Consider the following 447,966-nt stretch of genomic DNA (forward strand, 5'->3'; position numbering starts at 1 on the left):
GCTTCCACGCCGCCGCGGGCGCCGGGCGGATCACCGCGACCACCGACACCGTCAACGTCCCGATGGCCGCCGCCTTCGACCGGGCCGGCTACGAGGTCACCGAGATCCGCCTCGTCCTGGAGCCGCCGCCGGAGGCGTGACGCGGTAACCTCCCGCCCCAGGAAGGGGGTCGGGGTGCCCATCACCGAGTTGCAGGTGTACTCCGTCGAGGAGGCCGACGTCACCGGCGGCGTGTGCCTCGTGCGGTGCCTCGGCGGGGTCGCCCGGTCCGGGCAGGTCTACGCCGCCGGGCCGTCACGGCTCGGGCTGCGCCGCATAGAGCGCCACGGCCGCCCGGCCGACTCCTTCGCCGCCGGGCACACGGCGCGGATCCGCCTGGCGGGGGCCGGGGTCGCGCTGATCGGCCGGGGCCAGGTGCTGACCTCCGTACCGCCCGACGGGCACGCCCTCGCGGAGCTGGAGGCCTGGCTGGCCACCGGGCCGCCGCTGGGGGACGAGCCCCCGCCGCGGACCCTGCGCGGCCTCGCGGTGGGCGGGATGCAGGACGACACCCTGCCGGACGCGGTGCGGCTGCGCTGGGGCCGGCTGGCGGTGGCGGCGGCGTACCGCTGCGCGCGGGCCGAGGGCGCCCCGGACCTGGTGCGGGGGATCGACCTGGCCTTCGTACGGAGCTACCTGATCCGGGAGTTCGGGCCCGGACGGGGCGGGGACCCGGCCGCGCTGTGCCGGGAGGCGCTCGCGCTGCTCGACCTCTCGCCTCGGGAGGCGGCGGGGCAGGCCGCCGTCTGGCGCGACCTGCCCCGGGCGCGGATCCTGCACCTGCGCCGGATCAAGAACCTGCTGGCCCTCACGGACGCGGTTCGGCCGCACCTCGCGCAGGACGACCCGCTGCGCGCGGCCCTGGACGCCTGGGCGGCGGTACGGCCCGCGCTGCCTTAGACCCTGTCGTCAAAGTGGCGCCCGGCCCGCGGCGCCGGGGCCCGGCCGGGGCCCGGGCTCAGGCCTTGGTGGCGTTGCCGAGGACCTTGGTCGGGGTGAGGCGCAGGACCACCCGTACCGCGCCGTCCCCGGCGTCCCCGTACTCCTTGCCGGCACCGGGGCCGAGGTACTCCTCGGCGATGCGGACGGCGACCGTGCGGCCGGTGTCCTCGGTGACGGTCACGGTGCCGCGGATCTCCGCGTAGAGGTACGGGTTGGCCAGGTCGAAGACGGTCAGGCCGACCCGCCCGTCGCGGGCCACGTTGCGCTCCTTGCGCCGGCCCCGCTCGGTGGAGATCAGGACGTCGTCCCCGTCCCGGGTCACCCAGACCACCGAACTCTGCGGACTGCCGTCGGGGTCGATGGTGGAGAGCACCGCCGGGTGCGGGGAGTCGAGGAGCCGTCGCACGGTGTCGTTCAGCGCAATCGTCATGCGCGGGAGCCTAGTTGGCCCCCGGGCGGCGAGGGGGCGGCTCGGTGCGGGGCGCGGGGACTACCCGAAGTCGGTCAGCGCCAGGGGATGTTGAGCCAGGGGCTGGCCGGGTCGGTGGTCAGCGTCAGGTGGGTGGCGAGGGAGGAGGTGTACCAGTCCCCGAACTCCTCCTCGTCGAAGTGCAGGCACCGGCCGAGGCAGTACCCGGCGGAGAAGTCCGCCCAGGAGCGGTAGGCCCCGCGGGCCGCCTCCCCGGCGCGGAGCACGCCCCGCTCTGCGTCCTCCAGGGTGCCGTAGCGGGTGGCGACGCCCCAGCGGGCCATCTGGGAGGCCCGGCCGTGGTCCCAGCCCTCCACGGAACGCACCCAGCCGTCCGGCGGGAGCAGCCCGTCGGCCCGGAAGCGCTGCTCGTAGCGGGCGATCCGGCCGATGAGCCGGCGCACCCCGGCGATCTCGCCCTCGACCTCGGCGGCGGGGCGCGGCTCGACGACGGTGACCCCGTCGGGGGTGAGCCGCGGCTCGGCGGAGCGTTCGGCGCCCCGGCGCAGGCTGGTCTCGGCGGCGTGCCGCCAGTGCTCCACGTCCACGGGCCCGGCGAAGTCGGAGGCCAGGACCCGGCGCACGCGCAGCGCGTATTCCCAGACGGGGCTGACGGCCTCGGCGTTCTGCAGCTGCCGCAGGGCCTCCAGCCAGCCCGCGCCGTCGGTGACCCCCCACCACTTGCGCATCCGCTCGCGCTCGCGGGTGTAGCCGTTGCCGTGCTGGGCGAGGGCGTTCCAGAACTCCCCGTTGGAGACGGCGAGGTGCGCACCGACGGCCAGCCCGTGCGCGACCGGTCCGTGCAGCGGCCCGCCGGTGTGCAGGGCGTGCACGGCGCCTTCGGGCAGGCCCCAGGAGGTGGCCGCGTCCCAGTGGGCGCGCCAGCGGGCGCGGTCCTCGGGGCGGGTGGTGAGGTAGGCCTCGGCGGGGCAGCCGGGGTTCACGGCGAGGTAGGCGGGGTCCCGGTCGTCCCAGGCGTTCGCGAACCAGGCGAGGCTCTGGCGCAGGTACACGGTGTGCGCGTCGGGGGCGGGCAGCATGCCCCGGGTGTAGACGGCCAGGCTCGCCCCGCCGGGGGAGGGGTGGAACCGGGCCTGGCGCGGATCGGCGTCGACGGCGGCGCGGTGCTGGGGGAGGAACAGCTCGGCGCGGGCGAGGGCGTCCAGGAAGGCCGGCCAGTCCCCGCGGGACTTGGCCTCGTACAGCTCTCTCTCGATCGCGCTCGGCGCCGTCCAGCCATCCATACGACCCGACTTTATACGGGGACCCCCGGGGGCTCCCGGGGCGGTCGTGCCAGGCTTCGGGCATGAACACCTCACCCGACTCGGCCTCGGCCGTCACCGTGTACTGGCGGCCCGGCTGCGTCTTCTGCATCAAGCTCTGGTTCAAGCTCCGGCTGACCGGGACCCGCTACCGGCCGGTGAACATCTGGCGCGACCCGGAGGCCGCCGCCTTCGTCCGCTCCGTCAACGACGGCAACGAAACGGTGCCCACGGTCCGCGTGCTCTCCCCGGCGGGCGCCGAATCCGTCCTGACGAACCCGTCGCTGGCACGGATCAGGCGGGCCCTCGCCGCCTGAGCCGGACGCGTCGGGCGGGCGTCCGTGCGCGCCCGGTTCCGGGGCCGGTCCGGGCAGGACGGTCCGCGTAGGGTGACCACCGTGGCAGAGTTACGCGGGGCGCTGATCGGTGGCCGCTACCGGCTCCTGGAGCTCGTCGGCCGGGGCGGCATGGGCCGGGTGTGGCGGGGGCGGGACGAGACGCTGGGCCGTGAGGTCGCCGTCAAACAGGTCACGCTCCCCGACGGGGTGGACGACGAGCAGCGCGAGGTGCTGCTGCGGCGGGTGGTGCGCGAGGCGCAGGCCGCCGCCAGGCTCAACCACCCGGGGATCGTCACCGTGCACGACGTGGTCGAGCACGAGGGCGCGCCCGTGATCGTCATGGAGTACGTGACGGGCCCGTCCCTGGCCGCCGCCGTGGCCGCGGACGGCGCCCTGCCGGTACGACGGGTCGCGGAGATCGGCGTGCTCATGCTGAGGGCGCTGCGCAAGGCGCACGACGCGGGGATCGTCCACCGCGACCTCAAGCCGGACAACGTGCTGCTGATGGACGACCGGGTGATCATCACCGACTTCGGGATCGCGCACCTGTCGGACGCCACGACGGCCCTCACCCACACCGGGACCCTCCTCGGCACGCCCGCCTACATGCCCCCCGAGCAGTTGGAGGGCGGGCCGCCGGCGCCCGCCGGGGACCTGTGGTCGCTCGGCGCCACCCTGTACTGCGCGGTCGAGGGCCGGCCGCCGTTCACCGCCGCGACGTTCACCGCGCTGTGCGTCGCCATCGTCACGCAGGAGCCGCCCGCGCCGGAGCGGGCGGGGCCGCTGGCGCCGGTCCTGGCGGCGCTGCTGACCAAGGACCCGCGGTGGCGGGCCGGCGCCGACGGGGCGCTGGCCGCGCTGGAGGGCGTACTCCTCGACCCGGCGGGGACCGCCGACGCGGCCGTGGCGGGGGTCCCGGACGGCACGCCCGTCGGCGGGCCGGAGCCGGAGCCCGCGGTGGCGCCCGCGGTGGCGCCCGCGGTGGCGCCCGCGGTGGCGCCCGCGGTGGCGCTGCCGTCGCCCGGACCGGGCCCGGCAGTCCGGCTGGGGCCGGGGCCCGCGCTGCTGCTGCGGGGGCTGGTCTGCATGGCCCTGGTCTGGGCCGTGGCCACGGCGTTCCCGGGGCAGTACGCCCGTACCGGTCCGATGGGCATCTTCCTGATGTCCCTGGGCGCCGCGCTGGTGAACACGGTGGTGCGCCCGCGGCCCTCCGTTGTCCGTTCGTGGCTGCTGTTCCTCACGGTGAACACGGCCCTGTTCACGGCGGGGACGGTCCCGCAGAACGGCTGGGGATGGGACGGGGTGATCCACAACGTGCCGGTCCTGGCCGCCGCCAACTGGATCCTGTGGTGGCTGCTGCCCGGGGGCCGGCGCCCCTGAGACGTTCTTGCGGCAAGCGCTTCGCACACATCCAACGAGGTCGGGAGTCGGACATGCAGGGTGGAACGGTCGCCGTGATCGGCGGGAGCATCGCGGGGTGCGCGATGGCCTCCGCGGCGGTGCGGGCGGGGGCGGACGAGGTCGTCGTACTGGAGCGCACGCGCGGCCGGCTCGCGGACCGGGGACTCGGGCTCTGCGTGCACGACGACCGGGCCGCCGAACTGGCCGCGGCCGGGGCGCTGCCCTCCGGGATCCCCGCGCACCGGCTGGAGCGGCGCCGGTGGGTGGTGCGCGAGCCCGGGGCCGAGGGAGGCCGGCTGATCTGGGAGCAGCCCTTCCCGTTCCACTCGTACCACTGGGGGCTGCTGTGGCGCGGGCTGCGCGCGGCCACCCCCGACGGGGTGCGCTACCGGCAGGGGGTGACCGTGGCGGGCGTGGCCGCGGACGCGGGCGGCGCCGCCGAGGTGCGGACCGCGGACGGCTCCGTCGAGCGGTACGACCTGGCCGTCGGGGCGGACGGCTACCGCTCGGTGGTCCGCGAGGCGGTCTGCCCCGACTCCCGTCCGCACTACGCCGGGTACGTCTGCTGGCGCGGCAACCTCGACGCGGCACGGCTGACGGAGCTCGACGGGGGCACCGACCCGCACCCCGAGGCCGTCACCACCGTCTGCTTCGCGGGCGGGAGCTGCGTGATCTACCGGATCCCCGGTCCGGACGGACCCCGGGTGAACTGGGTGCTGTACGCCCCGCCGCCGCGGGACGGCGCCCTGCGCTACGACGACCCGACCAGCTTCCCGCCGGGCGCGCTGACCCCGGAACTGCGGGGGCACCTGCGGGCGCTCCTGGAGCGGGAGTTCCCGCCGTACTGGGGCCGGGCGCTCGCGCTGACCGACCCGGCCGACACCTTCGTGCAGCCCATCTACGACCTGGAGACCGAACGCACCACCGCCGGGCGGCTGCTGCTCGCCGGCGACGCGGCCACCGTGGTGCGCCCGCACAACACCAGCGGCGCCGCCAAGGCCCTCCAGGACGCGACCGCGTTCGCCGCGGCGTGGCGCCGCGCGGACTCCTGGGAAAAGCTGCTGGGCACCTACCAGGCCGCCCGGGGACCGGCCGGCCGCGAACTCGTCGCCCTGGCACGCCGGCTGGGCCGCGCACAGGTGGAGCGGACGCCGCCGTGGGCGCGGATGAGCGGCGACGAGGTCGCGGCGTGGTGGCGGACGCAGCTGGCGGGCGCGCCGGGCATCGGCGGCCAGGCACTGGCCCCGTAGCGGCGCGGCGGGGACGCGCAGGCCCCCCGCGCCGTACGACCCCCGTGCCCCCGCGCGACCGCGCGGACCCCCTTGACGGGGTCCGGTGACGGGGAGACGCTCCCGGGGCTCGGGAACGGGGCGGTTGCAGCTGGGGGCGGTATGCCGGGGGAGTCTGTCCAGACGGCCGGGGAGCTGCGGGCGCAGCTCGTGGCGCGGGGGGCGCGGTGGTCGGTGAGCGAGCACCTGGCCGACGGGGAGCGCGTGCCGCGGCCCTCGCTCGGTCTGGAACCGGGGGTGAACCTGACCCCGGCCGCGGAGGCCGGGACCGTGGACCTGCGGGCCCTCGTCGGCCACCCCAGCGGGAATCCGCACCTGACCCGGCGCCGGGCCGCGCACGGCCTGCTCACGGACGTCGACGCGGCCGCGGCCGGGGCGGAGGCGGAGGCGGGGGTGGCGGTGCCGGCCGGCCGGCCCGTCGCGGTGGACTGGCGGTCGCGCTGGGGCTGGCCCTGGCTGACGAAGGTGAAGGACCAGAACCCGTGCGGCTCCTGCTGGGCCTTCGGTGCGGCCGGTCTCGTCGAGTCGATGGCCCGGATCGAGCACGACGTGTGGGCGCGGCGCTCCGAGGGGGACGTCCACGACGGGCTGAAGTGCACCTGCGGGCAGGGCGGCAACCCGGAGACCGCCCTCGACTGGATCCGGGCCAACGGCGGCCTCGCGGACCCGGACTGCTGGCCCTACAGCACCCCGCCCGCGGGACTGCCCGCCGAGCGGCGCGACGCCTGGCGGGCCGAGTACACGCCCAGCTGGGACCGCTCGGGCCGGACCGTGCGGATCACCGACTACGTCCGCCTCGGGGACGTGGAGCAGCAGAAGGCGTGGCTGGACACCGTCGGCCCGCTCACCGCCTGCTTCGACGTCTACGACGACTTCTTCGGACTCGGCGCCGGCGTCTACCACCGCACCAGCGACCGGCTCGCGGGCGGCCACTGCGTCCTGGTCGTCGGCTACGACGACGCGGCGGGCTGCTGGCTGTTCAAGAACTCCTGGGGGACCGGCTACCACGTCGGCGGGTACGGCCGGATCGCCTACGGCGAGGTCAACATCGACTACTGGGCCAAGTGCGGACTGCGCGGCACCAACATCGACCCCTGGAGCAAGCGCCGCCTGCACGCGGGCAGCGTCTACGAGAGCGGCAACGGCCGGGCCCACCGCAACTTCGAGATGGCCGCGGCGGCGGGCGGCGGCCGGATCCAGCACTGGTGGCGCGAGGGCGACGCCCCCTTCGCCTGGTCCCGGGGCGCGTCCTTCGCCGGCGACGCGGGCGGCCAGCCCGCCTTCACCGGCTCCACCTACAACCGGAACATGGAGTCCCTGCACGTCACCACGGGCGGCCGGCTGCGCCACTGGTACTACGAGCAGTCCGTCGGCGTCTGGCGCGACGGCGGCGCCTTCGGCCCCGGCGACGCGGCCCTCGGCTCGACCCCCGGGTTCATCCAGAGCGACTACGGCAAGCCGGGCAACTTCGAGGTGGTCGTGCGCACCGCCGACGGCCGCCTGAACCACTGGTGGCGGATCAACGGCGCCCCCTGGACCTGGAACGACGGCGGCCGCTTCGCCTCCGGGATCGCCCACTACGGCCCCGCCCTGGTGCAGACCCGCAGCCGCCACCTGGACCTGGTGGCGGCCCGTACGGACGGCACGATGCAGCTCTGGTGGCGCGACGACCCCAACGGCTTCGTCTGGCGCCCCGGCGAGGTCTTCGGCGCCGGGATCACCTCCGCGCCCTGCATGGTCGAGTCGCAGTACGGGGCCGCGGACGAGGACACCGCCGGGAACTACGAACTGTGCGCGGCCCGCGCGGACGGCCGCGTCGAGCACTGGTGGCGCGGGAACGCCTCGGGCACCGGCTGGGCCCGCGGCGCCGTCTTCGGGCACGACGTGCTCGGCGTCACCGGGATGCTCCAGGGCAGCTTCGGGTTCAACCTGGAAGTCGTCGTCCTGCGCACCGACCGCCTGCTCCAGCACTACTGGCGGGACGGCGCGGGCTGGCACGAGGGGCCGGTGATCGGCCCGGCATGAGAGGGGCAGCGGGTGGAGGTGCGCCGGATCGAGCTCGGGCCGGGCGAAACGTACACCCTGCGGCTGCCCGGCCGGGGGGCCCGCGGCTACGTGTGGACCTGGCAGGTGACGGGGGACGAGGACGCCGTCACGGTCAGGGTGGCGGACGCCGGGCCGGGCGCGGGGCGCGGGGCCCTGCCCGGGGAGGCCGTCGAGCGGGCGTACACCCTGCGGGCCCGCCGGCCCGGGGCCCGGGCCCGGATCCGGTTCGCGCAGATCAGGCCGCCGTACCCGCAGGAGGCCCCGTACGACGAGATCCTGCTGGACGTCGAGGTCCGCGACGAGGCGTGAGCGGTGGGCGGTGGGCGGTCGGCGGTGGGCGGTGGACTCGGGCCTTGGGCCTTGGGCCTTGGGCCGTCCGGATGATGGACGTACGGCCGCACGCATCCATGATGTATCTATCCTGTGCGCATGCCTCCAGCCTCCCCGGCCTCGCCCGCCTCCCCGCCCGCCGCCGACCGCGTCTACCGCCACGTCAAGCAGGGCGTCCTGGACCGCCGCTACGAGGGCGGGGTGCTGCTCACCGAGGGGGAGCTCGCCGAGGCCGTCGGCGTCTCCCGCACGCCCGTGCGCGAGGCGCTGCTGCGGCTGGAGACCGAGGGGCTGCTGAAGCTGTACCCGAAGAAGGGCGCCCTGGTGCTGCCGGTCTCCGCGCAGGAGATCGCCGACGTCATCGAAACCCGGCTGCTGGTCGAGGAGTTCACCGTCCGCCGGGCCGTGCCCGCCCCGCCCGCCCTGCTGGAGCGGCTCGCGGAACTGGTCGAGGAGCAGCGCCGGCACGCCGCCGCGGGGGACCTGCCCGCGCTGATGGCCGCCGACCGGGGCTTCCACGCCGAGATCGTCCGGCACGCCGGCAACCAGATCCTGTCCCGGCTCTACGACCAGCTCCGCGACCGTCAGCTGCGGATGGGCGTGGCCCTGCTGCACGCGCACCCCGACCGGGTGGAGCTGACCCTCGCCGAGCACTCCGAGATCCTGGACGCCCTGCGCGCGGGCGACGCCGACACCGCCGCGGCCGCCGTACGCGGGCACGTCGGGCGGGTCGAGGCGCTGGTGCGGGGAGCCGGACGGTGAGCGCGGCGCCCCTGGACCCGCCGGGCGGGCGCAAGGCCGTCGCCGTCTGGTCGATCGGCGTCGCCGTCTACTTCGTCGCCGTCATCTTCCGCACCAGCCTCGGCGTCGCCGGCCTGGACGCCGCCGACCGCTTCCACGTCAACGCCTCCGCGCTGGCCACCTTCTCCCTCCTCCAGCTGCTGGTCTACGCCGGCATGCAGATACCCGTCGGCCTGATGGTGGACCGGCTCGGCACCAAGAAGGTCCTCACCCTGGGGGCCGTCCTCTTCACCGCCGGACAGGTCGGCTTCGCGCTGTCCCCGTCCTACGGGACGGCCCTGGCCGCCCGCGCCCTGCTGGGCTGCGGCGACGCCATGACCTTCATCTCCGTCCTGCGCCTGGGCACCCGCTGGTTCCCCGCCCGGCGCGGGCCGCTGATGGCGCAGCTGGCCGGGCTGGTGGGGATGGCGGGCAACCTCGTCTCCACCCTCGTGCTCGCGCCCGTCCTGCACGGCCTCGGCTGGGTGCCGGCCTTCGCGGGCAGCGCGGTCGCCGGGCTCGTGGTGCTGGTGCCGCTGGTGCTGTTCCTGCGCGACCACCCCGAGGGGTACGGGCCCGCCGCCCCGGCCAGGGGCGCGGTCGGATCCGGCGGCTCGGGGGACTCCGGGGGCTCCGGCGGTTCCGGGGGTTTCGTGCGGCGGCAGATCGCCGACTCGTGGCGGGAGCCCGGCACGAAGCTCGGGCTGTGGGTGCACTTCACCACCCAGTTCCCGGCGATGGTGTTCCTGCTGCTGTGGGGGATGCCGTTCCTCGTCGAGGCACAGGGGCTGTCCCGGACCACCGCGGGCGGACTGCTGACCCTGGTGGTCGCCTCCAACATGGGCTTCGGACTGCTCTACGGCCAGATCGTCGGCCGCCGCCAGTCCTCCCGGATCCCGCTGGCCCTGGCCACCGTGGCGACCACCGCCACGCTGTGGGGCGCCGTCCTCCTCTACCCGGGGGACCGGGCGCCGATGTGGCTGCTCGTCACCCTGTGCGTTGTCCTCGGCACCTGCGGGCCCGCCTCGATGATCGGCTTCGACTTCGCCCGGCCCGCCAACCCGCCCGAGCGCCAGGGCACCGCGTCCGGGATCACCAACATGGGCGGTTTCCTCGCCTCGATGACCACCCTGCTCGCGGTGGGCGTCCTGCTCGACGCCACCGGCGAGGACTACCGGATCGCCTTCTCCTCGGTGTTCGTCCTCCAGGTCCTCGGCGTGTCCCGGATCCTGAGCCTGCGTGGCCGCGCCCTGGCCCGCGAACGGGACCGCCGGGGACCCGCCCCGGTGGCCTCCCACGACGACCCGGCGCCCGCCCCGGCCACGGCCTGAGGGCCGCCGGGAGCCTCGGGGCGCACGGCCGAGCGCCCTACGGAGTCACCGCGAAGGCCGCCAGGATCGCCTCGCCCAGCTCCGCGTCGCCCTCCACCTTCACCCGGTCGGCGACCGCGCGCGGCCGCACCCGGCCGGCGGCGAGCCGTACGTAGGTCTCCCAGTCCATGGCCAGCGTCACGGCCGGGCCCAGCGAGGGCGTCTTCTCCACGGTGGCCCGGCCCGACGGGTCCACCCGTACGGTCCGCATGAACTCCAGCGCCCCGTGCACGTCCAGCACCACGGCCGAGCCGGGGGGCGCGCCCGCCCCCTTCGCGACCACCTTCGCCAGCCCGGCCAGCAGGAGGTCCTGCGCCACGTACGCGCCCGGCGAGTCCCAGTTGCCGGGCACGCCCAGGGCGCTGCGCAGGTCCTGCTCGTGGATCCACACGTCGAACGCCCGCAGCCGCAGCGCGTGCTCCAGGGTCACCTGGTCACCGAGCGGCCCCCGCACCATCGTGGCCGGATCCCGCTTCTCGTTGCGCAGCTGGCGCTGGCGCCGGATGACCGTGTACTCCAGCTCCGAGGTCATCTCCGGCGCGGTGTGGTGGCGCCGGACGTCAACCTGCACCTCCATGTACCGGGTGAACTCGTCCACCACATGGCGCAGGTCGCGCGGCAGCGTGTGGATCGGCCGCGGGTCCCCGAGCTGCTCGCACTCGATGCCGATGACGTGGGACACGACGTCGCGGACGGACCAGCCGGGGCAGGGGGTCGCCCGGTTCCAGTCGGACTCGGGCAGCGGGCGCACCAGCTCGGATATCGCCTCGATGGAATGCGTCCACGCGTCGGCATAGGGCTCAAGGCTGGGATGGACGGTCAACGGGACCCCTCGCGTGCAGTTTCAGTGGCGCGTTGTGGACTATGCCCAAAACTACGCTGCCGATGAGCACCCCGGCAGTGCTTTCGTGTGACGATCGTAGGCCCGAGTTGACGGCCGACAGGCCAGGACGGTGGTAGTGTGCGCGCCTCGCTGATCCAAATCGCGGTGAATGAGGGGGAGTCGGTGGCTTCCCGGCGGTCGAGGGCCGCCGAACTGGTACGGGAGCAGAGCGGCTCCGACCTCGTGGTGCTGCCCGAACTGTGGACGGTCGGGGCCTTCGCCTACGAGCAGTTCGAGACCGAGGCGGAGCCGCTGGACGGCCCGACGTACGAGGCGATGTCCAAGGCGGCCCGGGACGCCGGGGTCTGGCTGCACGCCGGCTCGGTCGTCGAGCGCGCGGGCGACGGCTCGCTCTACAACACCGCGCTCGTGCTGTCCCCGGCGGGCGAGCTCGCCGCGACCTACCGCAAGATCCACCGCTTCGGCTTCGACCAGGGCGAGGCGGTGCTGATGTCGCCCGGGGACTCGCTGACCACGGTGACCCTGCCGGAGCAGACCCTGGGCCTGGCCACCTGCTACGACTTGCGCTTCCCGGAGCTGTTCCGGGGCCTGGTCGACGCGGGCGCCACGACCATGGTGGTCTCGGCGGGCTGGCCGGCCCGCCGCCGCGCCCACTGGACCCTGCTCAACCGGGCGCGGGCCGTCGAGGACCAGTCGTACGTACTCGCCTGCGCGCTGGCCGGCACCCACGCGGGCGTCGAACAGTCGGGGCACAGCCTGGTCGTGGACCCCTGGGGCGAGGTGCTGGCGGAGGCGGGACCGGGCGAGGACGTGCTCACCGTCGACCTGGACCCGCGGAAGGTGGCCGAGACCCGGGAGCAGTTCCCGGCGCTGAAGGACCGGGTCCTGGGCCTGCACACCCCCGGCGGAGCACCCGCCGGCAGCTCATGATCCTCCGCGGGCGGGGCACAAGGCCCGTATGACCCCTTCCGCGACCCCTTCCGCGACCCCTCCCGCGACCCCTCCGGACGAATCCGCCGTCGAGGCCGTGGCCGAGCCGCACGAGCCCGGCCCCGGCGAGCGCGCGGCCCGCGACCGGGTCCGGGCCGAGGCCGCGGGCATGACCCACCCCGGCGCGCGGGAGGCCCTGGAGGCCGCCCGCGCGGCCGGGGCGGACCCGGCCGTCGTGGCGGAGTGGCAGCGCATCGAGGAACACCTCGTGGACCACGGCGGTCCCTACTCCCCGGCCTCCGACCCCTACGTCCAGGGCCAGCTCACCGCCCGCTCCCACCACGACGCGCCGCGGACGCCCCAGCCGGCCCGGAACGCGGCCCTCACCCTTCCGGCTCCGGGCCCTCCCGCTCCTTTTCGGCCATCCTGATCACGCACACGGCGACCGCGATGAGCAGCGCCGGGTCCGCGTCCTCCCGGACCACGTCGACCGCGTAGGTCTCGCGGATCCGGTACCACTGGCGGGAGACCAGCGCGAGCAGCTCGCCGTCGTACTCGACCTTGAACTCGCGGTCCAGGATCCGCCCGCTGACGTCGAGTTCCGTGCCGTCGGCCAGGGTCACCAGGAAGTGGTTGCGCAGCAGGGAGAGCCGCTTGCGGCGGATCACCGCGAGCCGCAGCTCGTCCCGCTCCAGGGTCATCGCGTCGCGCAGCGAGAACAGCTTCGCCCGCAGGGTGATCAGGATCCGGCCGTCACGGTCCTTCAGCTCCAGGGTGTCCCGGAAGCGCAGCGCCTTCCCGTCGACGAGGAAGGCGTGCCGGCCGTCCTCGTCCTCGATCCAGTAGTCGTCCCCGATGGCCAGCAGTTTGTCCCGTACGAGGTATTTCATGCGCTGATCGTTGCCCGCGATAGGTTGCCGCCATGCCTCTCCTCTACGTGACCGACCTGGCCTACCCGGCGCGCGGCCGCCGCTACGGCGACGAGGACATATTCCTCACCGCCCGGCTGCGCGAGCACTTCCCGCTGGCCCTGTGCCACCCGCTGGACGCCGCGGCCCTGATGCCCGGCTTCGACGCCGTGATCGTCCGCAACAGCGGCCCGGTCCTGCACTACCAGCAGGCCTACGACGCCTTCCGCGCCACCGCGCTCGCCACCGGCACCCGGGTCTACAACCCGCTCACCGGCCGCGGCGACATGGCCGGCAAGCAGTACCTCCTCGACCTGACCGCCGCCGGGTACCCGGTGATCCCCACCGTCGACGACCCGGCCGACCTGCACCTGCTGCCGCGCGTGTCCTCGTACGCGGTCAAACCCAAGCAGGGCGCCGACTCCATCGGCCTCACCTTCACCGCCGAGCCGTCCGGACCGGCGGGGGAGATCCTGATCCAGCCGCGGATCGACTTCGCCTACGAGGTGTCCTTCTACTTCGTCGACGACGCCTTCCAGTACGCCCTGTACGCCCCCGACCCGGAGCGCCGCTGGGAGCTCACCGTCTACGAGCCCACCCCCGCCGACCTGGAGTTCGCCCGCCGCTTCGTCGACTGGAACACCCTCGCGCACGGCATCCAGAGGGTGGACGCCTGCCGGGCCCCCTCCGGCGAACTGCTCCTCGTCGAACTGGAGGACCTCAACCCCTACCTGTCGCTGGAGCTGCTCCCGGAGCCGGTCCGGGAGTCCTTCGTCACGGCGCTGGCCGGCTCGCTGCGCTCGTTCCTCGCCACCGCCTGAGCAGCAGCCGCCGCCCCGGGACCTCCACCCAGGTGTGCAGGGCCCAGGCGAGGGCCAGGGACACCGAGAAGGCGGCGGCCAGCACCAGCAGGCCGCCGTCCCACAGGGGCAGCTTCGGGTGGCCGCCGAAGAGGTGCTCGCCGGTCCGGATCACCAGGATGTGGACCATGTAGAAGGCGAAGGAGACCTCGCCCAGCTTGACGCTCAGCCGGCCCCGCCAGGGCGAGGGCTCGCCCTTCAGGTCGGCCTGCGCGGCGGCGGCGATCAGGCAGGTGAAGCCGACGACGGTGCAGGCGACGGAGCGGAAGGCGTAGTCGGCCTGGTAGTTCAGGAAGTAGCCGCCCATGGCCAGCGCGAGGGAGGCCGTCAGCCCCGGGCCGCACCAGCGGCCGGAGCGTACGAGTTCGGCCACGGCGATGCCGAGGACGAACTCGGGGAGCCGCACGAGCGGGAAGAAGTCCCGGGCCCAGACCGTGCCGTCGGGCACGCCGCCCAGGTCCCAGACGGTCGGGATCGCGACCACGGTGGCGAGCGCGAGCCCGGCGACCACCCAGGCGGAACGCGGGCCGAGGCGGCGCAGAGGCCAGAGCAGCAGCGGGAAGCAGAGGTAGAAGAACGCCTCGCAGGCGAGGGACCAGCTGACCGGGTTCAGGCCCTGGAAGTAGGGGATCTCCAGCACCCAGGACTGCACGAGCGCCAGGTTCGCGGCGAGCGGCCGCAGCCCCTGCTCCGTGTCCGGCGCGAAGACCACGGCCATGACCAGCGCGAACCCGGCGGTGACCAGGTGCAGCGGGTACACGCGGGCGAACCGGCGCCGGTAGAACGTCAGGATCCGCCGGCCGGTGGGGGCCGTGGCGGAGGACCAGGCGAGGACGAAGCCGGAGAGGACGAAGAAGAACGACACCCCGCTGTTGCCGGCGCCGAAGGCGAAGGTGATCGCGTCCTGGGCGCGTCCGCCGAAGTACTCCACGATGTGCACGTGGTAGAGGAACACCATCAGCGCGGCGGTCCACCGCAGCCCGGTGAGCGAGGGCAGGGACACGGGCACGGCCCGCTCCCGTTCGGCCACCCGCCCCTCTGGACCGGTTCCGGATATAAGTTCTGTCGTCGCCACGGCCCGAAAAGCTAGCACGCACACCAGTTCCGGTTGGGCGCGTCAGCGGCCCATTACCGTGGGTAGCGAGCAGGGTCTACGGCCCGCTGGTGTCGATTTCGATCCCGAACGGCTCCGGCAGCCGCACCGGCGTCCCGAACGCGTGCGGGCGGTCGACCCCGGTGCACCCGAGCCGGCCGGGCAGGGTCTGGTCGGGCAGGGTCTCGTCGGGCAACAGCGCCCCACCCGTCGGCTCGGTTCGTGCTCCATGGCCGCTCTCATTCCTCGATCCCCGCGGTCCCCGTCTTCTCCGAGTTCCCCGACGGGTTGGGCGGCAGCACGTGCTCGACCTTGAAGTCGCCGCTCTCGACGGTCTCGTACGGCGCGGCGCTCAGGCACTTCGGCACGTCCATCGTGGGGATGGAGCCCACGGCCCAGCTGTAGCCGACCCGGTCCTTCTTCCCGTCGCCCTTCCCGTCGTAGACGGTGAAGCCGACGCGCTTGCCGATCGCGCCGGGCAGATCGGAGCCGGTGATGACGCCGGTGGCGGTCGCGACCGGACCGCCGGTCAGCAGGCAGTCGATACGGCCTTCGGCGTACGCGCCGTGCGTGCCGTCGGCGGTGTAGTGGCTGAGCCGGAAGGTGCCGCGCGAGGTGCCGGCCGGGGCGCCCGGCTCGTCGGGCTCGGCCGGTGCGAAGCCGTGTGCGTCGAAGGCGAAGCGGACCTGCTGGCCGTCCGCGCGGAACATCTTGGCGGAGCCGGTGAGGCTCGACTCCTTCGGCGCCTTCCGCGCCTCGTCCGAGACCGGAGCGGAAGGCGCCGAAGCGGAAGCGGAAACGGCGAGGCCGCCGATGACGGCCAGTGCGGCGATGCCGACGACGGACGTACGGAGGGTGGTGCTGCGCAACATGACGAACTCCCCTGCTCCGGCGGCCGGTCGGGCCGCTCTTCGGTGTGGCACCAGCCTCCGCCGCCGGCCCGGTCCGCGGCCATCGGCCGATGGGGAGATCCGCTCCGGGGCCCGGCAGCCCCTCTATGCCGTTCGGCAGAGGCCCCGGACCCCGCCGGCCCCTAAGGTCGTGGGCGTGAAGACCAGGGACCGTGCCGTCGTCGCTGCCGTGACCGTCGCCTGCTGCGTCGCCGCGGTCTTCCTGGGCGTACGGCCGGTGCCTTCGCTCGCGGCCGTCGCGGTCGCCCTCGCCGCCTTCGGCTGCCGGCCGCGGTCGCACGAGTGGACCGGGGCCGCCACCGGCGCCGCCGGCCTGCTGCTCCTGGTGGCCACGTTCGCCTGGCCCGGACGCGGAACGACCGAAGGGTCGGTGTGGCACCTGGTCGCCGTGGGAGCGGTACTGCTGCTGCTGACGGCGGCGGTGCGCCGCTCGCCCCGGCGCCGGCTCCTGGCGGGCGGCGGGCTCGGCGCCGCGGCCGTCGCCGTATGGACCGTCCCGCTCGTACCGGACTCCTCCTTCTTCGAGTACCTGGGCGTGATCGCCTTCTGGTCGGTGCCGATCGCCGGCGCGGTCGTCGTCGGCGGCTATCCCCGGCTGATGGAGGACCGCCGCAGACAGGCGGTCCTTGCCGCGCGCCGCGCCCAGCAGCTCGAACTCGCCCACGATCTGCACGACTTCGTAGCCCACGACGTCAGCGGCATCGTCGTGCAGGCCCAGGCCGCCCGGTTCGTGGCCCAGCACGATCCGGCGGCGGCGATCCAGGCACTGGAGCGGATCGAGCGGGCCGGACTCGCGGCACTGGCCTCGATCGACCGTACGGTCCGGATGCTGCGCACGTCCGACCGGAACACCGACGGCACCGACGGCACCGACGGCGACGGCGACGGCGGCGACGGCGGCGACCCGACCGTGGCCCGTACGGTCCTCCCCGGCACCGGCGAACTCGCCGAAGTCGTCGAGCGGTTCGGCGAAACCGGAGACGTCCGGGCCCGACTCGACCTGGCCCCGGGCGTCACCGAAGCCCTCTCCCGCGAAGGGGCCGCCACGGTCCACCGGGTGGTGGTGGAGGCGCTCACCAACGTCCGCCGGCACGCGCCGGGAGCGGCCGGCGTACGGGTCGTGCTCAGCACGGACGGTACGAACGTCGAGGTCAGCGTCACCGACGACGGTGGCCGCGGCCGCTCCGCGCACCTGCCCGGGCTCCCCCGCCTCGAACGGGGAACCGGGGGCGGCGGCGGACTGCTCGCGCTGGCCGAACGCGTCCGCGCCTTCGGCGGCACCTTCGCCTCGGGGCCGTACCGGGACGGCTGGCGCGTGACCGCGGTCCTCCCCGCCACCGGCCCGCACGCCACGGCATCATGACCCCGTGACCACCCGCATCCTGATAGCCGACGACCAGGAAGACGTGCGCAACGGCTTCCGGCTCATCCTCGACTCGCAGCCCGACATGACCGTCGTCGGGGAGGCCGCCGACGGTGCGGAGGCGGTCGAGCTCGCCCGTACGCTGCGGCCCGACGTCGTCATCGCCGACATCCGGATGCCGCGCCTGGACGGCCTGGAGGTGACCCGGCTGCTGGCGGGCCCGACCGCCGAACACCCCGTCCGCGTCGTCGTCGTCACGACCTTCGACCTCGACGACTACGTGCACACCGCACTGCGCAACGGGGCCTGCGGCTTCCTGCTGAAGCGGTCGGGTCCCAACCTGCTGATCGAGGGCGTACGGGCGGCGATGGCCGGGGACACCCTGATCGGTCCGCAGCTCACGGTCCGGCTGCTGCGCAGCCTCTCCGCCCCGCAGCCCCGACCGGCTCCGGAGCCGCCGGCCGCCGCCGCCGACCCCCTGACCGCGCGGGAGCGGGAGATCGCCCTGCTCGTCGCACGCGGACTGACCAACGCCGAGGTCGGCGCCGAGCTGTTCATCTCGCCGGGCACCGCCAAGACCCACGTCGCCAACATCCAGGCGAAGCTGGCGGTGCGCAACCGGGTGGGCATCGCCGCATGGGCCTGGGAGACCGGCCTGGCGGGCAAGGCCTGAGCAGCCGGTTCGCAGCGGCGTGATCCCGTGTTCACGGGCGGATGGCAAGCTTGAAGGATGAACGATGCTGCCCCGGCGCCCACCCCTGCGCCCGCGCCCCGCCGACGTGCCCGAGTCCGTGCCCCCGAGCTGATCGGCAAGGGCGGCTGGCTCAATACCGGAGGCACCTCCTACACCCTCGCTGACCTGCGGGGACGGATCGTGATTCTCGATTTTTGGACCTTCTGCTGCATCAACTGCCTGCACGTCCTCGACGAGCTGCGCGAGCTGGAGGAGAAGCACCGCGACACCGTCGTGATCATCGGGGTGCACTCGCCGAAGTTCGTGCACGAGGCCGACCACGCGGCCGTCGTCGATGCCGTCGAGCGGTACGAGGTGCATCACCCCGTGCTCGACGACCCCGAGCTCGCGACCTGGAAGCAGTACGCCGTGCGGGCCTGGCCGACGCTGGTGGTGATCGACCCCGAGGGGTACGTCGTCGCGCAGCACGCCGGTGAGGGGCACGCGCACGCCATCGCGCGGCTCGTCGAGGAGCTGGAGGCCGAGCACGAGGCCAAGGGGACCCTGCGGCGCGGTGACGGGCCCTACGTGGCGCCCGAGCCCGTCGCGACCGACCTGCGGTTCCCCGGCAAGGCGGTGCTGCTGGCGAACGGGAACCTGCTCGTGTCGGACTCGACGCGGCACCAGCTGGTGGAGCTGGCCCCGGACGGGGAGAGCGTCGTGCGCCGGATCGGCAGTGGGGAGCGGGGCTTCGGGCCCGACGCCTTCAGCGAGCCGCAGGGGCTCGCGCTGCTGCCCGACGGCCGGGTCGTGGTCGCCGACACCGTCAACCACGCGCTGCGGGTGTTCGACCCCGCCACGGGCGCCGTCGAGACCGTCGCCGGGACCGGGCGGCAGTGGTGGCAGGGGTCACCGACCTCCGGGCCGGCCCTGGAGGTGGACCTGTCCTCCCCCTGGGACGTGGCCTGGTGGCAGGGCCGGGTGTGGATCGCCATGGCCGGCGTGCACCAGCTGTGGACCTGGGACCCCGAGGCGGGGACGGTCCGGGTGGCCGCCGGGACCACCAACGAGGGGCTCGTCGACGGCCCCGCCGCCGAGGCCTGGTTCGCGCAGCCGTCCGGGCTGTCGGCCGCCGGGGACCGGCTGTGGATCGCCGACTCCGAGACCAGCTCCCTGCGCTACGCGGAGCCCGACGGCGAGGGCGGGTACGCGATCCGGTCCGCCGTCGGCACCGGGCTGTTCGACTTCGGCCACCGCGACGGCGACGCCGCCCAGGCCCTGCTCCAGCACCCTCTCGGGGTGACCGCCCTGCCGGACGGCTCGGTCGCGGTCTGCGACACGTACAACCATGCGCTGAGGCGGTTCGACCCGGCCACCGGGCAGGTGACCACCCTCGCCACCGACCTGCGCGAGCCCAGCGACGCCGTCCTCGTCGGCGAGGACATCGTGGTCGTGGAGTCCGCCCGGCACCGGCTGACCCGGCTGCGGCTGCCCGAGGAGGCCGTACGGGTCGACGCGGTCGCCCACCGCACGCAGCGGGCCGCCACCGAGGTCGCCCCGGGCACGCTCCGCCTCGACGTGGTCTTCCAGGCCCCGGCCGGGCAGAAGCTGGACACCCGTTACGGCCCCTCCACCCGGCTGCTGGTCTCCTCGACCCCGCCGGAACTCCTCGCGGAGGGGGAGGGCCCCGGCTCGGACCTGTTCCGCGAGCTCGTGCTGAACCCGGAGGTCACCGAGGGCGTCCTGCACGTGTCGGCGATGGCCGCCTCCTGCGACGACGACCCGGCCAACGAGTACCCGGCCTGCCACGTCCACCAGCAGGACTGGGGCGTGCCCGTCCGGGTGGTCGCGGACGGCGCCGTGCGTCTCCCGCTCGTCCTCGCCGGTCTGGACGCCTGAGCGCGGACCGGTGGGCGGTGACCGGCGCGCACACGGCGCGCCGGTCACCGGCCGGTCGGCCGAACGGTCAGCCCTCCAGGAAGGCCAGCAGGGCGTTGGCGAGGAGGAACGGGTCGTCCGCGCCGCACAGTTCGCGGGCGGAGTGCATCGAGAGGATCGCGACGCCGATGTCGACCGTCTGGATGCCGTGGCGGGCGGCGGTGATCGGGCCGATGGTGGTGCCGCACGGCATGGAGTTGTTGGAGACGAACGTCTGCCACGGCACGCCGGCCCGCTCGCAGGCGGCCGCGAACACGGCCCGGCCGCTGCCGTCCGTCGCGTACCGCTGGTTGACGTTGACCTTCAGGATCGGGCCGCCGTTGGCGCGCGGGTGGTGCGAAGGGTCGTGGCGCTCCGAGTAGTTGGGGTGTACGGCGTGCCCGGTGTCGGAGGAGAGGCAGATCGTGCCGGCGAAGGCGCGGGCCCGGTCCTCGTAGGAGCCGCCGCGGGCGAAGACAGAACGTTCCAGCACGTTGCCCAGCAGGGGGCCGTCGGCGCCGGTGTCGGACTGCGAGCCGTTCTCCTCGTGGTCGAACGCCGCCAGCACCGGGATGTGGTCCAGTGCGCCGCCCGCCGAGACGGCGGCCAGCGCGGCGACGCCCGCGTGCACCGATAGCAGGTTGTCCATGCGGGGACCGGCGAGCAGTTCGCGGTCGCGGCCCAGGTAGGCGGGCGGCTCGATGGAGTGGACCATCAGGTCCCAGCCGGCCACGGAGCCCTGCGGCAGGCCCTCTTCCTCCTCCAGGAAGGCGATCAGGTCGCCCTCGCGGGCGTCGCCGAGGCCCCAGATCGGCTGCATGTGCCGCTGCTTGTCGAGCTTGAGGCCGTCGGTGTTCACCGACCGGTCGAGGTGCACGGCGAGTTGGGGGACGCGCAGCAGCGCGCGGTCCACGTTGACGAGCCGCTCGGTGCCGTCCCGCAGGGACAGGCGCCCGGCCAGGCCCAGGTCCCGGTCCAGCCAGGTGTTGAGCAGGGTGCCCCCGTAGATCTCCACGGCGACCTGCCGCCAGCCCTGCGAGCCGGTGTCCGGTACCGGCTTGACCCGCAGGTTGGGGGAGTCGGTGTGCGCGCCGATGATCCGGAAGGGGGTGTGCGCGGACGCGCCCTCGGGCACGTACCAGGCGATGAGCGCGCCGCCGCGGAGGACGAACCGGCCTCCCGTGCCCGAGTCCCAGGCGTCCTGCTCCGACAACTGCCTGAAGCCTGCCTTCTCCAGCCGCTCCGCCGCGTTGGCGACGGCGTGGTACGGCGACGGACTGGCCGTCAGAAAGGTCATCAGGTCGTCGGTGTGGCCGCGGTCGAAGCGGGCGGGAGAGCTCATGTGGTTCACCTTAACGACGGTCGTGTTCGCCATGGCCGGACTGCGGCGGATAGCCGGAGGGTCGGGGGCCGGGGGTCGGTCGCCCCGCTGCCCCGTCGCTCTCAGCCCGGTGGCCGCTCGAATCTGCGCTGCAACTGCCGACGCTCGCCCCGGCGGATGCGCGGGAGCATCTCGGGGGTCTGCGGCGGGCGCTGCGCGCGTCTCTTGCGCCCGGCGCAGAAGATACAGGCCTCACCGGGAGGGGCATCGGGGTCGATGGGCGCGCCGGGGTGTTCGGAGCACCCGGAGGCGTTGCGCGGCCGGGACAGTTCGCGGGCGACGATGAAGGCGCGGTGCAGGTCGTCGGCGATGCGGACGAAGTCCTGGTCGGGGGAGCCGAGGGTGAGGTGGAAGCGCTGCTCGTCGATGGTGCGCAGGTACCGGCGGAGCACGTCGAGGGTGTACGGGGGCTCGGGCACCGGGTAGCCGAGGCGGCGCTGCTCGCCCGCGGGGGCGGGGCCGGCCTGGCGGCCGCCCTGGAGGCGCCGGCCGAGGCGGCGGCGGTCGTTGCAGATCAGGCAGCGGCCCCAGCCTTCGGGGGCCTCGGGGTCGAGGGCGCCGTTGGGGTGCTCGGGACAGCCGGTGTAGCTCTTGGCGGGGGCGAGTCCGGCGGCCGTCTGGAAGGCGACGTAGAGGGCGTCGGCGACGGGGTCGTACTCGGCGGGGTGCGCGCCGTCGTAGAGCTCGGTGATCCGGTCGCCGAGGGCGCCGACATTGGCCTGGAGCTCCTTGAGGGCGTACGGCCGCCCGGTGGGGACGGAATACCCCCTGCTGCTGTGCTGCTCCTGCGGACTCATGTCTACGAGCGTCCCATGAACGACCGACAACGGGGAAAGCCGCCGGTGACGGGGGTGACGGGCAGGGTACGGGGTCCGGGTGCGGCGCCCGTCACGGGGTCCGGGTACGCCAGCGGCCGGGCCCCCGTGCGGGAGGGCCCGGCCACTGCGCGTCCACCGTGTGCGCCGTCCGCCGGGGCGGCGCGGGTCGTGGTCTAGAAGGCGGCCTCGTCGAGCTCCATGAGGGAGTTGTCGACGGCCTCGGCCAGCGCGCGCTGGACGGAGACGCCCGGCAGGACCTGGCCGGCGAAGAACTTCGCGGCGGCGATCTTGCCGGTGTAGAAGGCCACGTCCTTGGCGGAGGCGCCGGCCAGCTTCTCGGCGGCCACGGCGGCGCCCTTGAGGAGCAGGTAGCCGACGACCACGTCACCGGACGCCATCAGCAGGCGGGTGGTGTTCTGGCCGACCTTGTAGATGTTCTTGACGTCCTCGCCGGTGGCGGTGAGGTCGACGATCATCTGGCCGACGATGGCCTCCAGGTCCACGGCGGCCTTGGCGAGGGCGTCGCGGGCGGGGGCCAGGTCGTCGCCGCCGGGGCCCTCGGCGAGGAACTTCTTGATCGTCTCGGACAGGATGTTCAGCGAGGCGCCCTGGTCGCGGACGATCTTGCGGAAGAAGAAGTCCTGGCCCTGGATCGCCGTGGTGCCCTCGTACAGGGTGTCGATCTTGGCGTCGCGGATGTACTGCTCGATCGGGTATTCCTGGAGGTAACCGGAACCACCGAAGGTCTGCAGCGACTGGGCGAGCTGCTCGTAGGACTTCTCCGAGCCGTAGCCCTTGACGATCGGCAGGAGCAGGTCGTTCAGGCCGATCTCGGCGGAGGCGTCCTCGCCCGCGGCCTGCTTGAGCTGGATCGCGTCCTGGACGGAGGCGGTGTACAGCACGAGGGCGCGCATGCCCTCGGCGTAGGCCTTCTGCGTCATGAGCGAGCGGCGCACGTCGGGGTGGTGCGTGATGGTGACCTTGGGCGCGGTCTTGTCCATGAAGTTGGCCAGGTCCGGGCCCTGCACGCGCTCCTTGGCGTACTCCAGCGCGTTGAGGTAGCCGGTGGAGAGGGTGGCGATGGCCTTCGTGCCGACCATCATCCGGGCGAACTCGATGATCATGAACATCTGGCGGATGCCGTCGTGCTTGTCACCGATCAGCCAGCCCTTGGCGGGGTGCTGGTCGCCGAAGGTCATCTCGCACGTGTTGGAGGCCTTGAGGCCCATCTTGTGCTCGACGTTCGTCGCGTAGACGCCGTTGCGCTCGCCCAGCTCGCCGGTCTCCCAGTCGAAGTGGAACTTCGGGACGAGGAAGAGGGACAGGCCCTTGGTGCCCGGACCGTGGCCCTCGGGGCGGGCGAGGACGTAGTGGAGGATGTTCTCCTCCATGTCGTGCTCACCGGACGTGATGAAGCGCTTGACGCCCTCGATGTGCCAGGAGCCGTCCTCCTGCTGGACGGCCTTGGTGCGGCCGGCGCCGACGTCCGAGCCGGCGTCCGGCTCGGTGAGCACCATGGTGGAGCCCCAGCGCTTCTCGACGGCTATCTGCGCGACCTTCTTCTGCGCCTCGTTGCCCTCTTCGAAGAGGATGCCGGCGAACGCCGGGCCGGAGGAGTACATCCAGATGGCCGGGTTCGAGCCGAGCAGCAGCTCCGCGTACGCCCAGATGAGGGAACGCGGCGAGGTGGTGCCGCCGATCTCCTCGGGCAGGCCCAGGCGCCAGTACTCGGACTCCATGAAGGCTTCGTAGCTCTTCTTGAAGGTGGCCGGGACCGGCGCGGTGTTGGTGGCCGGGTCGAAGACCGGCGGGTTGCGGTCGGCGTCCGCGAAGGACTCGGCCAGCTCGTTCTCCGCGAGGCGGGTCAGCTCGGCCAGGATGCTCTTGGCGGTCTCGGTGTCCATCTCCTCGAAGGGACCGGTGCCGTACAGCTTGTCGCGGCCGAGCACCTCGAAGAGGTTGAACTCGATGTCGCGGAGATTCGACTTGTAGTGCCCCATGGCGACGGCTCCGTTAAGGCTCGGGGAGACAGATTCCTCGTACATACCAATCGGTAACGTCATGATGCTACCCGTCGGTAATAAGGCGCAACCCTTCACCGAAGACTGTGACCAGCGTCAAGCCAGGGACGCTGGAGCGGCGCCGGGGCACCGGCCCGGCGGCGCCGGGGCGTCAGGCCGCGGCCGCCGGGGGCTCCGGGAAGGCCAGGCGCGGCGAGCCGCCCGCCCACCAGACGCCGATCACGAAGGCGGCTGTGGCCTCCACGTACCCCGCCCGGTCCAGCCCGCCCGCGGGCATCGGGCTCCACCCCATCCCGGTGATCAGCTCCTCGACCCGCCCCGCCGCCACCGGGTCGTCCGCGCAGAACGGCACCGCCGGGGCGGCGCCGTCCTGGGTGACCGGGAGCCGGTCCCACATGCTCACGTGGGCCAGGTTGAAGGCCTTCACCACGTGCGCGCCGGGCGCCGCGGCCGCGATGAGCCCCGCGACGCTCTCCCCGGCGCCGGTCGTGAGCATCACCCCGCCGGGTCCCGGGGCGAGCGCGTTCGTGCAGTCCACGACGGTCCGCCCGGCCAGCGCCGCCGCGTGCTCCCGGGCCAGTTCCGGGGCCGCCCCGGCCGGTACGGCCAGCAGGGCCACCTCCCCGTACGCCGCCGCCCCGGCCGGCGTCCCGTGCCCGGCCGCCCCGATCCGCCCTGCGAGCGCCGCCGCGGCCGCCGTGTCCCGGCCGCCCACGAACACCTCGTGCCCGGCCCGCGCCCAGGCGCCGCCCAGGGCCGCCGCCATTCCTCCCGTACCCATGACACCGATCCGCACGGTCCACCCCTCTCCTCGTCGAGTGGCCGACGCTACGGAGGCCGACGCACACCGCCCGGTGTCCATCGCCCGGGGCAGGATGGCCGCATGGACATGCCGACCGACCCGACCGCGGGCCTGCCCGACCTCCCGTACACGGCCGACTGCCGGGCGCGGGTCGCCTTCGAGGTGCTGGCCAAGCGCTGGGACAGCGTCGTGGTCTTCACGCTCGGCGCGCACGGCCCGATGCGGCCGCGCGCGCTGGTGGCGCGGATCGGCGGGATCAGCCCGAAGGTGCTGAACGAGGCGCTGCGGCGGCTGGAGTACAACGGCCTGGTCGAGCGCCGCCCGTACGCCGAGGCCCCGCCGCGCGTGGACTACGCCCTGACGGAGGCCGGTACGGCCCTGCTGGTCCCGATGCGGGGGATGGGCGCCTGGGCCGCGCGGTACGCGGACGCGGTGCTCGCCGCGCAGGACCGGTACGAGGCCCGCTAGGAGCGGGGGAGTTCGGCCCAGACGGTCTTGCCGGCCGGCTCCCGCCGCACGCCCCAGCGCAGCGACACGGCGGCCAGCAGGGCCAGGCCCCGCCCGGACTCGTCGGTCTCCGCGGCCTGCCGCGGCGCGGGCCGCCGGTACGGATCGGGGTCGGTGAGCTCGACCCGCGTACGGGCTGCCCTTCCGGTGACCCTCAGGGTGACGGGGGTGCCTTCGCCGAGGTGTGCGATCACGTTGGCCAGCAGCTCGCTGACGCAGAGCTCGGCGTCGGCCGACTCCGCCCCGAGGTGCTCGCGCACGGCGTGACGCAGCAGCGGGGCCGCCTCGGGGACTGCGAGCACCCGGATCGTGAGGCTCACCGGCCGGCCAGCGCGTCGGCGATCCGCTGCGCGGTGGCGGGGTTGCAGTTGCCGAGGCTGATCAGGGGAGGCCGGGTGCCGCTCGCCGCGTACGAGGGCAGGTGTAGGTCCAGCGAGGGCAGCGCGATCCCGTGTGCCGCGAGGGCGGCGCGGAGTTCGGTGAGGGCGGTGATCGCGACGCGGTCGCCGTCGTGGTCGCTCATGGGGGACGTCCGTTCCTGTGCGGAGTGTGACGAAGCCCTCACAGGCTGACGCGGCGCCGCGTACCGTGGGAAGGGTTTCGAGTTCCGCTGGTCAAGTGGCAAATGGCGGTGGTGGGTTGTGCCTGCTCGTAAGGACACGGACGCGTCGGCGAGTGTTCCTTGCTTCTACGGCGCGGAGCTGCGCTTCAAGCGGGAGGCCGCCGGACTCACGCTCGATCAGCTCGCGGACGGCAGCTTCCGAGGGGTTCCGTTCCTCAGCCAGATCGAGCATGGCGAGCGGCGGATGCCGCTGGATCTGGCCCGGCACGTGGACCGGAAGCTGGGGACGGACGGCTTTTTCGAGCGCCGCTGTGAAGATGCCCGCAAGGCGAAGCAGTCCGGGCATGCGGAGTACTTCGCGGACGTCGCGGAGATGGAACCGGATGCGCAGACCATCGAGGACTGGGCGCCGATGCTGGTGCCGGGGTTGTTGCAGACGGCCGCGTACGCGCGGGCCCTCACCCGGGCCGCGATGCCTCGGGCCTTGGACGGCGAGGTCGAGGAGAAGGTGATCGCGCGCATGGCGCGGGCCAGCCTTTTCAGGCGGGAGAACCCGCCGGAGTACTGGGGGATCCTGGACGAGTCGCTGCTTCGGAGGCCCGTGCTGCCGGCGGAGGCGATGGCCGAATTGCTTGAGCACATCGCGGGCGTGGTCAGGACAACCCGCTCCATTTTGCAGATCGTTCCGGAAACCGCGGCCGCCCACCCGTTCATGATGGGCATGGTGCGGTTGATGACCTTCAGTGACGCGCCCCCCGTCGTGTACACCGAAGGCCTGCACAGCGGTCAACTCATCGAATTTCCGTCCCTCGTGAGGGAGTACCGCAGGTCGTACGATCTGCTCAGGGCTGCCGCGCTGTCACCTGAGGCGTCCCTTGCGAGGATCGACGCGGCTGCAGAGGACTTCCGACATGGCAAGCACCGAGAATGACCTGGCGTCCGCCTCCTGGCGTAAGAGCAGCTACAGCAATGGCACCGGCGGCGAGTGCGTCGAGGTGGCCGACGGAGTCACCGGCCTCGTCCCCGTCCGGGACTCGAAGAGGAAGGGCGGGCCCGTCCTCGTGCTGGCGGCGGCGGCCTGGGCCCCCTTCGTCGAGGCCCTAAAGGGCGGTCCCGCCCCGGGCGGCCCGCGGCCTCGATAGGCTTCGGCCCATGTACGGCTACGACCAGAACCCGGGCGCCCAGCAGGGCTACGCGCAGCAGCCCCCGCCCCAGCAGGGCTACGCGCCGCCGTTGTACCCCGAGCCGTCCCCGCCCTCGCTCGCGGACGCCGTACGGGCCTTCACCACCGGGTCGCTGTCCGCCGAGGACTTCCAGCAGATCTTCGCCACCTCGAAGGTCTACTGCCCGCGCGGCGACACCCCGGGGTTCCTGGCGCTGCACAACACGCAGCAGCCCGTCATCCCGATGTTCACCACGCTCAAGGAGCTCCGCCGGTACGCCGGCAAGGAGTCCAAGTACTTCGTGATCACCGGCGCCGAGGTGATCGACCTGCTCCCCACCGGCTACGGCTTCGTCCTCGACATGGAGGGCGACCACCGGATGGTCTTCGACGCGAAGGCCGTCGAGCAGATGGTCGACTTCGCGATGCGCCGGATGTACGGCTAGGAGCCGACCCGCCGCAGTCTGCGCCGCCACAGGGCGGTGCCCGCCGTGCCCGCCGCCAGGGCCGCCGCCCCGTACGCGTAGATGAGGGCCGGGTCCGGGTGGTGGGCCAGGGACAGGCGGATCCCGGCGTAGACCGGGAGGACCACGAGCTGCCAGCGGCCGTCGTAGTCGACCCCCGCGGTGGCCCACTGGAGCAGCAGGCAGGCGGGGAACGTCAGCACCGCCCAGGCCGTGAGGTACGGCCAGGGGGATCCCGGCAGCGGTGACAGCGGCATGCCGGTCGAGGCCCAGCGGTGGGTGGCGTAGCCGATGGCGATGGCCAGGGCGGTGATCCCGGCGGCCCGGCCGAGCGCGGCCAGGGGGGCGGGCAGGCGCCGGCGCGGGGCGGCCTCCGCCTCGTCGGGGGCGGGATCGGGCTCGGTCGTCGGGTGGGTCTCCATGTCCGGTAAGACCCCGCGGCGGGCCCTTCGGTTGTCATGCGTACGACATTTAGCGGGATTTCCCTGGTCAGGGCGCTGCCGCCCCACAGTGCACCCGTCCGGGAATGAGCCGGACGGGTGCACTGTTCTGTGCAGTGTGGCAGAAAGTTCGACTTTCAACTAAAGTCGAAACAGAAGGAGGTCCTGACCATGCCCGCAGTGACTGTTGAGAACCCGTTGACCCTTCCGCGCGTGGCCGTGCCGCAGACCGCGGCGGCCCGCAAGGTACTGGCCGTGTCCACGGCCCCGGGCGGCTTCGAGGGCGAGGGCTTCCCGGTGCGCCGCGCGTTCGCCGGGATCGACTACCGCCACCTCGACCCGTTCATCATGATGGACCAGATGGGCGAGGTGGAGTACGCGCCGGGCGAGCCCAAGGGCACCCCCTGGCACCCCCACCGCGGCTTCGAGACCGTCACGTACCTGATCGACGGAACCTTCGTCCACCAGGACAGCAACGGCGGCGGCGGCGTCATCAACGGCGGCGACACCCAGTGGATGACCGCCGGTTCGGGCCTCCTGCACATCGAGGCCCCGCCGGAGTCCCTGGTCGTCAGCGGCGGGCTCTTCCACGGCCTCCAGCTGTGGGTGAACCTCCCGGCCTCCGACAAGATGATGCCCCCGCGCTACCAGGACATCGGCGGCGGCCAGGTCCAGCTGCTGACCACCCTGGACGGCGGCGCCCTGCTCCGCGTGATCGCCGGTGAGCTGGACGGTCACGAGGGCCCGGGCATCACCCACACCCCGATCACGATGATCCACGCGACCGTCACCCCGGGCGCGGAGATCACCCTGCCGTGGCGTGAGGACTTCAACGCCCTCGCCTACGTCATGGCCGGGCGCGGATCGGTCGGCGAGGAGCGCAGGCCCGTCCACACCGGGCAGACGACGGTCTTCGGCGAGGGCGGCTCGCTCACCCTGCGGGCGGACGAGTCCCAGGACTCCAACGCCCCGGCCCTGGAGGTCGTGCTGCTCGGCGGGCGGCCCATCCGGGAGCCGATGGCGCACTACGGGCCGTTCGTGATGAACAGCCGGCACGAGCTCCAGCAGGCCTTCGACGACTTCCAGGCGGGCCGGCTCGGCCGGATCCCGACGACGGAGCGCACGAAGTAGCGGATGCTCAGGGGAGCGGGGCCTGCGGGTCCCGCTCCGGGAAGAGGGTGCGGAGTTCGGAGACGATGCCGAACGCGGCCGCCGTCAGCGGGACGGCGAGCAGCATGCCGAGGATGCCGGCGACGCTCGCGCCGGCCGTGATCGCGAGCATCACCAGTGCGGGGTGCATCTGCACGGTCCGGCTCTGGACGAGGGGCTGGAGCACGTACCCCTCGATCATCTGGACCGCCAGCACCACGCCCAGGACCCACAGGGCGATGACCCAGCCCCGATCGGCGAGGGCCACCAGGACCGCCACGGCGCCGGAGAGGAAGGCGCCGAGGTAGGGGATGTAGGCGGTGACGAACACCAGCGCCGCCAGTCCCACCGCGCCCGGCACCCGGAGCACCAGCAGTCCCACCCCGATCAGCACGGCGTCGACGAGGGCCACCAGGGTGGTCCCGCGCATGAACCCCTCGACGGCCTCGAACGCGCGCCGTCCCATCGCCTCCATCAGGTCGCCCGACCGGCTCGGGACCAGGGAGCGCAGGGTGTCCGCGGCCCGGTCGGAGTCGCGCAGGAAGAAGAAGATCAGCACCAGGGCCAGGACCGCCATCGCGATGGTCGTGCCGACCACGCTGAGCCCGGCGATCAGCCCGGAGGCGGCGGTCCCGCCGAACTTCGCGAGCAGGCCCTCGGAGTTCTTGGCGAGGTCCTCCACCGAGGTGCCGACCGCCCCGAAGTGCTCGGCGAGGGCCTGCCCGGCCCGCCGGAGGGCGTCGACGATCTGGTCGCCCGTCTCGACGAGCGCGAGGACGACGACGTACGCGGCCCCGCCGACGACGGCGGTGAGGGCGAGGCAGGTGAGGGCGGCGGCGAGCGAGCGGTGCACCCCCATCCGGATCAGCCGCCGGTGCAGCGGGCCCAGCAGGGCGGTCCCGAGCACGGCGAGCAGGACGGGGGTGACGACGGTCTTGAGGACGACGCACAGCCAGACGACGAGGGCGAGGACGCCGGCGGCGAGCAGGACGACGGCGCACCAGGCGGCGAGCCGCCGCACCGGGCCGGGGAGCAGGGGGGTCGCCATCGCCGCGTCCGCCTTTCGGCCGTCAGGGGGGAACTACCGGGCCTGGTCCTCGGCCGGTTTGGAGCGTTCGCGCAGCTCGAACCAGATCGACTTGCCCGCGCCGCGCGGGTCGACGCCCCAGGTGTCGGCGAGCATCTCCATCAGCAGGACGCCGCGCCCGCTCGACGCCATCTCCCCGGGGTGGCGCATGTGCGGCAGCTCGTCGCTGGCGTCCGCCACCTCCACGCGCAGCCGGCGCGCGCCCAGCTCGCCCACGGCCTCCGCGACCAGCAGTGCGTCGCCGTCGGTGTGCACCAGTACGTTGGTGACCATCTCGGAGACCATCAGCTCGGCCGCGTCGACCTGCTCGGGATCCGTCCAGTCGTGCAGCAGCTCCCGGACCTGGCGCCGGGCCCCCGCGATCCGCTCCGGCTCCGCCTGCGCCACGGTCAGCACCGTGCGCCGGGCGGGCCGCGCCGGGTGCGACAGCGGGGTCCCGCAGCCGCAGTCCGCGCTCTCGCGGCACAGCAGCACCACGGCTATGTCGTCCTCGCGGCGGTCGGCCAGCGGCCCGGTGGTGTGGTGCGAGGAGGGCCCGTGGACGGCCTGCACCAGCAGGTCGGCCAGCTTCTCCAGGCTCTCCGTGTCGTGCGCCCCGGATTCGAGGATGGCCCGCAGCCGGGCCCAGCCGGTGTCCAGGTCGTGCCCGCCGGTTTCGATGAGCCCGTCGGTGCAGAGCATCATCGTCTCGCCGGGTTCCAGGGTGAACCGGGTGGTGGGGTAGTCGGTGTCGGGGATGATGCCGAGCGGCAGGCCGCCCGCGGTGGGCCGCATCAGGACGGTGCCGTCGGCCATCCGGATCGCCGGGTCGGGGTGCCCGGCGCGGGCCACCTCCAGCAGGCCCGTCTCCGGGTCGCACTCCACGTAGAGGCAGGTCGCGAAGCGCGGGCTCTGGTAGTCGGGGCCCTCGGCCGGATCCGACTCCTGGGAGGAGCAGAGCCCGGACAGGAAGCGGGAGGCCCGCGAGAGCACGGCGTCGGGGCGGTGGCCCTCGGAGGCGTAGGCGCGCACGGCGATCCGCAGCTGGCCCATCAGGCCGGCCGCCCGTACGTCGTGCCCCTGGACGTCGCCGATGACCAGCGCGAACCGGCCGGAGGGCAGCGGGATCACGTCGTACCAGTCGCCGCCGACCTGGAGGCCGCCGCCGGTGGGGACGTAGCGGGCCGCGAGGGTCATGCCGGGGATCTCGGGGCCCAGCTGCGGCATCATCGACCGCTGGAGCCCGGTGGTGAGTTCCCGCTCGGATTCGGCCACCCCGGCCCGCTGGAGGGCCTGGGCCAGCATCCGGGCCACCGTCGTCAGCACGGACCGCTCGTCGGGCGAGAAGGACACCGGGTGCTTGAAGGCGGCCATCCAGGCGCCCATGGTCCGCCCGGCCACGATCAGCGGCAGGAAGGCCCAGGAGGCGCGTCCGAAGCGCCGGGCGAGCGGCCAGGTGACGGGGAAGCGGCGCCGGTAGTCCTCGGGGCTGGGCAGGTAGATCGCCCGGCCGTTCCGGACGACCTCCGCGGCCGGGTAGTCGGTGTCCAGCGGCATGTCGGTGAAGGGGCTCTCGTCCCCGGGGCCGTGCCCGTGGTGGCCGATGACCGACAGCCGGTCGCCCGCGACCCCGAAGACGGCCAGCCCGTCCGGGTTGAAGCCCGGCATGGACAGCGAGGCCGCCACCCGCAGCACCTCCGCGGTGGAGCGGGCCTCGGCCAGCGCCCGGCCCGCGTCCAGCAGGAAGGCCTCGCGGGAGCGGCGCCAGTCGCCGGTGATGGGGGTGTGCGCCGCCGTGGTGCCGGGCTGCGGTTCGGCGATCTCCTGGATGGTGCCGATCAGCTCGTAGTCGACGCGGCCGTCGGCCGTCAGGTTCTGCAGGGGCTTGGAGCGGCTGCGTACGGTGCGCAGCACCCGCCCGTCCTCGTCCATGATCCGCAGCCGGGCCTCGGCGAGGGTGCCCTCGGCGACGGCGAGGTTCACGATGCCGTTGATCTCGTTCCAGTCCACCGGGTGGAAGCGGGAGCGGGCGGCGGCCTCCGGCAGGACGACGGGCTCCGCGGGCAGCCCGAGCAGCCGGGCGGCCTCGCCGTCGAGGGTGACCGTCCCGGAGGCGTTGTCCCATCGCCACAGACCGGTCGCGATGGCGGCCAGGACGTCCTCGGTGCGCACCCGGTCATCTTTACAGGTCATCCGGTCGGGCTGCCTGTTCATCCCCCTGTACGGGCGCGCCCGCGCGGCGGCCCGCCCGGACGGTAACCTTGGGACGGTTGAATCCACCCTGGTATCGCGTAGAACTGGATGACTGATGCATCGGTACAGGTCCCACACGTGCGGCGAGCTCCGTGCCTCCGACGTCGCCTCCGACGTCCGGCTGAGCGGCTGGCTGCACAATCGTCGAGACCTGGGCGGCATCCTCTTCATCGATCTGCGTGACCACTACGGCATCACGCAGCTCGTGGCCCGCCCCGGCACCGCGGCCGCCGCCGTCCTGGACAAGCTGTCCAAGGAGACGGTCGTGCGGGTCGACGGCAAGGTCGTCTCCCGTGGCGCCGACAACGTCAACCCGGAGCTGCCGACCGGCGAGATCGAGATCGAGGCCGTCGAGGTCGAGGTGCTCGGCGCCGCCGCCCCGCTGCCCTTCACGATCAACACCGACGACGGGGTGAACGAGGAGCGGCGCCTGGAGTACCGCTTCCTCGACCTGCGCCGCGAGCGCATGCACCGCAACATCATGCTGCGCTCGGCCGTCATCGCGTCGATCCGCTCGAAGATGGTGGCCCTCGGCTTCAACGAGATGGCGACCCCGATCCTCACCGCGACCTCCCCCGAGGGCGCCCGTGACTTCGTCGTCCCGTCCCGTCTGAACCCGGGCAAGTTCTACGCGCTGCCGCAGGCGCCGCAGCAGTTCAAGCAGCTGCTGATGATCTCCGGCTTCGACCGGTACTTCCAGATCGCGCCCTGCTTCCGTGACGAGGACGCCCGCGCCGACCGTTCGCCGGGCGAGTTCTACCAGCTCGACGTCGAGATGTCGTTCGTCGAGCAGGAGGACGTCTTCCAGCCGATCGAACGCCTGATGACGGAGATCTTCACGGAGTTCGGCAAGGGCCGCGAGGTCACCTCGCCGTTCCCGCGGATCCCGTTCCGCGAGTCGATGCTGAAGTACGGCAACGACAAGCCCGACCTGCGCGCCAAGCTGGAGCTCGTCGACATCACCGACGTCTTCGAGGGCTCGGAGTTCAAGGCGTTCGCCGGCAAGCACGTGCGTGCGCTGGCCGTCCCGGACACCGCCGCGCAGCCGCGCAAGTTCTTCGACGGCCTCGGCGAGTACGCGATCTCGCTGGGCGCCAAGGGCCTGGCCTGGGTCCGCGTGGGCGAGGACGGCGGCCTGACCGGCCCGATCGCCAAGTTCCTCACCGAGGAGAACGTCAAGGTCCTCACCGAGCGTCTGGGCCTGGCGGCCGGGCACGCGGTGTTCTTCGGCGCGGGCGAGTTCGACGAGGTCTCCAAGATCATGTCGGGCGTGCGCGTCGAGGCGGCCAAGCGGGCGGGCCAGTTCGAGGAGAACGTCTTCCGCTTCTGCTGGATCGTCGACTTCCCGATGTACGAGAAGGACGAGGAGACCGGCAAGATCGACTTCTCCCACAACCCGTTCTCCATGCCGCAGGGCGGCATGAAGGACCTGGAGGAGAAGGACCCGCTGGACATCCTGGCCTGGCAGTACGACATCGTCTGCAACGGCATCGAGCTGTCGTCCGGGGCCATCCGCAACCACGAGCCCGAGGTCATGCTGAAGGCCTTCGAGATCGCCGGTTACGAGGCCGAGACCGTCGAGCGCGAGTTCGCCGGCATGCTGCGCGCGTTCCGCCTCGGCGCCCCGCCGCACGGTGGCATCGCCCCGGGCGTGGACCGCATCGTGATGCTGCTGGCCGACGAGCCGAACATCCGCGAGACCATCGCCTTCCCGCTGAACGGCAACGCCCAGGACCTGATGATGGGCGCGCCGACGGTGCTGGAGGAGTCCCGCCTGCGCGAGCTGAACATCGCGCTGCGCAAGCCGGTCGAGACCAAGGCCGCGGCCTCGGAGCGGTCCGTCTCCGACGCGGTCGCCCCGGACGCCGGTTCGCCGCGCGGCTGAGGCCCGTGGGCCCGTGGGCCCGCTCGTACGAAGGCGGCGCCCCCCTCCCGGTCCGGGAGGGGGGCGCCGCCTTTTCGTCTTTTCGTTGCCGTCCGGGGTTGCTCAGAACCGGTCGAGCAGGCCCTTGAGGAGGGCGGCCGGGGCGAGCTCGGCGGGGGCCGGGCCGGCGTGGAAGAAGCCGGCGTTGTCGGCGTCCAGCTTGCGCAGGAAGTCGAAGGCCTTGTTCTCGTGGTCGCCGAACGCGACGAACTGCCAGTGGACGTCGGGGGCGGTGGCGGCGGCGTCGACGATGGCCTGCCGGGCGGGCTGGCGGTTGTCGGGCGCGCCGTCCGTCTGGAAGACGACCAGGGCGGGGCCGGTGCCGCCGTCCTTCGCGTAGCGCTCCAGGACGGCTTCCACGGCCACGTGGTAGCTGGTGCGGCCCATCCGGCCGAGTTCGGCGTGGCGGGCCTCGACCCAGGCCGCGTCGTGGGTGTCGAGGGTCAGCTCGGCGGTGCCGTCCAGCTCGGTGGAGAAGAACACCGTGTGGACGGTGGCCTCCTCGTCGAGGTGCGCGGCCAGGGCCAGGGCGTGGTCGGCGAGGTGCTGGGCGCTGCCGTCCTTGTAGAAGCCGCGCATGGAACCGGAGCGGTCGAGGACCAGGTACACCTTGGCGCGGGCGCCGGTCCTGCCCTTGGTGCGGAGCACCTGGCCGGCGGCCTTGTACGCGGCCGCCACCTCGGGCGCCCGCCGCCGCACCGCTGCCGCGGCGATGGCGGGCCCCTGCGACTCCGCCTCCGGCGCGGTACCAGCCTCCTCGGACTCCGCGTCCACCTGCGCGGCGACGGGCTCGGCCTCGGGCTCCGCGTCCACCGGGGCGGCGACGGGCTCGGCCTCGGGCTCCGCCGGGGCGGCTTCGGGCTCGGCGTCGGCCTGCGGCGCGGCTGCTTCGGCCGGGGCCTCGGATTCCGCGTCCGCGACGGGCTCGGCGTCCGCCTGGGCGGCGACGGCCTCGGTCTCCGGCTGCGCCGGGTCGGCGGTGGCTTCGGCTTCCGGCTCCGCCGGGGTGGCCTCGGGCTCCGTGACGGCTTCCGGCTCGGCCGCTTCGGCCGGGGCCTCGGGCCCCTCCTGGGCGGCGACGAGCTCCGCGTCGGCCGCTACGGCGTCCGCCTCGACAGCCTCGGTCTCCGGCTCCGCGTCGGCGGGGACGGGCTCGGCCGCGTCGGCCTGCGGCGCGGGGGTCTCGGCGGTGACGGCCTCGGGCTCGGCCGCTTCGGCCGGGGCCTCGGGCAGTGCCTCCGCGGTGGGCTCGGCCTCCGGCTCCGCCGCGGCAGCGGTGGCCGCGGCTTCCGGCTCCGCCTCGCCGGCGGTGGGCTCGGCCTCCGGCTCGGCGGAGACGGCCTCGGGCTCGGCCTCTTCGGCCGGGGCCTCGGACTCCGCGTCCGCGGCGGGCTCCGCCAGGGCGGCGTCGGCCTGCGGGGCGGGGCTCTCGGCGGTGACGGCTTCGGGCTCGGCCTCTTCGGCCGGGGCCTCGGGCAGTGCCTCCGTGGTGGCCGGGGCTTCGGCCGTTACGGCCTCGGCTTCCGGCTCGGCCGGGGCGGCCTCGGGCTCCGCCTGTGCGGCAGTGGGCTCGGCCTCCGGCTCGGCGGCGACGGCCTCTGCCTTCGCCGGGGCGGCCTCGGCTTCGGCCGGGGTCTCCGGCTCCGCCGGGGCGGCCTCGGCTGCGGGGGTGGCCGGGGTCGGCTTTGCAGGGGTGGTGGCTGCCGGAGGCGACGGGCGGCGGGCCTCCGGGACCGTGGGGTCCGTCGACTGCGCCGGGGCGGTCAGCAGCGTGCCCGGTTCGCGGTCGCGCGGCGCCGACTGCGGCGGGACGGTGGGGTTGTCGAAGGAGGCCGCCACCAGATCGGCGGCCGCGTCCAGGGGAGTGCGTTCCGCCTGGCTGGGGACCGCCGCCGAAGCAGTGGAATCCGACGTCTCCGGAACCGGCTCGGCCGACCGTCCGAACACCTTGCGCAACAAGCTCCGAATACCCATGGGCCAGGCCTTTCGCATGAGTGCGTGCGTCATTTGTCCGTGCTGCGCGGTTGATCCCTGCCCAGAGTGGACACGTAAGGTTATCGGCCCCTTGGCTGGAACTTCGGCAGGGGCGCCCTTCGTGGCGCCCAGCCAACCAGGGAACAGCGGTCTCCGCCCGAACTGCCCCTCCGCCGTGCCGGGTTCATCCAGCGTTCACTCCGGCGCCGCTGCATCGGCGCAACCCGCGCCTAGCGTCACCGCTGATTCGTTCCGCCACGTCGTCGGCGGCGTGCACCCACCGGAGGACACCTCGTGCGCAAGCTCCTGCCGCTCATCGGCAACCCGCACGGCAGCGGCCGTTCCGCTCTCACCTGCCGCTACCGCTGCGGCGACGCCTGCTTCCACGAAGTGCCCAACACCAGTGACAACGAGTACGTCGGCGACGTCATAGCCCGCGCCTACTCCCGCCGCTCGATGCTCCGCTCCGCCGCGGTGGTCACCGTCGCCACCGCCGCCGGCACCGCCGTCACCCTCGGTGCGGGCGGCGGCCAGCCCGCCGAGGCGGCACCCTCCGCCGACCCCAAGGCCGGTTCCGGCGAGGCCGCACGGGGCCTGCGCTTCAAGGCCGTCGCGCCGAACACCGACGACCGGGTGACCGTCCCCGAGGGCCACGACCAGAACGTGGTCATCCGCTGGGGCGACCCGATCGTCAAGGGCGCCCCGGCGTTCAATCCGGACAAGCAGACCGCAGCCGCCCAGGCCGGTCAATTCGGGTACAACAACGACTTCCTGAGCCTGCTCCCGCTCGGCGGCGGCTACGAGCGCCAGCAGCTGCTCGTGGCCAACCACGAGTACACGGACGAGAACCTCATGTTCAAGGGCTACGACCCGGCCAACCCGACCCGCGAGCAGGTCGAGGTCGCTTGGGCCGCGCACGGCCTCGGCGTCGTCGTCGTCCAGGAGGACCACCGCTCCGGCAAGCTGACCGCCGTGAACCGCCACCAGCTCAACCGCCGGCTCACCGCCACCAGCGAGTTCCGCCTCACCGGCCCGGCCGCGGGCAGCGCGCTGCTGAAGACCTCCGCCGACCCGACCGGCACCAAGGTCCTCGGCACGCTGAACAACTGCTCGGGCGGCACCACCCCGTGGGGCACCACCCTCCACGGCGAGGAGAACTTCAACCAGTACTTCGCCAACGCCGGCCAGGTCACCGACCCGGCCGAGGCGGCCCGCCTCAAGCGGTACGGCGTGAGCACCGGCGCCACCGAGCGCAAGTGGGAGCGGTTCGACAAGCGCTTCGACTGCCTCCAGGAGCCCAACGAGTCCCACCGCTTCGGCTGGGTCGTCGAGCTCGACCCGTACGACCCGAACTCCGTCCCGCGCAAGCGCACCGCGCTGGGCCGCTTCAAGCACGAGGGCGCCCAGCCCCGGCTGACCGAGGACGGCCGTCCCGTCGTGTACATGGGCGACGACGAGCGCTTCGACTACTTCTACAAGTTCGTGTCCAGCAAGCAGATGAAGCGGGGCGACAGCCGCGCGGCGAAGGAGCACAACCTCACGCTCCTCGACGAGGGCACCCTCTACGTCGCCAAGCTGACCGGCGACTCCCCGGCCGCCGAGGTCGACGGTTCCGGCAAGCTCCCCGCCGACGGCCAGTTCGACGGCTCCGGCGTCTGGATCAAGCTCGCCACCGCCTCCGCCTCCGGCAACGTCTCGCACGTCGAGGGCATGACCGCCGAGGAGGTGTTCGTCTTCACCCGCCAGGCCGGTGACAAGGTCGGCGCCACCAAGATGGACCGCCCCGAGGACATCGAGCCGAGCCCGCGCACCGGCCGCGTCTACGTGGTCCTGACGAACAACACCGACCGCGGCAAGGCCGGCAAGGCCGGTGCGGACGAGGCCAACCCGCGCAACCTGAACAAGCACGGCCAGATCCTGGAGCTCGCCGAGAACTTCGATGACCCGGCGGGCGACGGCTTCGCCTGGCGCCTGTTCCTGGTCGCCGGTGACCCGAACGACGCCTCGACCTACTTCGCGGGCTTCCCGAAGGACAAGGTCAGCCCGATCTCCTGCCCGGACAACGTCACCTTCGACCCGCACGGCAACCTGTGGATCTCCACGGACGGCAACCAGCTCGGCTCGCACGACGGCCTGTTCGGCGTCGCCACCGCCGGTGAGCGCCGCGGTGAGCTGAAGCAGTTCCTGACCGTGCCGCGCGGCGCCGAGACCTGCGGTCCGCTGGTCCAGGACAAGCGCGTCCTGGTCGCGGTGCAGCACCCGGGCGAGATCGACGGCGCGTCCGTAGAGAAGCCGCAGTCGGTGTGGCCCGACGGGCCCGGCAAGATCGTCCGCCCGGCGGTCGTGTCGGTCTGGCGCAAGGACGGCAAGAACATCGGCGTCTGATCCACAGGTCAGGGAGCCGGCCGGCCGCAGCGCGGTCAGCCGGCCTCCGGCAGCCGGCCCACCGGCAGCCGCAGGGTCGTCAGCGCACCCCCGTCCGGGGCGTTGGCGAACACCGGCGCGATCTCCAGGACCGCGGCCTGGCCCGCCACGATGGTCAGGCCCAGGCCGTGGCCCCGGCCGCGCCCGGGATCCCCGGTGCGGAAGCGCTTCGGACCGTGCTCGATCAGCTCGGCCGGGTAGCCCGGACCGTGGTCGCGGATCACCACGACCGGCCCCTCCACCGTCACCTCGACCGGTGGCCGGCCGTGCTTGTGGGCGTTGACCAGCAGGTTGACCAGGATCCGGTCCAGGCGCCGCCGGTCGGTGAGCACCACCGCGTCCCGGACCACCCGGACCTCGGCAGGCAGCCTGGTCGCGGCGACGGCCCGCTCCACGGCCCGGCCCAGTTCCACCCGGGACAGGTCGGCGCGCTCCACGCCCGAATCGAGCCGGGAGATCTCCAGCAGGTCCTCGGTGAGCCGGTGCAGGGCCCCGAGCCGGTCGTTGATCATCTCCTTCGGGCGGCCCTCGGGCAGCAGCGCGGCCGCCGCCAGCGATCCCGTCAGCGGGGTGCGCAGCTCGTGCGCCACGTCCGCGGTGAACCGCTTCTCCGCCTCCAGCCGTTCCTGGAGCGAGGCCGCCATGGAGTCCAGGGCGTGCGCGACGTCCCGCACCTCGTCGCGGTAGCGGCGGGGCCGCCGGCCGTCCGGGTCCGGGCCCGGGTCCGCCTCCGCGCCGGTGTCCGGTCCCGTGTCGGCCGGGAAGCCCACCCGGGCGTCCAGGTCCCCGGCGCTGATCCGGCGGGCCACGGCGGCCGTGGTGGCGAGCCGTCTGCTGATCCGGTCGGCGAGGAAGAGACCGGCCAGGGCCACGACCCCGGCCGCGAGCGCCGCGGAGGCCAGGATCGCGGTGTCGATGTCCCGCAGCCGCTCGCGCGTGTTCCCGTACGGGATCCAGACCGCGAGGGCCGAGCGGTCGGCGGGTCCGGCCGCCCACATGACGGGCTCGCCCCCGTGGGTGCCGACCATGCTCCCGGTCCGGCCGCGCGCGACCAGCGCCCGCAGCGGGGCGGGCAGGCCGGGCGGGTCGAGAGCGGCGTTCACGTCGCCGTGCGCGGTCCCGTACTCGTAGTGGCCGAGGGCGTGGTCGAGGTCCCGGGCCGCCTCCTTGCGGACCTCGCCGACGACCTGCCGGGCGACCACGTTGTGCACGAGGATCCCCAGCGCGGCGGCGACCAGGCAGCACACCGTCGTGGTGGTGAGGGCGATCTTCCAGCGCAGGCTGCTCAGCGCGCGCATCGCGACCGGTTCCCGGGCAGCGGGACGTCGGTGAGGGCCGCGCACTCGTCGAGGGTGAGCTGCGACAGGCTCATGCTGCCCGTCCCGGCGTCCCAGACGTAGTCGGAGACCGAGCTGTAGCGCGGGTTCGTCGTGGGCTCGCGGACGGCCAGGTGCTCGGCGGCCACCTCGACGCCCTCCAGCACCCCGCGCCGGGCCAGGATCCGGGCGATCCGGCCGTCGTCGCGGACGGTGTAGACGCGCAGCTCGCTGAGCCGGCCGTCCACGTCCAGGGCGGTGATCAGCTCCTCGCGGCCGTCACCGGTCAGGTCGTGCAGGACGCCGGGCCGCACCGGGCAGTCGGGCCCGCCGTCCGCGGCCCCCGTGCAGAGCGCGAGGCGCCGCGCCGCGCGCGGGTCGACGAGGCGCCCCGTACCGCCGTCCTCGGCGGTGGCGGAGGTGATGTCGGCGCGTACGACGGCCAGCGCGTCCACCCCGCGCATCGTCAGCGCCGGAGCCCGGGGCAGGCCCGGCACGGTGGCGGCCGCGCCCGGCTGCTGTCCCTTGGCGGGCGGCTCGGGGCGGACGTCCTGCCACAGGGTCTTCGGGGCGTGCACGGTGCCGAGGTCGCCCTCGCTCTTGATCCCCTCCACGTCGGCGCACCCCGCCGCGCCCGCCAGGACGGCGGCGAGGGCCATCGCGGCCGGGACCCGGTGCATGCTCCGATGCTCCCCCGCGGCGCCGGGCCCGGCCCGGCCCGTGCGCCGTTCGGGGGACCGCGGCCTCCGGGAGGCGCGCCCGGCCGCCGCCGGGGGTCAGCGCTCCGGCTGGGCGATCGCCCGGGCCGCCACGACCTCCTGGTGGACCGGGGCGAGGACGGACTCCCGGGCCTCCGGCGGCAAGGGCCGCACGCGGACCTCCTTCAGGGTCGGGCTGCTGCGCACCCCCCGCGCCAGGCCGTGCAGCTCGTCCCTGAGGGCGGCCACCTCCTCGGCGGCGGGCGGCGCGGCCCCGTGGTTGACCCGGACCCGGGCCGCGGTCGTCGCGTCCACGATCCGCTCCACCGCCACCACCAGCGGCCACCACGCGGCGGCCCGCGGGCCGGTGGGCGGGGGTTCGGTCAGGGCCCGCTGGAACTCGCTGCGCACGTCCGAGAGGTCGCGGTAGATGCGGCGGCGGGCCTTTTGCCGGCTCAGCCGGGCGGCCCGCTGGGCGGCGTCGTCGGCGAAGGGGGCGAAGGCCCGCTCCACGTACCCGGCCGCGTCGTCCACGGCGTCGGCGAGCCGGGCCCCGATCCGGGTGTGCCAGCTCTCGGGCCACAGCAGGTAGCCGGCGATGAGGGCGATGGCGCAGCCGATGAGGCTGTCGACCAGGCGCGGCAGGATCAGGTCGAAGCCCTGGTGGTTGAGGAGGTCGGAGAGCAGCAGGATCACCGGGGTGATGGCCGCGGTCTGGAAGGCGTACCCCTTGGTGGAGAACACCGGGATCAGCATGGCCAGCAGCGCCATGACCGGCACGTCCCACCAGCCGCGCGGTACCTCGGAGAGGACGGCGGCCGCCAGGACCAGTCCCCCGGCGGTGCCCAGGGCGCGGAGCACGGCGCGGGAGAAGACGGAGCCGAAGTCCGGCTTGAGGACGAAGGTGACGGTCAGGGCGACCCAGTAGGACCGTTCCACCTGGATCAGGGAGACGAGGGACTGCGCGAGCCCGATGCACAGGGCGAGGCGCAGACCGTACCGCCAGGAGGTGCCGGAGAGCATCGTGTCGCGCACCGTCCGCCGGGCCCGGACCCGCAGGGCGGCGGGCCGGCCGAGCCGGTCGTCGATGTTGTACGGGTCCGGTTCGGGGAGCCGCGCGGTGGTCGCGGCGTACCTCAGCGCGGAGTCCAGGGCCCGCTCGGAGGGGCTCCGCGGCGCGGGCAGGTCCGGTACGGGGGCGCCGGGCAGGCCCGCTTCGACGGTTCCGGCCAGTTCCCGTACGGCCGCCGGGACCGCGGGCGGCAGGGGCCGGCCGCGCAGGTGGACGGCGGGAGCGGCCTCGACCAGCGGGATCAGCGCGTTCAGCTGGGCCTGCAGCCGCACCAGCGAGGGGCTGCGGCCGTGCACCCGGGCCCGGCGGCCCAGGACCAGGTCGTAGGCCTGGTTCAGGGCCTGGGTGAGCTGCTGGCGGCGTTCCTCGTACGCGGGTCCGCCCGCGGCCTCCAGGCTGTCGGCGAGGGCCCGGTAGGCGGCCGCGACGGCGGTCCGCTCGGGCAGCCGGCCGCGCACCGGCCAGCCCAGCAGGCTCAGGGCGAGCACGAACAGGCCGCCGGCGCTGAGCAGCAGCGGGGCGGTCCACCAGGGTTCGGGCATCGGCAGCCCGGCCCCGACGACCGCGTTGAGCAGGAGCAGCAGTCCGGACACGGAGGCGACCGTGCCGATCGAGGAGATCATCCCGGAGACGAGGGCGATCAGGGTGAGGACGCCGACGGCGAGCCAGCCGTGTCCGTAGACGAGGGTGCCCGCGGCGACGCCGACGGCTCCGAAGAACTGCGGGACGGCGATGTTCAGGATCCGCATCCGGTACGCGTCGGCGGTGTCGCCGATCACCCCGGAGAGGGCGCCCATGGAGACGAGGGCGCCGTACTCGGGCTCGTCCAGGGCGAAGCCGACGGCGAGCGGGGTGGCCAGCGCGATCCCGGCGCGTACGGCCGCGGCCCAGGGCACGGGCGCGCGGCTCGGCCGCAGTCCGGCGAGCAGCCAGGCGGGGGGAGCCAGCGGATTCGGCCGCAGCCGCCCGGACGGTATGTGCTCGGTGCGTCGTTCGGTGGTCATTCCGCTTCCGTGTCGCCGCTCGCGAATCGGTTCTTCTGGGGGTTCTGCGGAGTATGCGTGTGTACGTACCGAGCTTATGGGGTGCGGCGCAGCCGTCCGGCCAGCCAGGCGGCCAGGGCGGCCGCCAGCCCGACGGCGAGGACCACCCAGGCGGTGGTCCGCAGGAACGCGGTGAGCGCGTCGTACACCGCTCCGGCGGCGTCCCGGTCGACGTCGGCGGGCAGGTCGTCGAGGGTGAGGCGGCGGCACAGGACCACGGCGGTCCACAGGAGTACGGCCCCCGCGGCCAGCCCGAGACCGGTGGCCAGGACGGCGCGTCGGCGGTGGACGGCGACGGTGACGGCCAGCACGGCCAGGCACAGGGTCAGCAGGGGGAGCCAGACACCGGCGATCTGGAGCATGCGGAACCCCTTCCGGAGCGCGCCGAGGTTGTCGTACTCCATGACCTTCACGGTCAGGTGGGTTTCCGGGATGCGGTCGGCGAAGGGCACCCCGTCGGCGATCAGTTCCCCCCTGACCTGGGCGAGCACCGGCGCGAGGTCGATGGTGACGGCGTTCCCGCGGCCGGAGTCGAGGGCGGCGAGGAAGGCGGTGTGCGCGGCGCGGTTGGCGGCGTCCCAGGCCGTGCGGTAGGCCGGGGTCCCGGCGAAGGAGTGCAGGGCCTCGCCGATCAGGGCGTCGACCCCGCCCTGGAAGGGGCCCGCGTCGATCTGTCCGGAGAGGGCGCGGGTGGCCTGGCTGACGACCACGCCCCGGACAGCGGGGTCCTCGGCGAGCGGGGCCATGGCGGCGGTGTAGCGGTCGGCGTTCCCCAGCTCCCGGTCGGCCCAGTAGGCGACCGCGCTCGCGGGCACGAGGAGGGCCACGAGCACGACGAGGGCCGCCGACAGGTAGGTGCGCACGTCACCAGGGAATGCCCCGGGCGGTGAACGCCGCCACCCCTGCTGCTGCGTCCGAGTGATCCACTTGCCGCCCCGGGACGGCGGGTGTGCCCTGGATGGTGGAAGAGAGGAGCCCCGCCATGGCACATGCGGCACCCACCATGTCCCGGAGGCAGCGCCCCACGTCATCGGTGAACGTGGACCACAGCAGCAGGAACGCCCTGATCCGCGCACTGCTGCTCGGCCTCGTGTACGGGGTCTGGGCGGCCCAGATCCAGCGCCAGACGGGCCCGGTGACCGTGGGCAACGTCTTCTTCGGGATCCTGTGCGGCGTGCTGTTCGCCGCCGTCATGTTCGCCCTCCACGAGTTCGGTCCGCGCCTGATGCGGGAGCTGCACGCGACCGCCTACGGCGTCTTCGCGGGCGTGGCCACCGGCTATCTGCACAGCCTCACCAACTCCTCGATACTCCGGTCCATCACCGTCGGCCTCGCGGTCGGCGCGGGCGTCGGACTCGCCGCCTTCTACCGCTACTACACGCGGGAGGACTGACGGCCCCGGCGGCGCCGGTTCCCGTGCGGGAACCGGCGCCGCCCCCTGCGGTGGGCGCCCCCGAGGCTAGGCGGCGGGAGAGGCCGGGCCCGGCCGGGCTGCCGCCACGGGCTCCTCCTCGCGGCCCGGGACGGCGGCGGTCGTCGCCACCGCCTCGGGGCCGGCCGGCTGCGGTGCGGACGCGGGCCGTTCCGGGGCCGGGCGGACCGGCGGGGAGCAGCGGGCGGCCTCGGCGCGGAGCATGGCGTTCAGGGCGGCGTACGGGTCGATGGGCATGGCGGAACCTCACGGTGGTTCGGGAGTGTGGGGGACACGCTGCTGCTCGGCCCGCTCAGCAGCGCAGGACCACGCTCCGTACCGTCCGCAGGGATTCCGCCGGTGCGGCCGCCCCGGCCCGGGCCGCGTGCGGCGGCCCGGCCGCATCGCTCACGTGTTTCACGTGAAACATCCCCGGCGGCAGCCGCCGGACGGTGGGCGCCGTGCGCACCGCCGTCCGTACGGCCGCGCGGGCGTCGGAGTCCGCGGCCCCGTCCGACTGCCCTTCGGTGGGCTCGGCGGGGGCGGAGGAGGCCGAACGGGAGTCCGCGGCCAGGGCGGAGGCCGTACTCACGGCCGGACCGGCGCCGAACAGGCACAGCAGCGCGACGCAGGCCACCGTCAGGGCCCGCGCCAGCACCGTCCGCGCGTACCGCGCACCGCTCATGACGCCTTCCATGCCCCGGCGCGCCGGGGGGCTCCCCCTCCGGGCCCGAGAAGCCCCCGACCGGGGGACGAAGACACCCCCCTCGGCTGACAGCCGCCACCGCCCCACCGGGACCCCGCGCTCAGCCGGTGCGCAGCGGCCCGGTCAGCCGCGCCAGCACCGTGGTCTCCCCGCTGACCAGCCGCAGCCGGGCCCGCCCGGGCCGGCCGCCGGAGCCGGTGACCGCGCCGGGCGAGATCCGTTCGACGGTGAACACGGCCGTACGGTGGTCCGCGCGCGGGATCTCGATGGTGCGCCCCCGCCGCAGTGCGGCGAGCGGCAGCCCGTCCCCGCTGACCACGGCGGTGCCCGCGCTGCCGGGCACCGGGCCCGCAGGGTCCCAGCCGGCCACGCCCCCGTCGCTCTGCGGGCCCCGCGCCAGCGGGAGGTCCACCCCCAGGCTGGGGATGCGCAGCCGCAGCGGGCGCGAGGCGCGCAGCGGTGCGGCGGACACCCGGGGCCCGGTGCCCGGACCGTGCGTCCCGGAGTGTTCGAGCCCGCGCACGAGCCGCCGGTGTCCGGACAGGCCCAGCGCCCGGGAGGGCAGTGCGTCGGCGGTGCCGGAGGTGGCGGGCTCCGCGCCCTGGCTGCCGCGCAACAGGCCCACTCCGGTGCAGATCAGAGTGACCGTCAGCGTGGCGACGATCCACTGGGCGCGGGCCATGGCGTTCCTCCCGGGCCGGCTCGGTCGGCCGGTTCCTGTGAGCAGTGGACCGCTCCGGGCCGCCCGGCACCGCACGGGGGCGCCGGGGAGTGACGGCGCGTCACCGGCGTGTCGTGGCTGCGTGCCGGAGTCTTCGCAGCTCGGGGCGGTGCGCCGGGCGCGCTCCCGACGTTTCGACGCCGTGCCTCCGAACGGGTGAGGGCCGCCCCCGGCGGCATGACGCCCCACACGGCGCGGGCCCTGCGCGATGCGGGTCCGGCGCGGTGCGGGTCCGGCGCCGCGCGGGCCCCGGATGGTGGAGGCCCCGCCGGGTGCGTGACGTCGTGTCAGCCGGAGTGGGCCGCGTTCAGCCCCCGGGTATGGCGTCCGGGGTCGGCGGCAGTGGTCGGGCGGGCCAGTCCAGCAGCCGGGCCCCGATCGCCGCCGTCTGCAGGGTGTACCGCTGCACGGGATCGCCGGGGTCGTGGCCGGTCATCCGGTGGATCCGCTCCAGCCGGTAGGTCAGCGCCCGCACGCTCAGGCGCAGCCGCCGGGCCGACTCCGCGGCCACGCACCCGGAGTCGAAGTAGGCCGTCAGGGTCTCCAGCAGCGGACCGGCCCCGCCCCGCCCGGCCCGCAGCGGCCCGAGCACGCTCAGCACCAGGTCGGCCAGCGCGGCCCGGTCCCGGGTCAGCAGCGGGAACACCAGCAGGTCGGCGGCGCGCAGCACCGGCCCCTCGAAGCCGAGCCGGTCCGCCAGGCCGAGGGCGTCGCGGGCCTCCTCGTACGAGGCGGCTATCCCGCCCGCACCGGGACGCGGGCGGCCGACGGCGACGAGCCCCGCGTCCTGGAGCGCGGCGCACGCCTGCCGCGCGAAGTGGACCGGCACCTCGTCCCGGTCGCCCGGGGCCACGCAGACCAGCAGGCCGTCCTTGGTGGCGAGGAGGGCGGCGCCCTCCCCGAACCGCCCGGCCAGCGCCGCCCCCACCCGGCGGGCGGCCGGGCCCGCGTCCTCGCAGGGCTGCGGGCCGCGCGCGACGGCCACCGTGTACGCGGGCGCCGGGGCCGGTCCGAAGCGGGACGCCCCTCCGGCGGGGCCGCCCGGGTCGATCCGGCCGAGCAGCAGGTCGTCGACGTACTCCCGGCGGGCGGCCTCCTCGCGCCGCACCACCAGCTGCCGGGCCCGTTCCCAGCCCTCGGCGAAGGCGTCCACGGCCTGCTCCGCCGCCGCCAGCACGGGGTCCGGGGAGCCGTGCCCGTCGAGTGCGGTCCGGGTGGCGGCGAGATGGGCGCCGACGAGGCCGCGCAGCCCGTACCCGGCGGCGGCGGCCCGCGCGCCGAGGGCCCGCCGGGCGGCGAGCGCCTCTGGACCGGGGCGGCGCCCGGTGGTCCGGACGTCCGCGAGGATCCCCGCGTACCCGGTCAGATATTCCTCGGGTACGTCCTGTCCTGACGCCACACCAGCTCCCCGCTCCGTTCGAACTCCCATTGTCGCCAAGGGGTTCGCACAGGCCCCGGGCCGGGGCGGGCGGGACGCTCAGATCACCACGAACGCGACCGCCGCCGCCCCCATGAGGGCGGCGGCGAGGTGGATCGCGGGGTGGCCGTAGTCCCCGAACCAGAGTTGGCGGGCCAGTCCGCCCAGGGCGGCCAGGGCGGTGATGACCCCGATCTGCGCGAGCAGGGTGGCGGCCGTGAACGGGGCCAGGACCAGGAGTAAGGAGTTCAGCCAGAAGGGTGCGGCGCCGGTCCAGCCCCGCCATTGCCAGATCGCGGTCGGCATGTCCCGGCTCCCACCTTCCACACCCGCAACAGGTGTGTCGTGCTCAACTCGTCGGCTGTACAGCCTCCTGGGGTGCGGCGGCCGGGGCAATAGCGCGTTCGGCTAGAAATCCGAAGGCCAGGCCGAAAGTCGTCCACAGGGCCACCTGGATGCCCAGCGAGGCGAGGCGGAACTGCCAGATCAGCGCGGCCGGGAAGTCGGCCGGCACCTCGTTGATGCCGGGGAGCAGGGCGTAGGCGATGCCCACCGTCACGACGAAGCCCAGCGAGGCGACGACCGAGGCGTTCCAGTTGCCCAGGGAAGGGGCCAGGCGCCGCCCCAGGATCAGGGCGCCCGCGGCGAGCAGCAGGCTCAGGGCGATCATCAGGACGAACAGGGTGGTGCGCCGGACGACCGTGTCGGGGTCGCCCACGGCAGGCGGGTTGGCCGGGTACTTGAGGAACGGGACCAGGTTCACGGTGAGGAACAGGCCCCCGGAGACCAGCGCGGCGGTGGCCCGCGGGCCGAAGCGGCCGAGCCGGCCCAGGGCGTAGCAGAAGACGAGCGCGGCGATACCGCCGAGCGCGACGCCGTAGAGGAGGGTGCCGGTGCCGAGACCGGCCGTGGCCTGCAGGGCCCGGCTGACCGGGCCTTCCTCGGCGTGCTCGTGCGCGGCGGCCGCGCCGGCTTCCTCGATGGCGATGGCGGCGTCCACCTTGGACTCGCCGAGGACGTAGGCGACGAGGAAGGCGGCCACACCGGCGAGCAGGCCGGCCAGCATGCCCCGGATCAGCAGGACACGCGGGGAGATGGGGTTCATGCGTCGGTTTCCCTTGCTGGGGCAGAGAGGGGGGAGCGGGGGATCTCCGGGGTCCACAGGGCAGGCGGAAGCGGCGCACGGGCCGTACGGCGCTCCGCGGGTGCGTGCCCCGCGGAGCCGCGCGGGGATGCGCCCCGCGCGGAGCGGTACCGGCGCCGCGCGCGGGGAGAGTTCCCGGCGCCGCGTGGACCGGGGGTCAGCCGGTCAGTGGCAGGGGAAACCGAGCAGGTGACGGCCGTCGTGCATCCACTCGTGGATGGTGTCGCCCTGGAAGACCGCGGTGGCACCCTGCTCGGCGCCGACGAGGTACAGCAGGACCAGCATGAGGACACCGACGAACAGCGCCCAGGGGGCCAGTTCCTTCAGGGACAGCGGGGTGACGGCTACGGGCGCCGACGACGGCACGGCGGAGTGGGCCATGGCAGAACCTCCAGGGGGAACACGCGTCCCGGTCAGTGGTGCTCTTGACGAAGGTGGCGGGTCTGACTTCCCTGCCCGCACTGCTGCGGGAGGATTCACAGTGGCGCGACCGTGCCGGAATCTCACCGGTACTTCCGTCATACCTTCGTCATGTCGTCCGAGACCGTACCGCGCCCGTGGCTTGAACACCACGGCGTATCTCCGCCGTCTCACGCCCCGGGCGCGCGCTCTACGCTCCCTCCATGCCCGAGACGACACCCCAGGCCCCGCCGGATCCACCCGTACGGCTGCACCTGACCACGCCCCCGCTCGACGCCGCCGCCCGCCGGGGCCGGTTCGGGTACGGGGCCCCGTGCCCCGGCCACCCCGGTCTGGCCGGGCCGGCCACCGGGGACTGGGCGGGCCGGACCCTGGAGGAGGTCGCCGCCGAGGACCCGCGGGGGATCCGCGACTGGCTCACCGACCCGCACTACGCGCCCCCGGGCGGCGGGGAGTCCGTGGCCGCGCTGATCGCCCGGACCGGGGCGCACCTGGCCGCGCTGCCGCCCGGCCGCCACGACGCGGTGGTCGAGCAGGCCGTCGTACGGGCCGCGGTGGTGTGGGCCCTGGAGCTGCCGGAGCAGGCCTTCTGGCGGCTCGACGTACGGCCCGGGACCGTGACCGCCCTCAGCGGCCGCTCCGGCCGCTGGAACCTCCTGGTGGGCCGCCCGGCCGGGGAGTGAACGGCACGACGGCCCGGACCCCGCGACGCGGTCCGGGCCGAACGGCGCTGCGGGGCAGCGATGGTGTTACGCGACGATCCAGTCGGACGTGGCTATCACCGGCTGCACGCCGTCGCGGTGGATGGTGCCCTCGATCAGGCCGTACGGGCGGTCCGCCGCGAAGTACACCTCGTTGTCGTTCTTCAGCCCGAAGGGCTCCAGGTCGACGAGGAAGTGGTGCTTGTTGGGGAGGTTGAGGCGCACCTCGTTGACCTTGGGGCAGTTGTCGAGGACGCGCTCGGCCATCTGGTTCAGGGTCTGCTGGAGCGAGTACGAGTAGGTCTCCGCGAAGGCTTCGAGCATGTGCTTGCGGACCTTCTTGTACGACCCGTCCCAGTCGAAGTCCGCGTCGTCGGCGGCCAGCGCCGAGTGCGCCCAGCGGGCGGTGACCTTGGTCGCCAGGATGCGGTCGTACGCCTCCTGGAGGGTCGTGTACTTGTCCTTGATGTAGCCGTGGAACTCGGAGTTGGTCGAGTTCATCACCGTCAGGTCCTTCAGGCCGGAGATGACCTGGAGGCCGGTGGTCTCGCTGTAGGTGACCTGCGTGGTGCGCACCTCCTGGCCCTTGCGGACGAAGGAGTGCTGCTCCTTGCGCGTCGGGACCGGGATCCGCTCCCAGGCGAACTCCTCGATCCGGATCTGCGCCTCGCGGATCGGCTGCTGGGAGGAGACGAAGTGCTTGGCGAGGTGGATGCCGAAGGCCTCGGGCGAGGCGACGCCGTGCTCCTTGCCGAAGGCGTACACCGTGTTCTTGGTGGTGTCCGTGGGCAGGCAGTTGGCGTTGTCGCCGGTCAGGTGGACGTCGCGGAACTCGCCGCGCAGGGCGACCGAGACGTTCAGGTCGCGGATCTCGGCCCAGGAGCCGTCGCTGCCCTTGCGGGTCACCACGACGATGCGGTTCTCGGCCTTGCCGTACTGGTTCTGGCCCAGGACGTGCTTGCTCATGCTGTCTTCCTTCGGGTACTCGGGAACACGGAGTCCGATTGGTCTGGATCCCGTACGCCCGGCGTCCAGCGCGCGTCCCGACTGAAGACGTGCCGCTCCCCGCCGTTCGGCCCCTGGGGGCCGCCCCGGGACTGACGTGCATCCCGGTCCGTAGGTGCTGAGTAGTACTGCACGGATTGCAGCATGCGCACGAGGGTTCGACCACCGTACGGATCCTCCGAACACCAGCACCCACGGATTGGGCGACCGTACAGACCCGCAGGTCAGGCCATGTGCGCGTCGGCCACCGAGAGGGCCTCGTCCAGGACGGCCAGGCCCTTGGCCACGTCCTCGGTGGAGACGTTGCAGGGCGGGGCCACGTGCATCCGGTTCCCCGCGAGGAGCGGCCACAGGCCGCCCTTCTTCAGGGCCGCCCCGAAGGCCGCCATGGGCGCGTTGTCGGCCCCGGAGGCGTTGTACGGGACGAGTGGCTCGCGGGTGTCCGCGTCCCGTACGAGTTCCAGCGCCCAGAAGGTGCCCAGCCCGCGGACCTCGCCGACCGAGGGGTGGCGCGCGGCGATCTCGCGCAGGCCCGGTCCCAGCAGTTCGGCGCCGGTGCGGGCGGACTGCCCGACGATGTCCTCCTCCTCCATCGTGTTGATCGTCGCGACGGCGGCGGCGCAGGCCAGCACGTGCCCGGAGTACGTCAGCCCGCCCGGGTAGGGGCGGCGGGCGAAGGTCTCGGCGATCGCGGCGGAGATGGCGACCCCGCCGAGCGGCACGTAGCCGCTGGTGATGCCCTTGGCGAAGCAGATCAGGTCGGGGGTGACGTCCCAGTGGTCGGCGGCGAACCAGGTACCGGTGCGCCCGAAGCCGACCATGACCTCGTCGAGGATGAAGACGATGCCGTAGCGGTCGCAGAGCGCGCGCACGCCCGCCAGGTAGCCGGCCGGGGGCACGAGCACGCCCGGGGCGCCGCCCACGGTCTCCAGGATGATCGCGGCGATGGACTGCGGGCCCTCGAAGACGATCGTGTCCTCCAGGTGGCGCAGGGCGCGCCCGCACTCCTCGGCCTCGGTCGTGGCGTGGAAGGGCGAGCGGTAGAGGAAGGGCCCCCAGAAGTGCACGACGCCCGCGGTGGCGGTGTCGTTGCCGAAGCGGCGCGCGTCACCGGTGAGGTTGATCGCGGTGGAGGTCGCGCCGTGGTACGAGCGGTACGCGGACATCACCTTGGGCCGGCCGGTGTGCAGCCGGGCCATCCGGACGGCGTTCTCGACCGCCTCGGCGCCCGCGTTGGTGAAGAAGATCTTGTCCAGGTCCCCGGGGGTGCGCTCGGCGATCAGCCGGGCGGCCTCGGAGCGGACGTCGACGGCGAAACCGGGTGCGACCGTGCACAGCCGGGCGGACTGCTCGGCGATCGCGGCCGCGACCTTGGGGTGCTGGTACCCGATGTTCGTGTAGACGAGCGCACTCGAAAAATCGAGGAAACGGTTGCCCTCGTAGTCCCAGAAGTACGAGCCCTCGGCCCCGGCCACGGCCAGCGGGTCGATGAGCTCCTGCGCCGACCAGGAATGGAAAACGTGCTTCCGGTCGGCGTCTTTCACGGCGGCGAGGGCGTCGGCGGCTTCTGCGTTCATATATCGAGGGTAGTTGTCCAGGATGTGGACCCGGGGGTGCCTCCGGTGCGGCGTGGCCGGGAGCTGACTTGACGGACGCGGGCTCCCCCGCTCGACGGGTTCCGGCCCTCGTCATAGCCTCACCGCTACCGGCCGCTCCACGGGGGAGAACGGCGGAAAACTCATGGTGGGGCCCCCTTCGGTGTCCCCCGCAGCTGCGGGGGACACCGAAGGGGGCCCCGTCGTGCATGGGGGATCCGGCCATCGCGTGGTGGGATTTGTCCGTCCCCCTCGGGGGTAGGTGCGGCGCCGGGGGACGGGCGGCGTAGACGGGAGAGCCTGTGGCCGAGCAGACGCGGAAGCTGGTCCTGGGCGGTGGCACGGCGGGTGTCGTGACCCGCTGCCGGGACTTCACCCGGCGTGCCCTCGCCGACTGGCACTGGCCCGCGGGCGCCGAGGCCGAGGAGGACGTGCTCCTGCTGGTCTCCGAGGTGGTGACCAACGCCTGCCTGCACGCGGGCGGCCCGCGCGAGCTGGTCCTGCGGCACGCCCCCGGCGGGCTGCGGGTGGAGGTCACCGACGACAGCCCCGAACCGCCGAGCCCGCGGCCGCCGGACCGGGCCCGGCCGGGCGGGCACGGGCTGATCCTGATGGAGCGCCTCGCCCGGGGGTGGGGGTGCGTACCGTCGCCGCCGGGCAAGACCGTGTGGCTGGAGCTTCCGGGCCCGCCGCCCCCGGGCCGGGACGCGGACCCGGACGCGGCCGGGCCGGACGCGTAGGCGCGGGGCGGGCGGGTTCAGGCGGCGCCGGCGGGCGCGGTCTCGGGGGCCTCGTCGGGCGACTCGTCCGTGAGGAGGCCGCCGCGCAGCCGGTCCAGGGTGCGGTGCAGCAGCCGGGACACGTGCATCTGGGACAGCCCCAGCCGCTCCCCGATCTCGGACTGGGTCAGCTCCTGCCCGAAGCGCAGAGCCAGCAGCATCCGCTCCCGCTCCGGCAGCCCGGCCAGCATCGGCTTGAGGGACTCCAGGCACTCGATCAGGTCGTACGCGGGCTCCTCGGCGCCCAGTGAGGCCCGCTCGGCCTGCGGGTCGCGTTCCGGGTCGTCCTGGGCCGGGGCGTCCAGTGAGCGCGCGGAGTAGGCGCAGGCGGCCTTGCGGCCCTCACCGAACTCCTCCGGCGTGACGTCCAGCTTCCGTGCCAGTTCGGCGTCGGTGGGCTCGCGGCCGAGGCCCTGTTCGAGGGCGTCGTGCGCCTTCGCCGTGTCGATCCGCAGCTCCTGGAGCCTGCGGGGGACCTTCACCGCCCAGCTGGTGTCGCGGAAGAACCGCTTGATCTCCCCGCTGATCGTGGGCATCGCGAAGGTGGTGAACTCCACCCCGCGCTCCGGGTCGAACCGGTTGATGGCCTTGATCAGCCCGATCGTGCCGACCTGGACGATGTCGTCCATCGGCTCGCTGCGCCCGCGGAAGCGGCGGGCGGCGAACTTCACCAGGCTCAGGTTCAGCTCGACCAGGGTGTTGCGGACGTACGAGTACTCCGCCGTGCCCTCTTCGAGCTCGGCCAGCCTCCGGAAGAGGGAGACCGAGAGCGCCTTCGCCTCGCCGGTCGCGACATCGGTGTGGTCGCTGTGGTCGGTGAGGTGGGGGTCGGTGAGGCCGAGGCCGGTGAGGTCGGTGCGCTTCATCGCTCTGCGCTCCTCTCACGAAGGCCCACCCGCGGAGGCTTCGCTCCGGGAGAGGCCGTCGTCTTGCGCTGTCGCGACCGTCCTGAGGGATATACCCGCTCCAAACGGCTGATACCCATATCCATTCCCCGGCACCCCGCTGCGTCACGCCCCGTCACTTCGCGTCACGGCCCGGGAAGGGCGCGGCCGCGTGCGGGGGGCTCCCCTGTTGCCCCCCGTACGCGGCCCGCGCCGGTCACAGGAGGAGCCTGCTTCCCCGCGCCCGATCGGCCCACTGATTAAGCTCAGGCCGAATCCAACGGAGCTGCGGGGGCGGGGACATGGCGACGGGACTGACCTTTTCGGCGGCGGATCTGGCCCGGACGCGCTTCGCGGTCTCCCCGATGTGGGAGGTCGTCACCAGCTTCCGGCTGCTGAAGGATCCGGCCGGGCGGTCCCTGCACCGGCGCTGGGCCGCGCAGGTGCGGCCCCGGATGCGGTGCGCGGGGCTGCGGGGCGGCTGGCTGGACGAGCTGATCCCGGCGCGCGGCTACCTGGCGGACTTCCTCAACCCGACCCCGCAGGGCCCCTTCCCCACCCTCGACGCCGAGTTGGCGGCCATCCGCGCGAGCCGCCCCGAGCAGGTCCGGGCCGACGTCGACGACCTGCTGCGCACCCGCCCGGGCGGCCCGGGCCCCGGCCCCTCGCCCCGGCTGCGGCTGCTGCGGGAGGAGCCGGAGGCGGCGCTGGAGCGGGTCACGGCGGAGATCGAGACGTACTGGGAACTCGCCCTGGCGCCCTACTGGGCGAGGATCCGCCAGCTGCTGGAGGCGGACGTCTTCCACCGGGCCCGCCAGGTCGCCGAGCACGGATCCGCCGCCGTCCTCAACGAGCTGCACGAATCGGTCCACTGGGACGAGGGCACCCTGCACCTGCTGCGCTGCGAGTGCGGGCTGACCCGCGAGCGGGCGGGGCCGGGGCTGCTGCTGGTGCCGACGGCCTTCGCCTGGCCCCGCGTCCTGACCCGGTCGGTGGCCCCGGACCCGCCCCAGCTGGCCTATCCGGCCCGGGGCGTCGGCACCCTGTGGGAGCCCCGCGCCGCCTCCTCCACCGATGCGGTGGCGGGCGTACTGGGCCGCTCCCGCGCGCTGCTGCTGGCGGAGCTGGACAGCCCGGCGTCGACCACCCAGCTGGCCCGGAACTGCGGCCTGTCCGCCGCGGGGGTCTCCCAGCACCTGACGGCACTGCGCAACGCGGGCCTGGTCACGGCGCACCGCACGGGCCGCTCGGTGCTCTACGCCCGCACCGCCATCGCCGACGCCCTGCTCACCGCCTGAGGGCACGGGCGCGAGGGCACGGGACCGGCGGCGCGGGACTGACTTAGGCTGCCCGCATGGAGTCCTACACCATCGGCCAGGCAGCGCGGCTGCTCGGCGTCAGCAGTGACACCGCCCGCCGCTGGGCGGACGCCGACCGCTTCCCCACCCGCCGCGAGGGGAACCGCAGGATCGTCGACGGGCCCGATCTGGCGGCGTTCTGCGTGGAGGTCGCGCAGGAGGCCGCGGAGGACGAGGACACCCCGTACACCTCGGCGCGCAACGCCTTCCCCGGCATCGTGACCGCCATCAAGCTGGGCTCGGTCGGGGCGCAGGTGGAGGTCCAGGCGGGACCGCATCGGGTGGTGTCCCTGCTGACCCGGGAGGCGGTCGAGGAGCTGGGCCTGGAGGTCGGCATGCGGGCCACCGCCCGGGTGAAGTCCACCAGCGTGTTCATCGACCGCACCTGACGCGCCCTCCTCCCGGGCCCGCCCGCGCCGGCCCGGACGGGCCCCGGGCGCGGGCCGACTGTGCCCGGTCCGGCCGTGCCGGGGTCAGCCGTGCCGGGGCCGGCCGTGCCCGGGGTCAGCCGTGCCCGGGTTCCCGTACGAAGGCCCCCGCGCGGGCCGCGGCGACCGCCGCCCGCGCCGCGCGCCCGGCCGCGGCGGTGTCCAGGGGTTCCCCGGTGGTGAGGAAGCGGTAGTACAGCGGGGCCGACACGGCGCGGACCACCTCGGCGGCGTCGGTCCCCTCCGGCAGCTCCCCCCGCTCGACGGCCTCCCGCACGCAGGGCGCCCATTCCGCGACCCGGACCTCGTAGAAGCGGTGCAGGGCCTCGGCCGTGCGCCCGTCCGCGGTGGCGGCGGCGATCACGGCCTTGAACAGGGCCCCCTGGCGCGGGTCGGTCAGGGTGCGCCGGACCAGCTCCGCGTTGGCGAGCAGGTCCTCCTCCAGCGAGCCCGTCTCGGTGCGCGGCAGCGACTGCTCGGCCATGTCCGTCAGCAGGTCCGCGACCAGCCCGGCCACCGTGCCCCAGCGCCGGTACACGGTGGTCTTCCCCACGTCGGCGCGCCGGGCGATCTCGGCCAGGTCCAGCTGGTGGAAGCCCTGTTCGGCGAGGGTGTCCCCGGCCGCCCGGAGCACCGCCGCGCGCACCCGCGCCGTACGCCCGCCGGGACGTACGGTCCCCGGCTCGGCAGGGTCCCCCGCCGTGGTGGCGGCCTCCTCGGACAACTCCATAACGGGGCTCCCGTTCCATTAGTGGTGATCTCCTGTTACGTTGGGATCACCTTAAGGGGTCTGCGGTGCCATTACCGATCGTTCGAGTCGAGGGATGCGTCATGGAATACAGGCAACTGGGTGCGTCCGGTCTCACGGTCCCCGCCCTGAGCTTCGGAGCGGGAACCTTCGGGGGCCGGGGACCGCTCTTCGGCGAGTGGGGCACGACGGACGCGCGGGAGGCGCGCCGCCTCGTGGACATCTGCCTGGAGGCGGGCATCACCCTCTTCGACACGGCCGACGTCTACTCCGCCGGCGCCTCCGAGGAGGTGCTCGGCCTGGCGGTCAAGGGCCGCCGTGACCGGGTGCTGCTGTCCACCAAGGCCGGGCTGCCCATGGGGGACGGCCCCGGTGACGCCGGCACCTCCGGTGCCCGCCTGGTCCGCGCGGCCGAGGACGCCCTGCGCCGCCTCGGCACCGACCGCATCGACCTCTTCCAGCTGCACGCCTTCGACGCCGCCACCCCTGTCGAGGAGGTGCTCTCCGCCCTCGACGGGCTCGTGCGCGCCGGGAAGATCCGCCACGTCGGCGTCTCCAACTTCGCGGGCTGGCAGCTGATGAAGTCCCTCGCGGCCGCCGAGCGGCACGGATTCCCCCGCTACGCCGCCCACCAGGTCTACTACTCCCTCGTCGGCCGCGACTACGAGTGGGAGCTGATGCCGCTGGGCCACGACCAGGGCGTCGGCGCGATGGTGTGGAGCCCCCTCGGCTGGGGCCGGCTCACCGGCAGGCTGCGCCGCGGCCACCCCCTGCCGGAGGGCAGCCGCCTGCACCGGACCGCCGACTACGGCCCGCCGGTGGAGGACGGGCACCTCTACGACGTGGTCGACGCCCTGGACGAGGTCGCGCGGGAGACCGGCCGCACCGTCCCGCAGGTGGCCATCAACTGGCTGCTGCGCCGGCCCACCGTCTCCTCCGTCATCATCGGCGCCCGCAACGAGGAGCAGCTCCGCCAGAACATCGGCGCCGTCGGCTGGGAACTGACGCCGGAGCAGGTGGCCCGGCTCGACGCCGCGAGCCACCGCCCGGCCCCGTACCCGTACTACCCGTACGAGCGCCAGGAGGGCTTCGCCCGCCTCAACCCGCCGCTGGTCCGATCCGTCCGGCCCGGCGGGCGGGCGGCGTAAACGGGGGTCCGCGGGGGGAACGCGGGCGGTGACGGTGCGGATGCAGAAGGTGGCGGGTGTGCTTATTTTGGCATCTGTGGTCATAGGTCGTGACTGCGTTGATCTGCCCCCTTTGAGGAAGGCCTCACCCATGAAGCGTTTCCCCGTGATCGGCGCGCTCTGCGTCACCGCGGCGTTCGGTCTCGCGGCCTGTTCCGACAACAGCAGCTCGCCGGCCGAGGAGGCCAGCCAGGCCTCCGCAGACCTCTGCACCGACCTGAACGCCCTCAAGGCCGACAACGCCAAGCTGAAGGCCCTGAACCCCGCCGTGGCGACCAAGGACCAGGTCCAGAGCGCCGTCGACGCGGTCCAGAAGGACTGGGAGAACGTCAAGAGCAACATGCAGAAGCTGAAGCAGTCGGAGCAGGACGCCGTGAAGTCGGCTGCCGAAGGCCTCAAGAAGGGCTACCAGGACCTGCCCGGCGACACCACCGGCAAGGACGCGCTCACCCAGCTCCAGCCGCAGATCCAGAGCCTCGACCAAGCGGCGGCCGCCGCCACGACCAGGCTCAAGTGCTGACCCGGTGACCTCCGCCCGCCCGGTGGGGCCCCGGTTTCCGGGGAGGCCCCACCGGGCGGCGGCGTGTCGGCGAAATGCGTGACATCTCTGATTTCGCCGCATTTCTCGGGCATGGTGGTGCTCCCGTGCCCCTGAGGAGTCCTCCGTGCCCGAACCGGAAGCCGGGCCCCGGCTGTTCCCCATCCCCGGCTGGATGCGCAAGCACACCCCGGTGCTGACCCGGCTGATCGAACAGCTCGCCGCCGTCAGGGTGCTGGACTGCGCCACCCGGCTGGCCGCACAGGCCTTCCTCGGCGGGCTGCCCGCCCTCTTCGTCATCGGAACCATCGGCCCGGACTGGATGCAGGACCAGCTGGCCCACTCCCTCCGCGCGGCCATGGGCCTCCAGGACGCCTCCCTGGACCAGGTCCTGTCGGTCTACTCCGCCAAGGACTCCACCACCGCCACGACCACCGGCGCCGTGGGCATCATCGTGACGCTGGCCTCGGCCACCGCCTGCAGCCGCGCCCTCCAGCGGACCTGCGAGCGCTGCTGGCACCTGCCCAAGGCCAAGGCTGCCGTGGCGGCCTGGCGCTGGATCGCCTGGCTCACCGTCTGGCTCGCCGCGCTGCTGTTCCAGGGGCCGCTGCAGAACGCCTTCGGCACCGGCGCGGTCACCGGTTTCGCCGTGGCGGTGGTGGCCGGCACGCTGCTGTGGTGGTGGACCCAGCACCTGCTGCTCGGAGCCCGGATCCCGTGGCTGCCGCTGCTCCCGGGGGCCGTGCTGGCGGGGGTGGGGGAGCAGCTGCTGACCGTGGCGTCGCGGGTCTACATGCCCCGCACCCTGAACCGCAGCATGCAGGAGTTCGGCGGCCTGGGCTCGGTCTTCGTCGTGCTGTCCTGGCTGATCACGCTGTTCGTCGTGATCACCCTCGCGATCGCCGTCGGCTACGTGGCCGCGCACGAGCCCCCGCTCTCCCGCTGGCTGCGCACCCCGCCGCGGCCGGCCCCGACGGAGGCGTCGGAGCCGGCCGCGGCGTGAGGGCGTACGGCTACCGGTCCCCGGACCCGGGGCCGCCGGTGCCGGGTTCCCGCCCTCCGGTCCCGGTTCCGGCTCCGGCCGCGGCCCCGTCCCCGGCGCGGCCGCCGGCCGAGAGCAGCGCGAGGACGGCCAGGGCGACCAGCAGGATGAGCACCAGCAACAGGACCGTGAGCACCGTCGGGTGGTTCCACAGCGCGAACACCAGCGCCAGCACGAGCAGCACACCCACCGTGAGCGGCCGCCGGTGGGCCTCCACCCAGCTGCCCGCGCCGCCCGCCCGCACCCCGTGGGCGGCGCCCCAGCGCACGGTGGAGTCGGCCGTGCGCTCGGCACCGCCGCGGACGGCCCGCGGCAGCCGGCCGGCGCCGGACAGGTAGGCGCCCAGCGCGATGACGACCCCGAGGACGAGCGCGGTCCGCAGGCTGACCCGCAGGAACCGCACCAGCGCGTCGAAGACGGCCGCGGCGGCGTCCCGGGACTGGACCTGCTCCGGGAGGTGGTCGAGGTAGTAGCGGCGGGCGACGACCAGCCCGATGGCGACCAGCAGGCAGGCGCCCGCCCCGCACAGGGCCATGGTCACCAGGGCCCGCCGGCGGCGCCGGGCGAGCAGTACCCCGCCCGCCGCGAGGAGCACGGTGATCACGGGCAGCCAGTTGCCCGCGATGTCGAGGAGGTGGACCGCGCCCCGGATCTTCTGCAGCTTGTCCGAGTGGAAGAGCACCATCTGCTTGTCGACGTCCGGGATCTTCTCCGCCGGGGAGAGCCCCGCCTTCACGAGGTCCTGCTTGACCGTCTCGACGGCCTCGCCGACGTCGAGGGTGACGGTGCCGCCGTCGACGCCGATCGCGCCGCGGCCCTGGCCCGTCAGCGCGCGCACCACGGACTGGTGGGCGGCCCGGTTGGCCTGGGTCCAGACCTTGTCGAAGGCATCGCTCGACACGAAACGGCTCGCCACCTTGGAGACGGCCTGGTCGGCGGCCGAGTCCAGCTGCGGGCCGAGCGACTTGACCGCCGTACCGACGCGCGGCGGCAGGCCCTGGGACTCCAGCCACTTCGCCAGGTCAGCGGTGACCTGCGAGCCGTCGATGTGTACGCCGACCGCCTCCGTGACGCGGTGGACGGCGGCGGCCTCGACCGCCGGGTCGGAGGCCAGCGGGGCGACCGTGGACACGTAGCGGTTGGTGTCCAGCACGATGTCGTGCACCCAGACGGTCAGCAGGGACACCGGCACGAGCAGGCAGGCGAGCGTGATCAGCACGGCGGAGGCGGTGCTCGCGGCGATCCGCCGGCCGCGCGACGGCGGGTGGGGCGAGGGAGCCGGGACCGGGGCCGGGGGAGAAGGCTGGGGCGGCTCGGACGGCAGACTCATGGCCCTCCCGGGGACGGGGGAGGCACGGCGCCTCTCGCGTCCATTGACGGCCCCCCGGACCGCGGTCGCACCCCGGGTTGCGCCCACCGGGTGGTGGCCCCGTCCGGATTCGACACCGTGCGGCGCGGGGTCGGTGAATAGAATCGGCTTCCATGTCGAAGCCCGACCAGCTGCTCGTGGACATCGCCGCCTTGGTGGAGTCCGCGCAGAGCAATCAGATGTCCCTGACCGTGGTCACCGGGGGTGGCGTCATCACCGGCCGGCTGGCCCCCGAAGCCGTCTGGAGGCAGCGCGTGGCGGAGGTCCTGACGGACTCCGCCCGGCTGACCGAGTTCTCCACCGCCTTCACGGGTCCCGCCGGGCCCACGGCCACGGACGGCCCACCCACCCATCTGCACTTCCACGTCGCCCGCATCCTCCAGGGCACCGTGGGCATCCCCGAGACGGGCGGCATGTACCGCGTCGCGATCGAGGACGTCAGCGCCTGGACCGTCGGCGACTTCAGCTACTCCGACACCTGAGGACACCTGCGTGCCCGGAGGACGCCCGAGGACGCCCGAGGACGCCCGAGGACGCCTGAGCCGCCCGCACGGCACACGGACGGGGCCCCACCGCCATGCGGCGGTGGGGCCCCGTCCGGCGTCGCCGCCGCTGCCGTCACCGTCACTGGAAGGACGCCGGTTTCCTCGACCCGGCAGCACACCGGGGAGCATCGACGCGTAAGGGGGCAGGAGACACCAACTCCCCGCCACTCTCAACGTATAGCGCACCGGGGGGCTTGTGGCAAGGCCCCGGTGCCGGGTCAGAATCGCTGGCCAGGCCACGACCGGCCGGACCAGCGAAACAGGAGAGCATGCACCCCCTGACCCCCGGCGCCACCCCCGGTGCGACCACCGCCGCGAGCGCGTTCGACCTCCCCGACCACCTCGCCCCCAAGGCCGACCCGGCGCTGATCGCCGGCGACGAGCAGCACTTCGCGGCCGTCGCGCAGACGCTCGACGAGGCGATCGCCGAACTCTCCGACCGCCTCGCCGCCCTGCGCAGGGCACCCGGAGGCGCCGGCCGGGAGGCGATGGAGCGGGACACGGAGATCCACCGCCTCACCGGTCGCCTGCGCACCCTGCGTCGCTTCGGCCGGGACCTGTGCCTGGGACACGTCGTCGGCGCGGACGGCTCCGAACCCGTCTACATCGGGCGGCTCGGCCTCACCGACAGCACCGGCCGCCGGCTGCTCCTCGACTGGCGTTCGCCCGCGGCCGAGCCGTTCTTCGCGGCGACCCACGCCAACCCGATGGGCCTGGCCAGCCGGCGCCGGTACCGCTGGACCGGCGGCCGGATCGGCGACTACTGGGACGAGGTCTTCACCGCCGACGGGCTCGAAGGGCGCGCCGCGCTCGACGACCAGTCGGCCTTCATCGCGAGCCTCGGCGGCAACCGGTCCGCCCGGATGCGGGACGTCCTCACCACCATCCAGGCCGACCAGGACGCCATCATCCGGGCGGGCTCCCGCGGCGCCCTCGTCGTCGACGGCGGTCCGGGCACGGGCAAGACCGTCGTCGCCCTGCACCGGACCGCCCACCTCCTCTACTCCGACCCGCGGCTCGGCCACCGCCGCGGCGGTGTGCTGTTCGTGGGCCCGCACCGCCCCTACCTGGCCTACGTGGAAGACGTCCTGCCCAGCCTCGGCGAGGAAGGCGTGCGGACCTGCACCCTGCGCGACCTCGTCGAGGAGGGAGCCGGCGCCGGGGTGGAGACCGACCCGGACGCGGCCCGTCTGAAGGCCTCCGCGGGCATGGTGAGGGCGATCGAGACGGCCGTGCGGTTCTACGAGGAGCCGCCCGCCGAGGGGATGACGGTCACCACCGACTGGGCCGACCTCCGGCTGAGCGCCGACGACTGGGCCGACGCGTTCGACGCCGCGCGCGGCACCCCGCACAACGAGGCCCGCGAACTGATCCTGGAGGAACTGGTCACGATCCTCGGCGACCGGCTCGGCGGCGGGGTCCCGCCCGAGGCACTGCACGGGTCGCTCCTGCGGGACGAGGAACTGCTCGGGACCCTCGACCGCGCGTGGCCGGTGCTCGACGCGGCCGACCTCGTCGGGGACCTCTGGTCGGTCCCCGCCTACCTGCGCCTGTGCGCCCCCTGGCTCGGCCCGGACGACGTCCGCACCCTGCGGCGAGCCGACGCCCGTGCCTGGACGGTGTCCGACCTGCCGCTCCTGGACGCTGCGCGCCGGCGCCTCGGCGACCCGGGGGCGTCCCTGCGCAAGCGCCGGCACGAGGCCTCCGTCGCCGCCCAGCGCGAGCGGCTGGCCGGGGTCATCGACAACGTCCTCGCCGCCGACGACGACGGCGAGGGCGCGGTGACGATGCTGCGCGGCCGGGACCTCCAGGACAGCCTCATCGACGAGAGCGCCCTGCCCGCCGCCGACCCCGAACCCTTCGCCGGGCCGTTCGCGCACATCGTGGTGGACGAGGCCCAGGAACTGACCGACGCCGAATGGCAGATGCTGCTGCTGCGCTGCCCGTCCCGGAGCTTCACGATCGTCGGGGACCGCGCCCAGGACCGGCGCGGGTTCGCGGAGTCGTGGCGCGAACGGCTGGAGCGGGTCGGCCTGGACCGGGTCGAGACGGCCTCCCTGAACGTCAACTACCGCACCCCGGAAGAGGTCATGGCCGAGGCCGAGCCGGTCATCCGCGCCGCGCTCCCGGACGCCAACGTGCCGTCCTCGATCCGCAGCAGCGGCATCCCGGTCGCCCACGGCCCGGCCTCCGGCCTGCGCGAGCTCCTCGACACGTGGCTCGCGGACCAGGCCGAAGGGGTCGCCTGCGTCATCACCACCGGTGCCCTCCCCGACGGCGCCCTCCCGGCGTCGCCCCGCGTGCGCGCCCTCACCCCGGAACTCTCGAAGGGACTCGAATTCGACCTGGTCGTCCTCATCGACCCGGCCGCCTTCGGCGAGGGCGTCGAAGGCGCCGTGAACCGCTACGTGGCCATGACCCGCGCCACCCACCGCCTGGCCGTCCTCACCACTTCCTGAGCCCGCCCCCGGTCGACCGTCGCCCGGACGCGTGACGTGCGGGCCGGGGTGGTTGCCGGGGGCGGGTGCGGTGAATCAATGGCACCGGCCGCGGGCAGCAGCGCGCGTACGCCTCCCTGCGGTGAGGAGACCGGGATGTCACGGGTCGAAGCGAACGGTGTCGGACTCTTCTACGAGGTGGCCGGGGAGGGTGATCCGCTGGTCCTGGTGCACGGCTCCTGGGGGGACCACGAGACCTGGGCCCCGGTCCTGCCCGCCCTCGCGCGGAGGTTCCGGGTGCTGGTCTACGACCGGCGGGGGCACAGCCGGAGCGAGCGCCCGCCGGGCCCCGGGGCGCGGGTCGAGGACGAGGAGGACCTCGCCGCGCTGATGGAGGCGCTGGGGTTCGCCCCGGCGTACGTGGCGGGGAACTCCTTCGGTGCCTCGACCGTACTCGGCCTGGCGTCCCGGCGGCCCGGGCTCTTCCGGGGGATCGTCGCCCACGACCCCCCGCTCATGGGCCTCCTGGCCGCGGATCCCGCACCGCCGTCGTCGGCCGCGGCCGGCGGCCGGAGGATCGAGTCCGTACTGGAGCACCTGCGGGCGGACCGGCCGCTCGCGGCGGCGCGGCAGTTCGTGGACGAGGTCGTGCTGGAGCCCGGGGCCTGGGACGCCCTGCCGCAGCGGGTCCGCGACACCCTCGTAGCCAACGCCCCCACCTTCCTGGACGAGCAGTCCGACCCGGGGTGGGCCCGGATCGACCTCGGCGGCCTCGCCGGTTACCCCGGGCCCGTCCTGCTGACGAAGGGGACGCGGAGCCCGGGGTGGTTCGCCGCGGTCACCGACCGGATCTCGGAGGCACTGCCCCGGGCCGAGACGCACACCTTCGAGGGAGCCGGCCACATGCCCCACCTCAGTCACCCGCAGGCCTACGCGGAGCGCCTGGTCCGCTTCGCCGACGCACACCGGAACACCGCATAGCCCCCTCAGGCCTCGTGCGCGTCGGCCGTGACCGCGGCCGGGCCGAGGGAGTCGACGTCCTCCATGAAGCTCAGCATCCGGGCGTTGACGACGTCCGGGTGGTCGATCTGCGGCCCGTGACCGGTCGCGGAGATGATCTCGGCGCGGGCGCCCGGTACCAACCTCGGTACGCGCTCCAGCTGCCGCTTGGGGTGTACCAGCAGGCTGTGCTTGCCCATGATCACGTAGAGCGGGGTCCGGATGGACCGCAGCGCGTCCTCGGCCAGCGGTAGGGGTGCGGGGCGGCGGATCCGGTACGCGCGGGCGCCGAGCTGGATCCACTCGCGCATCTCGGGGATGGCGAGGACCGGCTGGTCCAGCCACTTGGCGAGCCGGGGGCGCAGGGCCTTGGGGGCGAGGGTGGCGAACAGGCTGATGAAGATCCAGACGAAGAAGCGCAGGCCCACCTTCTCCAGGCCGCCGGGGTCGAGGGCGGTGACCGAGGCGAGCCGCTCGGGGCGCCGGTGGGCCTGGTTGAGGACGAGCCAGCCGCCGTAGGAGGAGCCGACGAGGTGGACCTCGTCGAGGCCGAGCGCGTCGAGGGCCTCGTCCATCCACTGGGCGGCCCGCTCGGGCTGCCACATGGGCTCGCGGTGGACGCTGCGGTTCGCGTCGCCCGGGGTGTCGAGGGCGTAGACGGGGCGGTCGAGGCTGAGCCCGGGGGTGTTGGGGAACCACATGGCGGAGGAGTAGGCCGCGCCGTGGATCAGGACGATCGGCGTACGGGACTCGGCTGCGGGGTCCGTGGGTCCGTACCGGTAGACGTGCGTGGTGCCGAAGCTGGTCTCGACGTCCGTCTCGGAGCGGAGGGGCGCCCCCATCGCGAAGAGCACGTCGGCGGCGGCGAAGTAGCGGTCGCGCAGGGTGTCGCTGACGTAGCGGCCGACGTCGCGGCGCACTCGGTTCTTGTTCTCGGGCACGGGGCACCTCCGGAGGATCGCTTTTTCGTGATACGACCGTACCATGATGTTGGTACGGCGGTACCATAAAGAAGGCCGGGCGCCATCGACCCGGACCACCACGACCGATGAGCGGAGACACCGGCGGATGCCCAAGCGCGTGGACCACGAGGAACGGCGGGCCCAGATCGCCGAGGCCCTCATCCGGGTCGCGGGACGGCGCGGACTGCACGCGGTCGGCATGCGGGACGTGGCCGCGGAGGCGGGGGTGTCGCTGCGGCTCGTGCAGTACTACTTCGAGACCAAGGAGAAGCTGCTCTTCTACGGGCTCCAGCACCTGACGGCCCGCTTCACCGCCCGGGTGGGCGCCCGCCTGGCCGCCGCCGGCCCGGACCCGGGCCCCCGCGCGACGGTCGAGGCGCTGCTGCTGGCCTCCCTGCCCACCGACGAGGAGGGCCGCACCTTCCACCTCCTCTACAGCTCCTACGCGATCCTGTCGGTGACCGACGGGGCGCTGGCCGCGCAGCCCTTCATCGACAATCCCGACGCGGCCGAGAACGCCCTGACCGGCCTGCTGGAAACGGCCCGGAACGCGGGCCTGGCCGACCCGTCCGTCGCCCCGCGCACGGAGGCGGTCAGCCTGCTCGCGATGGCGGCGGCCATGGGCACCAGCATCCTGGTGGGCCAGCGCACCCCGGAGTCGGCCATCGCGGTCCTCCACCACCACCTGAACCGCATCTTCACCCCCACCCCGACGAAGCCGCAGTAGCCCGCCCGCGGGCGGCGGCCACGGCACCGGAACGGAACGGAGTGGACCCAGACCCTGATAGGGCGCCTTGCGCGACGAGCACTCTGGAGCGGGTCCCCGGTAACGGTGTGGCTAGCCTGACCTGCCGTAAGACGACTGCAACGCTGGGAGATTCCGGTGAGCGACGACACTTTGCCCGAACCGGAACGGTTGCCCCTGACGCCGGATGAGCTGAAGAAGCGCAATCTGGAGCCTTTCGCGCCCTTCTACCGGGCGCCGCCCGCCGACAGCTACGCCGATCCCACCACCCCGTACGACCTCCGGCCGGGCCCCTCCCCCCTTCAGTCTCCGTCGCCGTTCCTCCGCAAGCCCCTCGGCCCTCCGGGGCCCGGCGGGCGCCCGCCGGGCGATCGGCTCAAGATCGAGGCACCTGTCCTCAACGGGGCGGCGGATCGCGCGGATGAGATACACACCGCGTTCGCCAAGCCCGCCGCCGCGCTGGAGGCACCCGCGAAGATGGTGAGTGCGGCCATGGCGGGCTGGGAATCGGCTGATGCCATCAGGGCCGCGCACCGTCAGTGGGAGCAGCAGGCCGGCACCGTGGCCGGCTGGCTCGCGCACATCGCCGAGAGCCTGCGGGCCGGGGCCCGCGACTACACGAAGACCGACGCCGCGATCGAGGACGCCTTCCGAGGCGTCCGTACGCGCCGGTCCCTGGTGGACGATCTGTAATGGCTTCCTTTTACCGGGAGATCCTGGACACCGACCTCGGCCCGTTGCAGAAGCTGGCCGAACAGTGGCGCACGACGCACAAGGACATCAGCGGTCTGGGCAAGAGGGTGCAGGGCGAGATGCTCACCCCGCTACGAGACAAGGGCTATTGGGAAGGCGTGGCGGCGCCGTACGCATGGCGGATGATCGATGACATCCAGCGTCAGCTGGAGGACGCCACGAAGGTCGCGGAAGCCGTGCTCGGAGTTCTGGACGACGCCCTCGGCGAGCTGAAGTCCGTCAAAGCGGACCTTCAGGCGGCGGTCAAGCGGGTCGGTGAGCAGGGTATGTACGTTGATGGCAAGGGTGAGTTGTCGCTCTCGGTCGTGGGCGGACAGTGCCGGGTGATCGAGAAGGGATCCGCTGACGCCAGTGCGATCGAGGCGGCCCAGAAGGAGATCAACGACATCGTGCGGCGAGGGGTCGCGGCGGACGAGAACCTCGCCTTCAGCCTGATGTCGGACATCGGCCTCGGCCCGTGGTTCAACGGCAAGCCGCAGCACTCGGACCTCGATTCCACGAACCGGATCAGCCAGGAGCAGTACGCGCTCCTGGACCGTGCCATGCACGGCAGGCCACTCGACCCCAGTGGCCCGAAGGACGACCCGTACGACCTCGGCATCGCCTGGGTGACGGGCGCGGGCCCCCGCTCCCGCGACTACTACGACGACGATGAGATGACCGAGCTCATCAAGGCGAGCGTGAGCATGGAGCAGCTCCGGGCGGACACTCACTCCCAGTGGAACGCCGACGGGAAGGGAGAAGGCCGGGTCAGCTACTCCATATCCGACGGCGGCAAGATGGGCGCTTTGAAGAAGCTCATCGGCACCGACATTCCGGCGATCGCCACCGGGGACCCGGACCACCTGGGCGAGGCCTTCATGGGCTCGTACTCCCTCGGCTACGAGGTCAAGGGCCAGGACCCCGACGGCTCCGTCGTCGTCCAGTACACCCTCGACAACCACACGAGCAACGAGTCCTTCCTCCACTTCGTCGGCTACTACGACTGGCTGAAGAAGACCAACAGGGAGGAGGGCCCCTTCTCCACGGTGAGTCAGACGATTACCTGGACCGAACGCAGCCCGGCGGGAACGAAGTAGCAGAGCCATGAACCGACACCTACGCATCCGGACGGCCGCGGCAGCCCTTACCGCCCTCGCCTGGCCCCTCACCGCCTGTGGCCTGAGCGGCGGGCCGTCCGAGCGCTGCGTCCCCGCGCCCGCCACCTCGGCCACGACCGCCGACCTCGAAGGCGACTACGAGGGCTCACTCGACGCCAAAGGCACCCGTCTGACACTGACGACCCGCCCCGGAGAGGGCGGTGGCACCCTCGCGGTCGAGAACTGGCCGACCGGCGACTCCTTCCGTGAGGAGCTGGGGGCTTCCTTCAGCACCACCGGCACCTGGGAACTCGACCGACCCACCGCCGGCTACCGACACGCCCTGCTCCGCCTGCACTTCGATCCGCCGAAGCCCGACCTGCCCGCTCCGCACACCCTCGACCTGCTCTCCATCGGCATCGACGCCGAGCGGACCTTCGTCTACGCCGACAAGGACCCCGACACCTGCCCGGACTTCCGCCTCCAGCGACGCCAGTCCCCTGCCGGGTGATGCGACCGGGCGCCCGGTCGCCCGCAGTCGCCCCGGGCCGGTCCCGAGCCGTCGGGGTCGTGGGCGGAGGTCCGTAGGCCGGATTTCGACGTGGAGGTGGGGGTTCCGGGGGTGGGGTGGGTGGGTTGTCGGTCCGTCTGAGCTGGGGTTCCCCAGAAAAGCACGAACTGTCGCTCAAGTGATGATCAAGGTCTCGTGCTATCAACGCCTGTTTCCGACAGGTGCGTTGGCGTTCTACTCCTCGGGCAGACAGAACCAAGAACGGGGAGAAACCTTGTCCGAGAACAAGACGTTAACCGGTCGTCAGATCGAGATCTCCTGGCCCGACCTCGGGATCACGGTCACCGCCGATCTCGACGACCGCAACCCGGCCCTCGCCGACGCCCTGTGGGAGTCCCTGCCCTACCAGAGCCTCCAGGGGCACGCGCTCATCGCGGGTGAGCACCTCTACCACGTGTCGCCGATACCCAAGCTGCTGCATACGCCCCACACCACCCGGATCCCCGACCGGCGCGAGGCCGCCGACGGCACCGTGTTCTGCTCGGGCCTGCAGCACCTGGGGATCAAGTACGGCACCCTGACCGAGCCGATGCCCGCCACCCCCGTAGGCCAGATCCGTGAGGCGGACATGCCCGCCCTGCTGGAAGCCGGGGCCGCGATCTGGGACGCCGTCTACTCCACGAAGAAGCAGATCCTCGCCGAAGTGCGCCGCGCGGGCGAGCCGGGCGGCCACCGCATCCCGAAGCTCCCGGCCACCGACGCGGACGCCGCCCGCCTGATCGCCGACATCCACGCCGAGACCGAGAAGATCTGGCTCGCGCCCCCGGCCGAGCTGGACGGCCTCCACCGGGGGATCATCCCCTCCAAGGCGGGCAACTTCGGCACCGTCCTGCCCACCCTGCTGTTCGTCAACGGCGAGACCCGGCCCCTGGGTTACGCGGCCTACGGCGGACTCGTCCGCGCCGTCGTCCAGGACATGCCCCTGGACTCCCTCGTCCAGATGACCCGCCTCCTGGTCGGCGTCCCCGCCGAATTCCTCGGCTACTGCGGCCTGGAGCGGCTGTGGGCGTTCACCCAGCGCTTCCTGGACGTCCTCGACCGGCTCGACCGCGACGACTTCTACGCCGTCACCAGCCAGATGGCCCTCTACGTCAACTGCCTCGGCGGCTGGAACCTCCAGCTGTACCCGTGGGAGACCGGGGACCACCTGCGCCAGCAGGACGCCGGCTGAGGTCCGTGGCCGTGCCCGGAGCGGAGTCCGGCGGGGGGACGGGCGGCGCACCCGCGTCCGTCCCCCCCCGGGACCCCCCACACCACAGGAGAAGGAAGACCTTGAGCGCCTTACCCGACCGCGCTGACGCCGTCGTCATCGGCGGGGGAGTGATCGGAACCTCCGCCGCCCACCACCTCGCCGAAGCCGGCGTGGACACCGTACTGCTGGAACGCGGAAGCCTCGGAGGCGGAGCGTCAGCGCACACCGCGGGCATGGTCCGCACCTATTTCCCCGGCGACCCGCACACCGGGCGGATGGCCGTGCGCAGCCTGAACGCCTACCACGAGTTCGCCGGCCGCACCGGAGCCCCCCTCGGCCTGAGGCGGCTCGGGTTCATGGTGCTGTTCACCGACGAACAGCAGATCGCCGCCTTCGAGGCCGGCCTCCCGGCCCAGCGGGCCGCCGGGGTCGGAGTGCACCTGATCAGCGCGGCCGAAGCCCGCGCACTCAACCCGCTGATCGGCGAGCACGCCGTCCTGGCCGCCGCCTGGTCCCCCGAGGCCTACCACGTGGACGGCCTCGACATCGTCCGCGGCTACGCCGCCGGCGCCCGCAACCACGGCGCCCGCCTGTTCACCCACACGCCCGTCACGCGCATCGACGACGACAACACCGTCCACACCCCCCGCGGCAGCATCAAGGCGGACAGCATCGTCTGCACGGCCGGACCCTGGTCCGGCGAGGTGGCGGGGATGGCCTCGGTCGACCTGCCGATGACGCCCCGCGCGATCGAGATGCTGTTCACCGACGTCCCGGACGTCCTGGACGTCCCGGACACCGCGCACCACGAGCTGCCCATGACGATGCACGCCACGTCCGGGCTGCGGATCCGTTCGTGGAAGGACCGCATCCTCCTCGCCATGGGAATGCCCGGGGCCGGTGAGACGCGCGAGGCCTGGCTCGGCCGCATCTCCGGCCACCTCGGCACCCTGTTCCCCGCCCTGGACGGCATCGGACTGCACCGCGCGTGGTCCGGGGACTTCGACGCCAGCCCGAACAACACCGCGTTCATCGGCGAACACCCCACCCGCCGCTTCCTGTACGCGGCCGGGTTCACCGGTGCGGGCCTGTGCCAGGCACCCGCCGCCGGGGAGAAGCTCCGCGACCTGTTGATCGTCAAGTAGCCCCATAACAGGAGAGAATGCTGTGATCGTCCTCGGATGCAACGGTTTCAGCCGGGTGTCGGAGTTCTTCTCCGAACGCCTCGGCGCGACCGGCATCAACAAGCACTACCTCTTGGGCCACGACGCCGCCGCCGCCCTCCTGATCGACGGCCGTCTGGTCGCCGCGGTGGAGGAGGAACGCCTCAACCGGGAGAAGAAGACCACCGACTTCCCCGTGCACGCGATCGGCTGGTGCCTGGAGGAAGCCGGGATCACCTTCGACGACGTGGACCTGTTCGCCTTCCCCTGGAACTGGACCCCCGAGGTCCTGGACGGGATCCGCGACGGCATCCGCGCCTCGTCGCTGTCCGAGGAGGCCAAGACCCGCCTCCTGGGCGACATGGCCGACCTGTTCGAGCAGGTCGTCAGCCACGAGGCGATCCTCGCGGACTTCGAGGCCCGCACCGGGCACCGCCCGGACCCGGCCAAGGTCCGCTTCGTCCCGCACCACCTGGCCCACGCCACGACCGGCTACTACCTCGCCGGCATGAAGGACTCCGCGTTCCTCGTCAGCGACGGCCGCGCCGAGCGCTTCTCGACCCTGGCGGGCGAGATCCGCGACGGCAGGATCACCGTCTTCGACGACACCGCCACCGGTGCCCAGTACTCCATCGGCACCCTGTTCTCCTGCATCACCCGTTTCCTCGGCTTCGTCCCCAACAACGACGAGTACAAGGTGATGGGCCTGGCCGGATACGCCGAGCCCCCCTCGCCGAACCCGTTCGTCGAGCACCTCCTGCGGCTGCACGACGACGGCCGCTACACCTTCACCGAGCCGCTGCGCACCGACGACCTGCACAGCCACGACGCCCTGTTCGAGGAGTACTTCGGCCCCTTCGAGGACACCCTCGAATACACCTCCCGGGTCGCCGCCGCCGCGCAGCAGATGCTGAACGTCGCCACCGCCCACCAGGTACGCCACCTGGAGAAGCGGACCGACCTCGACCGGCTGCTGTTCGAGGGCGGTGTCGCCCTGAACTGCCTCAACAACACACCGATGTTCGAGGGCTCCCGCTTCGAGGACATGCAGGTCAGCTTCGGTGCCTCGGACACCGGCATCACCATCGGGGCCGCGGCCCACGCCTGGCTCGGCCACGCCGGCACCGGGCCCGCGGAGATCCTCGCCGCCTCGGCACCCGTCGGCCCGTACCTGGGCCCGTCCTACGACGAGGCGGCGATCGAGGAGGCCCTGGAGGGCTTCGCCGGCCGCGTCGTCGCCACGCGCCTGGACGACGACGAGGTCGTCGAGCGGGTGGCGCAGCTGCTGACGGAGAAGGTCGTCATCGGCTGGTTCGAAGGGCGCGTCGAGCACGGGCCGCGCGCGCTGGGGCACCGCAGCATCATCGCCAACCCCGGCTTCGACGACATCAAGGACATCATCAACACCCGGGTCAAGCACCGCGAGCCCTTCCGCCCGTTCGCCCCCCTGGTCCTGGAGGAGCGGGCGCCGGAGGTCTTCGACATGGGGCGCAAGACCAGCTCCCCATACATGACCTTCGTCTTCCCCGTCCGCGACGCGTACAAGGACCGGATCCCCGGCGCCGTGCACGTCGACGGCACCTCCCGCATCCAGACGCTGACGGACGAGGGCACCCCGCGGCTCACGGCGCTGCTGCGGAGGTTCACCGCCCTCACCGGCACGCCCTGCCTGATCAACACCTCGTTCAACGTCGCGGGTGAACCCATCGTGTGCAGCCCGACCGACGCCCTGAACTGCTTCATGGGTACCGAGATCGACCACCTGGTCCTCGGGAACCACCTGGTCACCAAGACCGACGCCGCCAACTGACCCACCGCACAAGGGAGTACCCCATGTCGATCCAGATCCAGCGCAAGCACACCATGTACCACTCCACCATCCTGGAGTCCGACCCGGACACCGTGTGGGCGACCGTCCGCGACGCCATGCAGATCCTGGCGATCGTCTCCCCCGGCGACCTGGACATCCACACCGACGTCACCTGGACGGAGGGCGGCTCGGTCGAGACGGTCCCGGCCCGCTACGACTTCAAGCTGACGCTCAACGGCGGCCTCGTCCAGCAGGAGATCGCCGCCCGCGACGAGATCAACAAGACCCAGTCCTACCGCGCCATCGCCCCCACCAGCGGGGTCCAGAGCTACGAGGCCACCATCCGGGTCCGCCCGATCACCAACGACCCGGCCCGCAGCTTCTTCGAGTGGTCGCGGATCCTGGAGATCGCCGAGGACGCCGACCTGAAGGTGGTCGAGGCCATCATCGACGTCATGGAGAAGCAGACCGACGCCGTACGGGACCACTTCGCGCAGACCTCGAAGTGAGCGGCGTGACGACCCTCGTACTGCTGCGGCACGGCGCGACCCTGCTCACCCCCGGGCGGCGGATCTCCGGCAGCGGAGGATCCAACCCGGGACTCTCACCGGCCGGACGCCTCCAGGCGCGGGCTGCGGCGGAGGCCCTCGCCCGCCGCGGCGGCATCGAGGCGGTCGTCACGTCACCGATGCGGCGCTGCCGGGAGACCGCCCAGGCCGTGGCCGCGCGCCTCGGCCTGGGCGTCCAGGTCGAGCAGGACCTGCGCGAAGCGGACTTCGGCGCCTGGGAGGGCCTGACCTTCGCCGAGGTCCGCGAACGCCACCCGCAGGACCTGGACGCCTGGCTCGCCTCGCCCGACAGCCCGCCCACGGGCACGGACGAGACCGTGCGGCGGGTCGCCCGCCGGGCCGCCGCCGTACGGGACGGGCTGCTGGCCCGGCACGCAGGCGGCACGGTCCTGGTCGTCTCCCACGTCGTCCCCCTCAGGAGCCTGCTCCGCCTCGCCCTCCAGGCCCCGCCGCACAGCCTGTTCCGCATGGAGCTCGCGGCCGCCTCGCTGTCGACGGTGACGTACGACGGGTCCGGCACCGCCACGGTGCAGGCCCTCAACGACACCCACCACCTGGACCGACCCGCACGGCGGTGAGCGCCCGGCACACGTCACGTGTGCCGGGCGCTCGTCCGTGCAGACGCGCTCAGACGTCGCGGCGGGTGAACGTCCGGTGCGCGAGCAGCGCGAGTGCCGCGCCCCAGGCGACCAGGAGCAGCAGCCCGTACGGGGCGTCCAGGGCGCTCGGGAGGGTGAGCCGGTCGCCGAGCACGGCCAGCTGCGCCCCGTCCGGGAGGAAGCGGCCCACCTGCGGGAACTGGCCCAGCACCATCAGCTGGCCGAGCGTCCCCCACATCACCAGCCCGATCACCGCGATCAGCTGGTTGCGTACGACGAAGCCGATCGCGGCGCCCCACGGACCGGCCAGGGCGCAGACGCCGACGACGGCGGCCGCGAGCTGCCAGGTGCGCCCGTCCAGGACCAGGGACACGTCCTTCGAGGCGAAGGCGGCTGCCCCGACCGCCAGCGAGCAGAGCACCGAGACCAGGCCGTACAGCAGCCCGACCAGCCCCGCGACCAGCAGCTTCGCGCCGACGACGGCGCCGCGGCCCGGGGCGTACAGGACGCTGCGGCCGATCGAGCCGGACTTGAACTCGCCCGTGACCAGCAGCGCGCCGAAGAGCGAGGAGAACAGGGTCGCGGAGGCGGCGAGGTTCACCACCCGGTGGGAGGCGTCCACGGCGTTCGCGGCGAGTTCCGTCTCGGCGTAGACCGAGCCGAGCTGGCCGAGGGCGCCGAGGGCCAGCGCCGTCAGGAGCAGTCCGGGCAGGGCGGCGCCGGAGCGGGCCCGGAGGGTCTCGGCGGCGATCTGGTGCCGCATCGCGCCCCGGGAGGAGCTGAGGTCGGAGTTACGCACGAGAGTCCTCCAGGCGGGGCGCGGAGCCCTCGACGAGGCCGAAGTAGGCGTCTTCCAGCCGTCCGTGGCCCTGCCGGACCAGGTCCTGGAGGGTGCCGGTGAACAGGACCGAGCGGCGCAGGACGACGATGTCGTCCACGCTCTGCTCGACCTCCGAGAGCATGTGGCTGGCCATGAGCACGGTCCGACCCTCGGCGGCGGCCCGCTCGACGAGCCGGCGCATCCAGCGGATGCCGTCCGGGTCGAGGCCGTTCAACGGCTCGTCCAGGATGAGGAGTTCGGGGTCCGGGAGCAGCGCCACGGCCAGGGCGAGGCGCTGGCGCATGCCGGTCGAGCAGGCGCCGATGCGCCGACGGGTCGCATCGCCCTCCAGGCCGACCTGCGCGAGCACCTCGTCGACGCGCGACGCGGGCAGCCCGAGCGCGACGGCGGATATCTGCAGCTGCCGCCGTACGGTCATGCGCGGCGGGAAGCCGACGGAGTCCATGAGCACGCCGATCCGGCGGGCGCTCCGCGGGGCCGTGCCGGGAGCCGCGCCCAGGACGTGCGCGGTGCCGGCGTCCGGGCGGGCCAGGCCCAGCAGGATCCGCAGCAGGGTGCTCTTGCCCGCGCCGTTGGGGCCGAGCAGGCCGGTGACCTTGCCGGGCCGCAGCTCGAAGGAGACGTCCTGGAGCGCCTGGTGGTCGCCGAACCTCTTGCTGATGCCGGACAGGGCGACGCTGGCGCCGCCCGCCCGGTCCGGGTGTTCCCTGCTCACGACTCTTCTTCCTGCCGGGGACGTCGGACGTCGGACGTCGGATGACGGATCGGGATGGAGGCCGGACGCCCCATCCACCTTTCCCAGCAAAGCAGTCGGGGCGTGCCCCGGGCCGTCCTCAGGCAGCAGCATCCTGCCGGGGGCGCGGCAGGATGCTGTCGCAGGCGGCGAGGATCTCCTCCAAGTCGGCGACGGCCGCGTGGACGCCCTCCGTCAGCAGCACGCCCGAGGGGTTGAGCATCAGCTCGTCCACCCCCGCGCGGCGGTAGCCGTCGAGGGCCTCGGCGATCTCCCGGGCGGTGCCGGTGACGACGACCTGCCCGGCCAGCAGCGCGTCGGCCGTCCCGGTCGGGTCGTGCGGGTCGACAAGGACACCGGCCCGGCGCAGCATGTCGGCGTAGTGCGGGACCTGGAGGTGGGTGCCGGCCGCGGCCAGCGCGAGGCGCCGGGGGTCCCGGCCCGGCCGGGCGAGCGCGACGTGGACGGCGGTGGCGATCCGCGGCCGGGCCGGGCGGCCCTGCGCGCCCGCGTCCAGGGCGGGCAGCAGGGTCCCCTCGACGTAGGACGGCGGGGTCATCCAGGTGATGGCCACGTCGGCGACCTCACCGGCCGTGCGCGCCATGCCGGGGCGCAGCACCCCGGCGCCGACCTCGACCGGGGCGTGGTCCAGGGGCAGCAGGCCGCCGTGCATCTGGTGGTACGGGCCTTCGTGCGCGACGGTCTCGCCGTCGAGGAGGGCCCGGACGGAGGTGAGGTAGTCGCGTACGGCGGTGCGGGGGCTGGCGTACGGGCTGCCGGTGAGTCCCGAGACGAAGCCCGGGTTGCCGATGCCGAAGCCCGCCACGACCGGTTGCCCGGTGACCAGGGCGAGGGAGCGGGCCTGGAGGGCGGCCTCGTAGGGGTGGCGCAGGGGCAGCAGCGTCACGCTCGTGCCGACGGGAGTGCTGTGGCCCATGCCGGCGAGGTGGGCCAGGACCTGGTGGGGTTCGGCCTTGAAGGACTGGCACAGCCAGAGCCTGCGGGCGCCGGTGCGCTGCACGAGGGAGGCGAAGGGGGCCACGAGGTCGGGGTGGTCGGGCTGGAGGGGGTAGAGCACCGCGGGGGTGCGCGGGTCGGGGTGTGGGGCGGGGTGCGGGGCTGGGGGCGTCGCGTTCACTGGGTGCTCCGGTCGCTCTCGTGGTCGTGTTCCGCCTCGTCGAGGGTGGAGACGGCCACCCGGGCGGGGTTGAGGAAGTACGCGGCCGCCTCGGCGACCTGGTGGTGCGTCACCTTCGCGAGGCGGTCGCGGTAGCCCTCCAGCCAGTCCAGCGGCAGACCGGCCGCCGCGAATCCCGCCAGGGCGCTCGCCTCCTCGGTCCGGGTGGCGAGCGCGAAGCGGGTGAAGCCGCTCGCGTAGGCGCGGGCCCGCTCGACCTCCTCGGGGGAGGGGCCGTCCGCTGCGAGTTCCCGCAGGCAGTCGGTGATCTCCCCGGCGATCCGGCCGGCCGTGCCGGGGGCGCCGGCGCACTCGATCTCCAGCCAGTCGCCGGCCCGGTTGCCCCGCAGGTCCGCGGAGACCGCGTACGCGAGCCCGTGCCGGTCGCGGACCCGCCGGGCCAGCCGCGAGGAGGCGGAGCCGCCGAGGATCAACTGGGCCAGGTGCAGGGGGGCGTGGGCCGGGTGGCCGTCAGGCACGGCGGGGGCGGCGCACAGCACGAGCGCCTGGCCGGAGCCGGCGGCGGCGGCGGTCCCGGCGGCCCCGGCCGGTTCGGTGAGCGCGATGCGGCCGGGGCGCGGGGCACGGCGGGCGAAGGGCGGCAGGACCAGCCCGGACGGGCCGCCCGACCAGGGCGCCAGCAGTTCCCGTACGCGGACGCCCACCTCGTCGGGGTCGTCGGGGGTCGTCACCAGCAGCACCGCGCCGTCGGGCACCACCGCCCGCGCGTGCAGCGCGTACAGGTCCTCGGGGGTCGTCGCGGCGGCCGGTGCGGTGGGCGGGTCCACCAGGGGATGCGTGCCGAAGGCGTGGCCCAGCAGGGCCCGGCGCAGCCGCTGCCGGGGGCCCGGGGTACGGGGGGAGACGGCCGCGCGCCGCTGGGCGAGGGCGAGTTCGGCCTCGCGGTACGCGGGGCGCAGCAGCAGGTCGGAGAGGAGCGCCAGGACGCCGGGCAGCCCGGCGCGCAGCACGCTCGCCGCCACGACGAGGGACTCGGCGGTGACGACGGTGCTCAGCTCGGCGCCGAGGTCGGCGGCGAGGTCGGCGACGTCCTGCCGGGTACGGGCGCCGGCCGTCGCGCAGGCGCCGGTGCCGGTGCCGAAGAGGGCCGCGAGCAGCTCCTGCGCTTCGGCGAGGTGCGGGGCGGTGCGGGCGTAGGGCAGGACGAGGCGGACCTCGGCGAGGGGCGCGCCGTGGGTGCGGACGACCACGACGCGCAGGCCGTTGCCGAGGGTGGTGTCGCCGGTTTCGCGGTTCACCGCTTCTCTCCGATCCCGGTCGGTGCGGTCAAGGCCGTCGGTGCGGTCAGTTCGGTCACCGAGCAGGGTCCGGACAGCAGGGCGCGGGCGGCGGCGGACACCTCGGCGGGGGTCACCCGGGCCAGGTCGCCGGGGAGCGCGTCCGGGCCGGGGGCGGTGGGGAAGAGCAGCGCCGCACGGCCGAGGGAGACGCTGCGGGCGGTGAGGGAGTCGGCCCGGCGGTGGCAGGCCAGCAGCAGTGCGTTGAGGGCGCGGCGGTGCTCGGCCGGGTCGGCGGGGCGTTCGGCCAGTTCGGTCAGGACCTCCCGCCAGCCGTCGGCCGCCGCCTGCGGACCCGCTCCGGGGGCGGTCGCGAACTGCGCGAGGAGCAGGTCGGGTGCGGTACCGCCGAGCCACTGGCCGTGGTAGCCGCAGGTGACAAGGGCGGAGACGATCCGCGGGTCGCGCCGGGTCAGGCGCGGCAGCCGGGTCCGGCCGAGGGTCTCGGCCAGGACGACCCGGGCGAGGTAGCCGCTCCGGTCGAGCACCGGGTCGGGCAGGGGGTGGCCCAGGGCGGCACCGCTGACGGGGGAAGGCAGCGGTGCCGTCCGGATCGTGGCCGGCGCGGCGGTGCGCGCCGGGGCGGGAGCGGGCGTGGAGGCGGGGGCGGGGGCGGGGGCGGGGCCGGTCGGGAGTCCGGCGAAGAACCGGTCCACCGAGGCCGCCACGCGGTCCGGGTCCGCCTCCCCCACCACCGAGAGCACCATGGCGTCCGGCCGGTAGTGGCGGCGGAAGAAGGCGTCCACATCGGCGGTGGTCGCGCCCGCCAGCTCGGCGGCGGTGCCGAAAGCGTCCCGGCCGCCGGGGTGGAGGGCCGCGAGCGCCGCCTCCCAGACCCCGCCGGCCGCGGCCGCGCCGCGGATCTCCTCGGCGATCACGGAGGTCTCCGTACGCAGCACGGACTCCGTGGGGGCGAAGGTGAGCAGGCGCCGCGCCTCCCACTCCAGGACCTCGGTGAGCATCCCGGCGGGCACGGTGGTGTGGAAGACGGTGTGGTCGCGGTGGGTCTCGGCGTTGCAGACCCCGCCCGCGCCCTCGACGCGGGCGACGTGGCCGCCGTCCGGGCCGTCGGAGGCCGCCGCGCGCGGGAACATCAGGTGCTCGACCAGGTGGGCCGTGCCGTGCAGGCCCGCCGGGTCCGCGTCGCCGCCCACCGCCACCGTCAGCGCGACGGAGACGAGGCCGGCGCCGGGCCGCGGTTCCACCGACAGCCCGAGGCCGTTGGGCAGCCGGCCGCCGTAGGGGCTCGTGCTCATGCCAGCGGCCGGAACACGGAGACGCACATCTTGCGGCCGTCACCGCCGTCGAAGGGCTGCTCCTGCCAGCCGGAGTAGCGGGCGACCAGCTCCAGGCGGGCGATGGCCGCCAGCAGGTCCAGCTCGCTCGGCCACAGGTAGCGCATCACCGTGGACGAGGACTTGGGAGCGGCGCCGTCCAGGAAGAGCGTGCTGTTGAGCAGCATGTTCTGGGAGGCGGGGAGCACCTCCAGGGATTCGATGACCACGCCGCGGGTGCCGGCCGGGCGGGTGGTGACGTCGGCCTTGCGCTGGACGTGGTGGTCGCTCGGGTCGAAGGTCTCGATCACCACGTGGCCGTCCGCCGCCGTGTGCCGGGCGATCGCGTGCATCATCGCGATCTGCTCGTCGACCGTCATCGCGCAGCACAGCACGTTGAACGGGGCCAGCACCACGTCGAAGGTCCGCTCCAGGTCGAGCCGGACGAGGTCGCCGAGGACCGGGGTGATCCGGCCCTCGGGGTCCTTCTCGGCGAGGCGGGCGAGCATGGCCTCGGACGTTTCCACGCCGTGGACCCGGAAGCCGTGGTCGGCGAGGGGCAGGGCGACGCGGCCGGTGCCGACGCCGAGCTCCAGGACGCTCGCGCCGGGCTTGGTGAGGGTGACCAGGTACTCGGCGATCTCGGGGGTGCCTGGGTAGATGTCGTCGTACACGTCGGCGAGGGCGTCGCTGTAGGCCGTGGTGATGGCCGTGCCGAGCCCGCTCGCGTCCGCGGGGGCGGTGACCGCCCCGTCCGCCGCCGCCTCGTCCGCCGCCGCCTCGTCCGCCGCCGCCTCGTCCGCCGCCGCCCCGTCCGCCACCGTCTCGGCCGTCGTCGTCTCGCTCATGTCAGTTCCCCTCCGTCGTGGAGATGTTGTTCTGGGGGTTCAGCGGGTCGATCCCCGCCGCGCGGAATTCCCGCGCCACGTGTTCCTCCAGGGAGCCCTCCGGGGAGTCCCCCTGTCGGCCGTCGGCCGCCACGGCGTGGTCGACCAGGGCCGTGGCCAGCGCGAAGCTGCGGTGCTGCCCGAAGCTCATGCCGCTCTGGCCCGGCCGCGGGTCGCGCGGGTCCCACGCGGCGGCCACGCCCGGCGCGAGGCGTTCGGTGAACAGCGAGGTGTCCGCGCCCCGTCCGGGCAGGTCCCGGACCGCCTCGACCACGGCCCGCTCGCCCGGCTCGTGGTCGCCGTGCAGGTAGACGACGAGACCGTCGCGGCGCGGGAAGTCGTCCGGGTCGGACAGCGCCTTCGCGTGGTACAGCGCGCCCGCACCCTCCAGGGCGGCGAGCGTGGCCGCCCACAGGCCGGCCGCGGCGTCCCCGTCCAGGGCGTGCAGGAAGAGCCGGCGGATCGGCCCGGCCGGGCGGGGCAGGGCGCGCGAGCCCATCACGTAGAAGAAGCCGGGCGACAGGGCGGGCCGGGCGGCCTCCAGTGCCAGTTCCACGATGTCCCCGGGCCGCGGCCCGTCCCCGTCCCCGGACCCTGACCCGGCCCCGATGAGCCGGTCGGCGGGTACCCGGGCGGTGATGTCCGGGAGGCGTACGAGGAGCTGGTCGCCGCCCTCCCGGCGCAGCACCTCGATCAGCCGGGCCCGGGTCGGGGTCCAGGCGTGCGGGACCCCGGCCGCCAGCCGCTCCTCCAGGCCCGCGTCGCGCAGGCTGCGCCGGGGCGCGCCGCCGGACTCCCGGCGGTGCTCGCCGTTGCCCGCGTGGAACTCCTCGTACAGCGCGTTGGACAGGCGCCCGCGCAGGTCGCGGGGGCTCTCGGCGGTGAACTCGCGTCCGGCGACCGTGGCGTGGAGCCCGTCGGCCCGTACGGAGACCAGGTCGAGGGCGGCGGCCAGCCTCGGGGCGAGGACGCGCGTGGCGGTGAGGGTCATCGGGAGCTCCCGGAAGGAGTGTCGAGCCGCAGCGTGGCGACGGCTCCGGACGGGTTGAGCAGCAGGACCCGTCCGATGCCGGCCGCCGCGCGGGCGACGGGGCTGAGGACGGCGTGCGCCTGGGCGGTGGCGATCAGCCGGTCGTACATGTGCCAGCCGGCGAAGCCGACGGCCCGCTCGGCCAGTCCGGCGTCGGGGGCCCGGCATTCGAGGTAGCCCTGCCAGAAGGCGGCGATGCGCGGGGTGTGACGGCGCAGGCTGGCCGAGCCGCGCCCGACGATCTCCTCGTGGGTGAGGTCGAAGCCGAGGACGGGGGCCGCCGCGCCCGGGTCGCCGGTCGGGGCGAAGACGGAGTAGGTGGCCTGGAAGAGCCACTCGCCGATGAACGCGCCGACGTCGCGCGCCGGGTCGGCGATCCGGAACTCCTCCCAGTCGCACAGGTAGAGCGTGCCCTCGTGGTGGATGAACTGGTCGAAGCGCAGGTCGCAGTGGGCGGGGGTGCGCGGCGAGGCCTGTTCCCGCGCGCGCAGCAGGTGCAGCGCGGCGACGACCTCGGCGTCGTCCTGGACCAGCTTCCAGGCGGCGATCTGCGCCATGCTGCGGTCGGGCAGGGCGCTCCAGGGGAAGCCCTCCAGCCAGGCCAGGGGCGGCAGCGGCGCCTCGCCGGTGTCCACGCCCGCGCCGTCCGCGTCCAGTGCGTGGAGGGTGGCGACGGCGCGTCCGGCCTCGCGGCACATCTCCTCGTCGAAGCCGCCGTCCAGGGCGACCTCGGAGCCGGAACGGGCGCCGGGCAGCAGGCGGTAGGCGTTGAGGGCGGCGCCCTCGTGGGCGCCGAGGTGGGCGGGGGAGCGGAGCGGGGAGCCGGCGGGCAGCCGGCCGGAGAGGGCCTCGTAGGCGAGGGTGCGGTCGAGTTCGGGGCTGCTGCCGTCGGGGGCGCGGGCGACCGTCTTGACGAAGACCTGGTCTCCGCTGGTCGTCGTACCCGCCCAGTTGTCGTTGCGGCCGCCGAAGGCGGTGAGTCCGTCCGGGACGAAGCTGCCGAGGCCCAGCCGGTCCAGCAGTTCGGCCACCTCGGGAACGGTGTCCAGTTCCGTGGGCTGGTACCGCAGCAGCGCGGGCTGCCGCTCGGTCGGGGTCGCTGTAGTCATGACACTCCCTGGGGGACCGCTCTGCGGCCCTCCTCGTCGATCAGCTCGGCGGTAAAGGCGATGTAGCCCAGGAGTTCGTCGTCCCACCCCCGGTAGGTCGCGAAGTCCTGCATGTGTGTGACGACCCGCAGGACGGCGGACCGTCCGACGAGCACCGGGTCGGGGCCGGGCCCGTAGGCGTCCAGCAGCAGCCGCTGGAGGCCGGCCGGGTTCTGGTGCGGGGTGGTCCAGGCCAGCTCCACGAGCTCGCCGAGCAGCCACCCCAGGTCCAGCTCGGGCCGCCCGACGGCCAGGTCCTCGCCGGTCAGCAGCGCCACCCGGCCCCGGCTCAGGGGCGGTACCAGCGCGCCGAGCGAGGCCCAGCCGTGGATCAGCGCCCGGCCGTCCTCGGGGTGCGGGGCCGCCGCGAGGTCCGGGGCGAGGTCGTCCGCCCAGCCGAGCAGCCGCTCCATCCGATCCGGGCCCCAGCAGGCCAGAGCCCGTTCGCGCAGCTCACCGCTCCCGTGGGCCCAGTCCCGCAGCCGGCCCAGCCCCGGCGGGGCACCGAGCGGCGGCTCCCCGGGCGGGGGAGCCGGTACGGCGTGCAGCGCGCGCAGGGCGCGGGCCGCCGAAGCCAGGGAATGGGCCACGAGCGCACGGGCCTGGGGCCGGAAGTCCCGCAGCCAGGCCGCGGCGGAGGCCGCCCCAGCGACCCGGTGCAGCAGACCCGCTCCGGCCCGTTCGGGGACCGTCAGCAGCGCCGCGCCGGTGTCGTCGGGGAGCCGGGGCACCAGGTGCGCGGCGGGCGCGAGCAGCGGTCCGCGCACCTGCGCGCCCGGCCCCTGCCACCACAGGAAGCCGCCGTCGGGCGCGCGCAGCACCCGGGTGGTCTGGAGCTCCGTCCCGTACTCCGCGACCACGTCGGGGCCGGACGGCTCGGGGAGCGCCGGGGCCGGGGCGGTAGTGGCGGTCGCGGCGGTCACGGGCCGGTCCCCTTCGCGCGGCCGCCGCCGGACCGGGCGAGGCAGAGGTCGTACAGCTCGTTGAGCGGCGCGGAGCCGCCGTCCTCCAGCTCTCCCGTACTGGCGCTCACCGCGGGGACCGTGGGCGCGAGGACCACCCCGGGCCGGTTCCGCAGCACGTCCAGGTGGCCCCGTACGACGGGGCTCTTGTGCGCGGCGGGCGGCAGGGACGGGGCGACGCCCACGAGGGCGCCGGTGGACTGGAGGGCGAGCAGCAGGGGGGTGTCGGTGATGCCGAGGGCGAGGCGGCTCACGAAATGCAGGGTGGCCGGGTGCACCAGTACGAGATCGGCCCAGCGCGCCAGTTCGACGTGGGGTACGTCGACTCCGGAGAATTCGCTCCAGTCGTCGATGAACACCGCCTTGCCGGACAGCACGGCGAGCGCGTCGGCGGACACGAAACGCAAGGCCGAACGGGTCAGCGCGACACGGATCTCGTCCTCCGGGTGCGCATTGCCCATCCAGTTGATCCAGAAGGGGAGAAAGGCCACCCCGAGGGCGCCGGTTCCCACGATGAGCACACGCCGCGGTCCGGCGTCCGGAACGTCCATGTCTCCTCCTCTCGGGCTGCTACGGGGCGCGCGGACCCGGAGGTCACGACGCGCCGGGGCCGGCCGGCCGCCCCGCGGCGGACTGCGCCGCGGTGGACCGGCCGGTCCCCGATGTCACGCTGCGATCAGCACTTCTTCTCGACGGTCTTCGCCGCGAGCGAGCCGAGGGCGGCGGCGCAGGCCTGCGAGGAGCGGGCGGAGATGACGGTGGCCTGGATCGCCCACGGCACGGTGGGGCTGAAGGCCGGACCGGCGGTGGCGCCGTCGTGCAGGCCCAGCTCCTCGGCGGAGGTGTAGGCGGTGTAGCCGTCGAACAGGTCCTTCTCGGTGACGTTCTGCATGGTGTGATCCCTACTGCGTGGGGTGGATGACGCCGGCCCGGTCGGCCGGCGGCGGTGCGGTCGTACGGTCGTGCGGTCCTGCCGAGGGGCAGTGATCAGCACTTCTTCTCGACGGTCTTCGCGGCGAGCGAGCCGAGGGCGGCGGCGCAGGCCTGGGAGGAGCGGGCGGAGATGACGGTGGCCTGGATCGCCCACGGCACGGTGGGGCTGAAGGCCGGACCGGCGGTGGCGCCGTCGTGCAGGCCCAGCTCCTCGGCGGAGGTGTAGGCGGTGTAGCCGTCGAACAGGTCCTTCTCGGTGACGTTCTGCATGGGAAAACTCCTCGGCATGCGCAGATGGAATTCCGGACCCGCCGGAGCGGCGGCCGGTGTCCGCTGGGGACAGACCGATATTGACCCGCCGTCCAGGGGCCGCACCATTGCCACTTGCGGCATTGACCACTCCGCCAACTCCGCATGCGGCAGCGGTGGTTCGCTTTTCGCAGCCGCCGTTCCGGCATTGCCGCAAGAGACAATTTCCCGCGCGCGCGGGAAGCATTAGAAATACGTGTGTGAACACATCTGACGCAGAACAGCCCAAGGCTGAGCGGCCCGCGCTGCGCGCGCTGCTCTCGTACGCGCGGCCGCACCGCGGTGTTCTATCGGTGGTGCTGCTGCTGACCCTGCTCGCCAGCGCCGCCGGCCTCGCCCAGCCGATGGTCATCCAGACGGTCCTGGGCAATCTGATGACCGGCGCCGGCCTGCGCGACGAACTCCTGCTGCTGATCGGCCTGCTGCTCCTGTCCATCGCGCTCATGTGGGGGCAGGCCTGGCTGAGCGAACGCACCGCCGAGCGCGTGGTCCTCCACGTACGGCGCGGCCTCATCTCCCGTCTGATCCGGCTGCGGACCAGCGAGCTGGACCGCACCGAACCGGGCGGCCTGACCACCCGGGTGACCTCCGACAGCACCCTGGTGCAGCACGCCGCCACCGGCGGGCTCATCCAGATCGTCGACGGCTCGATCCACCTGCTGGCGACGATCGTGCTGATGGGCGTCACGAGCCTGCCCCTGCTCGGCATCACCTCGGTGGTCCTGCTGGTCGTCGGGGTCGCCATGGGCGTGGTCATGCCGCGCATCCGCCAGGTCACCACCCAGGCCCAGGAGTCCGTCGGCGCGATCGGCGCCGCCCTGGACCGCGCGCTGGGAGCCGCCCGTACGGTCAAGGCGAACGGCGGCGAGGCCAAGGAGACCGGGCGCGCCGACGCCGCCGCCGAGCGGGCGTACCGCGCCGGGCTGGTGGGGGCCCGGTACCAGGCGATGATCGCGGTGCTCGCGGGGCTGGTCGTCCAGGCGTCCTTCCTCGCCGTGATCGGCTTCGGCGGGGCGCTCGTCGCCACCAGGTCGCTGGACCTCGCCGCGCTGATCGGCTTCCTGCTCTACCTGTTCAACCTGGGCGGGCCCATCCTGTCGCTGGTCTCCGGGACCACGGCCCTCCAGCAGGGCCTCGGCGCCCTCGCCCGGATCGAGGAGGTCCAGGGGATGGAGATCGAGGAGGACGTGGACCTGACGCCGGCGCAGCCCTCCGGTCCGCCGCCGGAAGTGGTGGTGGAGGGGCTGGAGTTCGCCTACCAGGGCCGTACGCCTACCTTGAAGGGGACCAGTTTCACCGCGCCGGCCGGCGCGATCACCGCGATCATCGGTTCCTCCGGATCGGGAAAGACCACGGTGTTCTCTCTGATCCAGCGCTTCTACGAGACGGACGCGGGCAGCATCCGCCTCGACGGGACGGACATCCGCTCCCTGAGCCGGGCCGACCTGCGCCGCCGTATCGCCTACGTCGAACAGGACTCCCCGATGCTCGCGGGAACCCTGCGCGAGAACCTCCTCTACTCGGCCCCCGACGCCACCGACGAGGCCGTCGCCGAGGTGCTCCGCAAGACCCTGCTCGACGAGTTCGTCGCGGGACTCCCGGACGGGCTCGACACGGAGGTCGGCTCCCGCGGCCTCGCCCTCTCCGGGGGTGAGCGCCAGCGCCTGGCCATCGCGCGGGCGTTGCTCCGCGAGCCGCAGGTGCTGCTGCTGGACGAGGTCACGGCCCATCTCGACGGACTCAGCGAGATCGCCCTGCGCAAGACGGTCGAGCAGGCCGCCGAGAACTGCACGGTCCTGCTGATCGCGCACCGGCTGTCCACGGTGACCACCGCCGACCGGCTGATCCTCTTCGACGACGGCCGGGTCCGCGACCACGGCCCGCACGGGGAGCTGCTGCAGCGCAACGACCTCTACCGCGAACTGGCCGCGACCCAGCTGGCCTCCGCCCGCTGAGCGGCCGCCTCACCCGCCTCACCCGCCCCACCCGCCTCACCCGCACCGAAGGACCTGACGCATGAACGACTCGGACCGGAACCCGACCCCCATCGAGGACACCCGCTTCGGCGGCATCACCGTCCGCCAGGACGGCCAGGACCGCCTGGAGGTCGAGGGCGAGGGGATCCCCCACGTGGTCCTGGAACGCAAGCCCGGGTCGGAAGTGGACCCGCAGACCGCCATAGGCACCCGCGACCCCGCCTTCCTCACCCTGTGGATCGACGGCCGGGAAGCCGAACTGAAGCCGGCCCAGGGCCGGCTGAGCCGGCGTTCGTACCGGGTGGACGTGGAGTTCGAGGGGGTGGACTACCGGCTGGTCCCGGACTCGGTCCCCAGCAGCCGGCTGACCCGCGACGGCGTGCACATCGGGGACTTCTCCTCGGACGGCGACGAGCTGGTCATCGCGGAGTGGCGGGAGGACGCCGAGGCCCGGCCGCTCGACGCGGCGGTCGGCTACGCCCTGGCATCGGCCTTCGGCACCGGCGGCCAGCCCATGTGGATGATGATCGTGGACGGCGTGAGCAGCGCGCTGCCCTAGACCGCGCCCCGGCCCGCGCACACGAGGGAGAGGCCCCGTCCGGTCCGTCCGGACGGGGCCTCTCCCTTGCGCTGTCAGGCCGCGCTGCGCTGCTGCGTCGTCTCCAGGTCCTTGATGTCGTCGGCGTAGAGGTGGGCGACGATCGCCGCCTCGAACCGCGACTTCAGCCGGAGCTTGCGCACGATGCTGGCGGTGTGCGCGCGGATCGTGCGCTCCGCGATGCCGAGGTGCCGTGCGAGGCGGCGGTTCTGTTCCCCGGAGGCCAGCAGCAGGAGCACTTCCACCTCACGGCCCGTGAGGCAGGAGAAGTCCAGTGGGTGGTTTTCGGTCAATGGCTTCAAAGCAACTTCCCCCGTTGAATGTTCATGATTCATGTCACCTTCGGCCGCTACGCCGGAGTTCGTTTTTTACCTAGGCATTACCCTGCATTACCGGTACGTAAGACTGCCCGGCACCTGACCCGTGCCCGGCAGCGATCGATCGCACGGTCTACGGGGGTAGATGTGAACGGAACCAGTCTGCGCATACTCGGACTCACCACCACAGAGGAACGGATATACCGCCACTTCCTACGTAATCCCGCCACCTTGGGCGAGGACATCCACGTCCTCCTCCACGTGCCCCGGGAGGAAGCCGAGACGGCCCAGGAACGGCTGTTCCGGCTCGGCCTGCTCCAGGGCGACCCGGCGGCGGTCCTCGCCACCGATCCGGAGACGGCCGTGGGCCGGCTCACCGATCTCCAGCTGCGGGTCCTGCACGAACAGCTCCAGCAGGTCACCCAGTCCCGCCACCTGGTGGCGGACCTGAAGGCCGAGCAGGGCGCCAGGTCCCTCGCCCCGCAGGGGGTGGAGCGGCTGGAGGTGCTGTCCCAGATCCGCGACCGCATCGACGACCTGGCCTTCTTCGCCCGCGAGGAGATCCTGTCGGTGGAGCCCTACTCCGCGCTCACCCCCGACAACATCGCCCACGCGCGTCCCCTCGACACCCGGTGTCTGCGCCGGGGCGTCCGCGTCTGCAGCGTGGTCCGCAGGGAGGCCCTGGACCACCCGCCGACCGTCGCCTACCTGCGCGAACTCACGGCACAGGGCGCCTCGATCAGGGTCGCCGAAAGCTTCTCCGAGCGGATCCTCGTCTACGACCGGCAGACCGCCCTGGTGCCGGTCGACCCGGCGGACACCGCACGCGGCGCACTGGTCACCCAGCAGGCCGGTCTGGTGTCCAACATCCTGGCGCTCTTCGAGAAGATCTGGGACCGGGCCGTGGACCTGGCCGTACTCACCGGCGACGGATCCCACTCCATCGAGGTGCTCTCGGAGATCGAGCGCCGGGTGCTCGAAGAACTGTGCCGCGTGGGCAAGGACGAGACGGGCGCCCGGAACCTCGAAATCTCCGTCCGCACCTACCGTCGTCACGTCGCCGACGTCCTGCGCATCCTGGGTGCCAGCAGCCGTCCGCACGCCGCGCTGCTCGCGCGCGAGCGGGGCTGGATCTAGCGGCGGCCGGGCCCGGGCGCTACGGCCCTGCCGCGCGCCACCCGCGCAGCGAGTCCTCGCCGAGCACCCGGGCCAGCCACTTCCGGACCGCGTTCCCGTCGTCGGGCCCGGCACCGCCCGCGGCTGCGGAGACCACCAGCGTGATCCCGTCGGCGTCCAGCCGCTGCGCGCACGTCCAGTGCGGGGGCAGCAGTCCTACGAGCCGTACGACGGTGGTCTCCGCCGCCGCGGCCTCGGGTCCGGCTCTGACCAGGGCGACCTCGTACAGGTGCCGTTCCCTCATCGCGCCCTCACTGCCAGCCGTTGACGCAGACCGGCTTCGGCAGCGCCTTCGCGGCCGAGCGGTACGCGGACTGCGGCAGGAGGCCGGGCAGCGGGAGGGCATGCGACACCGAACAGACCTTCTCGGGCGCGCCCTGCTGCGGGGCCGCCGCGAAGGCCGGGGCAGGGCCCAGCATGACGAGGAGGGCGGTGGCGGGCACCAGCGCGACGCTGATCTTCTTGACGCTCATCGTGGTCTCCGTGGGGTGGAAGAGCGGTTGTCGTTCCGGCGGTCGGCCGGTGAGAACAACCTTGTCAGCGGGGCAGGGCCCCTTCCACGGAGATCGCTGTCAGCTTGTTGCACCCACGGCATCAGCTTCGTGCCAACGCCCGTCGCGGCTAGCGGTTGGACGCCACGATCATCCCCATGACGACCAGGGCCACCACGAACATCACGACGCAGCCGCACGCGGCACCGGACACGTCGTCGACGACACCCTTGGGCTTCGGCTGCGACCTCTGATGGTCCCGGATCCCCCGAGCCACCGCCCGCCTGATCTCGTCCTCGTCCACGCGAACCTTCCCCCGCCCCACACCCGTTGATCAACTCCCGGCAACCTACCCGCCGCAGGCGGGCGGCACGGCCCGCTGTCATCCGCGCCACTCGAACAGGACGAGCGTCGCGTCGTCCGAGGTGGTTTCGCCGCGTGCCCGCTTGAGGGTGTGGGAGAGCTCCCGGGCCACCGCGCGGACCCCGTGGTCGGCCAGTTCCAGCTGGTTCACCCAGTCGATCAGCTGCTCCTCGCCGAACTGCTCCTGCCCGCTCTCGTGCTCCTCGATCAGGCCGTCGGTGAAGCACAGGACGCGGTCGCCCGGCTCCAGGGCCACCGTGCTGACCTGCGGCTGGGCCCCTCCGAATCCGACGGGGAGGGTCGTGGGACTGTCCAGACGGCCTACGACGCGGTGCGCGCGGATCAGCATCGGCGCGGGATGTCCCGCGTTGACCCACTGGAGCCGCCCCGTGTCCGTGTCCAGGCGCATCATCTGGGCGGTCACGAAGTGGTCGGGGTCGAACTGCTCGGCGACGGCCCGGTCCATGAAGAGGTAGATCTCGGACAGCTCGATGCTGATCCGGCGGGCGTGCCGGTACGCGCCGATGGCCACCGTGGCCATCGTGGCCGCGTCCAGGCCGTGCCCCATGGCGTCGACCATGGCCAGGTGCAGGACGTCGCCGTTCAGGGCGTAGTCGAAGCTGTCCCCCGCCACGGCGTAGGCGGGCTCCAGGACCCCGGCGACCGCGACGCGCGGCATCACCATCGACAGCGGGGGCAGCAGGGACCACTGGATCTCCGCGGGGACGCTCATCGGTTCGCTGCGGCGGGTCCGGAAGAAGAGGTCGGTGTAGCCGTTCTTGGTCTGCAGCAGGTCGGCCGCCAGGCCCGCGATCCTGCGCAGGAGGCGGCGGGTGTCGTCGTCGATCCCGTCCAGGGTGACCGAGAGGACCCCCACCTGGTCGCCGCCGTCCAGCAGGGGCAGGTGCACCCGTACGCCGTCGGCCGTCGGGACCTCGACCGGGCGCGACTCCAGGAAGCACCGCCCGGCGTCGGAGCGGTCGATGGGCTGCGCGCCGCCGGCGGCCACGCCGCCGTCGGCGTCCAGGGGGACCAGCTGCTGCAGTCCGTAGTCCTGGAGCAGGATCTGCGGTTCGCGGCCCCCCAACCGGGCCACCGTCGTGGCGACGAGCGGCCCGACCATGTGCGGCGGCAGCTCGTGCGCCCGGTCCAGGAGCAGCCCGAGCAGTTCCTCCCCGAAACTCTCCGAAAGGTCCGGGTCCCCGCGCCCTCCGACGGTCATCCTGTTGCCTCCAACCGGGCGGCGGGCCGGCGTCCGGGCTGCACGGGCGGCGTGGCCTCCAGGATGCTCCCCGGCGAACGGGCACGCCACACGGTGCGTCCGGCGTGCGCGTCGCCCACAGGGGCCGATGATGGGAGTACGGCCTCACACGCGGAGCTGACCATGACGGGTTGGCATGTCAGGGACTACACCCCGGACGATCTCGAAGCGGTGATCCGGGTCGACGCGGAGAGCGGTACGGCCGACGAGCCACCCCTCTTCCCGCTGTCGGACGCGGTGGCGGCCCTCCAGGCCCTCCATCCGGCGGTGGTGGCCGCCGCGGACGAGGTGGTGGTCGGCGCCGCGGTGAGCAGGGTGGAGGGCGACCGTGCGTGGATCCTGCGCATCTGCATGGCCCCCGCCTGGCGGCACCAGGGGCTGGGCAGCGACCTGATCACGGCCCTGGAGCACCGGCTGTTCGCCGGTGGCGTCCGAACCGTGCACGCGGTCCTGCCCGACGGCGAGACCGGCGCCACCGCCCTGCACGACTGCGGCTTCGACGCCCGTCCGGGTCTGGTCTTCTTCGAGAAGCGCGCACGGGTGACCCCGCAGGCGGTCAGCATGCTCGCGTCGCTCGGAGCGGAGCTGCCGCCCGGGGGACTGTGGCAGAAGGTCGCGGGCATGCAGAAGGAGAAGGAGCTCATCGAGCGGCGCCTGGTCCTGCCCCTGGCCCATCCCGAGATGGCCGCCCGGCACGGAGTGGAGCTGCCGCGGGCGGTGATGCTGTTCGGGCCGCCCGGGACGGGCAAGAGCACGTTCGCGCACGCGATCGCCAGCCGTCTGGGATGGCCGTTCCTCGAACTGTTCCCCGCCCGGCTGGCCGCCGAGTACGGGCTGGCCAGCGGGCTGAACCGGCGCTTCGACGAGATCGCCCGGCTCGACCACGTCCTGGTCTTCATCGACGAGGTCGAGGAGATCGCGGGGACCCGCAGCGGTGCGGACGCGACCGCGGTCGGCGTCGTCAACGAATTGCTCAAGGCGATCGTCCGGTTCCGGGGCCAGGACGGGCGGCTGCTCGTCTGCGCCACGAACGACGTGACCACCCTCGACTCCGCTTTCCTGCGGCACGGCCGGTTCGACTACGTGCTGCCGATCGGCCCGCCCGACGACCGCGCGAGGACCGCGCTGTGGGAGAGCTACCTGACCAGAGCGGGCGCGGAAGCCGACAGCACGGCCCTGGCATCGGCCAGCGAGGGGTTCACCCCCGCCGACATCGCCCATGTGGCGCGCACCGTCTCCCAGGTCCAGTTCGAGCGCACCATCGACACCGGAGCCCGGGCCCGCCCCACCACCGAGGACTACCTGCGCACGATCCACGGCACCAGACCCACGGTCAGCGCCGCCATGTCCCAGGAATTCGCCCTCCAGACGGAGGAGTTCGCCCGCGTCTAGACCGCGGCTCCGCTAGACCGCCCCTTCCTCCTCTTCCTCCTCGGCCTCCATGTGCCGGATTCCCTCGTGGGTGAGGGTGACCATCGCGGGGGTGTTGCCCGGTTCCCAGTCGACGGTGATCAGCCCTTCGCCCGCCAGGTAGGTGCAGGCCGCGGCCAGGTCCTGTTCCGGTATGCGCAGGTCGCTGCGCAACTGCGCTCCGGTGATGCCGAGGAGGCGGTTGCCCTCGACGGCTTCGTACAGGACCCGGAGCACCTGTGCGCGGTAGGTCTTGCGTTCGCGCAGTGTGGCCATGACCGCGTCCTCTCGCGTGCGCCGACGGTTGCGTGTGCCGTGGGGCCCCGCCCGCTCACCTCCAGCCGTTCGCGGACAGCGGGAGGGAGCTTCGTCCCATCGCGTCCCCGAACGGGGACATGCAGGCCCCGCCCTCGGCCTCCCAGGTGGCTTCCCGGCGCGCGGCATCGCGGATGCCGCGCCCGATGACCGCTTCGTTGGCCATGAGCACGCCCGCGGTGAGGACGCTGCCGGGGATCGCCGCGGCGGCCATCAGGCGGGCCGCGGCCGCGGGTGCGGTCTCGGGCGGGATGACCAGGAGGTCCCAGCGGCCGACGGTGTACGAGAGCAGGATCAGCTTGTCGGGGTCCTGTTCGGTGAACCAGCCCACGTGCAGTACCCGCCCGTCCATGGCCACCGTGTGCGGTACGACGGGCCAGCGGGTGGGATTCACGGTGACACGGGTGATGCGCCCCCAGCGCTCCTCCAGGGCGGCGGCGAGCGGCGGGAGCTCGGCTTCGAGGTCGCGGGAGCAGGGCCACCAGGCCCCGTCCAGCTGGCCGGCGAGCGTGGTCTTCGGGGTGAGGGACAAGCGGGCCGGGACTGCGGCGAGGTCGCGGGGCGCGGTCCGGTCGAGGGTGGTGGTCATGATGCGGACCTGCCCCCGGACTGCCCGTCGGCAGTCCGGTCTTTAGGCGATCGCCGGAAACGACACCCGCGTGAAAGCCGGTGTGCGAAGTACTCCCGGTGCTTTCACTGTACGCCTGTTCGACTGGGTTTGGCCGTTCTGACCAGGTATTTTCCGGCAGGCGGTGGAGTGGGCGGTGGGCGTAGTGTGAAGGGACCACAGGTCCCCCTGGACGGGTGAACCCACATGGCCGACTCAGACAGCCCCCCTACACCCCCACTGCTCCTGCCGGATGCGATCCACCGTGCGTTCCGGCCCGGGGCGGCCGTACTCCGGCTGGAGACGACGCGGTCCCGGGAGGGGCTCCTCGACGGCGCTTGGTGGCCGCGCACCCGCGACATCGGCACCGAGCTTCCGGCGCTGATCAGAGTGCTGACCGGGCATCTCGGCCCGATCACCCGCGTGGGCGTGGACGCCTCCGCCTGGAACGGAGTCCCCACCCGCCTGGTCGTCGACGGCCAGGTCGTGCACCTCGACTCCGACCCGGTCGGCGACGACACCGTCCTCGTCACCCGTGGCCACAACGACCTCTTCGCCTTCCTGGTGGTTCCCCCGGACACCACCGCCGACGCCGCCCGGGAAGCGATGGCCCGCGCCGTCCGCGCCGACAACATCACGCAGGCCGCCCAGCTCCTCGTCGCCACCACACCCGAGCCCGGCGACGGCGCCGCCGATCCGGCAGGCTGACCTGGAGGCCCCGGCGCGCGCTGCGCCGGTCAGAGCCCCTCGTCGTGCAGGTCCTCTTCGCGCAGCAGGTCGTCCTCGCGGCGGCGCGCGCCCTTCTTCTGCCCGGGCTTCCCTTCCTGTTCACGGGACTGCCTGCCCGGCCGGGGCTGCGCGGGGTCTCCGGGGCGATGGTGCTCCTGAGCCTCGCGGCCCGTGCCCTTGCCCGGCTCCTGACGCTTGTCCTGCGTACCGTCCATGGCGGTGCTCCTCTTGATGCGTGGGGGTACGGACTCCTCTCGGATCACGCTGCCACGCACGTCGGAGGTGCGCATGACGGCGACTGCGGAGCGGGGCACGTCACGGCTGCCTCCGGAGCCTGGCATATTGCGCAGAATTCTGTACCGGCTTGCGCTTCGGGCGGGAATTCCCTGCGGATTCCGCAATTCACGCGGATGGGGCGTCGATGTGAGGATATTCCAATTCTTGTTATGCGAACCTGAAAATGTGGCCGGGTTAAGTTGTCGCCGTTCGCGACACGACGAAAAAGCGGATCAAGTCGACCGGACCATGGCAATCTGCTCGCCTGTGCAAGGTTTTTCGAGCGGAGGCGCGCGTCCTGTGAGCGGCACTGTCAATCCCACCGTCAGCAGGCGCCGACTGGGGTCGGAGCTACGTCGGCTCCGGGAGATCAGCGGTATGACGACGCAGCAGGTGGCGGAACGCCTGCTGATCTCCCAGCCCAAGATCAGTCTGCTGGAGAACGGCCGCCGCCTCGCCAAGCCGCGCGATGTGCGCGATCTCTGCGGGTTGTACGGAGTCAAGGATCAGCGGCGCGTCGATCACCTGATGCAGTTGTCCCGGGAGTCGGGTCAGCAGGGCTGGTGGAACTCCTACGGTGACATCCCGTACGGCCCCTACATCGGCCTGGAGGCCGAGGCGGCCTCGATCCGGCTCTACGAACCGTCGGTGATCCCCGGCCTGCTGCAGACTTCCGCCTATGCCCGGGCGGTCATCGCAGGAACGATCCCTCATGTCACGGCCGAACAGGCCGGCGCACGCCTCCAGGTGCGGCTGCGGCGCCAGGACCGGCTGGGAGCCCCGCGCGACCCGCTGCGTCTCTGGGCCGTCCTGGACGAATCGGCGCTGCGGCGCGTCGTGGGCAGCCGAGGGGTCATGCGCGAGCAGCTGGGCCATCTGACCCGTCTCGGTGCCCAGCCGCACATCACCGTGCAGGTTCTCCCCCATGGCGTGGGCGCGCACCCGGGTGTCTCGGGACAGTTCTCGCTGCTGGAGTTCGCCGACGCCGCCGATATGAGCGTGGTGTATCTGGAAAGGTTCACCAGCGACGTTTATCTGGAGAAACGTTCCGACGTTCGGCTCTACCGCGATATGTATGCGCACTTGCAGGCCCGGGCGCTGAGCCCGGACAACACCCGGCATTTCATCGACGAAGCCATCAACTCCTACGCCGGCCCGGAATGACCCGCCCTTCGCCGGCCGGGACGACGGCATTGCCGCCCGGCGCGTCCGTGAATCCGAATTGATCACTTGCGAGCGCCACTGAGCCCCTGGACGATGTGTCCAGGGGCTCAGCCGCCGAACGGCGGACGTGACGTCCTACGCGCTTGACCGAGCTCCAGCCCCTGCCGCCGATGCGTACGCGGCCATCGGTGACGGGAGGGCGAAGCGATCGACGATCGGGCCGAGTGCCCGACACCGATGGGTCAGGGGCGTGAGGCGGTCACGCCTGCGATGGGCTACTCCTGTCGCGTTGTCGTACCTCGCCGCATCCTCCTCCTGGTGAAGATGACCGAGCCTCCGACGAATGCCAGCGCTGCCGCGGAGGCGGCCGCGATGCCGGTCCCGCTGCTTGATCCGGCCCCCGCCGGCTGCTGGCTGGTGGCGGCGCTCACGTGGGCGAAGTTGACGGTCTTGGCCGCGTGGCCGGGACCCGCGTGGCCGGGATCCTCGGCTTGCCCGTTCGGAAGGAAGTTGGCCCACGGCGGCTTGCCCCCGTCGTGGTCACCCTGACCGTTCTCGCCCTCGCCCTCGTCCTGGTCGTGGTCGTGGTCGCCGGGCTCGTCCTTGTCGTGGCCGTGGTTGCCGTGCTCGTCCTTGTCGTGGCCGTGGTGCCCCTTGTCGCCCTTGTCGCCCTTGTCTCCACGAGGCCCCTTGGGTCCTGCGGGTCCGGTGGGTCCGACAGGCCCTGTGGGTCCTGCGGGTCCGGTCGGGCCAGGTGCGCCGGGTGCGCCGGGGCTGCCGGTCGGGCCGGGTGCGCCGGTCGGGCCAGGAGCGCCGGGAGCACCGGGAGCGCCAGGTGCGCCGGGGGCGCCAGGGCTGCCGGTCGGGCCGGGAGCGCCGGGTGCGCCGGGTGCGCCGGTCGGGCCGGGGGCGCCGGTCGGGCCGGGTGCGCCGGTCGGGCCAGGAGCGCCGGGAGCACCGGGAGCGCCAGGTGCGCCGGGAGCACCGTCGGCGCCAGGGGCGCCGGGGGCACCAGGTGCGCCGGGGTTACCAGGGGCGCCGGGAGCGCCAGGAGCGCCGGGGTTACCAGGTGCGCCGGGGGCACCAGGTGCGCCGGGGGCGCCGGGAGCACCAGGAGCGCCGGGGGCTCCGGGGCTGCCGGTCGGGCCGGGGCTGCCGGTCGGGCCGGGGCTGCCGGTCGGTCCGGGAGGTCCGCTCGGTCCGGGAGGTCCGCTCGGTCCGGGAGGTCCGCTCGGTCCGGGCGGACCAACGGCGCAGTCCGGCCTCGTAATGGTGTTGTTGTCCATGGTGACCGCGCCATTGCGCGCCAGGGCGCGGCCCTGGATCACGGCGCTGTTGTTCAGCGTGATGGACTGCAGGGCCAGGATGTTGCCCTTGAACTGGGTGGTCGTGTCGATGGTGGCGGAGCTGCCCACCTGCCAGAACACGTTGCAGGCACTTGCTCCGTTGATGAAGGCCACGACACTCGCCGGAGCCGTGGTCAGGGTCGAGGGGATCCGGAAGATGAAGACGGAGTTGGGGTCGTTCTGGCCGTCGAGTGTGACCGTTCCGGTGAGCTGCACGAACGACGGGGCGGTGTAGACGCCGGGCCCCAGCGTCAGTCCGCCGATCTCGGCCGCAGCGAGCACGGTCCCGGGTCCCCGTCCTGCCGCGTCGTCGTAGGCGACGACGAGGTCGGACTTCGCCTGGCCGGCAGCGGCGTTGGGGAACACGCGCTGCACCCCGTTGACGATGCCGGGCGGGAAGCCGGTCACCGAGGTGCCCGGGTATAGCCCCAGGTCGCCGTTGATGATGGTGGGGTTCGTGTTGGTGATCGTCGAACCGGCCAGAACCGCGTAACTGGTGGCGGTCCCCAGCCCCACGGTGGATTCCGCGGCGTGAGCGAGGTTCGGGACCAGGGCGGCCGACGCCACGAGCGCTGCGGGGAGCAGGGCGAAGGCTCCCCGTTTGAGCAGACTGCGTTGAGGGCTTGTGTCGGGTGGAGCCGACCGGATGACATCCAATGCCATGGCAGGACCTTTCTTGTTGCTTCGATCCCCAGTCCTCCCCGGGGAGGATTCCGAGCGCCCGCGACGGTGACTGCTCAGGGCCGCAAGCTCCCTGCCTGCGCCGGCGCGCAGGCTCACCCCGAGCGGGGGACGGCAGAGCGACTCCCTGTCAGAGGTAGTGATGCGCCGTCACCCGGCAGTATTGACGCATATTTCGCCGCAATAGACACCAAATCGTAAAAAAGGGTCTGCAAGAGTGACGCGTTGTCAGGAATGCGTACACGTCGCACGCCTGTGCGGATCTGTTGCGTGGCCGCCGTGGGGAGCGCGCGGCCGGGCGCGGGCCGACCGGTGAAGTCCTTGAGCAAGCGGTGGTGCCAGGCCCGCCGCCGGGTCCTCGGCTGCCGCAGAGGGCTTCGTAAGATCAACGGATGACAGCAGCACCCAAGCCGGCGGCCCGCGTCGAGCAGAAGTGGGGCTTCGGCATGGCCCCGATCAAGCCGACCGTGCAGGCAGAGCGCATTCAGGCGGCCCGTACCGTGCTTGCGACCCTCGTGGACGGTCGTACGGCTGCCCTGGGGCGCCTCGACGATCTGTCCGTGATCAAAGGCTTGTTCACCCGGACCTACAAGAAGGACCAGTGGGACTGGTTCACGGTGTGGAGCCAGCTCGGCTTTCCGTCGTACCGGACGGTCAGGGGCGTCTCCGGGGACCTGCTGGGCCTGCGGAGGGCCATACAGGAGTGCGACACCGCGGCGACATCTCGGCTGATCGCGGCCCTCGGCAACCGTGATGTGGAGGCGATCCTCCAGCGGTTCATCGACGGCACCCCCCTGCGCAAGCCGGACCATGGCTTCATCTACGTCCTGTCGACACGGGAGATGCCCGGCATCCTCAAGGTGGGCTACACGGAGCGGGACGTGGCGACGCGTGCGCGGGAGATCAGCTCGTCGACGGGCGTCCCCATCCCTTACGGAGCGCGAGGTGCCTGGATGGTTCCGCACGCCCGCCAGGTCGAAGGCGAACTCCACGCGCTGCTTGCCGAGTACCGGCTGCGGGGTGACCGAGAGTTCTTCCGAGTGGACTACGGGCTGGCGGCCACGCTCATAGACGCATACGTCAAGGGCCTGCGGTCTCAGGCGCCGGCGTGATCACGCCGGCGACACGCGTCCGGCTTCGGGGCGCCACACGACGGTGGTGGCCCTGACGCCGGGAGGTGTCAGGGCCAGGCGCCACGACGGTCGATGCTTCGAGCGCTGTCGGGTCCTGCTCAGTACGTGGGGCAGAGGTGCGTGTGGACCGCATCGCGGATCTTGGCGGCCTTGGCCGGCCCGAATCCGTCCGGGTGGTTGGGCGAGGTGAACCTCTGGTTGGTGAGGTCGATCTGCTTCTGATCGTCCTTGGGGAAGTTGGCGATCGTTTCGCACTGGTTCCGGCCCCGGTCGACTGCCTTGTCGGGCTTGGTGTTGACGATGTCCGGGTCGATGGCGGTCAGGGCGGCGATGTATTTCGCCTGTGTCGCCGCATCCGGCTTGGGCGGAATCCCCTTGCCCTTGGGAGCCGCGGCGCCGGCCGACGGGCTGCTCGTCGCCTCGGACGCGGCGGGAGCGCTCGGCGCGGCTGGGTGTGCCCTTGCCGATGCGGCCGCACTACCGCCCCCGGGTTCAGCTGGGTGGCCGCGGGAGTGGCACTCCCTCCAACTACGAGAGGGACGTCGGCCTCCGGGGTGGTGGGACGGCGCGGAGGAGTTCCCACAAGGGGCGGGAGCCGCCGGCCCATTGGGCGAGGAGGTGGCGGTCGACGAGGTGGAGGCGCTGGGGCTGTGTCTGCTTCTCCCAGGCGGGCCACTTGATCGGGTAGACCACCGTCGACTGCGGCCGGGGTAACTCCGTCCCGGTCCCGGCACCCGTCCCGGTCCCGGCACCCGTCCCGGTACCGGCACCCGCAGTCGTGGTGCCGTTGCCGAGGATGAACCCTCCGATCACGAACAGGCCCAGCAGTGTGGTCTCGCGTCGCGCGCCGGCCGGGAGCCGGACGTGTCCATTGACCGGAGTTCCGTCCGACCGTACGTAGCCATTGATCCACGGCACAGCTGCATCCCCCTCACCAGTCGGTTACGCCTCCCTGCGCAACCAGCCCATGAAAGCACCTGCCGCTGACAGCCGGTCACCGATCAGTCGCTATTCGTCATCATCTGCCGAATCGCTGCGCCTTGCCCTCCGCGGTCGGGCTTCGATCCGCCCATGGCGCGGCGGAGTTGGTGCCCGGGGCTTCGTTCAGGAGCGGATGACGGAATCGAACCCGCGCTACGAGCTTGGGAATCTACTGCGCGGAATGTCTCATCCCGTGTACGGCAGCCAGGCGTTGTTGTTCTCGTTGTACCAGTAGCTGTGGCCGGTGTTCAGGGCGACCGTGCGGAACGGGCGGCCGTGGTCGTCGATGCGGGTGGTGCCCTTGCGGTCGCCACTGCTCCAGGCCAGTTCCAGGTACCAGCTGACGTCCTGACCGAGTGTGGCGGCGTCGATGTTCAGCACCTGGGGGTCGGTGGCGGAGACCTTGTACGGGAAGTCGGTCGAGGCCGTCGGCCGCTCGCCCTCCTTGCCGGGTACGGGCCTGGCCCTCGGGGAGGCATCGTCCAGGTTCACGGCGAAGGACGCCGGCACCAGCGCGCCGCCGCAACCGGCGCCCATGGTGTACGCGTTCCAGCCGGGAGCCTTGCGGCCGCTCACGACATGGACGTACAGCGCGTGCAGGACCGCGGCCTTGCCCTCGGTGCCCTGGACGGTCAGCTGCATGCGCAGGTGCCCCGCCGGGACGGCGGCCAGGGCCCGGGACCACCCATCGGTCGCCTGCCCGGCGGGGGGCGGGGGGACCGTGCCGGGCGCCTTGTCCAGGGCGAACCACTGGTCGCAGGGGCTGTCCCAGTTGTCGGGCAGGACGTTGACCGTGAACGGGGCGGTGGGGGAGGCCCCCTCCTTGGCGGTGACCGGCGAGGTGGACGCGGACGTTCCCGAGGGGGACGACGGTCCGGGGCTGGACGGGGGTGCGGAATCGGCTGGGGGCGTGGGTGACGACCCGCCGGACGGCAAGGCCGGGCCCGCCGCCGCCCGCTCGCGCGAGGACGGCTGGACGGCGCCGTGGCGCGCGTCCCCGTGACCCGTGTCTCCCATGGCGGAGACGGCGGCGGCGGTCCCCGCCACCGCGGCGGTGGCCACGGCGGCCGCAACGGCGAGCAGCAGCCGAGGACGCCGGGCCCCCGGTACGGAGGCCCGGGCGGGGCCCGGCTGGACAAGGGCGGCGGGGGCGTGTGCGGGTGCCTCCGGTGCCGGTGCCGGTGCCGGTGCCGGTGCAGGGGCGGGGGCCTCCGACGGTGCCGGCGTGGGAGCGGGGGTGGGCGCCGGGGTGGGTGGCTCCGCCGGTCCGGGTGCGTCCGTTGCCGCCGCGGGGGCGGGTGCCTCCGCAGCGGCAGGTCCGGGCGCCTGGGCGGACCCGGCCGAGGACGCCGGGGCCGGTTCGGGGTCGGTCTCCGCCTGCGGCCGGACCTCCGAAGCCTCCCCAGCCACCACCACCGATGCAGGCGGCACCTCCGCCGCGGCGTCACCGTCCCGCGGCGCCGCGGAGTTCGCGGCCCCCGACCCCGAGGCCTGCCCCTCCGTCGCCCCCCGCCGCCGCTCCACCAGCGCCAGCAGCCACTGCCGGTGCAGCGCGAGCAGCTCGTCGGCCGAGGCACCGCAGACTCGCGCGAACCGCTCCACCGGGGCGTAGTCCGCGGGCACCGCCGCGCCGCTGCAATAGCGGTGCAGCGTCGAGTTGCTGGAGTGCAGACGCTTCGCGAGCGTGCCGTAGCTGCGCCCCGAGCGCTCTTTGAATCCGCGCATCAGCTCCGCGAACCGCTCCGTCTCCGTGGCCATTCCACCCTCCCCCTCATCCCGGAAGCACGTTCCAGGGTCGCCCGATCGCCCAGGTGAGAGGGGTCGGGAGCGTTCCAGGGTTCCAACTATCCCGGTCCGGACGCCACTGGGACGAAACCGGCCCCACAGTTGCGTCATCAGCCGGTCGGTCCGCCATCGGATTCGGCGGTCGCAACGGGAGGGCCCCCACCCGCCCCACCGACCGCCCTCGGCCGCCTGCGGCATCAGCCGACCGGAACAGCAGCCCCACACAACGTCTCGTCAGGCGGAAAGCGGAAGCCTCCGTCTGACGACCGCACCGACACGGAGACTTCCCCATGCGCACCTACCGACTCCGCACCACCGCCCTGGCCGCCGCCACCGCCGGCCTCGCTCTGGCCCTGACCGCCTGCGGCGGCTCGGACAGCGCCGGCGGGCCGACCGCGAACCCCGCCGGGACCAAGAGCGCGGACAAGCAGGTCTCGACCGGGACCGTGACGCCGTCCGGGGAGGGCGCCTCCGCCGCCCCGTCCGCCGGCAAGGCCACCGGAACCGGCACGGCCACCGCCACCCCGGCGAAGGCCGGTTCGAGCGGCAAGAACACGGGGGACACCACCGGTGACTCCTACGCCTACACCCACCCCTGCTCGGCGCGGAACCTGACCGTCAAGGTCACTTCCCCGACGGGCACTCCGGCCACCGTCCGCGTCATCACCGTGACCAACAACGGTTCCACCTCCTGCGGTCTGGACTACTTCCCCACCGTCGGCTTCAGCGCCAAGGGCGGCGCGCTCGGTCTCCAGGCCACTGCCCCCGGTGGACTGGGCGGCGCCCCGGCGTACCCGGTGCACCCCGGCGCCACCGCGTACGCGGCCGTGGACCTCAACCCGTCGGGTGGCAACGGCCCCGTGGCCGACGAGGTCAACGTCCTCGCCGACAAGGAGCACATGCCGAACGCGGACGGCGTCAGCCTCCAGCTGGCCAAGCCGGGCAGCGTCGCCGACCCGAAGGTCGGCCTGTACCGCACCAACAGCCGCGACGCGCTGAGCGCCTTCTGAACGGAGTTCCAGGGGCCGCGGCCGCGGCCGTCCCACAGGATGTGTCGCCGGGCGGGCAAGGACACGATGGTGCGGGCCGGGCCAAGGCGTCTGGTGCGCTGACGCCGGGGCGGACCTGGCGGGGGCGTGCGCGCCCGAATGGCACTCCGTCGACGACCGAGGCCCGCCGGTCCCGACGGGCACGCTCGGTTCAGGCCGAGGGCGGCGGCGCGGAGGATCCGGCTGCGCGGCGGTACTCGGCGTTGATGCGCTGGGCTTCTTCGAGCTGGTCCTCAAGGATGATGATGCGGCAGGCGGCCTCGATGGGGGTGCCCTGGTCGACGAGTTCCCGGGCGCGGGCGGCGATGCGCAGCTGGTAGCGGGAGTAGCGGCGGTGTCCGCCGGCGGATCGGAGCGGGGTGATGAGGCGGGCCTCTCCGATGGCGCGGAGGAAGGCCTGGGTGGTGCCGAGTATCTCGGCGGCCCGGCCCATGGTGTAGGCGGGGTAGTCGTCGTCGTCGAGGCGGCCGAACGAGTCGTCTGCTGTCATTGAACCTCTCTCGTGGAACGCGTGGAGGGGCCCTGGTGCCGTACGGCACCAGGGCCCCGAAGGAACTACTACACCATCTGTCGGCCCTGATACTGCGCCGACCCTGTGTTTCCGCCGACCCGGCCGACACGCTGCCGGGAGTGCGGGGATCGCGGTTGCTTGACCGGAGACCACCTCACTATCGATGTCCTGCGGTACCCGGGCTCAGACTTCCGCCCGGGCGATCCTGATGGCGCCCAATCCCTCCGTTCATCCCTCGGATGATCAACCGCTTACTGCGGGTACTGCTCTCATGCGTACTGCTGGTGGCCTGCGTCAGCGCCACTCTTCGGCAGCCAGCCCCGTTGCCCGTCCTGCGTCTGCTCTGGCTTGGAACCCCACTGCCGAACTTCCCGGTGCGCGCGTCCGCAGCCGACGCCTTCACCGAGGTGCTGCTCACTGACTTCACTGCTGGGTACTGCGAACTGCACTTACGGGTACTGCTGCCCGGCAGTTCGTCTCTGCCGGGCACTGCTGTCTCTCTGGGCTACGAGAGAAACCATAACCACGCCACCATGCAATGTCTACTCCGGCCGCCATAGATTTTCGTACCCGTCGAGGAGAGCTGGATGTTCGCGGTCGGCCCAGGTGCGCAGAGCAGCCTGCACAGCAGATCAGGGGCTCGGGCCGCCCGTCCTGTGCGGCCATACCGGTGGATTCGGCCGACCCGTGGTCACCTCATCGCCCGAGCAACCGCCGTCACCCGGTCGAGAGAGGGGACGACCGGTGCATAAAATCGGCTCCCATGTCGAAGCCTGACGAGCTGCTCGTCGACGTTGCCACCCTGGTGGAGTCCGGGCAGAGCAATCAGATGTCCCTGACCGTTGTCACCGGTGGTGCTGTCATCACCGGTCGACTCGCACCCGAAGCCGTGTGGCGGCAGCGGGTGTCGGAGGTCCTGACGGATTCCGCCCGCCTGGGCGAGTTCGCCGCCATCTTCACCGCCACGACACCCCACGAGGGGCTGCCCACTCATCTGCACTTCCATGTGGCCCGCATCCTTCAGGGCACGGTGGGGATCCCGGAGACGGGTGGGATGTACCGCGTCTCGATCGCGGATGTCAGCGCCTGGACCATGGGCGACTTCAGCTACTCCGACCACTGACCGACATTCGCGTAAGAAACCCCGGGATACGGGGGAGGGCCCGACCGGCGCGTGCCGGTTGGGCCCTCTTCGCTGTTCGGGGTGTCGGCTCGCGCCCGGTCCCGTCCGTCAGACGGTCACCGGGATGCCGAGCATCGCGGAAGCCTGCTGGAGCGGGCTGAGGACACGCGTGGGCACGGCGGCCCGGGGGAGGCCGCGGCACGTGAACCCGAGCTGCGTCATGGCTCGGAGGACTTCACCGGCGCTGAAGTCACGGCGGTCCTGGCGGGTGATGACCTGACCGACCTGCTTGACGGGGTAGGTACGGCGGCCGATGATCACGGACTCGCCGGTGACCTGCTCGGGCTTGACGCCCTTCATCGACTCCAGGACACCGCTCTTGGTCAGGTCGAACGGGAAACGGGCGATGACACAGCGCATGGTGCCTCACAGGAAGAAGAAGGGACGGTCATGCCGCGGTGAGGCGGTTCAGCGGGCAAGGGCGAGGACGCCCAGAGCGCTGCCTTGGTCATCGACGACGGGCAGGGCATCGAGCCTGCGGTAGCGCATCGCGTGTTCGGCTTCGGCCATCGTGGTCATGGGCGAGGTGAACGGCCCACGGTCGCCGAGAACATCGCGGAGACGGACCTGGTCGGTGTACGCCGCGCTGTCGCGGATGGCCGTGAGCTGAGTCTGCGTGACCAGCCCGGTGCACAGGCCGTCCTCGTCGCAGACCAGCAGATGACCCGCGCGGGCACTGGCCGTGACGGCCAGGGCCACCTCGACCGTCATGTCGTCACAGACCTGGGGACCGGCCGCTTCCATCGCGTCGCCCACCATCGGGTGCACAGGGTTGGCGTTCGCCGAACGGGGCTGCATCTGGATCAACGTCAAAACGTGCCTCCTGCAGAGATGGGTCAGTTTCCTGATCACGTGTGCTCAGGCCGCCGCATCGAAGGCAGACTGCCGCACGCTCACACGCCGGGCCGTCGAGGCGGGCCGTCGCCCGCCCCGGGAAGCGGCGTTGCGCTTGGCGCGTTCGACGACCGGTGCGGTGATGACGACGGGGACGCCGGAGGGTGCCTGGGCGCCGGTGATCCGGTTCAGGGCCTCTTCGCCCGAGCGGACCTGCGTGGTCTGCGGGGTGATCCCGGCAGCCTCCATGAGGCGGGTCATGTCGCGGCGCTGGTTGGGGGTGACGAGCGTGACGACGCTGCCGGACTCGCCGGCGCGCGCGGTGCGGCCGCCGCGGTGCAGGTAGTCCTTGGGGTCGGTCGGCGGGTCGACGTTCACGACGAGGTCGAGGTTGTCGACGTGGATGCCGCGCGCCGCCACGTTCGTCGCGACCAGCACGGTGACGTGTCCGGTCTTGAACTGGGCCAGGGTGCGGGTGCGCTGGGGCTGCGACTTCCCGCCGTGCAGGGCGGCGGCCCGGACACCGCTGTCCAGCAGGTCCTGGGTCAGCCGGTCCACGGCGTGCTTGGTGTCCAGGAACATCATCACCCGACCCTCGCGCGCCGCGATCTCCGTCGTCGTGCGGTGCTTGTCGGCGCCGTGGACGTGCAGCACGTGGTGCTCCATCGTCGTCACCGCACCGGCCGAGGGGTCCACCGAGTGCACGACGGGGTCGGTGAGGTAGCGGCGGACCAGCAGGTCGACGTTGCGGTCGAGGGTGGCGGAGAACAGCATCCGCTGCCCCTCGGGACGTACCTGGTCGAGCAGGGCGGTGACCTGCGGCATGAAGCCCATGTCGGCCATCTGGTCGGCCTCGTCGAGGACGGTGATCGCGACCTGGTTCAGTCGGCATTCGCCACGGACGATGAGGTCCTTCAACCGGCCGGGCGTGGCCACGACGACCTCCGCGCCTCCGCGCAGCGCTCCGGCCTGCCTGCCGATCGACATGCCGCCGACGACCGTGGTCAGGCGCAGCTTCACGGCGCGGGCGTACGGGGTGAGGGCGTCGGTCACCTGCTGGGCCAGCTCGCGGGTGGGGACGAGGACCAGGGCCAGCGGCTGACGGGGCTCGGCGCGCTGTCCGGCGGTGCGGGCCAGCAGCGCGAGGCCGAAGGCGAGCGTCTTGCCGGAGCCGGTGCGCCCACGGCCGAGCACGTCACGGCCCGCGAGGGTGTTGGGCAGCGTGGCGCCCTGGATCGGGAAGGGCACCGTCACGCCCTGCGTGCGGAGGGCGGCCAGCAGCTCGACCGGCATGTCGAGAGCGGTGAAGGCCTCGACGGCGGGCAGCGCGGGAGTGATCGTCTTCGGCAGGGCGAACTCGCCTTGGGGCGCGGCGGGCCGGCGGCCGTAGCCGCCCGAGCGGCTCGGACGCCCGGAACGGCTCGGGGCCGACGGGCCGAAGCGGCTGCCCCGCTCCGAACCGGCGGCAGCGCCGAAAGCGGGGCCGCCGGTGCGGCTGCGGGTGCGGGAGGAACGGTCGTTCGTACGTGTGCGGTTCATTCAGAACCTTCCTTGATACGGCACGCATCAAGGAATTCCCGCAGCGGAAACGCAGTGCAGGGAATCGCGAGAACGGGCCGAATGGAATGCGAGAGCGGCTCTGGCCTACAGGGATTCTGTACGGTCGCAGGCGCTGAGATGGGGTGGCGTCATGCGGACGCGAAACCAAGAGAAATTGAGGGGGTGGAGCGCCGGGCAGGCTGTAACCCTGAATACTTCGTCACGCAGGTGACACCACTGCGGGAAAAGCGTGCAGCTGGGGCCCGCACCCCGAGGGATGCGGGCCCCAGCTACGAAATGCGCGTCAGCGTCAGGCGGGAACGATGTTCTCGGCCGTCGGGCCCTTCTGGCCCTGCGCGATGTCGAAGGTGACCTTCTGGCCTTCCAGCAGCTCGCGGAAGCCCTGGGTGGCGATGTTCGAGAAGTGGGCGAAGACATCGTCGCCGCCACCGTCCTGCTCGATGAAGCCGAAACCCTTGGCCGCGTTGAACCACTTCACGGTGCCAGATGCCATGTCATATCTCCTTTGGGGCAGTACACCAGCATCCGCACTGTACGGACACCGTGTCGCCGCGATGATGCCCCGCCGGAAAATGATCCCGGAAATATGAAGCGCTCGAATGTGGCGCGGAGGCCGACTGGAGCGCTTGAAGTTTTTGGGTACCAAAACTGCAACCGAGATCGACAGTAGCATGCTGCAGCGTCTTGTGTGCGTTAAATATCTCCATCGTGTGCGGTGCGGAAAAACTCTCCCGGTGGGGTCCGTTGAACTCTCTGGCCGCGGGGATAGATATTGATTCCCCCCGGGTGCAGCGTTTCGGGAGCAAGGGCGTCCGCCGACTGCGACGTGCAGACCATCGGGACTGCACGTCTGTTCCCCGGCCGCTCTCGTCGCGAGCGCCCGCGTCGTTGGTTCGCCGCGAGTCCCACTCCACACGCGCAACCTCCCTCGCTGAGCAGTCTCGACACTTTCGTTTACCTCGCCCGGCCGATCGTTACTACTGGGCGCGGATCCGGCTCCCGGATGCTGAGGCTGTTGTGGCCTTCGGATGGCGGGAGTGGGTATGGAACGCGGTGATCGGACGCCCTCGGGCGACCATCGGGGCGTGCGCCGGAAGGTGCCGGTGGTCCTGAAGGTGCTCGCGGCAGTGGCCGGCGTGGGGATCCTGCTGTTCGGTGTGCTCGGCTCGCCCAGCCGTGCGCTGTCGAGGTCGTCCGACACCATCGGCGAGCGGGAGATGGTGCGCATCACCGGCCCGTCCAACAAGACGGTCGAGGTACTGGCGCTGATCGACACAGGTGCCACGTCCTCGTCGATGGACACCAAGCTGGCAAAGAGTCTCGGTTTCGATCTCGCTCACGCGCCGAAGGTGACGGTCGGTTCGTCTCTCGGCCGGGAGCAGCGTCCCGTGGTCGATGCGGTGATGCAGCTCGCCGATCGGTCGTTCGTCTCCAAGGTCAACGTCAACAGCCGTGCCAAGCGCGAGACGCCGGTGCTGCTCGGACGCCAGGACGTCCAGGGACTCCAGGTGGCTGTGGGCAAGCGGTTGCTGACCCGGCCGGACACGACCACCGCGCCGTCCGCCTTGAAGATCTTGTTTGCCAAGGCACCGGCGATCGACGCGGTGTCGCTGATGTCGCTGCTGCCACTCGCCGCCCTGCTGATCGTCGTACTGAGGGTCGTCGTCGGGCTGAACACCCTCGGCACCTTCAGCCCGGTTCTGCTGGCGATGGCGTACGCGCAGGCAGGGCTGACGTTGGGCATCCCCCTGACGCTGGCGATGTTCGCGCTGGGATTCGTCGTGCAACCGCTGCTGCTCCGCCTCCACCTGCCGCGTGTCGCCCGGCTCGGCGCCCTGATCGGAGTGGTCACCACCTGCCTCATCGGGGCTCAGCTCGCGCTGGGCAGCGCGGGGCTCTCCGACTCATGGGGGATGGCGCTGCCCGTCGTCGTCACCGCGATCATCATCGAACGCCTGTGGGAGCAGTGGGACATCGACGGCGTACGGGCCGCGGCCGTCGGGGCGGCCCTGACCATGGGCACGGCGGTCCTGGTGGCGCTGCTCCTGCTCACGCCGTACGTCCGTCACCTCGCCGAGAGGGTGCCGCTGCAACTGGCGGTCGTCTGTGCCGTGTGGACGGTGCTCGTCGGAACCTACCGCGGGCTGCGGCTGATGGAACTCCTCCGATTCGCGCCCACCGCCCGGGTGCAGGACGCGGCGTCGTGATCCGGCTCCGCGGCTGGGACGACGTCATGGGGATGAACCTGCGCAATGCCCGGATCTCACGGGAGAACGCGTCGGCTGCGATCCGGCTCGTCAACGACAAGTACGCCACCAAAGAGGCGCTGCTGTCCGTGGGCGCGCCGACCTCCCCGACCCTGGCACTCCTGCGGTCCCGGCGTGAGATCGCGGCACTGGACTGGGACGGCCTGCCCGACTGCTGGGCGCTGAAGCCGAATCAGAGCCTGGGCGGCAGCGGCATCCTCCTGTCCTTCGGCCGGCGAAGGCGTGACTGGCGGTCTTCTTCGGGCAAGAAGATCCCAAGGCCGATGGTCGCCGATCAGCTGCGCCGGATCCTGGACGGGGATTTCTCCCCGCGGCCGAACGACTGGGCCATGTTCGAACCGCTGATCCGCGCGGATCCCGCTCTGGCACTCCTGTCCCATCAGGGGCTGCCCGACATCCGCGTCATCTGCGTCGGCGACGAGCCGCAGCTGGCGATGTTGCGGCTGCCGACGCGCTTCAGCGGCGGCCGGGCCAACCTGCACCAGAAGGCCATCGGTGCGGCCGTGGACCTGGCCACCGGACGGATCACGTACGCCCTCGTCGGGAAGGAGCCGATCGAGGCCCATCCCGACACGGGGCAACCGCTGATCGGCGCGACCGTCCCGCACTGGACCGGGGTACTCGACGCCGCGCGCCGGTGCGCGGGAGCGACCGGCCTGCGGTACCTCGGTGCGGACATCGTCGTCGACGCCGACCGCGGTCCGCTGATCCTGGAGGTCAACGCCCGCCCGGGCCTGCAGATCCAGAACGTCACCGGCCACGGCCTGATCACCGCCACCACACAGCCGAGGAGGCATTGATGCGCTGGACCGCACTGTTGTTCAAGGTCGCCGTCGCGGGGGCCGCGGGCGCATTCCTGGCCGCGAGCGTCGCCGGGGCGAAGCCGCCACGGCCGGCCCCCGATCCCCACACCGTCAAGGAGATACCCGTGACCCCGGACCGGGCGGAGGAACTGACCGAGCTGAGGAACACACCGCCCGGTTCGGCGGCTCCCGCGCCTGCCCCGCCGCCGGCGACGCACACCCCGCGCCCCCGGCCGACGGCGGCCGAGCCGACCCCTCACCTCCTCAAGTCCCCCTCCCCGGTCTCCACCGGCGCCGGTCCGGCGGAGAGCGGCCCGCCCGCTCCCGTTCCCGCTGGAAGGCAGAGGAACTGACCCCATGAGACACCCCGCGAGGACCACGCTGGTCTCGGCGGCCACGACGGCTGACAGGACGAGTGCGCGAAGCTCGTCGACGGCCGGAGCGCACCGCTGAACCCCCAGGGGAAGCGGGCCGCCCGGAGGCGGGTCACCGGTCGGGCAGGAGTCCGGCCTCGTGGGCCACGATGGCCGCCTGGACGCGGTTGGCGCAGTCCAGCTTGGTCAGCATCCGGCTCACGTGCGCCTTGATCGTTCCCTCTCCGAGGTGCAGCTGCCTGCCGATCTCGGCGTTGGACGCCCCGGCGGCGACCATCACCAGCACCTCGCGCTCACGATCGGTGAGGGTCGCGACCCGGTCCAGTCGCGGATCCGTGGGGCCCTTGTCGTGGCTGAGGAACCGGCCGATGAGCTGTCTCGTGATCTGCGGGGACACGATCGGCTCGCCGCGCGAGACCAACCGGACCGCCCGGATGAGCTCCTGCGGGGTGCTGTCCTTCAGCAGGAAGCCCGCCACCCCCGCTCGCAGCGCCCGGGCCACGTACTCGTCCTCGCCGAACGTGGTCAGCATGACGACCCGCACCGAGGGTGCCCGTTCGGAAATGCGCTCGGCCGCCAGGAGTCCGTCGCTGCCGGGCATCTGGATGTCGAGGAGTGCGACGTCGACTTGGTGTGCTGCGGCAAGCCGGGTGGCCTCGTGTCCGTCGGAAGCCTCGGCGACCACCTCGATGTCCTCGGCGTGTTCGAGGACGAGCTTGATGCCGGCCCGGACCAGATCCTGGTTGTCGGCGAGGAGAACACGTATCACGACAGGGGCCTCACTGAGCGGTTCGGTCCACGGCGAGCTCGACGACCTCGACGAGCCGGCCGGAGCTGAAGCAATAGCGGTGCACGACCGCCGTCGGCGACGGCAGCTCACCGGCGCCGACGTGGTAGTCACATGTGGTGCCGGCGGGCCGGACGGGCTCCTGCTCGCGGACGGTGGCCTCGGCGAGCGGATCGCTCGGACCGAACTCGCGGACGAACTCATCGTGCGAGACCCCGCTCTGCGAAGACTCCGGCAGCCCGTCCTCCACCGGGTACGGGACGAAGGCCAGCGTGGCGAACTGCAGCGAGACGATGCCCACGAGCCCGAGCCCGAGCGCCGCGGCCGTCGCACCACGGGTCAGCCACCTGGAGGTGGCCGCCTGCGCCGCGCGCCTGCCGCCCAGCTGTGGCCGCTGGGCCACCCCGGCTGCCAGGTTGGCGCGGGCGTCCAAGGGGATGCACGCGCCGACGGCGAACCCGCCGTCCGGCGTGTGCTCGGCCCGCAGCGTGCTGCCCAGCAGGCGAAGCCGCTCATCCAGGCCGACCAGCCCGAGATCGCTGCCGGGAAGGGGGCGCGCCGGGCGGTCGGCCGGCCGGGGGCCGTTGCGGACCTCGACCCACACCTGCCGCGTGTCGCGCCGGACGACAACCTCGACGGCCGACGCCGCGGCGTGCTTGTGCACGTTGGTCAGTGCCTCGCGGATCACCCGGTGCACAGCCCGTCGGGCGGATGGGGCGGCCTCTGTGAGATCGTCCCCGGCCCAGTCCAGGTGCACGGCGATGCCGGCCGCCCGGGAGTCGGCGACCAAGGCGTCGACGTCGGCCCGAGTGCCGGTCACATCGGTCAGGGGCTCGGACTTCTCCGCCGTCGGATCCCCGGCACGCAGCACCCCCAGAACCCCGCGCAGCTCCTGCATCGCCTCCCGCGCCGAGCTGTGCACGAGCACCGCTGTCTGGTGCATCTCGGGATGACGTCCTTCGCTGGCCATCTCCAGACCGCCGGAGTGCAGTGCGACCAGGCTCAGCCGGTGGCCGAGCAGATCGTGCATCTCTCCGGCTATCCGGGACCGTTCCCGCAATCTGGACTGCTCCTCGGCGGAGCGGTGTGCCTGCTCAAGAGAGGAACTGCGCTCCCGCAGTGCCCTGACCAGCCGTTCGCGCTGGCCGACCAGCGCCCCGACCAGGCCGGGCAGCACGCCGCACACGACCCCGGTGACGAGTACCACCATGACCGAGTACCGCAGCAGTGGCAGAGGCCCCTCGGCCGCGATGACAGCGGTCACGGCGGTCGGTACGGCCAGACATGCAGCTGACAGAGCAAGTCTGCGCGGCAGGCTCGACCAGCGCAGACCCGCCGCATAGGCCACGATCGCCAGCGCGCCGCCGGTCAGCGGATCGACCCCCACCAGGCCCGCCACGACCACGACGGCGACCGACGGCGCCCGTCGGCGGATCAGTACGGCCGACACGGCGCAACCGGCCACTGCGACAGGGGCCGCCGACCCACCGAACAGCCCGGCTGCGACGCCCCAGCTGTCGACCCAGCCGAACAGGACCCACCCGGTGGCACCCGCCACGGCGATCAGGGTGAGGTCGGCGACGACTCGGTACGAACGGTCCCGCACGGCAGTCAGTTGCCGTTGCGGTAGTAGTCCATCGAGATCGTCACCGGACCGCTGTCGGCCACGGTGATCACTCGCACGATCGCGATGTCGTGTGTGCTGCGTGAGCGCACACAGAAGGCTCGTCCGGCCGGCAGGTCGCCGAAGGCGAGGGACGTCGCCGGTTGCCGGTCGATGGCCGCCCCGCACTCGGCCGGGGTCGGCCGGCCGCTGGGGGTGATGGAGGCGTCGCTGTCCGACGGGCTCAGGAACCCGTCGGCGTTGTGCCCCACGGCCCACGGGGTGGACCGCGCGGGTGTGAGCGTGCCGCTGGTGATGTCGAAGTCGTAGGAGTCGTCGGGTGCGGTCAGGACCGTCTCGGTGTACGCCGCGGCGTACGTGGCCGTGCTCGCCGCCGTGTCGGGGCTGGTGTCGTCGGACGTTCCCGTGTCTCCGAGGATCTGGTCGGCTTCGACGACGAGAAGCACGCCGCCGACCGCGCCGCCGAGCGCCATCACCAGCGCCACCACGAGCACCGCCCTCCAGGACGCGCGCTTGCGGCGACGGCGGCGGGGCTTGGCCTGCTCGGGTGGCGCCGGAGCGGCGACGGTCGCAGGCGGTGTGGGCGCCGGGGCGGTCGACATCCGGGTCGGTGGGTGCGGGGCGCCGAAGGAGCCGGGCGGTGCCTGGGCGGGAACGGAGGCGGGGGAGACGGCCGTGGGAAGGTGCGGCCGCAGGTCGCAGCGGCGGGTGATGTCGGTGCTGACCCCCAGGGGCAGCCAGTCGTCGGCGAAGCGCAACTGCCCGCCCACGGCGGGGTGGGTGCGGGCGGCCTCGATGATCTCGGCGGGAGCCGGCCGGTCCTCGGGCCGCTTCGCCAGGCAGCGCAGCAGCAGCGCGCGCAGGTCACCCGGGACGCGGTCGAGACCGGGTTGCTCGTTCACCACGCGGTACAGCACCGCGGTTTCCGGCCCCTCACCGAACGGCGGAGTGCCGCTCGCCACGTAGGCTGCCAGCGCCCCCAGCGCGAAGACGTCCGTCGCGGGGCCGGCCGGCCGGCCCAGGGCCTGCTCGGGCGCCATGAAGGCGGGGGAGCCGATCCGGAACCCGGTGCCGGTCAGCGCGACGGCGTCGGCCGCGCGGGCGATGCCGAAGTCGATCACGAGCGGTCCGTCGGCCGCGAGCAGCACGTTGGCGGGCTTGAGGTCCCGGTGCACCACCCCGACGCCGTGGATCGCCTGCAGTGCCTCCGCGACCCCGCCCATCAGGAGCAGCACCGTGCGCACCGGCAGCGCGCCGTGTTCCCGTACCACCTGCTGCAGCGACGGGCCCGGCACGTACGCGGTGGCCAGCCAGGGCACCTCGGCGTCCGCACCGGAGTCGATCACCTGCGCGGTGTACAGGCCGTGGATCCGCCGGGCGTTGGCCACCTCGTGCGCGAACCGCCGCCGGAACTCCGGGTCCTGTGCGAACTCCGGCCGGACCGTCTTCAGGGCGACGGGCCGGCCGCCGGGTGTGTACGACAGGTAGACCCGCCCCATGCCGCCGGCCCCGAGCCGGGCGTGCAGCCGGTAGCCGCCCACTTCGCCCGGGTCGTCGGGCCGCAACGGCTGGAAGACCGCCCGCGCGAGCGAGGAGTCCGGGGTCGGATCGTTGGGCATGCGGAAGGTCTCCAGTGGTACGTACGAGCTGTGAGGCGGCTGTTCAGCAGGTCTTCCCGTCCGGGACCGGCTTGAGGTCGAGGAGGTAGGAATCCACGGCGTCGGTGACGCAGGCGCTGCGGCCGTAGGCGGTGTGGCCCGGCCCCCGGAAGGTGAGCAGCATGCCGCCGGGCAGCTGGGCGGCGAGGCTCTTCGACCACTCGTAGGGCGTGGCCGGGTCGCCGGTGGTGCCGACGACCAGGGCCGGGGGGAGGCCCTCGGCCCGGACGCGGTGCGGCTTCTGCGCTCCGGCGGGCCAGTCCTTGCAGACGAGCTCGGCGAGGACGCCCGAGGTGCCGAAGGCGCCGGCCTCGCGGTTCGCCCGGTCGAGCAGGTCCCAGTAGGGCTGCGGGTCCCTGGGGTGCGGCTGGTCCAGGCAGTTGACGGCGACGAGGGCGTCGGAGGAGTTGCCCGGAGGCTGGTCTTCGGTGGCGCCGGACCCGGATCCGGAGCCGTCGGAGCTGTCGTCCTGAGCCGGTATGCCCGGGTTCGCGAGCGCGGCGAGTTTGGTCCCGTCGCCCTGCTGTGCGGCGCGGAGCGCCTCGGACAGGGGCTGCCACTGGGACTCGGGTGAGTACATCGACATGCTGACGGCGGTGTTCAGCATGGCCTGGTCGAGTCGGTCGTCAGTGCCCTTGATGCGCAGCGGGCGCTTGGAAACCCGCGCGTACAGGTCGGTGATCACCTTGCGGATGCCGTCGGGGGTGCCGGCGGGACAGGTGTCCCCCGCCACGGAGGCGCATTGCCCGGCGTAGTCGTCCACCGCCTTCCGGAAGCCCTTGGCCTGCTGGAGGGCCGTCTCGGACCAGTCGAGCGAGGGGTCGACCGCGCCGTCGAGGACGAGGGCCCGCACCCGGCGCGGGAACAGCTCGCCGTAGACCGTGCCGAGGTAGGTGCCGTAGGACCAGCCGAGGTAGGTGAGCTTCTCGTCGCCGAGGGCTGCTCGCAGCACGTCCAGGTCGCGGGCGGCGTCCAGGGTGCCCACATGCGGCAGGATCGCGCCGCTGCGGGCCTTGCAGGCGGCGGTCTGGCGTTCGGCGTCGGTGAGTTCGGCGTGACGTTCGGCGTCGGTCTTCGGATACAGACCTGTCGACGTGTCGCCGGCGCCGGATGCCGGCTGGTCCTCGGCGGCGGGGTCCGAGGACCCGCAGTCGACGGCGGGCTTGCTGCCGGCCACGCCGCGCGGATCGAAGCCGACGATGTCGAAGCGGGCGCGGGCCCGCTCGCTGAAGGACGACAGCCCGCCGGACCTCAGCTGGTCGACCCCCGACTCGCCCGGGCCTCCGGGGTTGAAGACCAGCGAACCGATGCGCCGGGCGGGATCCGCCGTGACGGCCTTGGCCAGCGGCAGGGTGAAGGTCCGGCCGTCCTCGGGGTGTGCGTAGTCCATGGGGACGGTCAGCGTGGCGCACCGCAGCTCACCGCATCGCTTCCAGGACAGCTTCTGCCGGTAGAAGCCCTGCAGCTCGGGCCGGCCGGCGGGATCGACGGACACGGCTCCTTTGCCGGGCGGGCGCGCGCCGTCACCTGCCGGGCCGCAGCCGGTGAGTGCCGTCGCGCCGAGTGCGGCCAGGGCCAGGATCAGGCCGCCGCGCTTGAGGGCCGGGTGCTTCATGGGAGTACTCCGTCGGGACTGGTCGGCGCCGGTTCACGGCGTGCGCAGGGCACGGGCGTGCGACCGGCGCCGTGGAGCGGGGAGGCGGCCGCCTGCGGCCTGCCCCCCGGACGTGGGGCCGGGTGGGGTGGGGGGCCCACGCCCGGGGGTGTCTTGAGTCACCGCGTGTTCGATTCCGCTGTGACCTGGATGGATGGTCGCTGAGGGAACCTGAGGATTTGATGAGGCAGGCCCCGGGGCCTGCCTGACCGGCGGGGCTATCCTGACCGCCGTGCGAGTACTGGTGGTCGAGGACGACGGTGATCTGCGGTTCGCGGTGTCCGCGGCGCTGCGCTCCGAAGGGCTGGCCGTCGACGAGGTCGCCGATCTCCCGGCCGCCGACGAGGCACTGTTCGTCACCGGGTACGACTGCGTGGTGTTCGACCGGACCCTGCCCTCCGGAGACGCCATCGACTACGTGGACAAGCTGCGGCGCGCCGGGCGGACCGTTCCGGTGCTGTTCCTCACGGCCCGCGACACCGTCGCCGACCGGGTCGCGGGGTTCGCCGTGGGCGGCGACGACTACCTGGTCAAGCCGTTCGCCGTGCCCGAGCTGGTGGCCCGGGTGCACAACCTGTGCCGGCGATCGGGTGCGGCCCGGCCACCGGTGCGGCGCATTGCCGACCTGGAGATCGACACCGCCCGCCGGCAGGTGCACCGGGGCGGCGTGCTGCTGATCCTGACCCGCAAGGAGTTCGCCGTACTGGAACTCCTCGCCGCCCGGGCGGACCAGGCCGTACCGCGCGCCGAGCTGATCGAGAAGTGCTGGGACGAGATGGCCGAGCCGAGCTCCAACGTCGTCGAGGTACTGGTCTCCCAGCTCCGCCGCAAGCTCGGCGACCCACCGCTGATCCACACCGTCCGAGGAGTGGGCTACCGCCTGGCACCACTCACCACCGGCCGCGCATGACGGCGGCCGAGGCCCGCGCCCGCAGGTTGCGCCGACGGCTCACCGCTCTGTTCACCCTGACCAGCGCGGTCGGGCTGATCGCGCTCGCGGCGTTCGCCATCCGCACCGACGACCACTCCTGGCGCAACCAGCTCGACGACGCACTCAACCTCCAGACCAGCCGGGCGATCCCCCTGCTGGGCACCGGCGAGAACGGCAGACCCGACGTCCAGGCATTGAAGGACGGCATCGAGACCGAGTGCCCACTGCTCACCGTGGTGGCCACGAAGGCGGACAAGTCCACCATCGTCTACCAGCCGCGCCGGGCCTGCGTGGGGCCGCGGAACGAGGACATCGAGGAGGCGGCCGCCGCAGCCGTGAAGGAGGGGGAGGCGATCGCCACCGACGTCCTCGGCGAGGAGGGCCAGGAGATCCGGCTGGTCGCCGAGCCCTACGCGGCGGCCGACGGTGCGGCACCGGAGGGGGCGCTGGTCGCCGCGGCGGACATGTCCGCGGACCAGGCCGCGCACCGTCGGCTGACGCTGCTCCTGATCGGCGGCTGCGCCGGCCTGGTGGCCCTGTCCGCCGCGGCCGGGCACCTGCTCTCCGGACGCGCCATCCGACCCGCGCTGACGGCACTGCGCCAGCAGGAGGAGTTCCTCGCCGACGCGGCCCATGACCTGCGCACCCCGGCCGCCTCGCTGCGCATCCTCGCGGAGACCGCGCTGCGCGACGACGCCAGCCGGGACGCCGCGCTGGAAAGGACCGTGCGTCTGGCGGACCGGATGGGCGACCTCATCGACGGCCTGCTGACCCGCGCCCGGATGACGGCAGGCGTCAGCGCCCCGGACCGCCGGCCCATGCGCCTGGACCAGCTCGTCGAGGCGGTCGCCGAGGACACCGAGACCGGCGGGCACCATGTGACCGTACGCACCGAACCGGTCGTCGTGGTCGCGGACCCCGACCTCCTCCGGCGGGCGGTGGCGAACCTGCTCGGCAACGCCCTCGTCCACGGCCACGCCCCCGGCCGGCCCGCGGAGGTCGAGCTCACCGTGACCGCCGACGGCACACTGACCGTCGACGACGCAGGGCCGGGCGTACCCCGGGAACTGGCCGACTCGCTCTTCCAGCGTTTCCGCAGCGGCTCCGCCTCCGGCTCCAGCGGCCTCGGCCTCTCCATCGCCTCCTGGGTCGCCCACGCCCACGGCGGCACCCTCGCCACCACCACCAGCCCACGCGGAGGCGCCCGCTTCATCCTCCACCTCGCGCCACGGACGAAGTAGCCCGTCCCGGGTGGCGGCGCCAAGTCCGATTGCTCCGAGAGCTGTTCGGAGACACGAAGAAGGCCCAGGTCGCTGACCTGGGCCTTCTCTCAAGAGCGGATGACGGGAATCGAACCCGCGCTATAAGCTTGGGAAGCTCATGTTCTACCATTAAACTACATCCGCACGGTGGTCCAGTTGCCTGGAGCCTTACCGTTGCACACTGTACCCCATGATCGACCCGCGGTGAATTCCCCCGTGGTGCGGCGGTCCCGGAAGTGGTGCAGCAGGGTTCGTGTGTGCGGGAGTTGGGGCGTAGCGTGAGGGGGCGGAGCGGCGGCTGGAGCGGGTCCCGATCATCCCCTAATGTGGCGATTCATCGCAGTACGGCTCGTTGGGGAAAGGGACTCGATGGAGCACACAGTCGTCCGTTGTGCCGAAGGGCATGTTTTCAGTACCGCCTCGTTCCCGTTGCAGCACCTCGGTGCCGGCCGGATCGGTCCCGGGCGGCTGCTGCGCTGTCCGCGGTGCGCGCGGCTGAGGCACGCGGTGCCCGTGGGCGGCGTCAAGAGGTAGCGGACGGGCCCGGCACGGCGGGCGCGCGGGCGTCGCTCCGATTGGGGGTGGCCCGCGCGCTCTGCGTATCCTCGGGACGTGCTTCTCTCCGACAAAGACATCCGGGCCGAGATCGACAGCGGACGGGTTCGCATTGACCCGTTCGACGAGTCGATGGTGCAGCCCTCCAGCATCGACGTGCGTCTCGACCGGTTCTTCCGGGTCTTCGAGAACCACCGCTACGCGCACATCGACCCCGCGATCGAGCAGCCCGACCTGACCCGCATGGTCGAGCCGGAGGGGGACGAGGCCTTCATCCTCCACCCGGGCGAGTTCGTCCTCGCCTCGACGTACGAGGTCATCTCGCTGCCCGAGGACATCGCCTCCCGCCTGGAGGGGAAGTCCAGCCTGGGCCGTCTGGGTCTGGTGACGCATTCGACCGCCGGGTTCATCGACCCCGGGTTCTCGGGTCACGTGACCCTGGAGCTGTCGAACCTCGCCACCCTGCCGATCAAGCTCTGGCCGGGCATGAAGATCGGGCAGCTGTGCCTGTTCCGTCTCAGCTCGCCCGCGGAGTTCCCGTACGGCAGCGAGCGCTACGGATCCAGGTACCAGGGGCAGCGCGGCCCGACCGCCTCGCGCTCCTTCCAGAACTTCCACCGCACCCAGGTGAGGCACGAGGCATGAGCGCAGTACGGGAGAACCTGACCTACGAGGGGTTCGGCAACGCCGTCCGCGAGCTGGCGCAGACCATCGCCGACGACGGCTACGAGCCGGACATCATCCTCAGCATCGCCCGCGGCGGCGTGTTCGTGGCCGGCGGTCTGGCGTACGCGCTCGACTGCAAGAACATCCACCTCGTGAACGTGGAGTTCTACACCGGCGTGGGCACGACCCTCGAAATGCCGGTCATGCTGGCGCCGGTGCCCGAGGCGATCGACTTCACCGACAAGAAGGTGCTGATCGCCGACGACGTCGCCGACACCGGCAAGACGCTCAAGCTGGTCCACGACTTCTGCCTCGGCCACGTCGCCGAGGTCCGGTCCGCGGTCATCTACGAGAAGTCGCACTCCCTCGTGAAGTGCGAGTACGTGTGGAAGAAGACCGACGAGTGGATCAACTTCCCGTGGTCGGTCGAGCCGCCCGTGGTCAAGCGCGAGGGCCAGGTCCTCGACGCGTGAACGACGAGAGGGGCCCGGCGCGCGATGCGCGCCGGGCCCCTCTCGCGTACCCGGGGCTAGAGGGTCCCGAGCTTGATGATCGACAGGAGGGCGACCAGCTGGATGGCGGAGGCGCCGAGCGCCTTCTGCCACGGCAGGTCGTGCGACTTGCTGATCAGTGAGGTGAACAGGGCGCCGGCGGCCACCCAGGTGGCCCAGCCGAGGATCTGGACGAGCATGTTGTCGCCGCCCAGGAAGATCGCGAAAAGCAGGCGCGGCGCGTCCGTGAGCGACATGACCAGCATCGACAGGCCGACCGTCGGCTGCCACGCGCCGTCGCCGCCCAGCTGGCGGGCCAGGGTGTGGGTGACCCCGCCGAGGATCAGTCCGCAGATGACGAAGGCCACGCCGGTGCTGAGGGCGATCGGGACCGCCTGGGTGAGGGTCGCCTTGATCGCGTCCTCACGGGCCTTGTCGAAGCCGAAGACCGCGAGCAGGCCGTAGAGGAAGGTGACGGTCAGAGCCGGGCCCCAGACGGCGTAGTCGCGCATCTGGAAGAAGGTCGGCCCGGGGCGCAGGACGATGCCGCGCAGCAGGTCCTTCCACGGCAGCCGCGGTCCGGCGGGGGCGGCCGGGGCGACGCCCGCCTGGTAGGTCGCGCCGTTGCCGTACGGGTCCTCGCCGACGGAGAACGCCTGGGTGTGACCCGGGTCGTTCGCGTACGAGGGCTCGTGCGGGGGCGCGTACTGGCCCTGCGGCGGCTGCTGCGCGTGCGGCTGGCGGCCGTACGGGTCGAAGTACTCCGGCTCGTCGTGGCCCGCGCCGCCGCCCTGCTGCGGCCAGTGCTGCTGCGGTGGCGGCCCGGCGTTCGGGTACGGCTGGTGGCCGTACGGCGGCTGCGGCGCGCGTGGCGCCTGCTGCTGCCCGTACGGCTGCTGCCGCGGGGTGTGCGGGGGTTGTTGCGGGGGGCGGTTGTTGTCCCGGCCCCGTCCGATCCTGAATCCAGCCACGTGATCGAAAGTACCTGCTCCGCGCGGCGGCCGTGGCCGGGCCGCCAGAACCCGCGGCCTTTGCGGCTGACCTGTGACATCCCCTAGGGGTACCCGGGTTCGGGGGGTTTACATGGCTACATCCAGGTCTGATGGAGTTCATTGCTTTCCCTAAGGAATGCGTAGATATTGGGCCCGTGGGTTCCGCCTCGTGGCGTCGCCGACGGCGCCGCCCGAGCAGCCGGCGGTGGTTCCGCCGGTCAAGGGGCGGGTGTTCCTCACCACCGTGAAGCCGGCCGACGGATCGGTCGCCAAGGTCTACCGGGTCGGTGACCGCCACGTCGAGGCCGACGTCCTCGCGGGCGGCACCAGGCTGGACACCCTGGTCGGCAAGGGCGGCAAGCCGGCGTACGGGCAGAACAACGGCGTGCACGTGGCCCTCCGGCCGGACGGCACGGTGACCTCGTGGATCGAGGGGTGCGGCCGCGGGCAGCCCGTACACGAAGACGGCCGGTCCCCCCGGGTGGGGGGACCGGCCGTCTTCGTGTGCGGTGCGGGGCCTACTTGGCGCCCGCCGCCTCGTCCTTCACGTCGCCCTGGGCCGGGGCCTCGGCCTCGGACTCGGCCTCGGCCTCGGCCTCGGTTTCGGACTCGGACTCGGACCCGGATTCGGCCGGAGCCGCCGGCTTGGTCTCGGCCTCAGCCGGAGCCTCTGCCTTGGCCTCGGGCTTGGTCTCGGCCTCGGCCGGAGCCTCTGCCTTGGCCTCGGACTCGGGCTCGGTCTTGGCGGCCTCCGGCTCGGCCTCGGCCGGAGCCTCGGCCTTGTCGGCGTCGGCCTTCGTTTCGGAGGTCGGCTCGCTCTTGGCCGCGGCCGCGGCGGTCGGCTCGGCCTCCGGCTTCGCGTCGGCGGCGGCTGCCGGCTTCGCCGCGGCGGCCTCCGCTTCGGCTTCCGCCTCGGCCTTCGCCTTGGCGGCAGCCTCCGCCTCGGCCTTGGCCGCAGCTTCTGCTTCAGCGTCGGCCTTGGCCTTGGCCTTCGCCTCCGCGTCTGCCTTCGCCTTCGCCTTCGCCTTCGCCTTCGCCTCCGCCTCCGCGGCGGCGGCCGCGGCCGCCTCCTCCTCGGCCTGTGCCGCGGCAGCGGCGGCGGCCAGTTCGGCCTCCGTCGGCTCCGGGGCCTTGACCGACTCCAGCAGCAGCTGGGCGACGTCGACGACCTGGACGGATTCCTTCGCCTGGCCGTCGTTCTTCTTGCCGTTCACCGAGTCGGTCAGCATGACCAGGCAGAACGGGCACGCCGTCGAGACGATGTCCGGGTTGAGGGAGAGTGCCTCGTCGACGCGCTCGTTGTTGATGCGCTTGCCGATCCGCTCCTCCATCCACATCCGCGCGCCACCCGCGCCACAGCAGAAGCCGCGCTCCTTGTGGCGGTGCATCTCCTGCTGGCGCAGACCCGGCACGGCCGACATGATCTCGCGCGGCGGCGTGTAGACCTTGTTGTGCCGGCCCAGGTAGCAGGGGTCGTGGTACGTGATCAGGCCGTCGACCGGCGTGACCGGCGTGAGGCGGCCCTCGTCGATCAGGTGCTGGAGCAGCTGCGTGTGGTGGATGACCTCGTACTCGCCGCCCAGCTGCGGGTACTCGTTCGCGATGGTGTTGAAGCAGTGCGGGCAGGTCGAGACGATCCGCTTCGCCGACTTCGGCTTACGGGTCGAAGGGTCTTCGTCGTCCTCGCCGAAGGCCATGTTCAGCATGGCCACGTTCTCCTGGCCCAGCTGCTGGAACAGCGGCTCGTTGCCCAGGCGGCGCGGCGAGTCACCGGTGCACTTCTCGTCGCCGCCCATGATCGCGAACTTGACGCCCGCGATGTTCAGCAGCTCCGCGAAGGCCTTCGTGGTCTTCTTGGCCCGGTCCTCCAGCGCGCCCGCGCAGCCGACCCAGTAGAGGTAGTCGAACTCGGAGAGGTCCTCCGCGTCCTTCCCGATGATCGGGACCTCGAAGTCGACCTCCTTCGTCCACTCCACGCGCTGCTTCTTGGCCAGACCCCAGGGGTTGCCCTTCTTCTCCAGGTTCTTGAGCATCGTGCCCGCCTCCGACGGGAACGCGCTCTCGATCATCACCTGGTAGCGGCGCATGTCGACGATGTGGTCGATGTGCTCGATGTCGACGGGGCACTGCTCCACGCACGCACCGCAGGTGGTGCAGGACCACAGCACGTCCGGGTCGATGACGCCGTTCTCCTCGGCGGTGCCGATGAGCGGGCGCTCGGCCTCCGCCAGCGCGGCGGCCGGGACGTCCTTCAGCTGCTCGGGCGTGGCCTTCTCGTTGCCCTCCATGTCCTTGCCGCCGCCGGCCAGCAGGTACGGGGCCTTGGCGTGCGCGTGGTCGCGCAGGGACATGATGAGGAGCTTCGGGGACAGGGGCTTGCCCGTGTTCCAGGCCGGGCACTGCGACTGGCAGCGGCCGCACTCGGTGCAGGTGGAGAAGTCGAGGATGCCCTTCCAGGAGAACTGCTCGACCTGGGAGACGCCGAAGACGTCGTCCTCGCCCGGCTCCTCGAAGTCGATCTCCTTGCCGCCGCTGGTCATCGGCTGGAGGGCGCCGAGCGCGGTGGCGCCGTCGGCGTTGCGCTTGAACCAGATGTTCGGGAAGGCGAGGAAGCGGTGCCAGGCCACGCCCATGTTGGTGTTGAGGCCGATGGTGATCGCCCAGGTCATGGTGACGCCGAGCTTGACCATCGCGAAGAAGTACACGAGGTTCTGGAGCGTGCCCAGGCTCAGGCCCTTGAACGCCAGGACCAGCGGGTACGAGGCCCAGTACGCCGCGTCGTAGCCCTCCACCTGGTGGATCGCGCCTTCGAGGCCGCGCAGCGCCATGATGCAGACGCCGATGGTGAGGATGACGTACTCGACGAAGTACGCCTGCCACGCCTTCGAGCCGGCGAAGCGCGACTTCCGGCCGGCCTTCGAGGGCAGGTTCATCAGCCGGACCGCGATCAGGACGAGGATGCCCACCGTCGTCGCCAGCGAGATGAACTCGGTGTACATCTCGTACGGCAGCCAGCCGCCGACGATCGGCAGCACCCAGTCGGCCTTGAAGAGCTGGCCGTAGGCGGTGACGATCGTCAGGCCGAGGGTCAGGAAGCCGACCGCGACGAACCAGTGCGCGACGCCGATGACGCCCCAGCGGTTCATGCGCGTGTGACCGACGAACTCCTTGGCCAGGGTGATGCTCCGGGCGGTCGGGTCGTCCGTCCGGCTGCCCGCCGGTACGGGCTGTCCGAGCTTCACGAAGCGGTAGATCTGCGCCACGGCTCGGGCGATCAGCGCGACGCCGACCACGGTCAGGACCAGCGACACGATGATCGCGGCGAGTTGCATGGGGAGGGCTCCTCGGGCGGGACTTACTAAGCGGTAACTTATTGAGTCAAGGCTTGAGGTTACCCAGTTCCCGCGCCGCAATGTAGGTGGGCGAGCGGTGATCTGTGTCGCTCAGGCATGCCTCTGTCGGTAGGCCGCCCGAGGGGTCTGCGCGAGGATCGCGAGATCCATCCCCAGCCAATGGCTCTCCACATAGTGCCGGTCGAGCAGGGCCATCTCCTCCCAGGGGAGGTCGGAGCGTGCGCTGACCTGCCACAATCCGGTCATTCCGGGCCGTACGAGGAGCCGGTCCGGCCGGCTCGCGCGCGCCTCGGGCCGCGGCCCCACCAGCGACATCTCCCCGCGCAGCACGTTCAGCAGCTGCGGCAGCGCGTCCAGGGCGCAGCGGTCCACCAGCTCTCCGGCCCGCCCCGAGTCCTCGGTACGCAGCCGCCAGGTGCGGAACGGCTGCCCGCCGAGGCCGAGGGCCGGGTCCCGTACGAGGACGCCCGTGCGGCGGGTCGCGTAGAGGAGCGCGGCGGCCAGCATTACCGGGACGGCGCACACCGCCAGCAGGACCGCCGCGCCGACGAGGTCGAACACCCGCTTGGCCGGGGGCCTGGCGGGCCACGGCCGGCGCGGCGGCCGCAGGCGGGCCCGGGGCCCCGGCCGGGCGGGGAGCGTGAGCAGCGAAGGCATGCCAGCACCGTGCCGGAAGGCTGCCGCGGCCCCGGCGCGCCGCGCGGCCGCGCGGCGCGGCACGAACCCGTTCGGGTGCGGCTCCGGGCAGGACCGCGCCCGGACTCCGCCCGGACCCGCCTGGACCCCGCCTCGAACCCGGGTCGGGCCGGACTTGCCCGGGGGTGGACGGAGTTGTCCCGGGCTGAGGTGGCTCCGGCGGGGCCACCCCACCTCCCCGCGGAGCGGCTCTTGAGCGTAAGCGGCACCTAAAGGTTGAGCGCCATCGACTCACCTCTGTTGACGCCCGCGCGGCGATACGGCATTCTTGAGTCCGTTGCACTCAAGTCAGCTGGAGGAATTGAAATGGCACGTGCGGTCGGCATCGACCTGGGCACCACTAACTCCGTCGTCAGCGTTCTCGAAGGCGGCGAGCCCACCGTCATCACCAACGCCGAGGGCGCCAGGACCACGCCGTCCGTCGTCGCCTTCGCCAAGAACGGCGAGGTCCTCGTCGGCGAGGTGGCCAAGCGCCAGGCGGTCACGAACGTGGACCGGACCATCCGCTCCGTCAAGCGCCACATGGGCACTGACTGGAAGATCAACCTGGATGGCAAGGACTTCAACCCGCAGCAGATGAGCGCCTTCATCCTGCAGAAGCTGAAGCGCGACGCCGAGGCGTACCTGGGCGAGAAGGTCACGGACGCGGTCATCACCGTCCCGGCGTACTTCAACGACTCCGAGCGCCAGGCGACGAAGGAGGCCGGCGAGATCGCGGGCCTGAACGTCCTGCGCATCGTCAACGAGCCGACGGCCGCCGCCCTGGCCTACGGCCTCGACAAGGACGACCAGACCATTCTCGTCTTCGACCTCGGTGGCGGCACCTTCGACGTGTCGCTGCTGGAGATCGGCGACGGCGTCGTCGAGGTCAAGGCCACCAACGGTGACAACCACCTCGGTGGTGACGACTGGGACCAGCGCGTCGTCGACTACCTGGTGAAGCAGTTCGCCAACGGCCACGGCGTCGACCTGTCCAAGGACAAGATGGCGCTCCAGCGTCTGCGCGAGGCCGCCGAGAAGGCGAAGATCGAGCTGTCCTCCTCCACGGAGACCACGATCAACCTGCCGTACATCACGGCCTCCGCCGAGGGCCCGCTGCACCTGGACGAGAAGCTCACGCGCTCGCAGTTCCAGCAGCTCACCGCGGACCTGCTCGACCGCTGCAAGACCCCGTTCCACAACGTCATCAAGGACGCGGGCATCAACCTGTCCGAGATCGACCACGTGGTCCTGGTCGGCGGCTCCACCCGCATGCCGGCCGTCGCCGAGCTCGTCAAGGAGCTCACCGGCGGTCAGGACGCCAACAAGGGCGTCAACCCGGACGAGGTCGTCGCCATCGGCGCCACCCTCCAGGCCGGTGTGCTCAAGGGTGAGGTCAAGGACGTCCTGCTCCTCGACGTGACCCCGCTGTCCCTCGGCATCGAGACCAAGGGCGGCATCATGACCAAGCTCATCGAGCGCAACACCACGATCCCGACCAAGCGGTCCGAGATCTTCACGACGGCCGAGGACAACCAGCCGTCGGTGCAGATCCAGGTCTACCAGGGCGAGCGCGAGATCGCGGCGTACAACAAGAAGCTCGGCATGTTCGAGCTGACCGGCCTGCCGCCGGCCCCGCGTGGCGTCCCGCAGATCGAGGTCTCCTTCGACATCGACGCGAACGGCATCATGCACGTCACGGCCAAGGACCTCGGCACGGGCAAGGAGCAGAAGATGACCGTCACCGGCGGCTCTTCGCTCGGCAAGGACGAGGTCGACCGCATGCGCCAGGAGGCGGAGCAGTACGCGGACGAGGACCTGCGCCGCAAGGAGGCCGCCGAGTCCCGCAACCAGGGTGAGCAGCTCGTCTACCAGACGGAGAAGTTCCTCTCGGAGAACGCGGACAAGGTCCCCGGTGACGTCAAGACCGAGGTCGAGACGGCCATCACCGAGCTGAAGGAGAAGCTGAAGGGCGACGACGCGGCCGAGATCCGCACGTCGACCGAGAAGCTCGCCGCGATCAGCCAGAAGCTGGGCCAGGCCATCTACGCCGACGCCCAGGCCGCGCAGGCCGCCGGCGGCCCCGCCGGTGACGCCGGCCAGGCCAAGGCCGACGACGACGTCGTCGACGCCGAGATCGTCGACGACGAGAAGCCGAAGGGCGGCGCTGCCTGATGTCGGAGGAGACCCCGGGCTTCGACGAGAAGCCCGAAGTCCCCGCCGACGGCACGTCCGAAGACGCCGCCGAGCCGAAGGCCGCCGCCTCCGACAAGGAGGAGGCCGCGGCCCCGGCCGGGGACTCCGCAGCAGCAGACGTGGCTCTGCTGGCGCAGCTGGACCAGGCCCGTACCGCGCTCAACGAGCGCACCGCGGACCTCCAGCGGCTCCAGGCGGAGTACCAGAACTACCGTCGCCGTGTGGAGCGGGACCGGATCGCCGTCAAGGAGATCGCGGTCGCGTCCCTCCTGACGGAGCTCCTGCCGACCCTGGACGACATCGGCCGGGCGCGCGAGCACGGCGAACTGGTCGGCGGCTTCAAGTCGGTGGCCGAGTCGCTGGAGACCGCGGCGGCCAAGATGGGCCTGCAGCAGTTCGGCAAGGAGGGCGAGCCCTTCGACCCGACCATCCACGAGGCCCTGATGCACTCGTACGCGCCGGACGTCACGGAGGACACCTGCGTGGCGATCCTCCAGCCGGGGTACCGGATCGGCGAGCGTACGATCCGTCCCGCGCGGGTCGCGGTGGCCGAGCCCCAGCCGGGCGCGGCACCCGCCGCCAAGTCCGAGTCGGCGGAGGGCGAAGAGCCGTCCGACAAGGACACGGATGCCCCCGAAAAGGGCTGACGCACCACATGTAGGGATCCGAGAGGAGGGCCACCGGGGATGAGCACGAAGGACTTCGTCGAGAAGGACTACTACAAGGTCCTCGGTGTCCCGAAGGACGCCACCGAGGCAGAGATCAAGAAGGCGTACCGGAAGCTCGCCCGCGAGTTCCACCCGGACGCCAACAAGGGCGACGCCTCGGCCGAGGAGCGCTTCAAGGAGATCTCCGAGGCGAACGACATCCTCGGTGACGCCAAGAAGCGCAAGGAGTACGACGAGGCCCGCGCGCTGTTCGGCAACGGTGGCTTCCGCCCCGGTCCGGGCGGCGGCGGTGGCTCCTTCAACTTCGACCTGGGCGACCTCTTCGGGGGCGCCCAGGGCGGCGGAGCGGGAGGTGCCGGCGGCTTCGGCGGCGGCCTCGGCGACGTCTTCGGCGGCCTGTTCAACCGCGGCGCCGGCCCGGGTGCGGGGACCCGCACCCAGCCGCGCCGCGGCCAGGACATCGAGTCCGAGGTGACGCTCTCCTTCACCGAGGCGGTGGACGGCGCGACCGTCCCGCTGCGGATGTCCTCGCAGGCCCCCTGCAAGGCCTGTTCCGGCACCGGCGACAAGAACGGCACCCCCCGGGTGTGCCCGACCTGCGTCGGCACGGGCCAGGTGTCGCGGGGCAGCGGCGGCGGCTTCTCGCTGACCGATCCCTGCGCGGACTGCAAGGGCCGCGGTCTGATCGCGGAGACCCCCTGTGACGTCTGCAAGGGCAGCGGGCGCGCCCGCAGCTCGCGGACCATGCAGGTCCGGATCCCGGCGGGCGTCTCCGACGGCCAGCGGATCCGGCTGCGCGGCAAGGGCGCGCCGGGCGAGCGCGGCGGCCCCGCGGGCGACCTCTACGTGGTGGTGCACGTGGACGGCCACCCGGTGTTCGGCCGCAAGGGCGACAACCTCACGGTGACGGTCCCGGTGACCTTCACGGAGGCCGCCCTGGGCGCCGACATCAAGGTGCCCACCCTCAACGGGCCCGCGGTCACGCTGAAACTCCCCCCCGGCACCCCCGGCGGACGTACGATGCGGGCCCGCGGCAAGGGAGCGGTCCGCAAGGACGGCACCCGCGGCGACCTGCTCGTCACGGTGGAGGTGGCGGTTCCGACGGAGCTGTCCGACAAGGCCCGCGAGGCCCTGGAGATGTACCGCGACGCGACGGGTGCCGAGGATCCGCGCGCCCTGCTGTTCGAGTCCGCGAAGGGAGCATGACATGGACGGCCACCGACGACAGCCCCGTTTCGGCAACGGTGCCTACCAGCTCACCGATGAGACCCCGGTCTACGTGATCTCGGTGGCCGCCCAGCTCTCGGGCCTGCATCCGCAGACCCTGCGGCAGTACGACCGGCTCGGTCTGGTCTCCCCGGACCGGACGGCCGGCCGCGGCCGGCGCTACTCCGCCCGGGACATCGAACTGCTCCGCACGGTGCAGCAGCTGTCCCAGGACGAGGGCATCAACCTGGCGGGCATCAAGCGGATCATCGAACTGGAGAACCAGGTGGCCGCGCTCCAGCAGCGCGTCGCCGAGCTGTCCACCGCCGTGGACGGGGCGGCCGCCGCCCTCCAGGCCCGCGAGGCACAGGTGCACGCCTCGTACCGGCGCGACCTGGTCCCGTACCAGCCGCCGCAGCCGGGCAGTGCCCTCGTCGTCTGGCGCCCCAAGCGCCCGTTGGACTGACCGCGGCCCGGCCGGCCCGCCGTACGGCCGTACGCGCACGAAGGCCCCGCCCGGGATTCCCGGGCGGGGCCTTCGCGTACCGGCGGCCGTGGGCGGCCCTGTACGGCCCTCTCAGGCCTCCGGAAGGTCCGGGGGGCCTTCGGTGTGCAGGATGCCCGACTGGGCGATCAGGAAGCCGAGCTGGGCCCTGCTGCCGCTGCCCAGGGCGGTGGCCAGCCGGGCGATGTGCGCCCGGCAGGTCCGTACGTTCATTCCGAGCCGGCGCGCGATGGCCTCGTCCACGTGTCCCTCGACCAGCAGCTGGGCGATGGACCGCTGGACGCCCGAGATCCCGTCGGGGGTGTGCGTGTAGGTGATCTCGTCGTTGAGCGGGACGGCGCGCCGCCACAGCTGCTCGAAGACCTTGATCAGGTATTCGACGAGCCCGGGGTGGCGCAGCTCCAGCGCCACCCGGCGGTCGTCGCTGACCGGGATGAAGGCCACGGTCCGGTCGAAGATGATCAGCCGTTCGATCAGCTCCTCCAGGGTACGGATCTCCACCTTGCCCGCGGAGATCCGGTCCACGTAGGCGAGCGTGCCCTGGCTGTGCCGCGCGGTGTGCTGGTACAGCGTTCTTATGCTGATGCCGCGGTCGATCAGCGGAGCGTCCCGTTCCAGGGCCTGGGTGAGGGCCAGGGAGGGCCGGGCGCCGCCCGGCTGGACCGTGAGCACCTCCGTATGACATTCGGCCGTCGCCAGATCCAGCGCCGCGTTGATCCGTTCGAATCCTTCCAGCACGGTGATGGCGTGCGTGTCCGCGGGGCTCTGCGCACTGATGGCGAGGAACGGCTCGAAAGCATCGGTGAGATCTACAGCGGTGCGACGACGGTCCTGGATCTCGCGTTCAATCGGATGCAGCCGTTGCGCCAGTGCAACGGATGGGGGAACCGGACGGAGCTGGTTGGCGTCATCGGGGTCGGGCTGCAGGAGGGCGAATTCGAGCAGGCAGGGAGCCTGTTTGACCTCGCTCCGCGCGATCCGGCCGGTGCTGAGCGCCGCCGCGTACAGCCGCGTTCCCTCGGGGCACAGGGCCGTGACGGAGTGGGGATGTGTCGGGTTTGTCGCACTATTGGGCAAATCTCCACCCCCCAGGGTCCTGAACATGCAAGAACATGATGCATCGTCCCTGTGGCATTGACGTGCCTGAATGAGCCATCGTCTGTCAGGCGGGGGAGAGGATTCCATCAAGTGAGGACGAAGCCGACCATGTATAAGAGAATGCTTCGCTCGGCGCTTGCCGTTGGTTTCTCCGCTGTTGCGGTGTTTGGGACAGTCAGTGCTGTCGGGAGTGGCGTGGGGAGCGCTCCGGCCGGCGACACGGGCTGGACGACCAGCGGCGCGATATCCAAGTCGGACACGGGGTGGACCGCCACCCCCGCCGGCTTCGACACGGGCTGGACCGCGACCCCCGCCGACATCGACACCGGCTGGACCGCGACCCCCGCCGGCACCGACACCGGCTGGACCGCCACCCCGGCGGACGCCGAGGACAACGGCAAGTTCGACACCGGCTGGACCGCTCTTCCTGCGATGGACGTCTGATGACCCCCGACGACCGCGACTTCCGACGTGAGATGGCTTCCGCCTACCGGTCCGGCTGGCAGTTCATCGACCTCGCGACCGCCATCCCCTACGCGGGCGACTCGCTGATGGTCACCCTCTTCGGCCAGCCCATCGTCGTCGTGCGCGAGGAGGACGAGGACGTCCGCGCCTACCGCTGTCTGCGCCGCCCCCGGGGCGCACCGCAGCCCGTCCGCTGCGAGGTGCGGTACGGCATGGTCTTCGTCAATCTCGATCAGCGGGACCACCAGCTCTTCGAACCCGATATCACCACCGCCACCCCCCGCAGTGCCTGAGGCGATTCCCCCGTCGTTGCAGATCGCCCCAGGTGCTACCCCCACACAACGGCGCCATCGTGGACCTGACCACGATGGCGCCGTTGTGATGTCCGCGTCCAGTGGTTGAACCGGACAATCACATGGGGATCCGCTGAGAACGCCCGCCGGACCCGGCGGGCGGCCCCGTGCGTCAGGCCCGGCCCATCGCCCGGTCCAGGGTGATCTCCAGGACCACGCGGTCGGGGTTGGGCGAGGGCGTCCGCCCGTACCGCTCCGCGTAGCGCGCCACCGCGTCGGCGACCGACGCCTCGTCCGTACGGACCACCGCGCGCCCCTCCAGAGTGGCCCAGCGCCGGCCCTCCATCTGGCACACCGCGACCCGCGCCGTGCCGTCGGGCGAGGTCAGGACGTTGCGCACCTTCTTGCTGTGCCTGTTGCTGATCACCCGGGCCAGCCCCGCCTCCGGGTCGTACGTCACGCCCACCGGCACCACGTGCGGCGTGCCGTCGGGCCGCGGGGTGGTCAGGGTGCAGACGTGCCGCTCCCGCCAGAAGGCGAGGTATTCGGGCGTCGGATCGAATACGTCATGGGACATGCGCCGAAGCGTACGTAACTCGCCTTGAGTGGAATAGACTCAACTTTGCAGACGCTGAAGCTGTCAGAGTTACGCAGTGCGGTGCACCGTGCACGGCACACCCCCGCAGGAGAGGAGAGCCACAGAGTGGAAGCCGAGCTGACGAACAAGAGCCGCGACGCCCTGAACGCGGCCACCAGCAGGGCCGTCAAGGACGGCCACGCCGACCTGACCCCCGCCCACCTGCTGCTGGCGCTCCTCGCCGGCGAGGACAACGAGAACGTCACCGACCTGCTCGCCGCGTCCGAGGCCGACCAGGCCGCCGTCCGCTCCGGCGCCGAGCGGCTGCTCGCCGCCCTGCCCAGCGTCACGGGCTCCACCGTCGCGCCCCCGCAGCCCACCCGCGAGCTGCTCGCCGTACTCGCCGAGGCCGACGCCGAGGCGGGCAGGCTCGGCGACGACTACCTCTCCACCGAACACCTCCTCATCGGGACCGCCGCCAAGGGCGGGGCCGCCGGTGAGGTCCTTTCCGCACAGGGCGCGACGGCGAAGAAGTTGCTGGCCGCCTTCGAGAACGCACGAGGAGGGCGGCGGGTGACCACCCCCGATCCCGAAGGCCAGTACAAGGCCCTGGAGAAGTTCGGCACGGACTTCACGGCGGCCGCCCGCGAGGGCAAGCTCGACCCCGTCATCGGCCGTGATCACGAGATCCGCCGCGTTGTCCAGGTCCTTTCGCGCCGAACCAAGAACAACCCGGTGCTGATCGGCGAGCCCGGCGTCGGAAAGACCGCCGTCGTCGAGGGCCTCGCCCAGCGGATCGTCAAGGGCGACGTCCCCGAATCGCTGAAGAACAAGCGGCTGGTCTCCCTCGACCTCGGGGCGATGGTCGCCGGCGCGAAGTACCGCGGCGAGTTCGAGGAGCGCCTCAAGACCGTCCTGGCGGAGATCAAGTCGAGCGACGGCCAGATCATCACCTTCATCGACGAGCTCCACACCGTCGTCGGCGCGGGCGCCGGCGGGGACTCCGCCATGGACGCGGGCAACATGCTCAAGCCCATGCTGGCCCGCGGCGAGCTGCGGATGGTCGGCGCGACCACCCTGGACGAGTACCGCGAGCGCATCGAGAAGGACCCGGCGCTGGAGCGCCGCTTCCAGCAGGTGCTGGTCGCCGAGCCGTCCGTCGAGGACACCATCGCGATCCTGCGCGGTCTCAAGGGCCGCTACGAGGCCCACCACAAGGTGGTCATCAACGACAGCGCCCTCGTCGCCGCCGCCACCCTCTCCGACCGCTACATCACCTCCCGGTTCCTGCCCGACAAGGCCATCGACCTCGTCGACGAGGCCGCGTCCCGGCTGCGCATGGAGATCGACTCCTCGCCGCTGGAGATCGACGAGCTGCAGCGCTCCGTCGACCGGCTGCGGATGGAGGAGCTGGCGCTGCGGAACGAGTCCGACCCGGCCTCGATCGAGCGCCTGGAGAAGATCCGCAAGGACCTGGCGGACAAGGAGGAGGAGCTGCGCGGCCTGACCGCCCGCTGGGAGAAGGAGAAGCAGTCCCTCAACCGGGTGGGCGAGCTCAAGGAGCGCCTGGACGACCTGCGCGGCCAAGCCGAGCGCGCCCAGCGCGACGGGGACTTCGACACCGCCTCCAAGCTGCTCTACGGGGAGATCCCGACGCTGGAGCGCGAGCTGGCCGAGGCCACCGAGGCCGAGGCGGAGGCCTCCAAGGGCACCATGGTCAAGGACGAGGTCGGCCCGGACGACATCGCCGACGTGGTCGGCGCCTGGACCGGCATCCCGGCCGGCCGGCTGCTGGAGGGCGAGACCCAGAAGCTGCTGCGCATGGAGGAGGAGCTGGGCCGCCGCCTGATCGGCCAGGGCGAGGCCGTACGGGCCGTCTCGGACGCGGTGCGCCGCACCCGCGCCGGCATCGCCGACCCGGACCGCCCCACCGGCTCGTTCCTCTTCCTGGGCCCCACGGGCGTGGGCAAGACCGAGCTGGCCAAGGCCCTCGCGGACTTCCTCTTCGACGACGAGCGGGCCATGGTCCGCATCGACATGTCCGAGTACTCCGAGAAGCACAGCGTGGCCCGCCTCGTCGGCGCCCCGCCCGGCTACGTCGGCTACGAGGAGGGCGGCCAGCTCACCGAGGCCGTCCGCCGCCGCCCCTACAGCGTGGTCCTGCTCGACGAGGTGGAGAAGGCCCACCCGGAGGTCTTCGACATCCTGCTCCAGGTCCTCGACGACGGCCGCCTCACCGACGGCCAGGGCCGCACGGTGGACTTCCGCAACACCATCCTGATCCTGACCTCCAACCTCGGCAGCCAGTTCCTGGTGGACCCGGCGACCTCCGCCGAGGACAAGAAGGCCCGGGTCCTGGACGTGGTGCGGGCGAGCTTCAAGCCCGAGTTCCTCAACCGGCTCGACGACCTGGTGGTCTTCTCCGCCCTCACCCGCGACGAGCTCGCCCACATCGCCGAGCTCCAGATCGACCGCCTCGCACAGCGCCTCGCGGCGCGCCGGCTCACCCTGGAGGTCACGCCCGAGGCCCTGGCCTGGCTGGCGGACGAGGGCAACGACCCGGCGTACGGCGCCCGCCCCCTGCGCCGCCTGATCCAGACGGCGGTCGGCGACCGCCTCGCCAAGGAGATCCTCTCCGGCGAGGTCAAGGACGGCGACACCGTCCGCGTCGACGTGGCCGGCGACGGCCTGCTGGTCGGCAAGGCCCTGTAGCCGCCGGACACGCCCGTTTCGCGCCCGTTTCCCGCTCCGCCCACCGCCGCGGTGTCCGCCCGGAGCGGATCGGGCGTGCGGGGGTGGACACGGGGTGGGACGGATGGGGGAGGATGGCTGTATCCGCACGAAGGGAAGTACACGGTGAGCATCGACCCGGCCTCGATTCCGAACTTCGGGGGTCAGCCCGAACCGCAGGCCACAGGACCGGCGGGCCCCGTCGTCCCCGACCAGGATCTGGTCAAGCAGCTCCTGGAGCAGATGGAGCTCAAGTACGTCGTCGACGACGAGGGTGACCTCGCGGCGCCGTGGGAGGACTTCCGGACGTACTTCATGTTCCGCGGCGAAGGCGAGCAGCAGGTCTTCTCCGTCCGGACCTTCTACGACCGTCCGCACGCGATCGACGACAAGCCGCAGCTGCTCGAATCGATCGACGACTGGAACCGTCGCACCCTGTGGCCCAAGGTCTACAGCCACACGCACGACGACGGCTCGGTCCGTCTGATCGGTGAGGCGCAGATGCTGATCGGCACCGGCGTCAGCCTGGAGCACTTCGTGTCCTCCACGGTCAGCTGGGTCCGCGCGTCGATCGAGTTCGACAAGTGGCTCATCGAGCAGCTCGGCCTCGAAAAGGAGGTCGACTCCGCGGAGGGCGACGACAAGACCGAAGGCGACGAGGACAACTAGTCGCCGACGGCCCTCACGGAGGTATCCGCGCCACCAGGAGCAGGTACACCCCGTAGCCGTACGAGAGCCCGGCCAGGCAGGCGGTCACCGCGACCGCCGTGCGCGGCCGGGCTCTCGCCATGACGGCGGCCAGCGGCAGCAGCAGCGGGAACGCGGGCAGCAGGAACCGCGGCTTCGACTCGAAGAACCCCGCCCCGCCGAAGGTGATCAGCAGCAGGGTCCCGGTGTACGCGAGGAGCGGCAGCGGGGCCCGTTCCAGGAGCAGGGCCCCCGCGAGCAGGCCCGCCGCGGCCAGGACGGCCACCGTCACCGTGGTGGCGAGCGGGGTGTGCCCGCCGGTCAGCACCTTCTCCACCGAGCCCAGCGCTCCCGCTCCGAAGTCGAAGCGCGAGCCCCACTGCCGCTGCACGGTGAAGTAGCCGAACGGGTCGTGCCGGCGGACCCCGACGGCCAGGACGTACGCCGCCCAGCCCGCCGGCGCCAGCAGCCCGGCCGCCCACACCGCGGGCGCGCGCCGGTCCCGCACGGCCAGCTCCCGTACGGCCGCCGCCGTCACGGCGGCGGCCACCGCGATCCCGGTGGGCCGGGTCAGTCCGGCCAGCACCGCCAGGGCCGCCGCCCCCGCCCAGCGCCCGCGCAGCAGGCAGTCCAGGGCCCAGGCGGCGAGGGCGGCGAGCAGCGCCTCGGTGTAGCCGAGGGTCAGCACCACGGAATGCGGCAGCGCCGCCCACAGACCGACGAGCAGCACCCCGCCCCTGGGGGTCCCGAGGAGCCGCTCCCCGACCCGGTACACGCCCACGGCGGCCACGGCGGCGGCCGTCCAGGACACGGCGAGCCCGGCGAGCGCGGTGCCGCCGGCGAGGCGTACCAGGGCGGGGTAGAGCGGGAAGAAGGCGTAGTCGCTCTGGACGGAGCCGGAGGCCCACATCTGGGTCCGGCCGTAGCCGTGGGCGGCGATGCCGAGGTACCAGACGGAGTCCCAGGAGGCGCCGAGCACCCGTACCGGGTCCCGGCCGGCCCACCAGGATCCGGCGGCCACCACCAGCACCCCGGCCCCGCGTACGGCGGCGAACACCCCGAGCGCGACGAGGGCCGTCGGGGCCGTGGTCTGCCGTACCCGCGGCCGCAGGGCCACCAGCGTCATGTTCCGCCCGGCTTTCCCGTACCCACGGCAGTACGCTCGTCCGATGATGCGAACCGCGGGCACTTTCAAGGTCGTCAGTTTCACTCCGGCGTCGCTCGTACCGGAACCGGCGGTGGAGACCGCGCTCCCGGTCGGCGTCGCCACGCTGGAGAAACACTACGAGGGCGAGGGCCTCGAAGGCCGTTCGGCCACGCTCTTCACCGCGGCGTTCGACCAGGCCGCGGGGATCGGCACGTACGTCGCGATGGAGTCCTTCGAGGGATCCCTCGAAGGCCGGTCGGGCGCCTTCAACTTCGTCCACTCGGCGACCACGGACGGCGGTCCGCACCGGGGCACCGACCACTTCCTGATCGTCCCGGGCAGCGGCACGGCCGCCCTCGCCGGCATCACCGGTTCGGGCGGCCTGCTCGTCGAGGAGGACGGCACCCACCGCGTCTGGTTCGAGTACCGGCTCCCGGGACTGCCGGGCGAGGCCTAGTCCCGGGGCGCGGTCAGAGCTGCCGCAGGCGGTTGACGGCCTCCTGGAGGACATCGGTCCGCTTGCAGAACGCCCAGCGGACCTGGGTGGCGCCGGCGGACTTGTCGTCGTAGAAGACCTGGTTCGGGATGGCGACCACGCCGCAGCGGGCGGGGAGGGCGCGGCAGAAGGCGAGCCCGTCCTTCTCGCCGAGCGGTGAGACGTCGGTGGTGATGAAGTACGTGCCCTGCGGGCGGAAGACCTCGAACCCGGCGTCGGCGAGGCCGTCGGCGAGGAGGTCGCGCTTGGCGGCGAGGTCGGCGCGGAAGCCGTCGTAGTAGGAGTCGGGGAGGGCGAGGGCCTCGGCGACGGCGTACTGGAAGGGCCCCGAGGAGACGTACGTCAGGAACTGCTTCGCGGAGCGGACGGCCGAGACCAGGGCGGGCGGGGCGGTGATCCAGCCGACCTTCCAGCCCGTGAAGGAGAAGGTCTTGCCGGCCGAGGAGATGGTGACGGTGCGTTCGCGCATGCCGGGGAACGAGGCCAGCGGGGTGTGGCCGCCCTCGAAGACCAGGTGTTCGTAGACCTCGTCCGTGACGACGAGGAGGTCCCGTTCGACGGCGAGTTCGGCGATCGCGGCCAGTTCGGCGGGGGTCAGGACGGTGCCCGTCGGGTTGTGCGGGGTGTTCAGCAGGAGCAGCCGGGTGCGCGGGGTGACGGCGTCGCGCAGGGCGTCCAGGTCGGGGCGGAAGTCCGGGGCGCGCAGGGTGAGCGGGACGCGGACGGCCCCGGCCATGGCGATGCAGGCGGCGTAGGAGTCGTAGAACGGTTCGAGGGCGATGACCTCGTCGCCGGGTTCCAGGAGGGCGAGGAGGGCGGCGGCGATGGCCTCGGTGGCTCCGGCGGTGACGAGCACCTCGGTGTCCGGGTCGTACCCGAGCCCGTAGAAGCGCTGCTGGTGGGCGGCGATCGCCGTGCGGAGCTCGGGGACGCCCGGACCGGGCGGGTACTGGTTGCCGCGGCCGTCGCGGATCGCGCGGACGGCGGCCTCGGCGATCTCGGCGGGGCCGTCGGTGTCGGGGAACCCCTGGCCCAGGTTGATCGATCCCGTGCTGGAGGCCAGCGCCGACATCTCCGCGAAGATCGTCGTGCCGAAGGCGGCCAGCCGGCGGTTGAGGAACGGGCGGTTGCTGCTGCTCGCGGGTGCGCTCATGGCCGTCATCCTGAGGGGAAGCTCTGGAGTTGCTCAAGTGTGCTTTGGCCGCGTTGGCCTGGGGGCATCCCCCCTGCACACCGGGACGAGGGGATCCCGGGCCCCGGGGGACCGGGTGTCAGAGAGGGGGCGGGACATGATCCTTCCCGTGCTGATCGTCGTGGCCGTGGTGGGCGGCATCGTCCTGATCAAGAAGCTCTTCGGTGGTGGTGGTTCCGGCGGCAGCGGCAGCGGGGGCGGTTCCGGCGGCTGGTGGGCGGGCAGCGGCGGGGGCTCCTCCTGCGGCTCGTCCTCGTCGTGCGGCTCCTCGTCCTCCTGCGGTTCGTCGTCCTCGTGCGGGTCGTCCTGCGGTGGCGGAGGGTGCGGGTCCAGCTGACACTGGGAGAGGCCTGCCGGGGCCGCGTGAACAGGTGCTCCGGTGGGGACAACTTCCCTGGTACGTCTTCTTGTTCGGACCCGCGCTACGGCGTACGGGCGGCATGTTGTTGAACACGTGAACCGACGAGCCCCCGGGGGGATGTAAACCCCGTCAAGTTGGGTAAAAACGCTGTGAGTGCCGTGCCTTTCATGATTCCCTCGGTTGAGTAGACCAGTCCTCGGACCTCCCTGGACTTCCTGTGGACCCGTGCCGGTGTCCCCCCACCCGTTGACTACCGCTGGCGGGCCCCGGCCCATCTCCCTCGCGCGTTTGCGGAGCCGACTCATGCTCACGACCCTCCAGACCACCTATACCGACACGCGTGCCGCCGATCTCGCCTGGGCCCTGGGACGGGAGCGGCTGCCCGCCCTGGCCGTACTGAACCTCCAGCTCGCGGACGCGAAGGTGGAGTTGCGTCTGCTCGGGGCCTCCCATCAGGTGCTCCTGGAGGAGGGCGAGGTGCTCTGTTCGGAGACGGTCGCCTGCATGCCCGGCAGCAGTACGCCGCTGCCGCTCGGTGTGGCCAAGCGGGTGGGTGACTGGGAGTACGAGTTCGCCGCGCGCGTGGAGACCCTCTCGCGCGGCTCCTTCGCGGGGCGGGCCCAGGAACTGCTCGCGCTGGTCGCGGACCACCCGAACGGGCTAGCGGGCACCTTCCCGGGTGACCCGCACGCGTTCACCGCCCTGCTGGCCCAGCGGTACGAGGGTCAGGTGCGCTGGCGGACCTGGCACGCGTACCCGCAGGAGGGCCAGCTGGTGGCCACCCGGACCCGGGTCGGCGTGCGCACGGGAGCGGTCGTCGAGAGCGCTTGAGTTGCGGGCCGGTTGCCTGCTGATTACGCCAACTGGCCTGATCGGTACGCCAGTTGCACCCATGTGGGTGACAGGGTGTGGGTGGGTGGTGACGTACGGTTCGCTGCATGATCGACCGTTCCGCCCCGCGCGGGGTGCTCCCGGCGCCGGAGCCGCGGGGCGTGCAGCCCGTCCCGGCCGCCCTGCCCGTACGCCCCCGGACCGGCCGACTCCTCGTCCTGGCCACCGTGTTCGTGTGCGCCGCCTGCGGGCTCGTGTACGAACTGGAACTGCTCGCCCTCGGCTCGTACCTCATCGGAGATTCCGTCACCCAGGCGTCGGTGGTGCTGTCCGTCATGGTCTTCGCCATGGGTGTCGGCTCGCTGCTCGCCAAACGGCTCCGACGCCGGCCCGCCTTCGGCTTCGGCGCCATCGAGGCCGCGCTCGCCCTGCTCGGCGGCTTCTCGGCGATGACGCTGTACGCGAGCTTCGCCTGGCTGGGGGAGTCGCGGCCGGCCCTCGTCGCCTTCTCCTTCGCCATCGGGGTGCTCATCGGCGCGGAGATCCCGCTGCTGATGGTCCTCATCCAGCGCGTCCGCAGACAGGACGCCGGCGGGGCCGTCGCCGATCTCTTCGCCGCCGACTACGTGGGTGCCCTCGTCGGCGGGCTCGCCTTCCCCTTCCTGCTGCTCCCGATGGTCGGGCAGCTCACCGGCGCCCTGCTCACCGGCACCGTCAACGCGGTCGCCGGAGGCGGACTCGTCCTGTGGCTGTTCCGCCGCGACCTCAGCCGCCGCTGCCGCTGGCTGCTGATCGCCGCCAACGCGACCGTCCTCGCCGTCCTCGCCTCCGCGACCCTGCTCGCCGACGACTTCGAACGGGTCGCCCGCACCGCCGTCTACGGCGGGGAGGTCCGCGTCGCCGTCCAGACCGGCGTGCAGGAACTGGTGCTGACCGGCCCCGCCACCGGCTCCCCGCGCTCCCTCGACCTCTACCTCGACGGCCGGCTCCGGGTCTCCGGCTACGACGAGTACCGCTACCACGAGGCCCTGGTCCACCCCGCCATGACCGGCCCGCACGCCCGCGTCCTGGTCCTCGGCGGGGGCGACGGGCTCGCCGCCCGCGAGGTGCTGCGCTACCGCGACGTCGCCTCCGTCACCGTCGTCGAGCTCGACCCCGGTGTGGTCCGGCTCGCCCGCACCGACCCCATGCTCTCCGCGCTCAACGCCAGGGCCTACGAGGACCCCCGGCTCGGCGTCGTCACGCAGGACGCCTTCCACTGGCTGCGGGGTCCGGCCGCCCGCGACCGCTTCGACGTCATCGTCTCCGACCTCCCCGACCCGGGCATCACCCCGAGCACGAAGCTGTACTCGCAGGAGTTCTACGGGCTGGCCGCGCGCGCCCTGAGCCCCGGCGGGCGGCTCGCGGTCCACGCGGGGCCCCTGACTACCCGGCCGCGCACCTACTGGACCGTCGAGTCCACCCTGCGGGCGGCCGGGCTGCTCACCACCCCCTACAGCGCGGGCGGCCGCCTCACCGGCTTCGGCGCCGGCCCCGACCGCACCGCCGGGGTCACCGGCTCGCCCCCGCAGGACTGGGGCTTCGTACTCGCCGCCCGCGAACGGGTCCCCGAGCTGCGGGTCGACCGGGACACCCCCGCCCTGCACGCCGTGTCCACCCGGGCCCTGCAGGACTCCGCCCGGGACGCGGCCCGGACCCGGCCGGCCGGGCTCCCGCCCTCGACGCTCCCGCACCCGCGCTACTCCTGATCCCGGGCCGCCGGGGAACGGGACTGTCGTGTCCGTGTGCACGGAGGGGTCACCTCGGTAGGCTCGACCACATGGAGCATCAGGTGTTCGTTCCGGTACCGGCAGACGATCTCCGCGCCCTGCTGCGCGATCCCGCCCGGGTGGCCCGCTGCGTCCCAGGGCTCCAGCAGGACGCCGACACGGCGGCCGGGCCGCTCGCGGGGCGGCTGCGGGTGCGGGTCGGCGGGAGCACGGTGACCTACCGGGGCGCCCTGTCCCTCACCGAGCCGGAGCCCGGCCGCTTCGCCGCCGCGGGCGAGGGCGCCGAGGTGCGCGGGAGCGGCACCGTCAAGCTGGACCTCGGGCTGCGGCTGATCCCGCACGAGGGCGGTACCCGGCTGGAGTTCACCGTGGAGGCCACCGCCGACGGGCGCGCCGCGGGCTTCGAGCCCGAGGCCACCGCCACCGCCGCCGGCCGGCTCCTCGACCGGCTCGCCGGGAACCTCGCCGCGGCCGCCGGACCGGAACGCGACGCCCGGCCCCGGCCGCAGGACCCGGTGGCGGACGCGGAGGAGCGGGCAGAGGCCGGAGGGGCCGATGGGGCGGACGGAGCCGCGGGGAGTGCTGGGGAGGGCGGGCCCGGGACCGGTGCGTCCGTGTTCGAGACCGAGGTGCCGCCCCCGTCCCTGGACCCCTTCGCGGGAGCCGACTTCGCGGAGGCGGCCGAGTCGCCGGGACCCGCTGGGGCCGACCCCGCGTCCACCAGTGCCCCGGGCGGCTCCGCCCGCCCCCCGGCCGAGGCCGCCCACGCCCGCCGCACGATGATCGGCCGCAGCGCCGAGGAGGTCGACCACGCGCCCCCGCGCGGCCGTTACGCCCCCGTACCGGCCCCCTCCACCGTCGGCGCGGGAGCCGGCATGCGCTGGGTCGCCCCGGCCGCGGCCCTCGCCCTGGCCTCGGCCGTCGTCGTCGGAAGGGTGTTGCGCCGCCGCCGCTGACGGGCCGTAGGGTCGCCGTATGAGTACGCGACTGAGCGCCGGCGGCGCCGACATCACCATCGACCGGGAGAACGGCTGCCGGATCAGCAGTCTGCGCGTCGACGGCACCGAGCTGCTGCGCCAGGGCCCGCACTTCGGGTCCTTCCCCATGGTCCCCTGGTGCGGCCGGACGGCGGACGGACGGTTCCACGACGGCGCGGCCGTCCACCGGCTGCCCCTGAACCATCCCCCGCACGCCATCCACGGCTTCGGCCGCGACGCCTCCTGGAAGCCCGCCGGGGTGAGCGCCACCCGGGCCGCCTTCGTCTACGACCTCACCGACCCGTGGCCGTACGCGGGCCGGGTGACCCAGGTCTTCGAGCTCACCGAGGACGCGCTCACGCTGACCATGGGCGTGGAGACGTACCAGGACTCCTTCCCGGCGCAGGCGGGCTGGCACCCCTGGTTCCAGCGCGTCCTCACCCCCGGCGGGCCCGAGGCGCAGATCGCCTTCGACCCCGCCTGGCAGGAGGAGCGCGGCGAGGACCACATCCCGACCGGCCGCCGCACCGCCCCGAAGCCGGGCCCCTGGGACGACTGCTTCGGCATGCCCGAGGGCGTCGACGTCACCCTCACGTGGCCCGGTCAGCTGGAGCTGAAGGTCACCAGCCGGGCCGAATGGGTGGTGGTCTACGACGAGCAGCCCGAGGCCGTCTGCGTCGAGCCCCAGTCCGGACCGCCGAACGGCCTGAACAGCCTCCCGCAGCTGGTCACCCCCGTCGATCCGCTGGAGATCTCCAGCACCTGGACCTGGCGGCGGCTCCCGTAGGGCGCAATTAAGCTCGGGGGCATGACTGACGTACGCGATGCGCTTCTGCAGCAGATCAAGGACAAGGCCGTCGTGCACGGCAAGGTGACCCTCTCCTCCGGCAAGGAGGCCGACTACTACATCGACCTGCGCCGGATCACCCTCGACGGCGAGGCGGCCCCGATGGTCGGGCAGGTCATGCTCGACCTCACCGCCGACCTCGACTTCGACTGCGTCGGCGGCCTCACCCTGGGCGCCGACCCGGTGGCCACCTCGATGCTCCACGCCTCCGCCGCCCGCGGCGCGCGCCTCGACGCCTTCGTCGTCCGCAAGGCGCAGAAGGCCCACGGCATGCAGCGCCGCATCGAGGGCACCGACGTCAAGGGCAAGCGCTGCCTGGTCGTCGAGGACACCTCGACCACCGGCGGCTCCCCGCTGACCGCCGTCGAGGCGGTCCGCGAGGCCGGCGGCGAGGTCGTCGCCGTCGCGACCATCGTGGACCGGGGTGCGGCCGACGCCATCGCCGCGGCCGGGCTGCCGTACCTGACCGGCTACCGGCTGGGCGACCTGGGTCTTTCCTGACCCCGGCCCGGCTCGGGCCCCGCTCGTGGGGACGGTGTGCGACGACTCGTGACGAAGGTCCCGAAGTGTCGCCGAGCCGGTCCTGACCTGCCCTTTTCGGAGCGTGCGGAGTGTTTCACGTGAAACACTCCGCACGCTCTGGGCTCCGTCGGGTGGTGAGGGGGGTGGAGTGTCGCGCCGAGTCTGGAAAGATAGGCGCGACGATGACGTCGCCCCCAGGTCAGGGCCCGCAATCAGCACCCTTCCCCGCACAACCAAGGAGCGGACAGATGCCCATCGCAACCCCCGAGATCTACAACGAGATGCTCGACCGGGCGAAGGCAGGCAAGTTCGCCTACCCGGCCATCAACGTGACCTCGACCCAGACCCTGCACGCCGCGCTGCGCGGCTTCGCGGAGGCCGAGAGCGACGGCATCATCCAGATCTCCACCGGCGGTGCCGAGTTCCTGGGTGGCCAGTACAACAAGGACATGGTCACCGGCGCCGTCGCCCTGGCCGAGTTCGCGCACGTCGTCGCCGCCAAGTACGACGTGACGGTCGCGCTGCACACCGACCACTGCCCCAAGGACAAGCTGGACGGCTACGTACGTCCGCTCCTGGAGGTCTCCGCCGAGCGCGTGGCCCGTGGTCTGAACCCGCTCTTCCAGTCGCACATGTGGGACGGCTCCGCCGAGACCCTGTCCGACAACCTGGCCATCGCCCAGGAGCTGCTCGCCAAGGCCGCCGCCGCGAAGATCATCCTTGAGGTCGAGATCACCCCGACCGGTGGCGAGGAGGACGGCGTCAGCCACGAGATCAACGACGAGCTGTACACCACCGTCGAGGACGCGCTGCGCACCGCCGAGGCCCTGGGCCTGGGCGAGAAGGGCCGCTACCTGCTGGCCGCCTCCTTCGGCAACGTGCACGGCGTCTACAAGCCGGGCAACGTCGTCCTGCGCCCCGAGCTCCTCAAGGACCTCCAGGCCGGCGTCGGCGAGAAGTACGGCAAGGCCTCGCCGTTCGACTTCGTCTTCCACGGCGGTTCGGGCTCCACGGCCGAGGAGATCGCCACCGCGCTGGAGAACGGCGTCGTGAAGATGAACCTCGACACCGACACCCAGTACGCCTTCACCCGCCCGGTCGCGGACCACATGTTCCGCAACTACGACGGTGTCCTGAAGGTCGACGGCGAGGTCGGCACGAAGTCCACCTACGACCCGCGCACCTGGGGCAAGCTGGCCGAGGCCGGCATGGCCAAGCGCGTCGCCGAGGCCTGTGCCAACCTGCGCTCCGCCGGTACCAAGCTGAAGTAGGCGCTCAGCACCGAGGACCCGAAGGGGGTCCGCCGGTCCGCAACGGACCGGAGGACCCCCTTTGTCGTGCCCGGGGGCCGGAATCCTCACCTCCGCCTTGTTTCGCTGCCCTTTCGGGCAGGGTGGGAAGCCGGATGCCCGGCAATCTGACGCAGGGGGACCGGTTCGGTGGACTTGTGGCCACACGATGGTGTGGAATCTAGACATAAAAACGTACCCGTGAGGATGTAAAGCCGGCGGGCCAGGAGAAGGCGACGCCAGACATGAGGACAGAGCGACCCCAGGTGAAGCAGGACCGGGCGGTGCGCACGCGCCGGGCGATCCTGGAGGCGGCGGCCGAGGTCTTCGAGGAGCACGGCTACGACGCCGCCAAGCTCTCGGACATCGTCAACATCGCGAAGGTCACCAAGGGCGCCCTCTACTTCCACTTCGACTCCAAGGAAGGCCTCGCCCAGGCCGTCATCGACGCGCAGAACGCCTCGCAGCCCCCGATGCGGCCGCAGCCGTACAAGGCGCAGGAGTTCGTGGACATCGGCATGGTCTTCTCGCACCGGCTGCGGCACGAGACGCTGATGCGGGCGAGCGCCCGGCTGTCCCTGGAGCACGCCGCCCGCCAGACGCTCGACCGGGCCGCCCCCTACCAGGCCTGGATCGACCAGCACGTGTCCGTGCTGGAAGAGGCGAAGGCGCGGGGCGAGCTGCTGCCCAACGTGGACACGCTGGTGCCGTCGCGGCTGATCGTGGGCGCGTACGCGGGGCTCAACACCATGTCCCAGATGCTGCGCCTGGACCTGGACGCGCAGGTGTCGGAGCTGTACACGCACGTGATGCCGAACGTGGTGGTGCCGGCCGTGGCGATCCGGCTGGACACCCGGCCGGGGCGGGGTGCGCGGGTCCTGTTCGGGCCGGACGGCGTCCACGCGTGCCGGACCGGCTGCGCGGCCGGGGTGGACCCGGGCGAGGGCCCCGGCGAGGGCTCGGGCGAGGACCCCGGTGAGGACCCGGACGAGGGCCCGGGCGAGGATCGGGGTGGGAGGGCCTCCGGCTGACGGGACCGCGTTCGTTCGTACCTCCGCTTCCCAAGAAGATCCTTCCGGGTATTATTTTTTGTGCCGCCTGCCCAGGGAGAACACTGTGGACATTGAGGTACTCGGCCCCCCTCGGGTCACCGAGAACGGTGTGCCCATCACGGCCCCCACACCGGAGTCCCGGCACGTCCTCGCGGTCCTCGCGGCCTGTCCCGACCGGGTCGTACCGGTCTCCGTGCTCGCCGGCGAACTCGCCGGCCGCGTCCCGCCCGAGCACACCCGGGAGGTTCTGCACACCGCCGTGCGCCGCCTGCGCGAGCGGATCGCCGAGGCGCTGGGCCCGTCCTCGGTACGCACTCCCGAAACCGTGCTCTCGGCACGTCCCGGCGGGTATCTTCTCGACACCGGCGGAGGCCGCTGCGACGTCCGGGAGTTCGAGCGCGAGGCCGGAGCCGGCTACCGGGCCCTGGGACGCGGCGATGCCGCCCGGGCCGCCGCCCGGCTCCGCGGCGCCCTGGACCTGTGGACCGGCCCCGCCCTGGACGGGATCGCGGCCGGCACCTGGCTCCGCGGGCGCATCGCCGTGCTCGACGCGGACCGTCTCTCCGTACTCGGCCAGTGGGTCGAAGCGGAACTCGCGCTCGGCCGCCACCGCGAACTGCGCCTGGCCCTGGCCGGTCTGCGCGGTGCCGGGGCGGGGCGCCCCGGCGGCGCCTACCTGGCCGCCCTGCGCCGGGCCGAGGAACGCGCCCTGACCCCACGCCCCGCTCCGGCGGGCCCGGCCCTGGGCCCCCTCCCGGCCCTGGCCTGCGCCACCCGTCCCTGACGGCCCGGCCCCCGCCCCGGCCGCGGCGCCCGGCCGGTCCGGTGCCGCCGCGCGCCCTGCTTGACCCCTCGCCGCACGGAACCTAGGTTCGGAACCCGGGCAGAAAACAGCTGGTCGGACGGGGGATGGCTGGATGCCGGGGGAAAATTCGGGCGCACTGTCCGTACTGGAACTACTGGCGGCGGACGCCCCGCAGGGCCGGTACGACGCCCTGCTGGCCGAAGCCCACGCCACGGGCGCCGGCGAGGAGGCACTCGCGGAACTCGGCCGCGCCGTGGAACTGGCCCGCTCGGTCCGGGCCGGTACGACCCGCCGCAAACAGCGCGAAGCGGCCCTCACCGCCCTCGTGGACACCGCGCACGACCTCACCTCCCCGTACGACATCGACGGCCTGCTCCGCCTGATCACCCGCCGCGCGCGGCGCCTCCTCGGCTTCGACATGGCCTGGCTCTCGCTCAGCCGCCCGGACGGGTCCGCGTACGTACGCACCTCGGAGGGCGAGACCACCGCCCTCAACGTCGGCCTCGAACTGGGCACCGGCCGGGGCCTCGGCAGCATCGCCCAGGCCCGCCGCTCCCCGGTGTGGACCGCCGACTACCTCGCCGACCCGTCCATCGCGCACGCCCCCGGCATCGACGCCGTCGTCGAGGCGGAGGGCCTGCACGCGATCATCGCCGTCCCGCTGCGCCGCGGGGACTCCAGCCTCGGCGCCCTCTACGGCTCCGACCGCGCGGTACGGCAGTTCACCCCGGACGAGATCGGCATCATGCTCTCCCTCGCCGACCTGGCCGCCGTCGCGATCGAGAAGGCCCGTCTGCTGGAGCAGACCCGGGACGAGGTCACCGAGCTGGAGGCCTTCGGCTCGCGCACCAACACCGCCCTCACCCGGGTCCGCTACCTGTGGGAGTGCCACGCCCGGCTGGCCGGCATGGTCCTCGACGGGGCCGGGCTGCCCACCCTCGCCCGGGCCACCGCCGACGCGCTGGACGGCGTGCTCCAGGTACGGGACCCGGGCGGCCGGCCGCTGACCGCCACCGGGGAACTGCCCGGCCTGGACGAGGAGGCGGTGACCAAGGCGGCCCTCCAGGCACTGACCGACCGGCGGCCGGTGCGGCTGCCCGGCGACCTGTGGCTGGCCCCCGTACTCGCCGGCGCCGAGGACCTCGGGGTGCTCCTGCTGAGCGCGTCGGCGCCGCTGGCCGAGGAGGACGTCCGGCTGCTCCAGCTCGCCGCGCAGTCCGTGGCCTCCCTCATGCTGATCCAGCGCGGCACCGCCGCCGCCGAAGGGCCCGTGCACGACGAACTCCTCGCCGACCTGCTGGAACGGCCGCACTCCGTCGACCTGCACCTGCTGGAGCGCACCCGTCGGCTCGGCATCGACCTCGACCGCCCGCACGTGGTGGTCGTCGCCCGGCCCGAGGGCGGCGAACTGGGCAAGGCCGTCGCCTGGGCGTCCTCGTACGCGTACCGGGCGGGCGGCCTCAAGGGCGTCCGCCGCGGCTGCATCGTCCTGGTCCTGCCCGGTGACGACGCCTCGGCCGCCGCGCACCGGGTCTCCGGCGAACTCTCGCCGCTCCTCGGGCACGCCGTGTCCACGGGCGCCGCGGGACCCACCGCCGCTCCGGGGGAGGTGGCCCGCGCGTACGCCGAGGCCGTGCGCTGCCTGGACGCGCTGACCGCCCTGGACGGGGTCGGCGGCACCGCCTCCCTGCGCGAACTGGGCTTCCTCGGACTGCTGTTGTCCGCCGACCACGACGTGGAGTCCTTCATCGCCGCGACCGTCGGCCCCGTCCTGGAGTACGACACCGACCGGCTGACGGACCTGACCCGCACCCTGGAGGCCTACTTCGCCTCCGGGGCCAGTCCCACCCACGCCGCCGAGACCCTGCACGTGCACCCCAACACGGTCTCCCGCCGCCTGGAGCGCATCGCCGAACTGCTCGGCCCGCACTGGCAGAAGCCCGCGCAGGCCCTCGAAATCCAGCTGGCGCTGCGGCTGCGCAAGGCCCGTACGGTCCTGCACGACCGCCGCACCGCCGCGCAGCAGGCCGAACAGGCGGGGTAGGGCGGGGAGCCCGCCGGTGCGGGCGGGCTCCCCGTCCGCCTACGCGGTCAGGGCGCGGGCGGCGTGCGCGATCGAGGCCAGGGTGACGTGGCGGTGCCAGCCGGGCAGGGCGCGGCCCGCGAAGTCGCGCAGCCCCGCCTCGCGGCCGCTGTGCTCGGCGGCGCAGCCCACGCGCAGCGCCTGCTTGGTGAGCCGCAGCAGCGGGCCCACGGGGAGGCGCACCAGGTCCGTCACCCACATCTGCGCCGGTTCGCGGCGCGGGTCCGTCCACTCGCCGACCAGCAGCAGGTGGCGCCGGCGGGCCGGGGACGGGTCGGGCATCATCACGCGCACCGCCACCGCGAGGGTGCTGCGGTGGCGGCCCCCCGGGTGCGCGGGGTCCGGGTCGGTCCACTCCACCGGGGTGCACAGGCCGCGCACCGACCGCAGGACCTCGCGGGCCCCGCGCGGGCCCGCGCCGTGGCCGGGCAGCGCCGGGTCGGTGACGAGCAGCGGGGTCGCGGGGTCGACGCGGGCGATGACCGGCAGCCCGGCCTGCGCGAAGCGGTTCATCGTCGAACGGGTGCCGATGTGGCGGATGTCCAGCACCACGGGGCGGGGCGCGCCCGTGGTGCGGCGCACGGTCGCGATGACGGAGGCGGTCGCGGACTCCTCGTACGCGGCCTCCTCGTAAGCGGCCCGCGCGGCGAGGGTGCCGGGCGCGGCGGCGGAGGGCCCCGGGCCCGCGGGGGCCGCCTCTTCCGGGAGGAACATCCGCCAGCCGACCGGAGTCACCAGGGCGGCGGACGCGAACCAGGTCCCGAAGGCCTGCTGACCGCGGAACATCTGCCCCTGGTGCGGGTCGAAGCGGTGCGCCACGCCCACCGAGTGCTCGCCGCCCTTGGGGATGGCCATCGGCTGCGCCACCCACGCGGTCGGTGTGGTCGTGGCCTCCAGGTAGCCGGAGAGAGCGCCGCGGATCGGTTCCCAGTCCCAGGTGGAGCCGGAGATGAAGTGGTGCATGCTCTGCTCGGCGGCCGCTCCGCCCACCTGTCCGGCGATCCCGCGCATCGACTTGCGGCCCGGGAGGGCCAGCAGTCCCCGTACGTACCGGCGGCCCTTCTCTCGCTGGTCCCTGCGGCGCAGCGAGCCCAGCACCGCGGCGCAGAGGTCGTCGGCGGCCTCGTACGCGGCGGCCGTGGCCGGTCCGCCGGCCCTGCCGCCGCCCCTGCCGGGCGCACCGCCGCGGTCCGGTGTGGTCGTCCCCGTACCCGTGACGGTGCCGCTTCTCATGATCGTTGCCACGACGTGTCCCCCTAGACGCGCATCGACTACACCCCCACCGTCCTTCGAGTACCCCTCTTGCGGCCAGGTGTGCCGGGCACCGCACTCGGCCGGAACGTGGTGGGGACCCCACCACCCCCCGTGCCGTGACGCCGACTTGACGGACTGGCGCGGCGGCCCTGGCCCGTCGCCGCGGGATCCGGCACGGTCCTGTTGCGGGCCCCGGTGGCCCCCCACGGAACGCGGTGCCGGGGCCTGCCCCCCGGCACCGCCCCGCCGGGCGTACGGCGTCGGCACGAGAGGCGGGGCGGCAGGGTGCAGTTCGGCATCTTCTCGATCGGTGAGGTGGCTCCCGATCCGCTGGGCGGCCGGACGCCGACCGAGCACGAGCGGATCAAGGCGATGACCGCCCTCGCCGTCCGGGCCGAGGAGGCCGGCCTCGACGTCTTCGCCGTCGGCGAGCACCACGCCCCGCCCTACGTCTGCTCCGCGCCGCCGCTCCTGCTCGCCCACGTCGCCGCCCGCACCCGGCGGCTCATCCTGTCCACCGCCACCACGCTCGTCACCACCAACGACCCCGTGCGCGTCGCGGAGGAGTTCGCGCTGCTCCAGCACCTCGCCGACGGCCGGGTGGACCTGATGACCGGCCGCGGCGACACCCCGGACGTCTACCCCTGGTTCGGCCAGGACCTCCGCCAGGGCCACGAGCTGGCCCGGGAGAACTACGCCCTGCTGCACCGGCTGTGGCGCGAGGAGCAGGTCGACTGGCGGGGCCGCTCCCGCGCCCGCCTCGACGGCTTCACCTCCACGCCCCGCCCGCTGGGCGGCGTACCGCCCTTCGTGTGGCACGCGGCGGTGCGCTCGCCGGAGACCGCCGAGCGGGCGGCGTACTACGGCGACGGCTTCTTCGCCGACAACCTCCACGGCCCCGTCGAGCACCACGCCCGCCTCGTGGACCTGTACCGGACCCGGTACGCGGAGCACGGCCACGGCACCGCCGAACAGGCCGTCGTCGGGATCGGCGGCCAGGTCTTCGTGCGCGCCCGCTCGCAGGACGCGGTGCGCGAGTTCCGCCCGTACTTCGACCGGTCGCGGGCGTACGGGGGCCGGTACTCCCTGGAGGAGTGCGCGGCCCGGACCCCGCTGGTCGTGGGCAGCCCCGACGAGGCCGTCGAGAAGATCCTCGGCTTCCGGGAGGCCTACGGGGACTGCCAGCGCCAGCTCTTCGCCGTGGACCACGGGGGGCTGCCGCTGAAGACCGCCCTGGAGCAGATCGACCTGCTGGGGGAGCGGATCGTCCCGGTGCTGCGCCGGGAGCTGGCCGTGGGCCGCGCCCCGGCCGCCCCGCCGGGCCCCCGCCACCCGGCGACGCGCCCCCGGGCGGGCGCCCTCGGGTGAGCACCCCCGGGTGAGCACCCCCGGGTGAGGACCCGGCCCCGGGTGAGGACCCGGCCCCGGACACCCGGCCCCCGGACGCACGCCCCATCGGACACACTGAAGCCATGTCGATTCACCAGAACCTGCTCGGGGGCCCCGCCCCCACCCACCTGCCCGACGAGCCCGCGCCCCGCGAGGCCCTCGCCGCCGGGACCGACCCGGCCGAGGTGGCCGCCGCGCACCCGACCTCCTCCCTCGCCTGGGCCGCCCTCGCGGACCGCGCCTTCGAGGCGGGCCACACGGTCGAGTCGTACGCGTACGCCCGCACCGGCTACCACCGCGGCCTGGACGCCCTGCGCCGGGCCGGCTGGAAGGGCCACGGGCCGGTGCCGTGGGAGCACGAGCCGAACCGCGGATTCCTGCGCGCCCTGCACGCCCTGGCCCGCGCCGCCGGGGCCATCGGCGAGAAGGAGGAGTACGAGCGCTGCTCCACCTTCCTGCGCGACTCCTCGCCGACGGCCGCGGACACGCTCGTATAACTGCCGGCGTTCGCCCTAGAGGGCTCCCGGATCCCCTGTTTATGATGCGGGGCAGGGGACCGGGGCTCCACTTACCTCACGGAAGGAGCGGACCGCTACCCGGAAGCACGTGTCGAGGAGACAGAAATGTCGCACGCCCTTGATGCCTCCGGAGCCGGTTCGGACACCCCGAACCTCGACTTCGCCGGCACGACCCCGTACGAGGACTACGTCCAGGCAGACGTCCTCACCCACCTCCAGCACCTCCGCTCGGACGACCCCGGCGAGATGGTCTTCCTGGTCACGACCCAGGTCATGGAACTGTGGTTCACGGTCATCGTCCACGAGTGGGAGACGGCGGCCCGCGCCCTGCGCGAGGACCGCGTCCCGGTCGCGATGGACGCGCTGAAACGATCCCTCCGCGAGCTGGAGGCCCTGAACGCCTCCTGGCGGCCCCTCGCGCAGCTCACCCCCGCGCAGTTCAACGCCTACCGCTCGGCGCTGGGCGAGGGTTCCGGTTTCCAGTCGGCGATGTACCGCCGGATGGAGTTCCTGCTGGGCGAGAAGTCGGCGTCCATGCTGGTCCCGCACCGGGGCGCGCCGCGCGTCCACGGAGAGCTGGAGAAGGCCCTCCAGGAGCCGAGCCTCTACGACGAGACCCTGCGCCTGCTGGCCCGCCGGGGCCTGCCCGTCCCCCAGTCCGTCCTGACGCGCGACCTCGCGCTGCGCTACGAGCCCTCGGCGGAGGTCGAGGCCGTCTGGACGGCCCTCTACGCCGAGCCGGACGGCGGCCACGCCGACCTGCACCGGCTGGGCGAGGTCCTCACGGACGTCGCGGAACTCGTCTGGCGCTGGCGCAACGACCACCTGGTGGCGACCCGCCGCGCGATGGGCGCGAAGACCGGCACGGGCGGCTCCGCCGGGGTGACCTGGCTGGAGAAGCGCGCCACCAAGAACGTCTTCCCCGAGCTCTGGACGGCCCGCAGCCATGTCTGACACCAACGCCGAGACCGATCTGGCGGAGCGCGCGGCGCGGCTCGACGCCCTGGACGGCCTCGCCAAGCTCCGCGAGCGCTTCACCCTCCCCGACGGGGTCGTCTACCTCGACGGGAACTCCCTCGGAGCGCTCCCGGCCGCCGTCCCCGACGCGCTGACGGACGTCGTCCGCCGCCAGTGGGGCGAGCTCCTCATCCGGTCCTGGGACGAGAGCGGCTGGTGGACCGCCCCCGAGCGGATCGGCGACCTCATCGCCCCGCTCGTCGGCGCGGCCCCCGGTCAGGTGACGGTCGGCGACTCCACCAGCGTCAACCTCTTCAAGGCGCTGGTCGGAGCCGCCCGGATGGCCGCACCCGGCCGGACGAAGCTGCTGGTCGACGCGACCACGTTCCCGACGGACGGCTACATCGCCGGCTCCGCCGCCCGGCTGACCGGCCTGGACCTGGTGCCCGTCGACCCCGCCGACGCGCCGGGCGCGTTCGACGGCGACACCGCCGTGGTGCTGCTCAACCACGTCGACTACCGCAGCGGCCGGCTCCACGACCTGCCCGGCCTCACCGCGGCCGCGCACGCGGCGGGCGCCCTGATCGTCTGGGACCTGTGCCACAGCGCGGGCGCCCTCCCGGTCGGTCTCGACGCGCACGGCGTCGACCTCGCGGTGGGCTGCACGTACAAGTACCTCAACGGCGGGCCCGGGTCCCCGGCGTACGTGTACGTGGCCGCCCGCCACCAGGGTGCCTTCGACTCCCCGCTGCCCGGCTGGAACAGCCACCGCGAGCCGTTCGCGATGACCCCGGGCTACGAGCCGGCCGAGGGCGCCGCCCGTGCGCGCGTCGGGACGCCGGACATCCTGTCCATGCTGGCGCTGGAGTCGGCCCTCGGGGTGTGGGAGGGCGTGGCGGTCGAGGACGTCCGTGCCAAGTCCCTCGCGCTGACGGACTTCTTCCTGGAGTGCGTGGCGCGGTACGTCCCGGAGGGGAAGGTCGAGGTGGTCACCCCGGCCGGGCACGCCGAGCGCGGCAGCCAGGTCTCGCTGCGGACCGAGGGGGCCCGCGAGGTGATGGCCGAGCTCATCTCCCGCGGGGTCGTCGGGGACTTCCGGGCGCCCGACGTCCTGCGCTTCGGGTTCACTCCCCTCTACGTCGGTTTCGCCGACGCGGAGCGCGCCGCGCGCACGCTGGGTCACGTTTTCGGGTGACGCCGTAGCGAAACGTCACTTCGACGGGTGTGGCGAACGGGCGGGCGGGGCTTCGGCCCCGCCCGCTCCCGTTGCGCCCGGTCCGGCCACAGGACGGCCCGTTCCAGCCTGATACGGTCCCGCTCTGGCGAAACACCGGAACATCTGTCCCTGCTGTCCCACGCGTTTACCGAGAGGTTGAGCCGATGACGGACCCCGCAGTCGAACGGGACGCCGCCGAGGCCGCCTCGGCCTTCTCCCATCCGCCGGTCGCGCCCGACGCGAGCGCCGCCTACGGGGAACACCCCGACCAGGTCGTCGACTTCTACGCCCCGCGCGGGGGCGCCGGGGGTCCCGCGCCGCTGGTCGTGGTCCTGCACGGCGGGGCCTGGCGGGCCCCCTACGACCGGCAGCACGTCACCCCCTTCGCGGAGTTCCTGGCCCGGCGGGGTTTCGCCGTCGCCAACGTCGAGTACCGGCGCGGGAGTTCCCTGCCGCACCAGGGCTCCGGCGGTCCGGTGGCGGGGCGTTGGCCGGAGACCTTCGACGACGTCGCCGCCGCCATGGACGCGCTGCCGGGGCTGGCGGCGCGGGCGCTGCCCGTCGCGGACCTGCACCGGGTGGTGGTGACGGGCCACTCGGCGGGCGGCCACCTCGCGCTGTGGGCGGCGGCCCGGCACGTCCTGCCGGCCGGGTCCCCGTGGCGGCTGCCCGCCCCGCCGCCGCTGCGCGGTGTGGTGGCGCTGGCCCCCATCGCGGACTTCGCGGTGGCGGAGGAACTGGGGGTGTGCGGGGGCGCGTCCGCGCAGCTGCTGGGCGGCCCGGAGCACTGGGACGCCCGCCTGCCGTCCGCCGATCCGGCGGCCCTGCTCCCGACCGGCATCGCCACCGCGGTGGTGCACGGCCGGGAGGACATCGTGGTTCCGCACGCGGTGGCGGAGTCGTACGTGGCCGCCGCCGGGGAGGCGGGCGAGCTGGTCGGCCTGACCCTCCTCGACGGCGTCGGCCACTTCCCCCTGATCGACCCGGCGGCCGACGCGTGCGCGGTGGTCTGCGAGGAGATCTCGCAACTGGCCTGGTAGGGCCTGGTGATGCGGCGGCGTCAGTCCCACTGCCGGTCGGCGAGGGAGGCGACCGGGGCCGGCTTGCCGATCAGCGCCAGGGCGATGAAGAAGTTGATCTGGCCGATCGCGATGGTGAGGGTGGCCAGGGCCTTCTCGTCGAAGTGCTCCGCCGCCTGCGCGTACAGCTCGTCGGATACGCGTTCCTTGCCCTGCGGGGCGGGCTGGAGGACCGCCTCCACGAGGGCGAGGGCGGCCCGCTCGGCCGGGGTGAAGTAGGGGGCGTCCTGCCAGGAGGAGACGGCCGTGATCCGCTCCTCGGTCTCGCCCGCCTTGCGCAGGAACCCGGTGTTCAGGATGGTCAGGTACGTGTTGTGGACGATCTGCGCGGCCCGCAGGTGGACCAGGCTGATCGTGGTGCGCGGCACCGAGCGGTTGCCGGTGGCCCGGAAGAGCGCGGCGCTGACGTCCCTCAGCTCGGGGACGAACCTGCCCGGGTCGGCCATCCGGGAGAGGGTGGCGGTGTCGGCGGTGTCGGCGGCGTCGGTGTTCGTGTTCGTCATGGTGTCCCTCCGGCGGTCGGGGCCGATGCTCGCTGCGTCGGCCTCACCCCACTGACCGCCGGGACGGCGGGAGTGTGACAGGTTCCGGGAAAATTCCGGGAAGAAACTTTTCGGGGCGACACGTGCGGCCGCCCGGGGGACGATGGGGAACGGAAACGACGGCCACGTCCGGCGCTCCGGCGCCGCGGCCCCCGGACCGGCGCCGCGGCCCCCGCCGGACCGGTGCCGCGGGCCCCGCGGGGGCCGGCCCCCGTGCGCCGCGATGCCGTCCCGGATCTCGGAGTGCCCCGCGCCCTTCCCCTTCTCCCCTGTGGGAGGCAGCACCATGAACCGACGTACGCGCCTGATCCTGCTCACCCCCGTGATGGCGGGCTCCCTCGCCCTGGGTCCCACCGCCCTCGCCCTGGCCGCGGCCCCCTCGGCCGTTCCCGCCGCCACGTGTTCCCTGTCGGGCGTCCTGCCGGACGGCACGGTGAACATCTCCGGGGGCGGGTTCCAGCCGGGGCCCGCCTTCCTGGAGTCGTCCACGGGCGTCGGCGCCGGCTTCAGCATGAACCCGGACGGCACCTTCAACATCGCCAAGGCGAAGGACGGCCAGTACTCGGTCCGCCAGGGCTCGACGGTCACCAAGTGCAGCGGCGGTGGCGGCGGTACGACGACGCCCACGGGCACCACCCTCAAGGCCGGCATCGTGGCCGGCTGGGACGCGGTCAAGGCCGACTGCAAGGCGACGGCCCCACCCTCGGCCAACCAGCAGTTCAGCCAGGGCTGGAACAAGGGCGCCGCCGTGGCGAAGGAGGCCTTCTGCTGACGCGGAAGCGTTCGGGAAGGCCCCGTACGACCGAGCGGGGCAGCCGGCGGAGGTGCCGGCTGCCCCGCTCGGGGGTGGTGCGGGTGCTGCGGGTTCCTAGAGGAACGAGTTGATCTCGATCGTCTCGGTACGGCCGGGGCCGACGCCGATCGCGGAGATCGGGGCGCCCGACATCTCCTCCAGGGCCTTCACGTACGCCTGCGCGTTCTTCGGCAGGTCGGAGAAGGTCTTGGCCTTGGTGATGTCCTCGGACCAGCCCGGGAGGGTTTCGTAGATCGGCTTCGCGTGGTGGAAGTCGGTCTGCGAGTAGGGGAGCTCCTCGACGCGCTTGCCGTCGATCTCGTACGCGACGCAGACCGGGATCTCCTCCCAGCCGGTCAGCACGTCGAGCTTGGTGAGGAAGAAGTCCGTCAGGCCGTTGACGCGGGTCGCGTAGCGGGCGATCGGGGCGTCGAACCAGCCGCAGCGGCGGTCACGGCCGGTGGTCACACCGCGCTCGCCACCGATGCGGCGCAGGGCCTCGCCGTCCTCGTCGAACAGCTCCGTCGGGAACGGGCCGGCGCCGACGCGGGTCGTGTAGGCCTTGAGGATGCCGATGACGCGGCTGATCTTCGTCGGGCCCACGCCGGTGCCGGTGCAGGCGCCGCCGGCGGTCGGGTTCGAGGAGGTGACGAAGGGGTACGTGCCGTGGTCGACGTCGAGCAGGGTGCCCTGGCCGCCCTCGAAGAGCACGACCTTGTCCTCGTCCAGCGCGTTGTTCAGGATCAGGGTGGTGTCGGCGACGTAGCCCTTGATCTGGTCCGCGTACTGGAGCATCTCCTCCACGATCGCGCCGGCCTCGATGGCGCGGCGGTTGTAGAGCTTCGCGAGGAGCTGGTTCTTGCCCTCCAGCGCCGCTTCGACCTTCTGCGTGAGGATCGACTCGTCGTAGAGGTCCTGGACGCGGATGCCGACGCGGTTGATCTTGTCCGCGTAGGTCGGGCCGATGCCGCGGCCGGTCGTACCGATCTTGCGCTTGCCGAGGAAGCGCTCGCCGACCTTGTCGAGGGTGACGTTGTACGGCGTGATCAGGTGCGCGTTACCGCTGATCAGCAGCTTCGAGGTGTCGATGCCGCGCTCGTTCAGGCCGCGCAGCTCGGAGAGCAGGACGGCGGGGTCGACGACGACACCGTTGCCGATGACCGGGGTGCATCCGGGGGAGAGGATGCCGGAAGGGAGAAGGTGCAGCGCGTACTTCTGGTCGCCGACGACGACCGTGTGGCCGGCGTTGTTGCCACCCTGGTAGCGCACTACATAGTCAACGGATCCACCGAGCAGGTCGGTGGCCTTTCCCTTGCCCTCGTCACCCCACTGAGCTCCGAGCAGCACAAGAGCGGGCACAGGCGTACACCTCTTCCGGATGGGGCATGTCCAAGGTCAGGGGGCGTACGACGATGTACACCGCAGGCTGAGCCGTCGGACCGGTACCCCGGAATAGACGAAGGCCCTGGCGCAATAGCGCAAGGGCCTCTTGCACAAAGATGCTACCCGAGGAAGGACCGAGGTGTCGGCTCCAGAGCCCACCATGAGCCATGCGGGCGCGCCGGTCGGCGGCCTGCTCGTGCTCGTCGACCCGGTCGCCCGCCGTCTTGACGGCGAGTCCGTGCGAATCGCGAAGGATGTGTTGTCAGCGGGGGCGGCGGCGAAAATCTGCCTCCCCGATTCGCAGGAGGAATTTGCGCGGGCCCTCGCCCGCCGGGGTCATCGGCGGCCGGTGATCGTGGGCGACGACCGGGCGCTGGTCCGGGCCGTGGGGCTGCTGCACCGCGAGCGGGGGCCGGTGGACCGGGCTCTCTCGCTGGTTCCGGTGGGGCCCGCGGGGTCGCTGGGGCTGGCCCGCTCGCTCGGCGTGCCGCTGTCGGCGGTGCTCGGGGCGCGGGCGGCGCTGGACGGGGTCCCGCGGCCGCGGGACCTGCTGGTCGACGACAGCGACGGGGTGGTGCTGGGCGGGCTGCGGATCGCCGGTCCGCCGGCGGCCCGGCGCGGCGGGCCGTACCGCTCGCTGCTGCGGACCCTGCTGGCCGGCCCGGAGGCCGCGCCGCACCGGCTGAGGGTGGAGGTGCAGGTGGACGGGGTGGTGCTCGCCGACGTGGACCAGCCCGTGGAGGACGTGGCGGTGCGGACGGGGGAGCGGGGCGGGCCGGCCGAGGTGATCGTCCGGCTCGCCGGGGCCGCGCCGCTGACGGGGCGGGCCGAGGCGGTGACGGTGTCCGGGGCGGACTTCCGCTACCGGGCCGACCACGTCCTGACCGGCCCGGTCCGCCGCCGCACCTGGACCCGCCACCCGGCGGCCTGGGCCCTCACGCTGCCGCGCTGAGCCGGGCCGCGCTGAGCCGGGTCGCTCGCGCGTGCTGAGCGGGCCCCTCCCCGGAGGGGTCCCGTCAGCGGCCCGCCAGGTCGTTCGCGGCGGCTTCGATCAGGTCCGTCACCGGGCCCGTGGGCGGCGCCACCCCAGAATCCGTGGACCAGGACGATGGCGGGCTTGTCGGACATGGCTGGCCCTCCGGCAGGGGGTGGGGGTCCGTTGCCCCGTCCACGCCAGGGAGCCCCCATGTGTCCCCCGCCACCGCGGTCACGGCAGGTCGAGCGTGGCGCGGTGGGCGCGCCAGCGGTCCATCATGCCGAGCATCTCGCCCTGCAGGAACTCGAAGAACGCCGCCGTCTCCGCGATCCGCGCGCCCGCCGGGGAGCCCTCCCCGAGGCCTGCCGCGCCCTCGCGCAGGGTCTTCTCCCACAGGGTCAGGACCTGGTCCCGACGGGTGAAGGTCTCGTACCAGAGCTCGTTGTGCAGGACGTACCGGTCGCGGCGGGAGCCCGGTTCGCGCTCCCGGCTGACCATGTTGACCTGCGTCAGGTAGGCGACGGCGCCCGATACCGCCGCCGGACTGATCTGGAGCGCCTCGCCCAGTTCCGCGGAGGTCATCGACCCCCCGTCGCTCGCGAGCAGCCGCGCGAAGACCCGCGAGGCCATGCGTTGCATGCCCGCCTCCGTCAGCTGCGCGGCGAACCGCTCCACGAAGCGGGATACCGCTTCCTCGTCCCGTACATCCATCGCATCCGCCACCCCTCAGACTTTACGTGATTCCCGAGCTTCACAATTTTGTGAAAGTAGCGTACGTTCAGAAACATGACGAAGGCAATCAGCGTCGCCGGTCTCCACAAGGCGTTCGGCCGCACCCACGCACTGGACGGACTCGACCTCGACGTCACCGCGGGCGAGGTCCACGGATTCCTCGGCCCCAACGGCGCCGGGAAGTCCACCACCATCCGGGTCCTGCTCGGCCTGCTGCGCGCCGATGCCGGGACCGTCAGCCTCCTCGGTGGCGACGCGTGGGCCGACGCGGTGGCGCTGCACCGCCGCATCGCCTACGTCCCCGGTGACGTCACCCTGTGGCGCAACCTCTCCGGGGGCGAGGTCATCGACCTCTACGGCCGGCTCCGCGGCGGCCTCGACCGGGCCCGGCGCACCGAACTGCTGGAGCGGTTCGAACTCGACCCGACCAAGAAGGGCCGTACGTACTCCAAGGGCAACCGTCAGAAGGTCGCCCTGGTCGCCGCCTTCGCTTCGGACGTCGAGCTGCTGATCCTCGACGAGCCCACCTCCGGCCTGGACCCGCTGATGGAGGAGGTCTTCCAGAGCTGCGTCGCCGAGGCCCGTGACGCCGGACGCACCATCCTCCTCAGCAGCCACATCCTCAGCGAGGTGGAGACCCTCTGCGACCGCGTCAGCATCATCCGCGCCGGCCGCACCGTGGAGACCGGCACCCTCGCCGAACTGCGCCACCTCACCCGTACGTCGATCAGGGCCGAGCTCGCCGGACCGCCGAACGGCATCGCGCACCTGCCCGGCGTGTACGACGTCGACGTGCGCGGCCTGAAGGTCAGCCTCCAGGCCGACACCGACAAGCTGGACGCCGTGCTGCGCTCGCTCACCGCCTCGGGCGTGCGGTCGCTGACCTCGACCCCGCCCACCCTCGAAGAGCTCTTCCTCCGCCACTACACGACCGCTGACGAGGCGAACGCACGATGAACCGACAACTGGCGGGCACCGGTGCGCTGCTCCGGCTGGCCCTGCGCCGCGACCGCGTGATGATGCCGGTGTGGGTGCTCGTCACCGGCCTGCTGGTGGCGAGCATGCCCGGTTCACTCGAAAAGGTGTACGGCACCGCCGCCGAACGTGCCGAGCTCGCCTCCTCGATGAACGCCAACGGCTCCATGCGCGCCCTGTACGGGCCGGTCTTCGGCGACTCCCTGGGCGCGCTGACCTCCTGGCGCATGGGCGTCTACGGCGCCGTCCTCGCCGCCGTGATGAGCCTGATCATCGTCATCCGGCACACCCGCGAGGAGGAGGAGACGGGCCGCCAGGAAATGCTCTCCGCCGCCATGGTGGGCCGCCGGGCCCCGCTGACCGCGGCGCTGCTCGCCGCCCTCGTCGCCAACGCGTGCGTGGTCCTGATCGTCGTGGGCGGACTCGCGGGGCAGGGCGGGCCCGGCGCCCTCGCGCTCGGCCTGGCCATCGGCGGCGCCGGTCTGCTGTTCGCGGGGATCGCGGCCGTCGCCGCCCAGCTCACCGAGAGCGCCCGGGCGGCCAAAGGGCTCACCTCCGCGGTCCTCGGCGCCGCCTTCGTGCTGAAGGCCGCCGGCGACGCCGGTACGCCGGCGGGCGCGTGCGCCCTGACCTGGATCTCCCCGCTCGGCTGGCTGGAGAACGCCCGCGCCTTCGCCGGCGAACGCTGGTGGGTGCTCCTCCTGCTCGTCGCCGGGGTGGCGCTCGCGACGGGGGCCGCGTACCTGCTGTCGGGCCGCCGGGACCTGGGCATGGGCTTCCTGCCCGCCCGTCCCGGACCGGCCGAGGGCCGGCTCGGTACGGCCGGGGCGCTGGCCTGGCGGCTCCAGCGCGGCAGCCTCGTCGGCTGGGGCGCGGCCTTCCTGGTCGCCGGGCTCGTCTTCGGCGGCATGGCGGACGGCGCCGCCGACGTGGTCGGCGGCAACGAGAAGACCCGTCGGATCATCGAGCGGATGGGCGGGCAGAGCGGGCTCACCGACGCCTTCCTCGCCGCGATGGCCGGACTGTTCGGCATGATCGCCGCGCTCTACGTGGTCTCCTCCGTACTGCGCCTGAGCGGCGAGGAGAGCGCGCAGCGCGCCGAACCGCTGCTCTCGAACGCCGTCGGGCGGCTGCGCTGGGCCGGTGGTCACCTCGCCGTCGCGTTCGGCGGCTCGGCCGTGATCCTGCTGCTGGCCGGGCTCGGACTGGGCATCGGGCACGGCCGGGACCTGGGTACGACCGTGGGCGCCAGCCTCGCGCAGCTCCCGGCGGTGTGGCTGCTCGGGGCCCTGGCGGCCCTGCTGTACGGCGCGCTCCCGAAGTACGCGGTCGCCGGCTGGGCCGTCGCCGGAGTCGCCCTGGCCCTCGGCTGGATCGGCCCGGCGCTCGACCTCCCGCAGTCGGTCATGAACGTCTCGCCCTTCACCCACCTGCCCAAGCTCCCCGGGCCGGAGGCCCTCGACTGGGCCCCGCTGCTGACCCTGACCGTCCTCGCGGCGGCGCTGGTCGCGGCCGGACTGGGCGCGCTGCGGCGCCGGGACCTGGTGGCGTAGCGGCGGGCGCAGACGTCGACAGGAGCCCGGGGCCATGGGCCCCGGGCTCCTGTCGTCAGAACTCCACGAGCAGTTCGCGCAGGCCCCGGATGACGTAGCCGTCCCCCCACCGCGGCTCTTCGACCAGGCGCAACGGCGGGAGCGCCGGGTCCAGCAGGGCGCCGAAGGAGGCCGCGAGCTCCAGCCGGGCCAGGGGCGCCCCCAGGCAGTAGTGGATCCCGGCGCCGAAGGTCAGGTGCGGGTTGTCGGTGCGGGAGAGGTCCAGCACGTCGGGGTTCTCGAAGCGGGCCGGATCCCGGTTCGCGGAACCGAACAGAAGTGCGATTTCGGAGCCGCGGGGGATCGGGACGTCCCCGATCAGGATGTCGTCGAGCACCCAGCGCTCGAACATCTGGAGCGGCGTGTCGTAACGCATGAGTTCATCCACAGCTGTGGACAACTTTTCGGGATCCGCGGTTTCCGGGTCCGCGCGCAGCCACGCGAGCTGCTCGGGATTGCGGAACAGGGCCCACCAGCCGTTCACCGTCGTGTTGACGGTCGCCTCGTGTCCGGCGTTCAGCAGAAGGACGCAGGTGGAGATCATCTCCTGCTCGCTGAGCCGGCCCTCCTCATCGTGGGCGGCGATCAGACCGGAGATCAAATCCGCGCCGGGCCGCTTGCGCCGCTCACCGATCAACTCCCGCAGGTACGCGCTGAACTCCACGCTCGCAGTCACCGCGCGCCGGGCCGTCTCCGGGTCCGGCCGGAGCTCGAACATCCCGCAGATGTCCGCCGACCAGGGCCGCAACAGCCCCCGGTCCGCCTCCGGGACACCCAGCAGCTCCGCGATCACCGCCACCGGCAGCGGTTCGGCGACAGCGGTCAGCAGGTCCCCGCCCCCCTCCCGGCGCAGCCCGTCCGCCAACTCCCGGGCCAGCCGCTCCACCGAGGGCGCGAGCCGTTCGACGGTGCGCGGGGTGAAGGCCTTCGCCACCAGCCGCCGCACCCGCGCGTGTGCGGGATCCTCCAGATCCAGCAGGCCGTTCCCGTTGAGCACGTGGAAGGGCTCGTGTTCCGGCGGCGGCGCCTGCCGCCCGAACTCCTCGTGGCTGAAGCGGTGCAGATAGGTCCGCCCCAGCCGCCGGTCCCGCAACAGGGCGCTCACATCGGCGTAGTGCGGCACCAGCCACTGACCGGTCGCCTGCGACCACACGGCCCGCCCCTGCTCCCGCAGCTCCCGGTAGGCGGGGTACGGATCGGCGACGAACTCGGCATCCCACGGATCAAAGCCCATCCCCGCAGACTAGCCCCGCCCCACCAAGATCCCCCGAACCCGCCCCGTCCCGGAACCAGCCCGCCAGGGCCTTCGCTAAGCCGGTGTCACCAGCCGTGTCTCGTAGGCGAACACCGCCGCCTGCGTCCGGTCCCGCAGGCCCAGTTTCACCAGGATCCGGCTCACGTGCGTCTTGATCGTGGACTCCGCGACCACCAGCCGGTCCGCTATCTCCCCGTTGGACAGTCCCTGCGCGATCAGCACCAGCACCTCCGTCTCCCGCTCCGTCAGCTCCGCCACCCCCACCGGATCGACGGTCCGCGGAGTCTGCGCCAGCTTCGAGAACTCCACGATCAGCCGCTTCGTCACCGAAGGGGCCAGCAGCGCCTCCCCGGCCGCCACCACCCGCACCCCTTCCGCCAGCTGACGGGCCGACGCGTCCTTCAACAGGAACCCCGAAGCCCCCGCCCGCAGCGCCTGGTACACGTACTCGTCGAGGTCGAAGGTCGTCAGGACCAGCACCTTCGCGTCCGCGTCGGCCGCCACGATCTGCCGGGTGGCCTCCAGGCCGTTCATCTCGGGCATCCGGATGTCCATCAGCACCACGTCCGGCCGCAGGGCCGCCACCTGCGCGATGGCCTGCCGGCCGTCGACGGCCTCGCCGACGACCTCGATGCCCTCCATCGCGTTCAGCAGGACGGAGAAGCCCTCGCGGACCATCATCTGGTCGTCGACGATCAGCACTCTGATCGTCATGCCGGGTCCTCCTCCGGCTGCGGTCGGCTGCGCACCGGTATGAACACCGCCACCTCGTACCCGCCCGAAGGGCTCTCCCCGGCCGTCATCTCGCCTTCCAGCATGGCCACCCGCTCCCGCATCCCGGTGATCCCGTGCCCGGCCCCCGGCGAAGGCGGCACGTCCCCGACGGCCGGGCCGTTGACGACCCGTATCCCCAGACCGCCCAGCACGTACGACACCTCGACCTCCGCCGCCGATCCCGGCGCGTGCCGCAGGCTGTTGCTCAGGGCCTCCTGGATGATCCGGTATGCCGACAGCTCCACTCCCTGCGGCAGTTCGCGCACCGCACCCGTGACGGTCTTCTCCACGCTCAGCCCGGCCTCCCGCACATTGGTGAGCAGCCCGTCCAGCGAGGCCAGCGTCGGCTGCGGGGTGTCGGGCGCCTCGTAGTCCGCGGACCGCACCACACCCAGCACCCGGCGCAGCTCCGTGAGGGCCGCCACCGCGTTCTCCCGGATGGTGACGAACGCCGCCTCAAGCTCCGGCGGCGGGTTCTTCACCCGGTACGGGGCCGCCTCCGCCTGGATCGCCACCACCGACATGTGGTGCGCGACCACGTCGTGCAGCTCCCGCGCGATGGTCGTCCGCTCCTCCAGCAGCGTCCGCCGGTCCCGCTCGAAGGCCGTCACCTCCAGCACGGCCGTGACCTCCTGCCTCGCCTCCCGGCGGGTGTTGCGCACCGTCACCAGCAGCAGCCCCACGGCCGAGGCGAAGGCCATCGGCGCGATGCTGCCCGCACGATCCGCGCCGAACAGGATCTGCAGGGCCGTCCCGAACAGCACGGTGATGACCCACATCCAGCCGGACACCCGGGGCTTGGTCCGCAGTCCGACGAAGACCATCACGGCGAGGTAGGCGACGAAGGTGCCCGGGGACCAGGGCCAGGTGAAGATCCGGTCCTGCAGCACCGAGAGCACGACCGTGGCCGCCAGCGCCGCCCAGAAGGCCCCCATGGGCCGTACCAGGGTCATCAGCACCGGCGCCGCGGCGACCAGTCCCGCCAGGGTGAGCGGGGCCGGCGACATGCCGACCGTCCCAGTGGTACTCGCCAGCAGGACCACGAAGAACGCCGTCACCACCACCGCCGCGTGCGGCAGATAGGCGGCCCGGTACCGTATCCGCTCCGGCAGGCGGCGGACGATCGGCCCGTCGGTCCGCATCGGGGCCAGCGGACGGTAGGCGAAGGCATCCGTGAGCATGTCGTCACGCAGGCTCTGCATCAAGCCCGAGGCCAGCCTCAGTTCGGGCGGTCGGGGAGTGGCCCCCGTGGTCGTCTGGGTCATGCTCAAACCGTAGGCCGCGTCCCCCGTGGTCCGCGTCGGCGCCGAAGGGGATTTCCGGGGGTCCCCCGCAAGTACTACGCGGCCCTCCTCAGTAGCCCGCCGGACGGACCAGACCCGTCTCGTACGCGAACACCGCGGCCTGCGTCCGGTCACGCAGACCCAGCTTCACCAGGATCCGGCTCACATGGGTCTTCACCGTCTGCTCGGCCACGGTCAGATGCCCGGCGATCTCCGCGTTGGACAGCCCCTGGGCGATCAGCGACAGCACCTCCGTCTCCCGCTCCGTCAGCTCGTCGATCCGAGCCCTGGACGGCGCCCGCGGGGCCCCCATCCGGGAGAACTCGGTGATCAGCCGCTTCGTGATGTTCGGCGACAGCAGGGCCTCGCCGGCGGCCACGACCCGCACCGCCTCTGCGAGCTGGTCCGCCGAGGCGTCCTTCAGCAGGAAGCCGGAGGCGCCCGCGCGCAGCGCCTCGTACACGTACTCGTCGAGGTCGAAGGTGGTCAGCACCAGCACCTTCACCGTCGACTCCGGCACACCGGTGATGATCGAGGTGGCCTCGATGCCGCCCATGCCGGGCATGCGGATGTCCATCAGCACCACGTCCGGCCCCAGTTCGGCGACCTTCGCCACCGCGTCGGCGCCGTCCACGGCCTGCCCGACCACCTCTATGTCGGGCTGCGCGTTCAGGAGGACGGTGAAGCCCTGCCGGACCATCATCTGGTCGTCGGCGATCATCACCTTGATCGGAGTGCTCATGCGTCCTTCTTCGTCTCGGAGGAGCCGCCCGGCGGGTCCATGGGCAGGACCGCGCTCACCTCGTATCCGCCACCGGGACGAGGCCCGGCGGCCAGCTCGCCCCCCAGCATGCCCGCCCGTTCCCGCATGCCGAGCAGCCCGTGCCCGGCACCGACCGACGGCGGGGCGGCCCGCGAGGGCGCCGAGTTCGAGACGCACAGGTGCAGTTCGCGCGGCCCGTAGGCGATCCCGACCTCGACCCGCGAACCGGGGGCGTGCCGAAGGCAGTTGCTCAGCGCCTCCTGGACGATCCGGTACGCGGTCAGCTCGACTCCCGGCGCCAGCGGCCGCCGTATCCCCGCCACCTCGGTGACGACGTCCAGCCCGGCCCCCCGCACGTTGTCCACGAGGCCGTCCAGCTCCGCGAGGGTGGGCTGCGGATGCTGCGGCGCCGCGGGATCACCGGGCTGCTCGGACCGCAGCACCCCCAGGACCCGGCGCAGCTCCGTCAGGGCCTCCAGGGCGTTCTCCCGGATCCCGGCGAGGTTCTCCTTCAACTCCTCGGACGGGTTCTCCACCAGGTGCGGGGCGACCTGGGCCTGGATGGAGATCACCGACATGTGATGGGCCACCACGTCGTGCAGCTCGCGGGCGATCCGGCTGCGTTCCTCCAGCAGGGTCCGCCGGGCCCGTTCCTCCTCGGTCAGGGTCTCCTGGACGACGAGCTGCCCCCGGGCCAGCCGCACCGCGCGCAGCGAGTACCCCAGGAGTCCCACGATGCCGAAGACCAGGCTGGACGTGAAGAAGCTGGTGGTGCTGTGCTCCGGTTTGGCGAGCAGCTCGGCCGCCGCCGAGAGGCCGACGGGGACGGTGACGACCGCGACGGTGGTCCGCGGCGGCACGCGCAGGGCGGCCAGCAGGATCAAGGGGGCGAGGGCGAAGAACCCGGCGGGCATCCAGGGCCAGGACTGGCCCTGCCCCACCTCGGAGTGGATCGTCCAGGCGATCAGGCCCGCCGCGAGCAGGCCCAGCCACCAGGCGGCGATCGGGCGTGACAGCGCCACCGCGACGGGCACCCCGGACATGAGGGCCAGCACCAGCGAGGGCCCGCCGGTGACGTGGTAGTGCGACAGCTGCTCGTTGGTGAGGAAGCAGAAGAGCACGGCCAGGTAGAGCACCACCGCGTGCGGCAGCCGGGCCAGCCACCGGGGCCTGGACATCCGAGGGAGCGGATCCCGCCGCAGGGTCAACAGCTCATCGACCACAAGGCTTTTGGCGAGGAGGGCGGTGTCCGCCCGGGGCGCGTGCTGTTCGGTCACGCGGATCAGCCTAAACACGGCCGACCTCCTCCAAGCGGGCCGTCCCGGGCACCCGGACCCGCGGTGCCGCCGAGATCACGGCCGTGCGCGGGGTGCGGGCGGCCCGGGGCTGCTCGTGGACGCGGAAGGCGGACCAGCAGACGGTCAGGGCGGCCGCGAACACCGGCAGCCACAGCAGCCGCGCGACGATCCAGCCGGCCGAGCCGGGCGCGGTGTGCAGCCCGGGCAGTTCGGTGGAGAACAGCAGACCGACAGCGGTCACGGACATCATCGCGGTCTGGTGCCACAGGAAGACGGTCATCGCGGACAGGTTCAGCAGTGCCACCTTCGCCCAGGTCCGGGGCCGTTCCATGACCCGGGCCAGCGGTCCGCGCACCAGCAGGGCCAGCCCGCACTGGGCCAGGCCGAAGGCGACGGCGGCCAGGGTCGGCGGGTTCAGGTTCGACACGGCAGCCCCCGGGACCCCCACCATGGAGGCCGGGTACCCGCCCCAGAGGATCAGCGCGGCGGTGGCGGCCGCACCCCCGGCCAGCAGGAACAGCGACTGCCGGCGCCGGGAGAACGCGCCCCGGGACCAGGCCGCGCCCAGGGTGAAGGGGACGAGCCAGCCCGCGGCGACATTGACCCAGCCGATCCACTCCGGGCCGCCGAGGCCGAACCGCCACACGTCCACCCCGGCCACCACGGCCAGCGGCCACAGCGGACTGATCCGGGCGACGAGCGGGGTCGCCGCGGTGAGCGCCGCGAACACCAGCAGGAACCACAGGGGCGACCACACCAGCTTGAGCAGCGTGCGCACGGTCTCCGGCTCGGCGCCGCCCACCAGCAGCCCTCCCGCCACGACGGCCCACAGCGTCAGCACCGCGGCCACCGGCCGGAACAGCCGCCCGAGGCGCTGCCCGACCCAGGCGCCGTACGAGACCCCGCGGGCCCTCGCCGCGGCGTGGCCCTGGTCGGCGACATGGCCGCCGACCAGGAAGAACACGGCCAGGGTCTGGAACACCCAGGACACCGGGGCCAGCCAGGGCATGGCGGCCAGCGGGCTCGCCCCGTGCAGGCTGCCGTCGGTGACGGTCAGGGCGGTGACCAGCCAGTGGCCCAGCACCACCCCGAGGATCGCGAAGGCCCGCAGGGCGTCCACGGACCGGTCCCGGTGGGCCGGGGTCGCGCTGTCGACGCGGTCCGCGAGGGCGGACCAGCGGGTGCGGAGCTCACGCATGCGAGGCCTCCCGGCGGACGGAGGGGACGGCGGGGCCGGGGCCGGTGAGGTCATCGGAGCCGGAGCCGGAGCCGGAGCCGGTCGCGCCGATGACGATGCGGGCCAGGCTCTCCAGGGACTCCGTGCCGGGCCTGAGGTAGTCGCTGTGTCCGGCGGAGCCCGCGGCGAAGCGCCGGGCACCGAAGGCGGGATCCACCGGGTCGGTACCGAAGCCGAGACCCGCGAAGCGGACATGGGGCACCCCGCTGATCCAGTCCTCGCTGCCCCGGCCGGCCCACACCCGGGCCCCGGTCGGCATCCGGCCGGCGGACGGGATCCCCGTGCCGGGACTCCCGTAGAGGACGACATCGCTCACGCGGGGTCCCGTCCGCGTCCGGGCGCAGACCACCGAGCCGTACGAGTGGCACAGCAGCGAGATCCGGGCGTCGGCGCCGGTCATCTCCCCCAACCGGTCCAGGAACGGCCCCAGCTCGGCGGCGGCCTCCTCGGCGCGGGCGGCCGTCAGGACCGTGGTGCTGACCGTCCCCGGGGTGTCGTACCCCAGCCACGCGATCACCGCGGAGCGCGGATGCTCCCGCTGGAGCCGCTGCTGGAGTGAGCGCGCACCGTCACGGAAGCGCTGATAGGTGTCCAGCGTCGTGTCCGAGCCGGGCACCAGGACGGCGATCCGGTCGGCGGTGCCCAGATCGCCCAGCACCTCTATGGCGCGCCCCTTGCCTCTGCCGTCGAAGGTCAGGAACTGCGCTCCGCCCGCCTGCCCCGGGGCGGCGGCAGCCATCGTCCGCAGCTTCTCGGCGCGGCCGGTCCGCCCCGCGTCCCCGGCCATGCGCGAGGCCTCTCCCATCACGGCGAGGTTCGCCGCGTACCGGCTCTGCGCCGTCGCGGACGCGGCGAAGGCCGCCGGGGCGGGCGCGGGAACCTTCGGCGAGGCGGCCGCGGACACGGGGACCACGACGGCCGTGGCGACGAGGCCGGCCAGCAGAGTGCGGCGGATGCGGCTGCCCATGGTCATGGCGTGTCCTTCTTCCCTGACTTCACCCGGAAGAGCGGGCAATCACCCGCTCTCCCAACGAAGTTAGGAATCAGCGCCCCTGGTCGGCGTCCCGCTCCGGAGCGGCCTTTCCACGTAGCTCTCAGGTATGACGGGCACTACCTCAGAGCCAGCCCGGCGACCTCCCCCCCACCAGCGGCCGACCCCGGTCGGCCCCCAAGGGCCCTTGTCCACCGCTGCGTTAGGGTCCGTCCAATGAACGAGAACGACTGGAAACAGGACCGCATCGGCAGCGCGCACCGGGGCGAGAACCCCACCGTCCTGCGCCGCCTCGACTCGGGGTTCGCGGCCATCGGGGACCGGCAGTTCCTGCCCGGCTACTCGGTCCTGCTGACCGACGACCCGGCCGTGACCCGGCTTTCCGAGCTGTCCCGGTCCCGCCGCATCGCCTACCTCACCGACCTGGAGCGCCTCGCCGAGGCCGTCGAACGCGCCTGCGCCCGCCTCGACCCGGCCTTCCGCCGCGTGAACATCGAGATCCTGGGCAACACCGATCCCTACCTCCACGCCCACATCTGGCCCCGCTACGACTGGGAGCCCGCCGACCTGGTCCGGATGCCGGTCTGGCTCTACGAGGACGAGGAGTGCTGGCGCGGCGAGCGCCACGCCCTGGCGCCCCGCCACGACGGGCTGCGCACCGCCATCGCCGAGGAGCTGGAAGCCCTCCTCGGGTAGCGGTGCCCCTCCCTCTGCAGAGCTACGCCGGAGTCACGCCGGAGCTATGCCGCCGACGTCGCCACGCGCACCCCGAAGCCGATCAGCACGACCCCCGTCACCCGGTCCATCGCCCGGCGGACACGCGGGCGCGTGAAGAACCGCCGGGCGTGCGACAGGACGTAGACGTACGCGCTCAGCCAGAGCAGCGTCAGCAGCACGTGCACCAGGACGAGGAGCGCCATCCCCGCCGCAGGGCGCAGGCCCTGCGGCGCGAGGGTGGGCAGCAGCCCGGTGTAGAACACGGCGATCTTGGGATTGAGCGCGTTGGAGACCAGACCGGTCCGCCAGGCGCTCCCGCTCCCGCCGTCGCTCCCGGCCCCGTCGGGGTCCCCCTCCGGCCCGCCCCCCGGGCGGCGCAGGGACTGGACGCCGAGGAAGCACAGGTACGCCGCGCCCGCGAGCTTGACCACCAGGTAGACCTCGGCCGACGCGGCGAGCAGCGCGGCGAGACCGGCCACGGTCAGGGCGCCCCAGAGCAGCAGCCCGGCGGCGATCCCACCGACGGTGCGCAGCCCGTCGGCCCGCCCCCGGGAGACGGCCCGCCGGGTGACGATGGCCATGTCGGGGCCGGGGACAAGGGTGAGCAGGGCCAAGACGCCGGTAGCCGCGGCGAGTTGCGTGAGCACAGGGCTCAGTCTGCCACCAGTGGTTCGACGTAAACGGCCCTCCAGCGGGGCGCAGGGTCCTGTCCAGGGCTGGTCCAGTACTCCCGCGCGCCGACGATCTCCCCGTCGCGCACGGTCCACAGGGAAACGGCCCGGTAGACGACGTGCTCCTCAGGTATCTCCACCTCGGTGACGACGAGGTCCCCGTCCGCGAGGATGCGCAGCACCTCGACCGCCCCGAGGGGCCTCTCGTCGTCCTCGGACTCCTCCCCCTCGTCGCGGAGCACGGCGACGAAGTTGGCCCTGCCGACGATCCGCTCGCCGCTGACCGGCCACTCGATGACCGCGTCCTCGGCGACGAGCGCGGCCACACCGTCCCAGTCGCGTGCCTCGATCCGCTCCCACAGATGTGCCACTACCTTCAACGGCTCCATGTGCCGCAGTCTGCGATGGGCTCCTCGTACGCAACAAGCTTTGCTTGCAGGCTTATTGACTTCGACACAATCGGCCGCCGACTACTCCCGGTGATACGTGAGAGGGGGGTTCGATCCCCCGTCCAGCTCGCGCCGCAGGGTGCCGTCGGGCAGCAGGCGCAGTCGGCTCCAGCCGCCGGGAGTGCAGGTGGGAGCGGGGCCGGAGGTGACGGTGGAGGCGTCGAGCTCCACCGGGTCGGGGGCGCCGCGCAGGGTGGCCCGCCAGGAGCAGGAGTAGCCGGGGTCGTCCACGCGCAGGGTCATGACGGGCTCGCCGACCGCGCCGGGGGTGAGGTCCAGGCGCCAGGTCGCGCTGCCGGAGGCGGCCCGCCAGGTGCCTACGTAGGACTGGGGGAGGCGGGCGGCCGGGCCGCCGCCCGAGGAGGTTCCGGTTCCGGGGGCCTTGGGGTCCGTGGGGCCCGCCCCGGTGGGGGCGGACGGCGCGGAGGCGGTGACCGCCGGGCCCGGAGGGAGAGGTTCCGGGGTACTGCTCATCACCGCGTACACCGTGCCGCCCGCCGCCGCCGCGACCACGACTGCGACGGCCACCAGGAAGGCGGTCGACGCCACGGGGGGCCGGGGCGCCGGTACGGCGGGCGGCGGCCCGTACGGGTACGACGCGGGCGGAGCCGGGGGGAGGGGCGGGGGCGGGGGCGCCACGGCGGTGGGGGCCGGGGGGAGGGTGTGCCGCGGACCGGGGTCCTCGCGGTCGAGGAGCTGTACGGCGTGCCGTCCGAGCCGGTCCACGAGCGGCGCCGGAAGCCATGGTTCCAGGGCGCGCCCGTCCGCCACCGTCCAGCCCGCCCCGACCCGGTCCAGGACCGCCGCCGGATCGGGCCGCGCCGCGGGGTCCTTGCGCAGGCAGTCCGCGACCAGCTCCCGCAGTTCGGCCGGTACGCCGTCCAGCTCGGGTTCCGCTTCGACGATGCGCAGCAGCAGCCCCGCGGCCCCGCCCGGCTGTTCCGCGTCGCCGAAGGGCTGCCGCCCGGTGGCCGCGTAGGCCAGCACCGCGCCGAGGCAGAAGACGTCGCAGGCCGGGGTGACCGCCTCGCCGCGGACCTGCTCGGGGGCCATGAACCCGGGTGAGCCGACCAGTTCCCCCGGCCGGGTCAGACCGCTGTCGGGGGTGTCGAGCGGCCGGGCGATGCCGAAGTCGATGACGCGGGGTCCGTCGAGGGTGAGCAGGACGTTGGACGGTTTCAGGTCGCGGTGGATGAGGCCCGCGCGGTGGATGTCCTGGAGGGCGTACGCGAGTCCGGCGGCCAGGATTCGCACGGTACGGGTGGGGAGGGGGCCGAAGTCGTGCGCGACGGTCTGCCGCAGGCTCGGCCCGGCGACGTACCCGGTGGCGAACCAGGGGACTTCGGCCTCGGTGTCGGCGTCGAGGACGGGAGCGGTCCAGGCGCCGCCGACCCGGCGGGCGGCCGCGACCTCCTGGCGGAACCGGGCGCGGAACTCCTCGCGGAGGGCGAGACCGGGGTGGACGAGCTTCACCGCGACGGTGCGGCCGCGGTCGGACCGGGCGAGGTAGACCTGGCCCATGCCGCCGGAGCCGAGGCGGGACAGGACGCGGTACGGGCCGACGTGCTGGGGGTCGGCGGGGTGCAGCGGTTCCATCGGCGGGTGGTCCTTCCCCCGGGGGCGGGCCGACGGGCCGAGCGTAGTTCGCTCCGCGGGGGGAGGGGGAGTGTCGGGCCGGTCCGGACCCCGGGCCGGGGGCGTTCCGGTGCGGCGCCGTTGCCGGGGCTCCGCCCCGGAGCCCCGCGCCTCAAACGCCGGCGGGGCTGGATTTTGGCGCGCCGGGAGGGGGTGCGGCTCAAGGATGCAGGGGCTCCGCCCCCGGACCCCCGCGCCTCAAGCGCCGGCGGGGCTGGAGTCGGTGCCGGTGGGGCTGGATTCCGGTTCGGCGGGGCCGGGTTCGGTGAGGGTGGTCAAGGCTGCCGAGAGGCGTTGCAGGGTGCGGGTCGTTTCCGCGAAGGCCTCGTCGCCCAGTTCCGCCGCCAGGCGGGTGGCCAGGTCGGCGTGGCCCGGGTCGATGCGGGCGATCGCGGCCCGCCCCTCCTCCGTCGGACGCAGCAGCTTCGCGCGCCGGTGGGCCGGGTTCGGGGCGTACGCGGCGAGGCCCTTGGCCACCAGCAGGTCCGCCACCCGCTGCACGCTCTGCCGGGTGATCCCCATGGCCCGCGCGATGCCCGCCACCGGCAGCGGCTCGTGCAGCACCGCCCCCAGGACCTGCCACCAGGCCGCCGTCAGCCCGGCCGGGCGGGCCAGCTCCTCCGACAGCGCGAGGAACTGCCCGTTGAGGTGGAAGACGCCGAGCGCCGTCCCGCTCAGCAGGTCCTGCCGCTCCCGCAGCGAAAGCGGACGCACCGGCTCAGGCATCTCCGGCCTCCGCCGCGGCCATCAGCACCGGGTACGCGCTCGCGTCGGAGTCGTGGAACAGCCGGTACCAGGCGTCCAGTACCTCCGGCCGGTAGACGCCGAGCCGCGCGAAGACCTCGCGGGCGAAGGCCGCCGGTTCGGTCGGGCCCGCCGTGATCAGGTCGCCGTCGGTGACCGCGTCGGCCTCCACGTAGTGCGCGGCGCCCCCGTACCCCGGCTGCTGCGCCAGGTAGAAGGAGACCGCGCCGGTGTGGGCGCGGCCGTCCAGGAGGCCCTCGCGGGCGAGGCCCGCCGTGGCCCCGCAGATCGCCGCGACCGGGACCCCTGCCGCCAGGAACGCGCGGGCCTTCGCGGCGAACGGGGCCAGCTCGTCGCCCGTGTCCCAGAGCGAGGCGCCGGTCAGGATCAGCAGGGAGGAGTCCTCGGGACGCAGGTCCGCGAGGGCCAGGTCGGGCTGGATCCGGAGCCCGCCCATCGTCGTGACCGTCCGCCCGGCGACGAGGCCGACCGTACGGATGGTGTGGCCGCGCTGGGTGAGGTGCGCGGTGGTGTGGCCGGTCTCCCAGTCCGCGTAGGTGTCGTAGACCGCGAGGTGGACGGGCTTGGGCTCGTGCCGGGGCCCGCTCGGGGTTCCGCTCATGGTGCTCGCCTCCGGATCGCAGGGGGTGGGTCTCTGACGAGAGGTCTATGACAAGATGCTGTCGTTTTGGGAGTGTGCTGTCAATGGCCCGCCCTCGGCAGACAGACTGCCGAGGGCGGGTGCCCACCCCCATACAGTCCGCCGATATCCCTTCCGACCTGCGCACTTCTAGCGTGACGACATGACCCCTCATGTCACCGGTGCGGCCGTCAAGGCCGCCGACCGCGCTCACGTCTTCCACTCGTGGTCCGCCCAGGCCCTGATCGACCCGCTGGCCGTCGCCGGGGCCGAGGGCTCGTACTTCTGGGACTACGACGGGAACCGCTTCCTCGACTTCTCCTCCCAGCTGGTCAACACCAACATCGGTCACCAGCACCCCAAGGTGGTCGCCGCGATCCAGGAGCAGGCCGCTCGGCTCTGCACCCTCGCGCCCGGTTTCGCCGTGGACGTCCGCTCCGAGGCCGCACGCCTCATCGCCGAGCGCACCCCCGGGGACCTGGACAAGATCTTCTTCACCAACGGCGGCGCCGAGGCCGTGGAGAACGCCGTACGGATGGCCCGGCTGCACACCGGCCGCCAGAAGGTGCTCTCCACGTACCGGTCGTACCACGGCGCCACCGCCGCCGCGATCAACCTGACCGGCGACCCGCGCCGCTGGCCCTCCGACACGGCCGCCGCCGGGGTCGTGCACTTCTGGGGCCCGTTCCTCTACCGCTCGCCCTTCCACGCCACGACCGAGGCCGAGGAGTGCGAGCGCGCCCTCGCCCACCTCGCCGACACCATCGCCTTCGAGGGTCCGGCGACCATCGCCGCGATCATCCTGGAGTCGGTGCCGGGCACCGCCGGGATCATGACCCCGCCGGCCGGGTACCTCGCCGGGGTGCGCGAGCTGTGCGACCGCCACGGCATCGTCTTCATCCTCGACGAGGTCATGTCGGGCTTCGGCCGCACCGGCAAGTGGTTCGCCGCCGAGCACTGGGACGTCACGCCGGACCTGATCACCTTCGCCAAGGGCGTGAACAGCGGATACGTGCCGCTGGGCGGTGTGGCCATCTCCGCCGCCATCGCCGAGACCTTCGCCACCCGCCCCTACCCGGGCGGACTGACCTACTCCGGTCACCCGCTGGCCTGCGCCGCCGCCGTCGCGACGATCAACGCGATGGAGGAGGAGGGAATCGTCGACAACGCCGCCCGCATCGGCGCCGAGGTGATCGCCCCGGGTCTGGCCGCGATCGCCGAGCGGCACCCGTCCGTCGGCGAGGTGCGCGGACTCGGCACCTTCTGGGCGCTGGAACTCGTACGGGACAAGGAGACGCGCGAGCCGCTCGTCCCGTACAACGCGGCCGGTGCCGCGAACGCGCCGATGGCCGAATTCGCGGCGGCCTGCAAGGCCTCCGGGCTGTGGCCGTTCGTCAACATGAACAGGACGCACGTCGTCCCGCCCTGCACGGTCACGGAAACCGAGGCCAAGGAGGGTCTGGCCCTCCTCGACGAGGCCCTGTCGGTCGCCGACCGGCACACCGCCGGCGCGTAGCCGGAAGGGATCCGGACGCACGGTCGTCCGGATAACGGGCGTTACGTCCGCATACCGGCCGCAGAACCGCTCGGTTTCAGCCGCGCTGCCTGGCCTAAGGTGTCCGAAGATCTATGGAGGAGACGGACCCCTATGCCAGGCAGCGGAAGCGGAGCTGTCACCCGCAACACCCTTCGGCAGCAGATCGCGGACGCGCTGCGCGACGAGGTGCTCGCGGGTCGTCTGCCGCCGGGGACCGAGTTCACGGTCAAGCAGATCGCCGAGCAGTACGAGGTCTCCGCGACCCCCGTGCGCGAAGCGCTGGTCGACCTCTCGGCCCAGGGGCTGCTGGAGTCGGTGCAGCACCGCGGGTTCCGGGTGCGGACCTACACCGTCGACGACTTCCGGGGCATGATCGAAGCCCGCACGCTGATCCTCGACGGCATCTTCCGCTGCCTCGTCGAACGCGGCGTCGCGCCCGGAGCGGCCGAGATGCTGGTGTCGGTGCGCCGTCGCGGGGAGGAGGCGCAGCGGGCCGCCCGGAGCGGTTCGCTCGAAGTGCTCATCGGCTACGACCTGCGGTTCTGGCGGGAGCTCAGCGGGCTGGTCGGCAACCCCTACATCTCCGAGTTCCTGCACCGGATCCGGATCCAGTGCTGGGTCTTCTCCGTACCGCACCTCCAGGGGTCGCCGGAGCTGCGGACCGCGCTGTGGGACGGGCACAACGAGCTGGTCGACGCCGTGACACTGGCCGACGCCGACGAGGTGCGGCGGCTGGTGCGCGCGTACAACCAGCACGGTCTGGACTGGGCCGCCCGGCTCTGAGGGGCCCCGCGGCCACCCCGGTTCCGCCCGCCCGTCGCCCCGGGTTCTGCGCACCCCTTCGCGGAGCGTGTCCGGAGCACTACTCTGGCCGGATCGGCGGCAACGACTGATCGGAGCCCGCGTGGCCTGTGACCTGTGGCTGGTCCCCCTTGTCGACGTGCTGTGCCACAGCCCCGACAACCCCTTCGCGGAAGAGATCGCCTCGTACGACAAGGCGCTGGGCGAGGCGGGTCTGCCGTCGGTGCCCGTGTTCGCCTACATGCCGGGCCTGAGCGGGGACGTGGCCCCGGTGGCCGGTTTCGACTACGACGCCCTGCACTTCCTGCGGCGGGCGTACCTGCTGCAGATCTGCGGGCTGCCGGTGACCCCGGTGGACGAGCTGGGCGGGGACTACGAGCAGCTGCTGGAGATGTTCGAGTCCACGGCGCAGCAGTCCCACCTGGTGTGGCACTACGACCACGCCGGGGCGTACGTCCCGGTGGACTTCCCGGCTCCGCTGGCCAACGAGGAGCTGCTGGCGGGGGGCGGCCCGCTGGGATCGGCGCAGGGGCTGCTGCGCGAGCTGGCCTTCGTGGCGCCCGCGATCGGGATAGACCCGGGGAACCCGCCGGCCGCGCCGGCGCCGCCCGGCGGGCCGACCTCGCTGGAGGAACCGGCGGGGCCGATCCCGTACGACGCGAGCCCCTTCGCGCGGGAGCGGCACGTGTGGCTCGGGCTGCACGCGGCGGCGACGCGGAGCCTCGGACAGGGATCGATGATCATCTTCAGTTGAGCGGCCCCGCCGCCCGCGACCGGGGCCCCCTGCCTCAGCGCGGCTGCTCCGGCGGCCGCTGGCGCGGCATGTTCGGGCGGGTGCCCGGAGGGAGGGGGAACCGGGCCGGGGGCACGTACGCGTCCGGGCGGGCGGGGGCCCCGCCCAGGGACTGCATCACCAGCGGCGCCGGACCCGCCCGGAACTCCACCATCCAGTCGGCCGTCTCGGAACGCACCAGCTCCGTGATGTCCTCCGAGAAGCGGCGCAGCACCGTCAGGCACCGCTCCGCGGCCTCTCCGGCGGTGCCCTCCGTCGGGCCGAGCACCTCGCGCACGTTCTCCGACGCCCAGTCGAACTGCAGGGTCTGGAGGCGGCGCTGCACGGCCTGGGCGGTCGCCACGTCCCGCATCCAGCCCGAGGTCAGCCCGAAGAACCGGTCGCAGGCCAGGCACGCGGCGGCGAGCAGCAGCGACAGGTACCCGTACGAGGCCGCGCCCGGCGCCGAGCCGGTCAGCTCCAGCAGGGGCATCGCGGCCCCCGTGACGGCGCCCAGGGCCGCGCCGGCCCGCAGCGTCCGCGCGCCCCGGCGCTTCCAGGCCCGGTCGGAGAGGTACCACTCGGCGGTGCGCAGCGCGTCGGCCTCCACCCGGCGGTAGAGCTCGTCGAGCCGCTCGGCGGGTTCGCCCCAGTCCCCGAGCGGGAACGGCCGGCCGGTCAGGTCGCCGTCGCCGTCCTCTGCGGGATCCCGGGGTGGCCCCTCGGGCTGCATCTCCGGCTGACTCACCCGGCACTCCCTCTGCCTGCGCTGACGTCTCTGTGGTGCGCGTGTGCGCAATGATGCGCATGCTCTTCCTACCTTCGAATGACGCGCGATGGACAACGAATCCCGGGTTTTCCGCCCACAAGGAGGGCGCCATCAGGTACGCGCACGCCCCGACTCTCACTCGAAAGAGTTGGTCCTCCCGGCGTAGGGCGCGGTGCCCGGGGAGCACGTAGGCTCGGATTGACCGAGCGTTCCCGAAGGTCGTCGCGACGACGTATGGAGTGAGCACCTGTGATTCCCGGTGGTGGCCAGCCCAACATGCAGCAGCTGCTCCAGCAGGCCCAGAAGATGCAGCAGGACCTAGCCGCTGCGCAGGAGGAGCTGGCGCTGGCCGAGGTCGAGGGCCAGGCCGGAGGCGGTCTGGTCAAGGCCACCGTCACCGGTTCCGGTGAACTGCGGGCGCTGGTGATCGACCCGAAGGCCGTGGACCCGGAGGACACCGAGACCCTCGCCGACCTGGTGGTCGCGGCGGTCCAGGCGGCCAACGAGAACGCGCAGGCGCTCCAGCAGCAGAAGCTCGGCCCGCTGGCCCAGGGCCTGGGCGGCGGCAGCGGGATCCCCGGCCTCCCGTTCTGACCCCGCTCCACAGACACCTCCACAGACACACAGAGAAGACCAGAGAAAGAAGGCAGTCCGTTGTACGAAGGCGTGGTCCAGGACCTGATCGACGAACTGGGCAGGCTGCCCGGCGTCGGGCCCAAGAGCGCGCAGCGGATCGCCTTCCACATCCTGCAGGCCGAGCCCACCGACGTCCGCCGTCTCGCGCACGCGCTGCTGGAGGTCAAGGCCAAGGTCCGGTTCTGCGCGGTGTGCGGGAACGTGGCGCAGGAGGAGCGCTGCGGCATCTGCCGTGACCCGCGCCGCGACACGACGGTCATCTGCGTGGTCGAGGAGCCGAAGGACGTCGTCGCGATCGAGCGCACCCGCGAGTTCCGGGGCAAGTACCACGTCCTCGGTGGCGCGATCAGCCCGATCGAGGGCGTCGGCCCGGACGACCTGCGCATCCGCGAGCTGCTGGCGCGCCTCGCGGACGGGACGGTCACCGAGCTGATCCTGGCGACCGACCCGAACCTGGAGGGCGAGGCGACCGCCACCTACCTCGCCCGCATGATCAAGCCCATGGGCCTCAAGGTCACCCGCCTGGCCAGCGGGCTCCCCGTCGGGGGAGATCTGGAGTACGCGGACGAGGTCACGCTGGGGCGGGCCTTTGAAGGAAGGCGACTTCTCGATGTCTGACGCAACGCTGCACGCCCTGGGACAGGATCCGGACGACTTCGCGGCCTCGATCGCGGACCAGATCGAATCCTTCATCGTCGCGGTCACCGAGGTGGCCAAGGGCGAGGACCCGGACAGCGCCGTTCCCTTCCTCCTCCTGGAGGTGTCCCAGCTGCTGCTGGCGGGCGGCCGGCTGGGCGCGTACCAGGACGTCCTGCCCGAAGAGCGCTACGAGCCCGACCTGGGCCCGGAGCCGGACGTGGACGACCTGCGCGAGCGCTTCGCGCTCATGCTGGAGCCGGTCGACGTCTACTCCGAGGTCTTCGACCCGTACGAGCCGCGCAAGGCCCCGGTCGCGCACCGGATCTCCGACGACCTGGCCGACGTGGTCGCCGACCTGCGCCACGGCCTCATCCACCACCAGGCCGGCCGGATCACCGAGGCGCTGTGGTGGTGGCAGTTCTCGTACTTCACCAACTGGGGTCCGACGGCCTCGGCCACCCTGCGCGCCCTCCAGTCGCTGATCGCGCACGTCCGCCTGGACCAGCCGCTGGCCGCCCTCGACGGCCTCGACACGGACGAGGACCTGACCGAGGAGGAGCTCGCGGAGCAGGCCGGGCTGGTCATGGCCGAGGAACTGGGGCGACTCGGCCACAAGTGACGGCAACCGGAGCGCTGATCTTTTCGTCTCATGATGTGGTACGGGGCGGTCGGATCCCGGCCGCTCGTTAGACTGCACCAGCAATGAGACGGACCGAGCGAGGAGCGCACGTGGGCCTTGTCGTGCAGAAGTACGGAGGCTCCTCCGTAGCCGATGCCGAGGGCATCAAGCGCGTCGCCAAGCGGATCGTGGATGCCAAGAAGAACGGCCACCAGGTGGTCGTCGTGGTTTCCGCGATGGGCGACACGACGGACGAGCTGATCGATCTCGCCGAGCAGGTATCTCCGATGCCTGCGGGGCGCGAATTCGACATGCTGCTGACCGCCGGAGAGCGGATCTCCATGGCCCTGCTGGCCATGGCGATCAAAAACCTGGGCCACGAGGCCCAGTCGTTCACCGGCAGCCAGGCAGGCGTGATCACCGACTCGGTCCACAACAAAGCGCGCATCATCGATGTGACGCCGGGCCGGATCCGCACCGCGCTGGACGAGGGCAACATCGCCATCGTTGCCGGTTTCCAGGGTGTGTCCGCGGACTCCAAGGACATCACCACCCTCGGCCGGGGCGGCTCGGACACCACCGCCGTGGCGCTCGCCGCGGCGCTGGACGCCGAGGTCTGTGAGATCTACACCGATGTCGACGGCGTCTTCACCGCGGACCCCCGCGTCGTGAAGAAGGCCCGGAAGATCGACTGGATCGCCTCCGAGGACATGCTGGAGCTCGCGGCCTCCGGCTCCAAGGTGCTGCTGCACCGCTGCGTCGAGTACGCCCGCCGCTACAACATCCCGATCCACGTCCGCTCGTCCTTCTCGGGACTGCCGGGCACCTGGGTCAGCAACGAGAATCCGCAAGGGGACGCGCAGGTGGAGCACGCCATCATCTCCGGAGTCGCTCACGACGTCTCCGAAGCCAAGATCACGGTCGTCGGCGTCCCGGACAAGCCGGGCGAGGCCGCGGCGATCTTCCGCGCCATCGCGGACGCCGAGATCAACATCGACATGATCGTCCAGAACGTGTCGGCGGCCTCCACCGGTCTGACCGACATCTCCTTCACCCTCCCCAAGACCGAGGGCCACAAGGCCATCGACGCCCTGGAGAAGGCGAAGGGCCAGATCGGCTTCGACTCGCTGCGCTACGACGACCAGATCGGCAAGATCTCCCTGGTCGGCGCGGGCATGAAGACGAACCCGGGCGTCACCGCCTCCTTCTTCCAGGCGCTGTCCGACGCGGGCGTGAACATCGAGCTGATCTCCACCTCCGAGATCCGCATCTCGGTCGTCACCCGCCAGGACGACGTCAACGACGCCGTCCGCGCGGTGCACACGGCCTTCGGCCTGGACTCCGACAGCGACGAGGCCGTCGTCTACGGAGGCACCGGACGATGACGGCGCCCCGGTCCTCCGGCCCGGCGCTCGCCGTGGTCGGGGCGACCGGAGCGGTCGGTTCGGTCCTGCTCCAGATCCTGTCCCAGCGGGCGGACGTCTGGGGCGACATCCGCCTGATCGCCTCCCCGCGCTCGGCCGGCCGCGTGCTGGCCGTCCGCGGGGAGGAGACCGAGGTGATCGCCCTCACCGAGGACGCCTTCGACGGCTTCGGCAAGGGCGACATCGTGCTCTTCCTGACCCCGGCCGAGGTGTCGGCGCGCTGGGCCCCCGTGGTGACCGCGCGCGGTGCCGTCGTGGTGGACCAGTCCGCCGCCTTCCGGGAAGACCCCGAGGTACCCCTGGTGGTGCCCGAGGTGAACGGCCACGCCGTACGGATCCGGCCGCGCGGCATCGTCGCGGGCCCGGACTGCGTGACGGCCGCCATGATCGCCACCCTGGGCGCCCTGCACGCCGAGTACGGGCTGGCCGACCTGGCCGTCTCCTCGTACCAGGCCGCCAGCGCGGCCGGCCGGGCCGGTTCCGAGGCGCTGCGCCGCCAGCTGTCGCTGGTCGCCGGGAGCACCCTGGGGGAGCAGACCGGGGACGTGCGCCGGGCCGTGGGCGAGGACACCGGCCCCTTCGCGGCTCCGCTCGCGCTGAACGTCGTGCCCTGGTCCGGGGAGCTGCGCGAGGGCGGCTGGTCCTCGCACGAGCTGGCCGTACGGGCGGAGACCCGGCGGATCCTGGGGCTGGAGTCGCTGCCGATCGCGGTGACCTGCGTACAGGTTCCCGTGGTGACCGGGCATTCCCTGACGGTGCGGGCCCGCTTCGAGCGGGAGGTGGACGCGGGGCACGCCCGGGAGATCCTGGAGGCGGCGCCCGGAGTGGTGCTCGTCGACGATCCCGAGGCGGGGGAGTTCCCCACGCCCGCCGACGCCGCCGGTACGGATCCGGCCTGGGTGGGGCGGGTACGGGGCTCGCTCGACGACTCCCGCTCCCTGGAGTTCTTCGTGTGCGCCGACAATCTGCGCAAGGGCGCGGCGCTGAATGCCACCCAGATCTCGGAACTGATCGCGGGTGAATTCGCGTAATTCGCTTTGTAGGATCGGTACCGATCCCTTGATCAAGGTGATGTCCCGACTGCCGTCTGGATAAATGGGGCAATCGGGAAGAGCGGGTACGCATGAAGGCAATGGGGAAATTGCTGGTTACTCTGCCGCACGCGTACAACCCTGACGGGGGGACGCGCGTCCAACCGGCGTGGCAGAGGCACTCTTGGAATACGCCGTCGTACCGGTGCGCCCGGGGATCGTTCCCCCGCGCCGCCGCTCCCTCGCGGCAGGCGGCTCCGGCGGCTTCCCCGTGATCGTCCCCGTCCCGCCGGCGAGCGTTCCGGCCGTGCAGCCCGTCCTGGCGCCCCTCGGCGGCCGCGTACCCGCGCCCCGCGGCGGCGTGGCCGCGGAACAGGCCGGGGGACCGGCCGACGCGCCGGACACCGAGTCGGCCGAAGCCGTTCCCGAAGCCGTTCCCGCCACCGTTCCCGAAGCCGTTGCCGCAGCCGGGACGCCGTCCGGGACGGCCGTCGACGGCGCCCCGGTCGTGGCCGGGACCACGGTCGACCACCTCACCGAGACCTACCAGGCCCACTACCGGTCCCTCCTGGGCCTGGCTGCCCTGCTCCTCGACGACACGGCCTCCTGCGAGGACGTGGTCCAGGAGGCCTTCATCCGCGTCCACTCGGCCCGCAACCGGGTGCGTGACCGCGACAAGACACTGGCCTATCTCCGCCAGACCGTCGTGAACCTCTCGCGTTCCGCGCTGCGCCGCCGCATCCTCGGTCTCAAGCTGCTGTCCAAGCCGATGCCGGACATGGCCAGCGCGGAGGAAGGGGCCTACGACCAGCTGGAGCGGGACGACCTGATCAAGGCGATGCGCGGGCTCCAGCGCCGCCAGCGCGAGGTGCTGGTGCTGCGCTACTTCGCGGACATGACGGAGGTCCAGGTCGCCGAGACGCTCGGGATATCGCTCGGCTCGGTCAAGGCGTACGGTTCGCGGGGCATTGCCGCGCTGAGGGTGGCGATGGAGGCAGCGCAGTCATGAGGGACGACCACGAGAACCCGCAGGTCCCGGCCGCACCGGGTACCGGTGACGAGCAGGTCCTACGGAGCCTGCTGGCCGGGGCCGTACAGGGTCTGGAACCCTCCGAGGGGGCCCTGGAGCGGCTGCGCCACGCGGTGCCCGCCCGCCGGGCCCGCAAACGGCAGGCCCTCGTCGGGGCGGCCGCGGCGGCCCTGCTGGCCGGCACCGCGATCCCGGCCGCGCTGCACCTGGGCACCGACCAGGGAGCCGGCGTCGGGAACTCGGCGATGGCCGGTCACGGCGAGGCCGAGGGCGGCAAGACCCCCGGCCCCTCCGACCCGCACCAGAACGGCTCCGGCGACGGGACCGGGACCGGCCCGAAGGCCGCGAAGCCCGTCGGCGCGGACCAGGATGCGGGCGGCGCCGACGGCAAGCCGTCCCCGCAGGCCGGCGGCTCCCCCTCAGGCGGCCCGGCGACGGGCGGCCCGACCGGGGCCGGAACCTCCGCGGGCACGGCGAGCGGGGCCGGCCACGGCCCGCCCCCGGTCGGCGCGGCCCCCGGCGTCCCCGGCTGCACCGCCGGACAGCTCGGGGTGGCCGGCAGCGCCCGCGCCCCCGGCCCAGACGGCAAGGTGCTCGGCAGTTTCAAGGTCACCAACGTCTCCGCCAAGGGCTGTACGGTCACCGGACCGGACACCGTGACGGCCGCGGCGGTCCCCGCCGTGCAGCCGCCCGCGCAGTCCGCCGGGGTGACGGTCACCGGCCACACGGCGGGCGACCCGGCGAGCGGGCTGCTGCCCGACCCGTCGGCGGAGACCCCGGTGCTGTTCCTGGAGCCGAACACGGCGTACGAGGTGCGCTTCGCCTGGGTGCCCTCGGGAGCCTCCTGCCCGGCGTCCCCCGGCCCGTCGGCCAAGCCCCAGCAGGGCGACGCCGCGCCCACGGCCGGTACGGAGGGGGCCTCGGCCGCGCCAGCCGCCGCGCCGGGCGGTGCCGCGGCCGCTGCCGCCGCCCCGGGCCCGGACCCGCAGACCGGCGGTACGGGAACCCAGCCGGGCGGAGTGGCGGTCTCGCACACCCCGGCCACGGGAGATCCGGTCACCCGGACCACCATCCCCGAGGCCTGTGGCGGGACGGTCTACCGGACGGGCATCCTTCCCCAGACGACGCCGTAGCGAGGAGCCACCGCCCCGGGGGCGGCCCGCCGCCCGGGCCAGTGCGCGAAGGCCCGCCCCGGTCCTCGGCCCGGGGCCGGTGATTTGCCGCCCCGGCCGGGTGCGCAGAGGCCCGCCCCGGTACTCAGCCCAAGGCAGGCGCTTGCCTTCCCGGCCGGGTGCGCAGAGACCGGCCCCGGCCCCTCAGCCCCGGGCCGGTGCTTGCCGTCCCGGCCCTCGGCCTCGGGCCGTGCCCCGGCCCGTGCGTGTCGCGACCCGGAACCCGTGAACCGCGCTCAGCCCTGCGCTTCGGCCCGCGCCCCCGCTGGAGCGGCGTCCTGCGCCGGGAGCAGTCCCGCCTCGGCGTCGCGCAGGGTCTCGATCTCGCGCCGGTAGAGCCGGAACCACATGAAGAGCACGAACCCGGCGAAGACGAACCACTCGCCGGTGTACCCGAGGTTCTGGAAGGCCTTCATGTCGAGACCGGTGTTGACCGGCGCCTTCGCCGGTACCGGGAGCATCCCGTCGGCCGGGGTCTGCACCGTCAGCCAGGCGTCGTAGAGCGGGTCCTGCACCAGGTTGACCAGCGTGGCCGCCCCGATCACCCCGATCTGCCCGGACGGCAGCCCGCCCTGCGCGTGCACGCCCTTGGTCTGGGAGTTCTCCGCGGACTGCAGGGCACCGGTGACCTCGGTCCGTCCGGCCGGCGGCGCCGGAGCCTTCGCCGGGTCCGCCGTCCCGGGCAGCCAGCCGCGGACCACGGGGACGGTCTTGCCGCCGTCGGTCCGCAGCAGCGTCAGGACGTAGAAGCCGGTCTTCCCGTCGAGCTCCCGGTCCGGGACCAGCAGCTGCTGCCCGTACTCACCGGCCGCCGAAGCGAGCCGTCCGGAGGTCTTCGTGTCGACCGGGAGCAGCGAGTCCAGCGGCGCGGCCGCCCGGTCGGCGGGCCGCTCCGCCTTCGCCTCCCGGTGGCTGCCGACGCGGTCCTCGAACCGGCCGAGCTGCCAGGTCCCCATGAACAGGCAGAAGGGGATGGCGAGCGCGACGAAGACGTTGATCCCCCACCAGCGCGGGGTCAGGAGAAACCGGTGCACCCCACCACCGTACGGGGGCCGCGCCCGGAGCCCGCCTCCGGGGCTCGGGGGGCTCCGGGCGCACCACGGGCGCACCGGAGCCCCACCGAGCCCCATGGCGTCACCTCGGCAGGTGCTTCAGCGCGAACTCCAGGTCCATCCGGACCTGCTTGATGCGCTCCTCCACGACCAGCGAGCCGTGCCCCGCGTCGTAGCGGTAGACCTCGTGGACGGCGCCGCGCGCCGCGAGCCGGTCCACGTAGTTGTCGATCTGCCGGATCGGGCAGCGCGGGTCGTTGACGCCCGCCGCGATGTGGACGGGGGCCTTGACCGCGTCCACGTACGTCAGCGGCGAGGAGGCCTCGAACCGCTCCGGGACCTCCTCCGGGGTGCCGCCGAAGAGGGTGCGGTCCAGGGCCTTCAGCGCCTCCATCTCGTCGTGGTACGCCGTCACGTAGTCCGCCACCGGTACGGCGGCCAGCCCCACCGCCCAGTCGTCGGGCCGGGTGCCGATGCCGAGGAGGGTCAGGTACCCGCCCCAGGAGCCGCCCGACAGGACGAGGCGGGCCGGGTCCGCGAGGCCGGAGGTCACGGCCCACTCCCGGACGGCGGAGACGTCCTCCAGCTCGATCAGGCCGACCCGGTGCTTGAGGGCGTCCGTCCACTCGCGGCCGTAGCCGGTCGAGCCCCGGTAGTTGACCCGGACCACCGCGAAGCCGTGGTCGAGCCAGGCCGCCGGAGTGGCGAGGAAGGAGTCGCTGTCGTGCCAGGTCGGGCCGCCGTGGATCTCGAAGATCGTCGGGAAGGGGCCCTCGCCGTGGCCCACGGGGCGCTGGGCCAGCGCGTGGATCCGCCCGCCGGGGCCCTCCACCCACACGTCCTCGACGGGCACCGAGCCCGGCGGCCGGAAGCCGGGCGGGTCGAGAACGATGCCGCCCGCGGTGGACCGTACGGAGGCGGGCTCGGCCGCCGAGGACCACTGGTACTCCACGGTTCCGTCGGGGCGGGCGGTCGCGCCGCTCACCGACCCGGGGGGCGTGTCCACCCGTACGAGTTCCCGCGCGGCCAGGTCGTAGCGCCACAGCTCGCTGCGCGCCTCGAAGCTGTGCGCGACGAGCAGGGCGGACCCGTCCGGGTACCACTCGGCGCTCACGTCGCCCGGCAGCTCGACCGCGAGGTCCTCCTGGGCGCCGGTGGCGACGTCCCAGACCATCGGCTCCCAGCGGCCGCGCCGCTGGTGGCCGACGAGCAGCCGGGTGTCCCCGGCGACCGGGGCGAAGCCGAGCACCTCCAGGCCGAGCTCCACCGTGCCACCGCGCGAGTCGTCGAGCTCCGCGACGGTCGCCCCGTCGAGGGTGACCACGCGCAGTGCCGAGTGCATCGCGTCGCCGTGCTCGGTGTGCTCGATGGCGAGCAGGGTCCCGTCGTGGGACAGGTCGCCGACGCCGGCCGACTCGCGGTGGCGGTAGATGACGGCGGGGGCGCTGCCGTCGGGGCGCACCACGTGGATGGTGGAGCCGTCCTCGTCCGTGGACCGGCCGACGACCGCCGTGCCGTCGCGGCCGAGGGCGAGACCGGCCGGGTAGGAGGGTTCCAGGCCTGGGGTGGCGGGCTCGTCGGGGCCGCCCGCGAAGGGCTGGCGGACCCAGGTGCCGAACTCGTCGCCGTCGGTGTCGGAGAACCACCAGATCCACTCGCCGTCGGGGGAGAGGGTGCCGTCGGTGGTGCCGTTGGGGCGGTCGGTGGCCTGGCGCTGGGTGCCGGTGGCACGGTCCCAGGCGTAGAGCTCGTAGGTCCCGGTGGCGTTCGAGACGAAGAGCGAGCGGTCCGGGGCGTCCTCCGCCCAGTCGGGGAGCCCGACGCGCGGCGCCCGGAAGCGCTTCTCCCAGTCGGGCATCTCGGGCGTCTCGGCGGCTGCGCCGGGGGTCAGATCGCTGTCGCTGGTCATGCCCTCCATTCTTGCCGCACCGGCCGGGGCGGTGCGGCGGTGCGGCGGGGCGGTGCGGCGGGGCGGCGCACCGGTGCGGTGCCGGGATGCCGACGGTGGCGAACGGGAGCATCGTGGTGGGGGTACGCCGACGGCAGCCGAGAGGTGTTGATCATGTCCAAGAAGGCCCGTACCGGTCACCACGAGCACCAGGACTCCGAGCGCGCGCTGGCGAAGAACACCGCGGCCGAGGCGCGTGCCAAGGCCGCCGTCCGGGACGTCCAGTCGGTCGCCGCCAAGACGAGGGGCATGCAGCAGAAGGCCCAGTCGAAGCGCGGCTGAACGCCGCGCGGGCCGATGTTTCACGTGAAACAGAGCGCCGCGTGCGTACGCTGACCGCATGCGGATGATCGTGCGTGGCGCCCGGCTCCTCCACACCGACGGCCTGTCCGACGTCGAGGTCGGCGAGGACGGCCGCATCGCGCGGGTCGTCCCGCACGACGACCAGAAGGAGCCGCCCGCGACGGGCGTGCTGATCGAGGCCCACGGAGGGCTGCTCTCCGCCCCCTTCGTCGAACCCCACATCCACCTCGACACCGCCCTGACCGCAGGTCAGCCGCGCCCCAATGCCTCCGGCACCCTCTGGGAGGGCATCGCCTGCTGGAGCGAGCGCAAAGGGACCCTCACCCGCGAGGACGTGATCACGCGGGCCACCCAGGTGCTGCGCTGGCAGGCCTCCCACGGCGTCCTGCACGTCCGCACCCACTGCGACGTCACCGACCCCTCCCTCACCGCGCTCGACGCGCTGCTGGAGGTCCGCGACCGGGTGCGGGACGTGATGACGCTCCAGATCGTGGCCTTCCCCCAGGAGGGCATCGTCTCCTTCCCCGACGGCGAGGCGCTGCTGCGCGAGGCCGTCACGCGCGGGGCGGACGTCGTCGGGGCGATCCCGCACTTCGAGGACACCCGCGAGGACGGGGTCGCCTCGCTGCGGACCGCGTTCGCGCTGGCCGAGGAGCACGGACTGCGGGTCGACGCCCACTGCGACGAGATCGACGACGAGCAGTCCCGCTTCGTGGAGGTGCTGGCGACCCTCGCGCTGCGCTCGGGCCTCGGCGGGCGGGCGACCGCCTCGCACACGACGGCGATGGGCTCCTACAACGGCGCGTACAGCTACAAACTCCAGCGGCTCCTGGTCCGTTCCGGAATCAACCTGGTCTCCAACCCCTTCGCCAACCTCAACCTCCAGGGCCGCTTCGACGGCTATCCGCGCCGTCGCGGCCTCACCCAGGTCAAGGAGATGCTGGCCGCCGGGGTCAACGTGGCCTTCGGCCACGACGACGTGATGGACCCCTGGAACGCGCTCGGCACCGCGAACCCGCTCCAGACCGCCCTCGTCGGCCTCTACGCCGCCCAGCTCACCGGAGCCGGTGAGATCCCGGCCGCCTTCTCGATGGTGACGGACCGTGCGGCCCGTGTGCTCGGCCTCGACGCCTCGGAGTACGGGATCACGGAGGGCGCCCCCGCATCCTTCGTGCTGCTGCCCGTGCCCACGCCCGAGGAGGCGATCCGCCGTCAGGTCCGGCCGCGCTACGTCGTGTCGCGCGGCAGCGTCCTCGCCGAGACCAGGCCCGCGCCGACACGGCTGTCGTGGCCGGGGGAGGGGCCGTCCGAAGTGGACTTCATCCCGTCCGCCTAAGGTGCCCCCATGACGTGGACCCTTCACAACCTCGACTCCGACACGGCCCGTTCGGCCTTCGAGGTCGCCTCGGAGTACGCCGATCAGGCGCTGCTCAACCACTCCGTCCGTTCGTACGCCTTCGGCGCCGAGTACGCGCGCCGGCACGGACTCGCCTATGACGCGGAACTCCTCTACGTCAGCGCCCTGCTGCACGACCTGGGCCTGACCCCGCCCTTCGACAGCCACACGCTCCCCTTCGAGGAGGCCGGCGGGCACGTGGCCCGGATCTTCACCGCGGGGCTGGGCTGGACGCCGCAGCGGCGGGCGCGGGCCCAGGAGGTGATCGTGCTGCACATGCGCGAGGACGTCACCGCCGCCGAGGACGTCGAGAGCCACCTCCTCCAGGTGGGCACGAGCGCGGACGTGTCGGGGCTGCGCGTCGCCGACTTCGACCCCGCCTTCCTGACCGGCCTGCTGGGGCACTACCCGCGCCTCGGCTTCGGACCGGCCTTCCTGGCCCTGGTCGAGGACCAGGCCGTACGCAAGCCCACCTGCGCGGCGGCCGCGTACGTCGCGGGCGGCGCCGCCACCCGCATCGCGGCGAACCCGCTGGACGCGTAGCGGCGGCCCGCTCCCCTTCACCCAGCGGGCCGCGGGCCGCCCGGGAGCAGTTCGGTGGTGATCATGGCGGCCACGACGGCCATGATCACCAGCGGGGTCACGGCGGTGTTGCCCAGCAGCGCGGTCACCAGCACCGCGCTGCTGACCGGCATCCGCAGCACGACGGCCGTGGCCGCCGCGAGACCCGCCGCCACCACGGGGCGGAGGACCGGCCCAAGGCGTGCGGAAGGTCGGACCACAGCGCGTGCTGGAGCTCGTGGATCCCGGCGAGGAACCAGAACGCCACCAGCGACACCGGAATGCCGACGAGCCCGCTGAGCAGCAGGGTCTTCAGGTATCCGGGGCCCTTCAGCACGTCCGCCAGCCGGACCGGCTCGGCGGGCCGCGCCGTGCTCACTGCTCGTACTTGCCCGGGCGGCGGGTCAGCCCGATCCGCACCGCGCCGAAGAGCACCTTGGCGACGATGCCCACCACGACGAGGTCGGCCACCATCTGCAGGGTCGTCAGCACCCGGCCGGTGGGGGTCGTGGGCACGATGTCGCCGAAGCCCACGGTCGCGAACACCGTCACCGTGAAGTACAGGGCGCCGGTCCGGTCCAGGGGCTCCGAGAACGACTGCGGATTCCCGATCGAGAGCAGGACGTACGACGCCGAGAACAGCAGCAGGAACAGCGGCACGGCGGTGGCCAGCGCCTCGACCGCCCGCAGCCGCGGATACTCCGACCGGCTGATGGCGGAGGCCTGCCAGACCACCAGGGCACCGAACAGCACCAGCCCGCCCAGCAGCGCTCCGAAGGAGAGGTCGTTGAAGCCGTGGTCGAGCGGCGCCACGTAGTAGAGCGCGGTCAGCACTGCCGGTGACCCGACGATGCACACCAGATGGCCCAGGATGTGTACGTGCCGCCGGCGGCCCGAGCCGTCGCCACTCATGGGCGCTCCTCCCGTGCCCCGGCGGCCCGCCCCTCCGGCGTGGCCCTCCAGGCATTGCAACACCGCCCGCCCCCCGCCGCACCTCAGCCGCCGCCCCGCCGGCGCGGCCGGCGACGAAGGCCCCGACCCGGCCACGACGTGGCCGGGGCCGGGGGCCTCCCACTCGCGGCAGGGCCTGACCCGCGATCCGGATCAAGCCCCTGACCTGGCCTTACGCTCCAGCCGGTGTCACTTCGCGCCGATCGCGTACCGGTACGACGTCTGGACGATCTGCCAGACGGTCTCCAACTCCTCCGAGTTCCGGGGACCGTAGACGAGCGTCACGTCCTGGACCGGGTGGTGTACGCCCCAGCCCGCGGCGATGACCTCGGCCTCGGCCTCCGGCGGGAGCGTGACGTGGAGCGAGCCGTCGTGGTGGGGGTGGATGTGGCCCCACTCCCGGCCCCGCTGGAAGGCCGCGGCGGGGCCCGTGCCGATGCCCTCGGGCAGGAACAGCGCACGGGCGTGCGGGACCGAGACGAGCGTGGGGGCCATGTAGACGTACGGGAGCGCGCGCATCCGCTCCCACAGCTCCTCCTGGATCATGATCGGGGAGATCTGGGAGCCCTGACCGTGCGGGGCCGGTCCGAAGACGCGCGGGGCCGCGCCTTCGCGGCGGGGCAGGTTCAGCATGAGGTGTCCTTTCCGGCCGGTGACCCGGCCGAGGGGCGAACCGTCGACGGAGCTGCAGCATGCGCACCCCGGACGCGCGCCTTGGTGGAGAACCGGTCGAGGCCCCGTCGCAGCCCGCTGGCCCCGGCCCCACCAGGCACAACTGACGGCCCGCGAGAGCTCCTTCGCCGAGGCCGACCCACCCCACGAGACGGCCGGGACTCCGAAAGGATCACCAGAAACGCAGGAAGGGCCTGATCCGCAATGCGGATCAGGCCCTTCCTGTCTTACGAAGTCGGGGTGGCGGGATTTGAACCCACGACCTCTTCGTCCCGAACGAAGCGCGCTGCCAAGCTGCGCTACACCCCGATGTCCACCTTGCAGGCTTGCTGCCTGGCGACATCGATTACTTTAGCGGACCCTCGCCCGGAGACGAAATCCGGTTTTCGCGGGGCCCCCGGCGGGAGGGCGGCGCGGGTCCTAGGCCTTGGGGGTGAGGGTCAGGAGCGTGGCCTCCGGCGGGCAGGCGAAGCGGACCGGGGTGTAGCGGTTGGTGCCGCAGCCGGCCGAGACGTGCAGGTAGGAGCGGTGGCCCCCGGCCTCGTACGTCGACAGGCCCTTCACCCGCTTGGTGTCGAGGTCGCAGTTGGTGACCAGCGCCCCGTAGAAGGGGACGCACAGCTGCCCGCCGTGGGTGTGCCCGGCGAGGATCAGCGGGTAGCGGTCGGCGGTGAAGGCCTCCAGGACCCGGAGGTAGGGGGCGTGCACCACGGCCAGAGAGAAGTCCGCGTCCGCCTCGGGGCCGCCCGCGACCCGCTCGTAGCGGTCCCGCTTGATGTGGGGGTCGTCCAGCCCGGTGAAGGCCAGCTCCAGGCCGTTCAGCTTCATCCGGGCCCTGGTGTTGGTCAGGTCCAGCCAGCCGGCGGCGTCGAAGGCGTCCCGCATGCCCTCCCACGGGTTGTGGACGGCTCCGACGACCGGCTTGTTGCCGTTCAGCCCGTGTCGGCCCTGCACCTTCTCGATCAGGTACCGCCCGGGGTTGCGCAGCCGCGGCCCGTAGTAGTCGTTCGACCCGAAGACGTACGCGCCGGGGAAGTCCATCAGCGGACCCAGCGCGTCCAGGACCTCGGGCACGCCCTCGGTGTCGGAGAGGTTGTCCCCGGTGTTGACGACGAAGTCGGGGCGCAGCCCCGCCAGGGACTGGAGCCAGGCGCGCTTCTTGCGCTGCCCGCCGACCATGTGGATGTCGGAGATCTGGAGTACGCGCAGCGGCCGCATCCCCGCCGGAAGCACCGGCACCGTGACCCGCCGCAAGCGGAACGACCTGGCTTCGAATCCGGCGGCATAGGCCACTCCGGCGGCCCCCACCGCCGCGAGTCCGGCCGTGACCTTCAGGGGGACTTCGTAACGCGCGCGCATGCCCCCATCGTCGCAGACCGCGAAAACCGGCGGGCGCCACCGTCCCCGCACCTGGCAGACTCAGGGCATGACCACGCTCAAGGCCAAGCTCCAGGAAGACCTCACCACCGCGATCAGGGCGCGCGACGAACTCGCGTCGTCCACCCTGCGCCTGACCCTCTCCGCCATCACCAAGGAGGAGGTCGCGGGCAAGGAAGCGCGCGTGCTCTCCGACGAGGAAGTCCTCAAGGTGATCGCCAAGGAGGCGAAGAAGCGCCGCGAGGCCGCGGAGGCCTTCGCCCAGGGCGGCCGCGACGAGCAGGCCGCACGGGAGACCGCCGAGGGCGAGTTCCTCGACGCCTACCTGCCCAAGCAGCTCAGCGACGACGAGCTCGCCGCGATCGTGGCGCAGGCGGTGGAGGAGGCCAAGGCGGCCGGTGCCGAGGGGCCGCGGGCCATGGGTGCCGTCATGAAGATCGTGAACCCGAAGGTGGCCGGTCTGGCGGAGGGCGGCCGCGTCGCCGCCGCCGTCAAGCAGCAGCTCTCGTAGCGGCGGCCCGACAGGGACCGTACGAAGAAGGGGAGGGCCCCGGCGGAACCGTCCGCCGGGGCCCTCCCCTTTCTTCGCTTCTTCCTTTACTGCGGTTCCGGGCCGCCGATCAGGCCGGCCGCGCCCGCCGCGGTGCCGCCGGTGACGGGGTCGGTCGCGCCGCCGCCCGTGGCGCCGCCGAAGAGGCCGCCGGTGGGTCCGGCCGCCGTCGCGCCGCCGGGGCGGTTGTCCCCCGGCTTGTTGTCGCCGCCGGGCTTGCCCGGCTTCCCGGGCTTGTGCGGGGTGGTCGGCTGGGTCGGGTTGTTCCGGCCGCCGTTGTTGCCGCCGTTGCCGTTGCCGTTGCCATTGCCGCCGCCACCGCCCGGAACCGAGGGCTCCGGGATGTTGACCGTGACGAATCCGGGGGCCTCGCGGCCGGACAGCGAGCCGGAGACCGCGTCCTTCCAGATCGGGCCGGGCAGGCCACCGCCGAAGACCTTCGGGTAGTACTGACCGCCGATGGTGATGTCCTCCATCGTGATCTTCTTCGCGCCGCCCGAACCGACCCACACCGCGCCGGACAGGTTCGGCGTGTAGCCGACGAACCAGGCGTTGTAGCGGTTGTCGGTGGTACCGGTCTTTCCGGCGTTGTCGCGGTCGGTCAGACCGGCCCGCTCACCCGTACCGGAGTCGACCACTCCGCGCAGCAGCGTGTTGATCGTGTCGGCGGTGTCCTGGGACATCGCCCGGTCGCACTTGGTCTTCGGCACCGCGAGGGCCTTGCCGTGGGCGTCGGTGATCGACTCCAGCGCGATCGGGGTGCAGTAGACGCCCCGGTTGGCGAAGGTGGCGTAGGCGTTGGCCATCGTCAGCGGGGACATCTCGGCGGAACCGAGCGCGATGGACGGCTCCTCGGGCAGCTTCACGCCGCTGGCCGGGACCACGCCGAGCTTCTGCGTCATCTCCGTGACCGGGCACAGCCCGATCTCCGAGATCATCTGCACGAAGTACGTGTTGATGGACTTCTCCATCGCCGTCTTCAGTGCGTACGGACCCTGCTCCTCCGGGGTCTCGTTCTCCGCCGTCTGCAGCTTGCCGTTGGCGAGCGGCAGGTTCTGCCAGTTCGACCCGTCGCACCGCGGCACCGGGCTCGGGTACTCCATCTTGTTCGGCGCCGAGTACACCTTCGTCGGCTCCATGCCGCGCTCTATGGCGGCGGCGGCGATGAACGGCTTGAACGTGGAGCCGACCTGGAAGCCGAAGTTGGAGCCGCCCATCCGCTTGTCCACGGAGTAGTTGATCTGCGTCTCGTTCTTCCCGAAGCCGTACGGCTTCGACTGGCCCATCGCCAGTACCCGCCCGGTGCCGGGCTGCACCATGGTCACGGCCGTCGCGATCGAGTCGTCCTCGTGGACGTGGTCCTTGATCGAGGCGTTGGCGGCGTCCTGCGACTGCGGGTCCAGCGTGGTACGGACCGTCAGACCGCCCTGGTTCCAGATCTTCGCGCGCTCCTCGCGGGTCTTGCCGAAGACCGGGTCCGACAGGAAGGTGTTGCGCACGTAGTCACAGAAGAAGCCCGCGCCCTTGACCGCGGTGATGCAGCCGTTCTTCGGCCGGGTCACCTTCAGGGTCACCGGCTTCTTCTTCGCCTCGTCCGCCTCGGCCTGCGAGATGTCCTTCATGTCGGCCATCCGCTGGAGGACGACGTTGCGGCGCTTCATCGCCTCCTGCACGTCGTTCACCGGGTCGAACCGGCTCGGCGACTGGACGACGCCCGCGAGCAGCGCCGACTCCTCCAGGGTCAGGTCCTTGGCCGGCTTGCTGAAGTAGCGCTGCGCGGCGGACTCGATCCCGTACGCCTGCTGGCCGAAGTAGGTGATGTTGAGGTAGTTCTCCAGGATCTTCTTCTTCCCGAGCTCCTCCTCGACCTGGATCGAGTACTTCAGCTCGCGGATCTTGCGTCCGAGGCTCTTCTCCTGGGCCTCGCGGACCTTGGACTCGTCGTCGCCCGCCTCCTCCACGAAGACGTTCTTGACGTACTGCTGCGTCAGCGTGGAGGCGCCCTGCGCGGCGCCGCCCTCCTGCGCGTTGCGGTTCACCGCGCGCAGGATGCCCTTGAGGTCGACCGCGCCGTGTTCGTAGAAACGCGAGTCCTCGATCGCGACGATCGCCTTCTGCATGTACGGCGAGATGGCCGTGAGCGGGACCACCTGCCGGTCCCGTGAATAGACGGTGGCGATCAGGCCACCCTCCGCGTCCAGGATCGTGGTGCGCTGGCTCAGCGGAGGGGTCTTCAGATTGGCCGGGATCTCGTCGAAACCCTCGACGGTCCCTTTGGCCGCGAGTCCCAGAGCGCCTGCGCCCGGGATCGCGATGCCGGCGAGTACGACTCCGGAGAGAACGGACACCCCGAGGAACTTGGCGGCCTGCTGTGGCCCCGTGAGCCCGCCGCCCGAGCGCTTCTTTCCCATGGAGGGCAGCCTACGTTCTCATTCGCCGGACACACGCGAATGCCTTGGCCTAAGCTGACCCCAACTGTCACAGGAGCGCGGTGTCACATCAACCCCCCGGCTTGATTTTCACCCTTCCCGAATGGGGTGGACTCATGTCCGAATCCCGCCCTTCCCTCTGACGGTCGTGCACCGGCACTTTCCCGATTTCACCCGAATCGCCGGAATGGTCGGGCATGTCGCCGGATCACTCCGTCGGGTGATCTGCCGCTTACCCATAGTCCGTTCGGACCATTCAAGATTGGGCCCGTCGGGGGTGTTGCACTGTGCCCGCCTTCCGTAACGTCCTCAACTGGCAGCGGTGAATATGCCGCTACCGCCGTGAGGGAGCCTCGATTCGGGAGAGGACGGCGCCGGGATGGGCTGGGTTACCGACTGGAGTGCGCAGGCAGCCTGCCGCACTACCGATCCGGATGAACTGTTCGTTCAAGGAGCGGCACAGAACAGGGCCAAGGCGGTGTGCACCGGATGTCCGGTGCGGACCGAATGCCTGGCCGACGCGCTCGACAATCGTGTCGAGTTCGGAGTATGGGGCGGAATGACCGAGCGGGAACGACGCGCCTTGCTGCGCAGGCGTCCCACCGTCACCTCGTGGCGACGGCTGCTCGAAACCGCACGCACGGAGTACGAGCGCAGTACGGGCATCCTCACCGTGGATGTCGACGCGGAGATCGACGTGTCGTACGAGACGTACGCGGCAGCCGGGTAAACCACCCGGACGCCACGTCGTACGAACGCTATGTCCCGGCCGGAACACCGGCCGCGAGTCGCTCTCCGATGGCCCGTAGCCCGGCGAGGTCGTGTACATCGCCGGGCAGGGCGGCCACTTGGGCCACCGCCACTTCGGGGTGCAGCGAAGTGAAACGGTCGCGGGTGCGCTGTTCGCGCGCGATCACCTGCATGCGCTCGGCGTGCAGGCGCAACAACCCTGCCGTGATCTCGTCCACCTCGGTGACGGCGCGCGCGTCGTCCGTGTGGTGTGGGTCGGGGGCGTCCGGTTCTCCGGAGGTCTGCGGTGCGCCGTCCACGCCGGGGGAGCCGTCGTCGGCGGCCTCACGAGGTCCAGCTTTCCCGGACTCCTGATCGACAATGCCGCCTTCTTCAAGATTCTCTGCGGCGGCCAGGGCCCGCTCGGCGGACAGCCGCGCGGCATCGCTGCCGTGTACCCGGTTCAACACCAGGCCGGCCAGCGGCATCCGTTCCGCGGCCAGCCGCTCGACGAAGTACGCGGCCTCGCGCAGGGCGTCCGGCTCGGGTGCGGCGACCACGAGGAAGGCCGTACCGGGAGCCTGGAGCAGCCGGAACGTAGCGTCCGCGCGGGTGCGGAACCCGCCGAACATCGTGTCCATCGCGGCCACGAAGGTCTGTACGTCCTTCAGCAGCGAGGCACCCATCAGCTTGCTCAGCGTGCCGGTCATCATCGACATGCCGACGTTCAGGAACTTCATGCCGGCCCGCCCGCCGACCTTCGCCGGAGCCATCAGCACCCGGATGAACTTCCCGTCCAGGAAGGACCCGAGCCGCTTCGGCGCGTCGAGGAAGTCCAGCGCGGACCGGCTCGGCGGGGTGTCCACCACGATCAGGTCCCAGTCGTCCTTGGACCGCAGCTGCCCCAGCTTCTCCATCGCCATGTACTCCTGCGTGCCCGCGAAACCGGCCGACAGGGACTGGTAGAAGGGGTTCGCGAGGATGGCCCGCGCCCGCTCGCCGTCCGCGTGCGATTCGACGATCTCGTCGAAGGTCCGCTTCATGTCCAGCATCATGGCGTGCAGTTCACCGCCCCCGCCGCCCACGCCCGCCACCTTGCGCGGGGTGTTGTCCAGCGAGTCGATGCCCATCGACTGGGCCAGCCGGCGCGCCGGGTCGATGGTCAGCACGACCACCTTCCGCCCGCGCTCGGCCGCCCGGACGCCGAGCGCCGCGGCCGTCGTGGTCTTGCCGACCCCGCCCGCCCCGCAGCACACGATGATCCGGGTCTTCGGGTCGTCCAGCAGCGCGTCGACCGCCAGTCGCGCGGGAGTGTCCAGGCCCACGGTGTTCCCACCCTCACTCATCGGCGTCCGCCTGCTTGCGGAGTTCCGTCGCCAGCTCGTACAGCCCGGCCAGCTCCATCCCCGAGCCGAGCAGGGGGAGTTCGTACGTCGGCACGTCCAGCCCCGCCAGCACCTGGCGTTGCTCCCGCTCCAGCTCCACCCGGCTCGCGTGCTCCGCGGCCTGCGCCAGCAGCGGCTCCACCAGCCGCTCGGCCAGCCCGCCCCGCCGTGCGCCCCCGAGCCCGACCCGGGACAGGGCCCGGGCGATGTCGGCCCGGTGACCCTCGGCGGCCTCGCGCAGGGTGCCCTCGTCCAAATGGTGCGGGCGCACCATGTTGACGAAGACCCGGCCCACCGGAAGCCCCGCCTCGACGAGTTCCGCGATGCCGTCCGCGGTCTCCTGGACCGGCATCTCCTCCAGCAGGGTCACCAGGTGCACCGCCGTGTCCGGTGACTTGAGCACCTTCATCACGGCCTGCGCCTGGTTGTGGATGGGCCCGAACCGGGCCAGCCCCGCCACCTCGTCGTTGACGTTCAGGAAGCGGGTGATCCGCCCGGTCGGCGGCGCGTCCATGATCACGTGGTCGTAGACGAACCGTCCCGCCTTGTCCTTGCGCCGGACCGCCTCGCACGCCTTGCCGGTCAGCAGGACGTCCCGCAGACCGGGCGCGATCGTCGTGGCGAAGTCGATCGCCCCGAGCTTCTTGAGGGCCCGGCCGGCGGAACCGAGCTTGTAGAACATCTGGAGGTAGTCCAGCAGCGCCCGCTCCGCGTCGATGGCGAGCGCGTAGACCTCACCCCCGCCGCCGCCGGGCGCGACGGCGATCTTGCGCTCCTCGTAGGGGAGCGCCTCCGTGCCGAAAAGCTGTGCGATGCCCTGCCTGCCCTCGACCTCCACGAGAAGAGTCCGCCTGCCCTCGCGTGCGAGGGCGAGCGCGAGTGCCGCGGCGACCGTGGTCTTGCCGGTGCCGCCCTTGCCGCTGACCACCTGGAGCCTGCTCACAGCGTCCGAGCCTAACCACTCCCGCTCAGGCATTACGCTCGGGCCCATGACCAAGAAGTTCGAATACGCGACGGTGCCCCTGCTGGTGCACGCCACCAAGCAGATCCTCGACACCTGGGGCGAGGACGGCTGGGAGCTCGTCCAGGTCGTGCCCGGCCCGAACAACCCCGAGCAGCTCGTGGCCTACCTCAAGCGGGAGAAGGCATGAGCGGCGTCGTCGAGGCGCGGATCGCCGAGCTCGGCCTGACCCTCCCCGAGGTCGTTCCGCCGCTGGCCACCTACCAGCCGGCCGTGCGGTCGGGTGCCTACGTGTACACCGCCGGCCAGCTCCCGATGGTGCAGGGCAAGCTCCCGCTGACCGGCAAGGTCGGCGCGGAGGTCTCCGCGGAGCAGGCCAAGGAGCTGGCCGCGACCTGCGCGCTGAACGCGCTGGCCGCCGTCAAGTCCGTGGTCGGTGACCTCGACAAGATCGCCCGTGTCGTCAAGGTCGTCGGCTTCGTCGCCTCGGCCCCCGACTTCACGGCCCAGCCGGGCGTGCTGAACGGCGCGAGCGAGCTGCTGGGCGAGATCCTCGGCGAGAAGGGCGTGCACGCGCGCAGCGCGGTCGGCGTCGCCGTCCTCCCGCTGGACGCCCCGGTCGAGATCGAGATCCAGGTCGAACTCACCGCCTCGGCCTGACGCACCACTCCCCTACGGGACGCACCCCCGGCCCCGAGCCCGCCCCACCGGACCCCGTCCGCTGAGGCGGCCCCGGGGCCGGCGGCGTTTCCGGGGCCGGCCCCGGGCTTCCCCGCCTCGGCCCTGACCGCCCGCAGGGCGGCGCCCCAGGGGCCGGGGACGCCCCGGGACGCACAGTGCCGTCCGAGGGACGGGTCACACCGGCCCGGCCGCGCGGCGCCCGCTCGGGACCCTGTCCGGCAGAGCACCGGCCCGTGCCGCCGCGTAGCGGCCTCGCGCGGCCCGCGTAGCGACCCCGCACCGGCCCCGAGCGGCCCGCGCAGGGGTCCCGCGTGGTGGACGCAGCCGGGTGGGCCTCGAACATCGGGCCGGATGGTCGTAGCATCCGGCCATGCCGAATGGTCAGCACGGTCCGTCGTCCAGTCAGCCCGCCGGAGGCCAGTGGTACCCCCCGGAGTGGCCCGACCGCATCCGCGCGCTCGCGGACGGCGCGCTCACCCCGGTCGCGCCCAAACGCGCCGCCACGGTGATGCTGCTCCGCGACACCCCCGCCGGCCCGGCCGTGCACATGCTGCGCCGCCGTGCCTCCATGGCCTTCGCCGGAGGCGCCTACGCCTACCCCGGCGGCGGGGTCGACCCCCGTGACGAGGACCGCCGCATCGGCTGGGCCGGCCCCGGCCTGGACGCCTGGGCGGAGCGCCTCGGCACCGACGCCGCCACCGCCCAGGCCATCGTCTGCGGGGCCGTCCGCGAGACCTTCGAGGAGGCGGGCGTACTCCTCGCCGGGGAGACGCCCGGCACCGTCGTCGGCGACACCACCGGGGAGGACTGGGAGGCCGACCGCGAGGCCCTCGTGGCGCGCGAGCTGTCCTTCGCCGAGTTCCTCGACCGGCGCGGCCTGCTGCTGCGCTCCGACCTGCTCGGGGCGTGGGCCCGGTGGATCACCCCGGAGTTCGAGCCCCGCCGCTACGACACGTGGTTCTTCGTCGCCGCCCTCCCGGAGGGCCAGCGCACCCGCAACGCCTCCACCGAGGCCGACCGGACCGTCTGGATCCGCCCCTCCGACGCGGCCGCCCGCTACGACGGGGGCGAGCTGCTGATGATGCCGCCCACCATCTCCACCCTGCGCTCCCTGGAGCCCCACGCCAGCGCCGCCGCCGCGCTGGCGGCGGCCGCCGCGCAGGACCTGACGCCCGTCCTGGCGCAGGCCGCCCTCGTGGACGGCGAGCTGGTGCTCAGCTGGCCGGGGCACGACGAGTTCACCAAGCGCGTCCGCCCGGGAGGCACCGCATGACCGACGCCGCCGTACTCCCGGGCCAGCCCCGCGGAATGGTCACCTCCGGGCCGGCGACCGTCCGTGCCGTCAACGTCCTGGCCCCCAACGCCTCGGCGATGACCCTGGACGGCACCAACACCTGGCTGGTCTCCGAGCCGGACTCCGAGCTGGCCGTCGTCATCGACCCCGGCCCGCTGGACGAGGCCCACCTGCGGGCCGTCATCGCCACCGCCGAGCAGGCCGGCAAGCGCGTCGCGCTGACCCTACTGACCCACGGGCACCCCGACCACGCCGAGGGGGCCGGCCGCTTCGCCGAGCTGACCGGGACGAAGGTCCGCGCCCTCGACCCCGCCCTGCGGCTCGGTGACGAGGGCCTGGCCGCCGGGAACGTGATCCGCACCGGCGGCCTGGAGCTGCGCGTCGTGGCGACCCCCGGGCACACCGCCGACTCGCTCTGCTTCCACCTGCCCGCCGACCGGGCCGTGATCACCGGCGACACCATCCTGGGCCGCGGTACGACCGTGGTCGCGCACCCCGACGGCCGCCTGGGGGACTACCTCGACTCCCTGCGCCGCCTGCGCTCCCTCACCGTCGACGACGGGGTGACCACGGTGCTCCCGGGGCACGGGCCGGTCCTGGAGGACGCCCAGGGCGCCGTCGAGTACTACCTGGCGCACCGCGCCCACCGGCTCGCCCAGGTCGAGACGGCCGTGGAGAACGGCTTCGTCACCCCCGAGGCGGTCGTCGCGCAGGTCTACGCCGACGTGGACCGCTCGCTCTGGCCCGCGGCCACGTGGTCCGTACAAGCACAGCTGGAGTACCTTCGTGATCACGGACTGATCCCGGGGGGACCTGAATGAACACCCTGTACGTGCTGCTCGCACTGCTCGCCGTCGCCGGCTGGATCACCTCCACGGTGACCCTGCGGATGCGCGCCCTGGCGGACAAGGCGGACCTGCTGGAGCGCCGCCTGGGCCTGGTCCTGGACCACCTGGGCATCGAGGAGCCCGAGCCGGCCGGCATGGACGAGGTACGGGCGCTGGCGCGCGACGGCCGGGACGTCTCGGCGATCAAGCGGTACCGCGAGATCACCGGCGCCGGTCTGGCGGAGGCGAAGCGGGCCGTGGACGCCCTGGACCCGGCGCGGAGCGCGTGACGGACTCTCCCGCGGCTTCCCGGCGCGGCGCCTTCGGACCGTGCCGGGCCGTGTACTCGCCGGCGAGCCACGGCCCGAGGTCCTCGACGTACCGGCGCACCACGGCGGGGTCCTCGACCGGGGCCAGCGCCACGACCGCCGCCGCCCGCATCTGGTCGGCCCGCTGCGGGTAGTACCGGGCGAAGACCTCCGCGGATTCGGTGAGGTCGCTGGTCCAGCCGCCCCAGCGGGGCATGACCAGGGTGAAACCGGTGCGCACGAGGTGCCGGGCGAAGGCCCGGCTCAGCCGGCGGTAGTCGGCCGGTTCCGAGGCCGCCTCGAAGCGTTCGCGCCAGCGGGGCAGTACGCGGTCCAGGTCGCCGTTGGTCTCCCGGGCCAGCACGGCGTCCGGCCGGTACCGGGGCAGGTGCTCGGCCAGGTCGTCCCCGAGCAGCGGCGTGCACAGGCAGGCCAGGAACCAGCCCAGGTCGTAACGTTCCTGCTCGCTCAGCAGCCGGTCCTTGCCGTACAGCAGGACGCCGACCCCGTCGATCTCCGGGAAGTCCTGGTCGAGTCCCTGGCCCAGTACCTCCGCGATGTCGCGGTCGTCGTGGGCGGGCTCGCCGTGCAGGGCGATCAGCAGGTCGAGGTCGGAGCGGCCGGGGCGGGCGGTGCCGCGCGGCACGGACCCGTAGAGGTAGGCGCTGTGGAGCCGGCTCCCGTAGGCCTCGGCGATCCGGGAGCGCGCGGCGGCGACGAGGTCCGCGAACGCGGGCTGGATCCGCCCCAGGGACCCCTCCCGCTCGAAGTACCCGTACGCGTCCAGACCCCTGCGCTGCTCCATGATCCCTACTGTGCCCCTTTCCGGGGGCCGCCGAGGAGCCGTTTTCCGGGGCGGCCCGACACGCGGGCCCGACGTGCGGGCCCGACGTGCGCGCCGGGCACACGGGCCCGGACGCGCGGAGGGGCCCCGTCCGGCTTCCGGACAGGACCCCTCCACGACCGCTTCGATGCGCGGCGGCCGACGCGGTGGCGTCAGCGCGAGCGCTTGGCGAGCCGCTCCACGTCCAGCAGGATCACGGCGCGCGCCTCCAGGCGCAGCCAGCCGCGGCCCGCGAAGTCGGCCAGGGCCTTGTTCACGGTCTCGCGGGAGGCGCCGACGAGCTGGGCGAGCTCTTCCTGCGTCAGGTCGTGGACGACGTGGATGCCCTCCTCCGACTGCACGCCGAAGCGGCGCGACAGGTCGAGGAGCGCTCGGGCCACACGGCCCGGAACGTCGGAGAAGACCAGGTCGGACATCTGGTCGTTGGTCTTGCGCAGGCGCCGTGCGACGGCGCGCAGCAGCGCGGTCGCGACCTCGGGCCGGGCGTTCAGCCACGGCTGCAGGTCACCGTGGCCGAGGCCGAGGAGCTTGACCTCGGTCAGCGCGGTGGCGGTGGCGGTGCGCGGGCCCGGGTCGAAGAGCGACAGCTCGCCGATCAGCTCGCCGGGGCCGAGGACGGCCAGCATGTTCTCGCGACCGTCGGGGGAGGTGCGGTGGAGCTTCACCTTGCCCTCGGTCACGACGTAGAGCCGGTCGCCGGGGTCGCCCTCGTGGAACAGGGCGTCACCGCGTGCGAGCGTCACCTCGCCCATGGAGGCGCGGAGCTCCGCGGCCTGCTCGTCATCGAGCGCCGCGAAGAGCGGGGCGCGCCGCAGAACGTCGTCCACGAGTCTCTCTCCTATGTCGACCAGCTCAGGGGACCGGTCTCCCATTTTGCCGGACGGCTCAAACAGTGCGATCAATCACTACCAAGGATGCCGGACGGACGCCCGTGCTGTGTGGTGAGCGACCGATCGGGGTGGTGTTACCTGAGGTCCGGGCGGGTGTCGGCGCCCGGCCTTAGGCTGGCCGGGTGTCCAATAAGCCGGTGAGAGCACAGGCCAAGGGGTCCGCGGGAGTGACGGCGGCCCAAAATTCAGCCGTGGGCGAACAAGCCCCCGAGGAGGCGTCCGGCACGGCCCGGCCGGCCCCCGAGGGCAAAGGTTCGGCCAAGAAACCGCCGGGCGCGCCGGCGCGCGCGACCGCGGGGAAGACCGCTTCGAAGACAGCCTCGAAGACCGTGAACGGCACCCCGGCGGCCTCCCGGGTGCCCGCCCCCGCCCGGAGCGCCGGGAAGGGCAGGGCCGAATCCCGGCTGGCCATGGTCCGGCGGGCCCGCCGCATCAACCGGGAACTGGCCGACGTGTACCCGTACGCCCATCCGGAGCTGGACTTCCGCAATCCCTTCGAGCTCCTGGTCGCCACCGTCCTGTCGGCGCAGACCACCGACCTCCGCGTGAACCAGACGACCCCGGCCCTCTTCGCCGCCTACCCGACCCCCGAGGACATGGCCGGGGCGGTCCCGGAGGAACTGGAGGAGCTGATCCGGCCGACCGGGTTCTTCCGGATGAAGGCCAAGTCCCTGATGGGCCTCTCGCAGGCCCTGCGCGACCGCTTCGACGGCGAGGTGCCCGGCCGGCTCGAAGACCTGGTCACCCTGCCCGGCGTGGGCCGCAAGACGGCGAACGTGGTCCTCGGCAACGTCTTCGGGGTCCCCGGGATCACCGTCGACACCCACTTCGGCCGCCTCGCCCGCCGCTTCAAGTGGACCGAGCAGGAGGACCCCGAGAAGGTCGAGGCGGAGATCTGCGCGATCTTCCCCAAGAGCGAGTGGACGATGCTCTCGCACCGCGTCGTCTTCCACGGCCGCCGCATCTGCCACGCCCGCAACCCCGCCTGCGGCGCCTGCCCCATCGCCCCGCTCTGCCCAGCCTACGGGGAGGGCGAGACGGACCCGGAGAAGGCGAAGAAGCTGCTGAAGTACGAGAAGGGCGGCTACCCGGGCCAGCGCCTGTCGCCGCCCCCGGACTACCCGGGCCTCCCCGCCTCCCCTTTGGGAGCCCGTACGGAGCCCTGAGGGCGCCCGGGGGACCACGGCCGGACGGGCCGGCCCCCTCGGCGGGGGCGTGCGCCGGGAGGGCCGCACGCCCCCGCCGGAACGAATCGGTACCCGGACCGCGTTCAGCGGTGTGGGAGAGGGTGTTCACGGAAGAACACGGACAGGGGTGCCTATGACGCGCGGTACACAGGACGAGACCACGGCCGCCACCCGCGAGGGCGACGGCCTGGTGCTCAGCACCGAGGGGCTGCCCGCCTGGCTCGATCCCGTCGTGGCGGCGGCCCGGACCGTCCGGCCGCGCCAGCTCAGCCGCTTCCTGCCCCCCGAGGACGGCCGGGGCCGCCAGTCCGCCGTGCTGATCCTCTTCGGCGAGGGGCCGCGCGGCCCGGAACTGCTGCTCCAGGAGCGGGCCGGCACCCTGCGCTCGCACGCCGGCCAGCCCTCCTTCCCCGGCGGCGCCCTCGACCCGGAGGACGGCGATCCGCACACCACCGGCCCGCTGCGCGCCGCACTGCGCGAGGCCGAGGAGGAGACCGGTCTCGACCCGGCAGGCGTCCAGCTGTTCGGGGTGTTGCCCCGGCTCTACATCCCGGTCAGCGAGTTCGTCGTGACCCCGGTGCTCGGCTGGTGGCGCGAACCCTCGCCCGTCGGCCCGGTGGACCCCGCGGAGACGGCCCGGGTCTTCACGGTGCCCGTGGCGGATCTCACGGATCCCGGCCACCGGGTGACCGTGGTCCACCCCAGGGGCCACCAGGGGCCCGCCTTCACCGTCGAATCGGCGCTGGTCTGGGGGTTCACGGCCGGGGTGATCGACCGCATCCTGCACTTCGCCGGCTGGGAGCGTCCGTGGGACCGCTCACGTCAGGTCCCACTCGACTGGCACGCATGAGACGGTGACCCTCGTGAACGTGCTGGACATCCTGTTGCTGGTCGCCGCCGTGTGGTTCGCGATCGTGGGCTACCGCCAGGGGTTCGTCGTCGGCGTCCTGTCGGTGATCGGCTTCCTCGGCGGTGGTCTCGTCGCCGTGTCCCTGCTGCCCCTGATCTGGGACCGGGTGACCGACAACGGCACCCAGGTGACCACCACCGTCGTCGTGATCGCCGTCGTCGTGATCATCATCTGCGCCTCGATCGGCCAGGCCCTGACCACCCATCTGGGCAGCCGCCTGCGACGCCACATCACCTGGTCGCCCGCCCGCGCGCTCGACGCGGGCGGCGGGGCCCTGGTGAACGTCGTCGCGATGCTGCTGGTGGCATGGCTGATCGGTTCCGCACTCGCCGGGACCTCGCTCCCCACGCTCGGCAAGGAGGTCCGCAACTCCAAGGTGCTCCTCGGCGTGTCGCGCGTGCTCCCCGCGCAGGCCAACACCTGGTTCTCGGACTTCAGTTCCACCCTCGCCCGCAACGGCTTCCCCCAGGTCTTCAGCCCGTTCTCCAACGAGCCCATCGCCGAGGTGAAGGCCCCCGACCCGGCCCTCGCCCGCAGCGGCGTGGCCGAACAGGCGAAGCTCTCCATCGTGAAGGTCGTCGGTACCGCGCCCAGTTGCAGCAAGGTCCTGGAGGGCACCGGCTTCGTCTTCGCGCCGGGCAAGGTGATGACCAACGCCCACGTCGTCGGCGGTGTCATGGAGCCCACCGTGCAGGTCGGCGGCGAGGGCAAGCTCTACGACGGCAAGGTCGTGCTCTACGACTGGGAGCGCGACATCGCCGTCCTGGACGTGCCCAAGCTGCGCGCCCCGGCCCTGGAGTTCACCGAGAAGGACGCCACGAGCAGCAGCGACGCGATCGTGGCCGGCTTCCCCGAGAACGGCGCCTACGACGTCCGGGCGGCCCGGGTCCGCGGCCGGATCAACGCCAACGGCCCGGACATCTACCACCGGGGCACCGTCCGCCGCGACGTCTACTCGCTCTACGCGACCGTCCGCCAGGGCAACTCCGGCGGCCCGCTGCTGACGCCCGAGGGCCGGGTGTACGGGGTCGTCTTCGCCAAGTCGCTCGACGACCCGAACACCGGTTACGCCCTGACGGCGGACGAGATCCGGGACGACATCCGCCTCGGCAAGACCTCCAGCCGCCGGGTCGACACCCAGGGCTGCGCCCTCTGACACCCCCGCCGGGCCCCGGCGGGGGCCCGGTCCGGTGTCCTACATGCGTGGATGGCGCAGCCGCGCCGAGACCCAGCGGGCGCGTCGGCGCAGGATGCGTGGGATCCCCAGCCGGGGGTCGTGACCGTCCCGGCCGGCCCTGTCGTGCGTGCCCGGCGCTGTGGCCGAGCGGCGTTCGCGTGCGGTGTCACCGTGGTCGTGCGTCCAGCCCATACAACGAGCTGTGCCCGGGGCCCAGGGTCCGTAACCCCCCGGGGGGCGGCCAATTGGCCTATGCGCCGGGCAATTGAATGTCCGTAGGACAGTCGTACGAAACGCCTGTCACTCCATCAGTCGCCCGTGTAGGTAACGGGACGGCCCGCCCACGGCCCGTCAGCGGTCGGGCTCGGGGTCCTTCAGCCAGTTCACCAGCTCGGTGGAGAAGGCCGCCGGGTCCTCCTCGTGGGGGAAGTGCCCCAGTCCGTCGAAGAGCCGCCAGCGGTACGGGGCTTCGACGTACTCCCCGGAACCGGCGGCGCTGCGGGTGCGCATCACCGGGTCGAGCGAGCCGTGCAGGTGCAGCGTCGGCACCCGTACGGGCCGCTTCATCCGCCGGTAGAACTGGAGTCCGTCCGGCCGGGCCATCGAGCGCATCATCCAGCGGTACGGCTCGATGGAGCAGTGTGCGGTGGAGGGGATGCACATGGCCCGCCGGTACACCGCGAGGGCCTCCTCGTCGGCGCCGTCGGCCTGCAGCCGCGGCCCGGACCACTCCCGGATCAGCTCTCCCACGAGGGCCCCGTCGTCGGCGACCAGTTGCCGTTCGGGGACGAACGGCCGCTGGAACCCCCAGACGTGGGAGCTGGCCCGGGTCTGGCCGAAGTCCGCCAGCATCGCCGAACGCCAGCGGCGCGGGTGCGGCATCGAGGAGACCACCAGCCGGCGCACCAGCTTGGGCCGCATCACGGCCGCCGTCCAGGCGAGGTAGCCGCCCAGGTCGTGCCCGACGAGCGCGGCGTCCGGCTCGCCGAGGGAACGCACCACTCCGGTGATGTCCAGGGCGAGGTTGGCCGGGTCGTAGCCGCGCGGGGTGCGGTCGCTGCCACCCACTCCGCGCAGGTCCATGGCCACCGCGCGGTACCCGGCGTCGGCGAGCGCGGTCAGCTGGTGCCGCCAGGTCCACCAGAACTGCGGGAACCCGTGCAGCAGGAGGACGAGCGGGCCGTCGCCGCACTCCGCGACGTGGAAGCGCGCGCCGTTGGCGGCGACGTCCCGGTGGGTCACCTTTCTCCCGCCCGGCACGTCGATCCGGACCGCCGAGGCGGCGGTGGGCGCGGGGCTGGAGTCCGGTGAGGGGGCTGTCATGAAGACGAGCGTGCCACACCCACGGCCTGGTCACTCACCGGCCGCGGATGCGGCTTGACGGTTCCGACGACCGCGGCGGTCTCCTTGACGGACTCGATCGTCTTCACCGGGGGCTTGAGCTTCTTGAACTTCGTCATGGCCAGCAGCCCGGTCAGGCCCGCGAGCAGCCAGAACGCGACGCCGACGATGAGGAAGGACCAGGCCAGGCCGAGGCCGAGATTGTGGATGCCGTAGGCCGCGGCGAAACTCAGTACGGGGAGGGAGAAGAGCAGCAGCACGCCCGCCACGATCGCGGCGCCGCTGCCGACGCCCGCGCGCCTGACGTCCTGCTTGAGCTCGACCTTGGCGAGAGCGATCTCGTCGTGCACCAGGGCCGACATCTCGGCGGTGGCCGAGGCGACCAGCTGGCCGAGCGTGCGCTCGGCTCCCGGAGCCCCTTGGTCCACTGCGCTCATCTCTGACTCCCTCTGTCGTCTGCTGCCGGCGGCTGTCCTCCGTCGTCAGTCAGATCATGCCGGACGGTCGGCGCCTGTGCTGGACCCGCCCGCCGCTTCCCGGGCGGATCCACCCGGGGGACCGTCCCCGGCCGGGGCGGCGGCCGCGGCCCTGCGGCGGTGCTCGGCGGCCTTCTCCTCGTAGATCTTCGCCATCCGCAGGTGGTACGCCGGGTTGTCCTGCTCGTAGATGTCCGGGATCCCGTCGAGGTCCTCGTCGCGTTCCTCGTCCTCGGTCAGCGCCCGGTACCGGCGGTTGCGCAGCTTGAGCATCACGCACGCGATGACCGCGGCGATCAGTGAGCCGAAGAGGACGGCCGCCTTGATCTCGTCGGTCAGGACGGGGTCCCCGGCGAAGGCCAGCTCGCCGATCAGCAGGGAGACGGTGAAGCCGATGCCGGCCAGCGAGGCCACGGCCAGTACGTCGGGCCAGGCCAGGTCCTCGTTCAGTTCGGCCTTGGTGAAGCGGGCGGCGAGCCAGGTGCCGCCGAAGATGCCGACCGTCTTGCCGACGACGAGCCCGAGCACGACGCCGAGGGTCTCGGGGCGGGTGAAGACCTGTGCGATGGCCTCGTCGGAGAGGGAGACCCCGGCGGAGAGCAGGGCGAAGAGGGGTACGGCCAGTCCGGCCGAGAGGGGGCGGACCAGGTGCTCGATGTGCTCGCCGGGGGAGTGCTCCTCGCCCTCCCGGCGGGTGCAGCGCAGCATCAGGCCCATCGCCACGCCGGCGATGGTGGCGTGGACGCCGCTGTTGTACATCAGGCCCCAGATGACCAGGGCGAGCGGGACGTACACGTACCAGCCGCGGACGCCGAAGCGCAGCAGGAACCAGAAGAGGACCAGCCCCGCGAGGGCCCCGCCGAGGGCGAGGAAGTCGATCTCGCTGGTGAAGAACACCGCGATGATCAGGATGGCGAAGAGGTCGTCGACGACCGCCAGGGTCAGCAGGAAGGCGCGCAGCGCGGACGGCAGCGAGGTGCCGATGACCGCGAGGACGGCGAGGGCGAAGGCGATGTCCGTGGCGGTCGGGACCGCCCAGCCGTCGAGCGATCCGTTGCCGAGGGTGTTGACCAGGGCGTAGACCAGCGCGGGCACGGCCATGCCGCAGAGGGCGGCGATCACGGGGAGGGCGGCGGCCTTGGGGTCGCTCAGGTCGCCCGCGACCAGCTCGCGTTTGAGTTCGATGCCGGCGACGAAGAAGAAGATCGCGAGGAGGCCGTCGGCCGCCCAGTGCTGGAGCGAGAGGTCCAGGCCCAGGGCGGCGGGGCCGATGTGGAAGGACCTGACGCTGTCGTAGCTCGCCGATATCCCGGGGATGTTCGCCCACATGAGGGCGGCGATGGCGGCCACCAGGAGCAGGACGCCGCCGACGGTCTCGGTGCGCAGCGCGTCGGCGACGAAGCGGCGCTCGGGGAGGGAGAGCCTGCCGAGGAACTTGGGGCGGGTGCTGGGCGGGGGCGTGGCCACGGTGGGGAACCTCCGGGTGGGCGACGGCATGACAAATGCAGTTGCCGACCAGACTTCCCGGCGCACCCTGAGACTCTTCGAGCGTCAGATGTTGACGCTTCCTTTACTTTACAGGGTGCGCGCGGTCGTATCGGGTGATCTTCACCTTAAACGGGAGGAGGGCGTCCGGCGCGTTGTGCGCCGGACGCCCTCCAGGACCCTCGGTCCGCTGTCCGTCAGTCCTCGCTGGAGGCGCTGGGGAGCTTGGTCTGGATCAGTGCCATCACCGAGGAGTCGGCGAGCGTGGTCACGTCACCGACCGCCCGGTCCTCCGCCACGTCACGCAGCAGCCGGCGCATGATCTTGCCGGAACGGGTCTTCGGCAGCTCCTGCACCGGGACGATCCGCTTCGGCTTGGCGATCGGGCCGAGGGTGGCGCCCACGTGGTTGCGCAGCTCCCCGACCAGGGCGTCCGTCTCGGTGGCGCTGCCGCGCAGGATGACGAAGGCCACGATGGCCTGGCCGGTGGTCTCGTCCTTGGCGCCCACGACGGCCGCCTCGGCGACCGAGGGGTGAGAGACGAGCGCCGACTCCACCTCGGTGGTCGAGATGTTGTGGCCCGACACCAGCATCACGTCGTCGACCCGGCCGAGCAGCCAGATGTCGCCGTCGTCGTCCTTCTTGGCGCCGTCGCCCGCGAAGTACTTGCCCTCGAAGCGGGACCAGTAGGTGTCGACGAAGCGCTGGTCGTCGCCCCAGATGGTGCGCAGCATCGACGGCCACGGCTCGGTGAGGACCAGGTAGCCGCCTCCGCCGTTCGCCACCTCGTGGCCCTCGTCGTCCACGACGGTGGCACCGATGCCGGGCAGCGCGCGCTGGGCCGAACCGGGCTTGGTCTCGGTGACGCCCGGCAGCGGGGCGATCATCATGGCGCCGGTCTCGGTCTGCCACCACGTGTCCACGATCGGGCAGCGGTCGCCGCCGATGTGCTTGCGGTACCAGATCCAGGCCTCGGGGTTGATCGGCTCGCCGACCGAGCCCAGCACGCGCAGGCTCGACAGGTCGAACTTCGCGGGGATGTCGTCGCCCCACTTCATGAACGTGCGGATCGCCGTGGGCGCGGTGTAGAGGATGGTGACGCCGTACTTCTGCACGACCTCCCAGAACCGGCCCTGGTGCGGGGTGTCCGGTGTGCCCTCGTACATCACCTGGGTGGCGCCGTTGGCGAGCGGCCCGTAGACGATGTAGGAGTGCCCGGTCACCCAGCCGATGTCGGCGGTGCACCAGTAGACGTCGGTCTGCGGCTTGAGGTCGAAGACGGCGTGGTGGGTGTACGAGGCCTGCGTGAGGTAGCCGCCGGAGGTGTGCAGGATGCCCTTGGGCTTACCCGTGGTCCCCGAGGTGTACAGGATGAAGAGCGGGTGCTCGGCGTCGAAGGCCTGCGGGGTGTGCTCCGTGGACTGGCGCCCGACCACGTCGTGCCACCAGACGTCCCGGCCCTCGGTGACGGCGGTGTCCTGGCCGGTGCGGCGCACCACGAGGACGTGCTCGACCTGCGGGCACTTGGCGACGGCCTCGTCGATGGCGGGCTTGAGCGCGCTGGGCTTGCCGCGGCGGTAGCCGCCGTCGGCGGTGATCACCAGCTTGGCGTCGGCGTCCTGGATGCGGGAGGCCACGGCGTCGGCGGAGAAGCCGCCGAACACCACCGAGTGGGCGGCGCCGACGCGGGCGCACGCGAGCATCGCGACGACGGCCTCGGGGATCATCGGCAGGTAGACGGCGACCCGGTCGCCCGCCCGGACACCGAGCTCGGTGAGGGCGTTGGCGGCCTGCGAGACCTCGTCCTTGAGCTGGGCGTAGGTCAGGGAGCGGCTGTCGCCGGGCTCGCCCTCGAAGTGGATCGCGACGCGGTCGCCGTTGCCGGCCTCGACGTGCCGGTCCACGCAGTTGTACGCGACGTTCAGCTTGCCGTCGGCGAACCACTTCGCGAAGGGCGGGTTGCTCCAGTCGAGCGTCTCGGTCGGCTCGGTGTCCCAGGTCAGCCGCCGGGCCTGCTCGGCCCAGAAGCCCAGCCGGTCCGCGTCGGCCTGCGCGTACGCCGCCTCGGTCACGTTGGCGGCGGCGGCCAGATCGGCGGGCGGTGCGAACCGCCGCTCCTCCTTGAGCAGATTGGCCAGGCTGTCATTGCTCACGACATCTCCCTTTCCCAGGGTGTCCGTTGTGTCCCCGGGCATAGCTCATCAGGTCAGACGCCCAGGTGACAAGGGGTAGCCGGGAATTGGTTTAGACCTATACACGACTGGGCGGCCCGTGCGCCGCAGCGTACGCGTGGGCCGCGCGCGGCGCGCGGAAGGGCCCCTTCCCGCTGCAGGGTGCGAGAAGGGGCCAACAGCTTGCACGGATACGGGAGGGTATCGGTTCGGACGGAATTCCGGTCAGGCGTTCTGGCCCACGCTGTCGAAAACCCGACAGTCGAAGAAGTCCTCGCCCTCGGAGAGCAGGTAGGCCTGGGCCTCGCCCACGTGGAAGTACATCCCGTGCAGTTCCAGCGTGCCCTCGGCGAGCCGGCGGGCCACCGATTCGTGGGCCCGCAGGTGGTCCAGCTGCTGGACCACGTTGGTCAGGCAGAGCTGTTCCACGGCGTCCGCCGGGAGCCGGCCCGCGATCCGGGCCCAGGCGTGGTGCCTGCTGGCCATCCGCTCCAGGCTGGGCAGGCCGTGCCGCAGCCAGCGGCGCAGCGGGGTCATCGGGGCGCCCGGGTGGGAGTTCAGCAGGGCCTGCATGGCGCCGCAGCCGGAGTGCCCGCACACCGTGATGCTGTCGACCTTCAGCACGTCCACGGCGTACTCGATGGCCGCCGCGACCGAGTCGTCGGTGGCTTCGGCCCCGGGCGGGGGGACCAGGTTGCCGACGTTGCGGACGGTAAAGAGGTCTCCGGGACCGCTCGCCGTGATCATGCTGGTCACCAGGCGGGAGTCCGCGCAGGTGAGGAAGAGCTGCGAGGGCCGCTGCCCCTCGCGGGCCAGCCGGGCCAGTTCGTCGCGGACGTGCGGGGCGGTGTCCCGCTGGAAGGCGCTGATCCCGCTGGCGAGTTGACCGGCGCCGCGGCGCCGGGGGGAGGCCGTCGCGGCGTCGCGGGGCTCGGCCGCGCTCGGGATCGTCCCGGCCGCCTCGCGCCCCTCGCCCGCTCCGCCCGCCTCGCCCGCCGGGAGGTGCGCGGCGGCCTGCGGGTGCGTGGCGGACAGGGCGCGGTGGTCGCAGTGGTTCTGCCAGGGGGTCCACGGACGGCAGCACTGGTGCGCTCCCCGCCCCTCGCCCCGGTGGCCGCCGGCCCCGCCGATCGCGGTGCTCCCGCCGGCCGGTGCCCGACCGGACCCGGTGGGGGAGCCCTGGCCCGGCTGGGCGCCGGTGCCGGTCCCGGGCGACGCACCGGTGGACCGGGCCTGGCCGCCGCGGGAGATGGCGGTCCCGCCCCGGCCGGTGAGTTCCACCGAACCCCCGTGGGCCAGGTGCGTGTCCTGCCAGTCCTGGAGGATCTCGTAGGCGGCGTGGTCGATGAACGAGCCGTCCAGCTCGATGACGGCATGGCCCTCGTGCGGGATCGAGTTCAGCACCCGGCTCAGGCGCGGCACGGCGAGGAAGGTCAACTGCCCGCGCGCCCGCACCCGGTGGAAGCCGTCCGTCTCGTCCAGGGTGATCCTCGTGCGGGCCAGCCGGTGCATGGCCAGGGCCACGGCCACGGCGACGCCGACGGCGACGCCTTCCAGGACCCCGCCCAGGACCACGGCGACGATGGTGGCCGCGTAGACCAGGACCTCGCGGTAGCGGGTGACGGTCCTCAGGTGCGTGATGCTGACGACCTGGATGCCGACGGCCAGCACCAGTGCCGCCAGGGCGGCGAGGGGGATCAGGTCGAGCACGGGGACGAGCAGTCCGGCCGCGAGCACCACCCACAGCCCGTGCAACATGGCTGATTTGCGGCTTACGGCGCCGGACTTGACGTTCGCCGCGCTGCGTACGGCCACGGCCGCGACGGGGAGCCCGCCGAGCATCCCGGAGGCGATGTTGGCGGCGCCCTGTCCGCGCAGCTCGCGATCGAGGTCGGCGCGGGGCGGGCGGTCGCCCGTACCGCGCTCGGAGGCGATCAGCTTGTCGGTGGCGACCGAGGACATCAGGGATTCGACGCTGCCGACCAGGGTGATGGTCAGGACGGCGGCGACGATCCCGAGCACCGGGCCCTGCGGCAGCTCCGGCAGGGCGTGGCTGCTCCAGGAGGGCAGGTCCACCCGGGGCAGGTCGAGCCCGGCCAGGGCCGCGAGGGCGGTGGCCGCGGCGACCGCCGCCAGTGCGGCGGGCACCTTGCGCAGGGCCCGGCCGGCCCGCCCGGGGATCCGGGGCCAGAGCAGCAGCACGCACAGGGTCAGCGCGCTCACCCCGAGCGCGGCCGGATGCAGATCGGCCAACTGGGCGGGCAGTCCGAGCACGTTGGCGACCGCCGAGCTCTGCGGGGTGCCGCCGAGCACGATGTGCAGCTGGGCCAGCGCGATGGTCACGCCGATGCCGGCCAGCATCCCGTGCATGATGGCCGGGCTCACCAGCAGGGCTGAGCGGGCGGTGCGCAGGAAGGCCAGTCCGAGCTGGCAGCAGCCGGCCAGGACCGTGATGGCGCAGGTGGTGCGCCAGCCGTAGTGCTGGATCAACCCCGCCGTCACCACGGTGAGTCCGGCGGTCGGCCCGCTCACCTGGAGCGGGGCGCCGCCGAGCCGCCCGGCCACGATCCCGCCCACCGCGGCGGCCACCAGCCCCGCCTGCAGGGGGGCTCCGGTGGCCAGGGCGATGCCCAGCGAGAGGGGGAGCGCGATCAGGAAGACGGCGACGGACGCGGACAGGTCCGCATGGAGCCCCTTGAGGCGGGGTCCGGCACCGTCGGGGCCTGGGGTCGTGGAGGGGGGTGTGGCGGCTGTCGTCATGGGTTCCCGTCTCCTCGGGGGAGGGATGAAGCGGCGGGAGTCTCAACACTCGGTAAATGGATGGTAATGGAGAGTAAAGGCTGACGGTAGGGAATGCGGGCAAATGGGCTATGAATTAGCACTCAGGGGTGATTAAGTATTTTGTCTGCCTTGTCATACCTTCCTTAAAGCGGACCGCGTGGGACGTTGCGTCACGGAAGTCCCGCGATGGAACTGCGAGGAAGAGGTGTGCGGATGATCGCCGCCACGAAGAAGATCGCCGGCGGCCTTGTCGCCACGGCCCTGGTACTGGGCGTCGCCGGGTGCAGCGCCTCCGAGCCCTCCCGTCCCGGCGCTCCCGGCGCCCCCGGGAACCAGAACACGAAGAAGGGCGCCGCCGAGGCCCCCGGCAGCGTCAACCGTCCCATCGGCGACGGTTCGACCGCCTACACCGGCTCCCAGCCGAACGTGCAGAAGCCGCAGAGACTGAAGCCCGGCGAGAAGCCCCCGCAGTTCGTGGTGTTCTCCTGGGACGGCGCGGGCGAGGACAGTCAGAAGCTCTTCTCGCACTTCCGCGAGGTGGGCAAGCAGTACAACGCCCGGATGACCTACTTCCTCAGCGGCGTGTACATGCTCCCGGAGGAGAAGCGTTCCCTCTACACGGCCCCGCAGCACTCCGCGGGCCTCTCCGACATCGGCTTCGGCGACCTCCAGGGCATCAAGGACACAGCCACCCAGGTCCGCGGGGCCTGGCTGGAGGGCAACGAGATCGGCACCCACTTCAACGGCCACTTCTGCGGCCCCGAAGGGGGCGTCGGCACCTGGTCGGTGGAGGAGTGGAAGAGCGAGATCAACCAGGCCAAGTCCTTCGTCAAGAACTGGAAGACGAACACCCCGGCGCTCAAGGACCTGGCAGCGCTCCCCTTCGACTACGACAAGGAACTCATCGGCGCCCGCACCCCCTGCCTCGAAGGCCAGAAGAACTTCATGCTGGCGGCCAAGGACATGGGCTTCCGCTACGACTCCAGCGGCATCAGCAAGCAGATCTGGCCGAAGAAGACGGACGGGCTCTGGGACCTCCCGCTCCAGCTGGTGCCCATGCCGGGGCGCGCCTTCGACACCCTGAGCATGGACTACAACTACCTGGTCAACCAGTCCGGTACGACCACCCAGGGCGACCCCTCCCAGCACGAGTACTGGGGCGACCAGATGCGCGACGGCCTGCGCCAGGCCTTCGACCGGGCCTACCAGGGGAACCGGGCGCCGCTGATCATCGGCAACCACTTCGAGTCGTGGAACGGCGGCACCTACATGCGTGCCGTCGAGGAGTCCATCCAGACCATGTGCACCAAGCCGGAGGTCCGGTGCGTGCCCTTCCGCGAACTGGCGGACTGGCTGGACGCCCAAGACCCGAAGACGCTGGAGTGGATGCGTACCCTCGACGTCGGCCAGGCGCCGAAGGACGGGTGGACGAAGTTCCTCACCGCGGGGCCGCCGGCCGCGCAGCCGACGGCCCCGGCCGCCGTCAAGCCGGCTGAGGAGTCGAGCGAGGGCTGACCAGGGCCTCGTGCAGGACGAAGCCGGGGTCGACCTGTTCCGCCAGGTCGGCCCCGGTCTTGGCGTTCCCCCAGCTCTCCGCGTTGCGCAGGTGGAAGTGGACCATCTGCTCGGTGTACTTGTCCCAGTCGCGGTCGGCGTACGAGTCCTCGGCCGCGTTCTGGAGCGCCTGCAGCGCGAGCCGGTTGGTCGCCTCCAGCAGGTCGAACGGGGCGGGGCGGCCCTTCTCCATCGCCCGCACCCAGTCGGAGTGCCCGAAGGTGACCAGCAGGTCCTCGCCCACCTCGTCCTGGAGGAACTCGATGTCCTCCGGTCCCTGCACCTTGTTGCCGACCACCCGGAGCGCGATCCCGAAGTCCCGCGCGTACTCCTTGTACTGCCGGTAGACCGAGACGCCCTTGCGGGTCGGCTCGGCCACGAGGAAGGTCATGTCGAAGCGGGTGAACAGGCCCGAGGCGAAGGAGTCCGAGCCGGCTGTCATGTCGACGACGACGTACTCGTCCGGGCCGTCGACCAGGTGGTTGAGGCAGAGCTCCACCGCGCCGACCTTCGAGTGGTAGCAGGCCACGCCCAGGTCGGCCTCGGTGAACGGCCCGGTGGCCATCAGCCGTACGGGCTCCCCGTCGAGCAGCAGCGTGCGGGCGCAGGCCGCGTAGACCGGGTTGTCCTCGGTGACCCGCAGCAGGCGGGAGCCGGCGCCGGGCGGGGTGGTCTTGATCATGCTGTCGGTGGACGCGATGCGCGGGTTGGAGCCGCGCAGGTACTCCTTGATGAGGGGGAGGTGCGCGCCCAGGGCGGGCAGCGCGGCCGCCTCGTCCTCGGGGAGTCCGAGGGCCGCGCCGAGGTGCTGGTTGATGTCGGCGTCCACCGCGACGACGGGGGCTTCATTGGCTGCGAGGTGGCGGATGAAGAGGGAGGACAGGGTCGTCTTGCCGCTGCCGCCCTTTCCCACGAAAGCGATCTTCATGTTCACCAAGCGTAGTGGAGCGGTAGCAGGTTGTGGTCGAAGCGAGTGAAGAAGACCACTCCAAGGAGGGGTCGGTGCCACGGCCGGGGAGTGCGTAGGCTCCCTACTTATGAGTAGCGCTTCTGACCCGCTGGCGGCCCTGGCTTCGCTCCCGGGAGTCGCAGAGTCCGTGGATTCCGTACGCAAGGCCGTCGACCGGGTCTACGGGCACCGCGTCATGCGCCGGCGCAGTGGGGAGATCACCTCCGAGGCCGCGCTGCGCGGCGCGCGGGGCAGCGCGGCGCTGTCCGGTGCCGACTGGGCGCTGGAGGAGGTGCGCCGTCGCACCGACTTCGGTGCCGAGGCGCAGGCGCTGACGGTGGGCGCCGCCCTGCGTCTGACGGCCGAGGCGGGCCAGCTGCTGAGCATCTGGCGCCAGTCGCCGCTGCGGGTCCTCGCGCGGCTGCACCTGGTGGCGTGCGGGTCGACCGCGGCCGGGGACGTCGTGGGCCGGCCGCGGCTGGCCGGGGAGCCGGTGGACGAGCCCCTGGTGGACCTTCCGCTGCCCGGCGCCGACGAGGTGGCGGGGCGGCTGGACGGCCTCTCCCGGCTGATCATCGCGGGCGGCTCGGCGCCCGCCCTGATCACGGGCGCGGTGGTGCACGGCGAGCTGCTGGCGCTGAGGCCCTTCGGGTCGTACAACGGCCTGGTCGCCCGCGCGGCGGAGCGGATCGTGCTGATCAACAGCGGCCTCGACCCGAAGGCGATCTGCCCGGCGGAGGTCGGTCACGCCGAGCAGGGCACGAAGGCCTACCTGGAGGCTTTCGAGGGCTACGTCTCGGGGGGTCCGGAGGGGATGGCCGCCTGGATCGCGCACTGCGGCCGGGCGATCGAACTCGGGGTGCGCGAGTCGACGGCGGTCTGCGAAGCCCTCCAGCGCGGCGCGGCGTAAGGCTCCAAGGGCCTGCGGCCGGAGGGTCGGGGGCCGGAACAGGGTTGCGGCGACACCGTACTGCTTTGGTGTCGCCGCTGGCATTCGCGCCCAGTTACCAAGCGTCCTCGATATGTGCCCATCAGGTCGGGAGCTCTGCCCGGTTACCTGGTGCGGCTGGCCCGTAATCGACGGGTCGACGTCGCGTGGGTGCTCGGCGTTCATGCTTCGGTCCGTGGGCCTTACTGCGTTTTAAAGATGATCCTCTCGGATGTTCTTTGGTCTCGCGGGCCGTTGACTCCTTTGTACTCCGCTTCCGAGCCGAGCGAAACCCCTGTCCGGAGTTCTTTACTTTATGGGGCGACTCGGGGCGATTCGGACAGTCCAAAACGCCCCAGGTCAGACACCCGACGATGGGCTGACGGCGCGGGATCAGGCCGAGGCGGCAGCGGCCCGGCGGCGGCTGGCGTACCAGACGAGACCGGCGGTGGCAGCGGCCGCGCCCACCGCCGCGGCGGCGACGAGGGCCGGGCGTGCGGGCATCGAGAGTCCGGGCAGCCGCTGCTTGAGCCGTACCGGCCTGCTGAACACCAGAACCGGCCACTCGCGCGCCACCGCCTCCCGACGCAGCGCCCGGTCCGGATTGACCGCGTGCGGGTGTCCGACGGCTTCGAGCATCGGCACGTCGGTGAACGAGTCGCTGTACGCGTAGCACCGGGCCAGGTCGTAGCCTTCGGACTCGGCGAGCTCCCGGACGGCCTCCGCCTTCGTCGGCCCGTAGGCGTAGTACTCGATCTCCCCGGTGAAGCAGCCGTCGTCGCCGACCACCATGCGGGTGGCGACGACCCGGTCCGCGCCGAGCATCTCGCCGATCGGCTCGACGACTTCGGCGCCGGACGTCGACACGATCACCACGTCACGGCCCGCGGTGTGGTGGGCCTCGATGAGGGACGCGGCCTCGTCGTAGATGATCGGGTCGATCAGGTCGTGGAGGGCTTCGGCGACGATCTCCCGGACCTGCTGAACGTTCCACCCCTCGCAGAGGGCGGAGAGGTACTCGCGCATCCGCTCCATCTGGTCGTGGTCGGCTCCGCCGGCCAGGAAGATGAACTGCGTGTACGCGGTGCGCAGCACGGCCCGCCGGTTGATCAGGCCGCCCTGGTAGAAGGACTTGCTGAACGTCAGAGTGCTGGACTTCGCAATGACCGTCTTGTCCAGGTCGAAGAAGGCGGCCGTCCGAGGCAAGGAGTGCGGCAAGGGCTGATTTTCCACGACCCGAGCATATGCGCCCACCATTCGGCGTAAGGTGTGGCGCGTGGGTTTGCCTGAGAAGGCTCTCGGGTACACCATGGAAGTCACGGATCGTTCGCGACCGTGCTAACCCGGTCTGGCTCCTCCCCCCCCGAGTCGGACCGTGGGGACGACCCCCGCTCTCCCCCCCGGCGGGGGTCGTCGCATGTCCGGACGCGGTTTGCGTCCCATGCCTTCGGCCTTCAGTGGTCATCCGCTCGGCCCTTCCTCTTCGGTGGGCCCGCATGGCTCAGGCCCTCACTCCCTCGAACTCGTCACGCTGCGTAGTGGTTCCGGCGCGCTCCGGAACTCACCTGATGGGGTGGCGAAGTTATTCACAGGGGCCTTCTCGTCCACAGTTTTGGAGCAAGATCCACTCCCTTTTCCGGATCGCTGCACCGTGATTCCAGCCGCGAAGTCCGCGGCTCGTGGATTTGCGGTGAGAAGGGGGCGGAGATCGTGGCTGGATCGAAGTCGTGTGAAGTGCCGGAGCCCGTGGTGACCGGCGGGGGCGGGCGGGCGCCGGGTGCGCCCGGGGTCCTGCCCGGTGGCGGACGGCCGCTGATCATCACCGAGGACCCGCTGCTGCTCGACGACCTGCTGCGGCTGTGCGCCGCCGCGGGCGCCGAACCGCACGTGCACCATGCGGTGCCCGAGCAAAGCGGAGCCGGTGGTGCGCGTGGGAGCGGGGACGACGGGAGTGCTTTCGAGGGCGGCGGGCCGCGCGGTGGCGTGGGATGGGAATCGGCCCCGCTCGTCCTGGTCGGCGACGACGCCGCGCACCGGGTGGGCGGAGCGCCGCGCCGCGGCGGGGTGTTCCTCGTCGGCCGGGACCTCGACGACCCCCTGGTGTGGCAGCGGGCGGTGGAGATCGGTGCCGAGGAGGTGCTGCGGCTCCCCGACGCCGAGAGCCTCCTCGTCGACCGCATCGCCGACGTGGTGGAAGGGGCGGGACGCCCCGCCCTGGCCGTCGGCGTGATCGGCGGCAGCGGAGGGGCCGGCGCCTCCACCCTCGCCTGCGCCCTCGCGCTCGGTGCGGGGCGGGCCGGGGAGCGCACCATCCTCATCGACGGTGACCCGCTCGGCGGCGGCATGGACGTCCTGCTCGGCGGCGAGGGGGCTGGGGGACTGCGCTGGCCCGACTTCGCCGCCTCGCGCGGCCGGGTCGGGGCGGGGGCCCTGGAGGAGTCCCTGCCCGAACTGCACGCGCTGCGGGTGCTCAGCTGGGACCGCGGCGAACGGGTGGTCGTGCCGCCCGCCGCGATGCGGTCCGTCGTGGCCGCCGCGCGCCGCAGGGGCGGGGTGGTCGTGGTCGACCTGCCCCGGCGGGTGGACGAGGCCGTGGCGGAGGTGCTGGCTCAGCTCGACCTGGTGCTGCTCGTGGTGCCCGGCGAGCTGCGGTCGGTGGCCGCGGCGGGCCGGGTGGCGGCCGGGGTGCGGATGGTGGCCCGGGACGTGCGGGTGGTCGTACGGGGCCGCTGCCGGGAGGGGCTCGACGCCGAAGCCGTGGCGGGGCTGCTGGGAGCGCCGCTGGCCGGGGAAGTGCCCGTGGAGGTGGGCCTTCCCGGCCGGGTGGAGGAGGGGGAACCGCCGGGTACGCGGGGCGCGCTGGCCCGGTTCTGCGACGGCTTCTGGCAGCGGGCCCTGGGCTCCGTGCACGGCGTGCCGGCATGAGCGCGCCGCTGCTGGACGCGGTGCGCCAGCACCTCGCCGAGACCGGTGCGGAGCCCACCCCGGCCGGGGTCGTGGCGGCCCTGCGGGCGCAGGGGCGGCTGCTCGGCGACGCGGAAGTGCTGGGCGTGGCCGCGGAGTTGCGGTCCGAGCTGGTCGGTGCCGGTCCGCTGGAGCGGTTGCTCGCCGACCCCGAGGTCACCGATGTGCTGGTGGCCGCCCCCGACCGGGTGTGGGTGGACCGGGGCGGCGGGCTGGAGTTGACGGAGGTGACGTTCGCCGACGCCGAGGCCGTGCGCAGGCTGGCCCAGCGGCTGGCCGCCGTCGCCGGGCGGCGGCTGGACGACGCCCGGCCCTGGGTGGACGCCCGCCTGCCGGACGGCACCCGGCTGCACGCGGTGCTCCCGCCGGTGGCGGTCGGGTCGGCCTGCTTGTCGTTGCGCGTGGTGCGGCCCAGGGCGTTCACCCTGGACGAGCTGGTAGCCGCCGGAACCCTGCCGCCGGGCGGGCAGCGCCTCCTGCGGGCCATGGTCGAGGCCCGGCTGTCCTTCCTCGTCTCCGGCGGGACCGGGACGGGCAAGACCACCCTGCTCAGCGCCCTGCTGGGACTGGTCGGGCCGGGTGAGCGGATCGTCCTCGCGGAGGACTCCGCCGAACTGCGCCCCGACCATCCGCACGTGGTGCGGCTGGAGACCAGGCCGGCCAACCAGGAGGGGGCCGGGCTGGTCACCCTGGCGGACCTGGTCCGCCAGGCCCTGAGGATGAGGCCCGACCGGCTGGTGGTCGGCGAGGTGCGGGGCGCCGAGGTGGCCGACCTGCTCGCCGCCCTGAACACCGGGCACGAGGGCGGGTGCGGCACGGTGCACGCCAACGCCGCGGCGCACGTGCCCGCCCGGCTGGAGGCGCTGGGCACGGCGGCCGGGCTCGACCGGGCTTCCCTGCACAGCCAGTTGGCCGCCGCGCTGACCCTGGTGGTCCACCTGGTCCGTGACCGGGCCGGGCGGCGCCGGGTGGCCGAGGTGCACGTGCTGGAGCGGGATCCGGCCGGGCTGGTGGTGACCGTGCCCGCGCTGCGCTGGGGAGCCCGGGGGTTCGTACGGGAGCCGGGCTGGGCACGGCTCGGGCCGCTGCTGGGAGGTTCCCGATGAGTGCCGGGGTGTCGGTGCCCGTCTTCGCGGGCGTGCTGTGCGCGGGGGCCGCCGTCCGGGTGCTGGCCGGGGGCGACCGACTGCCCCGGCGGGCCCGGCTGGTGCTGGCCGGGGGAGGCCCGCCGGTGCCGGACGGGCCCGTGTGGGGGTGGCACCTGGTGGCCGGGCTGCGGGTGCGGGCCGAGCGGTGGCGCGAGTGGGTCCCGCTCGTGGCCGGGCTGGTGGTCGCGGTGCTCGGCGGGTCGGTGATCCCCCTGGTCGCGGGGGCGCTCGCGGTGCCGCTGGTACGGCGCCGGCTGCGGGCCCGGGAGCGCGAACGGGCGCGCGGGGCCCGGGCCGCCGAGGTGGTGGCGCTCTGCGGGGCCGTGGTGGGGGAGCTGCGGGCGGGATCCCAGCCGGGACGCGCCCTGACGGTGGCGATGCGCCGTACGTCGGCCGGTCCCGGCGGTCCGGGCCCGGCCGAGGCGGGGGTGCTGGCCGCGGCGGCTTTCGGCGGGGACGTCGCCGCGGCCCTGCACGAGGCGGCCCGGGAGCCGGGCGCCGGGGGACTGGCCGGGATGGCGGCCTGCTGGCGGGTCTCCGTGGACGGCGGGGCGGGCCTGGCGGCCGGACTGGACCGGCTGGAAGGGGCGTTGCGGGCCGAGCGCGACCGGGAGGAGTCGCTGCGGGCCCAGTTGGCGGGAGCCAGGTCTACGACGGTGGTGCTCGCGCTCCTGCCGCTGGTGGGGCTGCTGATGGGCACCGGGCTCGGAGCGGATCCGCTGCGGGTGCTGCTGCACTCGCCGGTCGGGTGGGGCTGCCTGCTGGTGGGCGGGGTGCTGGAGGCGCTGGGACTGCTCTGGTGCCGGCGGATCGTACGGACGGGGGAGCGGTGATGGGCGGGCCCGTGGTCCACAGGCTGGGGACGGCGCTCTGTCTGGCGGTGCCGGTGTGGTGTCTGGTGTCGGGGTGGGCGTTGTGGCTGCGGCGGCGGGCGGCGCGTCGCAGACTCGCGCGGCTGTTCCCGGCAAGGGCGGCGGCCTCCGGGCCGGGGCTCGGGCCCCGGGTACGGGCGTCGCGGGCGGTCCGGGCCGGACCGGACGGATTGGGCGGATTGGGCGGACGGGCCGGACCGGGCGGAGTGCTGCCGGGGCGGCGGGTGGCGGGCGGGGCGTCGCCGGGAGGCCCGGTGCGGGCCCGCGGGGCGCCGGACGTGCCGATCGGGGGCGGGGCGGAGTCCGGGCTGCGGGGCTTCCTCGCCCGGTCCCGGTCGCGATCGCAGGCCGGTGCCGATCCCCGGGAGGCCGAGCGGCAGTTGCCCTTCGCGGCGGATCTGCTGGCCGCCTGTCTGGCGGCGGGCGCGGGACCCGTGGAGGCGGCCGAGGTGGTCGGGGAGTCACTCGGCGGCCCGGTGGGCGAGCGGCTGGCGCTCGCGGGCGCGGAGCTGCGCCTCGGCGGCGAACCGGGCGCCGCGTGGGGGAGGTTGGCGCGGATACCGGGGGCCCGGGGGCTCGCGGAGTGCCTGGAGCGGGCCGCGCGCACCGGGGCGCCGGCCGCCGAGCCGGTCTCCCGGCTGGCCGCGGGGCTCCGCGCGGACCGTTCCCGGCGGGCGGTGGCCGCGGCGCAGCGGGCGGCGGTGCTCGTCACCGCGCCGGTGGGGCTGTGTTTCCTCCCCGCCTTCCTCGCGATCGGGGTGGCTCCGGTCGTGATCGGAATGGCCTCGGGACTGCTGTCGGGCAAGTGAGAGAACCGCACGGATCACAAGCTGAAATCACATCAAGAACGTAATCCCACAGGAGGTTGTCATGAGGATCATCTGGTTTCGGGTGCGGGCGGCGCTGAGCGGCCGTTCGGGTGACGCGGGAATGTCGACTTCGGAATACGCCATGGGCACGATCGCGGCGTGTGCGTTCGCCGCAGTTCTGTACAAGGTGGTGACGAGTGACGTGGTCTCGGCGGCCCTGCAGTCGACCATCGGGAAGGCGCTCGATGCGCCCTTCTGAGGGAAATCGGGCGGGAATCGGGGACCGCGGATATGTGACGGCCGAGGCAGCTCTGATCATTCCGGCGCTGGTGTTGTTCGCGGCGTTGCTGGTGTGGGCGCTGATGGCGGCGGCCGTTCAGATCCGGTGCGTGGACGCCGCGCGGGCCGGTGCCCGGGCGGCGGGCCGGTCGGAGCCGCAGGAGGTGGCGGTGGCGGCGGCCCGGGCGGCCGCCCCGCCCGGGGCGCGGGTGGAGCTGGAGCGGTCGGGGGACCTGTGGCGGGTCACGGTGGCCGCCCCGGCGCCGGGCCCGGCGGGGCTGCCGGTGCGGCTGGGGGCGGTGGCGGTGGCGCTGGCGGAGGACAGCGTGGGGGCGCCGCCGTGAGCCGGGACCGGGGTTCGGCGACGGTGTGGGCCGCGGTGGTGGCCACGGCCCTGGTGGCGGTGTTCGGGGGTGTGCTGCTGCTCGGTCAGGCGGTGGTGGCGCGCCACCGGGCCGGGGCGGCCGCGGATCTGGCGGCGCTGGCGGCGGCCGTGATCTGGGCGCGGGGTCCGGAGGAGGCGTGCGCGGTGGCCGGGCGGGTGGCGCGGGCGCAGGGGGCGGAGGTGGCGGTGTGCCGGGTCGGGGGTGAGGTGGCCGAGGTCACCGCCCGGGTCCGGGCGGGGCCGTTCGCCCCGGGGGTGCCGGCTCGTGCGGGGCCGGGGGTGGTGCCGGAGCCCTCGGAGGGCTGAGCCGTGTGCCGTCGCCCCCGCGCGGAGCCCTCCCCGCCCCGCCCTTCCCTCGTTCCCCGGGTCTCCGCCCCGGCCCCCGCGCCTCAAGCGCCGGCGGGGCTGAATGCCCGGGGTCCGGCCCGGGCCCCCAGCCGTCCCGGCAGCCGCGTCGTGCCGGGCGGGGCGGGCCGGGCCAGCCGTGCCGGGCCGGCCCGGCGGCCGCCCCGGGACCGCGGCCCGGCCCGGCGGCTCCGCCGGGCCGGGTAGAGCCCGGCGTGCGGTCCCAGGCCCCACGCCTCGCACTTCGGTGGGGCTGAACGCCTCGGGGTTCCGTTCCGGGTCCCCGGCCGCACAGGCCCCGGCCCGCCCCCTGGGCCGGGGTCCCAGGCCCGCGCACTGGGGGTCGGTGGGGTTGGGAGTCCGGGTTCGGACCCGGCTCCTGGGGCTCCGCCACGGGCCCCGCGCCTCGGGGCCCGTGGGGTTGGGGTCCCGGGTTCCGGTTGTGGGGTCAGGGGGTCGAGGGGGGTGGGGTCAGGAGGTGGGTGAGGAGGCGGAGGGCGCCGCGTTTGTGGAGGGGGTCGTTGCCGTTGCCGCACTTGGGGGACTGGATGCAGGAGGGGCAGCCCGCCTCGCACTCGCAGGCGGCGATGGCGTCCCGGGTGGCCGTCAGCCAGGCGCGGGCGGTGTGGAAGCCCCGCTCGGCGAAGCCGGCGCCGCCGGGGTGGCCGTCGTAGACGAACACGGTCGGGAGGAGGGTGTCGGGATGCAGCGGGACGGAGACCCCGCCGATGTCCCACCGGTCGCAGGTGGCGAACAGCGGGAGCAGGCCGATGGAGGCGTGCTCGGCGGCGTGCAGGGCGCCGCCGAGGATCTCCGGGGTGATCCGGGCCTCGTCGAGCTGGTCCTCGGTGACCGTCCACCACACGGCCCGGGTGCGCAGGGTGCGCGGGGGCAGGTCCAGTTTGGCCTCGCCGAGGACCTCGCCGGTGATCAGCTTGCGGCGCAGGTAGGAGACGACCTGGTTGGTGACCTCGACGGAGCCGAAGCAGAGCCGGGCCCGGCCCCAGGGGATCTCCGTCTCGGTCTCCAGGATCGAGATCGCGGTGGTGTCGCGGGCCGTGGTGGAGAACGGCGGGGAGGCCTCCTCGACCAGGGCCACCGAGTCCTCCAGATCCAGGTGCTTGACCAGGTAGGTGCGGCCCTGGTGGAGGTGGACGGCGCCGTCGTGGACGGCGGTGTGGGAGGCGGACTCGTCCACGGTGCCCAGCAGCCGGCCGGTCGAGGCCTCCACGATCTGCACGGGGCGGCCCCCGCCGCCGCGGATGTCGGTGAGGTCCGAGGCCCGTTCCCGCCGGGTCCAGTGCCAGGCGGTGGCCCGGCGGCGCAGCAGTTTCGCCGCCTCCAGCTGGGGGAGGAGCTCGCGCGCCGCGGGGCCGAAGAGGTCCAGGTCCGCGTCGGTCAGGGGGATCTCGGCGGCGGCCGCGCACAGGTGGGGGGCCAGGACGTACGGGTTGTCGGGATCGAGGACGGTGGCCTCCACCGGCCGCCGGAAGAGGGCCTCGGGGTGGTGGACCAGGTAGGTGTCCAGGGGGTCGTCGCGGGCGATCAGCACGGCCAGGGCGCCCTGGCCCGAGCGCCCGGCCCGGCCCGCCTGCTGCCACAGGGAGGCCCGCGTGCCCGGGTAGCCGGTGATCAGGACGGCGTCCAGGCCGGAGACGTCCACGCCCAGCTCCAGGGCGGTGGTGGCGGCCAGGCCGAGCAGTTCCCCGGAGTGCAGGGCCCGCTCCAGGGCCCGCCGCTCCTCGGGCAGGTAGCCGCCCCGGTAGGCCGCGACCCGCCGGGGCAGGGACCGGTCCACCTCCGCGAGCCGCTCCTGGGCGATCACGGAGATCAGCTCGGCGCCGCGCCGGGAGCGCACGAAGGCCACCGTGCGGACGCCCTGCACGACCAGGTCGGTCAGCAGGTCGGCGGTCTCCGCCGTCGCCGTACGCCGTACGGGGGCGCCCTTCTCGCCCCTGAGGTCGGTCAGGGGCGGCTCCCACAGGGCGAAGACCACCTCACCGCGCGGCGAGGCGTCGTCGGTGACCTCGGTGACCGCCACGCCGGTCAGCCGGGACGCGGCGGCCGCCGGGTCGCTCGCGGTGGCGGAGGCCAGCAGGAAGACCGGCTCGGAGCCGTAGCGGGCGCACAGCCGGCGCAGCCGCCGCAGGACCTGGGCGACGTGGGAGCCGAATACCCCCCGGTAGGTGTGGCACTCGTCGATGACCACGTAGCGCAGGGCCTTCAGGAAGGAGGACCAGCGGGGGTGGGAGGGCAGGATGCCCCGGTGCAGCATGTCGGGGTTGGTCAGCACGTAGTTCGCGTACTGGCGCACCCACTCGCGTTCCTCGAAGGGGGTGTCCCCGTCGTACACGGCGGGCCGTACGGCGTTTCCGAGCGGCGCGGCCAGCTCCCGCACGGCCCGGCGCTGGTCGGCGGCCAGAGCTTTGGTCGGGGCCAGGTAGAGGGCGGTCGCACCCCGGCCGTTGGGTGCCTCCGCGCCGTCGGCGAGGGCGGAGAGCACGGGCGCCAGGTAGGCCAGCGACTTGCCCGAGGCGGTTCCGGTGGCGACGACCACGGATTCCCCGTCCAGGGCGTGCTCGGCGGCCGCGGCCTGGTGTTCCCACGGATGTTCGATCCCGGCGGCCCGGATGGCGGCCACGACATCCGTTCGGATGCGGTCGGGCCAGACCGCATGACGACCCGCCCGAGGGGGCAAGTGCTCCGTATGGGTGATGCGCGCAGCTCGGGAAGGCCCCCGTGAGAGACGGTCCAGGACCGTGCCGGGAGTGGGTCGTGGGTCCGCCGCGGCCGTGGCCGGACCGGGGCGCTGAGTGTTGGCCATTGGAACCGAGTGTGTCACCGGCGTGCGGGACAATGGACCCAAGGCGTCGTGCGCGCCTGCCGGTAAGTGATTGAATGCCATCGCGGCAGCCGATCCCTCCCCTACCTTCGGGTGGGGAAGGCCCCTGGGGGGCGCCGCTCGATAGCAAGGTGCTGGAGGATCCGTGGACCTGTCCCTGTCGACTCGCACTGTCGGCGACCGCACGGTCGTAGAGGTCGGTGGCGAGATTGATGTGTATACCGCGCCCAAGCTGCGCGAGCAGTTGGTGGAGTTGGTGAACGACGGCAGCTACCACCTGGTTGTCGACATGGAGCGAGTGGACTTCCTCGACTCCACCGGCCTCGGTGTGCTCGTGGGAGGCCTCAAGCGCGTCCGCGCGCACGAGGGCTCGCTGCGTCTGGTCTGCAACCAGGAGCGCATCCTGAAGATCTTCCGTATCACCGGTCTGACCAAGGTGTTCCCGATCCACACCACGGTGGAAGACGCCGTCAACGCCACCGACTGACGGCTCCAGGCCCGTGCCGCCCCGGCGGCACAGGAGCCGACGAGGAGCGGGGGTACCGGACCACGGGTGGTCCGGGCCCCTGTCAAGGCACGCCCGTAGTCCGAGGGGGATGCAATGGCCACCGTTGAACTGCGCTTCAGCGCCCAGCCCGAACACGTCCGGACGGCCCGCCTGGTGGCGGCCGCCGTGGCACGCCGGGCGGGTGTGGAGGAAGCCGTCCTCGACGAGGTTCGCCTCGCCGTGGGCGAGGCGTGTTCCCGTGCCGTCGGACTGCACCGCAGCAACGGCCTGACCGCGCCCGTCCGGGTGGTCCTGACCGAGGAGGAGAAGTCCTTCTCCATCGAGGTCGGCGACGACGTGCCCGGGCCGGCCGACGGTTCTTCCGTGTCCGGCATCGCCGCGGCCCTCGACCCCGACAGCGACGAGGAGGACGAGATGGGCCTCGCCGTGATCAGCGGGCTCGTCGACGACGTCTCGGTCACCACCGGGGAGGGCGGCGGAACGATTCGGATGAGCTGGCCGGTCTCCGGGGGGTCGGACCTCCCGTAGGGCCGTCGTCCGCACGGTCCGCACGGTCCGTCGCATCTTCTGTGTCTTCCGTATCTTACGATCTTTATCAAGGCCCTGCTGAGCAGGGCCTTTTTCATTTCTCCGGGAAATAAACCCGGTCTCCCGCAGTGTGCTGATCGCCTGTCAATGCCTTTGTCCCATTACTTCTTTCGGGGGTAATGGAGTGACGTGATCTATTGCTGAGGAGCAAGAGCAGGCCAATTCCGTTTCACGCCCACTGTTTTGATCCCGGTGCGCTCCCTACAATCCGTCCACATCTTGAGCTCATCACGTCAAGGAGGACGAATGACGGGGCTCTTCACCCCTATCGCGCCGGATCGCGTCAATGATCTGGCAGCCGCAGTACTCACCGATGACAATCGGCTCATCGTGTTCGCCATCGCGGGCGTCGCACTGGCCGCGCTGGTCGTCGCGCAGATCCTGGTCCGCCAGGTCCTCGCCGCCGACGAGGGCACGGAGAGCATGAAGAAGATCGCCGCGGCGGTGCAGGAAGGGGCCAACGCCTATCTCGGCCGCCAGTTGCGCACCCTCGGCGTCTTCGCCGTCGTGGTGTTCTTCCTGCTCTTCCTGCTCCCGGCCGACGACTGGACGCAGCGGGCGGGACGTTCCGCCTTCTTCCTCGTCGGCGCGCTCTTCTCGGCCGCCACCGGCTACATCGGCATGCGCCTCGCGGTCCGCGCCAACGTGCGCGTCGCGGCCGCCGCCCGGGAGGCCACCCCCGCCGAGGGCGAACCCGCCAAGGACCTCACCGAGGTGTCCCACAAGGCGATGAAGATCGCCTTCCGGACGGGCGGCGTCGTCGGCATGTTCACCGTCGGCCTCGGCCTGCTCGGCGCCTCCTGCGTCGTCCTGGTCTACGCCGCCGACGCCCCCAAGGTCCTGGAGGGCTTCGGGCTCGGAGCCGCGCTCATCGCGATGTTCATGCGCGTGGGCGGCGGCATCTTCACGAAGGCCGCCGACGTCGGCGCCGACCTGGTCGGCAAGGTCGAGCAGGGCATTCCGGAGGACGATCCGCGCAATGCCGCGACCATCGCGGACAACGTGGGCGACAACGTCGGCGACTGCGCGGGGATGGCGGCCGACCTCTTCGAGTCCTACGCCGTCACCCTCGTGGCGGCGCTGATCCTCGGCAAGGCCGCCTTCGGCGACCTCGGCCTGGCCTTCCCGCTGATCGTGCCCGCCATCGGTGTCATCACCGCCATGATCGGCATCTTCGCGGTCGCGCCGCGCCGCTCGGACCGCAGCGGCATGACCGCGATCAACCGCGGCTTCTTCATCTCCGCCGTGATCTCCCTGGTGCTGGTCGGGATCGCCGTCTACGCGTACCTCCCGGCCACCTACAAGGAGCTCGTCGGCGTCGAGGACGCCGCCATCTCCACCCATTCCGGGGACCCGCGCGTCCTGGCGCTCGTCGCCGTCGCCATCGGCATCGTGCTCGCGGCCCTGATCCAGCAGCTGACCGGCTACTTCACCGAGACCAACCGCCGTCCCGTCCGGGACATCGGCAAGTCCTCGCTGACCGGACCCGCGACCGTGGTCCTCGCCGGCATCTCCGTCGGCCTGGAGTCCGCCGTCTACACGGCGCTCCTCATCGGCCTCGGCGTCTACGGGGCGTTCCTGCTCGGCGGGACCTCGATCATGCTGGCGCTCTTCGCGGTGGCCCTGGCCGGCACCGGCCTGCTGACCACCGTCGGCGTCATCGTCGCCATGGACACCTTCGGGCCGGTCTCCGACAACGCCCAGGGCATCGCCGAGATGTCCGGCGACGTCGAGGGCGCGGGCGCCCAGGTGCTCACCGACCTCGACGCGGTCGGCAACACCACCAAGGCCATCACCAAGGGCATCGCCATCGCCACCGCCGTGCTCGCCGCGGCCGCGCTCTTCGGCTCGTACAACGACGCCATCGCCACCGCGGTCAAGTCGGTCGGTGCCAAGGCGGGCGAGATGAACCTCAGCCTGGACATCGCCCAGCCCAACAACCTGGTCGGCCTGATCCTCGGCGCGGCCGTCGTGTTCCTGTTCTCGGGCCTGGCCATCAACGCCGTCTCCCGCTCCGCGGGCGCCGTCGTCTACGAGGTGCGCCGCCAGTTCCGCGAGCACCCCGGGATCATGGACTACACCGAGAAGCCCGAGTACGGGCGCGTCGTGGACATCTGCACCAAGGACGCGCTGCGCGAACTCGCCACGCCCGGCCTGCTCGCCGTCCTCACCCCGATCGCCGTCGGCTTCTCGCTCGGCGTCGGCGCGCTCGGTTCGTTCCTCGCGGGCGCCATCGGCACCGGCACCCTGATGGCGGTCTTCCTCGCCAACTCCGGCGGCGCGTGGGACAACGCCAAGAAGCTCGTCGAGGACGGGCACCACGGCGGCAAGGGCAGTGAGGCCCACGCCGCGGTCGTCATCGGCGACACCGTCGGAGACCCGTTCAAGGACACCGCCGGCCCGGCGATCAACCCGCTGCTCAAGGTCATGAACCTGGTGGCCCTGCTGATCGCCCCGGCCGTCGTGCAGTTCAGCTACGGCGAGGACACCAGCGCGACCGTACGGGCCGTGGTCGCGGCCCTCGCCATCGCGGTGATCGTCGGCGCGGTCTACGTCTCCAAGCGCCGCGGCATCGCCGTCGGCGACGACGGGGACGGCGGGGCCGCCGAACGGGTGGCCCAGTCGGCCGATCCGGCGGTGGTTTCCTGATCCTGCGGACGCTTCGAGCGCGTCGGCACCGGCCCCCGGGCCGGACCGGCGGGGCGATGCGCCCGAACGGCGGACGGGCGGCGCGGACTGACGCGCCGTCTGTCCGCCTTTGTGCGTACCCGGATGGCGGGCGTGTATCTTCCGGCCGAGAGCCTTCGAAGGGACCAATCCGGTGAACAAGAAGCTTGCGGCCGCGGTGTCCGGCGGTGCGGTACTGATGCTCGTCCTGTCCGGCTGTGGTGGCGGTGGGGACGACGGCGACAAGAAGGCCGACGCCTGGGCCAAGAAGGTCTGCGACAAGTGGGAGCCAGAGCTCACCAAGATCAAGACCACCAATGACGAGCTGAAGCGGGTGGCCAGCCAGAGCAGCAAGCCGGAAGAGGTCCAGAAGACCGACTCGGCCGCCTTCCAGACGCTGTCCGAGGCCTACAAGACCATGGGCGGCGCGCTCACGGCCGCGGGCGACGCGCCCGTCAAGGACGGCGCCACCACCCAGCAGGCCGTGGTGAAGAGCTACGACGAGATCTCCAAGGGCTACACCGATCTCAAGACGAAGATCGACGCGCTCGACCCCAAGGACCAGGCGAAGTTCGCGGACGGCCTCCAGCAGGTCGCCGGCGGTCTCACCCAGGTCGCGGCCAACGAGACGGCGAGCAAGGAGAAGCTCAACTCGACCGGCCTCAAGGTGATCTACACCCAGAAGGGCTGCCAGGTCAGCGCACCCAAGTAGCCGACCGGGCCGACCGGGCACCGCCCGCCCCGCGAGCGCGCGGCGGGCGGTACGCCGAGGGTCGTACGGATCCGCGGCCCCAGCGGCCACAATGGACGCGTGAGTACCACCAGCCTCCCCAAGCCCGACCGGGCCGTCGCCCTCCGTACCGCCCTGCTCGCCGCGGGCTTCACCGCCGACGGGCTGCTCGACCTGCTCGGCGCCCCGGCCTACGCCGCGCTCGCCCGCAGCGAGACGGTCCCCGCCCTGCGCGCCGCGCGCAGCCACGGCGACGGCCCCCTCCCGAGCCTGGTCCGGCTGTTCCTCCTGCAGAGCCCCGTGCCCTACGCGCACGCCGCGGCCGCGCTGCCCGTCGAGGACGCCCTCGCCGACGGCTGGCTGAGCCGGGAGACGGGCGCCGACGGGGAGGACACCGTCCGCGCCACCGTCGACGTCCGCCCGTACGGGGGCCCGGACGGCGAGGACTGGTTCATCGTCTCGGACCTCGGCTGCGCCGTCGGCGGCGCCGGGGGCATCGGCAGCCGCGAGGAGGGCGTGGTCCTCGGCGTGGGCGGGGCCTCCACCACCCTGGCCGGCATCACCGTCCGCGTCCCCGTCGGCTCGGCCCTCGACCTGGGCACCGGTTCGGGCATCCAGGCGCTGCACGCCGCCCACCACGCCACCCGGGTCACCGCCACCGACGTCAACCCGCGCGCCCTGGAATTCACCCGTCTGACGCTTGCGCTGTCCGGGGCGCCGGAGGCGGAGCTGCTCGCCGGATCCCTGTTCGAGCCGGTCGGCGAGGCCACGTACGACCTGATCGTGTCCAACCCGCCCTTCGTGATCTCGCCCGGCGCCCGGCTCACCTACCGCGACGGCGGGATGGGCGGCGACGACCTGTGCCGGACCCTGGTCCAGCAGGCCGGCGCCCACCTCAACCCGGGCGGGTACGCGCAGTTCCTCGGGAACTGGCAGCACGTGGAGGGCGAGGACTGGCACGACCGGGTCCGCTCCTGGGTGCCGCGCGGCTGCGACGCGTGGATCGTGCAGCGTGACGTGCAGGACGTGACGCAGTACGCGGAACTGTGGCTGCGCGACGGGGGCGACCACCGCAGCGACCCGGCCGAGTACGCGCGGCGCTACGAGGACTGGCTGGACGAGTTCGAGGCCCGCGGGACCAAGGCCGTCGGCTTCGGGTGGATCACCCTGCGCCGTACCGGGGCCGCCGAGCCCTCGATCGTGGTCGAGGAGTGGCCGCACTCGGTGGAGCAGCCGCTCGGCGACGCCGTCCTGGCCCACTTCGCCCGCCAGGACTACCTGCGCGAGCACGACGACGCGGCCCTGCTGGCGGGGTACTTCCAGCTCACCGAGGAGGTCGTCCAGGAGCAGGTCGGCGCGCCCGGGGCGGAGGACCCGGAGCACGTGGTGCTGCGCCAGCACCGCGGCATGCGCCGCGCCACCAAGGTCGACACGGTCGGGGCGGGCTTCGCCGGAGTGTGCGACGGGTCACTCAGCGCGGGCCGGATCCTGGACGCGATCGCCCAGCTGGTGGAGGAGGATCCGGTCGTTCTGCGGGACCGGACGCCGGAGGCGATCCGGATGCTGGTCGAGCAGGGTTTCCTGGACCCCGTGCCGGGGCCGGCCGCCCGCTAGCGGAGCCCGCGCGGGCCCCGCGTCGCCGTGATGTAACCCGGGGTTCGCCTGCTGTCCTCCCACGGCTGGCAGGCTCCCGGGCAACGGGATCCGGGGGGATTCCCGAGCGGCCCGAGGGGAAAAGGGGAACGGCATGGAACGCGGTCCGGCGATCTTCGCAGCGGCCGTGTTCCTGCTGTTCGGAGCGGCTCTGCTGGCCTGGACCGGGGCGCGTGCGGTGCGTCGCGCGCCGGTGGCCGAGGGAGTGCGCCCCGTGGTGGCCGTACCGTTGGCACTGCTGTCCGGTGCGGTGTCCCTGGCCCTCGGGGTCTGGTGCCTCCAGCGGTTCTGAGGCGGCTTCCCGCGATGATCTCCGCGGGTGTGTGAAACCCGACGTCGAGGCGGGTCGGGAGGCGGGGCCAGACGGCCCTCCGGCCACCCTGCCCGGTGACCGGGAGGGGGCGGCCGATGCATCCGGGCGGCAGAAACGGCACTTGTCGGGTTACCGTTCGAGTGGCCGTTGCGGGCTTGTGCCGTTTGACACGGGTGCGGGTTGTACCGTCACACTCCGCAGCGTCGCCGTACCGCGACCGAGTGCCGACCGGAGAGAAGAGCCAAGTTGTCCCCGACTAGCGAGACCGCAAAGGGCGGCCGCCGACTCGTCATCGTCGAGTCCCCTGCCAAGGCGAAGACGATCAAGGGCTACCTCGGCCCCGGATACGTCGTCGAGGCGAGCGTCGGGCACATCCGCGACCTCCCGAACGGCGCGGCCGAGGTCCCCGACAAGTACACCGGCGAGGTCCGCCGCCTCGGCGTGGACGTCGAGCACGACTTCGCGCCGATCTACGTCGTCAACGCGGACAAGAAGGCGCAGGTCAGGAAGCTCAAGGACCTGCTGGCCGAGTCCGACGAACTCTTCCTCGCCACCGATGAGGACCGCGAGGGCGAAGCCATCGCGTGGCACCTGCAGGAAGTCCTCAAGCCCAAGGTCCCCGTCCACCGGATGGTCTTCCACGAGATCACCAAGGACGCGATCCGCGACGCCGTCGCCAATCCGCGCGAGCTCAACCAGCGCATGGTCGACGCCCAGGAGACCCGCCGCATCCTCGACCGCCTCTACGGCTACGAGGTCTCGCCGGTCCTGTGGAAGAAGGTCATGCCGAAGCTGTCGGCGGGCCGCGTCCAGTCGGTGGCCACCCGGCTCGTCGTCGAGCGCGAGCGCGAGCGCATCGCCTTCCGCTCCGCCGAGTACTGGGACCTGACCGGCACCTTCGCCACCGGCCGCGCCGGTGACGCCTCCGACCCCTCGACGCTGGTCGCCCGCCTGAACACGGTGGACGGCAAGCGCGTGGCGCAGGGCCGCGACTTCGGCTCGAACGGGCAGCTCAAGAGCGAGGTGCTGCACCTCGACGAGGCGAACGCGCGGGCGCTCGCCGCCGCGCTGGCGGACACCGCCTTCGCCGTCCGGTCGGTGGAGTCCAAGCCGTACCGCCGCTCCCCGTACGCCCCCTTCCGTACGACGACGCTCCAGCAGGAGGCCTCGCGCAAGCTCGGCTTCGGTGCGAAGGCGACGATGCAGGTGGCGCAGAAGCTGTACGAGAACGGCTTCATCACCTACATGCGTACGGACTCCACCACGCTCTCCGACACCGCGGTGTCGGCGGCGCGGGCGCAGGTCACCCAGCTCTACGGGGCCGACTACCTGCCGGAGAAGCCGCGCGTCTACGCCGGCAAGGTCAAGAACGCGCAGGAGGCGCACGAGGCGATCCGCCCCTCGGGTGATCGTTTCCGCACCCCGGCCGAGACGGGTCTGAGCGGCGACCAGTTCCGCCTGTACGAGCTCATCTGGAAGCGGACCGTCGCCTCCCAGATGAAGGACGCGACCGGCAACTCCGTCACCGTCAAGATCGGCGGCCGGGCGGCCGACGGGCGCGACGCCGAGTTCAGCGCCTCCGGCAAGACGATCACCTTCCACGGCTTCATGAAGGCCTACGTCGAGGGCGCCGACGACCCGAACGCCGAGCTCGACGACCGAGAGAAGCGGCTGCCGCAGGTCGCCGAGGGCGACGCGCTGAGCGCCGAGGAGATCACGGCCGACGGCCACTCGACCAAGCCGCCGGCCCGCTACACCGAGGCCTCGCTGGTCAAGGAGCTGGAAGAGCGCGAGATCGGCCGCCCGTCGACGTACGCGTCGATCATCGGCACGATCCTCGACCGCGGCTACGTCTTCAAGAAGGGCACGGCGCTCGTCCCGTCCTTCCTGTCGTTCGCCGTCGTGAACCTCCTGGAGACGCACTTCGGGCGGCTCGTCGACTACGACTTCACCGCGAAGATGGAGGACGACCTCGACCGCATCGCGCGGGGCGAGGCCCAGTCCGTGCCGTGGCTGAAGCGGTTCTACTTCGGCTCCGAGGAGGCCACCGAGGTCGTACCCGCCGACGGCGACCACCTCGGCGGCCTGAAGGAGCTGGTCACGGACCTGGGCGCGATCGACGCCCGGGAGATCTCCTCCTTCCCGGTCGGCGACGGCATCGTGCTGCGCGTGGGCCGCTACGGCCCGTACGTCGAGCGGGGCGAGAAGGACGCCGAGGGCCACCAGCGCGCCGACGTGCCCGACGACCTGGCTCCGGACGAGCTGACGGTCGAGTACGCGCAGGAGCTGTTCGCGAAGCCGAGCGGTGAATTCGAGCTGGGCGCGGACCCGGTGAGCGGGAACCAGATCGTCGCGAAGGACGGCCGCTACGGCCCGTACGTGACGGAGATCCTGCCCGAGGGCACGCCGAAGACGGGCAAGAACGCGGTCAAGCCGCGCACGGCCTCCCTCTTCAAGTCGATGTCCCTCGACACGGTCACCCTCGACGAGGCGCTGAAGCTGATGTCGCTGCCGCGCGTGGTGGGCGCGGACGCGGAGGGCGTGGAGATCACGGCGCAGAACGGCCGCTACGGCCCGTACCTGAAGAAGGGCACGGACTCGCGGTCGCTGGAGACCGAGGACCAGCTCTTCTCCATCACCCTGGACGAGGCGCTCGCCATCTACGCCCAGCCCAAGCAGCGGGGCCGGGCCGCGGCCAAGCCCCCGCTGAAGGAACTGGGCACGGACCCGGTGAGCGAGAAGCCGGTGGTGGTCAAGGACGGCCGCTTCGGGCCCTACGTGACGGACGGCGAGACGAACGCGACGCTGCGGCGGGACGACGACGTCGAGACGATCACCCCGGAGCGCGGCTACGAGCTCCTCGCGGAGAAGCGGGCGAAGGGCCCGGCGAAGAAGACCGCGAAGAAGGCCGTGAAGAAGGCGCCGGCCAAGAAGGCACCGGCGAAGAAGGCGACGGCGACGAAGGCCGCCGCCGCGAAGAAGACGACCACGGCGAAGAAGACCACCGCCGCGAAGAAGACGACGGCCGCGGCGAAGAAGGCCGCGGCGGCGCCGGCGCCGTCCGACGACTAGCCGGTACGTACGGCGGCGGTCGGCACCGAGGTGCCGTGACGCGCCGCAGCAGTCCGCCCGAGGGCCCCGCGCGATCCGCGCGGGGCCCTCGCGCGTGCCGGGGGCGCACCGGGTGGGTGCGGGGTCACACCCGGCCCCGTCCACAGGCCACCGCAATGGCCAGGCGCAGCGGATAGGCTGGGCGGATGACGCGAGCCGAGCAGCCAACGGTCGTGACCGCCTCCGAGGACCCCACCTACGACGAAGCCCTGGCCGCGGACTCCCGCGAGCGAGCGGTGCGCGCCCTGCTGCGCACCCCCGGGCTGCGCCGGCTGTGGAGCGCCCAGCTGGTGAGCGGCATCGGCGACGCCCTGGCCCTGCTGGTCCTGGTGCTGCTGACCCTCCAGTCGGCCGTCACGGCCGGCGCGGACGGGTTGTTCGGCGCCGGCTACCGGGGCGCGGCCTTCGCCGTCGCCGCCGTGTTCGCCGTACGGATCCTCGCCACCGTCCTGTTCGGCGCGGTCCTGCTCGGACCGCTGTCGCAGCTCATGGCCCCCGTAGGCAGGCTCGACCGCCGCTGGACGATGGCCGGGGCCGACGGGCTGCGGATCGGGCTGTTCGTCGTCGCCCCGCTGTGGCTCGACTGGATCCCGGCGCACGCCACCACCGCGCTGCTCGCCACCGTCTTCGTCGCCGGCGCCGCCGAGCGCGTGTGGACCCTGGCCAAGGAGAGCGCCGCGCCCGCGCTGCTCCCCGCGCCGCCGCCGGAGGGGGCGACCGTACGGCCGCTCCCCGACCACCTCGACGCGCTGCGGCGCCTGACGCTGCGCACGGCGTTCGCGGCGCTGCCCGCCGCGGCCGCCGCGCTGCTCGCCGCGACCCTGGTCGGGCGGGCGCTGGGGCTGGGCGTGGACTGGTTCGCCGCGAACCCGTCGGCGCTGGGTTCGTACGTGGCCGCCGGTCTGTTCGCCGCGTCCGTCTCGCTGCTGCTGCCGCTCGCGCTGCCCGCCGTGAAGACCCCGAGGCCGCGCTCCCCGCTGGAGGGGCTGCGCACCCCCCGGGTGGGCGAGCGGCCCGAGAAGGGGCGTACGGGCTCGATCCGGCTGTTCGTGCTGGCCAGTGCGGCCGTCGCGGGGGCGGTGGCGGCCGCCGCCTCCGTGTCCGTGCTGCACGCCTTCGACCTGGGCGGCGGCCCGTCCGCGTACGCCCTGCTGGTCCTCGCCCTCGTCGGCGGAACGGGCCTCGGCATCCGCGCCACCCAGGCCGGCAAGGTGCTGCCCGGCCTGTCCCGGCGCCGGCTGCTGGCCCTGGCGATCGCGGTGGCCGGGCTCGCGCTGCTGCTGAGCGGGCTGGTCCCGGACACGGCGACCGTGGTGTTCCTGGCACTGCTCGCGGGCACCGCCGCGGGCGTCGCCGCCAATGCCGGGCACACCCTGCTGGACCAGGAGACCGAGGAGTTCCGCCGCGCCCGGGTCACCGCGCACCTGCAGGCCGTGGCGCGGGTCGCCGTGGCGGTCGGCGCCGTCGGCGCCCCGCTGCTGGCCGCCGCGATCGGACCGCACCGGCTGACCGGCGGCGGGGTCGTGTTCTCGCACGGCGGCGCGGCCTTCACCCTGATGCTGGTCGGCGTGCTGCTGCTGCCCGTCGCCGTGGTGGTCCTCACCAAGGCCGACGACCGCGGCGGCGTCCCGCTGCGGCGCGACCTGCGCGAGGCGCTGCGCGGCGGCGAGCCGGTGCAGGCCCCATCGACGACCGGGTTCTTCATCGCCCTGGAGGGCGGCGACGGAGCCGGGAAGTCCACCCAGGTGGAGGCGCTGGCCGACTGGATACGGGGCAAAGGCCACGAGGTCGTCGTGACGCGTGAGCCGGGTGCCACCCCGGTCGGCAAGCGGCTCCGCTCGATCCTCCTCGACATCTCCTCCGCCGGGCTGTCCAACCGCGCCGAGGCGCTGCTGTACGCCGCCGACCGCGCCGAGCACGTGGACACGGTGGTCCGGCCCGCCCTGGAGCGGGGCGCGGTGGTCATCTCCGACCGCTACATCGACTCCTCGGTGGCCTACCAGGGCGCCGGCCGGGACCTGTCCCCGACCGAGATCGCCCGGATCTCCCGCTGGGCCACCGACGGCCTGGTCCCGAACCTGACCGTGCTGCTCGACGTGTCCCCGGAGGCCGCCCGGGAGCGGTTCACGGAGGCGCCGGACCGGCTGGAGTCGGAGCCGACGGAGTTCCACCAGCGGGTGCGGGCCGGGTTCCTGACCCTGGCCGCGTCCGACCCCGGCCGCTACCTCGTGGTCGACGCCGGGCAGGACCCGGGCTCGGTGACCACCGTCGTACGCCACCGCCTGGACCGGATGCTGCCGCTCTCGGAGACTGAGGTCGCGGCGCAGATCGAGGCCCGGCGGCTCGCGGAGGAGGAAGCCCGGCGCAAGGCCGAGGAAGAGGCCGCCCGCAAGGCGGAGGAGGCCCGGCTGAAGGCCGAGGAGGAGGCCCGCCTGGCCCGGGAGGCCGAGGAGGCCCGGATCAGGGCCGAGGCGGAGGCCGCCGAGGCGCGCCGGCTCGCCGAGGAGGAAGCCGCCCGCAAGGCGGAGCAGGAGCGGCTGCGCGCCGCCGAGGAGGCGCGCGCCCGCGCCGAGGCCGAGCGGCTGCGCGCCGCGGCCGAGGAGAAGGCACTGGCCGCCGAGCAGGAGCGGATCCGGCTGGAGGAGGCCGAGGCGGCCCGGCTGCGCGCGGAGGCGGAGGCACGACGGCTGGAGAAGCAGCGCCGCGCCGAGGAGGCCCTGCTGCGGGCCGAGGAGGCGCGCCGGCTGGCGGCGGCCTCGGCGGCCGCAGCGGCGGCGGCTTCCGCGGCCGCGGCTGCCTCGTCGGCTTCGTCCGCTTCGTCCGCGTCCACCGCCGCGCAGGCGGCCCCGGCCGCCGGACCGGGACGGAAGGTCCCGATGCGCAAGGACCCGCACCCGGACGACGCCGTCACCGTCGAGACGCCGCGGATCAAGCGGGCCCTGCGGCCCGACGACATCACCGAGACCGTCCCCGTGCCCAAGATCGACCCGGCGGCGGACGAGACGGCCGTGCTGCCGTCCGTACGTCCCGACGGGCCGGCCGGTGCTCCGGAGGCCCGCGGCGCTTCGGCGCGCACGGCGCCGCCGTCCGCCCCGGCCACCCGGCCGACGGTCCGGCACTCGCAGGAGAGCCCGGCCGACCGGGTTCCGCCCGGCATCTTCCGGGACTCGGGCAACGACGTGACCCGCGAGCTCCCGGTCGTCGGGGAAGACGGCCGGCCGCGCCGGGCCCCGTCCGACTGGGCCGAGGCCACTCCGATGGACGACCTGCCGACCCTGGCCGACGAGCTGCTCGGGCCGCACCGGGACGAGGAGGACGGCGAGGACGGCCGACGCGGTGGGGACGGCCCGCGCCGCCGCTGAGCGGGGACTGTCGGTGGCGCACGCCACAATGTGATCGGGACGCGCGGGACGGCCGGGCGCGGGAGCGCCGGGCGCGAGTGCGCGGGACGCAGAGGGAAAGGCGGTGGGCGGGATGCCCGTGTGGGACGACCTGGTGGGGCAGGAGCGCGTGCAGACGCAGCTGGCCGCCGCCGCGCGGGACGCGGACGCGCTCGTCACCGCCACCTCGGACGGGACCCCGCCGCCGCCCTCGTCCAAGATGACCCACGCCTGGCTGTTCACCGGCCCGCCCGGCTCCGGCCGGGCCACCGCCGCCCGCGCCTTCGCGGCGGCGCTCCAGTGCGTCAGCCCCGACCGGGCGCTCGGCGGCGAGCCCGGCTGCGGGTTCTGCGACGGCTGCCACACCACCATGGTCGGTACGCACGCCGACGTGGAGATCGTCCGTACCGACCTGCTGTCCATCGGCGTGAAGGAGACCCGGGACCTGGTGCGCCGGGCCCAGCTCTCCCCGGCCGTGGGGCGCTGGCAGGTCATCGTCCTGGAAGACGCCGACCGGCTCACCGAGGGCGCCGGGAACGTCCTGCTGAAGGCGGTGGAGGAGCCCGCTCCGCGCACGGTGTGGCTGCTGTGCGCGCCCTCCCTGGAGGACGTGCTGCCCACCATCCGCTCCCGCTGCCGGCACCTGACCCTGGGCACCCCCTCGGTCGAGGCCGTCGCCGACCTGCTGGTGCGCCGGGACGGGATCGAGCCCGCCGCCGCCGCCAACGCCGCCCGCGCGACCCAGGGGCACATCGACCGGGCCCGCCGGCTCGCCACCGACGAGTCCGCCCGGACGCGCAGGGCCACCGTGCTCAAGCTGCCGCTGCGGGTGGACGACGTGGGCGGCTGCCTCAAGGCCGCGCAGGAGCTGGTCGACGCCGCGGGCGAGGACGCCAAGCAGATGGCGGAGGAGGTCGACGCCAAGGAGACCGAGGAGCTCAGGGCCGCCCTCGGCGCCGGAGCGGGCGCGGGCGGCCGCATGCCGCGGGGCACCGCCGGTGTGATGAAGGAACTCGAAGACCGCCAGAAGCGCCGCCGCACCCGTACCCAGCGCGACAGCCTCGACCTGGCGCTGACCGAGCTCACGGGCTTCTACCGGGACGTCCTGGCCCTCCAGCTCGGCTCGAACCTGGCCATAGCCAACGAGGACGTACGGCCGGACCTCGACCGGGTCGCGCGGGCCGGCGGCCCCGAGCGCACCCTGCGGCGCATCGAGGCGATCATCGCCTGCCGGCAGGCCCTCGACCGGAACGTCGCCCCCCTCCTCGCGGTCGAGGCGATGACGATGGCCCTCCGCGCGGGCTGACCTCTCCTCTGCTCCCCGCTTCCGCCTTCACCCGTCCGAGCGATCCGGGCCCCGCCCGTGACCGGTCCGGCACGGGCGCGGCGCGGGGTCCGTCCCCGGTCGGCGGACGGCCGCCCGCCCCAGGCCGCCGCACCGCCCGCCGACACGGACGGCGGGCAGCACGTAGGCTCGCCGCATGGACACCAGGCGTCTGCTGCGTACCACCGGGATCGTGATCGCAGCCGCCGGGCTGCTCCTCTCCGGCTGCACCTCCGGGGGCTCGGACGTGGCCTCGGCCTCGGCGGAACCGACCCCGGCCCCGGCCGCGCTGCGCCCGTACTACGAGCAGAAGCTGACCTGGCGCGACTGCGGCGTCCCCGGCTTCCAGTGCTCCACGATGAAGGCGCCGCTGGACTACGCGAACCCGGGCTCCGGGCAGGACGTCGACATCGCCGTGGCGCGCCGCGAGGCCACCGGCCCGGGCAAACGGCTCGGCTCCCTGCTGGTCAACCCGGGCGGGCCGGGCGGTTCGGGCATCGGATACCTCCAGGCGTACGCGGGCATCGGCTACCCGGCCGCCGTGCGCGCCCAGTACGACATGGTCTCCTTCGACCCGCGCGGGGTCGCCCGCAGCAGCCCCGTCGAGTGCCTGACCGGCCAGGGGATGGACCGGTTCACGCAGGTGGACCAGACCCCGGACGACGCCGCGGAGCGCGACGCGCTGGTGGCCTCCTTCAAGGAACTCGCGGCGGCCTGCCAGGTCCGCTCGGGGCGCGTCCTGCCGCACGTCTCCACGGTGGAGGCCGCCCGCGACATGGACGTGCTGCGCGCGGTGCTGGGCGACGAGAAGCTGAACTACGTCGGGGCCTCGTACGGCACCTTCCTCGGGGCGACGTACGCCGACCTCTTCCCCGCCCGCGTCGGGCGGCTGGTCCTCGACGGGGCCATGGACCCCACGCGGCCCGCCCTGGAGCTCAACCGCGACCAGACGGAGGGCTTCGAGACCGCCTTCCGCTCCTTCGCGAAGGACTGCGCCAAGCAGCCGGAATGCCCGCTGGGGCGGGGCAACCCCGACGCGGTGGGCCAGAACCTGAAGGACTTCTTCCGCAAGCTCGACGCCCAGCCGGTCTCCTCGGGCGACCCGAACCGCCCGCTGGGCGAGTCCCTCGCGACGACCGGCGTGATCGCGGCGCTGTACGACGAGAGCGCGTGGCCGCAGCTGCGCACGGCCCTCACCGACGCGATGAACGGCGACGGGTCCGGGCTGCTGGCCCTCGCCGACAGCTACTACGAACGCGACGCGGACGGCACCTACGCGAACCTGATGTTCGCCAACGCCGCCGTGAACTGCCTCGACCTGCCGCCGGCCTTCAAGGGCCCGGAGGGCGTCCAGTCCGCACTGCCCTCCTTCGAGAAGGCCTCGCCGGTGTTCGGCGCGGGCCTGGCGTGGGCCTCGCTGAACTGCACGTACTGGCCGGTGAAGGCCACGGGCGAGGCGAGGCCGCTGACGGCGAAGGGGGCGGCCCCGATCGTGGTGGTCGGCACGACGCGCGACCCGGCGACCCCGTACAAGTGGGCCAAGGCCCTGGCCGGCCAGCTCGACTCCGGCACCCTGCTGACGTACGACGGCGACGGCCACACGGCGTACGGACGCGGCAGCGAGTGCATCGACACGGCGATCAACCGCTACCTCCTGCAGGGCCAGCCCCCCGCCCCGGGCAAGCGCTGCTGACCCTCCCGAAGATCCCGGTACGGGGCACCCCCTTCGACCCTGTAGACTTGGCGCCGCTGCTGATGAGAGCGTCCCTCAGGGGAAATCTTCTTGTCTTGCAGCGGTGCCGCCTTAGCTCAGTTGGCCAGAGCAACGCACTCGTAATGCGTAGGTCTCGGGTTCGAATCCCGAAGGCGGCTCTGTAGAACCCCCAGGACTCACTCGCCGTGACCTGGGGGTTTTGCTTTTTCCGGCTCAGGTCGCGACGCTCCCGAAGCGTGTGCGGACCGGTGTTCCTTGACGTTCCCGGTGGGGACCGACCTCGGTCAGATCCGGCCCGTGTTCGGTTCCAGCGGCGCGAGGACGGTCCGGCCGTCGTCGTCGACCAGGGCGGCCAGGGTGTCGGCGTAGGCGGTGACGCCCTCGCTCCAGCCGACGTTGCCGGCGAAGTCCAGCAGGTGTGCCATGCGGCGCAGCGTGGCGCTGCGGCGCAGGAGGGTGTTGTCCGGCGTGTGGCCGCGGGCCGTCAGGAAGGCTGCCGCCATGGTCGTGAAGGGTGCGGCCGTCGAGTCGCCGGGGAGGTGGCGGGCCGCCACGTCCGCCATCTCGGCGAGTTCGCCCAGCAGCCAGCCCGCGTCGTGTTCGGGCCTTCCGCGGGACAGGGTCTCGCCGGTGAGCAGTACCGCGTGACGGCCGTCCGGGGCGGGCACCGTGAGGCCCAGGGACGGTTCGCCGTGGAGCAGCACGTCCCCCGTGGCGCCGGGGGCGGCCGCGCGGCACCACTCGGCGAGGGTGTTCAGCCGCGTCGGGCCCATGCGGTCCGTGCAGAGCCGGTGGAGCCGGGCCGGCCCTTCCTCTTCACCGCCCGCCCGGAGCCACCGGGTGAGGCGCGCGAGGGCGGGTGGTGGGCCCGCGGTGTCGAGGGGCCCGGTGTGGCCGTTGATGTCGGACAGGGCGTGGCCTACGGCGCTCATGGCCGGGGCCAGGGGAAAGATCACGGGAGCGGGCGGCCAGACCATGCGGGCCAGGGACTTGGCGCCGGGGGCCGTGTACGTGGCCGTGTTCCCGTCGATCGTGGCCGGCGCCGTGTTCCTTGAGGAGACGACCGCTCCCGTCGCGGTGGCCGTCGTTCCGGCCGGGTGTGTCCGGTGCCAGAGGAAACGGCCGTCCTCCGTCGTGAAGATCCGGGTGCGCAGGTGCCTGGTGCCGTACTCGTCAACCAGCATGGGTGCCGTCCGTTGCCCTGAGGGCCGCGCGCTTGCGTGCCAGTGCGTCGATCACCACGGGCAGGGGCGGCGGTACGGCGGCGTCGTCCCGTCCGGTCGTGATGCTGCGACCGGGGGTGGTGGGGACGACCACCACGTTGGGCCGGGTTCCGAGCGTTTCCAGGTGATGCTGCAGGGTGATGTTCTCCCGGCCGCCCGGAGGCAGCGCCGGAGCCACCGCTATGGGGGCCCGGGTGCACTGCAGGGCGAGCACGGCCGGTGTGTCCCCCATGCCCGTGGCGAAGCGGGCGATGAAGTTCATGGTGGCCGGATAGACGATCACCGAGTCCGCCCACTGGGCCAGTTCGACGTGCCGTGCGGTGGGCGTGGCCTCCTCCGGCCACACGTCGAGCAGCACCTCGTTTCCGCCGAGGGCGGCCAGGGCGGCCCGGCTGACGAAGCGTTCGGCGCTGCGCGTGACGACCGTTCGGGTCTCCAGGTGCGGATAGGCCGTCCGCAGCCATCCCACCCAGGTGGGCAGATGGGCCACGTGGACGGCACCCGTCCCGACGAGGAGCAGTCGTTCGGCGGTGAACTCCGGGGCGGGTACGCCGCCGGTGGGGAATTGCCGGTCGTTCATGTCTGCTCTCCTGGTGCCACGAATCCGAACCGGGCCAAGGACGGCCCCACCGCGGCCGGGTCCGCGAGGACGACTCCCGCCTCCGGGCCGGGGGCGAAGAATTCCCGGCAGGCCGCGGCGACCTCGTCGGTGGTCACTTCCAGGAGTTGACGGGGGTACTCCTGGATCCAGCCGGTGCCCACGTCCCAGCAGCACAGTGAGGCGAGGAGGTTGGCCAGGTCCGACTGGGAGGCGGTGGCGGTCAGCAGCGAGCCCCTGAGGTACGTGCGGGCAGCGTCGATCTCCCGTGGCGTCGGCGGGGATTTCACCAGGTTCGTCAGCTCGGCGAGGATCTCGGACACCACGAGGCCGGTGGATGCCGTCCCGCAGACCACGTCGGTCACCGTGGAGGGGGAGCCGAGCGTACGGTCGAACCGGGACAGCGCGTGATAGGCCAGGCCCCGCCGCTCGCGGACGTTCGCCACCAGCCGGGACGAGAAGTACCCGGCGAACACGGCGTTGGCCACGGCCAGCGCGGGGTACCTGGGGTCGCCGAAGGACACGGAGCGACAGGACAGGGCCACGTGTGACTGGGCGGCTCCGGGGCGCGGTACCAGCCGCATGCGATCGGCGGGCGCCGTCCCGGGTACGGGGGAGGCCGCGGTGCCGGAGGGCAGGCCGGAGAAGGTCCGCGCCACCGCATCGGCCGTGGAGTCGGCGTCGATGTCCCCCACGACGATCACCCGGGCCTCGCGGAGCGACAGGCACGTGCGGTGGGCCTCGTGCACGTCGTGTGCGGTGAGGGCCGACACCGTGTCGGCCGACGGCCACGCGTCGAAGACCGCCAGGTCGCCGTACCGGGCCCGGTTGAGCTCGCGCAGGGCGAGGCGCTGGGGCTGGGCGTCCAGGATCGCCAGGGCCTGGGACAGCCGCTCGCGTTCCCGGGCGAGCCGGTCCTCCGGGACGGTGGGCGCGGCCAGCCACGAGGCGAGCAGGCCGAGCATCCGGTCGAGCCCGGCGACGGGCACGTGTCCGACGACGGTCAGCCACTCCGCCATGCGCTGCGCGTGCGGCCGGCCGGTGGTGAAGGCGGTGTCCCAGGGAACGTCGCGGCCGTCCAGCCGAACGGTCCCTGTGAAGGCCGTCGTCGTGAGCAGTTCGACCGTCACCGACCGCAGCGGGTCGCCGACCGACAGCGGAACGAGGACGCGGACCTCGACCAGCGGAGCGCCCTTCCTGGGCACCGCGAAGATCCGCAGTCCGGAGGGCAGCTGCCGTTCGACCACGCGGGGGAGGGCGAGGGCCTTCTCGGGATGGAGCGGAGGCAGGGGCCTCGTCACCGTGTACCTCCGGCATCGCGCGGGTGGACCAGGAGTGCGGCGGGCCTGCTGCCGGCCAGCGCGGCGGCCGCGTTCCGCACGTAGGCGGCGTCGAGGGCCGTCAGGGCTCCGGTGAGGTCCATCGGCAGGGACGGCTCACCGTGGAGCAGGGAAGAGGCTCCGACCGCCCGCGCGAAGGCGAGGACGTTGTCGTGTTTGCGGTGCCACCGTGCCACGGTCGCGCCGACCGCCGAGGCCACTTCGCGGTCGGTCGGACCGGGCCCCGCGAGGTCCTCCAGCGCCGCCTCGATCACGCCGGTGATCGCCTCGTGCCCGGAAGAGGGGTGGCGGGCCGTCACGACGAAGGTGTCGGGGTCCCGGGCGTCGAACGGTCCGAAGAACCCGCACTGGGCGGTGGCGGTCGTGAGGTCGACGCCGCGGGCGTGCGCTCGCTGCTGCAGGTGTCCGGACGGGCCGCTCAGGAGCGCGGCCAGGGCGATGTGGCCGAGGTAGCGGTCGCGCTCGGCGGCGGGATCCGGCAGGCGGTAGCCGATGGCCGTGGCGGGCAGAGGGGCCCGCGGGTCGGTGTATCCGCCCCTGCGGGGTTCGGACGGCCAGGGCTCCGACAGATCCTGCGGGGCCGCCGTCGGCCGTGCCGCGATGTCGCCGAAATGCCTGGTCACCCACTCCAGAGTCAGCTCCGGATCGATGTCTCCGACCACCGTGAGCACTGCGTTGGACGGTGTGTAGTAGCCGTCGAAGAAGGCGGCGCACTCCTCCAGCGTGGCACGGTCGAGATCGATGAAATCGCCGTAGCCGTTGTGGGAGTTGGAGAATTTCCGGTAGAGCACCGAAGGAAGGTTAGTCCAGGGGAATCCGCCATAAGGGCGGTCATGGACGTTCATTTTTATTTCTTCCTTGACCACCGCCACCTGGGTGTCAAGGGAATTCTGGGTGAGCCGCAGCGTCCGCATTCGGTCCGCCTCCAGGAACAGGAGTCGTTCGAGGGCCGATGCGGGAGCGATCTGGTAATACTCGGTGTAATCCTGGCGGGTGGATCCGTTGGCCGTTCCGCCTGAGCTCTGCACGATGGTGAAGTGCTCGGAGCGTCCGACGTTCTCACTCCCCTGGAACATCAGGTGTTCGAAGAGGTGGGCGAATCCGCTGCGCCCTTCCGGCTCGGACCGGAATCCCACGTCGTAGTGCACGCACACGGCCGCCAGGGGGGCCGTGCCCCGTCGGCAGAGCACGACGCGCAGGCCGTTGGGCAGCGTGAAGCAGGAGGGGGGTGCGAGTTCCTCCGGCATGACGTGGCAACTTTCTGTTCTGGCCGGGGCCCGGGCACCGTCCGCCGGACGTGCCCGGGCCACTGGCCGATCGGCGCTGGAGGTCAGCAGCCCCAGCCGACGGTGATGGTGATGCAGATCTCCGACGAGGTCACCGTGGTGGTGATGGCCGGCGCGTCGGTGGCCTCGGAAGCGGCGAGCTCCTCCGGGGTGGTGTAGGCGGCGTAACCGGCGATGAGGTCCATGGAGTCCATTTGGATTCCCCCTGAGTAAAGGATTTAATCGGCGGTTTCCCGAGTGGGGCGCCGCCGTTCTGACTTCCTCAGTAGATCACCTTCCGGAGCGTCGGTGATCAAGCTGTGGGCCGCGTCACGGAGTTCGGGCGCTACTTAGGAAGGTTGGGCGGGATAGGCGGCAAAGGCGTCGCTACTTAGGGAAGTCGAGGTGAATCCGCATTCCGGTAGAGCGCCTCGGGGTCGATATTTGCGGCGGCCAGTTGCTCCCGCAGGCAATCGTCCAGGGCCCGGCCGTGCCCGTCGGCGTGCTCCAGCAATGCGTCCGCGACGGCGGCGGCCCGGTGTTGGCCGAAACTCATTCCGCGCATGCCCGGCCTCGTGTCCTCGGGCTCCCAGGCGACGGCGATCCCGGGTGCCAGTTCCCTGGCGAAGGAGGAGGTGGGAGCGGCCGGGTGGGCCGCGGTGGGGCGCGGTACCGCCTCCGCCACCACGGAGGCGGCGTGCCAGGCGTCCTCGCCCAGATAGACCACCAGGCCGTCCCGGCGCGGGAACAGCCGGCGGGACGAGGTCACCTTGGCCCGGTAGGGGACCCCGTCGCGTTCCAGTGCGCGCAGCACCTCGCCCCAGGTCCGGACGGCCTCCTCGGGGGTGCGTACGTGTACGTACACCCTGAGCAGCGGGCGCCGGGCCGAATGCCCCCGGGAACCGTCGACGAGGAAGAAGCCCGGGGAGAGGCCGGGACGCCTGGCGGGCATCCTCACCCTCGTCCCCACGACGTCCGGTTCGGGTACGCGCACGCGTACGCCGTCGACCAGTACGAGACCGTCGCCGTCGAGGCGGGCGGTGGCCATCGTCGTGTCGTGCGGGGTGGCCGCGCCCAGTCGTTCCTCCAGCCACGGGTCCCGGTAGGTCCGGGGCCGGTCCTCGCCGAAGGCGTTGCCCACGTGGAACGTCTCGTAGAGCGCAGTGATCAGTTTCTGGCGGAGCTGACCTGCCGTGTCGGCCGTGATGGGGCGCTCGCCCACGCGGGCGCTGCGGGTGCCGGGGTGCACGCGCACGTCCGACAGGAGTGCCGCGAGGTCGGGGAAGTCGTCCATCTCAAGCCTCCAGGCCGAGGACGGTGGTGAACTTTTCGGGGTGCAGCACGGCGGAGCGCCCGATTCCGGCCGCCGCGCGGTCGAGGGCGGTGAGCCGTGGGCGCTGTTCCGCGGACGCGAACATCCGGTCGATGAGGTGCCAGCCGGCGAAGGCCGTCGCCCTGACGGGCAGACCGGGGTCGGTGACCGCGGTGGACGCCCGGTAGCCCTCCCAGAAGGCGACGGAGCGCGTCCGCAGCCTGTCGAGCTCGGCCACGCCGCGTCGAACGATGTCCTGGTGGGAGAGCCGGGGGCTCGGGCCGCTCAGCTCCGCGTCCTTCGCCGGGATGTCGAGCACGGCGCGGTGCAGCCATTCACCGATGAACGAGCCGACGTCCCGGGCGGGATCCGCCCTGCGGAACTCCTCCCAGTCGCACAGGTGGAGCTGTCCGTCGTGCAGCAGGAACTGGTCCAGGCGCAGGTCGCCGTGGACGGGGGTCACCGCTGCCGCCGCCTCCGCGGAGCGCAGGCGGCGCAGCGCGAGCGTGAGTTCGGTGTCGCGTTGCAGCATCCCCCAGGCCTCCAGCGAGGCACCGCTCGCCTGGGTGTGGTACGCCAGGGGGAGGGATTCGAAGAACTCCAGCGGGGGGAGGAGGATCGGGTCCGGTTCCGTCGTACCGGACGCTTCCGCGGGAAGGGCGTCCGGCGGGAGGGCGTGCAGCGCGCCGACCATTTCCCCCGCACGGTGGGCGAGTTCGTCGTCGAACCGCTCGTCGCTCGCCAGATCGGATCCGGAACGGGCACCGTCGAGCCACTCGAAGACGATCAGCAGCTCTTCTTCGTCCCAGCCGAGGCACTTCGGTGAGGTCAGCGGCCGCTCGCCCGCGACGGCCGTCTCCTCGTAGGCCCGTTGCCGGCGGAAACGGCGAGCCGCGTCCGGTTGCCGCCCGTCCAGCTGTTTGACGAACACGGCCCTTCCGGTGGTGGTCGGCCCCGCCGCGTTGCGGTTGCGGCCCCTGGGGGATTCGCCCTCCCGGGGCAGCAGCCGTCCGAGCCCGAGCCGTTCCAGGAGGCCCTGTACGGCGGGTGATGTCGCAAGATCGTCGGTCATTTGAGCCTCGTGAGGAGGTAGGCGCGCAGTCTTCTGCCCGCGTGTCGATGGGGTCGATCGGGCAGTGCTCCGTGCAGCCGGTGCGCCGTGCTCCGGGCCCACCACATGCCGGCCGCGCCCACCGCGAGCAGCCAGACGACGTGTCCGGCGGCGAGCTGGTGATGGCGCTGGACCGCGACGAGCACCGGTGCCGACAGCACGATCGCGGCCAGCGGTCCGCGCGCGTACCAGAGCCCCGTCTGGAGCGCGGCGGTGTTGCCCATGGGGGTGTCCGTGCCGATCAGCAGGTGGCCGGGGACCGCACCGCGGTAGGAGCTCACGAGCGCGGCCGCCACCAGGGCGGGAACCGCCGCCAGGAGCACGGCAGCGCCGGGTGTCCACCGGCCGGTGAGCCCGGCCGCTGCGCCGCCCGCGCCGAGCCAGGCGAGCAGCAGGACGCAGGGGACGCACGCGTGCCACAGCGCGAGCGCCCTGAACGCGTAAGGGAGGTTGGCCGAGCGGCGGGCGTCGTCGCTGTCGGTGCGGGCCGGCTCCGTCAGCTGCGCGGCCGCCAGGTACTCCGCGACGAGGGCGGCGGCGCACAGGGCGACCTGCCAGTCCGGCCGCACGTGGGGGACGGCGGTGCCCAGGGCCAGTGCCGCGGTGCTCCAGAGGGTCGCCCACAGCAGTCGTCCCGGGGCTCGCAGCAGCCCCGTGGCGTCGCGCCAGGGCACGATCAGCCACCTGCTGCGGGGCACGGGCAGGCGCAGTACGGGCCTGGCCCGCTGCCCCCGCGTACCGCGGGCCGCGGAACGGGCCTGGCGCAGGTCGAGGGAGTAGACCGACGCGGCGACCCGGGACGCGACGGTGGCGCGGTCGCGCAGGGCCTGCGCGGGAACGTTCGGCGTTTCGCGGCGGGCGAGCAGCAGGGCGGCGAGCGTGAACGCCGCGGACAGGACCGTCCCGAGGATCCAGCCCGGTGCGCGGTGCCCCGCCACGGCGACGAGCGGCTGGGCCGCCCACCCCCAGGGGCCGGACCACAACACCAGCGAGCCGTAGAGGTCGTCCGGGACGCGCAGCGCCGCGCACGCGCAGAGCGCCAGCGAGCCCGCCGTGAGCGCCCAGGTGACCGCGTGGATCCGGGAAGCGTGACGGGCGACGGCACGGTCGCAGCGTTCGACGAGCAGCCCGGCGGCCACCGCCGTCAGCGCCGTCGCCGCGCCGGCCCACGCGCCCGCCGCGGTCGACGGCAGCCAGGCGGCGGAACCCGCGAGCGACGTCAGGTAGCCCAGCAGCCCGCCGCCGACGAGCCCCACCACGGCCGCCATGCGTGCGGACGCGTAGAACCGGGGCAGCAGGAGCGGCCCGCGCAGGACGGGCAGGGGCAGCAGCCACGAGACGGTCGGCAGGTCCACGAGCACCGGGCCCCGCCAGACGGCGCTGCGGGCGACGAGGAGCGTCACCAGCGCCAGCAGCGCCGGCAGGCTCACCGGGAGGCCGGCCAGCAGGTGGTCGGAGGCACTGCCGTGCCAGTCCCCCCGGCGTCCGGACCCGGCGGCGGCGATCAGGAGCGGTACTCCCCAGAAGGCCGCCGCCAGGGCGGCGCAGTACAGCACGAAGGCGTTGCTCCTGCGCTTGCTCCGACGCGTCGAGGCGCGGGCTTCGTGCAGGAACGCCAGCGTCTCGTCCGTGCGCCGGTGCATCTCGGCGTGGTCGGACATCACCGGTCCCCCCCGACCGGTGCCACGTCGGCCCGTCCGTCCTCCAGCGTGAGCACGTGGTCGGCCACGGCCGCGGCCAGTACGTCGTCATGGGTGGCGATCAGGATCGCCGCCCCCTGCCTCTTGTGTGCCGAGAGCCGCTGCGCCAGTTCCACGCGCGCCCGGGAGTCCAGCCGCTGTTCGGGCTCGTCCAGCACCAGCAGGTCGTGCGGCCGGACGAAGGCCGAGGCGAGGAGCAGGGACTGCGTCTGCCCTGACGAGAGCGCCGAAGGACGTGACCGGGCGTGGTCGGTCAGCCGGTGGTCGGCCAGTACCCGGTCGACCGCGGCGTCGGCACGGCGGCCGAGTCCGTGGCCGACGGCCACCAGCATCAGATGTTCCCGTACCGTCAGATCCGGATAGTTCGAGCCTGCTTCCATCACGGTGGCCACTCGGGCGCGGGTGCGGGGCGAGTCCTCGTGCAGGGGCTCGCCGTCGAAGAGGACTTCGCCCGAGGTGGGCTGCTCGCGGCCGCAGGCCATGCGCAGGAGGGTCGACTTCCCCGATCCGTTGTCCCCCACCAGTACGGTGCACTCCGCCGGCGCCAGCCCCATGGTGACCGCGCGCAGCACGCTCCGGTCCCCGTAACTGCGGCTGACGTCCGTCAGCTGGAGCAGGGTGCGATTCCGGGTCGCCTTCATGTGCAACGCCTACTTCGGGTCTTCGATGGCCTCGTACACGGAGACGTGACGGTGGCTGTTGGCGTCGAAGGCCTCTCCCCGCCAGCCGCCCCGGCGCTCCACCAGCCGCAGGCCGGCGATGCGCGCCATGAGGTCGATCTCCGTGGGCCAGGCGTAGCGGATGACCTCCTGGGTCGGGCGCGGCACCCCGCCGTCGACGACGGTGTGGATGACGAGGATCAGCTGCCGGTCACGCATGACGTGCGTGCTGTCGATCATCACCGAGGTGGGGGAGAGGTAGCGGGTGCTGGTCTTCTCGCCCTCCTGCTGGTGGAAGGCGCGCGGTTCGAACGCTTCGATGACCACGCGTCCGCCGGGTGCCAGCTGCTCGCGCATCCGCTGCATGCACTGGAGCTGGGCCTCGGCCGAGGTGGGTGCGAAGAAGGTGTTGAGGGCGATGAAGACCAGGTCGAACTGCTCGCCGGTGCCGCCGGTGGTGAAGTCCGCGGCCGTGGCGGTGACCCGCCCGTGCGGGTCGCGTGCCGCGAGCTTCTCCAGCATCTGCTCGGAACCGTCGATGCCGTGCACCGTCAGTCCGCGCTCCGCGAGCGGTATCGCTATCCGGCCGTTGCCCACGCCGAGTTCCAGGACGCGGCCGCCCTCCGGGGCCAGCTCGGCGAGGAAGCCGACGGCGTCCGCGATGTCCGGCGACGCCGGCGGGTACATCAGGTCGTACACGTCGGCCAGGGCGTCGTACGTGGTGGGGGATCCCATGGGTTTTCTCCTTCGGAAGGGGTGTGGTCGACGGCGGTTCGCGGCGCCGTCCGGCACGGGTGCGGGACGGGCGCCGGGCCGTCGGTGGTCTATGCCGCCGCGGGCAGGGCGGCGAGGTGGTACGGAAGGTCCGTCGTGGGCTGCCGGCTGTAGGCGTAGGCGGCCGAGACGAGCGTCATGTGGTGGTGCCAGCCCGGGAACGACCGGCCCTCGAAGTCGGCGAGGCCGAGATCGCTCTCCATGTACCGCACGGCTTCCTGCGCGAGTCTCGGCGTCCGTGTCAGCGCGAGCAGTTCCTCGGTCCGCCGGTGCGGCATGTTGGTGAGCCAGGTCCGGTCCGCCGGCCGCCCCGGACGGGTCCGGGTGGTGAAGGCGCGGTACGAGGGCTGCCCCTGGTCCGCGCGCACCGGCCCCGGCAGCACCGTCGCGGCGCGTGCGAAGGCCAGGTGTCCCGGGACCGCCACCACGAAGTCGTGGCCGCGAAGGGCGAGGCCCCGGACGAACGCCTCCGCGCCGGCGTGCGAGGACACGTCGGCCACGACCGGCACCGCGGGCAGCCGGGTGTGGGCGGCCAGCGCGTCCACGAGGTCGAGGGCCTGCGCCTCGGCGGGCCGGTGGGCGAGGCCGTCAGGGATGCGGACCCGACGGCGCCGGGCGGGGTCCCCCGTCCAGCACTCGGGCAGGTACAGAGTCCAGTCGACGGGCAGCGCCTCGCGGTCCCCGGCGAGGAACAGGCCGGTGCCGACCTGCCCGTTGACGGACCGTCCGTCGATCGGGCTGAAGCGGCGGTGCACCCCGCACGAGTGGTCGCCGCGCTTGCGCAGGACCACGTCGCAGAGCACCCAGGCGCGGGGAGCCGTGCGCTCCTCGGCCCACCGGGCCAGCTCCCGGCGGACCGGTTCCCAGTCCCACGGACTGGCGTTGACGAACTGGTGCAGCGACTGGAAGGCCGTCTCCCGGTCCGATACGGCTGCGGCGAGCCGCCGCACTGTCTTCTTGCCCGATGTGCCGAGCAGCCCGCGTAGGTAAACCTCGGCCCATCGACGCTGGTCGGTCCGGCGCAGGCTGCCGAAGGTGGCCTCGGCGAACACTGAGATCATGCAAAAAGAATAGCGAACGTTCTGTTTTTTTCTAGGGCTGCCCTAGGGTGGTGCACTACTTCGGCAAGTCGCGCGGTGAACCGCCCATTGACGCTCGGTCAGCCGTTCCGAAGGCTCCGGATACGTGGAGAAAGCGGTGCGTTTTAGGCAACTAGGCCTTGCCTGATGGGCGCGGCGTTCCGCACGCTGGCCCCCACGGGCGTCGCAGACGGTGCCCACCCCAGCGCACGACACCCACGCACGACATCCACGCGCGATCGGTTGGGGTGTGGCGACATCGGAGAGAGCATGGTGCAGCAGGAGAGGGCGGTCCGGACGCGCGGCACCGCCGTGCAGGCAGCCGCTTCGGAGTTCTACCGCGCCGGTTACGGCGGGACGTCGCTGAAGGCGATCAGCAGGGCCGCGGGCATCTCCATGGGCGCGGTCACCTTCCACTTCGACAGCAAGGCCGAACTCGCCGAAGCCGTCGCCGAGGAGGGGTGCTCGGCGGTGCGGTCGGCACTCGACGAGGCGGCCGACCGCCGCCGCGGAAAGGCCCTGCTCGACCTCGGGAACCTGATGCTGGAGCTCGCCCGTCTGCTGCGCGACGACGTCACCGTACGCGCGAGCGCCCACCTCGCCCGGGAGCTGCCCGACATAGAGGACTGGACCTCCCTGTGGCACCCCGTCGTGGCGGAGCTGGCCCGTGAGGCGTACGACAAGGGCGAACTGCACGCCGCCGCCGACCCGGAGCGCGTCACGGCGCTCGTCGCGCACCTGATCTGGGGGGCCGAGGCAGCGCTGCGCGGCACGCACGCGGACGGGCCGGGCGGGGCGATGGATCAGCTGGAGGGCATCTGGCGCCTCGTCCTCGACGGGATCGGCGCGGAGCGCTAGGCCGTCTCTTCCGGATCTCGCCCGGCCGGCACGATCCGAAAGACGGCTCAGGCCGTGACCGCGGTCCGGCCCAGGGCCCGGCGGTACCAGGGGGCCGCGGCCGCCAGGCGGGCCAACGGTCCCGGACCGGCAGGGCAGTCCGCCGCGCGCCACACCTCGTCGCTGCGGTACCAGTGGTCCTGCGCCAGCAGGGAGAACTGCCGCTCGCTCACGGCTCCCGGCGTGGCCCGCAGCAGACGCACGCACTCGTCCCACGCCAGGTCGGTGTCCACGGACGGCAACACGCCCAGCCCCGCCAGCTCCGTCAGCACCTCGCCGGTGCGCACGGGCGCGGGGTGGGCGGCGTGGAACACCCGCCCGTTCGTCGCCCCGTCCCCGGGGAGGACGGCGAGGGCGGTGACGAGCCGGGCCAGGTCGGTGACGTCCACGACGGAGAGCAGGCCCCGGCCGCCGTCCCAGCGCGCGGGCACCCGGTCCACGAGTTCGGCGAGGGCGGGAACCACCCAGCGGTCCCCGGCGCCCACCACCAGTCCCGGCCGCAGCACGATGGCGCCGGCCGCCAGCGCGTGCGCCTCTCCGGCCAGTCGGGTCCGGCTGGTCGCCGACACGGGCGCCGGCTCCAGTTCGCCGACGGCGGCCCCCCGGTGCGGTCCGGGGCCGTACACCGCCGCCGTGGACAGGTGGACCACCCGCCCGGTGCCGGCCCGGACGGCCTCGGCCATCAGGGCGGCCGTACCGCGGACGTTGACCGTCTCGCACAGGGCCTCGTCCGGGCCGACCACACCGGCCAGGTGCAGCAGCACGTCCGCGCCCTCGCACGCGCCGGCCAGGGACGCGGGCCGCGCGAGGTCCGCCGGGACCCACTCGGCGGCGCCGCCGTCCGCACCGGCCCCGGGAGCCCGCCGCCCGACGGCGCGGACGGACACGTCCCGTCGGCGGCCGAGCTCGCGGAGCACGGCCGTCCCGATGAAGCCCGTCGCACCGGTGAGCACCACCCGCAGCGGGTTCACGGGGTTCCGGGCCGGTCGGGCTCGGGCGTGGCGCGCAGCTGCGCCAGTGTCCGCGGGGTGGCGATGCACGGCAGGAAGTACTTCCACAATGCGGCGATCCGCTGCGGGAGGTCCGTGCGCCCCGTCGCGATCTGCGAGAACAGCTGCGTACCGCTGTACGCGCCCACCAGGACCTGGGCGAACTCCCGCTCGTCGACGCCGGGCAGCAGTTCGCCCCGCTCGCGCGCCACGAGGAGCAGGCCGTGGAACTGCTCCACCCACTGCTGGTACGCCGTGTCGTCCTGGAGGCCGAATTCGCCCTGCTCGACGGCGAGGCGCACGCCGGCCCGGAACAGGACGTTCTGCTGGAGCTCCCGGCCCACGTGGAAGGTGATGTCGATCAGCCGCTGGAGCCCGTCCTCACCCGGCGGGAGCTGCACGTAGTCGGCCTGGGCCAGCATCACGCAGCGGGCGAGGTCCTGCTTCGACTTGAAGTGGAAGTACATGCCGCCCTGGGTGACCCCGGCCCGCCCCATGATCATGCTGATGCTGGCGCCGTGGAACCCGAGCTCGTCGAACGTCTCCGCGGCGGCGCGCAGGATCGCCTCCCGGGTCTTCAACGCACGGTCCTGCTTCAACCCCGCCATGGATCACACCGCCGGCACTCGACAAACAAAACGAACATTCTCTATTTTACAGAGGGGCCTCCGCCGACCGTCAGCTCGGGGGCCGCACACGCACGCAAGTGCACGCAAGGGGGAACATGCTCGTCACCGCCCAAGGGCCGACACCCGCCGGAGCACCGGTCCTGACCACCACCGTGCCCCGGGAATACGTCCACCGCGCCGCCCTCTCCGAGGTCTTCCTCACGGGCTGGCGGCGCACCGGCGCCCACGCCTTCACCATCACGGCCCAGTGGCCGCGCAGCCACAGCTTCTACACCGCCACGGCGGGGCTGCACGATCCGCTGATGCTGTGCGAGACCGTGCGCCAGACCTTTCCGCTGCTGCTCCACACCGCGTACGGCACCCCGCTCGGCCACCAGCTGAGCTGGTCGCGGTTCAGCTACGCCCTCAACCCGCACGCGCTCCAGGTCGAGCGCACCCCCGCCGAACTGGAACTGCGGGTCATGGGGACCGAGTTCAGCGAACGCCGGGGCATTCCGGCGGCGGTCTCGCTCGACATCGCCGTCTTCCGCGACGGCACGCAGATCGCCGTCGCCGACACCCGGTTCGGCTGCATCGCGCCCGCCGTCTACCGGCGCGTCCGCGCGGACCGCGCGGACCTCGCGCGGGTGTTCGCCGCGATCCCCGATCCGATCGCCCCGCTCGACCCCGCGACGGTGGGCCGGGACAACGCCCGCGACGTCGTACTCGGCCGCTCGGACGCCCCGGGTCGCTGGCCCCTGCGCGTGGACGCCACCCACCCCGTCCTCTTCGACCACCCGGTCGACCACGTCCCCGGCATGCTCCTGCTGGAGGCCGCACGACAGGCCGCCCACGCCCTGCACCCCGCGGGGGGAGCGGTGCTGCCCACGTCGATGGACATCACCTTCCACCGCTACGTCGAATTCGACTCCCCCTGCTGGATCGAGGCCCGTCCCCACCCGTCCCCCGGAGCGGCCCCCGGTGCCTTCCGGATCGATGCCGTCCAGGGCGGGGAGGTCGCCTTCAGCGTGGAGGTCACCGCTGTACCGCCCCCGTCCCCGACGCGCCCGGCGGAGACACCGCCCGCCTGACGCCGGCTCCGGCCGAGCCCCAGGTCACTGACCGTGACCTGGGGCTTTCGCGTTCCCGGATACGCGCGGCGTCGGAGAGCGCATGCCGGACGCGGTGCGGCAGCCGGGTGTGGCGGGTGCGTAGCGGGGGTGGGGCGGGTCTCCGCCCGCGTCCTAGCGGGGTTCGAGTCCGGCATCGGGGTCGGCTGGCACCGTTGCGTGGGGGACGCGGGCCGGTCGGAGGCCTGTCGGCCGGAGGCCCGGATGAAGGAGTTCCTGTGGTGAAGATCGTTTTGATGTCCGGAAGTACCCGTCAGGACTCGGTGAACGGCGCTGTGCTGGAGACGGTGCGCCACACCCTGGCGGGGCTGCCGGGTGAGCACGAGAGCGTGTCGCTGGCCGTGGCGGACCTTCCGTTCTACGAGGCGGAGCTGGAGCGGTCCGGTGCCTCGGCCGCGGTGCGCGCGGCCCAGGAGCTGGTCGCCGGCGCCGACGCGCTGTTCATCAGCACCCCGTCCTACAACGGCGAGATGCCGGGCGCGCTGAAGAACGCGCTGGACTGGCTGTCCCGCGGCATCGGCGGCCCGAGCGCGCTGACCGGGAAGGTGACGGCCGTGGCCAGTGCCTCCCCCGGGGCGCGCGGTGCCCTCGACGCCCAGGCCGGGCTGGTCGGCGTACTCACCCGGTGCGGTGCGCGGGTCGTGGAGCACGAGCCGGTCGCCGTCGCCGGGGCGGGCGGGAAGGCCACCGAGGACGGCCGGTACACCGACCCGGAGCTCGTGGCGCTGGTGGAGAGCCTGACCGGCGCGCTGCTGGCGGAGGTCGCCGCCGGGGTCCTCGTCTGATGGCGGGCGACCGGATAGGCCTCCTCCGGATCATGAAGGAGGACCTGGAGGTGGTGGTGGCGCGGGACCCGTCCATGCGCAACCGCCGCGAGGCCCTGCTGCACGCGGCGCTGCCCGCGCTGTGGTCGCACCGGGTCGCGCACCGGCTGCACCGGCGCGGGATGCGGATGACCGCGCGGATCATCGCCTGGTACGCCCGCCGCGGCACCGCCGTGGAGATCCACCCCGGTGCCGTGCTCGGGCGGCGCGTGTTCATCGACCACGGCGCGGCCGTCGTGATCGGCGAGACCGCGGTGGTCGGGGACGACGTGACCATCTACCACCAGGTGACGCTGGGCGCCGTCGGGTGGTGGAGCGACAACGCCCGCCCCGAGGGCGAGCGCCGCCATCCGGTGGTGGGCCGCAACGTCGTGCTCGGCACGAACGCGACCGTGCTCGGGCCCGTCACCATCGGCGAGCACGCCGTGATCGGCGCCCAGGCACTGGTGAACAAGGACGTGCCCCCGGGCGCGCGGGTGCTGGCGGCCACCGCCGTGATCAAGGCGGTCGGCAAGGAGCCGGAGCCCATGGAGGACCTGTACGCCGTGACCGCCTCGGCCGGCTCCTGGTAGTCCCGTCCGCGTTCCGGCCCCACCGGCGTACGGCCGACCGTACGACCACCCCAACCCGCTGCCGTACGAACCGACTTGTGAGGACCCAGACGTGGAAAGCCGAGACAACCGCCGCATCGCCGACAGCATCGAGGACCTGATCGGTTCGACCCCGCTGATCCGCCTGCGCTTCGAGGACACCGCCCCGGGCACCGAGGTGCTGGCCAAGCTGGAGTCCGCCAACCCGATGTCCACCAGCAAGGACCGGGCAGCCCTGTTCATGCTGCGGGCCGCCGAGGAGCGGGGCGAGATCACGCCCGGCAGCGGCACCGTCATCGAGGCGACCTCGGGCAACACGGGCATCTCGCTGGCCGCGCTCTGCGCCGCCCGCGGCTACCGCTGCGTGATCGTGCTGCCCGACAGCGCCACCCGCGAACGGGTCTCCCTGCTCAAGGCGCTCGGGGCGGAGGTCGTGCAGACGCCGCGCGACGCGGGGTACTCCGGCGCGATCGCCAAGGCCGAGGAACTGCACGCGTCGATCCCCGGGTCCTGGTTCCCCTGCCAGCACGAGAACGCCGACAACGTGCGGGCGCACTACGAGACCACCGGCCCGGAGATCTGGGCCGACACGGACGGCCGCGTCGACGTGCTGGTCTGCGGCGTGGGCACGGGCGGCACCCTGACGGGCATCGCGAAGTACCTGAAGGAGCAGGACCCGACCATCCGGATCGTCGCGGTCGAGCCGGAGAACTCGCCGGTGCTCTCCCAGGGCACCGGCGGCCAGCACCGGATCCCCGGCCTCAACGGCGGCTTCGTCGCCCCGACCACCGACGTCGCCCTGATCGACAGCGTGGTGACGGTGTCCGACGAGGACGCGATGACCGCCGCCCGTGCGCTCGCCCGCCGTCAGGGCGTCTTCGTGGGGGTCTCCTCCGGCGCCGTCGCGCACGCCTGCGCCCGGCTGGCCGCGCACCCGGACTACATCGGCGCCTCCATCGTCACGGTGCTGCCCGACACCGGCGAGCGCTACCTCAGCCTCTGGGAGGAGGACGAGGCGCAGGCCGGTGCCGCCGCGTCCCGGGACGCCGTGGACAAGCCCGTCGCGCAGCAGCACGTCGCGGGGAAGGCGGCCGACGCGAAGTCCGCCGCCGAGAAGGCCGCCGCGCTGACCGCGCGGTCCTGACCCCCTCCGCCGCGGGGCCGGCCTGCGCCCTCCCCCTTCGCAAAGGAACCCAGACATGCCGGTGACCGCCCAGCACGCCGCGCCCGCCCCCGCACCCGCCGGAAGCGCCTTACCCGCCGGGAGCGGCGGCCCCGCCGCCGGCGGGCGCGAGGGGGCCGCGGCATGAACGTCCGCGACCTGCATCCGAACATCAAACTGAGGCTGGGCGTCGGATTCGTCCAGCGGCTGCTCGGCATCATGCTGATGCCGCTGATGGTCATCCACCTCGCCGCGCTCTACGGGGCGGCCGCGGCCGGGGTGCTGACCATGGTGGTCGCCGCCGCGGGCATCGCCAGCAACTTCCTCGGCGGCCACCTGGCCGACGTCCACGGCCGCAAGCCGCTGATGGTCGCCGGAGAGGTCGGCGCGGCCCTCACCTTCGGGCTGCTCGCCCTGGCCAACTCGCCCTGGTGGCAGTCCGGGCCGGTGACCTTCGTCCTCTTCCTGCTCAACACCTGTCTCGCGAGCGCGGCCACCCCGGCCGCCGACGCGATGATGATCGACGTCTCCACCCCCGAGACCCGCACGCTCGTCTACACGATCAACTACTGGTCGATCAACCTGGCGTTCACCGCCGGCGCCCTGATCGGCGGCTTCTTCTACGGTGAGCACTTCACCCTGCTGCTGACCGCCGCGGCCCTGCTGTCCGCGGTGACCGCCCTGGTCGTGCGGTGGTGGATCGCCGAGAGCGCCCCGGAGTCCGCCAAGGAGCAGGCCGCCGGTGTCGCGGCCATGCTCCGCGGCTACCTCGCCGTCTCCCGGGACCGGGTGTTCCTGCGGCTGGTGGGCGCCGCGATCCTCACCCGGGCCGTCGAGGTCCAGATCGGCTACTACATCGCCGTCCGGCTCGCGGACGAGTTCCCCGAGCAGGCGCTGGCCGGGCTGGAGCGCTGGTTCCCGGCGGTGGACGGGGTCGCGATGCTCGGCATCCTGAGGGCGGTCAACACCGCGCTGGTCGTCGTGTTCGCCCTGTTCACGGGCAGCATGTTCCGCCGGCTCCCTGACCGGGTCCGGCTCTACGCGGGCATCGCTGTCTTCACCGCCGGGTACATGGTCCTCGCCGTCAGCAACAGCGGCTGGATCCTGATCGCGGGCGCGGTCGTGTTCACCCTCGGGGAGATCATGAACGTGCCGGTCAAGCAGGCCATCCTGGCCGACCTCGTCGACCCGGTCGCCCGCACCAAGTACCTGGCCGCCTACGGCCTGGTGCCGCGCCTCGGCCTGCTCGTCGGCTCGCTGTGCGTGACCGTGGGGGCGTTCCTGTCCCCGGTCGGCATGAGCCTGCTCTACGCGGCCGCCGGTCTCGGCGCCATCCTCGTCTACCGCTCCCTGCTGCCGCTGCGCGAGGCCCGCCGGGCCGCCGCCGAGCAGGACCCCGCCGCCGCGGACCAGAACCCGCGGGCCGCCGAGCCCGCCCGGAACGGAGCCACGTCATGACCCACCCCCGCACCGCCGGCCGGCTCCTGATGGTGATGCCGTACGAGCAGCTCGTCCGCAAGGCCGTCGAGGCGGGCTTCCGGGTCTGGTCGGTCTGGGACCCGAAGCTGCGCCCCGCCGCCTACCTCGACCAGGTCGCGGCGCACTCGGAGGAACTGCTCCTCACCGACTTCGAGGACGAGGCCGCGCTGCGCGCCCTGGTGGCCCGCGCGGCCCGGGAACACCGGGTCGACCACGTACTGCACCTGGGCAGCGAGCGGAGCATGGCCCCGGTGGTCGCCGAGGCCGAGGCGCTGGGCCTGTCCCCGAACACCGCCGCCTCGGTACGGCTGCTCAACGACAAGCACGCCATGCGCGCCCTCCTCAACGCGGCCGGCGTCTCCGTGGTGCGCGTCCGGGAGGCCGCCGGCCTCGCGGAAGTCGAGCCGGTGCTCGCGGAGTTCGGGCTCCCGGCCGTGGTCAAGCCCACCAACTCGGCGGGCAGCCGCGGGGTCGCGCTGGTCCGCACCGCCGCCGACCTGGCCGAGTGGGCCGAGCGGGTCAAGGCCGCCGGTATCGAAGGCCCCTTCATCGTCGAGGAGTTCCTGCGGGGCCCCGAGTTCAGCGTGGAGACCCTGAGCGTCGGCGGCGCGCACCAGGTCGTCGGGATCACCGCCAAGCAGACCAGCGGGCCGCCCGGATTCGTCGAGACCGGGCACGTCCATCCGGCCCCGCTCGACCCGGCCGACGCGCAGGCGATCCGCTCCACCGTCACCGCACTGCTCGACCTCTCGGGCTTCGCCTTCGGGCCGGCCCACACCGAGGTGATCCTCACCCCGGCCGGGCCGCGCGTGGTTGAGTCCCAGGCCCGGCTCGGCGGCGACCGGATCCCGCTGCTCGTGGAGGTGGCCACCGGCTTCGACCTGGAGGCCGCGATCTTCCGCGGGCTGGCGGGGGAGGACGTGCGGGCGCCCGCCGCCCACCGCTACGCCTCCGTCGGCTTCTTCCGGCTGCCCGCGGGACGGCTGGAGTCCGTCGAGGGAGTGGACGCGCTCAAGGCCCTGGACCACGTGCACGCCGTGCACTTCCCGTACGGACCCGGTGACGTCCTTCCGCTCACCACCGATTCCGGCACCCGCCACGGCTACGCCGTCGTCGACGCCCCGAGCCCCGCCGAGGCCGCCGACCGGATCGCCGCGGCCCACGCGGCCCTGCGCGCCCGGACCACCCCCATCCCGAAGGAAGCACTGTGATGACCGCGCCGACCCCCGCCCCCGCCGACCGGACCGTGCTGCTCGTCGGCGGTACCGACCAGCACCTGGAGCGGGCCAAGGACCTGGGCGTCCGCGTGGTGCTGCTCCAGCACCCCGACAAGACCAACGCCTACCAGACCGCGCTGGCCGACGTCCTCCTGATGATCGACTACACCGACTGGGCGACCGTACGGCCGCTCGCCGAGGCCGCCCGCGAGGTCTGGGGCTTCGACACCGTCGTCTCGCTCACCGAGGGCGGCCTGGACATGGCGGCCCGGCTCAACGACCACTTCGGCTTCCCCGGCACCCGGCCCGAGGTCAGCCGCCGCATGCGCAACAAGTACCTGATGCGGCAGCACCTGACCGACCACGGGCGGCTGTCGATCCACTGGGACCGGGTCACCGACCGCAAGTCCCTGGACGCCTTCGCCGACCGGGCCGGCTTCCCGTTCATCGTCAAGCCCACCGACGCCACCGCCAGCTTCGGCCTGATCAGGGTGAACGCCACCGGGGAACTCGACGCGGCGTGGGAGCGCATCGAGGAGCTGCGCGGCCGGCGCACCGACCGCGGCTCGACCCTGTACACGGTGACCGAGTTCCTGATGGAGTCCTACCTCGACGGACCCGAGTTCAGCGTGGAGGCCTTCAGCTTCGCCGGCCGCCACGTGGTGGTCGCCGTGACGGAGAAGCTCGTCGACGACACCCACTTCGCGGAGCTGGGCCACGCCCTGCCCGCCCGGCTCGCCCCGGGGGAGCACGCCCGGATCACGGCCGCCGTCGCGGACTTCCTCGACACGATGGGCGTGACCGACGGGCCGAGCCACACCGAGCTGCGCCTCGGCTCCCGGGGTCCGGTCGTCATCGAGTCCCACAACCGGGTGGGCGGCGGCCACATCAACGAACTGGTCCGGGCGGCCTACGGGATCGACCTCATGGCGTACGGGATGGCCTGGCCCCTGGGCCTCGTCGAGCCGCTGGCCGGGCCGCCGAAGGCCCGTGCCGGGGCCTGCACCCGCTTCGTGCTCCGCGACCCCGGAACGGTCACCGCCGTGTCGGGCGTGGAGGAGGTCGCGGCCCGCGCCGACGTGCTGGCCGTGGAGGTCTCCGTGAGCCCCGGCGACCCGGTGCGCCCGCTGCGCGACAACTGGGACCGGCTCGGCTTCGCCGCGGTGACGGCCGCCGACACCGACGCGGCGATCGCCCTGTGCGAGCGCCTCACCCGGCAGATCCGGATCGACGTCGACCCGGCCGCCGGGGCCGCCGATGAGCAGGCCGCCCTGGTCGGGGCGGCGGCGTGACCGCGCTCGTCCTGCACCGCTTCCCGCTGGAGCCGTTCCCGTACGACCGGTGGCTGGACGGACTCGACGGCGGCGTGGTGCTGATCGCGGCCCGCGACCGGATCGAAGGGGGCGGCGAGCGGGTCCCGGACGGCCCCGGGGGCTACCGCCGCCTGGAGGTCCTCGACAGCTTCGACGACGAGGAGCGGCTCGACGAGCTCGCCCGGGACCTGGCCCACGCGTACGAGGTCACCCACGTCATCGCGTTCCACGAGGCGGACCTGCTGCGGGCGGCCCGGCTGCGGGAGAAGTTCGGCCTGCCCGGCCAGCTGCCCGACGGGGTGCTGCCCTTCCGGGACAAGGTCCTGATGAAGGAGCGGCTGCGGGCGGCCGGCATCGAGGTCGCCCCGTACGCGCTGCCCGCCACGGCGGACGGGGCGCGGGCCTTCGCGGCGGAGCACGGCCTGCCGCTGGTCTTCAAGACCCGCGACGGCTTCGGCTCCGTCGGGCTGCGGATCGTACGGACCGCCGGGGAACTGGAGGAACACCTGGCCGGGGCCTACCCGCCCGCGGCCGGTCCCCGTGCGGACCTGATGGTGGAGGCGTACGTACCGGGCCGGATGTGCCACGTGGACGGGGTGGTCGTGGACGGACGCACCGTCATGGCCTGGCCTTCGCAGTACCAGTACGACCTCGCCTCCTTCCAGGCCGATCCCGGTGCCCGGGTGGACCTCACCCTGGACCCCTCGGACCCGCTGACCCCGCGCCTGCTGGCGCTGGCCGAGCAGGCCCTGGCGGCGCTGGGCGGGCCGGCGGACCACGCCTTCCACGCGGAGGTCTTCCACACGCCCGACGACCGCCTCGTGGTCTGCGAGGTCGCCGCCCGGCCGGCGGGGGCGCGCATCCGGGACGTCCTGGAGGCGGTGTTCGAGGTGCACCCCGTGGAACTGGCGGCGCGGGCGCAGACGGGACTGCCCCTGCCGGCCCTGGCGAAGCTCCCGGCCGGGCCGGAGGGCGGGCGGCTGCGGCCGGTCCGGATGGCGGGGCAGGTCCTGATGATGAAGCGGCCCGGCACGGTCCGCGCCATCCCGGTGATCCCGGAGGAGCCCTGGGTGCGGTTCTACGGGGTCTTCGCCGAGCCGGGGGAAGTCCTCGCCGAGGCCGCCCTCTCCTCGGACTTCCTGGCCGCGGCGGTGCTCTCGGCGCCGACCCGGCAGGAGTGCGAGCGGCGCCTGAGGGCCCTGGGCGGCCGGTTCGAGACGGAGATCGTGATCGACTGATCCCGGCCCGCGGGCCGCCCGTCCCTTCCCCGGCCGCTCGGCCACCCCCGTCACCCCTGCGGTCGCAGGGGTTGCGAAGGCGGGGCTAGCGTGGGAAGGGGACGGCGGCGCACGGGCAGGAGGCCGGGCATGACGACACGGTGGCGCAGCGCGGCGGTCGCGGCCGCCGCGGCGGGTCTGGTGGTGGTGCCGGTCGGCGTCGGAGCGGGCCACGCCCGGTACCCGCACGCGCCCCCGGCGGTGGCGGCGGCCCCTGCGGCGACCCCGGCGGCCACGCCCTCGCCGGCCCCCGCGGCCGACGAGTTCCCGAAGCTCACCCCCGCGGTGGCGGCGCGGCTGGACGCGGCCGTGCTGAAGGTGCTGCGGGAGGCGAAGGTCCCCGGGGTCGTCGTGGCCCTCTCCGCCCCCGGCAAGGGCGAGTACGTACGGGCCTTCGGCGTCGCCGACAAGGCGACCGGAGCGCCCATGACCCCCGGCCTGAACATGCGGATCGGCAGCGAGACGAAGACCTTCACGGTGACGGCCCTGCTGAGACTGGTCGACCAGGGCGAGGTGGGCCTGGACGACCCCGTCGGCAGGTACGTCGCGGGCGTCCCGAACGGCGACCGGATCACCCTGCGCGAGCTGGCCGGCATGCGCAGCGGACTGTTCAACTACTCCGAGGACGAAGGGTTCTTCAAGGCCCTGACGAGCAACCCCCGGCGGAACTTCACGCCGCGCGAGCTCCTCGCGTACTCCTTCCGGCACCCCGTGAACTTCGCACCGGATGCCAAGTTCGAGTACTCCAACACCAACCTGATCCTGCTGGGGCTGGTGGTGGAGAAGGTGAGCGGGAAGAAGCTCGCCGACTACATCGACCAGCAGGTGGTCAAGCCCGCCCGGCTGACGCACACGCTCTTCCCCACCGGTGCGGAGTTCCCCAGTCCGCACGCCCACGGCTACACGGACCAGACCGCGAACGGGAAGACCGAGGACGCCACCGACTGGAACCCCTCCTGGGGCTGGGCGGCCGGAGCGATGATCTCCGACCTCCCCGACCTGCGGAGCTGGGCGAAGACCCTGGCCACCGGCACCCTGCTGACCCCCGCCACCCAGGCGGAGCGGCTGAAGGTGAGCCCGGCCGGGGACCTCCCGGACACCGGCTACGGCCTGGGCATCTTCAACGTCGAGGGCTGGATCGGCCACAACGGGTCCCTGCCCGGCTACCAGTCGCTGACCGTCTACCTGCCGCAGTCCAAGGCCACCCTGGTCGTCCTGCTCAACACGGACACCGCCTCCGACGGCGCCGAGCCCAGCGCCCTGTTCGGCGAGGCCATCACCCGGGTCGTCACCCCCCAGCACCTCTTCAGGCTGCCCCCGCAGCCCGTCACGGGCCACTGACGGGCCTCCCGGATCCGCCCGCGCCCGCCGCCCGCCCCGCGCACAATGGGGCGGGCGCGACGACGGACGAAGGAGACGTACATGGGTGACGACCTGACGGTGGAGGTCCGCGAGGCGGGCGCGGCGGACGTCGAGACGGCCACCGGGCTGTTCCTCGGCTACCTCGACTTCTACGGGGTGCCCGCCGCCCGGGACCCGCAGGGCGCCCGGGAGTTCCTCGCGCGGCGGATCGGGAAGGGCGAGTCGCTGGTGCTGCTCGCGGACGTCCCCGGAGCCGGCACGGTCGGCTTCGCGCAGGTCTACCGGGCCTTCTCCTCCCTCACCCTGGGCACGGCGTGGATCCTGAACGACCTCTACGTCGCCCCGTCCGGCCGCCGCACCGGCGCGGGCCGCGCACTGCTGCGCGAGGTGCTGCGCCGGGCGCGGGAGGAAGGGGTGACGGGGGTGCAGCTGGAGACCGCCTACGACAACCGGGTCGCGCAGGGGCTGTACGAGTCGGAGGGCTTCGTGCGCGAGGAGTTCCACGTGTACTTCCACGACTTCGGCCGGTCCTGAGGCGCGGCCGGAACCCGGCGGCCGGCGCGGTTCATTTGGCGTCGGCGTAGCACTCCACGACCGCGGTGCTGAAGGGGAAGCGGACCGGGGTGTCGCCGAAGGTGAGGCGGCCCGCCCGGTCGGCGGCGGCCCGGATCGCCCCGGCGACGGCGGGCGCCTCCTCGGCGGGGCAGTGCACGATCACCTCGTCGTGCTGGAAGAACACCAGCTCCGCGCGCATCCCCGCCGAGGCGAGGGACTGGCGCAGCGCGGCGAGCATCAGCAGGGCCCAGTCGGCGGCGCTGCCCTGGACGACGAAGTTGCGGGTGAAGCGGCCGCGGGCGCGGGTGTCGGCGGAGGCGTAGCTCGGCGTCCAGGCGTCCGGGCGCATCCCGCGGCCTTGGCGGCCGGTGCCGTCCGGGCGCTCCCCGGAGTCCTGCGGCAGGCCCGCCTCGCCCCCGTCGTCCTCGGCGGCGGTCACCGGCGGCGGGCAGGTCCGGCCCAGCCAGGTCCGCACCAGCCGGCCCTCCTCGCCCGCCCGTGCGGCCTCGTCCACGCAGGCCACCGCCTGCGGGAAGCGGCGGCGCAGCGCGGCCAGGTTCTTCAGGCCGTCGCCGGACGTCTGCCCGTAGACCGCGCCGAGCACGGCGATCTTGGCCTGCTCCCGGTCGCCGGAGAAGCCCTGGCGGGAGACGGCCGCGTAGAGGTCCTCGGCGCGGCCCGCCACCTCCATGAAGGCCGGGTCGCGGGAGATCGCGGCGAGGACGCGCGGCTCCATCTGGTCGGCGTCGGCGACGACCAGCCGCCAGCCGGGATCGGCGACGACCGCCCGCCGGATCACCTTCGGGATCTGCAGGGCCCCGCCGCCGTTGGTGACCCAGCGGCCGGTGAGGGTGCCGCCGGGGAGGAACTCGGGGCGGAAACGGCCGTCGTGGACCCAGTCGGCCAGCCAGGACCAGCCGTGGGCGGTGTAGATCCGGTACAGCTTCTTGTAGGCGATCAGTGGTTCCACGGCCGGATGGCCGAGCTCCTGGATCTCCCAGCGCCGGGTGGAGCGCAGCTTGATCCCGGCCTCCGCGAACGCCTTGATGACGTCGGCCGGCAGATCGGGGCGCACGCGGCGGCCGAACGCGGCGGAGACCTCGTCGGCGAGCGCGGCGAGGCGGCGGGGCTCGCCGCGGCCCGCGTAGCGCTCGCCCAGCAGCTCGGTCAGCAGGGCGCGGTGGACGTCGGCCCGCCAGGGCAGCCCGGCCCGGTGCATTTCGGCGGCGATCAGGAACGCGGCCGACTCGGAGGCGGTGAGCAGCCGCATCCGGTCGGGGTGGGCGGTCGCGGCGAGGCGGCGCGTCTGGTCGGCGTGGACGGCGATCAGGGCGTCGAGGGAGACCGGGACGGCGGGCCGCGGGTCGAAGAGGGAGTCCTGGGTGCCGGGCTCGGCGGCGCGCTGCGGGGGGTCCGCGGGGACGGGCGCGTCGTTGAGGCGCGCCCAGGCGGCGGCCGCGGAGCGGGGTTCGCCGAAGCGGCCCTCGTGGCCGAGGAGCAGCAGCTCGGCGTCCTCGACGTCGTGGCAGCGCTCGACCCGGACGCCGGCGGCGAGCAGGCGGGGGTAGACGGCCGCGGTGGACCGCCAGATCCAGCGGGTGGCGGCCGGGGCGGCCCGGACGGCCTCGGCGGGGTCGCGGACGCGCAGGCGGGGGCCGGTGGCGGGCGGCACGGGCGCGGCGTGCCACCAGCCGTCGCCGTCCTCGGCGAGGGCCCAGGGGCCGGGTGCGTCGCTCACGGGTGCGAGTGTCCCACCCGGGTCCGACAAGGGCCTTCCCGGCGGGGCCCGCGCGGCGGGGCCGGGCACACCGGGAGCGGGCCGGGAGCGGACCGGGACCGACCGGGAGGGCGTGGGGGGCATGTCAAGCTGAAGGGGTGACCGAGTTCGCCGAAACCGTTGACCGCGCCTTCGCCGCCGCCCTCTACGCCCAGGACGACGCCGGGCTGGACACGGGCGCCTCCGTGCTCGCCGCCGACCCCGCGCGGTGGGGCGGGGTCGGGCGGGAGCTGCTCGCGCGCGGGGAGGCGTACGTCCGGCAGGCCTGGGAGCGGGGCTGGCAGCCCGCCGACGTGCTGCGGCTGGTCCGCCGCGACCTGGACGGGCTCCACCTGGAGATCACCGCCGACCTGGTCGCCGCCGAGGCGCGCCGCTACGCACGCCTCCCGGAGCGGTGGACCGACGCCGAGGTCTGGTGGGACGAGGACGGGGCGTACGCCGAACAGCTCGCGCGCCGGGTCAAGGCCGACCGGTTCACCCTGGCCACCGCCGTCCTGGAGGTGATGCGGCTGCTGATCCGGCTGCCGTCGATCGAGCCGGTCGGCCCGCTCCCCGGCGACCTCACGGAGCAGGCGCACGCGCACATCGAGCCGCGGATGCTGGGCCGGATCCGGGCGCTGCTGGCGAAGGCCGAGGCGACGACCTACCCGGAGGAGGCCGAGGCGCTCAGCGCGAAGGCGCAGGAGCTGATGGCCCGCCACACGGTGGACGAGGCGCTGCTGGCCGCGCGCGGCGGCGGCCCGGCGCAGGTCCCGGCGGCCTGCCGGATCGGGGTGGAGCCCCCGTACGAGGAGGCCAAGGCGGTGCTGCTGGACGCGGTGGCCACCGCCAACCGCTGCCGGGCGGTGTGGAACAGCGGCTTCGAGTTCTCCACGGTGGTCGGCTTCGAGAGCGACCTGGAGGCGGTGGAGCTGCTGCACACCTCGCTGCTCGTGCAGGGCACGGCGGCGATGACCCGGGCCGAAGCGGCGCAGCGGGCCGGCGGGCGCAAGCGGACCAAGACCTTCCGGCAGTCCTTCCTGCTCGCCTACGCCAGCCGGCTCGGCCGCCGGCTGGCGGAGACCGCCGAGCACACGGCCACCGAGGCGGCGGACAACCTGCCCGCCCTGGTGGCCCGGGACGTGGCCGTCACCTCGCGGGCGGAGGAGATGTTCCCCCGGACCACGACGACCCGGCTGCGCGGCGCCACCGACCACGCGGGCTGGGAGGACGGCACGGCGGCCGCCGACGCCGCGCACGTGGGCGCGGGGCGGCGGCGGCCCCCGCTGCCGTAAGCGGCCCGGGCCGTCGGGCCGGCGGGCGGTCGGGCGGTCGGGCGGTCGGGCCGTCGGGCCGTCGGGCGGTCGGGCCGGTCTAGGCGGCCGGGGTCTCCGGGCGGGTCTCCGGCCGGGTGCCGTCCTCGCCGCGCATGGCCCGGGCCTCCGACTTCAGGATGCGCGCCGACTTCCCCAGGGAACGGGCCATGTCGGGCAGCTTCTTGGAGCCGAACAGCAGCAGGCACACCACCAGGACGATGATCAGGTGCCAGGGCTCAAGGCCATTGCGGAGCATGTGCGTACCCACCTTTCGGACGGCGGCCGGACCGTGACTGCGGCCGGTTGATGATCCGTCCCATGGAACAGCGGGGCAAGGGTTGCGCACAAACCTGAAGAAACCCTGAAGAACCCCTGAAAACGGCTACGCTCGACGCCATGAGCTGGCTCCGGGCGCTGAAGCACACCGCCCGCTCGGGCATGACGGTGGAACGGGCCCGGCTGGAGCCCCTCGTCGCGGTCCGGGCCGCCGCCGGGCTCGCGATCGTCATCGGCTTCGGGCTGGCCTTCCTCGGGCCCGGGGCGGCCGCCAGTTCCGCCTTCGGCGCCTTCATGGCCGCCATCGCGAGCTTCCAGCAGAGCTGGCGCCCGCGCCCGGTGCTCGCCCTCGCCTCGGGGTTGACCCTGGCCGTCTCCACCTTCGTCGGCTACCTGGTGGGCTCCTCCACCACCGGGCTCTTCCTGCTGCTGCTCGCCGTCTGGACGTTCGCGGCGGGGCTGCTCTGGGCGGCCGGGCCCACCGCCGGGATCATCGCCTCCGGCAACGTCGCGATCATGCTGGTCACGGTCACCCTGCCGACCTCCGTCGCGCAGGCCGCCGGGCACGCCGCGGTGATCGCCGCCGGCGGGGTGGTCCAGGCGCTGCTGATCGTGCTGTTCCCGGTCCGCCGCTGGGGCGACCGGCGCGACGCCCTGGCCGACGCGCTCGCCGCCGAGGCCGACTACGCCCGCCGGCTGCGGCAGGACCCGGCCGCCTCCTTCGACCCCGTGCCGCTGATGAAGGCCCGGGACGCCGCCGCCGTCACCGCCCGGCAGGCCCGGCGGCGGCCGGCCGAGCTGCACGGGGCGCGGGGCCTGGCCGAGCGGATCCGGCCCGTGCTGGCCTCGCTCGCCGACCCGGCCGTCGGGGCTCCCGCGCAGGGTCAGGCCCGGGAGCGGGTGCGGGAACTGCTCGCCGCCGCCGGGACGGTGCTGGACGCCGCCGCGCACGCCATCCGCCACGGGGAACCCGTACGGCTGCCCGCGCCGGCCCTGTCCGTGCTCAAGGCCCCCGACCTGCCCGACCTGCTCGGGGGCGCGCCGCTGCGGGCCGCGCGGCGGCTGGCCGCGCTGCTGGACGACGTACTGGAGACGGCCGCGCCCGGGACCGGGCCGGGGTCCGGGCGGATCGCCGACCCGGCCGAGTCGAGGCTGCGGCCCTCACTGGCCCGGCTGGCGCCGCTGGTGGTGCGGGCCGTACGGGCCGAACTGCGGCCGGGGTCGCCGATCCTGCGGCACGCCGTACGGGTCACGGCGGTCGCCTGCGCGGGGTACCTGATCGGGCACGCGCTGCCGTTCGGGCACGCCTACTGGGCGCCGATGACCTCGGTGATGGTGATGCGGCCCGACTTCACCCAGACCTGGTCCCGGGCCGTGGCCCGGTTCGGCGGCACCCTGGTCGGGGTCGGCGCGGCGACCGCGATCGTGCAGCTGGCGCAGCCCGGGATGTACCTGTCGGGCGCGCTCGCGGTGCTCAGCGCGGGCCTGATGTACGCCCTGATGCGCACCGGGTACGCCGTCGCGCAGGTCTTCGTCTCGGCCTACGTGGTCTTCCTGCTCGGCATGGGCGGCGTCCGCTGGGACCAGACGGTCCCCGACCGGATCGCCCTCACCCTGATCGGCGGGGTCCTGGCGATGGTGGCGTACGCCGTCTACCCCGCCTGGGAGACCCCGCGGCTGCGGGGGCGCCTCGCCGACTGGCTGGCGGCCGTCGGGCGGTACGCGGCCGCCGTGCTCGGGCAGTACGCCGACCCGGCCGGGGCCCGCCGGGCCGACGTGCGGGAGGCGCTGCTGGCGGCCCGGGACGCCCGGATCGCCTGGCAGGAGGCGCTCGCGCGGGCGGCGGGGGAGCCGGTGCGGCACCGGGGGCTGTCCCGTGCGGCCGCCGACGGGGCGGGGGAGGCCCTGGCGGCGCTGGGCCGCCACGCGATGCTGTGGGAGGCACACCTGCCGGACCGCACCCACGCCCCGGTGCCGGGGGCGGCGGAGCTGGCGCGGGCCCTGCGCGAGGCGACCGAGGCGGGGGCGGAGGCGGTCCGGGAGCGGCGGGTTCCGCAGTGGGACGGGGTCCGCGGGCTGCTGCCCGACGGGAATGCCCCGGAAACAGCCGTTCTGCGCGGAGCCGGGGTACAGCTCCTGGAGGCGCTGGACGAGGTCGCCGAGGCGCTCCGCCCGTAAAAGGTGATCAACAGTGACGGGTGCGGCACCGCGCGTGCACGTGCATCTGCCCATGCATGCGCTGGTGAACACAGCTATGATCCGGTGGAGTTGACATCTGCACTATCGGGGGCTTCCTGTGGACCACGCGTACAACGGGATGGCAGCTGCAGAACTCGCTTCCTTGTATGAGCTGACCTGGCAGAAGAGCAGACACAGCAACTCGCAGGGATCCTGCGTGGAGTTCGCCAAACTGCCCGGCGGCGACGTCGCCATGCGCAATTCGCGCTTTCCCGACGGACCGGCGCTCGTGTACACGCCGGCCGAGATCGAGGCGCTGCTGCTGGGCGTCAAGGACGGGGAGTTCGATCATCTGATCGGCTGACGGAACAGCGCACCCAATCGAGCCATGCACGTGCACTGGCCGGGACTGATCGAAACGATCAACCCCGGCCAGTTGTCCTGTTCGTGACGTTGTGTCCCCCGTTGGCGCGAACCCGTCGGGAGGGTCAGTCCTGGAGCATGAAGAGCGCCCAGACGACCTTGCCGGTCAGCCTGCCCGCGAGCGGGTGCCAGCCCCAGTTGTCGCTGTAGGCGTCCACGAGGAACAGCCCGCGCCCCGACTCCAGGTCGCAGTTCTCGTCCGTCCGCTCCGGTGCGAACGCGCCGCCCGGCCGCTCCTCGCTGGGGTCGCGCACCGCGCACACCAGCCGGGTGCTCCACCGCATCAGGTGCAGTCGTACGGAGCCCTCGGGCTCCCCGCAGCAGCCGCGCGCGTCGTCCGGCAGGGCGTGCCGCAGCGCGTTGGTGACGAGTTCGGACACGACCAGCGAGACGTCGTCGAAGCGGTCGTCCAGGCCCCACTGGGACAGGGTGGACCGGGTGAACGAGCGGGCGCCGCGCACCGCCTCGAACCGGGCGGGCAGGGCGCAGGTCGCGGACCCGGAGACAGCCGTGGGGTCGACCGGGGGCAGCCCCTGCCGTAACGGCTCTAGCACGGTCGATCCATTCGTCCCCATGCGAGGCACTCCCGGGATTCGCGGACGGCGCGGCGGCTTTGTCCGAAGAGAACTGCGGGGTGGGTCCGGCGCCGGCGCGAAGAGCACGCAGGTGCGCGGCACCATCGTTCCGAATGGCGAAGCCGGATGCAAGGGCAGATGCACGTGCACGCGCCGGACCTGTCCACTCCCGTGACGGTTCTTGCTCATTTCTTCCTACGCATACTTACGGACTTCTTTTCCGGGACGCCGGATTCCGTTACAGAACGAGTACGGTCCGATGCGTTTTGGTGGCAGACTCTCGCACCGGGGTACGGGGGCCCACGACGCACACGCGCAGACATTGCGATGGGGAGGGCAGGACTAGTGACCGCAGAAGCCAGCGGTTCCGTGGTGCGCCGCATCCTCCTGGGCTCACAGCTCAGGCGACTCCGAGAATCCCGCGGCATCACCCGTGAGGCGGCCGGCTACTCGATCCGCGCATCCGAATCGAAGATCAGCCGCTTGGAGTTGGGAAGGGTGAGCTTCAAGGCCAGGGACGTCGAAGACCTCCTGACGCTCTACGGGGTCACGGACGGCGCGGAGCGCGAGTCCCTGCTCGGCCTGGTCCGCGAGGCCAACGCGGCGGGCTGGTGGCACAGTTACGGCGACGTGCTGCCCGGGTGGTTCCAGACGTACATCGGACTGGAGGGCGCGGCCTCGCTCATCCGCATCTACGAGGTGCAGTTCATCCACGGCCTGCTCCAGACGGAGGCGTACGCGCACGCCGTCGTCCAGCGCGGCATGCCCGGCGCGGGCTCGGCCGAGATCGACCGCCGCGTGGCGCTGCGCCTGGAGCGCCAGAAGGTCCTGGTCTCCGAGAACGCCCCGGTCTTCCACGCCGTCCTCGACGAGGCCGCACTGCGCCGCCCCTACGGCGACCGCGACGTGATGCGCGGGCAGCTGGAACACCTGATCGAGATCAGCCAGCGGCCCAACGTGCAGCTCCAGGTGATGCCCTTCTCCTTCGGCGGGCACGCGGGCGAGAGCGGCGCGTTCACGCTGCTGCGCTTCCCCGAGTCCGACCTGCAGGACATCGTCTATCTGGAACAGCTCACCAGCGCCCTCTACCTGGACAAAGAAGAGGAAGTGAAGCAGTACTCACGGGCGATGGAGCGACTTCAGGCCGATTGCCCGGACCCCGACAAGACTCGTGATCTTCTGCGCGGACTGCTCCAACTGTCTTGATCCGCACGTACTATGACGTCTGATCAGTGCATGACTGACCGATCGGTCTCCGGTGCAGCGCACGGGTGCGCGCTCGCAGTAAGGGATGGCATGTCGATATTCACCGACCTGGCTCACCAGTACATCGACGGCGAATGGCTGGCCGGCACCGGTTCGTGGGACATCATCGACGTCAACCCGTACAACGGGGAGAAGCTCGCGGCCATCACGGTGGCCACCGTCGAGCAGGTGGACCGGGCCTACCGCGCGGCCGAGCGCGCCCAGCGCGACTGGGCGGCCACCAGCCCCTACGCGAGACGTACCGTCCTCGAACGCGCCCTGCGCATCACCGAGGAGCGCCACAAGGAGATCGTCGAGGCGATGATCGACGAGCTCGGCGGGACCCGTCCCAAGGCCGAGTACGAGGTCCACCTCGCGATGGAGTTCCTGCGCGAGGCGATCCAGCTGGCCGTCCGCCCCGAGGGCCGCATCCTGCCCTCGCCGGTCGCGGGCAAGGAGAACCGGGTCCAGCGCCTCCCCGTCGGGGTCGTCGCCGTGATCAGCCCCTTCAACTTCCCCTTCCTGGTCACCCTGAAGTCGGTCGCCCCGGCGCTGGCGCTGGGCAACGCCGTCCTGATCAAGCCGAACCAGAACGCCCCGGTCGCGGGCGGCGGGATCATCGCCAAGATCTTCGAGGACGCGGGGCTGCCCGCCGGACTCCTCAACGTCCTGGTCACCGACATCGCCGAGATAGGCGACGCGATCCTCACCCACCCCGTCCCGAAGGTCATCTCCTTCGCCGGGTCCGACCGCACCGGCCGGCACGTCGGCGCCGTCGCCGCCCGCCACTTCAAGCGGACCGTCCTGGAACTGAGCGGCAACAGCGCCCTCGTCGTCCTCGACGACGCCGACGTCGACTACGCGGTGGACGCGGCCGTCTTCAGCCGCTTCGTCTTCCAGGGCCAGGTCTGCATGGCCGCCAACCGGATCCTCGTCGACGCCTCCGTGGCCGAGGAGTTCACGCAGAAGTTCACCGCCCGGGTCCGCGCCCTGAAGACCGGCGACCCCCGCGAGGCCGACACCCACATCGGCCCGCTGATCAACTCCTTCCAGGCCGACGCCCTGACCGCGCTCGTGGACCGGGCGGTCGAGTCGGGCGCCCGGGCGCTCGTACGCGGGTCTACGCGCGGCAACCTCGTCGAACCGACCGTCCTGGCCGGGCTCCCCGAGGACTCCCCCCTGCTGGGCCAGGAGATCTTCGGCCCCGTGGCCCTGCTGGTGGTCTTCGACGGCGAGGACGAGGCCGTGCGGCTGACCAACGCCACGCCGTACGGGCTGAGCGGGGCCGTGCACACGCGGGACGTCGAGCGCGGCGTCCGCTTCGCGCAGCGCATCGAGACCGGAATGATCCACGTCAACGACTCCACCATCGGTGACGAGCCGCTGACCGCCTTCGGCGGCGAGAAGGCCTCGGGCCTGGGCCGCCTGGGCGGCGAGGCCACCGTCGAGGCCTTCACCACCCAGAAGTGGATCTCGGTCCAGCACGGCCGGACGAACTTTCCGTTCTAGGGGGCCATAGAGGACACGCCCTGACCTCATTGCTCCGTAGCGTGGTTCCCGTCAGCAGGAAAGCCGTCAGCAGGATGACAGGCGGCGCGGGAAGCACCCCACACGGAAAAGGCGGTCGGTCATGGCTCACCCCACCGAAGAGATCCCCGGCGACGAGCGCGGCACGCTCCTCCTCTTCGTCGAGAACCAGCGCGAGGCGCTGCGGCAGGCGGCCCGCGGGCTGACGGAGGAGCAGGCCGCGAGCCGTCCCACCGTGAGCGAGCTGTCGCTGTCCGGGCTGGTCAAGCACGCGGCCGAGGTGGAGCTCAACTGGCTCCGGATGGCCCAGGGCAAGCCGAACGAGCACCACCGGGCCCCCGAGGCCTGGCACGAGGGCTTCCGGCTGACCGAGGACGAGACCACCGCCTCGGCGCTCGCCTTCTGGGACGGGGTCAAGGAGGAGACGGACGCCTTCGTCACGTCCGTGCCCAGCCTGGACGACTCCTTCGCGCTCCCGCCGGCGCCCTGGTTCCCCGACGCCGAGGTCTCGATCCGCTGGATGCTGCTGCACCTGGTGCGCGAGTTCGCCCGGCACGCGGGCCACGCGGACATCATCCGGGAGTCCCTGGACGGCACGAAGGCCATGGGCTAGCCGGTCCCGCCCGCGGCGGACTTGCACCTCACGCGGCGTGAGGAAGCACAGTGAAGGGCGTACCCAACCAGAGGAGCGGAAGAGATGGGCTACTCCGTGGGCCAGGTCGCCGGTTTCGCCGGGGTGACGGTGCGCACCCTGCACCACTACGACGAGATCGGCCTGCTCTGCCCGAGCGGGCGCAGCGGGGCGGGGCACCGGCGGTACGACGACGCCGACCTCGACCGGCTGCAGCGGATCCTGTTCTACCGGGAGCTCGGCTTCCCGCTCGAAGAGGTCGCGGTCCTGCTGGACGATCCGGAATCGGACCCGAGGGAGCACCTGCGCCGGCAGCACGCCCTCCTGTCCGAACGGATCGCCCGGCTCCAGCAGATGGCCAAGGCCGTTGAGCACGCCATGGAGGCGAAGAAGATGGGCATCAACCTCACGCCCGAGGAGCGGTTCGAGGTCTTCGGGAACAAGGATCCCGAGCAGTACCGGGAGGAGGCGGAGCAGCGCTGGGGCCACACCGACTCCTACGCCGAGTCCCAGCGCCGGGCCGCCTCGTACACCAAGGCCGACTGGCAGCGGATGCAGGACGAGGTCGCCGACTGGAGCGCCCGGTACGCCGCGCTGATGGAGTCCGGGGAGCCGGCCGAGGGCGTGGCCGCGATGGACATGGCCGAGGAGCACCGGCAGCACATCACGCGGTGGTTCTACGACTGCCCGTACGAGATGCACACCTGCCTCGGCGACATGTACGTATCGGACGAGCGCTTCAAGGCCTTCTACGACGCGATGCGGCCGGGCCTCGCGGAGCACCTGAGGGACGCGATCACGGCCAACGCCGTGCGCGGGGTGTAACCGCCCGGTCGCCGTGCGGTGGCCGCGATCTCGCTCACACGACCCCCTCCGGGCCTGGAACCCGGCGGGGGTCGTGTGCGTTGATAATTGAGACCAGCTTCTTGTCGCCCCCCACCGCCGACACCCCCCCTGATCCAGGAGAGCCCGGAACTCGTGTACACGCTTGCGCTCGGCCCTGAGTGGCTGTCCCCGGAGTATCTGATCGGGCATTTCGGCCTGATCGGCATCCTGGTCATCGTCTTCGCGGAATCCGGCCTCTTCGCGTTCCTGCCCGGCGACTCCCTGCTCTTCACGGCGGGCCTGTTCGTGGCGAGCGGTGACATCACCCAGCCGCTGTGGCTGGTCTGCACGCTGATCGTGGCCGCCGCGATCATCGGCGACCAGGTGGGCTACCTGATCGGCAAGTTCTTCGGCCCGAAGCTCTTCAACCGGCCGAACAGCAAGGTGTTCAAGCGCGAGAACCTGGACGCCGCGCACGAGTTCATGGAGAAGCACGGCCCCAAGGCGATCGTGCTGGCCCGGTTCGTGCCGATCATCCGCACCTTCGCGCCGATGGTCGCGGGCGCCGGCGCGATGAAGTACCGGACCTTCCTGACCTTCAACATCATCGGCGGCATCGCCTGGGGTGCGGGCGTCACCTGCCTCGGCTACCAGCTCGGCCAGTTCGAGGTCATCAAGAACAACGTCGAGCCGATCTTCATCGGCATTGTCCTGATCTCCGTCATCCCGGTGATCTTCGAGGTGCTGAAGTCCCGCAAGGAGAAGGCGAAGGCCGCCGCGCAGGCCCCCGCGGCCCCGTACGGCGCCCCGGAGGACCCGCAGGCCCCCGGACAGCGCGGGCGCCACGCCAAGCGCTAGACGGCCCGCCATGGCCCCTCGTACGCCCCGGAGACCAGGAGTCCCCGGGGCGTTCGCGTACCCCCGCGGGGCTCAGTAGCCGCGGGTGCGCTTGGCCGCCCGGCGTTTGGCCGCGCTCTGCGCGCCCGGGATCCGCATGAAGAGCCGGGAGGTCTCCGACCCCAGGTTCACCCCGATCGCGATGGCGAGGGCGATGGCCGCGGCGTTGACGAGCGAGGCCAGCCCCACGTCCAGCCGGTTCTCGGCGATCGACAGCAGCCCGTAGTACGTCGCCGAGCCCGGCAGCAGCGGTCCGATGGCCGCCGTGACGTAGGGCAGCGCGGAGGCGAAGCGGTAGCGGGAGAAGAGCTGCCCGAACAGGCCCACCAGCCCGGCCGCGATGGCCGTGGACGGTACGGGCGGCAGCTCGGCGGCCCGCAGCGCGCCGAAGGTGACCCAGGCGACGCCGCCGTTGAGGGTCACGATCCACACGGTCGAGCGCTCCTGCTGGAGCAGGATCGCGAAGGTGAACACCAGGACCATCGAGGCCAGGATCTGGAGCACCGGCCGGCTGGGGATCTGCAGGATCTCGTCCGGGTTCGGCTGGGCGCCGAACTGGAGGCCCACGTAGAGCACCACGAGCACGCCGACGATGATCCCGATGAAGAGGTACATGACCTCCAGCAGCCGGGCCGAGGCCGTGATGTAGAAGCCGGTCAGGCCGTCCTGCACGCCCGCGACCAGGGCCCGTCCGGGCAGCAGCGCGAAGAGGCCGCCGGTGATCACGGCGGAGGCGCGGACGTCGATCTCGGCGATCTTCAGGGCCACGCCGATGGCCGCGGGCGGCATCGCCGCCACCACGAACTGGTAGAACTCCGGCAGCCCGCGTCCGGCGCAGTACCAGGCCATCCGGTCGCCGAGGACGGCGCCGAGGGCCGCGCAGAAGAACACGGTGACCCCACCGCCGACCAGGACGGACGCGGCCCCCGCCAGCAGTCCGGCGGCGGCCGTGAGCGTCCAGGTGGGGTACGGGTGGCGGTTGCGGCGGATCTCGGCGAGGCGGCGGTAGGCCTCCTCCAGGGAGATGTCCACCTCGTGCGCGCTGATGTCGTCCACCAGCCGGAAGACGGCGGCCAGCCGGGTGTAGTCCGTGCCGCGCCGGCGGACGGTGCGGTTCGCCGAGACCGGGTTGGCCACCAGGGAGGGGTGGTAGGTGATCGACAGCATGGTGAAGGTGACGGTGGGCTCACAGCGGTCCAGCCCGTAGGACCGGGCCACGGCGAGCATCGCGGCCTCCACGTCCTCGGCGCCCTCGCCGCCCGCGAGCAGCAGCTCGCCGATGCGCAGGGTGAGGTCGAGCACGCGGCCCACGGCGGGGCCCGACTCGGGCTGCTTCTGCACCGGCTCGGGCACCGGTCGTACGTCCACCGGCATGCGCAGCATCGTGCGCATCCGGTCCTGCCAGGGGGACTCCGTCATCCGGGAGACCGGGAAGCCCGCGCCGGGGGTGTAGGCGGGCGGGGAGTGCTGGGCGCTGTAGGTGGCCGGGGCGGCGAAGGCGGAGCCCTCCTCCGCCTCGGGGGGCGGCGCGGCCATGCCGTCGGGGACGGCGAACTCGGAGGTCGGCTGGTCCTCGGCCGGGACCTCCGGCTCCATCCCGGGGGGCGGGGTGAAGGCGCTGCGCGCCTCGTCGGACTTCGGCTTCCGGTCCTCGGGACCGGGCCCTTCGGCCTCCGCCACGCATCCTCCCACCCTTGATCACACGGCGGTATCAGTATGCGGAATCGTTTCATCCGTCGCGAAACCAGCCGGTGCGCGGCGGCCGGGCGGACAAACGCCGCGGCGGGCGGCACCCCGGAGTGGGGTACCGCCCGCCGCGAGCGTCTGCGGGGTCAGGGGGAAACCCCCCGGCCCGGGTCACCGAGCGGAGCTCAGTGGTGGCCGCCCTGCGCCTCCAGGCGCTTGAACGAGGCCTCGATCTCGGCCTCGGCCTCGGCGCGGCCGACCCAGTTGGCGCCCTCGACGGACTTGCCGGGCTCCAGGTCCTTGTAGACCTCGAAGAAGTGCTGGATCTCCAGGCGGTCGAACTCGGAGACGTGGTGGATGTCGCGCAGGTGCTCGACACGCGGGTCGGAGGCCGGCACGCACAGCAGCTTGGCGTCGCCGCCCGCCTCGTCCGTCATGTTGAACATGCCGATCGCGCGGCACTTGATCAGGCAGCCCGGGAAGGTCGGCTCGTCAAGGATGACCAGCGCGTCCAGCGGGTCGCCGTCCTCGCCGAGGGTGTTCTCGACGAAGCCGTAGTCGGCCGGGTAGCTGGTCGAGGTGAAGAGGCGACGGTCCAGACGGATCCGGCCGGTCTCGTGGTCCACCTCGTACTTGTTCCGCGAACCCTTGGGGATCTCGATGGTGACGTCGAACTCCACGTCCTGCTCCTCCATGATCAGCTCCGGCCCTGTGCCGAAGCTTGATTGCTTCGAGACGGCATTTGAATCAAATGCGCGCGCGTCCGACCCAGCCCTGCCGGGTGGGGTGCCATGCTCGCGGCAAGACGCAGTGGTTAAGTGTCCCTCACGCATATGTGTGATCGCGAAAGGGGCTGGTCCGAGGTGCCATTGATCAAGACGTGGCAGCTCATCGCGGGGTCGGCCGTGGCCGGCCTCGCCCTCGCGGCGGCGGCGGTGGCCACCGCCGGTCCCTGGGACTCCGGCCAGCGTAAGGCCGAGCGGGACAGGGCCGCCTCCTGGATCCACATGGGTGGCACAGATCACGTGGCCGGGGGCCTGCCCAAGGCCGCGCCGAGCGCCCCCGGGGTGCTCGCGGGCGTCGCACCGCGCCCCGCGAACGCCGTGGGCGCGGCGCCCGACCCCCTCGCCGGGGTGCTCGCGCCGCTGCTCGCCGACCCCGCCCTCGGGACCGTCCGCGGCGCCAGCGTCGTCGACACGGCCACCGGACGGGTGCTCTTCGAGTCCGGCTCCGGCGAGGCCATGACCCCCGCCTCCACGGTCAAGATCGCCACCGCGAGCGCGGCGCTGGCCGCCCTCGGCCCCGAACACCGGATCCGGACCACCGTGACGCCCGGGGCGGGCCCCGGCCAGATCGTCCTGGTCGGCGGCGGGGACCCCTCCCTCACCGCCAAGAAGAAGAGCCCCGCCGGATCCGGCGGCAGCCTCGTCGCCCTCGCCGCCGACACCGCCCAGGCCCTCAAGGCCGCCGGCACCTCCGCCGTCACCCTCGCCTACGACGACTCGCTGTACACCGGCCCCGCCGGCCACCCGATCGGCCGCAACGACAACATCGCGCCCATCACCCCCCTGATGGCCGACGAGGGCCGCCCCGACGACTCCACCTCCGGCCCCGTCACCCGCTCCGAGGACCCCGCCAAGGACACCGCCCGCGCCTTCGCCGCCCTGCTGCGCGACCGCGGCATCACGGTGAACGGCGACCCCGCCCGCGGCAAGCCCCCCACCGGGGCCCAGCCGATGGCCACCACCCTCTCCACCCCGCTCGCCGGACTCGTCGAGCGGATGCTGACCAACAGCGACAACGACATCGCCGAGGCCCTCGCCCGCCAGACCGCCCTCGCCACCGGCCAGAACCCCGGCTTCGAGGGCGCCGAGAAGGCCGTCTCCGAGAAGCTCGCCTCCCTCGGCGTCGACCTCACGGGCTCCCGCTTCGCCGACGGCAGCGGCCTGAACCGGGCCGACAAGGTCACCACCCGCCTCCTGACGGGCCTCCTCACCGCCGCCGCCGACCCCCGCCACCCCGAGCTGCGGCCGGTCCTCACCGGACTGCCCGTCGCCGGCTTCACCGGCACCCTGCGCGCCCGCAACGCCGGCACCTCCCCGGCCGCCGGCCTGCTCCGCGCCAAGACCGGCACCCTCACCGGGGTCAACTCCCTCGCCGGGACCGTCGTCGACCCCTCCGGGCGGCTGCTGGCCTTCGCCTTCCTGACGGCGGGCGCCCCGGACGGCCCCGCCGCCGAGAAGGGCCTCGACAAGCTCGCGGCCGCCGTGGCCACCACCTCGTAGGGGGATCCGTACGGGCGCCGGTCCACGTACGGTTGACGCATGACGAGCATCGGTGGTGCCGAGATGGTCGACTGGAACCTCGCGGTGGCGACCGCGACCCGGCTCGTGCGGCCGGGTCCCGAAGTCAGCCGCGACGAGGCGCGGGCCGTGGTGGCGGAACTCCGCCGGCACGCCCGGACCTCCGAGGAGCACGTGCGCGCGTTCACCCGGATGATGCCCGAGGGCGTCACCCTCCCCGACACCCCCGTCCTCGTCGTCGACCGGGCCGGCTGGGTCAAGGCCAACGTCGCAGGCTTCCGCGAGCTGCTGGGCCCGCTGCTCGGCAAGATGCAGGACCGCCGCGCCGGCGCCCCCGGCGGCGCCGTCCTCGGCGCGGTCGGCGGCAAGGTCACCGGCGTCGAGCTGGGGGTGCTGCTGAGCTTCCTGGCCTCCCGCGTGCTCGGCCAGTACGAGACCTTCGCCCCCGGCGCCCCCGAACTGCCCGGCGCCGGGGCCACGGGGGGCCGGCTGCTGCTCGTGGCGCCCAACATCGTCCACGTGGAGCGCGAGCTGGAGGTGGCCCCGCACGACTTCCGGCTCTGGGTCTGCCTGCACGAGGAGACGCACCGTACCCAGTTCACCGCCGTGCCGTGGCTGCGCGCCCACCTGGAGGGCGAAATCCAGACGTTCCTCGGCGCCACCGAGATGGACCCGTGGACCATCCTGGAACGGCTCCGCGAGGCCGTCCAGTCCTTCTCCGGAGCCCGCCCCGAGGGGGAGCGGGGGGACGAGGGCCGCTCGCTCGTCGAGCTCGTCCAGACCCCCGAGCAGCGCGAGGTCCTCAGCCGCCTCACCGCCGTGATGTCCCTGCTGGAGGGACACGCCGACTTCGTGATGGACGGGGTCGGCCCCGACGTCGTGCCCTCCGTCGCCGAGATCCGGGAGAAGTTCCAGCAGCGCCGGGCCACCGGCGCGGGCCGCCTCGACGCCGCCCTGCGCAAGCTCCTGGGCCTCGACGCCAAGCTCGCCCAGTACCGCGACGGCGAACGCTTCGTCCGCGCCGTCGTCGGCCAGGTCGGCATGGAGGGCTTCAACCGCGTCTGGACCTCGCCGAACACCCTGCCCACCAAAACCGAGATCGCCCGGCCCGCGGACTGGGTGGCGCGCGTCCACGGCAAGGGGAGCGTGGGGAGCGAAGAAAGGTGACGCGGGGGGCGTAAACATGTCTCACTGGGGGAAGCAGCATCACCCTTCCGAGGGACCGTGGGCCGTGGAAGGGCGTGCGATGCTCGGGGAACGCCCCGTTTCTGTCACCATCAACGCACTCTGAGTGACGAACGGCTTCCCCCGCGCGACACCCTCACCCTCCGAGCATCCGAACTCCACGAAGGGCACCGGACATGGGTCCCCATCCTGCGGTCGCGGCGATACGCCTGGCGGTCCGCCGCGTACTCCACGACGTCCTCACCGACCTCACCGACCTCACCCGCCTCCCCGGCACCCCGGCCGACGGGAGCCCCCGCCCCGCCGGCGGCCCCCCGCCGCTGGTCCTCGTCGCCTGCTCCGGCGGCGCCGACTCCATGGCACTCGCCTCCGCCCTGGCCTTCGAGGCGCCCAAGCTCGGCATCCGGGCCGGCGGCATCACCGTCGACCACGGCCTCCAGGCCGGCTCCGACCTGCGCGCCGCGGAGGTCGTCACCCGCATGACCGCGCTCCGCCTCGACCCGGTGGAGTCCGTCGCCGTGCGCGTCGGCCGCGACGGCGGACCCGAGGCCGCCGCCCGCGACGCCCGCTACGCCGCCCTCGACGAGGCCGCCGACCGGCTGGGCGCCGCCGCCGTGCTGCTCGGCCACACGCGTGACGACCAGGCGGAAACCGTCCTGCTGGGCCTCGCCCGCGGCTCCGGCATCCGCTCGCTCTCCGGCATGGCCGAAGTGTCCGGAGGCCCCGGCCGCACCCACCGCTACCGCCGCCCCTTCCTGCAGATCGACCGGCAGACCGCCCGCAAGGCCTGCATGGTCCAGTCCCTCCCCGTCTGGGACGACCCGCACAACATCGACCCGGCCTACACCCGCTCCCGGCTGCGCCACGAGGGGCTGCCCGCCCTGGAGAAGGCGCTCGGCAAGGGCGTCGTCGAAGCGCTCGCGCGCACCGCCCAGCTCTCCCGGGACGACGCCGACGCCCTGGACGCCTGGGCGGCCGACGCCGAGGCCGGCGTACGCGACGAGGACGGGCGCCTGGAGTGCGCCAAGCTGTACGCCCTGCCCCCGGCCGTACGCCGCCGGGTGCTGCGCAGGGCCGTGGTCGCGGCCGGATCCCCCGCCGGTTCCCTCTTCGCCCGCCACATCGAGGAAGTCGACCGCCTCATCACCGGATGGCGGGGCCAGGGCGCCATCAATCTGCCCGGCCGCGTCGAGGCCCAGCGGCAGGGTGGCAGACTTGTCATCCGGCAGGGCTGATTGGTGCTGAAACACGGCTGAGTCCTCCGGGGGGCACCCCCCCGGAGCCCCGGCCGACAACGAAAGTGATGCGGGTGGACGAGAAGGACATGGGCAGCGACCTCCAGTCGGTGCTCATCACCAAGGAAGAGATCGACGCGAAGCTGGCCGAGCTGGCCGCGAAGATCGACGCGGAGTACGCGGGCAAGGACCTGCTCATCGTCGGTGTGCTCAAGGGCGCCGTCATGGTGATGGCGGACCTGGCGCGCGCCTTGTCCACCCCGCTCACCATGGACTGGATGGCGGTGTCCTCCTACGGCGCCGGGACCCAGTCCTCGGGCGTCGTCCGGATCCTCAAGGACCTGGACACCGACATCAAGGACAAGCACGTCCTGATCGTCGAGGACATCATCGACTCGGGCCTGACCCTGTCCTGGCTGCTGTCGAACCTGGGCTCCCGCCAGCCGGCCTCCCTGGAGGTCGTCACGCTGCTGCGCAAGCCCGAGGCCGCGAAGGTCGCGATCGACGTGAAGTGGGTCGGTTTCGACATCCCGAACGAGTTCGTCGTGGGCTACGGCCTCGACTACGCGGAGAAGTACCGCAACCTGCCGTTCGTCGGCACGCTCGCCCCGCACGTCTACGGCGGCTGAACCCCGCGGCCGGCGGTAACGTCGGCCGTCCCGCCGCCCGCGCCCCCGGGGGAACCTGGGGGCGATTCCCTACGTTGAGCGGGGGAGAGCGGGTCTGTCAGCCGTCCCACGAGGCCGCGGGTGACAATACAGGGGTACATTCCGAAGAACAGTCTTTACTCACAGCAGCATTTACCTACGGGCAGGAGGGACGGGGTGCCTGGCGCCCCGTATGGATGGACGTGAAGCGATACTTCCGTGGGCCGGTCATGTGGATCGTGCTGGCCGTCCTCGCCGTGGTCGTGTTGATGAACGTCGTCGGCTCCGGCGGCGGCTACAAGTCGGTGGAGACCAGCGAGGTCATCAAGGCGATCAACAGTGGCCAGGTGGACAGCGCCAAGCTGACCACCGGTGACAGCCAGATGATCAAGATCGAGCTGAAGAAGGGCCAGAAGCTCGGCAACAACGACGGCACCAAGTTCCAGGCCAACTACATCGGGGATCAGGGCGTCCAGCTCGCCCAGAACCTCCAGACCAAGTACGAAGCCGGTCAGATCCCTGACGGGTACTCCGTCACCCCGGACAAGACCAGCCCGTTCCTGAGCGTGCTGCTCTCGCTCCTGCCCTTCGTCCTCATCGTCGTCGTCTTCCTGTTCCTGATGAACCAGATGCAGGGCGGCGGCTCCCGGGTCATGAACTTCGGGAAGTCCAAGGCCAAGCTCATCACCAAGGACACCCCGAAGACGACGTTCGCCGACGTCGCGGGTTCGGACGAGGCCGTCGAGGAACTCCACGAGATCAAGGAGTTCCTCCAGGAGCCGGCGAAGTTCCAGGCGGTCGGGGCCAAGATCCCCAAGGGCGTGCTGCTCTACGGCCCGCCCGGCACCGGCAAGACCCTGCTCGCGCGTGCCGTCGCGGGCGAGGCCGGCGTCCCCTTCTACTCGATCTCCGGTTCCGACTTCGTCGAGATGTTCGTCGGTGTCGGTGCCTCGCGTGTCCGCGACCTGTTCGAACAGGCCAAGGCCAACGCTCCGGCGATCGTCTTCGTCGACGAGATCGACGCCGTCGGCCGGCACCGCGGTGCGGGCCTCGGCGGCGGTCACGACGAGCGCGAGCAGACCCTGAACCAGCTGCTCGTCGAGATGGACGGCTTCGACGTGAAGGGCGGCGTCATCCTGATCGCCGCCACGAACCGGCCCGACATCCTCGACCCGGCGCTGCTGCGTCCGGGCCGATTCGACCGGCAGATCGCGGTCGACCGGCCCGACATGCAGGGCCGTCTGGAGATCCTCAAGGTCCACCAGAAGGGCAAGCCGGTCGCTCCGGACGTCGACCTCTCGGCCGTCGCCCGCCGCACCCCCGGCTTCACCGGTGCCGATCTCTCCAACGTCCTGAACGAGGCGGCCCTGCTGACCGCCCGCTCGGACCGCAAGCTGATCGACAACCACATGCTGGACGAGGCGATCGACCGCGTCGTGGCGGGCCCGCAGAAGCGGACCCGGATCATGTCGGACAAGGAAAAGAAGATCACCGCGTACCACGAGGGCGGACACGCCCTGGTCGCGGCGGCCTCCCCGAACTCCGACCCGGTCCACAAGATCACGATCCTGTCCCGCGGCCGGGCCCTGGGTTACACCATGGTCCTGCCCGACGAGGACAAGTACTCGACCACGCGCAACGAGATGCTCGACCAGCTGGCGTACATGCTGGGCGGGCGCGCGGCCGAGGAGCTGGTCTTCCACGACCCGACCACGGGCGCCGCGAACGACATCGAGAAGGCCACGGCGACGGCCCGCGCGATGGTCACCCAGTACGGCATGACCGAGCGCCTGGGTGCGATCAAGTTCGGCGGCGACAACACCGAGCCGTTCCTGGGCCGCGAGATGTCGCACCCGCGGGACTACTCGGAAGAGGTCGCGGCGCTGGTCGACGAAGAGGTCAAGAAGCTCATCGAGACCGCGCACAACGAGGCCTGGGAGATCCTGGTCGAGAACCGGGACGTCCTGGACAACCTGGTCCTCGCGCTGCTGGAGAAGGAGACGCTGAACAAGGAGCAGATCGCCGAGATCTTCTCCACGATCGTGAAGCGTCCGGCCCGTCCCGCGTGGACCGGCTCCTCCCGCCGCACCCCCTCCACCCGTCCGCCGGTGCTCTCTCCCAAGGAGCTCCAGCTGACGAACTCCGCCAACGGCACCTCGGCGTCCGCGCCGGCCGTCTCGGTGGAGAAGGCCCCGGAGACCTCCCCGGAGGAGCGTCCGGAGGCCTGACCGGCCCGGAATGGATGCCGTGCCCCCCAGGTTCTAGCCTGGGGGGCGCGGCATTCTTTTATGACCGCGTGGTGTGGACAGGAACGAGGATGAGATGACCGACCCAGTGACCCTGACCGGTGGCGAGGGCACGATCGGCGAGTTCGACGAGAAGCGCGCCGAGGCGGCCGTCCGAGAGCTCCTGATCGCGGTCGGCGAGGACCCGGACCGCGAAGGCCTCCTGGAGACCCCGGCACGGGTGGCGCGGGCGTACAAGGAGATATTCGCGGGCCTGTACCAGAAGCCCGAGGAGGTCCTGACGACGACGTTCGACCTCGGCCACGACGAGATGGTCCTGGTGAAGGACATCGAGGTCATGAGCTCGTGTGAACACCATCTGGTCCCGTTCCACGGCGTGGCGCACGTCGGCTACATCCCGTCCACCGACGGCAAGATCACCGGCCTGTCGAAGCTGGCCCGCCTGGTGGACGTCTTCGCCCGCCGCCCCCAGGTCCAGGAACGGCTGACCACGCAGATCGCTGACTCCCTGATGGAGATCCTGGACCCGCGCGGCTGCATCGTGGTCATCGAGTGCGAGCACATGTGCATGACCATGCGCGGTGTGCGCAAGCCCGGCGCCAAGACCATCACCTCGGCGGTCCGCGGCCAGCTCCGCGACCCCGCGACGCGCAACGAGGCCATGAGCCTCATCATGGCCCGTTGAGCGACGCTCCGGCCGGGCCCGCCCGGCCCGGCTGGGAGCCGCTGAGCGAGGACGTGAGGCGCTGTCTGGAACTCCTGCTGCCGGAGGCCGACGCCTTCCTGGGCGGCTACCGGGCGCAGGTCTCGTACGCCCGGATGCACCGGGGGGAGTGCTCCTGCCCGTGTGTGTACCTGTCCGTGGACGCGGAGCGGGTGGGGCCCGCCGCGCGTCCGGCGGACGGCCGGCCCGTGGCGTCGGGCTCCCTGACCGACGCGCAGGAGTCCTACCTGGGCGAAGCGATGCTCTTCGTGCACGACGGCTTCCTCGCCGACCTGCAGTTCTGCGTGTGGGAGGACCCGAGCGCGCTGGAGCCGCCGCTCTGGGAGCGGCTGACGCCGTACTGAGCGGCCGTTCAGGCGGTGGCGGGGGCCTTGGTCGGGTCGTCGTCTTCGGGGAGTTTCAGGACGTGCTCCAGGAAGAGGGCGGCCGCGATCACGGCCGCGCCCGCGAGGACGCAGCCGCCCGCGTACCAGGCCTGGTCGCGGCGGGCGGGCACGTCGAGGGACTCGGTCAGCAGGAAGACGCCGACCCCGCCGTACATGCCGGCCACGAGGGCCGCGACCAGGGCGCTGGCCTGGCCGAAGACCACGGCGCGGGCCGCCATCAGCGGCTCCACGCCCTTGGCCCCCGGCCGGCGCTCGCGCTGGGCCTTCAGCCGGGCCCGCATCGACAGGGCCGTCGCGAACAGGACGACGGCGATCACCGCCAGCACGATCGGCGCGGCCAGCGGGACGCCGGGCAGGGTCCCGTAGGCGTTCCACAGCCGTGCGCCCGCCCAGGACAGCACCCCGGCGATCACGAAGATCCCCGCCAGGACCGCCGGCCTCAGTTGCTTCACTTGCCCGTTCCCCACTCTCGGCGACTGGCCCCCATGGCCCTGAACAGGCTACTAACGACTACTCCGGGAGGCGGAGTTCCAGGTCGGGGCGCGGCGTCAGGCCGGCCGGGCCGATTTCGGCCAGGAGGGCGGAGACGGGGCCGTGGCCGGGGAGCTGGGCCTCGGGGTCGATGTCGTGCCACGGGGCCAGCACGAAGGCGCGCAGGTGGGCGCGGGGGTGCGGCAGGGTGAGCACCGGGTCGTCGGAGACCACGTCGGCGTAGGCCACGATGTCCACGTCGATCGTGCGGGGCCCCCAGCGCTCCTCGCGGACGCGGTCGTAGGCCTCCTCGATGGCGTGGGCCCGCTCCAGGAGCGAGGAGGGCGGCAGGGTGGTCTTCACCGCGATGACGGCGTTGAGGTACGAGGGCTGCGAGCCGGGCTCGACGCCCCACGGCTCGGTCTCGTAGACGGGGGAGACCGCCTTGACCCGCAGGCCCGGGGTGTCGCCGAGGGCGTCGACGGCGCCCTGGAGGGTGTCCAGGCGGTTGCCGAGGTTCGAGCCGAGTGCGACGACGGCCCATTTGGGGTTGGACAGGGTCGTGTCCGCCGCGTCGACCGCCTCGACGACGGAGGCGGGTACCGGCTGGACGGTGGGGTCGCTCTGGGCGTTCAGGCCGTTGTTCATGCGCGGCTCCGGGTGATCGTGATGGTCACGTCGTCGAAGGGGACGGTGATGGGTGCGTCCGGCTTGTGGACGACGACCTCCACCTGTGCCACCGCTTCGTGCTTCAGGCACTGCTGGGCGATCCGCTCGGCGAGGGTCTCGATCAGGTCGACCGGCTCTCCCTGGACCACGTCGACGACCTCCTCGGCCACGACGCCGTAGTGCACGGTCTTGGCCAGGTCGTCCCCGGCGGCCGCGGGGCGGGTGTCGAGGTGCAGTACGAGGTCGACGATGAAGGTCTGGCCCTCTTCGCGCTCCCGGGGGAAGACGCCGTGGTGCCCGCGAGCCTTGAGGCCGCGCAGTGCGACACGATCCACGCGAATCACTCCTGCTTTCGTAGGTGCTTCCGGTCCCGGGACTCCCCGGGGCCATGGGCCTACGCCGAGTGCGGTCGGCGTCGTCCGCCTTCGAATTTACCTGCGACGAACCTCCTGCCCCGCCGTTGGGGTCAGTCGGTGCCCTCTTCCTCCTCTTCATCGGAGTCCGTGAGGACCGGAGAACCGTGGTGGGACCAGAGCCGCCAGCCCGCCGGTGTGCGTCGGAACACATTCGTGGCGACGACCAGCTGACCCACCAGCGGACCCAGTTCCCCGGCCTCCCCGGACGGGCCGCCGCTGAGGATGTTCTCGGTGCACGTGACCAGGGCGGTGTCCCCTATGAGGGCCACCTTGGTGTCGGTGAGGAAGAACTGGATGTACTCGGTGTGGGACATGATCAGCGCGTACGAGCGCAGCACCTCGCCCCGACCGGAGAGCACCGGCCATCCCGGGTGCACGCAGGAGATCTCGTCTTCGAGCCAGAGCGCCGACAGCGCGTCGAAGTCCCCCCGCTCCATGGCCTCGTAGAAGGCCGCGTTGACCTCTTCGACGGCTTCGATGTCGGTACGGCTCACCGTGCCCCTTCCCCGTTCCTCCGGTGGGTCACAGTGCCCCTTCCACGGCGCGGGCCACCCGAACCGCGTCGGCGGTCGCCCGTACCTCGTGCACCCGGACGGCCCAGGCGCCCTGGTGGGCGGCGATGGCCGAGACGGCGGCGGTGGCGGCGTCCCGCTCGCGGGCGGGCGGCGGGGCGGCGTCGGCCCCGCCGGCCAGGACGCGGCCGAGGAAACGCTTCCGCGAGGCGGCGACCAGCAGCGGGAAGCCGAGCTCGCGCAGCTCGCGGAGGTGGGCGACCAGCGCCAGGTCGTGCTCGGCGTTCTTCGCGAAGCCGAGGCCGGGGTCGACGACCAGCCGCTCGGGGGCGATGCCGCCCGCGACGACGGCGTCGATACGGGCCCGGAGCTCGGCGGTGACCTCGCCGAGGACGTCCTCGTAGACGGCGAGGCTGTTCATGCCGTCGCTGAACCCGCGCCAGTGCATGACGACGAACGGCACCTCGGCGGCGGCGACCGCCGGGATCATGCCGGGGTCGGCGAGGCCGCCGCTGACGTCGTTGACCAGGGTGGCGCCCGCCGCGACCGCCCGGTCGGCGACGGCCGCGCGCATGGTGTCCACGGAGACGGTGACGCCCTCGGAGGCCAGGCCGCGGACGACGGGGACGACGCGGCGCAGTTCCTCGTCGGCGTCGACGCGGGAGGCGCCGGGGCGGGTGGACTCGCCGCCGACGTCGACGAGGTCGGCGCCCTGGGCGACGAGGTCGAGGCCGCGCTTGACGGCGGCGGTGGTGTCGAACCAGCGGCCCCCGTCGGAGAAGGAGTCGGGGGTGACGTTGACGACGCCCATGACCCCGCAGCGGTCCCAGTCGGGCAGCCCTGTCACCAGGCCCCTGGAGGCGGGCCCGCGGTTGGTGTTCATGGTCCCAGGGTAGGGCCCCTGTCCTGGCCGGGCGGTGCGGTGGGGAGGGGCCCCCGCCGCGCGGGCCGCTCCCCGGGGGCTCCGCCCCCGGACCCCCGCTCCTCAAACGCCGGCGGGGCTGGAAGCGGGGGTTCCGCACCTCAGGCGCCGGCCGGGCATGGCAATGGGGCCGGCGCTGCGCTGTGGCAGGGCCGGCCCCATGGGTGGTGCCAGGCGGTGGCGGTCAGGCCGCCTGGACCTCGCGTTCCTTCTGGGCCGGGACCGTCGCGTGGTGGTGGGCGCAGGTGCGCACCGGCTTGGGCGGGCGGCGGCTGGCGAACAGGCGCGGCAGGGCCAGCGTCACGAAGCCCTCGGCCTGCATCACGGCGAAGCCGATGCGGGGCAGGTCACGGGTCTGGCGGTAGACCATGAAGCGCGGCTCCCAGCGGGGGCGGAACTTCGCGTTGAACTTGTACAGCGACTCGATCTGGAACCAGCGCGACAGGAAGACCAGCAGGCCGCGCCACATCCGCAGCACCGGGCCGGCGCCGATCTTCTCGCCGCGGGCCAGTGCCGATCGGAACATCGCGAAGTTCAGCGAGACCTGCTCGATGCCGAGCGCCGGGGACGCCTCCAGGGAGGCCACGATGAGCAGCTCGTTCATGCCGGGGTCGGCGGCGCGGTCGCGGCGCATCAGCTCCAGCGACATGCCGTCCTTGCCCCACGGGACGAAGTGCAGGACGGCCTTGAGGTCGCCGAACGGGCTGGTGTCGCCCTCCTCGACGCGGTGGGCGGTGGCGATGAAGCAGTCGCCGTCGCCCTCCTCGCCGACCCGGCCCAGGGCCATGGAGAAGCCGCGCTCGGTGTCGGTGCCGCGCCAGGCGGCGGCGGCGCCCCGTACCCGCTCCAGCTCCTCCTCGGTCAGCTCGCTGACCCGGCGGACCTGGGTGGTGTAGCCGTTGCGCTCGATGCGCTTCACCATCTGGCGGACGTTGCGCATGGGGCGTCCGGAGAGCGAGAAGTCTTTGACGTCGACGATCGCCTCGTCCCCGAGTTCCAGGGCGTCCAGCCCGGTCTCGCGGGTCCAGACCTCGCCGCCGGTCTCGCTGCAGCCCACGACGGCGGGGGTCCAGGAGTGGGCCTTGGCCTCCTCCATGAAGCGCTCGATGGCGCCGGGCCAGGCCTCGACGTCGCCGATCGGGTCGCCGGAGGCGAGCATCACGCCGGAGACGACGCGGTAGGTGACGGCCGCCTTGCCGCTGGGGGAGAAGACGACGGCCTTGTCGCGGCGGAGCGCGAAGTGGCCGAGGGAGTCGCGGCCGCCGTGCTTGGCCAGCAGCTCGCGCAGCTTGGTCTCGTCGTCGGCGGTGAGCCGGGCGGCCGGGTGCTCGGGGCGGAAGGCCAGGTAGATCGTGGTGACGGCGGTCAGCATGCCGAGGGCGCCGAGGGAGTAGCCGACGGTCCAGGAGACCCGGCCGGCGTAGGCGACGGGGCCCTCGAAGCCGAAGAGGCCGTAGACGACGTGGGTGATCTGCTCGTACAGGCTCGGGTGGCCGACGACCTTGCCCGGGTGGACGTTGACGATCACCAGGCCGAGCCCGATGGAGCCGGCGCTCATCAGCACGAAGTTCGCGAGCGCCTTCCAGCGGCTGCGCGGGTCCGGCAGGGCCTTGAACTCACCCTGGTGGCGTACCAGCAGTGCGAGGAGCACGGCCGAGATGACCACGCCGATGACGGAGTGGCGGTACGCGAACTGCGCCACGGCGCCGGCGGGGAGCAGGATGACGGCGGCCCGCCAGGCCCGGCGCTTGCGGCGCTTGAGGCCGTGCGCGAGCAGCAGGATGAGGACGCCGGCGCTGATGGCCAGCGCGGCGGCGAAGGGGCCCACGGAACCGGGCAGTACTTCGGTGACCGCGTGGATCCGGCTGTGACGGAACCGCGGGAAGACACCCGCGGCGATGTCCAGCAGACCGACGATCATGACGGATGTGCCTACGAGGCCGGGGACGGCCTCCGGTCGTGGGCCTCGGAGGATTCGGCTGACCCGCTTCGGAACCTGTCCGGACTTATCGCCATCTATCCTGCTAGACATCGCTTCCCGTTGCTCCGCGAGAGATCATGTGGCCGAAGGCCGCGACAGCCTCCGGTGTGTGGTGCGTCCACTAGGACGACATCGAGGAGGAGCGGGTTCACTCTTCCGTCGGAAAAATCTAGTCCTGCCATCAGAAAGTCGACTGACTGCTCATGGGTCTCACCAGTAATACGGTTCTGGTCCTGGCCATCATCGCCGGTGTGCTGCTGTTCGGGGTGACGGTCTGGTTCTGGCCGAAGCTCTCGGGCCGTTCCTGGCGCGCGGTGTCCGGCCGGATCGGCCTCCTGCTCGCGACCCAGCTCGCACTGTTCTCGGCAGTCGGTCTCGCAGCCAACAAGTCCTTCCTCTTCTACGGTTCCTGGGCCGACCTGTTCGGCCAGGAGACGTCCATCGGCAAGGTCGTCGACCACTCGATGAGCAGCAAGGACATCAAGGTCATCGACAAGCAGAAGCTCGACGTGCCGGGCGGGGGCAAGCCGCAGGTCGGCGGTCAGATCCTGAAGGTTGCCATAACCGGGCAGAAGTCGAAGATAACGAGCCCCGGCTACGTCTGGCTGCCGCCGGAGTACTTCCAGCCGCAGCACAAGGAGCAGAACTTTCCCGCGTCGATCGTCCTGACGGGCTACCCGGGTACCGCAGAAAACCTGATCAAAGGGCTGAACTACCCCATGACGGCCTTCAAGCAGGCCAAGCAGGGCAAGATGAAGCCGATGATCCTGGTGATGCTCCGGCCGACCATCGCGCCGCCGCGCGACACCGAGTGCGTGGACATCCCCGGCGGTCCGCAGACCGAGACCTTCTTCGCGCAGGACCTGCCGCAGGCCATCCAGGGGACCTTCCGGGTCGGCAAGAAGCCGCAGAACATGGGCTTCATCGGGAACTCCACGGGCGGCTACTGCGCCCTGAAGATCGCCGCGCACCACCCGCAGACCTTCGGTGCCGCCGTGGGCCTGTCCGCGTACTACAAGGCCGCGGACGACGCGACGACCGGTGACCTGTTCCACGGGGACGACAAGCTGAAGAAGCGCGCGGACGTGCTGCACAGCCTGGACAACAAGAAGCCGACCGGTACGTCCTTCCTCGTCACCACCAGCGAGAAGGGCGAGGACAACCTGAACGACACCAAGAAGTTCATCAAGCTGGTCAAGGGCCCGGACCGGGTCTCCTCGATCATCCTCGACAGCGGTGGCCACAACTTCAACACCTGGCGCCGGGAGATCCCGCCGATGCTGGTGTGGATGAGCGGTCGCATGCAGGCCTGATCCCGCGGGGACAGGTGCAGGGCCCGGCTCCGGTCGGGCCCTTTTCGTTCTCCGCTTCCCGCCGCCCGGCGCCCTCTACGCTTCCCGCGCCCCTTGCAGGTCGGCCCGGCGCAGTGCCCGGTGGACGCCCTCCGGGGTCAGTACGCCGGCCAGCGCGCCCGTTTCCGGATCGGTGACCCCGATCCGCCCCGAGTCCTCCTGGAGGAGGGCCGCCAGCGCCTCGCGCAGCGAGGCCCCCAGGGACACCGTCCCGGCCGGGGCCGGGCCCTGCGCCGGGGCCAGGTCGGCCGCTTCGACGGGGGTGACGGCGAGCCGCCTGAGGCCGCGGTCCGCGCCGACGAAGGAGGCCACGTACGCGTTGGCCGGCGCGGCGAGCACCTCGGCGGGCCGGGCGAACTGCTCGATGGTGCCGTGGCCGTAGACGGCGATCCGGTCGCCGAGCCGGACGGCCTCCTCCAGGTCGTGGGTGACGAGCAGGATCGTCTTGCGGACCGTCTTCTGCAGGGCCAGGAACTCGTTCTGGAGCCGCTCGCGGACCACCGGGTCCACCGCCCCGAAGGGCTCGTCCATCAGCAGCACCGGCGGGTCCGCGGCCAGTGCGCGGGCCACGCCGACGCGCTGGCGCTGGCCGCCCGACAACTGCTCCGGGTACCGGCTGCCGTAGACGGCCGGATCCAGCCCCACCAGTTCGAGCAGCTCGGCCGCCCGCGCGCGGGCCCGCGCCTTGGGGGTGCCGGTCAGCCGGGGGACGGTCGCCGTGTTCTCCAGCACCGTCTTGTGGGGGAACAGCCCGACCTGCTGGATGACGTAGCCGATCCGGCGGCGCAGCGCGACGGGGTCCGCGGCGGCGATGTCCTCGCCGTCCAGCAGGATCCGGCCCGAGGTGGGCTCGACCAGCCGGTTGACCATCTTCATGGTGGTCGTCTTGCCGCAGCCGGACGGTCCCACCAGCGTGACCAGTTCGCCCTCCGCGACCTCGAAGGACAGGTCCTCGACGGCCGTCGTCCCGTCGGGGTAGCGCTTGGTCACATGCTCGAATCGGATCACCCGGCCATCCTCCCGCACCCGGAGCCGGGATTTGTGAAGGGCGTGTTGCCCGCGTGCGAAGGAATCAGGCCATCGTCCGCGCCGGGGGTTATGGTCGCTCGTGGTCGTATATCCGAATCGATGTTCGTGCGGTGAAGGGAGGTGGGGGACGTGACCGGGCAGAGCTGCCTGGTGGCCAACGACTGGATCTGCTGGGACTACGTCAGCTCCCGCGCCCAGGAACTCACCGACGCCACCGTCGAACACGTCTGGATCACGGCCGTCTCGGTGCTCATCGGCATCGCCGTGTCCGTTCCGCTCGCGCTGCTGGCCCGCCGCGGCCGCCGCTGGGCGGCTCCCGTGCTCGGGCTGACCACCCTTCTGTACACGGTCCCCTCGCTGGCCATGTTCTCGCTGCTGCTGCCGTTCTTCGGGCTCTCGGCGGCCCTGGTGGTGACCGGCCTGGTGCTGTACTCGCTGACCATCCTGGTGCGCAACGTACTGGCCGGCCTGGAGGCCGTCCCCGAGGACGTGCGGGAGGCCGCGCGCGGGATGGGCTACGGCCCCGCCCGGCTGCTGTGGCAGGTCGAACTGCCGCTGGCGCTGCCCGCGCTGCTCGCCGGGGTGCGGATCGCCACCGTCTCGACCGTGGCCCTGACCACCGTCGGCTCCATCGTCGGCAAGGGCGGGCTGGGCAACCTGATCGCCCCGGCCGTCAACAGCTCCTTCAAGGCCCAGGTGCTCACCGCCTCCGTGCTGTGCGTCCTGCTCGCGCTGGTCGCCGACCTGCTGCTGCTCGGGGTCCAGCGCCTGCTGACGCCGTGGACCAGGGCCGCCACCCGTACCGCGAAGGGGGCCTGAGGCCGTGGGCGCGCTGGGCGGGGCCTGGGACTGGCTGGCGGACGGCGCCAACTGGTCGGGCGAGAGCGGTGTCTGGCACCGGCTCGCGGAGCACGTGTACGTCAGCGGGATCGCCCTGGCCATCGCCTGCGCGGTGGCCCTGCCCCTCGGGCTGTGGCTCGGCCACCTCGGCAGGGGCGGCGCCCTCGCCGTCAACGTCTCCAACATCGGGCGGGCCGTCCCCGTCTTCGCGGTGCTGGCCCTGTTCATGGTCTCGCCGCTGCGCAACGCCGGCTACCTGCCGACCGTCGCCGCCCTGGTGCTGTTCGCCGTGCCCCCGCTGCTGACCAACGCCTACGTGGGCATGCGCGGGGTGGACCGCTCGGTGGTCGAGGCCGCCCGGGGCATGGGCATGTCGGGCGGCCAGCTGTTCCTGCGGGTGGAACTCCCGCTCGCGCGCGGCCTGGTGATGACCGGGCTGCGCTCCGGCGCCGTGCAGGTCGTCGCCACCGCCACGATCGCGGCGATGGTCGGCCAGGGCGGCCTCGGCCGGATCATCACCGCCGGCTTCAACACGTACAACACCGCGCAGGTCGTGGCGGGGGCGCTGCTGGTCGCCCTGCTGGCGCTGCTGGTGGAGGGCGTCCTGGTGGCAGTGGACCGACTGCTGCTGCGCACGCCGTCCCGCTGATCCCGTGACCCCCGTCCCCACCCCGAAACGGAGTACCTCCATGAGCAAGTCCACGCGTGTCCTCGGCGCGTCCCTGGGCGTCCTGGCCCTGACCGTGTCGCTGGCCGCCTGTGGCGGCGACAGCCTGGAGAAGACCAAGGACGGCGGCTCCTCCGCGTCCGCCCCCGCCGGGGGCGGCAAGGGCAAGCTGGTGATCGGCGCGGCCGGCTTCACCGAGTCCAACGTCCTGGCCGAGCTGTACGCGCAGCTGCTCCGGCAGGAGGGGTACGGCACCTCCATCACCACGGTCGCCAACCGCGAGCTGTACGAACCCTCCCTGGAGAAGGGCGAGATCGACGTGGTCCCGGAGTACGCGGCCACCCTCGCCGAGTTCCTCAACGCCAAGGTCAACGGCAAGGACGCGCCCAAGGACAAGCCCGTGGCCTCCAGCGACGTGAACGCCACGGTGGCGGCGCTGGACAAGCTCGCGTCCCCGCTCGGTCTGAAGGCCCTGCCGGCGGGCGAGGCCGTCGACCAGAACGCCTTCGCCGTGAACAGGGAATTCGCCCAGAAGAACAATCTGAAGACGCTTTCCGACCTCGGAAAGTCCGGGCTGAAGGTGAAGATCGCGGCCGGTGACGAATGCTCCGTACGTCCCTTCTGCGCACCCGGGTTGGAGAAGACGTACGGAATCCAGGTTTCCGGGATCGACCCCAAGGGCGTGGGTACCCCGCAGGCCAAGCAGGCCGTCAAGGACGGGGCGGACCAGCTGGTGCTGACCACCACCACCGACGCCACGCTCGACGGCTACGGCCTGGTCCTGCTGGAGGACGACAAGAAGCTCCAGAACGCCGACAACGTCCTCCCGGTCGTCAACGCCAAGGACGCGGGCTCCCCCGACGTCGCCAACGCCCTGGGCGACCTCACCAAGGTCCTCACGACCGCCGACCTCGTCGAGCTGAACCGCAAGGTGGACGCGGAGCGTGCGAAGCCGGCGGACGTCGCGAAGGCCTATCTGGAGTCCAAGGGCCTTCTGACGAAGTAGGAGTTACGGGATTGAGGGGAAATCGTGGGGTAACCGCCCGGTAAGAGTTTGCCGGGCGGGTATCCCGCGCGAGGGCCACGCCCTGTAAATTTCAGGCCATGCCCCGTGGACGCCACCGCAATCCCGAACCCCTCCACCGTCTTCTCGCGCCGAGCGCCGTCGCCGGGGTCGGCGTGGCCAGTGCCGGTGCGGCCTGGCTGCTCGCGGAACCGCTGCCGCTGCGGCTGCTCGTGGCGCTCGCGGCGGCCGCGGGCGTCGGTGGCGCCGCGCTCATGCGGTCCTGGGACCGGGCGGCCGGCCGCCGGGTCGCGGAGCTGGCCCGCGAACGGGTCAAGGACGAGTGGAAGACGGACGAGCGGATAGCCGAGCTCGAATCCGATCTGGAGGAGGCGCGCGTCCTGCGCGCCCGGCTCGACACCAAGCTGCGGGCCAAGCGCGTCGAACTGGCGGGCCTGCGGGGCGAACACGCCGCGCTGCTGCGCCGCTACGCCACCGCCGAGACCGAGCGCGCCAGTGCCCTGGAGAAGCGCCGGCTGCTCGCGATCGAGGCCGCCGCGGCCCCGGCGGCCGGGGCGAAGGAACTGCCGGCCGTCTCGGAGGAGCGCACCGGCAGCGGCGCCCCCACCCCCGTCGGCTACGCACGGGCCAACGCGGCGCTGGTCGCCCTGCTGCGCAAGGCGGAGGCGAACGCCGCGGGCTCCGCGGCCAAGGCCCTGACCCCGGCCCCGCCCACGGGCCCCGGTACGCGCCCCTCCGCGGGTACGGCGGCGGCCCCCGACGCCGGGGCGCACACCCGCCCGGCGGGCGGCGTCCCCGCGCCGGCGGTCCCCGCGCGCCGCCCGGCGGCGACGGTGGCCCCGTACGCGGCCCAGCGCCGCTCCGCCTCGCGCGTCGAGGGCGGCTTCGACTTCTTCGGCACCAAGACCACCGCCCAGGCCCGTGCCGCGATCGAGTCCGTGCAGAACGAGGACCTGGCCGACGTGGTCGGCGCCGAGGCCCTCGCCGTGCACAAGGCCGAGTCCGAAGGCTCCCCGGCGGGGCCGGAGTTCAAGCCGGCCACGCCCGAACAGCGCGCGCTGGGCCAGGTCATCGACCTGACCGAGCACGACGAGACCGAGCCGATCGACGTCGTCGGCCTGCGGCGGACGGCGATCTCCTAGGCCCCGCCGCTCCGTCCACAGCCTGTGGACGGAAGGGCCCGGGCCGGTCAGGGATACGCCGGTACGAGCCCCACCGCCACCGCCTCCAACAGCAGCTGGGCGCCCAGCGCGGCCCGCCGCATCCGCTGCGGCGCGGCCAGCGCCCCGGCCAGCGCGACCGCCGCGGCCGCCGTCAGCACCAGGAACGCGGTGCCCGGGAACGGCGGGCAGCCCCCCTCGGCCAGGCAGCGGCCGCCGGTCTCCGTGGCCAGGACCAGCACCTTCGCCAGGACCAGGGCGGGTACGAACAGCAGCGCGGCCAGTACCGCGTTGCCGCGGATCCGGGCGGCGGGAGTGGGCTGCGGCAGGTCGAAGGAGCGGTACCAGGGCTTGCGGAACATCCCGCCATCGTGCCGCCGGAGCGGCCGCGCGGGTATCCGTACGGATACTCAGCCGGCTGCCCGCCGCATCCGCGCCCGGCTCAGAACAGCGGCAGCTGGCCCGGCTGCGGCCCGAGGGTGAAGCCGTCCAGGGTCGGGGCCGAGGCGCCGAGCACCACCCTGGCCCGGGATCCGGGGCAGGACACCAGGTCGCCGCGCCCACGGCCGGCCGGCGGGTCGTGGCGGGCGATCCGGCCCGCCGTCACGGCGCAGTCGCGGCCGCAGGCGGGGCAGGCCCGCCGGGGGGAGTGGGACATGCCCCCAGTCTGCCCTGCCGCACCGACAGCCGTCAGGCCGGCCGAGGGCCGCGGGCGGCTCCTGCTCGTGCGGTCCTACTTGTCGATGTCGCCGACGACGAAGAAGAGCGAGCCCAGGATCGAGACCATGTCCGCGACCAGCTGCCCCGGCAGCAGTACGGCGAGGGCCTGGATGTTGTTGAAGGAGGCGCTGCGCAGCTTCAGCCGGTACGGGGTCTTCTCGCCCTTCGAGACGAGGTAGTAGCCGTTGATGCCGAGCGGGTTCTCGGTCCAGGCGTACGTGCTGCCCTCGGGCGCCTTCAGCACCTTCGGCAGCCGCTGGTTGACCGGGCCGGGCGGCAGCTCCGCCATCCGGTCCAGACAGGCCACGGCCAGGTCGAGGGCGTTGTGCGTCTGGTCGAGGAGCACCTCGAAGCGGGCCAGGCAGTCGCCCTCGGTGCGGGTGACGACCCGGAGGACGTCCTGGAGCTCCCCGTACGCCAGGTACGGCTCGTCGCGGCGCAGGTCGAAGTCGACGCCGGAGGCGCGGGCGATGGGGCCGGAGACCCCGTACGCGTGCACCGCCTCGGCGGACAGGACGCCGACGCCGCGCGTGCGGCCGCGGAAGATCTCGTTGCCGTGCACGAGCTTGTCGTAGACGTCCATCCGGGTCCGGACGTCGGCGATGGCCGTGCGGGCCCGGCCGAGCCAGCCGGCGGGCAGGTCCTCCTTGAGACCGCCGACGCGGTTGAACATGTAGTGCATGCGGCCGCCGGAGATCTCCTCCATCACGGCCTGGAGCTCCTCGCGCTCGCGGAACGCGTGGAAGATCGGGGTGATCCCGCCCAGCTCCAGGGGGTACGAGCCGAGGAACATCAGGTGGTTCAGGACCCGGTTCAGCTCGGCGAGGAGCGTACGCATCCACACCGCGCGCTCGGGGACCTCCATGCCGAGCATCCGCTCGACGGCCATGACCACGCCCAGCTCGTTGGAGAAGGCCGACAGCCAGTCGTGGCGGTTGGCCAGCATCACGATCTGGCGGTAGTCCCGGGCTTCGAAGAGCTTCTCCGCCCCGCGGTGCATGTAGCCGACCACCGGTTCGGCGCTCACGATGCGCTCGCCGTCCAGCACGAGCCGCAGGCGCAGCACGCCGTGGGTGGAAGGGTGCTGCGGTCCGATGTTGAGCACCATGTCGGTGCTCTCCGCGGCACCGCCGATGCCGACCGTGGTCTCCGTCATGGGCGCATTGTCTCAGCCCTAGGGTGGGGGGATGGGAACGGGGACGAGGCGTGAGACGGGCGAGCCGGAGTGGGTGGGGCTGCCGGGCGGCCTCCTCACGCTGCGGCGGCTGCTGCTGGTGATCTGGACGGTGCTGCTCACGGTGGCGACCGCCGTGCCGCTGGGGCTGCTGGCCGGGCCGGGGTGGGCGCTGTTCGGGGTGTTCTGGCTCGTCCTGCTCGCCTGGGGCTGGGTGCTGCTCGGGCGGAACTGGCGGTCCTGGCGGTACGCCGAGCGGGCGGACGACCTGCTGATCAGCCGGGGCGTGCTGTGGCGGGAGCAGACGGTGGTCCCCTACGGGCGCATGCAGCTGGTGGAGGTCACCTCCGGGCCGCTGGAGCGCCGCTTCGGGCTGGCCTCCGTACAGCTCCACACGGCCGCCGCGGCGTCGGACGCCAGGATCCCGGGCCTGGTGCCCGCGGAGGCGGAGCGGCTGCGGGACCGGCTGACGGCGCTGGGCGAGGCCCGATCGGCGGGGCTGTGACGACCCCGGGGGCGACCCCGGAGCCGGAGGCGGAGGCGGGGGCTCCGGTGGGGCGGGAGCCCGCCGGGGCGCCGGGTGCGGAGCGCCGGCTGCACGTGCTGACCCCGCTGCGGCGGGCGTGGGTGCCGATCACCGCGACCGTCGGGCTGGTCGTCCAGCAGGGCGAGCGGGCCCAGGAGTGGGTCCGCTCCTTCCCCCTGGGACTGCGGCTGCTCGCGCTGGCCGGGCTGGTCCTCGTCTTCGGCTCGTACGGCCTGCTCAGCTGGTGGTTCACCCACTACTCCGTCACCGACACCGAGCTGCGCATCCGCACCGGCCTGCTCTTCCGCCGCACCGCCCACATCCGCCTCGACCGCATCCAGGCGGTGGACGTCACCCGCCCGATGCTGGCCCGGGTGGCCGGCGTCGCCAAGCTGCGGATCGACGTGATCGGCACCGAGGAGAAGGACGAGCTGGCCTTCCTGAGCGAGCCCGACGCCGTCGCGCTGCGCGCCGAGCTGCTGGCCCGCGCGGCCGGGTTCGCCCCGGCCGAGGCGGCCGGGCTGGGGGAGGCCCCGCAGCGGGAGCTGCTGCGGGTGCCGGTGCGGGACCTGGTGGTCTCCATGCTGCTCAGCCTCGGCGTGTGGGCGGCGCTGGCCGCCGGGCTGGTCGCCCCGGTGGTGGTGTGGCGGCTCAGCGACAACCTCTGGGCGTCGCTGGCCATCGTGCTGCCGCTGCTGGGCGCGATGTGGAAGGGCAGCATGGGCCGTTTCCTCGCGGAGTACGACTGGACGGTCGCGGAGTCCCCCGACGGGCTGCGGCTCGACCACGGGCTGCTGGACCGGGAGCACGAGACGGTGCCGCCGGGGCGGGTGCAGACCGTACGGATCGTGGAGCCGCTGCTGTGGCGGCGGCGCGGCTGGGTCCGGGTGGAGCTGGCCGTGGCCGGCTCGAAGAACGGGGTGCTGGTGCCGGTGGCGACCCGGGCCGCCGCCCACGCCGTGATCGCCCGGGTGCTGCCGGGCGCGGACCTCGCGGCCCTGGCCTTCAGCCCGTCCCCGCGTGCGGGCTCGCGGTGGGTGGTGCCGGTGTGGTGGAAGGGGTACGGCCTATCCGTTTCGGAGCAGCTGTTCGCTGCCCGGCACGGGCGGCTGTGCCGGCGTACGGAGGTCGTTCCGCACGCGAAGGTGCAGAGCGTACGCCTTGCCCAGGGCCCGTGGGAGCGTGTCTGGGGGGTGGCCGACCTGCATCTGGACACCGGCGCGAACAGTACGGTCACGGCCCGGCTCAGGGGCGCCGCGGAGGCCGCCGCGCTGCTGGACGCGCAGGCGGTCCGCTCCCGCACTTCCCGGGCGGCGTCCCGGCCGGACCGCTGGATGACCTGATGTAACGGCTCCGGTACCGCCCGTACGGCCCTTGCGGTGGGCGGGTGTTGGAGGGGCGCGATCCGGCCGGGGGCGATTTTCGGACATACGTTCAGGCCAGCTGAAACCGTGTTTGTGTTCGCAACGTCCCTTCGGTAGACAAGTACGCACGCGAGTGACGGCACAACACGTCAGGGGTGGGTGAATGAAGTTCGACATGGGCAGCACCACGCTGTCCGAGCTGGGCAAGGCCACGAGCGGTTCCAGTGACGACCTCGGCACGCTGATCAAGCTGCTGGTCGCCGCGGCGGACCCGCTGGAGGGCAAGTTCAACGGGGTCGGCCGGCAGGCGTTCGACTCGTTCAAGCGGCGTTCGGACGCGATCACGGCGGAGCTGAACGGCTCGCTGCGCGCGATCCTCGGCGGTCAGCAGGGCATGGACACCTCCTTCACCACCGGTGACCACGAGCAGGGCGACAACGCCCACCAGAACATGGGATCCGCGAACTTCGACGCCGCCCGCTTCGGCGCGCGCTGATCCCGGGGGGATTGAGACATGGGACAGAACCAGGACCGCACCTCGTACGACGTCGCCGCCTCGGTGGAGGTGCAGGGCGGACTCGGCGGGATCATCGGCCAGTTGGAGCGGGTGCTCGGCGAGCGCGAGGCGGCCGTGAAGGCGGCGATGTCGGAGTTCACCGCCGACGGGGTCTCGGACGAGTACCACGGCAAGGAACTTCGCTGGCACAAGGCGGCCAACGAGGTGCGCGACATCATCCGCCTGGTGCGCGGCACGCTGGAGCAGAACGACTCCACCGCGCAGGCCACGCTGGCCAAGGCCAAGGCGGCGGTGGACGGCATCGGCTGACGCCGACGCCGACGCTGACGCCGACGGCGGACGCGTACGAGGGACACGGGTAGACGGGGACTCGGGGGTAGGGCATGGACTGGGACATCAAGCCGTCGGGCGTGCAGGGGGTCGTCAACAAGACGATCACGGCGTCGGAAGGCTTCCAGAAGGCGGGCAAGTCGCTCCAGACGGAGCTGCCGGAGGCGGCGAAGCACGCCGGCACGGTGACTCCGGGCGGCGGCACGGGCGGTGAAGGCGGGGGCATGGGCCCCATCGCCGGTGCGCTCGGTGAACTCATGAACTCCCACGAGTACCGGCTCGCGTACATCGGGGCGCGCACGGAGGCCTCGCTGAACGGCGCCATCAAGGCGACGACGGCGTACGTGCAGGGCAACATCGAGCAGGCGCAGAACGCCCAGAACGAGGCGCTGAAGGAGCCGAAGGTCGATCTTCCGGGGGCGGAGAAGAAGTGACGGACCACGTACCGATCAATCCGTGCACGATCCCGCAGTTCACGGGTGACCTGGACGCGTTGGAGCAGGACAAGAACGCGATCACGGCCGCGGCGGGGACCTTCCGTGACGCGGGATCGAACGTGGACTCCGAGTTTCAGGGCCTGTCGGCGTTCTACTCGGCGCCCGAGGCGGCGCAGCTGTTCGCGACGACCAAGCCGGTGAAGACGGACAGTGACTTCTTCGCCGATCAGCTGGAGTCGGCGGCGACGGCGCTGGGCGAGTACATCACCGAGGCGCGGCCGATCGTGGCGCGGCTGAAGGAGCTGCAGACGAAGGCGACCACGTTCAGCAGCAAGATCAGTGGGGATGCGCACTGGAAGGACGACGGGGACAAGATCGATGAGAACAACGATCTGATCCACGACGTCAACGCGGCCGTCTCCGCGTTCTGGGCCGCGGAGCGGACGTGTGCGAACAAGATCCGTGCCCTGTACTGTGCGCCGCCGCTGACCGCTGATGACGGTTCGCACGGCGCGAACATGTACGGGTACAAGGGCGAGGACCTGAACAAGGCGCAGGACCTGCCGTGGGGTTCGCAGCTGGAGGAGACGCACCGGGCCTGGGAGGTCGGTTACTGGGTCAAGTCGTTCGTCTGGGACGGTCTGATCGTCGACGGGATCTGGGGCACGATCCGCGGCCTGGGCACCCTCGTCGGTGTGGACGGCTGGGACAAGGCCGGTCAGGCGTGGACGGGTCTGGCGAAGCTGGCGACGGGTCTGGCGATCATGTCGGTGCCGGGTATGAGCACCGCGTTCTGGATGGCCGACGACAAGGACCTGCCGGGCTGGATCCGTGATTCGCGCACCGCGGTGAAGGAGACGGGCAAGGCGCTGGTCGCGTGGGACGAGTGGGGCAAGAACCCCGCCCGTGCCGCGGGTGCGGTCACCTTCAACGTGCTGACCACCGTGTTCACCGGTGGTGCGGGTACGGCGGCGAAGGCGGGCACGGTGGCGAAGGTCATCAGCGTGGCCGGCAAGGCGGGCCGTCTCATCGACCCGATCACCTACATCGGCAAGGCCGGCTCCCTCGCCAAGATGAAGATCGGTGACCTGTTCGCGAACCTGGGGAAGGTCGACGGCGCGTTCCCGAAGATCGACGACGTGATCTGGAAGGACCTTCCGAAGGCCGACGCGCCCGGGATCACCTTCCCGCACCCGGAGGACACGGTCCGTCTTCCCGACGATGCGCTGGGCCGCCCCCAGTACTTCGACAAGACCACGAACCAGCTCCTGGACCACAACGGCCTGCCCAAGCAGGACCTCACCTCGGTCCCCAAGGGCGGCGACCACCCCCTGGCCGAGGTCCCCAAGCAGGAGAAGGTCCCGGTCGGCGTCGGCGCCCACACCGCCGACGTCACCTCCCACACCCCCGGCGGCACGGCGTCCCACACCCCCGGCGGCGCAGCCGACCACACCCCGGGCGGAATCGCCGACAACGGCGCCCACAACAGCCACGCCGAACCCGGCGGCGGCACAGGCACGGGCGGCCACGGCGGCAACGACACCACCCCCACCGGCGGCACCGCACACGGCGGTGACGGCGGCGGCGTCCCGCACCAGGGCGACGGTGGCGGCATCCCCCACCAGGGCGGCGGCGGCATTCCGCACCAGGGCGGCTCCGGCCTGCCCGACAACCTCGGCCACGGGCCGGGTCACGGCGCCGACGGCACCGGCCCGGTGGCTCCCGGCCACGGCGAGCGCCCGGAACTCCCGCCGCACCGGGACAACCCGCACGACTACACGACCGCCGAGCGCAAGCAGATCATGGAGTACCAGGTCCACCGGGCGAACGACCCGACGGACCCGTACTTCAAGAAGTACTACAACAAGCTGGGCTACCGCCTGCGGGCCGACGTGCCGGACCACACCGGTCTGGTCCCGCCGCAGCTCGTGGAGACCGCCCCCGACGTCTGGGTTCCCAAGTCGGACATTCCGCCGCCGATCCCGCCGGACTACCTGGGCAAGGCGACCTCGATCGACCACACCCATCCCTCCGTCACCAAGGAGCTGAGGGACTCCCTCGACCAGGCGGCGAAGGAACGTCACGACGCCATCGCCGCCGACAAGGGTCCGCACGACGCCTACGGCGATGCCAAGGCCGCGCACAAGGCGCACGGCACGGCGGAGACCCAGGCCGCCCTCGACGCGGCGAGGGCCGAGCACGCACCGCTCCACGAGGCCCTTTCGAAGAAGAGCGAGGCGTACGGCGAGGCCATAGCCCGGGAACACGCGATCCCGCGGGAGTTCCACGGCGCCGAGGAACAGAAGCTGCACGGCCCGGACAACGGGAACGACCAGTTCGACCAGGTGTACAAGCACGGTGACCGGTACGTCGTGGTCGAGGCGAAGAGCAACGTCACCACGGAGCTGGGCGAACGCCGAATAGGCGGTGTCCGCGTTTCGCAGGGGACGCGCGCCTACTTCGAGGACATCCTCAAGCAAATGAAGAAGCGTGGGGAAAAGATCCAGAGCGAAAAGGACCTGTACGAAGCCCTCAAGGCGGCGCTGGACGCGAATCCCCCGCGGATCGACTACGTCGTCGTCAAGGGAGCCGATAACACGGGGACTTACGCCGGATACACTATTCGTCGATTCGACCTCACCAAATGACAGGGGAAGCGATGACCGTCTTCGTGGCCGGCCATTCGGAGCCGAGGCCCGCCAGCGCGGACTGGGTCAAGGGGCTCGGCGACGAGCTCACCGAGGACATCGGCGCTCTCGGATCGTCGCCCGGGAAGCTCGGGTCCGTGTGGACGGACGCCACCTTCTACGTCGACGCCCGGTTCCGGGTGGACCCGCAGGGCGCCGAGCTGGGGACCTGGGAGGCCGTCGTGGCGGCCGCGCAGCTGGGTTCCGCGCTGTTCCGTACGGCGGGGATGGCCGAGGGGGCGATCGAGGCCCGCATTCACCATGAGATGCGTACGCTGCCGGCCACAGGGCCCACGCGGTACGCGCACGCGCAGGCCTGGATCGAGGCGTTCTGGTTCGCGGTCATCACGCGTGACCAGCCGAAGATGACCGCGCTGTGCGAGCTGCCGCTCGACGTCCTGCGGGCCTCGGGCGCGGACCACGACGACTACCTGTACCACTGGGTGGCGACGCTCCAGGCGTACTGGCTGAAGCGGCCCGAATTGGTCCAGGAATTGACGCTGACGTTCCAGCGGTCGCACCCGGACGTGGCGGTGATCGCGGGGCGGGAATACATCCAGCAGGTGGCCTATCCGCCGATCAACCTTTTCTACAAGTTCCTCCAGAAGGACGAGGAGGGATTCCAGGCGACCCTGCTGGAAGCCCTCGAACTCCACAAGCGGTACTGGACGGCCACCCCCGAGCGCGCCGACGACATCGAGGGTCTCGTGCCGATCGGCATCCTCGCGGTGACCTGCCTCGCCTACGACGGCGGGATCCCCGTCGGGGTGGATTCCCCGTACCTGCCCGAGCACCTGCTGAAGCGGTCCTGGGTGGGGGAGTTCGAGGTGTGAACCGGTGATCACGGCGGCCGGGCCCGTCGGTGAGTGGTTCTGGGAGCCTGCTCCCCTGGTGGCTCCCGCCGACGGTGGTGCCCTGCGGGCGCTGGAGCTCCTCTCGGACCTCGCGGGCGTCCTGGCGTCGTGCGGACTCGTCACCGGGGAAGGCGCCGGGTCGGTCGTGCTCGCCGACCGGCGGGTCATGGGCGAGCCGCTGTTCGCCCGCCGTGACCTCCCTCCGGGGGCGGGCCTCGTCGCCGCCGCCGAGCGGGCGGATGCCGTGGAACTGCTTCCCGGGCGCCTGCTGAGGCTGAGCCTGGCGCTGGCGGGCGAGTGGCGGGAGGCGGCCGCGGTGCGCCGGGCGGAGCGGCTCTTCACCCTCCGGGTGGAGGTGTGGGGAGAAGGCGCGGTGCTGGTGGGCCTGTCCGCGTACGCCGACGCCTGGCTGGCCGTCGACCTCCGCGGGCGTCCGCAGCCGGAGGTGTGCGGGGAGAACGCCCCGCGCCTCGCCGCCGCGCTGGCGCGGATCTGCGGGGTGACGGGGGCGCCGGTCGATCCCGGCGACCCGACGCGGTACGCGGATCCCACCGCCGAGGGGTTTGCGGACCAGGGGGAGGCGGGCGCCGAACACGACGACGCGTGGGGCACGTTCGAGGTGCCGGCGCGGTGGCGGCGGCTGATGGCCCTGCTCCCCGGGGGCTCCGACGGCCGGGACTACGAGAGCACCACCGAACTGCCGGTCCGCTACGCCCGCGTACGGGTCGGGGAGCGGGTGCTCGGCTTCCTGTGGGCGTCGGCCGACGGGGCTGCGGGCTACGAACCCCGCAGCGCGGCCGGTGACGCGGCCTTCGGGGCCGGGGCGGTGTGGCTGGCGCGCCTGCGGTCCGCCCGCCTGCGGGCCCTCGGCGCGCCGGAGGCGCTAGACGGACTGCTGGGCGCGTCGGCGGACGGCGGTCCGGACGGCTCCGCCGTCGAGGACGTGACGCGGGAGGCGGCCTCGCTGGATGTCCTGGAGGAACTGTCGGGGCGTTCCTGATCAACGGGACCCGGGGGAAGTGCAACCGCCGCCGCCGGTTTCGTCGTCGTGAGGGGGCGTACTAGCGTCAGGAACGACAGGGAGAGGGGGTTCCGGATGGCGGCCGAGGATTACGACAGCCAGTTGCTGGAGTCCGTCGCGGTGCGGCGGCGCAGGATGCGGGACGCCGTGTTGTTCGGGGCGCAGCGCGGACGCAGGGTGGCCGACGAGCGGATCGGGAAGGCGGTCGCCGGACTGGTCATCGCGGCCGTGCTGTGCGCGGGATGCGTGGGGTGGTCGTTCATCTCGCACCGGCTCATCGGCAAGGTCGGCACCCCGGGACAGGTCAGTACTCGGTGATAGGTTCGGGCGCGTGGTGAGCATGGGGGCGGGAAGCGGTACGGCACTGAGCCGGGTCACCCTGGTGGGTGAGCGGCGGCGGATGGACCTCGTACTGCCCTCCCAGGAGCCAGTCGGGCGGCTTTTGCCCGACGTCATACGGATGTTGGACGACCGGGTCGCCGCGCAGCCGACGCTGCGCCACCTGGTGACCGCCGACGGGTCGGTGCTCGAACACGACGTCTGCCTCGCGGACGCCGGGATCGGCGACGGCGCCGTGCTGCGGCTCGTGCGGGTGCAGGACGTGCCGTCCGCGCCCGTCGTGCACGACGTCACGGACGAGGCCGCCGAAGACCTGGACGTCCGGGCCTGGCGCTGGCGGCCGGGCGCGCGGCGGGTCACCGCCGGGGCCGGGCTGGTCGGCTGGGCGCTGCTCGCCGGATGGTTCGCCCGGCGGGAGTTCGCGCCGGGCGCGGTGGCCGGGGCGCTGCTCGCGGTGGCCGCGGTCGCGGCGGTCGTCGGGGCGCTCGCCGGGCGGCTGAAGCGGTCGGGGCTCGCGGCGGCGCTGCTGGCGACCGCCGGGGCCGTCGGCGTGCTCGGGGCGTGGACCCTGTGCGACGCGCAGCACTGGGGTCCGATGGGACGGCTCGCCGCCGTGGCGGGCGCGCTCGCGGTGGGGCTCGCGCTGCTGGGGTGGTTCACGCCGCTCGGCCGGGGCGGGTTCGTCGGGGCGGTCACCGTGGTGGGGCTGACCGGCGGCTGGGAGGCCGTCGCCGTCGCCCAGGGCGGCGCGGGGGCTCGTACGGGAGCCGTGCTGGCGGTGGTCTCGGTGATCCTGCTCGGGCTGCTGCCGCGTCTCGCCCTGGCGGCGGCCGGCCTGACCGGGCTCGACGACCGCCGGGCGCGGGGGGCTTCGGTCAGCCGGTACAAGGTCGCGACGGCCCTCGGCGCCACCCACCGGGGCATGGCGCTGGCCACCCTCGCGACCGCCGTCTCGGCGGGTGCGGCCGGGGTGCTCGCGCTGCGGGAACCCGATGTCTGGACGGTGTCGCTGGCCGTGGCCGTCGCCGTCGTGCTGTGGCTGCGCGCGCGGGCGTTCCCGCTCGTCGCGGAGGTGGTCGCGCTGCTGCTGGCCGGGGCCGCCGTCACCGTGGCCGCGCTGCTGGTGTGGGCGGACCGGGCCGGTGCGGCCGGGCCGCTGGCGACGCTGCTGGTGCTGGCGCTGGCGGCGCTCGGGGCGCTGGCCGTGCAGCCGCCCGAGCACGTACGGGTCCGGCTGCGGCGATTCGGGGACACCGCCGAGTCGTTCGGCGTCATCGTGCTGTTCCCGCTGCTCATCGGGGTGTTCGGCGTGTACGGGCGGCTGCTCGGCACCTTCGCGTAAGGGTTGCTACTCAGACATGTCAGACATGAGCCAGAGCCGGCGTGACGACTGGCAGGCCGAGGTCCTCGGCGAACTGACGGGCACGCCGAACCCTGCCGCCCGGACCGGAGAACCGGCCCCGGGCCAGGGCCCGATACCGCGCCATCCCGACGACGCCACCCCGGGCACCCCGGCGCAGGCGGACGGCTTCGGCCGGTTCCCCGGCGGCCGGGAGCAGGCCGACGGCCAGGGGCAGTTCCCCGACGGCCAAGGGCAGTTCCCCGCCGGCCAGGGGCAGGCCGGGGGCCCTGGCGGATTCCCCGGTGGCTCCGGCGCCCACGCGCACGGCGACGGGCAGGATCGGTTCCCCGGCGGCCCCGGCACCCCGGCGCAGGCGGACGGCTTCGGCCGGTTCCCCGGCACCCCGGTGCAGGCCGGCGGCCAGGACCAGTTCTTCAGCGGCTCCGGTTCCCCGGCGCAGCCCGGTGGGCAGGGGCAGTTCCCCGGTGGCTCCGCCGTCCCGGCGCAGGCCGGGGGGCGTGGTTCGTTCTCCGGTGGTCCCGGCGGGCAGCCGCAGGGCGGTGCCCAGGGCCGGTTCCCCGGCGCCCCCGGAGCCCCCGCGCAGGGGGCCGATGTTCCCGGTGCGCGGGCCCGGAGTGGCGTGCAGCCGCAGGGTGCCCCGTACGGTTACCCGGCGGCCGCCCCGGCAGGGGCTCCGCAGGGGATCCGGGCTCCCGAGACCGTGCCCGTCCCCGCCACCGAGGCCGCCGGCCGGCCCCGGCACGGGGATCCCGCCGGGCGGCGGGCGTTGCGCGCGCTGCGCGGTGCGCTCGGGTCCTCCGCCGCGCGGGCCGTCGCCACCGAGACGGGCCTGGCCGCCCAGGTGCAGCAGTCCGTCACCACCGGCCGCCAGATCGTGGTGACCAGCATCCGCGGCGGCTCCGGCAAGACCACCGTCACCGCCCTGCTCAGCCGCACCTACAACCACTACCGCCACGACCCGGTGCTCACCCTGGAGGCCGACGCGGCCCTCGGCACGCTCCCGGTCCGGCTCGGCGTCGAGTCCCTGCGCTGGACCTGTGGCGACCTCGCTCAGATCGTCCGCCCCTCCATGCAGCTCACCGACATCACCGGCTACCTCGTCCCGCTCGCCGACGGCGGCTGGCTGCTGCCCGGCAGCCAGGGCCGCATCGGCGCCCAGGTCGACGTCGCCACGTACCGGACCGTGATGGTCGCCCTGCGCCGCTACTTCGGCGTCACCGTCGTCGACTGCGAGACCCTCCCCGGCGAGGTGGCCCGTACGGCCCTCGACACCGCGCACGCCCGCGTGCTCACCACCCCCGCCACCGCCGAGGGCCTCGTCTCCACCCACGCCGTCCTCGACTGGCTGGCCTCCCTCCCCGTGCCCGTACTGCCCCGGACCGTCGTCGTGCTCACCTGCCAGTCCCCGCACCCGGCCATCGACCTCGGCAAGGCCGCCGAGAAACTGCGCGCCACCGGCGCCGGGGTCGTCGTCCTCCCGTACGACCGCCACCTCGCCTCCGGCGGCGCCGTCCGCACCGAACTCCTCGGCGCCGAGACCCGGCAGGCGGCCGTACGGCTCGCCGCGGACGTACTCCAGCGCGCCCTCGCGCTCCCGGCGGCCGGTGCGGCCCGGTGACCCAGCAGCTCGTCCACCGGCCCGCCCGGGGCACCATGCCCCCCGCCCCCGCCGAACCCCACAGCGTCGAGGCCCCGCCCAACCTCCCCGAAGGCAAGATCGGCAGCCCGGCCACCGCCCTGCTGCCGATGGCCGGCGTGATGGGCTCGGTCGTGATGATGACCGTCATCCGCAACAGCCAGTTCGCCGCCGTCGGCGCGATCGTCCTGGTCTTCGCGCTGATCGGCGCCATCGCCCTGTTCTGGTCCCAGCGCGGCAAGGCCCAGCGCACCCGCCGCTCCCAGCGCGAGCGCTACCTGGAGTACCTGGAGGAACAGCGCGAGGAGCTCGGCGCCCGCGAGAAGCGGCTCCGCGACGAGGCCCGCCGCCTCAACCCGCCGCCGGAGGCCCTCTACGACCTCGTGCGCGACCCGGCCCGGCTGTGGGAACGCCGCCGCACCGACCCCGACTTCCTGTGCCCCCGCCTGGGCACCGGCGAGGTCGCCGTCCAGCCGCTGGCCCTCGCGTCGGGCGGCGGCGGCGTCCTCACCCCGCCCGACCGGTTCATGCTCAACGAGGCCGGCGCCCTCATGTCCCGCTTCGCCCGCGCCAGCGACTTCCCGCTGACCGTGCCCCTCGACCGGGCCGGGAACATCAGCGTCGTCGGCGACCGCGAAGGCGTCCTGCGCGTCGCCCGCGCCCTGCTCGTCCACACCGCGGTCCTGCACGCCCCCGACGACGTCGCGATCGCCCTCGGCGTCCCCGGCGACCGGCTCGACGCGGACTGGGAATGGGCCAAGTGGCTCCCGCACGTCCTGGACCCGCAGGAACAGGACGGGCCGGTCGCCGCCCGGCGGATCGCCCCCAGCCTGCCGCAGCTCGCCGAGGTCCTCGCCCCCGAGCTGCGCCGCCGGGCCTCCTACGCGGCCGAGGTGCGCCGCGGCCTGTCCGACCGGCGCGCGCTGGCCCTCGCCGGCCGGCTCCTCGTCGTCAGCGACGAGTACGGGGACAACGCCGTCGAACTGCCCCGCCCCGACACGGCGGTGGGCCTGGCCGACATGAACACCACCGTGCTCCACCTGCTCGCCGAGCAGGTCCACGAGCCCGACGAGGTGACCATACGGATCACCGTGGACGGCCCCCACGTCACCGTCCGGGACCTGCGTACCCCCCAGGCCCCCGCCGCCGAGGGCCTCTGCGACCAGCTCGGCCCCGCCACCGCCGAGGGCCTCGCCCGGATGCTCGCCCCGCTGCGGCTGTCCGCCGAGTCCGTCGCCGAGGGCACCCCCGTCTCCGGGCCCGTCGACTTCATGGGCCTGCTCGGCATCGACGACCCCGCCGCCCTCGACGTGTCCCGCCTGTGGGCGCCGCGCGGCGAGCGGGACTTCCTGCGCGTCCCGATCGGCATCGACGACCGGCACGGCCCCGTCCTGCTGGACCTCAAGGAGTCCTCCCAGCTCGGCATGGGCCCGCACGGGCTGTGCGTCGGCGCGACCGGCTCCGGCAAGAGCGAGCTGCTGCGCACGCTCGTCCTGGCCCTGGTCGCCACGCACGCGCCGGAGGACCTCGCGATGGTCCTCGTCGACTACAAGGGCGGCGCCACCTTCGCCCCCTTCGAGAAGCTCCCGCACGTCGCCGGCGTCATCACCAACCTGGAGAACCAGGCCGGACTCGTCGAGCGCGTCCACACCAGCCTCGCGGGCGAGGTCAAGCGCCGCCAGCAGGTCCTCAAGGACGCCGGCCACGTCGCCGACATCGGACACTACGCCGTCCTGCGCGCCGAGAACCCCGAACTGGAGCCGCTGCCGCACCTGTTCGTCGTCATCGACGAGTTCGGCGAACTCCTCACCGCCAAGCCGGACTTCATCGACCTGTTCCTGTCCATCGGCCGCATCGGCCGCTCCATCGGCGTGCACCTGCTGCTGTCCAGCCAGCGCATCGAGGGCGGCAAGCTCAAGGGCCTGGACACCTACCTGTCCTACCGGCTCGGCCTGCGCACCTTCTCCGCCGACGAGTCGCGCACCGTCCTCGACACCACCGACGCCTTCATGCTGCCGCCGCTGCCCGGCTTCGGCTACCTCAAGGTGGACACCTCCACCTACACCCGCTTCAAGGCCGGTTACGTCTCCGGCCGCTACCGGGGCCCGGCCGGCGAGCGCGACCACGCCGGTGAAGGGCCCCTCGCCCTGCCCTACCCGGCCTTCAACACCCTGCGCGACAGCACCGGTTCCGCCGAACCCGCCGAGGAGAAGCCCACCGCCACCGCCCGCGAGACCGGCCCCAGCGTGCTCGGCGTCATCGTCGACCAGCTCGCCGACGCCGCCCCGCCCGTACGCCGCATCTGGCTTCCGCCGCTGCCCGACGCCGTCTCCCTCGACGCCGCCGCCGGACCGCTGTCCGTCACCGAGCGCGGACTGCGCCTCGGCGACGCCGACCGGCCCCCGCTGCGGGTACCGCTCGGTGTCCTCGACGACCCGGCCCGCCAGTGGCGCGGCCCCTGGGAGCTGGACCTGAAGGTCGCCGGCGGGCACACCGCCGTCACCGGCGGGCCCCAGTCCGGCAAGACCACCCTGCTGCGCACCATCGCCCTGTCCCTCGCGCTCACCCACACCCCGCAGGAGGTCGCCGTCTACGGCCTCGACCTCGCCGGGGGCGGCCTCGCCGCGCTCGCCGGACTCCCGCACGTCGGCGGGATCGCCGGCCGCGCCGACCGGGAACGGGCCGCCCGCACCGTCGCCGAGGTGCGGGGCATGCTCGCCGCCCGCGAGGAACTCTTCCGCGAGCACTCCATCGACTCCGTCGACCAGCTGCGCCGCCTGCGCTCCCGCGGCGCGCTGCCCGAGCTGGCCTCCACCGACATCGTCCTGCTCGTCGACGGGTACGGGGCCCTGCGCGAGGAGTTCTCCGAACTCGACGACGCCGTCACCGACCTGCTCAAGCGGGGCGGCGGCTACGGCATCCACGTCGTCGCGGGCATGCTGCGCTGGAACGACGTCCGCATCGCCAACCAGTCCCTCTTCGGCAGCCGCGTCGAACTGCGCCTGGGCGACGCCTCCGACTCGGCCATCGACCGCAAACTGTCCGAGACCATCTCCCCGGACACCCCGGGCCGCGTCCTGACCGACGGCAAGCTGTTCGCGCAGACCGCCCTGCCGCGCATCGACTCCCGGTCCGGGACCACCGACCTGGCCGCCGCCCTGGAGGAGGCCGCCGCCACCGTCCGCGCCACCTGGCACGGCGACATCGCCTCCCCCGTACGGGTCCTGCCCTCCCGGCTGCCGGCCGACCGGCTCCCCTCGGCCGACGAGGAGCCGTACCGGATCCCCATCGGCGTGGACCAGGACGTCCTCGCGCCCGTCCTGCTCGACCTCTTCGAGCAGGACCAGCACCTGCTGATCCTCGGCGACAACGAATGCGGCAAGACCAACCTCCTCTCCCTCGTCGCCCGCCAGCTCATCGCGCGCTACGGGGAGCAGGAGCTGGTCTTCGCCGTCTACGACCCCCGGCGCGGGCTGCGCGGAGTCGTCCCCGAGCCCTACCGCGGCGGGTACGCCCACAACGCGAAGATCGCGGGCGCGCTGTCGGCCGGCATCGCCAAGGAACTCGACAAGCGGCTCCCGGAGGACGGCCTCGACCCCGACGCCGACCCGGGCGAGGGCCCCGGCTTCTCCGGCCCGCGCATCGTGGTCCTCGTCGACGACTACGACATCCTCACCACCGCCGGACAGCAGCCGCTCCAGGCCTTCGTGCCCTACCTGCCGTCCGCCCAGGACATCGGACTGCACTTCGTGATCGCCCGGCGCGTCGCCGGCTCCTCCCGCGCCCTGTACGAACCGCTGCTCACCACCCTGCGGGAGTCCGGCACGACGGCGCTCGTCATGAACGGCGAACGCTCCGAGGGCCAGCTCTTCCCGCAGCTCTACGCGAGCGCGCAGCCGCCGGGCCGCGGCACGCTCGTCCGGCGCGGCCGGCCGCACCAGACCGTGCAGACCGCGCTGGCCGCCCCCCTCACCCAGGAAGCACCCTGACACCGTGACCAAGGACGTCATCGCCCTCACCCCGAAGATGCCCGACACCGCGGCGCTGCTCGTGGCCCTCGCAGCCGGCGGCACCGAGCTGGACGCCGCCTCCGCCGCCGACGGGGCCGTGATCCAGCTGCTGGGCGCGGGCGGCCGGCCCCTGGTCTCCGTCGAGGCACCGGTCCTGGTGCAGGTCCCGGGGGAGACGGAACGGCTCCTCGGCACCCCCGCGCGGGTCCCCGTCTGGTGGACGGAGACCCGGGCCTCCACCGCCGTCCCCGAGGCGGCCGACCTCGCCGGGGCCGTCGCCGGGCGGCTCGCCGAGGTCCTCGGCGGCCTCGTCTGGCCCCCGGAAGCGGGCCGGGTCACCGCGGTCCCCGTGACCTCCGAGGCCTCCGCGGCGCCCGCGCCCGTGGGGGCCCTGCCGACCGTCGACGTGGTCACCGAGTCCACCGCCGTCGTCCTCGCGGACCGGCCCGTGATCCCGCTGACGGCCTGGCTCTCCGACGTGCTGCGTACCACCACCGGCTTCGGCGCGGCCCTGCACATCGTCACCCCCGCCCACTGCCGGCTCAGCCTGCCGCTGCGCACGGTGCTCACCGGCGCACCGAACCGGTGGGTGGTCCAGGATCCCGAGGGCGGCTACTACGACGGCCTCTCCGGGGCGGTGCTGAGCTGGCAGGACGGCACCTTCGCCGCCGCCCGCGACGCCGCCGGGCAGCCCCGGGCGGCCGCCGCCTTCGTACGGGCCGACGGGGCGGAAGCGGGGGAGCACCGGCTGACGGTGCAATTCCGCACCGAGCACCCGGCCGAGGGGGAGCTGCTGCTCGGCCGCTCCGTGGAGGCCGCCTGGCGGGCCCTGACCGGGGAGCCGCCGGCCGGCTGGGGCACCGCCGAGCCGGTGAACCTGCCCTGGTCGCCCCGGCAGCTGACCGACCTCGCGCGCAGCCGGGTACCGGAGCCGACCCTGCTCACGGTGGTGGGCGCGGGCGCGCTGGCCGTCGTACGGGTGACCCGCACGGCGGCCGGGGTCGAGGAGGACGTCACCCTCACCCTGGGGTACGGGCCCGGCGACCCGGCGCCGCTGGACGCGCTCCCCGCTCTGGCCGGGACGCTGGCCGACGGACACGGCCTGGTCAGCATGCTCGCCTCCGCCGGGCCGGGCGGCCGGGACCTGAACGTGAGCCCGCGCCTCGGCCGGCCCCCGCTGCCGGTGGCCTTCGCCCTCGGCGGGGCCGGCGTCGCCGAGGCCACCCTGACGCACGCCCGGCGCCCGCCGCTGGCCCTGCGCCCGTCCACGATCGGCCCCGCCCGCCGCCCGGGCCTGTACTACCCCCTGGGCGACGGCACCGACCCGGCGGGCTGGGACACCCTGTCCACCCTCCTGGCCCACCTGCGCACCACGGTCTGACGGCGCTCCGCGCGGGGCGCCGCCGGACCCGGGGAACCGCCGGGGTTACAGGCCGCCCGCGCGGACCAGACCCGTCTCGTAGGCCAGGACCACGACCTGGACCCGGTCGCGCAGGCCCAGCTTCGTCAGGATGCGGCCCACGTGGGTCTTCACGGTGGCCTCCGAGAGGACCAGCCGTCCCGCGATCTCGCCGTTCGACAGGCCCTGGGCGACCAGCAGCATGACCTCGCGCTCGCGGTCCGTCAGCCGGTCGATCTCCTTGTTCCGCGGCTCCTGCGTCGTCGTCGGCAGCATCGGCGCGAACCGGTCCAGCAGCCGCCGGGTGGTGGACGGGGCCACCACCGCGTCCCCGCTGTGCACGGAGCGGATCGCCGCCAGCAGCTCCGCCGGCGGGACGTCCTTCAGCATGAAGCCGCTCGCCCCCGCCTTCAGCCCCGAGAACGCGTACTCGTCCAGGTCGAAGGTGGTCAGGATGATCACCTTCGGGTGTTCCTCCGGCTCGCAGATCCGCCGCGTCGCCTCGACCCCGTCGAGCCGCGGCATGCGCACGTCCATCAGCACCACGTCCACCTTCGTGGCGCGCAGCACCTCCAGCGCCTCCAGGCCGTCCCCCGCCTCGGCGACGACCTCCATGTCCGGCTGGGCGGCGAGCACCATCCGGAAACCCGTGCGCAGCAGCACCTGGTCGTCGACGAGCATCACGCGAATGGACATCAGTTACCTCGACCTCGTCATCTCTTCTTGAGCGGGAGCAGCGCGCTGATGCGGAAGCCTCCGCCCGGCCGCGGGCCCGCGTCCAGGGTTCCCCCGACCATACCGATGCGTTCCCGCATGCCGATCAGGCCGTGTCCGGCGCCGTCGGCGCCGCCGTCCTCGTACAGTTCGTGCGCCGCGCCCCGCCCGTCGTCCTCGACCAGCAGGCCGAGCCCGTCGTCGAAGTAGACCAGCCGTACGCTCGCCCGCGCGTCCGGGCCGCCGTGCTTGCGCGTGTTCGTCAGCGCCTCCTGCACGATCCGGTACGCGGTCAGCTCCACCCCGCTGGGCAGCCTGCGCGGCGCGCCCTCCACCTCGAAGTCCACCGTCAGCCCGGCCGCCCGCACCTGCTCGACCAGCACCTCGATCTGTTCCACGTCCGGCTGCGGCACGTAGTCCTCGGACTCCTGCGGCTCGCCGGTGCGCAGCACGCCCAGCAGCCGCCGCATCTCGGCGAGCGCCTGGCGGCCCGTCCCCGAGATGGTCTGGAGGGCCTCCTTGGCCTGCTCCGGCGCCGCGTCCATCACGTACGCGGCCCCGTCGGCCTGGACGACCATCACCGACACGTTGTGCGCGACGACGTCGTGCAGCTCGCGGGCGATGCGGGCGCGCTCGGCGGCCACCGCCACCTTGGCCTGGGCCTCGCGCTCCTTCTCCAGGCGCTGGTTGCGCTCGACGAGCTGCGCGTAGTAGGCGCGGCGGGTGCGCACCGAGTCGCCCAGCACCCAGGCGAGGGCGAAGGGGACCATCATGAACAGGGTGAACAGGGCGGCCTCGGCGTTGCTGGGGCCCTTGTCCACGCCGAACCGCGCGAAGTACAGCGGGGAGGCGAGCAGTCCCGCCCCCAGCGCGGTGCGCGAGACCCAGCGCGGGACGTCGCCTGCGGCCACGGTGTAGAGGATCACCAGCATCGCGAAGTCGAAGAGGTTCGCCGTCGGGCCCAGCACCAGCTGGTAGGCGCCCGCGCCGACCGTCAGCCAGAACATCGGCACGGTCCACCTGCGGCGCAGCGCGACGGCGGTGCACAGCGCGATGACGCACGGGACGGCCAGCAGCCGGTGCAGGGTGCTCGTGCCGCCCACCCCGGAGTCGTCCACGACGATCAGCATCGACAGCCCGAAGAGGAGGACGGCCCAGAAGCTGTCGACGCTCGTCGGGTGTCTGCGGATGAAGTCGTAGAGGCGCTGCACGTAACCCAGAGTAGGGAAAGGAGATAGGTGCTGGAGTCAACCACAGGTGCGATCCCTGTGACGGGGGCGTACTCCCCAAGGTGGAGGGTGACCTTACCCTTTGTGGGATGAGCGCTCAGGGCGGAGTCAGGGGACCGGTCCGGTGGCGGCCCGCGATGGAGGCCGCGCTGTACGGTCCGGACGGCTTCTACGTGCGTCCGGGCGGTCCCGGGCCCGCCGGGCACTTCCGCACCTCCGTGCACGCCTCGCCCCGCTACGCGGGGGCCGTGGCCCGGCTGCTGCGCACCGTGGACGGGGCGCTCGGGCACCCGGAGCGGCTGGACCTGGTCGACGTCGGCGCGGGGCGCGGCGAGCTGCTGACCGGGGTGCTGGCGGCGCTGCCCCCGGAGGTGGCCGGACGGGTGCGGCCGTACGCGGTGGAGCGGGCGGAGCGGCCGCCGGGGCTGGACCCGCGGATCCGCTGGGCGGCGGAGCCCCCCGAGGGGACGACGGGCCTGCTGTTCGCCAACGAATGGCTGGACAACGTCCCCCTCGACGTGGCGGAGGACGGCCGCTACGTCCTGGTCGCCCCCGACGGTACGGAGACCCCCGGCGGCCCCCTCGACGCGGCGGACCGGGCCTGGCTGGAGCGGTGGTGGCCCGGCGCGGCGGCGGGCGAGGAAGGCCGGGCCGAGATCGGCCGGACCCGCGACGAGGCCTGGGCGGCGGCCGTCGCCACCCTGGAGCGGGGCTTGGCGGTGGCGGTGGACTACGCCCACACCCGCGCGGCCCGGCCCCCGTTCGGCACCCTGACCGGGTTCCGGGAGGGCAGGGAGGTACCGCCGGTCCCCGACGGCGGCTGCGACGTCACCGCGCACGTGGCGCTCGACGCCTGCGCGGGGCCGGGGGCGGCCCTGCTCACCCAGCGGGAGGCCCTGACCGCCCTCGGCGTCCCGTGCGGCCGCCCGCCGCTGGCCCTGGCCTCGACCGACCCGGCGGCGTACGTCCGGGCCCTGTCGGCGGCGGGCGAGGCGGCGGAGCTCACGGCCCGGGGCGGCCTGGGCGACTTCGGCTGGCTGGTGCAGCCGGTCGGGATCCCGCCGTGGCCGCCCGCGGCCGGGGGCCGTTAGAGCCGCTTCACGCTGCGCAGGGTGGTCGCGTAGTAGCCGTTGCCGTCGAGGCGCGAGGCGCCGCCCTTGTCGCCGATGGTCGGGCCGTTGGCCTCTTCGCGGCTGGAGATGAAGATGTTGTGGCCGTCGGAGTCCGTGCCCAGGTAGATGCCCGTGTGGTCGAGGCGGTCCTTGGTACGGGCGTCGAGCTTGAAGAACAGCAGGTCGCCCGGCTGGATCACGTCGATCGACGCGGGCCGGTGCTCCGGGCCGGTCCCCTTGAGCGGGATCACGTCCGCGCCCAGCGCGGAGCGGGCGATGCCGTTCGCGGTGCGCGGCAGGCCGGCGCCGGGGGTGTCGTCGGGCATCAGCGGGTAGCGGGCCCGGTAGCCGAAGACGGTGCGGACGAAGCCCGAGCAGTCGATCGCCCGGTAGCGGGCCGGCTGCGGCTGCTTGGTGACGCCGTTGCGGAAGGTGTAGGGCTTGCCGAGGTAGTCGTAGAAGTCGGACTGCTCCAGGCGCAGGTCGTTGCCCTCGGAACCGGTCGGGTTGAGCGGCCCGAAGGAGGCGTCGCCGGCGAAGGAGGTGCCCTGGGCGTCCTTCTTCACCGGGGCCTTGTCGACGTACTGGAAGGCGGTGGCGAAGATGTCGTCCTCGCTGCTCCCGTAGTACTTCTTGAACCAGTCCTTGAACCACTGCTGGTTCTCGGCGCCCGGCTTCCACGCCTCGGGCATCAGCCGGACCCAGTTCTCGGTGACGACCCGGGAGGTGGTGTTGGCGGGCTCGCTGAAGGTGCGGCTGGGGCCGGTGAGGGTGGCGGTGCGGGCGTTGTCGGTGAAGGTGGCGAGGACCTGTCCGCTGCCGTCGCGCAGCACCGACCGGGCGGGGCTCTGCAGGCGCTCCCACTTCTGGGCGCCGTTCGTGCCCGCCGTGACGCCGCCCGCGCCGTTGCGGTCCGCGACGACGCGCACGGCGGGGGTCTTGGCCTGCTCCTCGGTGCGCAGCGCGTAGGTGAAGTAGGCACTGCCGGCCAGCAGCGCGACCACGGTGACCGTGTGCAGCGCGGGGCGGGTGCCGCGGCTCTTCTTTTTCTTCTTCTTCGACGGGGCGGTCATGAGGGGGGCTCCGGGGCGGTGGGTGAGGGCGGCGTGGCGGGGCGTCAGGCGCTGGGCATGACGCCGAGCAGGATCCCGGCGGTCAGGACGACGTAGGTCATGAGCGTGGCGCTGCCGGTGGCGAGCAGGGTGGCGCCCTTGGGCTGGCGGACCAGCTGGTAGGCGATCAGGCCCGGGACGATGAAGCCGAGGGTCTGGTTCGCGTACAGGAGCGGGAACTCCATCTGGAGCACGATCACCACGGTGGCCTGGAGGAGGACGCCGATGAGGACGACGGCGGCGAAGAGGCGCTTGCCGTAGAGGATGACGAACTTCTGCGTGAGCAGGGTCAGGACGTACGTCATGACGGTGATGCCGACGACGAGGGCGGCGCGCTGGAGGTCCTCGATGAGGGTGAGCGCGAGCCAGCCCGGGGTGATCATGCCGCCGGGGGAGAGGTTGGTCGTGAGGTAGCAGAGCAGGGAGAACAGCAGGCCCAGCGCGATGCCGATCGCGGCGATCTCGGGGGTGAGGACGGCGGGGATCAACGGGGTTCTCCTGGGTGGACGTTCGGGGGGACCTGCTGCTGCGGCCAGGCCGGGACCGGCGTGGCGGCGCCGATGCCGAAGGGGTCGGGGGCGGGGCGCGGGGGCTGCGGCCGCCCGTGCGGGGCTCCTCCGGAGGGGGCGTGCGGAGGCTGCCCGGCGGGGGTGCCCGGGTACGGCTGCTGCGGGTACGGGCCTTGGGCGTGCGGCTGCTGCGGGTGGGGCTGCGGCGGGTATCCGGCACCCGGGTACGGGGGCTGCTGCGCGTGCGGGGTGCCCGGGTACGGGGCCTGGCCGACGCGGGCGTCCGCATACGGGTCCTGGCCGGCGGGGGTGCCCGGGTACGGGTGCTGCCCGGTGGGGGTGCCCGCGTACGGGTCCTGGCCGTAGGGGGCCTGGTCGTACGGGTCGCGGTCGTACGGGTCCTCCGCGTACGGGTCGAGCGGGCGGGTGAAGACGGGGGCCGGGTCCTGTGCCGGTTCCTCCGCGTCCCGGTCCGGCTCGGACTCGTCCGGCGGGAGTTCCGCGAGGTGCTCCAGCAGCACCTCGCCCTGCCCGTGGATGTTGCCGATGGCCACCAGCGAGGAGCTCGCCCCGAGGTGCCCCAGCAGTTCGTGCATGAACTCCTCGCCGTCGCGCTGGTCACCGCCGAGGTCCACGGCCCGGTCGCGCCACTCGGCCGGGATCGCGTCGATGGCGCTCTTCGCGGGGTGTCCGATCACGAACACCTTGTCCGGCTGGAGTTCGGGGACGATCGAGCCCATCTGGCCGTTGCGCTCGACCCGGTCGGGACGGCAGTTGATCACCACGTTCAGCGGGCGGTCCACCGCGCCCAGGTCCAGCAGCTGGTTGATGTTCATCAGCGTGGATTCGGGGTCGTTCGCCGCGAAGACGTTCGCGAAGCGCAGCCGCTTGCCGCCCGGGGCCTCGTACCGCTCGACCGACAGCACGCCCGGGTCCGGCGGCGCCTCGTACATGCCCTTCAGCGCCGTTTCCCGGTCGACGCCGAGGAGTCCGGCGACGGTGAGGGCGATCGCCACGTTCTCCTTGAAGGTGAACCAGCTGAACCCGCGCAGCTCCTCGTCCGAGACGGTGTCCGGGTCCGCGTAGACCAGCGTGCAGTCCCGGGCGTCGGCCTCCTCCTGGAGCACGTCGAACCGCTCCTTCTCGGCGGTGACGCAGATCCCGCCGTGCGGCATCGACCGCGACAGGGAGCGCGCGATGTCGTCGAGGGTCGGGCCCATCTCGGCGACGTGGTCCTCGCGGACGTTGCACAGGACGCCGATGGTCGACTGGATCAGCTTCGACTGGTTGATCTCCTGGAGTGCGGGCATGACCGCCATGCACTCCATGACCAGCGCGTCCGGCCGGTAGGCGGCGGCGCGCCGCACGATGCCGATCTGCTCGACGACGTTGGCGATGCCGAACTTGCGGTAGACCGGCTCCTCGGTGGCGTCGGGGTGGATGAACCGGGCCGCCGTGCCGGTGGTCTTGGCGACCGTCGTCAGGCCGCCGCCGCGCAGCGCGCCCGCGCACAGCCGGGTGATGGAGCTCTTGCCGCGGATGCCGTTGACCAGCACCCGGTTCGGTATCCGGTCCAGGTTGGAGAAGTGCCGGCGCTGCTCGACGATGCCCGCGACCAGCATGATCAGGCAGCAGACGAGCAGCACGCAGTAGAGGAAGAGCACGGGGGATCAGTTCTTTCCGGCCGGCGCGGACGGCTGTCCGGCGGCCTGCTTGCGCTGCTGCTGTCGCTGCTGGAGCTGCTGCCGGATGATCTCCAGGCTGCGGGTGACGGCTCCGACCTCGTCGTGGTGGCGCGGGTAGAGGACCGTGCGCCGGTCGCCGTCGGCGAGGGCCTCGGCGCGCCGGGCCAGTTCGCGCAGCGGCGCGATCACGATGATCTGGAGCCACCCCAGGCAGGCCGCGCCGACCGCGAAGCCGAGGAGCCCGGCGAGGACGGTGCGGTTCTGCAGGCTGTACTCCTGGATGGCCAGGCCCTTGGCGGACTGCCAGCTGACCACGGTCCACTTCAGGTCCCCGGCCGGGCCGCCGCCGGAGAAGGCCGCGGCGGCGGCGATGACGTGGTCGCCGCCGCTGCGGTAGAGGACGCTGCCGGGCCGCGGGGCCATGCCGACCTTGAGGGCGGAGCCGTCGACGAGGGCGTCGAGGCGGTCGTCGTCGAGCTTCTGGAAGGCGCGGTAGCCGCCGTTGGAGGCGATGATCCGGTGCTTGGAGTCGACGACGCGGATCTCACCGAGGCCGGGCCTCTTGAGGAGGGCGTTGAGGAAGTCGATGCGCAGCTCGCCGACGACGGCCGTGCCCGCCTTGCCGGGGACCGGCGCGGTCGCGACGACCACCGGGCTCTTGCCGCGGTCGTCGAGGGCCACCGGATCCTTGCGGGGGCCCTTGCCGTCGGCGGCCTTCGGGGTGCCGCCCGCCCGGGCGAGGATCTTGCCGGCCGGGTCCAGGACGTAGAGGGCCTGGTAGCGGGCGTGTTCGTCGGCGGTGCGCTCCAGGACCGCGGTCATGTGCTCGGGGGTGGTGTCGCCGTCCATCAGCGAGGCCACGGACAGCAGGTCGGCCTGGCCCTCGTTGAGGGCGCGGCGGACCCGGTCGTTGAGGGTGTCGGTGCGTTCGCGCTGGTCGTTGACCAGCTGCTGGGGTACGACGACGGCGTCCCCGGCCCGGTTGACGAGCAGGCCCAGCGGGACGCACCAGGCGAGGAGCAGGACCGCGCACAGGGCGAGGAGCGTACGGGCCCCCGTACGGCGCTTGTGGCGGGCGCGGGCGGCGGGCACGGCGGGGGTGCCGTTGCGCAGCTGGAGGCGCAGCCGTTCCAGGGCGGCGGCGATCCGGGCGGCCTCGGCGCCCCGGGGGACGGCGACGGGGCGGGTGAGGTTGCCCCGGGTGAGGCGGCGGCTGTCGAGGAAGAGGGCGAGCAGCGGGCGCTGCACGGTGGCGAGGAGCAGGGCCACGACGAGGGCGCCGACCAGGAGCAGCGCGCCGGCCAGGACCATTCCGGCGAAGGCGTCGGAGGTGCGGGCCGGGTTCTGAGGCACGTTGACCATGGCGACGACGGTGAGGTCGAGGCTGGTGGCGGTGGTGCCGGTGCCCGCCTCGGATCCGGCGAGGCCCGCGTATCCGGCGGCCGCGCGGTCCCCGCCGGACTCGCCGCCCAGCAGGCTGCCGCTGACCCCGGGGAAGCCGCCGGAGCCGGGTTCCTTGGCGGTGAGGGGGTTGGCGCGGGTCTTCTTCGCGGCGGTCCTGGCGAAGGAGGCCAGCTGCTTGGTGTCGCGTTTGACGTCGGCGCGCTGGTTCTCGGCGACCATTTCGGGCTGGGGGATGCCGTCGCTGCTGAGGACGGCGCCGTCGGAGCCGACGACGGCGATGGAGCGGAACCTGCCGAGGCTGATGCCGGGGAAGCGCAGGCTGCTGGAGGCCACCAGCAGTTGCTGGGGCTGGTCCTTCCAGTTGAGGAGGGAGAGGGTCAGCAGCCGGGTCTCGCCGCCGGGCATCCTGACCATGCGGGGGGCCAGGCCGGCGGCGCCGGAGAGCCTGGTGCGGTCGATGGCGGTCAGCGGGAGGTTCTCGCCGCGGGCGGCGAGCAGCCGGCCGGAGCCGATCTCGACGACGGCGGTGCCGCGCCACTTCTGGTAGACGCTGCCGATGCGGTCGAGGACGGCGTCGGGGGCGACGGGCTTGCCGGTGGAGAAGAGGGCGGCGGCCCGGTCGAGGTCGGTGACGCTCTCGTCCAGGGAGGCCCGCAGGGCGATCGCGCCGTCCTCGGCGAAGTGCTGCTGCGAGGTGAGCACGGCCTCGGGCAGCCGGTCCTCGTGGACGGTGCCGAGGCTGAACGCGGTGAATCCCGCCAGGGCGAGCAGCAGCACCGACAGCACGGTGATCGGGGGCCTGATGCCACCGAGGAGTGACATGTCGGCCCTGCGGCGGGCCTTGCGCCGCCGCGTGGTGCGCGAAGCGGCCACAGCGGGGTCCTTCCTGACGGGGAGGTGGGGGGAGGGGGAGCGGGGAGCGGGAGGGGCGTGCGGGTCAGTCCGGCAGGTCCCGCAGGGCGCTGAGGCCGTCCTCGGCGGCGCCGCGGTTGAGCAGGGTGCCCTGGGTGCGTTCGAAGGCCAGCCGGTAACGGGCGCGCTGCTCCGGCAGCAGCGCCGCGTCGCCGCGCAGGGCCTCGGCTACGTCGACCAGGCGGTGGGCGCGCACGGGCTGCGCGGCCGCGGCGCTCGCGCCGGGGGCGGGGTCCGGGCCGGGCGGGATGTCGGTGAAGGTGGGGGCGTAGCGGGCCCGCACGTCCCAGACGCCGCCGCGTTCGGTGAACTCGAACCAGCCGATGGCGCCCTCTTCGGTCAGTCCGCCGGGCACGTCGTGGCGGGCGAGCTGGTTGCCGAGCCCGTAGGCGATCCAGGTGCGGCCGATCTTCTCCATCGGCTGGACGACGTGACTGTGGTGGCCGATGACCAGGTTGATCCCGGTCTCGCGGGCGATCCGGCGGGCCAGGTCCAGCTGCTGGTTGCTGGGGTCGGGCTGGTGCTCGCGGCCCCAGTGGACGGAGAGGATGACCACGTCGGCGCCGGCTGCGCGGGCCTTCTTCTCGGCGGCGGCGATGGCCTTGAAGCTGGTCAGGTTGGCCAGCCAGGGCTTGTCCGGGGGGAGGTCGCGCCCGTTGAAGCCGAAGGCGAAGGAGATCTGGGCGACCTTGACGCCCTTGACGTCCAGGATCAGCGGGGTGTCGGCCTCGGCCTGGTTGCGGGCGGAGCCGGTGTGGCGCAGGCCTTCGCGGTCGAGGGTGTCGAGGGTGCGGTACACCCCTTCGGGGCCGTGGTCGAGGGTGTGGTTGGAGGCCGTCGAGCAGGTGTCGTAGCCGATGGCCTTGACCGTCTTGGCGATCTGCGGCGGGACGAGGAAGTCGGGGAAGGTCTGGAAAGGGCCCTCGGGGGTGCCGAGGACCGCCTCCATGTGGCAGATCCCGAGGTCGGCCCGGCTGATGACCGGTTTGACCCCCGCCATGATCCGGTCGAAGTCGTAGCCCGTGCGGCCGGCGGCCCGCGCGTCCTGGGCGGCCTGCTCGGTCAGCTGGGGGTGGATGAGGATGTCGCCCGCGGCCGCCACGGTGAAGGAGCGGCCCCCGCCCGTGCCCCCGCCCGTGCCGCCGCCGCTGCCCGCCGACGGGCCGTGCTCCGGGGTGCCGAGGAGCCCGCAGCCCGCGAGCGAGAGGCTCAGCAGGAGGGCGAGCAGCGCGGTGCGCTTCCGGGGGGAGGCCGGGCGGACGGGGACGGAATTCACTCAGCTATTTTCGGCCAGTGACGACTCCGAGATTCACAAAAAACGTAACGATTGTTGCGATCATGTGTGCAGCGATCATGCTTGGGGTCGCTTATGTCGCTTTCATGCCCTCTTATGTGTCCGAAAAGAGTGTTGAGCCTGCCCCTTCCCCTGTGGTCCCGGACACGGGCCTGCTGGAGAGGGTGACCCGATTCACCTCGGAATTCGGGGTGACGGGCGGCTATCGCGTACCGACACCGGCGGAGCGGGACGCCGTCATGGAAGGGGTATCAGCCCTTTTCGACGGGAATGTCGATAAAGCGCGTGCCCGCCTGGCCGACGTGGACTACCGGCTCGACACCTTCACCGACGGACCGGGCGGCCGCCGCTTCGCCGAGGTCGCCGACGCGGCCGCCCGCCCCGGATCCGCGAACCGCGGCTGGGGCCGCGTCTACGTCGACCTCGGCGCGCCCCCGCGCTGGTCGGTCCAGGTCCCGCACCCCATCGCCGACCAGGACACCGAACGCCTCGGCGCGCAGGTGCTGCGCGGCGCCCCCGGCGGGGTCATGGTCCTGGCCGGGGCCCACCGCAAGGCGGGCTCCGGCTCCGGCGCCGACGCGGGCGGGGCCGAGGAGGAGGACACCGCCGCCTCCGGGGACGTGGCCGACATGGCCCACCGCACCGACTCCGTCTTCCACGCCGTCGTCACCGAGCTCACCCGCCGCGGCCTGCCCGGCATCCAGCTCCACGGGTTCGCCGACTCCTCCGCCCCCGCCGCCGGGGCCGTCGTCTCCACCGGGTCCGGCACCACGGCCGCCGCCGACGCGCAGCGGCTCGCCGAGGGGCTGGAGGCCCGCGGGATCAAGCCGTGCCGGGCCTGGGCGGCGAGCTGCCGCCTCTCGGGGCGGGGCAACGAGCAGGGCCGGCTGGCCGTCGCGTACGGAACCCGCTTCCTCCACCTCGAACTGGCCCGCTCCGTCCGGTCCGACGCGGGCCGCCTCGCCGAGGTCGCCGGGGCGGTCGCGGCCGTCACCGGGGCGTGGGCCGGGGAGGGCGTGCGGGCCCCGGACGCGGCGGGGGCCGCCACCCCGACGGGATGACGGCCCCTGCTGCTGAACTCCTGCCGCTGCGCCGCGCCGTGCGGCCTACTGCGTGACCTCGTGGTCGTGGCCGGGGCGCAGACCGCCGCCGTTGCCCGAGCCGGTGCTCGGCTTGGGGGTGACCGGCTGCGTCAGCGGGGCCAGGTCGTAGGCGTAGTGGCCGACCGCGTTCGCGATGACGTCGACGTTGATGTCGAGCGCCTTCTGGTCGATGTTGGTGATGTCGTCGCCCTTGCCGTGGTAGTTCACGTCGTAGGCGACACCCGCCTGACCGCCGAACTTCGCGGCCTGCTCCGGGGTCTTGATGCCCTCGGCGCCCGTGTCCGTACCGCCGGAGGGGATACCGGCCTCGATGAACGGGCCGTAGTCCGAACGGCCGGTGAAGTCACTGCCCTCGTGCGGGATCTTCTGCCCGTCGAGGAAGTCGGTGATCTGCTTCTCCAGCTGCGCCGAACCCTCCGGGCCGGGGCCCGAGCCGACCTTGTCGGAGTCGTCGCCGTCGTAGACGAAGTAGGCGGCGTTCGGCGAGGCGATCATGTCGAAGTTCAGGTACAGCTTGATCTGCTTCTTCTGCTCCGGCGTCAGCGAGGCGACGTAGGCCTCCGAACCGAGCAGGCCGAACTCCTCCGCCGACCACCAGGCGAACTTGACCTTGTTCTTGATCTTCTTCTGCTCGCTCGCGAGCCGCTGCGCGACCTGGAGGATGCCCGCCGAGCCGGAGCCGTTGTCGTTGATGCCGGGACCGGCCGCGACCGAGTCCAGGTGCGCGCCGAGGAAGACGGTGTTGTTCTCGTCGCCGCCCTGGGTCTCCGCGACCACGTTGAAGGTCTTGCGGTTCTCGCGCAGCTCGCGGATGTCCAGGGTGAGCGAGACCGGGCCGGCCGCCGCCTCGGCGGCCAGCTTCTCGCCCTCCTCCTGGGAGACGCCGCCGGTGGGGACCTTGCCCGCGTTGGCGTCGCCGAGGGTGCCGTTCAGTGCGCCCGCCGTGTTGTTGTAGATGACCGCGCCCACCGCGCCGGCCGCCGCCGCGTTCGCCTGCTTCACCGCGAAGGTGCAGCCGCCGCGCTTGACCAGCGCGATCTTTCCGGTGAAGGTGCCGGGCGCGAAGTCGCCGGGCTCGCAGCCGTTGCTGCCGTCGGCGTCGACCGGGGCGACCGCGAGCTGCGCGGTGACGCCGTCCTGCGGTCCGCTGGCGGTGTACGTCATCAGCTTGATCGGGACGTCACGGCCGGCCGCGCCGTTGACCTTCAGCTTCTCGGAGATCGTCTCGACGTACACGAAGTCGAACTCGTTGCGCGTGACCTTGTACCCGGCGGCCTTCAGCACGGCCTCGACGTACTGGGCGGACTGGACGTGCCCCTTCGAACCGGCGACGCGGGTGCCCTTGTTGTAGTCGGCGATCGACTGGAGGACCTTCAGGTGGTTGTTGGCACCCTTGCCGGTCGCCTCCTTGACCAGCTTCCTGGCCAGCGCGTCACCCCTGGCGGCATCGCTCTGGGGGCTCGCGGTGGCGCCGGCCGGGCCGGCGAGGAGGAGCGGCGAGACGAGGGCCGCGGCCGCCAGTGCGGCGGTTGCTGCGGCTATACGGCGAGAGGGCATGAAGGTCCTTTCACGGCACGCGAGGCACTGGGGTGAGTGGTGGACGCACGTTAGGCATCAACAGACCCCTCTCGCCAGGGTTTTCACTGCTTCCGGTTTGTGAAATCCGCATATCGGTGACTCTGCGCCGACGGTTTCCGGCCACCGTCCGAAGAGTGGTCAGCGGAGAATGCCCTCGATGAAATCGGAACCTATTCGAGCGACCACGGACAGATCCAACTGATGCTGTACATAACGGCCTTGGCGCCGGGTGTGCAGCAGTCCGGCCTTCTTCAGCACCGCCAGGTGCCGCGACACCTCCGGCGGGGTGATCCCGTAGACCCGCGCCAGCTCGCTCGTCGTGTACGGGGCCCGCGCCAGGCTGCGGCACAGCATCATCCGCATCGGGTGCGCCAGCGCCTCCATCCGGCGCACGAGCAGCTCCACCGAGCCCGGTGCGGAGGCCAGTTCGGGCGAGTTCAGCGGATAGTGCACCACCGGACGCCAGCCGGGCGCGTGCAGCACCAGCAGGTGCGGCCAGCCGAAGTTCGTCGGCACGAACACCAGACCCGGACCGACCCGCGGATCGGTGGCCGTGGTCTGGCCGTGGACCATCTTGTCGGCGGTGACCGTGGTCAGCCCCTCGTCCACGCTCAGCGCCGCCGACACCTCCCGCAGCGCCGCCGGCAGCCCCTTGCGGCGCAGCAGCTCCGCCTTGTGCCGGGCGTCCGCCGTCTGCCGGGGCTCGATCCGCCGCCAGGTCTCGTCGAAGAAGGCCTCGCCGCAGTCCTCCAGGAGCCGGCGCAGCCACACCCGCACGGAATCGGTGTCGTCCAGCAGCCGGACCGAGAACTCCAGCTGGCGGGGACCGCGCGCGGCCGCCGCCTCCAGGGCCTTGGCCCGGGCGGCCGGGTCCTTCAGCGGGGAGGGCCCGCCGCCCTCGTTGTAGAGCGCGAGCCAGCAGTGCTCCAGGGCGGCCATCACGAACCGCTCGTCGTCCATCCGGTCCAGGACGTCGAGGTCCTCGGCCAGGGTCGCGCCGGGGCGGCCCGAACCGCCGGGGATCCCGGCGAACGGCATGAAGATGTCGGAGAACGAACTGCGCCACATGAAATCGGCCTCGATCAGCCGGTCCGCCAGGCAGGAGTCCAGCGAGGCCCTGGTGGCGCTCGTCCAGGAGTGGAGCTCCGGATGGTGCGCGGGCTGCGACAGCGCGTGCAGGGCCATGCAGAGCTCGGCCAGCGGAGCCGGCGCGAAGGAGATGCGCTCCGCGGGGAGCCCGGCGATGTCGATGGTGACGCTCATCGCCCCATTCTGGCCCCGGACGGGCCCGCGCGGGAGCCGGGGGCACACGCCTCGGCCCGGCCGTCCGGGCGACGGGCGAGGGGGCTCCGGCGCAGGTGGGAGGCCTCGATTGACGGGGAGCGTCAATCGTCGTGCGGGTTGCCGCCGACGGGGTGAGGGTGGACGCATGAGCGCCATCGAGCAGTACCTCGTCGACAGCTACCGGGCCGCCCAGCACGGCACCCCCCAGCCCCCGCCGCCGGGCCGGGACGACCTGGCCGTCCTGCGGTCCGTCCGTACCGAGGCCCGCTTCCGCGCCGTCCTCGACGGCCGCCCCGCCGCCCACCCCTGGCGCGCGGCCCTCCACCGCCTCCTGCACCCGGCACGCCCCTGCTGAGGCCCCACGGCCTCCACGGCCTCCACGGCCTCCACGGCCTCCACGGCCTCCACGGCCCCACGGCCTCCACGGCCTCCACGGCCTCCACGGCCCCACGGCCTCCACGGCCTCCACGGCCTCCACGGCCTCCACGGCCTCCACGGCCTCCACGGCCTCCACGGCCCCACGGCCTCCACGGCCCCACGACCCCCCACCGCCGTCCTAAAGGCGCTCCACGAACCCCCGCACCGCCGCCCGGACCTCGTCCGCCGTCCACGACAGCCCCGGCTGCGTGACCTCGACCTCGGTCATCGCCATCCCCGGGGGACCCTGCGCCGACCAGCGCCGGAACAGGAGCGTGCCCGTCTCCTCCGCCAGGCGCAGGCCCGCCTCCGTCAGGGCGTCCGCCCCGTACGGCAGCCACACCTGGAACTGGTGCGTGTGCGGCTCCTGCGGGTGGACCCGGAACCACGGCACGCCCGCCTCCTCGAAGCCCTCCCGCAAGGCCGCGGCGACGACCTTCGCCTGCGCCACGTAGGACGGCAGCAGCGGCAGCTGCCGCTCCAGCCCGGCCAGCGCCGACAGGGCCTGCGGGAACTGGCGGAACACCTGCCCCCCATAGCGGTGGCGCCACACGCGGGCCTCCTCCACGAAGCCCCGGGGCCCCGCCAGGCAGGCCCCGCTCAGCCCGCCGAGGGACTTGTAGAAGGAGACGTAGACGGAGTCCGCGAGCCCCGCGATCTCCGCCAGCGGCCGCCCGAAGTGGCTCGCGCACTCCCACAGCCGGGCGCCGTCGAAGTGGACGACCGCGTCCCGCTCCCGGGCCGCGTCGACCAGCTCCTCCAGCTCCTCCCAGGTCGGCAGCAGGAAGCCCGGGTCGCGCAGCGGCAGCTCCACCATCAGCGTGCCGAAGGGCTCCGCCAGGTCGGCGACCTCCCGCGCGGTCGGCTGCCGCGGCTCCCCCGTCGGGTGGACCGTCCGCAGCCCGGAGACCACCGGCAGCGCGCCGGCCTCCCAGCGCTCCGGATGGCTCATCGGGTGCAGCGCCACCACCGGGTTCCCGGTCCGCCCCGCCCAGCAGCGCAGCGCGACCTGCTGCGCCATCGTCCCCGTCGGGAAGAACGCCGCCTCCTCGGTCCCCAGCAGCTCCGCCACCCGGGTCTCCAGCTCGGCGACGATCCCGTCGCCGTACACGTCGGCGGGCTGCCCCAGGTCGTAGGGGGCCTCGGCCAGCGCGGCGAGCAGCTCCCCGGCCGTCGCGTCCCGGCCGCCCCCCGAGAGGGACCGGTCCGCCGCCCGCCCCGCCGCCACCAGCCGCTTCGTGCGTTCCTCGTCATCGGTCATGGGCCCGATCATGCCCCCGGTCGGCGCGGCCCCGCCACGGCCCCAGGGGCTAGCATGGCGGCGTATCGTCCGGTACCCCCCGCGGACTGGAACGGAAGGCATTCCCCGCGTGAACGCACCCCATCAGACGGAGTCCCGGGATCCGTCCGGCCGTCCCGCCCGGCTCACCGTCGGCGTCGTCGGAGCCGGCCGGGTCGGCCCCGCGCTGGCCCGCGCGCTCCAGCAGGCCGGGCACCGTCCCGTCGCCGTCTCCGGAGTCTCCGACGCCTCCCGGCGCCGCGCCGCCCGGATGCTGCCCGACGTACCGCTCGTGCCGCCCGCGCAGGTGCTGGAGCGGGCCGACCTGGTGCTGCTCACCGTCCCCGACGACGCCCTGCCCGCCCTGGTCGAGGGCCTCGCCGAGACCGGCGCCGTCCGCCCCGGACAGCTCCTCGTCCACACCTCCGGGCGCTACGGGACCTCCGTACTCGACCCCGCGCGCCGCGCCGGGGCGCTCCCGCTGGCCCTGCACCCCGCGATGACCTTCACCGGCACCGAGGTCGACGTGCAGCGCCTGGGCGGCTGCTCCTTCGGCGTGACCGCCCCCGAGGAACTGCGGCTGGCCGCGGAGGCCCTGGTCATCGAGATGGGCGGGGAGCCCGAGTGGATCGCGGAGGAGAGCCGTCCGCTCTACCACGCCGCCCTCGCCCTCGGCGCGAACCACCTGGTCACCCTGGTCGCCCAGTCGATGGAACTGCTCCGTACGGCCGGTGTCGAACACCCCGACCGGATGCTCGGCCCCCTCCTCGGCGCGGCCCTCGACAACGCCCTGCGCTCCGGCGACGCGGCGCTGACCGGCCCGGTCGCCCGCGGCGACGCCGGTACGGTCGCCGCGCACGTCTCCGAGCTGCGCAAGCACGCCCCCGCCACCGTCGCCGGGTACCTCGCCATGGCCCGGACCACCGCCGACCGCGCCCTCGCGGTCGGCCTGCTCAAGCCCGAACTGGCCGAGGACCTGCTCGGTGTCCTCGCCGACACCGCCGAAACGGAGGGTGGCGCGCGATGACCGGCCCGCTGCTGTTGCTGAACACCGCGGAAGAACTCCACAAGCTCCCGCGCACCGGCCGCCGCGCCGTCGTGATGACGATGGGCGCCCTCCACGAGGGCCACGCCACCCTCGTCCGCAGCGCCCGCGAACAGGCGGGCCCGGACGGGCAGGTCGTGGTCACCGTCTTCGTCAACCCCCTCCAGTTCGGGGCGAACGAGGACCTCGACCGCTACCCCCGCACCCTCGACGCCGACCTGCGGATCGCCGGGGAGGCGGGCGCCGACGCCGTGTTCGCCCCCGCGGTCGACGAGGTCTACCCCGGCGGCGACCCCCAGGTGCGGATCACCGCCGGCCCCATGGGCGGGCGCCTCGAAGGGGCCACCCGCCCCGGCCACTTCGACGGGATGCTCACCGTCGTCGCCAAGCTGCTCCACCTCACCCGCCCCGACCTGGCCCTCTTCGGCCAGAAGGACGCCCAGCAACTGGCCCTGATCCGGCGCATGGTGACCGACCTCAACTTCCCCGTGGACGTGGCCGGCGTGCCCACCGTCCGGGAGGAGGACGGGCTCGCCCTGTCCTCCCGCAACCGCTACCTCTCGGCCGCCGAACGCCGCACCGCCCTCGCCCTGTCCCGCGCCCTGTTCGCGGGCCGCGACCGGCTCGCCGCCCAGGCGGCGCTGCGCGCCCGCGCCGAGGCCGCCCCCGCCAGCGACGAGCGCGCCGCGGGCCTGGCCCGGCTCGGCGAGATCCGGGCCTCCGCGGACGCCCACGCCGTCTCCGCGGCAGGTTCGGGCCTGCCCGACGCCGTACGGGCCGCGGCCCGTCACGTCCTGGACGAGGCGGCCCGGCACGATCCGCCGCTGGCCCTGGACTACCTGGCCCTGGTGGACCCGCAGGACTTCACCGAGGTCGGCCCCGACTTCACCGGTCAGGCCGTACTGGCCGTCGCGGCGAAGGTCGGCGCGACCCGGCTGATCGACAACATCCCATTGGAGTTCGGAGCACACGCGTGAGCACCACAGGCACAGGCATCCCGGCGGACGGCACCGGCGGCACCGGCATACGGCTGCATGCCCCCGCCCCCGGCTGGGCGGTCGAGGCGGACGTCGTGGTCGTCGGCTCGGGCGTCGCGGGCCTGACGGCCGCGCTGCGCTGCGCCGCCGCGGGCCGCCGTACGGTCGTGGTCACCAAGGCGCGCCTGGACGACGGCTCCACCCGCTGGGCCCAGGGCGGCATCGCCGCCGCCCTCGGCGACGGCGACACCCCCGAGCAGCACCTGGACGACACCCTCGTCGCGGGCGCGGGCCTGTGCGACGAGGCCGCCGTACGGCTCCTGGTCACCGAGGGCCCCGACGCGGTGCGCCGGCTCATCGCGACCGGCGCCGTCTTCGACACCTCCGCCGACACCGGCGAGATAGAGCTGACCCGCGAGGGCGGCCACCACCGCCGGCGCATCGCGCACGCGGGCGGCGACGCCACCGGCGCCGAGATCTCCCGCGCCCTGGTCGAGGCCGTCCACGCGGCGGGCATCGAGACCGTGGAGAACGCCCTCGTCCTGGACCTCCTCCAGGACGCCGAGGGCCGCACCGCCGGCGTCACCCTGCACGTCATGGGCGAGGGCCAGCACGACGGCGTCGGCGCCGTCCACGCGCCCGCCGTGATCCTCGCGACCGGCGGCATGGGCCAGGTGTTCTCCGCCACCACCAACCCGTCGGTCTCCACCGGCGACGGCGTGGCCCTGGCACTGCGCGCCGGCGCCGAGGTGTCCGACCTCGAATTCGTCCAGTTCCACCCCACCGTCCTCTTCCTCGGGCCCGACGCCGAGGGCCAGCAGCCCCTGGTCTCGGAGGCGGTCCGCGGCGAGGGCGCCCACCTGGTCGACGCCGACGGGGTCCGCTTCATGGTGGGGCAGCACGAGCTCGCCGAGCTGGCCCCCCGCGACATCGTCGCCAAGGGCATCACGCGCCGCATGCTGGAGCAGGGCGCGCAGCACATGTACCTGGACGCCCGGCACTTCGGCGCCGAGATGTGGGAGCACCGCTTCCCGACGATCCTGGCCGCCTGCCGCGCCCACGGCATCGACCCGGTGACCGAGCCGATCCCGGTCGCGCCCGCCGCGCACTACGCCTCCGGCGGCGTACGCACCGACCTGTCCGGCCGCACCACCGTCCCCGGCCTGTACGCGTGCGGCGAGGTCGCCTGCACCGGCGTGCACGGGGCGAACCGGCTGGCCTCCAACTCCCTGCTGGAGGGCCTGGTCTTCGCCGAGCGGATCGCCGACGACATCCTGGACCGCGCCCCCGGCGGCGGCGGACCGGGCATCCCGGTCCCCGCGACCGGCCCGCTCCAGCCCGCCGAGGCGCGGTACGAGATCCAGCGCATCATGACGGAGGGCGCGGGCGTACTGCGCTCCGCCGAGTCCCTGAGCACGGCGGCCGCCGCGCTGGAGACCCTCTACACGACCGCCCTGGGCGAGCTGGAGGCCCACGGCAAGACCGCCGTCCCGGGCGTGGAGACCTGGGAGGCGACCAACCTGCTGTGCGTGGCCCGGGTCCTGGTCGCCGCCGCCCAGCGGCGCGCCGAGACCCGCGGCTGCCACTGGCGCGAGGACCACCCCGACCGGGACGACGCCCACTGGCGCCGTCACCTCGTCGTCCGGCTGTCGGCGACCGAGCGGCGGGCCCTGGTCGTCGTCCCCACCGACTCCGCGGACTTCCCGTCCGTGGACGTCCCCCTCACCCCCCAGAGCCTGGAGCAGTGACCGTGAGCACCCCCGAACTCCCCCTGATCGACCAGAACGAAGGCGGCTGCGGCGACGACTGCGGCTGCGGCGAGGGCGAGGAGACCGGCCTCGACCCGGCGCTGGCCCAGCTGCTGGTGGACGCGGGCCTGGACCCGATCGAGGTCGAGGACATCGCGCACATGGCGCTGTCCGAGGACCTGGACGGCGGGGTCGACGTCACCACCGTCGCCACCGTCCCCGAGGACGCCGAGGCCGTCGCGGACTTCGTGGCCCGCGAGGCCGGCGTCGTGGCCGGGCTGCGCATCGCCGAGGCCGTGCTCTCCGTGGTGTGCACCGAGGCCTTCGAGGTCGAGCGGCACGCCGAGGACGGCGACAAGGTCGAGGAGGGGCAGCTGCTGCTGTCCGTCCGCGCCCGCACCCGCGACCTGCTGACCGCCGAACGCAGCGCCCTGAACATCCTGTGCCGCCTCTCCGGCATCGCGACCGCCACCCGCCGCTGGGCCGACGTCCTGGAGGGCACGAAGGCGAGGGTCCGCGACACCCGCAAGACCACGCCGGGCCTGCGCTCCCTGGAGAAGTACGCGGTCCGCTGCGGCGGCGGCGTCAACCACCGCATGTCCCTGTCGGACGCGGCCCTGGTCAAGGACAACCACGTCGTCGCCGCGGGCGGCGTCGCCCAGGCGTTCAAGGCCGTCCGCGAGGCCTTCCCGGACGTTCCCGTCGAGGTCGAGGTCGACACCATGCACCAGGTCCGCGAGGTCGTGGACGCGGGCGCCGACCTGATCCTGCTCGACAACTTCACCGTCCCCGAGACCGAGGAGGCCGTCACCATCGTGGCCGGCCGCGCCGTCCTGGAGTCCTCGGGCCGCCTCACCCTGGACACCGCCCGCGCCTACGCCGAGACCGGCGTGGACTACCTGGCGGTCGGCGCCCTGACGCACTCCTCGCCGGTCCTCGACATCGGTCTCGACCTGCGCGAGGCGGTGTAAGCGGTGCTGCTCACCATCGACGTGGGCAACACCCACACGGTCCTGGGCCTGTTCGACGGTGACGAGATCGTCGAGCACTGGCGCGTCTCGACCGACCCGCGCAGGACGGCCGACGAGCTGGCCGTCCTGATGCAGGGCCTGATGGGAATGCACCCGATGCTCGGCAACGAGCTCGGCGACGGGATCCACGGCATCGCGATCTGCGCCACGGTGCCGTCGGTCCTGCACGAGCTGCGCGAGGTCACCCGCCGTTACTACGGCGACGTCCCGGCGGTGCTGGTCGAGCCCGGCGTCAAGACGGGCGTGCCGATCCTCATGGACAACCCGAAGGAGGTCGGCGCGGACCGCATCATCAACGCGGTGGCCGCCGTCGAGCTCTACGGGGGACCGGCGATCGTCGTCGACTTCGGCACGGCGACCACCTTCGACGCGGTCTCCGCGAAGGGCGAGTACGTCGGCGGGGTGATCTCCCCGGGCATCGAGATCTCGATGGAGGCGCTCGGCGTGCGCGGCGCCCAGCTCCGCAAGATCGAGCTGGCCCGTCCGCGCAACGTGATCGGCAAGTCCACGGTCGAGGCGATGCAGTCGGGCGTGGTCTACGGCTTCGCGGGCCAGGTCGACGGGATCGTCACCCGCATGGCCAAGGAGCTCGCCGGGCCCGCGGGAGACCCGGCGGACGTCCGGGTCATCGCCACCGGGGGACTGGCGCCGATCGTCCTCGGCGAGGCTGCGGTGATCGACGACCACGAGCCGTGGCTGACGCTGATCGGCCTGCGGCTGGTCTACGAGCGCAACGCGCCGAACTTCGAGTGACGGAGGCGGCCTCCGCCCGCGCGGGCGGAGGCACGCACCGTCAGGCCGAATCCTCAGCTTCAACCTGATCGGTTAGCTTGTCGGCGTCGGACGCACTCCCTCCGCAGGCGGCACCGCCGAGACGGCACAGGACGGCCCAAATGCCTCGTGTTTCACCGTACTTGCAGGTGGTCGACTCGCTCCGCGCCCGTATAGAAGCGGGCGAGTGGGCGATCGGCGACAAGCTCCCCTCCCGCGCCCGCTTCGCGGACGAATACGCCGTGGGGCAGAGCGTCACCCAGCGGGCGATGGAGCAGCTGATCATCGAGGGCTTCCTCGAAGGCCGGGCCGGTTCCGGCACCTACGTGCGCACCCCGCGCCGGCGCATGCGGATGCTGCGCACCCGCCGTCGCGTGCCCGGCGCCGGCAACACCTTCCGCTCCGAGGCCGCTGCCCACGGCATCGCCGCGTCCTGGGACTCCCGGACCGTCCCGCAGGCCCCGGCGCCCGAACGCATCGCCGCCCGCCTGGCCATCGAGCCGGGCGCCCCCTGCGTGATGACCCGCTACGAGTTCATGGCCGACGGCAGCCCCGCCGAACTCTCCGAGTCCTGGGAGCCGTTGGCGATCACCTCGGGCACCCCGGTCGTGCTGCCCGAGGAGGGCGAGATGCGCGGGGCCGGGGTCGTGGCGCGGATGCGGTCCATCGGCATCACCGTGGCCTCCGTGGTGGAGGTCCCGCGGCCCTCGCGGGCCGACCAGAACCAGGCGAACCTCCTCGGGATCAGCCTCGGTTCGCTGATCACCCAGATCGAGCGCACGTACATCGACGTGGACGGCCGCCCGGTGGAGACCGCCGACCTCGTCATCCCCGACTCCCGCTACGAGATCGCGTACGCCTTCCCCGTGGACTGAGATCCGGCCGTGTTTTCCGCGCGATTTTTCCCGGAAATGGCTGGAGCACGCCTCCGGCGGGGATAGCGTCGCGCTTGAGAGACCGCGGTCCACAAGGCCGCGACCCCGTTCACGGCGGAGGAGACACCATGACCGCTAACGCCCGTCCCGACTGGCGGAAGTCGTCCTACTGCGGCGAGGGAGACGCCTGCGTCTACGTGGCCGCCGCCCCCGGCACGCTCGTCCGGGTGGCCGACCGGGCCGACCCGGCGCACCTGGTGATGGCCACCACCCACGCCGCCTGGGCCGATTTCGTCCGCTCGGTGAAGCGGACCGGCTGAACGGGGCGGCGCGGCCCCCGCCGCGCCGCGATCCCGCACCATCAGGGGATTTTGTCCGATTAGCGCGTATCTTCGGCCCATGCCCACGCCCTACGGATCCCGCGGCGGCATGGCGTTCAGCGCCGCCGAGCTGCACGTGCTCAGGCGCCTCCTCGCCCACGCCCTCCAGCCCTCCACGGCCCCCCTGACGACCTCCGAGGTCCAGGACTGCCTGCGCCTCGCCGCGTCGGTGGACGAAGCGGTCCTGGAGGCGGGCCGGCTCAGAGCGTTCCTGCTCGACGATCTCGCCCGCTACCGGGACGCCCTGCCCGGCAGCCTCTCCGGCTACCTGGAGCTGCTCCAGGACGCCCTGGCAGCCGGGTACGAGCCGGGGCCCGACGACCTCGCCGCCCTGCGCGCCCTGCGGGCCAACCCGGTCGCCGCCGCCGTCCTGGAGCGCGCCCAGGGCGTCGCCGAGCGCTCCGTGCGCCGCAGGCTCCGCACCACCCCCGCGCCCCGCACCCGCCTGCTGGCCCTGGCCGGCGGCCGCGAGGAGGCCCGCGGTGCGGAACCCGGCCCGAAGCGGGAGCCGGAGCCGGAGCGGCCGGGCCCCGCCCCCTCGCCCGAGGAGCAGCCCCCGGGGCACGGGCACCCCGAGCGCCCGGCGCGGCCCGTCCCGACCCCGGGCGAGGTCTTCCCGCCGCGCCGCAAGCCCACCCCGCCCCCGGCGGCCGGCCGCGCCGTGGGGTAGCTACGCTGGGGGGCATGGACTACGTCTCCGCGCTCGTGCCCCCCATCGTGATGGCCACGTTCTTCATCCTGCTCGTGAAGACGATCGTGAAGAGCCAGGGCGGAGCCAACAAGGCCAAGGAGGACGCGGCGGTGGACGCCGTCCTCGCCCGCGCCGAGGCCACCCGCCAGACGCAGAAGTAACCACCGCGCCGACGACGCCGCCCGGGTGGACCCGCCCGGGTATTGGCCGCGCGTTGCCGCCCGAATAGTCGGGCAATTCATCCCAAGCCGCACTATCGTGCTGTTGTGCCTCGCCCCTTGGGAGAACTCGAAGACGCTGTGATGACGCGGGTGTGGCAGTGGAACCGCCCGGTCACCGTTCGGGAAGTCCTGGAGGACCTCCAGCAGGAACGGTCCATCGCGTACACCACGGTCATGACCGTTATGGACAATCTCCATCAGAAGGGCTGGGTCCGCCGGGAAGCCGAAGGCCGCGCCTATCGATATACGGCGGTCTCCACCCGCGCCGCCTACTCGGCTGCACTGATGAACGAAGCCTGGTCGACCAGCGACAGCCCCGCGGCCGCCCTCGTGGCCTTCTTCGGGATGATGTCCCAGGAACAGCGGGAAGCCCTCCGGGACGCCATCCGGATCGTCCAGCACGACGAAGCCGAGACCGCTCCCGCCCCCGAGACCGGCCCCGCCGGAGCCGAAGGGGACTCCGGCGCGCAGCCGACCGCCCCGGGGCGATAGCGTCCGGGTATGGGAGAGCTTTCCACCGCAGACGCGAAAACAGTGACCATCCGCCGCGCGCGCACCCGTGATGTTCCGGCGCTGCGCCGCCTGCTCGACCAGTACGTGCAGCAGCGGATCCTCCTCGACAAAGCCCCGGTGGTCCTTTACGAGGACATCCAGGAGTTCTGGGTCGCGGAACGCGACTCGGACGGCCAGGTCGTCGGCTGCGGGGCTCTCCACGTCATGTGGGAAGACCTCGCCGAAGTCCGCACTCTCGCGGTCGACCGGGACCTCTTGGGCGCCGGCGTCGGACATCGGGTGCTCGCCAAGTTGTTGGAGACCGCCCGCCTGCTCGGGGTCAGCCGGGTATTCTGCCTGACCTTCGAAGTGGACTTCTTCGCGAAGCACGGCTTCGTCGAGATCGGCGAGACCCCGGTGGAGACCGATGTCTACATGGAGCTCCTGCGTTCCTATGACGAGGGAGTCGCGGAGTTCCTCGGTCTCGAACGAGTGAAGCCGAACACCTTGGGCAACAGCCGGATGCTTCTGCACCTCTGATCGATCACGGCCGCTTTTCCGGGCGGCAGCGGGCCTGAGGCCTATGTCCGAATCGCGCACGTTTCCCGCCTTGTTGAGGCCCTGAACCTCTCGCCGGGGGTTTGTGTTTTCCAGGCAAAAGCGGTTTCCTTTCCGCGTACTGCATTTTCGATGAAAGGAAATCCGGTGGCACAGAAGGTTCAGGTCCTTCTTGTCGACGACCTCGACGGTGGCGAGGCGGACGAGACCGTGACGTTCGCTCTGGATGGCAAGACCTACGAGATCGACCTCACCACCGCCAACGCTGAAAAGCTCCGCGGGCTGCTCGACCCGTACACCAAGGGCGGCCGCCGCACCGGCGGACGCGTCTCCGCGGGCCGTGCCAAGGGTGGTCGCGCCGCCGCGTCGGCCGGCAATCCCGACACCGCCGAGATCCGCGCGTGGGCCAAGGAGAACGGCTACAACGTGAACGACCGCGGCCGTGTCCCCGCCGACATCCGCGAGGCCTACGAAAAGGCCAAGGGCTGAGGCGTACGCCTTCGCAGCCGTGCCCGGTGACATTCCGTCGCCGCCGCGGCCACCAGGCGTACGAGGTCGGGCCCGCAGGCCCGCTGTCCGGGACGGTGGCCCTGCCCCGGACCGGGCAGGGCAGGCAGTGACGCCTCGCACCCCAGCTCGGGGGGCCGCAGCCAGACGGCGGCCCCCTGAGGGCTTTCCACCCGGCTCCGCCCCGGCGGCGCGGGGGCGGTGATCCCGCCCCCCGCACCCAGGGCGGTGAGCTCCAGCGCCACCCCGCCCCACTCCAGCCAGTCGAGGAGCCCGTCCAGCTCGTCCGCGGCCCCCGGGGCCACCAGGAAGCCCATCCGGCCCCCGGCCAGCGCCACCGGGCCGGTGGCGACCGGCCGGCGCAGCAGGGCGGCACCGGCGTCGGCCGGCAGCTCCAGCACGTCGAACCGGATCCCGGTGACCAGCCGGCCGGGCGGCCCGCCGGTGACGGCCCAGCCGAGCACCCGCTCGTACCAGGAGCGGGCGTCATCCCCGGGCGGGACGCGGGGCTCGGGGACGGCGCTCACGGCGGTGGAGCGGGGGAAGGGCATGACCGGAGCAACTCCGCCCCGCGCCGCGGGGTTACGGAGTGCGGCGGACGCAATGCGGAGCGTAAAGATCCGCGGGGCGGAGTCCCACATTCGGGACACAAGCGTGTTCGCCCGTAGCGGAGGGAAGTGTGCCCGGGGGCATGGAGTGTCAGTCCTTACGGGTAAGACATTCCTAGTGGATCGGGGCGACACGCTGATTTGAGCGGCTCCCGTTCGCCATCGGCGTACACGTGTGACGGGTATCTGCCTGGCCTGCGGGAACATCGTCTCGCACCATCGGGTTGGAGCAGTAGTCGGCTCTTACAGCCGGTTTTCCTCACCGACGTGGGGGTGAGCCGTGGACGGATGTCGGCAGTTGGAATGAGCTGTCCCGTCCCGCGGGACTAGCATGCGGAAGGACAGGGCGGGGACCGACCCCGAACTGCCCGACCGCTCTGAGGAGCGATAAACGATGTTCGAGAGGTTCACCGACCGCGCGCGGCGGGTTGTCGTCCTGGCTCAGGAAGAAGCCCGGATGCTCAACCACAACTACATCGGCACCGAGCACATCCTCCTGGGCTTGATCCACGAGGGTGAGGGTGTCGCCGCTAAGGCCCTGGAGAGCCTCGGGATTTCGCTCGAGGCTGTTCGCCAGCAGGTTGAGGAGATCATCGGTCAGGGGCAGCAGGCCCCGTCCGGCCACATCCCCTTCACTCCGCGGGCGAAGAAGGTCCTGGAGCTTTCGCTCCGAGAGGCCCTCCAGCTCGGCCACAACTACATCGGCACCGAGCACATCCTGCTCGGCCTGATCCGCGAGGGCGAGGGCGTCGCCGCCCAGGTCCTCGTGAAGCTGGGCGCCGATCTCAACCGAGTCCGGCAGCAGGTCATCCAGCTGCTCTCCGGCTACACCGGTGGAGGCAAGGAGTCGGCCACGGCCGGCGGCCCGGCCGAGGGCACGCCCTCGACCTCGCTCGTCCTGGACCAGTTCGGCCGCAACCTCACCCAGGCGGCCCGCGAATCCAAGCTCGACCCGGTCATCGGGCGCGAGAAGGAGATCGAGCGGGTCATGCAGGTGCTGTCCCGCCGTACGAAGAACAACCCGGTCCTCATCGGCGAGCCCGGCGTCGGCAAGACCGCCGTCGTCGAGGGCCTGGCCCAGGCGATCGTCAAGGGCGAGGTGCCCGAGACCCTCAAGGACAAGCACCTCTACACCCTGGACCTGGGTGCCCTGGTCGCCGGTTCCCGCTACCGCGGTGACTTCGAGGAGCGCCTGAAGAAGGTCCTCAAGGAGATCCGCACCCGCGGCGACATCATCCTGTTCATCGACGAGCTCCACACCCTCGTGGGTGCGGGTGCCGCCGAGGGCGCGATCGACGCCGCGAGCATCCTGAAGCCCATGCTGGCCCGTGGTGAGCTCCAGACCATCGGTGCCACCACGCTGGACGAGTACCGCAAGCACCTTGAGAAGGACGCGGCCCTTGAGCGCCGCTTCCAGCCGATCCAGGTGGCGGAGCCTTCCCTCCCCCACACGATCGAGATCCTCAAGGGCCTGCGCGACCGCTACGAGGCCCACCACCGCGTCTCCATCACGGACGAGGCCCTCGTCCAGGCGGCGACGCTGGCCGACCGGTACATCTCGGACCGCTTCCTGCCGGACAAGGCGATCGACCTGATCGACGAGGCCGGCTCCCGGATGCGCATCCGCCGGATGACCGCGCCGCCGGACCTCCGCGAGTTCGACGAGAAGATCGCGGCCGTGCGCCGCGACAAGGAGTCGGCCATCGACTCCCAGGACTTCGAGAAGGCGGCTTCGCTCCGTGATTCGGAGAAGCAGCTGCTCGCCGCGAAGGCCAAGCGCGAGAAGGAATGGAAGGCCGGCGACATGGACGTCGTCGCCGAGGTCGACGGCGAGCTCATCGCCGAAGTCCTCGCGACCGCGACCGGCATTCCCGTCTTCAAGCTCACGGAGGAGGAGTCCTCCCGCCTCCTGCGCATGGAAGACGAGCTCCACAAGCGCGTCATCGGCCAGAAGGACGCCATCAGGGCGCTCTCCCAGGCCATCCGCCGCACCCGTGCGGGTCTGAAGGACCCGAAGCGTCCCGGTGGCTCGTTCATCTTCGCCGGTCCGTCCGGTGTCGGTAAGACCGAGCTGTCCAAGACGCTCGCCGAATTCCTCTTCGGCGACGAGGACGCGCTGATCTCCCTCGACATGTCGGAGTTCAGCGAGAAGCACACGGTTTCCCGCCTCTTCGGTTCGCCTCCCGGCTACGTGGGCTACGAAGAGGGCGGCCAGCTGACCGAGAAGGTCCGCCGGAAGCCGTTCTCCGTCGTCCTCTTCGACGAGGTCGAGAAGGCGCACCCGGATATCTTCAATTCCCTTCTCCAGATCCTGGAGGACGGTCGCCTGACCGACTCCCAGGGCCGGGTCGTGGACTTCAAGAACACGGTCATCATCATGACGACCAACCTGGGTACGCGGGACATCTCCAAGGGCTTCAACCTGGGCTTCGCCGCCCAGGGCGACGTCAAGACCGGTTACGACCGGATGAAGGCGAAGGTCAACGAAGAGCTCAAGCAGCACTTCCGGCCCGAGTTCCTGAACCGCGTCGACGACACGGTCGTCTTCCACCAGCTCAGCCAGGAAGACATCATCCAGATCGTCGACCTGATGATCGCCAAGGTGGACGAGCGCCTGAAGGACCGCGACATGGGCATCGAGCTCAGCGGTGAGGCGAAGCTGCTCCTGGCCAAGCGCGGCTACGACCCGATCATGGGTGCGCGTCCGCTGCGCCGGACCATCCAGCGCGAGATCGAGGACCTGCTGTCGGAGAAGATCCTCTTCGGCGAGCTGCGTCCCGGTCACATCGTGGTCGTCGGCGTGGAGGGTGAGGGCGAGGAAGCCAAGTTCACCTTCCGCGGCGAGGAGAAGTCGGCCCTGCCCGACCTCCCCCCGATCGAGGCCACGGGCTCCGGCCCGGACCTGTCCAAGGGCGCGTAGCGCCCGGCGGTAGGCAGTAGTACGCAAGGGGCGCCCCCGGGACCACCTCCCGGGGGCGCCCCTTTGCCGTCCCTGTCCCGACCGCGCCCGCGGGCCCGCCCGCCCAGGCCCCTGCGGGCGTTGCCGGGCCTGCCGCCCGTGAGGGGGGACGGGGCTGCCGGGCCGGTGCGGCGCGCTGCCCGGGCCCCCGCCGGACCCACGGGGGCGCTGCCGGGCCGTGCGGGGCCCGTGGCGGGCTGCCGGAGCGTGCGCGGGGCCCCGTGGGGCCGCCGGGCGGCGCGAGGGCTCGCGGGGCTCTCAGGGGCCGTACCGCGTCGCGGCCGGGGCCGCGGGCCCGGGCTCCGGGGGCCGGCCCCGGGGGATGCCGTGCGGGGGGCGCGGTCCGACGGGGGGCCGGGGACGCCCGAGAGGGCGGTGACGCAGGCCACTTGGGGGTTCCGGCGGCGGTGACAAGCCGCACAGGGCAAATCGGACCTACTAGAACGACTCGTAGATTTCGCCGCCCGTTTTGTCCCCACTCCGTCCCAGCAGGGAGCCCGTCAACAGGGCGGACAGCCCGGCCTTCGCTACGAGCCCGGGTAGTAAAAGCGGTGTTTGGGGAAGCCGGGAGGCCCGGGTTACCAAGGTTGAGCAAGCCCGGCAGCCACGGCCCACGGTCGCAGCGCCGGGTCCTTTCTTGCCCGATACACGCCCTGTCCCCGGCCCCGGAGGTCTCCACATGTCCGCGAAGCGCGTCAGCACCCGTCGTACCCGTATCGCCCTCGCCGCCACCGGTCTCGGTGCGGCCCTGGCCATCGGGGCCGGCACGACCGCCGCCTTCGCAGCACAGGCCCCCGCCGCCCTCCCCGCCGTCGCCGAGCAGATCTCCGTCCAGGCGCAGGCGCAGGCCCAGGCCGCCGCCGCGAAGGGCCTGTGGGACAAGCCCGTGAAGAGCTACACGCTCTCCGCGACCTTCGGCAAGGGCGGCACCATGTGGTCGCACAAGCACTCCGGCCAGGACTTCGCCGTCCCCGTCGGCACCCCGGTCAAGGCCGCGGCCACCGGCACCGTCGTGAAGGCCGGCCCGAACGGCGGCGGCGACGGCCCCGCGTACGGCAACGCCATCGTGATCAAGCACGCGAACAACACGTACTCGCAGTACGCGCACCTCTCGAAGATCCAGGTCAAGGTCGGCCAGAAGGTCTCCGTGCACCAGCAGATCGCGCTGTCCGGCAACACCGGCAACTCCAGCGGCCCGCACCTGCACTTCGAGATCCGCACCACCCCGAACTACGGCTCGGCCGTCAACCCGGTCGCCTTCCTGCGCACCGTCGGCGTCAGCGTCTGAGACGCGGACGCCCCCGGGCCCCGCGGATGCGCCGCGGGCCCCGGCGGGATCAGATCAGCCACGAATGCGTCGGCCGGGTCTTCTTGTCGAGCTTGTTGTTCTTCAGGCCCGTGATCTGTTCCTGCCCCAGCGCCCGGTCGAAGATCCGGATGTGGTCCAGCGGGCCGTCCCACGCGGCGCTCCAGATCCCGTGGTGGCGGGCCCGGCCCAGCTGCAGCGGGCCGGGACCGGCCCAGATGCCGGACACCTGGGCCTGACCGGCCTGCTTGTCGTCGACCCAGAGCGCGATGGTCTTCTTCTCCGCGTCGTAGGTCCCCGTCAGCAGGGCCCAGTTCCGCGTCGTGTCGACGTTGTCCACGACCACCTGCTGGGCCGTCGCCGCCTGGCCCTTGTCCCCGGTCTGCACCCGGAACACCCAGGCCTTCTTGCCGTTGACGACCTCGAAGCCCAGCTCGAACGAGTACGAGTCCCCGTCGCCCTGGCTCACCGCCATCCGCGAACCGGTCTCGGCCACGTTGTAGGCGCGCGTGGAGACGGTGAAGCTCTTCGAGACGTCCACGGCCGCCTCCGCGCCCTGCGCGTACGAGTCCGCCGTCCCCTTGAACCTGACCTCGGTCCGCTTGGCCAGCTCGCCCAGCGAGGCGCCCGGGCCGAGGGCGATGCCCATCTTGCCGCTGCGGTCGCGCAGCAGGTTCGGCTCGCCCGGCACGGTCGGGGAGTCGTCCTCCGGGGTCTTGGGGTCGCCGGACTCCGCCGGGCCCGAGGCGCTGGGGGAGCCGGAGGAGGCCGTCACGGGCTCCTTGCCCGGGTCGTCCGAGCCGTTCAGCACGAAGAAGGCCGCGCCGCCGGCCACCAGGGCGACCACCAGGGCCCCGATGCCGATGGTCAGCAGCCTGCGCTTGCGCTGCTGCGCCTCCGTACGGTCGGCCATCGCCTGCCAGTCCGGCTGCGGGGCGGCGCTGAAGGCCTCCGGCGCGGACGGCAGCGGTTCCGCGCCGAGCGGGGGCTGCGCCTGCGGCGGGCCGAAACCGCCCTGGCCGCCGGCCGGCGCCGGCTCGGGCTGGTAGGGGTTCGAGGCGGGGTCGGGGGCGGGCTGTCCGGGCTGGGGATAGCCGTACCCGCCGGGTATCCGGCCCGGCGGGTATCCGTAGCCGCCGCCGCTCCCTGGAGCGGGGTCGGGCTGGGGGCCGTGCGGGCGATCCGTACCGTCAGTCATGGCACGGATGCTAAAACATCGCGGTGCGCGGGCGAACGGCCGCGTCAGCCCGGGAGCTGGATGATCGGGAAGCTCCCCGTCGCCGTCGGGGCGTGCTCCGGCAGCCACAGCACCGCCACCGCCCCCGCCGAGCCCTCTCCCGGACCCGGGCCCGCCACGTTGCGGAACGTCAGCCGGGCCCCCAGCACCCGGGCCTGGCCCTCGGCGATGGTCAGCCCCAGCCCGTGCCCGACGCCCGCCCGGTCCGTCGACCCGGTCCGGAAGCGGCTCGGCCCCTCCAGCAGCAGCGCCTCGGGGAAACCGGGCCCGTGGTCCCGCACGCGCACGACCCGGCCCTCGATGTCGACCTGGATCGGCGGCCGTCCGTAGCGGGCGGCATTGGCCAGCAGGTTCCCGAGGATCCGTTCCAGACGGCGCGGGTCGGTGCTGACGATCTCGTCCGCGACGACCCGTACCGAGGCCTCCGGCATCAGCGTGGACACCCGCCGGCTGACGAACTCGCCCAGCGCCACGTCCTGGAGCTCGGCCCGCTCGGACGCGCTGTCCAGCCGGGCCACCTCCAGCACGTCCTCGACCAGGGCCCGCATCGCCCGCGCCCGGTCCAGCACCAGCTCCGTCGGGCGGCCCGGAGGCAGCAGCTCCGCGGCCGTGAGCAGGCCCGTCACCGGGGTCCGCAGCTCGTGCGCGATGTCCGCGGTCACCCGCCGCTCGGCCTCCAGCCGCTGCTGGAGGGCGTCCGCCATGGCGTCCACGGCCCGCGCGAGGTCGTCCGTCTCGTCCCGTACGACACCGCCCACCGCGTCCCGCACCCGTACGTCCGGATCCCCGTGCGCCACCCGCTGCGCGGCGGCCGCGGCCTTGCGCAGCCGGCTGGAGATCTGGCCGCCGATCAGCACGCCGAGGGCCGAGCCGCCGATCACCACGGCGAGGGAGCCGACGACCAGGGCCCGGTCCAGGTCGCGCACCATGTTGGCGCTCTCCTGGAACGGGTGGTTCAGGGAGAGCACCTGCCCGTTGCCGAGCGGTACGGCCGCCCACACCCTGGGTGCCTTGCGGGACTCCTGGACGTAGGTGCCGCGCCGCCCCGACCGGGCCTTCTCGCGCAGTTCCGCCGGCAGATCGGGGTCGTTGAGCTTCGCGCCCCAGATGGGCTTGCGGCCGGCCTCGGCGGTGCGGGCGATGAACTGCACCCGCTCCAGCTCGGCCTCGCGGGCGCTCTCCAGCATCGACACGCGGGCAGCACTGTGCACCACCAGGCTGAGCGCCAGCGCGGTGAGCGCGCCGACGGCGGCGATGGCGAGCGTGATCTTCCAGCGGATCCCCGTGCGCAGGGTGAAGCGCCTCATGCGGTCGCGGTCCTCATGGTCCTCATGCGGTCGCGTCCCTCATGACCCTCGTGTTCCTCATGCCTTGAGCTTGTATCCGAAGCCCCGGACCGTCTCGATCCGGTCCTGCCCGATCTTGGTGCGCAGCCGCTGGACGTGGACGTCCACGACGCGGGTGTCACCGCCCCAGTCGTAGTCCCAGACCCGCTCCAGGAGCCGGTCGCGCGACAGGACGGTACCGGGCGCGGAGGAGAACTCCAGCAGCAGCCGCATCTCGGTCGGCGTCAGCGCCACGGAGGCGCCCGCCTTGCGGACCTCCATGCCCTCGGTGTCGACCTCCAGGTCGCCGAAGGACAGCACCCCGCGCTCCCCGGAGCCGTCCGCCTCGGAGCCGTTGGAGGCGCCGTTCCGCGGGCCGCCCGCATGGCCGAAGCGGCGCAGCACGGCGCGGATCCGGGCGACGAGGACGGAGCCGTCGAAGGGCTTGGTGACGTAGTCGTCCGCGCCCGCCTCCAGGCCCAGGACCACGTCGATGGAGTCGGCGCGGGCCGACAGCATGATCACGGGGACGGTGGACTCGTCGCGGATGCGGCGGCACAGGCTCACGCCGTCCATCCCCGGCACCATCACGTCGAGGAGCGCGATGTCCGGGCGGTCGGCACGGAAGGACTCCAGCCCGGACAGGCCGTCGGGCATGGCGGTGACGACGAAGCCGTCCCGCTCCAGTGCCAGCGTCGTGGCCTCGCGGATGACGTCGTCGTCCTCCACGAACAGCACATGGGTCTCGGCCATGCCCACCCTCACCTCGTCAGCTCTTCGGCGATACGGCCGGGGCGGGCGGGCTCCCGCCGTCGACCACATTGCTGTAATCCGTGTGCACCCGGTCCTGTTCGGTGAACCGTTCCCCGTTCCAGCGGTACGTGATCACGTCCTCGCCCGACGGATAGGCGAGCGCGTCGTTCTTCCCGTAGACCGGCTTGTTGAGCACCAGCTCGCCGCGGTCGATCTCCGCGTAGACGGGCGGCTGCTCGTCCGAGAAGACATTCTCGTACTTCCCTCCGTCGGCCCGGTACACGTACGAGCCGCGGCCCACCGCGTCCGCGCAGGACAGCACGTTGACGACGATGTCGACGACGGTGTTCCCGGTGACCTTCCCGTAGCTGACGTCGATCGGGTACTCCTTGCCCGTGCAGGGCTTGAGGTCCCGCTTGACCGCGGCGCTCACCTTCGGGTCCGCCTTGAGCAGGGCCACCGGGTCGACCCGCTTGGACGTGCCGGTGGACGCGGCGGGGGAGTGGTCCGGGGCGGCCGGTTCGCTGGCCCCGTCGCCGGTGGGCTGGTTGCTCCTGGACACGGTCTCGGTGTGGGCCGGACCGCCGTCCTTCAGGCCCGTACCGCCGGTGGAGCAGCCGGCCGCGAACAGCACTGTGCCGACGAGGACGACCGTCCCCGCCGACATCAGTACCAGAGAGCCTCTGCCGCTCAGGTCTTGGCCCGTCAGGCCGCGCACCGCTCCCGCCCCTCGTCACGGATGGTGTGGTCACCGCGTTCGAGCGCACGCATGTCCAGGTCCCGGCTCTCCAGCTCCTGACGGAGCCGGGCCAGTGCGCGGTGCAGGGTGCTCTTCACGGTTCCCGCCGACATACCGAGCGCCGCGGCCGTTTCCTCGGTGCTCATCTGTTCCCAGTGTCGCAGCACCACCACACTGCGCTGCTTGGGCGCGAGCACCTTGAGGATGTCCATCAGCAGGGCGCGGTCGGCGCGCTGGTCGGAGCCGTCCTCGACGGAGGCGTCCGGGAGCTGCTCGGTGGGGACCTCGTCGAGCTTGCGGGCCCGCCACCACTCGGTACGGGTGTTGATCATGACGCGGCGGAGGTAGGCGTCGGCCAGCGACTTGTCGGCGATGCCCTCCCAGCGGCCGTAGGTGCGCACGAGGGCGGTCTGCAGGAGGTCCTGGGCGTCCGTGGGGTCCGGGACCAGGCGCCGGGCACTGCGCAGCAGGGCGTCCTGCCGGGTGCGGACGTACTCCTCGAATTCGAGTACCTCGCCGTGCGCCATCTCAGACCGCCTCCGTTCCGACCAACCGCTCATGCGCTGGCTTGTGGATCCGAAGTTACGGAGGGGTTGTCACGGCACTGTGCGGGTCAGCCTTCGGTGGGCGCACGGACACCCGTAGGTTGTGTAACAGTGCTCGTGAGCTGGGGTTTCGCGGCCCGAAGCGGAATCTTCGAGTCAACTTCGAGCCGCGCTCCGGGCCGCCGCCGGGGGCGTGCGGATATCGTCGTCAGCCCTGCGGCAACCGGTACATGCCGTGGGCCAGCGGCTCCACCAGCCCGTCGGAGACCAGCCCGTCCAGGGCGCGCGCCCGCTGCACCGGCTCGTTCCAGACGGTGTCGAGCACCGACTGCGGAACCGCACCGACCGCCTCGCGCAGCACGGCCAGCAGCTTCCCGCGCACCTGCCGGTCCGTTCCGGCGTACGTCTGCCCGCGCCGCGGCGGTCCCTCGTACGCGGGCTTCCCGGCCAGCCGCCACGCGCACAGGCCGGCCACCGGGCAGCGTGCGCAGTCCGGGCTCTTGGCGGTGCACACCAGCGCGCCCAGCTCCATCGACGCCGCGGCCCAGCGGGCCGCCGTGGCCTCGTCGTCCGGCAGCAGTTCCCGCGCCAGGCGCCGCTCGGCGGCCGTCGTGGCGTTCGGCGGGTACTCGACCCCGCTCGACGCACGGGCGAAGACCCGGCGCACGTTGGTGTCCAGCACCGCGTGCCGCTGCCCGTACGCGAAGGAGGCCACGGCGGCGGCCGTGTACTCGCCGATCCCCGGCAGCGACAGCAGCTGGGCGTGGTCGCTCGGTACGTCGCCGCCGTGGCGTTCCGTTATCGCGACGGCCGCGCCGTGCAGGCGCAGCGCCCGGCGCGGGTAGCCGAGCCGCCCCCAGGCCCGTACGGCCTCGCCCGGCGCCTCGGCGGCCAGGTCGGCGGGCCGGGGCCACCGGGCGAGCCACTGCTCGTAGACCGGCAGGACCCGGCTGACGGGGGTCTGCTGCAGCATGAACTCGCTGACCATGACCCCCCAGGGGCCGGCCTCGGGGCGGCGCCAGGGCAGGTCGCGGGCGTGCTCGTCGAACCACGCGATGACGGGGGAGTGCAGCGCGTGGGCGGGCGCGGGTGCGGCGGGGGATACGGGGGATACGGGGGAGGAGGCAGATGCAGTCATGGCAGACGGCATCCTGGCACGTTTCGGTGCTATCCCGCCCGGCCCGGACCGGTGAACCAGACAGCCACGGGGGTGCCGCTCGTGCGGACGGCGGCCGTCACCCGGGCCAGCGGGCCCGTGAACGCCAGCACGGCGAGGGTGCCCAGCGAGGCCCCCAGCAGCAGGCCCATCGCCACGTCGTGCGGGTAGTGCACCCCGACGAAGACCCGGGAGAAGGCCATCAGCAGCGCGACGGGCACGGTCAGCAGGGCGAGGCGGGGCACGGCGAGCGCGAGGGCGAGGGCGGCCGCGCCCGCGATGGCGGAGTGGTTGCTGGGGAAGGACCAGTCGCCGTACGGCGGGCAGGGGACCAGCGAGGCGGCCGCCCCGGCCACCGCCCGGCAGGGCCGCTCCTCGTTCACGGTGGACTTCACCAGCTCGGAGGCGACGTAGACGAGAGCGGTGGCGAGCGGGGCGAGGACGGCGCGCGCCACCGCCCGGGGATCACCGTGCCCGCGCGCACGCCACCAGACGGCTATGAAGAGGAGACCGAAGAGCAACAGTCCGAATTCGGTCCAGACTTCGAACGCCGACCGCACCCAGGAGGGCGTGGAGTGGGCGAAGTCGGTGATGTCGCGGTAGAGGGCAGAGCTGTCCATGGTCACCGACCGTACTCAAACGCCCGTTCCGGTTGCGTCAGCATCTTGGCTGGTTCCGGGCGGTCCCGTGTACGCCCGCAGGATGATCATCGGCAAAACCTGCCGGATGTGCGGCATGGGGGACGCTGATCGCGGCGCGAGTTCTCGTAAGGTTCGGTCCGTGGGATCTCTGCGCAATCCGGTCGGGCCGCTCCCCTCCTCCATTTACTGGCGACGGAGGGCTGTGCTGGCGTCCGTCGCGGCGCTCTTGGCGCTGCTCGCCGTATGGACCGTCAGTTCCGGCGGGGGTACGTCGAGTACGAACGGCAAGGGCGGCGGCGACGGCTCCGGACCCGTGCGCACGATCACCCCGGGCCCCTCGGGCTCCGGGCCGGCGATCAGTCAGGCGCCGGGCGGCCGGGGCGACTCGGGCGCGGCCTCGGGTTCGGCCTCGGGCGGCGGCGGCAAGAACGGTGAGCCCGGCGGCGGTTCGGGCTCCGGCCCGGGCTCCGGTTCCGCTTCGGGCTCCGGCGGCTCCGGCTCCGCGGCCGGCGGCTCCCCGGCGCAGGTCCCGGCGGACTCCCCGCTGCCGACGTGCCCGGCGAGCGCGCTGCAGTGGGAGGTCAAGAGCGTGAAGAACGAGTACGAGACGAACGAGAAGCCGCGTCTCGAACTCCTCGTCCGCAACATCTCCGGCAGCACCTGCAAGTTCGGCCTCGGTCCCCGGCAGGCCGTCGTGACGATCTTCCAGACGCAGGGCGCCAAGGCCGTCTGGTCCTCCGCGGACTGCCCCGCGAACGCGGCGAACGCGTTCTTCCGGCTGCCGGCGCAGGGCGAGACGAAGCAGGCGGTGGAGTGGGACCGCAAGCCGAGCGCGCCGGACCAGTGCCAGACGCCTCCGGCGGGCAACCCGGCGCCCGACACCTACGTGGTCGAGGTCAAGTCCCCGGGCCTCCCGGTGGCCCGCACCTCCTTCGTCCTGAAGCAGGACTGAGGCCTTCTCGACGCGGCGGCGGGGCTGGAAGATCCAGCCCCGCCGCCGTTCGAGGCGCGGGGGTCCGGGGGCGGAGCCCCCGGGGGTGGTTCAGACGTAGCGTTCCAGGATGGAGGACTCCGCCAGGCGGGAGAGGCCCTCGCGGACGCTGCGGGCGCGGGCCTCGCCGACGCCGTCCACCGTCTGGAGGTCGTCCACCGAGGCCGCCAGCAGCTTCTGCAGACCGCCGAAGTGCTCGACCAGCCGCTCGATGATCGCCCCCGGCAGCCTCGGCACCTTCGCCAGCAGCCGGTACCCGCGCGGCGACACCGCCGAGTCGAGGGTCTCCGGCGAGCCCGTGTACCCCAGGGCCTTCGCCACGATCGCCAGTTCCAGCAGCTCCGGATGGGTCAGCGCGTCCAGCGCCGGAAGCGCCTCCTCGACCGTGCGGGAACGCTTCGCCGTCGGCTCCGGAACGTAGTCCCGGATCACCAGCTCCCGCTCCTGCTCGATGCCGACCGTCAGTTCGTCCAGCTGGAGCGACAGCAGTCGCCCGTCCGTGCCCAGTTCGACCACGTACTCGGCGATTTCCGTCGCGATCCGGCGGACCATTTCCAGCCGCTGGGCGACCGCCGTCACGTCGCGGACGGTGACCAGGTCCTCGATCTCCAGCGCCGACAGCGTCCCCGCGACCTCGTCGAGCCGCAGCTTGTACCGCTCCAGGGTGGCCAGCGCCTGGTTCGCCCGGGACAGGATCGCCCCGGACTCCTCCAGGACCCGCCGCTCCCCGTCCACGTAGAGGGCGATCAGCCGCATCGACTGGGACACGGAGACCACCGGGAAGCCGCACTGCTTCGAGACGCGGTCCGCGGTGCGGTGCCGGGTGCCGGTCTCCTCCGTCGGGATCGACGCGTCGGGCACCAGCTGCACGCCGGCCCGCAGGATCTTGGTGATGTCCTTGTCGAGGATGAGCGCGCCGTCGAGCTTGCACAGCTCGCGCAACCGGGTCGCGGTGAACTCCACGTCCAGGACGAAGCCGCCCGTGCACATCGCCTCGACGTTCTTGTCCATGCCGAGGACGATGAGCCCGCCCGTGTTGCCGCGGACGATCCGCTCCAGGCCGTCCCGCAGGGGCTGACCAGGCGCGACGGCGCTCAGCGAGGCGCGCATCAGGGCGTCGTGCTTGGAGCTCGCGCCGGACTTCCCGGGTGCTGATGCCCCGTCCTTGGCTGCCACTGCACTCCTCCGGTCGCGGGTTGCGCCGCCTGCGTACAGCCGGGCGGACCAGCACAAAGTCTACCGGCGCGGGCTGTGCGCCCGCCGTGCCTTGGCGCGCATCGCCGCGACGGGGGTCCCTGCGGAGGCCCGCGGAGCCGCCCTGACCTGCCCCGGGACGGCCCGCGGGAGGTCCGGGACGGCCCGCCTGCGGAGGCTCTTATTCCGCTGCGGCGCGCTCCTTCGCCGGGGTACGGGAGCGGCCGCGCGGCAGGACCCGCAGCGCGTCGCCCACGTCCGCGACCTCCGTCACCTTCATCCCCGCCGGAACCTTCCCCGGATCCGACGGCACCAACGCGTGCGTGAAGCCCAGCCGGTGGGCCTCGGCCAGCCGCCGCTGCACACCCGTCACCCGCCGCACCTCCCCGGCGAGCCCGACCTCCCCGATGGCGACGAGGTTCTTCGGCAGCGGCACGTCACTGGCGGCCGAGGCCAGCGCGAGCGCGATCGCGAGGTCGGCGGCCGGTTCGGTGAGCTTCACGCCGCCCACGGTCGCGCTGTAGATGTCCCGCTTGCCGAGCGCGGTGATCCGCCCGCGCTGCTCCAGCACCGCCAGCATCATCGAGACGCGCGAGGTCTCCAGCCCGGAGGTGGTGCGGCGCGGGGAGGGGATCTGCGAGTCGACGGTGAGCGCCTGCACCTCGGCGACCAGCGGCCGCTTGCCCTCCAGGGTCACGGTCAGGCAGGTGCCCGGCACCGCCTCGGCCCGCCGGGTCAGGAACAGCCCGCTGGGGTCGGCGAGCCCGGTGATGCCCTCGTCGTGGAGCTCGAAGCAGCCGACCTCGTCGGTGGCGCCGTAGCGGTTCTTCACCCCGCGCACCAGGCGCAGCCGCGCGTGCCGGTCGCCCTCGAAGCTGAGCACCACGTCCACCAGGTGCTCCAGCAGACGGGGACCGGCGATCGCCCCGTCCTTGGTGACGTGACCGACCAGGAGCGTGGCCATGCCCCGCTCCTTCGACGCGCGGATCAGCGCGCCGGCCACCTCCCGGACCTGGGCCATGCCGCCGGGCGCGCCGTCGATCTCGGGGGAGGCGATGGTCTGTACGGAGTCCAGGACCAGCAGGGAGGGCTTCACCGCGTCGAGGTGGCCCAGTACGGCGGACAGGTCGGTCTCGGCGGCGAGGTAGAGGTGGTCGTTGAGGGCGTTGATCCGGTCGGCGCGCAGCCGGACCTGGCTCGCGGACTCCTCGCCGGTGACGTAGAGGGTGCGGTGGTCGCCGGTGGCGGCCTTCGCCGCGACGTCGAGCAGCAGGGTCGACTTGCCGACGCCGGGCTCGCCGGCGAGGAGGACGACGGCGCCCGGGACCAGCCCGCCGCCCAGGACGCGGTCCAGTTCGTCGACGCCGGTGCTGCGCGCGGTCGCGGTGCGGCCGTCGACCTGGGCGATGGGCAGCGCGGGCGCGGAGACGCGGCCGGCGGCGGTGGTCCGTACGGCGGGCGCCCCGCCCATCTCCTCGACGGTGCCCCACGCCTGGCATTCGGGGCAGCGGCCGAGCCATTTCGCGGTCGTCCAGCCGCACTCGGAGCAACGGTAGGACGGACGGTCCTTGGCGGACGAGCGGGAGGTACGGGCAGCAGCCATGCGGCCCACGGTAACGGCACCCACCGACAGCCCCGGCCGCACGGGCGTCAGGGACGCTGTCAGCGGGGTACCGATCTGTTCACCCGTAAGGGCTAAAACTGCTGAAGGCTTCCGGGGCGTCACCGGCGCGCCGCCTACGGTCGCCGAGTGACCAGCAGCAACCAGGGAGACCCCGCGTCGCGCACCGGCGCACACCGGGCGCACGGGCGCACGCCCTCGGCTGACCCGGCGGACCGGGCCGCCTCGGCGCGCCCCGCGGCCCCCGCCCGTCCGGCGGCCCCGGACGAACGGCCCCCGCCCTCCCGGCACGAGCCCTACCTGGACGGACTGTTCACCTACTGCCTCTCCGTCCTTTGCGACCACGACACCGCCACCGAGGTGCTCGGTGACGTCCTCGCCGTCGCCGAACGCCACCCCGGCCGGTGCCCCGACGAGGGCGGCCGCCGCGCCTGGCTGTACGCCCTCGCCCGCTGGGGCTGCCTGAGCCGGCTGGCGGAGCGGCGCAGCGCACGCCCGGGGGCGCATTCCGCTCGGCGTACGCCGGAGCACACGGACGCCGGGCATGCTCCCGAAGAGCGCCCGGGGCCCGACGTCAGCGCCCACCGCCGTACCGAGCTGGCCCGCCTCGCCTGGCCCGAGGCCGCGGGCACCACCCCCGAGCAGCGCGAGGCCCTCGAACTCGCCGTCCGCCACCGCCTCGGCGTCGGAGAGCTCGCGGCCGTCCTCGGCACCCCGGCCGCCGCCGCGCGGGAGCTGCTGTCCGGCGCCGCCTGCGAGGTGGAGCGCACCCGCGCCGCCCTCGCCGTCGTGGAGACCGGCAACTGCCCGGCCGTGGCCCGCCTCACCGGCGACCGGGGCGACGGCGTCCCCGGCGACGTCCTGCTCTCCAGCACCCTGCGCGCCGAGCTCGTCCGCCACGTCGACGACTGCCCGCGTTGCCGCCGCGCCGCCGAACGCGTCGGCGCCGGCGCGCCCTGGCCCGGCACCGGCGGTGTCCACGCCGCGCTCCCGCTGGTCCCGGCCCCCCGCCCCGCCCTGCACGCCGCGATGCTCCGCTCGGGCCGGCGCCGGGGCGGGCGCCCCGGACCGCGCTTCGACCGGACCGGTTTCCCCATGGACCCCAAGGACCGCGCCGCCCGCCGCGACCGGCTCCGGGCGCGGGCCGTAACCACCACCGTGGTCGCCACCGTCGTCGCCGCTCCCGTACTCGCGCTGTGGGCCGCCTACCGGGGCGCCCCGGCCACCGGCGAACCCGTCGGCGGCGACGGCACCCGCATCTCCGCCAGCGAATCGCAGATCCCGCCCCCGTACGCGGCCGAGGGGCGCCCCCTGACCGCCTACGAGAACACCGGCAACACCGCGCGCACCACCGGCGAGCCCGGCTTCGCGCCCGGCGCCGCGGGCCCCGACGTCTCCGTGGAGGTGATCAGCAGCGGCGCGCCCGCCACCCCCGGAGCGGACGCCCCGGGCGCCCCCGGCCGGCTCACGGTCGCCGCCACCACCCGCGGCTCCACCACCCTGCTCACCCTCACGGCCTTCGGCGGCGGCCCCGTCGACTGGCGGCTCTGGTCGGACGCGCCCTGGCTGCGCGCGAGCCGTACGGCGGGCACCCTGGCCCCCGGAGAATCGGTCACTCTGCGGATCACCGTGGACGCCGGGGCCCAGCCCGTCGGCGCCTGGAGCGCCCGCGTCGGGGTGGACCCGGCCGGCGCGGTGATCTCCGTCCAGGGCCGGGGCCGCCCGGCCCCCACCCCGGACCCGCCGGACCCCGTACCGACCCCGACCCCGACCCCGACGCCCACTCCCACGCCGACCCCGACCCCCACGCCGACTCCCACGCCTACCCCGACGCCCACGCCTACGGACCCCCCGGCCCCGGAACCGTCCTCAGGAGGAACGGTTTCCCCCGGACCGGCCCCCACCGGGTCCTGACCCCCTCAGGCGCGGTCCGCCGGGGGCACCGGATCCGCGGGGTGCGGCGCCATCGGCAGCAGCGAGGCCAGCCGCGCCTCGCACAGCTTCACCAGCTCCGCGTACCCCTCCGCGCCCATCAGCTCCGTCAGCTCCGCCCGGTACGACACGTACACCGGGTCGCCGGCGCCGTGCGCGGAGGTCGCCGACGTGCACCACCAGTGCAGGTCGTGACCGCCCGGGCCCCAGCCGCGCCGGTCGTACTCACCGATGGACACCTGGAGCACCCGCGTGTCGTCGGGGCGGTCGATCCAGTCGTACGTCCGGCGGATCGGCAGCTGCCAGCACACGTCCGGCTTGGTCTCCAGCGGCTCCTGGCCCCCCTTGAGGGCCAGGATGTGCAGCGAGCACCCCGCCCCGGCCGGGAAACCGGGCCGGTTCAGGAAGATGCAGGCCCCGTCCCAGCGGCGGGTCTGCTTCTCCCCGTCGTCGTCGAGCTGCGTCCAGCCGGACTCGCTCCCGACGTCGTGGAACTGCCACAGCTCCGGTGTGAGCCGCGCCACGTGCTCGGCGACCCGCTTCTCGTCGTCCTCGTCGGAGAAGTGGGCCCCGAGGGTGCAGCAGCCGTCATCGGCCCGCCCGGCCTGGATCCCCTGGCAGCCACTGCCGAAGATGCAGGTCCAGCGGGAGGTCAGCCAGGTCAGGTCGCAGCGGAAGACCTGCTCGTCATCGGCGGGGTCGGGGAATTCCACCCAGGCCCGGGGGAAGTCGAGCCCCTTCTCGTCCCGCACCTCGCCCTTGTCCTTCTTCGACCGGGTCTTGTTGGCCTTCTTCGTATTTGGCACAAAGCCCAGCCTAAGGGCCCCTTACTCCTCTCCCACGCGTTCGGCCCAGTAGCGTTTCCCGCATGAGACTCGGTGTCCTCGATGTGGGTTCGAACACGATCCATCTGCTGGTGGTGGACGCGCACCCCGGCGCGCGCCCGCTGCCCGCGCACTCGCACAAGGTGCAACTGCGCCTCGCGCAGCTCCTCGACGAGCGCGGGGCCGTCAGCGCGGAGGGCATAGAGCGCCTCGTCTCCGTGATCGGCGAGGCCGTGCAGGCAGCCGAGGACAAGGGCTGCGAGGACCTGCTGCCCTTCGCGACCAGCGCGGTGCGCGAGGCCACCAACGCCGACGAGGTCCTCGCCCGCGTGAAGGCCGAGACCGGGCTGGAGCTCCCGGTGCTCAGCGGAGACGACGAGGCCCGGCTGACCTTCCTCGCGGTCCGGCGGTGGTTCGGCTGGTCGGCCGGCAAGCTGCTGGTCCTGGACATCGGCGGCGGCTCGCTGGAGATCGCGTACGGCATCGACGAGGAGCCGGACGCGGCCGTCTCCCTCCCGCTCGGCGCCGGCCGCCTCACCTCCGCCTGGCTCCCCGGCGACCCGCCGGACCCCGCGGACGTGAAGGCCCTGCGCCGCCACGTACGGGCCAGCATCGCGCGCACGGTCGGCGAGTTCAGCCGCTTCGGCGCCCCGGACCACGTCGTCGCCACCTCGAAGACCTTCAAGCAGCTCGCCCGCATCGCGGGCGCGGCCCGGGAGGCGGACGGCCTCTACGTACAGCGCGACCTGACCCGCAAGTCCCTGGGGGAGTGGGTCCCGCGCCTGGCCGCCATGACCACCGCGGAACGCGCCGCCCTCCCCGGCGTCTCGGACGGCCGGGCCGCCCAGCTCCTGGCCGGGGCCCTGGTGGCGGAGGCCGCGATGGACCTCTTCGGCGTGGACGAGCTGGAGATCTGCCCCTGGGCCCTGCGCGAGGGCGTGATCCTGCGGAGGCTGGACCACCTGCCGTAGCCCCGGCGATCATCACCCGGTGATCACGATCCTGACGCCCCGCGTCATCGAGGCGCTCGGCCGGTTCAACGACGCCCACCCCTGGGACCACAACGCCCACTACCACCGGTGGATCCTGCGCCGGCTGCCCCGGCGCTGCGCCCGCGCCCTGGATGTCGGCTCCGGCAGCGGCGACCTGGCCAGGGCGCTGACCGCGCGCGCCGCCGCCGTCCACGGGGTCGACGCCGATCCGCGGATCGTCGAGCGGGCCCGGGAGCTCACCCCCGCCGGGGCCCCGGTGACCTTCGCCGTCGGGGAGGCGCTGGCGCAGGAGGGGACGTACGAGGTCGTCACGTGCGTGGCCGTCCTCCACCACCTGCCCTTCGCCGAGGCCCTCGGCCACTTCCGCGAGCGGCTCGCGCCCGGCGGGACCCTGGTCGTCGTCGGCGCGTACCGGGCGAGCACCCGCGGCGACCACCTCCTCGGCGCCGTCGCGGTCCCGCTGAACGCCGCCCTGGGCTGGATCAGGAACCGGGGGCGTACGGCACCCCGCCCGCCCTCGATGACCGCCCCGACCCGGCCCGCGTCCATGACCTTCGCGGAGATCGCCGAGGGGGCCGCCCGGCTGCTGCCCGGCGCCCGGCTGCGCCGCCGGCTGTTCTGGCGCTACACGCTGGTCTGGCGGCGGCATTGAGACGGCTTCCGGGGCCGGGCCGCCCGGGCGGGGCAGGGGCCCCGTAATCTGTCCCCGTGGCAGAACCAGTCCGTATCCCGACCACCTCCACCCCGAAAGTCGCGCTCTCCACCGCCTCCGTCTACCCGGAGTCCACGGCGACCGCCTTCGAGATCGCCGCCCGCCTCGGCTACGACGGCGTCGAGGTCATGGTCTGGACGGACCCGGTCAGCCAGGACGTCGACGCCCTGCGACGGCTGTCGGACCATCACGGGGTCCCGATCCTGGCCGTCCACGCCCCCTGCCTGCTCATCACCCAGCGCGTGTGGTCCACCGACCCCTGGATCAAGCTCCAGCGCGCCCGCGCGGCGGCCGAGAAGCTGGGCGCGAGCACCGTCGTCGTGCACCCGCCCTTCCGCTGGCAGCGGCAGTACTCCCGCGACTTCGTCAACGGGATCTGGCGGATGGCCGACGAGACCGACGTCCGCTTCGCCGTGGAGAACATGTACCCCTGGCGCTACCGCGACCGCGAGATGCTCGCCTACGCGCCCGAGTGGGACGTCACCAAGGACGACTACCGGCACTTCACCGTCGACCTCTCGCACACCGCCACCGCCCGTACGGACGCCACCGCCATGATCGACCGGATGGGCGACCGGCTCGCCCACATCCACCTCGCCGACGGCAACGGATCGGCCAAGGACGAGCACCTGGTCCCCGGCCGGGGCACCCAGCCCTGCGCCGAGCTGCTCACCGGCCTGGCCCGGACCTCCTTCGACGGGCACGTCGTCATCGAGGTCAACACCCGCCGCGCCATGTCGTCCGCCGAGCGCGAGGCCGACCTCGCCGAGGCGCTGGCCTTCACCCGCCTGCACCTCTCGAAGCCGGTGCACCGCCCATGACGGAGCCGTCGGAGCCGACGGAGCCCTCGGCGCACCCCGAGCCGCCCGCGGAGCCGTCCGCCGCGCCCGTCAAGCGGCGCCGCGGCCCCGGCCGGCCCCGCCAGGACGAGACCGAGGACGGCCCCGGCACCCAGGAGCGGATCCGCCTCGCCGCCCGCGAGGTGTTCGCCGAACGCGGCTACGACAAGACGTCCGTCCGCGGCGTCGCCAAGGTGGCCGGCGTGGACCCGGCCCTGGTGCACCACTACTTCGGGAGCAAGGACGACCTCTTCGCCGCCGCCATCGAGGTGAGCATGGAGCCCGCCCTGGTGGTCCCGGCGATCGTCGGCCACGGCCCCGAAGGCATCGGGGAACGCCTGGCCCGCTACTTCCTCGGCATCTGGGAGAACCCGGCCTCCCGGGCCCCCCTGCTCGCGGTGATCCGCTCCGCCCTCACCCACGAGGCCGCCGCCAAGGTGCTGCGCGGCCTGATCCTGCGCCGGGTCCTGGAACGGGTCGCCGCCGACCTCGACGTCCCGGACCCGACGCTGCGGGCCGAGCTGGCCGCCTCCCACATGATCGGGATCGCGCTGCTGCGCTACGTGGTCCGCGTGGAGCCGCTCGCGTCCGCCGACCCGGAGACGATCGTCGCCCTCGTGGCCCCCACGCTCCAGCGTTACCTGACCGAGGAGTGAGCCCGCCGTCCCGGCATCCGGACGAGCCGTCCGGATCGCGGGCGGTGGGCGTAGCTTTGTAACCGAGCCATATCCGCAGTCGCGGCTGACCGTACAGCCGCACTCATGGGGAGTGAAACCGCATGCCCGAGCTGAGGTCCCGCACCGTCACCCACGGCCGCAACATGGCAGGCGCTCGTGCGCTGATGCGCGCGTCGGGCGTAGCGAGCGAGGACATCGGCAAGCCGATCATCGCGGTCGCCAACTCCTTCACCGAGTTCGTCCCCGGACACACCCACCTGGCCCCCGTCGGCCGCATCGTCTCGGACGCGATCCGCGCCGCCGGCGCGATCCCGCGCGAGTTCAACACCATCGCGGTCGACGACGGCATCGCCATGGGCCACGCCGGCATGCTGTACTCCCTCCCCTCCCGCGACCTGATCGCGGACTCGGTCGAGTACATGGTCGAGGCGCACTGCGCCGACGCGCTGATCTGCATCTCCAACTGCGACAAGATCACCCCCGGCATGCTGATGGCCGCCATGCGCCTCAACATCCCGGTCGTCTTCGTCTCCGGCGGCCCGATGGAGGCCGGCCAGGCCACCCTCGTCGACGGCACCGTCCGCAAGCTCGACCTGATCGACGCCATGGTCGACGCCTCGAACGAGAACGTCTCCGACGAGGACGTCCTGCGCATCGAGGAGAACGCCTGCCCGACCTGCGGTTCGTGTTCGGGCATGTTCACCGCCAACTCCATGAACTGCCTCGCCGAGGCCATCGGCCTCGCCCTCCCCGGCAACGGCTCGGTCCTCGCCACGCACACCGCCCGCCGCGCCCTGTACGAGGACGCCGGCCGCACGGTCGTGGAGATCACCAAGCGCTACTACGAGGGCGGCGACGAGTCCGTCCTCCCGCGCAACATCGCCACCCGCGAGGCCTTCGAGAACGCCATGGCCCTCGACATCGCCATGGGCGGCTCCACGAACACGATCCTCCACCTCCTCGCCGCCGCCCAGGAGGCCGGCCTGGACTACGACCTCACCGACATCGACGCCGTCTCGCGCCGCGTCCCGTGCCTGGCCAAGGTCGCCCCGAACGTGGCGCCCGGCGGCACGTACTACATGGAGGACATCCACCGCGCCGGCGGCATCCCCGCCATTCTCGGCGAGCTGCACCGCGGCGGACTCCTCAACAAGGACGTCAACACCGTCCACTCCGACAACCTGGAGGACTGGCTCGCGCAGTGGGACGCGCGCTCCGGCACCGCCTCCGACGTGGCGATGGAGCTGTGGCACGCGGCCCCCGGCTGCAAGCGCTCCGCGACCGCCTTCTCCCAGTCCGAGCGCTGGGAGACCCTCGACCTCGACGCCGAGGGCGGCTGCATCCGCTCCGTGCAGCACGCGTACTCCAAGGACGGCGGCCTCGCCGTCCTGCGCGGCAACATCGCGGCCGACGGCTGCGTGGTCAAGACCGCCGGCGTCGACGAGTCGATCTGGACCTTCGAGGGCCCGGCCGTGGTCTGCGAGTCGCAGGACGAGGCCGTCGAGAAGATCCTCAGCAAGCAGATCGCGCCGGGCGACGTCGTCGTCATCCGCTACGAGGGCCCGCGCGGCGGCCCCGGCATGCAGGAGATGCTCTACCCGACCTCCTTCCTCAAGGGCCGCGGCCTCGGCAAGGTCTGCGCCCTGGTGACGGACGGCCGCTTCTCCGGCGGCACCTCGGGCCTGTCCATCGGCCACGCCTCCCCGGAGGCGGCCTCGGGCGGCAACATCGCCGTCGTCGAGGACGGCGACCGGATCCGCATCGACATCCCGAACCGCTCCATCGAGCTCCTCGTCTCCGACGAGGAGCTGGCCGCCCGTCACGCGGCCCTCGGCGGCGTCTACGCCCCCAAGGACCGCGAGCGCAACGTCTCCGCGGCCCTGCGCGCCTACGCGGCGATGGCCACCAGCGCCGACAAGGGCGCGGTCCGCGACGTCACCCGCCTGGGCGGCTGACCCACCACCTCCGCAGCCCCGCCGGGCGGCCCACCGCCCGGCGGGGTTCCGCGCGTTCCCTTCCCGACGCGCCGCTCGGCGCCGGGGCTCACCACCCGGCGGGGTTGCGGGCGTCCACGGCGAAGACGGTGCCGTCGGGGGCGGAGGCGTAGACCCGGCCGCCGGAGAACACCGGGGCGGGGACCGCGGCGCTCACCGTGCCCTGGCCGGAGGCCATGCGGGCCCTGGTCTGTCCCAGCAGCCGCCCCTTCGCCGCGTCGACGGCCAGCAGACGGCCGTCCGACACGGTCAGGTACACCCGCCCGTCGAGGAACGCGGGAGCGGACGCGCTCGCCGCGCCCGTCTCCAGCCGCCACAGCTCCTTGTTCGTGTCGACCGCCACCACCGCGCCCTGCGTGCCGAAGGCGTACACCGTTCCGTCCGGCTCCACCGTCGCCTGCGCGTCGTACAGCGGGGCCGACAGCTGGACCCGGTGGACCGAGCGCGTCGACAGGTCGATCCGGACGACGGCGCCCGCGTGGGTCGTCGGATCGTTGTCCAGCAGGCAGAGCGCACCGCGTGCCGTGCCGAACGGCTGCAGCCGGCCCCCCGCCCGTACCTGCCAGCGGACCTCGCCGCTCGCCGCGTCGACTTCGGAGACCTGCGTGGACTTGCCGGCCGGATCGGCCGTGGACACGTAGAACACGGGCTCGCCCTTCGGGCCCTGGGCACCCCACCACCCGGACCCCGGCTCGCCGTGCCTGGTCCAGCGCTGGGCACCCGACGCGGCGTCGAAGGCGGTGACGCTCCCGTTCGGCGCCACCAGCAGGACGTGCGGGCCCGCGGCGACCACGCGCGCCCCCGCGGGCAGCTTCTGGTGCCAGCGCTCCGCACCCGTACCCGGGTCCAGGGCCTGGAGGAGCTCGCCGCCGGGAGCCGCCGCCAGTACCGTCCCGCCCGCGTGCAGCGGGGTCATGGTGGTGGCACCCGGCTGGTCCGGGGCGTTCGTGCGGACCGCCCACGTCGTGGAACCGTCTCCGGCGTCGAGCCGGGCCGCGGCCAGCCCGCGGCCCGAGCAGATCAGCCCGGAGGCCCCGGCCGAGCAGGACACGGTGTGCCCGCCCAGCGGGACCGACCACGGGGGCACGGAGAGGTCCGCCGCCGACGACGCCCCGGAGACCCGCGGCGCGCCCCGCCCGGGCGTCCGCGCGTCCCACCACAGGTACCCGCCGGCGGCCACGGCGGCGAGCAGCAGGGCGAGGGCCCCCGAAGTGACCGCCTTCCGGCGTCCGGAGCGCCCGCGCGGCGCGTCCGTGGGGTCGCCGGGAGCAGCGGGATCCACGGCCGGCCGGTCCCGCCGGTGCGTGATCTCCTCCTCGGCCACGGGCCGCCGGGGGTGCGGTACGAAGGCCTGGGTGTCCTCGCCCGTCGGGCTCGTCACCGTCCGGATCTCGGCGATCAGCGCGTCGGCGGTCGGCCGGTCCGCCGGGTCCTTCGCCAGGCACCGGGCCACGATCGGCACGAGCCGCGCCGGGAGCCCCGTCAGGTCCGGCTCGCTGTGCACCACCTGGTACGCCACGAGGTAGTGGCTGTCGGAGTCGAACGGCCCCCGCCCCGTCGCGGCGTGCACCAGCACCGCCCCCAGCGCGAACACGTCCGCCGCGGTCCCGACCTCGCGGGGCCGCTGGAACTGCTCCGGCGCCATGAACGGCGGAGTCCCGATCAGCTTGCCGGTCTCGGTGCGCAGGTCGCTGTCGGCCGGGCGCGAGATGCCGAAGTCGATGACCCGCACCCCGTCCGGGGCCATCAGCACGTTGCTGGGCTTCAGGTCCCGGTGCACGACCCCGGCCCGGTGGATGTCCCGCAGCGCCTCCGCCAGTCCGGCGGCGAGCCGGGCCAGCTCCGGCGGGTCCAGCACGCGTTCGCGTACCCGCTCGGAAAGCGTCGGGGCGTCGATGAACAGGGTGGCCATCCAAGGCCGTTCGGCGTCCGGATCGGCGTCCACGACGGGCGCGGTGAACGCCCCGCTCACCCGCCGGGCGGCGGCGACCTCCTGCCGGAACCGCGCCCGGAACTCCGGATCCACCGCGTGCTGGGCGTGCACCACCTTGACGGCGAGTTTCAGCCCGGAGCTGGAGGCGGCCAGATGGACGACGCCCATGCCACCGGAGCCGAGCACGGATTCGAGCCGGTACTGCCCGGCGTACTCCGGAAACCCCGCGTAGTCCGCGCGCAGCGAATGCACCGCTCACCACCCCCGTCGGAGCCTAGTCGATGGCACATGCGAGCATCCAAGGGCTTGCTACCCTGCGCGCGTTGCGCAGCGCAACACCCATGGGGGGAGACGTCATATGTCAGTGGAGAACGAATCAGGCCAAGCGCAGAGCCTCGCGGCCACCGCGGGCCTGCCGATGTTCCCGGTCGCGCCCGGCTACCGGGTCAACGTCCGCAGCGGTCCCGGCACCGGCTACGCGATCGTCGACACCCTGCCGCTCGGCGCGAGCGTCTCGATCCGCTGCCAGTGCCCGGGGACCACGGTCTCGGGCCCGTACGGCACGACGGACATCTGGGACTGCATCGGCAACGGGAAGTTCATCTCGGACTCCTACGTGAAGACCGGCACCGACGGCTACGTGGCCGGCCGCTGCGACTGAGGCCGCGCGCCCGGAGACGGACGCGGCCCGGCCGGGCCCCTCGCACGAGGGGCCCGGCCGGCGCCGGGCCGGTGACGGGACCTACGGCTGTGACCGCAGGACCTCCACGGCGCGGTCGAAGGCCGAGTCCCTCCCGCCCGCGAACTCCTCCTCGGTGAAGACCGGCTCGGTGAGGTGCGGCGGGATGCCCGTGCCGTCGAAGGTCCTTCCCGACCGGGTCAGGTACTCCTCGTTCGGCAGCCAGGCCTCCATGCCGTTGGGGAGGGCGCGCACCATGAAGTCCGAGAACACGCCCTGCGTGGGCTGCCCGATGCGGACCGTCCGGCCCGGCCGGTCCATGAGGGCCTGGGTGAAGGACTCCCCCGCGCTGACGGTCGATCCGCCGGTCAGCAGAACGACCGGCCCGGTGTAGTGCGGACCGCCCTGGGCGGGCGTGACGTACACCGGCTGGGGGCGGGTGTGCCGGGTGGGGTCGGCGGGGTCGTTGCGGGCCCGCTTGGAGTAGGCGGTGTAGGGGCTGTCGGTGAGCCGCCCGGCGAGGTGGACGGCCAGGGCGTCGGAGCCGCCCCCGTTGATCCGCAGGTCGATGACCAGGCCCTTCGGCGGCCGGCCGCGCTCCCGCCCGAGGGCCGCATCCAGCGCGCGGTCGAGCTCGGCCGGCTGGGCGGCGTACGGGGCCCCGGGCGCCGCGTACCCGGTGAAGCCGGAGATCCGCAGGTAGCCCTGCCCGCCGGGGAGATCGGCGTAGGTGATCCGCCCGTTGGCGAAGTCCTGGAGGTTCCGGGCGTCCTTGAGGTCGCGCTCCACGACGAACTCCTTGGCCCTGGCGTCCACCGTGCCGTCGGGCTGGACGGTGCCGGGGCGCCCCTGCGCGAAGATCCGGTCGCCGTCCCGGACCGCGACGTGGGCGTCGTGCAGCGGCCCGACCATCTCGCTGAAGACGGCGAAGAGCTCGTCCGGGGGCGTCTGCGCGTGTACCCGGGGCCGGTACCGGTCGCGCACGGCGTGCCAGTCGACGCCCTTGGCGGCGAAGAAGGGGTAGTTCTCCTCGAAGGACTGCCAGAAGACGTCGAAGGCGGCGAGCGAGTCCCGGGGGCCCTGATGCTCACAGGCGCCGGGCAGCTCCGCAATCCTGCGCAGGTTCCGCTCGCCGACGTCGCCGTCCGCCCGCACGGACCCGCTGTCGCGGTCCCCCCGGGTGCGCACCGTCAGGACGGTGCCGTCGGTCCTGGTGTAGGCGTCGGGGCCGGTCCGTCGTGCGGAGGCGCCTTCGAGGCAGCTGACGGCGGTGGTCTGGTACTCCTGGAGGGTTCCGTTCCGGATGGACAGTACGGTGCCGTAGCCGTCGGTGCGCCAGATTCCTTCGGTGGCGGCGGCAGCGGCGGGCTGCCGGGCGCCGGCGGCGGGCGCGCCCGCGACGACGAGGGCCAGGGCGACGGCGGTGGCCGTGACGATGCGCACGATGTTGCCTTGTCTGTGGTCGGCTTGCCGGGTACCGCCCCACCGTCGCCGACCCGGGGTGCTCCCGGACATCCGGCTGTCCGGCCGATCGGGGGTGGGGCCAGCCCCCGTGCCGCCCGGTGGCCGCCCGCCCGCCGCGAGGTCACCCGTTCCGCCACGCGAGACGCCCCCGGCGCCCGCACCCCGCCGGGGGATAATCGCTCCTGTGAGCGACGACGACCGACGAGACCAGACCCACGGCCGGGAAGCGGGCGGGGACGGGCCGGCCCCCGGGCCCCGGCCCGAGCCGATCAAGTTCTTCGGCACCACCTGGGTGGAGCACGACAACGGCTACGTCCTGCGCCGCGTCGCCGTCGCGGCCGGTTCGCTGCTCGGTGCCTTCGCCTCCGCGTACCTCCTGCGCTTCGCCTACGAGGGCCTGGAGATCGGCAACGTCGGTCCGTTCCTCAGCATCTCCGTGGTCGTGCTCTTCGCGATCGCCAGTTCCATCGCCTTCGTCAAGACCTGGGAGTCCTTCGGCCGCCGCCCGGCCCCGTCCTCGGACGAGGCCGCCCTCAAGGGCCTGAAGGCGATCGGTTTCATCGGCTCCCTCATCGCGTACTTCCTGCGCTGCCTCGTCGAAGCCCCCGGCGAGAAGCTCCGCCGCGCCGAGTACGAGCGGGCCGTGGCCGAGTACGCCCGCCGGCGCAGCACCCGTACCGGCAACCCGGCCGCCCGCCGCCCCAAGCGCAGGAAGTAACCCGGGCGCTCCTCCCGCCGATTGACGAGCGGCACCGCCGGGAGCATTATTCATCACATGATGAATAACCGGTCCGAGACGCCGCCCTCCGCCGCGCCGCCCGCCGTGCACGCCCACGGCCTCACCGTCCGCCGCGGCACCGGCCGCACCCCGCGCACCGTCCTCGACGACATCGCCTTCGACGTCCCCCGCGGCCGCATCACCGGCCTCCTCGGCCCCTCCGGCTGCGGCAAATCCACCCTCATGCGCGCCATCGTCGGCACCCAGGCCCACGTCACCGGCACCCTCGACGTCCTCGGCCACCCCGCCGGCCACCCCGCGCTCCGCTCCCGCATCGGCTACGTCACCCAGGCCCCGTCCGTCTACGACGACCTCACCGTCCGGCAGAACCTCGACTACTTCGCCGCCGTCCTGGACCCCGGTCGCGCCGCCGCCGACCGCCGCCGCGAAGCCGTCACCCGCGCCATCACCGACGTCGACCTCACCGCCCGCGCCGACGCCCTTGCCGGAAACCTCTCCGGCGGCCAGCGCAGCCGCGTCTCCCTCGCCGTCGCCCTCCTCGGCTCCCCGGAACTGCTCGTCCTCGACGAACCCACCGTCGGCCTCGACCCCGTCCTGCGCCGCGACCTGTGGAACCTCTTCCACGACATCACCGCCACCCGCGGCGCCACCCTCCTCGTCTCCTCCCACGTCATGGACGAGGCCGAGCGCTGCCACGACCTCCTCCTCATGCGCGAGGGCCGCATCCTCGCCCAGGACACCCCCGACGCCCTGCGCACCCGCACCCACGCCACCACCGTCGAGGAGGGCTTCCTCCGCCTCGTCGACGAAGCCAACGCCAAAGCCAACGCACACGCCGACGCCGACAGCGACGCCGCCGCCTCCAACGTCACCGCCCTCCGGGAGCAGACCCGATGAACGCCGCCCGCACCACCGCCACCGCCGCCCGCGTCCTGCGCCAGCTCCGCCACGACCCGCGCTCCATCGCCCTGATGCTGCTGGTCCCCGTCCTGATGCTGACCCTGCTCCGCTACGTCTTCGACGGCAGCCCGCGCACCTTCGACACCATCGGCGCGTCCCTCCTCGGGATCTTCCCCCTCATCACGATGTTCCTCGTGACCTCCATCGCCACCCTGCGCGAACGCACCTCCGGCACCCTCGAACGCCTCCTCGCCATGCCGCTGGGCAAGGGCGACCTCATCGCCGGCTACGCCCTCGCCTTCGGCGCCGTCGCCGTCGTCCAGTCCCTCCTCGCCACCGGCCTCGCCCTCTGGCTCCTCGGCCTCGACGTCGTCGGCTCCCCCTGGCTGCTCCTCCTCGTCGCCCTCCTCGACGCCCTCCTCGGCACCGCCCTCGGCCTCTTCGTCTCCGCCTTCGCCGCGTCCGAGTTCCAGGCCGTCCAGTTCATGCCGGCCGTGATCTTCCCGCAGCTGCTCCTGTGCGGACTCTTCGCCGCCCGCGACACCATGCAGCCGGTCCTCTCGGGCCTCTCCGACGTCCTGCCCATGTCCTACGCCGTCGACGGCATGACCCAGGTCCTCACCCACACCGACATGACGGCCGACTTCGTCCGCGACACCGTGGTCGTCGCCGCCTGCGCCCTCCTCGTCCTCGCCCTCGGCGCCGCCACCCTGCGCCGCCGCACCCCGTAGACCGCCCACGGACCGGACACACCCGGCCCCACCCGTACCCGGGTGCAAGGATGAGCGCGTACGTCCTTACGTTCGTTCGGCGAGGTGAATCGGGCATGACCCAGACAGTCGCAGTCCTCGGTACCGGCAAGATCGGCGAGGCCCTGCTCAGCGGGATGATCCGCGGCGGCTGGCCCGCCGCGAAACTCCTCGTCACCGCCCGCCGCCCCGAACGCGCGGAGGAACTCCGCACCCGCTACGGCGTCGAGGCCGTCACCAACGCCGAGGCCGCCAAGCGCGCCGACACCCTCATCCTCACCGTGAAGCCGCAGGACATGGGCAAGCTCCTCGAAGAGCTCGCCCCGCACGTCCCCGGCGACCGCCTGGTCATCAGCGGCGCCGCCGGCATCCCGACCTCCTTCTTCGAGGAACGGCTCGCCCCCGGCACCCCCGTCGTCCGCGTCATGACGAACACCCCCGCCCTCGTCGACGAGGCCATGTCCGTCATCTCGGCCGGCAGCCACGCCACCGCCGCCCACCTCGCCCACACCGAGGAGATCTTCGGCGGCGTCGGCAAGACCCTGCGCGTCCCCGAGTCCCAGCAGGACGCGGCCACCGCCCTCTCCGGCTCCGGCCCCGCCTACTTCTACTTCCTGGTCGAGGCCATGACCGACGCCGGCATCCTCCTCGGACTGCCCCGCGCCCAGGCCCACGACCTCATCGTCCAGGCCGCCATCGGCGCCGCCGTGATGCTCCGCGACAGCGGCGAGCACCCGGTCAAGCTCCGCGAGGCCGTCACCTCCCCGGCCGGCACGACCATCAACGCCATCGTCGAACTGGAGAAGCACGGCGTCCGCGCGGCCCTGATCGCGGCCCTGGAGGCGGCCCGCGACCGCAGCCGCGAACTCGCCTCCGGAGCCAACTGACCGCACCGCCCGCCACGGGCGTACGAGGACTAGGGCGCCAGCAGCCCGATCGCCTCGTACGCCCGGTCCACCACCGGCCGCGCCAGGGCCCGGGCCCGCCCGGCCCCCGCGCGCAGCACCCGCTCCACCTCACCGGGATCGGCCGCCAGCTCGGCGTGCCGCTCCCGCAACGGGCGCAGCAGCTCCACCACCGCGTCGGCGACGTCCCGCTTCAGCGGCCCGTACTGCTCGTACCCCCGCGCGAGCTCCTCGGGCTCCCCGCCCGTACAGGCCGCGAGGATGTCCAGCAGGTTCGCCACCCCGGGCCGCGCCGCCCGGTCGTAGACCACCCCGCCCTCCCCGCTGTCGGTCACGGCGCGCATCACCTTCCTGCGCACCACCTCCGGCTCGTCGAGCAGGTAGACGATCCCGGCGCCGTTCTCGTGGGACTTCCCCATCTTGGACGTCGGGTCCTGGAGGTCCATGACCCGCGCGGCCACCGCCGGCAGCGTCGCCTTCGGCACGGTGAAGACCGGCCCGTAGCGCTGGTTGAACCGCACCGCCAGGTCCCGCGTCAGCTCCACGTGCTGCCGCTGGTCCTCACCCACCGGCACCTCGTCGGCCCCGTACGCCAGGATGTCGGCGGCCATCAGCACGGGATAGGTGAGCAGCGACAGCCGTACGCCTTCCCCCGCCGCCTGCGCCCGGGCCGTCTTCTCCCGGTACTGGATCATCCGCCGCAGTTCACCGTCGGTGGCGGTGCACTCCAGCAGGTAGGCCAGCCGGGTGTGCTCGTCGACGTGGCTCTGTACGAAGAGCGTGCACCGGTCAGGATCCAGGCCGGCGGCGAGCAGCAGCGTCGCGGCCTGCCTGCTGAGCCGCCGCACGCGCGCCGGATCGTGCTCGACGGTCAGCGCGTGCAGGTCGACGACGCAGAACAGCGCGTCGTCCGGCTTCTGGTCCGTGGCGACCCACTGGCGTACGGCGCCCAGGTAGTTCCCCAGCGTCAGATGCCCCGTCGGCTTGACCCCGCTGAAGATCCTCGTCATGTCCTGCTCTCCCTGTGTGTGGTGTCGGTGCCGCCGCGGCGGGCGACCGAGCCACTCCCGGGAGGGAGAAACAGAAACGGCCGCCGGTAGCGGCGGCCGTGAGCGCATGCGTGCTCGCGTGGAAGGTCGGCCGCCGTCAGGCGGCCCACCAGCGAAGGCTGGGCATGAGCGCATGCGTAGTCATGGGAGGCAGCGTAGCCCGGGAGGGGTGAGGCGCGCGTGAGGTTTCCCGAAGGTCAGCCGGGGGTTGACACGCCTGTGCCCGATCCGTAAGGTTCTTCGAGTTGTCCGAAGTGAGCGCCGACCCCGGTCGGTCCCCGGACGGCCATCCCGCACTACACATTCGAACGAACGACGCATACTGTCGTCTCGTTTTCATGCGTATTTGCGAATGAGGAATCCGCGTTCCAGGACGCAGCCGCCGATTGGCTTCGGGGGCAGGGAATCCGCTACTGTCTCACTCGCCGGAAGGGCCCAACAGCCCGGAACGCAAAACCCGCTGACTGGGAGTCAGGCCCGAAAGGATCTGATAGAGTCGGAACCGCCGGAAAGGGAAAGCGCGAAAGCGAAGAACCTGGAAAGCGAAGCGCGAAAGACTCTGATAGAGTCGGAAACGCAAGAACACAGAACGAAAGCCCGGAGGAAAGCCCGAGAGGGTGAGTACAAAGGAAGCGTCCGTTCCTTGAGAACTCAACAGCGTGCCAAAAATCAACGCCAGAAGTTGATACCCCGTCCACTTCGGTGGATGAGGTTCCTTTGAAAAGACCTGTGGGGTCGCCTTCGGGTGATGCTTGCAGGCAACCAAACACAGCGAGGACGTTGTGGCGCGTCGGTCATATTCCGACATGACGTGCCCGCTCAACGTGTGTGTGCACCCGATTACGGGTAAACATTCATGGAGAGTTTGATCCTGGCTCAGGACGAACGCTGGCGGCGTGCTTAACACATGCAAGTCGAACGATGAAGCCCTTCGGGGTGGATTAGTGGCGAACGGGTGAGTAACACGTGGGCAATCTGCCCTTCACTCTGGGACAAGCCCTGGAAACGGGGTCTAATACCGGATACCACTCCTGCCCGCATGGGCGGGGGTTGAAAGCTCCGGCGGTGAAGGATGAGCCCGCGGCCTATCAGCTTGTTGGTGGGGTAATGGCCCACCAAGGCGACGACGGGTAGCCGGCCTGAGAGGGCGACCGGCCACACTGGGACTGAGACACGGCCCAGACTCCTACGGGAGGCAGCAGTGGGGAATATTGCACAATGGGCGAAAGCCTGATGCAGCGACGCCGCGTGAGGGATGACGGCCTTCGGGTTGTAAACCTCTTTCAGCAGGGAAGAAGCGAAAGTGACGGTACCTGCAGAAGAAGCGCCGGCTAACTACGTGCCAGCAGCCGCGGTAATACGTAGGGCGCAAGCGTTGTCCGGAATTATTGGGCGTAAAGAGCTCGTAGGCGGCTTGTCACGTCGGATGTGAAAGCCCGAGGCTTAACCTCGGGTCTGCATTCGATACGGGCTAGCTAGAGTGTGGTAGGGGAGATCGGAATTCCTGGTGTAGCGGTGAAATGCGCAGATATCAGGAGGAACACCGGTGGCGAAGGCGGATCTCTGGGCCATTACTGACGCTGAGGAGCGAAAGCGTGGGGAGCGAACAGGATTAGATACCCTGGTAGTCCACGCCGTAAACGTTGGGAACTAGGTGTTGGCGACATTCCACGTCGTCGGTGCCGCAGCTAACGCATTAAGTTCCCCGCCTGGGGAGTACGGCCGCAAGGCTAAAACTCAAAGGAATTGACGGGGGCCCGCACAAGCGGCGGAGCATGTGGCTTAATTCGACGCAACGCGAAGAACCTTACCAAGGCTTGACATATACCGGAAAGCATTAGAGATAGTGCCCCCCTTGTGGTCGGTATACAGGTGGTGCATGGCTGTCGTCAGCTCGTGTCGTGAGATGTTGGGTTAAGTCCCGCAACGAGCGCAACCCTTGTCCTGTGTTGCCAGCATACCCTTCGGGGTGATGGGGACTCACAGGAGACCGCCGGGGTCAACTCGGAGGAAGGTGGGGACGACGTCAAGTCATCATGCCCCTTATGTCTTGGGCTGCACACGTGCTACAATGGCCGGTACAATGAGCTGCGATACCGTGAGGTGGAGCGAATCTCAAAAAGCCGGTCTCAGTTCGGATTGGGGTCTGCAACTCGACCCCATGAAGTCGGAGTCGCTAGTAATCGCAGATCAGCATTGCTGCGGTGAATACGTTCCCGGGCCTTGTACACACCGCCCGTCACGTCACGAAAGTCGGTAACACCCGAAGCCGGTGGCCCAACCCGTAAGGGAGGGAGCTGTCGAAGGTGGGACTGGCGATTGGGACGAAGTCGTAACAAGGTAGCCGTACCGGAAGGTGCGGCTGGATCACCTCCTTTCTAAGGAGCATATAGCCGACTGCGATCGAATGAATCGCACGGTTGCTCATGGGTGGAACGTTGATTATTTGGCACGGTTTCCAGAACATCCTGTAAGTACTGCTTCGGCGTGGAAAACAGTGATAGTCGAGGGGATCGTGCCTGGCACGTTGTTGGGTATCTGAGGGTACGGCCGTAAGGTCTTATCTTCGCGATGCCGGCCCCAGTAAAGCTCTGCTTCGGCAGGGTGTGATGGGTGGCTGGTCGTTGCTTGAGAACTACACAGTGGACGCGAGCATCTGTGGCCAAGTTTTTAAGGGCGCACGGTGGATGCCTTGGCACCAGGAACCGATGAAGGACGTGAGAGGCCGCGATAGGCCCCGGGGAGCTGCCAACTGAGCTTTGATCCGGGGGTGTCCGAATGGGGAAACCCGGCAGTCGTCATGGGCTGTCACCCATGCCTGAACACATAGGGCATGTGGAGGGAACGAGGGGAAGTGAAACATCTCAGTACCCTCAGGAAGAGAAAACAACCGTGATTCCGGGAGTAGTGGCGAGCGAAACCGGATGAGGCCAAACCGTATGCGTGTGATACCCGGCAGGGGTTGCGCATGCGGGGTTGTGGGAATGAGCTTGATCGGTCTGCCGGCCGGTCGGCGAGTCAGAAACCGTTGATGTAGTCGAAGGACATGCGAAAGGTCCGGCGTAGAGGGTAAGACCCCCGTAGACGAAACATCAGCGGCTTGCTTGCTCATCTCCCAAGTAGCACGGGGCCCGAGAAATCCCGTGTGAATCTGGCGGGACCACCCGCTAAGCCTAAATATTCCCTGGTGACCGATAGCGGATAGTACCGTGAGGGAATGGTGAAAAGTACCGCGGGAGCGGAGTGAAATAGTACCTGAAACCGTGTGCCTACAAGCCGTGGGAGCGTCGCTCATTGGGTTTACCCAATGGGTCGTGACTGCGTGCCTTTTGAAGAATGAGCCTGCGAGTTAGCGGTGTGTAGCGAGGTTAACCCGTGTGGGGAAGCCGTAGCGAAAGCGAGTCCGAATAGGGCGATTGAGTTGCACGCTCTAGACCCGAAGCGGAGTGATCTAGCCATGGGCAGGTTGAAGCGGAGGTAAGACTTCGTGGAGGACCGAACCCACCAGGGTTGAAAACCTGGGGGATGACCTGTGGTTAGGGGTGAAAGGCCAATCAAACTCCGTGATAGCTGGTTCTCCCCGAAATGCATTTAGGTGCAGCGTCGTGTGTTTCTTGCCGGAGGTAGAGCACTGGATAGGCGATGGGCCCTACCGGGTTACTGACCTTAGCCAAACTCCGAATGCCGGTAAGTGAGAGCACGGCAGTGAGACTGTGGGGGATAAGCTCCATGGTCGAGAGGGAAACAGCCCAGAGCATCGACTAAGGCCCCTAAGCGTACGCTAAGTGGGAAAGGATGTGGAGTCGCAGAGACAACCAGGAGGTTGGCTTAGAAGCAGCCACCCTTGAAAGAGTGCGTAATAGCTCACTGGTCAAGTGATTCCGCGCCGACAATGTAGCGGGGCTCAAGCGTACCGCCGAAGTCGTGTCATTGCAGCAATAGGGCCAACGCCCGCTGTGATGGGTAGGGGAGCGTCGTGTGCCGGGTGAAGCAGCAGCGGAAGCTAGTTGTGGACGGTTCACGAGTGAGAATGCAGGCATGAGTAGCGATACACACGTGAGAAACGTGTGCGCCGATTGACTAAGGGTTCCTGGGTCAAGCTGATCTGCCCAGGGTAAGTCGGGACCTAAGGCGAGGCCGACAGGCGTAGTCGATGGACAACCGGTTGATATTCCGGTACCCGCTTTGAAACGCCCAATATCGAATCAGGCGATGCTAAGTCCGTGAAGCCGTTCCGGACCCTTCGGGGAAAGGAAAGTGGTGGAGCCGACGAACCAGACTTGTAGTAGGTAAGCGATGGGGTGACGCAGGAAGGTAGTCCAGCCCGGGCGGTGGTTGTCCCGGGGTAAGGGTGTAGGCCGAGGGGTAGGCAAATCCGTCCCTCATTAAGGCTGAGACCTGATGCCGAGCCGATTGTGGTGAAGTGGATGATCCTATGCTGTCGAGAAAAGCCTCTAGCGAGTTTCATGGCGGCCCGTACCCTAAACCGACTCAGGTGGTCAGGTAGAGAATACCGAGGCGTTCGGGTGAACTATGGTTAAGGAACTCGGCAAAATGCCCCCGTAACTTCGGGAGAAGGGGGGCCATCACTGGTGATCGGACTTGCTCCGTGAGCTGGGGGTGGCCGCAGAGACCAGCGAGAAGCGACTGTTTACTAAAAACACAGGTCCGTGCGAAGCCGTAAGGCGATGTATACGGACTGACGCCTGCCCGGTGCTGGAACGTTAAGGGGACCGGTTAGTGACCTTTCGGGGTTGCGAAGCTGAGAACTTAAGCGCCAGTAAACGGCGGTGGTAACTATAACCATCCTAAGGTAGCGAAATTCCTTGTCGGGTAAGTTCCGACCTGCACGAATGGCGTAACGACTTCTCGACTGTCTCAACCATAGGCCCGGTGAAATTGCACTACGAGTAAAGATGCTCGTTTCGCGCAGCAGGACGGAAAGACCCCGGGACCTTTACTACAGTTTGATATTGGTGTTCGGTTCGGCTTGTGTAGGATAGGTGGGAGACTTTGAAGCCGTGACGCCAGTCATGGTGGAGTCGCCGTTGAAATACCACTCTGGTCGTGCTGGATGTCTAACCTCGGTCCGTGATCCGGATCAGGGACAGTGTCTGATGGGTAGTTTAACTGGGGCGGTTGCCTCCCAAAGGGTAACGGAGGCGCCCAAAGGTTCCCTCAGCCTGGTTGGCAATCAGGTGTTGAGTGTAAGTGCACAAGGGAGCTTGACTGTGAGACCGACGGGTCGAGCAGGGACGAAAGTCGGGACTAGTGATCCGGCGGTGGCTTGTGGAAGCGCCGTCGCTCAACGGATAAAAGGTACCCCGGGGATAACAGGCTGATCTTCCCCAAGAGTCCATATCGACGGGATGGTTTGGCACCTCGATGTCGGCTCGTCGCATCCTGGGGCTGGAGTCGGTCCCAAGGGTTGGGCTGTTCGCCCATTAAAGCGGTACGCGAGCTGGGTTTAGAACGTCGTGAGACAGTTCGGTCCCTATCCGCTGTGCGCGTAGGAATATTGAGAAGGGCTGTCCCTAGTACGAGAGGACCGGGACGGACGAACCTCTGGTGTGCCAGTTGTCCTGCCAAGGGCATGGCTGGTTGGCTACGTTCGGGAGGGATAACCGCTGAAAGCATCTAAGCGGGAAGCCTGCTTCAAGATGAGTATTCCCACCTCCTTGAGAGGGTAAGGCTCCCAGTAGACGACTGGGTTGATAGGCCAGATGTGGAAGCCCGGTAACGGGTGGAGCTGACTGGTACTAATAGGCCGAGGGCTTGTCCTCAGTTGCTCGCGTCCACTGTGTTAGTTCTGAAGTAACGAACCGTGTCAATGCCCGGTTGGTCAACTTCATAGTGTTTCGGTGGTCATAGCGTTAGGGAAACGCCCGGTTACATTCCGAACCCGGAAGCTAAGCCTTTCAGCGCCGATGGTACTGCAGGGGGGACCCTGTGGGAGAGTAGGACGCCGCCGAACAATCATTGTGGGAAAGCCCCGCACCTTATGGTGCGGGGCTTTTCTGCGTTTACGGGCCTGTGCGGTCGGCCGGCCGGGGCCGGGTCCGCCGCCGGTTCCACCGTTTACCCGCACGGGGTTGCCGGGAACCCGCGCCGGTCGCTCGTACGCTGGGTGGATGGGCTATGAGCTGGTCATCTTCGACAACGACGGCGTCCTCGTGGACAGCGAGCCGCTCGCCAACTCCATCCTGTCCGCGTACCTGACGGAGATCGGGCACCCCACCACCTACGAGGAGTCCCTGCGGGACTACATGGGGGCGGCGGTGCACCGGGTGCACGACCTGGTCTTCGAACGGACCGGGCAGCGGCTGCCCGAGGAGTTCGACCACACCTTGCAGGAACGGATCTCCGCCGGGTTCGCACGGGAGCTGAAGCCCGTCCCCGGGGTCACCGAAGTGCTGGCCGAGCTGTCCGCGCAGGGAGTGCCGTACTGCCTGGCCTCCTCCGGGACCCACGAGCGGATCCGCGTCGGACACCGCAGTGCCGGTCTCGGGGAGTGGTTCGAGGAAGAGTGGATCTTCAGTGCGGAGGACGTGGGGCGGGGCAAGCCGGCGCCGGACCTGTTCCTGCACGCCGCCGACATGATGGGCGTCGCGCCCGCGCGGTGCGTGGTGGTCGAGGACAGTCCGCTCGGGGTGGAGGCCGCCCGCGCCGCGGGGATGGACGTCCTCGCGTACACCTCGATGTCGCCCGCCGCCGCCCTCCCCGGGGCCAACGCCTACTTCGGCGAGATGAAGGAGCTCTCCGCCCTGCTCGGATTGGGTGTGTGATCTCTCTACCCACCGGTAGGTGAGGCGCCTACGCTGTGCCGCCATGACAGTTGACGTGCGGCTGCGGCGTGGGCGGGGCGCCCTCGGGTTCGGCTTCTTCGCGCAGGGCGTCGCCTTCGCCCTGCTGGTGACCCGGATCCCGGCCATCCAGGACCAGTACGGGATATCCGACGGGCTGCTGCCCGCCTTCCTCGCCGCCGTGCCGATCCTCGCCGGGGTCTCCAGCGTCGCCACCGAGCACCTGGTGAAACGGATCGCCCCCGGCACGGTGCTGCGGTGGGCACAGCCCGTCGTGCTGCTCGCGCTGCTCGGCGTGGGGGCCGGTACCCGGATGTGGCACGTCGCGGTGGCCCTGGGGGTGTTCGGGCTCGCGGTCGGGGCGCTGGACGCCTCGATGAACATGCTGGGGGTGAGCCTCCAGCGGGCGTACGGGCGCAGCATCATGCTCGGGTTCCACGCCGCGTACAGCCTCGGCGGGATCCTGGGGGCGTCGGCGGCCTGGGCGGGGGCGCACTGGCACCTGGCGCTGTTCACCGGGTACCTGCCGGCCGTGCTGGTGCTGCTGCCGATGGTGCTGGTGGGCAGCCGGTCCTACGTGGACGCGGCCGACGGGGGTGGGGAAGCGGCCGAGGGGTGGCCGGCGGGGGGCGGGAAGCTGCTGCTGCCGCTCTGCCTGGTGATGGCGTGCGCGTACATCGGGGACTCGACGGTGGCGAACTGGAGCGCCAAGTACCTCCAGGACGTGCTGGGCAGCTCGGAGCAGCTGGCGACGGTCCCGTACAACGTGTACATGGTGACGACCCTGATCGGGCGGGCCGTGGGCGACCTCGGGGTGCGCCGTTTCGGTGCGGTGGCCGTGGTGCGGGGCGGGACGGTGGTGGCGGCCGGCGGGTTCGCGGTGGTGGCCGCCGCGCCCGGGGCGTGGACGGGGATGCTCGGGTTCACGCTGCTGGGCATCGGGCTGTGCGTGATCGTGCCGCAGACCTTCGCCGCCGCGGGGCGGCTCTTCCCGGGGGCCTCGGACACGGCCGTCGCACGGCTGAACATCTTCAACTACGTGGGTTTCCTGATCGGTTCGCCGCTCGTCGGCGGGATCGGGGACGCCTGGAGCTACCGGGGCGCGATGCTCGTGCCGATGGTGCTCGTGCTGGTCACGCTCGTCCAGGCCCGCTCGTTCGGTCCGGAACGGGCCCGATACGGTGTCGGGCATGAGCGGCGAGCCGGTGACCGGGCTGTTGATGTGGGACGAGGCGGTAACGGGGTATGACTTCGGACCGAGCCATCCGATGGACCCGGTGCGCCTGGCGCTGACCATGGGCCTGGTGCGCGCCTTCGGGCTGGACCGGGCGATGGAGGTGCGGGCGGCCCGCGCGGCCGGTGATTCGACGCTGCGGCTGGTGCACCGCGAGGACTACGTGGCCGCGGTGCGCGAGGTGTCGGCGGACCCGGGGGTGGCCGACGGCTCGTACGGGCTCGGGACGGTGGACGATCCGGCGTTCCCGGGGATGCACGAGGCCTCGGCGCTGATCGCCGGGCAGTCGGTGGCGGGGGCGGAGGCGCTCTGGGCCGGTGAGGCGGAGCACGTCGTCAACTTCGCGGGCGGTCTGCACCACGCGATGCCGGGTGGTGCGGCCGGGTTCTGCGTGTACAACGACGCGGCCCTGGCGATCGCGCGGCTGCTGGAGCTGGGGGCCGAACGGGTGGCGTACGTGGACGTGGACGTCCACCACGGGGACGGCGTGCAGGCGGCGTTCTGGGACGACCCCCGGGTGCTGACGGTGTCGGTCCACGAGCACCCGCGGACGCTGTTCCCGCAGACGGGCTGGCCGCAGGAGACGGGTGGCGCGGCGGCCGAGGGTTCCGCGGTGAACGTGGCGCTGCCGGCCGGGACGGGTGACGAGGGCTGGCTGCGGGCCTTCCACGCGACGGTGCCGGAGCTGCTGGCGGACTTCCGGCCGCAGGTGCTGGTCACCCAGCACGGGGCCGACACGCACTTCGAGGACCCGCTCGCCCACCTGGCGGTCTCGCTGGACGCGCAGCGGGCGGTGCAGGAGGCCTGTCACCGGCTGGCGCACGAGTACGCGGGCGGGCGGTGGCTGGCGCTGGGCGGCGGCGGGTACGCGGTGGTGGACGTCGTGCCGCGGTCGTGGACGCATCTGGTGGGGATCGCGGCGCACCGGCCGGTGGACCCGGCGGCCGCGGTTCCGCAGGAGTGGCTCGACCAGGTGTACGCGCGGACGCGGCAGCCGGGGCCGGCGCGGATGACGGACGGCCGGGACGCGCGGTGGCGGGACTGGGAGGCCGGTTACGATCCCGCGGACGCGACGGATCAGGCCGTTCTCGCGACCCGGCGGGCGGTGTTCCCGTTGCGCGGGATGCTCGTGTGACGATGCATCATTACGCCGACCGTGGGGCGGTTCACGGGAACTGATGAAGCGCCAGATGGGGTGCGGCAGCATCGGAGGGTGTTGAGCACCGGCGCGTTGCGTGCGCATCTGCTGGCCGCCCGGTTGGCCGGGCCCGTCGCCACGTCGAGGGAGTCGAGCCTGCGCCGTTACCGGCTGTTCGCGGCGGGGGACCCGCGGGTGCTGCTCGGGCTCGACCCGGAGGGCGGCTGGGGTGAGGGCGAGCTGCTGCGGCTGATGGCGGACAAATGCGGGGTCTCGGCGGATCCGGCGCACGTCAGCGGGCCGGAGGTGATCGATCCGGAGCTGACGGTGGCGGCCCTGGGGGCCTTCGCGGAGCGGTTGGGGGCGGCGGCCGGGGCGCGGTCTCCGGTGCTGTTCGGGACGGGGCATCCGCACCGCCTCCTGGGTTTCTACGCCTGTTTGGCCCGGGCCCTGTCGGCGGCGGGATGTGATGTCCTCACCCCGGCGCAGGGGGTCGGTGTCGACATGGCGACCCGGTTCGGCGTACGCCCGTACCGCATCGATTACGTACGGGGAGTCGCACTGGTGCGGGAACCCGGCGCGCGGCGGGCCGGGAGTGCGACCGGCGTGCACTCCCATTCGCCGCTGCCGGTTCGGATCGCCCTGGGGGCGCTGGCGGAGGCCGGGGGGCCGCTGCCGGAACTGGTGGTGGGTGATCACGGGTGGGTCTGCGGCGCAGGTCAGCTCGGTGTGGACGCGATCGGGCTGGCCGATGCGGATGATCCCGCGCTGTTCGTCGGGGAGGCCGAGGGGCGGGTCGCGGTGACCGTTCCGCTTGACGACGGGGTGCGCGCGGAGCACTACGGACCGCTCGCCCGGTACGTGCTGCGCCGGGCGCGGCTGTCGGGGCGTCAGGAGTGGCCGTAGCTCCTCTTCCCCACTCGTATCACACGCCCCTACTCTGGGGAGTGAGCGTGCGACGACGAGGAGTAACCGGAGGGGAAGCCGGTGCCCGTCATGCGCGGAAGGTCAAGGTGTAGTCATGGCTGCTGGCGAGAGGCCTCTCAGTGAGGTTCAGTTCCTGACCGTGGCGGAGGTCGCCTCGGTGATGCGAGTGTCGAAGATGACCGTGTACCGCCTGGTGCACAACGGTCATCTGCCCGCAATCCGGGTGGGCCGGTCCTTCCGGGTCCCCGAGAACGCGGTCCACGAGTACCTCCGAGAGTCCTATGTGGGGGTGGAGTCGGCCTGAGACTGAGGCTCGGGAAGATCTACGGAGGGCTCGGATTACAAGCCTGGACTCCGGGCGGGTAGGCTAGGCCGACGTAGGTCGTGTGGGCCCAGACGCCCCGCACCGATCCCCGTCAAGGCGGGGATGTTCCGAGAAGTGAGCGAGGGTAGTCGTGGGCTCTGTTATCAAGAAGCGGCGCAAGCGGATGGCTAAGAAGAAGCACCGCAAGCTGCTCAAGCGCACCCGCGTCCAGCGCCGTAACAAGAAGTAAACGGCAGCTGTACGTGTTCTCCGCAGCCCCTCCACCATCCTGGTGGAGGGGCTGCGGTGCAGCCGGGGTACTTCTTCGAGGGAGGCGCTGAGCTCGTGGGCAAGGTCGTGCTCGTCACCGGGGCTGCCCGGCAGCTGGGAGGCCGCTTCGTGCGGCGCATCCAGCGCGACCCGGAGGTGGAACGGGTCATCGCGGTCGACGCGGTGAGCCCGCCGCAGCGGCTCGGCTCGGCCGAGTTCGTGCGGACGGACATCAGGCAGTCGGCCATCGCCCGCGTGCTCGCCGAGCACGCCGTGGACACGGTGGTCCACCTGGCCGTCACGGGAGGCGCCGCAGGCGCGCCGGGCGGACGCAGCGCCGTCAAGGAAACGAACGTCATCGGGACGATGCAGCTCCTCGGGGCCTGCCAGAAGTCGCCGACGGTACGACGGCTCGTGGTGAAGTCGAGCACCAGCGTGTACGGGGGCACTTCCCGGGACCCGGCCGTCTTCACCGAGACCACCCAGCCGAAGTCGCTGCCGAGCGCCGGCTTCGCGAAGGACGCGGCGGAGGTCGAGGGGTACGTACGGGGCTTCGCGCGCCGCCGGCCGGATGTGGCGGTGTGCGTGCTGCGCTTCGCGAACATCCTGGGGCCGTTCGCGGACTCGGCACTGGCGGAGTACTTCTCGATGCCGGTGATGCCGACGGTGCTGGGGTACGACCCGAGGCTGCAGTTCGTCCACGAGGACGACGTGGTGGACGTGCTCCGGCTGGCGGCGGGGGAGCCGCGGCGGGGGACGCTGAACAGCGGCACGTTCAACATCGCGGGGGACGGGGTGCTGCTGCTGTCGCAGTGCTCACGGAGGCTGGGGCGGCCGACGGTGCCGCTGCTGCTGCCCGCGGTGACGTGGGTGGGGTCGGCGCTGCGCGCGGTCGGGGTGACGGACTTCTCCCCCGAGCAGATCCGGCTGCTGACCCACGGCCGGGTCGTGGAGACCTCGCAGATGCGCGACACCCTGGGGTTCAAGCCGATGTACACGACCGTGGAGACCTTCGCCGACTTCGCGCGCAGCCGCGGGAGCGGGCTGCTGCCCCCGGAGCGGGTGGAGCGGGCCGTGCGGCGGGCGGCGGCCGTGCTGAGGGTGGAGGGCCAGGAGATCGGTGCCGGTGTGGACGAGGGAGCGAAGCGATAGTGGCGGACGCCAAGGTCATTCCGTTCGACGAGGACCGGCCGCGCCGGCGCGGCGCGGTCCGGAAGGTACGGGCGGTGCCCGATCCGGCGGAGCCGGCGGGGTCGTCGGAGTCGGTGGAGCCCGGCGTCGGGTCCGGCCCGGAGCCCGCTCCGGCGGGAGCCGGTGACGGCTGGGACCGGCGGATCGCGGGCGGGCTGGCGTTCCTGCGGCGGCGGATCACCGGGGAGTACGAGGTCGACGACTTCGGCTACGACAAGGAACTGACGGACCAGGTCCTGATGTCCCTGCTGCGGCCGCTGTACGACAAGTACTTCCGGGTGGAGGTCAAGGGCATCGAGAACATCCCCAAGGAGGGTGGTGCGCTGATCGTGGCGAACCACTCGGGGACGCTCCCGCTGGACGGGCTGATGCTCCAGGTGGCCGTGCACGACCGGCACCCGGCGGAGCGGCACCTGCGGCTGCTGGCGGCGGACCTGGTGTTCATGCTGCCGGTGGTCAACGAGGTCGCCCGCAAGGCCGGGCACACGCTGGCCTGCGCGGAGGACGCGCAGCGGCTCCTGGAGGCCGGGGAACTGGTCGGGGTGATGCCGGAGGGCTTCAAGGGGATAGGGAAGCCGTTCGGCGAGCGGTACAAGCTCCAGCGGTTCGGGCGGGGCGGTTTCGTCTCGACGGCGCTGCGGGCGGGCACTCCGATCGTGCCGTGCTCGATCGTGGGCGCGGAGGAGATCTATCCGATGATCGGCAACGCGAAGACGCTGGCGCGGCTGCTGGGGCTGCCCTACTTCCCGGTGACGCCGACCTTCCCGTGGCTGGGGCCGCTGGGCGCGGTGCCGCTGCCGACGAAGTGGACGATCCAGTTCGGGGAGCCGATCCCGACGGACGGGTACGCGCCGGAGGCGGCGGAGGACCCGATGCTGATGTTCAACCTCACGGACCAGGTCCGGGAGCAGATCCAGCACACCCTGTACAAGCTGCTGGTGCAGCGGCGGTCGGTGTTCTTCTGAGCCGGCGCGGCTGAGCGGCTGAGCAGCTGAACGGCGGCATGACGAAGCGGGGGTCGCGCGGTGCGCGGCCCCCGCTGTCGCGTCGGCTACTGGCCGGCGTCCTCCGCGTTGAGGCCCAGACCCGGGAGGAGGCCCGGGAGGAGCGGCGGGAGGGTGATGTCCGGCTTCGGCTGGTCCGGGGTCGCCGAGGCGGGCGGCGCGGACTGGCCCTGGGCCGGGGGGTGGAGCAGGTCGCCGGCGCCGCCCAGGAGGCCGCCCGCGCCGGGGGCCGGGGGCCGGCTGCCGGAGGGGCTGGGGGTGGCCGGGGACGCCGCCTGCGGGGAGGCGCCCGGTTGCGGCGGGGTCTGCTGCTTGCCCGCCGCCGGGCTGCTGGGCTGTTTCGCGGGTGCGCCCGAGCCGCGCGTCTGCTCCGGGGGCTTGGGGAGCAGGCCCTGGAGCGGCGCCACGTCTTCGTCTATGGCCTGGAACACGGATTCGACCTCGCCCCCGACGTCGTTGAGCTGCGCCGGGAGCTTGTCCCGGAGTCTGCCCCACGCGTCGCGGTGGGAGCGCGAGAACGAGGACAGCGTCTGGATCGGGCCGAGCGATCCGTCCCGTTCGTACGCCGCCTGGAGCAGCCGGTGGCCTTCGGCGGCGTCGTGCTTCATGCCCGCGAGGGCCCGGCGGATCGCGCCCAGCACCTCGTGGTCCAGCGGGCCCGAGCGGCCGCGCTCCATGAGCCGGCGCGCTTCCGACAGCCGGTTCGAGGCCTGGTCCAGGTAGAGCTCGCCCCGGTCCGCGTCCTCGTCGGCCATGCCCAGCTTCAGATCCTCCATGCCCCGTTTGATGGGGTAGAGGGAGTCACCGGGCAGGGCGTCGGTGCTGGCAGCGGCCACTCCGCTGAAGGCCCCTGCGGCCACACCCACGGTGAGGCCCCCCGCTGCGATGCCCTTGGACCAGCGGGAGCGGGGCCGCAATTTCCGGAGCGAGGTCGCCCGGTGGGCGCCGCGGCCGGTCCGCTGTTCGGGCACCAGAGGGTCCTCGGCGGCACCGCCCCCGGCCCTCTCCTCCATCACCATGGCCTCCATGGCGGCGACGAGCTGGGCTCGTTGCACCACTTTGACCTCGGGGTCCAGCACCGGGCGCGGCATTCTTTCGCCGAGCACGCTCGCCAGGGCCAACAGCCGGTCGTGGTCGGCAGGTTCGGCAGGTGCCTCGGACTGCTCGGCCGCCGGGTCCGGTTCCGAAAGGTCGGACGGGGTCCGATCCTCCAGGGCCTGGGCGAAGGCGTTCGCCCGCCGGTGCGGAGTAACGTTCGCGATCACTGGCGGCACCTCCTCTCGTCATGACGATCGACTCCCCAAGCTGTCCGGAAGGTTGCCTTCCTTGAGCACATCCACACTTTCGGGTGAGCGGCTTCGGGCAGGGCGTGTCCACAGGGAGCCTGCATTCCGCACAACGAGCGGCGCGGCACTTGGGTTACGGACGAAGGATGATCGGACCACAGCGTCATCGAGGGGTCACCGGGAGTAGAGGTCAGGTTGTCGTTACTGCGGGTCCGGCGGAGGGGACGGGTGGTCCGCCGGGTGTGGGGGAGGCGGGGGTGCGGGGGGTCGCGGTGAGGGGGGAGGGCGAGGGGGAGCGGGTCAGCGGGCGTCGTCCGGGAGCAGGCGGGCCAGGGTGCGGACCGCCCGGTACTGGAGCGTCTTGATGGCGCCCTCGTTCTTCCCCATCACCCGGGCCGTCTCGGCGACCGAGAGGCCCTGCAGGAAGCGCAGCGTGACGCACTCCTGCTGCTGGGGGTTGAGTTTGCGCACGGCTTCGAGCAGGGCCGCGTTGGAGAGGGACTCCAGTACGGAGTCCTCGGGGCTGCGCTCGACCTCGTTCGCGTCGAGCATCTCGCCGGTGGTGACCTCCAGGCGGAAGCGGCTGGACTTGAAGTGGTCCGCCACCAGGTTCCGCGCGATGGTCACCAGCCAGGCGCCGAAGTCGCGGCCCTGCCAGGTGAAGGTGGAGATGCGGCGCAGGGCGCGCAGGAAGGTCTCACTGGTGAGGTCCTCCGCGGTCGCCTTGCCCCCGACGCGGTAGTAGATGTAGCGGTACACCGTGTCGCTGTACTGGTCGTAGAGGCGGCCGAAGGCCTCGGCCTCGCCGGCCTGGGCGCGTTCGACCAGGTCCATCATGCGGGCCTGGTCGCTGTCCGCCGTGGGGCGGCGGGCGGCGGGCGCGCCGGCGGATGCGGTGCCGGCGGGGCTCGCGCCCGTTCGACCTCGTCTGCCCACCGTCGCCCCGCCGTCGGTCAGGGCGTAGCAAGGACCGGCCGGGCCGAGGCCGGCAGGGACCGCGGCGGCGAGGGCGGGGACGGCGTACGCGGTGGGGACGAAGCCGCGCAGGTGGTCGAGGACCGTTGCGCGCAGCGTAGCCAGGCCCGAGGCGTCAACCCCGACAGGTGGGTACACGGGACTCCCAGAGGCAGAGCTTCCATCACGTGCAGTGCGGGACCGTTCACCCGTCGTGGCGACAGATGGGCGGTGGCATGCGTTTGAGGAGAATAACGCTTCGTACAGGCAGCGCTACACCCAGTTGCTGAAATCACCGGTTCCGACACTTCTGTTGCGTGTCCAGGGCATATTCAGGCCCGGTTGGTGATCGGTTCTTGATCGGATGGGTGCACGGAATGGACGCTTCCACGCTGGCTCACGACCGAGTCGGGCAGGCCGGAGTGCCGCGCCGACGGCGCGGGTAGGGGTGGGCGGTTGGGCGCGGCGGGGCCCGTGGCCGGGCCGGGGCCCGGGGGCGCTACTTGCGGCGGCGGTGCAGGGCGATGGCGGCGGCCGCGCCACCTGCGATCGCGCCGACTCCGGCGGCGGCCGGGACGCCGACCTTCACGGCCTTGCGGCCGGTCCGATAGTCGCGCAGCCGCCAGTCGTTGGCCCTGGCATGCTTGCGCAGTTTTGTGTCGGGATTGATCGCGTACGGATGTCCGACCAGCGAGAGCATCGGGATGTCGTTGTGCGAATCGCTGTACGCGGCGCAGCGGGCGAGGTCGAGGTCCTCGGCGGCGGCCAGCGCGCGCACCGCCTCGGCCTTGGCGGGGCCGTGCAGGGGCTCGCCGACCAGGCGGCCGGTGTACACGCCGTCCACGGACTCCGCGACGGTGCCCAGGGCCCCGGTCAGGCCCAGGCGGCGGGCGATGATCGTGGCCGTCTCCACGGGCGCGGCGGTGACCAGCCACACCTTCTGGCCGGCGTCGAGGTGGGCCTGGGCGAGGGCGCGGGTGCCGGGCCAGATCCGCTCGGCCATGTACTCGTCGTAGATCTCCTCGCCGATGGACATCAGCTCCGAGACCCGGTGGCCCTTGACGATGGACAGGGCGCTGTCGCGGGCGTCCTGCATGTGGTCGGGGTCCTCGACCCCGGCGAGCCGGAACCAGGCCTGCTGCCAGGCGAAGCGGGCCAGTTCGCGGCGGCGGAAGAACTCGCGCTTGTAGAGGCCGCGGCCGAAGTGGAAGATCGCGGCGCCCTGCATGACGGTGTTGTCGAGGTCGAAGAAGGCGGCGGCCAGGTCGTCGCCCGGAACCGGGAACTCCGGCTCGGGGGCGCTCTCCTCGGCGTCCGTCGCGGGCGCGGCGGAGGCCGCCGGGAGGGCCTGCGCGGCCTCGTCCTGCGGCGGTGTCGTATGAGGTGGGGCTTCGGCCTGCGCGGTCTTGCGGGCGGCCTCGGCCGAGGCCTCGCCTGCCAGCACGCTCCGCGCCGTCGCGGAGCGCCTACGGGGGGTGAGCCATCCCAGAGCGGCCATGACGCGAGCATAGCCACTGTGTTCGGGAGTTCCCGAACCGCCGGGAAACGGAGCGGTTAACTCTTCGGGCACCGCGGCGCGGCGCGGGACAATGAGGACATGAGTCCTTTGCTGCGCCGTAAGGAAAAGAAGCGTCCCGGGGAGCGGATGGTCACGCTCATCGGGAAGCCGGGGTGTCACCTGTGCGACGACGCCCAGGAGGTCATCGAATCGATCTGCGCCGAGACGGGCGCACAGTGGGAGAAGAAGGACATTTCGCAGGACGAGGAGCTCTACCGGCTGCACTGGGAGCAGATTCCGGTGGTGCTGATCGACGGCGAACAGCACACCTTCTGGAGGGTGAACCCGGACCGGCTGCGGCGGGCATTGGGAGCCTGACCCCTCCGGCGGTTACCATCGTGGGCGATTTATGGGGGCTCGGGGGCGTATTGATGAGGAGTGTGTACCGCTTTGCCCCCCTCCGGATTTGAACGGGTTCGGCCCGTTCCCGGTTCCCGCCTTCCCTGCCCGACCCGCGTGACCCCGGTCACTTTGCTCGGACAAAGCGGACACAATCTTTGTGCACGCGTTCACAAAGACATAGCCTGCACTCGACGGGGCGGTCCTGGGACAAGTGGCCGCCTGCAGCCCCGCTCATCCCGCAGGAGCATCGTGGCAACTGGCCGAACTCACCGACCGGCGACCCGCAGCCGAGGTATTCCCGAGGCCACTGTCGCCCGGCTTCCGCTGTACCTGCGCGCCCTCACCGCGCTCTCCGAGCGATCGGTGCCCACGGTGTCCTCCGAAGAGCTCGCGACCGCCGCCGGGGTCAACTCGGCGAAGCTGCGCAAGGACTTCTCGTACCTCGGTTCCTACGGGACGCGGGGCGTCGGCTACGACGTCGAGTACCTCGTCTACCAGATCTCCCGCGAACTCGGCCTGACCCAGGACTGGCCGGTCGTCATCGTCGGCATCGGAAACCTCGGCGCCGCGCTCGCCAACTACGGCGGTTTCGCCTCCCGCGGGTTCCGCGTGGCCGCGCTGATCGACGCCGACCCCGCGATGGCCGGCAAGCCGGTCGCCGGCATGCCCGTCCAGCACACCGACGACCTGGAGAAGATCATCGAGGAGAACGGCGTCTCGATCGGGGTCATCGCGACCCCGGCCGGCGCCGCGCAGCAGGTGAGCGAGCGGCTCATCGCCGCCGGGGTCACCTCCATCCTGAACTTCGCACCGACCGTGCTGTCCGTCCCCGACGGCGTGGACGTCCGCAAGGTCGACCTGTCGATCGAGCTCCAGATCCTGGCCTTCCACGAGCAGCGCAAGGCCGGCGAGGAAGCGGCCGCCGCGGGCACCGGCCCCGTCGCCGAGGCCGCTGCGGGCGCCGGCACGGGCACGGGTACGGGCGCCGCGCCCGCCGCCGCCGTCGAGCCGCCGGCCGGCCGGGCCGCCGCGGCCGCCGCCGCACGCAAGGGCGGCCCCGAGGGCGACGTCCCGGCGGTGATGCCGGCATGAGTCTGCTCGTCGTGGGCCTCAGCCACCGCAGCGCACCCGTGAGCGTCCTGGAGCGGGCCTCGCTGTCCGCCGACGCCAAGGTCAAGCTGCTGCACGACACGCTGGCCGCCGAGCCGGCGGCCGAGGCCACCGTGCTCGCCACCTGCAACCGGATCGAGCTGTACGCCGACGTGGACAAGTTCCACGCCGGTGTCGCCGAGCTGTCCACGCTGCTGGCCCAGCACAGCGGGGTCGCGCTGGAGGAGCTCACCCCCTACCTCTACGTGCACTACGAGGACCGGGCGGTGCACCACCTGTTCTCGGTGGCGTGCGGCCTCGACTCGATGGTCGTCGGCGAGGGCCAGATCCTCGGCCAGATCAAGGACGCGCTCGCGCTGGGCCAGGAGCTCCACACGGCCGGCCGGCTGATCAACGACCTCTTCCAACAGGCGCTGCGCGTCGGCAAGCGGGCGCACTCGGAGACCGGGATCGACCGGGCCGGACAGTCGCTGGTGACCTTCGGCCTGGAGCAGCTCGCCGGGCACGCGGTGCCCGTCGGCGAGTGGGCCGCGGGCAAGCGCGCGCTGGTGATCGGCGCCGGGTCGATGTCCTCGCTGGCCGCAGCGACGCTCGCGCGGGTGGGCGTCGCCGAGATCGTCGTGGCGAACCGGACCGCGGAGCGGGCGGAGCGTCTCGCGGAGATTCTGGTTGCCTCGGGCACCGGTGTCGCGGCGCGGGCCGTGACGATGGGGGCCGTCGCCGACGAACTGACACGTGTTGACGTGGTCGTCTCCTGTACGGGGGCCACCGGACTGGTCCTGACCGGGGACGACGTCGCGCGCGCGGTGGAGGGCGACCCCACGCTTCCCTTCCAGGCGGGACCGGAAGGGCGGGACCCCGCCGCGGGTCCGGCCGGCGGCTCCGCCGCGGGCGGGCGGGACTTCGCCCCGGGCACGGGTGACGGTCTTCGGGCGGCAGCCGGTGGGCCGGGCGCACAGGCGCTCGCCGTGGCCGACGCCGAGGTCGTGGCGCGGCTCGTGGCCGCCGCCGAGGCCGGGCGCCGGCTCGCCGACGCCGGGGCCGCGCGGACCATCGCGCCCGCGCCGGCCGCCACCGGGCCCGACGGCTGCCCCCTCGGCCCGGACGCCCCCGCCGGGGACGGCCGCTCCGCGCTGACCGGGGTCGACGCCACCTCCCTCGAACTGCACGGCACCTGGGCCGACCAGGGCGAGGCCGCCGCGCAGCGGCAGCCCCGCCGCACGGTCCGCAGCAGCGTCGACGCCGCGGCCGTCCGGCTCGCGCTGCTCGACCTGGCCATGCCCCGGGACATCGACGCCGCCGTGCACCGCATCCCCGGGGTGCGCCTCGTCGACATCGAGAGCCTCGCCGAGGCCTCGGCCGACGCCCCTATGGCGGCCGACGTCGACGCCGTGCGCACGATCGTCGCCGACGAGGTGGCCGCCTTCGGCGCCGCCCAGCGCGCCGCGCACATCACCCCCACCGTCGTCGCCCTGCGGGCGATGGCCGCCGAGGTCGTCGCCATGGAGGTGGCACGGCTCGACGGGCGGGTACCCGACCTCGACGAGCGGCAGCGGTCCGAGGTCACCCAGACCGTGCGCCGCGTCGTCGACAAGCTCCTCCACGCGCCGACCGTGCGCGTCAAGCAGCTCGCGAGCGAGCCCGGCGGCGCCGGGTACGCCGAGGCGCTGCGCGAACTCTTCGACCTCGACCCTCAGACGGTGGAATCCGTCAGCCGGGCGGACGCGGCCGATCCGAAGAACGACGACGACCCAGGACGGGCATCATGAACACACGTCCCGACCAGCCCCTCAGGCTCGGCACGCGGCGCAGCAAGCTGGCCATGTCCCAGTCCGGGCACGTCGCCGAGGCGGTACGGGCGATCACCGGCCGGCCGGTGGAGCTCGTGGAGATCACGACCTACGGTGACGTGTCCCGCGAGAACCTGGCCCAGATCGGCGGCACCGGGGTGTTCGTCACCGCGCTGCGCGACGCACTGGTCCGCGGCGAGGTCGACTTCGCCGTGCACTCGCTGAAGGACCTGCCGACGACCCAGCCCGACGAGCTGGTCATCGCGGCCATGCCGAAGCGGGAGGACCCGCGCGACGCGCTCGTGGCGCGGGACGGCCTGACCTTCGAGCAGCTGCCCGACGGCGCCCGCGTGGGCACCGGCTCGCCGCGCCGCACGGCGCAGCTGCACGCGTACGCCCGCAGTCTGGGCAAGCGCATCGAGACCGTCGCGATCCGCGGCAACGTCGACACCCGCATCGGGTTCGTGCGCGACGGGGAGCTCGACGCCGTCGTGCTGGCCGCCGCCGGCCTGAACCGGATCGGCCGCGGCGACGAGGCGACCGACCTGCTGTCGGTCGACAACATGCTGCCCGCGCCCGGCCAGGGTGCCCTGGCCGTGGAGTGCCTCGCGTCCGACGCGGAGCTCGTCGCCGCACTCGGTGAGCTCGACGACCCGCACACCCGGGCCGCCGTCACCGCGGAGCGGGTCCTGCTCGCCGCCCTGGAGGCCGGATGCAGCGCCCCCGTGGGCGCGCTCGCCGACCTGCTGGCCGACGGGGAGATTGTCAATGAAATGCGCCTGCGCGGTGTCGTCGGAACCCTCGACGGAACCACGCTGGTGCAGCTGTCCACCACCGGTCCCGTGCCCCAGTCGTACGACGAGGCCATGGCGCTCGGCCGCGAACTCGCGGACGAGATGCTGGCCAAGGGCGCGGCCGGTCTGATGGGGGAGCGATCCCTTTGAACCCCTCAAGCCCCACCACCTCCGCTTTTCCGGCCGTCGCCGCGCAGGGACTCGTCACCTTCCTCGGTGCCGGCCCCGGCGACCCGGGTCTGCTGACACTGCGCGCCGTGGAGGCGCTCGCCGCCGCGGACGTACTGATCGCCGAGCCAGAGGTGCTCGACGTCGTACGGACCCACGCGCGCGCGGGCGTCGACACGCCGCAGCTGACGGTCGCTGACGAACTGTCAGCCGCCGCCGGGGTCCCGGTGATCCGCGACGCCGCCAATCTTGTCATGGAGGCCGCGCGCTCCGGCAGGCGGGTCGTCCGTGCCGTCACCGGCGACCCGGGGCTCGACGGGAACGCCGCCTCGGAGATGCTGGCCTGCGCCCACGGGGGGATCCCCTTCGAGGTGGTGCCCGGTGTCGCCACCGCCGTCGGCGTGCCCGCCTACGCGGGTGTGCCGCTGCGCGGCGAGCAGGGCGCCGACGTCCGCTTCGTCGACGCCCGGCACGCCTCGCAGCGCTGCTGGAGCGAGGTGGGCACCAGCGAGTGCAGCGTCGTCGTCTCCGCGACCCTGGAGACCGTCTCCGCCGCCGCCGCCGAGCTGGTGTCGGCCGGCCGCAAGCCGGAGACCCCGCTGACGGTGACCGTCGGCGGTACGACGACCCGGCAGCGGACCTGGAGCGCGACCCTGGGCACCATCGCCCAGGTGTTCAAGCAGGGCAAGGTGCTCCCCTCCCCCGAGGGCGCACGGCCCGTCATAGCCGTGGTCGGTGAGCAGGGCGCCGCCGCACGGCGCGAGGAGCTGGCCTGGTTCGAGTCGAAGCCGCTGTTCGGCTGGCGGGTCCTCGTACCGCGCACCAAGGAGCAGGCCGCTTCGCTCTCCGACCAGCTGCGTTCGTACGGCGCGGTGCCCCACGAGGTGCCGACCATCGCCGTGGAGCCGCCGCGCACCCCGCAGCAGATGGAGCGGGCGGTCAAGGGCCTGGTCACCGGCCGCTACGAGTGGATCGCCTTCACCTCCGTCAACGCGGTCAAGGCGGTGCGGGAGAAGTTCGAGGAGTACGGGCTCGACGCGCGCGCCTTCGCGGGCATCAAGGTCGCCGCGGTCGGCGAGCAGACCGCAGCCGCGCTGGTCGAGTTCGGCGTGAAGCCGGACCTGGTGCCGAGCGGCGAGCAGTCGGCCGCCGGGCTGCTGGAGGACTGGCCGCCCTACGACCCGGTCTTCGACCCCATCGACCGCGTCTTCCTGCCGCGCGCCGACATCGCCACCGAGACCCTGGTGGCCGGGCTGATCGAGCTGGGCTGGGAGGTCGACGACGTCACGGCCTACCGGACCGTGCGCGCGTCGCCGCCGCCGGCCGACACCCGTGAGGCGATCAAGGGCGGCGGCTTCGACGCCGTTCTCTTCACCTCGTCCTCGACCGTCCGCAACCTGGTCGGCATCGCGGGCAAGCCGCACAACGTGACCGTCATCGCCTGCATCGGGCCGGCCACCGCCAAGACGGCGGAGGAGCACGGCCTGCGCGTGGACGTGCTGTCGCCGGAGCCGAGCGTGGGCAAGCTGGCGGAGGCGCTCGCCGCGTACGGCGAGGCCCGCCGCGAGGCCGCGAAGGAGGCCGGGGAAACGGTCTCCCGCCCGAGCGAACGCCGTCCGGGCGCGCGGCGCCGTCGCACGACGTGAGCGGCTTAGGCGGGGCGGCTCCGCCGCAGGACACGGGGAAGGGGCCCGGGTGCACAGCGCACCCGGGCCCCTTCCCCCGTTCCCGGGGGTAATCCGGTGGTCCGCCGGCCCCCGTCGGGCGAGGATCGCCGCCGGACGAAGGGGGACGGATGGCGGAGCGGGACGGGATGTCGGGGCTGTGCGCGGCGGTCGCGGCGTACGCGGTGGAGACCGTCGAGGAGCTGGTCGCGGCCGGGGCGGACCCGGACCGGGTGCTGCTGCAAGCCGTCGAAGGGGGCTCCCCGGCGGTGGTGTCGGCGCTGCTGGACGAGCGTTCCGCGCCGCTGCCGGAGGCGGAGCGAGACCGGCTGCTGGTCGCGGCCCGCTGGTGGTACGAGCGGGGCGCGGAGGGCGAGCTGCGGCGGCTGACGGGGGCGACGGGCCCGGCGGACGTCCGGTGGGTGCGGGACGGCACGGAAGACCGCGTCGAGGAGGTCACCCTCGGCGGGCGCACCGTACGGGCCGGGCACGGAGCCGTCCTGACCCAGCTGGAGTGGCGGTACCGGATCCTGGCCCCGGTCGGGGAACTGATGGCCCGCGCGGTGCGGCACGAGGACGGTGCGGGGGACGAGGAGCACGTCGACCGGTCGGCAGCCTGCTGGGTGCTGCTGTCGCGGCAGAGCGCGGAGACGTGGCGGGAGGTGGTGGACTTCCGCCGGCACCCCTCGCCCGCGCACCGGGCGTTCGTCGCCGATTTCCTGGGCCTGGGCAGGCTGATGTCCGGCGTCACGGACCACGCCCCCTGGTACGAGAAGCGGCGTGCCGAGCTGCTTCCCGGCTGGGCCGACACGGAACGGGACGCCGGGGTACTGGCGAGGGTGCTCCGGCTCGTGTCCGAGGAGGACCTCCCGCAGGCGCGGGAGTTCGGGCTGCGGTACGCGGGGCATCCGGACCCCCGGGTGCGGAGCCGGGTGCCGTGGATGTTCGACCGGCCGCTGGACCCGGAGACGGCACGGGCGGTGTGCGACCTCGGGCGGGACCCCGACGCGGGGGTACGGGCGGAGGCCGCCGGGGTGCTGGGCGGGGAGGAGCTCGGGGAGCCGGACAGGGCGGTGCTGCTCGCCCTGCTCCGGGACGCGGACCCACAGGTCCGGCACCGGGCCGTGCGGGCCACCGCCCGCGGCGCCGACCGCTCGCCGGAGGTCACGGAGGCGCTGGCGGAGCTCCTGGACGCGGAGGAGCAGGACGTCCGGCTCAGCGCCGCCTACGGCCTGGCCCTACGGGACGATCCCCGGACGCCGGAGGCCTACGCCCGGGTGGGCCCACTGGGCCCGGAGTTCGCACACGACACCCGGCTCGACGGGCTGTGGCACTGGCGCCTCAGGAACGCACCCAACGGGTGAAGTCGCTCCAGGGCGGCGCCCCGGTCGCTGTTGTAACTGGACTTGAACCACTTCAGTGCGGTGCTCACGCCTCTCCTAGCAGCCGCTCCAACAGGGCCTTTGTCTCTGCGACATTGAGGGCCTGGGATCGCAGCACCGCATGCCTCTGAGCGAACATGCTGACCTCATCGGGATCCCGGATGACGATGCTGATGCGCTGGTTCTCGAAGTACGCGACGCGCTGGTGATCGGGCATTTCCAGCAGGGTGAACGAACCCGCCATACCTGCGTGACCGGCGAGGCCGAGGGGGAGGACCTGGAGAGAGATCGTTGGCTGGTCAGCGCATTCGCGCAGGTGGTGCAACTGCCTCCGGCGGACGTCATCGCCGCCGATACGGTCGCGCAGCGCTGATTCCGAGACGACGAAACCGAGAGTGGGCGGGACCCGGCGGTACAGGATGTCCTGACGCTTGATGCGGCGTGCCGTCTGGGACTCGATCTTCTCCTCGCCGAAATAGGGCACGCGGCAGCCGAACAGAGCCCGGGCGTACTCCTCGGTCTGAAGCAGGCCGGGCACGAGCGTGGCCTCGAAACAGGACAGGGCGACGGCCTCGGCTTCGCTGGCGAAGTACTCCTCCTCCCAGGCCAAGAGCGTGTTCACCTCCGGCATCCTGTTCGCCGCGACCGCTAACAGGCCGGGCAGGTCGAGGGCCCGGTCCATCTTCTCGGCGACATTCGGCATCAGCGCGCGCCGGCCCTGCTCGATGGAAGCGACGGTCTCCACGTCGATGTGCAGCGCTTCGGCCAGGGCGCGCTGGGTCATTCCCTTGGCGGCTCTGGCGGCGGCTACCTGCGCGCCGACCATGGTGAGGGCCGTCTCGTTCGACCGGGGTGCTCTGCGTGGGGGCATGGCGGTGAACTCCCCACGTACGTAGGCGGGATGCAGGCATCGACCCGTACTCATCAAGGAGTACGGGTCGATCGTCTTGCCCACGCTAATGACGCATCGCGACGATCGCTGCGTGAACGTGGAAATCCATCCGGCCCTGCTGCGTGAGCGGTACTTCCCCCGCAGCCCCCAATCCGTCCGCCCTGCCAGGGAGTTCACGGCGGAGACATTGCACGCGTGGGGTGTCACATGTCGTCGGGACGACCTGTTGCTCTGCGTGAGCGAGCTGGCCACCAACGCCCTGCTGCACGGCGTCCCGCCCGGCCGGTACTACCGGGTGCGGCTGATGCTCTTCGACGGGGCCGTCCGGGCCGAGGTGCACGACAGCGGGGGCGGGCGGCCCCGGATCGCGGACCGGGATCCGGGGGCAGAGGGCGGGCGGGGGCTGCTGCTGGTGGCCGGGGTCGCGGACCGGTGGGGGGTGACGCCGAGGATGCCCGGCAAGGCGGTGTGGTGCGAGTTCGGGGTGCGGACGGCGGGCCCCTAGGCTTGGGGGGACTGCTGTCGATGCTCGAAGAGGCGACTGAGAATGAGCGCGTACGGATCCTTCCCCGGCTCCCGGCCCCGCCGGCTGCGCACCACCCCGGCCATGCGGCGGATGGTCGCGGAGTACCGGCTGCACCCCTCGGACCTGATCCTCCCGGCGTTCGTCCGGGAAGGCATCACCGAGCCGCTGCCGATCTCGGCGATGCCGGGCGTGGTCCAGCACAGCCGGGACACGCTGCGGAAGGCCGCCGTGGAGGCGGTCGAGGCGGGCGTCTCGGGGATCATGCTCTTCGGCGTCCCGGCCGACGAGAACAAGGACGCGCTCGGCACGGCGGGCACCGAGCCCGACGGCATCCTCCAGGTCGCGATCCGCGACGTGAAGGCCGAGGTCGGCGACGACCTCGTCATCATGTCCGACCTGTGCCTGGACGAGTACACCGACCACGGCCACTGCGGTGTCCTGGACGAGCACGGCCGCGTCGACAACGACGCCACGCTGGAGCGGTACGCGGAGATGGCGCAGGTCCAGGCCGACGCGGGCGTCCACGTGGTGGGCCCGAGCGGCATGATGGACGGCCAGGTCGGCGTCGTCCGCGACGCCCTCGACGAGACGGGCCACGAGGACGTCTCGATCCTCGCCTACACCGCGAAGTACTCCTCGGCCTTCTACGGTCCCTTCCGCGAGGCCGTCGCCTCCTCCCTCCAGGGCGACCGCAAGACGTACCAGCAGGACCCGGCCAACGCCCGCGAGTCCTTGCGGGAGCTGGCGCTGGACCTGGAGGAGGGCGCCGACATGGTGATGGTGAAGCCCGCCGGTCCGTACCTGGACATCCTCCACCGGGTCGCGGAGGCCGTGGACGTGCCGGTGGCGGCGTACCAGATCAGCGGCGAGTACGCGATGGTCGAGGCCGCCGCCGAGAAGGGCTGGATCGAGCGGGACCGGGCGATCCTGGAGACCCTGCTCGGCATCAAGCGGGCGGGCGCCGACACGATCCTCACCTACTGGGCGACCGAGGTCGCGGGCTGGCTGCGCGAGACCCGCTGAGTGCGCTGAGTGCGGTGCGCGGGCCGGGATGAGTACGGACACTCATGCCGGCCCGGCGCCGTCCGGCTTGAGTGGGGGCATGGACACCACCGCCCCTGTAGAGCGCGACCGCCGCGCGTACGTCGCCCCGCTCGTCTCCACCCTGCTGACGCTGCCCGCCGCCGCCGTCACCCTGTTCTTCGCGGGGCTCTCCCCGATGGCCTGCGACTCCTGCGAGGACGCGGCCTCGGACCGCTTCGACGCGAGCTTCGGGCCCGCGTGGACGGTGTTCACGGGCGGGCTGGTCCTCGTACTGCTCCTGCTCGTGGCCTGCTGGGCGCTGCCCCGCAACCGCGGCAACCGGGGGCGGCGGCTCGCGCTGGCGCTGGCGGCGCCGGGGGCCGTGGTGCTGAACGTGATCGTCTTCGCCGCCATGGTCGACTGGCCCTAGCCGGGTGGGAGGAGCAGGCTGGGGGGAGAGGCGCACGGCACAGTGGAGGTGGTCCGCCATGCCCACACTCGCAGGCTGGCACGTCGAGATGGAGTTCACCGAGGACGGCCACCGCACGAACGCGGCGGCCCTGTTGAGGCTCGCCGACGGTTCCGAGGTCAGGGCGCGCGGCTACGCGATGCGGCACCCGTCCGACCCGGAGCAGTTGCGGGTAGGTGAGGAGATCGCCGGGGCGCGGGCCCTGATGGACCTCGCGGGCCAGCTGCTCCAGAAGGCCCACGGGGAGATCGACGAGGCCACGGGACGGCATTCCTACCCGCTGACGGCCTGACCGCCGCGGTCCGGGCCCGTGCTGACCCCCGTCCGGCACGGGCCCGGTGGTGCGGGCGCCCCCGCTCAGCGGGTGCGGCGCCGGAAGAGGACGCCCGCCAGGGTGACGGCCAGGGCGGTGATCGCCGCGCACCAGGCGAGGGCGGTCCAGGGGGCGTTGCCCGCCGGGCGGTCCAGGAGGAGGGCGCGCAGCGATTCGATCACCGGGGTCAGCGGCTGGTGGCCGGCGAAGCCGTGCAGCCAGGACGGCATGGTGTCGATGGGGACGAAGGCGCTGGACGGGTAGGGCAGGAACATCATCAGGAAGGTGAACCCGCCCGCGGCCTCCGGGGACTTGGCGAGCAGGCCCAGCGTCGCGGCCAGCCAGGAGATGGCGGTGATGTACGCGACGAGGAGCCCGGCGGCGGCGAGGTAGGCGGGCGCCGAAGCCCGGGGGCGGAAGCCGATGGCGAGGGCGACGGCCAGGACGAGGGTCGTCGAGACGAGGTTGCGGACGACCGATGCCGTGACGTGTCCGGCGAGGACGGGGACGCCGCCCACGTCCAGGGAGCGGAGGCGGTCGACGATGCCGTTCTTCATGTCGTCGGCCACGCTCACGGCGGTGCTCGCCGCGCCGAAGCCCGCGCACAGGAGCATGGCGCCGGGGACCACGTAGGTCACGTACGCCGTCCCGGTGTCGATGGCGCCGCCGAAGAAGTACACGAAGATCAGCATCAGCATGACGGGGAGCATCAGGGCGGCGATCAGCGCGTCGGGGCTGCGCCGGCTGATGCGCAGGCTGCGCCCGGCCATGGTGAGGGCGGCGGTACCGGTCATCGGGGGGCTCCCGTCAGGGCGAGGAAGACGTCGTCGAGGGTGGCGGTGCGGAGCGTGAAGCGCTCGACGCCGGTGCGGTCGGGGTCGAGTTCGTCGAGCAGGGCGCGGACGTGGGCGGCGGTGCCGTCGGTGGGCAGGCCGAGGGTCAGTGCGCCGGGGTCGTGGTGGACGGCGCGGGCGGTGAGGGCCTCGTAGGCGTCTCGGCTGGTCAGGGTGAGGTCGAGGCGGTGTCCGGCGACGCGGGCCTTCAGTTCGGCGGGGGTGCCCTCGGCGGTGACGCGGCCGGAGTCGAGGACGGTGACGCGGTCGGCGAGCCGGTCGGCCTCCTCCAGGTACTGGGTGGTGAGCAGGACGGTGGTGCCGTCGGCGCGCAGTTCCCGTACGAGGTCCCAGAGTTCCGCGCGGCTGCGCGGATCGAGGCCGGTCGTGGGCTCGTCCAGGAACAGCACGGCGGGCTTGCCGACGAGGCTCGCCGCGAGGTCCAGGCGCCGCCGCATTCCGCCCGAGTAGGTCTTGGTGAGGCGGTCGGCGGCCTCGGACAGGCCGAAGCGGTCGAGGAGTTCACCGGCGCGGGCGCGGGCTTCGCGGGCGGACAGCCCGGTGAGCCTGCCGGTCATGCGCAGGGTCTCGGCGCCGGTCTGGAGGTCGTCGAGGGCCGCGAACTGGCCGGTGAGGCTGATGCGTTCCCGTACGAGGGCCCGCGCGCCGGTGATGTCGTGCCCGGCCACGCGGGCGGTCCCGGAGTCGGGCGCGGTGAGGGTGGTGAGGACCCGGACGGTGGTGGTCTTCCCGGCGCCGTTGGGGCCGAGGAGGGCGAGGACGGAGCCGCGCGGGACGGAGAGGTCGAGGCCGTCGAGGACGCGCAGGTCCCCGTAGGACTTGGTGAGGCCGGTGGCGTGGATGCCGAGGGCGCGCGGGGTCATGAGGGACGGTGCTCCCTTCTGCGTATGTCATACGCTCTTCTGCGTAAGTAATACACAGAACTAGGATGGGGGTCAATCGAGAAGTGGGCGGTCATGGCGGACGAGGACAGCGGGACCGGGCTCCCGGCGAGCCTGGAAATGGCCTGGGGCCTGCGCGAACGCCCCGGCAAGGGGCCGCGCCCCACGCTCACGCTGCCCCGGATCGTGGAGGCGGCCGTCGCGCTCGCCGCCACGGAGGGCATGGACGCCGTGTCGATGGGCCGGGTCGCCAAGGAGCTGGGCGCCTCGACGATGTCCCTCTACCGCTACGTCGCCGCCAAGGAGGAGCTGTACGTCCTCATGGCCGACGCGGGGGTCGGCACCCCGCCGCCGCTGCCGCCCGGGGCGCAGGACCTGGGCTGGCGCGAGCTGCTGACGCAATGGGCGTACGCGCAGCGGGCCGTCCTGATGGCCAACTCCTGGATCCTGCGCATCCCGATCACGGCCCCGCCGGCCACCCCGAACCAGCTCGCCTGGATGGACCGGGGGCTCGCCGCGATGGCCGGCACGGGCCTGGAGGAGGGCGAGAAGCTCTCCACGATCATCCTGATCGGGGGCCTGGTGCGGAACGAGGCCACGATGGCCGCCGACATGATCGACGCCATCGTGAAGTCCGGAGTCACGCCGCAGCAGGCCCTGGACCGGTACGTCCGCACCCTGCGGCTGCTCGCAGGCCCGGACGCGCACCCGGCGGTGACGCGGCTGCTGGACTCGGACGCCTTCAGCGGCTCCGGCGAGCCGGACTTCCAGTTCCGCTTCGGGCTGGAGCGGATCCTGGACGGGCTCGCGCCGCTGGTCGCGGGACGGGCGGGGACGGGCTGACGGGTGCACCCTGGAAAGCAGTGGCCTCGGAGGTGATCGCCATGAAGGATGCCGTCGGATGGCATGTGGACGTGGAGTTCCAGGAGGACAGCAAGCGCACCCGCGCCGCCGCCCTCGTCCGGCTGCCGGACGGGAGCGAGCTGCGCTCGCACGGCTATTCCAGCCGTCACCCCAGTGACGGCAACCAGCCCAGGGTGGGAGAGGAGATCGCGGCGGCCCGCGCGCTCAACGATCTGAAGGAGCAGTTGCTCACCAAGGCGCACGACGAGATCGACGGTGCGTCGGGGCGCACGTCCTACCCGATCGAGCGCTGACCGCTCCCGGAGGGAAGGGGCCGGCGCGGCGGCCCGGCCCGGCCGTGAGTACGCCCGGGCCGTCGTCCGCGGCAGGGGCGCGGTCAGTCGCCCCCGCCACCTCCGCAGGACGAGTCGCCGCCGCAGCCGTAGAAGGAACCCGCGTCGCCCTGCGAGCGGCGGCCGCGGCTCGGGCGTCCGCGCTCGCGCCAGATGGTGAAGCCCACCCACGCGAGGGCGAACCCGATGACGATCAAGTAGCCCATTGCTCCCCCTGGTGGCCGCGTCCCGCCATTCTCGTGGATGCGGGGAACTCCCTGCGCCCACGGGCGCGTCACGGTCCGCGGCCCCGGGGGGCGGGGTCAGGCCGGCTGCTCCGGGGTGGTCGCGGTGATCACCGAGAAGGCGCCGCCCTGCGGGTCGGCGAGGACGGCCATCCGGCCGACCGCCATGTCGAAGGCAGGGGCGAGGACGCTGCCGCCGGCCCGGACGGCGGCGGCCTGGACCTCGTCGACGCTGTCCACGTGGAAGTAGGCCTGCCAGTGCGGCGGTACGCCCGGCGGGAGCTGGGTCAGGTCCATCATCCCGCCGACCGCGCGCCCGTCGACCTGGAACTCGATGTAGCCCTCGGCGCCCGGGATCTCGGAGCGGTGCGTGGTGACGGGCAGGATGGAGGAGTAGAACGCGGAGGCGGCCGGGAGGTCGGCGGTGGTCAGCTCGTTCCAGATGAGCGCGCCGTGCTCGTTGACGATGCCCGCGCCGTCGAAGGTGCCGGGCTGCCACAGGCCGACGACGGCCCCGGTCGGGTCGGCGATCACTGCCATCCGGCCGAGGTCCATGACGTCCGTCGGGCCCATCATGACCGTGCCGCCGGCGTCGGTGACGGACTTGACGGTGCCGTCGATGTTGTCGGTGGCCAGGTACGTGGTCCACACCGTCGGGGGCAGCGGGTCGGGGACGCTGCCGTCCGGGTTCATCGCCTTCATGATCCCGGCGACCGGCTTGCCCTTGAGGGTGCAGACGGAGTACCCACCGGTCTCGGCCGGCCCGACCTCGCCCTGCCAGCCGAAGAGGTCGCAGTAGAAGTCGAGGGCCGCCTGCTGGTCGGGGACCATCAGGTCGATCCAGCACGGGGTGCCGGGCTTGTAGGGGCCGTTCATGTCGGGCACGGATGCCTCCGGGTGGCGCTCGGGGGAAGGACGGGCCGTCCCCTACCCGGCCCCGGCGGGCGGAAATCGGACCGTACGGGTGAACGGGCGTACGGCCCCTTTCGGGTGGGGACGCGCACGCCGTCGGTGAGGGCGATCCCGGTGACGGCCGGGTGGGGGGGCGGGACCCCCGCCCCGGCGGTCAGCGTGAGCGCGGCCGGCGACAGGGTGGGGAACGTTCCCCGTGACCCGCGGCACGCGGTGGGGCGGGTCAGCGCAGGACGCGCTTGCCCGCCAGGAAGGCGGCGAGGTCTGCGACGTCCAGGACTCGGATCGACTGCGCGGCTCCGGGGAGTGCGTCCCGGTAGGCGGTGATGTCGCGGGGGTCGGAGGTGACGATGACGGCCTCGGGGTGGCGTGCGGCGATGACGACGGCCAGCGCGTCGACCGCGTCCGGGCGCTTCTCGGAGGGGATCGCTGCGCAGGCCAGGAGGCGGCCCGCCCGCTTGGCGTCGTCCACCAGGTGCCCCGACTGGCACACCCCGCACGAGGGCGGAGCCGAGGCGTGCACCCCGAAGACCACGCACTGCGGCACCGCGCGGGTCAGCGGCGTCCACCGGCCGGGCCGCCAGGCCTGGGCCAATACGGGCAGCGGGACGATCGGCGGGTGCCCCTGCTCGGTGAGGACCCGGTGCAGGAGGCCCGCCGGTCGGTCTCCGCGTTCCAGTGCGATCAGCATCCCGGCGTCGTAGACGAAGGCGGGACTGCTCACGCGGCGGAGTCCCGGGCGTCGGGGGTGAGGGCCTGGGCGATGCCCGCCCGCGCGGCTGCCAGTTCCGCCTCGTCGAAGGCGTCCTCCCGGCCGGTCGGTGCGGGCAGGGCCTCGGTCGCCGCGATGTCGGCGTCGATGTCCGCGAAGCGCCGCGCGACGGCGATGTCCTCGTGGATCTGGCGCAGCACGGCTGCCGTCACGTATGAGGAGACGTCGAGCCCCATGGCTTCGGCGTGCTCCTTGACTCTCGCGCGCAGTGCGGCGTCCATGCTGATGCTGAACCGCTCCTTGGAGGCCATGACGTCACCGTAGCACGGCGTGTTACGCGGTGTCGGAGCCTTGCGGCGGCTACTCGTTGACCAGGACCGGGATCGAGAGGACCGCGCCGGCCGGGGTGCCGGTGAGGTGGTCCGCGGGGACGGTGAAGTCGATGCCGTCACCGGCCGCGCGCGGGCCGGTGTGGGGCTGCCCGGCGTGCGCCTCCTCGCCCTCCTCCGCGTGGTGGAAGGTGCCGGTGCCCAGCAGGCGGCCTTCCGCGTCGTAGTACGCGGCGGTGATCTCCAGGGCCAGGGTGTCGCTGACGTCGGAGCCGATGGCGACGTGCCCGGTGACGGAGGACGGCGAGGCCGTCAGGCGCAGGCCGGTCAGCTGCACGCGGTCGGTGAACGGTCCCTGCTGGACGCGGACCTCGCCCGCCGTCGGCGCCGGGGTGAGGACGGCGGCCGGGGAGGGCGCGCTGCGGGGGGCGGGCAGGGCCACCGGGGAGGCGGCGGCGGCCGGGGCCTCGGCGGCGGGGGCCGGGGCTTCGGCCCCCGAGCAGCCCGTGACCAGCGCGAACAGGGCGGCGACGGACGTGGCGGCGGCCGCCGCGCGGCGGGGGAGGTACGTCAACGGAAGCTCCTGGGGAGGCCGGGAAGGGGCCGGGAACGACGGCGGCCGGGGCCGGGGGGAGTGCGCCCCCGGCCCCGGCCGCCCGGGGATCAGTGGTGCTGCGGGGAGCGGCCGAACAGCGAGCGGTACAGCTTGCCGTACAGCTCGGTGTTGATCTGGCTCGTGGCGAAGGCGTTGCCGTTCGGGCCGTAGGCGAAGATCGGCACGTCGGCGCCGGTGTGGTTGCCCGACAGGTAGGTCAGCCACAGGCTCGCCTCGGGGCTGCCGTCCTTCACGTCCGCCGGGTCGTCGGGCGTACGGAAGGTGGCCGGACCGAAGTTCTTCGCGTCACCGGCGCCGGCGCCGTTGACGATGCCGCTGGAGCGGACCGGGTCCTTGGCGCCCGAGGCGGCACGCGAGGGGACGCTGTTGTTGGCCGTGTTGCCGGCGTCCGTGTTCGCCGGGGGCGCGACGGCCTCGGCGTTGGTGTAGGTGCCCTTCTCGATGATGTTGAAGCCGGCGCACTCGTGGTCCGCCGTGACGACCACCAGGGTGTGACCGTCCTTCTTCGCGAACTCGTAGGCGGCCTTCACCGCGTCGTCGAAGGCCTTGACCTCGGCGAGGGTCTGCGCGGCGTCGTTGGCGTGCGAACGCTTGTCGATCTGGGCGCCCTCGACCTGGAGGTAGAAGCCCTTCTTCGACTTGTTGCGGTCGTACGAGCCGCCCTGCTTGCGGTCGTTCAGCAATTGGATCGACTTGCGGGTCATGTCCGCGAGCGAGGGCTCCTGCTTCTGCGGGGCGTCGGCCGGCAGGGCCGCCTTGTTCTGCTCCACCGTCAGGTTGCCGCGGTTGAAAAGGCCGATGACCTTCTTGCCGGCGGCCTTGTCCAGGTCGGCCTTGGTGGCGACCTTCTGGCTGGCGGCGGTCTGCGCGGGCAGTGCCGGGTCGCCGAAGTTGCCGAGCACCTGGTAGCCCTGGGCCTGGAGGGCCTTCTGGTCGTCCGGCTCGAAGCGGGCCAGGCCGCCGCCGAGGATGACGTCGGCGGTGCCGTTGCGGGCGATCTGCTCGGCGATCGGCGTGATCAGCGTCTTGTCCGCCGGGGCCTGCTCGTAGCTGCCGTCGTCCTTCTTCGGGAGGCAGGCGGCGTCGGAGTAGACCGGGCCCTGGCAGCCGCGCAGCAGCGCGTGGCTGAACTGGGCCGCCGGGGTGGCGTCGGTGATCTCGGCGGTGGAGACGTTGCCGGTGGCGAAGCCGGCCGTGTGGGCCTGCTCCATCAGCGTGGCGACCTTCTTCTCGTACGCGTCCACGCCGATGGCCGCGTTGTAGGTCTTCACACCGGATGCCCAGGCGGTCGCGGAGCTGGCCGAGTCGGTGACCAGGGCCGGCTTGGCGCTGTTCTTCTCGACGGCGTAGGTGGCGACCGCGCCCGTGTTCGGGAGGGTCTCCATGGTGAGCTTGCCGGAGGCGCCCGCGTAGCGGTCGCGCGCGGCCGTCACGTGGGTGCGGCCCATTCCGTCACCGAGCAGGTAGATGACGTTCCGGATGTCCTGGTGCGAGTCGCTCTGCTGGGGTGCGGAATTCGCGGTGACGGCGGTGCCGGCGGCCACGGCGCTGGCCAGGGCCAGGACGGTGAGCGTCTTCAACGGTCTGCGGCGCATGTGCGGGAGATCCCCCTCGGGTGTTCGGCACGATCGTGCCGACCGTAGGAGGGCCGCATGAACGGAACGCCACCGCCGGGTGTTGCCCGGTCGAACGCGGAAAGCATGACAGGACACGGTCACGCGAAGGCCGTTCGGGGTGGCGCCGGCCACCTACTGCAGGGGTACTTCTCGGCGTCCTGGGTGTAGTCCACCGCCCACGGCGGCCCGGTGAACTCCTCGCTCACTCGCCCGGCTCCAGGGCACGCAGCCGGTGGCGGATGCGGGAAGCCGCGTCGAGGAGGCCGTGGGCCGTGCCGACGTCCATGGCGTCGGCGGCCCTGGCTTCCAGATCGGCGACGCGCCGGTCGAGCTCGGGGTCGCGCGCGAGGGCGTACTCGCGCGACGGCCCCCGGCGCGGGGTGGTTGCGCCGGGGGCCGTCGGGTGGTGCGTCAGAGCTTCTCGGGGGTGCGGATGCCCAGGAGGGACATGCCCTTCGAGAGGGTGCGGGCGGTCAGTCCGCACAGGAACAGGCGGTTCTCGACCTGCTCGGGGGTCTCGGCCTTGAGGACCGGGCACTCCGAGTAGAAGGTCGTGTAGAACGAGGCCAGCTGGTAGAGGTACGCCGCCAGCTTGTGCGGGGCGTACTCCGCCGCCGCCTCCGCCACGAGCTCGCCGAACTGGTCCAGGTGCAGACCGAGGGCGCGCTCGGACGGTGCGAGAGCCACCTCCGCGTGGGCGGCGGGCTTCGCCTCTCCGGCCTTGCGCAGGATCGACTGGATACGGGCGTACGCGTACTGGAGGTACACGGACGTGTCGCCGGTCAGCGAGACCATCTGGTCCAGGTCGAACTTGTAGTCCCGCGCGGCGGAGGTCGACAGGTCGGCGTACTTCACCGCGCCGATGCCCACCTGCACGGCCCGCTCGCCGATCTCGGCCTCGGACAGGTCCTGGGCCTTCTCCCGCACGACGGTCGCCGCGCGGTCGATCGCCTCGTCGAGGAGGTCCACCAGCCGGACCGTCTCGCCCTCGCGGGTCTTGAACGGCTTGCCGTCCTTGCCGAGGACCGTGCCGAAGGCCAGCTGGACGGCCTTGACCTCGTCGTTCAGCCAGCCGGCCCGGCGGGCCGTCTCGAAGACCATCTTGAAGTGGAGCGACTGGCGCGCGTCCACCACGTAGATGAGCGTGTCCGCCTTCAGGTTGCCCACCCGGTCGCGGATCGCGGAGAGGTCGGTGGCCGCGTAGCCGAAACCGCCGTCGGACTTCCGCACGATCAGCGGGGTCGGGTTGCCGTCCGGGCCCTTGTACTCGTCGAAGAACACGCACAGCGCGCCGTTGGAGCGGACGGCGACGCCCGACTGCTCCAGCAGCTCGCAGGTCTCGACCAGCATGTCGTTGTAGCCGGACTCGCCGACCACGTCCGGGTCCTGGATGTCCATGTCCAGCTTGTTGAAGACCGAGTAGAAGTAGATCTTCGACTCGTCCACGAACCGCTGCCACAGCGCCAGCGTCTCCGGCTCGCCCGCCTGGAGGTCCACCACCCGCGCCCGGGCCCGCGTCTTGAACTCCTCGTCGGAGTCGAAGAGCGCGCGCGAGGCCTTGTACAGGCGATTGAGGTTGGACATGGCCTCCTCGCCGGAGACCTCCTCCTCGCTCTTGTGGTCCAGCTCGTGCGGGTGCTCCAGCAGGTACTGGATCAGCATGCCGAACTGGGTGCCCCAGTCGCCGATGTGGTGGCGCCGCACCACCGTCTCGCCCGTGAACTCCAGGATCTCCACCATCGCCGCGCCGATCACGGCGGACCGCAGGTGCCCGACGTGCATCTCCTTGGCGACGTTCGGCTGCGCGTAGTCGATCACCGTGGTGCCGGCGGACGGCGACAGCGGCACGCCGAGGCGGTCGTCGGCGGCGCGGGCCGCGAGGGTCTCGACGATCGCCCGGTCGGTGATCGTGATGTTGAGGAAGCCGGGGCCGGAGACCTCGATCTCCCGGATCAGGTCACCCGTCGGGATGCCCTCGACCACGGTCGTCGCCAGCTCGCGCGGGTTGGCCTTGGCCTTCTTCGCGAGCGCCAGGATGCCGTTGGCCTGGAAGTCGGCCCGGTCGCTTCGTCGCAGCAGCGGGTCGGCCGCACCGGCCTCCGGCAGGGCGGAGGCGAGGGCGTCCGCGACGCGCTGTTCGACGGAGGAAGCGAGGGAAGGGACCGAGGCCATGAGCTGCCGTTCCTGTGAGTCGGTTGATGCCCGTCGAGTATCCCACGGTGCACCTGTCCACATCCCGGGATTTGTCCGCGGCGGCAGCCGAGGGCCGGGGGGAGACCCGGGGGGAGATGACGGCGTATCTTTCCCGGTTTGCCCGGCAGGTCCCGCACCCCGCGGATAGGCTCCGCCCGATTTGACGGTCCGGTCGAAGGGTGGGGACATGACGGAGATGTCGTCGGGCGGCACCTACGTGAACCTGTCGGACGAAAACCTGCGGACGTACTACGAGACCCCCGACGGACGGATGGTGGAAACGGTCGTCCTCGGCGTGGACCCGACCCTCCACGTCCCGCTCGCCGTGTCGGTGGGGACCGGCGGCCCGGAGCACATGGACGCGAGCCGGCTGCACGGCCTGCGGCGGGGCGGGCGGATGGTCCTCGCCGACCGGGTCGGCGGCAGGCCGGTCCTCGCCGCCGTCCTGGAGATCGCCGAGGCGGTACGGGCCGTCGCGGCCGCCGCCCGGCGGCCGACCGTGGCCGCCGCCACGTCCTCCTCCTCGATGGAGGACGCCGACACCGAGGAGCCGAGGACCAACCGCTGGGAGGACTCCGACGACGAGGAGTCCGCACCCGTGCCCGTACCCGTACAGCGGCAGACCGAGCGGACCACGCCCGCCGCCCAGCGGCAGCAGGTGCCCGACGGGCCCACCGCGGAGGAGATCGCCACGCGCATGGCACAGGGGCGCCGGTTCACCACACCGCGCGGGCGGGTCTGCTACTTCAGCGACCAGGGCGACAGCGCCGTACGCCACTTCCTGGAGTACCAGCGCTCCCGCAAGGAACAGACCGCGGTCTTCTTCTCCAACGTCCGGCGCTACACCCCGCTGGAGTACCTGCAGACCCTCACGGCGGCCTGCGACGCGGCGATCGACCTCTACACGGCGCGCACCGTGGCCTACGGGAAGAACTGTCAGGTCCAGGACGCCGCCGGCCGCCCGTGGACCATCGGCATGACGCTCGACGGCACCGAGCACCGGCTGACCCACGCGCACTTCGAGAACTACCAGAACAGCTGACGCGGCACGGGCCTGCCGCCACCCTGCCGCCACCCGGCGGCCACCCGGCGGCAGGCCCGACCGGTCCGCGCCGCGCAGGCAACCTCGGAGGGCCTGCTTCCGTCTGGGAGAATGGCGGTAGCCAGCATTTCGAGATAGAAGGACGTGTCGTGGCTCAGAGCAGCACCGAGACCGACTGGGTCTCCCGTTTCGCGGACGAGGTCATCGCTGAGGCGGAGCGCCGAGCACCCGGCAAAACCGTCGTCGTCGCGTCCGGACTCTCCCCCTCCGGCCCGATCCACCTGGGCAACCTCCGCGAGGTCATGACCCCGCACCTGGTCGCGGACGAGATCCGCCGCCGGGGCATCGAGGTCCGCCACCTCATCTCCTGGGACGACTACGACCGCTACCGCAAGGTCCCGGCCGGCGTCCCCGGCATCGACGAGTCCTGGGCCCAGCACATCGGCAAGCCGCTGACCTCCGTGCCCGCCCCGGCCGGCTCCGCGTACCCGAACTGGGCCGAGCACTTCAAGGCCGCGTTCGTCGAGGCCCTGGCCGAGATGGGCGTCGAGTACGACCCCATCAGCCAGACCGAGCAGTACACCTCGGGCGCCTACCGCGAGCAGGTGCTGTTCGCGATGAAGCACCGCGCCGACATCGACGCGGTCCTCGACCAGTACCGCACCAAGCAGAAGCCGGGCGGCAAGAAGCCCCAGCAGAAGCAGGTCGACGAGGCCGAGCTGGAGGCCGCCGAGGGCTCCGGCGCCGCCGCCGAGGACGACGGCAGCAGCGCCGAGGGCGGCTACTTCCCGTACAAGCCCTACTGCGGCGAGTGCGGCAAGGACTTCACCAAGGTCACCGCGTACGACGACGAGACCACCGAGATGACCTACGTCTGCACCGAGGACGAGTTCACCGAGACGGTCAAGCTCAGCGAGTTCAACCGCGGCAAGCTGGTCTGGAAGGTCGACTGGCCCATGCGCTGGGCCCACGAGGGCGTGATCTTCGAGCCCTCGGGCGTCGACCACTCCTCGCCCGGCTCGTCCTTCCAGGTCGGCGGCCAGATCGTGCACATCTTCGGCGGCGAGCAGCCGATCGGCCCGATGTACGCCTTCGTCGGCATCAGCGGCATGGCCAAGATGTCCTCCAGCAAGGGCGGGGTCCCCACCCCGGCCGACGCGCTGAAGATCATGGAGCCGCAGCTGCTGCGCTGGCTGTACGCGCGCCGCCGCCCCAACCAGTCGTTCAAGATCGCCTTCGACCAGGAGATCCAGCGGCTGTACGACGAGTGGGACAAGCTGGAGGGCAAGGTCGCCGACGGCACCGTGCTGCCGGCCGACGCCGCCGCGCACGCCCGCGCCGTCCGCGTCGCCTCCCACGAGCTGCCCCGCACCCCGCGCCCGCTGCCGTACCGCACCCTCGCGTCGGTCGTCGACATCACCGCCGGGCACGACGAGCAGACCCTGCGCATCCTGACCGACCTGGACCCGACGCAGCCGCTGACCTCCCTCGACGAGGTCCGCCCGCGCCTGGACCGCGCCGAGAACTGGATCACCAGCCAGGTCCCGGCCGACCAGCGCACCCTCGTCCGCGAGGACGCCGACACCGAGCTGCTGTCCTCGCTCGACGAGAACGGCCGCGAGCAGCTGCGGCTGCTCCTGGAGGGCCTCGACTCGCACTGGTCCCTCGACGGGCTCACCACCCTCGTCTACGGCGTGCCCAAGGTGCTGGCCGGGCTGGAGCCCGACGCCAAGCCGACGCCCGAACTCAAGGTCGCCCAGCGCGAGTTCTTCGCCCTGCTCTACCGCCTCCTGGTGACCCGGGAGACCGGCCCGCGCCTGCCCACCCTGCTCCTCGCCGTGGGCGCGGACCGGGTGCGCAAGCTGCTCGCCGCCTGAGCCGTACGCGAAGGGCCCCGCACCCCCCCGAGGGGGGTTCGGGGCCCTTCGCGTATGTACGTACGTACGCCCGGACGGTCAGGCGATGTGCTCGTTCTCCAGGTCACGCTGGTAGCGCTGCTTCAGGTCCGGCATCAGCCGGCTGATCGTGCTGAAACTGCGCGGGTGCGCGATGCCGTGCCGGTCCGAGAGGTATATGTCCACCTGCTCGGGGCTCGGCACCTTGCCGTTCTCCTCGATGTAGCTCCGGAAGACCTCGTACGCCGCCTCCGCGAACTTGACCTCGTCGAGGTCGGCCCCGGAGCCGTCGGCCTCCTCGTCCGGCAGCAGCGCCTGCGACGGCTTCCGGGCCGGCACCTGCTCCGCGCGGTCCCCCACGAGGTCCTCCGGGCCGCCCTCGGGGCCGCTCTCGGCGTCGTCCTCCGGGCCGGCCGGCGCCATGACCGGGGTCGGCTCCAGGCCCTCCACGTACTGCGGGTTGTAGCCGCCCTCGTACGCCGCCTGCGGGGCCAGCGGCGCCGCGAACCAGGCGCTGTCGTGCGCCGCCGGCATCGCGGTGGGATCCACCGCGAACGGCGGCGGGGCGTGCGGGACGGGGAGACCCGCCGCCGCGGCCGCTGCCGCGGCGGGAGCCGGAGCCGGAGCCGCCTGGCGCGGGACCAGCACCTCGGCGGCCTCCGGAGCCGCCGCCTCCAGGGCCGGGGCCGCAGGGGCCGCCGGGGGCAGCAGCACCGGCTCGATGCCCGCCGCCACCAGCCCCTCCGGGGCCGTCTGCGACAGCGGCACGCCGATCCGGGCCAGCCGCAGCGGCATCAGCGCCTCCACCGGCGCCTTGCGCCGCCACGCCCGCCCGTACCGGGCCTGCAGCCGCGCCTGGTAGATCAGCCGGTCCTGCTCCATCCCGACCGCCTGCTCGTAGGAGCGCAGCTCCCACAGCTTCATCCGGCGCCACAGCTTGAAGGTGGGGACGGGCGAGAGCAGCCAGCGCGTGATGCGCACGCCCTCCATGTGCCGGTCCGCGGTGATGTCCGCGATCCGGCCCACCGCGTGCCGGGCCGCCTCGACCGTGACCACGAACAGGATCGGGATCACGGCGTGCATGCCCACGCCCAGCGGGTCCGGCCAGGCCGCCGCGCCGTTGAACGCGATCGTCGCCGCCGTCAGCAGCCACGCCGTCTGGCGCAGCAGGGGGAACGGGATGCGGATCCACGTCAGCAGCAGGTCCAGCGCCAGCAGCACGCAGATGCCCATGTCGATGCCGATCGGGAACACCAGCGAGAAGTTGCCGAAGCCCTTCTGCAACGCCAGCGCGCGCACCGCGGCGTACGATCCCGCGAAACCGATGCCCGCGATGACCACGGCACCGGCGACCACGACACCGATGAGTATCCGGTGCGTACGAGTCAGCTGCATCGCGGCCACCCGCGACCTCCCCTTGTCGAGCTACGGCAGGCACAGCGTACGGGTGACTGCGCGTCACCCGTTCCCCAGGACCCCTTAGCGCCCGTCGCCTACTGCTGCGGGGAAGCGGAACCCGACGGCGAAGCCGAACCGGAAGGCGAAGCGGAACCCGACGGGCCCTGCTCGGGAGCGGCGTCGCCCTTGTTGGCGGCGTCGACCGCGTTCACCGCGTCCCGGGTCGAGGCGATGGCGTCCTGGAGCAGCTTCGCCTGGTCGGGGGCGCCGGCGCCCTCGTAGGCGGCACCGTTGTAGTCGAGGGTGACGACCACGTTGTGGGTGCGGACCACGACGGTGGTGTTGAAGAAGTCGACGTCCTTCTTCACCCCGTACGCGACCGAGGAACCCTGGTCGCCGATCCCGCCGGCCTGCTCCACCTTGACGTCGTGCGCGCCCTCGACGGTCTTCGCCAGCTCGATCTGCTTGTTGTACTGCTCCTCGGCGCGCTTGTCACCGCTGCCGAGCGAGGCGTGCGAGTCGTAGCGGACCAGGGAGACGGAGAGCCAGCGGTACTGCGAGCCCTTCACGCCGTCCGTCTGCAGGCCGTTCCAGGAGCAGCTGGCCCGGTTGGCGAGGTCGTTCGACTTCGCGGCCGTGCCGTTCTTCTCCTTCGCCTCCGGAACGACCGAATCTATGGTCTTCGACGCGATCGCCTTGCAGGGGTCGGGCAGCTTCGCGAACGCCACCTTCTCCAGTGCGGCCGAGGCCTTCGAGCTGGGCTTGGCGGACGAGGAGGCCGTGGACTTCTTGCCGGATTCCGTGCCCGAGGACTTCCCCGAGTCGGACGAGCACCCGGCGGCGGTCAGGACCACCGGGACGACGGCTGCGCAGGCGAGAACACGGGTGAGACGCGAGGCTGATCGGTGCATGGTTCCTTCAGACGTTGGGGACTTCTTACGGGCGCGGGCCCGAGCAACGGTAGCCCGAGCGGGCGCCCGCCTGCTGTGCGCGCCGTCACGACGGCCCCGCACGCCCTCTCGGGGCGGGGGCCTCACTCGCTGAAACGCTCGGCCAGGGCCTGCGCCAACTGGCGCGTCTTGTCCTGCGTTTCCGCACTTGAGGGGATTGCGGCGGGTCCGGACGGCTGCACGCTGTACTCGATGGTGACGAGGACGTTGGAGGTGCGGAACACAATCCGCACGGTGCGCGACTGGGCGGCGCTCGCCCCGGCCGGGCTCAGCTTGTCGTCCAGGTACGCCTCGCTGCCGAGCCCTTCCAGAACGCGCGAGCCGAGCTCGGGCGCGGTACTGGGGGAGGCCGGGGCGGAGGGCGAAGCGGAGGCGGGAGCGGAAGCCGGGGCAGGAGGGGCGGAGGGAGAACCGGAAGGCTGGGCGGGGGTCGCCGAGGCGCCGGGGGCGGTGCTCGGGGAGGGGGAGCTCGTGATGCCGGGGAAGGGCAGGTGCGCGTCCGTGAGGCGGCGTACGAAGACGGTGTGCGCCTTGTCGTCGTCGCTCGCGGCGGCCCGGTCGTACGAGACCACGCGCTCGAACGTGACCGACAGCAGCAGGGTCCCCTCGGGCGCCTGCGCGTTCCAGCGGCAGCCGACGTGCCGGTCGCCGTCGAAGGAGGGCTCCGCGGTTCCGGCGTAGAGCTGCTCACGCTGCTGGGTGGTGAGGGAGTCGGAGGCCGGGAGCATCGCCTTGAGGCGCTTGGTGTCGGCGGCCTTGCACGGCTGGGGCAGGCTGCGGTACTTGCCGGGCTGGGCGGGCGCGGCGGTGCTCCCGCCGCCCTTCTGGTCGCTGGTGATCCCGATGCCGTTGCCGTCGGTGCACCCGGCGAGACCGGTCACTCCGGCCGCGAGTGCGGTGATCATCGCGATACCGGGCAGGACCCGTCGGCGTACCGCCTTGCGCTCCACGTCCACTGGCTCCCTTGGTCCCCTCGGGAAAATCCGTTGCCGCGACTCGGACACGGATGGACACAATGTCTATCGCACACGCTGGTGCCGGCGCCGGTTCCCTGACTGCTTTGGGGCGATGAGCGAGGCTTTTTGCGTATTCCGAGCTTTCTGTGACTTTCCGTGGTTTTCGGGGGATTGACGTCATATGTCGTATGTAGAGGTGTCCGGGGCCAACGTCCCGATCCGGATGTGGACCGATCCGGCGTCGGTCGAGGACAGCGCCATGCGGCAGTTGCAGAACACGGCGGGCCTCCCCTGGATCAAGGGCCTGGCGGTGATGCCGGACGTCCACTACGGCAAGGGCGCCACGGTCGGCTCGGTCATCGCCATGAAGGACGCGGTCTGCCCGGCGGCGGTGGGCGTCGACATCGGCTGCGGCATGTCGGCGGTGAAGACCTCCCTGACGGCGAACGACCTCCCGGGGGACCTGTCGAAGCTGCGGTCGCGGATCGAGCAGGCGATTCCGGTGGGGGCGGGGATGCACCGCGAGGCCGTGGACCCGGTGCGGCTGTACGGCTTCGGGGACTCCGGCTTCGGGGACCTGTGGGAGCGGTTCGACTACGTCGCGGACTCGGTGAAGTTCCGGCGGGAGCGGGCCATGCGGCAGATGGGAAGCCTTGGTCAAGGGAATCACTTTTGGGAACTTTGCATTGATTCGTCTGGTTCGGTCTGGATCATGTTGCATTCGGGTTCCCGGAACATCGGCAACGAGCTCGCGGACTTCCACATCAACGTCGCACGTGGCCTTGCGCACAACCAGGGGCTGGTGGACAGGGACCTCGCGGTGTTCCTCGCGGCGACTCCCGAGATGCAGGCCTATCGGAGCGACCTCTTCTGGGCGCAGGAGTACGCGAAGTTCAACCGTCGCGTGATGATGAGCCTGTCCAAGGAAGTCATCCGCAGGGAGTTCCGCAAGGCCAAGGTCTCCTTCGACCAGGAGATCAGCTGCCACCACAACTACGTGGCGGAGGAGCGGTACGACGGCATGGACCTGCTCGTCACGCGCAAGGGCGCGATCCGCGCCGGCGGCGGCGAGTACGGGATCATCCCGGGCTCGATGGGGACGGGCTCGTACATCGTGAAGGGCCTCGGCAACGAGAAGTCCTTCAACTCCGCCTCGCACGGAGCGGGCCGCAAGATGAGCCGTACCGCGGCGAAGAAGCGCTTCTCGGCGCGGGACCTGGCGGAGCAGACCCGGGGCGTGGAGTGCCGCAAGGACTCCGGTGTCGTGGACGAGATCCCCGGCGCCTACAAGTCGATCGAGCAGGTCATCGACCAGCAGACCGACCTGGTGCAGGTCGTGGCGAAGCTCAAGCAGGTCATCTGCATCAAGGGCTGAGCGCGGCGTACGGGGGCCCGGACCGGTGACGGTCCGGGCCCCTCCGCGTGCGTCGGGCCCTCATTCGCCGTCGAGGAGGAGGTCCACCGGGAGTTCGAGGGTGACGCCGACGTACTCCGGGATGGTGATGGAGGTGCCGCGCTTGTGGGACGTGCGGAGGCGGTAGGTGCCGTTGCGCGGGTCGCGGCAGACGACGACCTCGTCGTGGCGGCGGTCGACGATGACGTAGAACGGGATGTCGGCCTTGGCGTAGCAGTCGACCTTGGAGCCGAGGTCGTCCGGCCAGTTCGACGAGGTCACCTCGACGACGAGGCGGAACACCTCGGGTGCGTAGCAGTTGTTCCGCCCCTTGAAGTCCAGGAAGTCCTCGGTGACGAGGGCGAAGTCCGGGACGGCGTAGTCGGTGGGGCCGCTGGGCAACCAGATGCCGATGCCCTGCACGTAACGCAGGCCGGCTTTCTTCGCACCCGCCTCGTAGAACTGCTCGATCAGCCAGCTCAGAGTGAGTGCGTGCGTCCCGTCGGCGGGTGGTGGTGTCACGATGAGCCTCCCCTGGAGAATCTCCACTCGGTGCCTGGGAAGCTCCCTGGAGAGTCGATCGGCGGCCTCCGCGATCGTGGTCTCGTGCTGTATCACGGCCATAGCTTCCTCCTTTTCGCGAACCACGCTTTCGGAGCGTAGTGGTGTCCGCCGACAATTCGCATGGATTCACCCATACGGGCTTGGCGGGTGCGCCTGACTCAACTCACCTTTCCCGCAAGGGGGTTGACTGGTGGAGTTGGTCTAGACCAAGGTGTGCGGCATGGGGAGATCCCGCGTGCTTCTTGCCGCGCTCGCGTCGTTGTCGCTCGCTCTCGGGGCCGCCGGGTCGGCTGAGGCCGGGGTGGGGTTGCCGCCCGTGGTGTCGCACGTGCCGACCCGGGACAAGGTCGTCTTCATCACGATCGACGACGGCTGGACCCACGACCCCGAGGCCGCGCGGATCCTGCTGGAGAAGCGGGTGCCGGTGTCGCTGTTCCTGCTGCCGGGGGCGGTCGCGTACGACACCGGGTACTTCACCGCGCTCACCGACCAGGGGCGGGCGACGGTGGAGAACCACACCGTGAACCACCCCGACCTGACCACCCTGGACGCCGCCGGGAAGGACGCCGAGGTGTGCGGGGCCGGGGAGCGGCTGGCGGCGGTCTTCGGGGGGAAGGAGCCCAGGCTGCTGCGGCCGCCCTACGGGGCGGTCGACGACGGCGTGCGGGCCGCGGCGAAGGCGTGCGGGGTGAAGGCGCTGGTGACGTGGACGTACGACTTCACCACCTGGAGCCAGACCCCGCCGACGCCGCAGCTGAAGGCCGGGGACATCGTGCTGCTGCACTTCACGCCGACGCTGGCGGCGGACCTCCGGCGGGCCCTGGACGCGGCGAAGGCCGCCGGGCTGAAGCCGGCGGCCCTCATGCCGCAGCTGAAGGCGGCGGGAGTCCTCTAGAGCTCGCGGTGGACCTTGGTGTTGGAGGCCTGGGCGCGGGGGCGGACGACCAGCAGGTCGATGTTGACGTGGCTGGGGCGGGTGACCGCCCAGGTGACGGTGTCGGCCACGTCGTCGGCGGAGAGGGGCTCCGCGACGCCCTCGTAGACCTTCTCGGCCTTGGCCGCGTCGCCGCGGAAGCGGGTCTTGGCGAACTCCTCCGTCTTGACCATGCCGGGGGCGATCTCGATGACGCGGACGGGCTGGCCGACGATCTCCAGGCGGAGGGTCTCCGCGAGGACGCGGGCGCCGTTCTTGGCGGCGACGTAGCCGGCGCCGCCCTCGTAGGCGGAGTGGCCGGCGGTGGAGGACAGGACGACCACCGTGCCGTCGCCGCTCGCGGTGAGGGCGGGGAGGAGGGCCTGGGTGACGTTGAGGGTGCCGATGACGTTGACCTCGTACATCGTGCGCCAGTCGGCCGGGTCGCCGGTGGCGACGGGCTCGGCGCCGATGGCGCCGCCGGCGTTGTTGACCAGGACGTCGCAGCGGTCGAGGGAGGCGGCGAAGGCGTCGACGGCGGCGCGGTCGGTGACGTCGAGGGCGTGGGCGGTGGCCTCGTACCCGGCGTCGGTGAGGTCGCCGGCGAGGGCTTCGATGCGGTCCTTGCGGCGGGCGGTGAGGACGACGTGGTAGCCGGCCGCGGCGAGCTGCCGGGCGGTGGCCGCGCCGATTCCGCTGCTCGCGCCGGTGACTACGGCGGTTCGGGTGGCCGTGCGCGTGCTCATGGGCGGGCTCCTCGTTCGTTCGTACGGGCGAATCCTCGCCAGCATAGGCCGGGTCAGCGGCGCGGCGCGTACATGATCACGGCCATCCCGGCGAGGCAGACGAGGGCGCCGGTGACGTCCCAGCGGTCGGGGCGGTAGCCGTCGGCGACGACGCCCCAGAGGAGGGATCCGGCGACGAAGACCCCGCCGTAGGCGGCCAGCACCCGGGCGAAGTCGCCCTGGGGCTGGAGGGTGGCGACGAATCCGTACAGGCCGAGGGCGATGACGCCGGCGCCGATCCAGGCCCAGCCCTTGTGCTCGCGCACCCCCTGCCAGACCAGCCAGGCGCCCCCGATCTCCAGGAGGGCGGCGAGGGCGAAGAGGGCGGCGGAGCGTGCGATGAGCATGGCCGGAAGCCTACGCAGGCGAATGGGGGAGGGCTCGCCCTCGTTCGTGTGATGGTCCGACCGGGGGGTGGGCGGGCTGGTTAGCGTCCGCGCGAGGAGGTGGTGGCGGTGCGCCGTGGTGCCGTACGGAGTGTGGTGGTGGCGGGCTTGCTGGTGCTGGGCGGGGCCGGTCCCGCGGGGGCGTGGGCCGGGCCGGAGGCCGACGTGGCCTACCACGGGCGGGTGTCCCTGGCCCACGGCCGGCTGAAGGTGTGGATGGTGCCGCAGAACGAGGGGCCGTCCGGGGTGCCGAACGCGACGGTACGGGTGCGCCTGTCGGTGGACCTCGCGGACCACCAGGAGCTGGCCGAGGGGTGCGCGCGGGCGGGGCAGCGCGAAGTGGTGTGCGAGACGGGCGAGCTGCCGGAGCACGGCCGGGGGCGGCACATCGGGCTGTCCCTGGGGCTGCGCGAACGGCCGGCGGAGGTGGTCGTACGGATCGACACGTGGTGGAACGGCGGGGCTACCGACCGCAACAGCGGCAACAACGAGCACGTGGTGCTGGCCCTGGACACGGGCGACGCCTACGCCTTCTGACGCCTACGCCTTCTGAGGCCTCCCCGGGCGGGGCCGCCGGGTCCCCGCGGAGGGCGGGACCCGGGGCCTGCGGGGGTGGTCCTCAGGCGGCGGCGCCGCCGAATTCGGCCACGGCCTCGCCGACGATCCGTTCCAGCCGGGCGTGGTGGGCGCCGCGCCAGTAGACGCGCTCGCAGTCGGCGCACTGCGCGAAGACGTCGTACGAGCGCTGAGTGCCGTGCTCCAGGCGGTCGCCCACGCTGTCCTTGTCGGCCTCGCGCAGGGGGCCGTTGCAGGCGGTGCAGCGGGTCCAGGGGGTGAGGGCGGGGGCGAACCGGCCGAGGACGTCGCGGAGTTGGTCGTCGGGGTTGTCGCTGTAGACGTAGGCGCCGGCGAAGATCTCGCGGCGGCGCAGGAGGCCGCGGTCGCGGGAGAGCAGGACGCGGCGTTCGGCGGCGGAGCGGGTGGCGAGCGCGGGGTCGCCGATGTCCTCGTTCTCGTAGGCGGCGTCGACGCCGAGCAGGCGCAGGCGGCGGGCGAGGGTGCCGAGGTGGACGTCGAGGAGGAAGCGCAGCGGGGCGTCGGGGAGTCGTTGCGGGCGGTCCACGCCGAACACCTCGACGGACTGGCCCGCTCGGGGCACGTAGGAGACGGGCACCTCGTGGCCGTCGACGAGGAGCCGGCCGACCTCGGTGAGGGGGACGCCCGCGGATTCGACGACGTGGCCGATGCTGGATGCGCCGTCGGTGGCGGTCGGTACGCGTTCCGCACGCCTGCTGGGCGGGGCGAAGAGGCGCAGTTCGGGGGCGAGGGTGAGGTGGATGCCGGGACCGTTCACGGTCCCAGCATGCCATCGGGGGGTGGGGCGGCGCGGCCGAATTACGTGGTCGCGAGGGCTCCGTCGTAGGCCTCGCGGTGGGAGTTGACGTCATCGAAGTGGTTCTCCGCCCAGCGCTTCACGGAGGAGAGGAGGCAGCCGAGGCTGCCGCCGAGTTCGGTGAGGGCGTAGTCGACGCGGACGGGGACGGTGGGGGTGACGGTGCGGCTGACGAGGCCGTCGCGTTCGAGGGAGCGCAGGGTCTGGGTGAGCATCTTCTGGCTGACGCCGGGGATCTTGCGGCCGAGGTCGCTGTAGCGCATGGAGCCGGACTCGGCCTGGCCGAGGGCGCTGAGGATGAGGCCGACCCACTTGTCGCTGATGCGGGCCAGGAGCTGGCTGGTGGGGCACTCCTTGACGAAGGCGTCGTAGGCGGCGCGGGCTTCGTCGCGGCGGGCGGCGGCGGTGCGGGTGGCCATGGATACCCACTTCCGGGTCGGGTACGCACTCCGAAGTACGTACTTACGGAAAGAGAGTACCTCTCCCTAAGTTAGTGCTCACCGGGAAGGGCGGAACCGCCCGGCGGACCCGGGCCGACCTGACAGGGGAGAAAGAGACATGAGCGAGCGGACGAACACCATGCGGGCAGCGGTCGTCGACGCCTTCGGCGGCCCGGAGCGGGTGCGGGTGGAGCGGGTGCCGGTGCCGCGCCCCGGGGACGGCCAGGTCCGGGTACGGGTCCGGGCGGCCGGGGTGAACCCGGTCGACGGGGCGGTCCGCGTCGGCGTCTTCGGCGGGGCCGGACAGCGGCTCGGGCTCGGCTGGGACGTGGCGGGCGAGATCGACGAGGTCGGCCCCGGGGTGGCGGACTGGACGGTGGGCCGCCGGGTGGTGGGCCTGCACTACGGCCCGGTGAAGCCGCTCGGCACGCACGCCGAGTACGTGGTGCTCGACGCCTCGGCGCTGGCCCCGGCCCCGGCGGCGGCGGACGACGCGGCCGCGGCGGCGCTGCCCCTGAGCGGGCTGACGGCCGCCCGCGCGGTGGACCTGCTCGGGCTGGCTCCCGGCGCGTCCGTGCTGGTCACCGGCGCGGCCGGGGTGGTCGGCGGGCTCGCGGTGCAGCTGGCCGCGCGGGCCGGGCTGGTGGTGACCGCCCTGGCGGGCGCGCAGGACGAGGAGTTCGTACGGTCGCTCGGCGCGAGCGCCTTCGTGGAGCGCGGCGGGGCGCCGGCCGGCCCGGTCGACGGGGTCCTGGACGCGGCGGTCCTGGGGGAGGCCGCGCTGGCCTTCGTCCGGGACGGCGGGGTCTACGTCGGGCTCCGCCCGCACGGCGGGCCGGCCGCGGAGCGGGGGATCCGGGTCGAGGAGCAGGAGGTCGCCCCCGACGGCGAGCACCTGGGGCGGCTGGTCGCGCTGGTCGACGCGGGGGAGCTGACGCTCCGGGTCGCGGACACCTTCGACCTCTCGGACGCCGCGAAGGCCCACGCCGCCCTCGCCACCCCGGGCACGCGCGGCCGCCTGGTCCTCACGGTGGGCTGAACGGCCGGGTCAGGGAGTCAGGGACAGTCGCCAGTCGTTGCTCGGGTGGGGGTTGCCCGGGGGGTATTCGAAGTCGACCCGGCCCAGGCACGTGAAGCCCGCCCGGCGGCAGACGGCGTTGGACGCCGGGTGGTCGGTGCCCGGGAAGGCGTGGAGGGCGCCGCGCGAGCCGTGGGCCCGGACGTGGGCGACGAGTTCCGCGAGGGCGGTCGCGGCCAGGCCGCGGCCCTGGAACTCCGGGAGCACCGCCCAGCCGGTCTCGTACACCGGCTCGCCGCGCCACTCCCGCTCCCAGAAGCCGATCGCCCCGACGGCCCCGGCCCCCAGCACCACCCGGAACATCCGCCCGGCGGCCGGCTCCCGCGCGCCGAGGGCCTCGTAGCGGCGCTGCCGGTCGGCGAGCTTCTCCTCGGACTCGGGTCCGCCGAGGTGCGCGGTCATCTCCGCCGAGTTGCACCGCACCAGCAGCCGGAAGTCGTCCGGGCCCCAGGGCTCCAGCCGTACGCGTGTCTCCATGCGGCCACTGTGCCCCGTGGGCCGGGGGGCGGAAAGGGGTGAGAGGGGGCGCGGGGGGCGTGCGGGACGGCCGGAAGGGCGGGGCGCGGGCCGCCGCGCCGGGCCCGTCAGGGCCAGACGAGGCAGTACGGCTGGTGCCCGGCCTCGTGGAGGCGGTGGGAGAAGTCCTGCCACTCGTGCAGGAGCTGGTAGACGTTGAAGGCGTCCCGGGGGCCGCCCCGGTCCGGGACGGTCGACCAGATGAAGGCGGCCGCGCCGACCGACTCCTCGCCCACCCCGCGCAGCGGGTCGACCACCGTCATCGGCAGCTTGACCACGGCGTAGTCGGGGTGCAGGACGACCAGCTCCAGCGGGGGCACCTTGTGCAGGGGTATGCCCTCGATGCCGGTCAGGACCATCGCGGCGACCGTCTCCGGCTTGATCTTGGTGAACATGCCGCCCATGCCGAGCTCGTCGCCGCCCAGCTCCTCGGGCCGCATCGTCTGGGGCACCCGCGCGGCCGTGGCGCCGTCGGGAGCGCCGAAGTACTTGTAGGTCACTCCCATGCCGCGGCCCTTGGGCAGGCCGTCCTCGCCGTCCGGGGTCCGGGTGGGACCCGGTACGGGATCGGCCGCCTCGGCGCCGTGCCGCCGGTGCTTGCCGCGACGGGCTCGGGCATCGCGGGCGCGCTGCGGGTCCAGGCCGTCCGTACCCTCGCCCGGTCCACCACCGCGTTGCATATCTCCACCCGACACGTATTGCCTGCCCCGGCCCCGCGGCCCCCGCCACGCAGCCTGATCATCATGGCAGTGACCTCCCCCGCGGCGGCGCGGTGAAACGCCCGTCCGCAAGTCTGTCGCGGCCTCTGAGACCATGGCTGGTGTGAGCTACCCGTACCCGTATGAAGCCCCAGTTTCGCAGACGCTCTTCGAGCGCGCGTCCCTCGTGACCCCCGGCGGCGTGAACTCTCCCGTGCGCGCCTTCCGTGCCGTGGGCGGTACGCCCCGGTTCATGGTGTCCGGTACCGGTCCCTATCTGACCGATGCCGACGGGCGCGAGTACGTCGACCTGGTCTGCTCGTGGGGGCCGATGATCCTCGGCCACTCCCACCCCGAGGTGATCGAGGCCGTGCAGGCCGCGGTCGCCCGCGGCACCTCCTTCGGCACGCCCGGCGAGGGCGAGGTCGCGCTCGCCGAGGAGATCGTCGCCCGTATCGAGCCCGTCGAGCAGGTGCGCCTGGTGTCCTCGGGCACCGAGGCGACCATGTCGGCGATCCGGCTGGCCCGCGGCTTCACCGGCCGCGCCAAGGTCGTGAAGTTCGCCGGCTGCTACCACGGACACGTCGACGCGCTGCTGGCCGCCGCCGGTTCCGGCCTGGCGACCTTCGCCCTGCCGGACACCCCCGGTGTGACCGGCGCGCAGGCCGGCGACACGATCGTGCTCCCCTACAACGACCTCGACGCGGTGCGGGCGGCGTTCGCCGCGCACCCGGGCGAGATCGCCTGCGTGATCACCGAGGCCGCGCCCGGCAACATGGGCGTGGTGACCCCGGGCGAGGGCTTCAACCAGGGGCTGGCCGACCTGTGCCGGGAGAACGGCGCGCTGTACATCTCCGACGAGGTGATGACCGGTTTCCGTACCTCCCGCGCGGGCTGGTACGGCGTGGACGGGGTCAAGCCCGACCTGATGACCTTCGGCAAGGTCATGGGCGGCGGCTTCCCGGCGGCCGCCTTCGGCGGCCGTGCGGACGTCATGGGCCACCTGGCCCCGGCGGGTCCGGTGTACCAGGCGGGCACGCTCTCCGGAAACCCGATCGCCACCGCGGCCGGTCTGGCGCAGCTGCGGCTGCTGGACGCGGCGGCGTACGAGAAGGTCGACGCGGTCTCCCGGGAGATCCAGGGCCTGGTGACGGCGGCGCTGGCCAAGGAGGGTGTGGCGCACCGGCTGCAGACGGCCTCCAACATGTTCTCGGTGTTCTTCACCGAGGACGAGGTCCGCAACTACGACGACGCGAAGAAGCAGGAAGGGTTCCGCTTCAACGGGTTCTTCCACTCGATGCTGGCGCAGGGCGTCTACCTGCCGCCGTCGGCGTTCGAGTCGTGGTTCGTCTCCACCGCCCACGACGAGCGCGCCGTCGAGCGCATCGCGGCCGCGCTGCCCGCGGCCGCCCGAGCCGCCGCGGAGGCGACCGCATGAGCGACATCACCGTCGTCCACCTGATGCGGCACGGCGAGGTGCACAACCCGGACGGGGTGCTGTACGGGCGCCGGGCCGGGTACCACCTGTCGGAGCTGGGGCGGCAGATGGCCGACCGGGTGGCCGAGCACCTCCAGGACCGGGACGTCACGCACGTGGTGGCCTCCCCGCTGGAGCGGGCGCAGGAGACGGCCGCGCCGATCGCGAAGGTGCACGGCCTGGAGCTGGCGACGGACGGCCGGCTGATCGAGGCGGGCAACGTCTTCGAGGGCAAGACCTTCGGCGTCGGCGACGGCGCGCTGCGCAAGCCGGGCAACTGGAAGCACCTGACGAACCCGTTCAGGCCGTCGTGGGGCGAGCCGTACGTCGAGCAGGTCGTGCGGATGATGAGCGCGATCGAGGCGGCGCGGGACGCGGCGCGCGGGCACGAGGCGGTGGCGGTCAGCCACCAGCTGCCGATCTGGATCGTGCGCAGCTTCGCGGAGAAGCGGCGGCTGTGGCACGACCCGCGGCGCCGGCAGTGCACGCTGGCCTCGCTGACGTCGTTCACGTACCAGGGCGACAAGCTGGTGTCGGTGGGTTACAGCGAGCCGGCGCGGGACCTGGTTCCGGCGCACCTGCTGGCCGGGGCGAAGCCGGTGAAGGGCAAGTCCAAGGCCTTCGGCGCCTGACGCCGCCCCCGACGGGTCCTCATGGGCCCGGCCGCCGAGGCCGGGCCCGGAGGGCAAAGCCGGGTCATGGGCAGTCCTAATTTCATACAAGTCATGCCCGTGGTGACGTGTCGATGGGTCGACGCCGCAGGATTGTCCGTTTATATGACATTTCATGAGCGACGTACGCGACGTCAGTCGAAGGGGATTGCTCGGGCTCGGACTCGGTGCCGCCGCCGCGATCGGGCTCGCCGGCTGCGGCGGCGGTGGGGGCGGGTCCGGGCCGGGTGCCCGCGGCCCGATAAGGGCCGGCGACGGCTCCGCGCCGTCCGCCCCGGTCCGTGTGATCGGCGACGGCTCCACCGCGGACACCGGACCGCAGCCGCACCAGCCGCCCCGGCCCGTCCCCCTGGAACGCGGTCAGACCCCTCCGCAGTTCGTCGTCTTCAGCTGGGACGGCGCGGGCGAGGTGGGCAACGGCCTCTTCCCCCGCTTCCTCAAGCTCGCCGGCGACCACGGCGCGGCGATGACCTTCTTCCTCTCCGGCCTCTACCTCCTGCCGGAGTCCAAGAGCGGCCTGTACCACCCCCCGAACAACCCCGTCGGCGCCTCCGACATCGGCTACCTCAAGGACGAGAACGTCCGCAACACCCTCCACTTCGTGCGCCAGGCCTGGCTCGACGGCCACGAGATCGGCACCCACTTCAACGGCCACTTCTGCGTCGGCTCCGGTTCCGTCGCGCACTGGAGCCCGGACGACTGGCGGTCGGAGATCGACCAGGCGGTGGCGTTCGTCACCAACTGGCGCACCAACACCGGCTTCACCGACCTCGAACCGCTCCCCTTCGACTACCGCAAGGAGCTCATCGGCGCCCGCACCCCCTGCCTCCTGGGCCAGGAGGGCCTGCTGCCGACCGCCGCCCGCCTGGGCTGGCGCTACGACTCCAGCTCCTCCGGCGGCCTCCAGCAGTGGCCGGTGAAGAAGGAGGGCGTCTGGGACCTGCCCCTCCAGTCGCTGCCCTTCCCCGGGCACACGTTCGAGGTGCTGAGCATGGACTACAACATCCTCGCCAACCAGTCGCAGAACACCACCCGGGGCGTGCCCTCCAACTACCCCGCCTGGCGCTCCCAGGCCACCGCCACCTACCTTGGCGGTTTCCGCCGCGCCTACGAGACCAACCGCGCGCCCCTGTTCATCGGCAACCACTTCGAGGAGTGGAACGGCGGCATCTACATGGACGCCGTCGAGGAGGCCCTCAAAGCCATGTCGGACAAAAAGGATGTACGCCTCGTATCCTTCCGGCAGTTCACCGACTGGCTCGACGTCCAGGACCCGAAACAGCTGGCCAGGCTGCGGTCCCTGGCCCCCGGACAGGCCCCGCCCGGCGGCTGGTCCACGTACCTTTCGGCCGCCTGACCGGTACTGACCAGCGCCTTAACGACCCGTCGGGGGGTGCGGAAGATCGGCAAATCGCCCATGCGAAACTTTTCACATGAGCCTTAGCCGCGCCCGTGTCCGCCGTAGTAGCCGCCGCTCCGCCGGCGGCCGCGCCGTCCTGCTGACCGCGGTGACCCTCGCGAGCACCCTCGCCCTGTCGGCGTGCAGCGACGCGGACGGCGGCGGCAAGCCCTCCGGCTCCGCCGGGGGCAACTACGTGACCGGCCCCAACGGCATCTCCACCGTGGCCAAGGCCGACCGCGTGGACGCCCCCAAGCTCGACGGCGAGACCGTGGACGGCAAGACCGCCGACACCACCGCCCTCAAGGGCAAGGTCGTCGTCCTCAACGTGTGGGGCTCCTGGTGCCCGCCGTGCCGGGCCGAGGCGCCGTACTTCGCGAAGGTCTCCAAGGAGATGGCCGACGCCGGCAAGGACGTCGCCTTCCTCGGGATGAACACCCGCGACAGCAGCAAGCAGAACGCCACCGCCTTCGAGGAGAACTTCGGGATCACCTACCCGAGCCTCTTCGACCCGGACGGCAAGCTGATGCTCCGCTTCCCCAAGGGCACGCTCAACCCGCAGTCCATCCCCTCCACGATCGTCCTCGACAAGGAGGGCAAGATCGCCGCCCGCACCCTCGTCGCGGTCAACGAGGAGCAACTGCGCTCGATGATCGACCCGCTCCTCGCGGAGAAGTGACCCCGTGGTCACCGCGCACCTCCTCGCCGCCGAAGCCACCGGTGTGAACACCACCGTGCTCAACGGCGCGCTGCTGCTGGCCCTGCCGCTCTCGCTGCTGGCCGGGCTGGTCTCCTTCTTCTCCCCCTGCGTCCTGCCGCTCGTCCCCGGCTACCTGTCCTATGTGACCGGCGTCGGCGGCGCCGACCTCGCCGAGGCGCGCCGCGGCCGGATGCTCGCGGGCGCGAGCCTGTTCGTCCTCGGCTTCACCGCCGTCTTCGTCTCGACCGGCGCGCTCTTCGGCTACTTCGGGGACACCCTCGCCGCCAACAAGGACGTCATCTCCCGGGTGCTCGGCGGGGTGGTGATACTCCTCGGCTTCTTCTTCATGGGGTGGATCCCCGGCCTGACGATGCGCGAGTTCCGCTTCCACAAGAAGCCGGCGGCCGGCCTGGTCGGGGCGCCGCTGCTCGGCGTGCTCTTCGGGGTCGGCTGGAGCCCCTGCATGGGGCCGACGCTCGCGGCGGTCAACACCCTCTCCATCGACCAGGCGACCGCGGGCCGCGGAGCCCTGCTCACCGTGGTGTTCTGTCTGGGGCTGGGCCTGCCGTTCATCGTCACCGCGCTGGCCTTCCGCAAGGCGCTCGGCGCTTTCGGCTGGGTGAAGAAGCACTATGCATGGGTGATGCGCATCGGCGGCGGCATGCTGATCGTGACCGGTCTGCTGCTCGTCACAGGAATGTGGGCCAGCATCGTCAACGAGATGCAGGGCTGGACCCAAGGCTTCACGGTGGGGATCTGAGGACTACACGCACATGAGTACGACCGACAAGGCGCCCGCCGAGGCGCCGCACGAGTCCGACCCCACCGACGAGGCGGCCGGCGCGCAGCTGTCCACCGCACCCGTCGAGGACGGCCCCGCCGCCCCCGTCGGCATCGGAGTGATCGGCTGGGCCCGCTGGTTCTGGCGCCAGCTCACCTCCATGCGGGTGGCGCTGATCCTCCTCTTCCTGCTCTCGCTCGGGTCCATCCCCGGCTCCCTCATCCCGCAGACCCAGGTCGACGCGATGAAGGTCGCGGACTGGAAGAAGACCCACGAGTTCTGGGTGCCGGCCGCCGAGAAGCTCCAGCTCTTCGACGTCTACAGCTCGGTGTGGTTCTCCGCGATCTACATCCTGCTGTTCGTGTCGCTGATCGGCTGCATCGTTCCGCGCACCTGGCAGTTCGTCGGCCAGCTCACCGGCCGCCCGCCGGGCGCGCCGCGGCGCCTGGACCGGCTGCCGGCGTACGCGACGTGGCGTACGCAGAAGTCCCCGGACGAGGTGCTGGCCTCGGCGAAGGGCCTCCTGGGCGGGCGGCGCTTCCGCACGGAGGCGGGCGGGAACTCCGTCGCCGCCGAGAAGGGCTACCTGCGCGAGGCCGGGAACCTGATCTTCCACATCGCCCTGATCGTGATGCTGGTGGCGTTCGCCGCCGGTCAGCTGTTCAAGTCCGAGGGCGGCAAGCTCGTCCTGCGCGGCAAGGGCTTCTCCAACACGCTCACCCAGTACGACGACTTCAAGTACGGCAGCCTCTTCTCCTCGGACGACCTGGAGCCGTTCTCGTTCACGCTGGACAAGTTCGACGCGACGTACGAGAAGACGGGTCCGCAGAAGGGCACCGCGCGCGACTTCAAGGCGTACGTGACCTACAGCGAGGGTGCCGAGGGCGCGCCGCACAAGGCCGAGATCGAGGTCAACAAGCCCCTGGAGATCGACGGCTCCAAGATCTTCCTGCTGGGGCACGGGTACGCGCCCGTCATCTCGGTCACCGACCCCACCGGGAAGGTGATCTACAAGGACGCCGTCCCGATGCTGCCCTTCGACGCGAACCTGAGCTCCTCGGGCGCGGTCAAGGTCCCGGACGGCTACCGCAACAAGAACGGCGACAAGGAGCAGCTCGGCTTCAACGCCATGTTCGTGCCGACCTTCGCGGGCGAGGGCAAGGGCACGATGCTCTCGCAGTTCCCGGCGCTGGACTTCCCCGTCCTCGCGCTGAGCGCCTACCACGGCAGCCTGGGCGTCGACTCGGGCCTGCCGCAGAACGTGTACCAGCTGAACACCTCCAAGCTGCAGGAGTTCAAGGACGCCGACGGGCAGCTGTTCAAGAAGCGGCTGCTGCCCGGTGAGTCGATGGAGCTCCCGGGAGGCGAGGGCACCGTCAGGTTCGAGGGCGTCGAGCGCTGGGCGACCTTCTCGGTCACCCGGCAGCCGGCCAGCGGGCTGGCCCTCGCGGGCGCCATGGCCGCCATCGGCGGTCTGGCCGCCTCCCTGTTCATCCAGCGCCGCCGGGTCTGGGTCCGCGCGGTGCGCGGCGAGGACGGCGTGACCGTCGTCGAGATGGCGGGCCTGGGCCGCAGCGAGTCCGCGAAGCTGCCGGAGGAGCTGTCGGCGCTCTCGGCCGCCCTGTTCGAGCGGGCGCCCTCCGCGCCCGCCGCCGCACCCCCCGCAGACGCGGAATCCGCAGGATCCGCGTCATCCGTAGATGAAGCCCACGAAGGAGAGCGCGCATGACGCTGCTCGCGGCCGCGACCAACGAGAGCCTGGCCGATCTCAGCAACAAGCTGGTGTACGCGTCGATGGCGGTCTACACGCTCGCCTTCTTCGCCCACATCACCGAATGGGTCTTCGGCAGCCGCAGCAAGGTGGGCCGTACGGCCGCCGCGCTGACGACGGCCGCGGCCGGTGCGGCGCCCGCCGTCCAGGTGCGGACCAAGGGCGGCGGCACGGCCGTCCTCGACAAGCCGCAGGTCGTCACCCGCTCCGCGGCGGGCTCCCGGGACGTCCCGGACGGCCCCGGCGCGGCGGGCGGCACCGAGAAGGGCGACCTCTACGGGCGGATCGCGGTCTCGCTGACCGTCCTCGGCTTCCTCATCGAGGCGGCCGGCGTGGTCTCCCGCGCGATGTCGGTCGAGCGGGCCCCCTGGGGCAACATGTACGAGTTCTCGGTGACCTTCTCCACGGTGGCCGTCGGCGCGTACCTGGCGCTGCTGGCGCTGAAGAAGAACGTCCGCTGGCTCGGCCTGATCCTGATCACCACGGTCCTGCTGGACCTGGGCATCGCCACCACCTGGCTGTACACCGCCAGTGACCAGCTGGTTCCGGCCCTGCACTCGTACTGGCTGTGGATCCACGTCTCGACGGCCATCTTCTGCGGCGCCGTCTTCTACATCGGTGCGGCGGGCGCGGTGCTCTACCTGTTCCGCGACAGCTACGAGGCCCACCTGGAGGCCGGCCGCACGCCGGGCCGCTTCCGTTCCTCGGTGATGGAGCGGCTGCCCTCGGCGGCCTCGCTCGACAAGTTCTCGTACCGCATCAACGCGGCGGTCTTCCCGCTGTGGACCTTCACCATCGTCGCGGGCGCGATCTGGGCCGGCGACGCGTGGGGCCGCTACTGGGGCTGGGACCCCAAGGAGGTGTGGTCCTTCGTGACGTGGGTGGCGTACGCCTGCTACCTGCACGCGCGGGCCACCGCGGGCTGGAAGGGCCGCAAGGCGGCGTACCTGGCGCTGTTCGCCTTCGCCTGCTGGATCTGGAACTACTACGGCGTGAACATCCTCCTCAGCGGCAAGCACTCGTACGCGGGCGTCTGAGCCCGGTCGGTGCGACGCTGGTGGTATGCCTCCTGTGAGCCATGCCACCAGCGAGCCGCGTGAGGGCGGACGCTGGATCGTCCGCTTCGAGACGCACGTGCCCTTCGCCTACGAGGCCGTGTGGCCCGCCCTGACCACGGCGGACGGGCTGTACGGCTGGCTGGCGGCGGCGGACGTGCTGGAACGCCGGTTCGGCGGGTCGGTCGCCCTGCGCCGGCCGTACACCGGCGACACGGTGTGGGGGAAGGTCACGGCCTGGGACACCGAGCGGGTCGTGGAGTACACGGTCACCGGCGAGGGCCGGATCCGCTTCCACCTGGACCCGGTGGGCACCGATTCGACGGTCGTCCGCTTCCTCAACGAGCGCACCGGATCCGAGGCGGAGCGCCTGGACTGCCTGGCCACCTGGCACGAGCACTTCGAACGGCTGGAGGCCGCCCTGGGCGGTCAGCCCGTCGACTGGTCGGTGTGGACCGGGGACCGCCGGTCGCAGCTGCGGGCCTCCTACGCGTCCTTCTCCAGGACGTAGGCCCCGCGCGGGCCCGGCCCGGTCCCGTTGCCGAGGAAGAAGTACAGCTCCAGCGAGTGGTGCGCGTCGCGGCGCAGCTCGAAGGTCCAGGAGTAGCGGCCCGGCGCCCCGGTGACGGTGCCGGCCCGGGTGGCGGTGGCCGTGGCGGCGGGCAGGACCAGGCGCAGGTGCTGTCCGAGGTTGCGGCCGGCGTCGCGGTCCTCGGTGAGCCGCCAGCGGCCGGGGCCGGAGAGCCGCCAGCCGGCGGCGTAGTCGCGTTCCTGGCCGTCGAGCAGGGTGACCGAGGCGCTGCCGTCCGTACGGAAGACCACCTCGGTGCCGTCGACGCAGCGCCAGGTGCCGACGATCTCGGAGAGGTCGGCGTCGTAGACGGCGGGGACGGGCCGCGTGCCGTGCTGCGGGTTCCACCCGGTCAGGGTGAGCAGCACGGCGACGAGCACCCCGTAGGCGAGGAGATTGCGCAGGATCGTGTCGAGGATCCGCGGCCCGCGCTCGCGCGGGGCCCGTGGCAGTGGCATGGGCCCATTCTGACAGGCCTATTGAACGTGTTCAATCAACTTCTGCGTCACATTCCGCGTGCAGACCGCCGAGTTCCCGGTCCGCGAGGCCGATCTGGGGGAGGGGCCCGCGCCGCTGACCGAGGCCCGGGTGCTGGCCCTGCCCGCCGGGCACCCGCTGGCCGGGCGGGAGGCCGTGACCCTGGAGGAGCTGGCGCAGGTGCCACTGCTGACCGTCGCCGGGGACCGGCCCCCGTACCGGCGCGAGCACCAGAGCCCGGCGCGCACCCCGTCCGGACGGCCCATCCGGCGCGGACCGGAGGTGACCAACACGCAGGAGGCGCTGGTCCTGGTCGCCGCCGGCCAGGGCGCGCTGCTGACCTCGGCGCACACGCGGGAGTACTACGCCCGCCCGCGTCCTGGCGTCCGTACAGGCCCCACTGGCCTACTGGTCCTTGTCCTTCTCATCCCGCTTCTCCCGCTTCTCGCGGTTCTCCCGGCTCTCCTGCTCCTCGCGCAGGGACTTCAGGAACTCCGGGTTGTCGTCCGGCGCCACCCACTGGGTGCGCCCCGGGCGGCCGCCGCCGACGCCCTGGCGCTTCTTGCCCGCGAACAGCCACACCACCGGCCCGACGATCGAGAAGACCAGGATGATGATCACCCACACCACCTTGGGGAGGTGCTTGACCTCTTCCTCGGGGGTGTTCAGACAGTCGATGAAGGTGTAGATGGTCAGCGCGATGATCAGCAGGAACGGCAGATAGCGCAGCACGGTGTGGGACCGACTCCCCAGCAGTGGCGGCGGGCCCGCGCGGGGCCCCGGTGACGTCCCCAGGGTAGTTGGTGACGGATACTGGGCCCCATGGCTTACGACGATCTCCGCTCGCTGCTCCGGGCTCTGGAGCGGGAGGGCGACCTCAAGCGCATCAAGGCCGAAGTCGACCCGTACCTGGAGATCGGGGAGATCGTCGACAGAGTGAACAAGGCGGGCGGCCCGGCCCTGCTCTTCGAGAACGTCAAGGGCTCGGCGATGCCGCTCGCCATGAACGTCTTCGGGACCGACCGGCGCCTGCTCAAGGCCCTCGGCCTGAAGTCGTACGGCGAGATCAGCGAGAAGATCGGCGGCCTGCTCAAGCCCGAGCTGCCCCAGGGCTTCATCGGGGTCCGCGAGGCCTTCGGCAAGCTCGGCTCGATGGTGCACGTCCCGCCGAAGAAGGTGAAGGGCGAGGCCGCGCCCGTCCAGGAGGTCGTCCTCACCGGCGACGACGTGGACCTGGACCGGCTGCCGGCCCTCTTCACCTGGCCCAAGGACGGCGGCTCCTTCTTCAACCTGGGCCTCACCCACACCAAGCACCCCGAGACGGGCGTGCGCAACCTCGGCCTCTACCGCCTCCAGCGCCACGACAAGCGCACCATCGGCATGCACTGGCAGATCCACAAGGACAGCCGCAACCACTACGCCGTCGCCGCCGCGCGCGGCGAGCGGCTGCCGGTCGCGATCGCCTTCGGCTGCCCGCCCGCCGTGACGTACGCGTCGACCGCGCCGCTGCCGGGCGACATCGACGAGTACCTCTTCGCCGGGTTCGTCGCGGGCAAGCGGATCGAGATGGTCGACTGCAAGACGGTCCCGCTCCAGGTCCCGGCCAACGCCGAGGTCGTCGTCGAGGGCTGGCTGGAGCCGGGCGAGATGCTGCCCGAGGGGCCCTTCGGCGACCACACCGGCTTCTACACCCCGCAGGAACCGTTCCCCGCGCTGAAGATCGACTGTGTGACGATGCGCAAGCGCCCGCTGCTCCAGTCCATCGTCGTCGGCCGCCCGCCGACCGAGGACGGACCGCTCGGCCGCGCGACGGAGCGTTTCTTCCTGCCGCTCCTCAAGATCATCGTGCCGGACATCGTGGACTACCACCTCCCCGAGTCGGGCGGCTTCCACAACTGCGCGATCGTCTCGATCGACAAGAAGTACCCCAAGCACGCGCAGAAGGTCATGCACGCCATCTGGGGCGCCCACATGATGTCGCTGACCAAGCTGATCATCGTGGTCGACAAGGACTGCGACGTCCACGACCTGCACGAGGTGTCCTGGCGGGCGCTGGGCAACACCGACTACTCCCGCGACCTCACGGTGGTCGAGGGGCCGGTGGACCACCTGGACCATGCCTCGTACCAGCAGTTCTGGGGCGGCAAGGCGGGCATCGACGCCACGAAGAAACTGCCGGAGGAGGGTTACACGCGCGACGGCGGCTGGCCCGACATGGTGGAGTCCGATCCCGCGACGGCGGCCCTCGTGGACCGCCGATGGAAGGAGTACGGCCTGTGAGCCCCATCGCCGTGGGCGGTCCCGCCCTCTTCATCGGCAGCGACACCCCCTGCGTCGCCCTGGTGCGCCCGATGATCGACCCGGCCCAGCCGGCGGTCAAGGAGGCCGCCGAGCGCGCCGGGGTCACCCCCGAGGAGTTCGCCGGCCCGTCCGACCAGTGGCAGCTGATCGCCGACCGCACCGACGGTGAGGGGCGGGAGATCGCCCTGAACGAGCTCTCCGACGACGCCGCCGGCGCCTTCGCGGAGCGGCTGCTCGCCGCGATCGCCGACCCGGAGGCCGAGTTCACCGAGGTGCTGACGGTCGCCGCGCACGACGTGCTGCGCATCGACGGCCGCCCCGCGGGCGAGGGCTTCGCCTTCCTGGCCAGCGTCGTCCCGCCGCCCTCCGAGGGAACGCCCCTGCTGGAGGTGGAGATCGGCCCGTCGTCCATCGCGGACCTGCGCGCCGAACTCGAACAGTTCCGGAGGTCCCTCGGATGACATCGGCTGCCGAGGGCGTCCTCGGGCCGGGCCCCGCGCCGCAGTCCGCCGGCAAGGTGAAGGCCTTCCTGCGGCTCGTGATGATCGAGCACTCGGTCTTCGCGCTGCCCTTCGCCTACATCGCCGCCTTCACCGCGATGTTCCGGCTCGACGGCACCGTCCACTGGGCGGAGCTGCTGCTGGTCACCGTCTGCATGGTGGGCCTGCGGACCTTCGCGATGGCCGCGAACCGGATCATCGACCGGGAGATCGACGCCCGCAACCCGCGCACGGCCGGGCGCGAGCTGGTCACCGGCGCGGTGTCCGTACGGTCCGCGTGGACCGGGGCCGGGGCCGCGCTCGTGGTGTTCCTCGGGTCGGCGGCCCTGCTGAACCCGCTGTGCCTGGCGCTGGCGCCCGTCGCCGTCGTCCCGATGGTGGTGTACCCGTACGGCAAGCGGTTCACGAACTTCCCGCACGCCATCCTGGGCCTGGCCCAGGCGATGGGGCCGATCGGCGCGTGGCTCGCCGTCACGGGCGAGTGGTCCTGGGAGGCCGTGGTCCTCGGCCTCGCCGTCGGCGTGTGGATCGGCGGCTTCGACCTGATCTTCGCCTGCCAGGACGTGGCCGCGGACCGGGCGGAGGGAGTCAAGTCCGTCCCGGCCCGCTTCGGCGTCCCGGCGGCCCTGTGGGGCGCCCGCGGCGCCCACGTCGTCACCACGGCCCTGCTCGTCTGGTACGCGCTGCTCACCGACGCGGGCCCGCTGTTCTGGTTCGGCCTGCTGGTCGTCGTGGCGGCGTTCTGCTACGAGCACACCATCGTGAAGCCGCACGACCTGTCCCGCCTGAACCGCGCCTTCTTCACGGTCAACGGCTTCATCGGCATCGCCCTGTTCGTGTGTGCTTTGGCCGATCTCGTGGTGCGGGGTCTGACGGTCTGAGTAGCGTGCGGCCTACCATCGAGTGCATGGACAGGGAGGCCGACGTGACCGTCTCGGAGAGCGACCGCCTGCACTCGCAGCTCAGCCGGTTCGAGGACATGTTCCCGGGCTACCGGATGGAGATTGTCGAGGGCGCCATCGTGATGAGTCCGCTGAAGCCGCACCATGCCCGGACCATCCGGCTGCTGTGGAACGCACTGGAAGTCCAGCTGTCGCAGGAGTGGGGCTTCATCAGCGATGTCGCGGTTCCGTTCGACGGGGACAACGAGTTCTGCCCCGACCTCGCGGTGCTCCCGGCGGCGGAGGCGGACAAGAACCTCAGCGCCTACCCGCCCGACCTGATCGAGCTGGCCGTCGAGGTCGTCTCCCCGAGCAGCGTCCGCAACGACTACGAGGTCAAGGACCGCGCCTACGCCCGGCGCGGGATCCCGCACTACCTGATCTTCGACCCGTACAAGGCCCAGTGCACGACCCTCTGGAACCCCGGCCCCGACGGCTACCGCGGCCGGGACGTGATCCCGTACGGCGAGACGGTCGTCGTGGAGACGGGCATCGGCAAGCTGTCGCTGGACACCGCGCCCCTCCCCGTGGACCCGGGCACGGCCGCCTGAGCGCCTAGGAGTTCCGCACCGGGCGGCGGTGGTACACGGCCGTGGCGATGCCCGCGGCCAGGCCGCACAGGTGGGCCTGCCAGCTCACGGTGGTGTCGGTCGGCAGGATGCCGGCCACGATCGTGGTGCCCCAGAGGGCGGCGACCCCCAGGGCCACCGCGATGCCGAGCGCCCTGCGTTCCACGAAGCCCCGGACGAGCAGGTAGCCGAAGAGTCCGAAGACCAGGCCGGAGGCGCCGAGCGTCATCGTGTTCGGCGCCGCGATCAGCCAGATGCCGATGCCGTCGGCCAGCATGATCAGGGCGGACACCGCCAGGAACCGGCGGATCCCGGACAGGGCCGTGACGAAGCCGAGCACCACCAGCGGGACGCTGTTGGCGGCGACGTGGGCGAAGCCGAAGTGCAGGAAGGGCGCGAAGAGGATGCCGCTCAGGCCGTCCGGGTCGCGGGCGGGTATCCCGTACGCGTCGAGCGCGTGGCCGGTGACGAGGTCGACGGCCTCGATCGCCCACAACAGGCCTACCCAGCCGAGCATCAGCCGGGCCGCGGCCTTGGCCCGGTCCGTCTGCGACCAGGTCTCTTCGGCCATCGCGTTCATGTACGTCCCCTCGTGCCGTCCCACGCCCTGGGACGTGCGGTCACCTTACCGAGTGCCTTCGCTCCGTGGCCGGATAGTCTCGGAGGTATGACAGAGCGCAAGCGCACCCCGTGGGTGGTCGGGGTTTCCGGGGCCTCCGGGACGCCGTACGCGGCGGCGGTGGTCCGCGGGCTGCTGGCGGGCGGCGAGGACGTGGACCTGGTGGTCAGTCGCGCCTCGCGGCTGACCCTGCTGGACGAGACGGGCATCGCCTTCCGGGACGCGCACTGGCGCGACGACCTCGCCGAGTGGCTGGGCCGGGGGGCCGACGGGAAGCCGGGTACCTTCCAGGTGCCGGATCTGGACGCCGTCCGCTACTGGGGGGCGGGTGATCTGGCGGCCGGTCCGAGCTCGGGCTCGTACCCCGTGAAGGGGATGCTGATCGTCCCCGCGTCCACGGCGTGCGTGGCCGGTGTGGCGCTGGGACTGTCGAAGGACCTGCTCCAGCGCGTCGCGAGCGTGACGCTCAAGGAGCGGCGCCGGCTGGTGGTCGCGGTGCGGGAGACCCCGCTGAACGGGCAGACGCTCAGGCATCTGGTGGCGCTGGACGAGGCGGGCGCGATCGTGCTGCCCGCCTCTCCGGCGTTCTACGCGGGTGCGACGCACATCCAGGATCTGGTGGATTTCGTCGCGGGGCGGGTGCTGGACGCGGCAGGGGTGCCGCACCGGCTGTACCGCCGTTGGGAGGGGGAGCTGGGCGCGGCCCGTCCCCGTGGCCAGTCCGGTGACTAGCGCTTCTTGGAGCCGCGCGGCTTGCGGGTCTTGTCGACGCGGTGCGCGGCGGACGGCTGGTCGGTGCGGGATCGGTTGGCCAGCTCCTGGAGCTGTCGCATGTGCGCGTAGGCCATCTCGATCGTGTACACGGTGAACCACTCCTGAAGATCGTCATTGATCTGTTGAAAGATTCACAGGGTGTTGACCCTGTGTGCCTTTGATTCTATACCTAGACTTGCAGTAACGCCGAATAATGGAAGGCTCCACGTAATGGACACGGTGGACAGGCAGCTCATCCAGGCACTTCGCGAGAACGGTCGTGCCTCGTACGCGGAGCTGGGCCGTCTCGTGGGCCTCTCCGGCCCCAGCGTCACCGACCGCATCAACCGGCTGGAGACGGCCGGTGTGATCACCGGCTACCGCGCGACCGTGGACTCGGCCTCGCTCGGTCTCGGCGTCACCGCGCTGATCGGCATCTCCCTCTCCGACGCCGCGGACCACGAGGACGTGGCGCGCCGGCTGCGCGACCTCGCGGAGATCGAGGACTGCTGGTTCATCGCCGGCGACGACTCCTTCATGCTCAAGGTCCGCGCCAGCGACGTCGACGGCCTGGAGAAGATCATCCGCAAGCTCTCCGGCACCAAGGGCGTCTCGCGCACCCGTACCACCATCGTGCTGTCCACGAAGTGGGAGAACCGGGTCGGGGAGCTGCCCGAAGAGGGCTGAGAGTACGGTGGGTGGCGGTTGCACGCAGGACGGGACACATAGAGGAGACACCGGCATGGACGCTGGGCTCAAGCGCGAGCTGGAGGAGAAGGTCCGCTCCGGCGAGCGGCTGACGCGTGAGGACGGGATCGCCCTCTACGAGTCGGACGACCTGGCCTGGCTGGGCGGCCTCGCCCACGAGGTGCGCACGCGCAAGAACGGTGACGTCGTCCACTTCAACGTCAACCGCCACCTCAACATGACGAACGTCTGCACCGCCTCGTGCGCGTACTGCTCGTTCCAGCGCAAGCCGGGCGAGAAGGACGCGTACACGATGCGCATCGAGGAGGCCGTCCGCCTGGCCAAGGCCATGGAGAACGAGAACCTCACCGAGCTGCACATCGTCAACGGCCTCCACCCCACCCTGCCGTGGCGGTACTACCCGCGCTCGCTGTCCGCCCTCAAGGAGGCGCTGCCGAACGTCTCGCTGAAGGCGTTCACGGCCACCGAGATCCACCACTTCGAGACGATCTCCGGCCTCTCGGCCTCCGAGATCCTCGACGAGCTGATCGAGGCCGGGCTGGAGTCGCTCACCGGCGGCGGCGCGGAGATCTTCGACTGGGAGGTCCGCCAGCACATCGTGGACCACCGCACCCACTGGGAAGACTGGTCGCGCATCCACCGCCTGGCGCACGAGAAGGGTCTCAAGACCCCGAGCACCATGCTCTACGGGCACATCGAGGAGCCGCGCCACCGCGTGGACCACGTGCTGCGGCTGCGCGAGCTCCAGGACGAGACCGGCGGTTTCCAGGTCTTCATCCCGCTGCGCTACCAGCACGACTTCGTGGACATGCAGGACGGCAAGGTCCGCAACAAGCTCCAGGCGCGCACGACGATGGCGACCGGCGCCGAGGCCCTCAAGACCTTCGCGGTCTCGCGCCTCCTCTTCGACAACGTGCCGCACGTGAAGGTCTTCTGGGTGATGCACGGCGTGCAGACCGCCCAGCTCGCGCTGCAGCACGGCGCGGACGACATGGACGGCTCGGTCGTCGAGTACAAGATCACGCACGACGCGGACAACTACGGCACCCCGAACAAGCTGGGCCGCGAGGACCTGCTGGAGCTGATCCGCGAGGCGGGCTTCCGCCCGGTCGAGCGCAACACCCGCTACGAGGTCATCCGCGAGTACCCCGGCCCCGACGCCGGCCTGCGCGAGACCCCGCAGGCGATGCGCGTCTGACGCCCGGCCCTCGCGCGCGCGGAGCCCCGGCCCCCGGAACACCCCCGGCGGACCGGGGCTTTTGCGTTGCCCGGGAGGGTGTGTAATGGCTAGCATTAGGGTATGACCCTTACGTTTACCTTCGACCCGGTCGTCGATCCCGCCCTGCGCGACGGCATCGCCGAGCTGTGGACCGAGGTCTCCAACGCGGGCGGCGCGGTCGGCTTCGTACCGCCCGTCACCCGCGACGTCATCCGGCCGGAGCTGGTCAAGCACCTCGCCGCCATGGCCGAGGGCCGCCACCGGCTGCTGGTGGGGCACGACGAGCGGGGCGGCGTCGCGGCCGCCGCGTTCCTCGCCCTCAACACGCACCGGTTGCAGACGCACTGGGTCTGGGCCTACACCGTCATGGTCAGCCCCGCCCTCCAGGGCCGCGGCGCCGGCCGGGAGCTGATGGCCGCCCTCGCCGACGCCGCGCGCTCGCTGGAGGGCATCGAGGCCATCCGCCTCTCCTGCCGCGGCGGCCTCGGGCTGGAGCACTTCTACGCGGCCTGCGGCTACAAGGAGGTCGGCCGCGTCCCCGACGCCATCCGCGTGGCCCCGGGCGACGACCGCGACGACATCACGATGCTGCTGCCGCTGCACTGACCGGCGGGGAAGCCCGGCGGGCGACCCCGGCGGGCCGGAGCGGGGGCCCGGCGTGCTTCACTGGTGAGGCACGTGCCGCCGTAGACGACGAGAGAGAAGGGGTCACCGTGTCCCTCAAGCCGAGCGCGACGATCCGCTACACCGCGATGCGCCTGGGCATCTTCGTCGGATGCCTGGTCCTGGTCGCCGTCCTGGTCAACGTGGGCTGGGTGCCCGCCGGTCTGGGCGACGCGAACCCCGCCTGGGTCGTGCTGCTCGCCCTGGTGATCTCCGCCCCGCTCTCCTTCGTCCTGCTGCGCAAGCAGCGTGACGAGATGTCCGAACAGATCGCCGGACGCGTCGCGGGTGCGAAGGACAAGCTCGCCGCGAACCGCAACCAGGAGGACGCGGCCGACGACGCCGCCCGCGTGAGCTGACGGGAGCCCGTGGGCTTCCTCACACGCTGAACGCACCCGCCCCCACCGAACCGCACCGAACCGCCCCAGCGCCGGGAACACCCCCTGGTCCGCTGGGGCTTCGGCATTTTCCGGGGAGACGCGCTCCGGTCCCGCGCGAGCCCGACCCAAAGTACGCCTTTGAGATTCTCAAAGGAGAAGTGTTAGCGTGTTCAACATGTTGACCGTCGCAGCGCACCCGATGACCGTGAGCGTCCCGCTCGTGTCACGCCTGCACGTCGACCTCTGCCGCCGCGTGTCCGCGGCCTGTTGCTGTTGCCGCTGATTCCCCTCGCCCCGGCGAGCCGAATCGATACAGCAGCGGTCCCCGGCCGGCCCGGCCCCTTTCCGGCTGCTGCCGCACCGCATCCCCCGCAGAACACCTCGCAGAAACCTTCCGCCCCACCCCCGTGCGTCACCCCCGGAGAGTGTCCGTGTCCGCGTCCCCCCAGGCCCAGGCTCCCGCCAAGGCCTCGTTCAAGTTCCCGTTCTGGGCCCAGATAGTCGCCGGCCTCGCGCTCGGCGTCCTGTTCGGCTGGCTCGCCCGCAGCCAGGACATCAGCTGGCTCAAGACCACCCTCGAACAGGTCGGCGACATCTTCATCCAGCTGCTGAAGCTGGCCGTCGCACCCCTGGTCTTCTTCGCGATCCTGGTGTCCATCACCAACCTCCGCAAGGTGAACAACGCCGCGCGGCTCGCCACCCGCACGCTGCTCTGGTTCATGATCACCTCGCTGATCGCGGTCGCCATCGGCCTCGCCCTCGGCCTGCTGACCGACCCGGGCGCCGGCACCGGCCTCACCCCGGCCGACGGCAAGGAGCCCAAGCGGCACGGCTCCTGGATCGACTTCCTGACCGGCATCGTGCCGAAGGACATCATCACGCCGTTCACCGAGCTGAACGTCCTGCAGATCGTCTTCCTCGCCGCCGTCGCGGGCATCGCCGCCCTCCAGCTCGGCAGCAAGGCCCAGCCCGTCCTGAACCTGGCCGAGTCGGTCCTGGAGCTCCTCCAGAAGGCTCTGTGGTGGGTCATCCGCCTCGCCCCGATCGGCACCGTCGGCCTCATCGGCACCGCCATCGCCAGCTACGGCTGGGACCTGATCGGCAAGTACGCCACCTTCACCGCCGACATCTACATCGGCTGCGCCCTGGTCATGTTCGGCGTCTACCCGCTGCTCCTCGCGACGGTCGCCAAGGTCAACCCGGTCCAGTTCTTCAAGGGCGCCTGGCCCGCGATCCAGCTCGCCTTCGTCTCCCGCTCCTCGGTCGGCACCATGCCGGTCACCCAGAAGGTCACCGAGCGCCTCGGCGTCCCGAAGGAGTACGCCTCCTTCGCCGTCCCGTTCGGCGCCACGACCAAGATGGACGGCTGCGCCGCGATCTACCCGGCACTCGCCGCGATCTTCATCGCGAACATCTTCGACGTGCAGCTGGGCATCAAGGAGTACCTGCTCATCGCGTTCGTCTCGGTCGTCGGCTCCGCCGCCACGGCCGGCCTCACCGGCGCGACCGTGATGCTGACCCTCACCCTCTCCACGCTGGGCCTGCCGCTGGCCGGCGTCGGCCTGCTGATGGCGATCGACCCGATCCTCGACATGATGCGCACCGCCACCAACGTGGCCGGCCAGGCGCTCGTCCCGGTCCTGGTCTCCGCCCGTGAGGGGATCCTGGACAAGGAGGCGTACGCCGCCGCCTCGTCCTCCCCGCTCGACGAGCCCGCCGCCGCCCCGGCGCCCGCCGAACCGGCGAAGGTCCCCGTCGCCGCCTGACGCACACGCACCCGTCACAGCCCCCGCCCCCGTCCGGGCGGGGGCTGTGGTGCGCCGTGACCGAGGAGAACGGGGTCGTTCAGACCGTCTGCCAGCGCAGGAACGCGAGGGTGGCGAGGAGGAAGGGTCCCGCGTACCACCAGCGGCCCAGCGTGCGGTGGAAGAGGGGCAGGGCGGTGAGCAGCAGCCCGACGAAGCACAGCCCGACACTGATCCCGGCCATGAGCCGGGCGTCGTCGCGCATGCGGTCGTCCGGGAAGTCGGGCCGCAACACCAGCGCGCCGTAACAGAAGTACGCGGCGGGCAGGTAGCAGAAGAGAGCCAGGGGGAGGCCCAGCACCCACCGCAGGCAACCCCGGTCGGCGGGCAGGTCGACGGACTCGCGGCGCGGGCTCAGAACAGGACCGCCAGCCGGACCGAGGCGACGGCGCCGAGCACGACGGCCGGGGTGGTCCACCACAGGCCCAGCGCCCGCCGGACCGAGGGGCGCAGGCACAACTGGATCGCGCCGATGCTGAGGCAGACCGACAGCAGGCAGGCCAGCCCGGCCGCCCCGAGCCCGTCCCGGTCCGAGGGGGCCGAGCGCCCGTCGCCGAGCGCGAGGCAGACGGCGGCGGCGTCGAGCAGGTACGCGGCCGCGAGCACGGAGCCGGCGACCTTACGGATCCATGCCTGATCGGCGCCCGGCCGGGGGAACGAGGTCTTCACGCTGATCATGACCCTCGCGGGGGGCCGGACGGTTGCACGGCAGGCGGCGCGAAACGGAGCCGGAGCCCGTCATCGCCGCAGCCGTGACGGCGTCCACAGCCGGACGGTGTCGTCGTCGCCGCTGGCGAGGGTACTGCCGTCGGGGCTGAAGGCGACCGAGGTGACGTTGCCGGTGTGGCCGGTGAGGGTGACGACGCTTTTGCCTGCGGCGACGTCCCACAGCCGGACGGTCCTGTCGTTGCCGCCGCTGGCCAGGGTCCTGCCGTCGGGGCTGAAGGCGACGGAGGTGACGATGTCGGTGTGGCCTTTGAGCTTGACGGGGGCCGCATCGCGTCGGGTGGCGTCCCACAGCCGGACGGTGCCGTCGACACAGGCACTGGCGAGGGTCCTGCCGTCAGGGCTGAAGACGACCGAGGTCACCGTGTCGTCGTGGCTCGGTACGTCGAAGGGGTCGGTGGAGGACCGGTGGCCGCCGACGTCCCACAGGCGCAGGGATGTGTCGAGGCGGCCGACGGCGACGGTCCTGCCGTCC

General features: G+C 72.6%; 434 protein-coding genes, 3 tRNA genes, 3 rRNA genes and 4 pseudogenes (2 of these 444 running past the window's edge). 251 read left to right on the forward strand and 193 right to left on the reverse strand.

The annotated features are described in order from the left end of the window. Both SLAV_RS19480 and SLAV_RS19485 read left to right on the forward strand, forming a co-directional pair. Positions 1–140, forward strand: the 3' portion of a protein-coding gene (locus SLAV_RS19480; protein WP_030225045.1) for a GNAT family N-acetyltransferase. Its footprint begins 799 nt before the window's first position; the window shows 140 of its 939 coding nt (coding positions 800–939); its start codon lies beyond the left edge, outside the window; its stop codon occupies positions 138–140. A 34-nt stretch (positions 141–174) separates the two neighbouring features. After that, a complete protein-coding gene (locus SLAV_RS19485; RefSeq protein ID WP_030225044.1) occupies positions 175–939 on the forward strand; it encodes a hypothetical protein in 765 nt (254 codons plus the stop codon). A gap of 58 nt (positions 940–997) precedes the next feature. Here the strand turns inward: SLAV_RS19485 and SLAV_RS19490 are convergent, their stop codons facing one another. Then, positions 998–1,411, reverse strand: coding sequence for a PPOX class F420-dependent oxidoreductase (locus tag SLAV_RS19490; RefSeq protein WP_030225042.1), 414 nt, complete (start codon positions 1,409–1,411; stop codon positions 998–1,000). Positions 1,412–1,485: 74 nt separating this feature from the next. Then, positions 1,486–2,694 carry a DUF1266 domain-containing protein gene (locus SLAV_RS19495; protein WP_030225041.1) on the reverse strand — a complete coding sequence of 403 codons (1,209 nt, stop codon included), beginning with the start codon at positions 2,692–2,694 and terminating at the stop codon, positions 1,486–1,488. Positions 2,695–2,756: 62 nt separating this feature from the next. Between SLAV_RS19495 and SLAV_RS19500 the strand changes: the two genes are divergently transcribed. The 7 genes from SLAV_RS19500 to SLAV_RS19530 all read left to right on the forward strand — a co-directional run bounded on the left by SLAV_RS19500 (position 2,757) and on the right by SLAV_RS19530 (position 10,227). Continuing rightward, positions 2,757–3,029: a glutaredoxin domain-containing protein gene (locus SLAV_RS19500; RefSeq protein WP_030225039.1), complete on the forward strand. Its 273-nt coding sequence runs from the start codon at positions 2,757–2,759 to the stop codon at positions 3,027–3,029. 81 nt (positions 3,030–3,110) lie between these two features. After that, positions 3,111–4,430 (forward strand): serine/threonine-protein kinase, encoded by a 1,320-nt coding sequence (locus tag SLAV_RS19505; protein ID WP_158740442.1) that lies wholly within the window; start codon positions 3,111–3,113, stop codon positions 4,428–4,430. Between the two features lie 53 nt (positions 4,431–4,483). Beyond that, positions 4,484–5,701 carry an FAD-dependent monooxygenase gene (locus SLAV_RS19510; protein ID WP_030225032.1) on the forward strand — a complete coding sequence of 406 codons (1,218 nt, stop codon included), beginning with the start codon at positions 4,484–4,486 and terminating at the stop codon, positions 5,699–5,701. A gap of 141 nt (positions 5,702–5,842) precedes the next feature. Continuing rightward, positions 5,843–7,765, forward strand: coding sequence for a C1 family peptidase (locus tag SLAV_RS19515; RefSeq protein WP_030225030.1), 1,923 nt, complete (start codon positions 5,843–5,845; stop codon positions 7,763–7,765). 12 nt (positions 7,766–7,777) lie between these two features. Beyond that, positions 7,778–8,095, forward strand: a complete 318-nt coding sequence (locus tag SLAV_RS19520) for a protease inhibitor I42 family protein (protein ID WP_030225028.1) — start codon at positions 7,778–7,780, stop codon at positions 8,093–8,095. Positions 8,096–8,215: 120 nt separating this feature from the next. Next, complete coding sequence (locus SLAV_RS19525) at positions 8,216–8,878, forward strand: GntR family transcriptional regulator (RefSeq protein WP_030225026.1); 663 nt, start codon at positions 8,216–8,218, stop codon at positions 8,876–8,878. Further along, positions 8,875–10,227, forward strand: coding sequence for an MFS transporter (locus tag SLAV_RS19530; protein WP_051840222.1), 1,353 nt, complete (start codon positions 8,875–8,877; stop codon positions 10,225–10,227). Before SLAV_RS19525 ends, SLAV_RS19530 begins: the two co-directional genes overlap by 4 nt. Before the next feature lie 37 nt (positions 10,228–10,264). Here the strand turns inward: SLAV_RS19530 and SLAV_RS19535 are convergent, their stop codons facing one another. Beyond that, positions 10,265–11,089, reverse strand: a complete 825-nt coding sequence (locus tag SLAV_RS19535) for a maleylpyruvate isomerase family mycothiol-dependent enzyme (RefSeq protein WP_030225022.1) — start codon at positions 11,087–11,089, stop codon at positions 10,265–10,267. A gap of 138 nt (positions 11,090–11,227) precedes the next feature. Between SLAV_RS19535 and SLAV_RS19540 the strand changes: the two genes are divergently transcribed. Beyond that, the gene (locus tag SLAV_RS19540) at positions 11,228–12,040 is read left to right on the forward strand and encodes a carbon-nitrogen family hydrolase (protein WP_030225020.1); all 813 of its coding nucleotides are present in this window, start codon (positions 11,228–11,230) and stop codon (positions 12,038–12,040) included. A gap of 28 nt (positions 12,041–12,068) precedes the next feature. Beyond that, entirely contained in the window at positions 12,069–12,470 is a 402-nt protein-coding gene (locus tag SLAV_RS19545) for a hypothetical protein (RefSeq protein WP_037686153.1), read from the forward strand. Here SLAV_RS19545 and SLAV_RS19550 read toward each other — a convergent pair. Then, positions 12,424–12,930, reverse strand: a complete 507-nt coding sequence (locus tag SLAV_RS19550; RefSeq protein WP_030225018.1) for an LURP-one-related/scramblase family protein — start codon at positions 12,928–12,930, stop codon at positions 12,424–12,426. The two genes, SLAV_RS19545 and SLAV_RS19550, sit on opposite strands and share 47 nt — an antisense overlap. Positions 12,931–12,962: 32 nt before the next feature. On the opposite strand from SLAV_RS19550, the gene SLAV_RS19555 reads away from it, so the two are divergent. Next, positions 12,963–13,769: an ATP-grasp domain-containing protein gene (locus tag SLAV_RS19555; protein ID WP_030225017.1), complete on the forward strand. Its 807-nt coding sequence runs from the start codon at positions 12,963–12,965 to the stop codon at positions 13,767–13,769. On the opposite strand, the gene SLAV_RS19560 is transcribed toward SLAV_RS19555, so the two are convergent. The 3 genes from SLAV_RS19560 to SLAV_RS19570 form a co-directional block, all read right to left on the reverse strand. Beyond that, on the reverse strand, positions 13,723–14,817 hold the full coding sequence (locus SLAV_RS19560; protein WP_158740440.1) for an acyltransferase family protein: 1,095 nt from the start codon (positions 14,815–14,817) through the stop codon (positions 13,723–13,725). The genes SLAV_RS19555 and SLAV_RS19560 overlap by 47 nt on opposite strands. Positions 14,818–14,959: 142 nt before the next feature. After that, a complete protein-coding gene (locus tag SLAV_RS19565; protein WP_394298610.1) occupies positions 14,960–15,097 on the reverse strand; it encodes a hypothetical protein in 138 nt (45 codons plus the stop codon). Between the two features lie 43 nt (positions 15,098–15,140). Next, the gene (locus SLAV_RS19570) at positions 15,141–15,773 is read right to left on the reverse strand and encodes a hypothetical protein (protein WP_051840220.1); all 633 of its coding nucleotides are present in this window, start codon (positions 15,771–15,773) and stop codon (positions 15,141–15,143) included. A gap of 175 nt (positions 15,774–15,948) precedes the next feature. Between SLAV_RS19570 and SLAV_RS19575 the strand changes: the two genes are divergently transcribed. From SLAV_RS19575 to SLAV_RS19585, 3 genes are read left to right on the forward strand one after another with little or no spacing between them, the layout of a single operon-like run. Then, positions 15,949–17,175 (forward strand): sensor histidine kinase, encoded by a 1,227-nt coding sequence (locus SLAV_RS19575; RefSeq protein WP_051840218.1) that lies wholly within the window; start codon positions 15,949–15,951, stop codon positions 17,173–17,175. Between the two features lie 4 nt (positions 17,176–17,179). Then, entirely contained in the window at positions 17,180–17,848 is a 669-nt protein-coding gene (locus SLAV_RS19580) for a response regulator transcription factor (RefSeq protein WP_030225009.1), read from the forward strand. A 57-nt stretch (positions 17,849–17,905) separates the two neighbouring features. Continuing rightward, the gene (locus SLAV_RS19585; protein WP_030225007.1) at positions 17,906–19,747 is read left to right on the forward strand and encodes an NHL domain-containing thioredoxin family protein; all 1,842 of its coding nucleotides are present in this window, start codon (positions 17,906–17,908) and stop codon (positions 19,745–19,747) included. Positions 19,748–19,814: 67 nt separating this feature from the next. Here SLAV_RS19585 and SLAV_RS19590 read toward each other — a convergent pair whose 3' ends face one another. The 4 genes from SLAV_RS19590 to SLAV_RS19605 form a co-directional block, all read right to left on the reverse strand. Then, positions 19,815–21,107: a M18 family aminopeptidase gene (locus tag SLAV_RS19590; RefSeq protein ID WP_030225005.1), complete on the reverse strand. Its 1,293-nt coding sequence runs from the start codon at positions 21,105–21,107 to the stop codon at positions 19,815–19,817. 101 nt (positions 21,108–21,208) lie between these two features. Next, positions 21,209–21,943 (reverse strand): hypothetical protein, encoded by a 735-nt coding sequence (locus SLAV_RS19595; RefSeq protein ID WP_030225004.1) that lies wholly within the window; start codon positions 21,941–21,943, stop codon positions 21,209–21,211. Positions 21,944–22,137: 194 nt separating this feature from the next. Next, complete coding sequence (locus SLAV_RS19600; RefSeq protein WP_030225002.1) at positions 22,138–23,964, reverse strand: acyl-CoA dehydrogenase; 1,827 nt, start codon at positions 23,962–23,964, stop codon at positions 22,138–22,140. 172 nt (positions 23,965–24,136) lie between these two features. Further along, on the reverse strand, positions 24,137–24,766 hold the full coding sequence (locus tag SLAV_RS19605) for an NADPH-dependent F420 reductase (protein WP_234333372.1): 630 nt from the start codon (positions 24,764–24,766) through the stop codon (positions 24,137–24,139). A 102-nt stretch (positions 24,767–24,868) separates the two neighbouring features. On the opposite strand from SLAV_RS19605, the gene SLAV_RS19610 reads away from it, so the two are divergent. Then, entirely contained in the window at positions 24,869–25,255 is a 387-nt protein-coding gene (locus tag SLAV_RS19610; protein WP_234333371.1) for a winged helix-turn-helix transcriptional regulator, read from the forward strand. Here SLAV_RS19610 and SLAV_RS19615 read toward each other — a convergent pair. Beyond that, on the reverse strand, positions 25,252–25,614 hold the full coding sequence (locus SLAV_RS19615; protein ID WP_030224996.1) for an ATP-binding protein: 363 nt from the start codon (positions 25,612–25,614) through the stop codon (positions 25,252–25,254). The two genes, SLAV_RS19610 and SLAV_RS19615, sit on opposite strands and share 4 nt — an antisense overlap. Continuing rightward, a complete protein-coding gene (locus SLAV_RS19620) occupies positions 25,611–25,817 on the reverse strand; it encodes a hypothetical protein (RefSeq protein WP_030224994.1) in 207 nt (68 codons plus the stop codon). The genes SLAV_RS19615 and SLAV_RS19620 overlap by 4 nt, the downstream gene beginning before the upstream one ends. Positions 25,818–25,935: 118 nt before the next feature. Between SLAV_RS19620 and SLAV_RS19625 the strand changes: the two genes are divergently transcribed. Genes SLAV_RS19625 through SLAV_RS19635 form a run of 3 tightly spaced genes read left to right on the forward strand, consistent with a single transcriptional unit; the run spans position 25,936 to position 27,464 of the window. Further along, positions 25,936–26,787: a helix-turn-helix domain-containing protein gene (locus SLAV_RS19625; RefSeq protein ID WP_030224992.1), complete on the forward strand. Its 852-nt coding sequence runs from the start codon at positions 25,936–25,938 to the stop codon at positions 26,785–26,787. Further along, positions 26,768–26,998, forward strand: coding sequence for a DUF397 domain-containing protein (locus tag SLAV_RS19630; RefSeq protein ID WP_030224990.1), 231 nt, complete (start codon positions 26,768–26,770; stop codon positions 26,996–26,998). Before SLAV_RS19625 ends, SLAV_RS19630 begins: the two co-directional genes overlap by 20 nt. A 10-nt stretch (positions 26,999–27,008) precedes the next feature. Beyond that, positions 27,009–27,464: an SseB family protein gene (locus SLAV_RS19635; protein ID WP_030224987.1), complete on the forward strand. Its 456-nt coding sequence runs from the start codon at positions 27,009–27,011 to the stop codon at positions 27,462–27,464. On the opposite strand, the gene SLAV_RS19640 is transcribed toward SLAV_RS19635, so the two are convergent. Further along, the gene (locus tag SLAV_RS19640; RefSeq protein WP_030224985.1) at positions 27,461–27,904 is read right to left on the reverse strand and encodes a hypothetical protein; all 444 of its coding nucleotides are present in this window, start codon (positions 27,902–27,904) and stop codon (positions 27,461–27,463) included. The genes SLAV_RS19635 and SLAV_RS19640 overlap by 4 nt on opposite strands. Positions 27,905–28,093: 189 nt before the next feature. Between SLAV_RS19640 and SLAV_RS19645 the strand changes: the two genes are divergently transcribed. Continuing rightward, positions 28,094–29,053 (forward strand): pirin family protein, encoded by a 960-nt coding sequence (locus SLAV_RS19645; RefSeq protein WP_078950071.1) that lies wholly within the window; start codon positions 28,094–28,096, stop codon positions 29,051–29,053. 7 nt (positions 29,054–29,060) lie between these two features. Here SLAV_RS19645 and SLAV_RS19650 read toward each other — a convergent pair whose 3' ends face one another. Continuing rightward, complete coding sequence (locus SLAV_RS19650) at positions 29,061–30,119, reverse strand: AI-2E family transporter (RefSeq protein WP_030224982.1); 1,059 nt, start codon at positions 30,117–30,119, stop codon at positions 29,061–29,063. Positions 30,120–30,152: 33 nt separating this feature from the next. Next, a complete protein-coding gene (locus tag SLAV_RS19655) occupies positions 30,153–32,309 on the reverse strand; it encodes a SpoIIE family protein phosphatase (protein ID WP_030224980.1) in 2,157 nt (718 codons plus the stop codon). A 136-nt stretch (positions 32,310–32,445) separates the two neighbouring features. Here SLAV_RS19655 and aspS point away from each other — a divergent pair, with 136 nt between their 5' ends. Continuing rightward, positions 32,446–34,275, forward strand: coding sequence for an aspartate--tRNA ligase (gene aspS / locus SLAV_RS19660; RefSeq protein WP_030224977.1), 1,830 nt, complete (start codon positions 32,446–32,448; stop codon positions 34,273–34,275). A gap of 102 nt (positions 34,276–34,377) precedes the next feature. Here the strand turns inward: aspS and SLAV_RS19665 are convergent, their stop codons facing one another. After that, positions 34,378–36,288: a VWA domain-containing protein gene (locus SLAV_RS19665; RefSeq protein WP_030224975.1), complete on the reverse strand. Its 1,911-nt coding sequence runs from the start codon at positions 36,286–36,288 to the stop codon at positions 34,378–34,380. A 294-nt stretch (positions 36,289–36,582) separates the two neighbouring features. Between SLAV_RS19665 and SLAV_RS19670 the strand changes: the two genes are divergently transcribed. After that, positions 36,583–38,673, forward strand: a complete 2,091-nt coding sequence (locus SLAV_RS19670; RefSeq protein ID WP_030224973.1) for a PhoX family protein — start codon at positions 36,583–36,585, stop codon at positions 38,671–38,673. Between the two features lie 35 nt (positions 38,674–38,708). On the opposite strand, the gene SLAV_RS19675 is transcribed toward SLAV_RS19670, so the two are convergent. The 4 genes from SLAV_RS19675 to SLAV_RS19690 all read right to left on the reverse strand — a co-directional run bounded on the left by SLAV_RS19675 (position 38,709) and on the right by SLAV_RS19690 (position 43,704). Beyond that, positions 38,709–40,010 carry a sensor histidine kinase gene (locus SLAV_RS19675; protein WP_037686149.1) on the reverse strand — a complete coding sequence of 434 codons (1,302 nt, stop codon included), beginning with the start codon at positions 40,008–40,010 and terminating at the stop codon, positions 38,709–38,711. Continuing rightward, positions 39,998–40,708, reverse strand: coding sequence for a hypothetical protein (locus SLAV_RS19680; RefSeq protein WP_234333369.1), 711 nt, complete (start codon positions 40,706–40,708; stop codon positions 39,998–40,000). The genes SLAV_RS19675 and SLAV_RS19680 overlap by 13 nt, the downstream gene beginning before the upstream one ends. A gap of 96 nt (positions 40,709–40,804) precedes the next feature. Continuing rightward, positions 40,805–42,802: an FUSC family protein gene (locus SLAV_RS19685; RefSeq protein WP_078950070.1), complete on the reverse strand. Its 1,998-nt coding sequence runs from the start codon at positions 42,800–42,802 to the stop codon at positions 40,805–40,807. Positions 42,803–42,876: 74 nt separating this feature from the next. After that, on the reverse strand, positions 42,877–43,704 hold the full coding sequence (locus SLAV_RS19690; RefSeq protein ID WP_030224966.1) for a hypothetical protein: 828 nt from the start codon (positions 43,702–43,704) through the stop codon (positions 42,877–42,879). Positions 43,705–43,823: 119 nt separating this feature from the next. Between SLAV_RS19690 and SLAV_RS19695 the strand changes: the two genes are divergently transcribed. Continuing rightward, complete coding sequence (locus SLAV_RS19695) at positions 43,824–44,234, forward strand: hypothetical protein (protein WP_030224964.1); 411 nt, start codon at positions 43,824–43,826, stop codon at positions 44,232–44,234. 66 nt (positions 44,235–44,300) lie between these two features. On the opposite strand, the gene SLAV_RS19700 is transcribed toward SLAV_RS19695, so the two are convergent. The 7 genes from SLAV_RS19700 to SLAV_RS19730 form a co-directional block, all read right to left on the reverse strand. Continuing rightward, entirely contained in the window at positions 44,301–44,510 is a 210-nt protein-coding gene (locus SLAV_RS19700) for a hypothetical protein (protein ID WP_030224962.1), read from the reverse strand. A 55-nt stretch (positions 44,511–44,565) separates the two neighbouring features. Beyond that, the gene (locus SLAV_RS19705) at positions 44,566–44,937 is read right to left on the reverse strand and encodes a hypothetical protein (RefSeq protein ID WP_030224960.1); all 372 of its coding nucleotides are present in this window, start codon (positions 44,935–44,937) and stop codon (positions 44,566–44,568) included. 121 nt (positions 44,938–45,058) lie between these two features. Continuing rightward, a complete protein-coding gene (locus tag SLAV_RS19710) occupies positions 45,059–45,640 on the reverse strand; it encodes a class F sortase (protein ID WP_051840216.1) in 582 nt (193 codons plus the stop codon). 346 nt (positions 45,641–45,986) lie between these two features. Further along, the gene (locus SLAV_RS19715; RefSeq protein WP_030224956.1) at positions 45,987–47,078 is read right to left on the reverse strand and encodes a PucR family transcriptional regulator; all 1,092 of its coding nucleotides are present in this window, start codon (positions 47,076–47,078) and stop codon (positions 45,987–45,989) included. A 78-nt stretch (positions 47,079–47,156) separates the two neighbouring features. After that, positions 47,157–47,402, reverse strand: coding sequence for a hypothetical protein (locus SLAV_RS19720; RefSeq protein WP_030224954.1), 246 nt, complete (start codon positions 47,400–47,402; stop codon positions 47,157–47,159). A 43-nt stretch (positions 47,403–47,445) separates the two neighbouring features. Further along, the gene (locus tag SLAV_RS19725; protein WP_030224952.1) at positions 47,446–48,201 is read right to left on the reverse strand and encodes a CbtA family protein; all 756 of its coding nucleotides are present in this window, start codon (positions 48,199–48,201) and stop codon (positions 47,446–47,448) included. Between the two features lie 204 nt (positions 48,202–48,405). After that, positions 48,406–48,621, reverse strand: coding sequence for a CbtB domain-containing protein (locus tag SLAV_RS19730; protein WP_030224950.1), 216 nt, complete (start codon positions 48,619–48,621; stop codon positions 48,406–48,408). Positions 48,622–48,863: 242 nt separating this feature from the next. On the opposite strand from SLAV_RS19730, the gene SLAV_RS19735 reads away from it, so the two are divergent. Then, positions 48,864–49,343: a histidine phosphatase family protein gene (locus SLAV_RS19735; RefSeq protein WP_051840211.1), complete on the forward strand. Its 480-nt coding sequence runs from the start codon at positions 48,864–48,866 to the stop codon at positions 49,341–49,343. 66 nt (positions 49,344–49,409) lie between these two features. On the opposite strand, the gene pucL is transcribed toward SLAV_RS19735, so the two are convergent. Further along, positions 49,410–50,327, reverse strand: a complete 918-nt coding sequence (gene pucL / locus SLAV_RS19740) for a factor-independent urate hydroxylase (protein ID WP_030224946.1) — start codon at positions 50,325–50,327, stop codon at positions 49,410–49,412. 263 nt (positions 50,328–50,590) lie between these two features. Then, entirely contained in the window at positions 50,591–51,943 is a 1,353-nt protein-coding gene (locus tag SLAV_RS19745; protein WP_030224944.1) for an aspartate aminotransferase family protein, read from the reverse strand. Positions 51,944–52,263: 320 nt separating this feature from the next. Here SLAV_RS19745 and SLAV_RS19750 point away from each other — a divergent pair, with 320 nt between their 5' ends. Beyond that, positions 52,264–52,701, forward strand: a complete 438-nt coding sequence (locus tag SLAV_RS19750; RefSeq protein WP_030224942.1) for an ATP-binding protein — start codon at positions 52,264–52,266, stop codon at positions 52,699–52,701. Positions 52,702–52,718: 17 nt separating this feature from the next. On the opposite strand, the gene SLAV_RS19755 is transcribed toward SLAV_RS19750, so the two are convergent. After that, complete coding sequence (locus SLAV_RS19755) at positions 52,719–53,606, reverse strand: SigB/SigF/SigG family RNA polymerase sigma factor (protein WP_051840208.1); 888 nt, start codon at positions 53,604–53,606, stop codon at positions 52,719–52,721. Between the two features lie 320 nt (positions 53,607–53,926). Between SLAV_RS19755 and SLAV_RS19760 the strand changes: the two genes are divergently transcribed. After that, positions 53,927–54,922, forward strand: coding sequence for an ArsR/SmtB family transcription factor (locus SLAV_RS19760; RefSeq protein ID WP_030224938.1), 996 nt, complete (start codon positions 53,927–53,929; stop codon positions 54,920–54,922). Positions 54,923–54,978: 56 nt separating this feature from the next. Next, positions 54,979–55,371: a TOBE domain-containing protein gene (locus SLAV_RS19765; RefSeq protein ID WP_030224936.1), complete on the forward strand. Its 393-nt coding sequence runs from the start codon at positions 54,979–54,981 to the stop codon at positions 55,369–55,371. Positions 55,372–55,486: 115 nt separating this feature from the next. Here the strand turns inward: SLAV_RS19765 and SLAV_RS19770 are convergent, their stop codons facing one another. Further along, positions 55,487–56,140, reverse strand: coding sequence for a TetR/AcrR family transcriptional regulator (locus SLAV_RS19770; protein ID WP_030224934.1), 654 nt, complete (start codon positions 56,138–56,140; stop codon positions 55,487–55,489). Positions 56,141–56,241: 101 nt separating this feature from the next. Between SLAV_RS19770 and SLAV_RS19775 the strand changes: the two genes are divergently transcribed. The 3 genes from SLAV_RS19775 to SLAV_RS19785 all read left to right on the forward strand — a co-directional run bounded on the left by SLAV_RS19775 (position 56,242) and on the right by SLAV_RS19785 (position 58,886). Beyond that, positions 56,242–57,306: an aldo/keto reductase gene (locus SLAV_RS19775; RefSeq protein WP_030224928.1), complete on the forward strand. Its 1,065-nt coding sequence runs from the start codon at positions 56,242–56,244 to the stop codon at positions 57,304–57,306. Between the two features lie 130 nt (positions 57,307–57,436). Next, complete coding sequence (locus tag SLAV_RS19780) at positions 57,437–57,865, forward strand: hypothetical protein (protein WP_030224926.1); 429 nt, start codon at positions 57,437–57,439, stop codon at positions 57,863–57,865. A 145-nt stretch (positions 57,866–58,010) separates the two neighbouring features. Next, positions 58,011–58,886, forward strand: coding sequence for a YhjD/YihY/BrkB family envelope integrity protein (locus SLAV_RS19785; RefSeq protein WP_234333367.1), 876 nt, complete (start codon positions 58,011–58,013; stop codon positions 58,884–58,886). A gap of 10 nt (positions 58,887–58,896) precedes the next feature. Here the strand turns inward: SLAV_RS19785 and SLAV_RS19790 are convergent, their stop codons facing one another. After that, positions 58,897–60,255, reverse strand: coding sequence for a hypothetical protein (locus SLAV_RS19790; protein WP_234333366.1), 1,359 nt, complete (start codon positions 60,253–60,255; stop codon positions 58,897–58,899). Positions 60,256–60,407: 152 nt separating this feature from the next. Here SLAV_RS19790 and SLAV_RS19795 point away from each other — a divergent pair, with 152 nt between their 5' ends. The 3 genes from SLAV_RS19795 to SLAV_RS19805 all read left to right on the forward strand — a co-directional run bounded on the left by SLAV_RS19795 (position 60,408) and on the right by SLAV_RS19805 (position 64,258). Then, positions 60,408–60,776 carry a hypothetical protein gene (locus SLAV_RS19795; RefSeq protein ID WP_030224921.1) on the forward strand — a complete coding sequence of 123 codons (369 nt, stop codon included), beginning with the start codon at positions 60,408–60,410 and terminating at the stop codon, positions 60,774–60,776. Between the two features lie 332 nt (positions 60,777–61,108). Next, positions 61,109–63,298, forward strand: coding sequence for an RNA polymerase recycling motor ATPase HelR (helR, locus tag SLAV_RS19800; protein ID WP_030224920.1), 2,190 nt, complete (start codon positions 61,109–61,111; stop codon positions 63,296–63,298). Between the two features lie 135 nt (positions 63,299–63,433). Continuing rightward, complete coding sequence (locus SLAV_RS19805) at positions 63,434–64,258, forward strand: alpha/beta fold hydrolase (protein ID WP_030224919.1); 825 nt, start codon at positions 63,434–63,436, stop codon at positions 64,256–64,258. A 5-nt stretch (positions 64,259–64,263) separates the two neighbouring features. On the opposite strand, the gene SLAV_RS19810 is transcribed toward SLAV_RS19805, so the two are convergent. Next, on the reverse strand, positions 64,264–65,217 hold the full coding sequence (locus tag SLAV_RS19810) for an alpha/beta fold hydrolase (RefSeq protein ID WP_030224918.1): 954 nt from the start codon (positions 65,215–65,217) through the stop codon (positions 64,264–64,266). Positions 65,218–65,344: 127 nt separating this feature from the next. Here SLAV_RS19810 and SLAV_RS19815 point away from each other — a divergent pair, with 127 nt between their 5' ends. From SLAV_RS19815 to SLAV_RS19855, 9 genes and pseudogenes are all read left to right on the forward strand, one after another. Next, on the forward strand, positions 65,345–65,965 hold the full coding sequence (locus SLAV_RS19815) for a TetR/AcrR family transcriptional regulator (RefSeq protein WP_030224917.1): 621 nt from the start codon (positions 65,345–65,347) through the stop codon (positions 65,963–65,965). 156 nt (positions 65,966–66,121) lie between these two features. Further along, complete coding sequence (locus tag SLAV_RS19820) at positions 66,122–66,676, forward strand: WXG100 family type VII secretion target (protein WP_158740438.1); 555 nt, start codon at positions 66,122–66,124, stop codon at positions 66,674–66,676. Continuing rightward, complete coding sequence (locus SLAV_RS19825; protein WP_030224914.1) at positions 66,676–67,815, forward strand: hypothetical protein; 1,140 nt, start codon at positions 66,676–66,678, stop codon at positions 67,813–67,815. Before SLAV_RS19820 ends, SLAV_RS19825 begins: the two co-directional genes overlap by 1 nt. Before the next feature lie 7 nt (positions 67,816–67,822). Continuing rightward, on the forward strand, positions 67,823–68,326 hold the full coding sequence (locus SLAV_RS19830; RefSeq protein WP_051840205.1) for a hypothetical protein: 504 nt from the start codon (positions 67,823–67,825) through the stop codon (positions 68,324–68,326). A 274-nt stretch (positions 68,327–68,600) separates the two neighbouring features. After that, entirely contained in the window at positions 68,601–69,557 is a 957-nt protein-coding gene (locus SLAV_RS19835) for a cucumopine synthase-related protein (RefSeq protein WP_037686143.1), read from the forward strand. 101 nt (positions 69,558–69,658) lie between these two features. Further along, on the forward strand, positions 69,659–70,723 hold the full coding sequence (locus tag SLAV_RS19840; protein ID WP_030224910.1) for an NAD(P)/FAD-dependent oxidoreductase: 1,065 nt from the start codon (positions 69,659–69,661) through the stop codon (positions 70,721–70,723). Between the two features lie 22 nt (positions 70,724–70,745). Then, positions 70,746–72,551, forward strand: coding sequence for a carbamoyltransferase family protein (locus tag SLAV_RS19845; protein WP_030224908.1), 1,806 nt, complete (start codon positions 70,746–70,748; stop codon positions 72,549–72,551). A gap of 23 nt (positions 72,552–72,574) precedes the next feature. Then, positions 72,575–73,060 (forward strand): SRPBCC family protein, encoded by a 486-nt coding sequence (locus SLAV_RS42505; protein WP_030224907.1) that lies wholly within the window; start codon positions 72,575–72,577, stop codon positions 73,058–73,060. An 11-nt stretch (positions 73,061–73,071) separates the two neighbouring features. Then, positions 73,072–73,698 (forward strand): annotated as a pseudogene (locus tag SLAV_RS19855) (histidine phosphatase family protein); the annotation flags it as partial. Positions 73,699–73,747: 49 nt separating this feature from the next. Here the strand turns inward: SLAV_RS19855 and SLAV_RS19860 are convergent. The 12 genes from SLAV_RS19860 to lxmA (SLAV_RS19915) form a co-directional block, all read right to left on the reverse strand. After that, the gene (locus tag SLAV_RS19860) at positions 73,748–74,518 is read right to left on the reverse strand and encodes an ABC transporter permease (protein ID WP_234333365.1); all 771 of its coding nucleotides are present in this window, start codon (positions 74,516–74,518) and stop codon (positions 73,748–73,750) included. After that, positions 74,511–75,275: an ABC transporter ATP-binding protein gene (locus SLAV_RS19865; protein WP_030224901.1), complete on the reverse strand. Its 765-nt coding sequence runs from the start codon at positions 75,273–75,275 to the stop codon at positions 74,511–74,513. The genes SLAV_RS19860 and SLAV_RS19865 overlap by 8 nt, the downstream gene beginning before the upstream one ends. 118 nt (positions 75,276–75,393) lie before the next feature. Further along, on the reverse strand, positions 75,394–76,431 hold the full coding sequence (lxmJ, locus tag SLAV_RS19870; RefSeq protein ID WP_051840200.1) for a F420-dependent peptide dehydroalanine reductase LxmJ: 1,038 nt from the start codon (positions 76,429–76,431) through the stop codon (positions 75,394–75,396). Continuing rightward, a complete protein-coding gene (locus SLAV_RS43175; RefSeq protein ID WP_051840197.1) occupies positions 76,428–77,729 on the reverse strand; it encodes a M16 family metallopeptidase in 1,302 nt (433 codons plus the stop codon). The genes lxmJ and SLAV_RS43175 overlap by 4 nt, the downstream gene beginning before the upstream one ends. Then, the gene (locus tag SLAV_RS43180; RefSeq protein ID WP_100660919.1) at positions 77,726–79,024 is read right to left on the reverse strand and encodes a M16 family metallopeptidase; all 1,299 of its coding nucleotides are present in this window, start codon (positions 79,022–79,024) and stop codon (positions 77,726–77,728) included. Before SLAV_RS43180 ends, SLAV_RS43175 begins: the two co-directional genes overlap by 4 nt. Further along, on the reverse strand, positions 79,021–79,890 hold the full coding sequence (locus tag SLAV_RS19885) for a class I SAM-dependent methyltransferase (RefSeq protein ID WP_078950068.1): 870 nt from the start codon (positions 79,888–79,890) through the stop codon (positions 79,021–79,023). The genes SLAV_RS43180 and SLAV_RS19885 overlap by 4 nt, the downstream gene beginning before the upstream one ends. 1 nt (position 79,891) lies before the next feature. After that, the gene (locus tag SLAV_RS19890) at positions 79,892–80,920 is read right to left on the reverse strand and encodes a T3SS effector HopA1 family protein (RefSeq protein WP_051840194.1); all 1,029 of its coding nucleotides are present in this window, start codon (positions 80,918–80,920) and stop codon (positions 79,892–79,894) included. Continuing rightward, a complete protein-coding gene (lxmK, locus tag SLAV_RS19895; protein WP_030224889.1) occupies positions 80,917–82,068 on the reverse strand; it encodes a class V lanthionine synthetase subunit LxmK in 1,152 nt (383 codons plus the stop codon). Before lxmK (SLAV_RS19895) ends, SLAV_RS19890 begins: the two co-directional genes overlap by 4 nt. Further along, the gene (locus SLAV_RS19900; RefSeq protein ID WP_234333364.1) at positions 82,065–83,030 is read right to left on the reverse strand and encodes a hypothetical protein; all 966 of its coding nucleotides are present in this window, start codon (positions 83,028–83,030) and stop codon (positions 82,065–82,067) included. The genes lxmK (SLAV_RS19895) and SLAV_RS19900 overlap by 4 nt, the downstream gene beginning before the upstream one ends. Then, positions 83,027–83,620: a peptide terminal cysteine decarboxylase LxmD gene (lxmD, locus tag SLAV_RS19905; RefSeq protein WP_051840192.1), complete on the reverse strand. Its 594-nt coding sequence runs from the start codon at positions 83,618–83,620 to the stop codon at positions 83,027–83,029. Before lxmD ends, SLAV_RS19900 begins: the two co-directional genes overlap by 4 nt. A gap of 125 nt (positions 83,621–83,745) precedes the next feature. Continuing rightward, a complete protein-coding gene (gene lxmA / locus SLAV_RS19910; protein WP_100660920.1) occupies positions 83,746–83,961 on the reverse strand; it encodes a lexapeptide family class V lantibiotic in 216 nt (71 codons plus the stop codon). A 95-nt stretch (positions 83,962–84,056) separates the two neighbouring features. Beyond that, entirely contained in the window at positions 84,057–84,272 is a 216-nt protein-coding gene (gene lxmA / locus SLAV_RS19915; protein WP_100660920.1) for a lexapeptide family class V lantibiotic, read from the reverse strand. A 239-nt stretch (positions 84,273–84,511) separates the two neighbouring features. Between lxmA (SLAV_RS19915) and SLAV_RS19920 the strand changes: the two genes are divergently transcribed. Beyond that, positions 84,512–86,266 carry an ABC transporter ATP-binding protein gene (locus SLAV_RS19920; RefSeq protein ID WP_030224886.1) on the forward strand — a complete coding sequence of 585 codons (1,755 nt, stop codon included), beginning with the start codon at positions 84,512–84,514 and terminating at the stop codon, positions 86,264–86,266. Positions 86,267–86,327: 61 nt separating this feature from the next. Beyond that, the gene (locus tag SLAV_RS19925) at positions 86,328–86,846 is read left to right on the forward strand and encodes a hypothetical protein (protein WP_030224877.1); all 519 of its coding nucleotides are present in this window, start codon (positions 86,328–86,330) and stop codon (positions 86,844–86,846) included. A gap of 74 nt (positions 86,847–86,920) precedes the next feature. Here SLAV_RS19925 and SLAV_RS19930 read toward each other — a convergent pair whose 3' ends face one another. Further along, entirely contained in the window at positions 86,921–87,187 is a 267-nt protein-coding gene (locus SLAV_RS19930; RefSeq protein ID WP_234333363.1) for a response regulator transcription factor, read from the reverse strand. A 162-nt stretch (positions 87,188–87,349) separates the two neighbouring features. Between SLAV_RS19930 and SLAV_RS19935 the strand changes: the two genes are divergently transcribed. Beyond that, positions 87,350–88,339 carry a helix-turn-helix transcriptional regulator gene (locus SLAV_RS19935; protein WP_388099589.1) on the forward strand — a complete coding sequence of 330 codons (990 nt, stop codon included), beginning with the start codon at positions 87,350–87,352 and terminating at the stop codon, positions 88,337–88,339. Positions 88,340–88,358: 19 nt separating this feature from the next. Here the strand turns inward: SLAV_RS19935 and SLAV_RS19940 are convergent, their stop codons facing one another. The 4 genes from SLAV_RS19940 to SLAV_RS19950 form a co-directional block, all read right to left on the reverse strand. Beyond that, entirely contained in the window at positions 88,359–88,622 is a 264-nt protein-coding gene (locus SLAV_RS19940) for a hypothetical protein (RefSeq protein ID WP_030224870.1), read from the reverse strand. Between the two features lie 7 nt (positions 88,623–88,629). Beyond that, positions 88,630–88,851 (reverse strand): hypothetical protein, encoded by a 222-nt coding sequence (locus tag SLAV_RS19945; protein ID WP_030224866.1) that lies wholly within the window; start codon positions 88,849–88,851, stop codon positions 88,630–88,632. 148 nt (positions 88,852–88,999) lie between these two features. Next, entirely contained in the window at positions 89,000–89,173 is a 174-nt protein-coding gene (locus tag SLAV_RS41050; protein WP_158740434.1) for a hypothetical protein, read from the reverse strand. Between the two features lie 78 nt (positions 89,174–89,251). Further along, complete coding sequence (locus SLAV_RS19950) at positions 89,252–90,454, reverse strand: PP2C family protein-serine/threonine phosphatase (RefSeq protein ID WP_030224864.1); 1,203 nt, start codon at positions 90,452–90,454, stop codon at positions 89,252–89,254. Between the two features lie 162 nt (positions 90,455–90,616). On the opposite strand from SLAV_RS19950, the gene SLAV_RS19955 reads away from it, so the two are divergent. Continuing rightward, on the forward strand, positions 90,617–91,885 hold the full coding sequence (locus SLAV_RS19955) for an ATP-binding protein (RefSeq protein WP_030224863.1): 1,269 nt from the start codon (positions 90,617–90,619) through the stop codon (positions 91,883–91,885). Positions 91,886–91,897: 12 nt separating this feature from the next. On the opposite strand, the gene SLAV_RS19960 is transcribed toward SLAV_RS19955, so the two are convergent. Further along, positions 91,898–92,179 carry a hypothetical protein gene (locus SLAV_RS19960; protein ID WP_030224854.1) on the reverse strand — a complete coding sequence of 94 codons (282 nt, stop codon included), beginning with the start codon at positions 92,177–92,179 and terminating at the stop codon, positions 91,898–91,900. A 55-nt stretch (positions 92,180–92,234) separates the two neighbouring features. After that, complete coding sequence (locus tag SLAV_RS19965) at positions 92,235–92,807, reverse strand: DUF5994 family protein (RefSeq protein ID WP_030224853.1); 573 nt, start codon at positions 92,805–92,807, stop codon at positions 92,235–92,237. A 225-nt stretch (positions 92,808–93,032) separates the two neighbouring features. Between SLAV_RS19965 and SLAV_RS19970 the strand changes: the two genes are divergently transcribed. Continuing rightward, entirely contained in the window at positions 93,033–93,533 is a 501-nt protein-coding gene (locus SLAV_RS19970) for a DUF5994 family protein (protein WP_030224850.1), read from the forward strand. Positions 93,534–93,562: 29 nt separating this feature from the next. Here the strand turns inward: SLAV_RS19970 and SLAV_RS19975 are convergent, their stop codons facing one another. Beyond that, positions 93,563–93,769 (reverse strand): hypothetical protein, encoded by a 207-nt coding sequence (locus SLAV_RS19975; RefSeq protein ID WP_234333361.1) that lies wholly within the window; start codon positions 93,767–93,769, stop codon positions 93,563–93,565. Between the two features lie 361 nt (positions 93,770–94,130). On the opposite strand from SLAV_RS19975, the gene SLAV_RS19980 reads away from it, so the two are divergent. Next, on the forward strand, positions 94,131–94,994 hold the full coding sequence (locus SLAV_RS19980) for a helix-turn-helix domain-containing protein (protein ID WP_030224843.1): 864 nt from the start codon (positions 94,131–94,133) through the stop codon (positions 94,992–94,994). A gap of 275 nt (positions 94,995–95,269) precedes the next feature. Here SLAV_RS19980 and SLAV_RS19985 read toward each other — a convergent pair whose 3' ends face one another. Continuing rightward, positions 95,270–96,856: an ice-binding family protein gene (locus tag SLAV_RS19985; protein ID WP_234333359.1), complete on the reverse strand. Its 1,587-nt coding sequence runs from the start codon at positions 96,854–96,856 to the stop codon at positions 95,270–95,272. 557 nt (positions 96,857–97,413) lie between these two features. Here SLAV_RS19985 and SLAV_RS19990 point away from each other — a divergent pair. After that, on the forward strand, positions 97,414–98,133 hold the full coding sequence (locus SLAV_RS19990; RefSeq protein WP_030224842.1) for a GIY-YIG nuclease family protein: 720 nt from the start codon (positions 97,414–97,416) through the stop codon (positions 98,131–98,133). A 549-nt stretch (positions 98,134–98,682) separates the two neighbouring features. Here the strand turns inward: SLAV_RS19990 and SLAV_RS20000 are convergent. Beyond that, positions 98,683–98,799: pseudogene (locus SLAV_RS20000) on the reverse strand (restriction endonuclease); the annotation flags it as partial. A 522-nt stretch (positions 98,800–99,321) separates the two neighbouring features. Next, complete coding sequence (locus tag SLAV_RS20005; protein ID WP_037686138.1) at positions 99,322–100,893, reverse strand: helix-turn-helix domain-containing protein; 1,572 nt, start codon at positions 100,891–100,893, stop codon at positions 99,322–99,324. A gap of 317 nt (positions 100,894–101,210) precedes the next feature. Between SLAV_RS20005 and SLAV_RS20010 the strand changes: the two genes are divergently transcribed. Further along, a complete protein-coding gene (locus SLAV_RS20010; RefSeq protein WP_030224837.1) occupies positions 101,211–101,930 on the forward strand; it encodes a DUF4232 domain-containing protein in 720 nt (239 codons plus the stop codon). Between the two features lie 190 nt (positions 101,931–102,120). Here the strand turns inward: SLAV_RS20010 and SLAV_RS20015 are convergent, their stop codons facing one another. Then, positions 102,121–102,459 (reverse strand): MerR family transcriptional regulator, encoded by a 339-nt coding sequence (locus tag SLAV_RS20015; protein ID WP_100660921.1) that lies wholly within the window; start codon positions 102,457–102,459, stop codon positions 102,121–102,123. 784 nt (positions 102,460–103,243) lie between these two features. Between SLAV_RS20015 and SLAV_RS20020 the strand changes: the two genes are divergently transcribed. Continuing rightward, positions 103,244–103,603, forward strand: a complete 360-nt coding sequence (locus SLAV_RS20020; protein WP_030228777.1) for a hypothetical protein — start codon at positions 103,244–103,246, stop codon at positions 103,601–103,603. A 108-nt stretch (positions 103,604–103,711) separates the two neighbouring features. On the opposite strand, the gene SLAV_RS20025 is transcribed toward SLAV_RS20020, so the two are convergent. The 4 genes from SLAV_RS20025 to SLAV_RS20040 form a co-directional block, all read right to left on the reverse strand. Next, a complete protein-coding gene (locus SLAV_RS20025; protein WP_030228775.1) occupies positions 103,712–104,023 on the reverse strand; it encodes an SCO5918 family protein in 312 nt (103 codons plus the stop codon). A 48-nt stretch (positions 104,024–104,071) separates the two neighbouring features. Continuing rightward, the gene (locus SLAV_RS20030) at positions 104,072–104,476 is read right to left on the reverse strand and encodes a CBS domain-containing protein (RefSeq protein ID WP_030228773.1); all 405 of its coding nucleotides are present in this window, start codon (positions 104,474–104,476) and stop codon (positions 104,072–104,074) included. A 45-nt stretch (positions 104,477–104,521) separates the two neighbouring features. Continuing rightward, entirely contained in the window at positions 104,522–106,036 is a 1,515-nt protein-coding gene (locus SLAV_RS20035) for a DEAD/DEAH box helicase (protein ID WP_030228770.1), read from the reverse strand. A 310-nt stretch (positions 106,037–106,346) separates the two neighbouring features. Further along, positions 106,347–106,550 carry a cold-shock protein gene (locus tag SLAV_RS20040; protein WP_030228768.1) on the reverse strand — a complete coding sequence of 68 codons (204 nt, stop codon included), beginning with the start codon at positions 106,548–106,550 and terminating at the stop codon, positions 106,347–106,349. 592 nt (positions 106,551–107,142) lie between these two features. Here SLAV_RS20040 and SLAV_RS20045 point away from each other — a divergent pair. The 3 genes from SLAV_RS20045 to SLAV_RS20055 are packed head-to-tail and all read left to right on the forward strand — an operon-like array spanning position 107,143 to position 109,480. Continuing rightward, on the forward strand, positions 107,143–108,264 hold the full coding sequence (locus SLAV_RS20045) for a 7TM domain-containing protein (protein WP_158740611.1): 1,122 nt from the start codon (positions 107,143–107,145) through the stop codon (positions 108,262–108,264). Next, entirely contained in the window at positions 108,261–109,124 is an 864-nt protein-coding gene (locus SLAV_RS20050) for a sugar-transfer associated ATP-grasp domain-containing protein (protein WP_037686888.1), read from the forward strand. The genes SLAV_RS20045 and SLAV_RS20050 overlap by 4 nt, the downstream gene beginning before the upstream one ends. Then, the gene (locus SLAV_RS20055; protein ID WP_030228760.1) at positions 109,124–109,480 is read left to right on the forward strand and encodes a hypothetical protein; all 357 of its coding nucleotides are present in this window, start codon (positions 109,124–109,126) and stop codon (positions 109,478–109,480) included. Before SLAV_RS20050 ends, SLAV_RS20055 begins: the two co-directional genes overlap by 1 nt. 133 nt (positions 109,481–109,613) lie before the next feature. Here the strand turns inward: SLAV_RS20055 and SLAV_RS20060 are convergent, their stop codons facing one another. Genes SLAV_RS20060 through SLAV_RS20075 form a run of 4 tightly spaced genes read right to left on the reverse strand, consistent with a single transcriptional unit; the run spans position 109,614 to position 115,185 of the window. Next, on the reverse strand, positions 109,614–110,270 hold the full coding sequence (locus SLAV_RS20060) for a response regulator (protein ID WP_030228758.1): 657 nt from the start codon (positions 110,268–110,270) through the stop codon (positions 109,614–109,616). A gap of 10 nt (positions 110,271–110,280) precedes the next feature. Beyond that, positions 110,281–111,894: a sensor histidine kinase gene (locus SLAV_RS20065; protein ID WP_051840650.1), complete on the reverse strand. Its 1,614-nt coding sequence runs from the start codon at positions 111,892–111,894 to the stop codon at positions 110,281–110,283. Between the two features lie 5 nt (positions 111,895–111,899). Then, positions 111,900–113,531 carry a serine/threonine-protein kinase gene (locus SLAV_RS20070; RefSeq protein WP_051840648.1) on the reverse strand — a complete coding sequence of 544 codons (1,632 nt, stop codon included), beginning with the start codon at positions 113,529–113,531 and terminating at the stop codon, positions 111,900–111,902. Between the two features lie 43 nt (positions 113,532–113,574). Beyond that, positions 113,575–115,185: an alpha/beta hydrolase gene (locus SLAV_RS20075; RefSeq protein WP_030228752.1), complete on the reverse strand. Its 1,611-nt coding sequence runs from the start codon at positions 115,183–115,185 to the stop codon at positions 113,575–113,577. Between the two features lie 271 nt (positions 115,186–115,456). Here SLAV_RS20075 and SLAV_RS20080 point away from each other — a divergent pair, with 271 nt between their 5' ends. Beyond that, entirely contained in the window at positions 115,457–116,134 is a 678-nt protein-coding gene (locus tag SLAV_RS20080; protein WP_030228749.1) for a response regulator transcription factor, read from the forward strand. Next, a complete protein-coding gene (locus tag SLAV_RS20085; protein ID WP_037686886.1) occupies positions 116,131–117,396 on the forward strand; it encodes a sensor histidine kinase in 1,266 nt (421 codons plus the stop codon). The genes SLAV_RS20080 and SLAV_RS20085 overlap by 4 nt, the downstream gene beginning before the upstream one ends. Before the next feature lie 94 nt (positions 117,397–117,490). Here the strand turns inward: SLAV_RS20085 and SLAV_RS20090 are convergent. Next, a tRNA-Gly gene (locus tag SLAV_RS20090) sits at positions 117,491–117,561 on the reverse strand. 468 nt (positions 117,562–118,029) lie between these two features. Here SLAV_RS20090 and dcd point away from each other — a divergent pair. Next, the gene (gene dcd / locus SLAV_RS20100; RefSeq protein WP_030228744.1) at positions 118,030–118,617 is read left to right on the forward strand and encodes a dCTP deaminase; all 588 of its coding nucleotides are present in this window, start codon (positions 118,030–118,032) and stop codon (positions 118,615–118,617) included. Further along, positions 118,614–119,111, forward strand: a complete 498-nt coding sequence (locus tag SLAV_RS20105; protein WP_030228732.1) for a phosphoribosyltransferase — start codon at positions 118,614–118,616, stop codon at positions 119,109–119,111. The genes dcd and SLAV_RS20105 overlap by 4 nt, the downstream gene beginning before the upstream one ends. 56 nt (positions 119,112–119,167) lie before the next feature. Here the strand turns inward: SLAV_RS20105 and SLAV_RS20110 are convergent, their stop codons facing one another. The 3 genes and pseudogenes from SLAV_RS20110 to SLAV_RS20120 form a co-directional block, all read right to left on the reverse strand. Then, entirely contained in the window at positions 119,168–120,100 is a 933-nt protein-coding gene (locus SLAV_RS20110; protein WP_030228729.1) for a Yip1 family protein, read from the reverse strand. A gap of 1,136 nt (positions 120,101–121,236) precedes the next feature. Then, positions 121,237–123,453 (reverse strand): annotated as a pseudogene (locus SLAV_RS20115) ((Fe-S)-binding protein); the annotation flags it as partial. A 111-nt stretch (positions 123,454–123,564) separates the two neighbouring features. Then, on the reverse strand, positions 123,565–124,131 hold the full coding sequence (locus SLAV_RS20120; RefSeq protein WP_051840644.1) for a sugar transferase: 567 nt from the start codon (positions 124,129–124,131) through the stop codon (positions 123,565–123,567). A 345-nt stretch (positions 124,132–124,476) separates the two neighbouring features. Here SLAV_RS20120 and dnaK point away from each other — a divergent pair, with 345 nt between their 5' ends. Genes dnaK through SLAV_RS20140 form a run of 4 tightly spaced genes read left to right on the forward strand, consistent with a single transcriptional unit; the run spans position 124,477 to position 128,685 of the window. Beyond that, entirely contained in the window at positions 124,477–126,324 is a 1,848-nt protein-coding gene (dnaK, locus tag SLAV_RS20125) for a molecular chaperone DnaK (protein WP_030228723.1), read from the forward strand. Then, a complete protein-coding gene (grpE, locus tag SLAV_RS20130; protein WP_030228720.1) occupies positions 126,324–126,992 on the forward strand; it encodes a nucleotide exchange factor GrpE in 669 nt (222 codons plus the stop codon). The genes dnaK and grpE overlap by 1 nt, the downstream gene beginning before the upstream one ends. Positions 126,993–127,031: 39 nt before the next feature. Then, positions 127,032–128,219: a molecular chaperone DnaJ gene (dnaJ, locus tag SLAV_RS20135; RefSeq protein WP_030228717.1), complete on the forward strand. Its 1,188-nt coding sequence runs from the start codon at positions 127,032–127,034 to the stop codon at positions 128,217–128,219. A gap of 1 nt (position 128,220) precedes the next feature. After that, entirely contained in the window at positions 128,221–128,685 is a 465-nt protein-coding gene (locus tag SLAV_RS20140) for a heat shock protein transcriptional repressor HspR (protein ID WP_030228715.1), read from the forward strand. Positions 128,686–128,796: 111 nt separating this feature from the next. On the opposite strand, the gene SLAV_RS20145 is transcribed toward SLAV_RS20140, so the two are convergent. Beyond that, positions 128,797–129,828 carry a helix-turn-helix domain-containing protein gene (locus tag SLAV_RS20145; RefSeq protein ID WP_030228713.1) on the reverse strand — a complete coding sequence of 344 codons (1,032 nt, stop codon included), beginning with the start codon at positions 129,826–129,828 and terminating at the stop codon, positions 128,797–128,799. Positions 129,829–130,017: 189 nt separating this feature from the next. On the opposite strand from SLAV_RS20145, the gene SLAV_RS20150 reads away from it, so the two are divergent. After that, on the forward strand, positions 130,018–130,266 hold the full coding sequence (locus SLAV_RS20150; protein WP_030228711.1) for a hypothetical protein: 249 nt from the start codon (positions 130,018–130,020) through the stop codon (positions 130,264–130,266). Next, positions 130,266–130,580: a Rieske (2Fe-2S) protein gene (locus tag SLAV_RS20155; RefSeq protein WP_030228709.1), complete on the forward strand. Its 315-nt coding sequence runs from the start codon at positions 130,266–130,268 to the stop codon at positions 130,578–130,580. The genes SLAV_RS20150 and SLAV_RS20155 overlap by 1 nt, the downstream gene beginning before the upstream one ends. 172 nt (positions 130,581–130,752) lie before the next feature. On the opposite strand, the gene SLAV_RS20160 is transcribed toward SLAV_RS20155, so the two are convergent. Further along, complete coding sequence (locus SLAV_RS20160; protein ID WP_030228705.1) at positions 130,753–131,157, reverse strand: pyridoxamine 5'-phosphate oxidase family protein; 405 nt, start codon at positions 131,155–131,157, stop codon at positions 130,753–130,755. A 126-nt stretch (positions 131,158–131,283) separates the two neighbouring features. Between SLAV_RS20160 and clpB the strand changes: the two genes are divergently transcribed. Continuing rightward, positions 131,284–133,869, forward strand: coding sequence for an ATP-dependent chaperone ClpB (clpB, locus tag SLAV_RS20165; RefSeq protein ID WP_030228702.1), 2,586 nt, complete (start codon positions 131,284–131,286; stop codon positions 133,867–133,869). A gap of 144 nt (positions 133,870–134,013) precedes the next feature. Then, positions 134,014–134,556 carry a type III secretion system chaperone family protein gene (locus SLAV_RS20170; RefSeq protein WP_030228699.1) on the forward strand — a complete coding sequence of 181 codons (543 nt, stop codon included), beginning with the start codon at positions 134,014–134,016 and terminating at the stop codon, positions 134,554–134,556. A 13-nt stretch (positions 134,557–134,569) separates the two neighbouring features. Here the strand turns inward: SLAV_RS20170 and SLAV_RS20175 are convergent, their stop codons facing one another. After that, complete coding sequence (locus tag SLAV_RS20175; RefSeq protein WP_030228697.1) at positions 134,570–135,700, reverse strand: membrane protein; 1,131 nt, start codon at positions 135,698–135,700, stop codon at positions 134,570–134,572. A 46-nt stretch (positions 135,701–135,746) separates the two neighbouring features. Between SLAV_RS20175 and SLAV_RS20180 the strand changes: the two genes are divergently transcribed. Then, a complete protein-coding gene (locus SLAV_RS20180) occupies positions 135,747–136,178 on the forward strand; it encodes a DUF3224 domain-containing protein (RefSeq protein WP_030228694.1) in 432 nt (143 codons plus the stop codon). A 13-nt stretch (positions 136,179–136,191) separates the two neighbouring features. Here SLAV_RS20180 and SLAV_RS20185 read toward each other — a convergent pair whose 3' ends face one another. Next, positions 136,192–137,379 (reverse strand): pyridoxal phosphate-dependent aminotransferase, encoded by a 1,188-nt coding sequence (locus SLAV_RS20185; protein ID WP_030228691.1) that lies wholly within the window; start codon positions 137,377–137,379, stop codon positions 136,192–136,194. Between the two features lie 127 nt (positions 137,380–137,506). On the opposite strand from SLAV_RS20185, the gene SLAV_RS20190 reads away from it, so the two are divergent. From SLAV_RS20190 to SLAV_RS20235, 10 genes are all read left to right on the forward strand, one after another. After that, positions 137,507–137,746: a hypothetical protein gene (locus SLAV_RS20190; RefSeq protein WP_078950241.1), complete on the forward strand. Its 240-nt coding sequence runs from the start codon at positions 137,507–137,509 to the stop codon at positions 137,744–137,746. A 327-nt stretch (positions 137,747–138,073) separates the two neighbouring features. Continuing rightward, complete coding sequence (locus SLAV_RS20195; RefSeq protein ID WP_030228688.1) at positions 138,074–138,601, forward strand: DUF2617 family protein; 528 nt, start codon at positions 138,074–138,076, stop codon at positions 138,599–138,601. A 107-nt stretch (positions 138,602–138,708) separates the two neighbouring features. Next, the gene (locus SLAV_RS20200) at positions 138,709–140,349 is read left to right on the forward strand and encodes a polyamine aminopropyltransferase (RefSeq protein WP_234333520.1); all 1,641 of its coding nucleotides are present in this window, start codon (positions 138,709–138,711) and stop codon (positions 140,347–140,349) included. A gap of 71 nt (positions 140,350–140,420) precedes the next feature. Continuing rightward, positions 140,421–141,326: an SRPBCC family protein gene (locus SLAV_RS20205; RefSeq protein WP_030228682.1), complete on the forward strand. Its 906-nt coding sequence runs from the start codon at positions 140,421–140,423 to the stop codon at positions 141,324–141,326. Positions 141,327–141,345: 19 nt separating this feature from the next. Further along, complete coding sequence (locus tag SLAV_RS20210; RefSeq protein WP_030228679.1) at positions 141,346–142,134, forward strand: aldose epimerase family protein; 789 nt, start codon at positions 141,346–141,348, stop codon at positions 142,132–142,134. 21 nt (positions 142,135–142,155) lie between these two features. Beyond that, a complete protein-coding gene (gene pyrE / locus SLAV_RS20215) occupies positions 142,156–142,695 on the forward strand; it encodes an orotate phosphoribosyltransferase (RefSeq protein WP_100660922.1) in 540 nt (179 codons plus the stop codon). 269 nt (positions 142,696–142,964) lie between these two features. Beyond that, the gene (gene fbaA / locus SLAV_RS20220) at positions 142,965–143,987 is read left to right on the forward strand and encodes a class II fructose-bisphosphate aldolase (RefSeq protein WP_100660923.1); all 1,023 of its coding nucleotides are present in this window, start codon (positions 142,965–142,967) and stop codon (positions 143,985–143,987) included. Between the two features lie 263 nt (positions 143,988–144,250). Next, entirely contained in the window at positions 144,251–145,036 is a 786-nt protein-coding gene (locus tag SLAV_RS20225; RefSeq protein ID WP_234333519.1) for a ScbR family autoregulator-binding transcription factor, read from the forward strand. Between the two features lie 85 nt (positions 145,037–145,121). Then, the gene (locus SLAV_RS20230; protein WP_051840643.1) at positions 145,122–145,841 is read left to right on the forward strand and encodes an AfsR/SARP family transcriptional regulator; all 720 of its coding nucleotides are present in this window, start codon (positions 145,122–145,124) and stop codon (positions 145,839–145,841) included. Positions 145,842–145,974: 133 nt separating this feature from the next. Next, entirely contained in the window at positions 145,975–147,906 is a 1,932-nt protein-coding gene (locus SLAV_RS20235; RefSeq protein ID WP_030228662.1) for a helix-turn-helix domain-containing protein, read from the forward strand. 39 nt (positions 147,907–147,945) lie between these two features. Here the strand turns inward: SLAV_RS20235 and SLAV_RS20240 are convergent, their stop codons facing one another. Then, positions 147,946–149,178, reverse strand: a complete 1,233-nt coding sequence (locus SLAV_RS20240) for an IS701 family transposase (protein ID WP_063760271.1) — start codon at positions 149,176–149,178, stop codon at positions 147,946–147,948. Positions 149,179–149,484: 306 nt separating this feature from the next. On the opposite strand from SLAV_RS20240, the gene SLAV_RS20245 reads away from it, so the two are divergent. The 5 genes from SLAV_RS20245 to SLAV_RS20265 all read left to right on the forward strand — a co-directional run bounded on the left by SLAV_RS20245 (position 149,485) and on the right by SLAV_RS20265 (position 154,319). Then, a complete protein-coding gene (locus SLAV_RS20245; RefSeq protein WP_030228659.1) occupies positions 149,485–150,567 on the forward strand; it encodes a CE1758 family FMN-dependent luciferase-like monooxygenase in 1,083 nt (360 codons plus the stop codon). A gap of 104 nt (positions 150,568–150,671) precedes the next feature. Further along, positions 150,672–151,085, forward strand: a complete 414-nt coding sequence (locus SLAV_RS20250) for a DUF3151 domain-containing protein (protein ID WP_030228657.1) — start codon at positions 150,672–150,674, stop codon at positions 151,083–151,085. A 126-nt stretch (positions 151,086–151,211) separates the two neighbouring features. After that, positions 151,212–152,060, forward strand: a complete 849-nt coding sequence (locus tag SLAV_RS20255; protein ID WP_030228656.1) for a tryptophan 2,3-dioxygenase family protein — start codon at positions 151,212–151,214, stop codon at positions 152,058–152,060. Beyond that, positions 152,053–153,258 (forward strand): kynureninase, encoded by a 1,206-nt coding sequence (kynU, locus tag SLAV_RS20260; protein ID WP_030228654.1) that lies wholly within the window; start codon positions 152,053–152,055, stop codon positions 153,256–153,258. Before SLAV_RS20255 ends, kynU begins: the two co-directional genes overlap by 8 nt. A gap of 185 nt (positions 153,259–153,443) precedes the next feature. Continuing rightward, entirely contained in the window at positions 153,444–154,319 is an 876-nt protein-coding gene (locus tag SLAV_RS20265) for an alpha/beta hydrolase family protein (RefSeq protein WP_030228652.1), read from the forward strand. A gap of 20 nt (positions 154,320–154,339) precedes the next feature. On the opposite strand, the gene SLAV_RS20270 is transcribed toward SLAV_RS20265, so the two are convergent. Beyond that, complete coding sequence (locus tag SLAV_RS20270) at positions 154,340–154,861, reverse strand: carboxymuconolactone decarboxylase family protein (RefSeq protein WP_030228650.1); 522 nt, start codon at positions 154,859–154,861, stop codon at positions 154,340–154,342. A 325-nt stretch (positions 154,862–155,186) separates the two neighbouring features. Between SLAV_RS20270 and SLAV_RS20275 the strand changes: the two genes are divergently transcribed. Further along, complete coding sequence (locus SLAV_RS20275) at positions 155,187–155,672, forward strand: hypothetical protein (RefSeq protein WP_030228649.1); 486 nt, start codon at positions 155,187–155,189, stop codon at positions 155,670–155,672. 96 nt (positions 155,673–155,768) lie between these two features. Here SLAV_RS20275 and SLAV_RS20280 read toward each other — a convergent pair whose 3' ends face one another. Then, a complete protein-coding gene (locus SLAV_RS20280) occupies positions 155,769–157,052 on the reverse strand; it encodes an adenylosuccinate synthase (RefSeq protein ID WP_030228647.1) in 1,284 nt (427 codons plus the stop codon). Positions 157,053–157,236: 184 nt separating this feature from the next. On the opposite strand from SLAV_RS20280, the gene SLAV_RS20285 reads away from it, so the two are divergent. Then, the gene (locus SLAV_RS20285) at positions 157,237–158,028 is read left to right on the forward strand and encodes a diacylglycerol kinase family protein (protein WP_037686878.1); all 792 of its coding nucleotides are present in this window, start codon (positions 157,237–157,239) and stop codon (positions 158,026–158,028) included. A gap of 255 nt (positions 158,029–158,283) precedes the next feature. Here the strand turns inward: SLAV_RS20285 and SLAV_RS20290 are convergent, their stop codons facing one another. Next, positions 158,284–158,763, reverse strand: coding sequence for a GbsR/MarR family transcriptional regulator (locus SLAV_RS20290; RefSeq protein WP_051840640.1), 480 nt, complete (start codon positions 158,761–158,763; stop codon positions 158,284–158,286). A 75-nt stretch (positions 158,764–158,838) separates the two neighbouring features. Here SLAV_RS20290 and SLAV_RS20295 point away from each other — a divergent pair, with 75 nt between their 5' ends. Together SLAV_RS20295 and SLAV_RS20300 are read left to right on the forward strand one after the other, a co-directional pair. Next, positions 158,839–159,741 carry an ABC transporter ATP-binding protein gene (locus SLAV_RS20295; RefSeq protein ID WP_030228643.1) on the forward strand — a complete coding sequence of 301 codons (903 nt, stop codon included), beginning with the start codon at positions 158,839–158,841 and terminating at the stop codon, positions 159,739–159,741. Then, entirely contained in the window at positions 159,738–161,312 is a 1,575-nt protein-coding gene (locus SLAV_RS20300; RefSeq protein ID WP_030228641.1) for an ABC transporter permease, read from the forward strand. The genes SLAV_RS20295 and SLAV_RS20300 overlap by 4 nt, the downstream gene beginning before the upstream one ends. Positions 161,313–161,367: 55 nt before the next feature. Here the strand turns inward: SLAV_RS20300 and SLAV_RS20305 are convergent, their stop codons facing one another. The 7 genes from SLAV_RS20305 to SLAV_RS20335 form a co-directional block, all read right to left on the reverse strand. Continuing rightward, on the reverse strand, positions 161,368–162,585 hold the full coding sequence (locus tag SLAV_RS20305) for a cytochrome P450 (protein ID WP_030228638.1): 1,218 nt from the start codon (positions 162,583–162,585) through the stop codon (positions 161,368–161,370). 75 nt (positions 162,586–162,660) lie between these two features. Continuing rightward, positions 162,661–163,320: a response regulator gene (locus SLAV_RS20310; protein WP_030228635.1), complete on the reverse strand. Its 660-nt coding sequence runs from the start codon at positions 163,318–163,320 to the stop codon at positions 162,661–162,663. Continuing rightward, on the reverse strand, positions 163,317–164,645 hold the full coding sequence (locus SLAV_RS20315; protein WP_030228632.1) for a sensor histidine kinase: 1,329 nt from the start codon (positions 164,643–164,645) through the stop codon (positions 163,317–163,319). The genes SLAV_RS20310 and SLAV_RS20315 overlap by 4 nt, the downstream gene beginning before the upstream one ends. Positions 164,646–164,733: 88 nt before the next feature. Next, complete coding sequence (locus tag SLAV_RS20320; protein ID WP_030228629.1) at positions 164,734–165,405, reverse strand: response regulator; 672 nt, start codon at positions 165,403–165,405, stop codon at positions 164,734–164,736. Then, a complete protein-coding gene (locus SLAV_RS20325; RefSeq protein WP_234333517.1) occupies positions 165,402–166,703 on the reverse strand; it encodes a sensor histidine kinase in 1,302 nt (433 codons plus the stop codon). The genes SLAV_RS20320 and SLAV_RS20325 overlap by 4 nt, the downstream gene beginning before the upstream one ends. Positions 166,704–166,713: 10 nt before the next feature. Next, entirely contained in the window at positions 166,714–167,922 is a 1,209-nt protein-coding gene (locus SLAV_RS20330; protein ID WP_037686872.1) for an acyltransferase family protein, read from the reverse strand. Continuing rightward, complete coding sequence (locus SLAV_RS20335; protein ID WP_063760270.1) at positions 167,915–168,934, reverse strand: alpha/beta hydrolase; 1,020 nt, start codon at positions 168,932–168,934, stop codon at positions 167,915–167,917. The genes SLAV_RS20330 and SLAV_RS20335 overlap by 8 nt, the downstream gene beginning before the upstream one ends. Before the next feature lie 234 nt (positions 168,935–169,168). Between SLAV_RS20335 and SLAV_RS20340 the strand changes: the two genes are divergently transcribed. Then, complete coding sequence (locus SLAV_RS20340; RefSeq protein WP_030228618.1) at positions 169,169–169,648, forward strand: HIT family protein; 480 nt, start codon at positions 169,169–169,171, stop codon at positions 169,646–169,648. A gap of 44 nt (positions 169,649–169,692) precedes the next feature. On the opposite strand, the gene SLAV_RS20345 is transcribed toward SLAV_RS20340, so the two are convergent. The 5 genes from SLAV_RS20345 to SLAV_RS20365 form a co-directional block, all read right to left on the reverse strand. After that, the gene (locus SLAV_RS20345) at positions 169,693–170,316 is read right to left on the reverse strand and encodes a LysE family translocator (RefSeq protein ID WP_030228616.1); all 624 of its coding nucleotides are present in this window, start codon (positions 170,314–170,316) and stop codon (positions 169,693–169,695) included. 5 nt (positions 170,317–170,321) lie between these two features. Next, the gene (locus SLAV_RS20350) at positions 170,322–170,729 is read right to left on the reverse strand and encodes a nuclear transport factor 2 family protein (RefSeq protein ID WP_030228614.1); all 408 of its coding nucleotides are present in this window, start codon (positions 170,727–170,729) and stop codon (positions 170,322–170,324) included. An 81-nt stretch (positions 170,730–170,810) separates the two neighbouring features. After that, positions 170,811–172,385, reverse strand: coding sequence for a serine/threonine-protein kinase (locus tag SLAV_RS20355; protein WP_037686869.1), 1,575 nt, complete (start codon positions 172,383–172,385; stop codon positions 170,811–170,813). 237 nt (positions 172,386–172,622) lie between these two features. Further along, positions 172,623–173,150 carry a MarR family winged helix-turn-helix transcriptional regulator gene (locus SLAV_RS20360; protein ID WP_051840637.1) on the reverse strand — a complete coding sequence of 176 codons (528 nt, stop codon included), beginning with the start codon at positions 173,148–173,150 and terminating at the stop codon, positions 172,623–172,625. Beyond that, complete coding sequence (locus tag SLAV_RS20365) at positions 173,143–173,790, reverse strand: DJ-1/PfpI family protein (protein WP_030228607.1); 648 nt, start codon at positions 173,788–173,790, stop codon at positions 173,143–173,145. The genes SLAV_RS20360 and SLAV_RS20365 overlap by 8 nt, the downstream gene beginning before the upstream one ends. Positions 173,791–173,971: 181 nt before the next feature. Between SLAV_RS20365 and SLAV_RS20370 the strand changes: the two genes are divergently transcribed. The 3 genes from SLAV_RS20370 (at position 173,972) to SLAV_RS20380 (ending at position 176,900) form a co-directional block, all read left to right on the forward strand. Then, a complete protein-coding gene (locus SLAV_RS20370; protein ID WP_030228605.1) occupies positions 173,972–175,324 on the forward strand; it encodes an aspartate aminotransferase family protein in 1,353 nt (450 codons plus the stop codon). Positions 175,325–175,456: 132 nt separating this feature from the next. Further along, positions 175,457–176,128 (forward strand): GntR family transcriptional regulator, encoded by a 672-nt coding sequence (locus tag SLAV_RS20375; RefSeq protein ID WP_030228603.1) that lies wholly within the window; start codon positions 175,457–175,459, stop codon positions 176,126–176,128. Positions 176,129–176,249: 121 nt separating this feature from the next. Beyond that, positions 176,250–176,900, forward strand: a complete 651-nt coding sequence (locus tag SLAV_RS20380) for a putative DNA-mimic protein (RefSeq protein ID WP_030228600.1) — start codon at positions 176,250–176,252, stop codon at positions 176,898–176,900. Positions 176,901–176,934: 34 nt separating this feature from the next. On the opposite strand, the gene SLAV_RS20385 is transcribed toward SLAV_RS20380, so the two are convergent. Continuing rightward, a complete protein-coding gene (locus tag SLAV_RS20385) occupies positions 176,935–177,666 on the reverse strand; it encodes an SLATT domain-containing protein (RefSeq protein ID WP_030228598.1) in 732 nt (243 codons plus the stop codon). Positions 177,667–177,936: 270 nt separating this feature from the next. Between SLAV_RS20385 and SLAV_RS20390 the strand changes: the two genes are divergently transcribed. The 7 genes from SLAV_RS20390 to SLAV_RS20420 all read left to right on the forward strand — a co-directional run bounded on the left by SLAV_RS20390 (position 177,937) and on the right by SLAV_RS20420 (position 184,199). Next, complete coding sequence (locus SLAV_RS20390) at positions 177,937–178,281, forward strand: YbaB/EbfC family nucleoid-associated protein (protein ID WP_078950239.1); 345 nt, start codon at positions 177,937–177,939, stop codon at positions 178,279–178,281. Between the two features lie 60 nt (positions 178,282–178,341). Continuing rightward, positions 178,342–178,941, forward strand: coding sequence for a recombination mediator RecR (gene recR / locus SLAV_RS20395; protein ID WP_030228593.1), 600 nt, complete (start codon positions 178,342–178,344; stop codon positions 178,939–178,941). Then, complete coding sequence (locus SLAV_RS20400; RefSeq protein WP_030228590.1) at positions 178,934–179,581, forward strand: DUF5063 domain-containing protein; 648 nt, start codon at positions 178,934–178,936, stop codon at positions 179,579–179,581. The genes recR and SLAV_RS20400 overlap by 8 nt, the downstream gene beginning before the upstream one ends. Before the next feature lie 110 nt (positions 179,582–179,691). After that, positions 179,692–180,966, forward strand: coding sequence for an aspartate kinase (locus tag SLAV_RS20405; RefSeq protein WP_030228588.1), 1,275 nt, complete (start codon positions 179,692–179,694; stop codon positions 180,964–180,966). Beyond that, positions 180,963–182,036: an aspartate-semialdehyde dehydrogenase gene (locus SLAV_RS20410; protein ID WP_030228586.1), complete on the forward strand. Its 1,074-nt coding sequence runs from the start codon at positions 180,963–180,965 to the stop codon at positions 182,034–182,036. The genes SLAV_RS20405 and SLAV_RS20410 overlap by 4 nt, the downstream gene beginning before the upstream one ends. 361 nt (positions 182,037–182,397) lie before the next feature. After that, positions 182,398–183,045, forward strand: coding sequence for a SigE family RNA polymerase sigma factor (locus SLAV_RS20415; protein ID WP_234333524.1), 648 nt, complete (start codon positions 182,398–182,400; stop codon positions 183,043–183,045). Then, on the forward strand, positions 183,042–184,199 hold the full coding sequence (locus SLAV_RS20420; protein WP_051840635.1) for a hypothetical protein: 1,158 nt from the start codon (positions 183,042–183,044) through the stop codon (positions 184,197–184,199). Before SLAV_RS20415 ends, SLAV_RS20420 begins: the two co-directional genes overlap by 4 nt. 275 nt (positions 184,200–184,474) lie before the next feature. Here the strand turns inward: SLAV_RS20420 and SLAV_RS20425 are convergent, their stop codons facing one another. Both SLAV_RS20425 and SLAV_RS20430 read right to left on the reverse strand, forming a co-directional pair. Beyond that, a complete protein-coding gene (locus tag SLAV_RS20425; protein WP_030228579.1) occupies positions 184,475–185,272 on the reverse strand; it encodes an SURF1 family protein in 798 nt (265 codons plus the stop codon). Between the two features lie 100 nt (positions 185,273–185,372). Further along, a complete protein-coding gene (locus SLAV_RS20430; RefSeq protein ID WP_037686863.1) occupies positions 185,373–187,199 on the reverse strand; it encodes a S9 family peptidase in 1,827 nt (608 codons plus the stop codon). A gap of 153 nt (positions 187,200–187,352) precedes the next feature. Here SLAV_RS20430 and SLAV_RS41055 point away from each other — a divergent pair, with 153 nt between their 5' ends. From SLAV_RS41055 to SLAV_RS43185, 3 genes are read left to right on the forward strand one after another with little or no spacing between them, the layout of a single operon-like run. Continuing rightward, positions 187,353–187,520 (forward strand): hypothetical protein, encoded by a 168-nt coding sequence (locus tag SLAV_RS41055; protein ID WP_158740609.1) that lies wholly within the window; start codon positions 187,353–187,355, stop codon positions 187,518–187,520. A gap of 58 nt (positions 187,521–187,578) precedes the next feature. Next, positions 187,579–188,877 carry a cytosine deaminase gene (gene codA, locus SLAV_RS20435; protein WP_030228577.1) on the forward strand — a complete coding sequence of 433 codons (1,299 nt, stop codon included), beginning with the start codon at positions 187,579–187,581 and terminating at the stop codon, positions 188,875–188,877. Between the two features lie 9 nt (positions 188,878–188,886). After that, a complete protein-coding gene (locus SLAV_RS43185; RefSeq protein ID WP_030228576.1) occupies positions 188,887–189,480 on the forward strand; it encodes an HD domain-containing protein in 594 nt (197 codons plus the stop codon). A 17-nt stretch (positions 189,481–189,497) separates the two neighbouring features. Here the strand turns inward: SLAV_RS43185 and SLAV_RS20445 are convergent, their stop codons facing one another. From SLAV_RS20445 to SLAV_RS20465, 5 genes are all read right to left on the reverse strand, one after another. Then, on the reverse strand, positions 189,498–189,677 hold the full coding sequence (locus tag SLAV_RS20445) for a hypothetical protein (RefSeq protein WP_030228575.1): 180 nt from the start codon (positions 189,675–189,677) through the stop codon (positions 189,498–189,500). A 196-nt stretch (positions 189,678–189,873) separates the two neighbouring features. Beyond that, positions 189,874–190,410: a potassium channel family protein gene (locus tag SLAV_RS20450; protein ID WP_030228574.1), complete on the reverse strand. Its 537-nt coding sequence runs from the start codon at positions 190,408–190,410 to the stop codon at positions 189,874–189,876. Positions 190,411–190,638: 228 nt separating this feature from the next. Next, positions 190,639–191,082 (reverse strand): luciferase domain-containing protein, encoded by a 444-nt coding sequence (locus tag SLAV_RS20455; protein WP_030228573.1) that lies wholly within the window; start codon positions 191,080–191,082, stop codon positions 190,639–190,641. 274 nt (positions 191,083–191,356) lie between these two features. Continuing rightward, positions 191,357–191,430: transfer RNA gene (locus SLAV_RS20460), tRNA-Pro, on the reverse strand. A 111-nt stretch (positions 191,431–191,541) separates the two neighbouring features. Continuing rightward, positions 191,542–192,480 carry a metallophosphoesterase gene (locus tag SLAV_RS20465; protein WP_030228572.1) on the reverse strand — a complete coding sequence of 313 codons (939 nt, stop codon included), beginning with the start codon at positions 192,478–192,480 and terminating at the stop codon, positions 191,542–191,544. A 67-nt stretch (positions 192,481–192,547) separates the two neighbouring features. Here SLAV_RS20465 and SLAV_RS20470 point away from each other — a divergent pair, with 67 nt between their 5' ends. Continuing rightward, the gene (locus SLAV_RS20470) at positions 192,548–193,009 is read left to right on the forward strand and encodes a GatB/YqeY domain-containing protein (RefSeq protein ID WP_030228570.1); all 462 of its coding nucleotides are present in this window, start codon (positions 192,548–192,550) and stop codon (positions 193,007–193,009) included. An 86-nt stretch (positions 193,010–193,095) separates the two neighbouring features. Here SLAV_RS20470 and SLAV_RS20475 read toward each other — a convergent pair whose 3' ends face one another. Further along, entirely contained in the window at positions 193,096–195,459 is a 2,364-nt protein-coding gene (locus SLAV_RS20475) for a transglycosylase domain-containing protein (protein ID WP_078950238.1), read from the reverse strand. 397 nt (positions 195,460–195,856) lie between these two features. On the opposite strand from SLAV_RS20475, the gene SLAV_RS20485 reads away from it, so the two are divergent. Next, positions 195,857–196,207: a WhiB family transcriptional regulator gene (locus tag SLAV_RS20485; protein ID WP_030228569.1), complete on the forward strand. Its 351-nt coding sequence runs from the start codon at positions 195,857–195,859 to the stop codon at positions 196,205–196,207. A 28-nt stretch (positions 196,208–196,235) separates the two neighbouring features. On the opposite strand, the gene bagB is transcribed toward SLAV_RS20485, so the two are convergent. Together bagB and bagA are read right to left on the reverse strand one after the other, a co-directional pair. After that, complete coding sequence (gene bagB / locus SLAV_RS20490; protein ID WP_030228568.1) at positions 196,236–197,552, reverse strand: ATPase BagB; 1,317 nt, start codon at positions 197,550–197,552, stop codon at positions 196,236–196,238. Next, entirely contained in the window at positions 197,545–198,534 is a 990-nt protein-coding gene (gene bagA / locus SLAV_RS20495; protein ID WP_030228567.1) for an ATPase BagA, read from the reverse strand. Before bagA ends, bagB begins: the two co-directional genes overlap by 8 nt. A 46-nt stretch (positions 198,535–198,580) precedes the next feature. On the opposite strand from bagA, the gene sp36 reads away from it, so the two are divergent. From sp36 to SLAV_RS20520, 5 genes are all read left to right on the forward strand, one after another. Beyond that, the gene (sp36, locus tag SLAV_RS20500; protein WP_007264966.1) at positions 198,581–198,742 is read left to right on the forward strand and encodes a Sp36 family protein; all 162 of its coding nucleotides are present in this window, start codon (positions 198,581–198,583) and stop codon (positions 198,740–198,742) included. Further along, positions 198,739–199,212, forward strand: coding sequence for a RidA family protein (locus SLAV_RS20505; RefSeq protein ID WP_030228566.1), 474 nt, complete (start codon positions 198,739–198,741; stop codon positions 199,210–199,212). Before sp36 ends, SLAV_RS20505 begins: the two co-directional genes overlap by 4 nt. Positions 199,213–199,603: 391 nt before the next feature. Then, the gene (locus SLAV_RS20510) at positions 199,604–200,506 is read left to right on the forward strand and encodes an NUDIX hydrolase (RefSeq protein WP_030228565.1); all 903 of its coding nucleotides are present in this window, start codon (positions 199,604–199,606) and stop codon (positions 200,504–200,506) included. Further along, the gene (locus SLAV_RS20515) at positions 200,503–201,348 is read left to right on the forward strand and encodes an MBL fold metallo-hydrolase (RefSeq protein ID WP_030228564.1); all 846 of its coding nucleotides are present in this window, start codon (positions 200,503–200,505) and stop codon (positions 201,346–201,348) included. Before SLAV_RS20510 ends, SLAV_RS20515 begins: the two co-directional genes overlap by 4 nt. Continuing rightward, positions 201,345–201,644 carry a hypothetical protein gene (locus tag SLAV_RS20520; protein ID WP_030228563.1) on the forward strand — a complete coding sequence of 100 codons (300 nt, stop codon included), beginning with the start codon at positions 201,345–201,347 and terminating at the stop codon, positions 201,642–201,644. The genes SLAV_RS20515 and SLAV_RS20520 overlap by 4 nt, the downstream gene beginning before the upstream one ends. Here the strand turns inward: SLAV_RS20520 and SLAV_RS20525 are convergent. Together SLAV_RS20525 and SLAV_RS20530 are read right to left on the reverse strand one after the other, a co-directional pair. Then, positions 201,577–202,467: a nucleotidyltransferase domain-containing protein gene (locus SLAV_RS20525; protein ID WP_106979766.1), complete on the reverse strand. Its 891-nt coding sequence runs from the start codon at positions 202,465–202,467 to the stop codon at positions 201,577–201,579. The genes SLAV_RS20520 and SLAV_RS20525 overlap by 68 nt on opposite strands. 191 nt (positions 202,468–202,658) lie before the next feature. Then, positions 202,659–203,333, reverse strand: a complete 675-nt coding sequence (locus tag SLAV_RS20530) for a Crp/Fnr family transcriptional regulator (protein WP_003981529.1) — start codon at positions 203,331–203,333, stop codon at positions 202,659–202,661. 254 nt (positions 203,334–203,587) lie between these two features. Between SLAV_RS20530 and nth the strand changes: the two genes are divergently transcribed. From nth to SLAV_RS20545, 3 genes are all read left to right on the forward strand, one after another. Further along, a complete protein-coding gene (nth, locus tag SLAV_RS20535; RefSeq protein ID WP_391282625.1) occupies positions 203,588–204,562 on the forward strand; it encodes an endonuclease III in 975 nt (324 codons plus the stop codon). Between the two features lie 154 nt (positions 204,563–204,716). Then, on the forward strand, positions 204,717–205,433 hold the full coding sequence (locus SLAV_RS20540; protein WP_051840633.1) for an NUDIX hydrolase: 717 nt from the start codon (positions 204,717–204,719) through the stop codon (positions 205,431–205,433). A 13-nt stretch (positions 205,434–205,446) separates the two neighbouring features. Beyond that, positions 205,447–206,649 (forward strand): MarP family serine protease, encoded by a 1,203-nt coding sequence (locus SLAV_RS20545; RefSeq protein WP_030228557.1) that lies wholly within the window; start codon positions 205,447–205,449, stop codon positions 206,647–206,649. Positions 206,650–207,021: 372 nt separating this feature from the next. On the opposite strand, the gene SLAV_RS20550 is transcribed toward SLAV_RS20545, so the two are convergent. The 5 genes from SLAV_RS20550 to SLAV_RS20570 form a co-directional block, all read right to left on the reverse strand. Continuing rightward, the gene (locus SLAV_RS20550; RefSeq protein WP_030228556.1) at positions 207,022–207,993 is read right to left on the reverse strand and encodes an alpha/beta fold hydrolase; all 972 of its coding nucleotides are present in this window, start codon (positions 207,991–207,993) and stop codon (positions 207,022–207,024) included. Then, positions 207,990–208,448, reverse strand: coding sequence for a phage holin family protein (locus SLAV_RS20555; protein WP_030228555.1), 459 nt, complete (start codon positions 208,446–208,448; stop codon positions 207,990–207,992). The genes SLAV_RS20550 and SLAV_RS20555 overlap by 4 nt, the downstream gene beginning before the upstream one ends. A 54-nt stretch (positions 208,449–208,502) precedes the next feature. After that, positions 208,503–209,954: a Na+/H+ antiporter NhaA gene (gene nhaA, locus SLAV_RS20560; RefSeq protein WP_037686857.1), complete on the reverse strand. Its 1,452-nt coding sequence runs from the start codon at positions 209,952–209,954 to the stop codon at positions 208,503–208,505. 215 nt (positions 209,955–210,169) lie between these two features. Then, positions 210,170–212,167 (reverse strand): acetate--CoA ligase, encoded by a 1,998-nt coding sequence (gene acs / locus SLAV_RS20565; protein ID WP_078950236.1) that lies wholly within the window; start codon positions 212,165–212,167, stop codon positions 210,170–210,172. A gap of 201 nt (positions 212,168–212,368) precedes the next feature. Further along, positions 212,369–214,903, reverse strand: coding sequence for a SulP family inorganic anion transporter (locus SLAV_RS20570; protein ID WP_063760269.1), 2,535 nt, complete (start codon positions 214,901–214,903; stop codon positions 212,369–212,371). Positions 214,904–215,137: 234 nt separating this feature from the next. Here SLAV_RS20570 and SLAV_RS20575 point away from each other — a divergent pair, with 234 nt between their 5' ends. Further along, on the forward strand, positions 215,138–216,439 hold the full coding sequence (locus SLAV_RS20575) for a polysaccharide deacetylase family protein (protein ID WP_030228551.1): 1,302 nt from the start codon (positions 215,138–215,140) through the stop codon (positions 216,437–216,439). Here the strand turns inward: SLAV_RS20575 and SLAV_RS20580 are convergent. After that, a complete protein-coding gene (locus tag SLAV_RS20580; RefSeq protein WP_030228549.1) occupies positions 216,408–217,406 on the reverse strand; it encodes an ATP-binding protein in 999 nt (332 codons plus the stop codon). The two genes, SLAV_RS20575 and SLAV_RS20580, sit on opposite strands and share 32 nt — an antisense overlap. 109 nt (positions 217,407–217,515) lie before the next feature. Here SLAV_RS20580 and SLAV_RS20585 point away from each other — a divergent pair, with 109 nt between their 5' ends. Beyond that, on the forward strand, positions 217,516–218,337 hold the full coding sequence (locus SLAV_RS20585; protein WP_030228548.1) for a Fic family protein: 822 nt from the start codon (positions 217,516–217,518) through the stop codon (positions 218,335–218,337). A 411-nt stretch (positions 218,338–218,748) separates the two neighbouring features. Here SLAV_RS20585 and SLAV_RS20590 read toward each other — a convergent pair whose 3' ends face one another. After that, complete coding sequence (locus tag SLAV_RS20590) at positions 218,749–219,612, reverse strand: HAD family hydrolase (RefSeq protein ID WP_051840631.1); 864 nt, start codon at positions 219,610–219,612, stop codon at positions 218,749–218,751. Between the two features lie 492 nt (positions 219,613–220,104). Between SLAV_RS20590 and ssd the strand changes: the two genes are divergently transcribed. The 7 genes from ssd (at position 220,105) to SLAV_RS20625 (ending at position 225,118) form a co-directional block, all read left to right on the forward strand. Continuing rightward, positions 220,105–221,280, forward strand: coding sequence for a septum site-determining protein Ssd (ssd, locus tag SLAV_RS20595; protein WP_234333523.1), 1,176 nt, complete (start codon positions 220,105–220,107; stop codon positions 221,278–221,280). Beyond that, positions 221,277–222,425 (forward strand): TadA family conjugal transfer-associated ATPase, encoded by a 1,149-nt coding sequence (locus tag SLAV_RS20600; protein WP_030228545.1) that lies wholly within the window; start codon positions 221,277–221,279, stop codon positions 222,423–222,425. Before ssd ends, SLAV_RS20600 begins: the two co-directional genes overlap by 4 nt. Beyond that, a complete protein-coding gene (locus tag SLAV_RS20605) occupies positions 222,422–223,300 on the forward strand; it encodes a type II secretion system F family protein (RefSeq protein WP_030228544.1) in 879 nt (292 codons plus the stop codon). Before SLAV_RS20600 ends, SLAV_RS20605 begins: the two co-directional genes overlap by 4 nt. Before the next feature lie 293 nt (positions 223,301–223,593). Further along, on the forward strand, positions 223,594–224,148 hold the full coding sequence (locus SLAV_RS42530; RefSeq protein WP_391384941.1) for a type II secretion system F family protein: 555 nt from the start codon (positions 223,594–223,596) through the stop codon (positions 224,146–224,148). Between the two features lie 61 nt (positions 224,149–224,209). Further along, on the forward strand, positions 224,210–224,407 hold the full coding sequence (locus SLAV_RS20615) for a DUF4244 domain-containing protein (protein WP_030228542.1): 198 nt from the start codon (positions 224,210–224,212) through the stop codon (positions 224,405–224,407). A 34-nt stretch (positions 224,408–224,441) separates the two neighbouring features. Further along, the gene (locus SLAV_RS20620; RefSeq protein WP_030228541.1) at positions 224,442–224,771 is read left to right on the forward strand and encodes a TadE family type IV pilus minor pilin; all 330 of its coding nucleotides are present in this window, start codon (positions 224,442–224,444) and stop codon (positions 224,769–224,771) included. Continuing rightward, complete coding sequence (locus SLAV_RS20625; protein ID WP_037686852.1) at positions 224,768–225,118, forward strand: Rv3654c family TadE-like protein; 351 nt, start codon at positions 224,768–224,770, stop codon at positions 225,116–225,118. The genes SLAV_RS20620 and SLAV_RS20625 overlap by 4 nt, the downstream gene beginning before the upstream one ends. 487 nt (positions 225,119–225,605) lie before the next feature. Here SLAV_RS20625 and SLAV_RS20630 read toward each other — a convergent pair whose 3' ends face one another. Continuing rightward, positions 225,606–228,062 (reverse strand): DEAD/DEAH box helicase, encoded by a 2,457-nt coding sequence (locus tag SLAV_RS20630; protein ID WP_030228539.1) that lies wholly within the window; start codon positions 228,060–228,062, stop codon positions 225,606–225,608. An 82-nt stretch (positions 228,063–228,144) separates the two neighbouring features. Between SLAV_RS20630 and bldG the strand changes: the two genes are divergently transcribed. The 11 genes from bldG (at position 228,145) to SLAV_RS20685 (ending at position 244,145) form a co-directional block, all read left to right on the forward strand. Further along, positions 228,145–228,486, forward strand: coding sequence for an anti-sigma factor antagonist BldG (bldG, locus tag SLAV_RS20635; protein WP_008743037.1), 342 nt, complete (start codon positions 228,145–228,147; stop codon positions 228,484–228,486). A gap of 114 nt (positions 228,487–228,600) precedes the next feature. Next, entirely contained in the window at positions 228,601–229,035 is a 435-nt protein-coding gene (locus SLAV_RS20640) for an ATP-binding protein (RefSeq protein ID WP_030228534.1), read from the forward strand. A gap of 306 nt (positions 229,036–229,341) precedes the next feature. Continuing rightward, positions 229,342–231,744: a sodium-translocating pyrophosphatase gene (locus tag SLAV_RS20645; RefSeq protein ID WP_030228531.1), complete on the forward strand. Its 2,403-nt coding sequence runs from the start codon at positions 229,342–229,344 to the stop codon at positions 231,742–231,744. Between the two features lie 172 nt (positions 231,745–231,916). Continuing rightward, positions 231,917–232,474 (forward strand): hypothetical protein, encoded by a 558-nt coding sequence (locus tag SLAV_RS20650; RefSeq protein ID WP_030228528.1) that lies wholly within the window; start codon positions 231,917–231,919, stop codon positions 232,472–232,474. A 99-nt stretch (positions 232,475–232,573) separates the two neighbouring features. After that, positions 232,574–234,106, forward strand: a complete 1,533-nt coding sequence (locus SLAV_RS20655) for a DUF7059 domain-containing protein (RefSeq protein WP_030228524.1) — start codon at positions 232,574–232,576, stop codon at positions 234,104–234,106. A 133-nt stretch (positions 234,107–234,239) separates the two neighbouring features. Then, complete coding sequence (locus SLAV_RS20660) at positions 234,240–234,437, forward strand: hypothetical protein (RefSeq protein ID WP_030228521.1); 198 nt, start codon at positions 234,240–234,242, stop codon at positions 234,435–234,437. Positions 234,438–234,704: 267 nt separating this feature from the next. Continuing rightward, positions 234,705–237,530: a type I DNA topoisomerase gene (gene topA, locus SLAV_RS20665; RefSeq protein ID WP_030228518.1), complete on the forward strand. Its 2,826-nt coding sequence runs from the start codon at positions 234,705–234,707 to the stop codon at positions 237,528–237,530. A gap of 185 nt (positions 237,531–237,715) precedes the next feature. Beyond that, positions 237,716–240,931, forward strand: coding sequence for a dTMP kinase (gene tmk / locus SLAV_RS20670; RefSeq protein ID WP_030228516.1), 3,216 nt, complete (start codon positions 237,716–237,718; stop codon positions 240,929–240,931). Positions 240,932–241,043: 112 nt separating this feature from the next. Then, positions 241,044–242,255 carry a DNA polymerase III subunit delta' gene (locus tag SLAV_RS20675; protein ID WP_030228513.1) on the forward strand — a complete coding sequence of 404 codons (1,212 nt, stop codon included), beginning with the start codon at positions 241,044–241,046 and terminating at the stop codon, positions 242,253–242,255. A gap of 175 nt (positions 242,256–242,430) precedes the next feature. Next, positions 242,431–243,966 carry an alpha/beta hydrolase gene (locus SLAV_RS20680; RefSeq protein WP_030228510.1) on the forward strand — a complete coding sequence of 512 codons (1,536 nt, stop codon included), beginning with the start codon at positions 242,431–242,433 and terminating at the stop codon, positions 243,964–243,966. A 105-nt stretch (positions 243,967–244,071) separates the two neighbouring features. Beyond that, positions 244,072–244,145, forward strand: a tRNA-Thr gene (locus SLAV_RS20685). A 126-nt stretch (positions 244,146–244,271) separates the two neighbouring features. Here SLAV_RS20685 and SLAV_RS20690 read toward each other — a convergent pair. The 11 genes from SLAV_RS20690 to SLAV_RS20735 form a co-directional block, all read right to left on the reverse strand. Then, the gene (locus SLAV_RS20690) at positions 244,272–245,171 is read right to left on the reverse strand and encodes a hypothetical protein (RefSeq protein ID WP_030228507.1); all 900 of its coding nucleotides are present in this window, start codon (positions 245,169–245,171) and stop codon (positions 244,272–244,274) included. Continuing rightward, positions 245,161–245,790 carry a flavoprotein gene (locus tag SLAV_RS20695; RefSeq protein ID WP_030228506.1) on the reverse strand — a complete coding sequence of 210 codons (630 nt, stop codon included), beginning with the start codon at positions 245,788–245,790 and terminating at the stop codon, positions 245,161–245,163. The genes SLAV_RS20690 and SLAV_RS20695 overlap by 11 nt, the downstream gene beginning before the upstream one ends. Continuing rightward, a complete protein-coding gene (locus tag SLAV_RS20700; protein ID WP_030228504.1) occupies positions 245,787–247,109 on the reverse strand; it encodes a M16 family metallopeptidase in 1,323 nt (440 codons plus the stop codon). Before SLAV_RS20700 ends, SLAV_RS20695 begins: the two co-directional genes overlap by 4 nt. Then, positions 247,106–248,395 (reverse strand): M16 family metallopeptidase, encoded by a 1,290-nt coding sequence (locus SLAV_RS20705; RefSeq protein ID WP_030228501.1) that lies wholly within the window; start codon positions 248,393–248,395, stop codon positions 247,106–247,108. Before SLAV_RS20705 ends, SLAV_RS20700 begins: the two co-directional genes overlap by 4 nt. Before the next feature lie 83 nt (positions 248,396–248,478). Continuing rightward, positions 248,479–248,628 (reverse strand): LxmA leader domain family RiPP, encoded by a 150-nt coding sequence (locus tag SLAV_RS41060; protein ID WP_007264905.1) that lies wholly within the window; start codon positions 248,626–248,628, stop codon positions 248,479–248,481. A gap of 176 nt (positions 248,629–248,804) precedes the next feature. Further along, on the reverse strand, positions 248,805–249,707 hold the full coding sequence (locus SLAV_RS20710; protein ID WP_051840628.1) for a T3SS effector HopA1 family protein: 903 nt from the start codon (positions 249,705–249,707) through the stop codon (positions 248,805–248,807). A gap of 1 nt (position 249,708) precedes the next feature. Beyond that, on the reverse strand, positions 249,709–250,797 hold the full coding sequence (gene lxmK, locus SLAV_RS20715; RefSeq protein ID WP_037686848.1) for a class V lanthionine synthetase subunit LxmK: 1,089 nt from the start codon (positions 250,795–250,797) through the stop codon (positions 249,709–249,711). Continuing rightward, entirely contained in the window at positions 250,794–252,497 is a 1,704-nt protein-coding gene (locus SLAV_RS20720; RefSeq protein ID WP_037686846.1) for a DUF6297 family protein, read from the reverse strand. Before SLAV_RS20720 ends, lxmK (SLAV_RS20715) begins: the two co-directional genes overlap by 4 nt. Then, positions 252,497–253,177, reverse strand: a complete 681-nt coding sequence (locus SLAV_RS20725; protein WP_037686843.1) for an ABC transporter ATP-binding protein — start codon at positions 253,175–253,177, stop codon at positions 252,497–252,499. The genes SLAV_RS20720 and SLAV_RS20725 overlap by 1 nt, the downstream gene beginning before the upstream one ends. 9 nt (positions 253,178–253,186) lie before the next feature. Next, positions 253,187–253,930, reverse strand: a complete 744-nt coding sequence (locus tag SLAV_RS20730; protein ID WP_030228493.1) for a class I SAM-dependent methyltransferase — start codon at positions 253,928–253,930, stop codon at positions 253,187–253,189. A gap of 89 nt (positions 253,931–254,019) precedes the next feature. Next, positions 254,020–255,030 carry an IS701 family transposase gene (locus SLAV_RS20735; RefSeq protein ID WP_037686841.1) on the reverse strand — a complete coding sequence of 337 codons (1,011 nt, stop codon included), beginning with the start codon at positions 255,028–255,030 and terminating at the stop codon, positions 254,020–254,022. Positions 255,031–255,318: 288 nt separating this feature from the next. Between SLAV_RS20735 and SLAV_RS20740 the strand changes: the two genes are divergently transcribed. Further along, positions 255,319–255,906, forward strand: a complete 588-nt coding sequence (locus SLAV_RS20740; protein ID WP_030228491.1) for a TetR family transcriptional regulator — start codon at positions 255,319–255,321, stop codon at positions 255,904–255,906. Between the two features lie 47 nt (positions 255,907–255,953). On the opposite strand, the gene SLAV_RS20745 is transcribed toward SLAV_RS20740, so the two are convergent. Then, positions 255,954–256,916 carry an NAD-dependent epimerase/dehydratase family protein gene (locus SLAV_RS20745; protein ID WP_051840627.1) on the reverse strand — a complete coding sequence of 321 codons (963 nt, stop codon included), beginning with the start codon at positions 256,914–256,916 and terminating at the stop codon, positions 255,954–255,956. Then, a complete protein-coding gene (locus tag SLAV_RS20750) occupies positions 256,913–257,542 on the reverse strand; it encodes a ScbR family autoregulator-binding transcription factor (protein WP_030228487.1) in 630 nt (209 codons plus the stop codon). The genes SLAV_RS20745 and SLAV_RS20750 overlap by 4 nt, the downstream gene beginning before the upstream one ends. A gap of 116 nt (positions 257,543–257,658) precedes the next feature. On the opposite strand from SLAV_RS20750, the gene SLAV_RS20755 reads away from it, so the two are divergent. The 10 genes from SLAV_RS20755 (at position 257,659) to SLAV_RS20800 (ending at position 268,430) form a co-directional block, all read left to right on the forward strand. Beyond that, on the forward strand, positions 257,659–258,633 hold the full coding sequence (locus SLAV_RS20755; RefSeq protein ID WP_051840626.1) for a ScbA/BarX family gamma-butyrolactone biosynthesis protein: 975 nt from the start codon (positions 257,659–257,661) through the stop codon (positions 258,631–258,633). A gap of 260 nt (positions 258,634–258,893) precedes the next feature. Beyond that, positions 258,894–259,457, forward strand: a complete 564-nt coding sequence (locus tag SLAV_RS20760) for an NADPH-dependent FMN reductase (protein ID WP_341869027.1) — start codon at positions 258,894–258,896, stop codon at positions 259,455–259,457. After that, positions 259,457–260,068: a serine O-acetyltransferase EpsC gene (epsC, locus tag SLAV_RS20765; RefSeq protein ID WP_030228479.1), complete on the forward strand. Its 612-nt coding sequence runs from the start codon at positions 259,457–259,459 to the stop codon at positions 260,066–260,068. The genes SLAV_RS20760 and epsC overlap by 1 nt, the downstream gene beginning before the upstream one ends. 91 nt (positions 260,069–260,159) lie before the next feature. After that, positions 260,160–261,230 (forward strand): cysteine synthase A, encoded by a 1,071-nt coding sequence (cysK, locus tag SLAV_RS20770; RefSeq protein WP_078950234.1) that lies wholly within the window; start codon positions 260,160–260,162, stop codon positions 261,228–261,230. Positions 261,231–261,392: 162 nt separating this feature from the next. Further along, positions 261,393–262,706: an MFS transporter gene (locus tag SLAV_RS20775; protein WP_051840622.1), complete on the forward strand. Its 1,314-nt coding sequence runs from the start codon at positions 261,393–261,395 to the stop codon at positions 262,704–262,706. After that, positions 262,703–263,938 (forward strand): ATP-grasp domain-containing protein, encoded by a 1,236-nt coding sequence (locus SLAV_RS20780; RefSeq protein ID WP_030228471.1) that lies wholly within the window; start codon positions 262,703–262,705, stop codon positions 263,936–263,938. Before SLAV_RS20775 ends, SLAV_RS20780 begins: the two co-directional genes overlap by 4 nt. Then, a complete protein-coding gene (locus tag SLAV_RS20785) occupies positions 263,938–265,236 on the forward strand; it encodes an ATP-grasp domain-containing protein (RefSeq protein ID WP_030228469.1) in 1,299 nt (432 codons plus the stop codon). Before SLAV_RS20780 ends, SLAV_RS20785 begins: the two co-directional genes overlap by 1 nt. Continuing rightward, positions 265,233–266,495: an ATP-binding protein gene (locus SLAV_RS20790; protein ID WP_030228466.1), complete on the forward strand. Its 1,263-nt coding sequence runs from the start codon at positions 265,233–265,235 to the stop codon at positions 266,493–266,495. Before SLAV_RS20785 ends, SLAV_RS20790 begins: the two co-directional genes overlap by 4 nt. A gap of 129 nt (positions 266,496–266,624) precedes the next feature. Next, positions 266,625–267,875: a serine hydrolase domain-containing protein gene (locus tag SLAV_RS20795; RefSeq protein WP_030228463.1), complete on the forward strand. Its 1,251-nt coding sequence runs from the start codon at positions 266,625–266,627 to the stop codon at positions 267,873–267,875. 81 nt (positions 267,876–267,956) lie between these two features. Next, positions 267,957–268,430: a GNAT family N-acetyltransferase gene (locus tag SLAV_RS20800; RefSeq protein ID WP_030228461.1), complete on the forward strand. Its 474-nt coding sequence runs from the start codon at positions 267,957–267,959 to the stop codon at positions 268,428–268,430. Between the two features lie 31 nt (positions 268,431–268,461). On the opposite strand, the gene SLAV_RS20805 is transcribed toward SLAV_RS20800, so the two are convergent. After that, entirely contained in the window at positions 268,462–270,189 is a 1,728-nt protein-coding gene (locus SLAV_RS20805; RefSeq protein ID WP_030228458.1) for a bifunctional 3'-5' exonuclease/DNA polymerase, read from the reverse strand. Positions 270,190–270,326: 137 nt separating this feature from the next. Between SLAV_RS20805 and SLAV_RS20810 the strand changes: the two genes are divergently transcribed. Beyond that, complete coding sequence (locus tag SLAV_RS20810; RefSeq protein ID WP_030228455.1) at positions 270,327–271,502, forward strand: DUF2786 domain-containing protein; 1,176 nt, start codon at positions 270,327–270,329, stop codon at positions 271,500–271,502. 79 nt (positions 271,503–271,581) lie between these two features. On the opposite strand, the gene tatA is transcribed toward SLAV_RS20810, so the two are convergent. Continuing rightward, the gene (gene tatA / locus SLAV_RS20815) at positions 271,582–271,779 is read right to left on the reverse strand and encodes a Sec-independent protein translocase subunit TatA (protein WP_030228452.1); all 198 of its coding nucleotides are present in this window, start codon (positions 271,777–271,779) and stop codon (positions 271,582–271,584) included. A gap of 140 nt (positions 271,780–271,919) precedes the next feature. On the opposite strand from tatA, the gene SLAV_RS20820 reads away from it, so the two are divergent. Continuing rightward, the gene (locus SLAV_RS20820; protein WP_030228450.1) at positions 271,920–273,977 is read left to right on the forward strand and encodes an FUSC family protein; all 2,058 of its coding nucleotides are present in this window, start codon (positions 271,920–271,922) and stop codon (positions 273,975–273,977) included. A gap of 118 nt (positions 273,978–274,095) precedes the next feature. After that, complete coding sequence (locus tag SLAV_RS20825) at positions 274,096–274,341, forward strand: DUF397 domain-containing protein (protein WP_030228447.1); 246 nt, start codon at positions 274,096–274,098, stop codon at positions 274,339–274,341. Positions 274,342–274,465: 124 nt separating this feature from the next. Here SLAV_RS20825 and SLAV_RS20830 read toward each other — a convergent pair whose 3' ends face one another. Beyond that, a complete protein-coding gene (locus SLAV_RS20830; protein WP_078950232.1) occupies positions 274,466–274,975 on the reverse strand; it encodes an ATP-binding protein in 510 nt (169 codons plus the stop codon). A gap of 327 nt (positions 274,976–275,302) precedes the next feature. Between SLAV_RS20830 and SLAV_RS20835 the strand changes: the two genes are divergently transcribed. From SLAV_RS20835 to SLAV_RS20855, 5 genes are all read left to right on the forward strand, one after another. After that, positions 275,303–276,181 carry a Sco1979 family transcriptional regulator gene (locus tag SLAV_RS20835; RefSeq protein ID WP_051840620.1) on the forward strand — a complete coding sequence of 293 codons (879 nt, stop codon included), beginning with the start codon at positions 275,303–275,305 and terminating at the stop codon, positions 276,179–276,181. 90 nt (positions 276,182–276,271) lie between these two features. After that, a complete protein-coding gene (locus SLAV_RS20840) occupies positions 276,272–277,729 on the forward strand; it encodes an aldehyde dehydrogenase family protein (protein WP_030228440.1) in 1,458 nt (485 codons plus the stop codon). A gap of 121 nt (positions 277,730–277,850) precedes the next feature. Next, positions 277,851–278,360 carry a DinB family protein gene (locus SLAV_RS20845; protein ID WP_030228437.1) on the forward strand — a complete coding sequence of 170 codons (510 nt, stop codon included), beginning with the start codon at positions 277,851–277,853 and terminating at the stop codon, positions 278,358–278,360. Positions 278,361–278,444: 84 nt separating this feature from the next. Beyond that, on the forward strand, positions 278,445–279,203 hold the full coding sequence (locus SLAV_RS20850; protein WP_030228436.1) for a MerR family transcriptional regulator: 759 nt from the start codon (positions 278,445–278,447) through the stop codon (positions 279,201–279,203). Positions 279,204–279,356: 153 nt separating this feature from the next. After that, positions 279,357–280,061 carry a DedA family protein gene (locus SLAV_RS20855; RefSeq protein ID WP_037686837.1) on the forward strand — a complete coding sequence of 235 codons (705 nt, stop codon included), beginning with the start codon at positions 279,357–279,359 and terminating at the stop codon, positions 280,059–280,061. A gap of 72 nt (positions 280,062–280,133) precedes the next feature. Here SLAV_RS20855 and SLAV_RS20860 read toward each other — a convergent pair whose 3' ends face one another. Beyond that, complete coding sequence (locus SLAV_RS20860) at positions 280,134–281,780, reverse strand: threonine/serine exporter family protein (RefSeq protein ID WP_030228426.1); 1,647 nt, start codon at positions 281,778–281,780, stop codon at positions 280,134–280,136. A 191-nt stretch (positions 281,781–281,971) separates the two neighbouring features. Continuing rightward, a complete protein-coding gene (locus tag SLAV_RS20865; protein WP_007264878.1) occupies positions 281,972–282,466 on the reverse strand; it encodes an inorganic diphosphatase in 495 nt (164 codons plus the stop codon). A gap of 183 nt (positions 282,467–282,649) precedes the next feature. Between SLAV_RS20865 and dacB the strand changes: the two genes are divergently transcribed. The 7 genes from dacB (at position 282,650) to SLAV_RS20900 (ending at position 290,470) form a co-directional block, all read left to right on the forward strand. Further along, positions 282,650–284,071, forward strand: coding sequence for a D-alanyl-D-alanine carboxypeptidase/D-alanyl-D-alanine endopeptidase (dacB, locus tag SLAV_RS20870; RefSeq protein ID WP_037686835.1), 1,422 nt, complete (start codon positions 282,650–282,652; stop codon positions 284,069–284,071). 39 nt (positions 284,072–284,110) lie between these two features. Beyond that, entirely contained in the window at positions 284,111–285,256 is a 1,146-nt protein-coding gene (locus tag SLAV_RS20875) for a zinc-dependent metalloprotease (protein ID WP_030228422.1), read from the forward strand. Between the two features lie 194 nt (positions 285,257–285,450). Continuing rightward, positions 285,451–286,509 (forward strand): tRNA lysidine(34) synthetase TilS, encoded by a 1,059-nt coding sequence (gene tilS / locus SLAV_RS20880; protein WP_030228420.1) that lies wholly within the window; start codon positions 285,451–285,453, stop codon positions 286,507–286,509. A 68-nt stretch (positions 286,510–286,577) separates the two neighbouring features. Continuing rightward, positions 286,578–287,138 (forward strand): hypoxanthine phosphoribosyltransferase, encoded by a 561-nt coding sequence (hpt, locus tag SLAV_RS20885; protein WP_030228417.1) that lies wholly within the window; start codon positions 286,578–286,580, stop codon positions 287,136–287,138. 215 nt (positions 287,139–287,353) lie between these two features. Beyond that, positions 287,354–289,384 carry an ATP-dependent zinc metalloprotease FtsH gene (gene ftsH, locus SLAV_RS20890; protein ID WP_030228414.1) on the forward strand — a complete coding sequence of 677 codons (2,031 nt, stop codon included), beginning with the start codon at positions 287,354–287,356 and terminating at the stop codon, positions 289,382–289,384. A 94-nt stretch (positions 289,385–289,478) separates the two neighbouring features. Beyond that, entirely contained in the window at positions 289,479–290,087 is a 609-nt protein-coding gene (folE, locus tag SLAV_RS20895) for a GTP cyclohydrolase I FolE (protein WP_007264872.1), read from the forward strand. After that, complete coding sequence (locus tag SLAV_RS20900) at positions 290,084–290,470, forward strand: hypothetical protein (protein WP_030228409.1); 387 nt, start codon at positions 290,084–290,086, stop codon at positions 290,468–290,470. Before folE ends, SLAV_RS20900 begins: the two co-directional genes overlap by 4 nt. A gap of 8 nt (positions 290,471–290,478) precedes the next feature. On the opposite strand, the gene SLAV_RS20905 is transcribed toward SLAV_RS20900, so the two are convergent. The 6 genes from SLAV_RS20905 to SLAV_RS20930 form a co-directional block, all read right to left on the reverse strand. Further along, positions 290,479–290,964, reverse strand: a complete 486-nt coding sequence (locus SLAV_RS20905) for a DUF3180 domain-containing protein (protein ID WP_030228408.1) — start codon at positions 290,962–290,964, stop codon at positions 290,479–290,481. 58 nt (positions 290,965–291,022) lie between these two features. Then, on the reverse strand, positions 291,023–291,631 hold the full coding sequence (folK, locus tag SLAV_RS20910) for a 2-amino-4-hydroxy-6-hydroxymethyldihydropteridine diphosphokinase (RefSeq protein WP_030228404.1): 609 nt from the start codon (positions 291,629–291,631) through the stop codon (positions 291,023–291,025). Then, positions 291,628–291,987 carry a dihydroneopterin aldolase gene (folB, locus tag SLAV_RS20915; protein ID WP_030010912.1) on the reverse strand — a complete coding sequence of 120 codons (360 nt, stop codon included), beginning with the start codon at positions 291,985–291,987 and terminating at the stop codon, positions 291,628–291,630. Before folB ends, folK begins: the two co-directional genes overlap by 4 nt. Positions 291,988–292,118: 131 nt before the next feature. Next, positions 292,119–292,562 (reverse strand): nuclear transport factor 2 family protein, encoded by a 444-nt coding sequence (locus tag SLAV_RS20920; RefSeq protein ID WP_030228401.1) that lies wholly within the window; start codon positions 292,560–292,562, stop codon positions 292,119–292,121. Between the two features lie 28 nt (positions 292,563–292,590). Next, positions 292,591–293,463: a dihydropteroate synthase gene (folP, locus tag SLAV_RS20925; RefSeq protein WP_030228399.1), complete on the reverse strand. Its 873-nt coding sequence runs from the start codon at positions 293,461–293,463 to the stop codon at positions 292,591–292,593. Between the two features lie 223 nt (positions 293,464–293,686). After that, on the reverse strand, positions 293,687–295,534 hold the full coding sequence (locus SLAV_RS20930; RefSeq protein ID WP_030228396.1) for a phosphatidylglycerol lysyltransferase domain-containing protein: 1,848 nt from the start codon (positions 295,532–295,534) through the stop codon (positions 293,687–293,689). Between the two features lie 152 nt (positions 295,535–295,686). On the opposite strand from SLAV_RS20930, the gene SLAV_RS20935 reads away from it, so the two are divergent. After that, positions 295,687–296,796: an alpha/beta hydrolase gene (locus SLAV_RS20935; RefSeq protein WP_030228393.1), complete on the forward strand. Its 1,110-nt coding sequence runs from the start codon at positions 295,687–295,689 to the stop codon at positions 296,794–296,796. 75 nt (positions 296,797–296,871) lie between these two features. Here SLAV_RS20935 and SLAV_RS20940 read toward each other — a convergent pair whose 3' ends face one another. Then, positions 296,872–297,843 carry an ABC transporter ATP-binding protein gene (locus SLAV_RS20940; protein ID WP_037686834.1) on the reverse strand — a complete coding sequence of 324 codons (972 nt, stop codon included), beginning with the start codon at positions 297,841–297,843 and terminating at the stop codon, positions 296,872–296,874. Positions 297,844–297,993: 150 nt separating this feature from the next. Between SLAV_RS20940 and SLAV_RS20945 the strand changes: the two genes are divergently transcribed. From SLAV_RS20945 to SLAV_RS20960, 4 genes are all read left to right on the forward strand, one after another. Beyond that, entirely contained in the window at positions 297,994–298,683 is a 690-nt protein-coding gene (locus SLAV_RS20945; RefSeq protein WP_030228389.1) for an ABC transporter permease, read from the forward strand. 4 nt (positions 298,684–298,687) lie between these two features. Next, entirely contained in the window at positions 298,688–299,353 is a 666-nt protein-coding gene (locus SLAV_RS20950) for an ABC transporter permease (protein ID WP_030228386.1), read from the forward strand. A 40-nt stretch (positions 299,354–299,393) separates the two neighbouring features. After that, positions 299,394–300,377: an ABC transporter substrate-binding protein gene (locus SLAV_RS20955; protein ID WP_030228384.1), complete on the forward strand. Its 984-nt coding sequence runs from the start codon at positions 299,394–299,396 to the stop codon at positions 300,375–300,377. A gap of 98 nt (positions 300,378–300,475) precedes the next feature. After that, the gene (locus SLAV_RS20960) at positions 300,476–301,537 is read left to right on the forward strand and encodes a hypothetical protein (RefSeq protein ID WP_030228381.1); all 1,062 of its coding nucleotides are present in this window, start codon (positions 300,476–300,478) and stop codon (positions 301,535–301,537) included. 47 nt (positions 301,538–301,584) lie between these two features. On the opposite strand, the gene SLAV_RS20965 is transcribed toward SLAV_RS20960, so the two are convergent. The 3 genes from SLAV_RS20965 to SLAV_RS20975 all read right to left on the reverse strand — a co-directional run bounded on the left by SLAV_RS20965 (position 301,585) and on the right by SLAV_RS20975 (position 303,431). Continuing rightward, on the reverse strand, positions 301,585–301,917 hold the full coding sequence (locus SLAV_RS20965; RefSeq protein WP_051840618.1) for a hypothetical protein: 333 nt from the start codon (positions 301,915–301,917) through the stop codon (positions 301,585–301,587). A gap of 80 nt (positions 301,918–301,997) precedes the next feature. After that, a complete protein-coding gene (locus SLAV_RS20970; protein ID WP_030228376.1) occupies positions 301,998–302,213 on the reverse strand; it encodes a hypothetical protein in 216 nt (71 codons plus the stop codon). 75 nt (positions 302,214–302,288) lie between these two features. Further along, on the reverse strand, positions 302,289–303,431 hold the full coding sequence (locus SLAV_RS20975; protein WP_030228374.1) for an NADH-quinone oxidoreductase subunit D: 1,143 nt from the start codon (positions 303,429–303,431) through the stop codon (positions 302,289–302,291). Between the two features lie 31 nt (positions 303,432–303,462). On the opposite strand from SLAV_RS20975, the gene SLAV_RS20980 reads away from it, so the two are divergent. From SLAV_RS20980 to SLAV_RS21040, 13 genes are all read left to right on the forward strand, one after another. Further along, complete coding sequence (locus SLAV_RS20980; RefSeq protein WP_030228372.1) at positions 303,463–303,954, forward strand: PH domain-containing protein; 492 nt, start codon at positions 303,463–303,465, stop codon at positions 303,952–303,954. Next, on the forward strand, positions 303,951–305,318 hold the full coding sequence (locus tag SLAV_RS20985; protein ID WP_078950231.1) for a PH domain-containing protein: 1,368 nt from the start codon (positions 303,951–303,953) through the stop codon (positions 305,316–305,318). Before SLAV_RS20980 ends, SLAV_RS20985 begins: the two co-directional genes overlap by 4 nt. A gap of 184 nt (positions 305,319–305,502) precedes the next feature. Further along, positions 305,503–305,835 carry a hypothetical protein gene (locus SLAV_RS20990; protein WP_030228368.1) on the forward strand — a complete coding sequence of 111 codons (333 nt, stop codon included), beginning with the start codon at positions 305,503–305,505 and terminating at the stop codon, positions 305,833–305,835. 18 nt (positions 305,836–305,853) lie between these two features. After that, positions 305,854–306,165, forward strand: a complete 312-nt coding sequence (locus SLAV_RS20995) for a pore-forming ESAT-6 family protein (protein ID WP_030228366.1) — start codon at positions 305,854–305,856, stop codon at positions 306,163–306,165. Positions 306,166–306,239: 74 nt separating this feature from the next. After that, positions 306,240–306,620: a DUF6507 family protein gene (locus tag SLAV_RS21000; protein WP_037686832.1), complete on the forward strand. Its 381-nt coding sequence runs from the start codon at positions 306,240–306,242 to the stop codon at positions 306,618–306,620. Continuing rightward, positions 306,617–309,271: a hypothetical protein gene (locus SLAV_RS21005; RefSeq protein WP_100660929.1), complete on the forward strand. Its 2,655-nt coding sequence runs from the start codon at positions 306,617–306,619 to the stop codon at positions 309,269–309,271. Before SLAV_RS21000 ends, SLAV_RS21005 begins: the two co-directional genes overlap by 4 nt. An 11-nt stretch (positions 309,272–309,282) precedes the next feature. Then, the gene (locus SLAV_RS21010; RefSeq protein WP_030236921.1) at positions 309,283–310,143 is read left to right on the forward strand and encodes an immunity 49 family protein; all 861 of its coding nucleotides are present in this window, start codon (positions 309,283–309,285) and stop codon (positions 310,141–310,143) included. A gap of 4 nt (positions 310,144–310,147) precedes the next feature. Continuing rightward, positions 310,148–311,164, forward strand: a complete 1,017-nt coding sequence (locus SLAV_RS21015; RefSeq protein WP_234333800.1) for a hypothetical protein — start codon at positions 310,148–310,150, stop codon at positions 311,162–311,164. A 96-nt stretch (positions 311,165–311,260) separates the two neighbouring features. Continuing rightward, the gene (locus SLAV_RS21020) at positions 311,261–311,503 is read left to right on the forward strand and encodes a hypothetical protein (protein WP_007264842.1); all 243 of its coding nucleotides are present in this window, start codon (positions 311,261–311,263) and stop codon (positions 311,501–311,503) included. Positions 311,504–311,525: 22 nt separating this feature from the next. Continuing rightward, positions 311,526–312,866 carry a type VII secretion integral membrane protein EccD gene (eccD, locus tag SLAV_RS21025; protein WP_030236916.1) on the forward strand — a complete coding sequence of 447 codons (1,341 nt, stop codon included), beginning with the start codon at positions 311,526–311,528 and terminating at the stop codon, positions 312,864–312,866. 16 nt (positions 312,867–312,882) lie between these two features. After that, a complete protein-coding gene (locus tag SLAV_RS21030) occupies positions 312,883–314,505 on the forward strand; it encodes a hypothetical protein (protein WP_335341810.1) in 1,623 nt (540 codons plus the stop codon). Continuing rightward, positions 314,502–318,512, forward strand: coding sequence for a type VII secretion protein EccC (locus SLAV_RS21035; RefSeq protein ID WP_030236912.1), 4,011 nt, complete (start codon positions 314,502–314,504; stop codon positions 318,510–318,512). The genes SLAV_RS21030 and SLAV_RS21035 overlap by 4 nt, the downstream gene beginning before the upstream one ends. A gap of 4 nt (positions 318,513–318,516) precedes the next feature. Next, the gene (locus tag SLAV_RS21040) at positions 318,517–319,914 is read left to right on the forward strand and encodes a DUF6177 family protein (protein WP_030236911.1); all 1,398 of its coding nucleotides are present in this window, start codon (positions 318,517–318,519) and stop codon (positions 319,912–319,914) included. Between the two features lie 45 nt (positions 319,915–319,959). Here SLAV_RS21040 and SLAV_RS21045 read toward each other — a convergent pair whose 3' ends face one another. Then, a complete protein-coding gene (locus SLAV_RS21045; RefSeq protein WP_030236908.1) occupies positions 319,960–320,628 on the reverse strand; it encodes a response regulator transcription factor in 669 nt (222 codons plus the stop codon). A 17-nt stretch (positions 320,629–320,645) separates the two neighbouring features. Further along, on the reverse strand, positions 320,646–321,857 hold the full coding sequence (locus SLAV_RS21050; protein WP_030236906.1) for a sensor histidine kinase: 1,212 nt from the start codon (positions 321,855–321,857) through the stop codon (positions 320,646–320,648). A 107-nt stretch (positions 321,858–321,964) separates the two neighbouring features. Here SLAV_RS21050 and SLAV_RS21055 point away from each other — a divergent pair, with 107 nt between their 5' ends. Then, positions 321,965–322,966, forward strand: a complete 1,002-nt coding sequence (locus SLAV_RS21055) for an SAM-dependent methyltransferase (RefSeq protein ID WP_030236903.1) — start codon at positions 321,965–321,967, stop codon at positions 322,964–322,966. Here SLAV_RS21055 and SLAV_RS21060 read toward each other — a convergent pair. The 5 genes from SLAV_RS21060 to SLAV_RS21080 all read right to left on the reverse strand — a co-directional run bounded on the left by SLAV_RS21060 (position 322,963) and on the right by SLAV_RS21080 (position 329,822). Beyond that, on the reverse strand, positions 322,963–324,060 hold the full coding sequence (locus SLAV_RS21060) for an NlpC/P60 family protein (protein WP_030236901.1): 1,098 nt from the start codon (positions 324,058–324,060) through the stop codon (positions 322,963–322,965). The genes SLAV_RS21055 and SLAV_RS21060 overlap by 4 nt on opposite strands. A gap of 44 nt (positions 324,061–324,104) precedes the next feature. Beyond that, a complete protein-coding gene (locus SLAV_RS21065) occupies positions 324,105–324,587 on the reverse strand; it encodes a poly-gamma-glutamate biosynthesis protein PgsC/CapC (RefSeq protein WP_030236898.1) in 483 nt (160 codons plus the stop codon). Beyond that, on the reverse strand, positions 324,584–326,272 hold the full coding sequence (pgsB, locus tag SLAV_RS21070) for a poly-gamma-glutamate synthase PgsB (protein WP_078950551.1): 1,689 nt from the start codon (positions 326,270–326,272) through the stop codon (positions 324,584–324,586). Before pgsB ends, SLAV_RS21065 begins: the two co-directional genes overlap by 4 nt. 6 nt (positions 326,273–326,278) lie before the next feature. Then, positions 326,279–328,519 (reverse strand): HAMP domain-containing protein, encoded by a 2,241-nt coding sequence (locus SLAV_RS21075; RefSeq protein WP_030236893.1) that lies wholly within the window; start codon positions 328,517–328,519, stop codon positions 326,279–326,281. Positions 328,520–328,634: 115 nt separating this feature from the next. After that, entirely contained in the window at positions 328,635–329,822 is a 1,188-nt protein-coding gene (locus SLAV_RS21080) for a CapA family protein (protein WP_037688088.1), read from the reverse strand. A 245-nt stretch (positions 329,823–330,067) separates the two neighbouring features. Here SLAV_RS21080 and SLAV_RS21085 point away from each other — a divergent pair, with 245 nt between their 5' ends. Next, positions 330,068–330,964 (forward strand): hypothetical protein, encoded by an 897-nt coding sequence (locus SLAV_RS21085; protein ID WP_158740804.1) that lies wholly within the window; start codon positions 330,068–330,070, stop codon positions 330,962–330,964. Positions 330,965–331,009: 45 nt separating this feature from the next. On the opposite strand, the gene SLAV_RS21090 is transcribed toward SLAV_RS21085, so the two are convergent. Further along, positions 331,010–332,563: a M28 family metallopeptidase gene (locus SLAV_RS21090; RefSeq protein WP_030236885.1), complete on the reverse strand. Its 1,554-nt coding sequence runs from the start codon at positions 332,561–332,563 to the stop codon at positions 331,010–331,012. 159 nt (positions 332,564–332,722) lie between these two features. Next, the gene (locus SLAV_RS21095; RefSeq protein WP_030236882.1) at positions 332,723–333,847 is read right to left on the reverse strand and encodes a DUF5937 family protein; all 1,125 of its coding nucleotides are present in this window, start codon (positions 333,845–333,847) and stop codon (positions 332,723–332,725) included. Between the two features lie 166 nt (positions 333,848–334,013). Here SLAV_RS21095 and SLAV_RS21100 point away from each other — a divergent pair, with 166 nt between their 5' ends. Further along, positions 334,014–334,223, forward strand: a complete 210-nt coding sequence (locus SLAV_RS21100; RefSeq protein ID WP_030236880.1) for a hypothetical protein — start codon at positions 334,014–334,016, stop codon at positions 334,221–334,223. Positions 334,224–334,424: 201 nt separating this feature from the next. Here SLAV_RS21100 and SLAV_RS21110 read toward each other — a convergent pair whose 3' ends face one another. Further along, a complete protein-coding gene (locus tag SLAV_RS21110) occupies positions 334,425–335,546 on the reverse strand; it encodes a threonine aldolase family protein (RefSeq protein ID WP_078950550.1) in 1,122 nt (373 codons plus the stop codon). A 109-nt stretch (positions 335,547–335,655) separates the two neighbouring features. On the opposite strand from SLAV_RS21110, the gene SLAV_RS21115 reads away from it, so the two are divergent. From SLAV_RS21115 to SLAV_RS21165, 12 genes are all read left to right on the forward strand, one after another. After that, positions 335,656–336,591: a Rossmann-like and DUF2520 domain-containing protein gene (locus SLAV_RS21115; protein WP_030236876.1), complete on the forward strand. Its 936-nt coding sequence runs from the start codon at positions 335,656–335,658 to the stop codon at positions 336,589–336,591. Further along, positions 336,588–337,586, forward strand: coding sequence for a pantoate--beta-alanine ligase (panC, locus tag SLAV_RS21120; RefSeq protein WP_030236873.1), 999 nt, complete (start codon positions 336,588–336,590; stop codon positions 337,584–337,586). The genes SLAV_RS21115 and panC overlap by 4 nt, the downstream gene beginning before the upstream one ends. Then, positions 337,583–339,334 (forward strand): L-aspartate oxidase, encoded by a 1,752-nt coding sequence (locus SLAV_RS21125; protein ID WP_199922212.1) that lies wholly within the window; start codon positions 337,583–337,585, stop codon positions 339,332–339,334. Before panC ends, SLAV_RS21125 begins: the two co-directional genes overlap by 4 nt. 2 nt (positions 339,335–339,336) lie before the next feature. Continuing rightward, a complete protein-coding gene (nadC, locus tag SLAV_RS21130) occupies positions 339,337–340,305 on the forward strand; it encodes a carboxylating nicotinate-nucleotide diphosphorylase (RefSeq protein ID WP_030236869.1) in 969 nt (322 codons plus the stop codon). A 3-nt stretch (positions 340,306–340,308) separates the two neighbouring features. Continuing rightward, a complete protein-coding gene (locus SLAV_RS21135; protein WP_030236866.1) occupies positions 340,309–341,118 on the forward strand; it encodes a type III pantothenate kinase in 810 nt (269 codons plus the stop codon). A 140-nt stretch (positions 341,119–341,258) separates the two neighbouring features. Continuing rightward, on the forward strand, positions 341,259–342,011 hold the full coding sequence (locus SLAV_RS21140; protein WP_030236865.1) for a GntR family transcriptional regulator: 753 nt from the start codon (positions 341,259–341,261) through the stop codon (positions 342,009–342,011). Between the two features lie 128 nt (positions 342,012–342,139). Next, complete coding sequence (locus SLAV_RS21145) at positions 342,140–342,331, forward strand: DUF397 domain-containing protein (RefSeq protein ID WP_030236862.1); 192 nt, start codon at positions 342,140–342,142, stop codon at positions 342,329–342,331. A gap of 79 nt (positions 342,332–342,410) precedes the next feature. Next, the gene (locus SLAV_RS21150) at positions 342,411–343,061 is read left to right on the forward strand and encodes a hypothetical protein (protein WP_078950549.1); all 651 of its coding nucleotides are present in this window, start codon (positions 342,411–342,413) and stop codon (positions 343,059–343,061) included. A 14-nt stretch (positions 343,062–343,075) separates the two neighbouring features. Continuing rightward, entirely contained in the window at positions 343,076–343,243 is a 168-nt protein-coding gene (locus SLAV_RS41555) for a hypothetical protein (RefSeq protein WP_030236848.1), read from the forward strand. Between the two features lie 105 nt (positions 343,244–343,348). After that, positions 343,349–343,795, forward strand: coding sequence for a BlaI/MecI/CopY family transcriptional regulator (locus SLAV_RS21155; RefSeq protein ID WP_078950548.1), 447 nt, complete (start codon positions 343,349–343,351; stop codon positions 343,793–343,795). Between the two features lie 9 nt (positions 343,796–343,804). Next, a complete protein-coding gene (locus SLAV_RS21160; RefSeq protein WP_030236843.1) occupies positions 343,805–344,335 on the forward strand; it encodes an amino-acid N-acetyltransferase in 531 nt (176 codons plus the stop codon). A 165-nt stretch (positions 344,336–344,500) separates the two neighbouring features. Beyond that, positions 344,501–344,842, forward strand: a complete 342-nt coding sequence (locus tag SLAV_RS21165; protein ID WP_030236840.1) for a histone-like nucleoid-structuring protein Lsr2 — start codon at positions 344,501–344,503, stop codon at positions 344,840–344,842. Here SLAV_RS21165 and SLAV_RS21170 read toward each other — a convergent pair. After that, on the reverse strand, positions 344,821–345,411 hold the full coding sequence (locus SLAV_RS21170) for an SCO3374 family protein (RefSeq protein ID WP_030236838.1): 591 nt from the start codon (positions 345,409–345,411) through the stop codon (positions 344,821–344,823). The two genes, SLAV_RS21165 and SLAV_RS21170, sit on opposite strands and share 22 nt — an antisense overlap. Before the next feature lie 451 nt (positions 345,412–345,862). Here SLAV_RS21170 and SLAV_RS21180 point away from each other — a divergent pair, with 451 nt between their 5' ends. Both SLAV_RS21180 and SLAV_RS21190 read left to right on the forward strand, forming a co-directional pair. Next, complete coding sequence (locus SLAV_RS21180) at positions 345,863–348,388, forward strand: ATP-dependent Clp protease ATP-binding subunit (RefSeq protein WP_030236835.1); 2,526 nt, start codon at positions 345,863–345,865, stop codon at positions 348,386–348,388. A 718-nt stretch (positions 348,389–349,106) separates the two neighbouring features. Continuing rightward, the gene (locus SLAV_RS21190; protein WP_030236832.1) at positions 349,107–349,715 is read left to right on the forward strand and encodes a M23 family metallopeptidase; all 609 of its coding nucleotides are present in this window, start codon (positions 349,107–349,109) and stop codon (positions 349,713–349,715) included. A gap of 49 nt (positions 349,716–349,764) precedes the next feature. Here the strand turns inward: SLAV_RS21190 and SLAV_RS21195 are convergent, their stop codons facing one another. The 7 genes from SLAV_RS21195 to SLAV_RS21225 form a co-directional block, all read right to left on the reverse strand. After that, complete coding sequence (locus SLAV_RS21195; protein ID WP_030236822.1) at positions 349,765–350,931, reverse strand: LamG-like jellyroll fold domain-containing protein; 1,167 nt, start codon at positions 350,929–350,931, stop codon at positions 349,765–349,767. A 44-nt stretch (positions 350,932–350,975) separates the two neighbouring features. After that, a complete protein-coding gene (gene cseC, locus SLAV_RS21200) occupies positions 350,976–352,277 on the reverse strand; it encodes a two-component system sensor histidine kinase CseC (RefSeq protein WP_030236821.1) in 1,302 nt (433 codons plus the stop codon). Between the two features lie 57 nt (positions 352,278–352,334). Further along, entirely contained in the window at positions 352,335–353,048 is a 714-nt protein-coding gene (gene cseB / locus SLAV_RS21205; protein ID WP_030236819.1) for a two-component system response regulator CseB, read from the reverse strand. Positions 353,049–353,064: 16 nt separating this feature from the next. Further along, entirely contained in the window at positions 353,065–353,715 is a 651-nt protein-coding gene (locus tag SLAV_RS21210) for a hypothetical protein (RefSeq protein ID WP_051841278.1), read from the reverse strand. Positions 353,716–353,753: 38 nt separating this feature from the next. Continuing rightward, positions 353,754–354,314 carry a SigE family RNA polymerase sigma factor gene (locus SLAV_RS21215; protein WP_030236813.1) on the reverse strand — a complete coding sequence of 187 codons (561 nt, stop codon included), beginning with the start codon at positions 354,312–354,314 and terminating at the stop codon, positions 353,754–353,756. A gap of 226 nt (positions 354,315–354,540) precedes the next feature. Next, complete coding sequence (locus tag SLAV_RS21220) at positions 354,541–355,470, reverse strand: iron-sulfur binding domain-containing protein (RefSeq protein WP_030236811.1); 930 nt, start codon at positions 355,468–355,470, stop codon at positions 354,541–354,543. 29 nt (positions 355,471–355,499) lie between these two features. Next, complete coding sequence (locus SLAV_RS21225; protein ID WP_030236808.1) at positions 355,500–356,108, reverse strand: phosphatase PAP2 family protein; 609 nt, start codon at positions 356,106–356,108, stop codon at positions 355,500–355,502. Positions 356,109–356,331: 223 nt separating this feature from the next. Between SLAV_RS21225 and SLAV_RS41065 the strand changes: the two genes are divergently transcribed. Then, positions 356,332–357,081, forward strand: coding sequence for a hypothetical protein (locus SLAV_RS41065; RefSeq protein WP_158740802.1), 750 nt, complete (start codon positions 356,332–356,334; stop codon positions 357,079–357,081). Between the two features lie 90 nt (positions 357,082–357,171). Here the strand turns inward: SLAV_RS41065 and disA are convergent, their stop codons facing one another. After that, the gene (disA, locus tag SLAV_RS21240) at positions 357,172–358,296 is read right to left on the reverse strand and encodes a DNA integrity scanning diadenylate cyclase DisA (protein WP_030236804.1); all 1,125 of its coding nucleotides are present in this window, start codon (positions 358,294–358,296) and stop codon (positions 357,172–357,174) included. Between the two features lie 199 nt (positions 358,297–358,495). Then, positions 358,496–359,917 (reverse strand): DNA repair protein RadA, encoded by a 1,422-nt coding sequence (gene radA / locus SLAV_RS21245; protein WP_030236800.1) that lies wholly within the window; start codon positions 359,915–359,917, stop codon positions 358,496–358,498. Between the two features lie 147 nt (positions 359,918–360,064). Between radA and SLAV_RS41070 the strand changes: the two genes are divergently transcribed. Continuing rightward, positions 360,065–361,849, forward strand: coding sequence for a BACON domain-containing protein (locus SLAV_RS41070; protein WP_030236797.1), 1,785 nt, complete (start codon positions 360,065–360,067; stop codon positions 361,847–361,849). Positions 361,850–361,854: 5 nt separating this feature from the next. Here the strand turns inward: SLAV_RS41070 and SLAV_RS21260 are convergent, their stop codons facing one another. Next, positions 361,855–362,673 (reverse strand): DUF3109 family protein, encoded by an 819-nt coding sequence (locus tag SLAV_RS21260; protein WP_030236794.1) that lies wholly within the window; start codon positions 362,671–362,673, stop codon positions 361,855–361,857. A 62-nt stretch (positions 362,674–362,735) separates the two neighbouring features. Here SLAV_RS21260 and SLAV_RS21265 point away from each other — a divergent pair, with 62 nt between their 5' ends. From SLAV_RS21265 to ilvD, 5 genes are all read left to right on the forward strand, one after another. Further along, positions 362,736–363,662 carry a Ppx/GppA family phosphatase gene (locus SLAV_RS21265; protein ID WP_030236792.1) on the forward strand — a complete coding sequence of 309 codons (927 nt, stop codon included), beginning with the start codon at positions 362,736–362,738 and terminating at the stop codon, positions 363,660–363,662. 22 nt (positions 363,663–363,684) lie between these two features. After that, complete coding sequence (locus SLAV_RS21270) at positions 363,685–364,335, forward strand: class I SAM-dependent methyltransferase (protein WP_030236784.1); 651 nt, start codon at positions 363,685–363,687, stop codon at positions 364,333–364,335. 56 nt (positions 364,336–364,391) lie between these two features. Then, positions 364,392–365,216: a sugar phosphate isomerase/epimerase family protein gene (locus SLAV_RS21275; protein ID WP_030236781.1), complete on the forward strand. Its 825-nt coding sequence runs from the start codon at positions 364,392–364,394 to the stop codon at positions 365,214–365,216. Further along, positions 365,213–365,890: a TetR/AcrR family transcriptional regulator gene (locus SLAV_RS21280; RefSeq protein WP_078950547.1), complete on the forward strand. Its 678-nt coding sequence runs from the start codon at positions 365,213–365,215 to the stop codon at positions 365,888–365,890. The genes SLAV_RS21275 and SLAV_RS21280 overlap by 4 nt, the downstream gene beginning before the upstream one ends. Positions 365,891–366,012: 122 nt before the next feature. After that, positions 366,013–367,866 (forward strand): dihydroxy-acid dehydratase, encoded by a 1,854-nt coding sequence (gene ilvD, locus SLAV_RS21285; protein ID WP_030236776.1) that lies wholly within the window; start codon positions 366,013–366,015, stop codon positions 367,864–367,866. A gap of 88 nt (positions 367,867–367,954) precedes the next feature. Here ilvD and SLAV_RS21290 read toward each other — a convergent pair whose 3' ends face one another. Then, the gene (locus tag SLAV_RS21290) at positions 367,955–370,090 is read right to left on the reverse strand and encodes a protein kinase domain-containing protein (RefSeq protein WP_030236775.1); all 2,136 of its coding nucleotides are present in this window, start codon (positions 370,088–370,090) and stop codon (positions 367,955–367,957) included. Positions 370,091–370,196: 106 nt separating this feature from the next. On the opposite strand from SLAV_RS21290, the gene SLAV_RS21295 reads away from it, so the two are divergent. Continuing rightward, positions 370,197–370,499, forward strand: a complete 303-nt coding sequence (locus SLAV_RS21295) for an SH3 domain-containing protein (protein WP_030236773.1) — start codon at positions 370,197–370,199, stop codon at positions 370,497–370,499. Positions 370,500–370,580: 81 nt separating this feature from the next. Here the strand turns inward: SLAV_RS21295 and SLAV_RS21300 are convergent, their stop codons facing one another. Beyond that, entirely contained in the window at positions 370,581–371,960 is a 1,380-nt protein-coding gene (locus SLAV_RS21300; protein WP_030236771.1) for a S41 family peptidase, read from the reverse strand. A 205-nt stretch (positions 371,961–372,165) separates the two neighbouring features. On the opposite strand from SLAV_RS21300, the gene SLAV_RS21305 reads away from it, so the two are divergent. The 4 genes from SLAV_RS21305 (at position 372,166) to proC (ending at position 375,256) form a co-directional block, all read left to right on the forward strand. Beyond that, the gene (locus SLAV_RS21305; protein WP_030236768.1) at positions 372,166–372,699 is read left to right on the forward strand and encodes a hypothetical protein; all 534 of its coding nucleotides are present in this window, start codon (positions 372,166–372,168) and stop codon (positions 372,697–372,699) included. Positions 372,700–372,756: 57 nt separating this feature from the next. Next, positions 372,757–373,617: an ABC transporter ATP-binding protein gene (locus tag SLAV_RS21310; protein WP_051841277.1), complete on the forward strand. Its 861-nt coding sequence runs from the start codon at positions 372,757–372,759 to the stop codon at positions 373,615–373,617. Next, on the forward strand, positions 373,614–374,351 hold the full coding sequence (locus tag SLAV_RS21315) for an ABC transporter permease (RefSeq protein WP_030236763.1): 738 nt from the start codon (positions 373,614–373,616) through the stop codon (positions 374,349–374,351). Before SLAV_RS21310 ends, SLAV_RS21315 begins: the two co-directional genes overlap by 4 nt. A 95-nt stretch (positions 374,352–374,446) precedes the next feature. Beyond that, positions 374,447–375,256, forward strand: coding sequence for a pyrroline-5-carboxylate reductase (gene proC / locus SLAV_RS21320; protein WP_030236760.1), 810 nt, complete (start codon positions 374,447–374,449; stop codon positions 375,254–375,256). Positions 375,257–375,285: 29 nt separating this feature from the next. Here the strand turns inward: proC and trpS are convergent, their stop codons facing one another. Next, complete coding sequence (gene trpS / locus SLAV_RS21325; protein WP_030236758.1) at positions 375,286–376,284, reverse strand: tryptophan--tRNA ligase; 999 nt, start codon at positions 376,282–376,284, stop codon at positions 375,286–375,288. 892 nt (positions 376,285–377,176) lie between these two features. On the opposite strand from trpS, the gene SLAV_RS21335 reads away from it, so the two are divergent. The 11 genes from SLAV_RS21335 (at position 377,177) to SLAV_RS21385 (ending at position 389,155) form a co-directional block, all read left to right on the forward strand. Further along, a 16S ribosomal RNA gene (locus tag SLAV_RS21335) occupies positions 377,177–378,701 on the forward strand. A 282-nt stretch (positions 378,702–378,983) separates the two neighbouring features. Further along, a 23S ribosomal RNA gene (locus SLAV_RS21340) occupies positions 378,984–382,106 on the forward strand. Between the two features lie 74 nt (positions 382,107–382,180). Then, positions 382,181–382,297: ribosomal RNA gene (gene rrf, locus SLAV_RS21345) — 5S ribosomal RNA — on the forward strand. Together the 16S, 23S and 5S rRNA genes form the textbook arrangement of a ribosomal RNA operon. A 157-nt stretch (positions 382,298–382,454) precedes the next feature. Further along, a complete protein-coding gene (locus tag SLAV_RS21350; protein WP_030232230.1) occupies positions 382,455–383,108 on the forward strand; it encodes an HAD family hydrolase in 654 nt (217 codons plus the stop codon). A 43-nt stretch (positions 383,109–383,151) separates the two neighbouring features. Beyond that, complete coding sequence (locus tag SLAV_RS21355) at positions 383,152–384,375, forward strand: MFS transporter (protein ID WP_030232228.1); 1,224 nt, start codon at positions 383,152–383,154, stop codon at positions 384,373–384,375. Next, positions 384,347–385,495 (forward strand): acetoin utilization protein AcuC, encoded by a 1,149-nt coding sequence (locus SLAV_RS21360; RefSeq protein WP_037687623.1) that lies wholly within the window; start codon positions 384,347–384,349, stop codon positions 385,493–385,495. Before SLAV_RS21355 ends, SLAV_RS21360 begins: the two co-directional genes overlap by 29 nt. Before the next feature lie 78 nt (positions 385,496–385,573). Beyond that, a complete protein-coding gene (locus tag SLAV_RS21365) occupies positions 385,574–386,404 on the forward strand; it encodes a phosphatase (protein ID WP_030232222.1) in 831 nt (276 codons plus the stop codon). A 115-nt stretch (positions 386,405–386,519) separates the two neighbouring features. Next, positions 386,520–386,729 (forward strand): helix-turn-helix domain-containing protein, encoded by a 210-nt coding sequence (locus SLAV_RS21370; protein WP_008738568.1) that lies wholly within the window; start codon positions 386,520–386,522, stop codon positions 386,727–386,729. A 151-nt stretch (positions 386,730–386,880) separates the two neighbouring features. Next, positions 386,881–386,979, forward strand: a complete 99-nt coding sequence (locus tag SLAV_RS21375) for a 30S ribosomal protein bS22 (protein ID WP_003948845.1) — start codon at positions 386,881–386,883, stop codon at positions 386,977–386,979. A gap of 95 nt (positions 386,980–387,074) precedes the next feature. Further along, positions 387,075–388,151, forward strand: coding sequence for an NAD-dependent epimerase/dehydratase family protein (locus SLAV_RS21380; RefSeq protein WP_037687622.1), 1,077 nt, complete (start codon positions 387,075–387,077; stop codon positions 388,149–388,151). Further along, positions 388,151–389,155 (forward strand): lysophospholipid acyltransferase family protein, encoded by a 1,005-nt coding sequence (locus SLAV_RS21385; RefSeq protein ID WP_030232213.1) that lies wholly within the window; start codon positions 388,151–388,153, stop codon positions 389,153–389,155. The genes SLAV_RS21380 and SLAV_RS21385 overlap by 1 nt, the downstream gene beginning before the upstream one ends. 86 nt (positions 389,156–389,241) lie before the next feature. On the opposite strand, the gene SLAV_RS21390 is transcribed toward SLAV_RS21385, so the two are convergent. The 3 genes from SLAV_RS21390 to SLAV_RS21405 all read right to left on the reverse strand — a co-directional run bounded on the left by SLAV_RS21390 (position 389,242) and on the right by SLAV_RS21405 (position 392,932). Further along, positions 389,242–390,459, reverse strand: coding sequence for a DUF5667 domain-containing protein (locus tag SLAV_RS21390; RefSeq protein WP_030232210.1), 1,218 nt, complete (start codon positions 390,457–390,459; stop codon positions 389,242–389,244). Positions 390,460–390,780: 321 nt separating this feature from the next. Then, a complete protein-coding gene (locus SLAV_RS21400; protein WP_030232207.1) occupies positions 390,781–391,593 on the reverse strand; it encodes an ECF subfamily RNA polymerase sigma factor, BldN family in 813 nt (270 codons plus the stop codon). 340 nt (positions 391,594–391,933) lie between these two features. Continuing rightward, positions 391,934–392,932 (reverse strand): HAD family hydrolase, encoded by a 999-nt coding sequence (locus tag SLAV_RS21405; protein WP_030232204.1) that lies wholly within the window; start codon positions 392,930–392,932, stop codon positions 391,934–391,936. A 99-nt stretch (positions 392,933–393,031) separates the two neighbouring features. On the opposite strand from SLAV_RS21405, the gene SLAV_RS21410 reads away from it, so the two are divergent. The 6 genes from SLAV_RS21410 to SLAV_RS21435 all read left to right on the forward strand — a co-directional run bounded on the left by SLAV_RS21410 (position 393,032) and on the right by SLAV_RS21435 (position 400,224). Further along, complete coding sequence (locus tag SLAV_RS21410; protein ID WP_030232201.1) at positions 393,032–393,310, forward strand: glutaredoxin family protein; 279 nt, start codon at positions 393,032–393,034, stop codon at positions 393,308–393,310. A gap of 273 nt (positions 393,311–393,583) precedes the next feature. After that, positions 393,584–394,426, forward strand: coding sequence for a redox-sensing transcriptional repressor Rex (locus SLAV_RS21415; protein WP_063760314.1), 843 nt, complete (start codon positions 393,584–393,586; stop codon positions 394,424–394,426). Beyond that, positions 394,423–396,213 carry a glutamyl-tRNA reductase gene (locus SLAV_RS21420; protein ID WP_030232195.1) on the forward strand — a complete coding sequence of 597 codons (1,791 nt, stop codon included), beginning with the start codon at positions 394,423–394,425 and terminating at the stop codon, positions 396,211–396,213. Before SLAV_RS21415 ends, SLAV_RS21420 begins: the two co-directional genes overlap by 4 nt. After that, entirely contained in the window at positions 396,210–397,178 is a 969-nt protein-coding gene (hemC, locus tag SLAV_RS21425) for a hydroxymethylbilane synthase (RefSeq protein ID WP_030232192.1), read from the forward strand. The genes SLAV_RS21420 and hemC overlap by 4 nt, the downstream gene beginning before the upstream one ends. Then, entirely contained in the window at positions 397,175–398,842 is a 1,668-nt protein-coding gene (locus SLAV_RS21430; protein WP_030232191.1) for a bifunctional uroporphyrinogen-III C-methyltransferase/uroporphyrinogen-III synthase, read from the forward strand. The genes hemC and SLAV_RS21430 overlap by 4 nt, the downstream gene beginning before the upstream one ends. A gap of 149 nt (positions 398,843–398,991) precedes the next feature. After that, entirely contained in the window at positions 398,992–400,224 is a 1,233-nt protein-coding gene (locus SLAV_RS21435) for a HEAT repeat domain-containing protein (protein ID WP_051841076.1), read from the forward strand. Between the two features lie 64 nt (positions 400,225–400,288). Here the strand turns inward: SLAV_RS21435 and SLAV_RS21440 are convergent, their stop codons facing one another. Continuing rightward, positions 400,289–401,068 carry a helix-turn-helix domain-containing protein gene (locus SLAV_RS21440; RefSeq protein WP_244225243.1) on the reverse strand — a complete coding sequence of 260 codons (780 nt, stop codon included), beginning with the start codon at positions 401,066–401,068 and terminating at the stop codon, positions 400,289–400,291. Positions 401,069–401,225: 157 nt separating this feature from the next. Between SLAV_RS21440 and SLAV_RS21445 the strand changes: the two genes are divergently transcribed. The 4 genes from SLAV_RS21445 to SLAV_RS21460 all read left to right on the forward strand — a co-directional run bounded on the left by SLAV_RS21445 (position 401,226) and on the right by SLAV_RS21460 (position 403,444). Continuing rightward, positions 401,226–401,639 carry an ATP-binding protein gene (locus SLAV_RS21445; protein WP_373915079.1) on the forward strand — a complete coding sequence of 138 codons (414 nt, stop codon included), beginning with the start codon at positions 401,226–401,228 and terminating at the stop codon, positions 401,637–401,639. A gap of 42 nt (positions 401,640–401,681) precedes the next feature. Next, positions 401,682–402,683 (forward strand): porphobilinogen synthase, encoded by a 1,002-nt coding sequence (hemB, locus tag SLAV_RS21450; RefSeq protein ID WP_030232182.1) that lies wholly within the window; start codon positions 401,682–401,684, stop codon positions 402,681–402,683. Between the two features lie 79 nt (positions 402,684–402,762). Further along, the gene (locus tag SLAV_RS21455; protein ID WP_030232180.1) at positions 402,763–403,113 is read left to right on the forward strand and encodes a hypothetical protein; all 351 of its coding nucleotides are present in this window, start codon (positions 402,763–402,765) and stop codon (positions 403,111–403,113) included. A gap of 58 nt (positions 403,114–403,171) precedes the next feature. Next, complete coding sequence (locus SLAV_RS21460; RefSeq protein WP_030232177.1) at positions 403,172–403,444, forward strand: DUF1876 domain-containing protein; 273 nt, start codon at positions 403,172–403,174, stop codon at positions 403,442–403,444. 65 nt (positions 403,445–403,509) lie between these two features. Here the strand turns inward: SLAV_RS21460 and SLAV_RS21465 are convergent, their stop codons facing one another. Then, positions 403,510–404,259: an ABC transporter permease gene (locus SLAV_RS21465; protein ID WP_030232175.1), complete on the reverse strand. Its 750-nt coding sequence runs from the start codon at positions 404,257–404,259 to the stop codon at positions 403,510–403,512. Further along, positions 404,256–405,182: a daunorubicin resistance protein DrrA family ABC transporter ATP-binding protein gene (locus SLAV_RS21470; RefSeq protein WP_030232172.1), complete on the reverse strand. Its 927-nt coding sequence runs from the start codon at positions 405,180–405,182 to the stop codon at positions 404,256–404,258. The genes SLAV_RS21465 and SLAV_RS21470 overlap by 4 nt, the downstream gene beginning before the upstream one ends. A 93-nt stretch (positions 405,183–405,275) precedes the next feature. On the opposite strand from SLAV_RS21470, the gene SLAV_RS21475 reads away from it, so the two are divergent. Together SLAV_RS21475 and SLAV_RS21480 are read left to right on the forward strand one after the other, a co-directional pair. Next, positions 405,276–406,043 carry a TetR/AcrR family transcriptional regulator gene (locus SLAV_RS21475; protein WP_030232170.1) on the forward strand — a complete coding sequence of 256 codons (768 nt, stop codon included), beginning with the start codon at positions 405,276–405,278 and terminating at the stop codon, positions 406,041–406,043. Between the two features lie 41 nt (positions 406,044–406,084). Next, the gene (locus SLAV_RS21480; protein WP_030232166.1) at positions 406,085–406,357 is read left to right on the forward strand and encodes a DUF1876 domain-containing protein; all 273 of its coding nucleotides are present in this window, start codon (positions 406,085–406,087) and stop codon (positions 406,355–406,357) included. An 83-nt stretch (positions 406,358–406,440) separates the two neighbouring features. Here the strand turns inward: SLAV_RS21480 and SLAV_RS41075 are convergent, their stop codons facing one another. The 7 genes from SLAV_RS41075 to argS all read right to left on the reverse strand — a co-directional run bounded on the left by SLAV_RS41075 (position 406,441) and on the right by argS (position 412,977). Then, complete coding sequence (locus SLAV_RS41075; RefSeq protein WP_158740712.1) at positions 406,441–406,602, reverse strand: hypothetical protein; 162 nt, start codon at positions 406,600–406,602, stop codon at positions 406,441–406,443. Positions 406,603–406,698: 96 nt separating this feature from the next. Further along, positions 406,699–407,496 (reverse strand): VOC family protein, encoded by a 798-nt coding sequence (locus SLAV_RS21485; RefSeq protein WP_030232161.1) that lies wholly within the window; start codon positions 407,494–407,496, stop codon positions 406,699–406,701. 259 nt (positions 407,497–407,755) lie between these two features. Further along, on the reverse strand, positions 407,756–408,256 hold the full coding sequence (locus SLAV_RS21490) for a hypothetical protein (RefSeq protein ID WP_051841074.1): 501 nt from the start codon (positions 408,254–408,256) through the stop codon (positions 407,756–407,758). Then, entirely contained in the window at positions 408,253–408,555 is a 303-nt protein-coding gene (locus tag SLAV_RS21495; protein WP_037687611.1) for a hypothetical protein, read from the reverse strand. The genes SLAV_RS21490 and SLAV_RS21495 overlap by 4 nt, the downstream gene beginning before the upstream one ends. A gap of 49 nt (positions 408,556–408,604) precedes the next feature. After that, positions 408,605–409,147: a hypothetical protein gene (locus SLAV_RS21500; RefSeq protein ID WP_030232150.1), complete on the reverse strand. Its 543-nt coding sequence runs from the start codon at positions 409,145–409,147 to the stop codon at positions 408,605–408,607. A gap of 89 nt (positions 409,148–409,236) precedes the next feature. After that, positions 409,237–410,784 carry an alkaline phosphatase gene (locus SLAV_RS21505; RefSeq protein ID WP_037687610.1) on the reverse strand — a complete coding sequence of 516 codons (1,548 nt, stop codon included), beginning with the start codon at positions 410,782–410,784 and terminating at the stop codon, positions 409,237–409,239. A gap of 432 nt (positions 410,785–411,216) precedes the next feature. Next, positions 411,217–412,977, reverse strand: a complete 1,761-nt coding sequence (argS, locus tag SLAV_RS21510) for an arginine--tRNA ligase (RefSeq protein WP_030232146.1) — start codon at positions 412,975–412,977, stop codon at positions 411,217–411,219. A gap of 208 nt (positions 412,978–413,185) precedes the next feature. Here argS and SLAV_RS21515 point away from each other — a divergent pair, with 208 nt between their 5' ends. Beyond that, the gene (locus SLAV_RS21515; RefSeq protein ID WP_030232143.1) at positions 413,186–414,040 is read left to right on the forward strand and encodes a hypothetical protein; all 855 of its coding nucleotides are present in this window, start codon (positions 413,186–413,188) and stop codon (positions 414,038–414,040) included. 149 nt (positions 414,041–414,189) lie between these two features. Further along, entirely contained in the window at positions 414,190–415,917 is a 1,728-nt protein-coding gene (lysS, locus tag SLAV_RS21520) for a lysine--tRNA ligase (protein ID WP_030232141.1), read from the forward strand. Positions 415,918–415,995: 78 nt separating this feature from the next. On the opposite strand, the gene SLAV_RS21525 is transcribed toward lysS, so the two are convergent. From SLAV_RS21525 to SLAV_RS21535, 3 genes are all read right to left on the reverse strand, one after another. Next, positions 415,996–417,339 carry a DUF2637 domain-containing protein gene (locus SLAV_RS21525; RefSeq protein ID WP_063760313.1) on the reverse strand — a complete coding sequence of 448 codons (1,344 nt, stop codon included), beginning with the start codon at positions 417,337–417,339 and terminating at the stop codon, positions 415,996–415,998. A gap of 89 nt (positions 417,340–417,428) precedes the next feature. Then, positions 417,429–418,244 (reverse strand): DUF3558 family protein, encoded by an 816-nt coding sequence (locus tag SLAV_RS21530; protein ID WP_037687607.1) that lies wholly within the window; start codon positions 418,242–418,244, stop codon positions 417,429–417,431. A 122-nt stretch (positions 418,245–418,366) separates the two neighbouring features. Next, positions 418,367–419,233 (reverse strand): hypothetical protein, encoded by an 867-nt coding sequence (locus SLAV_RS21535; RefSeq protein ID WP_030232132.1) that lies wholly within the window; start codon positions 419,231–419,233, stop codon positions 418,367–418,369. A 187-nt stretch (positions 419,234–419,420) separates the two neighbouring features. Here SLAV_RS21535 and SLAV_RS21540 point away from each other — a divergent pair, with 187 nt between their 5' ends. Continuing rightward, entirely contained in the window at positions 419,421–420,614 is a 1,194-nt protein-coding gene (locus SLAV_RS21540) for an RtcB family protein (RefSeq protein ID WP_030232131.1), read from the forward strand. 60 nt (positions 420,615–420,674) lie between these two features. Here the strand turns inward: SLAV_RS21540 and SLAV_RS21545 are convergent, their stop codons facing one another. Next, the gene (locus SLAV_RS21545; protein WP_030232128.1) at positions 420,675–421,256 is read right to left on the reverse strand and encodes a Uma2 family endonuclease; all 582 of its coding nucleotides are present in this window, start codon (positions 421,254–421,256) and stop codon (positions 420,675–420,677) included. Between the two features lie 160 nt (positions 421,257–421,416). Between SLAV_RS21545 and SLAV_RS21550 the strand changes: the two genes are divergently transcribed. Beyond that, entirely contained in the window at positions 421,417–422,091 is a 675-nt protein-coding gene (locus tag SLAV_RS21550; RefSeq protein ID WP_030232126.1) for a polysaccharide deacetylase family protein, read from the forward strand. Here SLAV_RS21550 and SLAV_RS21555 read toward each other — a convergent pair. Continuing rightward, on the reverse strand, positions 422,088–422,855 hold the full coding sequence (locus SLAV_RS21555) for an SDR family NAD(P)-dependent oxidoreductase (protein ID WP_030232123.1): 768 nt from the start codon (positions 422,853–422,855) through the stop codon (positions 422,088–422,090). The two genes, SLAV_RS21550 and SLAV_RS21555, sit on opposite strands and share 4 nt — an antisense overlap. A gap of 53 nt (positions 422,856–422,908) precedes the next feature. Beyond that, positions 422,909–423,241: a YnfA family protein gene (locus SLAV_RS21560; protein ID WP_030232121.1), complete on the reverse strand. Its 333-nt coding sequence runs from the start codon at positions 423,239–423,241 to the stop codon at positions 422,909–422,911. A 138-nt stretch (positions 423,242–423,379) separates the two neighbouring features. On the opposite strand from SLAV_RS21560, the gene SLAV_RS21565 reads away from it, so the two are divergent. After that, positions 423,380–423,817 carry a hypothetical protein gene (locus SLAV_RS21565; protein WP_234333678.1) on the forward strand — a complete coding sequence of 146 codons (438 nt, stop codon included), beginning with the start codon at positions 423,380–423,382 and terminating at the stop codon, positions 423,815–423,817. Positions 423,818–423,899: 82 nt separating this feature from the next. Here the strand turns inward: SLAV_RS21565 and SLAV_RS21570 are convergent, their stop codons facing one another. Both SLAV_RS21570 and SLAV_RS21575 read right to left on the reverse strand, forming a co-directional pair. Continuing rightward, positions 423,900–424,634 carry a Mut7-C RNAse domain-containing protein gene (locus tag SLAV_RS21570; RefSeq protein WP_030232117.1) on the reverse strand — a complete coding sequence of 245 codons (735 nt, stop codon included), beginning with the start codon at positions 424,632–424,634 and terminating at the stop codon, positions 423,900–423,902. 41 nt (positions 424,635–424,675) lie between these two features. Continuing rightward, the gene (locus SLAV_RS21575) at positions 424,676–425,092 is read right to left on the reverse strand and encodes a winged helix-turn-helix transcriptional regulator (protein WP_030232115.1); all 417 of its coding nucleotides are present in this window, start codon (positions 425,090–425,092) and stop codon (positions 424,676–424,678) included. Positions 425,093–425,252: 160 nt separating this feature from the next. On the opposite strand from SLAV_RS21575, the gene SLAV_RS21580 reads away from it, so the two are divergent. After that, a complete protein-coding gene (locus SLAV_RS21580; protein ID WP_030232113.1) occupies positions 425,253–426,152 on the forward strand; it encodes an NADP-dependent oxidoreductase in 900 nt (299 codons plus the stop codon). A gap of 9 nt (positions 426,153–426,161) precedes the next feature. On the opposite strand, the gene SLAV_RS21585 is transcribed toward SLAV_RS21580, so the two are convergent. Then, positions 426,162–426,668, reverse strand: coding sequence for a GNAT family N-acetyltransferase (locus SLAV_RS21585; RefSeq protein ID WP_030232112.1), 507 nt, complete (start codon positions 426,666–426,668; stop codon positions 426,162–426,164). Between the two features lie 107 nt (positions 426,669–426,775). Further along, a complete protein-coding gene (locus SLAV_RS21590) occupies positions 426,776–427,387 on the reverse strand; it encodes a hypothetical protein (protein ID WP_078950404.1) in 612 nt (203 codons plus the stop codon). A gap of 133 nt (positions 427,388–427,520) precedes the next feature. Between SLAV_RS21590 and hemL the strand changes: the two genes are divergently transcribed. The 8 genes from hemL (at position 427,521) to SLAV_RS21630 (ending at position 435,770) form a co-directional block, all read left to right on the forward strand. Next, a complete protein-coding gene (hemL, locus tag SLAV_RS21595) occupies positions 427,521–428,843 on the forward strand; it encodes a glutamate-1-semialdehyde 2,1-aminomutase (protein WP_030232108.1) in 1,323 nt (440 codons plus the stop codon). Then, complete coding sequence (locus tag SLAV_RS21600) at positions 428,840–429,514, forward strand: histidine phosphatase family protein (protein WP_030232106.1); 675 nt, start codon at positions 428,840–428,842, stop codon at positions 429,512–429,514. Before hemL ends, SLAV_RS21600 begins: the two co-directional genes overlap by 4 nt. Positions 429,515–429,668: 154 nt before the next feature. Next, a complete protein-coding gene (locus SLAV_RS21605) occupies positions 429,669–430,910 on the forward strand; it encodes a polysaccharide deacetylase family protein (RefSeq protein ID WP_030232105.1) in 1,242 nt (413 codons plus the stop codon). 76 nt (positions 430,911–430,986) lie between these two features. Next, positions 430,987–431,631, forward strand: a complete 645-nt coding sequence (locus SLAV_RS21610; RefSeq protein WP_030232103.1) for a TlpA family protein disulfide reductase — start codon at positions 430,987–430,989, stop codon at positions 431,629–431,631. A gap of 4 nt (positions 431,632–431,635) precedes the next feature. Further along, positions 431,636–432,412, forward strand: a complete 777-nt coding sequence (locus SLAV_RS21615; protein ID WP_030232101.1) for a cytochrome c biogenesis CcdA family protein — start codon at positions 431,636–431,638, stop codon at positions 432,410–432,412. Between the two features lie 13 nt (positions 432,413–432,425). Continuing rightward, entirely contained in the window at positions 432,426–434,162 is a 1,737-nt protein-coding gene (gene resB / locus SLAV_RS21620; protein WP_051841071.1) for a cytochrome c biogenesis protein ResB, read from the forward strand. Next, a complete protein-coding gene (gene ccsB / locus SLAV_RS21625; RefSeq protein ID WP_030232097.1) occupies positions 434,159–435,241 on the forward strand; it encodes a c-type cytochrome biogenesis protein CcsB in 1,083 nt (360 codons plus the stop codon). Before resB ends, ccsB begins: the two co-directional genes overlap by 4 nt. 25 nt (positions 435,242–435,266) lie before the next feature. Next, on the forward strand, positions 435,267–435,770 hold the full coding sequence (locus SLAV_RS21630; protein ID WP_030232095.1) for an SRPBCC domain-containing protein: 504 nt from the start codon (positions 435,267–435,269) through the stop codon (positions 435,768–435,770). On the opposite strand, the gene SLAV_RS21635 is transcribed toward SLAV_RS21630, so the two are convergent. After that, entirely contained in the window at positions 435,746–436,288 is a 543-nt protein-coding gene (locus SLAV_RS21635; RefSeq protein ID WP_051841070.1) for a hypothetical protein, read from the reverse strand. The two genes, SLAV_RS21630 and SLAV_RS21635, sit on opposite strands and share 25 nt — an antisense overlap. A gap of 130 nt (positions 436,289–436,418) precedes the next feature. Here SLAV_RS21635 and SLAV_RS43190 point away from each other — a divergent pair. After that, positions 436,419–436,673: pseudogene (locus SLAV_RS43190) on the forward strand (LysR substrate-binding domain-containing protein); the annotation flags it as partial. 39 nt (positions 436,674–436,712) lie between these two features. Here the strand turns inward: SLAV_RS43190 and SLAV_RS21645 are convergent. Continuing rightward, positions 436,713–437,039 (reverse strand): PLD nuclease N-terminal domain-containing protein, encoded by a 327-nt coding sequence (locus SLAV_RS21645; RefSeq protein WP_030232089.1) that lies wholly within the window; start codon positions 437,037–437,039, stop codon positions 436,713–436,715. 90 nt (positions 437,040–437,129) lie between these two features. Between SLAV_RS21645 and SLAV_RS21650 the strand changes: the two genes are divergently transcribed. Genes SLAV_RS21650 through SLAV_RS21665 form a run of 4 tightly spaced genes read left to right on the forward strand, consistent with a single transcriptional unit; the run spans position 437,130 to position 440,600 of the window. Further along, on the forward strand, positions 437,130–438,587 hold the full coding sequence (locus SLAV_RS21650) for a menaquinone biosynthesis decarboxylase (protein ID WP_030232087.1): 1,458 nt from the start codon (positions 437,130–437,132) through the stop codon (positions 438,585–438,587). Further along, entirely contained in the window at positions 438,584–439,069 is a 486-nt protein-coding gene (locus SLAV_RS21655) for a hypothetical protein (protein WP_037687605.1), read from the forward strand. The genes SLAV_RS21650 and SLAV_RS21655 overlap by 4 nt, the downstream gene beginning before the upstream one ends. Next, on the forward strand, positions 439,066–439,989 hold the full coding sequence (gene mqnP / locus SLAV_RS21660; RefSeq protein ID WP_030232083.1) for a menaquinone biosynthesis prenyltransferase MqnP: 924 nt from the start codon (positions 439,066–439,068) through the stop codon (positions 439,987–439,989). The genes SLAV_RS21655 and mqnP overlap by 4 nt, the downstream gene beginning before the upstream one ends. A gap of 26 nt (positions 439,990–440,015) precedes the next feature. Next, positions 440,016–440,600 carry a Uma2 family endonuclease gene (locus SLAV_RS21665; RefSeq protein WP_078950403.1) on the forward strand — a complete coding sequence of 195 codons (585 nt, stop codon included), beginning with the start codon at positions 440,016–440,018 and terminating at the stop codon, positions 440,598–440,600. A 4-nt stretch (positions 440,601–440,604) separates the two neighbouring features. On the opposite strand, the gene SLAV_RS21670 is transcribed toward SLAV_RS21665, so the two are convergent. Next, entirely contained in the window at positions 440,605–441,198 is a 594-nt protein-coding gene (locus SLAV_RS21670; RefSeq protein WP_030232079.1) for a rhomboid family intramembrane serine protease, read from the reverse strand. 87 nt (positions 441,199–441,285) lie between these two features. Between SLAV_RS21670 and SLAV_RS21675 the strand changes: the two genes are divergently transcribed. Then, entirely contained in the window at positions 441,286–441,969 is a 684-nt protein-coding gene (locus SLAV_RS21675; RefSeq protein ID WP_030232077.1) for a UbiX family flavin prenyltransferase, read from the forward strand. Here the strand turns inward: SLAV_RS21675 and SLAV_RS43195 are convergent. Further along, positions 441,966–442,100 (reverse strand): hypothetical protein, encoded by a 135-nt coding sequence (locus SLAV_RS43195; RefSeq protein ID WP_256462232.1) that lies wholly within the window; start codon positions 442,098–442,100, stop codon positions 441,966–441,968. The genes SLAV_RS21675 and SLAV_RS43195 overlap by 4 nt on opposite strands. A gap of 121 nt (positions 442,101–442,221) precedes the next feature. On the opposite strand from SLAV_RS43195, the gene SLAV_RS21680 reads away from it, so the two are divergent. The 5 genes from SLAV_RS21680 (at position 442,222) to SLAV_RS21700 (ending at position 446,726) form a co-directional block, all read left to right on the forward strand. Further along, complete coding sequence (locus SLAV_RS21680; protein WP_030232075.1) at positions 442,222–442,677, forward strand: Lrp/AsnC family transcriptional regulator; 456 nt, start codon at positions 442,222–442,224, stop codon at positions 442,675–442,677. Between the two features lie 55 nt (positions 442,678–442,732). Continuing rightward, the gene (mqnE, locus tag SLAV_RS21685) at positions 442,733–443,896 is read left to right on the forward strand and encodes an aminofutalosine synthase MqnE (RefSeq protein ID WP_030232071.1); all 1,164 of its coding nucleotides are present in this window, start codon (positions 442,733–442,735) and stop codon (positions 443,894–443,896) included. A gap of 102 nt (positions 443,897–443,998) precedes the next feature. After that, positions 443,999–444,523, forward strand: a complete 525-nt coding sequence (locus SLAV_RS21690; RefSeq protein ID WP_030232068.1) for a GNAT family N-acetyltransferase — start codon at positions 443,999–444,001, stop codon at positions 444,521–444,523. 146 nt (positions 444,524–444,669) lie between these two features. Further along, positions 444,670–444,939: a DUF4229 domain-containing protein gene (locus tag SLAV_RS21695; protein WP_051841081.1), complete on the forward strand. Its 270-nt coding sequence runs from the start codon at positions 444,670–444,672 to the stop codon at positions 444,937–444,939. Between the two features lie 446 nt (positions 444,940–445,385). After that, entirely contained in the window at positions 445,386–446,726 is a 1,341-nt protein-coding gene (locus tag SLAV_RS21700) for a dicarboxylate/amino acid:cation symporter (RefSeq protein WP_030232065.1), read from the forward strand. Positions 446,727–446,805: 79 nt separating this feature from the next. On the opposite strand, the gene SLAV_RS21705 is transcribed toward SLAV_RS21700, so the two are convergent. The 3 genes in view from SLAV_RS21705 to SLAV_RS21715 are tightly spaced (at most 60 nt apart) and all read right to left on the reverse strand, a layout consistent with a single transcriptional unit that may run on beyond the window. Continuing rightward, positions 446,806–447,066 (reverse strand): hypothetical protein, encoded by a 261-nt coding sequence (locus tag SLAV_RS21705; RefSeq protein WP_051841069.1) that lies wholly within the window; start codon positions 447,064–447,066, stop codon positions 446,806–446,808. Between the two features lie 53 nt (positions 447,067–447,119). Beyond that, positions 447,120–447,443 carry a hypothetical protein gene (locus SLAV_RS21710; protein ID WP_037687599.1) on the reverse strand — a complete coding sequence of 108 codons (324 nt, stop codon included), beginning with the start codon at positions 447,441–447,443 and terminating at the stop codon, positions 447,120–447,122. Positions 447,444–447,503: 60 nt separating this feature from the next. Further along, positions 447,504–447,966 carry the 3' portion of a WD40 repeat domain-containing serine/threonine protein kinase gene (locus tag SLAV_RS21715; protein ID WP_078950402.1) on the reverse strand. 1,460 nt of this gene lie beyond the right edge of the window, so the window shows 463 of its 1,923 coding nt (coding positions 1,461–1,923); its start codon lies off the right edge, out of view; it ends in the stop codon at positions 447,504–447,506.

The sequence above is a fragment of the Streptomyces lavendulae subsp. lavendulae genome, assembly GCF_002803845.1.
GTDB lineage: Bacteria > Actinomycetota > Actinomycetes > Streptomycetales > Streptomycetaceae > Streptomyces > Streptomyces lavendulae.

What these genes read in the sequence shown, in the direction of transcription:
- SLAV_RS19490 (WP_030225042.1), bottom strand. Translation starts at nt 1,411, where the DNA reads ATGACGATTGCGCTGAACGACACCGTGCGACGGCTCCTCGACTCCCCG.
- SLAV_RS19495 (WP_030225041.1), bottom strand. Translation starts at nt 2,694, where the DNA reads ATGGATGGCTGGACGGCGCCGAGCGCGATCGAGAGAGAGCTGTACGAG.
- SLAV_RS19500 (WP_030225039.1), top strand. Translation starts at nt 2,757, where the DNA reads ATGAACACCTCACCCGACTCGGCCTCGGCCGTCACCGTGTACTGGCGG.
- SLAV_RS19510 (WP_030225032.1), top strand. Translation starts at nt 4,484, where the DNA reads ATGCAGGGTGGAACGGTCGCCGTGATCGGCGGGAGCATCGCGGGGTGC.
- SLAV_RS19515 (WP_030225030.1), top strand. Translation starts at nt 5,843, where the DNA reads ATGCCGGGGGAGTCTGTCCAGACGGCCGGGGAGCTGCGGGCGCAGCTC.
- SLAV_RS19525 (WP_030225026.1), top strand. Translation starts at nt 8,216, where the DNA reads ATGCCTCCAGCCTCCCCGGCCTCGCCCGCCTCCCCGCCCGCCGCCGAC.
- SLAV_RS19545 (WP_037686153.1), top strand. Translation starts at nt 12,069, where the DNA reads ATGACCCCTTCCGCGACCCCTTCCGCGACCCCTCCCGCGACCCCTCCG.
- SLAV_RS19550 (WP_030225018.1), bottom strand. Translation starts at nt 12,930, where the DNA reads ATGAAATACCTCGTACGGGACAAACTGCTGGCCATCGGGGACGACTAC.
- SLAV_RS19555 (WP_030225017.1), top strand. Translation starts at nt 12,963, where the DNA reads ATGCCTCTCCTCTACGTGACCGACCTGGCCTACCCGGCGCGCGGCCGC.
- SLAV_RS19570 (WP_051840220.1), bottom strand. Translation starts at nt 15,773, where the DNA reads ATGTTGCGCAGCACCACCCTCCGTACGTCCGTCGTCGGCATCGCCGCA.
- SLAV_RS19585 (WP_030225007.1), top strand. Translation starts at nt 17,906, where the DNA reads ATGAACGATGCTGCCCCGGCGCCCACCCCTGCGCCCGCGCCCCGCCGA.
- SLAV_RS19590 (WP_030225005.1), bottom strand. Translation starts at nt 21,107, where the DNA reads ATGAGCTCTCCCGCCCGCTTCGACCGCGGCCACACCGACGACCTGATG.
- SLAV_RS19595 (WP_030225004.1), bottom strand. Translation starts at nt 21,943, where the DNA reads ATGAGTCCGCAGGAGCAGCACAGCAGCAGGGGGTATTCCGTCCCCACC.
- SLAV_RS19600 (WP_030225002.1), bottom strand. Translation starts at nt 23,964, where the DNA reads ATGGGGCACTACAAGTCGAATCTCCGCGACATCGAGTTCAACCTCTTC.
- SLAV_RS19605 (WP_234333372.1), bottom strand. Translation starts at nt 24,766, where the DNA reads ATGGGTACGGGAGGAATGGCGGCGGCCCTGGGCGGCGCCTGGGCGCGG.
- SLAV_RS19610 (WP_234333371.1), top strand. Translation starts at nt 24,869, where the DNA reads ATGGACATGCCGACCGACCCGACCGCGGGCCTGCCCGACCTCCCGTAC.
- SLAV_RS19620 (WP_030224994.1), bottom strand. Translation starts at nt 25,817, where the DNA reads ATGAGCGACCACGACGGCGACCGCGTCGCGATCACCGCCCTCACCGAA.
- SLAV_RS19630 (WP_030224990.1), top strand. Translation starts at nt 26,768, where the DNA reads ATGGCAAGCACCGAGAATGACCTGGCGTCCGCCTCCTGGCGTAAGAGC.
- SLAV_RS19635 (WP_030224987.1), top strand. Translation starts at nt 27,009, where the DNA reads ATGTACGGCTACGACCAGAACCCGGGCGCCCAGCAGGGCTACGCGCAG.
- SLAV_RS19640 (WP_030224985.1), bottom strand. Translation starts at nt 27,904, where the DNA reads ATGGAGACCCACCCGACGACCGAGCCCGATCCCGCCCCCGACGAGGCG.
- SLAV_RS19645 (WP_078950071.1), top strand. Translation starts at nt 28,094, where the DNA reads ATGCCCGCAGTGACTGTTGAGAACCCGTTGACCCTTCCGCGCGTGGCC.
- SLAV_RS19650 (WP_030224982.1), bottom strand. Translation starts at nt 30,119, where the DNA reads ATGGCGACCCCCCTGCTCCCCGGCCCGGTGCGGCGGCTCGCCGCCTGG.
- aspS (WP_030224977.1), top strand. Translation starts at nt 32,446, where the DNA reads ATGCATCGGTACAGGTCCCACACGTGCGGCGAGCTCCGTGCCTCCGAC.
- SLAV_RS19665 (WP_030224975.1), bottom strand. Translation starts at nt 36,288, where the DNA reads ATGGGTATTCGGAGCTTGTTGCGCAAGGTGTTCGGACGGTCGGCCGAG.
- SLAV_RS19675 (WP_037686149.1), bottom strand. Translation starts at nt 40,010, where the DNA reads ATGCGCGCGCTGAGCAGCCTGCGCTGGAAGATCGCCCTCACCACCACG.
- SLAV_RS19680 (WP_234333369.1), bottom strand. Translation starts at nt 40,708, where the DNA reads ATGCACCGGGTCCCGGCCGCGATGGCCCTCGCCGCCGTCCTGGCGGGC.
- SLAV_RS19685 (WP_078950070.1), bottom strand. Translation starts at nt 42,802, where the DNA reads ATGACCACCGAACGACGCACCGAGCACATACCGTCCGGGCGGCTGCGG.
- SLAV_RS19695 (WP_030224964.1), top strand. Translation starts at nt 43,824, where the DNA reads ATGGCACATGCGGCACCCACCATGTCCCGGAGGCAGCGCCCCACGTCA.
- SLAV_RS19700 (WP_030224962.1), bottom strand. Translation starts at nt 44,510, where the DNA reads ATGCCCATCGACCCGTACGCCGCCCTGAACGCCATGCTCCGCGCCGAG.
- SLAV_RS19705 (WP_030224960.1), bottom strand. Translation starts at nt 44,937, where the DNA reads ATGAGCGGTGCGCGGTACGCGCGGACGGTGCTGGCGCGGGCCCTGACG.
- SLAV_RS19710 (WP_051840216.1), bottom strand. Translation starts at nt 45,640, where the DNA reads ATGGCCCGCGCCCAGTGGATCGTCGCCACGCTGACGGTCACTCTGATC.
- SLAV_RS19720 (WP_030224954.1), bottom strand. Translation starts at nt 47,402, where the DNA reads ATGCCGACCGCGATCTGGCAATGGCGGGGCTGGACCGGCGCCGCACCC.
- SLAV_RS19725 (WP_030224952.1), bottom strand. Translation starts at nt 48,201, where the DNA reads ATGAACCCCATCTCCCCGCGTGTCCTGCTGATCCGGGGCATGCTGGCC.
- SLAV_RS19730 (WP_030224950.1), bottom strand. Translation starts at nt 48,621, where the DNA reads ATGGCCCACTCCGCCGTGCCGTCGTCGGCGCCCGTAGCCGTCACCCCG.
- SLAV_RS19735 (WP_051840211.1), top strand. Translation starts at nt 48,864, where the DNA reads ATGCCCGAGACGACACCCCAGGCCCCGCCGGATCCACCCGTACGGCTG.
- pucL (WP_030224946.1), bottom strand. Translation starts at nt 50,327, where the DNA reads ATGAGCAAGCACGTCCTGGGCCAGAACCAGTACGGCAAGGCCGAGAAC.
- SLAV_RS19745 (WP_030224944.1), bottom strand. Translation starts at nt 51,943, where the DNA reads ATGAACGCAGAAGCCGCCGACGCCCTCGCCGCCGTGAAAGACGCCGAC.
- SLAV_RS19755 (WP_051840208.1), bottom strand. Translation starts at nt 53,606, where the DNA reads ATGAAGCGCACCGACCTCACCGGCCTCGGCCTCACCGACCCCCACCTC.
- SLAV_RS19760 (WP_030224938.1), top strand. Translation starts at nt 53,927, where the DNA reads ATGGCGACGGGACTGACCTTTTCGGCGGCGGATCTGGCCCGGACGCGC.
- SLAV_RS19765 (WP_030224936.1), top strand. Translation starts at nt 54,979, where the DNA reads ATGGAGTCCTACACCATCGGCCAGGCAGCGCGGCTGCTCGGCGTCAGC.
- SLAV_RS19770 (WP_030224934.1), bottom strand. Translation starts at nt 56,140, where the DNA reads ATGGAGTTGTCCGAGGAGGCCGCCACCACGGCGGGGGACCCTGCCGAG.
- SLAV_RS19775 (WP_030224928.1), top strand. Translation starts at nt 56,242, where the DNA reads ATGGAATACAGGCAACTGGGTGCGTCCGGTCTCACGGTCCCCGCCCTG.
- SLAV_RS19780 (WP_030224926.1), top strand. Translation starts at nt 57,437, where the DNA reads ATGAAGCGTTTCCCCGTGATCGGCGCGCTCTGCGTCACCGCGGCGTTC.
- SLAV_RS19790 (WP_234333366.1), bottom strand. Translation starts at nt 60,255, where the DNA reads ATGAGTCTGCCGTCCGAGCCGCCCCAGCCTTCTCCCCCGGCCCCGGTC.
- SLAV_RS19795 (WP_030224921.1), top strand. Translation starts at nt 60,408, where the DNA reads ATGTCGAAGCCCGACCAGCTGCTCGTGGACATCGCCGCCTTGGTGGAG.
- helR (WP_030224920.1), top strand. Translation starts at nt 61,109, where the DNA reads ATGCACCCCCTGACCCCCGGCGCCACCCCCGGTGCGACCACCGCCGCG.
- SLAV_RS19805 (WP_030224919.1), top strand. Translation starts at nt 63,434, where the DNA reads ATGTCACGGGTCGAAGCGAACGGTGTCGGACTCTTCTACGAGGTGGCC.
- SLAV_RS19815 (WP_030224917.1), top strand. Translation starts at nt 65,345, where the DNA reads ATGCCCAAGCGCGTGGACCACGAGGAACGGCGGGCCCAGATCGCCGAG.
- SLAV_RS19825 (WP_030224914.1), top strand. Translation starts at nt 66,676, where the DNA reads ATGGCTTCCTTTTACCGGGAGATCCTGGACACCGACCTCGGCCCGTTG.
- SLAV_RS19830 (WP_051840205.1), top strand. Translation starts at nt 67,823, where the DNA reads ATGAACCGACACCTACGCATCCGGACGGCCGCGGCAGCCCTTACCGCC.
- SLAV_RS42505 (WP_030224907.1), top strand. Translation starts at nt 72,575, where the DNA reads ATGTCGATCCAGATCCAGCGCAAGCACACCATGTACCACTCCACCATC.
- SLAV_RS43180 (WP_100660919.1), bottom strand. Translation starts at nt 79,024, where the DNA reads ATGAGCACGAGCCCCTACGGCGGCCGGCTGCCCAACGGCCTCGGGCTG.
- SLAV_RS19885 (WP_078950068.1), bottom strand. Translation starts at nt 79,890, where the DNA reads ATGAGCGAGACGACGACGGCCGAGACGGTGGCGGACGGGGCGGCGGCG.
- SLAV_RS19890 (WP_051840194.1), bottom strand. Translation starts at nt 80,920, where the DNA reads ATGACCCTCACCGCCACGCGCGTCCTCGCCCCGAGGCTGGCCGCCGCC.
- lxmK (WP_030224889.1), bottom strand. Translation starts at nt 82,068, where the DNA reads ATGACTACAGCGACCCCGACCGAGCGGCAGCCCGCGCTGCTGCGGTAC.
- lxmD (WP_051840192.1), bottom strand. Translation starts at nt 83,620, where the DNA reads ATGGACGTTCCGGACGCCGGACCGCGGCGTGTGCTCATCGTGGGAACC.
- lxmA (WP_100660920.1), bottom strand. Translation starts at nt 83,961, where the DNA reads ATGCAGAACGTCACCGAGAAGGACCTGTTCGACGGCTACACCGCCTAC.
- lxmA (WP_100660920.1), bottom strand. Translation starts at nt 84,272, where the DNA reads ATGCAGAACGTCACCGAGAAGGACCTGTTCGACGGCTACACCGCCTAC.
- SLAV_RS19925 (WP_030224877.1), top strand. Translation starts at nt 86,328, where the DNA reads ATGAACGACTCGGACCGGAACCCGACCCCCATCGAGGACACCCGCTTC.
- SLAV_RS19940 (WP_030224870.1), bottom strand. Translation starts at nt 88,622, where the DNA reads ATGAGGGAACGGCACCTGTACGAGGTCGCCCTGGTCAGAGCCGGACCC.
- SLAV_RS19945 (WP_030224866.1), bottom strand. Translation starts at nt 88,851, where the DNA reads ATGAGCGTCAAGAAGATCAGCGTCGCGCTGGTGCCCGCCACCGCCCTC.
- SLAV_RS19950 (WP_030224864.1), bottom strand. Translation starts at nt 90,454, where the DNA reads ATGACCGTCGGAGGGCGCGGGGACCCGGACCTTTCGGAGAGTTTCGGG.
- SLAV_RS19955 (WP_030224863.1), top strand. Translation starts at nt 90,617, where the DNA reads ATGACGGGTTGGCATGTCAGGGACTACACCCCGGACGATCTCGAAGCG.
- SLAV_RS19960 (WP_030224854.1), bottom strand. Translation starts at nt 92,179, where the DNA reads ATGGCCACACTGCGCGAACGCAAGACCTACCGCGCACAGGTGCTCCGG.
- SLAV_RS19965 (WP_030224853.1), bottom strand. Translation starts at nt 92,807, where the DNA reads ATGACCACCACCCTCGACCGGACCGCGCCCCGCGACCTCGCCGCAGTC.
- SLAV_RS19970 (WP_030224850.1), top strand. Translation starts at nt 93,033, where the DNA reads ATGGCCGACTCAGACAGCCCCCCTACACCCCCACTGCTCCTGCCGGAT.
- SLAV_RS19975 (WP_234333361.1), bottom strand. Translation starts at nt 93,769, where the DNA reads ATGGACGGTACGCAGGACAAGCGTCAGGAGCCGGGCAAGGGCACGGGC.
- SLAV_RS19990 (WP_030224842.1), top strand. Translation starts at nt 97,414, where the DNA reads ATGACAGCAGCACCCAAGCCGGCGGCCCGCGTCGAGCAGAAGTGGGGC.
- SLAV_RS20005 (WP_037686138.1), bottom strand. Translation starts at nt 100,893, where the DNA reads ATGGCCACGGAGACGGAGCGGTTCGCGGAGCTGATGCGCGGATTCAAA.
- SLAV_RS20010 (WP_030224837.1), top strand. Translation starts at nt 101,211, where the DNA reads ATGCGCACCTACCGACTCCGCACCACCGCCCTGGCCGCCGCCACCGCC.
- SLAV_RS20015 (WP_100660921.1), bottom strand. Translation starts at nt 102,459, where the DNA reads ATGACAGCAGACGACTCGTTCGGCCGCCTCGACGACGACGACTACCCC.
- SLAV_RS20020 (WP_030228777.1), top strand. Translation starts at nt 103,244, where the DNA reads ATGTCGAAGCCTGACGAGCTGCTCGTCGACGTTGCCACCCTGGTGGAG.
- SLAV_RS20025 (WP_030228775.1), bottom strand. Translation starts at nt 104,023, where the DNA reads ATGCGCTGTGTCATCGCCCGTTTCCCGTTCGACCTGACCAAGAGCGGT.
- SLAV_RS20035 (WP_030228770.1), bottom strand. Translation starts at nt 106,036, where the DNA reads ATGAACCGCACACGTACGAACGACCGTTCCTCCCGCACCCGCAGCCGC.
- SLAV_RS20040 (WP_030228768.1), bottom strand. Translation starts at nt 106,550, where the DNA reads ATGGCATCTGGCACCGTGAAGTGGTTCAACGCGGCCAAGGGTTTCGGC.
- SLAV_RS20055 (WP_030228760.1), top strand. Translation starts at nt 109,124, where the DNA reads ATGCGCTGGACCGCACTGTTGTTCAAGGTCGCCGTCGCGGGGGCCGCG.
- SLAV_RS20070 (WP_051840648.1), bottom strand. Translation starts at nt 113,531, where the DNA reads ATGCCCAACGATCCGACCCCGGACTCCTCGCTCGCGCGGGCGGTCTTC.
- SLAV_RS20075 (WP_030228752.1), bottom strand. Translation starts at nt 115,185, where the DNA reads ATGAAGCACCCGGCCCTCAAGCGCGGCGGCCTGATCCTGGCCCTGGCC.
- SLAV_RS20085 (WP_037686886.1), top strand. Translation starts at nt 116,131, where the DNA reads ATGACGGCGGCCGAGGCCCGCGCCCGCAGGTTGCGCCGACGGCTCACC.
- SLAV_RS20105 (WP_030228732.1), top strand. Translation starts at nt 118,614, where the DNA reads ATGAGCGCAGTACGGGAGAACCTGACCTACGAGGGGTTCGGCAACGCC.
- SLAV_RS20120 (WP_051840644.1), bottom strand. Translation starts at nt 124,131, where the DNA reads ATGCCTTCGCTGCTCACGCTCCCCGCCCGGCCGGGGCCCCGGGCCCGC.
- dnaK (WP_030228723.1), top strand. Translation starts at nt 124,477, where the DNA reads ATGGCACGTGCGGTCGGCATCGACCTGGGCACCACTAACTCCGTCGTC.
- grpE (WP_030228720.1), top strand. Translation starts at nt 126,324, where the DNA reads ATGTCGGAGGAGACCCCGGGCTTCGACGAGAAGCCCGAAGTCCCCGCC.
- dnaJ (WP_030228717.1), top strand. Translation starts at nt 127,032, where the DNA reads ATGAGCACGAAGGACTTCGTCGAGAAGGACTACTACAAGGTCCTCGGT.
- SLAV_RS20140 (WP_030228715.1), top strand. Translation starts at nt 128,221, where the DNA reads ATGGACGGCCACCGACGACAGCCCCGTTTCGGCAACGGTGCCTACCAG.
- SLAV_RS20145 (WP_030228713.1), bottom strand. Translation starts at nt 129,828, where the DNA reads ATGTTCAGGACCCTGGGGGGTGGAGATTTGCCCAATAGTGCGACAAAC.
- SLAV_RS20155 (WP_030228709.1), top strand. Translation starts at nt 130,266, where the DNA reads ATGACCCCCGACGACCGCGACTTCCGACGTGAGATGGCTTCCGCCTAC.
- SLAV_RS20160 (WP_030228705.1), bottom strand. Translation starts at nt 131,157, where the DNA reads ATGTCCCATGACGTATTCGATCCGACGCCCGAATACCTCGCCTTCTGG.
- SLAV_RS20175 (WP_030228697.1), bottom strand. Translation starts at nt 135,700, where the DNA reads ATGACGCTGGTGGCCCTGCGGCCGCGGGTACGGCAGACCACGGCCCCG.
- SLAV_RS20180 (WP_030228694.1), top strand. Translation starts at nt 135,747, where the DNA reads ATGCGAACCGCGGGCACTTTCAAGGTCGTCAGTTTCACTCCGGCGTCG.
- SLAV_RS20185 (WP_030228691.1), bottom strand. Translation starts at nt 137,379, where the DNA reads ATGACGGCCATGAGCGCACCCGCGAGCAGCAGCAACCGCCCGTTCCTC.
- SLAV_RS20190 (WP_078950241.1), top strand. Translation starts at nt 137,507, where the DNA reads ATGATCCTTCCCGTGCTGATCGTCGTGGCCGTGGTGGGCGGCATCGTC.
- SLAV_RS20195 (WP_030228688.1), top strand. Translation starts at nt 138,074, where the DNA reads ATGCTCACGACCCTCCAGACCACCTATACCGACACGCGTGCCGCCGAT.
- SLAV_RS20200 (WP_234333520.1), top strand. Translation starts at nt 138,709, where the DNA reads ATGATCGACCGTTCCGCCCCGCGCGGGGTGCTCCCGGCGCCGGAGCCG.
- SLAV_RS20205 (WP_030228682.1), top strand. Translation starts at nt 140,421, where the DNA reads ATGGAGCATCAGGTGTTCGTTCCGGTACCGGCAGACGATCTCCGCGCC.
- SLAV_RS20210 (WP_030228679.1), top strand. Translation starts at nt 141,346, where the DNA reads ATGAGTACGCGACTGAGCGCCGGCGGCGCCGACATCACCATCGACCGG.
- pyrE (WP_100660922.1), top strand. Translation starts at nt 142,156, where the DNA reads ATGACTGACGTACGCGATGCGCTTCTGCAGCAGATCAAGGACAAGGCC.
- fbaA (WP_100660923.1), top strand. Translation starts at nt 142,965, where the DNA reads ATGCCCATCGCAACCCCCGAGATCTACAACGAGATGCTCGACCGGGCG.
- SLAV_RS20225 (WP_234333519.1), top strand. Translation starts at nt 144,251, where the DNA reads ATGAGGACAGAGCGACCCCAGGTGAAGCAGGACCGGGCGGTGCGCACG.
- SLAV_RS20235 (WP_030228662.1), top strand. Translation starts at nt 145,975, where the DNA reads ATGCCGGGGGAAAATTCGGGCGCACTGTCCGTACTGGAACTACTGGCG.
- SLAV_RS20240 (WP_063760271.1), bottom strand. Translation starts at nt 149,178, where the DNA reads ATGAGAAGCGGCACCGTCACGGGTACGGGGACGACCACACCGGACCGC.
- SLAV_RS20250 (WP_030228657.1), top strand. Translation starts at nt 150,672, where the DNA reads ATGTCGATTCACCAGAACCTGCTCGGGGGCCCCGCCCCCACCCACCTG.
- SLAV_RS20255 (WP_030228656.1), top strand. Translation starts at nt 151,212, where the DNA reads ATGTCGCACGCCCTTGATGCCTCCGGAGCCGGTTCGGACACCCCGAAC.
- kynU (WP_030228654.1), top strand. Translation starts at nt 152,053, where the DNA reads ATGTCTGACACCAACGCCGAGACCGATCTGGCGGAGCGCGCGGCGCGG.
- SLAV_RS20265 (WP_030228652.1), top strand. Translation starts at nt 153,444, where the DNA reads ATGACGGACCCCGCAGTCGAACGGGACGCCGCCGAGGCCGCCTCGGCC.
- SLAV_RS20270 (WP_030228650.1), bottom strand. Translation starts at nt 154,861, where the DNA reads ATGACGAACACGAACACCGACGCCGCCGACACCGCCGACACCGCCACC.
- SLAV_RS20275 (WP_030228649.1), top strand. Translation starts at nt 155,187, where the DNA reads ATGAACCGACGTACGCGCCTGATCCTGCTCACCCCCGTGATGGCGGGC.
- SLAV_RS20285 (WP_037686878.1), top strand. Translation starts at nt 157,237, where the DNA reads ATGAGCCATGCGGGCGCGCCGGTCGGCGGCCTGCTCGTGCTCGTCGAC.
- SLAV_RS20290 (WP_051840640.1), bottom strand. Translation starts at nt 158,763, where the DNA reads ATGGATGTACGGGACGAGGAAGCGGTATCCCGCTTCGTGGAGCGGTTC.
- SLAV_RS20295 (WP_030228643.1), top strand. Translation starts at nt 158,839, where the DNA reads ATGACGAAGGCAATCAGCGTCGCCGGTCTCCACAAGGCGTTCGGCCGC.
- SLAV_RS20300 (WP_030228641.1), top strand. Translation starts at nt 159,738, where the DNA reads ATGAACCGACAACTGGCGGGCACCGGTGCGCTGCTCCGGCTGGCCCTG.
- SLAV_RS20305 (WP_030228638.1), bottom strand. Translation starts at nt 162,585, where the DNA reads ATGGGCTTTGATCCGTGGGATGCCGAGTTCGTCGCCGATCCGTACCCC.
- SLAV_RS20310 (WP_030228635.1), bottom strand. Translation starts at nt 163,320, where the DNA reads ATGACGATCAGAGTGCTGATCGTCGACGACCAGATGATGGTCCGCGAG.
- SLAV_RS20315 (WP_030228632.1), bottom strand. Translation starts at nt 164,645, where the DNA reads ATGACCCAGACGACCACGGGGGCCACTCCCCGACCGCCCGAACTGAGG.
- SLAV_RS20320 (WP_030228629.1), bottom strand. Translation starts at nt 165,405, where the DNA reads ATGAGCACTCCGATCAAGGTGATGATCGCCGACGACCAGATGATGGTC.
- SLAV_RS20330 (WP_037686872.1), bottom strand. Translation starts at nt 167,922, where the DNA reads ATGCGTGAGCTCCGCACCCGCTGGTCCGCCCTCGCGGACCGCGTCGAC.
- SLAV_RS20335 (WP_063760270.1), bottom strand. Translation starts at nt 168,934, where the DNA reads ATGACCATGGGCAGCCGCATCCGCCGCACTCTGCTGGCCGGCCTCGTC.
- SLAV_RS20340 (WP_030228618.1), top strand. Translation starts at nt 169,169, where the DNA reads ATGAACGAGAACGACTGGAAACAGGACCGCATCGGCAGCGCGCACCGG.
- SLAV_RS20350 (WP_030228614.1), bottom strand. Translation starts at nt 170,729, where the DNA reads ATGGAGCCGTTGAAGGTAGTGGCACATCTGTGGGAGCGGATCGAGGCA.
- SLAV_RS20355 (WP_037686869.1), bottom strand. Translation starts at nt 172,385, where the DNA reads ATGGAACCGCTGCACCCCGCCGACCCCCAGCACGTCGGCCCGTACCGC.
- SLAV_RS20360 (WP_051840637.1), bottom strand. Translation starts at nt 173,150, where the DNA reads ATGCCTGAGCCGGTGCGTCCGCTTTCGCTGCGGGAGCGGCAGGACCTG.
- SLAV_RS20365 (WP_030228607.1), bottom strand. Translation starts at nt 173,790, where the DNA reads ATGAGCGGAACCCCGAGCGGGCCCCGGCACGAGCCCAAGCCCGTCCAC.
- SLAV_RS20370 (WP_030228605.1), top strand. Translation starts at nt 173,972, where the DNA reads ATGACCCCTCATGTCACCGGTGCGGCCGTCAAGGCCGCCGACCGCGCT.
- SLAV_RS20375 (WP_030228603.1), top strand. Translation starts at nt 175,457, where the DNA reads ATGCCAGGCAGCGGAAGCGGAGCTGTCACCCGCAACACCCTTCGGCAG.
- SLAV_RS20400 (WP_030228590.1), top strand. Translation starts at nt 178,934, where the DNA reads ATGTCTGACGCAACGCTGCACGCCCTGGGACAGGATCCGGACGACTTC.
- SLAV_RS20410 (WP_030228586.1), top strand. Translation starts at nt 180,963, where the DNA reads ATGACGGCGCCCCGGTCCTCCGGCCCGGCGCTCGCCGTGGTCGGGGCG.
- SLAV_RS20420 (WP_051840635.1), top strand. Translation starts at nt 183,042, where the DNA reads ATGAGGGACGACCACGAGAACCCGCAGGTCCCGGCCGCACCGGGTACC.
- SLAV_RS20430 (WP_037686863.1), bottom strand. Translation starts at nt 187,199, where the DNA reads ATGACCAGCGACAGCGATCTGACCCCCGGCGCAGCCGCCGAGACGCCC.
- SLAV_RS41055 (WP_158740609.1), top strand. Translation starts at nt 187,353, where the DNA reads ATGTCCAAGAAGGCCCGTACCGGTCACCACGAGCACCAGGACTCCGAG.
- codA (WP_030228577.1), top strand. Translation starts at nt 187,579, where the DNA reads ATGCGGATGATCGTGCGTGGCGCCCGGCTCCTCCACACCGACGGCCTG.
- SLAV_RS43185 (WP_030228576.1), top strand. Translation starts at nt 188,887, where the DNA reads ATGACGTGGACCCTTCACAACCTCGACTCCGACACGGCCCGTTCGGCC.
- SLAV_RS20450 (WP_030228574.1), bottom strand. Translation starts at nt 190,410, where the DNA reads ATGAGTGGCGACGGCTCGGGCCGCCGGCGGCACGTACACATCCTGGGC.
- SLAV_RS20455 (WP_030228573.1), bottom strand. Translation starts at nt 191,082, where the DNA reads ATGCTGAACCTGCCCCGCCGCGAAGGCGCGGCCCCGCGCGTCTTCGGA.
- SLAV_RS20465 (WP_030228572.1), bottom strand. Translation starts at nt 192,480, where the DNA reads ATGCGCGCGCGTTACGAAGTCCCCCTGAAGGTCACGGCCGGACTCGCG.
- SLAV_RS20470 (WP_030228570.1), top strand. Translation starts at nt 192,548, where the DNA reads ATGACCACGCTCAAGGCCAAGCTCCAGGAAGACCTCACCACCGCGATC.
- SLAV_RS20475 (WP_078950238.1), bottom strand. Translation starts at nt 195,459, where the DNA reads ATGGGAAAGAAGCGCTCGGGCGGCGGGCTCACGGGGCCACAGCAGGCC.
- SLAV_RS20485 (WP_030228569.1), top strand. Translation starts at nt 195,857, where the DNA reads ATGGGCTGGGTTACCGACTGGAGTGCGCAGGCAGCCTGCCGCACTACC.
- bagB (WP_030228568.1), bottom strand. Translation starts at nt 197,552, where the DNA reads ATGAGTGAGGGTGGGAACACCGTGGGCCTGGACACTCCCGCGCGACTG.
- sp36 (WP_007264966.1), top strand. Translation starts at nt 198,581, where the DNA reads ATGACCAAGAAGTTCGAATACGCGACGGTGCCCCTGCTGGTGCACGCC.
- SLAV_RS20505 (WP_030228566.1), top strand. Translation starts at nt 198,739, where the DNA reads ATGAGCGGCGTCGTCGAGGCGCGGATCGCCGAGCTCGGCCTGACCCTC.
- SLAV_RS20510 (WP_030228565.1), top strand. Translation starts at nt 199,604, where the DNA reads ATGCCGAATGGTCAGCACGGTCCGTCGTCCAGTCAGCCCGCCGGAGGC.
- SLAV_RS20515 (WP_030228564.1), top strand. Translation starts at nt 200,503, where the DNA reads ATGACCGACGCCGCCGTACTCCCGGGCCAGCCCCGCGGAATGGTCACC.
- SLAV_RS20520 (WP_030228563.1), top strand. Translation starts at nt 201,345, where the DNA reads ATGAACACCCTGTACGTGCTGCTCGCACTGCTCGCCGTCGCCGGCTGG.
- SLAV_RS20525 (WP_106979766.1), bottom strand. Translation starts at nt 202,467, where the DNA reads ATGGAGCAGCGCAGGGGTCTGGACGCGTACGGGTACTTCGAGCGGGAG.
- SLAV_RS20540 (WP_051840633.1), top strand. Translation starts at nt 204,717, where the DNA reads ATGACGCGCGGTACACAGGACGAGACCACGGCCGCCACCCGCGAGGGC.
- SLAV_RS20550 (WP_030228556.1), bottom strand. Translation starts at nt 207,993, where the DNA reads ATGACAGCCCCCTCACCGGACTCCAGCCCCGCGCCCACCGCCGCCTCG.
- SLAV_RS20555 (WP_030228555.1), bottom strand. Translation starts at nt 208,448, where the DNA reads ATGAGCGCAGTGGACCAAGGGGCTCCGGGAGCCGAGCGCACGCTCGGC.
- acs (WP_078950236.1), bottom strand. Translation starts at nt 212,167, where the DNA reads ATGCCCGGGGACACAACGGACACCCTGGGAAAGGGAGATGTCGTGAGC.
- SLAV_RS20570 (WP_063760269.1), bottom strand. Translation starts at nt 214,903, where the DNA reads ATGACGACAGCCGCCACACCCCCCTCCACGACCCCAGGCCCCGACGGT.
- SLAV_RS20575 (WP_030228551.1), top strand. Translation starts at nt 215,138, where the DNA reads ATGATCGCCGCCACGAAGAAGATCGCCGGCGGCCTTGTCGCCACGGCC.
- SLAV_RS20580 (WP_030228549.1), bottom strand. Translation starts at nt 217,406, where the DNA reads ATGAAGATCGCTTTCGTGGGAAAGGGCGGCAGCGGCAAGACGACCCTG.
- SLAV_RS20585 (WP_030228548.1), top strand. Translation starts at nt 217,516, where the DNA reads ATGAGTAGCGCTTCTGACCCGCTGGCGGCCCTGGCTTCGCTCCCGGGA.
- SLAV_RS20590 (WP_051840631.1), bottom strand. Translation starts at nt 219,612, where the DNA reads ATGGTGGGCGCATATGCTCGGGTCGTGGAAAATCAGCCCTTGCCGCAC.
- SLAV_RS20600 (WP_030228545.1), top strand. Translation starts at nt 221,277, where the DNA reads ATGAGCGCGCCGCTGCTGGACGCGGTGCGCCAGCACCTCGCCGAGACC.
- SLAV_RS20605 (WP_030228544.1), top strand. Translation starts at nt 222,422, where the DNA reads ATGAGTGCCGGGGTGTCGGTGCCCGTCTTCGCGGGCGTGCTGTGCGCG.
- SLAV_RS20615 (WP_030228542.1), top strand. Translation starts at nt 224,210, where the DNA reads ATGAGGATCATCTGGTTTCGGGTGCGGGCGGCGCTGAGCGGCCGTTCG.
- SLAV_RS20630 (WP_030228539.1), bottom strand. Translation starts at nt 228,062, where the DNA reads ATGGCATTCAATCACTTACCGGCAGGCGCGCACGACGCCTTGGGTCCA.
- SLAV_RS20640 (WP_030228534.1), top strand. Translation starts at nt 228,601, where the DNA reads ATGGCCACCGTTGAACTGCGCTTCAGCGCCCAGCCCGAACACGTCCGG.
- SLAV_RS20645 (WP_030228531.1), top strand. Translation starts at nt 229,342, where the DNA reads ATGACGGGGCTCTTCACCCCTATCGCGCCGGATCGCGTCAATGATCTG.
- SLAV_RS20660 (WP_030228521.1), top strand. Translation starts at nt 234,240, where the DNA reads ATGGAACGCGGTCCGGCGATCTTCGCAGCGGCCGTGTTCCTGCTGTTC.
- tmk (WP_030228516.1), top strand. Translation starts at nt 237,716, where the DNA reads ATGACGCGAGCCGAGCAGCCAACGGTCGTGACCGCCTCCGAGGACCCC.
- SLAV_RS20675 (WP_030228513.1), top strand. Translation starts at nt 241,044, where the DNA reads ATGCCCGTGTGGGACGACCTGGTGGGGCAGGAGCGCGTGCAGACGCAG.
- SLAV_RS20680 (WP_030228510.1), top strand. Translation starts at nt 242,431, where the DNA reads ATGGACACCAGGCGTCTGCTGCGTACCACCGGGATCGTGATCGCAGCC.
- SLAV_RS20690 (WP_030228507.1), bottom strand. Translation starts at nt 245,171, where the DNA reads ATGCTGGTTGACGAGTACGGCACCAGGCACCTGCGCACCCGGATCTTC.
- SLAV_RS20695 (WP_030228506.1), bottom strand. Translation starts at nt 245,790, where the DNA reads ATGAACGACCGGCAATTCCCCACCGGCGGCGTACCCGCCCCGGAGTTC.
- SLAV_RS20705 (WP_030228501.1), bottom strand. Translation starts at nt 248,395, where the DNA reads ATGCCGGAGGAACTCGCACCCCCCTCCTGCTTCACGCTGCCCAACGGC.
- SLAV_RS41060 (WP_007264905.1), bottom strand. Translation starts at nt 248,628, where the DNA reads ATGGACTCCATGGACCTCATCGCCGGTTACGCCGCCTACACCACCCCG.
- SLAV_RS20710 (WP_051840628.1), bottom strand. Translation starts at nt 249,707, where the DNA reads ATGGACGACTTCCCCGACCTCGCGGCACTCCTGTCGGACGTGCGCGTG.
- lxmK (WP_037686848.1), bottom strand. Translation starts at nt 250,797, where the DNA reads ATGACCGACGATCTTGCGACATCACCCGCCGTACAGGGCCTCCTGGAA.
- SLAV_RS20720 (WP_037686846.1), bottom strand. Translation starts at nt 252,497, where the DNA reads ATGTCCGACCACGCCGAGATGCACCGGCGCACGGACGAGACGCTGGCG.
- SLAV_RS20725 (WP_037686843.1), bottom strand. Translation starts at nt 253,177, where the DNA reads ATGAAGGCGACCCGGAATCGCACCCTGCTCCAGCTGACGGACGTCAGC.
- SLAV_RS20730 (WP_030228493.1), bottom strand. Translation starts at nt 253,930, where the DNA reads ATGGGATCCCCCACCACGTACGACGCCCTGGCCGACGTGTACGACCTG.
- SLAV_RS20735 (WP_037686841.1), bottom strand. Translation starts at nt 255,030, where the DNA reads ATGATCTCAGTGTTCGCCGAGGCCACCTTCGGCAGCCTGCGCCGGACC.
- SLAV_RS20740 (WP_030228491.1), top strand. Translation starts at nt 255,319, where the DNA reads ATGGTGCAGCAGGAGAGGGCGGTCCGGACGCGCGGCACCGCCGTGCAG.
- SLAV_RS20750 (WP_030228487.1), bottom strand. Translation starts at nt 257,542, where the DNA reads ATGGCGGGGTTGAAGCAGGACCGTGCGTTGAAGACCCGGGAGGCGATC.
- SLAV_RS20755 (WP_051840626.1), top strand. Translation starts at nt 257,659, where the DNA reads ATGCTCGTCACCGCCCAAGGGCCGACACCCGCCGGAGCACCGGTCCTG.
- epsC (WP_030228479.1), top strand. Translation starts at nt 259,457, where the DNA reads ATGGCGGGCGACCGGATAGGCCTCCTCCGGATCATGAAGGAGGACCTG.
- SLAV_RS20775 (WP_051840622.1), top strand. Translation starts at nt 261,393, where the DNA reads ATGAACGTCCGCGACCTGCATCCGAACATCAAACTGAGGCTGGGCGTC.
- SLAV_RS20780 (WP_030228471.1), top strand. Translation starts at nt 262,703, where the DNA reads ATGACCCACCCCCGCACCGCCGGCCGGCTCCTGATGGTGATGCCGTAC.
- SLAV_RS20785 (WP_030228469.1), top strand. Translation starts at nt 263,938, where the DNA reads ATGACCGCGCCGACCCCCGCCCCCGCCGACCGGACCGTGCTGCTCGTC.
- SLAV_RS20795 (WP_030228463.1), top strand. Translation starts at nt 266,625, where the DNA reads ATGACGACACGGTGGCGCAGCGCGGCGGTCGCGGCCGCCGCGGCGGGT.
- SLAV_RS20800 (WP_030228461.1), top strand. Translation starts at nt 267,957, where the DNA reads ATGGGTGACGACCTGACGGTGGAGGTCCGCGAGGCGGGCGCGGCGGAC.
- tatA (WP_030228452.1), bottom strand. Translation starts at nt 271,779, where the DNA reads ATGCTCCGCAATGGCCTTGAGCCCTGGCACCTGATCATCGTCCTGGTG.
- SLAV_RS20820 (WP_030228450.1), top strand. Translation starts at nt 271,920, where the DNA reads ATGAGCTGGCTCCGGGCGCTGAAGCACACCGCCCGCTCGGGCATGACG.
- SLAV_RS20830 (WP_078950232.1), bottom strand. Translation starts at nt 274,975, where the DNA reads ATGGGGACGAATGGATCGACCGTGCTAGAGCCGTTACGGCAGGGGCTG.
- SLAV_RS20835 (WP_051840620.1), top strand. Translation starts at nt 275,303, where the DNA reads ATGGGGAGGGCAGGACTAGTGACCGCAGAAGCCAGCGGTTCCGTGGTG.
- SLAV_RS20840 (WP_030228440.1), top strand. Translation starts at nt 276,272, where the DNA reads ATGTCGATATTCACCGACCTGGCTCACCAGTACATCGACGGCGAATGG.
- SLAV_RS20845 (WP_030228437.1), top strand. Translation starts at nt 277,851, where the DNA reads ATGGCTCACCCCACCGAAGAGATCCCCGGCGACGAGCGCGGCACGCTC.
- SLAV_RS20850 (WP_030228436.1), top strand. Translation starts at nt 278,445, where the DNA reads ATGGGCTACTCCGTGGGCCAGGTCGCCGGTTTCGCCGGGGTGACGGTG.
- SLAV_RS20875 (WP_030228422.1), top strand. Translation starts at nt 284,111, where the DNA reads ATGACGAGCATCGGTGGTGCCGAGATGGTCGACTGGAACCTCGCGGTG.
- tilS (WP_030228420.1), top strand. Translation starts at nt 285,451, where the DNA reads ATGGGTCCCCATCCTGCGGTCGCGGCGATACGCCTGGCGGTCCGCCGC.
- hpt (WP_030228417.1), top strand. Translation starts at nt 286,578, where the DNA reads ATGCGGGTGGACGAGAAGGACATGGGCAGCGACCTCCAGTCGGTGCTC.
- ftsH (WP_030228414.1), top strand. Translation starts at nt 287,354, where the DNA reads ATGGACGTGAAGCGATACTTCCGTGGGCCGGTCATGTGGATCGTGCTG.
- folE (WP_007264872.1), top strand. Translation starts at nt 289,479, where the DNA reads ATGACCGACCCAGTGACCCTGACCGGTGGCGAGGGCACGATCGGCGAG.
- folK (WP_030228404.1), bottom strand. Translation starts at nt 291,631, where the DNA reads ATGAACAACGGCCTGAACGCCCAGAGCGACCCCACCGTCCAGCCGGTA.
- folP (WP_030228399.1), bottom strand. Translation starts at nt 293,463, where the DNA reads ATGAACACCAACCGCGGGCCCGCCTCCAGGGGCCTGGTGACAGGGCTG.
- SLAV_RS20930 (WP_030228396.1), bottom strand. Translation starts at nt 295,534, where the DNA reads ATGTCTAGCAGGATAGATGGCGATAAGTCCGGACAGGTTCCGAAGCGG.
- SLAV_RS20935 (WP_030228393.1), top strand. Translation starts at nt 295,687, where the DNA reads ATGGGTCTCACCAGTAATACGGTTCTGGTCCTGGCCATCATCGCCGGT.
- SLAV_RS20955 (WP_030228384.1), top strand. Translation starts at nt 299,394, where the DNA reads ATGAGCAAGTCCACGCGTGTCCTCGGCGCGTCCCTGGGCGTCCTGGCC.
- SLAV_RS20960 (WP_030228381.1), top strand. Translation starts at nt 300,476, where the DNA reads ATGCCCCGTGGACGCCACCGCAATCCCGAACCCCTCCACCGTCTTCTC.
- SLAV_RS20965 (WP_051840618.1), bottom strand. Translation starts at nt 301,917, where the DNA reads ATGTTCCGCAAGCCCTGGTACCGCTCCTTCGACCTGCCGCAGCCCACT.
- SLAV_RS20970 (WP_030228376.1), bottom strand. Translation starts at nt 302,213, where the DNA reads ATGTCCCACTCCCCCCGGCGGGCCTGCCCCGCCTGCGGCCGCGACTGC.
- SLAV_RS20975 (WP_030228374.1), bottom strand. Translation starts at nt 303,431, where the DNA reads ATGACGGAGACCACGGTCGGCATCGGCGGTGCCGCGGAGAGCACCGAC.
- SLAV_RS20980 (WP_030228372.1), top strand. Translation starts at nt 303,463, where the DNA reads ATGGGAACGGGGACGAGGCGTGAGACGGGCGAGCCGGAGTGGGTGGGG.
- SLAV_RS20990 (WP_030228368.1), top strand. Translation starts at nt 305,503, where the DNA reads ATGAAGTTCGACATGGGCAGCACCACGCTGTCCGAGCTGGGCAAGGCC.
- SLAV_RS20995 (WP_030228366.1), top strand. Translation starts at nt 305,854, where the DNA reads ATGGGACAGAACCAGGACCGCACCTCGTACGACGTCGCCGCCTCGGTG.
- SLAV_RS21000 (WP_037686832.1), top strand. Translation starts at nt 306,240, where the DNA reads ATGGACTGGGACATCAAGCCGTCGGGCGTGCAGGGGGTCGTCAACAAG.
- SLAV_RS21010 (WP_030236921.1), top strand. Translation starts at nt 309,283, where the DNA reads ATGACCGTCTTCGTGGCCGGCCATTCGGAGCCGAGGCCCGCCAGCGCG.
- SLAV_RS21020 (WP_007264842.1), top strand. Translation starts at nt 311,261, where the DNA reads ATGGCGGCCGAGGATTACGACAGCCAGTTGCTGGAGTCCGTCGCGGTG.
- eccD (WP_030236916.1), top strand. Translation starts at nt 311,526, where the DNA reads ATGGGGGCGGGAAGCGGTACGGCACTGAGCCGGGTCACCCTGGTGGGT.
- SLAV_RS21030 (WP_335341810.1), top strand. Translation starts at nt 312,883, where the DNA reads ATGTCAGACATGAGCCAGAGCCGGCGTGACGACTGGCAGGCCGAGGTC.
- SLAV_RS21045 (WP_030236908.1), bottom strand. Translation starts at nt 320,628, where the DNA reads ATGTCCATTCGCGTGATGCTCGTCGACGACCAGGTGCTGCTGCGCACG.
- SLAV_RS21055 (WP_030236903.1), top strand. Translation starts at nt 321,965, where the DNA reads ATGAGCGCTCAGGGCGGAGTCAGGGGACCGGTCCGGTGGCGGCCCGCG.
- SLAV_RS21060 (WP_030236901.1), bottom strand. Translation starts at nt 324,060, where the DNA reads ATGACCGCCCCGTCGAAGAAGAAGAAAAAGAAGAGCCGCGGCACCCGC.
- SLAV_RS21075 (WP_030236893.1), bottom strand. Translation starts at nt 328,519, where the DNA reads ATGTCACTCCTCGGTGGCATCAGGCCCCCGATCACCGTGCTGTCGGTG.
- SLAV_RS21090 (WP_030236885.1), bottom strand. Translation starts at nt 332,563, where the DNA reads ATGCCCTCTCGCCGTATAGCCGCAGCAACCGCCGCACTGGCGGCCGCG.
- SLAV_RS21095 (WP_030236882.1), bottom strand. Translation starts at nt 333,847, where the DNA reads ATGAGCGTCACCATCGACATCGCCGGGCTCCCCGCGGAGCGCATCTCC.
- SLAV_RS21100 (WP_030236880.1), top strand. Translation starts at nt 334,014, where the DNA reads ATGAGCGCCATCGAGCAGTACCTCGTCGACAGCTACCGGGCCGCCCAG.
- SLAV_RS21110 (WP_078950550.1), bottom strand. Translation starts at nt 335,546, where the DNA reads ATGACCGATGACGAGGAACGCACGAAGCGGCTGGTGGCGGCGGGGCGG.
- panC (WP_030236873.1), top strand. Translation starts at nt 336,588, where the DNA reads ATGACCGGCCCGCTGCTGTTGCTGAACACCGCGGAAGAACTCCACAAG.
- SLAV_RS21140 (WP_030236865.1), top strand. Translation starts at nt 341,259, where the DNA reads ATGCCTCGTGTTTCACCGTACTTGCAGGTGGTCGACTCGCTCCGCGCC.
- SLAV_RS21145 (WP_030236862.1), top strand. Translation starts at nt 342,140, where the DNA reads ATGACCGCTAACGCCCGTCCCGACTGGCGGAAGTCGTCCTACTGCGGC.
- SLAV_RS21150 (WP_078950549.1), top strand. Translation starts at nt 342,411, where the DNA reads ATGCCCACGCCCTACGGATCCCGCGGCGGCATGGCGTTCAGCGCCGCC.
- SLAV_RS41555 (WP_030236848.1), top strand. Translation starts at nt 343,076, where the DNA reads ATGGACTACGTCTCCGCGCTCGTGCCCCCCATCGTGATGGCCACGTTC.
- SLAV_RS21160 (WP_030236843.1), top strand. Translation starts at nt 343,805, where the DNA reads ATGGGAGAGCTTTCCACCGCAGACGCGAAAACAGTGACCATCCGCCGC.
- SLAV_RS21170 (WP_030236838.1), bottom strand. Translation starts at nt 345,411, where the DNA reads ATGCCCTTCCCCCGCTCCACCGCCGTGAGCGCCGTCCCCGAGCCCCGC.
- SLAV_RS21180 (WP_030236835.1), top strand. Translation starts at nt 345,863, where the DNA reads ATGTTCGAGAGGTTCACCGACCGCGCGCGGCGGGTTGTCGTCCTGGCT.
- SLAV_RS21190 (WP_030236832.1), top strand. Translation starts at nt 349,107, where the DNA reads ATGTCCGCGAAGCGCGTCAGCACCCGTCGTACCCGTATCGCCCTCGCC.
- SLAV_RS21195 (WP_030236822.1), bottom strand. Translation starts at nt 350,931, where the DNA reads ATGACTGACGGTACGGATCGCCCGCACGGCCCCCAGCCCGACCCCGCT.
- cseC (WP_030236821.1), bottom strand. Translation starts at nt 352,277, where the DNA reads ATGAGGCGCTTCACCCTGCGCACGGGGATCCGCTGGAAGATCACGCTC.
- cseB (WP_030236819.1), bottom strand. Translation starts at nt 353,048, where the DNA reads ATGGCCGAGACCCATGTGCTGTTCGTGGAGGACGACGACGTCATCCGC.
- SLAV_RS21210 (WP_051841278.1), bottom strand. Translation starts at nt 353,715, where the DNA reads ATGTCGGCGGGGACGGTCGTCCTCGTCGGCACAGTGCTGTTCGCGGCC.
- SLAV_RS21215 (WP_030236813.1), bottom strand. Translation starts at nt 354,314, where the DNA reads ATGGCGCACGGCGAGGTACTCGAATTCGAGGAGTACGTCCGCACCCGG.
- SLAV_RS21220 (WP_030236811.1), bottom strand. Translation starts at nt 355,470, where the DNA reads ATGACTGCATCTGCCTCCTCCCCCGTATCCCCCGTATCCCCCGCCGCA.
- SLAV_RS21225 (WP_030236808.1), bottom strand. Translation starts at nt 356,108, where the DNA reads ATGGACAGCTCTGCCCTCTACCGCGACATCACCGACTTCGCCCACTCC.
- radA (WP_030236800.1), bottom strand. Translation starts at nt 359,917, where the DNA reads ATGGCTGCTGCCCGTACCTCCCGCTCGTCCGCCAAGGACCGTCCGTCC.
- SLAV_RS21265 (WP_030236792.1), top strand. Translation starts at nt 362,736, where the DNA reads ATGAGACTCGGTGTCCTCGATGTGGGTTCGAACACGATCCATCTGCTG.
- SLAV_RS21280 (WP_078950547.1), top strand. Translation starts at nt 365,213, where the DNA reads ATGACGGAGCCGTCGGAGCCGACGGAGCCCTCGGCGCACCCCGAGCCG.
- ilvD (WP_030236776.1), top strand. Translation starts at nt 366,013, where the DNA reads ATGCCCGAGCTGAGGTCCCGCACCGTCACCCACGGCCGCAACATGGCA.
- SLAV_RS21295 (WP_030236773.1), top strand. Translation starts at nt 370,197, where the DNA reads ATGTCAGTGGAGAACGAATCAGGCCAAGCGCAGAGCCTCGCGGCCACC.
- SLAV_RS21310 (WP_051841277.1), top strand. Translation starts at nt 372,757, where the DNA reads ATGATGAATAACCGGTCCGAGACGCCGCCCTCCGCCGCGCCGCCCGCC.
- SLAV_RS21315 (WP_030236763.1), top strand. Translation starts at nt 373,614, where the DNA reads ATGAACGCCGCCCGCACCACCGCCACCGCCGCCCGCGTCCTGCGCCAG.
- proC (WP_030236760.1), top strand. Translation starts at nt 374,447, where the DNA reads ATGACCCAGACAGTCGCAGTCCTCGGTACCGGCAAGATCGGCGAGGCC.
- trpS (WP_030236758.1), bottom strand. Translation starts at nt 376,284, where the DNA reads ATGACGAGGATCTTCAGCGGGGTCAAGCCGACGGGGCATCTGACGCTG.
- SLAV_RS21350 (WP_030232230.1), top strand. Translation starts at nt 382,455, where the DNA reads ATGGGCTATGAGCTGGTCATCTTCGACAACGACGGCGTCCTCGTGGAC.
- SLAV_RS21355 (WP_030232228.1), top strand. Translation starts at nt 383,152, where the DNA reads ATGACAGTTGACGTGCGGCTGCGGCGTGGGCGGGGCGCCCTCGGGTTC.
- SLAV_RS21360 (WP_037687623.1), top strand. Translation starts at nt 384,347, where the DNA reads ATGTGGGACGAGGCGGTAACGGGGTATGACTTCGGACCGAGCCATCCG.
- SLAV_RS21370 (WP_008738568.1), top strand. Translation starts at nt 386,520, where the DNA reads ATGGCTGCTGGCGAGAGGCCTCTCAGTGAGGTTCAGTTCCTGACCGTG.
- SLAV_RS21405 (WP_030232204.1), bottom strand. Translation starts at nt 392,932, where the DNA reads ATGGCCGCTCTGGGATGGCTCACCCCCCGTAGGCGCTCCGCGACGGCG.
- SLAV_RS21410 (WP_030232201.1), top strand. Translation starts at nt 393,032, where the DNA reads ATGAGTCCTTTGCTGCGCCGTAAGGAAAAGAAGCGTCCCGGGGAGCGG.
- SLAV_RS21420 (WP_030232195.1), top strand. Translation starts at nt 394,423, where the DNA reads ATGAGTCTGCTCGTCGTGGGCCTCAGCCACCGCAGCGCACCCGTGAGC.
- hemC (WP_030232192.1), top strand. Translation starts at nt 396,210, where the DNA reads ATGAACACACGTCCCGACCAGCCCCTCAGGCTCGGCACGCGGCGCAGC.
- SLAV_RS21435 (WP_051841076.1), top strand. Translation starts at nt 398,992, where the DNA reads ATGGCGGAGCGGGACGGGATGTCGGGGCTGTGCGCGGCGGTCGCGGCG.
- SLAV_RS21440 (WP_244225243.1), bottom strand. Translation starts at nt 401,068, where the DNA reads ATGGTCGGCGCGCAGGTAGCCGCCGCCAGAGCCGCCAAGGGAATGACC.
- hemB (WP_030232182.1), top strand. Translation starts at nt 401,682, where the DNA reads ATGAGCGCGTACGGATCCTTCCCCGGCTCCCGGCCCCGCCGGCTGCGC.
- SLAV_RS21455 (WP_030232180.1), top strand. Translation starts at nt 402,763, where the DNA reads ATGGACACCACCGCCCCTGTAGAGCGCGACCGCCGCGCGTACGTCGCC.
- SLAV_RS21460 (WP_030232177.1), top strand. Translation starts at nt 403,172, where the DNA reads ATGCCCACACTCGCAGGCTGGCACGTCGAGATGGAGTTCACCGAGGAC.
- SLAV_RS21465 (WP_030232175.1), bottom strand. Translation starts at nt 404,259, where the DNA reads ATGACCGGTACCGCCGCCCTCACCATGGCCGGGCGCAGCCTGCGCATC.
- SLAV_RS21470 (WP_030232172.1), bottom strand. Translation starts at nt 405,182, where the DNA reads ATGACCCCGCGCGCCCTCGGCATCCACGCCACCGGCCTCACCAAGTCC.
- SLAV_RS21475 (WP_030232170.1), top strand. Translation starts at nt 405,276, where the DNA reads ATGGCGGACGAGGACAGCGGGACCGGGCTCCCGGCGAGCCTGGAAATG.
- SLAV_RS21480 (WP_030232166.1), top strand. Translation starts at nt 406,085, where the DNA reads ATGAAGGATGCCGTCGGATGGCATGTGGACGTGGAGTTCCAGGAGGAC.
- SLAV_RS41075 (WP_158740712.1), bottom strand. Translation starts at nt 406,602, where the DNA reads ATGGGCTACTTGATCGTCATCGGGTTCGCCCTCGCGTGGGTGGGCTTC.
- SLAV_RS21485 (WP_030232161.1), bottom strand. Translation starts at nt 407,496, where the DNA reads ATGAACGGCCCCTACAAGCCCGGCACCCCGTGCTGGATCGACCTGATG.
- SLAV_RS21495 (WP_037687611.1), bottom strand. Translation starts at nt 408,555, where the DNA reads ATGGCCTCCAAGGAGCGGTTCAGCATCAGCATGGACGCCGCACTGCGC.
- SLAV_RS21505 (WP_037687610.1), bottom strand. Translation starts at nt 410,784, where the DNA reads ATGCGCCGCAGACCGTTGAAGACGCTCACCGTCCTGGCCCTGGCCAGC.
- argS (WP_030232146.1), bottom strand. Translation starts at nt 412,977, where the DNA reads ATGGCCTCGGTCCCTTCCCTCGCTTCCTCCGTCGAACAGCGCGTCGCG.
- SLAV_RS21515 (WP_030232143.1), top strand. Translation starts at nt 413,186, where the DNA reads ATGACGGAGATGTCGTCGGGCGGCACCTACGTGAACCTGTCGGACGAA.
- SLAV_RS21530 (WP_037687607.1), bottom strand. Translation starts at nt 418,244, where the DNA reads ATGCACCGATCAGCCTCGCGTCTCACCCGTGTTCTCGCCTGCGCAGCC.
- SLAV_RS21540 (WP_030232131.1), top strand. Translation starts at nt 419,421, where the DNA reads ATGTCGTATGTAGAGGTGTCCGGGGCCAACGTCCCGATCCGGATGTGG.
- SLAV_RS21545 (WP_030232128.1), bottom strand. Translation starts at nt 421,256, where the DNA reads ATGGCCGTGATACAGCACGAGACCACGATCGCGGAGGCCGCCGATCGA.
- SLAV_RS21550 (WP_030232126.1), top strand. Translation starts at nt 421,417, where the DNA reads ATGGGGAGATCCCGCGTGCTTCTTGCCGCGCTCGCGTCGTTGTCGCTC.
- SLAV_RS21555 (WP_030232123.1), bottom strand. Translation starts at nt 422,855, where the DNA reads ATGAGCACGCGCACGGCCACCCGAACCGCCGTAGTCACCGGCGCGAGC.
- SLAV_RS21560 (WP_030232121.1), bottom strand. Translation starts at nt 423,241, where the DNA reads ATGCTCATCGCACGCTCCGCCGCCCTCTTCGCCCTCGCCGCCCTCCTG.
- SLAV_RS21575 (WP_030232115.1), bottom strand. Translation starts at nt 425,092, where the DNA reads ATGGCCACCCGCACCGCCGCCGCCCGCCGCGACGAAGCCCGCGCCGCC.
- SLAV_RS21580 (WP_030232113.1), top strand. Translation starts at nt 425,253, where the DNA reads ATGCGGGCAGCGGTCGTCGACGCCTTCGGCGGCCCGGAGCGGGTGCGG.
- SLAV_RS21585 (WP_030232112.1), bottom strand. Translation starts at nt 426,668, where the DNA reads ATGGAGACACGCGTACGGCTGGAGCCCTGGGGCCCGGACGACTTCCGG.
- SLAV_RS21590 (WP_078950404.1), bottom strand. Translation starts at nt 427,387, where the DNA reads ATGCAACGCGGTGGTGGACCGGGCGAGGGTACGGACGGCCTGGACCCG.
- hemL (WP_030232108.1), top strand. Translation starts at nt 427,521, where the DNA reads ATGGCTGGTGTGAGCTACCCGTACCCGTATGAAGCCCCAGTTTCGCAG.
- SLAV_RS21600 (WP_030232106.1), top strand. Translation starts at nt 428,840, where the DNA reads ATGAGCGACATCACCGTCGTCCACCTGATGCGGCACGGCGAGGTGCAC.
- SLAV_RS21605 (WP_030232105.1), top strand. Translation starts at nt 429,669, where the DNA reads ATGAGCGACGTACGCGACGTCAGTCGAAGGGGATTGCTCGGGCTCGGA.
- SLAV_RS21610 (WP_030232103.1), top strand. Translation starts at nt 430,987, where the DNA reads ATGAGCCTTAGCCGCGCCCGTGTCCGCCGTAGTAGCCGCCGCTCCGCC.
- resB (WP_051841071.1), top strand. Translation starts at nt 432,426, where the DNA reads ATGAGTACGACCGACAAGGCGCCCGCCGAGGCGCCGCACGAGTCCGAC.
- ccsB (WP_030232097.1), top strand. Translation starts at nt 434,159, where the DNA reads ATGACGCTGCTCGCGGCCGCGACCAACGAGAGCCTGGCCGATCTCAGC.
- SLAV_RS21630 (WP_030232095.1), top strand. Translation starts at nt 435,267, where the DNA reads ATGCCTCCTGTGAGCCATGCCACCAGCGAGCCGCGTGAGGGCGGACGC.
- SLAV_RS21635 (WP_051841070.1), bottom strand. Translation starts at nt 436,288, where the DNA reads ATGCCACTGCCACGGGCCCCGCGCGAGCGCGGGCCGCGGATCCTCGAC.
- SLAV_RS21650 (WP_030232087.1), top strand. Translation starts at nt 437,130, where the DNA reads ATGGCTTACGACGATCTCCGCTCGCTGCTCCGGGCTCTGGAGCGGGAG.
- mqnP (WP_030232083.1), top strand. Translation starts at nt 439,066, where the DNA reads ATGACATCGGCTGCCGAGGGCGTCCTCGGGCCGGGCCCCGCGCCGCAG.
- SLAV_RS21665 (WP_078950403.1), top strand. Translation starts at nt 440,016, where the DNA reads ATGGACAGGGAGGCCGACGTGACCGTCTCGGAGAGCGACCGCCTGCAC.
- SLAV_RS21670 (WP_030232079.1), bottom strand. Translation starts at nt 441,198, where the DNA reads ATGAACGCGATGGCCGAAGAGACCTGGTCGCAGACGGACCGGGCCAAG.
- SLAV_RS21675 (WP_030232077.1), top strand. Translation starts at nt 441,286, where the DNA reads ATGACAGAGCGCAAGCGCACCCCGTGGGTGGTCGGGGTTTCCGGGGCC.
- SLAV_RS21680 (WP_030232075.1), top strand. Translation starts at nt 442,222, where the DNA reads ATGGACACGGTGGACAGGCAGCTCATCCAGGCACTTCGCGAGAACGGT.
- mqnE (WP_030232071.1), top strand. Translation starts at nt 442,733, where the DNA reads ATGGACGCTGGGCTCAAGCGCGAGCTGGAGGAGAAGGTCCGCTCCGGC.
- SLAV_RS21690 (WP_030232068.1), top strand. Translation starts at nt 443,999, where the DNA reads ATGACCCTTACGTTTACCTTCGACCCGGTCGTCGATCCCGCCCTGCGC.
- SLAV_RS21695 (WP_051841081.1), top strand. Translation starts at nt 444,670, where the DNA reads ATGCGCCTGGGCATCTTCGTCGGATGCCTGGTCCTGGTCGCCGTCCTG.
- SLAV_RS21710 (WP_037687599.1), bottom strand. Translation starts at nt 447,443, where the DNA reads ATGATCAGCGTGAAGACCTCGTTCCCCCGGCCGGGCGCCGATCAGGCA.